Source organism: Flavobacterium azooxidireducens (genome assembly GCF_023195775.1).
In the GTDB taxonomy this organism is placed as follows: domain Bacteria; phylum Bacteroidota; class Bacteroidia; order Flavobacteriales; family Flavobacteriaceae; genus Flavobacterium; species Flavobacterium azooxidireducens.
Genome location: NZ_CP096205.1, coordinates 1,557,132 through 2,018,504, shown reverse-complemented (window position 1 = coordinate 2,018,504; position 461,373 = coordinate 1,557,132). Strand labels below are relative to the sequence as shown.

General features: G+C 34.3%; 390 protein-coding genes, 5 tRNA genes and 3 pseudogenes (2 of these 398 running past the window's edge). 172 read left to right on the top strand and 226 right to left on the bottom strand.

The features are described from left to right. From M0M57_RS08840 to M0M57_RS08815, 6 genes are all read right to left on the bottom strand, one after another. On the bottom strand, positions 1–627 hold the 5' portion of the coding sequence (locus M0M57_RS08840) for a hypothetical protein (protein ID WP_248432680.1). Its footprint begins 189 nt before the window's first position; only the first 627 of its 816 coding nucleotides appear in the window; it begins with the start codon at positions 625–627; the stop codon falls past the left edge of the window. Continuing rightward, a complete protein-coding gene (locus tag M0M57_RS08835; protein WP_248432678.1) occupies positions 627–1,124 on the bottom strand; it encodes a heavy-metal-associated domain-containing protein in 498 nt (165 codons plus the stop codon). Before M0M57_RS08835 ends, M0M57_RS08840 begins: the two co-directional genes overlap by 1 nt. 1 nt (position 1,125) lies before the next feature. Beyond that, entirely contained in the window at positions 1,126–1,596 is a 471-nt protein-coding gene (locus M0M57_RS08830; RefSeq protein ID WP_248432676.1) for a TlpA family protein disulfide reductase, read from the bottom strand. 5 nt (positions 1,597–1,601) lie between these two features. Next, entirely contained in the window at positions 1,602–2,471 is an 870-nt protein-coding gene (locus M0M57_RS08825) for a DUF3347 domain-containing protein (protein WP_248432675.1), read from the bottom strand. Between the two features lie 189 nt (positions 2,472–2,660). Continuing rightward, positions 2,661–3,038, bottom strand: coding sequence for a hypothetical protein (locus M0M57_RS08820; protein WP_248432673.1), 378 nt, complete (start codon positions 3,036–3,038; stop codon positions 2,661–2,663). Positions 3,039–3,210: 172 nt separating this feature from the next. Then, on the bottom strand, positions 3,211–4,533 hold the full coding sequence (locus M0M57_RS08815) for a site-specific integrase (RefSeq protein ID WP_026712080.1): 1,323 nt from the start codon (positions 4,531–4,533) through the stop codon (positions 3,211–3,213). A gap of 380 nt (positions 4,534–4,913) precedes the next feature. Between M0M57_RS08815 and M0M57_RS08810 the strand changes: the two genes are divergently transcribed. Further along, complete coding sequence (locus tag M0M57_RS08810) at positions 4,914–7,634, top strand: gliding motility-associated C-terminal domain-containing protein (protein WP_248432671.1); 2,721 nt, start codon at positions 4,914–4,916, stop codon at positions 7,632–7,634. A gap of 129 nt (positions 7,635–7,763) precedes the next feature. Beyond that, positions 7,764–9,890 (top strand): M3 family metallopeptidase, encoded by a 2,127-nt coding sequence (locus tag M0M57_RS08805; RefSeq protein WP_248432669.1) that lies wholly within the window; start codon positions 7,764–7,766, stop codon positions 9,888–9,890. Between the two features lie 69 nt (positions 9,891–9,959). Here the strand turns inward: M0M57_RS08805 and M0M57_RS08800 are convergent, their stop codons facing one another. The 7 genes from M0M57_RS08800 to M0M57_RS08770 form a co-directional block, all read right to left on the bottom strand. Next, the gene (locus tag M0M57_RS08800) at positions 9,960–10,322 is read right to left on the bottom strand and encodes a nuclear transport factor 2 family protein (RefSeq protein WP_248432667.1); all 363 of its coding nucleotides are present in this window, start codon (positions 10,320–10,322) and stop codon (positions 9,960–9,962) included. After that, entirely contained in the window at positions 10,322–11,227 is a 906-nt protein-coding gene (locus tag M0M57_RS08795; protein WP_248432664.1) for a pseudouridine synthase, read from the bottom strand. The genes M0M57_RS08800 and M0M57_RS08795 overlap by 1 nt, the downstream gene beginning before the upstream one ends. A 66-nt stretch (positions 11,228–11,293) precedes the next feature. After that, complete coding sequence (locus M0M57_RS08790; RefSeq protein ID WP_248432663.1) at positions 11,294–12,214, bottom strand: geranylgeranylglycerol-phosphate geranylgeranyltransferase; 921 nt, start codon at positions 12,212–12,214, stop codon at positions 11,294–11,296. Positions 12,215–12,291: 77 nt separating this feature from the next. Continuing rightward, a complete protein-coding gene (locus M0M57_RS08785) occupies positions 12,292–13,230 on the bottom strand; it encodes a mevalonate kinase family protein (RefSeq protein ID WP_248432661.1) in 939 nt (312 codons plus the stop codon). A gap of 8 nt (positions 13,231–13,238) precedes the next feature. After that, positions 13,239–13,547 carry a type II toxin-antitoxin system RelE/ParE family toxin gene (locus tag M0M57_RS08780; RefSeq protein WP_248432659.1) on the bottom strand — a complete coding sequence of 103 codons (309 nt, stop codon included), beginning with the start codon at positions 13,545–13,547 and terminating at the stop codon, positions 13,239–13,241. Then, positions 13,525–13,758 (bottom strand): hypothetical protein, encoded by a 234-nt coding sequence (locus M0M57_RS08775; RefSeq protein WP_248432657.1) that lies wholly within the window; start codon positions 13,756–13,758, stop codon positions 13,525–13,527. The genes M0M57_RS08780 and M0M57_RS08775 overlap by 23 nt, the downstream gene beginning before the upstream one ends. Positions 13,759–13,788: 30 nt before the next feature. After that, positions 13,789–14,871, bottom strand: coding sequence for a diphosphomevalonate/mevalonate 3,5-bisphosphate decarboxylase family protein (locus M0M57_RS08770; RefSeq protein ID WP_248432655.1), 1,083 nt, complete (start codon positions 14,869–14,871; stop codon positions 13,789–13,791). An 87-nt stretch (positions 14,872–14,958) separates the two neighbouring features. On the opposite strand from M0M57_RS08770, the gene M0M57_RS08765 reads away from it, so the two are divergent. Beyond that, on the top strand, positions 14,959–15,435 hold the full coding sequence (locus M0M57_RS08765) for a TspO/MBR family protein (RefSeq protein ID WP_248432653.1): 477 nt from the start codon (positions 14,959–14,961) through the stop codon (positions 15,433–15,435). A gap of 42 nt (positions 15,436–15,477) precedes the next feature. Here the strand turns inward: M0M57_RS08765 and M0M57_RS08760 are convergent, their stop codons facing one another. The 13 genes from M0M57_RS08760 to M0M57_RS08700 all read right to left on the bottom strand — a co-directional run bounded on the left by M0M57_RS08760 (position 15,478) and on the right by M0M57_RS08700 (position 27,095). Next, complete coding sequence (locus M0M57_RS08760) at positions 15,478–16,050, bottom strand: pseudouridine synthase (RefSeq protein ID WP_248432649.1); 573 nt, start codon at positions 16,048–16,050, stop codon at positions 15,478–15,480. Positions 16,051–16,273: 223 nt separating this feature from the next. Next, positions 16,274–16,347, bottom strand: a tRNA-Asp gene (locus M0M57_RS08755). Between the two features lie 86 nt (positions 16,348–16,433). Beyond that, positions 16,434–17,360 (bottom strand): DUF58 domain-containing protein, encoded by a 927-nt coding sequence (locus M0M57_RS08750; RefSeq protein WP_248432648.1) that lies wholly within the window; start codon positions 17,358–17,360, stop codon positions 16,434–16,436. Positions 17,361–17,427: 67 nt separating this feature from the next. Beyond that, a complete protein-coding gene (locus M0M57_RS08745) occupies positions 17,428–18,222 on the bottom strand; it encodes an SDR family NAD(P)-dependent oxidoreductase (RefSeq protein ID WP_248432647.1) in 795 nt (264 codons plus the stop codon). A 225-nt stretch (positions 18,223–18,447) separates the two neighbouring features. Continuing rightward, positions 18,448–19,992, bottom strand: coding sequence for a tail fiber domain-containing protein (locus M0M57_RS08740; RefSeq protein WP_248432646.1), 1,545 nt, complete (start codon positions 19,990–19,992; stop codon positions 18,448–18,450). A gap of 68 nt (positions 19,993–20,060) precedes the next feature. Beyond that, positions 20,061–20,579: an SgcJ/EcaC family oxidoreductase gene (locus M0M57_RS08735; RefSeq protein WP_248432636.1), complete on the bottom strand. Its 519-nt coding sequence runs from the start codon at positions 20,577–20,579 to the stop codon at positions 20,061–20,063. A 56-nt stretch (positions 20,580–20,635) separates the two neighbouring features. Next, positions 20,636–21,583: an alpha/beta fold hydrolase gene (locus M0M57_RS08730; protein WP_248432634.1), complete on the bottom strand. Its 948-nt coding sequence runs from the start codon at positions 21,581–21,583 to the stop codon at positions 20,636–20,638. A 50-nt stretch (positions 21,584–21,633) separates the two neighbouring features. Then, on the bottom strand, positions 21,634–22,338 hold the full coding sequence (locus M0M57_RS08725; protein ID WP_248432632.1) for a hypothetical protein: 705 nt from the start codon (positions 22,336–22,338) through the stop codon (positions 21,634–21,636). Positions 22,339–22,362: 24 nt separating this feature from the next. Beyond that, the gene (locus M0M57_RS08720) at positions 22,363–22,998 is read right to left on the bottom strand and encodes a hypothetical protein (RefSeq protein ID WP_248432630.1); all 636 of its coding nucleotides are present in this window, start codon (positions 22,996–22,998) and stop codon (positions 22,363–22,365) included. Positions 22,999–23,011: 13 nt separating this feature from the next. Further along, positions 23,012–23,692 carry a hypothetical protein gene (locus tag M0M57_RS08715; protein WP_248432628.1) on the bottom strand — a complete coding sequence of 227 codons (681 nt, stop codon included), beginning with the start codon at positions 23,690–23,692 and terminating at the stop codon, positions 23,012–23,014. A gap of 204 nt (positions 23,693–23,896) precedes the next feature. Continuing rightward, positions 23,897–25,786, bottom strand: a complete 1,890-nt coding sequence (locus M0M57_RS08710; RefSeq protein ID WP_248432626.1) for a S9 family peptidase — start codon at positions 25,784–25,786, stop codon at positions 23,897–23,899. 35 nt (positions 25,787–25,821) lie between these two features. Further along, positions 25,822–26,418 carry a hypothetical protein gene (locus M0M57_RS08705; RefSeq protein WP_248432624.1) on the bottom strand — a complete coding sequence of 199 codons (597 nt, stop codon included), beginning with the start codon at positions 26,416–26,418 and terminating at the stop codon, positions 25,822–25,824. A 26-nt stretch (positions 26,419–26,444) separates the two neighbouring features. Further along, a complete protein-coding gene (locus tag M0M57_RS08700; RefSeq protein ID WP_248432621.1) occupies positions 26,445–27,095 on the bottom strand; it encodes a hypothetical protein in 651 nt (216 codons plus the stop codon). 363 nt (positions 27,096–27,458) lie between these two features. Between M0M57_RS08700 and M0M57_RS08695 the strand changes: the two genes are divergently transcribed. From M0M57_RS08695 to M0M57_RS08685, 3 genes are all read left to right on the top strand, one after another. Beyond that, positions 27,459–29,474 carry a sensor histidine kinase gene (locus M0M57_RS08695; protein WP_248432619.1) on the top strand — a complete coding sequence of 672 codons (2,016 nt, stop codon included), beginning with the start codon at positions 27,459–27,461 and terminating at the stop codon, positions 29,472–29,474. Positions 29,475–29,592: 118 nt separating this feature from the next. Next, a complete protein-coding gene (locus M0M57_RS08690; RefSeq protein WP_248432617.1) occupies positions 29,593–30,297 on the top strand; it encodes a LytR/AlgR family response regulator transcription factor in 705 nt (234 codons plus the stop codon). A 65-nt stretch (positions 30,298–30,362) separates the two neighbouring features. Next, complete coding sequence (locus M0M57_RS08685) at positions 30,363–30,554, top strand: ATP-binding protein (RefSeq protein WP_248432615.1); 192 nt, start codon at positions 30,363–30,365, stop codon at positions 30,552–30,554. 60 nt (positions 30,555–30,614) lie between these two features. Here the strand turns inward: M0M57_RS08685 and trxA are convergent, their stop codons facing one another. From trxA to M0M57_RS08660, 5 genes are all read right to left on the bottom strand, one after another. Beyond that, a complete protein-coding gene (gene trxA / locus M0M57_RS08680) occupies positions 30,615–30,932 on the bottom strand; it encodes a thioredoxin (RefSeq protein ID WP_112085032.1) in 318 nt (105 codons plus the stop codon). A 133-nt stretch (positions 30,933–31,065) separates the two neighbouring features. After that, the gene (locus tag M0M57_RS08675) at positions 31,066–31,680 is read right to left on the bottom strand and encodes a transposase (protein WP_248432613.1); all 615 of its coding nucleotides are present in this window, start codon (positions 31,678–31,680) and stop codon (positions 31,066–31,068) included. Positions 31,681–31,750: 70 nt separating this feature from the next. Beyond that, complete coding sequence (gene dnaE / locus M0M57_RS08670) at positions 31,751–36,265, bottom strand: DNA polymerase III subunit alpha (protein ID WP_248432611.1); 4,515 nt, start codon at positions 36,263–36,265, stop codon at positions 31,751–31,753. Between the two features lie 168 nt (positions 36,266–36,433). Beyond that, positions 36,434–36,808 carry an RNA recognition motif domain-containing protein gene (locus M0M57_RS08665; protein ID WP_112084898.1) on the bottom strand — a complete coding sequence of 125 codons (375 nt, stop codon included), beginning with the start codon at positions 36,806–36,808 and terminating at the stop codon, positions 36,434–36,436. 148 nt (positions 36,809–36,956) lie between these two features. Further along, positions 36,957–37,454, bottom strand: coding sequence for a DUF6252 family protein (locus M0M57_RS08660; protein ID WP_248432609.1), 498 nt, complete (start codon positions 37,452–37,454; stop codon positions 36,957–36,959). Between the two features lie 205 nt (positions 37,455–37,659). Between M0M57_RS08660 and M0M57_RS08655 the strand changes: the two genes are divergently transcribed. From M0M57_RS08655 to M0M57_RS08645, 3 genes are all read left to right on the top strand, one after another. Further along, positions 37,660–38,238: a 30S ribosomal protein S16 gene (locus M0M57_RS08655; RefSeq protein WP_248432607.1), complete on the top strand. Its 579-nt coding sequence runs from the start codon at positions 37,660–37,662 to the stop codon at positions 38,236–38,238. A 12-nt stretch (positions 38,239–38,250) separates the two neighbouring features. Then, positions 38,251–38,775, top strand: a complete 525-nt coding sequence (rimM, locus tag M0M57_RS08650; protein WP_248432605.1) for a ribosome maturation factor RimM — start codon at positions 38,251–38,253, stop codon at positions 38,773–38,775. 124 nt (positions 38,776–38,899) lie between these two features. Further along, on the top strand, positions 38,900–39,562 hold the full coding sequence (locus tag M0M57_RS08645; protein WP_248432603.1) for a tRNA1(Val) (adenine(37)-N6)-methyltransferase: 663 nt from the start codon (positions 38,900–38,902) through the stop codon (positions 39,560–39,562). On the opposite strand, the gene M0M57_RS08640 is transcribed toward M0M57_RS08645, so the two are convergent. The 4 genes from M0M57_RS08640 to M0M57_RS08625 form a co-directional block, all read right to left on the bottom strand. After that, entirely contained in the window at positions 39,563–40,360 is a 798-nt protein-coding gene (locus M0M57_RS08640; protein ID WP_248432601.1) for a tetratricopeptide repeat protein, read from the bottom strand. Between the two features lie 137 nt (positions 40,361–40,497). Continuing rightward, a complete protein-coding gene (locus M0M57_RS08635) occupies positions 40,498–41,748 on the bottom strand; it encodes a gliding motility-associated C-terminal domain-containing protein (protein ID WP_248432599.1) in 1,251 nt (416 codons plus the stop codon). Between the two features lie 53 nt (positions 41,749–41,801). Continuing rightward, a complete protein-coding gene (locus M0M57_RS08630) occupies positions 41,802–43,055 on the bottom strand; it encodes a hypothetical protein (protein ID WP_248432597.1) in 1,254 nt (417 codons plus the stop codon). A 10-nt stretch (positions 43,056–43,065) separates the two neighbouring features. Next, the gene (locus M0M57_RS08625; RefSeq protein ID WP_248432595.1) at positions 43,066–48,927 is read right to left on the bottom strand and encodes a hypothetical protein; all 5,862 of its coding nucleotides are present in this window, start codon (positions 48,925–48,927) and stop codon (positions 43,066–43,068) included. A 389-nt stretch (positions 48,928–49,316) separates the two neighbouring features. Between M0M57_RS08625 and M0M57_RS08620 the strand changes: the two genes are divergently transcribed. From M0M57_RS08620 to M0M57_RS08605, 4 genes are all read left to right on the top strand, one after another. Continuing rightward, positions 49,317–50,495, top strand: a complete 1,179-nt coding sequence (locus tag M0M57_RS08620; RefSeq protein ID WP_248432593.1) for an acyl-CoA dehydrogenase family protein — start codon at positions 49,317–49,319, stop codon at positions 50,493–50,495. 113 nt (positions 50,496–50,608) lie between these two features. Then, a complete protein-coding gene (locus tag M0M57_RS08615; protein WP_248432591.1) occupies positions 50,609–51,391 on the top strand; it encodes a DUF3050 domain-containing protein in 783 nt (260 codons plus the stop codon). A gap of 37 nt (positions 51,392–51,428) precedes the next feature. Further along, positions 51,429–52,337 carry a metallophosphoesterase family protein gene (locus tag M0M57_RS08610; protein ID WP_248432589.1) on the top strand — a complete coding sequence of 303 codons (909 nt, stop codon included), beginning with the start codon at positions 51,429–51,431 and terminating at the stop codon, positions 52,335–52,337. Then, positions 52,334–53,047 (top strand): SGNH/GDSL hydrolase family protein, encoded by a 714-nt coding sequence (locus tag M0M57_RS08605; protein WP_248432582.1) that lies wholly within the window; start codon positions 52,334–52,336, stop codon positions 53,045–53,047. Before M0M57_RS08610 ends, M0M57_RS08605 begins: the two co-directional genes overlap by 4 nt. Here M0M57_RS08605 and M0M57_RS08600 read toward each other — a convergent pair whose 3' ends face one another. The 12 genes from M0M57_RS08600 to M0M57_RS08545 all read right to left on the bottom strand — a co-directional run bounded on the left by M0M57_RS08600 (position 53,048) and on the right by M0M57_RS08545 (position 63,581). Then, the gene (locus M0M57_RS08600) at positions 53,048–53,386 is read right to left on the bottom strand and encodes a 2Fe-2S iron-sulfur cluster-binding family protein (RefSeq protein ID WP_248432581.1); all 339 of its coding nucleotides are present in this window, start codon (positions 53,384–53,386) and stop codon (positions 53,048–53,050) included. It abuts the gene before it with no gap. Then, positions 53,386–53,844 (bottom strand): DUF6036 family nucleotidyltransferase, encoded by a 459-nt coding sequence (locus M0M57_RS08595; protein WP_248432579.1) that lies wholly within the window; start codon positions 53,842–53,844, stop codon positions 53,386–53,388. The genes M0M57_RS08600 and M0M57_RS08595 overlap by 1 nt, the downstream gene beginning before the upstream one ends. Beyond that, positions 53,825–54,034: a hypothetical protein gene (locus M0M57_RS08590; RefSeq protein ID WP_248432577.1), complete on the bottom strand. Its 210-nt coding sequence runs from the start codon at positions 54,032–54,034 to the stop codon at positions 53,825–53,827. The genes M0M57_RS08595 and M0M57_RS08590 overlap by 20 nt, the downstream gene beginning before the upstream one ends. 28 nt (positions 54,035–54,062) lie before the next feature. Continuing rightward, a complete protein-coding gene (locus tag M0M57_RS08585; protein WP_248432574.1) occupies positions 54,063–55,121 on the bottom strand; it encodes an NAD(P)/FAD-dependent oxidoreductase in 1,059 nt (352 codons plus the stop codon). Positions 55,122–55,344: 223 nt separating this feature from the next. Next, entirely contained in the window at positions 55,345–55,584 is a 240-nt protein-coding gene (locus M0M57_RS08580) for a NifU family protein (RefSeq protein ID WP_248432573.1), read from the bottom strand. A gap of 127 nt (positions 55,585–55,711) precedes the next feature. Further along, positions 55,712–56,857 carry an Mrp/NBP35 family ATP-binding protein gene (locus M0M57_RS08575; RefSeq protein ID WP_248432571.1) on the bottom strand — a complete coding sequence of 382 codons (1,146 nt, stop codon included), beginning with the start codon at positions 56,855–56,857 and terminating at the stop codon, positions 55,712–55,714. Positions 56,858–57,098: 241 nt separating this feature from the next. After that, complete coding sequence (locus M0M57_RS08570) at positions 57,099–57,398, bottom strand: type II toxin-antitoxin system RelE/ParE family toxin (RefSeq protein WP_248432569.1); 300 nt, start codon at positions 57,396–57,398, stop codon at positions 57,099–57,101. Further along, the gene (locus M0M57_RS08565; RefSeq protein WP_248432567.1) at positions 57,398–57,643 is read right to left on the bottom strand and encodes a type II toxin-antitoxin system ParD family antitoxin; all 246 of its coding nucleotides are present in this window, start codon (positions 57,641–57,643) and stop codon (positions 57,398–57,400) included. The genes M0M57_RS08570 and M0M57_RS08565 overlap by 1 nt, the downstream gene beginning before the upstream one ends. 230 nt (positions 57,644–57,873) lie before the next feature. Next, the gene (locus M0M57_RS08560; protein WP_248432565.1) at positions 57,874–59,175 is read right to left on the bottom strand and encodes a TolC family protein; all 1,302 of its coding nucleotides are present in this window, start codon (positions 59,173–59,175) and stop codon (positions 57,874–57,876) included. After that, positions 59,168–61,597, bottom strand: a complete 2,430-nt coding sequence (locus M0M57_RS08555; protein ID WP_248432563.1) for an ABC transporter permease — start codon at positions 61,595–61,597, stop codon at positions 59,168–59,170. Before M0M57_RS08555 ends, M0M57_RS08560 begins: the two co-directional genes overlap by 8 nt. An 11-nt stretch (positions 61,598–61,608) precedes the next feature. Beyond that, on the bottom strand, positions 61,609–62,313 hold the full coding sequence (locus M0M57_RS08550) for an ABC transporter ATP-binding protein (RefSeq protein ID WP_248432561.1): 705 nt from the start codon (positions 62,311–62,313) through the stop codon (positions 61,609–61,611). Positions 62,314–62,336: 23 nt separating this feature from the next. Next, positions 62,337–63,581, bottom strand: coding sequence for an efflux RND transporter periplasmic adaptor subunit (locus M0M57_RS08545; protein WP_248432559.1), 1,245 nt, complete (start codon positions 63,579–63,581; stop codon positions 62,337–62,339). A gap of 142 nt (positions 63,582–63,723) precedes the next feature. Between M0M57_RS08545 and M0M57_RS08540 the strand changes: the two genes are divergently transcribed. Further along, entirely contained in the window at positions 63,724–65,076 is a 1,353-nt protein-coding gene (locus M0M57_RS08540; protein WP_248432557.1) for a sigma-54-dependent transcriptional regulator, read from the top strand. Between the two features lie 12 nt (positions 65,077–65,088). Then, positions 65,089–66,417 (top strand): sensor histidine kinase, encoded by a 1,329-nt coding sequence (locus M0M57_RS08535; protein ID WP_248432555.1) that lies wholly within the window; start codon positions 65,089–65,091, stop codon positions 66,415–66,417. Positions 66,418–66,459: 42 nt separating this feature from the next. Here the strand turns inward: M0M57_RS08535 and M0M57_RS08530 are convergent, their stop codons facing one another. The 3 genes from M0M57_RS08530 to trmB are packed head-to-tail and all read right to left on the bottom strand — an operon-like array spanning position 66,460 to position 68,115. Further along, positions 66,460–66,786: an MGMT family protein gene (locus M0M57_RS08530; RefSeq protein WP_248432553.1), complete on the bottom strand. Its 327-nt coding sequence runs from the start codon at positions 66,784–66,786 to the stop codon at positions 66,460–66,462. An 11-nt stretch (positions 66,787–66,797) separates the two neighbouring features. Beyond that, positions 66,798–67,430 carry a LysE family transporter gene (locus M0M57_RS08525; RefSeq protein ID WP_248432551.1) on the bottom strand — a complete coding sequence of 211 codons (633 nt, stop codon included), beginning with the start codon at positions 67,428–67,430 and terminating at the stop codon, positions 66,798–66,800. 10 nt (positions 67,431–67,440) lie between these two features. Continuing rightward, positions 67,441–68,115, bottom strand: a complete 675-nt coding sequence (gene trmB, locus M0M57_RS08520) for a tRNA (guanosine(46)-N7)-methyltransferase TrmB (protein WP_248432549.1) — start codon at positions 68,113–68,115, stop codon at positions 67,441–67,443. An 86-nt stretch (positions 68,116–68,201) separates the two neighbouring features. On the opposite strand from trmB, the gene M0M57_RS08515 reads away from it, so the two are divergent. Further along, a complete protein-coding gene (locus M0M57_RS08515; RefSeq protein ID WP_248432547.1) occupies positions 68,202–69,266 on the top strand; it encodes a glycosyltransferase in 1,065 nt (354 codons plus the stop codon). Here M0M57_RS08515 and M0M57_RS08510 read toward each other — a convergent pair. Beyond that, positions 69,240–70,283, bottom strand: coding sequence for a sensor histidine kinase (locus tag M0M57_RS08510; RefSeq protein ID WP_248432545.1), 1,044 nt, complete (start codon positions 70,281–70,283; stop codon positions 69,240–69,242). The genes M0M57_RS08515 and M0M57_RS08510 overlap by 27 nt on opposite strands. 69 nt (positions 70,284–70,352) lie before the next feature. Next, positions 70,353–71,036: a response regulator transcription factor gene (locus tag M0M57_RS08505; RefSeq protein WP_248432542.1), complete on the bottom strand. Its 684-nt coding sequence runs from the start codon at positions 71,034–71,036 to the stop codon at positions 70,353–70,355. A gap of 180 nt (positions 71,037–71,216) precedes the next feature. Here M0M57_RS08505 and M0M57_RS08500 point away from each other — a divergent pair, with 180 nt between their 5' ends. From M0M57_RS08500 to M0M57_RS08480, 5 genes are all read left to right on the top strand, one after another. Then, on the top strand, positions 71,217–73,949 hold the full coding sequence (locus M0M57_RS08500) for a TonB-dependent receptor (protein ID WP_248432541.1): 2,733 nt from the start codon (positions 71,217–71,219) through the stop codon (positions 73,947–73,949). A 205-nt stretch (positions 73,950–74,154) separates the two neighbouring features. Further along, positions 74,155–75,306, top strand: a complete 1,152-nt coding sequence (locus tag M0M57_RS08495) for a hypothetical protein (RefSeq protein ID WP_248432540.1) — start codon at positions 74,155–74,157, stop codon at positions 75,304–75,306. A 108-nt stretch (positions 75,307–75,414) separates the two neighbouring features. Then, positions 75,415–75,756 (top strand): T9SS type A sorting domain-containing protein, encoded by a 342-nt coding sequence (locus M0M57_RS08490; RefSeq protein ID WP_112084926.1) that lies wholly within the window; start codon positions 75,415–75,417, stop codon positions 75,754–75,756. Between the two features lie 110 nt (positions 75,757–75,866). Next, entirely contained in the window at positions 75,867–76,667 is an 801-nt protein-coding gene (locus tag M0M57_RS08485; RefSeq protein WP_248432539.1) for a T9SS type A sorting domain-containing protein, read from the top strand. Between the two features lie 69 nt (positions 76,668–76,736). Beyond that, positions 76,737–77,717, top strand: a complete 981-nt coding sequence (locus M0M57_RS08480) for a LuxE/PaaK family acyltransferase (RefSeq protein WP_248432536.1) — start codon at positions 76,737–76,739, stop codon at positions 77,715–77,717. Positions 77,718–77,750: 33 nt separating this feature from the next. Here M0M57_RS08480 and tyrS read toward each other — a convergent pair whose 3' ends face one another. Further along, the gene (gene tyrS, locus M0M57_RS08475; protein WP_248432535.1) at positions 77,751–79,058 is read right to left on the bottom strand and encodes a tyrosine--tRNA ligase; all 1,308 of its coding nucleotides are present in this window, start codon (positions 79,056–79,058) and stop codon (positions 77,751–77,753) included. 165 nt (positions 79,059–79,223) lie between these two features. Here tyrS and M0M57_RS08470 point away from each other — a divergent pair, with 165 nt between their 5' ends. After that, entirely contained in the window at positions 79,224–80,222 is a 999-nt protein-coding gene (locus M0M57_RS08470; RefSeq protein ID WP_248432533.1) for an NAD-dependent epimerase/dehydratase family protein, read from the top strand. Here the strand turns inward: M0M57_RS08470 and M0M57_RS08465 are convergent. From M0M57_RS08465 to M0M57_RS08455, 3 genes are read right to left on the bottom strand one after another with little or no spacing between them, the layout of a single operon-like run. Then, positions 80,200–80,643, bottom strand: a complete 444-nt coding sequence (locus tag M0M57_RS08465) for a DUF4296 domain-containing protein (RefSeq protein WP_248432531.1) — start codon at positions 80,641–80,643, stop codon at positions 80,200–80,202. The genes M0M57_RS08470 and M0M57_RS08465 overlap by 23 nt on opposite strands. Before the next feature lie 3 nt (positions 80,644–80,646). Then, positions 80,647–81,984 carry a dihydroorotase gene (locus M0M57_RS08460; RefSeq protein WP_248432529.1) on the bottom strand — a complete coding sequence of 446 codons (1,338 nt, stop codon included), beginning with the start codon at positions 81,982–81,984 and terminating at the stop codon, positions 80,647–80,649. An 11-nt stretch (positions 81,985–81,995) separates the two neighbouring features. After that, positions 81,996–82,721: a polyprenol monophosphomannose synthase gene (locus tag M0M57_RS08455; RefSeq protein ID WP_248432527.1), complete on the bottom strand. Its 726-nt coding sequence runs from the start codon at positions 82,719–82,721 to the stop codon at positions 81,996–81,998. Between the two features lie 108 nt (positions 82,722–82,829). Between M0M57_RS08455 and M0M57_RS08450 the strand changes: the two genes are divergently transcribed. Then, complete coding sequence (locus M0M57_RS08450; RefSeq protein WP_248432524.1) at positions 82,830–83,492, top strand: DUF4271 domain-containing protein; 663 nt, start codon at positions 82,830–82,832, stop codon at positions 83,490–83,492. Between the two features lie 19 nt (positions 83,493–83,511). After that, on the top strand, positions 83,512–84,261 hold the full coding sequence (locus tag M0M57_RS08445; RefSeq protein ID WP_248432522.1) for a uroporphyrinogen-III synthase: 750 nt from the start codon (positions 83,512–83,514) through the stop codon (positions 84,259–84,261). A 75-nt stretch (positions 84,262–84,336) separates the two neighbouring features. On the opposite strand, the gene pckA is transcribed toward M0M57_RS08445, so the two are convergent. Both pckA and M0M57_RS08435 read right to left on the bottom strand, forming a co-directional pair. After that, positions 84,337–85,962, bottom strand: coding sequence for a phosphoenolpyruvate carboxykinase (ATP) (pckA, locus tag M0M57_RS08440; protein ID WP_248432513.1), 1,626 nt, complete (start codon positions 85,960–85,962; stop codon positions 84,337–84,339). Between the two features lie 78 nt (positions 85,963–86,040). Continuing rightward, entirely contained in the window at positions 86,041–86,427 is a 387-nt protein-coding gene (locus M0M57_RS08435; protein WP_248432511.1) for a DUF423 domain-containing protein, read from the bottom strand. 121 nt (positions 86,428–86,548) lie between these two features. Between M0M57_RS08435 and M0M57_RS08430 the strand changes: the two genes are divergently transcribed. After that, complete coding sequence (locus tag M0M57_RS08430) at positions 86,549–87,919, top strand: saccharopine dehydrogenase family protein (RefSeq protein WP_248432509.1); 1,371 nt, start codon at positions 86,549–86,551, stop codon at positions 87,917–87,919. On the opposite strand, the gene M0M57_RS08425 is transcribed toward M0M57_RS08430, so the two are convergent. Next, positions 87,920–88,525 carry a hypothetical protein gene (locus tag M0M57_RS08425; protein WP_248432508.1) on the bottom strand — a complete coding sequence of 202 codons (606 nt, stop codon included), beginning with the start codon at positions 88,523–88,525 and terminating at the stop codon, positions 87,920–87,922. A gap of 185 nt (positions 88,526–88,710) precedes the next feature. On the opposite strand from M0M57_RS08425, the gene M0M57_RS08420 reads away from it, so the two are divergent. Then, entirely contained in the window at positions 88,711–89,181 is a 471-nt protein-coding gene (locus M0M57_RS08420; protein WP_248432505.1) for an Lrp/AsnC family transcriptional regulator, read from the top strand. Positions 89,182–89,520: 339 nt separating this feature from the next. Here the strand turns inward: M0M57_RS08420 and M0M57_RS08415 are convergent, their stop codons facing one another. The 3 genes from M0M57_RS08415 to M0M57_RS08405 all read right to left on the bottom strand — a co-directional run bounded on the left by M0M57_RS08415 (position 89,521) and on the right by M0M57_RS08405 (position 94,543). Continuing rightward, positions 89,521–90,216 carry a zinc metallopeptidase gene (locus tag M0M57_RS08415; RefSeq protein ID WP_248432503.1) on the bottom strand — a complete coding sequence of 232 codons (696 nt, stop codon included), beginning with the start codon at positions 90,214–90,216 and terminating at the stop codon, positions 89,521–89,523. A gap of 109 nt (positions 90,217–90,325) precedes the next feature. Beyond that, positions 90,326–90,961: a hypothetical protein gene (locus tag M0M57_RS08410; RefSeq protein ID WP_248432501.1), complete on the bottom strand. Its 636-nt coding sequence runs from the start codon at positions 90,959–90,961 to the stop codon at positions 90,326–90,328. 144 nt (positions 90,962–91,105) lie between these two features. Next, entirely contained in the window at positions 91,106–94,543 is a 3,438-nt protein-coding gene (locus M0M57_RS08405) for a leucine--tRNA ligase (protein WP_248432499.1), read from the bottom strand. Positions 94,544–94,693: 150 nt separating this feature from the next. Between M0M57_RS08405 and M0M57_RS08400 the strand changes: the two genes are divergently transcribed. The 7 genes from M0M57_RS08400 to M0M57_RS08370 are packed head-to-tail and all read left to right on the top strand — an operon-like array spanning position 94,694 to position 98,498. Then, positions 94,694–95,569, top strand: coding sequence for a cell division protein FtsX (locus M0M57_RS08400; RefSeq protein ID WP_248432497.1), 876 nt, complete (start codon positions 94,694–94,696; stop codon positions 95,567–95,569). Between the two features lie 15 nt (positions 95,570–95,584). Further along, positions 95,585–95,845 carry a DUF3098 domain-containing protein gene (locus M0M57_RS08395; protein WP_248432495.1) on the top strand — a complete coding sequence of 87 codons (261 nt, stop codon included), beginning with the start codon at positions 95,585–95,587 and terminating at the stop codon, positions 95,843–95,845. 19 nt (positions 95,846–95,864) lie between these two features. Continuing rightward, positions 95,865–96,659 carry an undecaprenyl-diphosphatase UppP gene (gene uppP, locus M0M57_RS08390; protein WP_248432492.1) on the top strand — a complete coding sequence of 265 codons (795 nt, stop codon included), beginning with the start codon at positions 95,865–95,867 and terminating at the stop codon, positions 96,657–96,659. A gap of 3 nt (positions 96,660–96,662) precedes the next feature. Then, positions 96,663–97,358, top strand: a complete 696-nt coding sequence (truB, locus tag M0M57_RS08385; RefSeq protein ID WP_248432490.1) for a tRNA pseudouridine(55) synthase TruB — start codon at positions 96,663–96,665, stop codon at positions 97,356–97,358. Between the two features lie 44 nt (positions 97,359–97,402). Further along, positions 97,403–97,567: a hypothetical protein gene (locus M0M57_RS08380; RefSeq protein ID WP_248432489.1), complete on the top strand. Its 165-nt coding sequence runs from the start codon at positions 97,403–97,405 to the stop codon at positions 97,565–97,567. After that, on the top strand, positions 97,543–97,875 hold the full coding sequence (locus M0M57_RS08375) for a type II toxin-antitoxin system RelE/ParE family toxin (RefSeq protein WP_248432488.1): 333 nt from the start codon (positions 97,543–97,545) through the stop codon (positions 97,873–97,875). Before M0M57_RS08380 ends, M0M57_RS08375 begins: the two co-directional genes overlap by 25 nt. Continuing rightward, positions 97,872–98,498 carry a YiiX/YebB-like N1pC/P60 family cysteine hydrolase gene (locus M0M57_RS08370; protein WP_248432486.1) on the top strand — a complete coding sequence of 209 codons (627 nt, stop codon included), beginning with the start codon at positions 97,872–97,874 and terminating at the stop codon, positions 98,496–98,498. Before M0M57_RS08375 ends, M0M57_RS08370 begins: the two co-directional genes overlap by 4 nt. Here M0M57_RS08370 and M0M57_RS08365 read toward each other — a convergent pair. Continuing rightward, positions 98,490–99,104 carry a thioredoxin family protein gene (locus M0M57_RS08365; protein ID WP_248432484.1) on the bottom strand — a complete coding sequence of 205 codons (615 nt, stop codon included), beginning with the start codon at positions 99,102–99,104 and terminating at the stop codon, positions 98,490–98,492. The genes M0M57_RS08370 and M0M57_RS08365 overlap by 9 nt on opposite strands. Before the next feature lie 95 nt (positions 99,105–99,199). Between M0M57_RS08365 and M0M57_RS08360 the strand changes: the two genes are divergently transcribed. From M0M57_RS08360 to M0M57_RS08320, 9 genes are all read left to right on the top strand, one after another. Continuing rightward, a complete protein-coding gene (locus tag M0M57_RS08360; RefSeq protein ID WP_248436744.1) occupies positions 99,200–99,994 on the top strand; it encodes a patatin-like phospholipase family protein in 795 nt (264 codons plus the stop codon). Between the two features lie 65 nt (positions 99,995–100,059). Then, on the top strand, positions 100,060–100,767 hold the full coding sequence (gene pyrH / locus M0M57_RS08355) for a UMP kinase (protein WP_248432482.1): 708 nt from the start codon (positions 100,060–100,062) through the stop codon (positions 100,765–100,767). Positions 100,768–100,813: 46 nt separating this feature from the next. After that, entirely contained in the window at positions 100,814–101,377 is a 564-nt protein-coding gene (gene frr, locus M0M57_RS08350) for a ribosome recycling factor (protein WP_248432480.1), read from the top strand. 71 nt (positions 101,378–101,448) lie between these two features. Continuing rightward, entirely contained in the window at positions 101,449–103,929 is a 2,481-nt protein-coding gene (locus tag M0M57_RS08345) for a DUF5686 family protein (RefSeq protein ID WP_248432478.1), read from the top strand. 99 nt (positions 103,930–104,028) lie between these two features. Next, positions 104,029–106,440, top strand: a complete 2,412-nt coding sequence (locus M0M57_RS08340) for an efflux RND transporter permease subunit (RefSeq protein WP_248432476.1) — start codon at positions 104,029–104,031, stop codon at positions 106,438–106,440. 48 nt (positions 106,441–106,488) lie between these two features. Beyond that, positions 106,489–107,937, top strand: coding sequence for an asparagine--tRNA ligase (asnS, locus tag M0M57_RS08335; RefSeq protein WP_248436718.1), 1,449 nt, complete (start codon positions 106,489–106,491; stop codon positions 107,935–107,937). A gap of 84 nt (positions 107,938–108,021) precedes the next feature. After that, complete coding sequence (locus tag M0M57_RS08330) at positions 108,022–108,444, top strand: GxxExxY protein (protein WP_248436717.1); 423 nt, start codon at positions 108,022–108,024, stop codon at positions 108,442–108,444. A gap of 105 nt (positions 108,445–108,549) precedes the next feature. Further along, entirely contained in the window at positions 108,550–110,013 is a 1,464-nt protein-coding gene (gene rpoN / locus M0M57_RS08325; protein ID WP_248436716.1) for an RNA polymerase factor sigma-54, read from the top strand. 4 nt (positions 110,014–110,017) lie between these two features. Further along, positions 110,018–110,623: a hypothetical protein gene (locus tag M0M57_RS08320; RefSeq protein WP_248436715.1), complete on the top strand. Its 606-nt coding sequence runs from the start codon at positions 110,018–110,020 to the stop codon at positions 110,621–110,623. On the opposite strand, the gene M0M57_RS08315 is transcribed toward M0M57_RS08320, so the two are convergent. The 9 genes from M0M57_RS08315 to M0M57_RS08275 all read right to left on the bottom strand — a co-directional run bounded on the left by M0M57_RS08315 (position 110,618) and on the right by M0M57_RS08275 (position 116,961). Continuing rightward, a complete protein-coding gene (locus M0M57_RS08315) occupies positions 110,618–111,304 on the bottom strand; it encodes a porin family protein (protein ID WP_248436714.1) in 687 nt (228 codons plus the stop codon). The two genes, M0M57_RS08320 and M0M57_RS08315, sit on opposite strands and share 6 nt — an antisense overlap. Before the next feature lie 75 nt (positions 111,305–111,379). Next, positions 111,380–111,853 (bottom strand): ExbD/TolR family protein, encoded by a 474-nt coding sequence (locus M0M57_RS08310; protein ID WP_248436713.1) that lies wholly within the window; start codon positions 111,851–111,853, stop codon positions 111,380–111,382. Between the two features lie 21 nt (positions 111,854–111,874). Then, positions 111,875–112,486, bottom strand: coding sequence for an ExbD/TolR family protein (locus tag M0M57_RS08305; protein ID WP_248436712.1), 612 nt, complete (start codon positions 112,484–112,486; stop codon positions 111,875–111,877). Between the two features lie 3 nt (positions 112,487–112,489). Further along, positions 112,490–112,903: a hypothetical protein gene (locus M0M57_RS08300; RefSeq protein ID WP_248436711.1), complete on the bottom strand. Its 414-nt coding sequence runs from the start codon at positions 112,901–112,903 to the stop codon at positions 112,490–112,492. An 18-nt stretch (positions 112,904–112,921) separates the two neighbouring features. Beyond that, entirely contained in the window at positions 112,922–113,731 is an 810-nt protein-coding gene (locus M0M57_RS08295) for a MotA/TolQ/ExbB proton channel family protein (RefSeq protein WP_248436710.1), read from the bottom strand. Between the two features lie 79 nt (positions 113,732–113,810). Next, positions 113,811–113,901 (bottom strand) — tRNA-Ser (locus M0M57_RS08290). A gap of 75 nt (positions 113,902–113,976) precedes the next feature. Next, positions 113,977–115,005 carry an asparaginase gene (locus M0M57_RS08285; RefSeq protein ID WP_248436709.1) on the bottom strand — a complete coding sequence of 343 codons (1,029 nt, stop codon included), beginning with the start codon at positions 115,003–115,005 and terminating at the stop codon, positions 113,977–113,979. Beyond that, positions 114,995–116,131 carry a 1-acyl-sn-glycerol-3-phosphate acyltransferase gene (locus tag M0M57_RS08280; RefSeq protein ID WP_248436708.1) on the bottom strand — a complete coding sequence of 379 codons (1,137 nt, stop codon included), beginning with the start codon at positions 116,129–116,131 and terminating at the stop codon, positions 114,995–114,997. The genes M0M57_RS08285 and M0M57_RS08280 overlap by 11 nt, the downstream gene beginning before the upstream one ends. Positions 116,132–116,193: 62 nt before the next feature. Beyond that, entirely contained in the window at positions 116,194–116,961 is a 768-nt protein-coding gene (locus tag M0M57_RS08275; RefSeq protein ID WP_248436707.1) for a TatD family hydrolase, read from the bottom strand. An 87-nt stretch (positions 116,962–117,048) separates the two neighbouring features. Between M0M57_RS08275 and M0M57_RS08270 the strand changes: the two genes are divergently transcribed. Together M0M57_RS08270 and M0M57_RS08265 are read left to right on the top strand one after the other, a co-directional pair. Then, positions 117,049–117,486, top strand: coding sequence for a retropepsin-like aspartic protease (locus M0M57_RS08270; RefSeq protein ID WP_248436706.1), 438 nt, complete (start codon positions 117,049–117,051; stop codon positions 117,484–117,486). Positions 117,487–117,566: 80 nt separating this feature from the next. Continuing rightward, positions 117,567–118,517: a DUF4476 domain-containing protein gene (locus M0M57_RS08265; protein ID WP_248436705.1), complete on the top strand. Its 951-nt coding sequence runs from the start codon at positions 117,567–117,569 to the stop codon at positions 118,515–118,517. Between the two features lie 74 nt (positions 118,518–118,591). Here the strand turns inward: M0M57_RS08265 and odhB are convergent, their stop codons facing one another. The 4 genes from odhB to M0M57_RS08245 form a co-directional block, all read right to left on the bottom strand. Continuing rightward, the gene (odhB, locus tag M0M57_RS08260; protein ID WP_248436704.1) at positions 118,592–119,815 is read right to left on the bottom strand and encodes a 2-oxoglutarate dehydrogenase complex dihydrolipoyllysine-residue succinyltransferase; all 1,224 of its coding nucleotides are present in this window, start codon (positions 119,813–119,815) and stop codon (positions 118,592–118,594) included. A 54-nt stretch (positions 119,816–119,869) separates the two neighbouring features. Continuing rightward, positions 119,870–120,220, bottom strand: coding sequence for a HepT-like ribonuclease domain-containing protein (locus M0M57_RS08255; protein WP_248436703.1), 351 nt, complete (start codon positions 120,218–120,220; stop codon positions 119,870–119,872). Further along, positions 120,207–120,509 carry a nucleotidyltransferase family protein gene (locus M0M57_RS08250; protein ID WP_248436702.1) on the bottom strand — a complete coding sequence of 101 codons (303 nt, stop codon included), beginning with the start codon at positions 120,507–120,509 and terminating at the stop codon, positions 120,207–120,209. The genes M0M57_RS08255 and M0M57_RS08250 overlap by 14 nt, the downstream gene beginning before the upstream one ends. A gap of 211 nt (positions 120,510–120,720) precedes the next feature. Further along, on the bottom strand, positions 120,721–123,492 hold the full coding sequence (locus M0M57_RS08245) for a 2-oxoglutarate dehydrogenase E1 component (protein ID WP_248436701.1): 2,772 nt from the start codon (positions 123,490–123,492) through the stop codon (positions 120,721–120,723). Positions 123,493–123,610: 118 nt separating this feature from the next. Between M0M57_RS08245 and M0M57_RS08240 the strand changes: the two genes are divergently transcribed. Beyond that, on the top strand, positions 123,611–124,156 hold the full coding sequence (locus M0M57_RS08240) for a hypothetical protein (protein ID WP_248436700.1): 546 nt from the start codon (positions 123,611–123,613) through the stop codon (positions 124,154–124,156). Here M0M57_RS08240 and M0M57_RS08235 read toward each other — a convergent pair. Together M0M57_RS08235 and M0M57_RS08230 are read right to left on the bottom strand one after the other, a co-directional pair. Further along, the gene (locus M0M57_RS08235) at positions 124,140–124,490 is read right to left on the bottom strand and encodes a hypothetical protein (RefSeq protein WP_112084973.1); all 351 of its coding nucleotides are present in this window, start codon (positions 124,488–124,490) and stop codon (positions 124,140–124,142) included. The genes M0M57_RS08240 and M0M57_RS08235 overlap by 17 nt on opposite strands. Positions 124,491–124,758: 268 nt before the next feature. Next, the gene (locus M0M57_RS08230) at positions 124,759–125,733 is read right to left on the bottom strand and encodes a polyprenyl synthetase family protein (protein ID WP_248436699.1); all 975 of its coding nucleotides are present in this window, start codon (positions 125,731–125,733) and stop codon (positions 124,759–124,761) included. A 202-nt stretch (positions 125,734–125,935) separates the two neighbouring features. On the opposite strand from M0M57_RS08230, the gene M0M57_RS08225 reads away from it, so the two are divergent. The 5 genes from M0M57_RS08225 to M0M57_RS08205 are packed head-to-tail and all read left to right on the top strand — an operon-like array spanning position 125,936 to position 133,215. Beyond that, a complete protein-coding gene (locus tag M0M57_RS08225) occupies positions 125,936–126,538 on the top strand; it encodes a TetR/AcrR family transcriptional regulator (RefSeq protein ID WP_248436698.1) in 603 nt (200 codons plus the stop codon). A gap of 16 nt (positions 126,539–126,554) precedes the next feature. Beyond that, positions 126,555–127,901 carry a TolC family protein gene (locus M0M57_RS08220; protein ID WP_248436697.1) on the top strand — a complete coding sequence of 449 codons (1,347 nt, stop codon included), beginning with the start codon at positions 126,555–126,557 and terminating at the stop codon, positions 127,899–127,901. 26 nt (positions 127,902–127,927) lie between these two features. Continuing rightward, positions 127,928–129,094, top strand: coding sequence for an efflux RND transporter periplasmic adaptor subunit (locus M0M57_RS08215; RefSeq protein ID WP_248436696.1), 1,167 nt, complete (start codon positions 127,928–127,930; stop codon positions 129,092–129,094). Positions 129,095–129,118: 24 nt separating this feature from the next. Then, on the top strand, positions 129,119–132,589 hold the full coding sequence (locus M0M57_RS08210; protein WP_248436695.1) for an efflux RND transporter permease subunit: 3,471 nt from the start codon (positions 129,119–129,121) through the stop codon (positions 132,587–132,589). 56 nt (positions 132,590–132,645) lie between these two features. Continuing rightward, positions 132,646–133,215 carry a hypothetical protein gene (locus M0M57_RS08205; RefSeq protein WP_248436694.1) on the top strand — a complete coding sequence of 190 codons (570 nt, stop codon included), beginning with the start codon at positions 132,646–132,648 and terminating at the stop codon, positions 133,213–133,215. 49 nt (positions 133,216–133,264) lie between these two features. Here M0M57_RS08205 and M0M57_RS08200 read toward each other — a convergent pair whose 3' ends face one another. Continuing rightward, entirely contained in the window at positions 133,265–133,618 is a 354-nt protein-coding gene (locus tag M0M57_RS08200) for a toxin-antitoxin system YwqK family antitoxin (RefSeq protein ID WP_248436693.1), read from the bottom strand. Between the two features lie 408 nt (positions 133,619–134,026). Here M0M57_RS08200 and aspS point away from each other — a divergent pair, with 408 nt between their 5' ends. The 8 genes from aspS to M0M57_RS08160 all read left to right on the top strand — a co-directional run bounded on the left by aspS (position 134,027) and on the right by M0M57_RS08160 (position 141,028). Further along, positions 134,027–135,778 (top strand): aspartate--tRNA ligase, encoded by a 1,752-nt coding sequence (gene aspS, locus M0M57_RS08195; RefSeq protein ID WP_248436692.1) that lies wholly within the window; start codon positions 134,027–134,029, stop codon positions 135,776–135,778. A 171-nt stretch (positions 135,779–135,949) separates the two neighbouring features. Then, a complete protein-coding gene (locus tag M0M57_RS08190) occupies positions 135,950–136,183 on the top strand; it encodes a hypothetical protein (protein ID WP_248436691.1) in 234 nt (77 codons plus the stop codon). Positions 136,184–136,268: 85 nt separating this feature from the next. After that, positions 136,269–136,466, top strand: coding sequence for a cold-shock protein (locus tag M0M57_RS08185; RefSeq protein ID WP_112084984.1), 198 nt, complete (start codon positions 136,269–136,271; stop codon positions 136,464–136,466). Between the two features lie 307 nt (positions 136,467–136,773). Further along, positions 136,774–137,778 carry a hypothetical protein gene (locus M0M57_RS08180; protein WP_248436690.1) on the top strand — a complete coding sequence of 335 codons (1,005 nt, stop codon included), beginning with the start codon at positions 136,774–136,776 and terminating at the stop codon, positions 137,776–137,778. A 9-nt stretch (positions 137,779–137,787) separates the two neighbouring features. Then, positions 137,788–138,390, top strand: coding sequence for a hypothetical protein (locus M0M57_RS08175; RefSeq protein ID WP_248436689.1), 603 nt, complete (start codon positions 137,788–137,790; stop codon positions 138,388–138,390). A 24-nt stretch (positions 138,391–138,414) separates the two neighbouring features. Continuing rightward, positions 138,415–138,918 carry a GNAT family N-acetyltransferase gene (locus M0M57_RS08170; protein WP_248436688.1) on the top strand — a complete coding sequence of 168 codons (504 nt, stop codon included), beginning with the start codon at positions 138,415–138,417 and terminating at the stop codon, positions 138,916–138,918. A gap of 354 nt (positions 138,919–139,272) precedes the next feature. Next, complete coding sequence (locus tag M0M57_RS08165) at positions 139,273–140,538, top strand: Y-family DNA polymerase (protein WP_248436687.1); 1,266 nt, start codon at positions 139,273–139,275, stop codon at positions 140,536–140,538. A gap of 55 nt (positions 140,539–140,593) precedes the next feature. Further along, positions 140,594–141,028 carry a LexA family protein gene (locus M0M57_RS08160; RefSeq protein ID WP_248436686.1) on the top strand — a complete coding sequence of 145 codons (435 nt, stop codon included), beginning with the start codon at positions 140,594–140,596 and terminating at the stop codon, positions 141,026–141,028. Between the two features lie 22 nt (positions 141,029–141,050). Here the strand turns inward: M0M57_RS08160 and M0M57_RS08155 are convergent, their stop codons facing one another. From M0M57_RS08155 to M0M57_RS08095, 13 genes are all read right to left on the bottom strand, one after another. Further along, the gene (locus M0M57_RS08155) at positions 141,051–141,932 is read right to left on the bottom strand and encodes a DUF808 domain-containing protein (protein ID WP_248436685.1); all 882 of its coding nucleotides are present in this window, start codon (positions 141,930–141,932) and stop codon (positions 141,051–141,053) included. A gap of 164 nt (positions 141,933–142,096) precedes the next feature. Beyond that, positions 142,097–142,531 (bottom strand): hypothetical protein, encoded by a 435-nt coding sequence (locus M0M57_RS08150; RefSeq protein WP_248436684.1) that lies wholly within the window; start codon positions 142,529–142,531, stop codon positions 142,097–142,099. Between the two features lie 11 nt (positions 142,532–142,542). Then, entirely contained in the window at positions 142,543–142,692 is a 150-nt protein-coding gene (locus M0M57_RS08145; protein ID WP_248436683.1) for a hypothetical protein, read from the bottom strand. Between the two features lie 293 nt (positions 142,693–142,985). After that, positions 142,986–144,740, bottom strand: coding sequence for a sensor histidine kinase (locus M0M57_RS08140; RefSeq protein ID WP_248436682.1), 1,755 nt, complete (start codon positions 144,738–144,740; stop codon positions 142,986–142,988). Between the two features lie 10 nt (positions 144,741–144,750). Then, positions 144,751–145,377 (bottom strand): response regulator transcription factor, encoded by a 627-nt coding sequence (locus tag M0M57_RS08135; RefSeq protein WP_248436681.1) that lies wholly within the window; start codon positions 145,375–145,377, stop codon positions 144,751–144,753. Between the two features lie 166 nt (positions 145,378–145,543). Then, positions 145,544–147,694, bottom strand: coding sequence for a T9SS type A sorting domain-containing protein (locus M0M57_RS08130; protein WP_248436680.1), 2,151 nt, complete (start codon positions 147,692–147,694; stop codon positions 145,544–145,546). 93 nt (positions 147,695–147,787) lie between these two features. Further along, positions 147,788–148,273 (bottom strand): hypothetical protein, encoded by a 486-nt coding sequence (locus tag M0M57_RS08125; protein WP_248436679.1) that lies wholly within the window; start codon positions 148,271–148,273, stop codon positions 147,788–147,790. Between the two features lie 10 nt (positions 148,274–148,283). Beyond that, positions 148,284–148,673: a hypothetical protein gene (locus tag M0M57_RS08120; protein ID WP_248436678.1), complete on the bottom strand. Its 390-nt coding sequence runs from the start codon at positions 148,671–148,673 to the stop codon at positions 148,284–148,286. A 5-nt stretch (positions 148,674–148,678) separates the two neighbouring features. Continuing rightward, on the bottom strand, positions 148,679–149,296 hold the full coding sequence (locus tag M0M57_RS08115; RefSeq protein WP_248436677.1) for a hypothetical protein: 618 nt from the start codon (positions 149,294–149,296) through the stop codon (positions 148,679–148,681). A 2-nt stretch (positions 149,297–149,298) separates the two neighbouring features. Then, positions 149,299–150,039 carry a hypothetical protein gene (locus tag M0M57_RS08110; protein ID WP_248436676.1) on the bottom strand — a complete coding sequence of 247 codons (741 nt, stop codon included), beginning with the start codon at positions 150,037–150,039 and terminating at the stop codon, positions 149,299–149,301. A gap of 12 nt (positions 150,040–150,051) precedes the next feature. After that, positions 150,052–151,257, bottom strand: coding sequence for a hypothetical protein (locus tag M0M57_RS08105; RefSeq protein WP_248436675.1), 1,206 nt, complete (start codon positions 151,255–151,257; stop codon positions 150,052–150,054). Between the two features lie 19 nt (positions 151,258–151,276). Continuing rightward, positions 151,277–151,915 carry a hypothetical protein gene (locus tag M0M57_RS08100; RefSeq protein ID WP_248436674.1) on the bottom strand — a complete coding sequence of 213 codons (639 nt, stop codon included), beginning with the start codon at positions 151,913–151,915 and terminating at the stop codon, positions 151,277–151,279. A gap of 2 nt (positions 151,916–151,917) precedes the next feature. Then, positions 151,918–153,222, bottom strand: a complete 1,305-nt coding sequence (locus tag M0M57_RS08095) for an OmpA family protein (RefSeq protein WP_248436673.1) — start codon at positions 153,220–153,222, stop codon at positions 151,918–151,920. A 125-nt stretch (positions 153,223–153,347) separates the two neighbouring features. Here M0M57_RS08095 and M0M57_RS08090 point away from each other — a divergent pair, with 125 nt between their 5' ends. Together M0M57_RS08090 and M0M57_RS08085 are read left to right on the top strand one after the other, a co-directional pair. Then, a complete protein-coding gene (locus tag M0M57_RS08090; RefSeq protein ID WP_248436672.1) occupies positions 153,348–153,884 on the top strand; it encodes an RNA polymerase sigma factor in 537 nt (178 codons plus the stop codon). A gap of 6 nt (positions 153,885–153,890) precedes the next feature. Further along, positions 153,891–154,604, top strand: a complete 714-nt coding sequence (locus M0M57_RS08085) for a tetratricopeptide repeat protein (RefSeq protein ID WP_248436671.1) — start codon at positions 153,891–153,893, stop codon at positions 154,602–154,604. On the opposite strand, the gene M0M57_RS08080 is transcribed toward M0M57_RS08085, so the two are convergent. The 3 genes from M0M57_RS08080 to M0M57_RS08070 form a co-directional block, all read right to left on the bottom strand. Next, complete coding sequence (locus M0M57_RS08080) at positions 154,596–157,658, bottom strand: CHAT domain-containing protein (RefSeq protein WP_248436670.1); 3,063 nt, start codon at positions 157,656–157,658, stop codon at positions 154,596–154,598. The two genes, M0M57_RS08085 and M0M57_RS08080, sit on opposite strands and share 9 nt — an antisense overlap. Positions 157,659–157,888: 230 nt before the next feature. Beyond that, positions 157,889–158,161: a GIY-YIG nuclease family protein gene (locus M0M57_RS08075; protein WP_248436669.1), complete on the bottom strand. Its 273-nt coding sequence runs from the start codon at positions 158,159–158,161 to the stop codon at positions 157,889–157,891. A gap of 52 nt (positions 158,162–158,213) precedes the next feature. Beyond that, positions 158,214–158,293 (bottom strand) — tRNA-Leu (locus M0M57_RS08070). 155 nt (positions 158,294–158,448) lie between these two features. Here M0M57_RS08070 and M0M57_RS08065 point away from each other — a divergent pair. From M0M57_RS08065 to M0M57_RS08050, 4 genes are all read left to right on the top strand, one after another. Continuing rightward, positions 158,449–159,390: a ribose-phosphate pyrophosphokinase gene (locus tag M0M57_RS08065; RefSeq protein ID WP_248436668.1), complete on the top strand. Its 942-nt coding sequence runs from the start codon at positions 158,449–158,451 to the stop codon at positions 159,388–159,390. Positions 159,391–159,512: 122 nt separating this feature from the next. Then, positions 159,513–160,121: a 50S ribosomal protein L25/general stress protein Ctc gene (locus tag M0M57_RS08060; protein WP_248436667.1), complete on the top strand. Its 609-nt coding sequence runs from the start codon at positions 159,513–159,515 to the stop codon at positions 160,119–160,121. Positions 160,122–160,437: 316 nt separating this feature from the next. Continuing rightward, on the top strand, positions 160,438–161,061 hold the full coding sequence (pth, locus tag M0M57_RS08055) for an aminoacyl-tRNA hydrolase (RefSeq protein WP_248436666.1): 624 nt from the start codon (positions 160,438–160,440) through the stop codon (positions 161,059–161,061). A 39-nt stretch (positions 161,062–161,100) separates the two neighbouring features. Then, positions 161,101–161,604: a hypothetical protein gene (locus M0M57_RS08050; RefSeq protein ID WP_248436665.1), complete on the top strand. Its 504-nt coding sequence runs from the start codon at positions 161,101–161,103 to the stop codon at positions 161,602–161,604. 66 nt (positions 161,605–161,670) lie between these two features. Here M0M57_RS08050 and M0M57_RS08045 read toward each other — a convergent pair whose 3' ends face one another. Both M0M57_RS08045 and M0M57_RS08040 read right to left on the bottom strand, forming a co-directional pair. Further along, on the bottom strand, positions 161,671–163,131 hold the full coding sequence (locus M0M57_RS08045) for a M20/M25/M40 family metallo-hydrolase (RefSeq protein ID WP_248436664.1): 1,461 nt from the start codon (positions 163,129–163,131) through the stop codon (positions 161,671–161,673). Positions 163,132–163,277: 146 nt separating this feature from the next. Further along, positions 163,278–166,562 carry a reprolysin-like metallopeptidase gene (locus M0M57_RS08040; RefSeq protein ID WP_248436663.1) on the bottom strand — a complete coding sequence of 1,095 codons (3,285 nt, stop codon included), beginning with the start codon at positions 166,560–166,562 and terminating at the stop codon, positions 163,278–163,280. Between the two features lie 244 nt (positions 166,563–166,806). Here M0M57_RS08040 and M0M57_RS08035 point away from each other — a divergent pair, with 244 nt between their 5' ends. From M0M57_RS08035 to bioB, 4 genes are all read left to right on the top strand, one after another. Then, a complete protein-coding gene (locus tag M0M57_RS08035; RefSeq protein ID WP_248436662.1) occupies positions 166,807–168,822 on the top strand; it encodes a M43 family zinc metalloprotease in 2,016 nt (671 codons plus the stop codon). Positions 168,823–168,911: 89 nt separating this feature from the next. Continuing rightward, complete coding sequence (locus M0M57_RS08030; protein WP_248436661.1) at positions 168,912–169,841, top strand: bifunctional riboflavin kinase/FAD synthetase; 930 nt, start codon at positions 168,912–168,914, stop codon at positions 169,839–169,841. Next, a complete protein-coding gene (locus M0M57_RS08025) occupies positions 169,841–171,175 on the top strand; it encodes an HTTM domain-containing protein (protein WP_248436660.1) in 1,335 nt (444 codons plus the stop codon). Before M0M57_RS08030 ends, M0M57_RS08025 begins: the two co-directional genes overlap by 1 nt. A gap of 70 nt (positions 171,176–171,245) precedes the next feature. Next, positions 171,246–172,331, top strand: coding sequence for a biotin synthase BioB (gene bioB / locus M0M57_RS08020; RefSeq protein ID WP_248436659.1), 1,086 nt, complete (start codon positions 171,246–171,248; stop codon positions 172,329–172,331). 188 nt (positions 172,332–172,519) lie between these two features. On the opposite strand, the gene M0M57_RS08015 is transcribed toward bioB, so the two are convergent. The 7 genes from M0M57_RS08015 to M0M57_RS07985 all read right to left on the bottom strand — a co-directional run bounded on the left by M0M57_RS08015 (position 172,520) and on the right by M0M57_RS07985 (position 210,652). Continuing rightward, on the bottom strand, positions 172,520–180,988 hold the full coding sequence (locus tag M0M57_RS08015; RefSeq protein ID WP_248436658.1) for a GEVED domain-containing protein: 8,469 nt from the start codon (positions 180,986–180,988) through the stop codon (positions 172,520–172,522). A gap of 205 nt (positions 180,989–181,193) precedes the next feature. Continuing rightward, positions 181,194–186,647: a GEVED domain-containing protein gene (locus M0M57_RS08010; protein WP_248436657.1), complete on the bottom strand. Its 5,454-nt coding sequence runs from the start codon at positions 186,645–186,647 to the stop codon at positions 181,194–181,196. 504 nt (positions 186,648–187,151) lie between these two features. Next, complete coding sequence (locus M0M57_RS08005; RefSeq protein ID WP_248436656.1) at positions 187,152–192,992, bottom strand: fibronectin type III domain-containing protein; 5,841 nt, start codon at positions 192,990–192,992, stop codon at positions 187,152–187,154. A 571-nt stretch (positions 192,993–193,563) separates the two neighbouring features. Continuing rightward, the gene (locus M0M57_RS08000; RefSeq protein WP_248436655.1) at positions 193,564–196,452 is read right to left on the bottom strand and encodes a T9SS type A sorting domain-containing protein; all 2,889 of its coding nucleotides are present in this window, start codon (positions 196,450–196,452) and stop codon (positions 193,564–193,566) included. A 325-nt stretch (positions 196,453–196,777) separates the two neighbouring features. Then, positions 196,778–202,105, bottom strand: coding sequence for a GEVED domain-containing protein (locus tag M0M57_RS07995; RefSeq protein ID WP_248436654.1), 5,328 nt, complete (start codon positions 202,103–202,105; stop codon positions 196,778–196,780). 209 nt (positions 202,106–202,314) lie between these two features. Next, the gene (locus M0M57_RS07990) at positions 202,315–206,370 is read right to left on the bottom strand and encodes a lamin tail domain-containing protein (protein WP_248436653.1); all 4,056 of its coding nucleotides are present in this window, start codon (positions 206,368–206,370) and stop codon (positions 202,315–202,317) included. A gap of 412 nt (positions 206,371–206,782) precedes the next feature. Next, the gene (locus M0M57_RS07985) at positions 206,783–210,652 is read right to left on the bottom strand and encodes a choice-of-anchor D domain-containing protein (protein ID WP_248436652.1); all 3,870 of its coding nucleotides are present in this window, start codon (positions 210,650–210,652) and stop codon (positions 206,783–206,785) included. 140 nt (positions 210,653–210,792) lie between these two features. On the opposite strand from M0M57_RS07985, the gene M0M57_RS07980 reads away from it, so the two are divergent. From M0M57_RS07980 to M0M57_RS07965, 5 genes are all read left to right on the top strand, one after another. Continuing rightward, positions 210,793–211,272 (top strand): regulatory protein RecX, encoded by a 480-nt coding sequence (locus M0M57_RS07980; RefSeq protein ID WP_248436651.1) that lies wholly within the window; start codon positions 210,793–210,795, stop codon positions 211,270–211,272. Positions 211,273–211,701: 429 nt separating this feature from the next. Continuing rightward, on the top strand, positions 211,702–214,974 hold the full coding sequence (locus tag M0M57_RS07975) for a T9SS sorting signal type C domain-containing protein (protein ID WP_248436650.1): 3,273 nt from the start codon (positions 211,702–211,704) through the stop codon (positions 214,972–214,974). Between the two features lie 89 nt (positions 214,975–215,063). Continuing rightward, the gene (locus M0M57_RS16730) at positions 215,064–215,264 is read left to right on the top strand and encodes a hypothetical protein (protein WP_326930622.1); all 201 of its coding nucleotides are present in this window, start codon (positions 215,064–215,066) and stop codon (positions 215,262–215,264) included. Between the two features lie 36 nt (positions 215,265–215,300). Beyond that, positions 215,301–215,405 (top strand): type II toxin-antitoxin system RelE/ParE family toxin, encoded by a 105-nt coding sequence (locus tag M0M57_RS16760; protein ID WP_407647484.1) that lies wholly within the window; start codon positions 215,301–215,303, stop codon positions 215,403–215,405. A 2-nt stretch (positions 215,406–215,407) separates the two neighbouring features. Next, entirely contained in the window at positions 215,408–215,698 is a 291-nt protein-coding gene (locus tag M0M57_RS07965; RefSeq protein ID WP_248436649.1) for a helix-turn-helix domain-containing protein, read from the top strand. Positions 215,699–215,724: 26 nt separating this feature from the next. Here the strand turns inward: M0M57_RS07965 and M0M57_RS07960 are convergent, their stop codons facing one another. The 8 genes from M0M57_RS07960 to M0M57_RS07925 form a co-directional block, all read right to left on the bottom strand. Further along, a complete protein-coding gene (locus tag M0M57_RS07960) occupies positions 215,725–216,888 on the bottom strand; it encodes a beta-ketoacyl synthase N-terminal-like domain-containing protein (RefSeq protein WP_248436648.1) in 1,164 nt (387 codons plus the stop codon). 45 nt (positions 216,889–216,933) lie between these two features. After that, a complete protein-coding gene (gene bioA / locus M0M57_RS07955) occupies positions 216,934–218,190 on the bottom strand; it encodes an adenosylmethionine--8-amino-7-oxononanoate transaminase (protein ID WP_248436647.1) in 1,257 nt (418 codons plus the stop codon). Positions 218,191–218,240: 50 nt separating this feature from the next. Further along, positions 218,241–218,861: a dethiobiotin synthase gene (gene bioD / locus M0M57_RS07950; RefSeq protein ID WP_248436646.1), complete on the bottom strand. Its 621-nt coding sequence runs from the start codon at positions 218,859–218,861 to the stop codon at positions 218,241–218,243. A 159-nt stretch (positions 218,862–219,020) separates the two neighbouring features. Continuing rightward, entirely contained in the window at positions 219,021–219,425 is a 405-nt protein-coding gene (locus M0M57_RS07945; protein WP_248436645.1) for a GxxExxY protein, read from the bottom strand. Between the two features lie 41 nt (positions 219,426–219,466). Then, a complete protein-coding gene (locus M0M57_RS07940; protein ID WP_248436644.1) occupies positions 219,467–220,618 on the bottom strand; it encodes an aminotransferase class I/II-fold pyridoxal phosphate-dependent enzyme in 1,152 nt (383 codons plus the stop codon). 431 nt (positions 220,619–221,049) lie between these two features. Then, positions 221,050–223,485 carry a ribonucleoside-diphosphate reductase subunit alpha gene (locus M0M57_RS07935; protein WP_248436643.1) on the bottom strand — a complete coding sequence of 812 codons (2,436 nt, stop codon included), beginning with the start codon at positions 223,483–223,485 and terminating at the stop codon, positions 221,050–221,052. 190 nt (positions 223,486–223,675) lie between these two features. Then, the gene (locus M0M57_RS07930) at positions 223,676–224,653 is read right to left on the bottom strand and encodes a ribonucleotide-diphosphate reductase subunit beta (protein WP_248436642.1); all 978 of its coding nucleotides are present in this window, start codon (positions 224,651–224,653) and stop codon (positions 223,676–223,678) included. A gap of 257 nt (positions 224,654–224,910) precedes the next feature. Next, positions 224,911–225,483, bottom strand: coding sequence for a DUF3109 family protein (locus M0M57_RS07925; RefSeq protein WP_248436641.1), 573 nt, complete (start codon positions 225,481–225,483; stop codon positions 224,911–224,913). 136 nt (positions 225,484–225,619) lie between these two features. Between M0M57_RS07925 and M0M57_RS07920 the strand changes: the two genes are divergently transcribed. Genes M0M57_RS07920 through M0M57_RS07910 form a run of 3 tightly spaced genes read left to right on the top strand, consistent with a single transcriptional unit; the run spans position 225,620 to position 227,049 of the window. Next, positions 225,620–226,195 carry a MarC family protein gene (locus M0M57_RS07920; protein ID WP_248436640.1) on the top strand — a complete coding sequence of 192 codons (576 nt, stop codon included), beginning with the start codon at positions 225,620–225,622 and terminating at the stop codon, positions 226,193–226,195. 39 nt (positions 226,196–226,234) lie between these two features. After that, complete coding sequence (locus M0M57_RS07915; RefSeq protein ID WP_248436639.1) at positions 226,235–226,435, top strand: hypothetical protein; 201 nt, start codon at positions 226,235–226,237, stop codon at positions 226,433–226,435. 2 nt (positions 226,436–226,437) lie between these two features. Beyond that, the gene (locus tag M0M57_RS07910; protein WP_248436638.1) at positions 226,438–227,049 is read left to right on the top strand and encodes an FAD-dependent oxidoreductase; all 612 of its coding nucleotides are present in this window, start codon (positions 226,438–226,440) and stop codon (positions 227,047–227,049) included. Between the two features lie 23 nt (positions 227,050–227,072). Here the strand turns inward: M0M57_RS07910 and M0M57_RS07905 are convergent, their stop codons facing one another. The 4 genes from M0M57_RS07905 to M0M57_RS07890 form a co-directional block, all read right to left on the bottom strand. Continuing rightward, positions 227,073–229,181: a S41 family peptidase gene (locus tag M0M57_RS07905; protein WP_248436637.1), complete on the bottom strand. Its 2,109-nt coding sequence runs from the start codon at positions 229,179–229,181 to the stop codon at positions 227,073–227,075. Positions 229,182–229,248: 67 nt separating this feature from the next. Continuing rightward, a complete protein-coding gene (locus M0M57_RS07900) occupies positions 229,249–230,820 on the bottom strand; it encodes a S41 family peptidase (RefSeq protein ID WP_248436636.1) in 1,572 nt (523 codons plus the stop codon). 27 nt (positions 230,821–230,847) lie between these two features. Next, the gene (locus M0M57_RS07895) at positions 230,848–231,276 is read right to left on the bottom strand and encodes a deoxycytidylate deaminase (RefSeq protein ID WP_248436635.1); all 429 of its coding nucleotides are present in this window, start codon (positions 231,274–231,276) and stop codon (positions 230,848–230,850) included. A gap of 22 nt (positions 231,277–231,298) precedes the next feature. Continuing rightward, on the bottom strand, positions 231,299–231,892 hold the full coding sequence (locus M0M57_RS07890) for a HupE/UreJ family protein (RefSeq protein WP_248436634.1): 594 nt from the start codon (positions 231,890–231,892) through the stop codon (positions 231,299–231,301). 176 nt (positions 231,893–232,068) lie between these two features. Between M0M57_RS07890 and M0M57_RS07885 the strand changes: the two genes are divergently transcribed. Continuing rightward, positions 232,069–232,500, top strand: a complete 432-nt coding sequence (locus M0M57_RS07885; RefSeq protein WP_248436633.1) for a tellurite resistance TerB family protein — start codon at positions 232,069–232,071, stop codon at positions 232,498–232,500. A 70-nt stretch (positions 232,501–232,570) separates the two neighbouring features. Here the strand turns inward: M0M57_RS07885 and purU are convergent, their stop codons facing one another. Both purU and fbp read right to left on the bottom strand, forming a co-directional pair. Continuing rightward, positions 232,571–233,404, bottom strand: coding sequence for a formyltetrahydrofolate deformylase (purU, locus tag M0M57_RS07880; protein WP_248436632.1), 834 nt, complete (start codon positions 233,402–233,404; stop codon positions 232,571–232,573). A 65-nt stretch (positions 233,405–233,469) separates the two neighbouring features. Next, positions 233,470–234,477 carry a class 1 fructose-bisphosphatase gene (gene fbp, locus M0M57_RS07875; protein ID WP_248436631.1) on the bottom strand — a complete coding sequence of 336 codons (1,008 nt, stop codon included), beginning with the start codon at positions 234,475–234,477 and terminating at the stop codon, positions 233,470–233,472. A gap of 264 nt (positions 234,478–234,741) precedes the next feature. Between fbp and M0M57_RS07870 the strand changes: the two genes are divergently transcribed. From M0M57_RS07870 to M0M57_RS07860, 3 genes are all read left to right on the top strand, one after another. Further along, positions 234,742–235,227, top strand: coding sequence for a GNAT family N-acetyltransferase (locus M0M57_RS07870; protein WP_248436630.1), 486 nt, complete (start codon positions 234,742–234,744; stop codon positions 235,225–235,227). A 7-nt stretch (positions 235,228–235,234) separates the two neighbouring features. Continuing rightward, entirely contained in the window at positions 235,235–235,726 is a 492-nt protein-coding gene (locus M0M57_RS07865) for a hypothetical protein (RefSeq protein ID WP_248436629.1), read from the top strand. A 117-nt stretch (positions 235,727–235,843) separates the two neighbouring features. After that, complete coding sequence (locus M0M57_RS07860; RefSeq protein WP_248436628.1) at positions 235,844–237,097, top strand: aspartate kinase; 1,254 nt, start codon at positions 235,844–235,846, stop codon at positions 237,095–237,097. Between the two features lie 100 nt (positions 237,098–237,197). Here M0M57_RS07860 and M0M57_RS07855 read toward each other — a convergent pair whose 3' ends face one another. Next, positions 237,198–237,971: a glycosyltransferase family 2 protein gene (locus M0M57_RS07855; RefSeq protein ID WP_248436627.1), complete on the bottom strand. Its 774-nt coding sequence runs from the start codon at positions 237,969–237,971 to the stop codon at positions 237,198–237,200. Positions 237,972–238,037: 66 nt separating this feature from the next. Here M0M57_RS07855 and M0M57_RS07850 point away from each other — a divergent pair, with 66 nt between their 5' ends. The 12 genes from M0M57_RS07850 (at position 238,038) to M0M57_RS07795 (ending at position 251,503) form a co-directional block, all read left to right on the top strand. Then, positions 238,038–238,370 (top strand): DUF202 domain-containing protein, encoded by a 333-nt coding sequence (locus M0M57_RS07850; RefSeq protein ID WP_248436626.1) that lies wholly within the window; start codon positions 238,038–238,040, stop codon positions 238,368–238,370. Between the two features lie 137 nt (positions 238,371–238,507). Continuing rightward, positions 238,508–239,638 (top strand): chromate efflux transporter, encoded by a 1,131-nt coding sequence (chrA, locus tag M0M57_RS07845; protein WP_248436625.1) that lies wholly within the window; start codon positions 238,508–238,510, stop codon positions 239,636–239,638. 146 nt (positions 239,639–239,784) lie between these two features. Then, positions 239,785–243,192 carry a hypothetical protein gene (locus tag M0M57_RS07840; protein WP_248436624.1) on the top strand — a complete coding sequence of 1,136 codons (3,408 nt, stop codon included), beginning with the start codon at positions 239,785–239,787 and terminating at the stop codon, positions 243,190–243,192. Between the two features lie 68 nt (positions 243,193–243,260). After that, positions 243,261–243,839: a hypothetical protein gene (locus M0M57_RS07835; RefSeq protein ID WP_248436623.1), complete on the top strand. Its 579-nt coding sequence runs from the start codon at positions 243,261–243,263 to the stop codon at positions 243,837–243,839. Positions 243,840–244,090: 251 nt separating this feature from the next. Beyond that, entirely contained in the window at positions 244,091–245,374 is a 1,284-nt protein-coding gene (locus tag M0M57_RS07830; RefSeq protein WP_248436622.1) for a tyrosine-type recombinase/integrase, read from the top strand. A 60-nt stretch (positions 245,375–245,434) separates the two neighbouring features. Further along, the gene (locus tag M0M57_RS07825; protein WP_248436621.1) at positions 245,435–246,601 is read left to right on the top strand and encodes a hypothetical protein; all 1,167 of its coding nucleotides are present in this window, start codon (positions 245,435–245,437) and stop codon (positions 246,599–246,601) included. A 110-nt stretch (positions 246,602–246,711) separates the two neighbouring features. Beyond that, positions 246,712–246,999: a MerR family transcriptional regulator gene (locus tag M0M57_RS07820; protein ID WP_248436620.1), complete on the top strand. Its 288-nt coding sequence runs from the start codon at positions 246,712–246,714 to the stop codon at positions 246,997–246,999. A gap of 5 nt (positions 247,000–247,004) precedes the next feature. Further along, entirely contained in the window at positions 247,005–247,310 is a 306-nt protein-coding gene (locus M0M57_RS07815) for a hypothetical protein (protein ID WP_248436619.1), read from the top strand. A 3-nt stretch (positions 247,311–247,313) separates the two neighbouring features. Beyond that, a complete protein-coding gene (locus tag M0M57_RS07810; protein WP_248436618.1) occupies positions 247,314–249,200 on the top strand; it encodes a DNA primase family protein in 1,887 nt (628 codons plus the stop codon). Beyond that, positions 249,200–250,300: a DUF6371 domain-containing protein gene (locus M0M57_RS07805; protein ID WP_248436617.1), complete on the top strand. Its 1,101-nt coding sequence runs from the start codon at positions 249,200–249,202 to the stop codon at positions 250,298–250,300. Before M0M57_RS07810 ends, M0M57_RS07805 begins: the two co-directional genes overlap by 1 nt. Positions 250,301–250,367: 67 nt before the next feature. Continuing rightward, positions 250,368–250,826, top strand: a complete 459-nt coding sequence (locus M0M57_RS07800; protein ID WP_248436616.1) for a hypothetical protein — start codon at positions 250,368–250,370, stop codon at positions 250,824–250,826. A gap of 89 nt (positions 250,827–250,915) precedes the next feature. Next, on the top strand, positions 250,916–251,503 hold the full coding sequence (locus tag M0M57_RS07795; protein ID WP_248436615.1) for a hypothetical protein: 588 nt from the start codon (positions 250,916–250,918) through the stop codon (positions 251,501–251,503). A 223-nt stretch (positions 251,504–251,726) separates the two neighbouring features. On the opposite strand, the gene M0M57_RS07790 is transcribed toward M0M57_RS07795, so the two are convergent. Then, a tRNA-Ala gene (locus M0M57_RS07790) sits at positions 251,727–251,800 on the bottom strand. A gap of 124 nt (positions 251,801–251,924) precedes the next feature. Between M0M57_RS07790 and M0M57_RS07785 the strand changes: the two genes are divergently transcribed. Together M0M57_RS07785 and M0M57_RS07780 are read left to right on the top strand one after the other, a co-directional pair. Continuing rightward, positions 251,925–252,101 carry a hypothetical protein gene (locus tag M0M57_RS07785; protein ID WP_248436614.1) on the top strand — a complete coding sequence of 59 codons (177 nt, stop codon included), beginning with the start codon at positions 251,925–251,927 and terminating at the stop codon, positions 252,099–252,101. Positions 252,102–252,134: 33 nt separating this feature from the next. Beyond that, positions 252,135–252,587, top strand: coding sequence for a 6-pyruvoyl trahydropterin synthase family protein (locus tag M0M57_RS07780; protein WP_248436613.1), 453 nt, complete (start codon positions 252,135–252,137; stop codon positions 252,585–252,587). Between the two features lie 76 nt (positions 252,588–252,663). On the opposite strand, the gene M0M57_RS07775 is transcribed toward M0M57_RS07780, so the two are convergent. The 3 genes from M0M57_RS07775 to M0M57_RS07765 form a co-directional block, all read right to left on the bottom strand. Further along, positions 252,664–254,541, bottom strand: a complete 1,878-nt coding sequence (locus M0M57_RS07775; RefSeq protein WP_248436286.1) for an OmpA family protein — start codon at positions 254,539–254,541, stop codon at positions 252,664–252,666. 20 nt (positions 254,542–254,561) lie between these two features. Then, complete coding sequence (locus M0M57_RS07770) at positions 254,562–255,497, bottom strand: PorP/SprF family type IX secretion system membrane protein (RefSeq protein ID WP_248436287.1); 936 nt, start codon at positions 255,495–255,497, stop codon at positions 254,562–254,564. 70 nt (positions 255,498–255,567) lie between these two features. Next, the gene (locus tag M0M57_RS07765) at positions 255,568–261,855 is read right to left on the bottom strand and encodes a choice-of-anchor L domain-containing protein (RefSeq protein WP_248436612.1); all 6,288 of its coding nucleotides are present in this window, start codon (positions 261,853–261,855) and stop codon (positions 255,568–255,570) included. Between the two features lie 208 nt (positions 261,856–262,063). Between M0M57_RS07765 and M0M57_RS07760 the strand changes: the two genes are divergently transcribed. Then, complete coding sequence (locus tag M0M57_RS07760) at positions 262,064–262,810, top strand: UDP-2,3-diacylglucosamine diphosphatase (protein ID WP_248436611.1); 747 nt, start codon at positions 262,064–262,066, stop codon at positions 262,808–262,810. On the opposite strand, the gene recJ is transcribed toward M0M57_RS07760, so the two are convergent. Further along, entirely contained in the window at positions 262,807–264,495 is a 1,689-nt protein-coding gene (recJ, locus tag M0M57_RS07755; protein WP_248436610.1) for a single-stranded-DNA-specific exonuclease RecJ, read from the bottom strand. The two genes, M0M57_RS07760 and recJ, sit on opposite strands and share 4 nt — an antisense overlap. A gap of 21 nt (positions 264,496–264,516) precedes the next feature. Next, on the bottom strand, positions 264,517–264,939 hold the full coding sequence (locus tag M0M57_RS07750; RefSeq protein ID WP_248436743.1) for an OsmC family protein: 423 nt from the start codon (positions 264,937–264,939) through the stop codon (positions 264,517–264,519). A gap of 107 nt (positions 264,940–265,046) precedes the next feature. Here M0M57_RS07750 and M0M57_RS07745 point away from each other — a divergent pair, with 107 nt between their 5' ends. Both M0M57_RS07745 and M0M57_RS07740 read left to right on the top strand, forming a co-directional pair. Beyond that, positions 265,047–265,370: a helix-turn-helix domain-containing protein gene (locus M0M57_RS07745; RefSeq protein ID WP_248436609.1), complete on the top strand. Its 324-nt coding sequence runs from the start codon at positions 265,047–265,049 to the stop codon at positions 265,368–265,370. Between the two features lie 2 nt (positions 265,371–265,372). After that, positions 265,373–266,662 carry a type II toxin-antitoxin system HipA family toxin gene (locus M0M57_RS07740; protein ID WP_248436608.1) on the top strand — a complete coding sequence of 430 codons (1,290 nt, stop codon included), beginning with the start codon at positions 265,373–265,375 and terminating at the stop codon, positions 266,660–266,662. 61 nt (positions 266,663–266,723) lie between these two features. On the opposite strand, the gene rsmI is transcribed toward M0M57_RS07740, so the two are convergent. The 4 genes from rsmI to M0M57_RS07720 all read right to left on the bottom strand — a co-directional run bounded on the left by rsmI (position 266,724) and on the right by M0M57_RS07720 (position 270,694). Then, complete coding sequence (gene rsmI, locus M0M57_RS07735; RefSeq protein WP_248436607.1) at positions 266,724–267,395, bottom strand: 16S rRNA (cytidine(1402)-2'-O)-methyltransferase; 672 nt, start codon at positions 267,393–267,395, stop codon at positions 266,724–266,726. Between the two features lie 248 nt (positions 267,396–267,643). Then, complete coding sequence (dcm, locus tag M0M57_RS07730; RefSeq protein ID WP_248436606.1) at positions 267,644–268,651, bottom strand: DNA cytosine methyltransferase; 1,008 nt, start codon at positions 268,649–268,651, stop codon at positions 267,644–267,646. Further along, positions 268,638–269,534 carry a type II restriction endonuclease gene (locus tag M0M57_RS07725; RefSeq protein ID WP_248436605.1) on the bottom strand — a complete coding sequence of 299 codons (897 nt, stop codon included), beginning with the start codon at positions 269,532–269,534 and terminating at the stop codon, positions 268,638–268,640. Before M0M57_RS07725 ends, dcm (M0M57_RS07730) begins: the two co-directional genes overlap by 14 nt. A gap of 113 nt (positions 269,535–269,647) precedes the next feature. Next, positions 269,648–270,694: a hypothetical protein gene (locus tag M0M57_RS07720; RefSeq protein WP_248436604.1), complete on the bottom strand. Its 1,047-nt coding sequence runs from the start codon at positions 270,692–270,694 to the stop codon at positions 269,648–269,650. A gap of 103 nt (positions 270,695–270,797) precedes the next feature. On the opposite strand from M0M57_RS07720, the gene M0M57_RS07715 reads away from it, so the two are divergent. The 15 genes and pseudogenes from M0M57_RS07715 (at position 270,798) to M0M57_RS07645 (ending at position 285,092) form a co-directional block, all read left to right on the top strand. After that, positions 270,798–271,418: a thymidine kinase gene (locus tag M0M57_RS07715; RefSeq protein ID WP_248436603.1), complete on the top strand. Its 621-nt coding sequence runs from the start codon at positions 270,798–270,800 to the stop codon at positions 271,416–271,418. A 3-nt stretch (positions 271,419–271,421) separates the two neighbouring features. After that, positions 271,422–273,862: pseudogene (locus tag M0M57_RS07710) on the top strand (bifunctional UDP-N-acetylmuramoyl-tripeptide:D-alanyl-D-alanine ligase/alanine racemase). Positions 273,863–273,926: 64 nt separating this feature from the next. After that, complete coding sequence (gene mscL, locus M0M57_RS07705; protein ID WP_248436602.1) at positions 273,927–274,334, top strand: large-conductance mechanosensitive channel protein MscL; 408 nt, start codon at positions 273,927–273,929, stop codon at positions 274,332–274,334. A gap of 164 nt (positions 274,335–274,498) precedes the next feature. Then, entirely contained in the window at positions 274,499–275,488 is a 990-nt protein-coding gene (locus M0M57_RS07700) for an aspartate-semialdehyde dehydrogenase (protein ID WP_248436601.1), read from the top strand. Between the two features lie 138 nt (positions 275,489–275,626). Continuing rightward, positions 275,627–275,794, top strand: coding sequence for a hypothetical protein (locus tag M0M57_RS07695; RefSeq protein ID WP_156900306.1), 168 nt, complete (start codon positions 275,627–275,629; stop codon positions 275,792–275,794). Further along, a complete protein-coding gene (locus tag M0M57_RS07690; RefSeq protein WP_248436600.1) occupies positions 275,784–276,149 on the top strand; it encodes a type II toxin-antitoxin system VapC family toxin in 366 nt (121 codons plus the stop codon). Before M0M57_RS07695 ends, M0M57_RS07690 begins: the two co-directional genes overlap by 11 nt. 228 nt (positions 276,150–276,377) lie before the next feature. After that, positions 276,378–276,890 (top strand): hypothetical protein, encoded by a 513-nt coding sequence (locus tag M0M57_RS07685; protein WP_248436599.1) that lies wholly within the window; start codon positions 276,378–276,380, stop codon positions 276,888–276,890. A gap of 167 nt (positions 276,891–277,057) precedes the next feature. Then, positions 277,058–277,537 (top strand): REP-associated tyrosine transposase, encoded by a 480-nt coding sequence (locus M0M57_RS07680; RefSeq protein ID WP_248436598.1) that lies wholly within the window; start codon positions 277,058–277,060, stop codon positions 277,535–277,537. Positions 277,538–277,695: 158 nt separating this feature from the next. Continuing rightward, positions 277,696–278,346: an REP-associated tyrosine transposase gene (locus M0M57_RS07675; RefSeq protein WP_248436597.1), complete on the top strand. Its 651-nt coding sequence runs from the start codon at positions 277,696–277,698 to the stop codon at positions 278,344–278,346. Beyond that, a complete protein-coding gene (locus M0M57_RS07670; protein WP_248436596.1) occupies positions 278,337–278,789 on the top strand; it encodes a hypothetical protein in 453 nt (150 codons plus the stop codon). The genes M0M57_RS07675 and M0M57_RS07670 overlap by 10 nt, the downstream gene beginning before the upstream one ends. Positions 278,790–279,061: 272 nt before the next feature. Then, positions 279,062–279,400, top strand: coding sequence for a hypothetical protein (locus M0M57_RS07665; RefSeq protein ID WP_248436595.1), 339 nt, complete (start codon positions 279,062–279,064; stop codon positions 279,398–279,400). Positions 279,401–279,476: 76 nt separating this feature from the next. Continuing rightward, entirely contained in the window at positions 279,477–281,855 is a 2,379-nt protein-coding gene (locus M0M57_RS07660; protein ID WP_248436594.1) for a TonB-dependent receptor, read from the top strand. 11 nt (positions 281,856–281,866) lie between these two features. Then, positions 281,867–282,421 (top strand): type 1 periplasmic binding fold superfamily protein, encoded by a 555-nt coding sequence (locus M0M57_RS07655; RefSeq protein ID WP_248436593.1) that lies wholly within the window; start codon positions 281,867–281,869, stop codon positions 282,419–282,421. Between the two features lie 142 nt (positions 282,422–282,563). Beyond that, positions 282,564–282,938 (top strand): DoxX family membrane protein, encoded by a 375-nt coding sequence (locus M0M57_RS07650; protein WP_248436592.1) that lies wholly within the window; start codon positions 282,564–282,566, stop codon positions 282,936–282,938. A gap of 93 nt (positions 282,939–283,031) precedes the next feature. Further along, positions 283,032–285,092, top strand: coding sequence for a prolyl oligopeptidase family serine peptidase (locus M0M57_RS07645; RefSeq protein ID WP_248436742.1), 2,061 nt, complete (start codon positions 283,032–283,034; stop codon positions 285,090–285,092). A 77-nt stretch (positions 285,093–285,169) separates the two neighbouring features. On the opposite strand, the gene mtgA is transcribed toward M0M57_RS07645, so the two are convergent. After that, the gene (gene mtgA / locus M0M57_RS07640; RefSeq protein WP_248436591.1) at positions 285,170–285,814 is read right to left on the bottom strand and encodes a monofunctional biosynthetic peptidoglycan transglycosylase; all 645 of its coding nucleotides are present in this window, start codon (positions 285,812–285,814) and stop codon (positions 285,170–285,172) included. Positions 285,815–285,852: 38 nt separating this feature from the next. Continuing rightward, positions 285,853–286,968 carry an NAD(P)/FAD-dependent oxidoreductase gene (locus tag M0M57_RS07635; protein WP_248436590.1) on the bottom strand — a complete coding sequence of 372 codons (1,116 nt, stop codon included), beginning with the start codon at positions 286,966–286,968 and terminating at the stop codon, positions 285,853–285,855. Positions 286,969–287,210: 242 nt separating this feature from the next. Here M0M57_RS07635 and M0M57_RS07630 point away from each other — a divergent pair, with 242 nt between their 5' ends. From M0M57_RS07630 to M0M57_RS07620, 3 genes are all read left to right on the top strand, one after another. Then, positions 287,211–290,843, top strand: a complete 3,633-nt coding sequence (locus M0M57_RS07630) for a reprolysin-like metallopeptidase (RefSeq protein WP_248436589.1) — start codon at positions 287,211–287,213, stop codon at positions 290,841–290,843. A 92-nt stretch (positions 290,844–290,935) separates the two neighbouring features. Further along, a complete protein-coding gene (locus tag M0M57_RS07625; RefSeq protein WP_248436588.1) occupies positions 290,936–292,840 on the top strand; it encodes a S9 family peptidase in 1,905 nt (634 codons plus the stop codon). An 84-nt stretch (positions 292,841–292,924) separates the two neighbouring features. After that, on the top strand, positions 292,925–295,342 hold the full coding sequence (locus tag M0M57_RS07620) for a hybrid sensor histidine kinase/response regulator (RefSeq protein WP_248436587.1): 2,418 nt from the start codon (positions 292,925–292,927) through the stop codon (positions 295,340–295,342). Here the strand turns inward: M0M57_RS07620 and M0M57_RS07615 are convergent. From M0M57_RS07615 to pdxA, 13 genes are all read right to left on the bottom strand, one after another. Further along, positions 295,328–296,668: a sigma-54-dependent transcriptional regulator gene (locus M0M57_RS07615; RefSeq protein ID WP_248436586.1), complete on the bottom strand. Its 1,341-nt coding sequence runs from the start codon at positions 296,666–296,668 to the stop codon at positions 295,328–295,330. The two genes, M0M57_RS07620 and M0M57_RS07615, sit on opposite strands and share 15 nt — an antisense overlap. A gap of 146 nt (positions 296,669–296,814) precedes the next feature. Further along, a complete protein-coding gene (locus M0M57_RS07610; protein ID WP_248436585.1) occupies positions 296,815–297,132 on the bottom strand; it encodes a hypothetical protein in 318 nt (105 codons plus the stop codon). Positions 297,133–297,407: 275 nt separating this feature from the next. Then, positions 297,408–297,947: a hypothetical protein gene (locus M0M57_RS07605; protein ID WP_248436584.1), complete on the bottom strand. Its 540-nt coding sequence runs from the start codon at positions 297,945–297,947 to the stop codon at positions 297,408–297,410. Between the two features lie 127 nt (positions 297,948–298,074). Next, complete coding sequence (locus M0M57_RS07600) at positions 298,075–298,851, bottom strand: hypothetical protein (RefSeq protein ID WP_248436583.1); 777 nt, start codon at positions 298,849–298,851, stop codon at positions 298,075–298,077. 152 nt (positions 298,852–299,003) lie between these two features. Further along, complete coding sequence (locus M0M57_RS07595; protein ID WP_248436582.1) at positions 299,004–299,705, bottom strand: LA_2272 family surface repeat-containing protein; 702 nt, start codon at positions 299,703–299,705, stop codon at positions 299,004–299,006. Between the two features lie 29 nt (positions 299,706–299,734). Then, complete coding sequence (locus M0M57_RS07590) at positions 299,735–300,130, bottom strand: hypothetical protein (protein WP_248436581.1); 396 nt, start codon at positions 300,128–300,130, stop codon at positions 299,735–299,737. After that, positions 300,130–300,399 carry a hypothetical protein gene (locus M0M57_RS07585; protein ID WP_248436580.1) on the bottom strand — a complete coding sequence of 90 codons (270 nt, stop codon included), beginning with the start codon at positions 300,397–300,399 and terminating at the stop codon, positions 300,130–300,132. Before M0M57_RS07585 ends, M0M57_RS07590 begins: the two co-directional genes overlap by 1 nt. A 204-nt stretch (positions 300,400–300,603) precedes the next feature. Further along, on the bottom strand, positions 300,604–301,950 hold the full coding sequence (accC, locus tag M0M57_RS07580) for an acetyl-CoA carboxylase biotin carboxylase subunit (protein ID WP_248436579.1): 1,347 nt from the start codon (positions 301,948–301,950) through the stop codon (positions 300,604–300,606). 96 nt (positions 301,951–302,046) lie between these two features. Next, a complete protein-coding gene (accB, locus tag M0M57_RS07575; RefSeq protein WP_248436578.1) occupies positions 302,047–302,541 on the bottom strand; it encodes an acetyl-CoA carboxylase biotin carboxyl carrier protein in 495 nt (164 codons plus the stop codon). A 24-nt stretch (positions 302,542–302,565) separates the two neighbouring features. Then, positions 302,566–303,564, bottom strand: coding sequence for a beta-ketoacyl-ACP synthase III (locus M0M57_RS07570; RefSeq protein WP_248436577.1), 999 nt, complete (start codon positions 303,562–303,564; stop codon positions 302,566–302,568). Between the two features lie 163 nt (positions 303,565–303,727). Further along, positions 303,728–303,922 (bottom strand): 50S ribosomal protein L32, encoded by a 195-nt coding sequence (rpmF, locus tag M0M57_RS07565; RefSeq protein ID WP_026709628.1) that lies wholly within the window; start codon positions 303,920–303,922, stop codon positions 303,728–303,730. 9 nt (positions 303,923–303,931) lie between these two features. Further along, positions 303,932–304,471 carry a YceD family protein gene (locus M0M57_RS07560; protein ID WP_248436576.1) on the bottom strand — a complete coding sequence of 180 codons (540 nt, stop codon included), beginning with the start codon at positions 304,469–304,471 and terminating at the stop codon, positions 303,932–303,934. An 84-nt stretch (positions 304,472–304,555) separates the two neighbouring features. Then, positions 304,556–305,605 carry a 4-hydroxythreonine-4-phosphate dehydrogenase PdxA gene (gene pdxA / locus M0M57_RS07555; protein ID WP_248436575.1) on the bottom strand — a complete coding sequence of 350 codons (1,050 nt, stop codon included), beginning with the start codon at positions 305,603–305,605 and terminating at the stop codon, positions 304,556–304,558. A gap of 58 nt (positions 305,606–305,663) precedes the next feature. On the opposite strand from pdxA, the gene M0M57_RS07550 reads away from it, so the two are divergent. Beyond that, positions 305,664–306,254: a riboflavin synthase gene (locus M0M57_RS07550; protein WP_248436574.1), complete on the top strand. Its 591-nt coding sequence runs from the start codon at positions 305,664–305,666 to the stop codon at positions 306,252–306,254. Between the two features lie 20 nt (positions 306,255–306,274). On the opposite strand, the gene M0M57_RS07545 is transcribed toward M0M57_RS07550, so the two are convergent. The 4 genes from M0M57_RS07545 to M0M57_RS07530 form a co-directional block, all read right to left on the bottom strand. Next, positions 306,275–306,511, bottom strand: coding sequence for a PID-CTERM protein-sorting domain-containing protein (locus M0M57_RS07545; RefSeq protein WP_248436573.1), 237 nt, complete (start codon positions 306,509–306,511; stop codon positions 306,275–306,277). A 236-nt stretch (positions 306,512–306,747) separates the two neighbouring features. Continuing rightward, positions 306,748–307,992 carry a type II toxin-antitoxin system HipA family toxin gene (locus M0M57_RS07540; RefSeq protein WP_248436572.1) on the bottom strand — a complete coding sequence of 415 codons (1,245 nt, stop codon included), beginning with the start codon at positions 307,990–307,992 and terminating at the stop codon, positions 306,748–306,750. 9 nt (positions 307,993–308,001) lie between these two features. Beyond that, entirely contained in the window at positions 308,002–308,289 is a 288-nt protein-coding gene (locus tag M0M57_RS07535; protein WP_248436571.1) for a helix-turn-helix domain-containing protein, read from the bottom strand. A gap of 130 nt (positions 308,290–308,419) precedes the next feature. Further along, a tRNA-Ile gene (locus M0M57_RS07530) sits at positions 308,420–308,493 on the bottom strand. Between the two features lie 152 nt (positions 308,494–308,645). Between M0M57_RS07530 and M0M57_RS07525 the strand changes: the two genes are divergently transcribed. The 8 genes from M0M57_RS07525 (at position 308,646) to M0M57_RS07490 (ending at position 314,357) form a co-directional block, all read left to right on the top strand. Next, on the top strand, positions 308,646–309,002 hold the full coding sequence (locus tag M0M57_RS07525) for an arsenate reductase family protein (RefSeq protein WP_248436570.1): 357 nt from the start codon (positions 308,646–308,648) through the stop codon (positions 309,000–309,002). Continuing rightward, complete coding sequence (locus tag M0M57_RS07520; RefSeq protein WP_248436569.1) at positions 308,995–309,882, top strand: DMT family transporter; 888 nt, start codon at positions 308,995–308,997, stop codon at positions 309,880–309,882. The genes M0M57_RS07525 and M0M57_RS07520 overlap by 8 nt, the downstream gene beginning before the upstream one ends. Positions 309,883–309,974: 92 nt before the next feature. Then, positions 309,975–310,835, top strand: coding sequence for a YicC/YloC family endoribonuclease (locus M0M57_RS07515; RefSeq protein WP_248436568.1), 861 nt, complete (start codon positions 309,975–309,977; stop codon positions 310,833–310,835). 13 nt (positions 310,836–310,848) lie between these two features. Further along, complete coding sequence (locus tag M0M57_RS07510) at positions 310,849–311,559, top strand: hypothetical protein (protein ID WP_248436567.1); 711 nt, start codon at positions 310,849–310,851, stop codon at positions 311,557–311,559. Further along, on the top strand, positions 311,552–312,130 hold the full coding sequence (gmk, locus tag M0M57_RS07505; RefSeq protein ID WP_248436566.1) for a guanylate kinase: 579 nt from the start codon (positions 311,552–311,554) through the stop codon (positions 312,128–312,130). Before M0M57_RS07510 ends, gmk begins: the two co-directional genes overlap by 8 nt. 1 nt (position 312,131) lies before the next feature. Beyond that, complete coding sequence (nadD, locus tag M0M57_RS07500; RefSeq protein WP_248436565.1) at positions 312,132–312,713, top strand: nicotinate (nicotinamide) nucleotide adenylyltransferase; 582 nt, start codon at positions 312,132–312,134, stop codon at positions 312,711–312,713. Positions 312,714–312,730: 17 nt separating this feature from the next. Beyond that, positions 312,731–313,111: a carboxypeptidase-like regulatory domain-containing protein gene (locus tag M0M57_RS07495; RefSeq protein ID WP_248436564.1), complete on the top strand. Its 381-nt coding sequence runs from the start codon at positions 312,731–312,733 to the stop codon at positions 313,109–313,111. 79 nt (positions 313,112–313,190) lie between these two features. Next, positions 313,191–314,357 (top strand): iron-containing alcohol dehydrogenase, encoded by a 1,167-nt coding sequence (locus tag M0M57_RS07490; protein WP_248436563.1) that lies wholly within the window; start codon positions 313,191–313,193, stop codon positions 314,355–314,357. A gap of 258 nt (positions 314,358–314,615) precedes the next feature. Here M0M57_RS07490 and M0M57_RS07485 read toward each other — a convergent pair whose 3' ends face one another. Then, entirely contained in the window at positions 314,616–316,670 is a 2,055-nt protein-coding gene (locus M0M57_RS07485; RefSeq protein ID WP_248436562.1) for a M13 family metallopeptidase, read from the bottom strand. Positions 316,671–316,673: 3 nt separating this feature from the next. Further along, positions 316,674–320,057 carry a T9SS type A sorting domain-containing protein gene (locus M0M57_RS07480; protein ID WP_248436561.1) on the bottom strand — a complete coding sequence of 1,128 codons (3,384 nt, stop codon included), beginning with the start codon at positions 320,055–320,057 and terminating at the stop codon, positions 316,674–316,676. Positions 320,058–320,173: 116 nt separating this feature from the next. Between M0M57_RS07480 and M0M57_RS07475 the strand changes: the two genes are divergently transcribed. From M0M57_RS07475 to M0M57_RS07455, 5 genes are all read left to right on the top strand, one after another. Then, positions 320,174–320,845 (top strand): SCO family protein, encoded by a 672-nt coding sequence (locus M0M57_RS07475; RefSeq protein WP_248436560.1) that lies wholly within the window; start codon positions 320,174–320,176, stop codon positions 320,843–320,845. A gap of 77 nt (positions 320,846–320,922) precedes the next feature. Then, positions 320,923–321,156 (top strand): FeoA family protein, encoded by a 234-nt coding sequence (locus M0M57_RS07470; protein ID WP_248436559.1) that lies wholly within the window; start codon positions 320,923–320,925, stop codon positions 321,154–321,156. An 8-nt stretch (positions 321,157–321,164) separates the two neighbouring features. Further along, the gene (gene feoB, locus M0M57_RS07465; RefSeq protein WP_248436558.1) at positions 321,165–323,270 is read left to right on the top strand and encodes a ferrous iron transport protein B; all 2,106 of its coding nucleotides are present in this window, start codon (positions 321,165–321,167) and stop codon (positions 323,268–323,270) included. A 137-nt stretch (positions 323,271–323,407) separates the two neighbouring features. Further along, the gene (locus M0M57_RS07460) at positions 323,408–323,593 is read left to right on the top strand and encodes a Thivi_2564 family membrane protein (protein WP_248436557.1); all 186 of its coding nucleotides are present in this window, start codon (positions 323,408–323,410) and stop codon (positions 323,591–323,593) included. Positions 323,594–323,613: 20 nt separating this feature from the next. Further along, positions 323,614–323,808 carry a hypothetical protein gene (locus M0M57_RS07455; protein WP_248436556.1) on the top strand — a complete coding sequence of 65 codons (195 nt, stop codon included), beginning with the start codon at positions 323,614–323,616 and terminating at the stop codon, positions 323,806–323,808. Between the two features lie 106 nt (positions 323,809–323,914). Here the strand turns inward: M0M57_RS07455 and M0M57_RS07450 are convergent, their stop codons facing one another. The 3 genes from M0M57_RS07450 to M0M57_RS07440 form a co-directional block, all read right to left on the bottom strand. Further along, positions 323,915–324,577 carry a response regulator transcription factor gene (locus M0M57_RS07450; RefSeq protein WP_248436555.1) on the bottom strand — a complete coding sequence of 221 codons (663 nt, stop codon included), beginning with the start codon at positions 324,575–324,577 and terminating at the stop codon, positions 323,915–323,917. Beyond that, entirely contained in the window at positions 324,549–326,579 is a 2,031-nt protein-coding gene (locus tag M0M57_RS07445) for an ATP-binding protein (protein WP_248436554.1), read from the bottom strand. Before M0M57_RS07445 ends, M0M57_RS07450 begins: the two co-directional genes overlap by 29 nt. Before the next feature lie 92 nt (positions 326,580–326,671). After that, entirely contained in the window at positions 326,672–326,830 is a 159-nt protein-coding gene (locus tag M0M57_RS07440) for a hypothetical protein (RefSeq protein WP_248436553.1), read from the bottom strand. Between the two features lie 289 nt (positions 326,831–327,119). Between M0M57_RS07440 and M0M57_RS07435 the strand changes: the two genes are divergently transcribed. Next, entirely contained in the window at positions 327,120–329,360 is a 2,241-nt protein-coding gene (locus M0M57_RS07435; RefSeq protein WP_248436552.1) for a TonB-dependent receptor family protein, read from the top strand. 190 nt (positions 329,361–329,550) lie between these two features. Here M0M57_RS07435 and M0M57_RS07430 read toward each other — a convergent pair whose 3' ends face one another. Then, positions 329,551–330,372, bottom strand: coding sequence for a ZIP family metal transporter (locus M0M57_RS07430; RefSeq protein WP_248436551.1), 822 nt, complete (start codon positions 330,370–330,372; stop codon positions 329,551–329,553). Between the two features lies 1 nt (position 330,373). After that, positions 330,374–331,027, bottom strand: a complete 654-nt coding sequence (locus tag M0M57_RS07425) for a metal-dependent transcriptional regulator (protein WP_188361460.1) — start codon at positions 331,025–331,027, stop codon at positions 330,374–330,376. Between the two features lie 86 nt (positions 331,028–331,113). Here M0M57_RS07425 and M0M57_RS07420 point away from each other — a divergent pair, with 86 nt between their 5' ends. Together M0M57_RS07420 and M0M57_RS07415 are read left to right on the top strand one after the other, a co-directional pair. Continuing rightward, entirely contained in the window at positions 331,114–333,414 is a 2,301-nt protein-coding gene (locus M0M57_RS07420) for a TonB-dependent receptor (protein ID WP_248436550.1), read from the top strand. A 247-nt stretch (positions 333,415–333,661) separates the two neighbouring features. After that, on the top strand, positions 333,662–334,072 hold the full coding sequence (locus M0M57_RS07415) for a BrxA/BrxB family bacilliredoxin (RefSeq protein WP_248436549.1): 411 nt from the start codon (positions 333,662–333,664) through the stop codon (positions 334,070–334,072). Positions 334,073–334,125: 53 nt separating this feature from the next. Here M0M57_RS07415 and M0M57_RS07410 read toward each other — a convergent pair whose 3' ends face one another. Next, positions 334,126–336,189: a glycosyltransferase family 9 protein gene (locus tag M0M57_RS07410; protein ID WP_248436548.1), complete on the bottom strand. Its 2,064-nt coding sequence runs from the start codon at positions 336,187–336,189 to the stop codon at positions 334,126–334,128. A 17-nt stretch (positions 336,190–336,206) separates the two neighbouring features. Continuing rightward, positions 336,207–336,452: a hypothetical protein gene (locus M0M57_RS07405; protein ID WP_248436547.1), complete on the bottom strand. Its 246-nt coding sequence runs from the start codon at positions 336,450–336,452 to the stop codon at positions 336,207–336,209. A 165-nt stretch (positions 336,453–336,617) separates the two neighbouring features. Between M0M57_RS07405 and trhO the strand changes: the two genes are divergently transcribed. The 8 genes from trhO to M0M57_RS07365 all read left to right on the top strand — a co-directional run bounded on the left by trhO (position 336,618) and on the right by M0M57_RS07365 (position 345,560). After that, the gene (trhO, locus tag M0M57_RS07400; RefSeq protein WP_248436546.1) at positions 336,618–337,976 is read left to right on the top strand and encodes an oxygen-dependent tRNA uridine(34) hydroxylase TrhO; all 1,359 of its coding nucleotides are present in this window, start codon (positions 336,618–336,620) and stop codon (positions 337,974–337,976) included. 22 nt (positions 337,977–337,998) lie between these two features. Then, entirely contained in the window at positions 337,999–338,430 is a 432-nt protein-coding gene (gene tnpA, locus M0M57_RS07395) for an IS200/IS605 family transposase (protein WP_248436545.1), read from the top strand. A 456-nt stretch (positions 338,431–338,886) separates the two neighbouring features. After that, entirely contained in the window at positions 338,887–340,062 is a 1,176-nt protein-coding gene (locus tag M0M57_RS07390; protein WP_248436544.1) for a PSP1 domain-containing protein, read from the top strand. Beyond that, positions 340,046–340,531 (top strand): gliding motility lipoprotein GldH, encoded by a 486-nt coding sequence (locus tag M0M57_RS07385; protein ID WP_248436543.1) that lies wholly within the window; start codon positions 340,046–340,048, stop codon positions 340,529–340,531. Before M0M57_RS07390 ends, M0M57_RS07385 begins: the two co-directional genes overlap by 17 nt. A gap of 1 nt (position 340,532) precedes the next feature. Beyond that, positions 340,533–342,812 (top strand): penicillin-binding protein 1A, encoded by a 2,280-nt coding sequence (locus tag M0M57_RS07380; protein ID WP_248436542.1) that lies wholly within the window; start codon positions 340,533–340,535, stop codon positions 342,810–342,812. An 89-nt stretch (positions 342,813–342,901) separates the two neighbouring features. After that, positions 342,902–343,600 carry a CoA transferase subunit A gene (locus tag M0M57_RS07375; protein WP_248436541.1) on the top strand — a complete coding sequence of 233 codons (699 nt, stop codon included), beginning with the start codon at positions 342,902–342,904 and terminating at the stop codon, positions 343,598–343,600. Between the two features lie 109 nt (positions 343,601–343,709). Then, the gene (locus M0M57_RS07370) at positions 343,710–344,369 is read left to right on the top strand and encodes a 3-oxoacid CoA-transferase subunit B (RefSeq protein ID WP_248436540.1); all 660 of its coding nucleotides are present in this window, start codon (positions 343,710–343,712) and stop codon (positions 344,367–344,369) included. Positions 344,370–344,387: 18 nt separating this feature from the next. Further along, on the top strand, positions 344,388–345,560 hold the full coding sequence (locus M0M57_RS07365; RefSeq protein ID WP_248436539.1) for an esterase: 1,173 nt from the start codon (positions 344,388–344,390) through the stop codon (positions 345,558–345,560). A gap of 2 nt (positions 345,561–345,562) precedes the next feature. Here the strand turns inward: M0M57_RS07365 and M0M57_RS07360 are convergent, their stop codons facing one another. Both M0M57_RS07360 and M0M57_RS07355 read right to left on the bottom strand, forming a co-directional pair. Next, on the bottom strand, positions 345,563–345,952 hold the full coding sequence (locus M0M57_RS07360) for a hypothetical protein (protein ID WP_248436538.1): 390 nt from the start codon (positions 345,950–345,952) through the stop codon (positions 345,563–345,565). Between the two features lie 13 nt (positions 345,953–345,965). Next, positions 345,966–347,654 carry an ABC transporter ATP-binding protein gene (locus M0M57_RS07355; RefSeq protein WP_248436537.1) on the bottom strand — a complete coding sequence of 563 codons (1,689 nt, stop codon included), beginning with the start codon at positions 347,652–347,654 and terminating at the stop codon, positions 345,966–345,968. 189 nt (positions 347,655–347,843) lie between these two features. Here M0M57_RS07355 and M0M57_RS07350 point away from each other — a divergent pair, with 189 nt between their 5' ends. Next, on the top strand, positions 347,844–351,107 hold the full coding sequence (locus M0M57_RS07350; RefSeq protein ID WP_248436536.1) for a S8 family serine peptidase: 3,264 nt from the start codon (positions 347,844–347,846) through the stop codon (positions 351,105–351,107). A 26-nt stretch (positions 351,108–351,133) separates the two neighbouring features. Here M0M57_RS07350 and M0M57_RS07345 read toward each other — a convergent pair whose 3' ends face one another. Further along, positions 351,134–351,847 (bottom strand): 3'-5' exonuclease, encoded by a 714-nt coding sequence (locus tag M0M57_RS07345; RefSeq protein WP_248436535.1) that lies wholly within the window; start codon positions 351,845–351,847, stop codon positions 351,134–351,136. A gap of 127 nt (positions 351,848–351,974) precedes the next feature. Further along, positions 351,975–352,436, bottom strand: a complete 462-nt coding sequence (locus M0M57_RS07340) for a DUF1573 domain-containing protein (protein ID WP_248436534.1) — start codon at positions 352,434–352,436, stop codon at positions 351,975–351,977. Between the two features lie 175 nt (positions 352,437–352,611). Here M0M57_RS07340 and M0M57_RS07335 point away from each other — a divergent pair, with 175 nt between their 5' ends. Beyond that, positions 352,612–353,880: a sensor histidine kinase gene (locus M0M57_RS07335; RefSeq protein WP_248436533.1), complete on the top strand. Its 1,269-nt coding sequence runs from the start codon at positions 352,612–352,614 to the stop codon at positions 353,878–353,880. Then, positions 353,877–354,560, top strand: coding sequence for a response regulator transcription factor (locus tag M0M57_RS07330; protein ID WP_248436532.1), 684 nt, complete (start codon positions 353,877–353,879; stop codon positions 354,558–354,560). Before M0M57_RS07335 ends, M0M57_RS07330 begins: the two co-directional genes overlap by 4 nt. A 7-nt stretch (positions 354,561–354,567) precedes the next feature. Here the strand turns inward: M0M57_RS07330 and M0M57_RS07325 are convergent, their stop codons facing one another. From M0M57_RS07325 to M0M57_RS07280, 10 genes and pseudogenes are all read right to left on the bottom strand, one after another. After that, positions 354,568–354,966 carry a c-type cytochrome gene (locus M0M57_RS07325; protein ID WP_248436531.1) on the bottom strand — a complete coding sequence of 133 codons (399 nt, stop codon included), beginning with the start codon at positions 354,964–354,966 and terminating at the stop codon, positions 354,568–354,570. Between the two features lie 65 nt (positions 354,967–355,031). Continuing rightward, entirely contained in the window at positions 355,032–356,021 is a 990-nt protein-coding gene (gene hemB / locus M0M57_RS07320; protein ID WP_248436530.1) for a porphobilinogen synthase, read from the bottom strand. Positions 356,022–356,058: 37 nt separating this feature from the next. Further along, complete coding sequence (locus M0M57_RS07315) at positions 356,059–357,000, bottom strand: DUF4421 family protein (RefSeq protein ID WP_248436529.1); 942 nt, start codon at positions 356,998–357,000, stop codon at positions 356,059–356,061. Next, on the bottom strand, positions 356,991–357,893 hold the full coding sequence (hemF, locus tag M0M57_RS07310; protein WP_248436741.1) for an oxygen-dependent coproporphyrinogen oxidase: 903 nt from the start codon (positions 357,891–357,893) through the stop codon (positions 356,991–356,993). The genes M0M57_RS07315 and hemF overlap by 10 nt, the downstream gene beginning before the upstream one ends. Before the next feature lie 97 nt (positions 357,894–357,990). Next, positions 357,991–358,356, bottom strand: coding sequence for a hypothetical protein (locus tag M0M57_RS07305; protein ID WP_248436528.1), 366 nt, complete (start codon positions 358,354–358,356; stop codon positions 357,991–357,993). A 198-nt stretch (positions 358,357–358,554) separates the two neighbouring features. Next, positions 358,555–359,076 (bottom strand): annotated as a pseudogene (locus M0M57_RS07300) (DinB/UmuC family translesion DNA polymerase); the annotation flags it as partial. A gap of 23 nt (positions 359,077–359,099) precedes the next feature. Then, on the bottom strand, positions 359,100–359,666 hold the full coding sequence (locus M0M57_RS07295; RefSeq protein WP_248436527.1) for an REP-associated tyrosine transposase: 567 nt from the start codon (positions 359,664–359,666) through the stop codon (positions 359,100–359,102). Between the two features lie 252 nt (positions 359,667–359,918). Continuing rightward, on the bottom strand, positions 359,919–360,452 hold the full coding sequence (locus M0M57_RS07290) for a hypothetical protein (RefSeq protein WP_248436526.1): 534 nt from the start codon (positions 360,450–360,452) through the stop codon (positions 359,919–359,921). Positions 360,453–360,676: 224 nt separating this feature from the next. Further along, positions 360,677–361,756, bottom strand: coding sequence for a DNA polymerase IV (gene dinB, locus M0M57_RS07285; protein WP_248436525.1), 1,080 nt, complete (start codon positions 361,754–361,756; stop codon positions 360,677–360,679). Next, a complete protein-coding gene (locus M0M57_RS07280; RefSeq protein ID WP_248436524.1) occupies positions 361,719–363,800 on the bottom strand; it encodes a site-specific recombinase in 2,082 nt (693 codons plus the stop codon). Before M0M57_RS07280 ends, dinB begins: the two co-directional genes overlap by 38 nt. A gap of 71 nt (positions 363,801–363,871) precedes the next feature. Here M0M57_RS07280 and M0M57_RS07275 point away from each other — a divergent pair, with 71 nt between their 5' ends. The 3 genes from M0M57_RS07275 to M0M57_RS07265 are packed head-to-tail and all read left to right on the top strand — an operon-like array spanning position 363,872 to position 365,263. After that, positions 363,872–364,345 (top strand): CYTH domain-containing protein, encoded by a 474-nt coding sequence (locus M0M57_RS07275; protein ID WP_248436523.1) that lies wholly within the window; start codon positions 363,872–363,874, stop codon positions 364,343–364,345. Continuing rightward, entirely contained in the window at positions 364,342–364,809 is a 468-nt protein-coding gene (locus M0M57_RS07270) for a gliding motility lipoprotein GldH (RefSeq protein WP_248436522.1), read from the top strand. Before M0M57_RS07275 ends, M0M57_RS07270 begins: the two co-directional genes overlap by 4 nt. A gap of 1 nt (position 364,810) precedes the next feature. Continuing rightward, entirely contained in the window at positions 364,811–365,263 is a 453-nt protein-coding gene (locus M0M57_RS07265; protein WP_248436521.1) for a YciI family protein, read from the top strand. A 1-nt stretch (position 365,264) separates the two neighbouring features. Here M0M57_RS07265 and M0M57_RS07260 read toward each other — a convergent pair whose 3' ends face one another. The 5 genes from M0M57_RS07260 to M0M57_RS07240 are packed head-to-tail and all read right to left on the bottom strand — an operon-like array spanning position 365,265 to position 372,108. Continuing rightward, complete coding sequence (locus M0M57_RS07260) at positions 365,265–365,867, bottom strand: TetR/AcrR family transcriptional regulator (protein ID WP_248436520.1); 603 nt, start codon at positions 365,865–365,867, stop codon at positions 365,265–365,267. A gap of 51 nt (positions 365,868–365,918) precedes the next feature. Continuing rightward, positions 365,919–367,313, bottom strand: a complete 1,395-nt coding sequence (locus M0M57_RS07255) for an efflux transporter outer membrane subunit (RefSeq protein WP_248436519.1) — start codon at positions 367,311–367,313, stop codon at positions 365,919–365,921. Positions 367,314–367,324: 11 nt separating this feature from the next. Continuing rightward, the gene (locus M0M57_RS07250; RefSeq protein WP_248436518.1) at positions 367,325–370,468 is read right to left on the bottom strand and encodes an efflux RND transporter permease subunit; all 3,144 of its coding nucleotides are present in this window, start codon (positions 370,466–370,468) and stop codon (positions 367,325–367,327) included. A gap of 21 nt (positions 370,469–370,489) precedes the next feature. Beyond that, complete coding sequence (locus tag M0M57_RS07245) at positions 370,490–371,599, bottom strand: efflux RND transporter periplasmic adaptor subunit (RefSeq protein WP_248436517.1); 1,110 nt, start codon at positions 371,597–371,599, stop codon at positions 370,490–370,492. A 26-nt stretch (positions 371,600–371,625) separates the two neighbouring features. Then, on the bottom strand, positions 371,626–372,108 hold the full coding sequence (locus M0M57_RS07240; RefSeq protein WP_248436516.1) for a GbsR/MarR family transcriptional regulator: 483 nt from the start codon (positions 372,106–372,108) through the stop codon (positions 371,626–371,628). A 176-nt stretch (positions 372,109–372,284) separates the two neighbouring features. Here M0M57_RS07240 and M0M57_RS07235 point away from each other — a divergent pair, with 176 nt between their 5' ends. Next, positions 372,285–374,501, top strand: coding sequence for a response regulator (locus tag M0M57_RS07235; protein WP_248436515.1), 2,217 nt, complete (start codon positions 372,285–372,287; stop codon positions 374,499–374,501). Positions 374,502–374,505: 4 nt separating this feature from the next. Here M0M57_RS07235 and M0M57_RS07230 read toward each other — a convergent pair whose 3' ends face one another. The 13 genes from M0M57_RS07230 to uvrC all read right to left on the bottom strand — a co-directional run bounded on the left by M0M57_RS07230 (position 374,506) and on the right by uvrC (position 392,293). After that, positions 374,506–375,033: a septal ring lytic transglycosylase RlpA family protein gene (locus M0M57_RS07230; RefSeq protein ID WP_248436514.1), complete on the bottom strand. Its 528-nt coding sequence runs from the start codon at positions 375,031–375,033 to the stop codon at positions 374,506–374,508. 83 nt (positions 375,034–375,116) lie between these two features. After that, entirely contained in the window at positions 375,117–375,548 is a 432-nt protein-coding gene (locus tag M0M57_RS07225; RefSeq protein WP_248436513.1) for a hypothetical protein, read from the bottom strand. A gap of 94 nt (positions 375,549–375,642) precedes the next feature. Next, entirely contained in the window at positions 375,643–378,312 is a 2,670-nt protein-coding gene (locus M0M57_RS07220) for a TonB-dependent receptor (protein WP_248436512.1), read from the bottom strand. 256 nt (positions 378,313–378,568) lie between these two features. Beyond that, positions 378,569–380,212: a glucose-6-phosphate isomerase gene (pgi, locus tag M0M57_RS07215; RefSeq protein WP_248436511.1), complete on the bottom strand. Its 1,644-nt coding sequence runs from the start codon at positions 380,210–380,212 to the stop codon at positions 378,569–378,571. Position 380,213: 1 nt separating this feature from the next. Next, the gene (locus M0M57_RS07210) at positions 380,214–381,452 is read right to left on the bottom strand and encodes a M23 family metallopeptidase (RefSeq protein WP_248436510.1); all 1,239 of its coding nucleotides are present in this window, start codon (positions 381,450–381,452) and stop codon (positions 380,214–380,216) included. Positions 381,453–381,471: 19 nt separating this feature from the next. Then, positions 381,472–382,407 (bottom strand): tryptophan 2,3-dioxygenase family protein, encoded by a 936-nt coding sequence (locus tag M0M57_RS07205; protein WP_248436509.1) that lies wholly within the window; start codon positions 382,405–382,407, stop codon positions 381,472–381,474. Beyond that, entirely contained in the window at positions 382,407–383,198 is a 792-nt protein-coding gene (locus tag M0M57_RS07200) for a DUF3108 domain-containing protein (protein WP_248436508.1), read from the bottom strand. Before M0M57_RS07200 ends, M0M57_RS07205 begins: the two co-directional genes overlap by 1 nt. A gap of 188 nt (positions 383,199–383,386) precedes the next feature. Beyond that, positions 383,387–383,983, bottom strand: a complete 597-nt coding sequence (locus tag M0M57_RS07195; RefSeq protein WP_248436507.1) for a mobile mystery protein B — start codon at positions 383,981–383,983, stop codon at positions 383,387–383,389. Continuing rightward, positions 383,974–384,435 carry a mobile mystery protein A gene (locus M0M57_RS07190; protein WP_248436506.1) on the bottom strand — a complete coding sequence of 154 codons (462 nt, stop codon included), beginning with the start codon at positions 384,433–384,435 and terminating at the stop codon, positions 383,974–383,976. Before M0M57_RS07190 ends, M0M57_RS07195 begins: the two co-directional genes overlap by 10 nt. A gap of 1,089 nt (positions 384,436–385,524) precedes the next feature. After that, positions 385,525–386,685: a 4-hydroxyphenylpyruvate dioxygenase gene (gene hppD, locus M0M57_RS07185; RefSeq protein WP_248436505.1), complete on the bottom strand. Its 1,161-nt coding sequence runs from the start codon at positions 386,683–386,685 to the stop codon at positions 385,525–385,527. Positions 386,686–386,711: 26 nt separating this feature from the next. Beyond that, the gene (locus tag M0M57_RS07180) at positions 386,712–387,866 is read right to left on the bottom strand and encodes a homogentisate 1,2-dioxygenase (RefSeq protein ID WP_248436504.1); all 1,155 of its coding nucleotides are present in this window, start codon (positions 387,864–387,866) and stop codon (positions 386,712–386,714) included. A 303-nt stretch (positions 387,867–388,169) separates the two neighbouring features. Beyond that, complete coding sequence (locus M0M57_RS07175) at positions 388,170–390,359, bottom strand: patatin-like phospholipase family protein (RefSeq protein ID WP_248436503.1); 2,190 nt, start codon at positions 390,357–390,359, stop codon at positions 388,170–388,172. A 137-nt stretch (positions 390,360–390,496) separates the two neighbouring features. Next, positions 390,497–392,293 carry an excinuclease ABC subunit UvrC gene (gene uvrC, locus M0M57_RS07170; RefSeq protein ID WP_248436502.1) on the bottom strand — a complete coding sequence of 599 codons (1,797 nt, stop codon included), beginning with the start codon at positions 392,291–392,293 and terminating at the stop codon, positions 390,497–390,499. Positions 392,294–392,397: 104 nt separating this feature from the next. On the opposite strand from uvrC, the gene M0M57_RS07165 reads away from it, so the two are divergent. Then, a complete protein-coding gene (locus tag M0M57_RS07165; RefSeq protein ID WP_248436501.1) occupies positions 392,398–393,636 on the top strand; it encodes a pyridoxal phosphate-dependent decarboxylase family protein in 1,239 nt (412 codons plus the stop codon). After that, the gene (locus tag M0M57_RS07160; protein WP_248436500.1) at positions 393,629–394,195 is read left to right on the top strand and encodes a 5-formyltetrahydrofolate cyclo-ligase; all 567 of its coding nucleotides are present in this window, start codon (positions 393,629–393,631) and stop codon (positions 394,193–394,195) included. The genes M0M57_RS07165 and M0M57_RS07160 overlap by 8 nt, the downstream gene beginning before the upstream one ends. Here M0M57_RS07160 and M0M57_RS07155 read toward each other — a convergent pair. Beyond that, the gene (locus tag M0M57_RS07155) at positions 394,192–394,827 is read right to left on the bottom strand and encodes a lipoprotein signal peptidase (RefSeq protein WP_248436499.1); all 636 of its coding nucleotides are present in this window, start codon (positions 394,825–394,827) and stop codon (positions 394,192–394,194) included. The genes M0M57_RS07160 and M0M57_RS07155 overlap by 4 nt on opposite strands. A 170-nt stretch (positions 394,828–394,997) precedes the next feature. Here M0M57_RS07155 and M0M57_RS07150 point away from each other — a divergent pair, with 170 nt between their 5' ends. Further along, a complete protein-coding gene (locus M0M57_RS07150) occupies positions 394,998–396,245 on the top strand; it encodes an LVIVD repeat-containing protein (RefSeq protein WP_248436498.1) in 1,248 nt (415 codons plus the stop codon). 118 nt (positions 396,246–396,363) lie between these two features. On the opposite strand, the gene M0M57_RS07145 is transcribed toward M0M57_RS07150, so the two are convergent. From M0M57_RS07145 to M0M57_RS07135, 3 genes are all read right to left on the bottom strand, one after another. Beyond that, entirely contained in the window at positions 396,364–396,744 is a 381-nt protein-coding gene (locus tag M0M57_RS07145; protein ID WP_248436497.1) for a TraR/DksA family transcriptional regulator, read from the bottom strand. A 6-nt stretch (positions 396,745–396,750) separates the two neighbouring features. After that, the gene (ileS, locus tag M0M57_RS07140) at positions 396,751–400,152 is read right to left on the bottom strand and encodes an isoleucine--tRNA ligase (protein WP_248436496.1); all 3,402 of its coding nucleotides are present in this window, start codon (positions 400,150–400,152) and stop codon (positions 396,751–396,753) included. Positions 400,153–400,631: 479 nt separating this feature from the next. Continuing rightward, complete coding sequence (locus tag M0M57_RS07135) at positions 400,632–401,672, bottom strand: IS110 family RNA-guided transposase (RefSeq protein WP_248432818.1); 1,041 nt, start codon at positions 401,670–401,672, stop codon at positions 400,632–400,634. Between the two features lie 487 nt (positions 401,673–402,159). Here M0M57_RS07135 and M0M57_RS16700 point away from each other — a divergent pair, with 487 nt between their 5' ends. The 3 genes from M0M57_RS16700 to M0M57_RS07125 are packed head-to-tail and all read left to right on the top strand — an operon-like array spanning position 402,160 to position 403,121. Next, a complete protein-coding gene (locus M0M57_RS16700) occupies positions 402,160–402,285 on the top strand; it encodes a hypothetical protein (RefSeq protein ID WP_256466618.1) in 126 nt (41 codons plus the stop codon). A 56-nt stretch (positions 402,286–402,341) separates the two neighbouring features. After that, positions 402,342–402,512 (top strand): cupin domain-containing protein, encoded by a 171-nt coding sequence (locus M0M57_RS07130; RefSeq protein ID WP_248436495.1) that lies wholly within the window; start codon positions 402,342–402,344, stop codon positions 402,510–402,512. A 48-nt stretch (positions 402,513–402,560) separates the two neighbouring features. Next, on the top strand, positions 402,561–403,121 hold the full coding sequence (locus M0M57_RS07125; protein WP_248436740.1) for a helix-turn-helix domain-containing protein: 561 nt from the start codon (positions 402,561–402,563) through the stop codon (positions 403,119–403,121). Positions 403,122–403,466: 345 nt separating this feature from the next. On the opposite strand, the gene recO is transcribed toward M0M57_RS07125, so the two are convergent. Then, positions 403,467–404,180 carry a DNA repair protein RecO gene (gene recO, locus M0M57_RS07120; protein ID WP_248436494.1) on the bottom strand — a complete coding sequence of 238 codons (714 nt, stop codon included), beginning with the start codon at positions 404,178–404,180 and terminating at the stop codon, positions 403,467–403,469. A gap of 443 nt (positions 404,181–404,623) precedes the next feature. Between recO and M0M57_RS07115 the strand changes: the two genes are divergently transcribed. Both M0M57_RS07115 and M0M57_RS07110 read left to right on the top strand, forming a co-directional pair. Continuing rightward, positions 404,624–409,093 carry a choice-of-anchor I family protein gene (locus tag M0M57_RS07115; protein ID WP_248436493.1) on the top strand — a complete coding sequence of 1,490 codons (4,470 nt, stop codon included), beginning with the start codon at positions 404,624–404,626 and terminating at the stop codon, positions 409,091–409,093. Positions 409,094–409,261: 168 nt separating this feature from the next. Then, positions 409,262–410,026, top strand: coding sequence for an Eco47II family restriction endonuclease (locus M0M57_RS07110; RefSeq protein ID WP_248436492.1), 765 nt, complete (start codon positions 409,262–409,264; stop codon positions 410,024–410,026). Here M0M57_RS07110 and dcm (M0M57_RS07105) read toward each other — a convergent pair. From dcm (M0M57_RS07105) to M0M57_RS07070, 8 genes are all read right to left on the bottom strand, one after another. After that, on the bottom strand, positions 410,002–411,240 hold the full coding sequence (gene dcm, locus M0M57_RS07105) for a DNA (cytosine-5-)-methyltransferase (protein WP_248436491.1): 1,239 nt from the start codon (positions 411,238–411,240) through the stop codon (positions 410,002–410,004). The two genes, M0M57_RS07110 and dcm (M0M57_RS07105), sit on opposite strands and share 25 nt — an antisense overlap. A 125-nt stretch (positions 411,241–411,365) precedes the next feature. Further along, positions 411,366–412,922 carry a T9SS type A sorting domain-containing protein gene (locus M0M57_RS07100; RefSeq protein WP_248436490.1) on the bottom strand — a complete coding sequence of 519 codons (1,557 nt, stop codon included), beginning with the start codon at positions 412,920–412,922 and terminating at the stop codon, positions 411,366–411,368. 148 nt (positions 412,923–413,070) lie between these two features. Continuing rightward, positions 413,071–413,517, bottom strand: coding sequence for an SRPBCC domain-containing protein (locus M0M57_RS07095; protein WP_248436489.1), 447 nt, complete (start codon positions 413,515–413,517; stop codon positions 413,071–413,073). A 98-nt stretch (positions 413,518–413,615) separates the two neighbouring features. Next, positions 413,616–414,038, bottom strand: a complete 423-nt coding sequence (locus tag M0M57_RS07090; RefSeq protein ID WP_248436488.1) for an SRPBCC family protein — start codon at positions 414,036–414,038, stop codon at positions 413,616–413,618. A gap of 8 nt (positions 414,039–414,046) precedes the next feature. Next, a complete protein-coding gene (locus M0M57_RS07085) occupies positions 414,047–414,439 on the bottom strand; it encodes a DUF1801 domain-containing protein (protein WP_248436487.1) in 393 nt (130 codons plus the stop codon). 30 nt (positions 414,440–414,469) lie between these two features. Next, positions 414,470–414,910 carry an SRPBCC domain-containing protein gene (locus M0M57_RS07080; protein WP_248436486.1) on the bottom strand — a complete coding sequence of 147 codons (441 nt, stop codon included), beginning with the start codon at positions 414,908–414,910 and terminating at the stop codon, positions 414,470–414,472. Positions 414,911–414,973: 63 nt separating this feature from the next. After that, the gene (locus M0M57_RS07075; RefSeq protein WP_248436485.1) at positions 414,974–415,363 is read right to left on the bottom strand and encodes a VOC family protein; all 390 of its coding nucleotides are present in this window, start codon (positions 415,361–415,363) and stop codon (positions 414,974–414,976) included. A 79-nt stretch (positions 415,364–415,442) separates the two neighbouring features. Next, positions 415,443–416,015, bottom strand: a complete 573-nt coding sequence (locus M0M57_RS07070; protein ID WP_248436484.1) for a Crp/Fnr family transcriptional regulator — start codon at positions 416,013–416,015, stop codon at positions 415,443–415,445. Positions 416,016–416,225: 210 nt separating this feature from the next. Here M0M57_RS07070 and M0M57_RS07065 point away from each other — a divergent pair, with 210 nt between their 5' ends. Both M0M57_RS07065 and M0M57_RS07060 read left to right on the top strand, forming a co-directional pair. Next, positions 416,226–416,465: a hypothetical protein gene (locus M0M57_RS07065; RefSeq protein ID WP_248436483.1), complete on the top strand. Its 240-nt coding sequence runs from the start codon at positions 416,226–416,228 to the stop codon at positions 416,463–416,465. 112 nt (positions 416,466–416,577) lie between these two features. Continuing rightward, positions 416,578–417,915, top strand: coding sequence for an ammonium transporter (locus M0M57_RS07060; protein WP_248436482.1), 1,338 nt, complete (start codon positions 416,578–416,580; stop codon positions 417,913–417,915). A gap of 15 nt (positions 417,916–417,930) precedes the next feature. On the opposite strand, the gene M0M57_RS07055 is transcribed toward M0M57_RS07060, so the two are convergent. Continuing rightward, positions 417,931–418,662 (bottom strand): lysophospholipid acyltransferase family protein, encoded by a 732-nt coding sequence (locus M0M57_RS07055; RefSeq protein WP_248436481.1) that lies wholly within the window; start codon positions 418,660–418,662, stop codon positions 417,931–417,933. A gap of 265 nt (positions 418,663–418,927) precedes the next feature. Here M0M57_RS07055 and trpS point away from each other — a divergent pair, with 265 nt between their 5' ends. Then, positions 418,928–419,899: a tryptophan--tRNA ligase gene (gene trpS, locus M0M57_RS07050; RefSeq protein WP_248436480.1), complete on the top strand. Its 972-nt coding sequence runs from the start codon at positions 418,928–418,930 to the stop codon at positions 419,897–419,899. A gap of 1 nt (position 419,900) precedes the next feature. After that, positions 419,901–420,332, top strand: a complete 432-nt coding sequence (locus M0M57_RS07045) for a hypothetical protein (protein ID WP_248436479.1) — start codon at positions 419,901–419,903, stop codon at positions 420,330–420,332. Here M0M57_RS07045 and dprA read toward each other — a convergent pair whose 3' ends face one another. After that, positions 420,333–421,436: a DNA-processing protein DprA gene (gene dprA / locus M0M57_RS07040; protein ID WP_248436478.1), complete on the bottom strand. Its 1,104-nt coding sequence runs from the start codon at positions 421,434–421,436 to the stop codon at positions 420,333–420,335. A 215-nt stretch (positions 421,437–421,651) separates the two neighbouring features. Here dprA and M0M57_RS07035 point away from each other — a divergent pair, with 215 nt between their 5' ends. Beyond that, positions 421,652–422,614, top strand: a complete 963-nt coding sequence (locus M0M57_RS07035) for an HU domain-containing protein (RefSeq protein WP_248436477.1) — start codon at positions 421,652–421,654, stop codon at positions 422,612–422,614. A gap of 108 nt (positions 422,615–422,722) precedes the next feature. Then, positions 422,723–423,232 (top strand): acyl-CoA thioesterase, encoded by a 510-nt coding sequence (locus tag M0M57_RS07030; protein ID WP_248436476.1) that lies wholly within the window; start codon positions 422,723–422,725, stop codon positions 423,230–423,232. 40 nt (positions 423,233–423,272) lie between these two features. On the opposite strand, the gene M0M57_RS07025 is transcribed toward M0M57_RS07030, so the two are convergent. From M0M57_RS07025 to M0M57_RS07000, 6 genes are all read right to left on the bottom strand, one after another. Continuing rightward, a complete protein-coding gene (locus M0M57_RS07025; RefSeq protein ID WP_248436475.1) occupies positions 423,273–424,511 on the bottom strand; it encodes a murein hydrolase activator EnvC family protein in 1,239 nt (412 codons plus the stop codon). A 10-nt stretch (positions 424,512–424,521) separates the two neighbouring features. Then, positions 424,522–425,295, bottom strand: coding sequence for a DUF4292 domain-containing protein (locus M0M57_RS07020; protein WP_248436474.1), 774 nt, complete (start codon positions 425,293–425,295; stop codon positions 424,522–424,524). Continuing rightward, on the bottom strand, positions 425,295–426,644 hold the full coding sequence (locus tag M0M57_RS07015) for a tetratricopeptide repeat protein (RefSeq protein ID WP_248436473.1): 1,350 nt from the start codon (positions 426,642–426,644) through the stop codon (positions 425,295–425,297). Before M0M57_RS07015 ends, M0M57_RS07020 begins: the two co-directional genes overlap by 1 nt. A 37-nt stretch (positions 426,645–426,681) precedes the next feature. After that, complete coding sequence (locus M0M57_RS07010) at positions 426,682–427,692, bottom strand: sugar phosphate nucleotidyltransferase (protein ID WP_248436472.1); 1,011 nt, start codon at positions 427,690–427,692, stop codon at positions 426,682–426,684. A 123-nt stretch (positions 427,693–427,815) separates the two neighbouring features. Continuing rightward, positions 427,816–428,250 (bottom strand): dUTP diphosphatase, encoded by a 435-nt coding sequence (dut, locus tag M0M57_RS07005; protein ID WP_248436471.1) that lies wholly within the window; start codon positions 428,248–428,250, stop codon positions 427,816–427,818. Positions 428,251–428,378: 128 nt separating this feature from the next. Continuing rightward, positions 428,379–429,050 (bottom strand): helix-turn-helix domain-containing protein, encoded by a 672-nt coding sequence (locus M0M57_RS07000; RefSeq protein WP_326930615.1) that lies wholly within the window; start codon positions 429,048–429,050, stop codon positions 428,379–428,381. A 53-nt stretch (positions 429,051–429,103) separates the two neighbouring features. On the opposite strand from M0M57_RS07000, the gene M0M57_RS06995 reads away from it, so the two are divergent. The 5 genes from M0M57_RS06995 (at position 429,104) to M0M57_RS06975 (ending at position 438,003) form a co-directional block, all read left to right on the top strand. Continuing rightward, the gene (locus tag M0M57_RS06995; RefSeq protein ID WP_248436470.1) at positions 429,104–429,502 is read left to right on the top strand and encodes a YbjN domain-containing protein; all 399 of its coding nucleotides are present in this window, start codon (positions 429,104–429,106) and stop codon (positions 429,500–429,502) included. A 144-nt stretch (positions 429,503–429,646) separates the two neighbouring features. Next, on the top strand, positions 429,647–430,348 hold the full coding sequence (locus M0M57_RS06990; RefSeq protein ID WP_248436469.1) for a PspA/IM30 family protein: 702 nt from the start codon (positions 429,647–429,649) through the stop codon (positions 430,346–430,348). A 2-nt stretch (positions 430,349–430,350) separates the two neighbouring features. Then, positions 430,351–431,001, top strand: a complete 651-nt coding sequence (locus M0M57_RS06985) for a hypothetical protein (RefSeq protein ID WP_248436468.1) — start codon at positions 430,351–430,353, stop codon at positions 430,999–431,001. A 39-nt stretch (positions 431,002–431,040) separates the two neighbouring features. Beyond that, entirely contained in the window at positions 431,041–433,053 is a 2,013-nt protein-coding gene (locus M0M57_RS06980) for an SPFH domain-containing protein (protein WP_248436467.1), read from the top strand. Positions 433,054–433,194: 141 nt separating this feature from the next. Continuing rightward, positions 433,195–438,003 (top strand): DNA repair ATPase, encoded by a 4,809-nt coding sequence (locus M0M57_RS06975; RefSeq protein WP_248436466.1) that lies wholly within the window; start codon positions 433,195–433,197, stop codon positions 438,001–438,003. 63 nt (positions 438,004–438,066) lie between these two features. On the opposite strand, the gene M0M57_RS06970 is transcribed toward M0M57_RS06975, so the two are convergent. The 3 genes from M0M57_RS06970 to M0M57_RS06960 form a co-directional block, all read right to left on the bottom strand. After that, positions 438,067–439,518: a lipopolysaccharide biosynthesis protein gene (locus M0M57_RS06970; RefSeq protein ID WP_248436738.1), complete on the bottom strand. Its 1,452-nt coding sequence runs from the start codon at positions 439,516–439,518 to the stop codon at positions 438,067–438,069. 39 nt (positions 439,519–439,557) lie between these two features. Continuing rightward, on the bottom strand, positions 439,558–439,977 hold the full coding sequence (locus M0M57_RS06965) for a hypothetical protein (protein ID WP_248436465.1): 420 nt from the start codon (positions 439,975–439,977) through the stop codon (positions 439,558–439,560). A gap of 318 nt (positions 439,978–440,295) precedes the next feature. After that, positions 440,296–441,078, bottom strand: coding sequence for a hypothetical protein (locus tag M0M57_RS06960; RefSeq protein WP_248436464.1), 783 nt, complete (start codon positions 441,076–441,078; stop codon positions 440,296–440,298). 73 nt (positions 441,079–441,151) lie between these two features. Between M0M57_RS06960 and M0M57_RS06955 the strand changes: the two genes are divergently transcribed. Continuing rightward, complete coding sequence (locus tag M0M57_RS06955; protein ID WP_248436463.1) at positions 441,152–441,370, top strand: hypothetical protein; 219 nt, start codon at positions 441,152–441,154, stop codon at positions 441,368–441,370. Beyond that, positions 441,371–441,679 (top strand): type II toxin-antitoxin system RelE/ParE family toxin, encoded by a 309-nt coding sequence (locus tag M0M57_RS06950; protein ID WP_248436462.1) that lies wholly within the window; start codon positions 441,371–441,373, stop codon positions 441,677–441,679. 1 nt (position 441,680) lies between these two features. On the opposite strand, the gene M0M57_RS06945 is transcribed toward M0M57_RS06950, so the two are convergent. From M0M57_RS06945 to M0M57_RS06935, 3 genes are all read right to left on the bottom strand, one after another. Continuing rightward, on the bottom strand, positions 441,681–442,112 hold the full coding sequence (locus M0M57_RS06945; protein WP_248436461.1) for a GNAT family N-acetyltransferase: 432 nt from the start codon (positions 442,110–442,112) through the stop codon (positions 441,681–441,683). A gap of 151 nt (positions 442,113–442,263) precedes the next feature. Next, on the bottom strand, positions 442,264–444,606 hold the full coding sequence (locus M0M57_RS06940) for a S9 family peptidase (protein ID WP_248436460.1): 2,343 nt from the start codon (positions 444,604–444,606) through the stop codon (positions 442,264–442,266). Positions 444,607–444,687: 81 nt separating this feature from the next. Then, the gene (locus tag M0M57_RS06935; protein ID WP_248436459.1) at positions 444,688–447,219 is read right to left on the bottom strand and encodes a T9SS type B sorting domain-containing protein; all 2,532 of its coding nucleotides are present in this window, start codon (positions 447,217–447,219) and stop codon (positions 444,688–444,690) included. Between the two features lie 414 nt (positions 447,220–447,633). On the opposite strand from M0M57_RS06935, the gene M0M57_RS06930 reads away from it, so the two are divergent. The 4 genes from M0M57_RS06930 to M0M57_RS06915 all read left to right on the top strand — a co-directional run bounded on the left by M0M57_RS06930 (position 447,634) and on the right by M0M57_RS06915 (position 453,728). After that, the gene (locus M0M57_RS06930; RefSeq protein WP_248436458.1) at positions 447,634–448,917 is read left to right on the top strand and encodes a hypothetical protein; all 1,284 of its coding nucleotides are present in this window, start codon (positions 447,634–447,636) and stop codon (positions 448,915–448,917) included. A gap of 62 nt (positions 448,918–448,979) precedes the next feature. Next, positions 448,980–450,194: a hypothetical protein gene (locus M0M57_RS06925; protein ID WP_248436457.1), complete on the top strand. Its 1,215-nt coding sequence runs from the start codon at positions 448,980–448,982 to the stop codon at positions 450,192–450,194. 52 nt (positions 450,195–450,246) lie between these two features. Then, a complete protein-coding gene (locus M0M57_RS06920) occupies positions 450,247–451,542 on the top strand; it encodes a porin family protein (protein ID WP_248436456.1) in 1,296 nt (431 codons plus the stop codon). 101 nt (positions 451,543–451,643) lie between these two features. Then, a complete protein-coding gene (locus M0M57_RS06915) occupies positions 451,644–453,728 on the top strand; it encodes a prolyl oligopeptidase family serine peptidase (RefSeq protein ID WP_248436455.1) in 2,085 nt (694 codons plus the stop codon). Between the two features lie 47 nt (positions 453,729–453,775). Here M0M57_RS06915 and atpG read toward each other — a convergent pair whose 3' ends face one another. From atpG to porW, 10 genes and pseudogenes are all read right to left on the bottom strand, one after another. Next, positions 453,776–454,633, bottom strand: coding sequence for an ATP synthase F1 subunit gamma (atpG, locus tag M0M57_RS06910; RefSeq protein ID WP_248436454.1), 858 nt, complete (start codon positions 454,631–454,633; stop codon positions 453,776–453,778). A gap of 80 nt (positions 454,634–454,713) precedes the next feature. Further along, positions 454,714–456,291, bottom strand: coding sequence for a F0F1 ATP synthase subunit alpha (gene atpA, locus M0M57_RS06905; protein ID WP_248436453.1), 1,578 nt, complete (start codon positions 456,289–456,291; stop codon positions 454,714–454,716). Between the two features lie 23 nt (positions 456,292–456,314). Then, on the bottom strand, positions 456,315–456,848 hold the full coding sequence (gene atpH, locus M0M57_RS06900) for an ATP synthase F1 subunit delta (protein WP_248436737.1): 534 nt from the start codon (positions 456,846–456,848) through the stop codon (positions 456,315–456,317). Next, entirely contained in the window at positions 456,848–457,339 is a 492-nt protein-coding gene (locus tag M0M57_RS06895; RefSeq protein ID WP_248436452.1) for a F0F1 ATP synthase subunit B, read from the bottom strand. The genes atpH and M0M57_RS06895 overlap by 1 nt, the downstream gene beginning before the upstream one ends. A 79-nt stretch (positions 457,340–457,418) precedes the next feature. Continuing rightward, positions 457,419–457,625, bottom strand: a complete 207-nt coding sequence (gene atpE, locus M0M57_RS06890) for an ATP synthase F0 subunit C (protein WP_188361567.1) — start codon at positions 457,623–457,625, stop codon at positions 457,419–457,421. Between the two features lie 41 nt (positions 457,626–457,666). Then, a pseudogene (atpB, locus tag M0M57_RS06885) lies at positions 457,667–458,748 on the bottom strand (F0F1 ATP synthase subunit A). A gap of 133 nt (positions 458,749–458,881) precedes the next feature. Next, the gene (locus M0M57_RS06880; protein ID WP_248436451.1) at positions 458,882–459,268 is read right to left on the bottom strand and encodes a hypothetical protein; all 387 of its coding nucleotides are present in this window, start codon (positions 459,266–459,268) and stop codon (positions 458,882–458,884) included. A gap of 3 nt (positions 459,269–459,271) precedes the next feature. Further along, positions 459,272–459,496 (bottom strand): AtpZ/AtpI family protein, encoded by a 225-nt coding sequence (locus M0M57_RS06875; RefSeq protein WP_248436450.1) that lies wholly within the window; start codon positions 459,494–459,496, stop codon positions 459,272–459,274. Further along, on the bottom strand, positions 459,465–459,872 hold the full coding sequence (locus M0M57_RS06870) for a bactofilin family protein (RefSeq protein ID WP_248436449.1): 408 nt from the start codon (positions 459,870–459,872) through the stop codon (positions 459,465–459,467). The genes M0M57_RS06875 and M0M57_RS06870 overlap by 32 nt, the downstream gene beginning before the upstream one ends. A 2-nt stretch (positions 459,873–459,874) precedes the next feature. Next, a protein-coding gene (porW, locus tag M0M57_RS06865; protein WP_248436448.1) for a type IX secretion system periplasmic lipoprotein PorW/SprE crosses the window boundary here: on the bottom strand, positions 459,875–461,373 show its 3' portion. Its footprint extends 1,354 nt past the window's final position; only the last 1,499 of its 2,853 coding nucleotides appear in the window; its start codon lies off the right edge, out of view; it ends in the stop codon at positions 459,875–459,877.

Sequence of the window (461,373 nt, the reverse complement as noted above, 5' to 3'; positions counted from 1 at the left end):
TCCGACAAATTCAACCATTAAATTAATGTTCGTTTGTTTAAAACTGGTGTACGTTTTAGGGTACATTAATTTACCAAATGACAGCGTATAATTTGTAGCATTGTCACCAAGGTTGTCTGGAAAGGGATAGCTAGGTTTGTTGTCTAATGCTTTCTCAAAACTTAATGATGAACTAATGGCTACTTTTTTTATCAATTTGGTTGCTATAATTCCTGCTTCAAAACCAGTATTGTGACCTAGTATGTCTATTTGTTCTTGGTGAATGTCTGCGTTGTTAAAGCTATACCTACCATAGGCAGCCATTCTAAAATGACTGTTTAAATCATCTGTAGAATAAAAGCGGTATTTTGCCATAAAACTTCCTCCTTCAGTAACCAATTGATTACTTCTATTACTAATAAAAGCTGAACCTCGAAACATTAAATCTTTATTAAAACCGTACGTCACTTCAGGCATAAAATGGTAATTGTAACCGGATTTAAATTCTTCTTTGAAAAGAGATTGCATCACATTAATGGCGAGCGAATTTGCAGGAACATTACTTGCCGGATCAGTTACCACAAACAGCTCTTGTCCTACTATATTTTGACAAGAAATTGCGACAAGAATTAAAAAAATCTTCTTCATTAATTTATAAATTTAATATGAAAATCATCTTCATTGTTAGCCGAGTAGGTAGCAATATCTTTGTTTGATTTAGAAAGTTTTTTGAATTCTTTTTCAGTTACATATCCTTTGTCTAGCACTTGAAATTTAATATCACCCGATTTATTTGAATTGGTATTCATCAAAATATACGAACCATTAGAAATGAGTTCCGGTTTTGCAGTAATTAGTAATGAACCAATGAAAAAACCTGCATCTTCAACTTTTTCCTTAAAAGTTTTAGGACTTAAATTATTACTTTCATTTAATGTTACTGTAAATGTGTTTGTATTTAAGTCGGTTTCTACATTAGCCACTTCGGGCATACTTTTTAACTGCTTATTTATTGCATTGGAGCACATTGAACAAGTTAAACCCGTTGCTCTTATTTCTGCTTTTACAATTTGTGCAGTACTCTTTAATGAAAACATCAAAATTATTGATGCAACTATGATATATGTATTATTTATTTTTTTCATTTTAATTTGTTATTAGTTTAGTTATTTCGTCTTCTGTTGGGTTTTTTGCAATTAGAATGCCTTCTGTATTAAATAAGAATTTTGAAGGTAATTCCTCCACACCAAAAAGTATAGCTGCATTAGCATCAAATCCTTTGGGATCAATTAATTGGGTAAATTTGATTTTGTCTTTCTCAATTGCTCTAAGCCATTTGTTAGCATCAGTATCTATCGATATTCCAATGATTTCAATTTTGTCCGCACTAACTCCATTATGAAGTTTTACTAACTTTTTATTACCCAAGCGACAAGGACCGCACCAAGATGCCCAAAAATCAACAAGTACATACTTCCCGTTAAAAGAGGAAGTATTCACATCACTATTGTCGCTACTTTTTAGCGTTACTGATGGGATTTTATCGCCAACTTCTATTTGTGCATTTACTAAAAAAGTATTGGCAACCATCAAAATCATAAAAATTACTTTTCTCATTTTATTTATTTTATAATTTCTACCGTTTTACCACAACTCAACATCATTGAACCGTAGTATGGATTTTTAATGGCATCTTCTTTACTTAACCAATTTGCACCTTTTCCATCGTTATACATAGGACAGAATTGATAGTAAATAGGGGATTCATATTTGGCAACTTTCATTAGACCATAAATATCTTTTGATAAATTTGAAAAATGTTGTCGTTGTTGTTTGATGTCTTTGTTATCTCCAATTTGTTTTGCGTCTTCTTTGATTGAATTAACAACTTTCATCCAAACCATGTGGACATCCATTTCAAGTTTCTCCATTTTGATGTTATTTACTGCACTCAAAAGTTCTTTAGAAGCTACAGCTGCTTTAGTTGCATCGGATGTAATTAATGCATCTTTTACTAAAAAATAATTGCTAAACACAGCATCTAATTGATTTTCATTTGGGATTACATCAGTAGCTGATTGAGAATGATTACTGTGATTAGAATGTGCTTCGGTAGTCATCATTTTATTTTCTTCTTTGACAGGAACTTTAGCTACTCTTTCATATTGACAACATCCATGAAGATTATTATATACATCATCCGGAGCAAGAAATTTATCACTATCATATCCTGCCAATGCAATTCTTTTTAGAATTTCATCTTGGTTTGTTTTTTTTGCGTCATAAGTTAAAGTAGCCATCTGAGAGTCTTGATCCCACTCTACTTTCGCTATTTTCTTGATATTTCCTGTTTTTTCAATGGTTGTTTTACACATACCACAATTACCGTAAATTCTAACTGTCTCGGTTGTAGCATTCTTAATTTGTGCATTTGTTGTAGTTGATAGCAATACACAGATTACTACCATTATGTTTATAAATGAATTTTTCATTTTAAATGATATTTGATCAAAGCGAGTACTTTGATTAGTTAATAAAAATAATTTTTAATGAATTACAGTTGATGTAAAGGCTATAACATCATTATTAGTGATGTAGCATAATTTATAACTGTATGAATTTGTATGTGGATAGCAAAAAAGCTACCATTTTGACACACTTTTGGCTGTCAAAAAAGTAATTTAGCTTATTTTAGGAATTAGCCAAATAGAATAAAAACCATCTGAGATAGACGATTGAGCGTTAGGAAAATTTACTTTTTCTACCGCAGGGAAGTTAAAAACACGTGTTTCAAAATTAATTTCTGATAAAAAACTAACTGTTGATGTGGTGCAGGTTGATGCACATCCGCAAAGAGAGTTATCGCAGTTGCCATTACATCCTTTGTTTTCTTCACTATTGGATTTATCTGTACAACAACACTCTTTTTTTTCTGTTTTGGAGAAAGAAACCTCTGTGCCACAACATTTTTTTGAACTCTTGACACTACATGCAATAGCATTATTAGGCATAAAGAGCATGCCTATAAATAGAACTATTATGTAGTGAAATTTTATCATTATTAAATCAAAACATCACAAAAATACATAGTTTTAAATCAAATTCAACTAAGAATTTGTTAAAACGATTATACATTTACACTTTTAAGCTAATTTTCTTTAAGAAATTTAACTTGTTAGATTTTAGTTTTTAATTAAATATCTCTTCCAAAAATATTTAAAATTCGTCTTTTTAATTCTCATTAAATTTACTATCGCCCAACATTGATGACTGATTTTTTTTCCAATATTCTTTTAGTTGTTGAGCATATTGTCTAGGTGTAATTTTAATATAACTTAAAAACTGACTTTCAGTCTGATGCCCTGTAATTTTCATAATAGTCAGAGTATCCAATTTACCATATAAATTGGTTGCAAAGGAACGTCTGCAAATGTGCGAAGTAACCAATTCGTATTTTTTATATATCCCTACTTTTTTTCTGAAAATTGTCTTTTTCTTTCCATTTGCTTTGATTTCAATTTCATCCATCCTAGCACCTTCAACTTTTTCATTAATCCCAACTTCTTCACATACTTTTTTTATGTAGTCATTAAATTTTTGGTCACTTATTTCTCGGGGAAATTTGCCATTTCTTTTATCAAGAATTGATTGGACTTGGCTATGAATTGGAATGATAACCGGGTAATCAGTTTTCTTAGTTTGAATTTCTATAAATCCATCAATAATATTTTTTGGAGTTAATCTTAAAAAATCTGAAATTCTCAATCCTGTTCTTAATCCAATTATGAACCAATCTCTCGCATTATCGAGATAATCCAACTCAAAAACATGATTAAAGATTGAATTGATTTCAACTTCATTCAAGTAAATATCCTTCGTTTTATTGCTTGGAGTATAAAAACTTTGCATCTTTATCTCGTTATTCACTTTTATACCTTTTCTCTCTGCATTGTTGATCATTAATTTTATATCATCAACATAACCACCGATGGTATTAGGATTTAATTTTTGTTTCTTTTCTAAAAAATCAACAAAATCAGAATGAAATTGCAAATTAATATCAGTTATTAATAATTTCTTGTTTTTATAACTTTCAAAAGCTTCAACTTTTTTTAATGTCGTTTTGTAATGCTGAATAGTTCTTGGTTTTACTAAAGTGTTATTCCTAGTTTTTTTCGTTTTAGATTCATCTATATATGAATTAATATAATTTGAAAAAAATATTCGATCATCAATCAAATCATTTTTTGTTTCTCTATTGAGAAAAACTTTTATCTTCTCTTTTAACCATTTAGAATTGAAAACTACTCCTTCTTTTAATCCTTTATTAAATTCGCTTACTATGAACCGATCTAAATCTTTAATAGTCAAATTAACACCATCACTATCAAAGCCATTCGTTTGCAAAACTTCAGACTTTGAAATGCTCCATCTTCCATTTGGAATTTTCAATCCAGTTGAACATTCTAAGTCAAACTCATTTGATTGTTTGAAACGATAATAAATTGCATTCCAATCATTTTTAGTCTTAACTCTGAAACTACCTGAAGCCATATTTTTTAAATTTTAAACAAATATAAAAAACATTTGCTCCATTCCCCTAATGTTCCCCTAAATTTGTTAATTCATAGAAATTAACAAAAATTAATATTAATTTAAAATACTCATAAAGTCTTTATTTACAATACCTTTAAGGCAATATTTACTTTTTTTGAATCATCATTAAATTTATTCATGCACACCTTTTACCCGCACAAAGCTCAAACGAAAGTTTGGGCTTTTTTTTGTGAATTTTTGTTCCTTAGAAAATTTATTTATCAAACTATAACGTTTTCGTTTTGATTTTTATAAATTTTTATTCTTAAAATATTTGGATTTTAATAAAATTAACTAATTTAGAAAGTTATTTAGATTATTTATTACAAACCTATTTTATGAAAAAAATTCTACTCCTTTGCTTATTTTTATTTTCTGCCCATTCAAGTTTACTTAACGCACAGAATTTTGGCACTTTTGCTTCTGCCGTTTGGATTACGGATTGTAACACCTCCAACTTTTTTAATACAACCGGAGAAGGTGCAAGCATCATTGGTCCGGTAGAAAATACTTTTACTGAAACTAATTTCGGTGTTTTTACTCAAAATTCAGGCACGTTTATTTTGCGTGGTGGCGAAGTGAAAACGTTTAAAAACAGCAGCGGAAATGCTTGTAGTGTTCGAATGAATTATCGAATTTATTTAGAATCGGAAACTCCGGGTGCATTTTCAATAATTGATTTTCCTTTTTTTGAAGATTGTAATGTTGGTTCAAGTGAATTTCCATCCGGGGGACCTTGCGGCGAAGGCGATCAAAAATGGCAAGAAGTTATTGCCGATGGAGACACGAATCCATTCCCTCCGATTGATTTAACGAATTTTACTCCAGGCAATTATATTTTGGAAGTTTATTATGATGCAACGGGCGATTTGAATTCCAATTCCGAATGTAATGATACTGTTTTTGTTAATAATTCAGGTGACAATTTCAAAGCTTATTTTACCATCACTGCGACTCCTTTATTCACTTGGGAAAACCCTACAACTTGTGGTGGTTCGGAAGGAAGTATTACCATTTCAAGTTTAAATGCCAATTCAAATTATCAATTTTCGTATTCGGATGATGGAGATACGATTGGTCCGAATTCAATCACTGCTGACGAAAACGGAAACTATTTGATTTCGGATTTGAATGCAGGAACCTATTCTGATTTTAATTTCATCATAAATAATTGTACGACAACTTCAACTATTTCGATAAATTTAACTGATCCGGTTGTGAATCCACCAACTTCGGGAGGAAATCAAACGGTTTGCGAGGCTAGTCCAATTCAAACATTAACGGCAAATGCAACTACATCAGATGGTTCAATTATTGTTTGGTATGATGCAGATACAGGCGGAAATATCGTTACAAATCCAACTTTAGAAACTGTTGGAAGTATAACTTATTATGCTGAAGCACAAAATGAAATGTCAAATTGTATTAGTTCGACTCGAACTGCGGTTACTTTGACAATCAATCCTGCTCCTGCTGCTCCAACCGGAGAAAATACGCAAACTTTTTGTAGTGATGCGGCTGTTGTTTTTACATTGAATGATATAGTTGTTAATGGAACTTTTTTACTATGGTATGCTGATGCTGACGGAACAATTCCTTTGCTTTCCGACACTCCTTTGGTGAATAACACAACTTATTATGTTACTCAAAGTGTTGATGGTTGTGAAAGCAATGAATATCTTGCTGTTTTGGTTTTTGTGAATCAATTTGTAACGCCAACTTTTGGTTTTGAATCGGAATTGACAATTTGTCAAAATGGTATTGTTCCGGTTTTAGAATTGATTTCCACGAATGGAATTGAAGGAATTTGGACACCAACTTCAATTGACAATACGCAAAATGGAGTTTACACTTTTGAATCATCGGATGAATGTGCAACTAGTTTCACTTTAACTGTAACGATTACACCACCAGCAACACCAACTTTCAATTTTGAAAATGAAATTACAATTTGTACTGTTGCTCAAGCTCCCATTTTACCTTCAACAGACAATAATGGTATTAATGGCGAATGGAATCCGGCTGTGATTAATGAAGAAAATGGAAACACTTATACTTTTACTCCAGATGAAAATCAATGTGCTGATAATTTCACGCTAACTGTAATTATTAGTTCTTTTCCATCGCCAGTTTTTGATTTCGGCAATGTAATTACAATATGTTCAGGCGATGAAGTTCCTGTCTTACCAGAAGTTGACAACAATGGAATTAATGGTTCTTGGCAGCCTTCAGCCATTAACAACACAAATGAAGGCACTTATACATTTATTGCCAATAATTCAGAATGTGCCGGGAATTTTGATTTAACGGTTTTTGTTAATCAACCCACAATTCCAACATTCTCATTACCGGAATCGGTTTGTTTCAATAGTGATTCATTCTCTCTTCCAACTGTTTCGAACAATGGAATTGAAGGAAATTGGAATCCCTCCACTATAAATTCAACACAAGAAACACTTTACACTTTTACACCTTTAAACCCAAGTTGTACGTCAACTTTCTCTACAACAATTGCTTCATTACCAGAATTTTCAATTGAAATTACTGACCAATGCCAAAACAATCAATTCTCAATCGGTGTTCAACTCAGTGATAATTCCAATATAATTTTAACTGATTATGTTTGGACGAATCAAAACGGTGTAACTGTTGGTTCCAATTCTTCCACATTTAATGTAACAGAATATATTCGAAGCACTCCTGAAACCGAAACTTTTCCATTAGAATTTAATGTGAGAGCAACTTCTGTTGATGGTTGTTTTGCCGAAGAAACCATTAGTATTCCAACTATTTATTGTGGTATTCAAAAGGGGATTTCTCCCAACGGAGATAACTTAAATGACTATTTTGATCTGGCTTTATTGGATGTTGAAAAACTTAGCATCTTTAATCGTTATGGAAGAAAAGTATATTCACTAAACAATTATACTAATCAATGGTATGGGCAAACCGATGACGGAAAAGAACTTCCATCTGCAACATATTATTATGTGATAGAATTTAAAAATGGCGAATCAAAAACCGGTTGGATTTATGTAATGCGAGAAGAAAGTCGATAAAATAATTTCATTCCAATTTTAAAAAAGCTAATCGATTCATTTTGATTAGCTTTTTGTCTTAAAAATAAGTTAATCTAAAAAAGCCACCATCAAAAAATCACTACTTTGGCTTTTTAATTTATGTTACCAATGAAAAATAAAATTATTTTACTGATGCTTATGGGATTATCGGTTAGCCAAGTTGAAGCACAAGAACTCAAAAAAGCATTTTCTTCTAATCCTTTTTTTAATTCGTATAACACTCCTTATGATGTTCCACCTTTTCATTTAATCAAAAATGAACATTTTAAACCAGCTATTGAAGAAGGAATTAAAAAACAAGAGGGTGAAATAAAAGCCATTACAAATAACAAAAGTGTTGCTACGTTTGACAACACCATTTTAGCGTTAGAAAATTCGGGTGAATTATTGTCGAATGTTTCCACTGTTTTTTATAATTTGAATTCGGCAAATACGAACGAAGAAATTCAAAAAATTGCGACTGAAGTTGCACCACTAATGTCTGCTCATGGAGACAACATTAACTTAAATGAAAAACTATTTGCCCGGGTTAAAACAGTTTGGGATCAAAAAGACAAACTAAAATTAAATCCTGAACAAAGCAAATTATTAGAAAAAACATATAAACGATTTGTTCGTAGCGGAGCCAATTTGAATGAAAAAGACAAACAACGTCTTCGTGAATTGAACAGTGAATTGGCTGTTTTAACGTTGAAATTTGGTCAAAATATATTAGCAGAAACTAACAGTTATGAGCTAGTTATCAATTCAAAAGCAGAATTGGCCGGACTTTCAGATGATTTTATTGATGCGGCTGCAGCGACTGCAAAAGCAAAAGGCAAACCTGGAAAATGGGTTATTACCTTATCCAACTCAAGTGTAATGCCATTTCTTCAATATTCTTCTAATCGAAAATTAAGAGAAGAAGTTTGGACTGCTTACAAAAATCGTTGCAACAACGGAAATGAATTTGATAATAATTCGATTGCGATTCGCCTAGCTTCAATGAGAGCAGAAAAAGCAAAATTGTTAGGCTACAAAACACACGCTCATTACGGTTTGGAAGAAAGCATGGCTAAAACTCCAGAAAAAGTAATGGAATTTTTAAACCAACTTTGGGAACCAGCCTTAGAAAAAGCAAAAGTGGAAGAAGCTGAAATCAAGCAAATGATGGCTGCTGAAGGAATAAAAGATGACGTTCAACCGTATGATTGGCGTTATTACAGCGAAAAAATCAGAAAACAAAAATTTGATTTAGACGAAAATGAATTAAAACCATATTTTAGTTTAGACGCTGTTACTGAAGGTGTTTTTATGGTTTGCGAAAAGTTATACGGACTAAAATTCAAAGAATTAAAAGACGTTCCAACGTATCATAATGATGCTACCGTTTGGGAAGTTACTGAAAAAGACGGAACACACGTTGGAATTTTATATATGGATTTTTATCCAAGAGACTCAAAACGTGGTGGTGCTTGGATGACATCCTATCGTCCGCAAAAAACAGAAAACGGAAAAAGAATTCCTCCGGTAATTTCAATTGTTTGTAATTTTTCTAAACCCACTGAAAATTCTCCGGCTTTATTCACTTTTGATGAAGTAACAACTTATTTCCACGAATTTGGCCACGCTTTACACGGGTTATTATCCAATGTAACCTATAGAAGTTTAGCAGGGACAAGTGTTTCAAGAGATTTCGTTGAATTACCATCGCAAGTAATGGAAAACTGGGCTTCTGATCCTGAGGTTTTAAAAATGTATGCTAAACATTATAAAACAGGCAAAACAATTCCGGATGATTTAATTCAAAAATTAGAAAATGCCGGAACCTATGGTCAAGGATTTGCCACCGTTGAATATTTGGCTTCTGCCTTTTTAGATATGGATTTTCATACTTCGGAAGGCACAATTTCAGGTTCTGCCAATCAGTTTGAATTGAATTCTATGAAAAATAAAGGTTTAATAAAATCAATTATTCCAAGACATAGAGCAACTTATTTCAGTCATGTTTTTGCTGGTGGATATTCGGCCGGCTACTACAGCTATATTTGGTCTGGAGTTTTAGATACGGATGCCTTTGATCAATTCAAAAAAACATCATTGTTTAATGCTACAAAAGCAAATTCATTCCGAAAAAACATATTAGAAAGAGGTGGAACAGAAGAACCAATGGAATTATATAAAAAATTCAGAGGTCAAGAACCAAGCATTGAACCACTGTTGAAAAAACGTGGCTTAGACAAAAAATCAAGATAATTATATAGGTTAGGTTAATTCGAAAAAAATCCCGGAATGATTATCATTTCGGGATTTTTTAATTTTATTTTATCCGTGGTAAACTCTTGAGAAAACAATTTTACCATCTCTGATTTCAAGCACTTCTGCGACTAATAAGTCTTCTTCGTCGTTTACAGATCGAACATATTCCATAAAAACCCGGTCAGAATTTGCAGTTAACGAAGTGACTTTATATTGTAAAGAAGGCAATCGATCAAAAGCATCTTTCCACCACTCTCTCAAAGCATCTTTTCCAGTTACAAAACCATTTGTCTCAGGCTTTTTTATTTTTAATTTCGGACTGTAATGTTGAGCATTATCATCATACAATGACAATAATTGCTCTAAATTATGCTGATTAAAAGCATCAAACCATTTGAAAGCGACAGAGGTGATTTCTTGTGAATTCATTAATAATTTTTCAAGTTAATGATTTCTTGCTCCGTTAAAAATCGCCAATTTCCTCTTGGTAAATTCTTTTTGGTTAATCCGGCAAAAGAAACGCGATCTACTTTTAAAACATCATATTTGAATTTTTCAAAAATAGCACGAACCACTTTTACGTTTGGAGTTCTAAGTTTTATACCAATTTCTGTTTTTGGTTGATCTTCAATATAACTGATTTCATCTACATACAATTTATGTTCATCAAATGAAACACCCCCTGAAATTTTTTCTAAATCTTCAAATTTTAGGTTTTTATCTAATGTAACCTGATAAATTTTTGTCGATTTTTGATTTGGCAAACTGAATTTACGAATCATATCAGTATCATTCGTAAACAACAATAATCCGGTTGTGTTTTTATCCATTCTACCAATCGCTTGTACTTTGGCTTGTGTAGAATTTTTGATTAATTCGAAAACATTTCGCATATCGCGATCATCTTCCACCGAAGTGGTGAAGTTTTTGGGTTTGTTCAATAAAATATATTCTTTCTTTTCAGGAATAATCGTTGACCCATCAAAATTAACCACATCTCCGGGTTTTACTTGATAACCCATTTCAGTAATAACGACACCGTTTACTTTTACGTTTCCTGATTGAATGTAGATATCGGCATCACGACGCGAACAAGCACCGGAATTGGATATGTATTTATTTAAACGAATATCGTCTGATTTTACTTTTGGTTTAGCTGCGGGAGTTGCTGCTGTAGTTTTTGATCCAGTAGTTTTTGCTGCTGTTGCTGTTGCTTTTTTAGGCTTTTGCGAACGCTTATCCATTGCTGGTTTTGGTTTACTAAAACCCGTTGATTTACCCTTTGTAGTTCTGTTGGAAGTTGATTTTCTGTTGCTTCCGTCTTTCTTGTCCATCCTTGAAAATTTTTGCAAAGATACGCAATTGGAAATTGGAATTGGAAGTTGTTTTACTTTTCAGCTTTATATGGCCAAAACATCTCTCCCATGCACCAAAACGGAGGGCTTAATTAGAACAATACTAAAAACTCCGGCAACGATGATAAACTTAATAATGTTGTGCAAAAGAAAGTAATTTTCTTTAGAATCTGATTTCCATAATTTGATTAGGAAGAAGATTAAAATGACAAAACTTGCATAAAAATAGATGTCCATATAACCAACATCATAAATTTCGATTAGAATATAGACCGGAATCACTGTACATAAAACCAGAAAAGTAATAACTTTTTTAGAAAAAGATTCGCCTAAAATTACCGGAATTGTTCTATAATTTTGAACTAAATCGCCAATAATATTTTCTAAATCTTTGATCATTTCTCGAATTAAAATCAATAGAAACAAGAAAGAAGCATGTGCAAAAATGACATAATATTTTTCGTTGTTCAAATTCTGAAGAATGGAATCAATTTTTTGATAATATAATAAAATGGCGAAAAAGGGTAAAATTGCCAACAAAGCAGCCGTGATATTTCCGATAATTGGGTATTTTTTTATCTTATGCGAATAAAACCAAATCAGAAAAATATAAGCAGAAAAAAAGAAAACAGCTCGCCAAGAAACCAAAGTTGCAATCAGAAATACAAAAAAATTAAGTCCGAAATAAACTTGCAATTTAGTTTTTTGCGAAACCAATCGATCCAACATTGTTTTATTGGGTTTATTGATTAAATCTTTCTGACTGTCGTAAAAACTATTAATGATATAACCTGATGCGATTGTTAACGTAGAAGCCAATACGATAATAAACAGATTGAAATCTAAAATGACATCCAAAGCCCTTGTTTTCGGAGACAAAATAAAAATCGCCGAGAGGTATTGAGCTAAAATGATAATCGGAATATTATAGCCTCTTACCACCGAAAACAAACTGATTATTTTCATTAAAATCAATTTATTTTTTCTGGATAATGCCATAGTATAAAGAAAAAATCAAGTGGAATTCTTGATTTTTTATGTTTTTAAAATTGATAAACAACTTCTAGTTTATAGTCTTTTAATGAAGCTTTGGCTTTTTCCAAATCTTGTGTAAAACCAAGAATGTAGCCTCCACCGCCGGAACCACAAAGTTTTAAATAATAGTCATTTGTATCGATTCCGTTTTGCCAAACATTGTGAAATTGTTCAGGAATCATTGGTTTAAAATTATTCAACACCACTTTAGATAATTTTTTGGTGTTGCTAAAAAGAGATTTTATATCGCCTTGCAAAAAGTTTTCTACACAAGCATCGGTGTGTTTAACAAATTGCGTTTTAAGCATTCTTCTAAATCCTTGATCTTTCAAATTCTCCATAAAAATATTGACCATCGGAGCAGTTTCACCAATAATTCCGGAATCTAACAAAAATACAGCACCTTTTCCATTCGTAACTTGAGACGGAATTCCGGTTGGTTCTATATTATCTTTTGAATTGATTAAAATCGGCAAACTTAAGTAGCTATTTAATGGATCTAAACCAGAGCTTTTTCCGTGGAAAAAAGATTCCATTTGCGAAAAAACTGCTTTTAATTGTAATAATTTTTCGCGGGTTAAATTCTCTAAAACCGTGATTTTATTGTTGGCATATTTATCATAAATAGCAGCGACTAAAGCACCGCTACTTCCAACACCATAGCCTTGCGGAATTGAAGAATCAAAATACATTCCTCTATCAATATCTTGCTGAAGTAATTCTAAATTGAAAGTCACCAACTCTGGTTGCTCGTCTTGCAATTGCTCTAAATGAGCAGTAAATCGTCGTAAACTTTCGTTCGATTTGATTGCTTCCGGCGACGGATTTTCACTCACTTTCAATGCTCCGTTATAAAAATTATAAGGGATAGAAAGTCCTTTTGAATCTTTTATGATTCCATATTCTCCAAATAGAAGAATTTTTGAGTAAAAAAGTGGTCCTTTCATATTCTTGCTTATTTAATCTTTTTTATTTTTTCAGGATTCATCCGAGTGTCAAATAACGCAAGCACTCTGATTTCCTTACTATTAAATCTATAATATAAAGTAGTTTGCCAAGAAACTACACAACGATATTGCTTTTTATTTATTTCCGATTTTGGAAAACTTTCCGGATTTAATTTAATTGCATTCAATGAAAAATATAACTTATCTAAAAAATCTGTTTGCAATTTTTTTGAATGTTCTCTAAATAAATAATTTAAAATTTTCTCTAATGATTTATCGGCTTGTATAGAAAATTTAACGTTTCGGCTTGTATCCATATTTGTCTAAAATTGATTCAAAAGTTACATATTCACCTCGTTCAATTTCTCGTTCTCCTTCTTCAATTTCATCACGTTGCTCTTGGGTCAATTCTTCCCAAAAGTCTTTTTTTTGGGTTTTAAAAACATTCTTAATCGCATTGATGATAGAAACATCGTTGGTTTCTGTCAGCATTTTAATTAATTTTTGCTTTTCTAATTGAATGTCCATCACAAATTTTTTATAAAGATACTACTTTTTTTATTCCAAAAACATAGCTCCGTTTCCAATTTCATCGCAAATATACTGTTCGTTTTGACAATGCACAACTAATTCATTCTTAATAAATTGCAAGACTTCTTCGCGAACGTTTGCGGGATAAAGGACGTGAACATTTGCACCGGCATCTAATGTGAAACAAACTTGAATGGCTGTTTCTTGTCTGAATTTCCAAATTTTGTTGATGATTTCCAACGTATTAGGCTTCATCAAAATAAAATACGGCATTGAAGTCATCATCATCGAATGAAGAGTTAATGCCTCACTTTCAACCAGTTTCACAAATTCATTCACATCACCTTTTGCTAAAATAGATTTAATTTTCGATAAATTATGATGAGCTTGTTCAAATCGCTTTTCCGCATACGGATGACCATTCATCAAATCGTGACCTAATGTGCTGGAAACTTGTTTTTCACCTTTATCTACTAATAAAATCGTGTCTTGATAATTTTTAAAATTTGGATGAAGATCTGAAAATTCAATCCCAAATAAATCAGAACTATTCTCGGTTTGCTGATGATTTCCCCAAATAACGACTTCGCCTTTTATACTTCTGCAAGCACTTCCTGAACCTAATCTAGCCAAAAAAGATGCTTTTTGATTAAAATATTCATCGGTCATTTCAGGATTTAATTCCTTTTCTAAACTCATAAAATTCACCGCCAACGCTGCCATTCCGGAAGCCGAAGACGCAATTCCTGAACTATGCGGAAATGTATTTTGCGTATCAATCGTAAAATGATACTCTTTTAAAAAAGGTAAATAAACCTCAACTCGTTCAAGAAATTTTTGAATTTTTGGTCGGAATGATTCTTTTGGTTTTCCTTCAAATAATAAATCGAATGAAAAATTATCTGTTTTTTCAATTTTAGAAAAAGACAGCTTTGTGATTGTTTTGCAATTTTTCAACGTAAAACTGATGGAGGGATTGGCAGGAATTTGGTTTTCCTTTTTTCCCCAATATTTCACTAAGGCAATATTGCTGGGAGCCGACCATTGAAAACTTCCATTTTCGACCGTTTTCTGATAATTTTTAGGAATAAAATCTGAAGGTGACAGCATTCAATTTATTTTTGGGCAAAGATACATTTTTTGAATGATTCACTCTTTTTTTGAAAGCAGATTTGTTACTTTTGAATAAAAATTAGTATGTCAAAAATAGTTAAAATTGCGATTGCCGTTGCCGTTTGTTTGGGCGTTGGTTATGGTTCGAGTTTAGTGACACAATCTTCAATTACTACTTGGTATCCAACCATAAACAAACCATTTTTTAATCCGCCTAACGAAGTATTTGCTCCGGTTTGGACAATTTTATATGTGATGATGGGTGTGAGTGCCGGATTAGTTTGGAATAAAATGGAAACTGTTCCTGTTTTGGTTAAAAAAGCACTTTGGGTTTTTGTGATTCAATTGATTTTGAATGCGTTGTGGAGTTTTTTATTTTTTGGATTACAGAATCCTTTCTTAGCTTTAGCTGAAATCATGTTGCTTTGGTTGATGATTTTTGAAACAATCAAATTATTTAAACCGATTGATGCGTTGGCAAGTAAATTGATGATACCGTATTTACTTTGGGTAAGTTTTGCGATGATTTTGAATGGAAGTATTTGGTGGTTGAATAGGTAAAAAATTTGTTTTTTTAGTCGCTTATTCATATCTCTTTTTCTTTTAAACCCCCAAAACACTTTCAATCTCCATAACTTCTCCCGATTGCAAATTATCTAAGTGAAAATTTCCAATTCTAACACGAACTAAACGCAATGTGGGAAAACATACTGCTGAAGTCATTTTTCGAACTTGTCTAAACTTTCCCTCGGTTAATGTGATGGAAACCCAAGAGGTTGGTCCGTGTCGTTCATCACGAATTTTTTGCGAACGAAGAGGGAAATTTGGATCATCAATCAATTTAGCTTGGCATTTTTTTGTTTTGTATTTGGTTCCTTTAAAACCAATTAAAACACCGTTTTGAAGTTGTTCAACGGCTTCTTGCGTGATGATTCCGTCCACTTGAGCATAATATTCCTTTTCTACTTTTTTGCTTCGTACGACTTCGCTCATCATTCCGTCGGTGGTAAGAATGAGTAAGCCTTCGGAATCTTCGTCTAAACGACCAATCGCCATCGTTCCGGGCGGAAAATCGTGTAATTCGCCTAACAACTTTTTGGTTCGCTTTAGTTCATAGATAAATTGACTGAGGTAGCCGTAGGGTTTGTGGATTAAGAAGTGGCGGTGGTTATTCATATTAATGTACAAATACTAAATGGGATTCCTCCTATCGTCGGAATGACAAACTGAGTGGGAAACTGCTATAAATCAAAAAAGCTATCCACAAAAGTGGAAAGCTTTTCATTGGTCTAACTACTAAACCAGGACTTCCTTTCGGTCGTCCAAAACAACACAACTATTTTAAATGCTTTTTTGGGCAAAAAAGCGATTCATCTCTGAATCGCTTTTCCCAATTTAGCGGTCTGGACGGGACTCGAACCCGCGACCCCATGCGTGACAGGCATGTATTCTAACCAACTGAACTACCAAACCTTCGCTTAATTGCGGTTGCAAATATACAACAGATTTCAACATCTGCAAGTGTTTTGACTACTTTTTTTGGAATATTTTTTCAATCATTATCCAAACATTTGTTTTTCAACCAAGTATGTAGTTAATATTTTTTCAAAATTGGCTCCCACATTCACGGGAACATATTTTATTTTGTTTTGAGCACAAGTCATCGCTACTTTTTTGAAATAGGAATCGACACTTTTTTCGTAAGCTTCTTTGATATTTTCGGCAAATAAATTGACGGTTTCTCCGGTTTCAACATCAATAAATTTTCTTGGAGCATTATCAAAATCGAAGTTGAGTTCTCTTTTTTCATCCACAACGTGAAATAAAACGACTTTGTGTTTGTTGTGTTTCAAATGTTGAAGAGCGTTAAAAAGTGCTTCTTCTTCACCGGATTGAAACATATCGGTAAACAAAATAATCATCGAACGACGTTGCATTTTTTCGGCAATTTGATGTAAAAATGTAACCGTTTCGGTTGGTTTTGATATTTTCGGATTTTCTAATAAATCTTCCAATTTGTTTAAAACCATTCGATGATGACGATCACTTCCTTTCTCGGGAGCATAATATTCATACGTATCCGAATAAACACTTAAACCCACGGCATCACGTTGTTTCTTAAGCAAATTCATCAAAACCGCAGAAGCTAAAACAGCAAACCCTATTTTACTTTCATAAAAAGGTTCGTCATTTTTTAACTTAGGAAAATGCATCGAAGAAGAATTATCAATAATTAAATGACATCTCAAATTCGTTTCTTCTTCATACTTTTTGGTATAAAGACGGTCAGTTTTTGCAAATAATTTCCAATCGATGTGTTTGGTGCTTTCACCTTTATTGTATACTTTATGCTCGGCAAACTCGGCAGAAAAACCGTGAAAAGGCGATTTATGCATTCCGGAAATAAAACCTTCTACTACTTGATTGGCAAGTAATTCTAGATGCTTAAAACCGGATATTATTTCTTTTTGAGATTCGATGTTCATCTTTCAAAGATATCAAATCCCATTTGAGCTACAAAAGAAAATCATACAAGACTCCGCTAATTTTTTGTTAAGATGGTTTAGGTCCTTTTGCCATCATTTTTCTCATAACACCCGGAAACCAGCGTTGCATCCAAATGAAGAATTTACCATGGGCTGTAAAAATATAATTTCGTTTTCGTTGCCAAATGGCTTTAACCATAACTTGTGCTGCTTTTTCAGTAGGCCACATCATTTTTTCAGGTCTGGGATCATTACGATCCGGATGCCAAACTCCTTCGTTATCAATTCGGGCTATTTCCGATTTAACAAAACCGGGATGCAATGTGGTACAACTCACTCCGGTATCTTGTAATTCAACTTGGAAAGTCAGACCAATTGAATTTACCGCCGCTTTTGAAGCTCCATAGGCTCCAACATAAGGATTTGGAAGATACGCACCTACACTTCCCACTAAAGCGAGTCTTCCTTTAGTTTGTTTTAAATGAGGTAATGCATGTTTAGCTGTTAAAGCAAGCCCAATTACATTTCCTTGAAATTGTCGTTGCCATTCTTCTTGCGTTAAATCTTCCATTTTTCCGAATACTCCAAAACCTGCATTCGCAACAGCTATGTCTAATTTACCGAATGTGTCAATTATTTGATTTACACAGTTTTTAATACTTACTTCATCTAAAATATCACAGAAAAATGCTTTTGCTTTACCGCCGGAATTTTCAATTTCAGAAACTAATTTATCTAATTCATCCATTCTTCGTGCAGAAACGGCAACTGTTGCACCGTTTTTGGCAAATTCTAATGCCATTGCTCGTCCTAAACCGGAAGAAGCACCGGTGATCCAAACGATATGATTTTGAAATTTCATATTAAATTGATTAAATCCTTACTATCCAACAACATAAAGGTACTAATTTTTATAATTAGGAATATAAAAATTAAAAAAGGTTCAACTTTCGCTGAACCTTTCCATCTAAACAAACTAACTTTCCAAAAAAACTCACTTCACTAAAAGCTTACAATGCTGATTTTTGATTTTGATTTTTTTATTTGCGACACATCACTTTTTAAACTTTTCTTATATTTTGTTAGATTATAAATTATCTATTTTATTGGTAAGAATCTCTATTTTATCATTCAATGTTCTAAGCGTAAGTTCCAATTGGTTTTTTAAATTTTTATTTTCTTCTTTTAAATTTTGAGTTTGAGTTTCCAATTCTTGAATAGCTTTAACTATTGGTGCAAGCAGGTCGTTATAACGAACACTATACATTCCTTCATCATCTATAGTAATAATGCCATTAGAATCTCCACCCGAGGTATTAAATGCTTCTTCCAATTCTTGGGCGATGAAACCGTACTCAGTTTTTTTGAATTCGTCATTCTCACGGAAATAGGAGACTGGACGAAGTTTTTTGATGAATTCTAATCCTAAATTTGTGTTTTGAATATTGGATTTCCATCTTTTGTCTGACGTAATCGACCAAGCTACTTGAGTGCCTGCGTAGGTTATAAAATTATTCCCGATTCTTACTTGATTGCTTCCTGTTGAAGAAGGTACATTGGCGTTATATCCTAACCCAATATTATTTGATCCTGAAAAAATGGAATTTAATGCTTCATAACCGATGGCCGTATTGTTTTGACCAGAAACAATTTCATTTAGAGTATTAATACCAATAGCAGTATTATAATTACAAACAGAACACAAATCAAATGAGCCATATCCTATGGCTGTATTGCCAATACCTGATGTATTACTATATAAAGAATAGCTACCAATCGCAGTATTGAAGTATCCTCCTGTATTCCTAAATAACGAATATACTCCATTCGCAACATTAGAAAAACCCCATGTATTATTATACATTGCTCTATGACCACTTACTGTATTATTTTGACCTGACGTATTTGAAAATAAAGCTTCATCACCCACAGCTGTATTGTAGCGGCCCGTGTTTCCTTCGGAATTGTCATTACCTCTTAGTGCATAATGACCAATTGCAGTATTAAATGTTTCTCGACCATCAACTCTATCATCTGCATACAAGAAAGCTTCATTTCCTACAGCAAGACTTCGGCTGTTTCCAACGTTAGCACGAAGAGCATTGTTACCAACTGCAATGTTTTGAATTCCAGTAGTGTTTGTACGTAATGCATTACTTCCAAAGGCAATATTGTTATGGGTAATATCGTTGAGCAGAGCATTAAAACCGAAAGAGACACCATCGATTCCTATACGACCTGCTATACTGTTATTTCTTTTAAAAATTAAGTCAGCATCGTCAGTCGTACCAATAAAATGTGTAGTCGGATTTGTTTCGTTATTTCCAAGTAAATTCCAGACATTGTTTGAGTATGATAACTCAGTCCAAGCTGTTCCATTCCAGAAATAAAACCCAGGAAATACCTCATTGGGTGCAGTGCCCGAAGTTGCCGTATTATAAATGATTTCTGAAACTGTAGGGGTTTGCACCGTTGCTATATTCTTGGCAGTTAAAGCTATTCTTGGTATCAGCAAACCATCATTGGATGAATTGATATCCAATGCTCCATTAGGATCAGTTGTGCCAATACCTACTTGCGAATAAGAAAGACTTATTTGCAACAGCATCAGAAATATAATTAAATTTTTCATTTTTCTTATTTACTTTCTTTTAAGCCTTTTCAATTAATTACCCATATAGATGTAAAAAATTAAACGAATCAATCCTTCGGATTACGGTTCATTGGATCACTTTGTGCTGCCAGCGGATTTATAACAATATTATGAGCTGCAGTAATCAACCACTTGCCATTTTGTTTTACCATAACTAAGGTTCCTAATTCCTTATCATCGCCCATTTTATTATTGCCTCGGTTGACTCCGTCTGGGGGATAAAATGCACCAAGACTCCAGAAAACATGAACAACGGCAACATTCTCTGTAATGAAACGTATTTGCGTTTGAGACTTTGTGTATTTAACATCCTTAAAAATTGTTTTGTGCAGCTCTTCTAGGTGTGTTTTATTCTGCTTTTGCCCTTTATACCAGTGACCTACAATGTTTACCCAGTCTAAATCTTGCGTGGTATAATTGGAAAAATCATCAAAATTATGAGTATTCCAACTTGTAATCAGTGCGTCGATTTGATCATTAATTTGTTTTTCATCCTCTGGTCTGTTCTGTGCTACTGCCATAAAACTACTCATAAATAGTACGTAGCATAAAATTACATTTTTCATCTTTTAAGGTTTTTTTATTAATTTTCTATTTAAATTATTGTTTCATTTATCTCTTCTCATTTACTTTCTTTCAAACCTTTTTCAATTAACCATTTTTCAGCTTCTCTAAAAAAATTGTCGGGTTGTTCTATCCATGCGAAGTGACCTGCATCTTTGACGAGAATCATTTTTGAATTTGGAATTTTTTCAACAATTCTGCCGGCTTGTGTTTTTTGATCAGTTATAAAATCATCATCACCGACAATAACAAGTGTGGGAACTTTGATTTTTGATAATTCGGGAAAAAGATATTTATTACCAAAATCGGCAATGCCGGTGTTATCCCAAACGTCATCACTAATAAACGTTTCCATTGGTTGATAATCGGCTAAAGCGGCAAATTTTTGAATATTATCTGCATTATGAAAATAGAACGGAAATATCTTGGGCATAAATTGTGTCAACTTAACATTTACTGTATCTTCTCGTGAAAAAACCGCAAATCCTTCATTGAAATAAGGTTCTTTCTCCCTTTTATAGATTAATTGAATAAACTCTTCCCTGTAAACCTCATCTTTTCCAGCCATAGGTGCAATTGCTACAATGCCATTCACTTTTTCTTGATTATCCAAGGTATAATTGAGCACTTGATACCCACCCATACTGTGACCCATTAGCCAAACTTTTTCTTGTTTTAGATGAGTTCTTAGCCCGTCTAAATCTTTCATATAATAGTCATCGCTATAGTGCATTGGGTCTGCTGGTGCTGTTGATTTTCCTGAACCTCTTGTTTCATAATAAACCATTGTAAAATATTTTTCGAACGGTTGTAAAGAATTTTTCAAGTAGAACATCGAAACACCCCAACCCGGTGTAGGCAGGAAACAAACCGGTCCTTTTCCGGCAACGTGATAATTGATTTTAATTCCGTTGATGTCAGCAAGGTGCTCGCCTGGTTTTAGAGCGTCCTGAGCATTTGAAGCAATGCAGAACAGGAGAAGCAAAATGATAGAATACGTTTTCATATTTTTATGGATTTAATTAATGATATTTTTAATCATTATTATTTTTAAGATTAGTAATTTTCGGCAAGATTTTCTATAAAACTTCTCCAAAACTTAGAGTCAGCAATGGAAGCAAAAACAAACAATTCCATCATAAATAATAAGAAAATTAAAGCATATGGACTTTTTAAAATGTCTTTTTTGAGTCTAAATTTTTCATACAAAAGAATAAAAAGTAGCACTATAAAAGGTGTTGTGATCATTGCCAATAAACCCGTTTCCTTATCACTCATTAATGCTACCATTCTACTTAAACCGGGATTCAACAATACTAATGACGAGGCTATTATAAAAGCCACGTGCCATCTGGTATTTTTGGTGTTAAGTATTGCCAGAACGTAATAAATAACAAACGAAGTTCCGGATAAAGATCCACCTAGCATATTAATGTAAACACTTTCATTTGATTCGCCCGGTACAAAAAAACTCAATTGATGATACACTATTCCTATGATAGTTGAAACTAAAATAGGGACTAGAAGGTAAGTTAATCTTCCCACTTTTCGATGTGTTTCATACTTTTTTTGTCGAATTAAAATAGGTTGCCAAATCAAGATTACAAACCAACACGAAAAAGCAACAAAGTGTAAATGTGTAATTAACGGCACGCTTTCAAATGACGGAAACTTGCCTAAATAAGGTTTAAAAAACCCAATTAGAGTAATCATTAAAATAACTACTACGGCAAGGATGAAAATGTTTTGTTTTTTTTCCATTGTAGGATGAATTTGCAACTTAATTTACTGAATGTCTAAACCTTGACTTGAAAAATAGATTGGCTGTAAACCTTGAAAACTAACTTTTCGTTCATAAACCAGTTGATTGTTATTGAAATAAAAAACATCCGAAAATTGATCATCTTGAAACTTACCGCTCACATTTCCAATTAAATCATAATTATCATTTGGAGTTGCTGTTTCAAAAGTTTCATTTGCTCCGTATAAATTACCATTGTTAGAGAATCTGACAAAATGTTCGAACTGAAATCCAATGTTAGAAAGCATTCCACTAAAAGTTTTCCCTTTTAATTGATTCTCTTCCGGTTTTTTTAGTAGAACTGCATTTTCAAAGTTGATGTCATTTAAATCATCAAAAATAATTTCATCATTTTCAACTTCAAAAGAACCATAGTCTTCTAGAATCACACTATTTCCATCTATAGTATAGCTAAGTTGCATTTCTTCATCAACATTAATTATTCGAACTAATCCATTTGAACTAAAAATCATTATGCAAACGCGATTGTTAACTAGTTTCCCACCAATAATATATTCTGTAATGTTAAAAGTTTCAAATGAACTTGAATCATCATCAGAGCAAGAAATCATTAGCATAACAGATAAAAAGAAGACTAACTTTTTTATGTAATTTTTCATAATTGTAAAATTTCTATTCTGCAGTTAAATTATCAGACCACATAAATTCATCAATACCAGGATAATAGAAAATTTTACTAAAAAATATCAATTCATTATTTTCAATATAAAATATTTCTAGTCTTTGATTAGGAATATAATTATAGCCTGCACTATTTCCTAACGGAGTGTATTCCTTATTTAGAACAATAGTGTCTGAATTATTAGTTACGCTAGAGCCAAACTTATCTTCATTTGAATGAAATTGAATAGTAAAATCTTTTGGTTCTCCTGCATAGTTGCCATAATGATATGTAATATTATAGTTCGACAAAACTGTTCCTGAATATTTTTTCCCTTTTAAATCATTATTTCCACTTGTGTGAACCAATTTAGCTTTATTAAATTCATATCCTTCAACTATGTCATAATCAATAATTTCAGCATTTTCTATTTCGGCAATTCCTAGACCATCAATTAGCAAACTTGTTCCATCAAAAGAGTAAAAATTTTCGCTTACTCCTTCAGGATTTACGATAGTGGCTTTTCCATTAGTTGAAAAAGCGATTATACACGGTAAATTATAATACGATTTACCAATTATTATATATTCTGTAATGTCAAAAGTTTCTGTTGTACTTGAATCATCATCTGAGCAAGAAATCATTGAAATAATTGATAAAAAAAAGACTAACGTTTTTATGTAATTTTTCATAATTTGAGGTTATAATTAATTTGAATTCAAAGTTGAATCATTTTCATTTTACTAAAAAGTACAAATAGACCAACAACAGTTTAAATAGATAAATGACTTGAAGGAAAGAGTAACCTAGAACTGTGTTTTCTATAATCTTTCATTAATTGAAAAAAGAGTTTAAAATCTTGATTTCAATTGATATTTAAAAATACTACCGAACAGTTAACTTTTTTTCTTTAGGTATTTATCATAAAATGCCAATGTTGAAACCGTTTCTTTTATTTGATTTTCGGTTTTCATAAATCCGTGACCTTCGTCGGGAAAAAGGATATATTCTACGGGAACTCCATTTTTCTTTACACCTTCTACGATTTCATCGCTTTCAATTTTGAGAACTCTAACATCATTTACACCTTGCAAAACGAGTAATGGTTTTGTTATTTTATGATAATTGTTCATCGGAGATATTTGTTTTAATCGAATACTATCTGCCGTAAACGGATTTCCCATTTCTTCATACAAAGCACTTTTGAAGGATTCTAAAAATGGCGGAATGCTTTTTAATGTTCTCATCCAATCGGTCACACCAAAGACGTTTACGCCTGCTTGAAATTCATCGGGATAAAATGCCATCGCTGACAAGACTAAAAAACCTCCGTAACTTCCTCCATTGATTCCGATGGCATCTTGATCGATGTAATCTTGTGAAGCGAGCCATTTTTTTCCCCAAACACAATCTTTTAAATCGCCGTTTCCGTGATCTTTGTTGTCCATTCTATGGAATGTTTTCCCATAGCCGCTACTTCCTCGGTTATTAACTTCCAGAATAGCATACCCTTGATTTACTAAATATTGAATAGTTGTGCTGTAACCAATTCTGCTTTGATCTCCCGGACCACCGTGAACCCAAACCACAGCGGGAACTTTGTTGCTTTTTGATGCTTGTTTTGGTTTATAAAACAAGGCAGGAATCTCTAAACCATCAAATGACTTGTATCGAATTACTTCGGCTTCGACTAAATCATCTTGATTTATTTTCTTGTTTAATGTGGAAGTGAGTTGTTTCAGTTCATTTTTTTCAATATCAAATACATATAAATTATTAGGGCTGGTGCTACTATTTGCTATTAATAATAATTTAGTTTCTGTGTGTGAAACAGCTACGTTTGTGACATTTCCGTTTTTAATTTCGGGCATTTTTAATTGCTTTCCGGTGGCGTGGTCAAAAAGCATAACATTATTTTTTCCGTCTTTGTTTGTTGTAATGACGCGGTATTTTTCATTTTTGCTTAACCACATACTTTCTACATCCCAATTGTCTTTATATAAAATTTCTGATTTTTCTGAATGAATGTTATATTTTACAACATATTTAAATTCACTTTTATCATTCGTTAAATAATAAAAAATGCTGTCATTTTTCTCAAATCCGATGGTGCTAAATTTTGATTTTTCTTCTGCACTGATTTTTTTGGTTTTTTTAGTTTTCTGGTCTAACAAATACAATTCATTATGATCTGTCGTAATGTCGTTTGTGAGCACAACATACCGTTCGTTATAACTCATTCCGGATGGAGAAAACGCTGTTTCATTTTCATATACAACTGAAGGCGACCAATTTATTGTGTCCAACTTTAAAATATCAAAATACCTTGAATCTCTTTTGCTTGATCTTATGTAAAGGTGTTTTTTATCTAAACTCCATCTCAAAAAGCTATTAAGTGAATTCGCCCAAGGTGTCAAATCTTTCGGTTTATCGCCCTTTTTCTCAATAAGATATAAGTGTGTATTTTCATTTCCTCCATCATCAGAAGAAAAAATTACTTTAGTTGTGCCTGGCACATAATCTTCCCCAAAAACGGCATTAGTTTTAGAATTTGTTAGAGCTGTAGTTGTAGTATCAGCGAGATTTAATTCATAAGCATTAAAAATACCGGTTTTATTGCTGGTTATTAACACTTTTGTTTCATCTGCGTTAAAACCAAACGACCATACCATTTCGGAATTATAGAAATCTTCTACACTATATTTTTTCACTTCTTTTTCTGCATCATTACACGAAAAAAGAATCAAAAATGTAGTTATTGAAAATAGTTTTAGAAGTGATTTCATTTTGAAAATGTTTTAAATTAAAGAAGTATCGACAGCTATTCTGTTTGTATAAAATCAAAAGATAAATCGCCATCATAAAAGTCATCTCCGGTTTCAGAAGGGTAGGTTTGACTTGCAGTAAAATTAAATTTGAAGGCATTAATTTGTATGTTTCCTACAACAATTGGATAATTTACAGGTTCATCAGCTGTGTTTTTTCTGCTGAAATAATCGGTTGTATTCATCGTGATTGCATATTGATTATCTTTAATCAATTCAACATCGGGAATGTCAAAAGATAATTCTGAATTGGCAGTTGCTACATTCACTATTTCTGTTCTAAGAATAGTATTTGTTTCTTTGTTCCAAATAGTAATTCTAAGTGTTGGATTTACCGCAGGCAATTTGACCTTTAAAGCTGTAATTTTCCCTTTTACTTTTGGGGTAAAGTCTAATCCAAATTCTGACCCATCGAAAATATTGGGTAATTCAACAATTTCTATTTCTTCATCAAAACCAGTTGCTTGAAGATATCCGTTAAAAAAATTTTCTTCTGTAAAGGTTGTTTCATTATTTGTATCATCATCACTTGAACACGAAAACAAACCCATTGCTATAAAAAGCAAACCGATATTTTTAATATAATTTTTCATATTTTAATGTTTTAATTGAGGTTATTTTAATCAATGGATGTATATATAAAATTTGAGGTTCCTGCTTCTTCACCATTCGCTAACATAGTCATCGACTTAATAAAACCTTGACTGTCATACGTGTTATTATATTCTAAACTAACTCCTTGTGAAGTGCTCATAAGTTCAATTGGTTTTTTAGAATATGGAAATAGATATTGCATAGCTAAAGGACTCTTAAAAATAATACCGAGGTGAAGATTTATCGGATTGCTGTTTGTCATTGATCCTTTTTTGGCATCATCATAAAAGACTACAGCAGAACCTGACCCTTGATTAGAAAAATTATCTTCCAATTCATATTGTTTAATATCTCCGTCTTGCGTGAGCGTAATGGTAATATCATAATCATCATTTGTTGAAAAACTGTATGAATTATTGGCAGGGTTGTAGAGTAACTGAACAAGTTCTTCTCCATCATCATATGACGCTATTTTGCCACCCAGCGTATAAGTAAAATTATAGGTTCTTGATTCACCGTTAACTGTTAATTGGATGGTTGTTATCTGATCATTTTCATATAAAAAATCAAATATAAAAGTTGATTCTAAGCGAAGTTGCTTAACTGTTTTGTCTGGATTATATTCGACTCGCGAATTAAAACTCATTCCTCCAGAGCCGTCAATACGGGTTAACATTTTTTTTCGGCCGGAATTTCTGCTGGAGAATCATCGTTTGAACAAGATAGTATTGAAGTTAGAGTTAGAAATATAACAATTGCTTTTAATAAAGTTTTCATATTTTGAGGTTGCTTAAATAATTTGAATTCAAAGTTGAAGCTTTAAACTTTCAATAAAAACAATCAATAGACTAACAACATTTTAAATAGACTAACGACAAGAAATTGTAACAAAAAAATCCTATATTTGGATAATCCCAAGTTCAATCGATAATAATAAACTTAGTTTATGTTGATAAACAAGGACATATTCAAATTTTATTAAATCAATTAGGAACAAATTTTTATGATTGTTGTATGAAAATCATAAGCAGGAAAAAGTATGATGAAGAGCATTACTATCATTAGTTTTATTTTTTTTACCGCTGTTTTGTTCGGTCAAAATGATGGTATAAAAACTATTGACTCTTTAAAATTAATTTTACAAACTGAAAAAAACATTGATTCGATCATCAAAATCAATAATACCATTGCTATTAACATTAAGAATCATATTTCTTTGGATGATGCTGTTACTCACTTACACAAAAATGTAAAATTCAGCAAAAAACATAAACGTGAATTTGGTGTTGGAGAAAGTTATTTAATCCTTGGTCATATTTACATTATAAAAGCAGAACACGATTCTTCGTCGTATTACCTAACAAAGTCTATTTCGATTTTTAAAAATTCGCCTTTAAAAAACAAATTAGCCAGAGCTTATTACCTAAAATCAATCGTTTATCAAATGCAATCCGATTTTAGTAATCAGTTAAAATATGCACTATTGGCTCAAGAATTTGCAGAGCAAAGCAAAGACTATACATTAATTACAGATAGTGCAAACGCACTTAGCATGTATTATTTGGATCAACACAAGTATAACGAAGCACTGGTTCAAGCCAAAAAATGTGTTAAATATGCTCTTCTTTCAAAAAAAGAAAATAGAATAAATGTTAGTTATATGGGCATCGCAGAAACATATAGACTTTTAAAGGATACTGTTAATGCCAATCATTTTTTTGAAAAAAGTTATAAAGGCACAAAAGCAAATAATCAAAAATTTGAAATTGCTTGGATTTTAACCAATTGGGCAAAATTGAAACCAAATGCCGAAGCTCTACAAATGAGACTTGAAGCTAGAGATATGTGGGATCAACATCAAGTAAACCCAATGAATATTCATAATAATGGAATGATTGGAATTCTGTATCTTTCAATGTATGATGCGGAATCAGATAGTACAAAAAAAATTAACTATTTATTAAATGCAGAAAAACATTTAACTTCAACGATCGAAAAAGCAGAAAATATAAATGATTTGATAAATTTAATTGAATTAAACAAATCGTTATCACGACTGTACAGTATCAAAAAAGACTATGAAAAAGCTTTTTTTTACTTAGAAAAATCAAATTTGCTGAATGATTCACTTAATTCTCAAGAAATAAAAAATAGTTTGGCCAAACTTGAATCTCAAAAAGAAATTCAACTTCGCGACAAAGAAATTCAACTCAACAAACTCACTTTAGAAACCAAAGAAAAACAAAAATGGATTTATATTGGTGGGATTTTACTTTTGGGAATTATCGGAAGTCTGCTTTTTTACCAAAGTAGAAACAGACAAAAAACCAATCAAAAATTACAACTTTTAAATTCTGAATTAGATCAAGCAAATAAAGTAAAAACCCGATTTTTTTCAATTTTAAATCACGACTTACGAAGTCCGGTTGCCAATTTAATTCACTTTCTGCATTTGCAAAAAGACAATCCGGAATTGATGGATGAAGCGACCAAAAATCGAATGCAAAACAAAACTATTTCGGGGGCAGAAAACTTACTTTCTTCGATGGAAGATATTTTATTGTGGAGCAAAGGTCAGATGGAAAATTTCAAACCAGAACCAAAAAAAGTTAGCGTGAATCAATTATTTGAAGACAACAAAAAAGTGTTTTCAGGTTATCAAAACATTACTTTTGATTATCAAAATCCGGATGCTGTTGAATTATTTACGGATGAAAATTATTTAAAAACTATTATTCGAAATCTAACCAGCAACGCAATCAATGTTTTTACCACAACTCCAAAACCAACCATTATTTGTAAAGCTTGGCAAGAGAATGGAAAATCTTATTTAACTATTTCCGATAATGGTCCGGGTGCTTCACAAGAACAATTCAAAGCACTATATGATGACAAAGAAGTAGTTGGAATAAAATCCGGTTTGGGATTACATTTGATTCGCGATTTGGCGAAAGCGATTAATTGTGAAATAGCAGTTGATTCTAAATTGGGAGAAGGAACGTCTTTTATATTGACATTTGATAATTCAACGAAATCTCAACGCAACATTTTATAAACTTCACTTTTATTTGATTATTTTTTTTGATGACAATCTGCAATAAATCATCAACAAATTAAAAATATTAAATAAATTCTTATATTTGAATAACCTCAAGTTGTAGAATTATTTAAAGATGAAAAAATTAACCTGCATTATAGTTGATGATGACGAAATAGATCAATTAATGGTGGTTTCTTTTGTGAAACGTTTTTCGCATTTAGAACTTTTGGGCACTTTTTTAAATGCAGTAGCAGCGTTAGATTATTGTCAAAATAATACTGTTGATATTCTTTTTTTAGATGTTGATATGCCCGGTTTAAGTGGTCTTGAACTTCGAAAAAAACTGGACGAAGTTCCCGTTTGTATTTTCATCACATCACATCCTGAACATGCCGTTGAAAGCTTTGAATTGGACACATTAGATTTTATTGTAAAACCGTTAAAATTTGATCGTTTTACAAAAACAATGGAAAGAATTAATGAATTTATGGAAATTAAAACCAAAGCATTACTTTACGAATCGAGTATCGGAGGAGATTCCATTTACATTAAAGAAGGTCATGAACAAACGAAAATTAAATTGCATGAAATTTTATATTTGGAAGCTTTGAAAGATTATACGCTTTTAGTTACCAATCAAAAAAGACATTGTGTTTTGTCGAGTATAGGAAATTTATTGAAAGAAAGTCACTTTCAATCTTTTGTTCGGGTTCATCGAAGTTTCGCGGTGCAGAAAAATATGATTGAAAAAATCGGAATTTATGAAATTATTTTAAATAACGGCTTTAGCATTCCTGTTGGAAGAAGTTATAAAGAAGATTTAAAATCGATAAATTAAAATTTTTTAAATACCTAATTAGACTACGCTATTAAAGGCGATTTTTTATCAAATTTGAATCTTATATGTTTATTTCTGATGATGGCCCGGCAGCTTCTCAAGAACAATTCAAAGTACTTTATGATGATAAACAAGTGGTAGGAATTAAGTCCGGCTTAGAATTACACTTGATTCGCGATTTGGCTAAAGCAATTAATTGTGAAATTTTAATGGATTCTAAGCTAGGTAAAGGAACAACTTTTACTTTAAAATTATAATTTTGAGTATAAAAAAAGGCCTGATTTTCATCAGACCTTAAAACTTATTTTGATTGAAAATTACAACAATGCATCAATTGCATCTGTGTAATTTTTCTTTGGAGCAACACCAACTTGTCTTCCTACCACTTCTCCATTTTGAAAAACTAAAACCGTTGGAATGTTTCTAACGCCGTATTTTGCAGCAAATTCTTGGTTTGCATCTACGTCAACTTTTCCAACAACAGCTTTTCCTTCATATTCTGTTGCGATTTCATCGATAACCGGCCCAACCATTCTACAAGGTCCACACCAAGCTGCCCAAAAATCTACTACTACCGGTTTATCTGATTTTAAAACTACTTCATCAAAAGTAGCATCTGTAATTGCTAATGCCATTTTATATTTTTTTAATTACTATTCAATTATTTGTACTGCAAATTTAAAAATTTAAAACTTAATGAAGTGTTAATTGAAAATTAGTTTTGATTATGAATGTATTTGTGGAATTGATGGGAATTAAATAATCACATTAAAAGTTAAAATTAAGCTTTGGTGGATTTTTGTGAAGATAAATAAAGTTATCCATATTATCAAATCTTTCAATAACAAGTTGTTTTTTAATATCTGTTCTCAAATCAGAAATAATTGCTTTGTAAGAAGAGAATTTATATGTTTCAAAATTTTGATTTAAATCAATTGGGTTTCGATGAATGTATAAAATTAAATTTCTTAAATATTCATCATTTTCAATTCTCTTTCTCTTAAATGGAGATTCGAATAACGCACCATGTCTATTTTGAACTTTATTAAAAGCTTGTGTATAAGAACTAAAAAGTTTTGCAAATTGCTTACTAACCAGTGAATCGTTTGAATGAAGTCCATTTTCTTGTAAAGCTTTGTCAAAGTTTTGAACTTTGACAAAGCTATCAGAATTCAAATTTTTAACTCTTATCAAAAAATGAAAATGATTCGGCATTAGACAATAAGCATAAACTTCAATAAAATCTGAAAGGTATTTTTTAAATCTTGATAAAAAGAAAAAATAGTTTTCTTCATCTATAAAAACAGAACAACTGTTAACTCCTCGATTATAAATATGATAAAAATGACCGGATTCTAGCGTATCACAGATTATGTTTGACATGGCTTATATTTTTTTAATGTACTAATCCACCTTTGTCAAGGTTTTGAACTTCGACAAAGGTTAACAATCGTTAATTCAACCTAAAATCAACCTGCTTTTTTTCCAACTCACTTAATAATTCATTTGAAATTTGAACTTTCAGTTTACGACTTGGCATACTTAACTTCGTTACCATTCGGATTTCCTCGGTTGGAGCTTCGATTTCTATTTCAATATCTTCTAAATTTTCAATGTCTAAATCATCATCCGAAGCAATTACAACTGGTTTGATTTCTACTTCTTTCTTCACTTTTTCTAATTCCATCACTTCAAACGTAACTGTGTTATCACCTTGAAAAGTTTTAAAAATCGCACTTAATTCGGCAATCAAATTTTGTTGCAATGCCATAATATCCATTTGGATCGTCAATTTTTTAGCAAATTGTGGCAAAACATCTTGCAAATATTGAATCAATTGAAATGTAATTCTCGGATCGCCTTTTTTACCTGTTTCTTTGTTTGCCCATCCTTCACGCACCATCACTTTCATAAACGTAAAATTATTTTGGATGATAAAATGTCGGAATTTTAAATATTCTTCACCATAAATTCTAAATTCGTGGCTTTCGTCATAACCTTCCAACATAAACGAAGCCCAACCTTTTCCGTTTTGAGCAATTCGGTGTTGGACGTTGGTAATAATTCCGCCAAAGCACAATGTTTTGTTGACGTGCTGTTCTAAATTTTTAAGGTATTCTAATTTTGAATTACAGAAATATTTCATCTCAAATCGAAAATCATCTAACGGATGTCCGGAAATATAAATCCCGACTACTTCTTTTTCTTTAGCTAATTTTTCCATCGTACTCCATTCATCGCAAGGCGGAACTAGTGGCTCTGCAATTTGAACATCGCTTGCTTCACCAAACAAACTCACTTGAGCAGAATTTTCATTTTCCTGAAATTTTGCTCCGTAACGAATGGCTTTTTCTAAAAACGTGATATTATCGCCATCGTGATGAAAATATTGTGCACGATGCGTAGCCGAAAAACCATCAAAACCACCGGCTAAAGCTAAATTTTCAAAGGCTTTTTTGTTCGCTGCACGCAAATCAATACGTTTTGCTAAGTCAAAAATGGATTTATATTTTCCGTCTTTCAATCGGTTTTGCACGATGGTTTCTACCGCACCGGCTCCAACTCCTTTGATTGCCCCCATTCCAAAACGAATCGCACCATCATCATTTACGGTGAATTTATAAAACGATTCATTCACATCGGGACTCAATACTTTCATACCCATTCGCTTGCATTCTTCCATAAAAAACGAAACCTGTTTGATATCGTTCATGTTGTTAGAAAGCACCGCTGCCATATATTCTGCAGGATAATGAGCCTTAAGATAAGCCGTTTGATAACCAATCCAAGCATAGCAAGTGGAATGCGATTTGTTGAAGGCATAACTCGCAAAAGCTTCCCAATCTGTCCAAATTTTATCCAACTTTTTAGCATCATGACCTTTTTCAACAGCCTGATCAATGAACTTGGATTTCATTTTATCCAAAACATCTTTTTGCTTTTTACCCATCGCTTTACGAAGTACGTCGGCATCACCTTTAGAGAAACCGGCTAATTTTTGCGAAAGTAACATTACCTGCTCTTGGTAAACTGTGATTCCATAGGTTTCTTTCAAAAATTCTTCGTTGGCTTCTAAATCATATTCTATCGCTTCTTCGCCATTTTTTCTGCGAACGAAAGACGGAATATATTCTAATGGTCCAGGACGATACAAGGCATTCATCGCAATTAAATCACCAAAAACAGTTGGTTTTAAATCACGAAGGTATTTTTGCATTCCAACCGATTCATATTGGAAAATTCCAACTGTTTCACCACGTTGAAATAACTCATAGGTTTTAACATCATCAATTGGAAAAGCATCCGGATCGAGTTCTTTTCCGGTTCGATATTTAATTAATTTAACTGTATCTTTTATTAACGTAAGGGTTTTTAATCCTAAAAAGTCCATCTTCAACAAACCGGCACTTTCTACCACCGAGTTGTCAAATTGAGTGACATATAAATCCGAATCTTTTGCGGTTGCTACTGGAACGAAATTTGTAATGTCACTTGGCGTAATGATCACTCCGCACGCGTGAATTCCGGTATTTCGCAACGAACCTTCCAATACTTTTGCTTGTTGAATGGTTTCTCCGGCTAATTCACCTTGATTGGCAATCGCAATTAATTCTTTTATGTTATCAAATTCATCAGAACGGACGGCTTTTTTTACTTCTTCGATTGAATCGGATAAAAATCGGGCTAAACTCCATTTTCCAGGCATCATTCCCGGAATTAATTTGGCTAATTTATCCGCTTCAAAAAGTGGTAAATCGAGCACACGAGCGGTATCTCTCAACGAGGATTTAGTAGCCATTTTACCATAGGTAATAATTTGAGCCACCTGATTTGAACCGTATTTATCAATCACATATTGCATCACGCGACCACGACCTTCATCATCAAAATCGATATCAATATCGGGCATCGAAACCCTGTCAGGATTCAGGAAACGCTCAAAAAGCAAATCGTATTCTAATGGGTCAATGTTCGTAATCCATAAACAATACGCCACCACTGAACCGGCAGCCGAACCACGACCGGGTCCAACCGAAACATCCATTTCACGAGCGGCTCTGATAAAATCTTGTACAATCAAAAAGTAACCGGGGTAACCGGTGTTTTCAATTGTTTTTAATTCAAAATCAAGACGTTCTTCAATTTCCGGAGTGATTATTTCGTATCGTTTTTTTGCACCCTCGTAGGTAAGATGTCTTAAAAATAAATTTTCACCTCTTTTTCCTCCATCTTCTTCATCTTCGGGAACTAAAAATTCTTCAGGAATGTCAAACTTAGGAAGCAAAACGCCACGAGCTAGGTCGAAAATTTCTATTTTATCAACTACTTCATTGATGTTTAAAATAGCTTCGGGTAAATCGGCAAAGAGTTTTTTCATCTCGTCACCCGACTTGAAATAATATTCCTGATTGGGTAAGCCGTAACGATAACCGCGACCTCTTCCTATCGGTGTGGCTTGTTTTTCACCATCGCGAACACAAAGTAAAATGTCGTGAGCATTGGCATTTTCTTTATCTACATAAAAAACGTTGTTCGTAGCCACCATTTTTACGTCATGCTTTTTGGCTAATGAAATCAACGATGTATTCACTCTGTTTTCATCTTCTTGATTGTGTCGCATCAATTCGATGTACAAATCATCACCAAATTCATTTTTCCACCAGAGCAAGGCTTCTTCGGCTTGATTTTCGCCAATATTTAAAAGTTTATTCGGAATTTCGCCAGACAAACTTCCCGATAAAACAATCAAATCTTCTTTATATTTTTGAATAACTTCTTTGTCAATTCGGGGAACATAATAAAATCCGTCAGTATATCCAATGGATGACATTTTGGCTAAATTGTGATAGCCTTTTTTATTCTTAGCCAGAAAAACCACTTGATAGCCATTGTCTTTTCGGGTTTTATCTTTGTGATTATCGCAGACAAAAAATTCGCAACCTACAATGGGTTTGATAATTGTTTCTGTGGGATTTTCTCCGGCTTCAATTGCTGCTTTGTTTTTAGCTTCGGCAGATTTATTATGGTATAAAACATCGCGTACAAAATGAAAAGCTCCCATCATATTTCCGATGTCTGTCATTGCGACTGCAGGCATTTTATTCTTTACTGCTGCTTTTACCAAGTCAGCAACGGAAATTGTCGATTGTAAAACGGAAAATTGTGAATGATTATGCAAATGCACAAAATCAACATCAACTAACGTTTTTTGGTTTTCAACTAACTCTTTTTTAGGGAGTTCTTTAGGTTGTTCTTTTTGAAATTGTTTCCGAATGGCTTCGGAAGCTTCTTTCAAATTAATATGTTTTAATCCGATAAGTTGAATCTCTTTCGGATTTTGTTCATTAAAATTTTTGAAATAATCGGCAGGAACATCGAGTTCTTCTTTGGTGAAAATTTCTCTTTTGATTAATTCGAGAAAACATCGTGTTGTTGCCTCAACGTCGGCAGTTGCATTGTGAGCTTCTGAAAAAGGAACGCCAAAAAGGTATTGATGTAATTCAGTCAATGTAGGTAATTTGAATTTCCCTCCTCTTCCGCCGGGAAGTTTCAACAGATTGGCTGTTACTTCGGTACATGTATCTAAAACCGGTTTAGAAGTCAGTGGAGAATTTACATTCATCCGATGAAATTCACATCCCATAATATTCACATCAAATCCAACATTTTGACCAACAATGAATTTGGCTTTGCTTAAAGCGATGTTGAATTTTTCGAGTACTTCATTTAAAGGAATTCCGTCTTGTTGAGCCAATTCGGTTGAAATTCCGTGAATTCGTTCGGCATCATACGGAATATTAAATCCGTCCGGCTGCACAAGATAATCCTGATGTTCGACCAAATTTCCCATTTCGTCATGCAATTGCCAAGCAATTTGAATGCAACGAGGCCAGTTGTCGGTATCGGTTAGTGGTGCATCCCATCGTTTGGGCAAGCCGGTGGTTTCGGTATCGAAGATTAAAAACATGCGAGAGTGATTAGTGAAAAGTGATTCGTAATTAGCGGAAAAACCAATTGACAATTCTATTTTCAAAAATACATTTTAAGGAAGAGAATGTCAACTTTAGTTATCAACAAAACAAAAAACCATCCTGATTGCTCAGAATGGTTTTGTTGATGTTATAAAGAAAAAATACTAGTATCTTCCTCCTCCACCACCGCGACTGTTTCCACCACCGCTGTAGCCACCGCCACCACGACTGTTTCCACCACCACCGTAACCACCACCGCCTGAACGGTTGTTGTTAAAGCTTCTTTTTTCGCCTTCCGGTTTTGGTTCTGATTTGTTTACCACAATAGCACGACCTTGAACGGTAGCTCCGTTTAGTTCGTCGATAGCTTTTTGACCTTCTTCGTCATTAGGCATTTCAACAAAACCAAAACCTTTACTTTTTCCGGTAAATTTATCAGTAATTACTTTTACAGAGTCTACTGCTCCATAAGCCTCGAAAGACTCTCTTAAATCTGCTTCCTCAATACTCCAAGGAAGGCTTCCTACAAAAATGTTCATAAAAAATAATATTATTTGAAACAAAGGTAAACTATTAAAATGGCAAACCATCTTAAAAAGCAAACTTTATTTCATAAATTGTTGAAAATAAATAAAAAAGCCATTTCAATTTGAATTTGAAATGGCTTTTTTGAGTTGTTATTTCTTATTAATCTTCTTCGATTCCGGTTACAGGCACTTTATAGAAAACGCCTTGATTGAAATTTAATATTTCTCCTCCTAACGGATTGTTTGCCATGTTCACAGCATTAAATCTAAATGAGCCGGAAACAGTTCCGTTTGCTGCATCAAATTCGGTAATTTTTATTTCTCCATCTCCTTGATATTCTTCTTCCGTAGTCACACCGGTGCTGTAAAACAATTCACTATCATCATAATCAAATACAAAAGTTGCAACTCGTGATTGGTTTTGACCCAAAACATACGTTCCCACATTTCTAGACGGAATTCTTAAAGTCATTGTTTGCAAACGAGCTTTTGCGGTGATTACTAAACCACCGTTTGGTTGCAAAACAGCATCGGAATCAATTGCTCTCCAAAATGAATTTTCTAACCTTCCTTGCACAGAAGGTGAATTAAAAACCACATCTTCTTCGCAGGAAATGAATAAAAAAGCAAGAGCTAAAAGAGAAAAATATTTTTTCATTGTGTTGGTTGTGATTATTTCTAAAGTACAAAAATAGCTTTTCTACCGAATAAACGATATACTTTTTTGTTAAAAACGTTCAAAACACAAAGAATCAAACAATTTAAATAAATTTTAAATCATTGATTTCTAATCCAAAAAACTTTTATATATTTGCACCCTTAATTAACAGAGGTCGAGAACCTCAAAATTTAATCATACGATTATGCCAGTAAAAATTAGATTACAAAGACACGGTAAAAAAGGAAAGCCTTTTTTCTGGATTGTGGCTGCTGATGCAAGAGCCAAAAGAGATGGTAAATTCTTAGACAAAATCGGAACTTACAACCCAAACACTAACCCTGCAACAATTGATTTAAACTTGGACAGTGCTGTTCAATGGTTACACAATGGTGCACAACCAACTGATACTGCAAGAGCTATCCTTTCTTATAAAGGTGCGTTATTGAAACATCACTTGGATGGTGGAGTTAGAAAAGGTGCTTTAACTCAAGAACAAGCAGATGCTAAATTGGCAGCTTGGATTGATGAAAAAGCAAACAAAGTTACTTCTAAAAAAGAAGGTTTAACTAAAGCACAAGAAAAAGCTAGAGCTGAAGCTTTAAAAGCTGAAAAAGTTGCAAATGAAAAACGTGCAAATGCTGCTGCTGATGCTTTGAAAGCTGCTGAAGTAACTGAAGAGGTTGCTGAAGAAGTAACAGAAGAAGTTAGCGAAGTTGCAACTGAAGTAGCTGTTGAAGAAGCTCCTGCTGCTGAAGAAACAAACGAAGAAAAAGAAGCTTAATATTTTGCGATAATGCGAAAAGAAGAATGTTTCTATCTTGGCAAAATCGCTAAAAAATTTAGTTTTAAAGGTGAAGTTTTGGTCTATTTAGACACAGATGAGCCTGAATTATATGAAAATATGGAATCAGTTTTTGTTGAATTAAACAAAAATCTGGTTCCATTTTTTATTGAAAATAGTTCACTACATAAAAATGACTTTCTGAGAGTCAAATTTGAAGATGTTGAGACAGAAGAGGATGCTGACGCTATTATGGGTTGCGAACTTTATCTTCCGCTTTCGTTTTTACCAAAATTAGAAGGTAATCAATTTTATTATCACGAAGTGATTGGTTTTGAAGTAGAAGACCAACGACTTGGAGTGGTGGGAAAAATTGTTTCTATCAATGATACAACTGCTCAACCTCTTTTTGAAGTGCTGAATGGTAATGTTGAAATGCTTATTCCGATGATTGATCAGTTTTTGATTAAAATAGATCGCGATAACAAGAAGGTGGTTATGAATTTGCCGGAAGGTTTGGTGGAGATGTATCTTTAGAAATTTTCAGTCGCAGTCGCAGTTTTCAGTAATCTGGAATCTGGGATCGAAAATCTTCATTCAAAAATCGTTAATCACCGTGTTTCAATTCAAACAATTTTCTATTCAACAAGACCGATGTGCTATGAAAGTAGGCACTGATAGTGTGTTATTGGGAGCTTGGTGTCCCTTAGAAAACAATCCTTTTTCTGTTTTGGATATTGGTGCAGGAACAGGAATTTTATCCTTAATGATTGCCCAACGTAGCAATGCCGAACAAATTGATGCATTAGAAATTGACGAAGATGCTTACGAACAATGCGTAGAAAATTTTGAAAATTCGCCTTGGGGAGATCGTCTGTTTTGTTTTCACGCCGGTTTGGATGAATTTGTAGATGAACCGGAAGATGAGTATGATTTAATCATTTCCAATCCGCCTTTTTATTCCGAAGATTATAAAACCGAAAATTCGCAACGAGATTTAGCCCGATTTCAAGAAGCAATGCCTTTTGAAGATTTGATTGAAGCGGCTGATTTATTACTCTCCGAAAACGGAATTTTTACCGTTATTATTCCATACAAAGAGGAAGAAAAATTTATCGATTTGTGTGCAGAAGCTGAACTTTATCCTATAAAAGTAACTCGCGTAAAAGGAACTCCAACCACAGAAATTAAACGAAGTTTGTTGGCTTTTAAACGTTATGAATTAAGCACATTAACTGCTGATGAATTGGTGATCGAAATCAATCGTCACGAATACACCGATGATTATATCAATCTTACGAGAGATTTTTATTTAAAGATGTAATTACCATTTCACTTTATATGGATACACTTCATGAATCATATTATCTTCATTAATTGTGTAGCCGTTTTTGGCATCTGTTTTAGCTTCTACTATCAAATCATTGGCTCTTTTTTCCTGACCAATTCGTCCTAAACAAAAAGCTTTGTAAACTTTTGCATCCGAAAAATTTTCATATTGCGAGATGGCTTTGTCAAATTCTTCAATGGCTTGCTCCCATTTTTTTTGTTCGTACAAGGTTATTCCGTAATAAAACAAATCGAGGTGGTGAGCTTCTCCTTTTTGTTCAATTTGTTCTGCAATATCAGCTTTAAAAATTTCTTCCGCTTTAGCAAATTCATTCAATTGCAGATGCGATAAGGCAATGTAGAAATTGTAGGTATGATCCATTTCATAACTATTGCCGTGCATTTCTTTGCATTTTTCAAAATCGATGATGGCTTCACGATAGGTTTTTGCAAAAATACATTTAATGTAAGCTCTGTATGACAACCATCGTTGCGGATCATTTTCAACTGCTTTGTCACAAAAAACCATTCCTGCTTCATACTTTTTAATCTTAAATAACGGCATTGCTTTTTGTTGCCATAAATAAGCAATCGTTGGATCTTTTTTGAGTCCTTCATCTAAACATTCTTGCAGTTCTGCCATTTGGTAATACGAATATTTTTTGGCACAATTGTGTACATATTCATCTACAATTTTTTGTTGTGCTTCCTTTATGTTAGCACTTGCTTGACTATTTTGTGCTAGTAATGTAAACGAAAATAATGAAACAACTAGTAAAAAAAACACTTTCATATTTTATGGCTTTAAAAACAATTGGAAAAATAGTTGTTTTCTTTAATCTTTAGGGTTAACAACATGTTAATGACAAAAAAAACACTCTTTGTTAGAATTCTAACGCTGAGTGTTTAAAAAAAACCAACCTAAAAAAATTATAAGCTTAAATATAAATAACCTGCTTTTTTGGTTCGAATACCACCATTTTCATCAAAGAAATTGATGTGATAAAAATACGTCCCGTCAGGTAATTTTTCATTTTTTGCAATCGTTACACGTCCATCAGAATAACCATTAAAAACATTACCATTTGTGTTATATGAAGTTGTTTCATAAACTTTTACACCCCAACGATTAAAAATTTCAACTGTGTTTTGCGGGCATTCTTCAATTCCGTCGATAATAAAGTAATCATTTCTTCCGTCGTCATTTGCAGAAATAGCATTGTAAATCACCACGCCTCTTCCGCCGCAAGGCAAAATATCTTCTGACCGAACGCGAGCTAATGTAAACACACCATACTGTGTAAGCGGATCAATGATGGTTGTTACTTCTTTTGTATTTGCATCGGCCACACCACCTTCGTCAACCCATCTGTTTTGGGCAACATCCCAACGAACGATGTGAATATCTTCCAAAGGAGCTGCATATATTTCTGTTGGCGTTGTATCTTCATCCCAAGAAAGAGTTAGAAAAATATTGCTGTTTCCTGCTGTTTTATCAACAGTCCAATATTCTGCATTATCAATCAATGTGATAATACTTGTTCTATTTTCGTGTGGATAAATTGGATTTGAATTTTCCCAGAAATATTTTCCTGTAAAAGCATCGGTAGAAGATTGCGGAGCAGAAATAGAAGCATATCGAAACTGACCTCCGTCTCCAATTGGAAACTGAAAAAATTGATTTCCATTCTTGCGAACATAACCATCTACATGACTTTGATCTGCTGTATTGATGTGAAATGCATTGTCTTCAAAAACAAATAAACCGCCATGGTTATCATTGTCTACAATTCCTTGTAAAAAATTTGACTCGTTAAACACATTAATTTGGTTTGACAAATGAAATGCAGGTTGAAACAAATTGTTATTAAACTCCACATCAAACAAATCCATGGGAACGGTGCCGGAAATATTCTGAAAACCATAAACACCATTCAATCTGGTTAATCCATTGGATGATCCCGATGAAAAAGTTACTATACCATCATTGTTAAAATGATTGTAAACATAAAAGTCTCCATCATTAATTAATTCACCTGAAGCGTTATTGTCTATTGCTGCTAATGTTCCTGTGATTCCTTGAATAGAAAGAATCCCTTGATTATTAAGCTTTGTTTGAGCCAATAACCCTGCGGTGGCTGAAACAAAAACGATCAATAACTTTATAATTATTTTTATCATCTTATTTGATTTAATTTTTAAACTGAAATTCTATTTCAATTTAATGAATAATATTAGAAACGAACCATTAGTACGCCTGTTGCCGTTCTGTAAAGTCCGCCTACCGGAACACCGGCAGCTGTAGCCGCAACATTATCCGGATAAACCTCACAACCTTCGATGATTGCAGGAGTTAAATCGGCTCCCGTTTTTACAACATGAATAGTTGCTTGTGGCGTGTAAATGTTACCGAAACCAATTTTCCCATTTTTCAGAATCGTAATCATATTGCTTCTATTGGTTGGTCCGCTTCCATTTCCTAATTGAAAATAGGGATCTAACGGAACTGAAAAATTGTTTGGATCACCATCAATAATTGCATTATATCTACCAAAAACCATGCTTCCCATGGCTCCAGCAATGTTTCCTACACCCAAAGTATAGCTGTAATCGGCAATGGATTGATTGTTTAAACCGTATGCCACGGCAATTTCACCATCGGCAATGTTTTCTCTTCCCATTGCTGAAGCAAGATTTCCTGTTACAACATTTCCTTCTCCAACGGTAAAACTTTTGCTGGCATTCACAACGTTGCCAATTCCAATTGCCATTGCATTGTCTGTGTTTACAGTATTATTTTGACCAATTGCACCGGAAATATTTCCTGACACAACATTATTTACGCCTGTTGCAGATGAATTTGGTCCAGAAACAGTATTGTTTGTACCAAAAGTAGCAGAGTTTAACCCAACAATTCCGGTGTTTCCGGTTCCTGCTCGAACAGCTCCTCTAACATCTAAAGCAACGCCATCTAACATATCGTTTGTTCCAATTCCGACATTGCCAATTTGATAGATGTTTTGGGTATTTAAAGAGGCTTTATCAATTGTTCCTTCCACTTGCCACGGTTCAATTTTTAATGAATTTAAGTCAATTGGTGCGTTGTTATCCAATTCATTTGTATAGTATAATTCACCTGTAACCGGATCAAAAAACAAATCTGTATTTGTTTCTGTGCCTGAACCTGCACCGGTTGAAATTCTTTCCCATTTATTAATATACCAATAATAAAATCCGGGAGTAACATCGGCTTGAGTAGCTTCGTTAAAAACAAGTAAACTATTGACGTTTCCATTGTCAATGGTACTTGCGTCTGTTGTGTTTAATAGATTTAGACGTGGGATTAATAATCCTCTCGTATTTCCGTCAACATCAATTGAAGTTACATCTAAATTGGCAGATGGATTTGGAAGTGCATTTCCTATACTAACTTGTGAAAAAGTTGTTGCAGAAAAAAGTAAGGCGACAAGTATAATTTTTACTTTCATAATTATTTTTTTAAAATATAATTTTCTTAGTTATTAACTGATTATCTGACATTTTCAGTTGGATTAAAATTGTTTGATTGGCAATATTTAGATCAGATATAATTGTTTCTTTTGTTATAATTTTCTTTTGATAAATTTTTCTTCCCGTAAGGTCAAATAAAGTTATTTCATTTATTTCATCTAAGGATGATTTTATATGAATTTCATTGTTTTTGACAAATGCAGTAACCGAACCAACATTGAAATCGGGCTGACTTAAATTAGAATTTTGATAAACTATCTGAAATCGATTGTTCATCACACCTTTTTCTGCTTGGAAATGATACGGACTTTCTTTTAAATCGTGGACTAAATTTAAGAAAATATCTTTTAAATAGATTGAAGTGAAATCAAACAAACCATCTATTCCTGCAATAGCGATGGTATATTGACCTTGATCAGGAATAGTTACACCTATTGAAACCTCATCATTGCTATCAAAAGGTAATGGTCTGGCTTGTGTGGTTGTTTTAGTTTCTTCTGCAAAGGAATAGATTTGAAGAGCCGCTATTTCTTTGGTTGTTGCATCAAATAAATCATCTAACCCAAAAGTTGCTCCGTCTGCATAGCCCAAAAGCGTTCTATTTGATGATAAATTCGAATCTAAAATATCTAGCCATATTCGATGTTTTTCAAATGTAAAATCAACAAACTCTGTAAGATTGGATGTTCTGTAAAAATTTGCATTTGTATAATTTTTACTTCGCATCGAATTATTAAAATAGGCAAAATCACTCGCTGCTATTCCGTCTTGCATTTGAACAAAAAATCCTTGTCCGGCTGCAATCATAAAATCATCTTCTAAGGCAGGACAACATGTAGAGCCTAATAAAGTATAAATTATATAATCGTTTGAAGTATAGTTATAGGCAAACGAACCATAAAAAGGATCTTGATAAGATGTTGATGGACTGTTTCCATGTGTCCAAACTCTCACTCCTCCAATAACATTTCCACCGTTTGCAGGAGTATTTCTAAAAATAAATCGTGCCGCACTAATAGCAGATGGATATGGATTTCCTATCAAATTAAAATTATCATCTAAATTAGTGATGGTTTGTCCATTCAATCCGGTATAATCTACTCCGGTATAATCGCCTCGATAAATCGGATAACTCAAATCTCCGTTAAAAGGAACACCACTAAAAGTTGCTTGATACGGTTGATTTGTTGTTTCGCTAAATGAATTGGGTGCCCGAACGATGTATCCTTTGCCTGACTCCATCAAGTTTGCATTTGCGTTTACCCAAATTCCTTGACTGATGTTTCCGCCAGTTCCGTTATTATTATTTTGTAATGTATTCCATTTGTATTTTGGTCCGGTAATTTCTGTAGGGTTGGCCGAAAGATTATTAATATTAAATCCGCTCACTCCTCCATTACCAAAAACTGGAGACGACCAATAGACGTAATCTAATTTTTTCACACTTGCAATTCGATTGTATTCAATATCTCCAATATTTGCAACATTGTTAATTTGAACCAAACTTGCTTTATCATCAAAAATTAGGTTTGCTCCGGTTTCCACAACAACTTCATTTAAAACGGTTAGATAAATTTCCGAAGCGACTGTTACAGTTCTACCTACTTTTACCAAAACCGAGCAAGCATCGAGGCTGGAAGAAATAACTAAATCGTCATCAATAACAACTGCTTTTCCAATATCTGGAGTGGAACTCCAGCTTCCTAATGCGTAGGTTGCAACTGCTCCTCCTAAAGTTAATGTGTTTGGTGAGGTTGGATGAGTGGTTATTGAATTTACATTACATGCTACTAGACCACTTCCGGGAATGGCACCAATTTTTGACAATTTGTCTTGAGCAATGACATAATAGCTCAATGTCCCTGCGGATAATCCGGTGAGAGTGAAGTTCCAAAAACCATTATTTGCATCGCCTGAAACTAAAGTTCCCGCTACACTTGACCATGCACCAGAATTGATTCTATAATATAATCTAGGAATTAAAGTTCCAGAAACATATATTCCGGCATTATCTGTTATTTGAACATTTTCTAAGACTAGTGATGTTGGCACTAAACCGCAACCAGACAGTGTTAAAGGCGAATAAACAATTTCAGGGGCTTGCGTAGTTTCTCCATTAAATTGAACTGCTCCCATGTCTATTGCACTTCCACGGCTTACGTTATTGAAATCTAAATCATAAATCGGGTCAATGAGTTGAGCTCCTAACTCGGCAAAAGTTTCGCCAACAGGTGTCCAAACACCTTCTTGATTGTCAGTTCCTTCTACAAGTGTTACGTTTTGATAAAAACTATTGGAATCTGATCCTGCCATTAGAGTTTTGTACTTGCTCGTACATCCTGAAAAAGAAGGGCTGATATTTATATTTGGATCATTTATTGCAGTGGTGTTATGGTCTATATTAAAACGATTATATTCTGTACCTAATCCATCTCCTTCACAATAAAAATAGGATCTTCTTCCATGAACTGAAGGAGCATAAAACAAATTATTGTTTGAAGCAGCATGATAGTTTACAGGTCTTACAGTTGATTGCCCTGGATTCGTTGACAACTCTGTGATATTGTTATTATGACTTTTAACTGCGGCCAATGCAGAAACATATCCGGAAAATCTTGGCATTATATTGACATATAAAATGTTGTTTCTTAAATCTAAACTTCCACTTCCTACTCTATTAACAAATCCAACGGCTGTACCTCCAAAATGACTAGTGGTGTTACTTGTGACCATTGTATCATTATCACCAATTAAGATTGTGTTGTGATACACTTTATAATTGAGCTCTTTGGTAGATAAAGCCAAACCAAAAATTCCACCTATTTTCGATGTATTATTATGGTATAATTTTGAAATGTGGTTGTTTACAATGGTGTAATCTGAAGCGATTGTATTATCGGCAATTCTGACCCAAATTCCGTTAGTGTTTGCCGGAATATCAACATTAAAAAATGGGGGTATAAAAATTGTTCCTGTCACAGAACAATTGAATGAAATATTAAAAATTTTATTATTTTTAATGAGTCCGTTATGAGAATTTCCTGTTACATAGATTCCGCTTAAATAAATCCTATCGCGTGCAGTTCCGTTGCAGGAAACATTACTAATCGTGTTCCCTAACACAATTGGATTTTCTGCTCTATCCAAAAATACTCCTGCAGCTTCAAAATAGGTTGTCCCTCTTCCCATTGAACCAAAAACTCTTATAATTTTATTATTTTCAACAGTTGTATTTTCACCATAACTTCTAATTCCATATACTTCACCACGCCAAGTTGCACTAGCATCACTAACATTTGAAACCACTGTGTGATCAATAGTGTTGTTAACTATAGATGAATTTGCGTTTGTACTATTAATTCCCATTGCCAAAGCATTTCCTGACGCAGTTACAAAATTTGTAGTGATTTCATTATCCTTCACCAAAGTGTTCAACCCTGAAAGAATTCCTGCTGTTCCGGTGATTCCCGTTTGAGCATTTGCAGTTACGGTTATTATATTATTTTCAATTTCACCTGTACCACTAATTCCATACGTTGAACTAGTGGTTGATGCAATTGCGTTTATACTGATATTAGAATTGTTTTTAACAAAAGCGTTGACTACCGAAATTCCTCTTGCTGATACATTTGTTGCCGAGTTAACCGAAAGTAGCACATTTGAATTACCTAAAATTTGTGTGCCTGCACCAGCAGTCGCACTTTCAATGCCAATTATGTTGGCAGTAGTTTGAGTTGTGGCTGCTAAAGAAAGCATTACATTATTCTGAATTAACGAATTTGCACCGCTATTCAAAATCCCGCTTGCTGTTATGTTTCCAGAATTGTTAACAGCATTTAATTCTACCAATTGATTAATTGCTATTTCAACATTTGAGGCTGTATTTCTAATAACAGCCATATTGCCTGTAATTGCATCAATATTAAACACAGGAGATAAAGTTACTCTGGTATTATTAGAAATGGATGAATTGGCAACCACATTATCAATTCCAAATAAATTTACAAAAACATTTGCTGCAGAATCAAATGAAGGTGCTACTGTAATTTCGTTTAAATTTGTATTCAATATTCCAACAGCATTATTAATCCCTCGAATATTTGTTGATACTCCTGGCATATTTACCGGAGAAATAGTAATTATGTTTCCATTCAACTGATTGCTAACCGATCCGGTTGTTAGTAAAATTCCATTAATTGTTGCACAATGATTACTAATAATAATTTGATTTTCTGAAATAGTAGCTTGATTAACTTTTCCAGATAAAATTCCATGTGTTGTTCCTCCAATATTATTGGTTTGAATAGTGATTATGTTATTTGAAATTGTTTTATCGATTGTATTTAAGCCGTCGTTACAAAATATTCCGCTAACAATTGTATTTCCTGAAGTTGGAGTATCATTTTGAAGTAAGATAGTGTTTCCTGTAATAGAATAATTTATTGCCGCACTAGTTGATGCACTATAAATTCCGTAAAAAACAGAAGCTGTATTATCATTGCCTTTGTTGATTGAAATCGAATTTTGATTGATAGATAATTCGTTTGATGTGACACCTTGATGTGAAATTCCTGTAACAGCCCCATTTGTTCGTAAAGTTTGTCCGCTTGGAGTGGATAGCGTATTTCCTATTATTTCTCTTTTTATTGTCGTAGCAACATCGGCTTGAATAAAATGAATTACATCGGAATGATTTGTATTTAAATAACTAATTTGAACTTGGTTATTAGAAATTGTTAAATCTCCAATAGCAATGTGCTGAAAAATTCCTTTAGCTTCTTTTGAAACCAAAACACTAGTTGCTGTATTGATTAATGAAATTGTATTGCCAAAAATAGTTACATTAGAAGTTGCGTTGCCAATTCTAGACCAAACGCCATACATGCTTTCATTAAGATTATTGGTAATAGCAATAGTATTGTTTTGGCACACATTAATGTAAGTTCCAGATGGCTGAACAACTGACCCGGACCATCCAAATACAATTCCGGCAATTGGAATTGGAGTTAACAAAGTTCCGCTCACACTCGTAACACTATTATTTGAAACTGAAAAATTATAACTTTGATTAACTAAAATTCCTTGAGCAGTTGTGCCTAATTTTTGATACAAAGAGTTGGCTTCTCCATTTCCAATACCAAAATCGGTAATTGTATTTCCATCAATCACCCAACCAGAATCCATAGCAGCAGCCGTATTAGAGCCAATTACAACTATTCCGGAGTTTGCTCCTTCAATAACATTACTTTGTAATGAATTGTCTGAATTTGAACCCAATACACTTGTAGTATTAGCTAGGGTTAAACCATTTACCGCTGTAGTAATTGTGGAGGAATAAACTCCAAACGTGTTTTGATAATTTGATAAACCAGTATTTAATTTTATTGTGCAATTTCTGATTACGTTATTTTTAGCACCATCCGTATTTGAAGCCTTAAAAAAAGCATATCCAAACTCTGTCATATTGTTTGAGGCTATGACGGCATTACTATTGAGTGGGTTTTCAGACACATCAATTCCGTCAAAAGTAATATAATCAGAACCAATAAATTTTATGACTGCATCCATTATCCCTCCGGCAAAATGATTTTCGCCAGCTATTACTATAGGATTCGTTCCTATTCCACTTTTTTGAAAAACAATTGTATTTGTAAAACTTGTTCCTGAAATACTTCCAAAAACGATTCCTCCTGGCAACAAAGCACTTATGCCTGCAGGAGCAATTTCAGTATGATTTACAGCCACATTAAAAACCACAGAACTACTTATTCCAAATGTATTTAATGCAATCGCAGCATCGCTAATTGTGTTATAATCTCCCGGGATTGAATATGTTCCGGATAATGGCATAAGTGCTTCCGACCTATTTAAAACAAGCGAATTTGATTGACAAAAATAATTTGTCAATAAAAAAAACAATATAGATATAAGACTTTTCATTTTCAAAGTTATAAAACCACTCTACAATAAGCTTTACAAACTGATTATTAACCACATATACAATCAACAAATGTAATAAGAATAATAAACATTGCTTGTAGAACAAACGTTATTTGAGTGTAGTATTATTTCTACAGCTCTAAACATTATTAAATTTAAGCAACATAATAAGGTAGACAACGCAACAAATCATTTTAAATCTTATTCAAAGCAATAACTAATGATATAAAATTATAACAATTGTTAATTGATTTGTTACATTTCTTTACTTACTTTTGTCAAACTTAAAATTGATACAAATGAAACCAGACTTATTTCAAGCTCCTGATTATTATTTATTAGATGATTTGCTAACGGATGAGCATAAATTAGTGCGTGATTCTGCACGTGCTTGGGTTAAAAGAGAAGTTTCTCCGATAATTGAAGATTATGCTCAACGTGCTGAATTTCCAAAACAAATTATTAAAGGTTTAGGAGAAATTGGCGGTTTTGGACCTTATATTCCGGAAGAATATGGCGGTGCAGGCTTAGATCAAATCTCGTACGGATTAATCATGCAGGAAATTGAAAGAGGCGATTCCGGTGTTCGTTCTACATCTTCCGTTCAGTCTTCTTTAGTTATGTATCCAATTTGGAAATATGGAAACGAAGAACAACGCATGAAATATTTACCAAAATTAGCCACCGGTGAAATGATGGGTTGTTTTGGTTTAACCGAACCTGACCACGGCTCAAATCCAGGCGGAATGACAACTAATTTTAAAGACAAAGGCGATCATTATTTGTTAAATGGAGCCAAAATGTGGATATCTAATGCTCCATTTGCAGACATCGCTGTTGTTTGGGCTAAAAATGAAGAAGGAAGAATTCATGGCTTAATCGTAGAACGTGGAATGGAAGGTTTTACAACGCCTGAAACACACAATAAATGGTCACTTCGTGCATCTGCAACTGGTGAATTAATTTTTGATAACGTAAAGGTTCCTAAGGAAAATTTATTGCCAAATAAATCAGGTTTAGGTGCTCCGCTTGGTTGTTTAGATTCTGCTCGTTACGGAATTGCTTGGGGTGCAATCGGTGCTGCTATGGATTGTTATGATACGGCTTTACGCTATGCAAAAGAACGAATTCAGTTTGATAAACCCATTGCTGCAACACAATTACAACAGAAAAAATTAGCCGAAATGATTACCGAAATCACCAAAGCTCAATTGCTAACTTGGCGTTTAGGTGTTTTGCGTAATGAAGGAAAAGCAACCACTGCTCAAATTTCTATGGCTAAAAGAAACAACGTAGATATGGCGATAAACATTGCCAGAGAAGCCCGTCAAATACTTGGCGGAATGGGAATTACAGGTGAATATTCAATCATGCGACACAGTATGAATTTGGAATCTGTGATTACGTATGAAGGCACTCACGACATCCATTTACTTATTACCGGAGCAGACATTACTGGTATGCAAGCATTCAAGTAAGTAAACAATAATTAAAATCAATACAAAAAGCTTCTTCATTCGAGGAAGCTTTTTTAGCTTTGTAAAGTAAAACTATCATCCATTCTATTTCGTATTTATAAATAAAAAAAGCTATGAATATTTCTACCATAAACGAAAAAATAAAACCCCAAAAAGAACAATTACTTAATCATTCTTTATACAAAAAAATAAAAACCATTGATGATTTAAGACAATTTCAAGAATCTCATATTTATGCCGTTTGGGATTTTATGTCGCTCTTGAAAGCTCTTCAAGCTACTTTAACTTGCACATCAACACCTTGGCTACCGGTTGGGAATCCGGAAACACGTTATCTTATTAATGAAATTGTTTTGGCAGAAGAAACCGATATTTCGCTTGACGGAAAAAGACAAAGTCATTATGAAATGTATATTGATGCTATGAAATCATGTGGTGCAGAAACTAGACATATTGAATCATTTTTAGAAAATGTGATTCAAACGCAAAACATATTTGTTTCTATCAGAAAAAGTGATTTACATCCAAACATCAAAGATTTTCTCGATTTCACATTTCGTGTTATCGAACAAGGTAAACCACATGAAATTGCCGCCGCTTTCACTTTTGGAAGAGAAGATCTAATCCCGGAAATGTTTACAGCAATTTTAAAAAATTTTCAAAGTAATTTCCCTGAAACCGATTTATCAAAATTGATTTATTATTTTGAAAGACACATCGAGTTGGACGGCGATGAACACGGACCGATGGCAATGCTTATGATAAACGAATTATGTGGAGAAAGTGAAACCAAATGGAAAGAGGTGGAAGAAATTTCCATTCAAGCTTTACATAAACGAATTGGACTTTGGGATGCAATTGAAGAAAAAATTTCACAAAAAGAAGTTTGCTACTAATTGATTTCTACTATCTTTAGTATTTAATTTCAAAAAAATGTCATCACAAACCCGCCTCACACGAGCTTTTGAAAATGCCAAAAGAATTCCGTTTGATAACAAGTCAAAGTTTATTCTTTTTAGCGATTGTCATCGTGGAGATGCAAGTTTTGCAGATGATTTTGCCAGCAATCGAAACATCTACTTTCATGCAATGAACCATTATTTTACTGAAGGTTTTAGCTATTGCGAATTGGGCGACGGAGATGAATTATGGGAAAACTTATTTTTTAAAGAAATTTTTGAAGCACACAAAAACGTGTATTTGCTTTTAAAAAAATTCCACGATTCCAGTAGACTTCACATGATTTATGGCAATCACGACATGGTTTACCGTGATAAAGATTTGGTTAAGAAAAAACTGAGCACTTTTTTTGATCCTAAAACAGAAAAAGATGAACCTCTTTTTCCGGGAATTGAATACCATGAAGCTATAGTATTAGAAAATTCTGAAACCGGTCAAAAGCTATTTTTAACCCACGGACATCAAGCTGATTTTATGAATTATATTGGTTGGAAAATCAATCGTTTTTTGGCTCAGATTTTATGGAAGCCTCTTCAAGTTTGGGGAATTAAAGACCCGACCAGTCCGGCAAAAAATTATGTTGAATTAATTAAAATCGAACGACGAATAAAAAAATGGATAATTGACAATCACAACATGATTACAATTACCGGACATACGCACCGTCCGCGATTCCCTAATACAAATGACAATTCGATTAATTATTTTAATGACGGAAGCTGTGTTCACCCAAGAAGCATAACCGGAATCGAAATTGTGGAAGGAACTATTTCATTAATCAAATGGTTTATTGACACCAAATCAGATGGAACGTTGCAAATTGTTCGTGAATGTTTAGAAGGTCCGGTGGAATTAACTGCTTATCAAAAAAAAGAAATATGAAAACGAGAATCTATCTTTTTTTGATTCTATTTTTATCATTTTTAGGATGTTCTAATGATGATGAAAATACTCAAAACATTCCCATTCCAACTACTAGAAATATCAAGTATTTAGCTTTGGGCGATAGTTATACGATTGGTCAAAGTGTTTGTGCAACATGTAGATTTCCTGCACAATTGAAAGATAGTTTGAAAAATTATCTACCCGCTGCAGATGACATTTCAGTGAAAGTGGTGGCTCAAACAGGCTGGACAACTACCAACTTAAAAAATGGTATCGCTAACGAAAATTTAATAGCAGAATATGATTTAGTAACGTTGTTAATTGGTGTAAATAATCAATACCAAAACAGACCTTTTTCATTATATGAAACTGAATTTCCAGAATTGTTGCAAACAGCAATTGCATTGGCAAAAGGAGATAAAAATCGTGTCATTGTAGTTTCAATTCCTGATTATGCTTTTACACCTTTCGGACAAGGAAGTTCAAATCCGCAGAATATTTCGAATCAATTAGATCAATATAATTTATTTGCTAAAGACCATGCAGAATCACTCGGAATTGAATTTGTAAATATCACAGATATTACTCGAGAAGGATTAAATAATACTAATCTTGTTGCATCCGATAACTTGCATCCATCAGAATTGGCTTATTCTAGATTTGTAGAAAGACTGCTTCCTATTGCAAGAAACATTTTAGGAATATAATTATTGTGCAGGAGCCAATTCAACTTCCAAACCGTTAATTTCCGGTGTAATGTGAATTTGACAACCTAATCTGCTGTTTTCTTTGACGTGATAGGCTTCCCAAAGCATCGCATCTTCGTCAGGTGATTTTTCCGGTAGCGGAACTTCGTTTTCATTCAACACATAACATTGACAAGAAGCACACATTGCCATTCCTCCGCAAACTCCGATAGTTCCTTCTTCTGCTAGTTCATAAGCACGAACCAATTCCATGATGTTCATGTTCATATCGGTTGGAGCTTGGACTTCGTGTGTGGTTCCGTTTCGGTCGGTGATTTTGATGGTGATGTCTTGTTGCATTATTCTTTTTTCTTCTTTAACTCTTCTATGTCTGCTAAATCCTTGTATCGTCCCGTAGCTTTTTTATTTTTGATTAAATCGTCAAAATCAATATAAGGTACTTTAATTTTTTCTAACTCGAACCAATTACAGTTTTTCTTACTTTCTTCAAAAACTAAACCATCAACATGGGTAAGAATTTCAATTTTTCTTGGTTCATTTCCCATACTCCACACATCAAATTTATCGCTTTCAAATTCTTCTTTTGAAAAAATAGGAGCACCAAAATCAAGGTATGCTTTTTTTAAATTGTTGTAATTTTTTGAAGTTTTGTTAATCCACAAGTCTAAATCTCCAGTACTTCTGATATAGCCGTGTAAAATAACTGCGTAACCTCCAACCAATAGAAAATCAACGTCGTGTTTATCTAGAAGTTCTAAAAAATCTAAAAAATCGGCATTAAATAGATTTGTTGGCATGTTTTCGAGTAGAAATGATTGTTCTATCCACTTTTTGAAGTGGATCAGAATTAAAAATAGAGTTAATTATATCACAAGCATAATTTAATCTTTCAACCGGAGATTTATCTTTAAAGAATGTAACATGATCATCTGCTTCTTTGAAAGAAGATTTTGAAGCAATTGTTCTATTCATTTTGTAATCATCCATATTAATTCTTTTAAACAAAGATAAAAATTTATTCAATCGATTTTACAACTGCTTTTTCTGCTTCTTTTCGTGTTCCGTCAAAACCATCAACGCCGGAAACGGTGGTGTATTTCAATACATATTTTTTTCCGGGATTTAGTCGATTATAAACACTTTGACACATTAAGGTGGCTTCGTGGAATCCGCATAAAATTAGTTTTAATTTTCCTGGATAGATGTTTACGTCGCCAATGGCATAAATTCCTTCGATGTTGGTTTGATAATCTAAAGCGTTATTAACTTTGATAGCATTCTTTTCGATTTCTAATCCCCAGTTGGCGATTGCTCCGAGTTTTGGTGTTAAACCAAAAAGTGGGATAAAATAATCGGTTTCTACATTCATGCGTGCTCCGTTGATTTCGATATCAACTGATTCGATGCGTTCGGATCCTTTGAAACCAATGACTTCTGCGGGTGTAACCAATTTTATTTTTCCTGAATTTTTTAATTCTTGTACTTTTTCAACGGAATCTAATGCTCCACGGAATTCGTTTCTTCGGTGAACTAGTGTTACTTCTGAAGCCACATCAGATAGAAAAATACTCCAATCTAAGGCCGAATCTCCACCACCGGAAATGACGATTTTTTTTCCGCGGTATTTTTCAGGATCTTTTACGAAGTAATCTACTCCGCGATCGTTTTGTTCGTAGAATTCGATGTCTTTTAATAATGGTTTTCTGGGTTCGAATGTTCCTAATCCTCCTGCAATTGCTATTGCTTTTGCTTGATGTTGTGTGCCTTTGTTGGTGGTCACAATAAAACTTCCGTCTTCCAGTTTTTCGATGGTTTCGGCGGTTTCTCCCAAGGTGAATCCGGGTTGAAACTGCTTAATTTGTTCCATCAAATTGGTCACCAAATCACCTGCCAATACTTCGGGATAACCCGGAATATCGTAGATTGGTTTTTTGGGATATAATTCGGCTAATTGGCCTCCGGGTTGCGGAAGTGCATCAATAAGGTGACATTTTAATTTTAATAATCCTGCTTCGAAAACGGCGAAAAGTCCGGTTGGGCCGGCTCCAATGATGAGTATATCGGTTTGTATCATTCTTTTAAGTTGCTGAGTTGCTGAGGAACTGAGTTTTTAGGTTTTACTTTGCGAAAATAGTTTTTCTTTTTTCTTTTGGATATGATATTTGTCAGTTAGCACGGCTTGCGTGAGGGATAGTAGCGGAAAGCCCACAGCCACAACGGAGCTTGCGGAGTTGAGGCGAGGACTTGCAGCGGATAGCCCGACCCGTAGCTTGCGGAGGGGCACGCCCAAAAAAAATTTAAGCTACGTTTTCGACTGTTTCGATTTGTGGCACATATTTTTTGATGGTCGTTTCTACACCGGCTTTCAACGTCATTTGGTTTACGCTACAGCCTACGCAGGCTCCTTCGAGTCGCACTTTTACGTGTTTGTCGTCGAGCACATCGATGAGTGAAATATCGCCGCCATCTGATTTTAGGAACGGACGGATTTCGTCTAGTGCTTTTTCGATTTCTACTCTAATTTCTTCGTTTGTCATTATTTCTTTTTTTACCTCTTCCCTCCCGATTAGTTTCGGGACTCTCCAAAGGAGAGGGAGGAAAGCGGATTTTTATTTTTTTACCTCACCCCGACCCTCTCCAAAGGAGAGGGAGGAAAGCGGATTTTTATTTTTTACCTTTTACAGCCGAACATCCGGCCATTGTGGTTATTTTGATTGCTTCAGTTGGTGGTAAACTTTCGTTTCTGTTTACTACTTCCTGCACAACATTTCGGGCAATTTCTTCGAAAGCGGCTTCTAACGGCGTGGCGGTTTGAAGTGCGGCCGGACGACCGTAGTCTCCTGCTTCGCGAATGCTTTGAATTAACGGAATTTCGCCCAACATTGGCACTTGTAAATCTTCGGCTAAATTTTTTGCTCCTTCTTTACCAAAGATATAGTATTTGTTGTTTGGTAGTTCTTCCGGCGTGAAATAAGCCATATTTTCGATGATTCCTAACACGGGAACGCTGATGGATTCTGATAAAAACATTGAAACTCCTTTTTTAGCATCTGCTAATGCGACGGCTTGCGGCGTGCTCACGACAACAGCTCCTGTGATGGGCAGAGATTGCATAATGGAAAGGTGAATGTCGCCTGTTCCGGGTGGTAAATCGATGAGAAGGAAGTCGAGTTGACCCCAATCGGCATCAAAAATCATTTGGTTTAAGGCTTTGGCTGCCATCGGGCCACGCCAAATGACGGCTTGGTCGGGTTTTGTGAAAAATCCGATGGAAAGAATTTTTACTTCGTAACTTTCTACCGGTTTCATTTTTGATTTTCCATCGACCTCAACTGAGATTGGTTTTTCGTGTTCAACGTCGAACATAATTGGCATCGATGGTCCGTAAATATCCGCATCTAAAACACCTACATTGAAACCCATTTTGGCTAACGTTACGGCTAAATTGGCTGTTACGGTAGATTTTCCAACGCCACCTTTTCCGGATGCAATGGCAACAATGTTGCTGATTCCCGGAATTGGTTTTCCTTTGATTAGGTTTGGGTTTTCAGGTTTTTCGGGAGCTTCTACTTTGATGTTGACTTTTACTTTGGCTTTTTCGTACACCAAATCGTGGATGGTTTTGATGATGTCAACTTCTGCTCTTTTTTTGATGTGTAAAGCGGGAGTTGATAATACTAATTCTACCACTACTTCATCTCCAAAAGTGAGTACGTTTTGCACTGCTCCGCTTTCAACCATATTTTTTCCTTCGCCGGCCACAGAAATGGTTTCTAAGGCTTTGAGTATTTCTTTTCTGTCGAGTTTCATAATTTACCTCACCCCAAATTTTGGGCAATTTTGAGTTAATAAAAAATCAGTTTTATTTATACTGAATTTAGATTGCAAAGATAATACGAAAAGTGCAGAAACAGTAGTTAAAGAATTGAAAATGTTTATGGAGGGATAGATGAGCAGTCGCAGTGTTCAGTCGCAGTTTTTCAGTCGCAGTCGCAGTCGTAGTTTTCAGTGGGATTGTGCAAAGGTCAAAGAATAATTAAAATTTCTTGATTTAATCGTTCAATCTATTTTCGATATCCATTCTTTCGTGCAAAACTCGAATGACTTCAATTTCGTTGAATTTATTTTTTTTGAAGAAAATCAAGTGCGATTTAATTTTTGAATATCGGTATGATTTTCTGAGCTTTCCGAAATCTTGTGCCATTTCGAAATTATTGGAAATGAATTCAATTTCGTCGAAGATTAAATTATAGTAACGGTTAGCTTGCTCAACTGACCAGTTTTGGGCAGTGTAAACCCAAATTGCATTTATGTCTTCTAATGCTTTTTCGCTAATTATATAATTGGACATTATTTTTGAAACGAAGCATTTAATTGTTCAAGATTTTTGTTTCTATCAAAATCTTTAATTTTTTTACTTTTTTCGCCCACTTTTAATTCATTGATGAGCGATTTAGTTTTGTTTTCTTCTTGTTCAAAAAAACGCAAAGCTGTTCGAACAACTTCGCTAACGGAACTATATTTTCCTGATGCTATTTGCTCGTTGATGAAGTTTTCAAAATGCTCTCCTAGCAAAATGGAAGTGTTTTTTGCCATACTTTTTTTTACAAATATACCAATTGTTGGTATTTTATAAAATTATTTATTATTATTATTGGATTAAATAATCATCCCACGGTTGAAACCGTGGGCTATGTTTGACTATTTGATAAAAAATTACAACTGATTTTTAGTAAGTAGATTGATTTTTACAATATTGCTGTATGAATTAAATAATTATCCCACGGTTGAAACCGTGGGCTATGTTTAACTATCTGAAGAGAATATTACAACTGATTTTTAGTAAGCAAATTGATTCTCACAGAAGTATATTGAAACAACAAATCATTCTTCAAAACTTCGTATTCGGCATTTAATCGTTGATTTTTAATGGTTGAAAACACAACTGCATCTGTTTTTCCGGTTAAGAATTTTGCTTGCGAAGTGGTAAACATTTTTTCTGCCAAGTCGAGTGAGTTTTTGAGTTTTTCATTGCGTTGCAAGTAGTTATTCTTTTGGGTTTTTTCTAATTCAACTTGTTGATTGATTTTAATTTTTTCTTGTTCTGCTTGCCACTTTGCTCTTTCTGTTTGAATTTTTGCCGCTGCAATTCTTCGGTTATGTTTGAATCCGGTGAAAATGGGTATTTGCAATTGCAGGCCCGTTTGATGGTATTTATTATTATCAAATTGTGTTTGAAAATCATCCACTACCACATCCGGTCTGTTTATCGGAGCAGAATAAAACGTTGAAAATCCATAAAAAGCTGATAAGGTCGGAAGGTTGTCTCCTCGCAGAACACCTACCTCTTTCTTGGAACTTTTATAATTAATTTCGGCAAAATTCAGTTTTGGATTGTTGGTTATTTCAATATTATTTTCATTTGAATTTGTAACAAAATAAGGTTCTAAAATTACATTTTTAGTATTTGTTTCATTATCATTCATCAACTGAAAAAGTTCTTTTTTTTGGTATTCATACAATTGTTCAGATATTAAAATTTCATTCTCTTCTTGTGAAAAATTGAATTGCATATCGTACAAATCACTTTTTGGTTTGCTTCCGATTTCGACTTCTTTTTGAATCCTTTCTAAATTATAAACCGCATTTTTAAACTGTTCTTTTAGAATTTTCAGTTGTTCTTGACTGTATAAAACTTCAAAATATTTTTCGAGTAGTTGCAATTTATATTCGTATTCAATGACTTCTTTGTCGGCTTTGCTTAGTTCGACTTCCAATTTATTTTTTCGAGCTGTGGATAAGTTAGAAAAATCGAGTAGGTTGACACTTGCATTCAAATTCAGGTTATCCCATTGAATGTCAGAACTCACTCTAGCATTGGTATTCGGATCAATAGTAGAACCGAAATTGTAACTATGATTGGCTGTTAATCCAACCGAAGGAACCATTTCTAATAACGGGTGCGTGTAATTTTTCTTGGAACGCAAAATCTCCAATTGCTGAATTTTTATGTCGATATTGTTATTCAAAGCCACATCAAAACACTTTTGGAGTGACCAAGAAATTTCTTGGCCACGCACAAAAATGCTCGAAGTAAATAAGAACACAATTAGTAACCTCTTATTCATATTTTAAGTAATTTAAAACCTCAACTTTAGTAGCTTGGTAAGCTTTGGAAAGTACTACGACCAGCGTTAAAATCAATAGAATTACGAAACCAATGATAAACGGCATTAGCGTAATATCAATACGGTAAACGAAATTTTCTAACCATTTTCCGAGTAAAAAATAAACCGGAAAGAGAGCCAATAAAAATCCGATAAGGCAAAAAACGATGTATTGTTTCGATAAATCTTTTAGTAATGTTTTCGTTTCTGCACCCAACGTTTTCCTGATTGCTATTTCTTTCATTCTACGTTGGATGGAATAGGATGCTAAGGAGAATAATCCGAACAACGCAATCAAAATCACGATGACATTAAGCAAAGAGAAAAGGTTTTTTTGTTTAACATACGTTTCATACGTTCTTGCAAAATGTTTATCTACAAAATCATACGTAAACGGATAATCGCCATCAACCTTTTTAGTCCAAAACTTTTCGATATCGGCTTTTACCATTTCTATATCTTCCGGATTTACTTTTACATATATTTTATTGACATTAAAAATCATCCAATCAATGGTTTTTAAATGAAAGAAGGCCATTGGCGGAATTTCGTTATGTGGTCCGTTGAGATGAAAGTCTGCCACCACACCAACTATTTTAAGTTTTTTTCCATTCCAATTGATTTCTTTCCCTAAAACATCTTTTTCATTCATCATTTTTTCAGCTGTTTCATTAATTAAAATGGATGAAATTGAATCGGATGCATATTTTTCTGAAAGACCTCTTCCTTTTTTTATTTTAATATTCATCATATCGAGCATGCCGAAATCCATACCCATATTTTGACCTTGAATTGTAACATCGTTATAGCTGAAACTTGACGATGAACTTGCTCCGCTTCCAAAAGAAAATGACCCGGTTGCCACTTGTTTAACTCCATTTATTTTAGACAACTCTTGTTTGATGGTTAGATACCTTGACAATAATTTTTCACGCACGCCTTCTTGTGTATAATCATATGGATTTCGGTAATCAATTTGAATGATTTGTTCGCCTTTGAAACCCAATTCTTTGTTTTGCAAATAAATTACTTGTTGGTAAACAATGTAAGACCCGATGATGAAAAACGATGCGATTCCGAATTGAAGAATGAGCATTGCATTTCGTAACCAAACGCCACTTTTACTTCTGCCAAAATTGCCTTTTAGCACTTTCAGCGTTTCAAAATTGGACACGTAAACAGAAGGAAAAATTCCGGCTACGATGATTACGATTAGAAAAATTAATATCAATTGAATGTAAAATTGGCTTCCGTGAATGAGTAAAGTTTTACCTAAAAATTCGTTGTAATACGGCAATGATAATTCTACAATGACTAAAGCTAGTAAAATGGAGAAAGTTGTAATTAATACCGTTTCAAAAATAAATTGTTTTACAATGTTACTTTTAGATGCTCCTAAAATCTTTCTTACACCCACTTCTTTGGCTCTTTGAATGGCGTTGGCTGTAGCCAAATTGATATAATTAACAATCGAAAGAATTAAAATTAAAACCGACAAACCTACCATAATCATCAAAAACTGATAATTTCCTTGTCCTTCGGCATACCCATCTACTTTGCTGTGAAGACGAGCATTTTCTAATGGTTCTAAAAGAATTTGTGTTTGAAATCCGCCTTGCTTTTTCCATTCATCTAAGGTAATTCCTTGTTCTTTTGCCCATTTTAACTCCCGGTTTTCACTCATTAATTTTTTTAATTTAAATGAAACCTTTTCTGAATCAGAAGGGTTTTTCAATTTAAGTAGTAATCCATACGTAAAATTACCCCATTGGTCTTTGTCTTCTTCTAATTTACTATCTATCAAATTGGTTACTGCTTCTGGTTCTAACGATGATTTTCCCGAAATTTTATAAACACCACGAACCACTAATGTTCGACCGGAATAAGTCACTTCTTTCCCAATTGGCTCTTCATTTCCAAATAGTTTTTCAGCTGTTTGATTGGATATTGCAATGCTATTTTTGTCCGGAAGAGGATTTTGAGCATTTCCTTTAATAAATTCAAAAGGGAAAAATTTAAAAAAAGTTTTTTGAGCGTCGATAATCGGAACTATCTCTTTCTTGTTTTTATACTGAATTATTTCATTGTAATACCATTGATTTAAATAACAATACGCATCCAATTCGGGAAATGATTTTTGAAGATATGGTTCTAAAGACGCAACCGAAGTTGACCAATACGTATCAACAGAAACATAACTCACCACGTGCATCACTTTTCCCTTTTCGGGATTCCAAGCATTATAACTTTGCTCATCATTCCAATACAAAATGGCAAAAATCAATCCTGCGATTCCTAAACTCAAACCTAATGTGTTGAGAATAGTGAAAAGTTTATTCTTTTTGAGTTGATATAAAAATATCTTGATCCAATTATTAATCATAAGTTCGCTATTTAATTGGTTACCAAAACATCAACATTTCTACTGTTTTGTTTTTCAGAAATCACCATTCCGTCTTTCATATAAATGGTTTTTTGTGAAAAAGAAGCGTCATAATCAGAATGCGTCACCATTAAAATTGTGGCTCCGTTGGCGTGTAAATCGGTTAACAATTCCATCACTTCATTACCATTTTTACTATCTAAATTTCCTGTAGGTTCATCGGCCAAAATGATTTTTGGATCATTTATTAAAGCTCTTGCCACAGCCACTCTTTGTTGTTGACCACCGGAAAGTTGTTGTGGAAAATGTTTTAAACGATGTGAAATCGCCAAACGTTCGGCAATTGCTTCTACTTTTTTCTTTCTTTCTGAAGTTGGAACATTGTTATAAATAAGTGGTAATTCGATATTGTCAAACACGGAAAGTTCATCAATCAAGTTGAAATTTTGAAAAATAAATCCGATATTTTGTTTTCTGATTTTTGATTTTTCAGATTCGGATAAACCATTCATTTCCTGATTCAACAATTGATAACTTCCTCCCGAAGCACTGTCTAACAAGCCCACAATATTGAGCAAAGTTGATTTCCCGCAACCGGATGCTCCCATGATGGTGATGAATTCGCCTTGATTGACAACCAAATCAATTTCGTTTAATGCTTTGGTTTCTACTTCTTCGGTTCGGAAAATTTTGGATATTTTTTTGATTGTGATCATATTGTTCATTTTTTGATTGATGATTAATTTTTATTTAAATTTAAAACTTCTACTTCGACATAATCTTTATAACCGGAAGTTATTACTTTTTCTCCAACTTTCAATCCGGAAAGCACTTCATAATACAAAGGATTTTCTCTTCCTAACTTAATTTCTCTGCGTTCTGCTTTATCACCATTGACAACAAAAATCCATTTTCCGGCGGTTTCCTGATAAAAACTTCCTTTTGGAATGACGGTTGATTTTGTTTTTTCGGATAATAAAAGTCGTACTCCAAAGCTTAATCCCTGACGCAAATCGAGTTCTTTGTTGTTTTCAAATTGTAATTCTACTTGAAAACGACCATTTTTTACTTCCGGAATTACTTTGGAAACGATAACTGAAATCATTTTCTCTTTGTATTCGATGTTTGCTTTTTGACCTTCAGACACTTTTTCCAAATAAAATTCATCCACATCAGCCATTAATTTATAGCCTTTCATCACATCAATTTTACCGATGGTTTCTCCGGCTGAATAATTTTTCCCCAAGACGGGTTCAAACGATGAAAGTCTTCCTGCCAAGGTTGCCACCACTAAAAAATTCTTTTTATTTTCACGTAAAATTTGCAAACTTTTTTGCATAATTCCTTGCGATTGATTGATTTGTGCGATTAAAATTTGATTGTCTTTTTTCTCCTTTTGAACACTTTGTTGAATGATATTTTTTCGTTCGGTTTGATACCTGAAATTTTCCTGCGTAGTTTCCCATTCATTCTTGGAAAGAATTTCTTGTTTGTATAATTTCTGATTCAAGTCATATAAATTTTTGGCGTCAAAATAATCGTGTTCAATCGAAATTAAATCTTTTGCTAAATTTAATTCTTGTGTTCGTAAATCAAGTTTGGCTTTATTCAAATTATTGATTTGTTCAATCATCGCCGTTTCCTGATTCATAAAACTTAATTCGGTATTTGGGTTGTACAATCGTGCTAAAGGCTGACCTTTTTCGACAAAATCTCCGTTTTCAACAAAAATTTCCTGAGTGGAACCACCTTCAATTACATTAATCAGCATCGAATTTAAAGGTTCAACTTTCGCCTGAAAAACAATATAATCTTCAAAATTTTCAACCATTACCGATTTAATGGAAACTTCCGAAGAAGAAACATCCAAACTTCTTTTTTTGGTCATACTCATTACAACCAAAACAGTCAATAGCAAAAAAACTACGGAAGCGATCAGTATGTATTTATTTTTTCTATTTTTACGAGGAACGATGGTGTCCATACTACATTTATTTGTAATGGTTTATATCAATTTTGTGCCAAAAATTAAAGTTTTGTAACGCATTGATTTTTAACTCATCTCAAAATCAACAAAAAATCGAGTGTTCATTTTCGGACACAGATTGTTCACAATTGAACAGCTTATGAAAAAAACAAATGCCAACATTTTAATCATTGACGATCAAGAAGACATTCTTTTTGCTTGTAAAATGGTTTTGAAGAAACATTTTGAAACCATTTTTACGATCAATAATCCGAAAAAAGTAGTTGAACTTCTAGCTGATAATGAGATTGACGTCGTTTTGCTCGATATGAATTACCGTATTGGTTTTGAAGACGGAAGAGAAGGAATTTATCTATTAAAAGAAATCAAAACGCTTTCACCAAAAACGACTGTGATTCTAATGACGGCTTTTGGAAAAGTGGAAACCGCCGTTGAAGGATTGAAATTAGGAGCTTTTGATTATATTCTAAAACCGTGGGACAATGAAAAATTGGTTTCGGTTGTGAAATTTGCTGTTGAAGAAAGTCGGAAAGTTAGAAAGAAAATTATAAACTCAGAAAAGTTAGATTCTTTTTTCATCGGAAAATCGACCGCTATTCAAAAAGCATATTCTTTAGCGGTTAAAGTAGCTAAAACCGATGCAAATGTGTTGATTTTAGGCGAAAACGGAACGGGAAAATTCGTTTTAGCACATTATATTCATCAACAATCCAACCGAAAAAAAGAACCATTTGTGCACGTTGATTTGGGTTCGTTGAGTGAAAGTATTTTTGAAAGTGAATTGTTTGGTTATGCCAAAGGAGCTTTTACCGATGCTAAAAACGATACACCCGGACGATTTGAATCGGCTCAAAACGGTACGATTTTTTTGGATGAAATTGGTAACGTTCCGTTGCATTTGCAAACTAAACTATTGCAAGTAATTCAAAATAAATCGGTTACACGAGTGGGTGAATCCAAGGCTAGGCCGTTGAATATAAGAATTGTTACGGCGACAAATCTTGATTTGAGAAAGGAAGTTACCGAAAAAAATTTCAGAGAAGATTTGTATTATCGCATCAATACGATGGAAATTAAACTTCCTTCGCTTCACGAACGAAAAGAAGATATTGTTCCGTTGGCAACTTTTTTATTAGAAAAAATTACTGAAAAATATGAGCGAGAGGAAATTGTTTTTGATGAAAAAGCGTTGGAACAAATTCAGAAACACGCTTGGAAAGGAAACATTCGCGAGATGGAAAACCGCATCGAACGTGCTGTAATTTTGTGTGAAAATAATACCATCAAAAGTGCTGATTTAGATTTGGATATAATAAGCTTTTCAACCTTTGAAATGGAAGAAATGCCTTTGTCCGACATTGAAAAAATTTCCATTGAAAAAGTGTTGCATAAAAACAATTTCAACATTAGCAAATCGGCAGAAGAACTTGGACTATCACGAGCAGCTTTGTACCGAAGAATGGAAAAATACAATTTAGGTTCAACCGATTAATCAAAAATAGGTTTGAAAAATTTAAAACTATATCATCAACTTTTTATCCGATTATTACTATTGCTTTTAGTATTTATCGGTAGCTTTTTGTTGTTGTATAACTCCTTAGTTTATTCAGCAATTTTTGGCTTTTTGGTTTTTTTGTTAATGGGAATTGAGTTTTTTTCCTTTCTTCGAAATACGTTTTTATTTTATGATAAAACCATTGCAGCGATTTTAAACAATGATTTTTCGGCGGATTTTTCTAAACATAAATCGTATGATAATTACAAAAATTTGTTTCGATTATATGATTCATTGAAACAAAATCAAAACGAGCAAGTTTCGAAAGATTTGGTTTATCGATCCATTTTAAACAACATTGAAACCGGCGTTTTAATTCTTCAAAAATCAGAAGAAGACTGGAATATTTTTTTGATGAACGACTATTTTTCGAGTCATTTTATGGTTCCGAAAATGTCAAAATGGATGTATTTAAAAAATCAATTGCCTTCGCTTTGCGAAATTATTGAAGAACGAAATTTTGAAGAATTGAAAACGTCTTTGCAAATTAGAGTGAACAAAGAAGACGCACAAACGTTTATGCTTCAAGCTTCAAAAACAAAAGCTTACGATCAGGAATATTACATTGTTTTGTTGGATTCCATTCAGAAAGTAGTTGAGAAAAAAGAAAAAGAAGCTTGGATTAATTTGATGAAAGTCATCTCGCACGAATTGATGAATTCGATTACGCCCATTCGTTCGCTTACGCAGAATTTGAATGAGTTAATGCAACAAGATTCGCTTTCAAAAGATGATTTAGACGACATTAAAGAAAGTGTTTCTACAATGATTCACCGCAGCAATCATTTGCAAAATTTTGTGGAAAGCTATCGAAAAATTGCAATGCTTCCATCGCCTAAAAAGGAAAAAACAGAGTTAAATCAGTTGATGAACAACGCACTTCAATTGATGAATCCATTGTTTAAAAAGGAAAATATTATTCTTAAAAATAACATTTCTTTCAATAGATGGATTATGGTTGATTCACTTCAAATGGAGCAAGTTTTGATTAATTTATTAACCAATAGTTTGTATGCATTAGAAGGAAAAGACGAAAAAATCATTGAAATTTCGGCTGAACAAAAGAATAAACGATTATTTATTTCTATTTCCGATTCAGGAATTGGTATTGATGCAGAAATTGAAGATAAAATTTTTCTGCCTTTTTTCACCACTCGAAAAGAAGGAGCCGGCATTGGCTTGACCTTATCAAAAAATATTATTGAAGCTCACGGCGGTTATTTGAATTATCAAATGGATGAAAAAAGAACGCGTTTTATTATTTGTTTGTTGGAGTGAGATTTGTGATTATTTGTAAATTTTTGAATAATTAGGAAATAATTACAAATCACTAACCTTCGGCTCCCAAAAAACCTTCTCAAAATCAACAATTTGATTATCAATTACTTCAACACCTTCGCTTTCTAACAGTTGCTGCATTAAATTTGTTCCTTGAAAGTGATGTTTTCCTGATAGCATTCCTTTTCGGTTCACAACTCGATGTGCGGGAACGTCTTCCCTATTGTGCGAAGCATTCATCGCCCAACCCACCATTCTGGCAGAACGAGCCGTTCCTAAAGCTTTGGCAATTGCTCCATACGAAGTAACTTTTCCGTGTGGAATTTGTCTGGCGATGGCATACACTCTTTCAAAGAAATTTTCTTCCATCTTTCAAAGTATTACCTATAAACAATTTTGAAAAGGGTAAACAATGCTACTAGTCCGGTTATGGAACCAATGACATAATTGATGTTTCTGGATAAGAAAGAATCCTTTTTTTCTTTTCCCTTAAAAAAAGAAATATACCCAAAAAACACTAAAAAAGCAGCAATGGCTGAAGCTGCCGAAAAAGAATAAATAAAGAACGTATCAAAATTAAAATAACCATACGAACCCAATGTAATACTCACAAAAACATAATATGGAATTGGAAATAAATTGAGCGAAGACAACAACATTCCTAAAAAGAAACGACTGGATTTGCTTCGCATTTTAATTTCTTCTTTCTTTTTCTTGGTTTTAGGTTTTTTTGCTATCCATAAAAAATAAACCGTTAAAACTGTAAAAATCACTAATCCAATTTCTTGTAAAACGGCACTAATATCGGCTCTTCTATCAATAAACCGAGAAAACAAAACCGCTAGTAACGTTTGAAAAAAAACAATTATCGAAGCTCCAAACGCAAACCATAACGCACGATTTCTACCGTCTCGCATACTCACTTTTGCGGCAGTCATGTTGAGCAATCCTGGAGGAGTTGTTCCGATAGCTGCGGCCGAAAGCCCGAGGATGATAGGAAGGGTGAGGTTCATTTATGGCGTTTTACTTTATTTTAAATTGAATATATGTGATTGCTTTATTAATTTCTAAATATTGTTTTTCATAAAATGTTTGAATGGCTGTCACCACTTCGGGTGAACCTTCATTTCGGTACACATTATGGTTGGCATACATCACTTCATGACCTTCACCGTGCAATAGACCGAGTGTGTAGCCGTGCATGAATTCGCTATCCGTTTTCAAATGAACAATTCCGTCTTTTTTGAGTACTTTTTTATAGCGTTGTAAAAATTCGGTATTCGTCATTCTGTGTTTTGTTCTTTTGTATTTGATTTGCGGATCGGGAAATGTAATCCAAATTTCATCCACTTCATTTTCGGCAAAGCAATATTCGATTAATTCAATTTGTGTGCGAAGAAAACCAACGTTATTCAATCCGGTTTCTACAGCTGTTTTTGCTCCTCTCCAAAATCGTGCTCCTTTGATGTCGATTCCGATAAAATTTTTATCCGGATAACGTTCTGCTAATCCAACGGAATATTCTCCTTTTCCACATCCTAATTCTAAAACAATTGGGTTATCATTTTTAAAAAAGTTTTTATTCCAATTTCCTTTCCATTCAAAATCGCCTGAAACGACTTCTTCTCGGGTTGGTTCTATTACATTTTGAAACGTTTCATTCTCTTTAAAACGCTTTAATTTATTCTTACTTCCCACTTAATTTAATTTTTTGGTAAAATTAGGGAAATATACCCAATCAAAATTAGTACTACCTTTACAGTTATTAAATGAGTTATTAAGACTTGGAAACTGCCAAACCAAAAATTCTCGTTGCTCCATTAAATTGGGGCTTGGGACACGCCACACGATGCATTCCTATTATCGAAGCTTTGTTGGAAAACAATTTTGAACCCGTTATCGCTTCCGATGGTGTTGCTTTGCACATTTTACAGAAAGAATTTCCTGAATTAATTTTTTTGGAATTACCTTCCTATCAAATAGAATATGCCAAAAATGGAGCTTTTTTTAAGTGGAAACTGATTAAAAACAGTCCAAAAATGATGGAAGCCATTTATATGGAAAGAAAATTGGTGAAAAAGTGGGTGAAAGAATACGATCTTTCAGGCATCATTTCCGATAATCGATTAGGGATTTATTCTAAGAAAGTGCCATCTGTTTTTATCACCCATCAATTGAATGTTTTAACCGGAAATACCAGTTGGATTACCAGTAAATTGCACCAATATATAATTAAAAAATATGAAGAATGTTGGGTGCCGGATGTGGCAGAAATTCCGAACCTGACAGGAAAATTAGGGCATTTAAAAAATCCGCATTTTAAAATCAATTACATTGGTCCGTTAAGCCGTTTGAACAAAAAAGAATTGCCAAAAAAATATGATTTAATGGTGATTCTTTCCGGACCGGAACCGCAACGATCGATGTTGGAAATGCATTTGAAAGAAGAAATCAAACGCTATGTTGGCGATGTTGTTTTTGTTCGTGGCATCATTGAACCAGAACAAAAATCGGAACAAATTGACCATGTTACTTTTTATAATTTTATGACTTCCGGACAACTTGAACAAACGTTTAACGAAAGTGAATTAGTGCTTTGTCGTTCGGGTTACACAACGGTTATGGATTTGGCAAAATTGGGTAAAAAAGCTTTTTTTATACCAACTCCAGGACAATTTGAGCAAGAATATTTGGCTAAGAAATATAAAAAAGACGGTGTTGTTCCGTTTGCAAAACAGGAAAAATTTGTAATCGAAAATTTATATGACGTGGATTTATATAAGGGATTACAAAGTTTTAAAAACGATTTGAATTGGAAGAATTTATTTCTGCTTTTCGAGCGTAAATGAAAATTCTGAACCCACTCCAAACTGACTTTCTACGTAGATTTTTTCGTTGTGACCTTCGATGATATGTTTCACAATAGCTAATCCTAAACCGGAACCACCTTCGGAACGAGCTCCACTTTTATCGACTCTGTAAAAACGTTCAAACAGTCTTGGAATGTGTTGTTTTTGAATTCCTTCGCCGTTATCAGTAATTCGGACGATGATTCTGTTTTTTACTAAATTTTCGATGCTCACTTCGGTTGTTCCGCCTTCTCTTCCGTATTTGATGGAATTCATAACCAAATTGGTAACTACTTGTTGGATTTTTTCCTGATCGGCTCGCACATAAATCGGGTTGGAATACTTTGTATCAAAAGTTAATGTGATATGTTTTTTGGAAGCTCGCATTTCGAGTAATTCGAAGACATTTTTCACCAATTCTACGACATCAAAAATAGAATATTCAAGATTTAAATCACCCGTTTCCAGTTTTGTAATCATGTCTAAATCTTTTACGATATAGATTAATCGCTCCACTCCTTTTTCGGCTCTTTCAAGGTATTTTTTTCGAAGGGTTTTATCATTCATGGCTCCATCCAAAAGTGTAGCAACGTAACCTTGAACTGTAAATAGTGGTGTTTTTAATTCGTGCGAAACATTTCCTAAAAATTCTCTTCGGTATTCTTCGCGGACTTTCAGGGTTTCAATTTCGAGTTTTTTATCGGTAGCGAATTTTTTCACTTCTTTCGTTAAAGTAGCCATGTCTGTGGTGATTGGCTGACTTCTAAACGTAGTAGAATCTAATAACGATACATCATCGTAGATTTTTTTTACCCTACGGTAAATGAAACGTTCCACTCGATACTGAATTACAAAAAAGGAAAAAAGGTAGATGGAAAGTCCGAAAACAGTAATGAACAGCCAATTTATTTCATAAAAAAAATAAGTCGTCAACACTAAAAACCCAATGGAAAACAGGGAAACATAAAGTGCCGATTTTATAGCAAATTTGTATGTTTTTTTAAAACTAATAGCCATTAAAAACAGTTTTCATTTGGTTAATATGCTCTCAAAAGTAAACTATTTTCAACAAAAGAAGAAATTGAATTATACTTCCAGTTTGTAACCAACACCTTTGATGGTTTTAAAAAGATCGTCGCCAATTTTTTCTCTTAATTTTCTAATGTGTACGTCGATGGTTCTTCCGCCAACAACTACTTCGTTACCCCAAACTTTATCTAAAATTTCTTCTCTTTTGAATACTTTTCCGGGTTTAGAAGCTAATAAATAGAATAATTCAAATTCTTTTCTTGGCAATACAATTTCTTTACCGCCTTGAATAATTTTGTATTCTTCTCTGTTTACTTCAATGTTTCCAACATTTAAGACATCACTTTTGGCTTCATCTTCTTTCAAACGACGTAGAAGTGCTTTCACTTTACTTACCAATACTTTTGGTTTGATTGGTTTGGCGATATAATCATCGGCTCCGGCTTCAAAACCGGCTACTTGTGAGTAATCTTCACTTCTTGCAGTTAAAAATGCGACAATAACATTGCTTAATTCGGGAATCTTGCGGATGTGCTCACAGGCTTCCATGCCATCCATTTCCGGCATCATCACATCCATGATAATTAGGTGTGGTAATTCCTTTTTTGCTTTTTGAACAGCTTCTTTTCCGTTCACAGCAGTAACAATCTGATAGCCTTCTTGAGCTAAGTTATACCCTACAATTTCGAGTATATCTTGTTCATCATCAACTAATAAGATCTTTATTTCCTTTTTTTTCATATCCAAAATAGTGTGCGTTTTGCGATGTAAAGGTAAAGATAATACAAAATGATTTACGTTGTTAACGGTAATTTAATCTGTTAACGTTTTGGTAACTCAATTGAAACAAAATCGTAACAAGTGGGTAACATCAACTTTACAAGGTAGCCGTTATTTTGCACAAAAATTAAACAACACATAATGAAACTTAAATTTTTATTATTATTTCTTTTAATCGGTTCATCCCTATTTGCACAAAAAGGCACTGTTTCGGGTACTTTAACAGACAAAGACATGAACAATGAGCCACTACCTTTTGCGAATGTTCAGATTAAAGGAACAACTATTGGAACAACAACTGATGAGAATGGAAAATATGCATTGAGTGTTGAACCGGGAAATCACATAGTACAGCTTAGTTTTTTGGGTTATGAAACGATTGAAGTTCCTGTAACCATCAAAGAAAATCAAACAGTTACTGTAAATAGAGCTTTGACAGCAGGAGGCGGAATGATGCTTCAAGATGTTGTAGTGCAAACTACAGTAAGCCGCGAAAAAGAAAGTGCTCTACTTTTAGAACAGCAGAAAGCCGTTGAAATTAAGCAAAGCATTGGTGCACAGGAACTTTCTAGAAAAGGAGTTAGTGATGTTGCTGGTGCTGTAACTAAAACCACTGGGATTACAAAACAAGAGGGTTCGGGCAATATATTCGTTAGAGGTTTAGGAGATCGTTATAATTCAACATCTATGAATGGTTTGCCAATTCCTTCAAATGATCCGGAAAAGAAAAATATAGGTTTAAATTTATTTTCAACTGATATTGTTGAATTTATATCAATTGATAAAGTTTACAACAGCAGAATGTATGGAGATTTTGCAGGAGGAAATGTAGACATTGTTTCTAAAGATTTTAGAGGTCAGAAGTTTTTACAGCTAGAAATAGGATCATCCGTGAATACAAATGCTGTAGAACAAGATGTTTTCAACTTACAACAAGGACAAAATAAATTTGGTTTTACAAATGCTGAAATTCCTGCAAATCCGTTGAATGCTTTTACTTTTGAAAATAGTTTAAACCCAGAAAGTGCAAATCCAATTGGTTCAAATTTTGTATTAAAAGCAGGTAGATCATTTTCAATTGGCGAAGAAAGCAAATTGAGCCTTTTTGCTACTGCATCTTTTGATAATGGATTTACTTACCGCGAAGGTATTAATCAAAGTGTGAGTGCTCAAGGTGCGAAAATTAAATCATTTGACCAAAAAACGTACTCCTATAATACTAACACAACAGGTATGTTTAATGCGGGTTATAAATTAAATCCGAATCACAAAATCAATTATAATTTTCTGTTTGTAAATACTTCTTCTCAAGTGAAAGATGAATATTATGGATTTATTCGTGATATTGCTGAAAATGATAACGGTTTAATACAAAGAGGAACATACAATCAAAATCAATTGATGGTTAATCAATTATTAGGTTCACACAAATTGACTGATAGAATTGAATTTAACTGGGGCGGTTCATTCAACAGAATTACAAGCGAAATGCCTGACAGAACACAAAACACTCTTTTTTTTAACGAAAATCAGAATGGCTATGTCTTTGCAATCAACACAACATCAGATAATCACCGCTATTATCAAAATTTAACTGAGGATGAGTTAGCGGCTAATATTTCTTCAGATTATAAATTTAAAAAAGACAGTGAAGATAATTTCAGAGGAAAGCTAACAATTGGATATAACGGTCGATTCAAAAACCGTGATTTTGAAGCAACTCAATTTAACTTTAAAATTGCAAACAATCAATCGACAACAGTGGTTGATCCAAATAATTTAGATTCATTTTTTAATCAAACTAATTTTAGTAATAGTTTATTTACCGTTGAAACTTTTAGTGGTGACTTAAATCCACAAGTTTACGATGGTGAACAAAACATTCATGCCTTTTTTGGCCAAGCAGAATATAAACTTACTTCAAAATTAACATCGGTTTTAGGAGTTAGAATGGAACAAGTTTATCAAAAAGTTTCATGGAAAACCCAACTTGATAATGAAGGTAATAAAAACTCATTTGAAAGAAACGAATTTTTACCAAGTTTAATTTTAAAATACGAATTAAACGAACGCAATAACCTTCGATTTGGAGCAAGCAAAACATACACTTTACCTCAGTTTAAAGAAAGAGCATTATTTGTATATGAAGATGTAACAGAAGTAAAAGTTGGTAATCCAGATTTGTATCCTTCAGAAGATTATAATGTTGATTTTAAATGGGAGTTTTTTCCGAAAAAAGAAGAAGTCATTTCATTAACCGCTTTTGGTAAATATATATTAAACCCTATTAATGAAATAACATTAGCATCGTCAACCAATGATATTTCATTTCTAAACACTGGTGATACAGGTCATGTTTTTGGTGTTGAATTTGAAATTAGAAAAAACATTTATGAATTTGGTGCCGATAATCAAAACAAATTAACAGCCGGATTCAACGCATCTTATATGCAAACCAATCAAGAACTAGATTCTGAAAAAGTTAGAAAAGAAACTAATTATAACATCAACTTAACCAATACAGAAGATAGTTTTACAGGGGCTTCTGATTTATTATTAAATGGTGATATTTCATTTTTTAAAGAATGGAAAAACGAAGCAAGCATTATGTCAACCCTATCCTATTCCTATTTTTCAGATCGTCTTTATGCTTTAGGTACAGAAACAAAAGGAAACCTTGTTGACAAAGCCGTTGGAACTTTAGATTTTATTGTTAAAACAAAATTAAACAAACATTTAGGACTAAACTTAACTGTTAGAAACATTCTTGATCCAACAGTTGAAAGAACTCAGGAAAATAGTAATCAAGACATAACTGTTTTGTCATATAAAAAAGGAGTGAATTTTAGTTTAGGTATTAATTATCAATTCTAAAAAGAAAAGAAATATAAATCAAGCCTCAAATTATTTTGAGGCTTTTTGTTTCTATAAAGTAATAATACCGTGTTAATTGAATTAACCTTTTGTTTACAAAAACAACAACGTATCATAACCAAACATTCACACTAGCTTAACCTCTCTAAAAAAAAGTTTCTTCAATTTTGCATCAAATATTAATCAACAATAAAATACAACACAAATGAAAAATTTATTTAAAATCTTAGGAGTTGCATTGATTTCTTCTTTTGCATTTACTTCCTGTTCTAATGACGATGACAACAACGGACCTTCATCTACATTTGTTCTAAACGCAAGTGATTTCAAAGGCGATATAAACGATGGTGAAGTTGTTTTAAATTCAGGAACAGTTTACAAATTAACTGGAAAACTTGTTATTAATGATGGTGCAACTTTAACTATTCCAGCAGGAACCAGAATTGAAGGAACTATTGGAACATCCTATATCGTAGTTGCTCAAGGTGGAAAAATATTTGTAAATGGAACATCTTCAAACCCAGTTGTAATGACAAGTGACAAAGCTACAAAAGCTCCAGGTCAATGGGGAGGATTAGTTATTTGTGGTAAAGCCCCAATCAATAAAGGTTTAACAGCATCTGCTGAGGTTTCTGAATTAACTTATGGTGGAACAGTTGCTAATGATAATTCAGGTTCTATCCGCTATTTAAGAATTGAGTATTCTGGTTTTGCTTACAACAGTGAAAAAGAATTTAACGGACTTTCTTTGTTTGGAGTGGGAAATCAAACCACTGTAGAATATGTTCAAGTTCATGAAGGTGCAGATGATGGTTTTGAATTTTTTGGCGGAACAGTTAACACTAAATATTTAGTTTCTACTTCTAATGAAGATGATCAATTTGACTGGACAGAAGGTTGGAACGGAACAAATGAATTTTGGTTTGGTAAATTAGGTTTAGGCAGAGGAAATAGAGGTATTGAAGCTGACAACAACTCTTCTAACCACTTAGCATCTCCAATATCTAACCCTATAGTAAACAAAATGACTTTAATTGGTTTAGGTGATCAAGGAACTGAGTCGCAAGCTTTAAAATTAAGAGTTGGTACAAAAGGTACTTTTAATGATTTAGTATTAAGTAACTTCTTAATAGGTTTTGATGTTCAACATACGGAAGGAACAGGATATGTTTTAGACGGAACTTTAAAAGCTTCAAATGTAAAATTTGATAACGTTCCAACTAAAACGAAAGGTAGAGATACTGAAGGCGGAACTGTAAATATTGAATCCATTTACACTGAAAATGCTTCAGCAACTGGAGCTGGAAATGGAACTGCCACCCCTACTTGGGCTCAAGGTTGGACAGTAGGACTATAATACTTTTCAAAATAAAACATACTAAATCCCTCTTTTTAAACAAAGAGGGATTTTTTTGGTACACTATTTGAAATATTTTTTATACATTTACCAAACCAAATCGGAAAGATGAAAAAAAATTACTTTTATACCATTCTTTTAGCGGTTTTTCTTGTTTCACTGACAGTTTCTGCTCAGGAAAACAAGCCACAGCAACCCAACAAAACTCAGGAAACTACCATTGAGGGGCTTAGCTTTTACCCTAATCCGGTGAGTAACGGAAAAGTGTACATCACCTCAAAATCATCATTAGCCAAAGAAGTAACCATTTTTGATATTCTTGGAAAAGTTGTGCTTCAAAGTACAATTAATACCAAAGAATTAAATGTTTCTTCGCTTTCTCCGGGTATTTATATGATAAAAATCAAAGAAGGTGAAGCTACTGCTACCCGAAAATTGATTATCAAGTAGTTACATTTTCACTTTTTTTATAATTTAATGATTCTTTTACATACTTTTTTTCCTACTCAGAAAAAATGTACTTATCTTTGCAGTATAATTTTTATCTAAACATTTATAAAATGAAAAAACTTTACACTTTATCTTTAATTTTGTTAATTAGTGGGTTTTCTTTTGCCCAAAATGTAATTACTAATGGAGGTTTTGAATCTTGGACAGAGGGTACTCCAGATGGATGGTTGATTACGCTTGGTAATAATGGTGGATCTGTTTCTCAAGAAACAACTATCGTACACGAAGGTCAAAGTTCTGTGAGACTTGTAGCTCCAAACGGAACTGGCAATAATAGAGTTGGATTTACTGATTTCGCAGTTACTCCAGGCACAAACTATACACTTACTTATTGGTATTATGATCAAGACAACAATGCTAGATTTAGACATTGGGCGTCTTTTAGATCAGATACTGCAGCACTACCAAATAATCAACAAGTTCCTGAATTTCAACCTTCAACATATAACGAAAACACAACTGGTTGGCAACAAGTTACTGTTACAGGTGTTGCTCCTGCAGCAGCTACAATTATGAGATTAGACTTTAGAGTATTTCAAGAATCTAATGATGCATCAGGCGGTAGCGTATTTATAGATAATGTTGCTTTTGGAACTAATTTATCTGTAAACAAAAATTCAATCGAAGGTTTGAAAGTATATCCAAATCCAGTAACTAACGGAACTTTGTACATTTCTACTCAAGCAAATGCTGAAAGAACTATACAAATTTATGACATCCTAGGAAAACAAGTTGCAAACAAAGTAACTTCTAACGAAGCTATCAATGTTTCTAACTTAAACGCAGGTGTTTATATCGTTAAAATTACCGAAGAAGGAAAAACGGCTTCAAGAAAGTTAGTAATTAACTAATTTTTCTTTACATAAATTTTAAAAGCATCAACGAAAGTTGGTGCTTTTTTTATTGCTATTTTTGCACCAATGAATTCTTATCCCGACATATTTTCCATCAGCAGCCACAAAGAATTTGAGAAAATCACGCTCAAAGTTTTTCGGCATCAATATGACAACAATTTGGTTTATCAGGATTTTTGTTCGTTGTTGAAAAAAGACAAATCCAACGTAAAATCGATAGAAGAAATCCCGTTTCTGCCAATTCAGTTTTTCAAAAGTCATGAAATTCTGAGTTCGAAAGATCAAATTCAAGAAACATTTACTAGCAGCGGAACAACCGGAACCTTGACAAGTAAGCATCTGGTAACTGATGTAACTTTTTACGAACAAAGTTTTCGAAAAGCATTTTCACAACTTTATGGAAACATTGAAGATTATGTTGTTTTAGCTTTGCTTCCCTCCTATTTAGAACGTGATGGTTCATCATTGATTTATATGGTAAATGATTTGATTGAAGGCTCAAATCACCCTGAAAGCGGTTTTTATTTGAATAATTATGATGAATTAATTCAGAAACTTATCGAATTGGATTCTTCCGGCCAGAATGTTCTTTTAATTGGTGTAACATATGCTTTGTTAGATTTGGTTGAAAAACAAACCTTTCAATTGAAAAACACAATTATCATGGAAACCGGCGGAATGAAAGGCAAACGAAAAGAAATCATCCGTGAAGAATTGCATTCTATTTTATGTAATGGTTTTGGCGTTCCAACCATTCATTCCGAATATGGTATGACCGAATTATTATCGCAAGCCTATTCGCTAGGAAATGGCATTTTTGAATGTCCGCCTTGGATGTCTATTCTCATTCGTGACACGGAAGATGCGTTAACGTATGTTGATTATGGAAAAACCGGCGGAATCAATGTGATTGATTTAGCTAATGTCAATTCCTGTTCCTTTATCGCTACACAAGATTTGGGCAAAAAATATCCCAACCATTCGTTTGAAGTGTTGGGACGTTTTGATAATAGTGATATTCGGGGGTGTAATTTGATGGTTGTTTAACCGTTGCGGGTTGGAAAGTTGCGAGTTACGGGTTTAAACTGCTCGCAAAATAAAATATGTTTTCTTTCCTCGTTGCAATAACACAAATTCATTGTTGATTAAATCACTCGTTGAAAGTGAAAAATCTTCTGTTACTTTTTCACGATTCACCGAAATAGAATTTTCTTTTAACGCTCTTCTGGCTTCGCTATTGGAAGGTAAAAAACCCGATTTTGCTGATAATGCATCAATTATACCGATTCCGTTTTCTAAGTCTACTTTTAAAATTTCTGCTTGTGTAATTCCGTCAAAAACATCTAAAAATGTTTGCGAATCCAATTGTTTCAAATCTTCTGATGTTGAATTTCCAAACAAAATATTTGATGCTTTTACTGCTTTTTCATATTCTTCTCTTGAATGCACAAAAACCGTAATTTCTTCGGCTAATTTCTTTTGTAACAAACGTAAATGCGGTTCTTGCTGATGTTTTTCAATTAAATCTTCTATTGTTTCTTTGTCTAAAAACGTAAAGATTTTGATGTATTTTTCCGCATCAGCATCGGTAGAATTAAACCAAAATTGGTAGAATTTATACGGCGACGTTTTATCCGCTGTTAACCAAACATTTCCACCTTCCGATTTTCCAAATTTTGAACCATCGGCTTTAGTGATTAATGGAGTTGTTAACGCAAATGCTTTTGCTCCTTCATCTTCGGTGTTGACGTTTAATCGTCGCACTAATTCCGTTCCTGTGGTGATATTTCCCCACTGATCGGAACCACCCATTTGAAGTAAACAGTTGTAGTTTTTATATAAATGATAAAAATCGTAACCTTGAATTAATTGGTAAGTGAACTCCGTAAACGACATCCCTTCCCCATCACCTGAAAATCTTTTTTTCACAGAATCTTTCGACATCATATAATTCACTGTGATTCGTTTACCCACATCACGAGCAAAATCAATAAATGAAAAATCTTTCATCCAATCATAATTATTCACCATAATTGGAGCATTAGAGTCAGTTGAATTGAAATCTAAAAATCGAGATAAAACACCTTTAATTCCTTCTACATTTTTGTTCAAAGTCGCTTCGTCCAACAAATTTCTTTCATCCGATTTTCCGGACGGATCGCCAATCATTCCGGTAGCTCCACCCACCAAAGCGATAGGTTGATGACCAAAATTTTTAAGGTGAACCAACAAGATGATTTGCACCATGCTTCCAATGTGTAATGAGTCGGCTGTAGGGTCAAATCCGATATAGGCAGTCGTAGATTCTTTTAGCAATTGCTCTTCTGTTCCCGGCATCATGTCGTGAAACAATCCTCTCCAACGTAATTCTTCTACTAAATTTTTCATGTGTGGATTTTATTTATTTTTTAAAGGTCACATGGAATCGCTTATTTTTATCGGTGTTTATTCAAACCTCTTTTAGTGGCGATTTCATTAACAAATAATTTTGGCAAAGATAGTTTTAATTCGATAATTTGAAAATGTAGAACAGAAACATTTATCTTTGTTTTTATGAATTTAGTTACAGGCGGAACCGGCTTAGTGGGTGCACATTTATTACTTCATTTACTTCAAAATGGCGAAAAAGTTCGGGCTTTATTTCGTTCAGAAAACAGTATTCAAAAAACTAAAAATCTTTTCAAATCACTCAATTACAGCAATTTATTTCATAAAATCGAATGGGTTTCAGGAAATGTAAACGATATTCCTTCGCTCGAAAAAGCGTTTGAAAATATAGAATTTGTCTACCATTGTGCTGCTCTAATTTCGTTTGATGGTGTGGAGGAAGAAAATCTTCGTAAAATTAACATCGAAGGAACAGCCAACATGGTGAATTTTGCATTGGCTTTTGGTGTGAAAAAATTCTGCTACGTGAGTTCCATTGCCGCTTTGGGCGATTTAAAGGAAAGTGAAACCGTGATTACCGAAGAAACCGAATGGAATCCTGAAAAACCGCATAGCGATTATGCTCTTTCAAAATTTGGTGCCGAAATGGAAATCTGGCGAGCAGAACAAGAAGGTTTACATTGTGTGATTGTGAATCCGGGAGTTATTTTAGGAGCTGGTTTTTGGGATTCTGGTAGTGGTGAAATTTTTATGAAAGTGAAGAAAGGAATTCCGTTTTACACCAAAGGTTCAAGCGGATTTGTAGCCGTAGAGGATGTTGTTTCTGTAATGTGTCAACTTATGAAAAGTGATATTTCAGGAGAACGATTTACCTTAATAGGCGAAAATATTGTTTTTAAGGATTTGATTTTTTGGATTGCAGAAGGTATAAACATTAAAAAACCTTCTATGTATGCAAAACCTTGGATGACATCTATTGTCTGGCGATTAGATTGGTTTTTTTCAACATTGTTTTTTCAAAAAAGAAGATTTTCAAGAGCAACCGCCAAATCGTTACATACAACTGTTTTGTATTCTAATGAAAAAATTAAGTTACAATTGAATTTTGAATTTCAGCCAATAAAAGAAGTTGTAAAAAAAGTTAGTTCAGCTTTCTTAAATTAGCTTTAATTTCTTCGATAGATTTTTTAGTTTTCAATGAATCTTTAGTTTTTGGATTTTTAGATTCTTTTTCTTGTTCAATTTTCAAGAGGCTATCTGCTACTTTTTTATTTTCTTCAATTCTATTTTCTATTGTTTCATACATCTTTTTATACTTTTTTAAATTAGAAGCATAATATGCTGTATTCTCAACAAATTGCAAACTGTCGATTGCATATTTTTTGTAAATATAGGTACGTGAATCGATATTGTTATCTTCCAAAACACCAGGATTACTTGACCTTATAGCATCTAAAATACTAATATCATAAAGAATATCGACCATTTTTTCTTCCTCAATAAGTTTTGATGGTTTTTTTACTCCATCATCATTACAAGAAAGAAACAGTATTGAAAAAAACAATATAAGAAATTTAAATTTCATCATTTATCGGTTAAAGAGTAATCGCATTCCGGCTTTGGTATCATTTACTTTTGAATTCTGATAAACCAATTCACCATTCACAAATGTGTGTGTAATTCGCGATTTAAAATTAGTTCCTTCCAAAGGTGACCATCCACATTTATAAAGAATATTTTCTTTTTTCACGTTCCAAGGCATAGCAGGATTTATCAAAACCAAATCGGCATAAAAACCAACTTTAATGAATCCTCTGTTTTCAATTTTAAAAATTTTAGCCGGATTATGAGCCATTTTTTCTACTATTTTCTCAACAGAAATTTTCCCTTGATGATAGGCTTCAAACATCGCCACAACAGCATGCTGTACTAGTGGTCCGCCGGAAGGAGCTTGCAAATAAGATTGTTTTTTTTCTTCTAACGTATGTGGAGCATGATCGGTGGCAATCACATCAATTCGGTCGTCTAAAAGTGCTTGCCAAAGTGCTGCTCGGTCTGCTTCGGTTTTTACAGCCGGATTCCATTTGATTAAATTTCCTTTCGTGTCGTAATCGGCATTAGTGAACCACAAATGATGAATGCACACTTCTGCGGTGATTTGTTTGTCTTCAATCGGAATTTTATTGGTAAACAATTCCATTTCCTTTGCTGTGGAAAGATGAAAAACATGTAATCTTGCACCGGTTTTTTTGGCTAAAGCAATGGCTTTGGATGAAGAAAGATAACACGCTTCTTCACTTCTGATTAAATGATGAAATTTTACAGGAACATCGTCACCGTATTTTTCTTTGTATAAAGCTAAATTGCTTTGAATGGTCGCTTCATCTTCGCAATGAACAGCAATCAGCATTTTGGTTGATGAAAATATTTTTTCTAACACTTCTTCGTTATCCACCAACATATTTCCGGTTGATGAGCCTAAAAACAATTTGATTCCGGCTACATTTCTGGGATTTGTTTTTAAAACTTCTTCCAAATTATCATTGGTTCCGCCCATCATAAACGAATAATTGGCATGAGATGTTTCGGCTGCAATTTGGTATTTTTGCTCTAACAATTCCTGCGTCACGGCATTCGGAACTGTGTTTGGTTGTTCTATAAACGATGTAATTCCGCCCGCTACAGCAGCTCTTGACTCTGAAGCAATATCGCCTTTGTGCGTCAACCCTGGTTCACGAAAATGCACTTGATCATCAATGGCTCCGGGAATTAAAAAATTTCCTTCGGCATCAATTACTTTATAATCTGGTTTGGCACTAATACTATCTTCAATCTCAACAATTAGCTGATTTTCAATGAGTAAATCACCTTCAAATATCTTTCCTTCGTTAACAATTTTGGCGTTTTTTATTAAGATCCTTTTCATTTTCTTTTCGATTATAATCGATTAAATAGTTTTTTTATGCGTAACGAAATCACTCCAAAAACAGCTTCTTTAATGATAGAATTGCTCATTTTGGATTGTCCTTTTGTTCGGTCTGTAAAGATAATAGGAACTTCTTTAATTTTAAAACCTTTGCAGTAAGTTCTGTATTTCATTTCGATTTGAAATGCATAACCCACAAATTTAATTTTGTCGAGATTTATTTTTTCAAGCACTTCTCTGCGGTAACAAATGAAACCTGCAGTAGCGTCATGAATTTTCATTCCGGTAATTATTTTTACATAAACCGAAGCAAAATAAGAAAGTAATACCCTGCTTAATGGCCAATTGACCACATTCACTCCCCGAACATATCGAGAACCAATTGCCATATCGGCTTCTCCGGCTTGACAAGCTTCATATAATTTATTCAAATCTTGCGGATTATGAGAAAAATCGGCATCCATCTCAAAAATAAAATCGTAGTTGTTTTGCAACGCCCATTTGAATCCATGCACATAAGCCGTTCCCAATCCGGATTTCTTTTTTCTAACTTTCAAAAAAAGTTGCGAAGGAAATTCTTTTTGTAAGGACTCTACTTTTTCATAGGTTTTATCGGGTGAATTATCATCCACAATCAATATGTGAAAAGGCTTTTCGAGAGCGAAAACTGCCCTAATGATACTTTCAACATTTTCAATTTCGTTGTAGGTTGGAATGACTACTAAACCGTTACTCATAAAAAGACAAAATTTCTAAGCAAAAGTAAACTTTTTATGAACGTTGATTCATAATAAAATTATAATAAAGTGATTGAAATAAAAAAATAGTAATTTTACAAACGAATTATGGACTACATTTTAGAAAATCGGATAGTAGATAGTAAAGATTGGGCAACCGTTTTGTTTGTCTTGAGCTTTGCATTGATTGCGGTGACTAAAACTTTTTTTGAAGCCCGTTTTAATGAATTTCTAAAATTGTTTGTTACTGATAAATACCTTAAAATCTACAAAGATCCTTCGCATATGATGAGCTGGTTTACAATCAGTTTATTTTTTGTGCAATTGATTTCGTTTGCTTTTTTTATTCTTATTTTGCTGAATTATTTCGGATTAGCTTCTAAAACCGATGGTATAAAATACATCCAAATTATTACGCTGCTTGGTGTTTTTGTACTTTCTAAATACCTTGTTGAAAAAATCATTGCTACCTCCTTTAAAATTGAAGATTTTATGGAGCAATTTAACCTTCAAAAAGTAAGTTACCGCACGTTTATTGGGTTACTAATTCTTCCGGTTAATATAATTTTGTATTATAACGATGTTTCTTCAAAGCTAATTATTTACGGAATTCTGTTGATTATATTGACAGTAAATGCATTAACTTATCTTATTTCATTAAAATCTTATCAAAGTTTACTAATTCGTAAGATGTTTTATTTTATTTTGTATCTTTGTGCCCTTGAAATAGCTCCCTACTATTTTATGTATTATTGGTTTACAAGACGTTAGTTTTACAACAAAATTCGATATGAAAGTGAAAACAATTTTGGTGTCACAACCAGAACCAAAAGTAGAAAATTCTCCCTACTTTGAGCTTATTCAAAAGCATAAAGTAAAAATCGATTTCAGACCCTTTATTCATGTCGAAGGTGTTCCGGTAAAAGATATTAGAAGTCAAAAAATTGACTTGCATAATTTCACGGCCATCATCTTAACCAGTAGAAACTCTGTGGATCATTTTTTTAGGGTTGCCGAAGAAATGCGATATAAAGTGCCGGAAGATTTAAAATATTTTTGTCAATCGGAAGCTGTTGCTTTTTATTTACAAAAATATGTTATCTACAGAAAACGTAAAATTTATGTTGGTCAAAAAGATTTTGTCGAATTGTCTCCCTTGATTAAAAAATACAAAGAAGAAAAATTTTTATTGCCAGCATCCGATCAATTGAATTTTGACATTCCTCAAACATTAGATGGATTAAAAGTAAATTGGACTCAAGGTGTTTTTTACAGAACTGTAATGAGCGACTTGACTGATTTAGCCGATGTTTACTATGATGTTTTGGCCTTTTTTAGCCCAACCGGAATAAAATCATTGTTTAAAAACTTCCCTGACTTTAAACAAAATGAAACGAGAATTGCGGTTTTTGGTAGTACAACTCAAAAAGAAGCAATAGAGCACGGTTTGCGTGTAGATATTATGGCTCCGTCTCCGGAAGCTCCATCGATGACAATGGCATTAGAAAAATATATTGCAAAGACGAATAAGGATAAATAATCCTCAATTTCATATAAATTAAAAAGAGTCCCACAAAATTGCGGGACTCTTTTCGTTTGGTTAGTTAGTGTAAAATTATAATTGAGGTCCGGACTTCACTAAGTTGCGTCCTTCTTCATTGTCTGTGTATTGTACAAAGTTTTTAATAAACAAATCGGCCAAATTAGACGCTTTTGCTGTCCAATCTTCTGCATTAGCATATGTATCTCTTGGATCTAGAATAGACGGATTTACATCATGCAAAGCTGTTGGTACTTCAAAATTAAAAATCGGAATTAATTTGGTTTCTGCTTTTTCGATAGAACCGTCTAAAATAGCATCGATAATGGCTCTTGTATCTTTAATCGAAATTCGCTTTCCAGTTCCGTTCCAACCTGTATTAACCATATAAGCAGTAGCTTCGTGTTGTTCCATTTTCTTCACCAATTCTTGTCCGTATTTGGTTGGATGAAGTGATAAAAATGCTTTTCCGAAACAAGCTGAAAAAGTCGGTTGCGGTTCAGTTACACCTCTTTCAGTTCCGGCTAATTTTGCTGTAAATCCGGAAAGGAAATAATATTTTGTTTGTTCTGGAGTCAATTTAGAAACCGGAGGCATCACACCAAAAGCATCTGCTGTTAGGAAAATAACTTTAGTTGCGTGACCCGCTTTTGAAACCGGTTTTACAATATTTTGAATGTGATTAATAGGATAAGAAACTCGCGTATTTTGCGTCACAGAACCATCTTTAAAATCGATTTTTCCGTTTGCATCCAACGTTACGTTTTCTAATAAAGCATCTTTTTTGATGGCTCCATAAATATCCGGTTCGTTTTCTTTACTCAAATCGATGGTTTTTGCATAACATCCACCCTCAAAATTAAAAACACCTTCGTCATCCCAACCGTGCTCATCGTCTCCAATTAATTCACGTTTTGGATCAGTTGATAAAGTTGTTTTTCCTGTTCCTGATAAACCAAAGAAAACTGCTACATCACCATCTTTACCTTTGTTAGCAGAACAATGCATCGAAGCAATTCCTTGTAAAGGCAAATAGTAATTCATCATCGAGAAAAGTCCTTTTTTCATTTCTCCACCATACCAAGTTCCGCCGATGATTTGAACTTTTTCGGTTAAATTAAAAGCAACATATACTTCAGAATTTAATCCGTGTTCTTCATAATTTTTGAAAGATGTTTTAGAACCATTCATCACAATAAAATCAGGTTCACCAAAATTTTCTAATTCTTGTTCCGTTGGACGGATGAACATATTTTTGACGAAATGTGCTTGCCAAGCCACTTCCATTATGAATCGAACTTTTAAACGAGTATTTTCGTTTGCACCACAAAATGCGTCAACCACAAATAATCTTTTTCCTGAAAGTTGATTAACTGTTGTTTCCTTTAAAGCATTCCAAGTAACTTGAGAAATAGGTTTGTTGTCATTTGGTGCTTTTGGAGAGTTCCACCAAATGGTATCTCTCGTCACCTCATCTTCTACAATATATTTGTCTTTTGGCGATCTTCCGGTAAATTCTCCCGTCATTACATTTACCGCTCCTAATTCTGACAATTGTCCTTTTTCGTATCCTTCTAACTTTGAACTTAGTTCTTCTTCATAAAGAAATTCAAACGAAGGATTATAAACAATTTCTTTGACATTATTGATTCCGTACTTTTCTAACGAAATCGATTTCGTAAATTGAGCGTATGTTTCCATAAATTTACCTTTAAGTTGTGTTTAAATATTTGGCAAAAGTAAAAATTAAATCTTTACAATTGATAATTTGTTGAAAATTTATCCCTTTTGTTTAAGAATGTTCAAAAACAGAGCTATCCATGCTCCTATTAATAGCAATCCTCCAATTGGCGTAATTGGCCCTAAAAACTTAAAATCAATAGAAGTTAAGTCATTTGTTGCCAATAAATAGATGGAACCGGAAAAAAACAAAACCCCTACTAACACCAACGTTAAAATAATTTTTTTTATTTTATCTGACAATAAAATTGTTGTTCCTAAAAACAATAAAAATAGTGCGTGATAAAATTGGTAGCGAACACCGGTTTCAAAACTGACTAATTGATTTTCGTTTAAAACTTCTTTTAACGCGTGAGCTCCAAATGCTCCTAAAATGATTGCAATTACTCCTAAGATAGCAGCAACTAGTATGATTTTTCTATTCATTTCATATTATAATAATCAAAATTACGGAATTATTTTTCAACCTCAAATGGAATTAACATTGTAAAATTTGTTAGGAATATAACATCTAACTACATTTGTGTGATTTTTACACAAAAATGATATGAGAAATATATTGATTATTGGTGCCGGACGATCTGCTTCTTCGTTGATAAAGTATTTGTTAAATAAAGCGATTGCGGAAGATTTGCACCTTACGATAGCTGATTTATCTTTAGAATTGGCAAAGAAAAAAACCAATAATCATCCCAACGCAACTCCAATTTTGCTGGATATTTCGAATGTGGAGAATCGTCAAAAAGAAATTCAAAAAGCTGATATTGTGATTTCGATGCTTCCGGCTCATTTGCATATTGAAATTGCCGAAGATTGTCTTACTTTCAACAAACATATGGTGACGGCTTCGTACATCAGTCCCAAAATGCAAGAATTAGACAGTCAAGCGAAAGAAAAAGGATTAATTTTTATGAATGAAATTGGCCTTGATCCCGGAATTGATCATATGAGTGCAATGAAAATCATTGATGAAATTAGAGAAAAAGGTGGAAAAATGATTCAATTTGAGTCGTTTTGTGGCGGATTAGTAGCTCCTGAAAGCGATACTAATTTGTGGAATTATAAATTTTCTTGGAATCCGAGAAATGTGGTTTTAGCAGGACAAGGCGGTGTTTCAAAATTCATTCAGGAAGGAAAGTACAAATACATTCCTTACAATAAATTATTTCGCAGAACCGAATTTTTAGAAGTCGAAGGTTACGGACGTTTTGAAGGTTATGCCAACCGCGATTCGTTAAAATACAGAAGCATTTATGGTTTAGATAATATCTTAACCATGTATCGCGGAACATTACGACGAGTGGGTTATTCAAAAGCGTGGGATATGTTGGTTCAATTAGGAATGACCGATGACGGTTATCCGATGGAAAATTCGGAAAACATGAGTTACCGTGATTTTACTAACTCGTTTTTAGCTTATCATCCTACGGATTCAGTAGAATTGAAGTTACGCCATTATCTCAAAATTGATCAAGATGATGTGATTTGGGATAAGTTTGTGGAACTCGATTTATTTGACGGAGACAAAAAAGCCGGCATTAAAAACGCAACCCCAGCTCAATATTTAGAGCATATTTTGGCCGAAAAATGGGCCCTTCAACCCGAAGACAAAGACATGATTGTGATGTACCACAAATTTGGATTTGAATTAGACGGAAAGAAAAAACAAATAGACAGCACCATGGTTTGTTTAGGCGATGATCAAACGTATACTGCTATGGCGAAGACAGTCGGACTTCCGGTTGCCATTGCTACGCTACAAATTTTGAATGGAAACATCACTACTCCAGGAGTGCAATTACCAATTAAAAAAGAAGTTTATGAACCAATTTTGAAAGAATTAGAGTCATTTGGCGTGATTTTTACAGATAAAGAAGTGCCGTATATGGGTTATAACCCAAATAATGTTGGCAGTTAATTATTTGGAAGATTTATTTTGTTTATTGATTTCATCTTGCAGTTGACGACCTAATCTTTGCTCTTTTTCGAGGGCTTTTCGTTTGTAATCTTCGTAAACTTCTTCCAGTTTTTCCAGATTATTTTTTGCTTCGTTGGCTGTTGATTTTGCTCCTTTAAATTGAAACAAAAACACCAATAAAATTAGAAGTAAAACCGAAATAATTCCCCACATAATCAAATTATAGTTCGTTTTGCTGATTGGAGCCCCAAGAAACGAAACATTATCCTGAGCTATTTTAAGTTTATCAAGTTCAGCCTGTGTTGTTTTTAATGTATCTTTTAATTGCTGAACAGTTGCAGAATGTGATGCAAATTCTTGTTTTAAATCGGCTAATTCAGTTTTGAATCGGTTAACGGAATCAATACTATTTCGTTTTAAAATCGTTAGAAAATCTCTTTTTACAACTTTATACTCCTGAAAATTATTTGATTTTTGAACGACATAATCAAATTGTTTATCCAATGTTCCGTTCATCGAAGCTTGTCCGCCATTTTGAATGGAATCCTGAGCAAATGAAAATGTAATTACGAATAAAAAGAGCAGTGAATGAATATATTTTTTCATGTGATGTTTGTTTGGTAAGATTGATTTAGTTGATTAACAAATTTAATTTTTTTAGTTTAAGAATCCTAATAGATTTTTCAATCTCAAATTCTTTGAAAAAGTAAATTTTATAATAATGTAACTTTAAAATTGATTTTTTAGTATTTTAGAAAGTAATTTTATATTTTTAATTAAAATTTATAAGTATGAAAATCAATTCGCTTGAAATAGAAATTGACGGTATTGATAAAGAAATTCTTCGTGATTTGATGGAAGATGCTCGAAAACCCATTTTACAAATTGCAAATAAAATAGGAATTTCCGGTGCTGCCATTCATCAGCGGTTGCGAAAACTGGAAGAAGCCGGTGTGATTTCGGGTTCTAAATTTGTGATTAATAATAAGGTGTTAGGGTATAAAACGATGGCTTTTGTTGGCATTTATTTGGATAAAGCGTCGAGTAATTCGGATGCTGTGCGAGAATTGAAAAAAATTCCGGAAGTGTTGGAATGTCATTATACGACAGGAAACTGGAGTATTTTGGTTAAAATAATTTGTAGAGATAACGAACATTTGATGCAACTGCTTAATAAAAAAATTCAACCGATAGATGGTGTTTCGAGAACAGAGACGTTTATTTCGTTGGAACAGCAGATTGAGCGGCAGATACAGTTGTAGGGGTTGCGGGTTGGAAGGTTGCGGGTTGCGGGTTTTTGCCGCGAAGTAAGTAAGGCACGAAGTTCTTGTTTACTTAAAATGATCGGAAATAAAAAACTTATGAAAAATAAGGTTGAGATTCCTACGGAATGACAAGATTGTGTTGAAAACTGTCAACTGATTACCATTCCCTTCTAGCCCCGATTGCAGTGGAAATCTTTTTGTTGGCGAGCTTTGCTCGTGAACAAAAAATTGCAACGGAAAGCGGGAATATGGTTTCCTGAAAAAGCCCGAGCCATTCGCTTCCAAAAAAAAATCCGCTACGATGGTAACGGATTTTGGTAATTTTATTTTTTTGAACTAGTCTCTGGAACCAAATACTTGGAGAGCCCAATATAATAAGGATGCTAAGGCACCAATTGCAGCAACTAAATAGGTTCTGGCAGCCCATTTTAAGGCATCTTGAGCTCCTTCATATTCTTGTTGACCGACCATATTTGCTTTCTTTAACCAAGCTAATGCTCTGTTACTCGCATCGTATTCCACAGGTAAAGTAATGAAACTGAATGTGGTAGCTAACGCCATCATCACTAAACCGGCGATGGCTACGTAAAATCCGATTGCACTTCCGGAAGCGGCTCCTAAAATTAAACCACCGATTACTAACCATTGCGACATTCCGGAGGAAACACTCACTACAGGTACTAATTTGGAACGTAACGTCAACCATTCGTAGGCGGTTGCGTGTTGCACGGCGTGACCAACTTCGTGAGCGGCAACAGCTGCAGCAGCGGCGTTTCGTTGGTTGTAAACAGCTTCACTCAAGTTTACTGTTTTGTCAGTTGGGTTGTAGTGATCGGTTAAACGACCGGGAGTTGAGATGACTTTTACGTCATAAATCCCGTGGTCTTCGAGCATTCGTTGAGCGATTTCTGCTCCGCTCATTCCGTTACGCAATTGAACTTTTGAATAAAATTCAAATTTTTTCTTTAGTTGACGACTTACTAACCAACTTACTAAAGCAATTGCTCCAAGTATAATATAATATCCTATCATTTTTTTTCTTATTTTAAAAATATAAAGTTACAAATATATAGCAAATTGCAAGCCAAATTTGTGTAAATTATTTTTACTGAAAATTTGGCAGTTATTTGCTTGAATTTATTTAGAGAAAACCAATCAGCGAAACTCCGAGTCCGAAATGATAACTAGAAAAATCACTTGTGGTGGCAAATTTTGGTGCTCCCATTGCTTGGCGGTATTTTGCTTCGGCGGTGAGGTAAACATCCGGAAAACGCTTATTGTCATACACTCTAACGGAAGCTTCTATGCCGGGTTGAAGAATGTAGAAATAATTGGTTTCGATGCGTTTGGCGGATTCGTTAACGCCGTATTCATCCCAAAATTCTTCTACAATGTCGCGATCAACCAACGTAGCCATTGCTAAACCGTTGCTCAATTGCAGACCGATTCTAAATTTTTCTTTCTTCAATAAATCAAATTGGTTGAGCCAACTTATTTCGCTGTATTGAACGGCTGGACTTAGCACATCGTATCGAAAATCGGTATTTGTTTTTCTGGAAGCATAGCTTACATTGATACCGCTTGCCCAATTTTCTCGAATATAATATCGAATATCCATTGAAAAACCAATGAAATTAGTGTTCAAAATGGGTGTGTAAAAACCCGAAAAATCAAAAACAATTTCATTTGGCAAGACTTGTGTTTCTAACATTTCTTCTTCTTGAGCAAACAAAAAAGATGCGAAAAACAGTACAAAGAGTAGTATTCGTGATTTCATAAGCAGTAAGTATTTGAATTAATTTTATGAAATCAAAAAATCTGCCAAAAAAATGGCTTTAGGTATTGTTTAACACTTGTTGATGAAAAAAGCCACGGATTCACAATTGAATTTGCAAATCCGTGGCTAAATCTTTTTATAAAATTATCCCACTAAGTTGATAATTTTCCCGGGAACAATAATCACTTTATTTGGCGTTCTTCCTTGCAATTGAGCTTGGGTGCGTTCGTCTGCCATCACAATTTCTTCAATTTGAGCAGCGGTTAAATCCAATGGTAATTTGATTGTGAATCGCATTTTCCCATTAAAAGAAACCGGATATTCTTTTTCGGATTCTATTAAATATTTCTCTTCAAAAATTGGAAATGCTACGGTTGAAACCGAACCTTCGTGACCCAATTGACTCCATAATTCTTCGGCAATGTGCGGAGCATACGGTGAAACCAAAATAGCTAACGGTTCTAAAATTTTTCGGTGATTGCATTTTAACTGAGCCAATTCGTTCACACAAATCATAAATTGTGAAACGGAAGTATTGAACGAGAAATTCTCAATGTCTTCTGTTACTTTTTTGATGGTTTTGTGTAATGATTTGTACATTTCTGCGGTTGGTTCATCATTAGTGACAATCAAACCATTATCGTCAAAATACAAACGCCATAATTTTTTCAGGAAGCCTGAAACTCCGGTAATTCCGGCTGTATTCCAAGGTTTTGCTTGTTCTAATGGACCGAGGAACATTTCGTATAAACGTAAGGTGTCGGCTCCGTATTGGTTGCAAATATCGTCGGGGTTGACTACGTTGTATTTGGATTTGGACATTTTTTCGACTTCTCGAGAGACTTTAAACCTTTCATTTATTTTAAAAAATGTTGTGTTTTCAAAATTAGAATTATAAATAGCTGATTTTTCAAATTCTTCTATTAATAACTCATCTGAAGAGTTAATGTAATTAACATCTACATGTAATTGAAATGAATTATATATTTTAATTTCAATTTCGTTTATTTCTATTCCACTCAAAACTTCTTTTACCTTTTCATCATCAATTGAGTTAATATATAATTTTCGCAAATTATAATCAGTTTCTGATTCAACTTCATAATAATCATCAGAAAGACAAACTGGTCTAGCCAATTTAAAGACATGATGTAATCCAATTTTTGGACAATCAATCAAAACCTCTGTTATTTTTTTCACTAGAGCACTCATCCCTAAAATCATCCCTTGATTAATCAATTTTTTAAATGGTTCCTCGGGTGTGATGAAGCCGCGGTCTTTTAAAAATTTATTCCAAAAACGGGAGTACAATAAATGTCCGGTGGCGTGTTCGCTACCACCAATGTATAAATCTACGTTTTCCCAATAGTTCAAAGCATCTTGGCTTGCAAATTCGTTTTCATTGTGAGCATCCATATAACGCATCCAATACCAAGAAGAACCTGCCCAACCCGGCATCGTGTTCAATTCTAATGGAAAAACGGTTTTGTTATCAATCAACTCGCAACTCGTAACTCGCAACTTTTCCACATCCCAAGCCCAGTGCGTAGCATTTCCTAACGGCGGTTGTCCGTCTTCTGTGGGTAAATATTTCTCTACTTCAGGTAAAATGATTGGAAGATGTTTAACATCAATTATTTGCGGCAAACCATTAACGTAGTAAACTGGAAACGGTTCGCCCCAATAACGTTGTCTTGAGAAAACCGCATCACGCAAACGGTAATTGGTTTTTCCTTTTCCTTGACCAATTTGTTCTAAAGCTTCAATGCCTTTTTTGGTGGCTTCTTTGTAACCTAGACCGTTTAAAAAATCAGAATTGACTAATTCAAAACCACTTTTTTCTGCAAAAGCGGCTTCGGAAATATCTTGGTTGAAAATGTTTTTAATTTCGGGCATTCCTTCTTTTCCTTTGAAGAAATTGGCAAACGCATAATCGCGTTCGTCTCCACACGGAACAGCCATTACAGCTCCGGTTCCATAACCGGCTAACACATAATCGCCTATCCAAACCGGAATGGGTTCTTTGGTAAACGGATGCTCGGCATACGCTCCTGTGAAAACACCGGAAATGGTTTTTACATCGGCCATTCGTTCTCTTTCGGAACGTTTTGATGTTGCTTCTACGTACGCATCTACAGCTGCTTTTTGTTCAGGAGTTGTGATTTGCGAAACCAGTTCGTGCTCGGGTGCGAGGGTCATGAAGGTTACGCCGAAGATGGTGTCGGGGCGGGTTGTGAAGACGGAAATTTCCTCCCCCCGACCCCCTCCAAGGGAGGGGGAGACTGGGCGGTAACTTTGTCTTGAATCTAGTGTTTCTTTTATTTTTTTTAGAACAATGCTGATATGGTGTTTTACTTCATCGTTTGTAAAGCGAATTACTTTGAAAAAATACTTTTGTTCGAGTTCTAATGTTCGTTCTGCATCTAAAGCTTGTTGTTCTGGTATGTTGTGATATTCACCATCCACTTCTACTATTAACTTTTTCTCTAAACAAACAAAATCGGCAATGTATTTTCCGACTAAGTGCTGTCTTCTGAATCTCACACCAAGCTTTTCTTTTCTCAATTCTTCCCACAACATAGCTTCTGCAAAAGTGGGTTCTCTTCTCATTTCTACAGCGTGAGGCAACAAATCTTTTGACAAAAGCGGGTCTCCGGTCATATATCCCGGCTCGCCTCCCCCTCCTCTGGAGGGGGTTGGGGGGAGGATTTTAAAGGAAACCATCGCCCCAACACTCTTTCCAATCCAATTACGTTGACTTTCTTTAATGCTTTCGCTCCAATCGATGGTTTCTAAACCTTGTAACAAACGTTCCGCATACGCAGAAATTCGCATACTCCATTGGGTCATTTTTTTACGGATGACGGGATGACCTCCACGTTCGGAAACGCCATTGACAATTTCGTCGTTCGCCAAAACGGTTCCTAGAGCGGGACACCAGTTGACTTCGGTTTCGGCTAAATACGTTAAGCGATATTTTAATAAAATTTCTTGTTGTCTTTCAGATGAAAATGCATTCCATTCAGCTGCTGAAAAAATTTCTATGTTGTCATCACAAACGATATCCACATTGGCATTTCCTTCGGCTTCAAACACTTTTACCAATTCTGAAATTGGAAATGCTTGATCGGAGTGTTTACAATAATACGAATCAAACAATTGAATAAAAATCCACTGCGTCCATTTGTAATAATCCGGATTTGATGTGCGAACTTCTCTACTCCAATCGAATGAAAAACCGATTTTATCTAATTGCTCACGATAACGAGCTATATTTTCTTTGGTCGTTTTTTCGGGATGTTGCCCGGTTTGAATGGCATATTGCTCCGCCGGAAGTCCGAATGAATCATATCCTTGTGGATGCAACACATTAAAACCTTTGTGTCTTTTATAACGAGCCACGATGTCTGAAGCAATATATCCCAGCGGATGACCTACGTGTAAACCTGCTCCGGATGGGTACGGAAACATATCCAACACATAATATTTTGGTTTTTCAGAATTATTTTGTGCGGCAAAGGTTTGGTTTTTAGCCCAATATTCTTGCCATTTGGCTTCGATTTTTTCGTGGAAGTATTTCATATTCTAAGGTGCTGAGGAACTGAGTTTCTGAGTTGCTAAGGTTTTTTAAACGGCAAATTTACGTTTATTGTACTAAACTCAAAACTTTCAACGTTATAAACTGTGGTTTAACCAATTTCTTTTTTAATTTTACGGCTTAAATTAATTTCTATGGCATCATCTTACGAAAAGTATCAAAAAAGACGACTTATTTCTTCCTATTTTTCTGTGGTATTAAGTGTGTTTTTAGTACTTTTTTTATTGGGAATTCTTGGGTTTTTTGTGATTAATTCGAAAAAATTATCGGATGATTTTAAAGAAGAAATTCCAATGTCGGTCTATTTTAAAGATGCTGCAAACGATAGTGTGCTTAAAAATTTTGAAGCAAAATTAAAAGCGTCAGCTTATGTAAAAACTGACACTTTTGTATCAAAAGAAACGGCAGCTTCAAAACATAAAGATATTATTGGTGAGGATTTTATGCAGTTTTTAGGATTTAATCCGTTGCAGAATTCCTTTGATATCCATCTAAAAGCAGATTATGTTGAAGCGGATAGCATCAAAAAAATTGAAAAAGAATTCAAGGAAAATAAGATGATTTCTGATATCGTTTACGATAAACATTTAGTTGATTTAGTGAATGATAACATTAAAAAAATCACTTTTTGGATGTTAATCGTGACCGGATTTCTGGCTTTTATAGCAGTTTTATTGATCAATAGCTCGATGCGTTTATCAATATATTCCAATCGATTTATCATCAAAACGATGCAAATGGTGGGAGCAACAAAATCGTTCATTAGAAAACCATTCATCATGCGAAGCATAAAATTGGGAATAATTGGTGCTCTATTGGCAATCATTGCAATAATTGGTGTGTTATTTTACATCGATTCTAATTTTCCAAAACTTGGTATTTTAGAAGACCAAATAATGATAGGTTCTGTCTTATTAGGCGTTTTAGTTTTAGGAATTTTAATTTCTTGGTTCAGCACTTTCTTTGCCACACAAAAATTCTTAAACCTTAGAACAGACGATTTATATTAATTTTTATTTGAAAAAATGAGCAGTAAAAACGAACAAAAACAGGAATTCCTTTTTGAAAAAGTGAATTATAAAATTCTTTTAATCGGAATTGGAATTATCGTCTTAGGTTTTATTTTAATGAGTGGCGGCGGTAGCGATGACCCAGCTGTTTTTAGCGAAGCTATTTTTGACTTCCGAAGAATTCGTTTGGCACCAACAGTTGTTTTAGCTGGATTTGGCGTGGTGATTTATGCTATTATGAAAAATCCAAAAAAGCAATCAAATCCAACTAATTAATTATTTTATCTAATCCAAAATGGGCATTTTAGAAGCTATTATTTTAGGAATTATTCAAGGTTTAACAGAGTTTCTTCCCGTTTCTTCCAGCGGACACTTAGAACTTACCAAAGCGATTTTAGGCGAAGACAAAATGCCGGAAGAAGGATTACTATTTACCGTAATTGTTCACTTTGCCACAGCTTTAAGTACAGTTGTGGTTTTTAGAAAAGATATTGTAGAAATTATTACGGGTCTATTTCAATTTAAATGGAACGAATCTTTTCAGTTTTCATTGAAAATTATTCTGTCAATGATTCCTGCTGTAATCGTTGGATTATTATTTGAAAAAGAATTAGAGCAACTTTTTGACGGCAATGTCGTTTTTGTTGGATTTATGTTAATCGTTACGGCATTATTACTTTTTTTTGCAGACAAAGCCAAAAATACTTTGAAACCTGTTAGTTTTAAGAACGCTTTATTTATTGGAATTGCTCAAGCAATTGCTATGCTTCCGGGAATTTCTCGTTCAGGAGCAACTATTTCAACATCCGTTTTATTAGGAGTTGACAAAAGTAAAGCGGCTCGTTTTTCCTTTTTGATGGTTGTCCCGCTGATTTTTGGAAAAATTGCCAAAGACGTTATGAGTGGCGATTTAGTTTATAACGAGTCAAGTTTTGGCTATTTATCCGCTGGATTTTTAGCGGCTTTTATCGCAGGTTTATTTGCTTGTAGCTGGATGGTTAAATTGGTTAGAAACAGCAAATTAAAATATTTTTCAATTTATTGTTTAGTTGTGGGTTTACTGGCAATTATCATCGGTTTAACGCTTTAACGAATGACAGCGGAAGAAATTTTAGAAGGGCAAGTCATTTTAGTTGATAAACCATTAACGTGGTCCTCATTTCAAGCGGTTAATAAGTTGAAATATGCTTTGAAACGCGAATTAGACCTTCCAAAAAAATTTAAAATTGGTCATGCCGGAACGTTAGATCCTTTAGCTACCGGATTATTAATTGTTTGTACCGGAAAATTTACCAAACGAATCACAGAAATTCAAGGCCAACCCAAAGAATATACCGGAACTTTCAAATTGGGAGCCACTACTCCATCGTATGATTTGGAAACTGAAATTGATGAAAATTTTTCAATAAATCATATTGACGAAACATTAATTAATCAAATTTTACCGCAATTTTTAGGTGAAGTTGATCAAAAACCACCTGTTTTTTCAGCCATTAAAAAAGACGGAATTCGAATGTATGAACACGCTCGTGCCGGTGTAGAAATGGAAATGGAAAGTAGAAAAACTACTATTCATGAATTTGAGATTACCCGAATTGATTTGCCCGAAATTGACTTTAGAGTAGTTTGCAGCAAAGGAACATACATTCGTTCGTTAGCAAATGATTTTGGAAAAGCACTTGAATCCGGTGCTCATTTGACAGTTTTACGACGTACAAAAATTGGTGATTATTCGGTTGAAAATGCAGTTTCTCCGGATGATTTTGAATCTAATTTATTGAAAAAATAAAAAGCATTTATTTTTTTCTTATCTTTACTATTCAATTCATAGCCATGAAAACATCAAAAGATAAATCTAAAAACTTAGCAACTCCAGGCAAACCTATGTCGCAGGATGAATTTGTTTCGCTTATTAAAGAAGCGGAGGAAGGAATTTTTTTGACAGAAAAAGAATTTGATAAAAAATTCGAAGAATGGAGATTGAAAAGAAAAAAGTAATTAGGTCAACTTTTTACTTAAATGATATTCAAGATGTTTTTGAATATGGAGAAGCCATTTTTGGAGAAAAAGCGGCTCTATACTTTTATGAGGATTTGAAGCAAATGGTTCGTCAACTCGAAACCCAATACCTCCTTCATCCCGAATGTCGTCATCTTGAAACCAAAACCAAAATTTATAGAAATATCATTTTAGGTTCTTATTTAATTATCTACCGAATTAGAGCCCATAAAATTGAAGTATTAAGAGCTTTTCACGGAAGTCGTTCACCAAAAATCATCAAACAAGTTAGAAAAATCAAAACATGATCCGTAATTTACTTTCCTCTTTGTTTCTTCTTGTTTCCCTATTTATTTTTGGCCAATCAACTCAATTTTTAAAAACCGGCGATTTACTTTTTCAAAAGATGAATTGTGGCGAATTATGCGAAGCCATTCATGCTGTAACCGAAGGATATAACGGCAATGATTTTAGTCATTTGGGATTGGTTTTAATTGAAAATGATTCTGTCTTTATCATCGAAGCAGCAGGAAATGCCGTTCGAAAAGTGACGTTGGAACAATTTTCAAAAAACACGCAAACTACTATGTTTATTGGAAGAGTAAAATCAAAATATAAAAAATTAATTCCGCAAGTCATTTCATTTTCCAAAAAACAAATCGGAGTTCCGTATGATGATGATTATTTGTATGATAACGGAAAATATTACTGTTCTGAATTAATTTATGATGCTTTTTTAAATGCTTACGGCAAACCTTTTTTCGAATTACATCCGATGACATTCAAACAACCCAATACAAATGAATTTTTCCCTGCTTGGGTTGATTATTATCAAAACCTAAAAATAGAAATTCCGGAAGGCGAACTTGGTTGTAATCCGGGTGGAATTTCTACTTCTGATAAAATTAAAATTGTTGGGAAGTTAAACTAGTTGTTTTTCAACTTTTTCAACCAAAGCCATAATTTCATTTTGTGTGCTCACCCCTTTATCATGCAAATACCATTTTTGCAATTCGGTTTTGGCGGTTTCATCTACAACACCATATTGAGCTTTATAATCTAAAATTAAATTTTTTGCTCCTTCAGGTCGTGGTCCCCAATCACTTAAAACGGTTAAGGTTTCTGCATCCAAAATCAATAACTTCGGAATGGCTTTTCCTCCATTTGTCAAAAACTGATTCATTAATTCTTCATTTTCGTCACGAAAAACAATTCGTAAATCAATATTTTCTGAAAGTTCCGCCATTTTGTGGATGATTGGCACCAATTGAGCTGCATCACCACACCAACCTTCTGAAATGACAATCCACAAATAATTGGCTTGTAAATTACTCAAACCTATTTTAACTTCTTCAGAAATTTGAATGGTTTTATCCAACCTATTCATTCGAACTTCGTTCAGTTCACTATATTTTGTCAAATCTTCCGATTGTTCATTTCCGGTTGATTTTCCTTCTTTCAATAAATCGGTAACTTGTTTACGGTAATCTAAATAAGTTACACTTTTTGCTAAACTGTTTTTAATAATCTCTTGCATGAATTGTAATTTTACGATGCAAAAATAGAATTTATTTTGCTTTTACTATGTAACGTTTGTCACAGATGCTAATAATAATGTATTTTTGGAACTATATGGATATGAAATCAAAAAATATAGGTTTAGTACTTTCGGGTGGCGGTTCAAAAGGTTTAGCTCACGCAGGAGTTCTTCAATTTTTGGAAGAACAAAACATCAAACCCACTCAAATTGCAGGAAGTAGTGCCGGTTCAATCGTAGCCGCTTTGTATGCTTTTGGAAAAACTCCGAAAGAAATTTTATCCTTTTTTCAGTCGATTTATTTTTTTCATTGGAAGCATTTTACCTTTTCAAAAGCCGGAATTATTGATAGTTTATCTTTTAAAAAATATTTTACGGATGTTTTTGGTGATGCAACCATCGGCGAATTAAAAATTCCCATTCACGTGACAGCAACAGATATGGTAAAAGGAAAAATTAAAATTTTTGACAGAGATACTTCCATTGTGGATGCTATTTTGGCGTCCAGTGCTTTTCCCGGAATTATTTCGCCTTATGTAATTGATGACAATTGGTATAGCGATGGCGGAATTCTAAACCATTTTCCAACCGATATTCTGCAAGGAAGATGTGATATTATTATTGGTGTTTATGTTAGTCCGATTCAAAAAATTGAAGCGAAAGATTTAAATTCTATTAAAGCCGTGACTTCGCGAGCTTTTGATTTATTAACGGCTAATACCACAATGCAAAAATTTACTTTGTGCGACTGGGTCATTGAACCCGAAGAATTATCAAAATACGGAACATTTGAAACAAACAAAATCAAAATGGAAATTATATTTAACCACGGTTACGAAGCGGCCAAAAAATCATTTCCGGATTTTCAATCCCATATCGAAAATAGATAAACTACTCGGATTTTTATATTGATAAAATCAATAATTCTTTATATTTGCACCACAAAAAACATCTTATGAAATACAAAAGAATACTTCTAAAACTAAGTGGAGAAGCTTTAATGGGCGACCGTCAGTATGGAATTGACCCAAAAAGACTGGCAGAATATGCTCAAGAAATTAAACAAATTCACAATCAAGGAGTAGAAATTGCCATCGTTATTGGTGGTGGAAATATTTTTAGAGGTGTTGCCGGAGCCAGCAATGGTATGGATAGAGTGCAAGGTGATTATATGGGAATGCTTGCCACGGTTATCAACGGAATGGCGTTGCAAGGTGCTTTGGAAGAAGCCGGAATGTTAACTCGTTTGCAAACTGCTTTAAAAATCGAAGCGATTGCAGAACCTTATATCAAAAGAAGAGCCGTTCGCCATTTAGAAAAAGGTAGAATTGTTATTTTTGGAGCTGGAACAGGAAATCCCTATTTCACGACTGATACTGCTGCTGTTTTAAGAGGAGTTGAAGTGGGTGCCGATGTAATTTTAAAAGGAACACGCGTAGATGGTGTATATAATGCCGATCCGGAAAAACACAAAGATGCCGTAAAATTTGATTATATTTCGTTTGAAGATGTGTTGAACAAAGGATTAAATGTGATGGATACCACCGCATTTACGTTAAGTCAAGAAAATAAATTGCCGATTATCGTGTTTGATATGAATAAACCGGGCAATTTACTAAGAGTTTGCAATGGCGAAACCATCGGAACAACTGTTACTATTTAATTTGGCTTTATTTTTGAATAATTAAATACGATTAAAAAATACTATCATGACAGAAGAAATAGATTTTATCATTGATACCGCAAAAGAACACATGGATGGTTCAATTGCTCATTTGGAAAAAGAATTTTTAAATATTAGAGCCGGAAAAGCAACACCACAAATGTTGGGTGGTGTTTTTGTAGATTATTATGGTTCGCAAACGCCGCTTTCGCAAGTGGCGAATATTAACGTCCCAGATGCAAGAACCATCACTGTAACTCCTTGGGAAAAAGGAATGTTGCATCCGATTGAAAAAGCAATTCAAATTGCCAATTTGGGTTTTAACCCGATGAATAATGGCGATAATATTATCATTTCTGTACCACCATTAACGGAAGAACGCAGAAGAGACTTGGTTAAACAAGCAAAATCAGAAGCGGAAGATGCCAAAATCGGAATTAGAAATGCTCGAAAAGATGCCAATACCGACATCAAAAAAGAAGAAAAAAACGGAACCTCGGAAGATATTTGTAAATCTGCTGAAGAAAGCATTCAAAAATTAACCGATGCTTACATCAAAAAAATTGATGATATTTTGGCCGTCAAAGAAGCCGAAATCATGAAAGTATAAATTGAAATCCACTTGAAAGAGTGGATTTTTTGTTTTAAAAAAGTACATTTGTGATTCGCATTTAAAATCTTATGAAACACCTCGTTTTTCTATTTCTTTTTTGCTCAATTTGTGTTCAGGCACAATTTAGAGTTACCGGGATTATTAAAGACGAAAGCACAAAAACACCTTTACCTTTTGCCACGATTCAATCTTCATCAGGAAGAACAACGATTGCCGATGTAACTGGAAAATTCGAATTTATCAGTTCATCAGCAGGCGAAAAAATGGTTGTTTCTTACCTAAATTATGTTAGCAAAGAGTTTGTTATAGAAAAAACCAGCCATTTTTCAGTCTTTTTAGAATCTAAACCAAAATTATCTGAAACAGAATTAATCCAAAAACAAGAACAATCAAAAAGATTTCTCAATGCAGTTTATGCTTCAATTGAGCAAAATAATCCCAAACAAGCACTTTCAACCTTTCAATACAAAGGCTACAATAAAATTGTTGTAACTGCTCATCCTGATTCAATAAAAGGGAAAATTGATACAATCAAAAAATCAAATAAAATAAAAATTGATTCAACCGATTTTAAATTTAAAAAACTAATTTCAAAACAACATTTATTTGTTACTGAGAAGGTTTCGTTATTTCAATACAGCGATTCTAAATTCAAAGAAACGGTATTAGGATCACAAATGTCGGGATTCAAAAATCCGATTTATGAAGTTATTGGTTTTAACCTTCAATCCTATTCTGTTTATGAACCTCGCTATGAATTATTAGAAACAAAGTATATAAATCCGATTTCAAAACAAGGTCTTCGCGATTATGATTTTGAACTGTTAGACACGATTTCAATTTCTAACCGAAAAACGGTTTTGGTTTATTTTAAAAACAAAAAAAGAATCAATAAAAAAGGAATGGAAGGATTGCTTTTTATTGATCAAGAAAATTTCGCTGTAGCCAAAGCCATTATGCGTGTGCGAGGAATTATCGATTTAACCGCAATTCATGAATATGAATTTTTATTGAATGAAAAAATTTGGTTTCCAAACACGTATGAACTAAAAATTATCAAAGGAAAAAATGATGATCCTATAAAAATCTTAGGAGGAACAATTGAATTTGAAGGAGAATATGATGAGTTGGGAACAAAACGTGAAAAAGCAGCTTCTGATTATTCTTATATGCAATCCAAAACATTTTTTTATGATCGTGAAATAAACATTCCTTTAAGCATAGCCAGAAATTCTGTTGCGATAGAAATAGACGAAGATGTTGCTAAAAAAGACACAACATTTTGGATAAAAAACAGAAAAGATCGTTTTAGTAAAAGAGACCGAAACACATTTGCTGTGAAAGATAGTTTAGCCTTTTTTAAAGGTATAAATGCCAAGCTTTTTTTTGGTAGAAAAATTATAAACGGTTATGTTCCGGTTGGTTTTTTTGATTTTGATTTACGCTACTTGGTGAGTTACAACAACTACGAAGGATTCCGTTTTGGCGTTGGCGGAACAACCAATGAACGATTTTCTAAAAATTTTAAAATAGACGGATATGTTGCCTACGGTCTTAAAGATGAAAAAATAAAGTATCATTTGGGTGGTTCTACTCGAGTTGGAAATTTTTCAAACACATGGGCCGGACTTTCATATATAGATGATATTCAGGAAATTGGAAGTACTAAATTTAATATCGACAAACGGGTTTTTAAAATCTATGACCCAAGACCAATCAACTTGAGTACGTTCTATCATCACAAAACTTGGAAAGGTTATGTAGAAACAAATTTTTTACCTAAAACAGAAAGTATTTGGCAATTGAATTATTCCAAAATTGAACCTTTGTTTAATTATGCTTTTTTTGATGGTGAAAATTTATACAATCGATACACGATGACCACCGCTTCAGTTTCCATTCAATGGAATCCGTTTAGCGATTATATGCATACGCCAAATGGAAAAATTGAAATTGAGAAGAGATTTCCGAAATTCACATTCCAATTTACAGAATCGTTACCGGATTTTTTAGGAAATGATTTTCAGTTTGGAAAAATTGATGCCCGAGCAGAATACGAAAAACAATTTATTAACGGACAAAAGTCTACTGTCTTAATTCAGGCTGGTTTTGCTTTTGGCGATGTTCCGCTGACACATTTATACAATAATTCACCTAACAATTTAGACCGTGATGCTTTGTTGCAACGATTAACCGTAGCCGGAAAAAACAGTTTTGAAACCATGCGATTTAATGAGTTTTTTTCAAGTCAATATGTGATGCTTCATTTTAAACATGGATTTAAACGAGTTGAATTGTTTAAAAAAGTAAAGCCTTCTTTGGTTTTAGTTAGCCGTATGGCTTGGGGTAATATGGAAAAACCCGAACAACATGTTGGGCTAAATTACAAAACCATCAACGAAGGTTATTTTGAATCCGGAATCGAACTAAACCAGATTTTCAGCGGATTTGGATTGGCTGGATTTTATCGCTACGGGCCAAATCAATTGAGTCGATTTGAAGATAATATTGCTATCAAACTAACTTTTGTTCTTGATTTAGGTTTGTAAAAGCAATTCGTTTTATTGATTATTTCAAAGATTAAATTACAGTTAAAACCATCAATTTAGCATTGATTTCACTACCTTTGCATCCGTTAAAATTATCGTATGGCTAAATGGTTTAGCGTAGGTTTTTGGGAATCTATCGCCCGAATAATCCTCAGAAACAGAATCACAATTCTTTCCATCGTTTTTCTATTGACAGTGTTTTTGGCATTGCAATGGAAACACATGCGTTTTACATATACAGAAGCAAATCTTCTACCCGATCATCATGAAGTAAATGAACAATACAATCAATTTTTAGATAAGTTTGGTGAAGAAGGAAATCTAATCATTATAGGTGTTCAAGACTCAACTTTTTTCACTCCAAAGCAATTTACAGCTTGGAAAAATTTGATGACAAACCTAAAAAAGTCAAAAGAAGTTGATTTGATAATTTCGGTTGATGATTTAAAAAAATTAAACAAAAACAAATCATTAGAAACGTTTGAATTGGTTGATTTTATTGATTCAACTAAAATTAAAAACGCAAAATATCTACTTGACAAACGCGAAGAACTTTTTGAACGTTTACCTTTTTATGAGCATTTATTGTTCAGCAAAAAAACCGGAACAATAAGGGCTGCGATTTATTTGGATAAGAAAATTGTCAATACAAGTGTTCGAAAAGATTTTGTGGTTGAGAATTTAATTCCACAAATAGAAGCTTTTGAAGAACAAACAAAAATCGATTTAAAAGTCTCCGGAATGCCTTATATCCGAACACTCAATTCGCAAAACATTGTGGATGAAATTGGCATTTTTATCGGAGCCGCACTATTGGTAACTTCGTTAATCTTTTTCTTCTTTTTCCGAAGTTTTAGAGCAACATTCATTTCTATGTGTGTTGTAATCATTGGTGTAATGTGGGCTTTTGGAACATTAGGTTTATTCGGATTTGAAATCACTGTTTTAACTGCCATAATTCCACCATTAATCATCGTAATCGGAATTCCAAATTGTATTTTCTTAATCAACAAATACCAGCAGGAAGTAAAAAAACACGGAAATCAGGCCAAATCATTACAGCGAGTTATTTCTAAAGTTGGAAATGCCACTTTGATGACTAATTTAACCACCGCTGCCGGTTTTGCTACATTTATCGTAACTGACAGCGAATTGCTAACCGAATTTGGAATTATTGCTTCGATCAACATTGTTTTGTTGTTCATTCTTTGCTTGCTGGTTATTCCGATTATCTACAGTTTTATGCCTTTGCCAAAGGATAAACATTTGGAACACCTTGACAAAACCTACACTAAAACATTTGTAAATTGGACTGAAAAAACAGTAAAAAACAGAAGTATTTCCATTTATATTACCTCAATTATTCTTCTTGTTGTGAGTATAATTGGAATATATCAAATGAAAATTTCAGGGAGTTTGATAGAAGACATGCCTAAAAAAACCGGATTTTTTAAAGATATTTTATTCTTTGAAAAAGAATTTGATGGTGTGATGCCTTTGGAAATCATGATTGACACCAAACGCAAAAAAGGTGTAATGAAACTTTCAACTTTGCGAAAAATGGAAGAAGTGCAAGAAATTATCAGTGAAATTCCTGAACTTTCTCAACCGATGTCGATTGTAAATGTAGTGAAATATTCTAAACAAGCTTACTACAACGGAAATCCCGATTATTATGAATTGCCAACCGCACAAGAGCAAGGCTTTATTTTAAGTTATGCCAAAAATGCAACCCAAAACAGTAAAGAAAATTTCATGAAAAGTTATGTTGATTCCACTGGTCAATATGCCAGAATCACCACTTTTATGAAAGACATCGGCACCGATAAAATGGAAAAAATTGAAGAAAAGCTTTGGGATAAAATCAATAAAGTTTTTCCGCAGGATCGATACACGGTCACCTTGACAGGAAAAGCATTAGTGTTTCAAAAAGGAACAAATTATTTGGTAACGAATTTAGTTTTATCCTTATTATTTGCCATTTTTCTCATTTCTCTTTTTATGGCCTATTTGTTTCGTTCGTTCAAAATGGTGCTTATTTCCTTAATTCCAAACCTATTACCATTGATAATTACAGCCGGAGTCATGGGTTATTTGGGAGTTCCGATAAAACCATCAACTATTTTAGTGTTTAGTATAGCTTTCGGAATTTCGGTTGATGACACGATTCACTTCTTAGCCAAATACCGTCAGGAATTACAAGCAAATAACTGGAAAATCAGAAAATCAGTGTTCAATGCGTTGCGAGAAACCGGTGTAAGTATGTTTTACACATCCATTGTTTTATTCTTCGGATTTTCAGTATTCATGATTTCCAGCTTTGGCGGAACAGTTGCTTTGGGCGGATTAGTTTCGGCTACTTTGCTTTTTGCCATGTTGTCCAATTTATTATTATTGCCGGCATTATTATTATCTTTAGAAAAGACAATTGCCAATCAAGAAGAATTTCTTCAACCTACCATTGATATTTTGGTGGAAGAAGACGAAAAAGAAACTCAACCTAAATCGTAGTCAAAAAAATTATAATCTACTATATTTGCATAGTAAACTTAAAACAAAATGAAGAAGCACACAAAAGTTAACGAATTACTAACAGCCACACCTGTTTTAACTGAAGTAACCGTAAAAGGTTGGGTTAGGACATTTAGAAACAATCAATTTATTGCCTTAAATGATGGTTCTACCATTAATAATATCCAATGTGTTGTAGATTTTGAAAACACACCGGAAGAAATCTTAAAAAGAATAACGACCGGAGCTGCTGTTTCGTTAACCGGAACATTAGCAGAAAGTAAAGGTGCGGGTCAAAAAGTAGAAGTTCAAGTTTCTAAAATTGAAATTTTAGGTGATTCGGATGCAGAAAAATATCCGATGCAACCCAAAAAACATTCGTTAGAATTTTTAAGAGAAAATGCTCATTTGCGTGTGCGTACCAATGCGTTTGGTGCAATTATGCGAGTGCGATCAACACTTTCATTTGCTGTTCATCAGTATTTTCAGGAAAGAGGTTTTTTCTATGTAAACACGCCAATTATAACCGGTTCAGATGCTGAAGGTGCAGGTGAAATGTTTAAAGTTACTGCTCTTCCATTCGATAACACCCCAAAAACAGAAGAAGGAAAAATAAATTATAAAGAAGATTTTTTTGGTAAAGAAACCAATCTAACTGTTTCCGGACAATTGGAAGCTGAAACGTATGCGATGGCTTTGGGTCAAGTTTACACATTTGGACCAACATTCAGAGCGGAAAATTCAAATACGTCTCGTCATTTAGCGGAATTTTGGATGATTGAACCCGAAGTGGCGTTTAATGAATTGGCGGATAATATGGACTTAGCGGAAGATTTTATCAAATACGTTATCAAATATACCGTTGACAAACATGAAGACGATTTGAAGTTTTTAGAACAACGTTTGTTAGACGAAGAAAAAAACAAACCTCAAGCTGAACGCAGTGAAATGAGTTTGTTAGAAAAATTAAATTTTGTTTTAGAAAATAATTTCAAACGTGTTACTTACACAGAAGCGATTGATATTTTAAGAAATTCAAAACCAAATAAAAACAAGAAATTTCAATATTTAATTGAAGAATGGGGTGCCGATTTACAAAGTGAGCACGAACGCTTCTTAGTTGAAAAACACTTTAAATGTCCTGTAATTTTATATGATTATCCGGCAAAAATTAAAGCGTTTTACATGCGTTTGAACGACAATACAGAACCAGGAAAAGAAACCGTTCGAGCAATGGACATCTTATTCCCGGGAATTGGTGAAATTGTTGGTGGTTCGCAAAGAGAAGAACGTCATGATGTTTTAGTTGAAAAAATGAAAGCATTAGGAATTGATGAAGAAGAATTATGGTGGTATTTGGATACGCGGCGTTTTGGAACGGCTGTTCACTCCGGTTTCGGTTTAGGATTTGAAAGATTAGTTCTTTTTGTAACCGGAATGACTAATATTCGCGATGTAATTCCGTTCCCTAGAACACCGCAGAACGCAGAATTCTAAATTTGTTTCAAGTTTCAAGTTGTTGATTGTTCAACAACTTGAAACTTGAAACCTTAAACTTTTAAACAAAAAGATTTTTACTATTTGCCACGAAGAAAAGAAGACGCTAAGATTATGATTACTGATGAAGAAGAAAGAATTGCAAAAATTATTGTAAATTCTGCCTATCAAGTTCACAAAAAACTTGGTCCGGGTTTATTGGAAAAAATTTATGAAGCTTGTTTAGCTTATGAATTAGAAAAAGCAGGATTGAAAGTCAAAAGACAAATTGATTTGCCAATTATTTATGATGAATTATATTTTGATGAAGGTTTACGCCTTGATTTATATGTTGAAGAATCCATCATCATTGAAATAAAAGCAGTTGATATTGTTAATCCTATTTGGAAAGCACAATTGATAAGTCATTTAAAATTAACACAAAATCAATTAGGCTTTTTAATTAATTTTAATGTTCCTTTGATAAAAGACGGCATTAAAAGATATATTTACACAAAGAATTACTAAATTATTATAGTTACAATGAGCTTTGTGCCTTCAAAAAAACCAAAGAAAAATACTTTGTGACTTTGTGGCAAAAATTTCAGAGTTAAGTAGTAAAAGAATATAAAAATGTTAAAACAAAATCTACAATTCAAATTATCTCAAAAATTATCTCCTCAACAAATTCAGTTGATGAAGTTAATTCAATTGCCTACGCAGGCTTTTGAACAACGATTGAAAGAGGAAATGAATGAAAATCCGGCATTAGAAGGCGGAAAAGAGGAAGATGAATATGAAGATGAATATGAAAAAGAAGAGTTTGACGATTACGAAGAAGATGAATATGATCGAATTGATGCAGAAGACATCAACATCGATGAATACTTAAGTGACGACGAAACTCCGGAATATAAACTCCAAGCCAACAATTACAGCGATGATGACGAAGACCGCGAAACACCTTTTGCTGCTCCGGTTACTTTTCATCAGGATTTGATAAATCAGCTAAACACCTTTATTCTCTCTGAAGAAGATAGAGAAATTGCTGAATTTTTGGTGGGAAGCATTGACGACATGGGTTACATCCGTCGATCGGTAGCCGATATTGTTGACGATTTAGCATTTACGCAAGGTATTTATACCGATGAACAAGCGGTTGAACGCATTCTTCATATTGTTCACGAATTAGAACCTTCCGGCGTTGGTGCACGCGATTTGCAAGAATGTTTGTTGTTGCAACTCAAACACAAGACGCCAACAGAATCAGTAGATTTGGCAATTGATATCATCGAAAATCAGTTTGAACAATTTACAAAAAAACATTACGATAAACTTCTTCATAAATACGGCGTTTCGCAAGATCAACTTAAAAAAGCAATTGAAGAAATTGAAAAGTTGAACCCTAAACCGGGTGGAGCTTTTACCGGAAACAACAAAATGATTGAACATGTTGTTCCCGATTTCACCATTCGAATTGTGGAAGGCGAACTTGAACTTTTATTAAACGGAAGAAATGCACCGGAACTTCATGTGTCAAAAGATTATCAAGACATGTTGCGAACGTATAAAGATTCTCGTGACAAATCGAATGCTCAAAAAGATGCAGTTCAGTTTATCAAACAAAAATTAGATTCTGCAAAATGGTTTATAGATGCCATCAGACAACGTCAAGAAACGTTGTTTGTCACGATGAATGCAATCATGCATTATCAGCAAGAATTTTTTTTAGAAGGTGATGAAACCAAACTTCGTCCGATGATTCTAAAAGACATTGCCGATATGATTGGGTTGGATATTTCTACCGTTTCCAGAGTTGCCAACAGTAAATATGTGGAAACACCTTATGGTACCAAACTCATCAAAGAATTCTTTTCAGAATCAATGAAAAATGACCAAGGCGAAGATGTTTCTACGTTGGAAATTAAAAAAATTCTTCAAAATGTGATTGAAGAGGAAGATAAACAAAAACCGCTACCAGACGACCAATTAGCCGAAATTTTAAAAGAAAAAGGTTACCCAATCGCCCGAAGAACTGTGGCCAAATACCGAGAACAATTGGATATTCCGGTTGCTCGCATGCGGAAAAAAATATAATTGTTTGAAAAACATTCTCCCCATATTCTCCTATCTTTTTCATCCGCTTTTTATATCGGTTTATGCGGCCGCTTTCTTTTTTGTTTTGTTTTGGGATTTTTTTGTGTTGCAGGAAATCTATCTGTATATGATTCAGATAGTGATTATCACAGTGCTGATTCCTATTTCATTATTTTATCTTCTTTTGTCTTTGGAAAAAGTAGATTCGATTATGATTGCACAAGTTTCACAACGAAAAATCCCGTTAACAATCAATTGCATTTTATTACTTATTCTTACCCAAAAAAGCATCACAATTGATAGAATTCCTGAGCTTTACTTTTTCTTTTTTGGAGCTTTTTGGAGTACAATCTTAGCCATAATATTTCTTTTCTTAAAGATAAAAGCCAGTTTACACATGCTTGGAATAGCGGCATTAACGTTTTTTATAATTGCATTAAGTTCAAGAGTAGAACTACCCTTACTTTATACTGTCGCCACTTTTATCACACTCAATGGATTTGTGGCTTCCTCAAGGTTGCAGATGAAAGCTCACACGATGTTTGAATTATTTGTAGGATTCTTTTGCGGAGCAATTCCGCAGTTTTGTTTGTGGTACTTTTGGTTATAGAATATAAAATTGCAAACCTAAATTTAACGTACTCAACTCCATTGGTCTTCCATCAAATTTTGCTTCAGATTTAAAGATAGTGTTAAACCCATAATAGGCATAAAAATTCCACGTATTATAACCAGTAGCAAGATAAATTCCATATTGAAATGCGTTGAATTGCTTGTTATTATTAATTTTAATATCACCGGAATTAGAGATAAACCGAGAATTATTAAATATCATATAGCTCAATTTGAAGCCCGTATACAATCTAAAAAACTTATGACTTTCCGGGGTAGATGTTCGCCAACGTACTTCAATTGGAAGATCTACATTAATGAACGAAAACTGATTTTTCTTGAACGAAATATCACTGTCAATAACTGTATATGTGAAATCTGAATCTATATCAGAAATAAGTAAGTTCTGATTATATGCCTGATAAGCCAATCCAAGACCCGCTGCAACAGCAAACGTTCTATTTTTACTTATTGGCATATCACGAAGAAAACCAAAATGTAACCCGGTAGAAAAACCATCTTGCGAGACACCTCTCGGTTTGTTTTGCAACACATTATAGGCAAATCCAAAATAGAATTGGTCTTCTCGGTATAATGAATCTATTTTCTTTTCATAATACAACGTGTCTTGTGCCAGCATTACACATGAGAAGAAAAACAAAAAAAGACTTAACTTCATAAAAAACTCATTTGAAATATAAAATTACAAAAAAAGCCACGCAAATGCGTGGCTTATGTATTTAAAATTGTTGCATTAATTAGTTACTTTACCTTGATTGGTAGTATAATTAATTTTTAAAGCTTCAACTTTTCTTAATTCTTGTTTGATTTCTGTAACAAGACCCATTTTAACTTCTTTATCCACTTTTAGTGAAGTAGTTAAAACATTTTCTAATTCTGGTGGTCTTGCAGCTCTCTCAGCTAAAACAAAGTTTCTAATTTCCGTAACATCTGAAAGACGATCGTTTAATTGAATACGAGCACCTTCACCATATTGTGAACGATATTTTTCATGAGGTTTCCCAGCGAAAATAAACATTACACGCTCCTTCTTTTCTAATTTAGTTACCTGATCTGCTTTTGGTAAAGCATTTTGAATCATCAAATCATTATCTTTCATCACAGTAGCAACCATGAAGAAAAACAACAACATGAAAACAATATCCGGCAAAGATGCTGTTGAAATCGCTGGCACTTCCCCTCCTTTTTTCTTTTTAAATTTAGACATACTTCTAAAATTTATAATTAATTATCTTTTCGGTTCTGCCTCAGAAAGCTTTTGAGGGAATAATGTTTGTATATCTTTAATAAGAGGTTCAATTCTCTCACGTTGAGCATCTCTTGTTCTAGGATCATCAAACATAGCTTCTAACTCACGGAAAGTCTTCCCGTATCTTGCTTTACATTCTCTGTCTCTTAAAAAATAATAGGCGGCTACTAATTCATTTTGAACCGAGATATACGCTTCATAAGATGTTTCTGAATCATTTTGTAAAGAAATAATTGCTTTATCTGGATTATCAGACGAAGCTATATCTCCGGCTCCTTTACAATAACTACAGGAACCATCTCCACCATTATCAAGAAAAGCTATTGCTGCTTCTCTTAAATCTTTCAAATCCATAGGAACATCTTCAACCAAGAGTTGATCATTTTTATTAATCAATACTGTGAAAATATTTTTCTCTTTAATTGGAGGTGGATCTGTTTGTGTTTCATCAATCGGAGGTAACTTTCTGTTAATCCCTTGATCGGTTTGAATAGTTGTGGTTACAAGGAAGAAAATCAACAGCAGGAACGCAATATCTGCCATCGATCCGGCATTCACTTCCGGTGCACCAGCTCTGTTTTTTCTAGCCATTTTTTACTTTTTAATTCTTTTATATCCTGAGAAAAACATTAGTCCTACAGCCACTAAAGCTAATATATAAAAAGCATTTAGACCTGTACTAACCATTTTTGAGCCAAACGATGAAACTTCTCCACCATCTTTCAATGGCACTGGAGTTCCGTCAGCAAAAATAAAGGCAATTAGAATAACTCCTAAAAATGCTCCAACACTGATAAGTGTTTTCTTCAAATCTTTTGAAGCAAGATTTTTAAGCGTGTACAACAACACCAATACAATTGCTATGAAAAGTGTTAAGTAAGCAACATAAATATACGGCTCAATCATCCCTCCATCAGGAGAGTCAGACGCCATAATTGTTGCCAGAAACACAATAGAAATTATACTTAATACAATAACTATTAATCTGGATAACTTGTTTAAGTTCATACTGATAGTTATTTTAAATTATCTTTTGTTTTTGTAATCTACAAGGATGTCAACTAAACTGATAGAAGCATCTTCCATATCGTTTACGATTGAATCAATTTTTGCAATAATATAGTTATAGAATACTTGAAGAATCATCGCAACAATTAAACCAAATACCGTTGTTAATAACGCTACTTTAATACCTCCTGCTACAAGTGATGCATCCATGTTACCGGCAGCTTCGATTTTATCGAAAGCCTGAATCATCCCGATTACAGTTCCCATGAACCCTAACATCGGTGCTAATGCGATGAACAATGAAATCCAAGATACGTTTTTCTCTAATTGACCCATTTGAACTCCTCCGTAAGAAACAACTGCTTTTTCAGCTGATTCAACACCGTGGTCAATACGATCTAAACCTTGATAGAAAATAGATGCAACAGGACCAGCAGTATTTCTACATACTTCTTTTGCAGCATTTACACCACCAGATTGAAGAGCATCTTCAACATCTTTGATTAATTTTTTTGAATTTGTTGTAGAAAGATTTAAATAAATAATTCTTTCAATAGCAATAGCTAAACCTAAAATCAAACATAACAAAACGATCCCCATAAATCCAGGACCCCCTTGAATAAATCTTTCTTTTAACTCTTGCGTAAATGGTTTGTCTGCAGCTGTAGTATCATCATCAGCAGTTTCAAGAGTTGCTGCTTCTTCTACTGGAGCTGGTGCTGCTGCTTCAACAGCTGGCTCAGTTGTTTGAGTTGTGTCTTCTTGTGCTTGAACTGTTCCAAACGTCATTAGACCTGTGATTGCCAAAATAGAAAATAATCTTTTCATTGCTTTTGTTCTTAATTTAATTAGTTAATCAGGTTAAAGGTATAAATTTATTTTTAATTAATCACACATTATAAAAAAATGGCGGAGAGAAAGGGATTCGAACCCTTGATACCCTTTTGGAGTATACACACTTTCCAGGCGTGCTCCTTCGACCACTCGGACACCTCTCCTCATTGTTTACAACGTATTTTAAGAGTGCCAAATAACAAAAAAAAACTCACCTATAAAAATTAATTTTGTTATTTTTATGACAATTCTCCTCGTAAAGAAGTTTCAAAAATGGTTTTGAACACTTTAGCAGAAACATTTTGTCCCAAAAGATACATTAATTTTGTGATTGCTGCCTCTGTGGTGATGTCTTTTCCTGAGATTACTCCTATCTTTTTTAGATATGTACTCGTTTCATATTGCCCCATGTTGACACTTCCGCCGGAACACTGTGTCACATTTATAACGTAAATTCCTTTTTTTATTGCCTTTTTCAACACAGAAATAAACCATTCTTCTGTGGGAGCATTTCCGGCTCCGTAGGTTTCTAAAACTATTCCTTTTAAATTTGGTATGTCAAATAAAGAGGCCAAAACATTCTGATTTAGTCCAGGAAACATTTTAATAATCGCCACATTCGAATCTAATTCTTTGTGTACAACCAGTTTTTTTGTTGTGCTTGCCTGAAAAAGTGATTCATTGTTTATTTTAATATGCACTCCTGATTCTGCCAAAGCAGGGAAATTGGGTGATGCAAAAGCCATAAAATGTTCTGCATTAATCTTACTCGTTCGGTTTCCTCTGTATAATTTGTATTCAAAATAAAGGCAAACTTCTTTAAAAACAGGCTTTCCTTTTTGCTTTAACGAAGCGATTTGAATGGCCGTAATTAAATTTTCTTTGGCATCAGTCCGCAAATCTCCTATTGGCAATTGAGAACCTGTAAAAACAATTGGTTTGGATAGATTTTCAAACATAAAACTCAATGCTGAAGCCGAATAAGACATTGTATCAGAACCATGAAGCACTACAAATCCGTCAAAATTGGCATAATTATCTTCAACAATTTGTGCCATTTCAACCCATTTTTGCGGATTCATATTGGAAGAATCGATGGGTTTTTCAAACGAAATGGTTTCAATATCACACTCCAATTGTTTTAATTCCGGAATTCGTTGAAGTAGTTTTTTAAAATTAAATGCCTTTAACGCACCTGTTTCAAAATCTTTCATCATTCCGATGGTTCCGCCGGTATATATTAAAAGTATGTTGGCTTTAGAATGCATTTTGATATTTCATCTTATTAGTCACGGGATTGGCATACATTGCCAGAAAACTTTCAACCATTTTTGGATTACTGGAATCGATCTTTAATTCTAATCTTCTTTCAAATAATGATTTTTCTTCTTCCGTGTATAAGTGACTGTATTTAGTTGAATTGTGCATTAAATCATGAGCAATAAAGTTGGTTGGCCATAATTTATATGAACTCAAAATAGAATCATCAATCACCTGTGCTACTGCCTGAATTTGACGGTTAGAATTGTCTTCATTTATTTTAATTTCATCCATTTCTGTCTCCAAAACATCGCCAATATGCATATGAATACGTTTTTTTTGACCCATTATTCCACTCAATAGCGTGATGAAATCTTCATTTTTCTCCTTAATATATACTTCATTATTTGCCTCTGCCATCAGTTGCGGCATTTTTAAAGCATCGGTAGGATCATATTCATACGAAATTGAAACGGGAACAATTTTCAATTTCTTAAAATAATCCATTACATTTTCCTCATCAGAACCCATTCCTAACATTTTTAAAACGCCTTGATGTGTGGCATCATTTCCATCTTTGGTTCTTCCTTCGCGTTGAGCAATCCAAACTGAACGATTTTCTCTCAACAATAATTGACCAATGTACTCCGACATCAGTTTTGAACTTTGCAGCAATTCTCTTGGTGATAATCCGCGTTGAACTAAAAAATTTCGATTGAGTTTTGATAATTTGTATAAGAAATCCTTCTTAACCAAATTGTCTCCAATTGCAGACGCCGTCATAACCAAACCGTGTTCATACAATGCCACATTGAGTAACGAAGTGTCAAGAATAATATCCCGATGATTGGAAATGAACAAATAAGATGCGTTTTTTTCCAACTTTTCAAAACCGGAAGTAGTTAATCCTTCCGAACTGCGTTGAAGCACTTTTTGCACGGAATGATAAACAAAGTTTATTTGAAAATCCCTGATTGAATGTGTTTTTTGAAGTTGGTCTATCCAAACATTTTCATCAACATCAGGAAAAGTAAAATTCATCAACGCTTTCATCATTGGATGATGAATCACCGAACGGATTCCTTCGTTTACTTCACTGTCGTAATAAGGTCGAATCGTATCAAATTTTGACATTAATCAGATTTTTTGAATTCACAAATGAACAAAAAAATTGTGACTTTTAAAGTAATATTTCGTTAAATACCAAAAATTGCTTTTGAATTTTCAGTTGTAATTCCTGCTACTTCTTCTACAGAAACGCCATAAATAGTTGCTAATTTTTCGGCAACCAAAGAAACATAACTACTTTCATTACGCTTTCCGCGAAAAGGAACCGGAGCTAAATAAGGCGAATCGGTTTCTAAAACAATGTGTTTCATGTCGATTTGATGAAGAAATTGATCGATTTTTCCGTTTTTGAAAGTTACAACACCACCAATTCCCAATTTCATATTATAAGAAATCGCTTGTTGGGCTTGCTCGAAATTTCCGGTGAAACAATGAAAAATTCCAAATAAGTCATCGCTTTTTTCCGATTCTAACACGTCGAAAATTTCATCAAATGATTCTCGACAATGAATTACAATAGGTAATTTATATTTTTTGGCTAATTGAATTTGATGTTTGAAAGCGATTTTTTGAATTTCCAACGTTGATTTATCCCAAAACAAATCGATGCCAATTTCGCCAATGGCAATAAATGTTCGTTTGGACAATTCGGTTTCGATGTGATTTAATTCATCTGAATAATTTTCTTTAACATAACATGGATGCAATCCCATCATCAAAAAAACATTTTCCGGATAATTTTCTTCCAAATCATACATCGATTGTGTGCAGGTTGAATCGATGGCCGGAACAAAAAAACGAGTTACACCTTTTGAAATGGCTCTTTGCACCATTTCGTTTCTATCCAAATCAAATTCTTCAGAATATAGGTGGGTGTGTGTATCGGTTAAAATCATGCGGCAAAAATAAGTAAATTTCAAGATAGTTTGTACAGCTTTGTTTTGACTTTAATTTGAATTACATTTGAACTTCAAAATCACAAAATGAAGAATTTACAAGATCTTTTAAAAGATTCAGGATATAAAAAAATTGCTTTTAAAGTTTCTAAGACACAACATTTGTTGATAAAAGCCACGATAAATGGTGTGAAAGGAAATTTTATTTTAGACACCGGAGCATCCAACAGTTGCATTGGATTTGACAAAGTTGAACATTTTAATGTAAATGCCAAAGCTTCTAAAACCAAAGCCGCAGGAGCCGGAGCAACCGGAATGGAAACGCAAATTGGCAAAAACATCACCTTAAAAATTGGTCGTTGGAAAACCAAAAATCTGCATTTGGTTATTTTTGATTTAACCCACGTGAATTTAGCTTTAACGCAATACAAAGCCAAACCTGTTCACGGAATCATTGGTGCCGATGTTTTGTTGGAAGGAAAAGCGATTATTGATTATTATAATCATTGTTTATATTTATCATAATTATTTCCTAAAAAATTTGGCATTATTTTTGGAAATCTCGTTTCATATTAATTAATTTTAGAACTTTAAAACAATTCTATATGAAACTAAAAACTACTATTACTTTTTTATTACTTTTTGCTTCAGCTCTTTCATTTGGGCAGATTCAGCCGTATGGCCATTTGACAATTTTTTCGGAAGACGGTGATAAATTTTATTTAATTTTGAATGGAGAACGTATTAATGACGAACCACAGACTAACATTCGTGTAGAAGAATTAGTACAACCTTATTACAACGCTAAAATTATTTTTGAGGATAAAATGCGTCAGGAAATTTCTAAAAACTTTCTTCAAATAACGGATGTTGATGAAGTATTTATGGATGTTACCTACAAAATTAAGAGAGACAAGAACAAACCTTCTAAAATGAAGCTAAATTTCTTTTCGATGACGCCGATTCCTGAGCGTTATGTAGCACCGTCTAATATGTATGTAAGACGATGGGGTCAGCCAGCACCACCTCAACAAGTGATTGTGCAACAAACTGCTCCTGTTGGTGTGGTACAGCAAACTACAACTACAACCACGTCGGTTGGTGGAGTGAATGCAGGTGTGAGTGTTGGCGGAGTTGGTGTGAACATTTCAATAAACGATCCGGTTTTCAGTGGAAGCACTACAATTACTGAAACAACGACAGTTACATCTGGTGGCGGAGCTGTTGTAGGTTATCAAGAACCAATACAAGAAGGTTGTTATGGTGCAAGACCAATGAATAACGGCAATTTTAGTAGTGCTTTACAAACTATTAAAAATCAAGGCTTTGATGAATCGAGATTAAAAACCGCTAAACAAATTGCTCAAAATAATTGTTTGAATACGAACCAAATTGTGGAAATCTGTAAAATTTTTGGCTTTGAAGAAACGCGTTTAGACTTTGCCAAGTTTGCTTTTGATGCATGTGTTGAACCTCAAAATTACTTTAAAGTAAACAATGTGTTCTCGTTTACTTCAAGTGCGGATGAATTGAATGATTTTATTTCGAGGAGGTAAATAATTGTTATTTCATAAAAAAATCCCGATTAGAAATTTCTAATCGGGATTTTACTTTTTATGGAAATTTGAAACTATAGTTCCAATGCTTTTTTAGGATTGTTATCCATCAATAATTCTGTTGGGTTTTCTAATCCTTCTTTCACGGCAACTAAGAATCCAACTGATTCTCTACCGTCAATGATTCGGTGATCGTAGGATAATGCGACATACATCATTGGAGCAATCACCACTTGACCATCAACAGCAATTGGACGCTCAATAATATTGTGCATTCCTAAAATTCCTGATTGTGGTGGGTTGATGATTGGTGTAGAAAGCATACTTCCGAACACACCACCATTTGAAATGGTAAATGTTCCTCCGGTCATATCATCTACTGTAATCTGACCATCACGAGCACGAATGGCTAAACGTTTGATTTCTGATTCAATTCCGCGGAAAGACAATGTTTCTGCATTTCTAACTACTGGAACCATTAATCCTTTTGGTCCTGAAACAGCTACAGAAATATCACAGAAATCATAAGCAATTTTGTGATCGCCATCTATCATAGAATTCACATCTGGATAAAGTTGTAAAGCTCTGGTCACGGCTTTGGTAAAGAAAGACATAAAGCCTAATCCTAATCCGTGTTTATCTTTAAAAGCATCTTTGAATTCGCTTCTTAATTTATTTACGTTGGTTAAATTAACTTCGTTGAACGTAGTTAACATTGCTGTTTCATTTTTAGCCGAAACTAATCTCTCGGCTACTTTACGACGCAACATCGATAATTTAGTTCTTTCTGAACCACGGTTTCCGCCGGTTGGCGTTCCCATAGACGGAACAGCGTTTACAGCATCATCTTTGGTGATTCTTCCGCCTTTTCCGGTTCCAACGATATCGGAAGGTTGAATATTTTTTTCATCTAAAATTTTACGAGCTGCCGGTGAAGGTGCTTGTGTTGCATACGTTTTTTCAGGAGTTGGAGTTGCTTTTGGGGCCTCTACTTTTTTCTCTTCTGCTTTTGGTGCTTCTGTTTTGGCTTCTGCTTTTGGTGCATCACCGCTTGGTTTTGCAGCAGATGTATCGATTAAACAAACTACGGCTCCAACAGCTACAGCGTCACCTTCTTCGGCTTTTAGCGTGATGATTCCGCTGGCTTCTGCCGGTAATTCTAAAGTGGCTTTGTCTGAATCAACCTCAGCAATAGCTTGATCTTTTTCTACGTAATCGCCGTCTTTTACTAACCAGGTTGCGATTTCTACTTCTTTTATTGATTCTCCCGGAGAGGGAACTTTCATTTCTAAAATCATATTCTTTTTAGTTTAAAGTTTCAGGTTTAAAATTTAATTCTGAAAATTATGTATTTATTTATTGGTATGTTCTTTAATTATTAATTCGATAAAATCAAATAATTCGGGCACATCTTCTTTTGCTGTCTTAAATACTAACCTGTAATCTACACCCATGTAATCATGTATTAATTTATCTCTCATTCCTGCCATAAATTTCCAAGGAACTTGATTGTATTTTAATCTAAAATCAATACTAAGATTTTTTGTTGCTTCGCCTACAATTTCTAAAGCTCTAACTACTGCTCTTTTAATTACTTCATCCTCAATAAAAAGTTCATATGTTAAAGAATTGGTTGTGTTTATTACAAATTTTAACTCTTCAAAAATATGACCTATAAATTCTATTTCGTCAGATTTTGACATAATCAACTTCTTTTAGGATATGAGGGCCAATATATCTGCTTAAACCATTTTTTGTTACAATATCAATTTTATTGTTTTTGAATATTGATTCAATAAACTCACAAAAATTGAAATACTTAACATAGGATATTTTATCAATATCATAATCTACCAAAATATCAATATCACTGCTTTCTGTTTGTTCATTGCGAACATACGAACCAAACAAACCTATTTGAGTAACGCCAAAACTTTTAATAGTTTCTTTGTTATCAATAATTTTTTGAAATATGTCTTGTTTAGTCAGCATTGTATTTTTAATAAATTTTCAATCTGCTAATTTATGAATTTTATCTTTTATTCTGTGTTATCACTTTTTAGCCCTGATAGCAGCGGAAATCCTTTTGGCATTTTTTGTTAGTTTTTGTTGGCAAAAAAAAGCGACCTTGGGAGCTCTTTTTTTGACTTACAAAAACAACAAAAAATGGTAAAAGATTGAAGCGGATAGCAGGATTAGCTTCTTATCTAAACAAATTTTTATCAAATACCATTCTGATTGCATCGGCGTGACGTCTTCTGTCTCTGGTGTGACTTCCGGCGGCCGGTGCTGCATAGGCTTTTAACGATGCTAATCGCCATTTTACCAAGTCAAAATTCATTAACATAAAACTGTATGCTCCCATATTTTTGGGTTCTTCTTGTGCCCAAACGTAATCGTCTGCGTTGGGATATTTGGCTATTATTTCTTTTAATTGCTCGATTGGTAACGGGAACAATTGCTCGATTCGAACCAAAGCTACGTCATTTCTGCCTAAGTTTTCTCTTTCGGCTAAAATATCGTAGTAGAATTTTCCGGTGCAAAATACGAGTGTTTTTACTTTCTTTTTGTCAACTGAATTGTCGTCGATGGTTTCTTGGAAACTTCCGTTGTATAATTCTTCTTTGGTTGAAACACACAATGGGTGACGCAGTAAACTTTTTGGTGAAAACACGACTAACGGCTTGCGGAACTTGGTTTTCATTTGTCTTCTTAACAAGTGGAAGAAGTTGGCAGGCGTTGTACAATCGGCTACATACATATTGTGACGGGCACAAAGTTGCAGGTAACGTTCCATTCTGGCGGAAGAGTGCTCGGCACCTTGACCTTCGTAACCGTGAGGCAATAGCATAACGATTCCGTTTTGGTTATTCCATTTGTCTTCGCCACACGAAATGTATTGGTCAATCATGATTTGGGCACCGTTGGAGAAATCACCAAATTGGGCTTCCCAAATGGTTAATGCATTTGGATTGGCTAAGGCATAACCATAATCAAACCCTAAAACGCCATACTCGGAAAGGAACGAGTTGAACACGTTGAACTTTCCTTTTTTATCTTTTAATCCGTTTAATAAAATTACTTCTTCTTCGCTGTCTTCTACTTTTACAACGGCGTGACGGTGCGAGAAAGTTCCTCTTTCTACATCTTGACCGGAAATTCGAACGTCATACCCTTCGGTTAATAATGTTCCGTAGGCCAACGTTTCGGCAGTTCCCCAGTCGATGGTATCGTTATCGTACATTGTTTTTCTGTCGGTAACAATTTTGCTGATTTTGTTGATGAACTTTTTATCTGATGGTAAAGTTGAAATGGATTCAGCAATGACATCCAATTTCTTTTTGTCGAATGTTGTTTTTACTTTTTTCAACATTTCATCGTCTGAAACTTGCTCAAATCCTTCCCATTCATTTTGCATAAATGGCGTGATGATGGTCAATTCTTTTTTGCGAGAAGCTTCTAAGTTTTGATCTAATTTGGCTTTGTAATCGCTTTCGATTTTGGTAACATACGCTTGATCAACAATGCCGTCTGTAATCAACTTTTCAGCATAAATATCTCTTGGATTTCTATGTTTTGCGATGATTTTGTATAAAACCGGTTGGGTAAAACGAGGTTCATCACCTTCATTATGACCGTATTTTCTATAACCTAATAAATCGATAAATACATCACGACCAAAAGTCATTCTAAAATCTAATGCAAAAAGCATCGCGTGAACAACTGCTTCAGTGTCGTCTGCATTAACGTGAAGCACTGGAGATAATGTCACTTTTGCCACATCCGTACAATAAATAGATGAACGAGCATCAAGGTAATTGGTTGTAAATCCGACTTGGTTGTTAATCACCAAATGGATTGTTCCTCCGGTTTTGTAACCGTCTAATTGCGACATTTGAACAATTTCATACACGATTCCTTGTCCGGCCACTGCGGCATCTCCGTGAACGGCGATTGGCAATACTTTTGAGAAATCGTTCGGGAAATATTTGTCTTGCTTTGCTCTGGTAATTCCTTCAATCACAGCACCAACCGTTTCTAAGTGAGAAGGGTTTGGAGCTAAATTGATGTTGATATTTTTACCTGATTTTGTTTTTCTGTCGGCAGTTAAACCTAAATGGTATTTTACGTCGCCGTCAAAATATTCTTTATCATAATCTTTTCCGTCAAATTCGGAGAAAATGTCTTGTGTTGGTTTGCCAAAAATGTTGGCTAAGATGTTCAAACGACCACGGTGAGCCATTCCCATCACAAATTGCTCAACGCCTTTTTCGGCAGCAGATTCAATTAATGCATCTAAAGCGGGGATGATGCTCTCTCCTCCTTCTAATGAAAAACGTTTTTGACCTACATATTTTGTATGTAAAAAGTTTTCGAAAGAAACGGCTTCGTTTAATTTATTCAAGATATGCTTTTTCTGATCTCCGGAGAAATTAGGTAAATTATCATTGATGTTTAAACGTCTTTGAATCCACTCGATTACTTCCGGTTTACGAATGTACATATATTCGATACCGATGGATTGGCAATAGACATTGTCAAGATGTTTAACAATTTCACGCAATGGTTTTGGATCGTGACCCAATACTTTGGCGGCATCAAAAACCGTATCTAAATCGGAAGATGATAAACCAAAATTTTCTAAAGCCAAGGTTGGAGCATACACTCTTCGCTCACGAACAGGATTGGTTTTGGTGAATAAATGACCACGTGTTCTGTATGCATCAATCAATTTAAGAACATTAAATTCTTTTTGTAATTTATCAGAAACGAGACTACAGTCTTGATTTCCGGCAGAAAAATCGGCCAATTGGGTAACGGCTTCATTGTCGCTTGCAGATTCTAAACCAAAATCAAACCCTTGAAAAAAGGCTCTCCAACTTGGTTCAACAGCATCCGGATTAACGGTATATTGTTCGTAAAGATCTGCAAAAAATTGTGTGTGTGCTGCGTTTAAAAAGGAAAACCTATCCATAATTAGTAGTAATAAACCTTATTTGTTAAAAATAGTTTTGCAAAAGTACAATATTTGCAATAATCTTTTATCTATTTTTACATACTTTTATGTTTTTAATTGCTAAAATGATATAGAGATGAAATATGCTGTAAAACTTACAATTTTTAGTTTCTTTTTGTCTGCATTTTTTTATTCGGAAAATGCTTTTTGTCAAGAAAATAATAGTCTTTCTCAAAACCAAAAAAGTGAATTTTGGTCAAAAGTTCGTTTTGGAGGTGGAATAGGTTTGGCTATTGGAAACAACTATACTGATATTACTCTGGCTCCCGGAGCGATTTATGATTTTAACCAATACATTAGTCTTGGCTTTGGAGTGCAAGGAAGTTATGTAAAGCAAAAGAACTTTTTTGAATCGTATATTTATGGTGCGAGTATGATTGTGTTGGGAAATCCGATTCCGGAAATTCAATTATCTGCTGAATTGGAACAACTTCGAGTGAACACGACTTATAAAGACAATTTTGGTTCTTTGAAAGATAATTTTTGGAACACCGGTCTGTTTTTAGGTGCTGGTTATCAAACGAATAATGTAACAATTGGTCTTCGTTATAATGTGTTGCACAACGACAATAGAAATGTGTATTCTGAGGCTTGGATGCCGTTTGTTAGAGTTTATTTCTAAACCAAACCTTTTGCCATTCTCTTTTTAAAATTAAGAACGCCACTTGTTCAGCCAATTCGGCAATGTCATCTCCATTGAGTTTTTTGACTTCTTCTTCGGAAACATCGATGATGTAGAGTAAATTTAAATATTCGGCAAATTTGTATTGAATAAGTCGATAAACTTTTTCGTGCAATTGGATTTTTAATTCGTTTGGCGAAGTGCTTAACGGAAAATCAACCGGTTCGTTTGCAAAATTGAAATCTTTGTTGAGTTGTTCAATGAGTTTGAGGTAAAGATTTTCTTTTTCTGCTTCGGTTAGAAGATGGTCGGTTGATGTTGGGATGGGATACATTTTATTTTTTATTTTAATGGAACACCGATTGGTTGGATTAAATGGATTTACGCTGACTTTTTTTGTTCGCAGGCGAAAATGGATTCGGATGGATTTTATTCTGTATACTTATTCTGTTATAGCAACTACTTACTGTTACTAAACCCTACCTGCTTCGCAGGAGATTGCTACGCCAGTTCGCTATCGCTCGTGTCCTATTTCGACTTCGTCATCTTGCGGAATGACAAAGAACCTGCAACCCACAACTTTCAAACCCGCAACCCGCAACTTAAACCTCCCTCTTCATCAACTTCTCGCCAAAAGCTCTCAATACCATTTTCTTTTCTTCGCCAATTTGCATTTTGGTTAAGGTTTCAAAGGCTTTCATCGTGTACTCTTCTATTGCTTTTTGAGTTGCTTTTGATGCTCCGGTTTGATTAAAAAATTCTTTCACTGATTCAATTTTTTCCGTATTATCATTCGGTTGAATTGAATATAAATGCAACAATTGCTCTCGTTCCTCTGCTTTGGCAAATTCCATTGCTTTTAAGTAAAGATACGTTTTTTTGTTTTCGATAATATCACCACCCACTTGTTTACCAAAAGTCTCCGGATTTCCAAAACAATCTAAATAATCATCTTGCAATTGAAAGGCGATGCCTAAATTCAAGCCGAAATCATAAATTAAATTGGCATTTTCTTCTGATGTTTCGGCGATAATGGCTCCCATTTTCATTGCGGCTCCAACCAAAACAGCAGTTTTAAATTCAATCATTTTTAAATATTCGGGAATGGAAACATCGTCTCTGGTTTCAAAATCAACATCGTATTGCTGACCTTCGCAAACTTCCAAAGCAGTTTTGCTGAATAATTTGGCTAAAGCTCTAAAAATTGTTGGTTCATAACTTTCAAAATATTGATAGGCTAAAATCAACATTGCATCTCCTGATAAAATTCCGGTGTTTAAATTCCATTTTTCGTGGACGGTTTCTTTTCCTCTTCGTAGTGGAGCATCATCCATAATATCATCATGAACTAATGAAAAATTATGAAAAACTTCAACAGCAGTAGCAGCAGGAAGAGCCTTTTTGTAATCAACATCAAACACTTCAGTAGCCATTAATGTTAAAATCGGACGCATTCTTTTTCCTCCTAAACCTAAAATATAGGTGATTGGTTGGTAAAGATTAATGGGTTCTTTCAGAATTTTTTGACTTTCTAAATAGTTTAAAAATTGTTCCTGATAGGCTGCTATTGAATGCATTTGGAGAAGCTTTTTTATTTTGGAATACAAATAAAATCAAAAAAACCCGAAACCAGAAATATATCAATCGATTCAATTCAAAACAAATGTTAAATAAATGTAAATACTTCGGAAACTATTTTGGTGTTAAAAGTTTCCGGCTTACTTTTGTGCCTAAATTTAGACTTCAAATTTCGATATAGTCTAAAATAAAGAAAAGAAAATGCAAGAACAAATTATTGAGAAAGCAACGGAAATGTATTTAACACTTGGTTTTAAAAGTGTTACAATGGATGACATTGCAAATGAAATGGGAATTTCTAAAAAAACGATTTACCAACATTTTGCCAACAAAAATGATTTGGTGGAAGCAGTAACAATGCAAATGTTTGATACAATTTCCTGCGGAATTGATGAAATATGCCTTGAAGATAAAAATCCGATAACAGAAATTTTTGAAATTAAAAACTTTGTGATGCAAAATCTCAAAGATGAAAAAGCTTCACCAATTTATCAACTACAAAAATATTTTCCAAAAACATTCAAATGCTTGCGTAATAAGCAATTTGACAAAATGGAAGATTGTGTTATCCGAAATTTAAAAAAAGGAATAGAACTAGGTTTATATAGAAATGATTTGAATTTAGATTTTGTAAGCCGAATTTATTATTCCGGAATTCATTCTACCAAAGATAAAGAGGTTTTTCCGGACACTATGTTTAACGCAGTTCAGTTAGAAGAAATGTATCTTGAATATCATTTACGAGGAATTATTACCGAAAAAGGATTAAAAGTTTTAGAAAAAATAACCAACAAATCAAATTAATCATCAATCAATACACATGAAGAAATTATCACTCTTCCTCTTGCTCGCTTGTTTAGGTATGCAGGCACAAGAAACAAAAAAAAGCTACTCGTTTTCGCTTCAACAGGCGATTGATCACGCTTTACAATATAATTACACGGCCATTAATTCCGGTCGAGACATTGAAGCGGCCAAAAAGAAAAAATGGGAAACCACAGCATCAGGTTTACCACAAATTAATGCCGGTTTGGATTATGCAAATAATTTTAAACTACAAACACAAGCTTTAACTGGTAATGCATTTGATCCCGATGGCGATCCAAACCAAGTTACAACACTTGCTTTTGGCACCAAGCATTCTATGGTAGCTCGTACAACGCTAAGCCAATTAATTTTTGACGGTTCCTATATTGTGGCACTTCAAGCTTCAAAAACCTATTTGCAATATTATGAAAGTTCCAAAAAGAAAACCGATTTGGAAGTACGTGAAATGATTATCAATTCCTATGGAAATGTATTATTAGCCGAAGAAAATATTGCTATTTTAGAAAAGAATAAAACTACCTTAGATAAAACATTGTTTGACACTGAACAAACGTTTAAAAACGGTTTAATTGAAGAAGAGAATGTGGAACAACTAAAAATTACTCTTTCCAGCATTAATAGCAGTTTAAATTATACAAAACGATTAAAAGACATTTCGTATAATATGCTTAAAATCAATTTAGGAATTGAATTAGAAGAGGAACTTTCTTTAACAGACAAATTAGAAAACCTTACAAATTCTAATTTAGATATGGCTTTAACCGGTTCTTCATTTGAAGTAAAAAACAGTATCGATTATGCACTTTCAACCAACTTTGTAGAACAACGAACATTGGAAATGAAATTGGAAAAAAGCAAGTTTTTACCATCTCTTTCCGCTAATTTGAATTTTGGTTATAATGCTTTTGGTAATCAATTTGAATTTTTCACAAGCAATCAAAAATGGTTCAACTATTCCAATTTAGGTGTTGGTTTGAATGTTCCAATTTTTAGCAGTTTTGGAAAAAATGCAAAAGTGCAACAAACTAAAATTGCTTTAGAACAAGCACAAACTCAGTTGACAGAAACCGAACAACGTTTGAAACTTCAATACCAAAATGCCAAAAGTGATTATGAATACAGTGTGGAACAATATTTCAGTTCTAAAGAAAATTTATCACTAGCCGAACGTATCGAGAAAAAACAACAAGTAAAATTTACCGAAGGTCTTTCAACCAGTTTTGAGTTTACAGACGCTCAACGTCAATTATATTCTGCTCAACAAAGCTATTTACAGTCGATGGTGGATGTTATCAGTAGAAAAGCAGCTTTAGAAAAAGCAATAGGAAAAACAAATTAAATCAATCAAAATTCAATCAATATATTATGAAAAAAATTCTATACTTAGTTACATTTTCACTTTTACTTTCGGCTTGTTCAGGCAAAAAAAGTGATGTAAATGTGGATGATGTTGTTAAATCGAAAGATTTAAATCAAATCAAATCATCCCGCGAAATCGTTCATAAAGAATATGAAAAACTTGTGGCCGATTTAGCAAAATTAGACAAAGCTATCGCCGAATTAGATCCGAACAAAAAAAATCCGTTAGTAAAAACAGTTACTTTAAAAGATTCTTTGTTCACACATTACATCGAAATTCAAGGGAATGTTGATACAAAAGAAAACATTGTAATCAGTCCTGAATATTCAGGAATTCTAACGCAAGTTTATGTGAAAGCAGGTCAAAAAGTTTCAAAAGGACAAATTTTGGGCAGAATTGATGATGGCGGAATGGGTTCTCAATTGGCTCAAGCAGAAACACAATTAGCTTTAGCAAAAACTACTTTTGAAAGACAAAAAAATCTTTGGGATCAAAAAATTGGTTCAGAAATTCAGTTTTTACAAGCCAAAACGTCGTTGGAAAGTCAGCAAAAAGCAGTAGCTCAAATTAAATCACAATTAAACAAAACTAATGTTGTTGCTCCTTTTTCCGGAACAATTGATGAAGTGATTACCGAAAAAGGAAAAGTGGTTTCTCCCGGAATGGAATTGTTTAGAATCGTGAATTTAAGTAATATGTATGTTACCGCAAATGTGCCGGAAAATTACATTAGCCAATTAAAAGTAGGTGCTGTAGTAGAAGTGTATTTGAATTCATTAGGAAAAACATACCAAGGAAAAGTACGTCAAGTGGGCAATTACATCAACCCAAATAACCGTACGTTCGGAATTGAAATCGCATTGCCAAATCCGGATAATTTATTGAGACCAAACCAAGTTGCGGTGTTGAAAATTGAAGATTATAAAAACCCGAAAGCGTTATTACTTCCTGAAAACATCATTCAGGAAAATGCCGAAGGAAAGAAAATTGTTTATACTGTGGCGAATGTTGACAGCAAAAACAATGCAAAAGCAGTTCAAAAAACAGTAGAATTAGGCTACACAACCGGAGCTTTTGTTGAAATCAAATCAGGTTTAGAACCCGGAGAAATGGTGGTTACTGATGGTGCAAAATCATTGAAAGACGGCATCACTGTTGAAGTTATAAAATAAATAAACTCATAAAACAAACCTCTGATGAGTAAAATTAATAAAGAATTTGCCATTTCAACGTGGGCAATTAACAATAAAATGACGGTTTATGTCATCACAGCCATTCTGTTGATTGGTGGATTGATGTCGTATTATTCGATGCCGAGAGAGAGTTTTCCTGAAATTATTGAAACTAAAATCTATATTAGTTCGATTAACCCCGGAAATTCGGCTGAAGATGTTGAAAAACTGATAACCAAACCTTTGGAAGAAGAATTCAACAACATTTCGGGTGTAACGAAAATTACATCCAATACGTTAGAAGATTATTCGATGATTTTGGTTGAATTTGACGAAGATATTTCCGTTGAAGATGCCAAACAAAAAGTAAAAGATAAGGTTGATCGTGTAAAATCCGACACCGAATGGCCAACCATTGACGGCGGTGGAAAAGTAGAACCAAACGTTTTCGATTTGAATATTGCCGAAGAGGTTCCTATTTTGAACATCAACATTACCGGTGATTTTTCATCTGAAAAACTTAAAGAATATGCCGAATATTTAGAAGAACGCATCGAACGACTTCCACAAATTAAAGAAGCAGCCATTCGTGGTGCCGAAGACAAAGAAGTTGAAATTGCGGTGGATATGTACAAAATGGCCTCTGCAAAAGTAAGTTTTGACGACATCGTTAATGCGGTAAAATTTGAAAACAAAACCGTTTCCGGTGGAGGAGTTTCCAATAACGGAATTAAGAAAAATATTCGCGTAATCGGTGAAATCAAAAAACCGTCTGATTTAGAAAATATCATTGTTAAAAAACAAGATGGAAATGTTTATTTAAAAGATATCGCCACAATTACTTTTAAAGAAAAAGAACGCACCACTTATGCCAGAGATTACGGTAAACCGGTTGTGATGCTTGATATCAAAAAACGAAGTGGTAAAAACATGGTGGAAGCCGTGGATGGTCTAAAAGCCATTATCGACAAAGCCAAAGAAAATTATTTCCCTGAAGGTTTAACCATTACGTATGCAAACGATCAATCAGAAAGAACCATTGCTCAAGTGGATGATTTGGTAAATAACATCATTTTTGGGGTAATTCTTGTAATTGGTGTTTTGATGTTTTTCTTAGGATTTAGAAATGCATTATTTGTTGGTTTTGCTATTCCGCTATCAATGTTTATGTCGTATATGATTCTGGCATCCTTCGGAATTACATTAAATACGATGGTACTTTTCGGATTGGTAATGGGACTCGGAATGTTAGTGGACAACGGAATCGTGGTGGTAGAAAATGTTTACACCTTAATGAGCGAAGGAAAATCCAGAAAGCAAGCTGCTATTGAAGGTATTGGTGAAATTGCTTGGCCAATTATCGCATCTACTGCAACTACCTTAGCTGCCTTTTTCCCGTTAGGATTATGGCCCGGAACCATGGGTAAATTCATGATTTATTTTCCAATGACATTGTCCGTTGTATTATTCTCCTCGTTGTTTGTGGCGTTAGTAATTAATGCGATGCTAACATCCGATTTTATGAAAATAAAAGAAGAAGAAATGAGTAAAAAATCACTCATCAAATTAAGCGGATTAGTGGGCGGAATTGGATTAGTAATGTTAATTCTTGGTTTTATATCAAGTTCTGGCGGATTAAAAGGTTTAGGAAACCTGATGCTTTTCTTTGCCATCATGTTATGGGTTTACAAATATTTTCTGGTGGGAGCACAAGATTATTTTCAACGAATTATCTTAGTTTGGCTCGAAAATAAATACCGTAACTTTTTACAATTTGCATTAGGCGGAAGAAAACCTTGGTCTTTCTTGTTTGGCACATTTGGTTTATTGATTTTATCATTCATTGCCGTCGGAATTGCTCAACCAAATGTGTTGTTCTTTCCGGAAAATCAGCCGAATCAAATTATGGTTTATATTGAATTTCCTGAAGGAACGGACATCAAAAAAACCAATGAATTTACAAAAGAAATTGAGAAAAAAGTATACGCCATTGCCAATAAATATGTAGAAGACGGCGATAATTATATGGTAGAAAGTGCCATTGGTCAAGTTGGTCAAGGTGCTGGAAATCCGCAAACCGAAGGTGGTGCTCAAAACGATATGCCAAACCGAGGAAAAGTAACTTTAACCATGCGGGAATTCAAATACCGTAAAGGGCTAAATAGTTTGGATGTGATGGAAGAAATCCGTTCGGCTGTGCAAGGCTATGCCGGTGTTTCGGTAATTGTAGAAAAAGAGCAAAACGGTCCGCCAGCCGGATATCCTGTAAACATCGAAATTTCGGGTGAAGATTATGATGCAATGTTGATGGAAGCCAAAAAAATGAAAAGTTTTATCGACGGAAAAAACATTGGCGGAATTGAAGAACTCAAAATTGATGTAAACAAAGAAAAACCAGGTGTTGATATAAAAGTAGATTTAGATAAAGCTGGTCAACTCGGAATCACTTCCGGTCAAGTGGGTCAAACGTTGCGAAGAGCGATTTTTGGCGAAAAAATTTCAACTTACAAAGATGGAAAAGACGATTTTGAAATCAATGTTCGTTTACCCGAAGCTCAACGAAATGACAATAACATCATTTACAACCAACCGATAACGTTTAGAGATCAAGCTTCCGGAAAATTGGTACAAGTTCCGATTTCTTCCATTACTTCTAACGAGAATTCTACCACTTTTAACACCATAAAAAGAAAGAATTTAAAACGTGTCATTACTGTTTATTCTAATGTTGTAACCGGCTATAATGGCAATGAAATTGTAGAAAAAATTAAAAAAGAATTAGAAGATTACAAAACAGGTGAAGACATTAACTTTTCATTTACAGGAGAACAAGAAGAGCAAGCAAAAAACATGAGTTTCTTGGTAAATGCTTTATTAATTGCGTTAGGCGGAATTATTTTAATCTTAGTAGCTCAGTTTAATTCGGTATCCAAACCAATCATCATTATGGTTTCGGTTCTACTCAGTTTTGCAGGGGTATTTTTCGGAATGGTTATTTTCAAAAACGATTTTGTCATCATTATGACGATGATGGGAATTATTTCGTTGGCCGGAATTGTTGTAAACAATGCCATTGTTCTAATTGACTACACTCAATTGCTTATTGACAGAAAATTGAACGAAAAAGGATTAGATGAAGACGGCTTATTAAACAAACAAGAATATTTAGATGTAATTGTTGAAGGTGGACGTTCTCGTTTAAGACCGGTTTTGTTAACCGCAATTACCACCGTTTTAGGGTTAGTTCCGCTAGCAATGGGATTGAACGTTGACTTTTTTGGGCTATTCATTAATTACAACCCAAACATTTATATAGGTGGAGACAACGTAATTTTCTGGGGACCATTAGCCAAAACCGTTATCTATGGATTAATTTTTGCCACTTTCCTTACTTTAGTAATTGTTCCGGTGATGTTCTTTTTGCTTCACAAAGGAAAAATTAAAGTAAAAAAGAAAAAGAAGAAAAAACTAGATTTAAATACCGAAACAAATTAACCAATTAAACCACGTGAAAGCGTGGTTTTTTTTTATCTTGCACAAAATATTTTCACATGAAAACAATCAAAATCAGTTGCTATCTTTTAATTTCCTTTTTGATCGTAAGTTGTACCAATGAAGAAATTCAATCCATCAAAATTAAAGGACAATACGAAATAGAGTTACCCAAAACACTTTCCAAAGCAGATAATTTGCATGAAGATGCTTCGTTGCAATATCAAAATCTCTTTAGCGAATTTTACACGATAGTTATTGATGAACCGATTTCCGATTTTAATGATTTAGTGACTCAAGATGAGTATTTAGCAGAAAGTTATAAACCCAATTTAACCGGATATTCTAACTTATTAAAAGATAATTTATCCGTTACAATTAAAAATGGGAAATTCTCCAACTTTGAAGACACCAAAATCAACGGAATGGACGCAAAACTCATGAACGTAAGCGGAACAGTGGATGGAATTGACGTCTATTATCAATTTGGATTTATAAAAGGATTAGAAAAATATTACCAAATTGTCAATTGGACAGAACTAAAGCGAAAAGAAGATCATTCCGCAGCAATGGCAAAAATCATTTCATCCTTTAAAGAATTAAATCGTACTAAAAAGAAAATACAATAAAAAAAGAGCTTCAATTAGGAAGCTCTTTTAAGGTTGAGTTTAGGTATAGTTAATTTTTGTTCACTTGCACAACAGCACCTTGCGACCATTTTTTCACTTGTGCAATTCTACTATCAGAATAATCTACTTCTGTTAAATCAGCTCCGGTCCAAAAGAACCATTTACCAATTTTCATTCCGTTTTGATATTGACCCATGGCCACTTTATTTCCGCTTTCATCATACGAAACCCATTGTCCGTGCACTTTTCCATCTTTATAAAAACCTTCTTGTTGCACTTGACCATTATCGTGATAAAAAGTTGATTTAACCATTTGGTCAACCACTTCGTGTTTTGCATTATCCTCTTGAGCAAATAATACTCCTGAAACTACCAGCATTGCTGCAATAAATAACTTTTTCATACTCTTTAATTTTTAGCAGGTTAACAATTACAAAACAAATTTACATAAAAGTTTACATTAAAAAAACTTTTTGGTAACAATTTGGTAACATTATATGAAAACTTAACATTGGAAAAATGGTGATTAGGTAATAGGTAATAGGTAAACGGAACTTAAAAATTCTAAAGATTCTGCGAGAAAACTATCCGCAAACCAAGAAATCCGCTTCTATCCATTTTCGCAAAGCGAATCAAAAAATCTGTGAGGCTCTTTTCAATCCTTCTAATCCATGTTCTATTTTAGTGATGTAAATTAACAAATGATAATCGCTCAAACCCTTTACCCATCCCCCATCACCTTTTACCTCAAAAAAAACTAAATTCTTCAAACAAAATAGTACTTTTGCAACTCAAAAAATTTCGAATCAAAATGTACAGAAGTCATACTTGCGGAGAATTAAACAGTTCGCACATCAATACAGCAGTTACCTTAGCCGGATGGGTGCAAAAATCACGTGATAAAGGATTTATGAATTGGGTCGATTTACGCGATCGTTACGGCATCACACAATTAATTTTTGATGAAAGTCGCAGCGAAAAATCCGTTTTTGAAGCTGCTAAAACCCTTGGTCGCGAATTCGTGATTCAAGTAAAAGGAACTGTAATCGAACGCGAAGCTAAAAACAAAAACATTCCAACCGGAGATATTGAAATCTTAGTTTCTGAATTAACGATTTTAAATGCCGCTCAACTTCCACCCTTCACGATTGAAGACGAAACTGATGGTGGCGAAGACATTCGAATGAAATACCGTTATTTAGATATTCGAAGAAATCCGGTAAAAAATTCACTTATTTTCCGTCATAAAGTATCGATGGAAGTTCGAAATTATTTGTCTAAACAAGGTTTTTGTGAAATCGAAACACCTTATTTAATCAAATCAACTCCCGAAGGAGCTCGTGATTTTGTTGTTCCAAGTCGCATGAACGAAGGACAATTTTATGCGCTACCACAATCGCCACAAACCTTTAAACAATTGTTGATGGTAGGCGGAATGGATAAATATTTTCAAATCGTAAAATGTTTTAGAGACGAAGATTTGCGTGCCGACCGTCAACCGGAATTCACACAAATCGATTGCGAAATGGCATTCGTTGAACAAGAAGACATTTTGAATGTTTTTGAAGGATTAACTCGCCATTTACTTAAAGAAATCAAAGGTGTAGAAGTAGATACATTTCCAAGAATTACCTACGATTATGCCATGAAAACCTACGGAAACGACAAACCGGACATTCGTTTTGATATGAAATTCGGAGAGTTAAACGCAGTTGCTCAACATAAAGATTTTCCGGTATTTAATTCAGCCGAATTAGTTGTCGGAATTGCCGTTCCCGGATGTGCTTCCTACTCCAGAAAAGAAATTGATGCGTTAATCGATTGGATCAAACGTCCGCAAATCGGTGCTAGCGGAATGGTATATGTAAAATATGAATTAGACGGAAGTCTAAAATCGTCCGTCGATAAATTTTATGACGAAGCCGATTTAAAAAAATGGGCCGAAATCACCAATGCTAAACCAGGCGATTTAATTCTAATTCTTTCCGGAAAAGCCGACAAAACCCGAACACAACTATCTGCTCTTCGTATGGAAGTTGCCACTCGTTTAGGCTTGCGAAAACCGGACGAATTTGCTCCACTTTGGGTAGTCGATTTTCCCTTGTTGGAATGGGACGAAGATTCGCAACGCTACCACGCCATGCACCATCCGTTCACTTCTCCAAAACCGGAAGATATGATACTCATCGAAACCGAACCCGGAAAAGTGCGTGCAAATGCCTACGATATGGTGTTAAACGGTAACGAAATCGGTGGTGGTTCTATCCGTATTCACGACCGTGATTTACAAAGTAGAATGTTCTCGCTGTTAGGATTTTCTCCTGAACAAGCCGAAAACCAATTCGGATTTTTAATGAATGCCTTCCAATTCGGAGCACCGCCACACGGAGGTTTAGCGTTCGGATTAGATCGTTTGGTAGCGATTTTAGGAGGACAAGAAACCATTCGTGATTTCATCGCTTTCCCAAAAAACAATAGCGGTCGCGATGTAATGATTGATGCTCCTTCTGCCATCGACGATGCACAATTAAACGAATTACACATCAAATTAAATCTAAAATAAAATCATTTAACCACATAGAGACATAGGTTTGTCAAATCTACTAAACATAGATCAATGCTTGATTTCGCATAGCTATGTTCTACTAATTAGAGTGAAACGACTCTTTAACTAATCCGTTCATTCTATGTTTCTATGTGGTTTTTATTAAAAAAATTTATTAAACACAAAACCATGAAATACGTCATTCGCATCCTGTTTTTTATCGTTTTAGCCTTCATTGGCTACGGATTTTACATTAAAAACACAATCGGAGACGAAGGCGATAAATGGGTTGGTATCGGTGTGTTAATCAGTGCATTAGTACTCATGCCCGTTTTTTTATGGCATCGATATAAAAACAAGAAATTAGAAGACTATATGTTCAAATTCGACAAAAAAAACGAGGAAAATACTGAAAATCAATAATTTTCACAAAAAAGTAACATTGTTTTAACATTCGTATTTAATTATAGATTACCTTTGGGCATTATTAATTTTTTTTATTATCACAATGCGTACAGGTACAGTAAAATTTTTCAATGAGTCAAAAGGTTACGGATTCATCACAGATGAAGAAACCGGAAAAGACATCTTCGTTCACGCAACCGGAATCAAAGCTGAAGAGCTAAGAGAAGGTGACAGAGTTCACTACGAAGAAGAAGAAGGTAGAAAAGGTAAAGTAGCAGCTCAAGTAGCTGTGATCGAATAATAGATATTATTTAGATTACCGAATGAAATGACAACGTCTCGAGCAATCGGGACGTTTTTTTATTTTTTAAAATTTGGGCGTGCCCCCGATTGCACAAAAGCTACGGTTCGTGCCTCACCTTGTTTTGTTGCATCGGGGTCGTGCTTTCGCCACTCGCTTTTTTGTTCCATCCCGTTGGTCTTACACAAAAAGAGCTCAAACAATGGCTCAATCACTCACGCAGTCTGTGCTTCAATAGAAAATTGTGCTAACTTTGTAAGTTATTTGCTGGCTATTGGTAACTTTACAACAACTTAAATCTTCAGGGATGAAAAATACTTCCAAAATTGAAATAATAAAAAAATTGGGAATTACAGATGAAGAAATCGGTCAATATGGAGATTTTTTCTTAATTAATTATTTAAAATTTCATCACAAAAAGCACTACGGTGAATCTTCAGTTTTATTTCTTGGTTTTTCTGAAGAAGAAATTGAACAATTAAAAAAAAATGCAGCTTTATTCGATCTAAAAGTTAAAATAAAAATTTCTCCTAACTTAAATTTTGTTTGTGTTAAAAATGATTTCAAAGATGAAAAGCGTATTGTCAAATCGAGAGAAAACGGAGCAATAATTTTAACTGAAATTGAATATCTTGAACTATTCAGTGAAAATGAATATAATATTTATGATAATGAATTAATATTTCCAATATCAGTCGAAGAAGATTTAAGAATTGTAAAACCATTGAGTAACTTTAATGAAGATTTAGAAGTTGAAAGTTTTTCATTTTCAAACGAGAATACATACTTAACCAATTTATTTGAACAAACCTGTAATTGTAACGAATTTATTCTAGGCAAAAAAAGTAAATATGAGAAAGGAGATTTAAGAAGGTTTTGTAAACATTTACTTTTAGAATACAAGCAAAGATTTGCTCCAAAAAAACTATCTGAAATAAAAGATTTTTTAATTCAGAATGGATATTCATTAAAAAGTAACTTCAAAAAAATAAATATCGAAAAAGTAATTTTACCAATTTACTTATCATATGATAATAACAATGAATGGTGTGATATTTATTTTCCTTTAAAAAATATTTATAAAAAATATAGCTACAATCCGACTGAAGAAAGATTTTCGTATGATGATAAACCGCATGGATATGTTCCTGCCTTAAGATTTGAACTCAATAAAGTTTTTGGAACTAAAAAACAACCAAGCAAAATCAATAAAAAAACAATACCAAATCAAAACAAAGGCTGCACTTCTGTTTTATTAACTTTTACTCTTATGGTTTGTTGTATTATGTTTTTAATTATTAATCAAATATAAGTTTTGCAAATGGATAAACTTTTAAATATTACTTTAACACACGAATTTTATAGATGCTCAAAAGCATTTGAAAATTTTTGCCACCAAGCTGTTTATCTAAAATCAAATCCATCAAAAAAAGATCGAATTGATTGCTATAATTCTTATGTAGATTTTCTTTCTCATCTATATGAATTTTATTCAAGTTTCATAAACAAAGAATTAAAAAATAATAAAGCAGAAACTTATAAAATTCACAATTTATATAATGTAAAAAAACAAAATGAAAAACACGATATAATTCTCAATAATGAGTTAAGAAAACTGTTAAGGAATAGAAAAAACAGAATCGTGAATGGTTTTGCAGATAATCTTGCAAAAACAATAGATTTTTATAATGAAAAATTTCCTGAAAAGTTTGCGGAGCATTTTAGGTACATGAGAAACATAAGAAATCATTCTGATTTTAGAAGAGCATCTGATAATCATGGTATTTCATTAAAAGATTTTTTCAAACTATATCATGGTTATATACTAATTATGTATCACGAAACCAAATGGCTTTGGAATGTTGACATAGAAAAATATGAATGGAATGGTATTGAAGAATTTGCAATCGAAATTTTAAAATAAAAACTGCATACAAAGTAACTTCCCATGAACCAACACTTCCGAAAAGCCACCACCACCGATGCTCCACAAATCTGGACCATCCTACAAAACGCCATTCTTCGACGAAAAGCCGACGGCAGCAACCAATGGCAAGACGGTTATCCCAACCCGGAAATCATCCAACAAGATATTGAAAAAGGAATTGGTTATGTGCTGACTGATGGCGAAATTATTGTAGGTTATTCTGCCGTTTTAATCAATGACGAACCGGAATATGATAATTTGCAGGGCGAATGGCTAACCAATAACGATTTTGTGGTTTTTCATCGTGTGGCGATTGCTCAGGAATACATCGGTCAAAACTTGTCTAAAAAAATGATTGAGCATATCGAAGCTTTTGCGTTAGCCAATAACATTCACAGCCTCAAAGCCGATACCAACCACGATAATTTTGCTATGATGAGTATCTTTGAAAAATCAGGTTTTGTGTTTTGTGGCATCGTGCATTTTAGAGGAAGTCCGAGACGTGCGTATGAGAAGGTGTTGTGAGTTGTCGGCTGAAAACTGCGACTGCAATTGAAAACTTCCAAATAATCACTAACTCAAATGGAACACGGATAGCACGGATAAAACTGATTTTTTTAGATTCGCTTTGCGAAAATGGATGAACACGGATTTATCATTACAAAATTAGTAGTGTTTTCAACTTTTAGTCTCCTCCATCTTTGAAAAATCTCAATATAGATTTAATTTAAACTATTTTTTTATCAAAACTATCAACCAAAACCGATAACGGTTAACCATTTATCTTTGCTCTGTTTTCTTTTTTCTATTCTCTTTTTTCTTATCAACATTAACATTCGTTCGCTTCCAAAAAAAACAATAATCCACTAACTTTACAAGATGTATGCTTTAGTAGATTGTAACAATTTTTATGCTTCGTGCGAACGTGTTTTCCAACCTCAACTGAATGGAAAACCCATTGTTATTTTGTCTAACAACGACGGCTGCATTATCTCCCGAAGTGACGAAGCCAAAGCATTAGGCATCCCGATGGGAGCCCCGGAATTTAAAGTACGCGACGAACTCAAACAAAAAAACATTACCGTTTTTTCGTCCAATTATGCGTTGTATGGCGATTTGAGTAGTCGGGTGATGGCTATCTTAGGACAATTTACTCCCAATATTGAAGTTTATAGTATCGACGAAGCTTTTCTAAACTTTGACGGCATGACTATTCCGGATTATCAGCAATACGGTTTGGAAATGAAAAAGCGAACAATGAAATGGTTAAGCATTCCTGTTTCCGTTGGCTTTGCTCCTACCAAAGCATTGGCAAAAGTAGCCAATAAAATTGCCCGAAAATTTCCCAAAGAAACGAAAGGAAGTTATGTCATCGACACCGAAGAAAAACGCATCAAAGGATTAAAATGGACCAAAATTGAAGACGTTTGGGGCATCGGTTTTCGGTTAAACAAAAAAATGAAGGCACAAAATATTCATACCGCCTACGATTTTACTTTGCCACACAACGAAGCTTTTATCAAAAAAGAAATGGGCGTGGTGGGCAACCGATTGCGTTTGGAATTATTAGGTCAATCCGTCTTAGAACTCGAAGAACCCAAAGACCGAAAAAACATTGCCATCACCCGAAGTTTTGACGGCAATATCACCACGTTTGACGAAATGAAAGAACGGGTTTCTACTTTTGCTACCGTTTGTGCGGAGAAGCTTCGTAAACAAAATTCCTGTTGTTATGGTGTGATTTTATATTTGCGAAAAGACAAATACAAAGTCGATAAACCGAAGTATAATTTTTATAAGATGGAAACGTTGCCTTTTGCGAGTAATTCCAGCATGACCATCAGTGCATTGGCGGTTAAAATGCTGAAAGAAATCTTTGAAGAGGGCGAAATTTATAAAAAAGCGGGAGTGATTGTAACCCAAATTATTCCGCAAGACCAAAAGCAATTTCACTTGTTTGAAGAAGAAAATCCGAAACACCAAAAGATCATGGAAGTGATAGATGCCTTTCATAAAAAAACCGGTGAACGAAAAATTCGATTAGGTAATCAGGATTTGCAACGCACTTGGAAAATGAAACAGAATTTGCTTTCACCAAAATATACGACGGATATTCAGGATATTTTTAAAGTAAATTGTCATTAAACCCATTATTTTGCGAACTTTGTGCCTTCTTAGTGCTCATTGTGGTTAAAAAAATATGACAAAAACGAAACTTACCTTTTTTACACCGGATTTAGATAATCCAATCGAACTTCCGTTTATTACAGCGGGAATTAAGGCTGGATTCCCTTCGCCGGCGGCAGATTTTGATGAAAATAAAATTAGTTTAGATAACGTTTTAGTCAAAAATCGAGAGACTACTTTTTATGCTAAAGCTTCTGGCACATCGATGATTGGGGCCGGCATTGACGATGGCGACATTATGGTGATTGACCGTAGTTTAGAACCTAAAAACAATAAAGTAGCCGTTTGTTTATTAGATGGTGAATTTACGGTGAAACGCATTAAAATAACTAAAGAAGAGGTGTTCTTAATGCCCGAAAACAAGCTTTTTGAACCCATCAAAATCACGGATGAAAACCAATTGGTGATTTGGGGAATTGTGACGTATGTGATTAAGAAAATGTACTAAAAAGATTTATCTTTTAAAAAAATTACTCCGTAACCGTTTTTTTCTTTACAATTTTCTTAAAAATATTCACTACAAAAACGCAAAGTAAACCCACGATTAAACCCAGTAAAAATTCAAGCAACATGCTTGGCATAAAATCGACCGCGTGATGTAAAGCAGGTAATTGATGCGAAAATATTCCACCAGAGACTAACAGCAGGGCAAGTGTTCCTACGACTGCTAAAACTTGAATAACGCGTGGTAATGCTTTTACTAAAAGCGTTCCTACCGATTGAAGTATTTTATTTCGTCCGTCACTCCACTGAATCAGCTTATACCCTGCCTCGTCCATACGAACAATCAAGGCAACAATTCCATAAACGCCAACGGTTGCAATAAACGCAACGACACTTACCACCATGACTTGCATCCAGAAATCCTGACCAACAACAGTTCCCATGGCGATAATAATGATTTCAACAGAAAGAATAAAATCGGTTATAATGGCTGATTTAATTTTACCTTTTTCCAGGGCTAAAATTTCTGCTTCTGATAATTCTTTGAACGCTTCTACTTTTTTTGCTGGAGCATGTGGAAAAAAATATTCATAAATTTTTTCTGCACCTTCATACGCCAAATACAATCCTCCTAAAATTAAAATAATCGTAATGAGCCAAGGCAAAAAATAGGATAGTAAAAAGGCAATGGGTAAAATAATGACTTTATTGAGAGCGGAACCTTTGGTAATTGCCCACAATACGGGTAATTCTCGTGAAGACACGAATCCAGAGGCTTTTTCGGCATTTACGGCTAAATCATCGCCTAAGATTCCGGCTGTTTTTTTGGTAGCCATTTTACTCATGGTTGCTACATCATCCATTAACAACGCAATATCATCTAACAGTGCAAAAAATCCTGAAGCCATTTTTTATAAATTTGAGTGTAAAAATACAATATAGTTTGGGAATGTGGCAATTTGTTAATGTGGCAATGAGTGAATTTAGACAAAAAAAGACCCCCTTCCGCAAACCACTCGCCAGAAGGGGATCAACCACTAAAACTAATTTCCAATTTTTTATATTTACTAGATTAAAACCAGACTGTTACTACACCAATACTTGTTGCTGTTAGTAGGTTTGGTTCACTTGGTATGTTTTCAATGGTTAAATAAGCATTTTTAACCTTGTTAAATTTGAGAATTCCAGATTGAGTATCTTCTGGAATTACTTTTTTAATTGTATTTGTTGCTGTTTCCACTATCAATGTAACACAACTGTTACCTCCACCACGGTTGTTAACATCAAAAAACACTGTTGCATGGCTGGTTGCTTCAAAAAGTTTTTGGAAATTGTGACTTTTTTCAATACATAAAGTGCCCTCAACAATTACCAAATCTCCTCCTACATTTTCATGGCCTGTAGATTTTGAAATACTGTAATTTATAGATGTTTGATTGCTTTGAGAAAAAGCATTGAAACTGATAAAAACAATGAAGATTAGTACTGTAATTATGTTATTTTTCATGATTTTTGATTTTATTTATTTTCTATTTTTTCTAACCTTTCTACAAGTGATTTGTATTGTTCTTGCAATTGTTGTTTTAGTAAATTAATCTCTCCTTTTTGTTGCTCAATAACCAATTGTTGTTCTTGAGTTGCTTTAATCAGCAGGAATGAACTTTTCATGGTTGTCTTGTTCATCTTCTTCACAATCCCAATTGCTCACTGGAATTACTTGTTGCATTTTCTGAACTTATGATTAGTAATTTCTGAAGTATAAAATTCACTTAATCAACAAAATACCACAATACGATATTATCCGTAGTGCTTTTTATCAATTTTCTGAAGAAGAAAGTCAGTAAATAAAAGGCTTTATGAAATAAATCAATTAAAGTTTAAAATCAAATGATTCATTTTGACATAAAAAAATACGCCTTTTAGCGTATTCCTATTTTCTTACAAACTTATTTTACTTGAATTTATAAGGGAATTGTTAAGATGGTAAGCAATCCGTTTTGGGTTTTCATTGAGAAAGTTCCGTTCATCTGTTCTACTCTGTTTTGGATGTTTTTCAATCCATTTCCAAATGCATTTTCTTTATTAATTCCGGTTCCATTATCCTGAATGATTATTTGAAGTTGTTTAGAGGAAATCAACTTCATCTTCACATCAATTTTGGTGGCTTGAGCATGCTTGAGTGAATTATTTAGCACTTCTTTAATTGCGTAGAATAAGTTCTTTCGTAATTGTCCGTTCATTTTTATCGTTTCACTGTCTTCAACGGTTGTGTTAAATGAAAATGTAATTGGCGTTTCATCAAAAAGCGTTGCTCCATACAATTTTACATACTCTGAAAAATGTTGAAGTGTATTTTGTTCAGTATTTAATGACCAAATAAATGTGTTTAATCGTTGTGAAATTTCTTTTCCGGTCAGGTTAATTTTCGAAGCCAATATTTTCTGTTTTTCAGATGTTTCTTCATTTTTCATTAGCAAATCGGCATGAATGAGGATGCTACTTAAACCGCTTCCAATGTCGTCGTGCAAGTCTTTGCTGATTTCACTTTTTTGTTGCAGTAAGGTTTTTTGAATTTTATTTTTTCTTCTGATAATGATGATGATTAACGACAAAATAATTACTGAAAGTAAAGCGGCAATTAGTTGAAGAATAGTAAATTTTCGCTGTTTTTTTAATTCTTCAACCTGAAGTAAAAGGAGTTTATTTTCGTTCTTAGAATATTGTTCGGTGATATTTTGAATGTTCAAATTCCCTTTTAAACGTGTTTCATCGTTGATGTTGATTAATTTCTCCTGAACGAAAGAAAGCTTTTCAACTTGATTTGTTTTTTTAAAAACATACAAAGCAATTTTGTAGAAATAATGTTGAAATGTGGTGTTAATAATCTTTTGATTGATTAATTCCAGTCCTTTTTCATACCATCGATTATTCTCTATTTGATTGTCTTCGAAACACTGCATCAAAAAACCATAATTAAGCAGAACTATATCAAAATATTCACTTTCTTGAGCAGAAAGAATACTCTTTTGAAAATAGAAAACAGCACTATCCATTTTCTTTTCATTCAGATAAATTTGACCAAAAGTCTGTTCAACATTAGGAATTCCTCTTTTACTACTTGCTTTTTTTGCAAATTGATAGGCTTTTGCATTATACCAAACGGCAGAATCTGTTTGATGAATTTTCAACTTCAATTGAGCAATGTTATTGAAAATATGTTCGTGTTGAATGGTACTTCTGATGTGCGATTTACTGTAGTTTTCCGGCTGAAAATCTCTTGATTTCCACAATGATTTTTCCGCTTCTTTCAACTTATTCATTTCAATCTGGTTAATTCCTTTAAAAAAATAACCATTGGCAATCAATAAATTATCTTGAAGTTGTTTTGCCTTTTGGATGGCTTTTTCGGCTTCATTTGTGCCAAATTGAAATAATCCGTCGTAATAAAAAAGTTCGGATTGCAGACTGTGAATAAAAACAGTTGTGGTGTCAGATTGTACAGGTGAAACTAAATCTTTTGTACTATCCAACCATTTTTGCGAAGATTGAATGTCATCGGTTTCCAAATAATATTCTGCCAAAAGAAATGATTTAGAAATCTTGCATTGCGTCGTTTTGCAGTTTTTGAGTTCTTGTAATTTAGCATTTTCCGATACATTTTGAGCTTTTCCGAGAGCGAAAATCAATACTAAAAATAAGTATAAAAAAAATCTCATATCCTTATTTTTAGCGTTTCAAATATAAATTCACCGCTTCTACCCTCGTGTTGACATGTAATTTTTCATAAATATTTTGGATGTGTTTTCTAACCGTTCCATTACTGATTTCCAATTGATGAGCCACTTCTTTGTTCATTTGCCCTTTTGCCAATAAATCTAAAATTTCCTTTTCTCTAGCTGTAAGGGTTTCGGTTAATTTATTTTGCGATTCCATTTTAGAAAAACTCGCCACCACTTTTCGGGCAATGCTGCTACTCATTGGACTTCCGCCTTCAAACAATTCATCTAATGCTCCAATGATTTTTGCCGGACCTTCGGTTTTTAGAATATAACCACTTGCTCCGGCTTCTAAACTTTGGAAAATTTTATCGTCATCTTCGTATGAAGTACACATCAGAACTAATACATTCGGGCAGGAATTTTTCAATTTATTGACACAAATAATTCCGCTTTCTCCGGGTAAATTGATATCCATCAAAACGGCATCAACATCCAAAGATGGTAATTCTTTTAAGGCTAGTTCAGCATTTTCGAAACTTCCGGCTAATTCATATTGATCCGTAAATTGAATCATCATACCCAATGCTTCTCGCAAATCGCGGTCGTCTTCCACTATGCCAATTCGTTTTTTCATAAGTAAAGAATTACTATGCAATATTAAAAATAGTAAAACTTTTTTGAAATACGTAAATGAGCGTAGAAAAAAATCCCCTTCCGCAAACCACTAATCGAAAGGGGATAAACTACTAACTAAATTTCCAAATTTGAAAGCAGATGAAAAATCATTATTTTAAAGGAAACTAATGCTTTATAATTTTCTTTACAACTGAAGTATTGGTTTGATTGTTTCGAATTTTTATGAAATAAATTCCGTTTTGAAAAGCACTCAAATCAATTTGAGATTGCTGTTTTTCCTTCACCATAAGTTTACCCGTCAAATCATAAATTTCAACTGAAAATTGCAAATTATCTATTCCGTTTATGTTTACATTTCCGGATGTTGGATTAGGAGAAATACTGAAATTATCCGAACTAAAATCGTTAACAGAAAGTGCTTGAATGGTAGTTGATGCCACATTCGTTTCGATTGGAAAATTGAAATCAAAAAAGATATTTGCTTGATTTGTAAAAGTGTTTCCAATTATTAAATTGTTCCTCAACTTTATTTTATAAACCAAATAACCATCATTGTTTTCATCATCAAATGGTAGATTAATATTTTCGAAAATAAACTCGTAATCATTATCTTTTCTTCTCGTTTCAAAGTTATAATTACTGTCTAACGGAATCAATGAATTGACATCAAATTTGGTTGCATCAATCGTATTTTTAATCACTACATTGATTGCTTCGGCAGTTCCAATATTTTCAAATTGTATGAGATAATGAACGTATTTTCCAATTTGGTCTGGACCAACAGTGTCGCCTTCTAAACAAGCAATATCGTTTGGATCCATTGAAGACTGAACTGTTTCTGATAAATTGAAAAAATTATCATCATTATTATCGTCAATTCCTTGAATGTCGGTTATTTCTGCATCAAAACTCAATTGATCATCTGCATCAAGTGGCGGCGTATCTTGTGGTGAATTCAAAAGGAAAGTAACAAAAATTGTTCGCGTTTCTCCCGGAAGAAAATTAGTGAAATTCCAAGAAATTATTCCGTTTGCTACAGAAGTTTGAATTGGATTGGCCACTGTGAAATTCATCACTTCATCTTGATAATTCAGTGTTACTTGGCCGGATTGAATTTGATTCCCTTTGTTTTTATAGATGATTTTGTATCGCACATCATAGCCTGGAATTCCGGGCGTGCCGATACTTCTTGGCAAACGCATATATACAATTTCTAAATCTTTGTGAATTCCGTTTGGCGTTAAACAAATGGATTGATTTAGCGGACTTGCATTCTCAGGAAAATCTGCTGTGAAAATTGTAGGTTGAAATGTAAAATAACTTGGGTTTTCCAAAATAGGCGAAACACTATATGAACCCGATTGCAACGGAATAAAAAATTCACCATTCGCTTTGCTGTAAAACGAACCGGTTGTAGAACCGTTAAAAACATCCAGTTTAAGGTTGGGAAGATTAACATCAGTACCATCACATCCATTTAAATTTGTATCTAATTTCACATTTCCTTCGATGGTATAATAGGTTCCACCGGGGACAAAACTGCAATATAAATTGACTACACAATTAGGGTGAAGGTTTTGAAATACATTCAACGTAGTTGGCGACATTTCATTTTCATCAATGCATAAATATTTTAAATTTGGACTGGAGAAAATTTGGATGGTAGACGGTAATCCATTTTTGGCAAAAATAGTTTCGAGATTATCACCTCCTGCGGTTAAAGATGTAACTTTTGTACCAAATAAATCAATAGTCGTTAATGGCGTATTCGGGCAATTCAACTCCATTAAGTTTGAACATTGCGACAAATCTAATGTGGTTAGTTGTGTATCGGAACAATATATGCTCAACAAAGCACTGCTATTACTCAAATTAATACTAGTTAACGGATTAAATTGAACATTCAAATTTTTTAAATTAACAAGACTTGAAACATCTAAATTGGTTAAAAAATTGTAATTAAAAGATATGGTTTCGAGTAAATTATTTTCACTTAAATCAACCGAATTAATTTGTTGACTTTGCACAAGCAATGTTTTTAAATTTTCAAAAAAGTGAATTCCTTCAATATTTTGAATAGCATTTGTTCCTAAAACATTTAGATAGGATATTTCTAACGCTTCAGAAACTTGAATTTCTCCATCATTATTTGTATCAATTGTTGCGGGATTTCCGTCGAGATCTTTTGCAATGTTAAAGTTAGTTACCGCATTGGCAGAAAGCAAAACATTCTTAAAAGCAAGATCTGTAAAATTGATATTTTGAGCATAAAATGAACAACCCCAAAATAGCAGTAATAAAGTAATTTTTTTCATTATCGTGGTTTTTAATTTCTCATTAGTGTCACATCTTCCAAAAAGTAAACATTAAAAAAAATCCGCTTAAAAAAGTAAGCGGATTTAACGGATTTAAATTTTCAAATACAACCTTGCAGAGGCAATTTCACCTTTAATACCAACGGGTTTTACTTCCAACAAAATTTCATAATTTCCTTTCGGAATTTCTGAAATAGTTTCTTCAGAATTAGTTTGTTGATTTGATAAAATTGAAATAAAATCAAACGTTTCAACCGGCATTAACATATCGCCCGGAAAAAACGGAATTGGGTTACGTTTGATGGTTCCAATAATTTTCCCGTCTTTTTTTACAGTAGTTGTAAAAACAAATTGAACTACCATTTTCTTATCGCTGTTTAGTGCGATGGAGTTTCCGGTGAAGGTGAATTGAATCGGATATTTATTTTCTCTGAAATCGGCATACAAATTGACCGCTTTATTGCTTTTGGCTGCTATCTCAATTTTAGATTGTTCTTTTACTTTTATTTCTCCTTGAACCAATTGAGAAAAACCGGAAATACTTGATAATAAAATAATTAGAATGATACTTTTTTTCATATTTTTAATTTTATGGATTAGTAATGGTATTAAAATTTTCTTCAAAAATCGTGGTTGGTCGTTTATCGTGATAATTGTAAGTTATTTTGATGAATCCCAAATAATGATTCGTTTGACGATAATGCGTATAACTGATTTCAAATTTTCGTTTAGCTACATTATCTGAACTTTCAACTGTCATTTCATATTTAGTTTTGCCGTCACGATTAAATGTTTGTTGAGCTGTTTTGTAAAACACAAAAGTGGGTTTCGTTTCTTTTCCTATTTTGGTATGAATGATGGTTTTTTTACCCATTTCTACTTCAAACAACGGAATAGTTGAGGATAAATTTGTGTTCCAAAACTGAAGCTGAGCCTGTGATTTGAGACTAAAAATCAGTAATAGAAATACGATTCTCATCTTTTTTAATTAACCGAAACAATGCTATACAAAATTCCCAAATTGTATTTCGCTTTATTAAATCGCATATAGCCCACTCTAGTTGGAATATTGCTTGTTCTTTTCGCTTGCTCCAATGTGACAGAAGGTACTTTGGCATCTTTCAAAAAAACAATCGTTTCTTGTTTACCTACAATTTCATCATTCACGGGTTTATATACTTTTAGTTCATAAACTATTTTGAAATAAGCATTATCGTGCAAATCAGCTAAGGTTTTATAGCCGTATTTTGAAGGTTCAAATTGAAAGCGAACTTTGGTATTCATTAGCGATTTAATGTTTCCATTACTCACTTTCATTCCACTTTTTCTTGGCACTTCAAACACACGACCGTAATTACCAATGTATTTGAATCCGGTAGGTTGAATTTGGTCTTCATTTCCGGTGATTTTATTTTTTACGAACAAACGACACCATCCGATTCCGTGCACGCTTTCTGTTCCAACATTAATATTTTGATTGACCGTGTGTGCCGCTAACCAATCGAATTTAAAATCATACTTTACCAATTGAGGTAGCGATTGAGCAAAAGAATTTGAAATAGAGAATACTAAAATCAGTACAGCTAATTTTATTGTTTTCATTTTTAATTTAATTTTTCGTTAATAATTTTTTGAGCTAAAGCGATGGCTTTTTTATCATTGTATGATGAATCATCCGACAGATTAACCAAGAGTGTAAATGATAATCCGTTGTAGAAAACTTTCAATTCTCGCGTGGGAACTCCGGCAAATTTTTGATTCACAAAAACAGCATAATCGCCCACATTTGACACTTCTTCTACACTGAAATTTTTCATAGCATTTTTGGCGATTGACTTGGCCATATCAGATTGTTCTGTGGTTACTTTACCTTCTGAATTCAACTCTGCCGTTTTTTCATCGATACCTTGATTGGAAGCTTCGATTTCGGCTTCGGTTAGATTGTGGTACTTCTTTTTAAATCCATCCAAAGTGCTATTTTCCACCCAACTTAAAGTGACTTCATCATTAATCGGAGCATCCATTTTTCTTCCCATCATTTCAATTTGTTGGGTTCGACTTGTTTTATCCCAAGAGTAAGAAATGGAGATTTTGTTATATTTTTTTTCAATTTCAGAATCCGGACTTTTTTTGGCTTCCGAAGCGGGATAACCACTTGTTTCGGCCGCCATTTCAAGGGTTAACAATTCGTCAAGTTTTCCTTTGAAATCTTCTGCGATTAGTACATTCTCTTCTATGACTTGATTAAGTTCTTTTTCCATAGAAGAATTGTTTTCTTTTTTATCTCCTTCGCAGGTAAATGCGAGAAGAAAAATACTGAGGATTGATAGGATGGTTGTTTTCATTATCAAATTGAATTAAGATTTTGTTACTTTGAATTTTAAAATACATTGACCACCACCAAAAATTGTTACTCCATCTACAATAGAAATTAGCGGAAATGTTTCTCCTATTTTAATTTGGTCTAATCGAAAAATTTCTTTTATAAATCCAAAATTTAAGTTAGATGCTCCCGTTCTTTTGGCTTTCATGTGCGAATAAATTTCAAGTTCATATTTAACACCATTGTTATTTAGATCTGAATTGTTCAGAACAAATTCTCTGTAAAATTCCGGTGAGTTAGAAAAGGCTTGTTTTTTTGAAAGAAGCTTATTTTCGTTATTTTCTGTTGTGTTATAAAAATCGGACGATTTATTCCCGAAATTTTGTACTTGTTCTCTTCCTGAAGCAGTGACTTTAAAAAGTTTACAACCAAAAAATCCATAAATTTTGCCTTCCGAAGCGTCAATTGAAACTGCACTCACCACAAACTTAGTAGTTCCTGAATTAGAAGTAGAAGAGGTTACTTGTGTTGTTGATTTGGGTAATTCTTTATTATTTTTTATATGTTTATCACCATTCCAAACTCCATCAGTCATTGCCGATGTCCAACCCCATTTTCCTTTAAAACTATTTCCTTCAAAATTGAATTCAAAATGGCCGGTTTTTTTCGTATTATTATTGTAAAAAGTCCCTTTTAATTTTTTTGTTTGTGGAGAATAGATTGCAGTAACAGTGCCAATTCCTTTATAAGTTCCGGTAATTTTGTTTCCCACTTGTTGCAAAATAAGATTACCATCGGTGGTGTTCCATTTACCGCTCCACACATTGGTGACATTTTTAATCGCATCTTTTCCACTTGTTTTGCTGGTTGCTTTCCAAATATGATCAGTATTAGTAGAATATTTATTATCCGTTCCATATCCCCAATTTCCATTAAAAGAAGTAATTCCGCTATCAAAAAAATGTTGTTTTCCGCTGGGTGCAAAGAAGATGAATTTTCCTTCGGCTGCTCCATTATGAAATGTACCGATGATTTCTTTTCCGTTGTTGGTTGTGCTGCCGGTAATGGTTCCGTTATTTTTATAATCACCATAGACCATTCCGCCATTTGGATATTCGTAGCCTACTTCAAAAGTGAGGTTGATGGTTCCGAAATTTGTACTGTAAATTCCATCAGACATTGACTGTGCACTATTTTGTAAACCAACAAATAGTAGTAATAATGTGATAATTTTTCTCATTGTTTCAATTAATTTAATATTATTTTAAAATTTCATTTTTATCGATTCCGTAACTCAAAATGATTGGATTACTAATTTTTCCGTCTCCAGAAATAGGCTTCCAATTGCTTGGACTTTCTACATCGGAAGCATCACCTCCTTTTCCTTTTATCGTAAACTCGATGTTTTTTGAAGAAAGTTGAGAAATCGTAATTTGTCCTTCAAACGGCATCTCAGACGTGTCCAATACATTTGCATTGGTGTTCATAAAGAGAATTGTGGCGGATGGATTAACACCATCGTACTCATTGCTCAGGGAAAAATTCCCTGTCAATGGCAATGAAAAATTTTCTGGAATGTGATTTATTGTTACCATAAATGATTTTCCGTTTTCACCAATTAACTGCAAGGCAATAGCCAAACCGTTGTTGTCTTTGTTGAAAATCGCTGTGGCTTGTAACTTTTCATCAGATTTTAAATAAACTTTATCAGCAACTTTATAATTAACAAACCCACCATTGTTTTCCATATCGGCTGCATCAGGCAAATCAACTTGAGTTCCGGTTTTACTTTCAATTGCTTTTTCCATCGAATTGGTTAGAGCATCTTGAGTACTTTCTTTCAGTTTATTGCAGGAGATTAAACTCAATACAATAATAGAAAAGCAAAATTTTCTCATCTTTATAATTTTATAAATTCTACTCTTCTGTTTTGTGCTTTTTCTGCAGATGTTGCATTTTTATTAAGTGGTTGACTTTCGCCCTTTCCGTCTGTTTCCAATCGAGAACCATCAATTCCGTAAAAACTGGACAAAGCGGTTTTAACGGCAGCTGCTCTTTTTTGTGAAAGTGATAAATTGGCCGCATCTGCACCATCGCTATCGGTATGACCAATGATTTTTACACGAACGGTTGGGTTTTCTTGTAATGTTGTGGCAATTTCTTTTAAAACAGTGCCACTTTCGGGTTTAATGTTGTCACTGTTTACGTCGAATAGAATTCCGTTGGTTACAAATTTACCTTCGGTAATCAATTTATTTCGCGTATCAGCACCTGCAACAGCGTAACGAATGTTCGTTAAATAAACTTCGCATTCTTTAAAAAAGCTTCTGAAAAAAGCAAAATCATAGGCTTTACTTTCTGTGAAAAAACGAGGCATATCAACCAATTTATCTTCGTTCACATAAACGCGTAATCTTCCGTTTTGTCTCCAAAGTGAAACTTTTACAAAATTGTTGTCTTGTGAAGTATCCCATTGCGGCATTTTGATTTCGTTATTGATTTCACTTCCGCTTGACGGAATAATTTGAACGCTACACGTTGCTGCTCCCGGATGCAAATAAATTACCGATATTCCTTTTGAGAAAAATCGTTCCAGCATTAAATTATCCGGTTCAGTGGTAAAATTTAATCCCAAACCAGGATAGTTGTTAGTAGGATCAGCATTGATTCCAACTTCAAATTCAAGCGTAAAATTCTCCGGAAGTTTTTTAATATTATCCGGAATAAAAGCTCCATTTTTGGTCATCGAAAGCCATTTGCCTGATTGTCCGTCTACATTCACTATTTCTCCACTTGCGTTGGTGTTGAATTCTGCCGGAAAATCACCAATGCTTAATCGATTAAAATTGTCGAAATACAATTCTTTTTCACCCGCTTCAAAGTCAAATTTTGAATTGGATTTAACTGGTTTTTTTGATGAAGATGATTGTGGTTTGGATTCTTGATTTACATCTGTTGATTGTTCAGAACTATCTTGTTGTTGTTCTGTTTCCTTTTTCTTCTTTTCCTTTTTCTTAAACAAATTGGTGATTTTTTCTTCCACTTTGTTTAAGGTTTTGTCAACTGTTTCGTCTCCTTTTTGTTCTCCTCTGCCATACGTCTTGTCTTTTGCATTTTTAATTACACGTTCTCCAACTGTTGTTTCTTGTGCGAAAGAAAATTGGATAATAATTAAAAAAGCTAACACGGTTAAAAGTTTTTTCATTTCTATAAAATTTTAATTAAACATTCGTTCATTTTCCCTTTAGTGTGAAGAATTAAAAAAGGTAAACATGCCAACAGAAAAAAAAATTAAGTAGCTTTGTTTACTTTCAAAAAAAAATTGCACTAATGATAAATGCCCCAAATTTGATTGAGCAATTAAAAACCGGCGACGAAAAAACCATTCGAAAAATCTATGAAGAAAATAAAAATGGTTTCTTTCTCTTTGCCAGTCGTTATAATTTGGATAAAGATGAATTGACGGATGTGTATCAAGATGCTGTGATTGCACTACTAGAAAATGCCAAAAAAGGTAAGATTGATGAGTTGAAAAGTAGTTTGACTACCTATTTATTTGGAATCGGAAAATTTATGATTTTTCAACGATTGAAGAAAAAAAACAAAACGATTCCGAGTGATGAAATAGAACATTTTGAATTTGAATATGATGACTATTCAGAAGATGAAATTAATATACAACTCATTTCACTTCGAGAAAGTTTGAAAAAATTAGGAGAACAGTGCTTAAAAGTATTAACCTTATTTTATTATGAAGAAAAGAAGTTAGATGAAATTCAATCGCTGTTAGGTTATACAAATAAAGATGTTTTAAAAAGTCAAAAATCACGTTGTTTGAAGCAACTGAAAGACTTAACAAAAAAGTAAAGTAGAATGGAAAATGAAGAGTTACTAAATAAGTATTTTGAGCAGCGACTTTCTGACGAAGAAAAAGTTGTGTTTGAATCTTTATTGCAAAATGACAGTGAATTTGCGAAAGAAGTTGCCTATCAAAAAAACGTGAAGAAAGCAATCACTTTAAACGAAAGAGAAACACTTAAACAAACGTTACAATCGTTTGAATCAAATAAAAATCAACCAAAAAAAACCTACCAATTTTGGTCTATTGCTGCTGTATTTTTATTGTTTTTTGGTGGATTGGCTTGGTTTCAATTTATGCAGGATTCACCTGAAAAATTGTATAAGGAATATTACCAATCCTATCCAAATGTAGTGGCTCCAGCGGTTCGTGGCGACAATGATCGCAACATTAAATCGGATGCATTCTATGAATATGACAGCGGAAATTATCAAAAATCACTTGAATTATTTTCAAAAATTTATGCCGATGAAGAAGTAGATTATGCTCTTTTTTATCAAGCGATGTCGTTGATTGAATTGAAACGTTATCCAGAAGCTATTGCTTTATTTGAAACATTTGAAACATCCGATCAAAATGCCTTTTCCCCTTTTGTCAAATGGTACAAAGCCCTTTCTTATCTCAAAACAAATGAAAAAGAAAAGGCAATTCAACTCTTAAAAGAATTGTCAGAAAAGGAAAATCCGCAACAGCAAATGGCTAAAAACTTATTGGCAGAATTAGAATAATTTTTTTCTGAATAGAAAAATCAGCAAACCAATTGCTAAACCAATTCCGATATACAACCACCAATTCGTACTTTCAAGAATTGGAGAAACATCACCATTCACTACAAATCCAGCCCAATAAAACGGGTGATTTTTCATAGGATTATTTTCTATAAAATCACGTTTGGCATTGGCCAATGCTTCATCTTTGGACTGACCTTCTTTTAAATTTTCATAAAAAGAAATCATAATTTCTGAAGTTTCTTTATCGGGCACTTGCCAGAGGCTATAAACAGATGATTTTACACCGGAATACGTTAACGCACGTGACAAACTCATCATGCCTTCGCCACTTTCCATTGAACCAATTCCGGTGTTGCAAGCACTTAAAACAACTAATTTGGATGGAAAATTCAATTGATATAATTCATCAAAAAGCACTTTCTGGTTGTCTGAAAAAACTAATGAAGATTTAGCATAATCTTCTTCCATTAACGAATGCATAGCTAAATGATGAAAAGAAAAATCGGTAGTAGCTTGTAAAAAATTCTTCCGGTTAGCTTCTTCGTTCAAATAGAGTTTACCGTTAAATAAATCGCTGATTTTTTTTGCCTCTTTCTTAGCTTCGGCTAAATCGAATAAATCAGCTCTTAGCAATCCTCTCATTTGATTTTCGGTTGGAATTTTTGCATAATTGGGAGCAAATGAAACAAAGCGATTTAAGTCATTTCCTTCTTTTTTATCAGTCTGCAGAATATCCCATAATTTAATTGAATAAGCATAACTGGTATGGAAATTTTGAACCAACATTTGTCCATTCTTATTGGAAAGACTTTCAAAAGAAACCAAGTTTAAAAAGTCTTCCGGAACAAAAATGATTGCATCAACCGACTGATTTTTTACCATAGGATGAACAATTTTTTCGTATAATAGTTTGCCCGTTTTGGCATAATTCCCATCAATGGAATTAACTTGTTTTAGTTGTTGATTCACTATTTTTTTGATGGATGCTGCTTCACCTAAATTCACCAATTCTATCGAAGAATTTTTAATGGCAAATGCATAAACTTCCTTTTCAGTAACTACATATTTTATCATCAATTGATTAGTCGATAATTTCTTCTGTATAGCATCAATCGAAAAATTACCTGATTTGAAGGTTTCATACGATTGGTCTTTTTCGTTGATTGAAGCCTTTATTTTAGTAATGTTTTTATCTAAATCAACTAGTTTATTTTTTAATTCTTTGTTGTCTTTACTTAATTTTAATTGTTGTTCGATTGCATTTTTTTCAAAAACCAATTCGTTTAAATTTCTTATCAACGATGGTGGAACTTTGAGATTCTGACTGTTTTTTACTTCAAAAATATTCCATAAATGTTGTGAGGAATTATTTTCGATTCGGTTTAAAATAACTTTGATTTTTGATTTATCATTGGGATCAATTAACAATTGTGTTTTCAGAAGACCGGCACTTATTTCTTTATTAAAAATGTTCAAGCTATAATTGTATTTCCCTTTCAAATAAAATTCATTAAACATATCAGAAGCTATAAAAAAAAGATTGTGAGCAATTATTAAATCTTCCTTTTTCTTATCTTTCTCATACATCAAAAAATAAAGTGTTGCCGAGTTAATGATATTTCTAATAAAAGTATCACTATTAAATTTTTTGAAATGAGAATACTTTAGATTCGTTAAGGTTGCTACTTTCGTTTCATCCTTTAATAAATCCTGATAAGTCTTTAAAAGTTTTGTTTTAGATTGATTTGTTTTATTCTGAGAATTTAAAATAGTTGCTTCAAGAATTTCGATAGTAAAACGAGATGCGTTGAAAAAGTTTTCAGAGATTTTTTTTCCTTCCTCAATAACGTCCAAGGCCTCTTCAAATTTTTCGTATTTGTTGTAAACCTTGGCTAGCTTTAAACAAGCTACTAACTCATCATGTTTAGAATTATACTTTCTTGCCAATTCAAGAGTTTTTTTATTAAAAGCAATGTGTTGATTGATTTGATTTTCGTCTAAAACATTGTTTTTATAAAAAACATCTTCATAATCAAACCTTGCCAAAAGCATTGGCTCATATAATTTTGGTTTATAATCTTCGGGTAATTTATCAAAAACCAAAACAACAGAATCCAAGTAATTTTTGGCGAAATTATTCTTATTTATCTTATTGTTATACCGTAAGTTTGAAAGATACTTTAGCATTTTGTAGTGCTCTTTTTCGATTTTATCGCCTCTTTTTGTTTTGGAAGCAAAACCCTCTTCGGCATACCATTTACTAAAATTTGAATTCAAGTTATCTAAAACGATTTTTGCTTGCTTTTCATCTCCGTAGCTTAAATTTTCCCAAATGGTATTGTTGGAAGAAGAAACAACATAACTTTTATCTATATCATTTGACTTTTTGTGAAATTCAAGAGCTTTAGTGTAATGATACAATGATTGATTATGAAAGTGTAAATCTGAATAGGCAGTTGCCAAGCCGTTGTGAACAATTCCTAAGCGAAAATAATCTTTTGCATAAAATTTGTATGCCAATTTCAAAGCCTTTTCATAAGCTATAATTGATTCTTCATACCTACGAAGCTGCTTTAAAATATAACCTTGATCTTGAACAAAATTAATTAAGTCTTTGTCTTTAGGAAGATTTTTAGCCGTGAAGTCATATCCTGTTTTGGCGTAGTTGAGTGCTTTTTCCCAATTTCCGGAAAATCCGGTTGAAAGGTACAAATCACTATAAAATTCACTGATAAACTTTTTATTGCTATCCAATACTTTAATCTTTGAAATAAATGGAATTGCTTGTTCAAAAATCGAAACAGCTCCAGCAACATTGTTGTTTTCAATTTCAATTCCTCCTTTTGCATAAAGATATCGGGCGGTATAAAAAGCAACATCCCCTTCTTTATTGCTCGTTTTGAGATTTTCCCATAGTGGTAAGGAAGCTTTATAATTTTTGCTTTTATCCAAAGAATCTGCTTTATTCAAAAGCATTTCTCTATCACTATTTTGACTATGCAATGATAAATTCAGCATAATGCTCAACAAAACAACTACAACATATTTCATAAAACTTCTTTAAATTGTTAGTGTCCTTATTCAAACAAAGTAAACAGTTAAAAATAAGTTTTTTTTAAATATAAAATAAAAATAGAAGTAATTTGTAGTTAATTAAATTAATCTATTAAGGTCAGAGTAAAAAAGTTGGAGTTTTAAAAACAAAAAAACCTTCCATTTCTGAGAGGTTTTGTACCCGGAGTGGGAACCTGCCTGCCGGCAGGCAGGTCGAACCCATACACCTAAGTACACGAGTTTGAGTCTTCATTCTCAAAATTATCTCTAATAACTTTCAACTTTTCTTTTCCAATGCCTGATTTAAAATATTTTTCTCTTGTTCGAGCTTCTATTCTTGTGGCATATTCTTCAAAATAAATAAGCTTAAATGGCTTATAAGGTTTTGTTGTTTTATTTCTTCCTGAATTATGTTCAAAAAAACGTCTTTCTAAATCATCTGTTAATCCAACATAGATATAATTTCTTTCTAAACTTGATATGGCGTATACAAAAAACATAAATTTTAAATTAAATTTCATAAAAAAAACCTCCCATTTCTGAGAGGTTTTGTACCCGGAGTGGGAATCGAACCCACACACCTAAGTACACGAGTTTGAGTCGTGCGCGTCTACCAATTCCGCCATCCGGGCATAAGGATGCTTATTTGTGGGTGCAAATGTAAGTAGTTTTCTTTACTTTTTCAAAAAAATTGTCTAAAATATCCTTTCCAAGTTGATTTTTATTTCTAAATTTGCACCTCGTTTCGGCGACACACAACTAACTAACTACAAAACAACGAATTAAAATGTCACACAACGAACCGGAAGCAAAGATATTTGCTTGTTCAAAAAGTGTATACTTAGCCGAACAAATAGCCAAAAACTATGGAATTCCGCTAGGTAAAGTAACGTTCTCTGAATATAGCGACGGTGAGTTTCAACCGTCTTTTGAAGAATCCATTCGCGGATTGCGGGTCTTCATCGTTTGTTCCACTTTTCCAAGTGCCGACAATTTGATGGAACTTTTGTTAATGATTGATGCTGCCAAAAGAGCATCAGCCAGACACATTACCCCTGTAATTCCTTATTTCGGATGGGCCAGACAAGACAGAAAAGACAAGCCAAGAGTGCCAATTGGAGCAAAACTAGTAGCCAAATTATTAGAAACAGCCGGAGCAACCCGAATTATGACGATGGATTTACACGCCGATCAGATTCAAGGTTTCTTTGAAAAACCGGTTGACCATTTGTTTGCCTCCACCATCTTTTTGCCATATGTAAAAAGTTTGAATTTGGAGAATCTAACGATTGCTTCACCCGACATGGGCGGTTCCAAAAGAGCCTACGCCTATTCTAAATTTCTAGAATCGGATGTTGTAATTTGTTACAAACAACGAAAAGTTGCCAACGTGATCGACACAATGGAACTTATCGGAGAAGTAAAAGGAAGAAACGTCGTTTTAGTTGACGATATGATTGATACCGGCGGAACCCTTGCAAAGGCAGCCGATTTAATGATTGAAAAAGGAGCTCTGAGCGTTCGAGCCATTTGTACACACGCCATTTTATCCGGTGATGCGTACGAAAAAATCGAAAAATCAAAATTGAGCGAATTAATAGTAACCGATTCTATTCCGTTAAAGAAAGAATCAAACAAAATTAGAGTGGTGAGTTGTGCACCGCTTTTTGCAGAAGTAATGCACATGGTGCAACACAACAATTCCATCAGTGGAAAATTTTTAATGTAGGCTTTTGAAAAGTAATGGGTTATTGGTGAAAGTTAATTGGTGATTTGGACTATAAAATAACCGACAACAGAAAACCGACAACCGACAACGAATTTTTATTTATTAACTATATATTATTTACAATGAAATCGATTACGATTAAAGGATCAGAAAGAGAAAACGTAGGCAAAAAGGCAACGAAGGCCGTACGTGATGCTGGAATGGTTCCTTGCGTTATTTACGGAGGAGATCAACCAGTGCATTTTACAGCAGAAGAAAAAGCGTTCAAAAACTTGGTGTACACTCCAAACGCACACACTGTTGTAATCGAACTAAATAGCGGTAAAAAAGCAGATGTAATTTTACAAGACATCCAATTTCACCCTGTATCAGACAAAATTTTGCACATCGACTTCTATGCGTTAAAAGACGACAAAGAAATCGTTATGGAAATCCCTGTAAAAGTAACAGGAACATCGCCAGGTGTATTAGCCGGTGGAGTTTTACGTTTAAACCAAAGAAGATTAAAAGTGAGAGCTTTACCAAAAAATCTTCCTGATTTCGTAGAAGCAAACATTTCTCCATTAGAAATGGGTAACAAATTATACGTTACAAAAATTGAAACCAACAACTTCAAATTAATGCACCCGGACAACACTGTTGTAGCTCAAGTGAGAATTTCACGTGCCGCTATGAAAGCCGCTCAAGAAGCAGCAAAAGCAGAAAAAGGCGGAGCAAAAAAGAAAAAATAATTTCAATTTTCTCAACAACAAAAGCATCGGTTCACGCCGGTGCTTTTTTTTTATTCTGAACTTTTTTCAGAATCACAATCACAGAAAACTCTCAACCGACAACCGACAACTTTTTTTAGAACCTAATCCCGCTGTTCACTACAAGCTTGTTTGCCAAACCCGTTTTTTCTAAGCCGCCCCAAGAGCTTCCGTTAGTCGCTTTGGGTCAGCAAGAAAAAATCGGTTTTGGCTGCACAAGGCTTTCCGTTACCATCAGGGGTAGAACGTGCTCCAAATCAAAATCGGCTAGAATTAGAAACTTTCGTACTTTTGCACTATGATTAACTGGATCACATCACTTTTTCAAACCCAAAAACCCGCCACAGAACCGGATATGAAAAAATTTCTAATCGTCGGACTCGGAAACATCGGAGCCGAATATGCCAATACTCGCCACAACATCGGATTCAAAATACTCGACCATTTTGCCAAAAAAGAAAGCATCAGTTTTCAAACCGCTAAGTTGGGCGACGTAGCCGAATTCAAAATCAAAGGACGAACCTTGATTTTTCTCAAACCCAACACCTATATGAACCTCAGCGGAAAAGCCGTGAAATATTGGATGGAAAAAGAAAACATCGAAAAGGAAAATGTTTTGGTCATCACCGACGATTTAAACCTCAGTTTCGGAACCATCCGCATCAAAACCAAAGGAAGCGATGGCGGTCACAACGGATTAAAAAGTATCCAAAGTTTATTAAATACCACCGAATATCCACGTTTTCGCTTTGGCATCAGCGACCAATTCAAAAAAGGTCAACAAGTGAATTACGTTTTGGGTGAATGGGACGAAGAGGAAAAATCAAAACTAACCGAACGATTAGAATTATCTGCTCAAATCATTCAATCGTTTGCTTTAGCAGGATTAAGCAACACAATGAACGAATTCAACGGAAAATAATTGGCTTGCTTTTTGAAACATTCATTTAAAACATCAACCATGAAAAAAATAATTACTCTATTTTTATTTGGATTATTATTTTCCTGTAACGCTCAGAAAAACGTTTCAACAGCTATGCCAAAACTCGTCAGCGAATGTCCTAAAGACGGAACGTGTGAAGTAGAAATTCTAAAAAACAAACAACTCATTCTGCATTACGATGATTTGGGCGGAATGTATTATGACATCAAAGACCAAGAAGGAACCACGGTAATTCACTATCAATACAACAAAACTACACAAGCAAATTTACAAGACGGTCATTATCGCGAAGACATTATTTTTGAAATAAAAAATTCAGATAAATCATTAGACCTAACTGATTCAGAACTTCAACAAGTCAAATTAATTTTTGGTCGTCATTGTTTCTGCAAAGGACAAACCGGTTATTTTAAAATTGAAAAAGGAAATTTACAACTATCGGCTAAGTCTGCTATAAGCTTCAATTTAAATTTTACCTGCGATAAAGTGCCACAGATTATCAAAAGTATTTCTGTAAAATAACACTAAAAAAACCTGACAGATTATTGAAATCTGTCAGGTTTATATACTTAGCTGATAATTGATTTATTAAAATCGATAGCCTAATGTTATATAACTTCCTGTGGCTCTAATGTTTGCTCCGTCTTCAATAATTGACTGAAAAGCACTTCTATAAACAAAAGCTAATCTTATTTTATTCACATCCATACCAATACCAAAATTGTAGCCCCATTCATTTTCTCTATAAATAGTATCAAAATCTAAGTTGATATTTCCGTCTTTTCCATCAAAATTATGACGGTAATAAGGTCCTGCAAAAACAAACATACGCATACTGTTTCCGGAATTAGTTGGCGTTCCTATCTCTACATTCAATGGAACAGTAATGGATTGTCTTTTAAAGGTTCCTTGAGCAGATTTACTGCGATTATCATCATACAAAGCCTCAAGATTCAAATGTACTACACGTGATAATTTATAGTTCATTTGAATACCGGCACTGTAACTAAAGGAGTTTTTGGCATCAAAAAACTCATCTTTATAAAGATGTCTTCCATTTCCAAGATTTAAAACCAAACCGGCTTGAAAACGCTTTGTAATACCATTGTCGTTTGTTGTTTGAATACTTTTTAAAGAAGATGCTGCTTCCAATTGCGGCTGATTACCAATATCTGAAATTAATTTTGCGGTATAATCTACCACTTTAGTCATTCCATCATAATCCAACAAATCGGCTTTGTCTTCCGGTTTGTGATAGGGTGATTTTGTTCCGGTGAATACATGAATTGCCGGAATTCCTTTATCACCAAAAGGTTCGGTATCTGTTCTGTTTTCAATAGAAGCACTTGTGTTTAATAACGTGATTCCTTCTGTATGCTTTTTGGCAATTTCTACTCCGTTAACTAAGCTTCCTATTCCTTTTAAATCTAAGCCTTTATTAGCTTCCAACATACCAACCATGTCAAAACTAAACATAACTTTAATTTGATTGCGTAGCTCTGCATCAATGGTTTCTACATAATGTTTAGAGCCTAACAATCCACTTTCTTCGGCATCAAAAGCAATAAAAATTAAACTCCGTTTGGGTTTGTTTCCGGCTTTATTAAAGTGCTTTGCCAATTCAATAATTGCAGCCACACCGGATGCGTTATCATCGGCACCGGGATAAATAACTTTTGTGCCTTTTCGCATCTCGTAACCCATGTGGTCATAATGAGCTCCAATAACGATATATTCATTTTTCAATAACGGGTCTGACCCTTCAACCATTCCAACAACATTGGTGGCTTTTACCCAAACCATACCCATTTTTAAAGGAAATTCTTGAAAATGATCTTCGCCCATGGCCATCAAACCGGCTGATTCAAATTCTTTTTTGATGTAGGTTTTAGCCAAATCTTTACCGTCTGTTCCCAATCCTCTTCCTTCTAATTGTTCAGAAGCCAAATAGCTGACATGAGCATTGAGCACATCTTTGTTAGTAACTTGTGCCAGCGATAAAAATCCTGACAAGATAAATAAAAACACAAACAGTTTTTTTTGTCTCATGATAAAGAAAAATTTAGTTATGAATTAGAACTACAATGATATAAACTACATCTTATTCCTGCAAAAATTTAATTAATTTTTGTGAATTTTTAATAAAAAAGCCCAATCAAAAAAATGATTGGGCTTTGAAAATTTATGATGATCTTTTATTCAACAATTAAACGTTTTGTTTCTTGATTATTTCCATCGGAAACTTTTACTAAATAAATCCCTGCTTGCGGATTTACTAACTGAATTTCTTCGTTAAAAGAACCATTATTAGAATACGATTGTTCAAAAATCAATCTTCCTCTCATATCAAACACAGTTACCGCAATTTTTTCAGATTCTAAATTATTCATCGCAAGTGTAAAGTTACCTTTGGTTGGATTTGGATATAGTCCAAAATTTAAACCAATATTATCCGCAAGACTTGCCGGAGCATTTTCACTACAAATAGTTAAACTCCAGCTATTAATAGCTCCTCCGTCTAGATTAAATACATCTTGCACTCTTAGTGTCCAATCCCCTTGCGAATTTTGACCATTTAAAGCTGACAAAGGTTGCTCTGGCAATAGCACACCTGAAATTGCAGGATTAACACCACAAACCAGAACAATTCCGTTATCGTCAAATGTTGCCACTGCATTTGCATCACCTTCATCGGGATTACATTCTCTGTTCATTAATTGCACTTGTGTTCCAGAAGGGCTAATTAGAGTTACTATCAAATCGTTTATCCAAGTATGTGAAACGTTTAATGTTACTGTAATTTTTTGAATTATTACATTTTCAACTGCTGGAATTGTTAACATTGAATTTACTGTAGGAGTTCCGGTAGAAGGAATTACTATTGGAACATTTTCAGATGCCGTAGTTCCGCAATAGGTTGTTGAAAAAGAAAATGGCGATGAATAAATTCCTGAACAAGCACTATTTCTTGGTGAAACTCTCCAATACAAAGTTGTTTGATTAGGCAAAGAAGTAGCAACATAGCTATTTGTTCCAACCACAGCTTCTTCAAAAATTGTTAAGAACGAAGCGTCTAAAGCAATTTGAATTGTATATAAAGAAGCATTCGAATCAGCTGCCCATTCAAATGACACTCCTGAAGGCTCGACATTAGATGCGTTTGCAGGAGAGTTTAACATTATTGTATCAAAATTACTGCTTACCACATCTAAATACATATTAACTGTTTTGGTTATAACTCCAGAAGTTGCCGTTACAGCAATAGTATATAACCCAATAGGTGTAGATGCATTTGTTGTTACTTGCATTTGAACAACTCCTTGCGTTGAAGCTGATGTTGGTGAAAACGATACTGTTGTTCCGGCAGGATTTCCAGTTGCAGAAAAAGTAGCATTAGCATTAAATCCTGCAAAAGTTTGATAATCTAAGTTAAAAATTTCATTATTTCCTTGACAAATTGCTTTATTCTGTTCTCCTTCAATCCCATTAAAAGCAATAGCCATTGTAGGCGTGGGAGCAGTAATAGAAAAGTTTGTATTAGAAACATCTAAAAATATATTTTTATGTCCTTTTACCATAATTCTATTCGTTGTTCCAACAGAATTTGGTACAGTAATTATTTCTGATCCATCATTTGGAACCTGACTTGCCAATAAAATTGGAAAAGTTGAACCTCCGTTGGTTGACAAGTAAATATCTACATAAGGAGTGTCAACACCATTTGCAGTAGTTCCCGCCACATCCCAAGTTACATTTTGGTTTGTTCCTGCTACCCATGAAACATTTGTATTAGGAGCAGTTACAATAAAAGGGCCTGCGTTTGCAACAGTGGTAACCGTCATATTAGCTCTGGCAGTTTGACCTCCGTTTGGTGTTGCATTATCTCTAACGGTTAAGGCAAAATTCATGGTTTTTGCGATGGATGGAACTACCTCCCACGTATTTGAAGTTGCTCCAGCTAAAATTGTTGTCATAAAAGGCAAATACCTATTCGGGCTAGACGATGGATTTCTGGATCGAAACCTTGGACCATTTGCTGCATCGGTTGCTGTTGGAGGCTGAATTGCAATTCCTGTATCAGTTTGTTCCCAACAGTAAGTTAAAGCATCTCCGTCTGCATCGGTGGCATTTCCTTCTAAAACAAAAGCGGTACTCCTTGGAATTGTATAATTTGGAATAGATTGAATTACAGGAGCACTATTATTGTTATTAATATTATCAGAGCAATTGCCTGTTCCTGCAATAAAATTATCCATTTGAGCCAAACTTAGCACATGAAAATAAGCATCCGAATTATTTTGAACATTTGGCGAACATATACCCGCATAGCCCATTATGGTTGAAGCACTACCCGGCTCAACAGCAGTTGCTCCTGATCTTTGGCAACTATTATTTTGTGTATGTGTTGCTCCAAATTGATGACCCATTTCATGAGCAACATAATCAACATCAAAAGGATCACCAACGGGTGCAAATGAACCTGTAATACCTCTTGCTTTGTTGTTTGTGCATGGAGAATTTAATTGAGCCAAACCACCGCCACCTGTGCTTACAGTATGACCAATATCGTAATTATCACTACCTATTATACCATCAATTACTGTCTGACTTTGGTTAATTAAAATATTTGAATTGGTATTATTGAAATTATCACTCGTTATGAAAATTATATCTAAATTATTAGGAACCAATTGCATTGTTAAAGACATATCTCTTTCAAAGATTCCGTTAATTCGGGTCATAGAAACATTCATAGCTGCTAAAACTGCTGTCTTTCTGGTTTCCTCTGGTGTAGCCGCCGTCATTCCGGCCGCTTGCCAATGAAATTGTGCATATTCAATAGTGCAGGCCATCGCCAAACGATAGGTTCTAAAAATTCCAGTGTTTGATGATATATCAAAATTATTTCTTGGAGAAAAATGAATACCTTTATCTTCTTCAAAATCTTCATCTTCAACCAAACAACTAAAGGTTGAGCTAGGCTGAATGTTTTTTCTAGAATAAATAACATACTGAGTCAAGTCATTTGTATAGGTATCAATATAATGAACCGCTCTGTCTGCCCTGAAAAGCATAGCATGTAATCCAAACATTGTAACACTAAAACGCACCATTGCTGTCTTATTTTCTGTGCCAATACCTACATACGATCGAATGTCTGCAAATTGAGCTTGTAAATCCGGATGCATGACAGAAGCTTCGTAAATTCTGAAACTTTCAAATTCTCCTTCGGCATTTGGAAAATTTAAAATAACGTTTGAAAGCAAGTTCGATTTATCTCTTTTAGGAGCTTTAAGCAACTCTCCTTTAAAATTTTGTAGATCTAAAGAATAAATATCATAATCTATTGGAAATGTTGTTCTTTGAACTCTTTGAATTGGAGATAAATTTGTTTCATCAATCTTTTCCCAGAAATTTTTCTGTGCATAACTGGTTGAAAACAATAGGCTGAATAATACTATAAATAAAGCTTTTTTCATGTAATTAAATTATAAAGTAGTAAAAAGAAAAAATGATTTGGAACTAACAACTAATTCTGACTAAGAAGAAACAAAAGTTTCATTTTTCAAAAATAATAAAAAAAGCCTAAGAAACTTGATTTTTTTAGAACCCTAATTGCATATTGTTAAACAATTACAGATATAATTTAATGATAATCAATAAAATTATTGATTTGATATAATATTTTTTAATACTTTTGCCTATTAACTATTTCCAATTATAATGAAAAAAATTACTTTAATTACAATTATGATGTTGTCCTTCTTTAGCTTTGGACAACAAAAAACTCCAGTTGTTTTCGGAAAGGCTATTTCTGCAGATGCAATTTCTCCTTCAGGACATGTTAGATGTATAACCACAGAGTATGAAAAATTTCTTCAAGAAAGTGATCCAAAAAGATTAACTGATGCTCAATTTGAAGCATGGATTGCCCCTTTAATTGATCAATACAGACAACTTGAGTCAGTAAGTTCACAATCAGGTGGAATTATTACTATTCCTGTTGTGGTTCATGTTATTCACAATGGTCAACCAGTTGGAACTGCACCAAACATTACAGATGCACAAGTTGAGTCACAAATTACCGTTATGAACAACGATTTTAGAAGATTAGCGGGAACTCCTGGTTTTAATAACAATCCTGTTGGAGCAGACACACAAATACAATTTGCTCTGGCAAAAGTTGATCCTAATGGTAATCCTACAAATGGTATCAACAGAGTAAACCTTTGTGAACCTTCTTGGAGTACAGCTGACATAAACGGTACGGTAAAGCCAAGCACCATATGGGATCCAACTCAGTACATGAACATGTGGAGTGTGAATTTTTCAGATCAAACACTATTGGGTTATGCACAATTCCCTAACAATTCTGGATTAGGTGGTTTACAACCAAATAATGGATCGGCTTCAACAGACGGTGTTGTTGCAAATTTTGCTACTTTTGGTAGCATTGATTACAATGACGGGACATTTTTATTATCAGCTCCTTTTAATAGAGGAAGAACAATGACACATGAAGTAGGACATTTTTTAGGACTTAAACACATCTGGGGTGATGGTGGTTGTGGTGTTGATGATTTCTGTGCAGACACGCCCGCTTCTGATGCTGCAAATTATGATTGTCCTACAGGTCATATTTCTTGTACCACGGTTGACATGATAGAAAACTACATGGATTATACCGATGATATTTGTATGAACATCTTTACACAAAACCAAAAAGAAAGAATGATTGTTGTAATGAACAATTCTCCTAGAAGAACTACCTTAAAAACATCTACAAAAGATCAACCTATCGCATTGTTTGCAAACGATGCTGAAATTATTGTTGAAAATTCATGTACATCGGGTGGGGGTTCATGTTCAGGGTCTGTTCAAAAAGTAACCATTTATAACAGAGGAACTTCAAACTTAACTTCTGCTTCAATTGAATATAGTATTGCTGGCGGACCAACACAAACTTATAATTGGTCTGGTAATTTAGCTACACATAAATTCCAAACCTTTGACATGCCAATTAATGCTACTTCATCTGGCTCATTAAACATGAGTATTATTAACGCCAATGGCGTTACAGATCAAAGAGCTTCTAACAATGATGCTCTTGGCGATTTTGTTTTACCTGTTGCACCAACAGCATATACCACTGCTCAAGTTGTGTTAACTTTACAAAGAGATTTTTACGGTTCTGAAACAACTTGGAATTTAAAAAATAGTGCTGGTGCAACTATAGCTCAAGGAGGCCCTTATGCCAATTCAGTTGGAACTCTTCCCGCATTAATAACGCAAACTATCAATGTTCCTAATAATGATTGTTATGTATTTACAATGAATGACAGTTATGGTGATGGTATGTGCTGCGGATTTGGTAATGGGTATTATAATTTAAAAACAGCTCAAAATGTAACCATAGTAGATTATACTACAGGTCCATTTTCGTCGCAAGTAACACCTTTTGTTATTGGTACGCTTGGAACTGAAGACTTTTCAATGTTAAATTCAATCAATTTATATCCTAACCCAACAAGTGGAATTTTGAATATTGGAATTTCAAATGAGTATGAACTTCCTTCATCTTTCACTATTTTTAACACTTTAGGACAAGTAATTAAACACTCAAAAATCAGTTCAAATTCAGATTTAAGCATTTCAACTGATGGGTTTAGTAATGGAGTTTATTTTGTAAAAATCGAAAAAAATAACGAGTCTAAAACACTACAGTTTATTAAAAATTAATTTTTTGTTTTATATGAAGAAAGGGTTTTGAGCTATCAAAACCCTTTTTTTTATTACTTTTGTTTTGCAGTACAAATACCTATCTCGATTTGAAAACTTTCCATTCTATATATACTTTTCATCCAAAAAACAAAACGATTGTAACCCTCGGAACTTTTGATGGTGTTCATTTTGGTCATAAAAAAATTATTGAAAAATTAATTCACAATTCTTCCTTGTGCGAGTGTGAAAGTTTAGTGCTCACTTTTTTTCCACACCCAAGAATGGTGCTTCAGGATAATAGTGAAATTAAACTATTAAACACTATTGAAGAACGAACTGAACTATTAAAAAAATCGGGCTTAGACAACTTAATCATCCACCCTTTTGACCAAGTCTTTTCAAGATTAACTGCCGAAGAATTTGTTTCTACTATTTTAGTTAACCAATTTAACGTAAGAAAAATTATAATTGGTTATGATCATCGATTTGGTAGAAACAGAACTGCAGACATTAATGATTTAATAGAGTTTGGAAAAAAATTTGATTTTGAAGTAGAGCAAATCTCTGCTCAAGAAATAGACGAAGTTTCTGTTAGTTCTACAAAAATTAGAAATGCTCTGATAGACGGTCATGTGAAATTGGCTAATGATTACTTGGGATACAACTATTTATTAACAGGAATTGTAATAAAAGGAAAAGGGCTTGGCAGAACTTTAGACTTTCCCACTGCTAATTTACAGATAGAAGAATCGTATAAATTAATTCCAAAAAACGGTGTTTATATTGTTCAAAGTTTGATTGAAAATAAATTGGTTTATGGCATGATGAACATCGGATTTAATCCTACTGTAAATGGCGAATCAAAATCAATTGAAATACACTTTTTTGATTTTGATGGTGATTTGTATTCTAAAAAAATCCAAATTCAGCTTTTAGATCGAATTCGTGATGAAGTAAAGTTTGAAAACATTGAAAAACTGAAAGAACAGCTTTTAAAAGATAAAACCGTTGCAATTCAACACATAAATTCATTGTAATGCTAAAAAAGGCTTTTGAACCCATCGACAATTCTCCGCTTATTCTTTTTAGAATAACCATGGGGCTTTTGATTGCGGCAGAAAGCATTGTTGCTATTTTTACAGGATGGGTTAAAAAAAATTTAATTGACCCCACGATTTCTATTCCGCATATTGGCTTTGATTTTTTGGTACCTCTTCCCGGTTATGGTATGTATTTCTATTTTAGCATAATGGGGATTTTAGGAATATTTATTATGTTGGGTTTTAAATATCGGTACTCGTTAGGATTATACACCATACTTTGGACAAGTGTATATTTAATGCAAAAAGCATCTTATAACAACCATTATTATCTACTTATTTTGGTGTGTTTAATTATGCTTTTTCTTCCGGCCAATCAATATGCTTCGTTGGATGCTAAAAAAAATCCAATCATAAAAAGCCTCACGATGCCCCGATGGTGCTCGTGGGTCATGATTTGTCAGATGACTATTGTTTATTTTTTTGCCACCTTAGCCAAGTTTTATCCAGATTGGTTAGATGGAACTTTTACAGGAATTTTATTTTCAAACTTATCTAATTTTCCGGTTTTAGGCTCAGTGTTTACTGAAAAATGGTTTCATGTTTTTATTGCTTATGCCGGAATTTTCTTTGATGGTCTAATCATACCTGCACTTCTTTGGAAGAAAACAAGAAATATTGCGTTTGTGGCTAGTTTACTTTTTCATCTGTTTAATTCAGTTACCTTACAAATTGGTATTTTTCCCTATTTTGCTTTAAGCTTTATTGTATTTTTCTATTCGCCGGAAACCATTCGACACATCTTCTTTAAAAAGAAACCTCAACTTCAAATGGAGGATTTAAGTAAACACTATTCTTATTCCAATGTTATCACTTATTTTTTTATACCTTTTTTTATTATACAACTCATTCTTCCCATCAGACATTTTTTTATTAAAGGTGATGTACTTTGGACAGAGGAAGCTCATCGCTTAAGTTGGAGAATGATGTTGAGGCAAAAAAACGGCATTACACATTTTAAAGTGATTGATAAAAATACCAATCAAGAACTCCCTTACAATATTGTTGAGAAATTAACCCGAAAACAGCTGGGTTTGGTTTCCAGTAAACCGGACGGAATGTGGCAAATGGCCCAACATATCAAAAAAGAATTTGCAGAACAAGGCATAGAAGTTAGTATTTATATTGATTCGAAACTTTCTGTCAATAATAAACCTTACAAAACCTTTATTGATCCAACAGTTGATTTTGCAGAAGCAGAATGGAACTATTTTGGACATAATGAATGGATTGTTCTTTACGATAAAGAAGGAGATATAAGTAAGAAATAAATTTTAAAAAATCTTTTGCTTTGCTTCTTATTCGTCTAAATTAAGTACTTTTGACATATAATAATATTTTATGAATACCACAAAACACAATTGGACAAAGGAGGAGATACTTGCCTTATACAACAAACCTTTGATGGATTTGTTGTTTGAATCTGCCTCAATTCACAGAACACATCATGACCCAAATGTAGTTCAAGTATCTACACTAATTTCTATTAAAACAGGAGGTTGTTCAGAAGATTGTGGCTACTGTCCGCAAGCTGCTCGCTATGACACTAAGGTGGAAGGAAATGATTTAATGAGTGTTCCGCACGTTAAGGCACAGGCTTTGCGAGCCAAAGCATCAGGCTCTTCCCGTGTTTGCATGGGTGCAGCCTGGAGAAACGTGAAAGATGGGTCGGAATTTGATCAAGTGCTGGAAATGGTTCGCACCATTAATAAACTAGATATGGAAGTTTGTTGCACTTTGGGAATGCTCACAGAAAATCAAGCTCACCGTTTAGCCGAAGCCGGATTATATGCCTATAACCACAACCTTGACACATCGGAAGAATTTTATAAAGAAGTGATTTCTACCCGTGGGTTTGAAGATCGATTGCAAACCATTAACAACGTTAGAAAAACAAACATAACCGTTTGTAGTGGAGGAATTATTGGAATGGGAGAAAGTATTGAAGATAGAGCCGAAATGTTGGTGACATTGTCAAACTTAAATCCGCAACCGGAATCTGTTCCAATCAATGCTCTTGTTGCAGTGGAAGGAACGCCTATGGAAAACCAAAAACCAATTGAAATTTGGGAAATGATTAGAATGGTTGCTACTACTAGGATTGTAATGCCGGAAACGCAAGTTCGTTTATCTGCCGGGAGAACAGAAATAAATAGAGAAGGCCAAGCGATGTGCTTTTTTGCAGGAGCTAATTCAATATTTGCAGGAGATAAACTATTGACTACTCCTAATCCGGATGTAAATGAAGACATGAAAATGTTTGAATTATTAGGTCTCAAGCCGCAAAAACCATTTGAAAAAGGATTGCAACCCAAAACAGTTGAAGCAGAAGATTCGCAATTACATGCGTTGGGCGAAAAGCCTAAATGGTCAAGACCCGGACACACAATTGAACGTAATGTTGAGGTTTCGTTGAAAGGAAAGTAATCAAATTCAAAATAACTAAAAACAAGATATCTATGATTAGCTCTTAGCATAAATGCCAAGAGCTTTTTTACTTAAAGACATTCGATTTATTTGAAAACGTAAAGCACAAAAAAAGCCTCCGATTTCTCGGAGGCTTCTCTTTATAAAACTCAGCAACTCAGTTGCTCAGTATCTTAGTTTTTAGAAACTTATTGTTTCACCACTCTCACAGTTCTCGTTTCTTCACCTTGTGTTACAATCATATTGTAAACTCCAGATGGATAACGATCTCCAAATTGGTAGTTAGCAACTTCGCTTGCATTTACTTCTTTTACTTCTAAAAGCCGTCCTGCCATGTCATACACAGTCAAGCTCACTTTTTCAGTGTTGGAAGTTCTTACATCAACAGCAAAACTGTTTGCAAATGGGTTTGGATAAGCCACTGCTTTGAAATCAGTTGGTAAGTTGATCGTTTCTTCAGTTTTAACTAAATTTGATCTTAGACCACCACCTGGCACTAGAATATTACAATCTTTTCCTGGATAGAAATAACCGTAAATCTCAGCTTCTACTGTTACCGAGTAGTTACCACCCGGCGTTAAAGTCTGCAATGCATTAAAGTTACTCAACCTAAAAAATCGTGCTGATGTAGTGTATACTTGGTTATAGCTAACACCATCACTTAACGTGAAACGATATTGTGTTGCTCCCGTTAATGGTGTAGCATAAATTGGTGTGTTTAGTGCGGCTGGTGCAATACCTTCTTCACCTCCACAACCATCTATTGCTGCCTCTGGGGCCTCTGGTGTATATACAGAGCATACTGCTCCGTAATTAGACCAACCCTCTATTCCATTTACATTTGCTTTTACTCGAACACGAACTTGATATTCCGAAGCATAAACATACTGAATTCCGCTTAACAAGGTTAATTTGAAATTGTTTACCGAGCGTTCGATTGTAGTTGTTTCAACAGCTACTCCGCCTTCCATACGACTTACTTCAAATTCATATCCTGTGGACGAAACTACTGTAGTAGCATAGATAGTAGATTGTAATGATGGTAAAACTTGACCACAAACTGTACTCACTGCGGTAGTTGGAATTGCCGGAGTAAGTATAGTACAAGCTGTTCCATAGTCTTGCCATTCGTTATTAATTCTAACCATTACGCGGATGGAATAAGCAGTATTGAAACCTGCAATATCCGTTTCATTGATACGAATCATCGCAATTGTTTTTTCTACTTCTCTAACTGCCGTTGTAGATAAATTGGTTATCTCATAACGGTAACCTGTTATAGTTGCTCCTACAGGCAATCCTGTTGGTGTATCTGCCAAGATAGAAGAATTAACAAATTGTAATGTGGTTCCACAGAAATAAGGACGAATTTGGGTTAGAACAACCGGACATCCGTCATTTAAATCACCGTTACAGTTTTGAAGGATACCATCGTAACAGATTTCTGTGGCTCCTGGGTAAATAGTGTTAGCGTTGTCATTACAATCGCCACCTACTGCTACGTAGCCTACTGGTTGAGTACATGCTTGAAGAGTAACTGCATCATTACCAAAACCGTCTCCATCTGTATCTGCATACCAAGTGGTTGCAGGTGTTACAGACAATGACACTATAGCCTCTGATTCACAACCAAAAGAACTCACGGCCGTAGCAGTATAACTAGTTGGACTAGTTGTTGATATTCTAGCATAAACCGTTGCTGCATTTCCACCCGTATAAGAAATAGTTCCAGAAGCATCGGTATATAAATCCGTTGCTGGTGACCAAGTCACATTAGGAATAGGAGTTCCTGAAACCACAAAATTATCAACTGCCCAATAATATTGCCAAGTAGCATCGTATCTAAATCTCACATATACAACAGCCTGATTTAAAGCTGCTGCAGGCAAAACAATATTATCTTGAACAAAACCGGTTGGAGCTCCTTGAACTGTTGTATAGGTCTTTAATGTAGTCCATGTTGTCCCGTTAAGTGAATATTCTAGGCCGGCAAAAGTAGCAGGGATTCTGTAATAGTGATAAAAACTAATATTAACAGAATTATAACCTACAGTACTGAAAGCCGGAGATTGTAGACGTGTATCTGTTACAGAACCACTTCCTCCAATATCAGAATCTGTTAACATAAACTGACTAGTATCATTACTACTTAAGGTTGCTCCAAAAGTTCCAGCAATAGTATACGGACTTGGTCTTAAAGTCCATGCTGTCGCAGCCTGATTAGATCCACCAGTTGTAAGATTCTGTGTAGTCCACCCAGAAGCAGCACCATTAAAGTTTTCAGTCAGAATAACACTAGTTGTTGAAGTAGAAACTGTTAATTGTTGTAAATCTCCTTCGCAAACATTAATAGGATTTGCACTAGGTGTAATTGCTAATACTAAACTTGGTGATATTAAAACCTCTGTGGATCCAGTTGATGAACAATTGTCAGCAGAAGTAGCTGTGAATGTATATGTTCCTGATGCTGCAAGTGTAACATCTGAAATCGTTGGATTCTGATCTGTTGAAGTAAATCCGTTTGGACCTGTCCAAGAGAATGTAACTCCCACATCTGAACTTCCTGTTAAATTAACAGTTCCACCTTCACAAACCGGACCATTATTAGTAGCCACAGCAGTTGGTAGAGGGTTTACAGTTAAAGTAACTGCATCTGATGTAACAGGCTCTCCACATAACGGAGTAACTACCACATCATAAGAGGCATCATCACTTGCTGAAATGTTATTCAATTGTAATGTTGCTGAAGTAGCACCATCAATACTAGCACCACCTTTTCTCCATTGGTAAGTTATACCCGGACCTGAAGCTTCTACAGTGAAAGTAGCATTTGTTCCGGCACATTGTACTAATGAAACTGGTTGAGTTTCAATTTCAGCACCAGAAATAACACTTACAGCAACTTCTGATGTTGTAGAACATCCTGAAGCTCCTGTTACAGTAACTGTATAAGTAGTATCTTCTGTTGGGTTTGCTATTGGATTTTTAACTGAAGACGTAAAGCCTGCAGGTTCAGAAGTCCAAGAGTAAGTAAATTGATCTGAGTAATCAGGTGTAAATCTAAACAAAGTTCCACTTACAACTTGGTTTGTGGTTCCTTGAGTAATTGTTGCTGAACTGGAAGTTGATGCACTTGCATCAGTAATAGCAGCCCAAGTTGTTGATGAAATCGAACGAATTTGAGTTGCTGCTGATGAGGTTCCTCTTAAACCAACTTGTACTCCAGCTGAAGTCCATGCTTGGTTATAAGCTCCATAACGAATTTCAACTAAATTAGAAGTTTCATGCAACCAAACTTGTGCATTTCCTGTATGAGCTGGAGTATTGTATCTGTAAAAATTAGTAGCCTGGATTTTTAAAATTCTATTTGGAGCTACTCCATCTACAACATAACTATAAACAGCACCAGAATTATTTAAATCACGACTGTTAAACGCAATTACATTTGAGTCTGCACCTAAAGCAGCATAAGAAGTAGCTGCCGGAGCACCTCCTAAATAAACAGCTCCGTTTGAACTTACTCTAAACTGTGTGAAATTATTCCCGCCGAAGTTAAAATTAAATCCAATACCTAATAAAGCAGAATACCCATCATCAGCTGTACCGGCTCCTGCACTTATAGAAAATGTAGTTGCTCCAGTTAAAGCTGAATAAGTAGATGTTGTTCTAGTAAATTTATAAGCACTGATATTTTTACTTCCTTGAGTTGGAGTAACATCTAACTGTACATTTGCTTCCGGACAAACCGTGTCTGGAGTTGCCGTTGCTGTAGCAAGAACAGCATTATTTACAGTTACAGTTACTGTAGTTGTATTTGAACAACCATCAGCATCTACACCTGTAACTGTATAAGTTGTAGTAGAGGCAGGAGAAGCCAAGACAGTATCTCCAGTTGTTGCACTTAAACCTGTTGCTGGCGACCATGTGTATGTAGCGGCTCCTGAAGCAGTTAAACTTACTGGATCACTTGGTACACAATAAGAAGCAGAACTTGGTGTTACCGAAATTGTTGGTTGTTGAACTGTTAACGTAACAACATCTGAATTTAATGGTAAACAAGGTGAGGTGCCACTAACAACAGCTCTGTAATAAGTTACACCAACAGAACTAGCAGGAGTAACATTCACACTTAGTGAAGCTCCTGTTCCAACATTAGTCCAAGTATCAACTCCATTTGGAGAAGATTGCCATTGAATTCCAGAAACAACTCCACCTGTAGCAACGCTAAAGTTAGCAGTTGTATTAATTCTACAAACCAAAGTACTATCCGGTTGATCTGAAATTGAAACACCTTCATTTACAGTTAAAGTAGCAGGGTTTGAAGTTGCTGCATTTGCAGGTCCTGTAACTACTCCTCTAAATCTATAACCATCATGAACTAATGTAATTGTAGAAACAGATAATACATTAGTCTCAGCGTCTGAGATTGTCATACCGTCTAAATCACCATCCGTAACAGGCAACCAGTTTTCTGTACCATCTGCATCATATTCCCATGAATAGGTAATATCTTCTTCTGCATCATCACCTGATCTCACAACAGTGAAAGTAGTTGAACCACCATCACAAAGTGCAGCATTCACAGGATCAGAACTAATACCAGTATCACCTACATTTAGTATAGAATTTGGTGTTGTAGTTTCTGGTGTACAAGGAGAAACTCCTGATACCTCACAATAAAACTCAAAACCATTCATATCTCCGGGCACACTTCCAATAACTAAAGAAGAAGTAGTAGAACCTGTATATGATTCTCCATATAAGCTTAACAAATCATCCAATTGGTACGTATCAATACCATCAAAGGCAAACCATTGATAGGTTAATCCCGTTCCTGAAGCAGTAACTGAGAATGTAGCATTATTACCCGTTACAACAGTTTGACTTGGTGTAAATGAGTTAATTACTACTGGAGCATTAATAGTTACATCATAGGTAACAGTAGTAGTACAGCCATTATCAGTAATTGAATAGCTGATTGTTACGGTACCAGGACTAACCCCTGAAACTGTACCTCCAACAACAGTTGCTATAGTCTCATCTGACGATGACCAAGAACCACCTGATGTACTTGTTAATAATAATGTATTAGGCATACATAAGGCTGTATCTGGTGCTGTGATTGGATCAACATCCGGTGAGTTGAATACTTCAAACAAAGTAGCACTATTTACTGTTGAAAAACCATCCGAGATTGTTATTACACCAGTGGTTACATTTTCATCTAAATCAACTGTAATAGTAGTGTCATTTACCACCGTAAAAGGATAAGAACTTCCGTTAATCTCTATTTCAGAAATATCGGATAGATTTGAACCTGTTATAGTGATAGTAGTTTCATTTAAATCATCAGAACATGCTGTTGCTGGTTCGAATGATGTAAATACCGGAGGTACAAAATCTACTGAAATATCATCGATATATAGAAATGCATTATCAGCCGCAGAGAAATTATGGAATCCAATATAATATACTCCTGTAGTAGCAGGTGAAAAATCAATTGTAAACTCAGAAAATGGACTTGCCAAAGCAGAATTAATTCCTGTAAGGGTAGCCAACGTTCCAGAAGTCATTTCAGAAGCTGTAGGTAATGTTCCGTATTTTACCTCCAAATTTTCAACATAGGTAGGGCCATCTGATGCTTTGTATTTAAATTTGAAACGGTAATTAGCATTGGCATCTAATGTTAATCCTTGAAGGAAGAACCAATCATTACCCGGAACTGAAGCATTCCACTGATACTGCATACTATTTGTTCCTGTTGATGCTGATGTTGAAGTACCTGTAAAGACATTCCAAGTTGACACACCATTCAAATCTTGATACAAGAGACAGCTTGTGTTTTCAGCCACTTCAAACCCCATAAAATAAGGTACTGTGGTTGATATACAAGGTGTATTATAAATTGCTGAAGTTCTCCAAGCACTATAATCTACCCCCTCTTCACATACTCCGCGAACATGCACATAATAGGAAGTTCCTATCGCTAAAGAACCCGCTTCTGCCGATGTTGTTGCCGTAAAAGTTCCTGAAGTAGGAGGCGTTGCCGAAGTGGTCATTGCCCACTCATAGCCCACAGCAGGTGGCGATGATGGTGCGTTCCAAGTAATAGAAGCACTATCTACAGCACTTGGTACAACTACTATACTACTAGCTGAAACAGCAAAACAACTTGGTATATCTTCAAAAACTGGAGTTAATTTCCAAGTTCCATTATTCACCAAGTTAAAAGTTGTTCCACAACCACTTCCTCCATACCCTCTAAAGGCATGTAATTGGAATGTTATAGTACCTGTGGCTTGTTCAGCGAACGGAAGGTTTCTACTGTAATTAAATGTACCTGTGGAATCTCCTGCTCCTGCAGCAACAGTTGCTTCACCTACTCCTAAAGTTGGGGAATAAATGAAGGAACGTTGTTCGCTCATCCAACCCTCATCAAAAAGGTCTCCCACAGCAGTCATACTGTATTCAACTGCTAATGAAGCGATCCATTTTCCTGTAGGAACAGTAATAGATAATGTTCCAGGACATGTTGAAAAAGTTGATGGCGTAGGCTCAACAGCTACTAATAAAGTACTAATATTTCCAGAAGTATTAGTAACCGAGTTTGATGGGGTAAAGGTAATTGGCCCTACCCAAGAACTAAAACCATCTACGCCACAATCTTGACGAATGTAGGTTTGATATGCTTGTTCAAGTGTAAGTTCTTCTATTGTTGTAGATATTCCGCTTGCTAAAACGGTTGTTCCAGTTCCTAATGTAAAACCTGACAGACCATATTCTATTTGAAAATCAGAGCCTGTACTTGACCAGTTCAAGTTAACAGAATCACCTAACACATTAGCAGTAAATGCTGTTGGAGGTAAACAAACTGGGGCTTCTGTTATAGTAACAATATAATCTTCTGTTTCACCATAAGAACTAGCAGATGCACCACAAGCCATACTAGTCGTAAGAGGAGAATCATCTCCACCTCTAACTCTTAGTCTAGTATTTCCTAAAACGGCTCCTAGTGGAACATTAATTGTGATTACAGCGGTGCCGCTTGCTCCGGCATTACCAGTAGCTAGAAATCCTTCTGAGGCTTCAAAAGTACCATTTTGATTAAAATCCACCCAAACAGCAGAATATTGGTTAGAGTCCGTACCAAAAGAAATGGATATATTTTGATTCACCCCTCTTTGAAGTGTAGGAACTGTTAATGCATTATAAAAAGTATAATGTGGAGAAGCAGTACAGCCTGATGCGTTTGATAAACTTCCCAAAACTACATTAGTAATAGCATCGGTTCCACACCCTAAAGAATAGGTAGGATTACAATATATAAAACTAGAACCTGTTGTAAAAGAACCTTCAACACAAGATGTTGCACTTCCTAATGCATTTTTAGGGACAATTTTATAAAAATATTCTGTATTCGCCAATAATGTTGCTACTAATGGTGTTGAAGTTCCTGTTGCATTGGCATAAAAAGCTGCTGGTGATGAAGTTCCAAGGAAAACATCATAACTAGATGCTCCCGCTACTGAACTCCATGATAAAGCAGTGTTAAGAGCCACATTTGTGGCAAGATTTGCAGGTGTTTGTGTTGTGACACAATTTGGCAAATTTGCTGTTGTGAAAGACCAAATTGCACAACCTGTGGCTGCACCATTATTGTTCGTTGGAATTACCTGCCAATAATAGGTTGTTGATGGTGATAAAGTTCCTGGTGGTATAGCATAAGTATTGGTTAAACCTAATGCACTTCCATTCACTAAATTGGTAGGAGCTAATGTCCCTCCTCCATCTGTTCCGAAGTATAATGTATAACCAGAAGGATTTCCTGTTGCTCCAGACCAAGTTAAGTTTGAACCATTAAACCCAGTACCTGCATTTGAAGGAGTGGTTGGAGAAGCAATACAATTAGGTGGTAAAACAGGAACCAGACCGCCCAAAACTACTTGCGGTGTTGTTGTTGTTCTCGCTCCCGTACCAGGTGCGGTAGGGTCAGGATTTATGGTATCACTTCGAAAATAAATATTTCTATTTGTTTGAGCTGTATTTGCTAGCCAATTATAAGTACAAGAATATCCTGGTGAGTTTTCGTCAACCGCTAAAATTAGATTATCTGTGTTATTATATGCAAAAGGAACAGTTAAATTGATAGTAATCACTTGCCCAGATGATGTTGGCATAGTGACAGACCCATCATAAACCAATGTCAAGTTTGCCAATGGCTCCCAATCGTTATTGGTTGCAAAGTCTGCTTTGGTGGTATGGCCTAAATATATCCTAAAAGCGGTATTGGCACCTTGTGGAGTATTAGGTGTACCGCCTGTTGCTGTAGTTGGAATTATTCCCGCACTTGTAAAAGACAAAGACGTTATATTACCTGCTGTGTTGATAGTTGGTTGAAGGTAAATTTGCTGATGATAGGAATATCCCCAACACGAACTAAAAGGTCCATTTCCATTTGATGTGTTACCTGCACCAACAGTAATTTGAGCAAAAGAATCCAAACTAAAAATGTTCAATATCAAAAATAAAAACATCAAATGCCATACTTTCTTAGTGGCAAAAAACGAACTAACATATGGATTTTTATCTCCATCCGGTTCTCGGGTTTTGAGCGACGTCCCCAAACGCCAACTCAACGAATTGTAGTATTTAGTCATAATTAAAAAATTGGTTTAAAATAAGTTAGTGAATGTAACAAAATTTGTTAACATGTTGTTAAGCAAACCTATACAAATCGTTAAAAAGCACGATTAATCGATAAAATGCATATCATTTCTTTTTAACAATTTTTTTTTGACTTGTTTATAAAAAAACAAAACCCTTAGAAAACTCTAAGGGTTTTATAGTTAAATTTTTGATTTTTTAATAGGCGACTTTTTTGGTCAAAATTACACCATCTGTGGTTGTAATTTGAACTAAAATCATTTGGTTAGCAATGTTTAAATTGGCAAAACTTACCTCTGTTGCCAAGATATCCTGTTTGGCTGTAATCAATCGTCCTCTGATATCAAAAAGTTTTACTTCGGCCATCATTAAATTGGATGAATTGATGAAAATGGTTTCGCTATTTTTATAGACAACAATTGCATTGGATGCATCGGTTGGATTAGTAACTCCTAATGTTCCGTTAGTAAATTGAACCTCAAATCGATCTTCAAAAGTTCCGGTTTCTGTTGTAAAGTTATAATTACTTTCGTTCAAATTATGAATTACATTAAGCCATTTATCTTCTAAATAAACTATTTGTCCTTCTTCAAACAAACCATCAAAATTTTCTAATTCAATTGAATAGGCTCCCGGAACAGAAGTTCTAAAACCAAGCGGCACTTCGTCATTCACATTAAACGGCAATGTTCGTCCTTGTATCGTTAATTTTTTATCACTGTTTAAAGAGTAAAGACTAACCACATTTCCTGCTTCTGTTAGTTCGGCATCGTACGCATTATCTAATTCGTTTGTTGCTCCTTCAATATAACCTAGCAGCATTTGTTTGTATGCCCCTTGTTGGTTGATTATATTTAACCAAATTCTATGTTTTTCAAGTGATTTGAGTTGCTGAGCATTTGCACTTCTATAAAACAAATTGTTTGATCCTGACAAACGTATTGTGTTATCAAAATTAACTGTTCCAGATGCCAATCCTTGCACAAAAAATCCTTGTCCTGCAGCAATATTACCGTTTGGAACATTTGGATTTACACCCGGATTTGGTGAAGCAGCTGTTCCAGCCCCACCTGATGCATTATAAACAGCATAATCGTTAGAATTATAATTATTTGCCGTTATTGGTGTATTGTGCGTCCAAAAGAACATGTTTCCTTGCAACACTGTATTATTTGCCGCATACAACAAATCGGCATCAATAGCACTTGGATACGGATTTCCTAATAAGTTTCTGTTTTGCGTTCCCGAAACAACTATACCAATGGAATAAGGTCCATTGTGGGGCACTCCATAAAACGAACCCGTGAAAACCGACGGTACTGTTGTACTGTGTGTGCCTGGAGCTCTAATTATATATCCTTTAGCCGCATTCATTACAGAAGCCGTACTAATATTTTGCCAAGAATAGGTTGTGTTATTAAACACATAAAAACGATTGGCAGCTGTGTCTGGTGAAAAAGTTCCTAACGTCTGATTTGCAACCGGCGACGACCAATAGGTATAGTCATAAAAAACAACAGGCGTTGTGTTTCTTTCATATCGGATTGAACCTGAATTAACCGCATCGCTCAACTGCACTAAACTTGAATTATTTTGAAAAATAACTGTGGTAGGCAAAGAAGGTCCATCTACCACAAACTCGTTTTCAACTATAACTGTTACACCTGATTGCACAAGTAAAGTTGCTCCGGACAAAACCTGAACCGAACAAGCACTAAAGTTTGAAGAGGCTGTATAGTTTCCTGCAATAATTACTCGCTTAGTTATATCCGGTGTACCGTTACTCCATGTATTGGTTCCTGTTAATGTAGTTGAATTAATAGTTACTGAAGTTATTGTTGAATAAACAGGATTACATACACCCGTTCCCACCACTGCTCTAAAATAGCGAACAGTTGTAAATGTTCCAAATTGTGCAGGAGTTAACGTTGTTGTTGTGTTTGCAATAGTTGTTACACCCACTGTAAAAGCAGCATCATTAGCATATTCCCAACGAATTATATTTCCTGTATGACCTGTTAATGTAATGTTGTTAAACGAAGCCGTATCACAAGAAACTTGATTAGCAGAAAGTGTTCCTCCTACTTGTGGTGTAACCGTGATGGCAACTGTTTGTGTACTTTGACAAAAAGTTGGTCCCGGTGCAGTTGCTGCAGCTGTATAAACTTGATCTGTAGCAGGCATAGCATATACTACATTTGTAGCTGTTCCGGTATATGGAATAGTTCCAGCCGCATCGGTATACAATCCAGTAGTTGGTGACCAAACAATATCTGATGAAGCACTTCCCAATACTCTAAAATTATCAACAGCCCAACCCCAACCCCAATTGGATTGGTAATTAAAACGAATTCGAATTACTTGCCCGGCATACGGGTTCAAATTTAAAAATGTCTGTGCAAAATTGGTAGCCGTTCCTTGATTGGAAGTATATTGAGCTAAATTAGTCCAAGTTAATGAGGGCGATTCAGGATCGGTTCCTTCCGGGAAAGTAGCAAGATTTGCGTTATCAATAGCCACTTGAACATAAGCTAAATCATTTATTCCCAAATACCTGAAATAATGATAAAAGTTTAATGTTGCAGAGGTGTATGAGGTTAAATTGATTGGTGGTGAAATCAACCTTGATCTAGTTACACTTGGTGCAGGAAGATCTCCTTGTGAATCTGAATTAGCAAAAACAAAATTAGTGTTATCATTACTACTAAAAGTATCAAACCAAACTGGACCCGTTGTGGTGTATCCGCTTGGTCGTATCGTCCAGGCAGAAGCAGCAGGACTACTTCCTCCAGTAGAACTAATTCTTGATTTAAACTGAAGTACCGGCGGCACAGGAACTAAATCCGGTGGCCCGTTGATGCCTGAATTAAAGTTTTCACTAAACACTGTTACATTTGAAACAATACCACCTGCTGCATTTAACTGTATAGCCGGTCCATTGACACAGCTTGCTGTTCCGTTTGGCGTTGCAATTGTAATAGGTGTAGGGGTTTCATTGGCTACATAGGTAAACGTAGCCGTATTGGTACTGAAACTACCACTGGTTTGACTAGCTGTTAAAATATAGGTTGTAGTTGCACTGGTATTAAATGTAAAACCTGTTCCGGGAGTACCGGACACACCTGCAGATGGTGTCCAGGTATACACATCATAATTTGCTAAAGGCGATGTAATGGTAATTAACGGTGAATTAGTTAATCCACATTGAGCCGACATTGTTGACGCACTTAGCGTTAACGCTGGCGGTGGAAATATTACGTTAATGGTATAATCTTCAAAAGCTTGATACTCACCATTTCTACACGACGTTAACGCTCCCCCTACAAAAGTAGGGGCATCTATACTACCAATACGTAATCGTCTTGGTCCTAGAGGCTGAGCTCCTGGCACAGTAAAACTGGCTAACAAAGTAGTTGGATTAGTAAATCCTGATACTCCGGAATATACTTGTTCTCCTGCATCTACAAAATCACCATCGTTATTCCAATCTACCCAAATAATTGTGTCGTAGGTAAAACCTGTTCTAAAAGTTATACTCACAGGAACTGTTGCTCCTTGAGCCACATTGGTTGTTAAACCGGAATAATTTCCATAATAATTTGGCAATTCCAGACCCGTTGTATTATTTATACTTCCCATCGTTACGTTTGTAATACCATTTGGGTCTTGAAAATAACCCGCTCCAGAAGGAATGCAATAAACTGGTGGTGCAGGTAACGTTGTAAAACTTGTTCCTGCTGACCATTCTCCAAATTCAGACGGCCCGCAAATACTTCTTACCCAAACGTAATATAATGTGTTGGGTGTTAAGCTTGGAATAGTTGTTAACGTTGTTCCTGCAGGAACTGTGCCCGAAAAAGGCGTTCCATTAGTTGGAGCAACTCCGGTTGTGTTATAATAATAAGCATATCCATTTGCCGGGGAAGGTGTTGGAGCCGTCCAAGTGATGGTAGCATTATTAAAACTAACTAAAACCGCTGGTGCTATAAGACCTGTTGGTTTTAAACAGTTAGAAACATCAATAAAGATATCATCTAAATATAGATTGGCCATATTAGCATCAGAATAAGCTCTAAAACCAAAATAATAGGTATCGGTTGTTGGTGCGGTAAAATTCACGATATTAGTTTCAGGCGAAGATTTAATTTCAGGATGATTTTCTATCTGAATAGCTCCAGCCAAACCTGCTGCTGTTCCGGTAGTACCATAGCGAACTTCCATTTTATTTGTGTAGAAAGTAAAATTAGAAGATCCTCCATATAGATATTGAATTCGATAGGTTTCTCCTGCTGTTAAAGCAATACCCTTTGTAATAAACCATGTGTTTGCCGGATTAGTAGGATGAGCACTATATGTTAAATGCTCATCAAAATAACCAGCTCCAAAATTCGGGTTTGTGGATAACCAGTTGTTTCCACCTCCGCCTCCGTTTTGATTAGACGTACACACCGGCATGTTACCAATTGTAAATCCATCCGACATAGGATCGAAAGGTAAATAATAAGGTACCGTTGTTGCGACACAAGGCAACGTAAATGTTGGTCCTGTTACCCAAGCACTGTAATCTGACCCGCCACAAAACGAACGCACATATAATGTATACGTAAAACCTTCTGATAAACCATTGGCCACCGTTGATATTCCGGCAACAGTTCCTGAATCGCCTAAACCAACTGGTCCTGAACCAGCTAAACCACTACTTCGTACTTCAAATTGATAACTGGTTGGTGCAACCGTTGGTGCAGTCCATGAAATATCTGCCGTTGTACCGGTAAAATTTATTGCTGTTAATCCCGATGGAGTATAACATGGCGGTGTCCATTGCATACGTATAACAGTTCCTGCATTAGAAGTGTTTCTGTAATTTATACCAACATTATTAGCTCCACCTGGTGTTGTAACGAGATAATCAACTGAATTTGCTACTCTATTACTATAATCCGTGGCAGCCGCACCTCTTAAACCACATTGTCCGGGAAGTTGCACATTTGTTGAAGGAGATGATACTTGTTGGTCGTATATAACCTCAACTACATTTGTTCCTTCATGCAATTTAATTTGAAAATTTAACAACCCTTCCCTAGCTGCCAACGAACCATTGGGTCTTGCCATATTTTTAAATTGCACAGTAAAAACTCTACTGCCTACTGCTCCTGTCATTAAATATTCAACACTTGTTGGATGAGTCACTGCACTATAAATAGGTGCCGAACCAAAGCTTGAATAAACCAAACCTCTAGAATGTCCCGCAACAGCTCCTGCATATTGTGTTATACTTGCATTATTAATAGGAGTCGCTTGAGCAGCAACAACATTTGAGGAACCTCCAAAATAGATAAACCCATTTGAATGCACTTTAACTTGTGAATAGTTTGTGCCATTATAATTGAATGAAAAACCAATTGGAATCTCAGAACCTATAGGAGTGAATTGGTTAAATGGTGTTGACCCAAAAATATCTGTTCCGGCAATAGGTGTATAAACCTCTCCATGAGAAACTCCATTGAACTCCTGATAACCATAGTTAACCACTTGTGCTAGTGCACTCAAAGAGGTAAATAAATAAAATCCTAAAAACAATATTCCAAAATTGAAAGTTGTCTTTTGAAATAAATTAGCTAAGGTTTTTTTTAATTGTAAAGTTGTATTCATAGTATTCTAGTTTTTTTGGAAATTCTATTTTTTTGGTTTTTGGCTGAGTTAAAAATAATCGGCTTACAAATTCTTAAAATAATAAAAACCGACTAAATGTGTTAAATCATCGACTAACTACTTTTAACTTAAATTTATGTTTTAAAATTCTGATAAATTAAGGCGTAAACATTTCAAAATCAACACTATAAAACCCTATTTTTTGTAACTGTTAAGAGCAAAAATACATTTTTTTGTGGAATACGTTTACTATTTCATCACAAATTATTAACACTATTTAGTTGTTTTGCTAAATTTTTATGTTAAGATGCTAAAATTTATAAAATGAGTAAAAAAGAACTTACAATAAATGAATTTTTTTAATCTAAAAAAGCATTTCAAAAAAAAATAATCTAAATAATTCACGAAAAGAGGGGTTATTTATCATAAAAAATGCATAATTAGTAAAAATAAAAAAACCCTCTTCAAAAGAAAAGGGCTTGACTATTATTTTTAAAAAGTTGGTTAGAAAATTACTTTCTTGGTAACTGCATTTCCGTTTTTATCAAAAATTTGAACTAACAAAATTTGATTAGCAAGGTTAAGGTTTGTGAAACTTGTTGTATTTGAATTAATATTTTGCTTAGCTGTAATTAATCTTCCTCGCATATCATAAATATTCACTCTATCTAAAACCAGATTGGTTGAAGCTAAAATTTCTATGTTTGAATGATTTTTTACTACTGCAACATCTTGCAATAAAATTGGCGTTACACCTAATGTTTCATTTGTAAAGCGAAGCACAAAGCGACCATCAAATGTTCCTTGCTCTGTAAAGAATGAATAAGGTGAATTTTTTAGGTTGTGAATGGTGTTATTCAATTTATCTTCTAAATAAACATTTTGAGTGGTAAACAAGCCATCAAAAGCTGCCAGTTGTATTGAAAATTCTCCTTGAATAGGCGAATTGTATCCAATAGGATGTATATCTGCAACATCAAATGGCAATGCACGTCCTTGAATGGTTAATTTTTTATCGTTTAGAAGCGAATAAAAACTAACCGGATTTCCAACTTCAGAAAGTTCTCCATCGTATTTATAATCAAAATCATTAGTAGCACCTTGAATGTATCCCAACAACAATTGTTTGAAAGCTCCTTGATTATTGGAAAGTTCAATCCAAAGTCTATTTTTTTCAATTGCATTTGAAGATTTTTGCGAATTGTTCATTCTAAAAAATTGGTTATTGCTTCCTAACAATCGCATATAATTTTTAAATGTTGCAGTTCCGGTTCCAATACATTTCATAAAGAAACCTTGTCCGGCAGCTATTGTTCCGTTTGGAATATTGCCGTTTATTCCGGGGTTGGTGGCAGACTGTGTTCCAACTCCACCCGTGTAATTATAGACCGCATAATCGTTGGAGGTGTATTGATTATTGGTAATTGGTGTATTGTGTGTCCAGAAATAAATTGTTCCTCCTACCACTCCTGCGTTAGATGGCTCATCCATAAAATCATCGGCACTAATGGCACTTGGGTAGGGGTTTCCGAGAAGGTTTCTGTCATTCAAACCATTTACAACGATAGAAACAGGAACATCTCCGTTGTGTGTAACTCCAACAAACTGACCATTATAAACGTTTGGTGTTGATGTATTAAAAGGAGCAATTCCAGGACCACGGATAATGTAGCCAACACCTTCTACAAAAGTGGAAGCGGTTGAAATGTTTGCCCAATTATAAATTGCTGTGTTCCACAAATAAAATCGATTGGCTGGAGTGTTTGGTGAAAAAGCACTAAATATTTGATTAGCTACCGGAGAAGACCAATAGGTATAATCTAAGGATAGCATTGGTGTAGAATTTCTTCGGTAAGTGATTGAACCCGTATTCACCACATCATTAATTTGAATTAAACTGGCGTTGTTTTCAAATATAAAATTGGTAGTTGCAGGCGGACCTGTTACATTAATTTGGTTATTTACGATAAAATTGTGATTAGTTAAAACAGTTATTATCCCCGATTGCACTTCAATAGAACAAGCTTCAAGATCACCGGAAGAAGTGTAATTTCCGGTAAAAATTACTCTTTTTGATGAATTGGGTAAACCGTTACTCCAAGTTGTTCCGTTCCAAATCGTAGTAGGAAATTCTACGGCAACCCCATTGGAGTAAACTGTAGCACATACTCCATTTTGTAATACAACTCTAAAATAACGAATATTGGAAAAAACACCCATTTCTAGAGGTGTCAAACTAGTGGCAGTTGAAGCAATTGGTGTTAGATTTACTGTAAAGGCAGAATCATCGGCATATTCCCAACGAACAATTGGCCCTGAACTACCTGTTAATTCTAAGTTTGCTAAAGAGGATCCTGCACACAAGACCTGATTTCCGGTTAATATTCCGGCTATTGGTTGGGCATCAAAGGTTAGTGTTACATTGGACTGAGATTCGCATCCGTCTACCGTAGTAACAATTGCGTTATAGGTTCTGGTTTGTGTTGGTTGGCTGTAAACAACGGCCAATTGAGTACCTGCAACATAAGGAACAGTAGCTGCGGCATCGGTAAATAAATCATCTACAGGGGACCAAGCAACAGCTGTTGCAACAATTCCCGATACACGAACATTATCAATTGCCCAACCATAATCCCAAGTTGCTTCAAAAAGAAATCTCAGTTTAACAAAGCTATTTCCAACATAAGGCGTGAGGTCTATTGTTCTATTTACAAAATTGGAGGCAGTACCTTGTATTCCGATATAAGCACCAATTTGAGTCCAAGTAGTTCCACTATCTGTAGAAATTTCAACATGTGCTTTGTTTCCTGCAATCCATCGTAGGTAATGCCAAAAACTTAATTCGGCTGTAGAATAGCCATCTAAGCTAAACGAAGGAGATTCTAAAATTGTTCTGGTTAAATTAGAGCTAGGAGAACCTTGAGCATCGGAATTAGCCATATAAAATTGAGAGGCATCATTACTGCTTGCATTAAAATTCCAATAAGCACTAGCATAAGTATAAATACTATTACGCAATGTCCAATTTGCGTTTGCCACGTTACCTCCAACAGAATTATTGATTACAGTCCAACCGCTTGGTCCTTCAAAATTTTCATTCACAATATTAACTGCTGCGGAAGCACCAAATGTTGCCGATAAGGGTTGAATTGTTCCTTCACAAACTGTACTGTCTCCCGGAACAATGGTGATTGTTGGTGGAGAGGGATTTACAGTAACCATAAAAGTAGCTGTAGCTGTGCATAACGCTCCGGAAGTTTGCGAAGCAGTTAAGGTATATAATGTTGGTTCTGTTGGATTAAAAGTAAATCCGGCAACCACATTTCCTGACACGCCGGTGTTAGGCGACCATGTAAATGTATTAAATGAAGCTGCTCCAGAAACTGTAATTGTTGGTGTGCTTAGTCCGCTGCAAATAATTGCTGAACCTGAACTCAAGCTTAATACGGGCGGTGTAGTTACGGTGGCGATAATTGGAGAAAATGGAGAATAACAAGAGGTTGTAAATCGCCAATTATAAAAAAAGTTATAAAATGAATTGTCAAAATTATTACCATTAATAGTAGCTACTGAGGAAGTATAAGGATAAGACACATTTTCGATGTTTCCAATTAAACCCGAAGTGGGAACAGTAGAAAGACTTACTGTATAATTTCCCGGTATAAAATCAAAGTTAATTGGAATAGTTTGAGGTGTGCTACCTCCTACCACAGTAGTTGTGAATGGAACTGAAATTACAGGTACATTTAGAGAATTTCGTATAACTATTAAGCCATTCTGCCCAGAAGAAAGTGGAAAAATATCAACCCCTAGCAATTCGGTTTCATTTGTAACGGTAATAAAAACACCCGAAGGTGCTGTTAAAGCAGTTTTGGCACCTGCAATTGAATTAGGTGAACGCGGTCCTACTGATGCATTTCCTCCGGCAGCCTTTGCTTGAGCATAAAAAGTTGTGGTGGTAGCTAATGGAGGTGTCGTAAAAGTTGATCCTGTAAAAAGTAAATTACCGCCACTTGGGGCATCATACCATTCTGTTACCGACCCTGCGTTGGGAACTGCTACTAAACTTACCGTTCCGGTTCCACAACGGTTAGCAGGAGTTATTGTTGTAAATGTAGGAGGGATACATTCGGTGCTAAATGAAAATAATTGCGACCAAATACTAGTGTCTCCCGGACCACAATTTCCCCGAATCCAAATATAATATGAGGTGGAAGAAGTCAATCCTGTTAAAGGAATAGAAGTAGAACCAAATGGCACAGAACCTGTTGGTGCCGTTGCTCCTGTTGGTGGTGTTTCCACTGTTGAAAGGTAATAGTGATATCCATTTGCGGGTTCAACTGTTGGAGGATCAAAATCAATTGTTGCAGAATTATTGCTAACCGCAGAAATTGTTAAATTTTCGGGTTCAAAACAAGTAGGTGCAATGGTAACACTAATATCATCTAAGACCAAATAACTTTGATTTGCAGGACTGTAACCTTGAAAACCTAAATAATAAATATCATTAGAAACAGGTGTAAAATCAACAAAGGCTGATTGATATATTGTGTTTGTAATGCTTGGCAAATCTAAAATAGTCAAACTCATTTGTGCAGGTGACTGACCCGATCCTAAACGCACTCTTAATCGTTCTACTAACCCCCCGGAATTGGTAGAGTTATATCTAAAAAATAAACGATAAGAAACCCCCGCATCCAATTTTAAACCCGGAAGAAAGAACCAATCATCCATTGCAACGGTATTGTTTTTATTTAGATACAAGGCTCGTGGTGATGAAGCAGGATTAATAGTTTGCACTCTCCATGACATACCGTCGGCATTATCATCAACTGTGACAGAACAACCTGGAATTGTGTTTACTGTAGTGGTATCAAAATTTTGTGTGTAAGGAATAAAATAATATCCGCACGATAAAACCACCAGACTAGAGACACTGTTTATACTACACCCTAAACCTACTGCACGTACTCTAAACCAATAATTCGTTAGAGGAGGCAAATCGGTCACAACAAATGTGGTTGCTCCACCGGTTAAAACACCTGAGTATGCAGGTAGAATTTGTGTAAAGGTATTATTAGTAGACACATCCACTTGATAATCGGTAGCACCTACAACAGGATTAAAATTAACTGTAAAGCCATTTCCCGTATTGTTGGTTGTTGGGGCAAGTGTTGGTGCAGGAATACAAGTTGTTTGTGAACCTGTAATCATATTTCCTAAATTATAAAGCGGGCCACCTAAACAATCGCCATTATAAGGAATTACCCAATAATAATAGGTTGTGTTATTTGCTAAGCCTGTTTGATTAAATGTTGTAGCATTTGATGTACTAACTACAGTATAATCGCCCCCGATAACATTGTTAACAGCCCAATAAGTCCCATTTGGTATTTGAGAGGCAGTTGGAGGCGTGTTTACAGTACTCCTCAAAACTAAATAACGTGTTAGTGGAGATGCTACGGGAGTAAAACTATTTCCGGCAAATGAATTAATAGTTATTGAAGAACCTCCAATAACTAATCCCGAAGGAGTTCCGGTTGGAACAGTGCACGGAGAAGGTCTTTCGTATTTATAAAGTAAACCGTTATCCGGAAATTCTACTGTACTCAATCGCATAGTTTGAGTATTGGCTGTGCCTTTTACACTTCTTAAAAACCAAGAACTATTAATGTTTGCACCGGCCTGAGAACGATTGTTTACATTAGGTAATATAGCGTTATTAGGTCCTCTTAATCCAACTTGAGCAGTTGTAAAAGCTGTATCATCCGGAAAACAAAAACCATAATGTAGTCTTATTTCATTAGAAGTCTCATAAAGTCTAATTTGAAAATTTAAAACCCCTGTATTCGATTTTCTTTCTGCGTTTTTCCATTGTACTATAAAAACACGGTTTGGAGCTGTACCGATTGTAGTGTAAGTAATTGCATTTGTTGTAGAAATTAAATCCGCACCCATAGCACTGATTGCTCCATTATAAGCAGTTCCTGCACTTATTGGGATATACGTTGTTGCGATTGGCTGCGTTGTTCCAAAAGTGATAAAACCATTTGGACTAATATAACAAGTTGTATGTGAACCATTGTCATATTCAAATGTAAATCCGATGTTTGCCAAAACTGCTGCACCAGCTGTATGATTATCCCAAGGAGCTGCGTAAGCCTCGTTTCCGCCAACTATTTCAGTATAAGCACTTAACTCTTCACTAAAAAAATAAGCACTTACTTGAGCATTTATTTTATTTTGAAAAAGAATAAACAACCCAACTGTCAGAAGAAGTTTTAGGTTTTTTGAACAATTACCAAACATGTGTGCTATATTTTTGAATTTGAGTTGAAATTTCATGACTTAAAAGGTTATAAATCAAAAAATTTTACGCTAAATTACTGCAAATGAGCATATAGCTAACTTTTTTTAATTTAATTTTAAATTTATTCGATATAAAAACATTTTTAACGATGAAATACGTATTTTCTAATGTTAATCGTGTTTTTTCTTACAATAATATGTTAAATATAAATCCGTTAAGTAATTATAATCATAACCAATAAATCCAACAATAATTAGAGAAAACTAAAACATAAAACACTCATAAATAAACGTATATAAAAAAGTAATTGTAGAAATAAACCTGATAAATATTCTAATATGCTGTTAGAAAGCATCTTTGATTTTAAAACAAAATTTAGTCTTCTTTATTTATCATTGAAGTAAATTAGGACTACAAGTAGATTTATACTCAAATAAATTGTTTTTGCATAACTTAAAACATATTTAAAGCGATTAAATTATAAACTATTTAAACTTAATCGCTTTTATATGTTGTTAAATCATTTAAGTTAACCTCCGATTTCTCGGAGGCTTCTCTTTATAAAACTCAGCAACTCAGTTGCTCAGTATCTTAGTTTCTAAAAACTTACTGTTTCACCACTCTCACAGTTCTCGTTTCTTCACCTTGTGTTACAATCATATTGTAAACTCCCGATGGATAACGATCTCCAAATTGATAGTTAGCAACTTCGCTTGCATTTACTTCGTTTACTTCTAAAAGTCGTCCTGCCATGTCATACACAGTCAAGCTCACTTTTTCAGTGCTGGAAGTTCTTACATCAACAGCAAAACTGTTTGCAAATGGGTTTGGATAAGCCACTGCTTTGAATTCTGTTGACATGTCTTTGATTGTTTCTTCTGCTTTAACAATAGGATTTGATCGTATTGCTGCTCCACCTGGCACTAAAATATTACAATCTTTTCCGGCATAGAAATAACCGTAAATCTCAGCTTCTACTGTCACTGAATATTGACCACCCGGCGTTAAAGCCTGCAATGCATTAAAGGTACTCAACCTAAAGAATCGTGCTGATGTAGTGTATACTTGGTTATAGCTAACACCATCACTTAACGTGAAACGATATTGTGTTGCTCCCGTTAATGGTGTAGCATAAATTGGTGTGTTTAGTGCGGCTGGTGCAATACCTTGCTCTCCTCCACAACCATCTATTGCTGCCTCTGGGGCCTCTGGTGTATATACAGAGCATACTGCTCCGTAATTAGACCAACCCTCTATTCCATTTACATTTGCTTTTACTCGAACACGAACTTGATATTCCGAAGCATAAACATACTGAATTCCGCTTAACAAGGTTAATTTGAAATTGTTTACCGAGCGTTCGATTGTAGTTGTTTCAACAGCTACTCCGCCTTCCATACGACTTACTTCAAATTCATATCCTGTGGACGAAACTACTGTAGTAGCATAGATAGTAGATTGTAATGATGGTAAAACTTGACCACAAACTGTACTCACTGCGGTAGTTGGAATTGCCGGAGTAAGTATAGTACAAGCTGTTCCATAGTCTTGCCATTCGTTATTAATTCTAACCATTGCACGGATGGAATAAGCAGTATTGAAACCTGCCATATCTGTTTCATTGATACGAATCATCGCAATTGTTTTTTCTACTTCTCTAACTGCCGTTGTAGATAAATTGGTTATCTCGTAACGGTAACCGGTTACAGTTGCTCCTACAGGCAATCCTGTTGGTGTATCTGCCAAGATAGAAGAATTAACAAATTGCAATGTGGTTCCATTGAAATAGGGGCGGATTTGTGTTAAAACTACTGGACAACCATCATTCAACTGGCCATTACAATTTTGTAGAATACCATCGTAGCAAATTTCTGTTGCTCCCGGATAAATGGTGTTATTGGTATCATCACAATCTAAATTATTAGTAACATAACCAACAGGTTGTCCGGTACAATTTGAAATTGAACTTGCAGCATTCCCAAATCCATCACCATCAAGATCAGCATAATAAGTTACAGCATTCAAAAGTGTTATGGTAGCTCCATTGGCACTACCTGCGTCATTAGTAACTGTCACTAACCCAGAAACTCCTTGAGGAACAGTGACTACTAATTGCGTATTAGTTTGTGAATCAATAGAAACCGGAGTTCCACCTACTGTTACTGTAGTCACATGAATTAAATTATTTCCTGAAATTGTTACCGAACCGGATCCATTATCACAAATAGCTGTTGGGGCAGTATTTGAGACCGATGGAGGAATCATAGTAACGGTTCCATAAAACGCAAAATTATTTATGCTAAATTCTCCATTATCATCGTCAGCATTATATCCAAATAATCTAAAAGTAATAGTGCTTTGAATATTTTGATATGTACCTGAAGATAAATCTATCGAACGATTATGAGAATTTGTACTACCCGTAGAATAATTTGACCCTATTGAGCTTCCATAATTTGATAAACTAGACCTAAAAGAAAAATTTTCTGGAGCATCATTATTTCTTCTCTGACCTTGATAATCAAAACTTTCAAAATTTAATTGATAACCTACTGATGGAGTGATAGAAAACTCAAAATAACGATTTAACGTACTATTTTCGGACCAATCTTCTGCACTGTAAGCTCCATTTCGAGATTTGTAAGATAAACCTGGACCTCGTCCAATACCAGAAGCTGTTGCATTTGCATCCACAACCTGATTTGTTGTAAACGGATTTGCTGAGTTGTTATCGGTTGTTATGTCATTTAGGAAAATAACGCTCGGTACTTCATAATTAATTGTTACATCATCAATACCAAAACCATGATCACTACCACTATGATCTATATCTCTCCAACGAAGCATAATATAATCACCATTAGCTAAAGATAAACCCGGAATAGAAATATTTGTTCTAGTTACTCGATTGCCTGGACTATTACCATCACGGGAACCAGATGGGCCACCATTAAGTGGTCCGTTAGCGTCCAAAGCAGAAACTGATGTCCAACCAAAATCTGAATTTTCATTTAAATCTGAAAATGAAGATGAGCTTGTTCTGTATCTAAAAGTTATACCTTGTGTAGCACTTTCTCCTTTTCTCCATTGCTCCAAGGTATAAGTGACTGTAATTGAAGTAATCGTAACACCCGATGTATTTCTTAACAAAAGCCCAATAGCTGCATCGTCTGTACTTCCGCTATTAACAATACCTAACGCTCGGTCAGAGTTAGTCCCTGTACCGTAACTATAAAAACGTCCGGTACTACTTTCACCATTATTGGCAGCATAGACGTTTGGACTGGCATTACCGTCTTCTCTTTCAATATACCAAGATGGAATAGTACTGTTATTGAAAAAACTGTTGTTTGTACCGCTTGTCGCAAGCGTGTTAAAATTCTGAGAATAGCTCCCAGTCGCATTCATGTTTACCTGACCAATAGAAAGGACAGGTAAAAAAACAAAGGCTAAAATTGTTAGTAGCCCAAAAAAACGTAAATGTTTAGTTTCCATATATAAATGTATTTAGTTGAATACAATCTTGGAAACGTTCTGAAATTCATCTGGTTAACAATGAAAAAAGGGTGTGTTGAATTTTGGAATATCAAATTTAGTTAACATCATTACTCCAGCATAAAAAACTCGACAAGTTGATAATATTTCCGATTAAATACCTGTTTTTCAACACATTCATAATGATTATTCAAAATTAATGCATTTATCTATATTAAAAATACCTATAAATGGGGATTTTATAAAAAAAACCTCCGATTTCTCGGAGGCTTCTCTTTATAAAAACTCAGCAACTCAGTTGCTCAGTATCTTAGTTTTTAGAAACTTATTGTTTCACCACTCTCACAGTTCTCGTTTCTTCACCTTGTGTTACAATCATATTGTAAACTCCAGATGGATAACGATCTCCAAATTGGTAGTTAGCAACTTCGCTTGCATTTACTTCTTTTACTTCTAAAAGTCTTCCTGCCATGTCATACACAGTCAAGCTCACTTTTTCAGTGTTGGAAGTTCTTACATCAACAGCAAAACTGTTTGCAAATGGGTTTGGATAAGCCACTGCTTTGAAATCAGTTGGTATGTCTTTGATTGTTTCTTCTGCTTTAACAATAGGATTTGATCGTATTGCTGCTCCACCTGGCACTAAAATATTACAATCTTTTCCGGCATAGAAATAACCGTAAATCTCAGCTTCTACTGTCACTGAATATTGACCACCCGGCGTTAAAGTCTGCAATGCATTAAAGGTACTCAACCTAAAGAATCGTGCTGATGTAGTGTATACTTGGTTATAGCTAACACCATCACTTAACGTGAAACGATATTGTGTTGCTCCCGTTAATGGTGTAGCATAAATTGGTGTGTTTAGTGCGGCTGGTGCAATACCTTGCTCTCCTCCACAACCATCTATTGCTGCCTCTGGGGCCTCTGGTGTATATACAGAGCATACTGCTCCGTAATTAGACCAACCCTCTATTCCATTTACATTTGCTTTTACTCGAACACGAACTTGATATTCCGAAGCATAAACATACTGAATTCCGCTTAACAAGGTTAATTTGAAATTGTTTACCGAGCGTTCGATTGTAGTTGTTTCAACAGCTACTCCGCCTTCCATACGACTTACTTCAAATTCATATCCTGTGGATGAAACTACTGTAGTAGCATAGATAGTAGATTGTAATGATGGTAAAACTTGACCACAAACTGTACTCACTGCGGTAGTTGGAATTGCTGGAGTAAGTATAGTACAAGCTATTCCATAGTCTTGCCATTCGTTATTAATTCTAACCATTACACGGATGGAATAAGCAGTATTGAAACCTGCAATATCCGTTTCATTGATACGAATCATCGCAATTGTTTTTTCTACTTCTCTAACTGCCGTTGTAGATAAATTGGTTATCTCATAACGGTAACCGGTTATAGTTGCTCCGTTTGGTAAACCTGTAGGAGTATTAGCTAAAATAGAAGAATTAACAAATTGCAATGTGGTTCCACAGAAATAAGGACGAATTTGGGTTAGAACAACCGGACATCCGTCATTTAAATCACCGTTACAGTTTTGAAGGATACCATCGTAACAGATTTCTGTGGCTCCTGGGTAAATAGTGTTAGCGTTGTCATTACAATCGCCACCTACTGCTACATAGCCATCAGGTTGAGCTGAAGCAACGGTAGTTACAGCATCATTACCATAAGTATCACCATCTAAATCTTGATACCATGTACGGCTAACAATTAATGTGTAATCTTCAGTTTGACCATATTCAAAACCTAAACATGGATTATTAATATCCGTAGTGCCAAATAATTTTTTAACTCTCATACGAGTTGAGCCTGCTGAAGCATTCGCTGGAACCACAATGTTTGAAACTGCTTGAACAGCATCCAGTCCAGTAGACGAGTAAATTGAACCAGCATTATAGGTTTCACCGGCATCATCAAAATCACCGTCCTGATTCCAGTCAACAAATACTCTAAAATTATTATTAAAAGGACCATCTGTATTACCTTTTAAAGTCATTGAATAAGATTGTCCAGCTGTAACATTTCCTGTCACTGCAATAAAATTTTCAAGTGAAGCAGAACCATTAACTACATTACTTGAAGTATTATTAATTCCTGCAAAATTCACTAAAGTAATTGGCTCTATAGCGTCAGAATAATTAACTCCCGAACAATATGGCACAAAAGGATCTATTTCAGTTGTAAAACTAAACTCTCCACATCCTACTGCATCACCACCAATACCACTGGTAGGAACAATTTGCCAATAGAACGTTGTTTCAAACCCTGATATAATAACATTTGTAGTCAAGCCTGTTACTGTTGTAACCAAAGACAAACTTCCAGAGGTTGTCCCGGCATACAATTTATATCCCGTAGGAGTTGGGCCAGAAGTTGGTGCTGCCCAGGTAAGCGTTAAACTACCAACCGGCACATTCGTAGCTCCATTAACAGGAGAAATCAATGTAGCACATTGTGTTGGGTTTGGATTAACAGTTAAAACACCACTAATACTTGAAGTTCCATTCCATTCGTTAAACTCATAACCGCCATAAACAAAAGGACCGCCATTTAATCTAAAACGAGATGCATAACGATACGTTCCAATTGGAAGTGTACTTCCGATAGTAGCTTGGTATTCGTCATTATTGTTTCCGTCTGTTTCAACATTAAAAGTAGCCGGCACCCAAGTTGTCCATGTGTTTGGGTTAGAAGAAGCATCAGCACCTATCGGGCTAATACCAATCCAAGCTTCAATACCTGGTGCTTGACCCGAAGTTGTATTTGTTAAACCTCCTTCATACACACGTGCATAAACAGTTGCAGATTCTCCTAATAATATAGTAGCAGAGCCTGGGAACTGAAGATTTACATAATCTGGAGTATCGGTTGGCATAGGGTTTACCTGAACAGTAAAATCTAAAGTTACACCATAAGAATCACTATAACAAGGATTTGGCGGAACTTGACCAGAGTCTGCTGTACCAATTCTCATTCTGTGAGCTCCTAAAGTAGCACTCATAGGTATAGTGAAAGTTGCGTTTAATGTAGTAGGATTAGCAGATAAGGAAACTCCTGTATAAACTAACTCTCCTGCATCGGCAAAAGAACCATTATCATTAAAATCAATCCAAATATTAGTATCATATGTAAATCCGGTGGCAAACGTTATTTGAGTATTTAATGTTGCACCTTGATTAACTGAAACTACAGTAGCAGTATTATTTTGGTATGTTACATCAGGAATACTAACAGTTGTAGTGCCTAATACCACTTGAGTGATACCCAATGCATCGTTGCTAGTTGGCACAGAAGCACAATAGTTTAAATCTGATCCTGTTGTAAAAGACTGTTCAACACAACCAACCGCATCACCATTATTATTTTTAGGAACTATTTTCCAATAGTATGTGGTATTGGCTGCCATAACAGCCGGAGTATAACTTAAAGCAGTAACGTTAGCTACTAAACTTGGGTTAGAAGATGTTCCAAAATAGACATCATAACTCGTTGGGCCTCCTGTGGCGGCAGACCAAGATATTGACGAATTTCTAATCACATTTGTTGCTAAATCTCCTGGTATTAAAGCAGTAGCACAATTAGGTGGAAGAACGGGAATAGTACTAACTACAACATTATCAATAAACAAATCATTGTCCACATTACTAATCGTGCTTTCTCCATAAAATCCAATTCTAACTGTTCCTGTATAAGAAGCAAGGCTTATAATAACATGTGTTCCTAAACCGTTTGGAATAGGAGTTGCACTTGTCCACTGTTGTAAAATATTAGCATTTGACCATGTTACGCCATTATCAGTAGAAATCACAACTGCAAATTTATCATCAACACCTAATGTTGCTGGTGTAGTTGCCCCAAATGCAGTTAAAGCTAAATCAAATTCTAACTGATATTCTCCTCCAGTTCCTAGGTTGTAACTTGGTGAAATTAACCAATCTCTTCTAGAAGTTCCAAAAATATTAATTCTAGCCGCATTGTTAACTGGAGAAGTAACATTTGCATAATCATCCAAAATCCATGCTGTAGAACTTGTCAATGTAGTTGAAGCCCCTAAAAGACCATTATTTCTTGACCAACAATTAGATGGAGGCACAGCAGAAGCAAAAGGCTCAACTGTAGTTGGAGCATCAAAAGCGGCACAAGCTGTTGTAAAAGAAGTAGACGAAGAATTTAAACTATATCCTCCTAATGGGCATACTTGTCTAACATAAACTTGGTATGTAGTTGAAGGCAATAATCCAGACAAGGCATATGGTGAAGTTGCAACACTAGAAGCTATTGTTCCTCCTGCACCAGCTGTTGCTCCGGTTCCGGGTGTAAATCCTGAAAGCCCATACTCTACAATATAATTTCCAGAACCAGTCCAAGTAATGTTTGCAGAATTTTGTGTAATTGTATTTGAGCCTAAAGAAGTTCCTGTAGCACAAAGTGTATTTTGTGATCCACTTAATGCTGTGGCACTATAAAAAGGTTCCCCCGTACACAAATCATTGTATGAAAAAATATAGTAATAATATTGTGTACCTGATGTTAATCCACTATCCGAAAAAGTCGTTGCATTGCTAGCTAATCTAACATTGGTGCCTGCCCCTAAAGTGGTTGATCCAACTGTATAAACAGTTCCATTTGAAGGTGTTGGTGCTATTGCACTTGTACTTCTTACCACTAAATATTTACTTGGAGCGGGAGAAGCTGCAGTAAATGAACCATTTAGAGAAGTGGTAGTAACGGCACTAAATGATAATCCTGTTGGCAATGCACTTGGAGTAACGCATGGACTTAAAACTAAAGGTGTCCAAGTAAACGTTAGACCTGCCGATGGAAACGCCGCAATTGATGTAGAAGTAAATCTTACGTTATGAGCATTACTAGTTGCGGCAGCTGTATCATTCCAGGCAGGTGAAGAATCTGGCACTGAAGTTGTCAACCTTCTAGCATTGTAATCAGAGTTTGTTGTGCCTCTTAATCCAACTTGCGGAACTAGGGCTATACTTGCATTGACAGAAGCAGAACCATCATATACATTTGAAATTGATCTAGTTAAAGTATTTAATCTAATTTGAAAACTTACACTTTCATTTGTAAAAGGTGTTGAATTATATCTTTTAAATTCTTTCCACTGAAAAATAATTTCATCACCAATCTGTTGCCATCTCAATTCAGAAGTAGCTGATGCAGAAACTAAATCAGTTCCTAATGCAGCTATTATTCCACTAGAAGTTGTTGAGTTACTGATGGGTATGTAGCCGTGAGTGTTTGCATTCCCCATAATAAGATAACCATTTGGACTAAAACCAACGGTAGTTATTGTGGTTCCATTGTAATTAAAAGACGTTGGTAAAATAACACTTAAAATAGTGTCATCAAGACCTGCTCCAGAAGCCGCAAGTGTCCCTCCTGTAATTGGCGTATACGTTCCCGAACTTTGAGAAAAAGTGTACGTAGACACTTGGGCCATCGCCCCTTGACCCATCAAAAATGATAGCATCAAAGCCAATGACGATAGCCATGTTAACGAAAGAAAATTGGAGGAAAATGAAGAATCTCGTTCACTTTGCTCCAACTTCTTACGATTGAACTGCGACCCCAATCGCGTGTTCAAAAAAATGTAGTTTGAATTCATAAATAGTTAATAATATTAAATTAATACATAAAGTTAAGATGATTCTTATCGACAATGTTAACCAAAAGTTATCAAATCGTTTAAATTCTTAAATCATCGGTGAAATGCACTTAAATTTAACAATAGCTAGTAAATCGAATCTCATTTTATTATATAACAAAAAAACTCCTCAAAAAATGAGGAGTTTTCATTAAACTATTAAGATGTGCTTACTGTTTCACCACTCTCACAGTTCTCGTTTCTTCACCTTGTGTTACAATCATATTGTAAACTCCCGATGGATAACGATCTCCAAATTGATAGTTAGCAACTTCGCTTGCATTTACTTCGTTTACTTCTAAAAGTCGTCCTGCCATGTCATACACAGTCAAGCTCACTTTTTCAGTGCTGGAAGTTCTTACATCAACAGCAAAACTGTTTGCAAATGGGTTTGGATAAGCCACTGCTTTGAATTCTGTTGACATGTCTTTGATTGTTTCTTCTGCTTTAACAATAGGATTTGATCGTATTGCTGCTCCACCTGGCACTAAAATATTACAATCTTTTCCGGCATAGAAATAACCGTAAATCTCAGCTTCTACTGTCACTGAATATTGACCACCCGGCGTTAAAGTCTGCAATGCATTAAAGGTACTCAACCTAAAGAATCGTGCTGATGTAGTGTATACTTGGTTATAGCTAACACCATCACTTAACGTGAAACGATATTGTGTTGCTCCCGTTAATGGTGTAGCATAAATTGGTGTGTTTAGTGCGGCTGGTGCAATACCTTGCTCTCCTCCACAACCATCTATTGCTGCCTCTGGGGCCTCTGGTGTATATACAGAGCATACTGCTCCGTAATTAGACCAACCCTCTATTCCATTTACATTTGCTTTTACTCGAACACGAACTTGATATTCCGAAGCATAAACATACTGAATTCCGCTTAACAAGGTTAATTTGAAATTGTTTACCGAGCGTTCGATTGTAGTTGTTTCAACAGCTACTCCGCCTTCCATACGACTTACTTCAAATTCATATCCTGTGGACGAAACTACTGTAGTAGCATAGATAGTAGATTGTAATGATGGTAAAACTTGACCACAAACTGTACTCACTGCGGTAGTTGGAATTGCCGGAGTAAGTATAGTACAAGCTGTTCCATAGTCTTGCCATTCGTTATTAATTCTAACCATTGCACGGATGGAATAAGCAGTATTGAAACCTGCCATATCTGTTTCATTGATACGAATCATCGCAATTGTTTTTTCTACTTCTCTAACTGCCGTTGTAGATAAATTGGTTATCTCATAACGGTAACCGGTTACAGTTGCTCCTACAGGCAATCCTGTTGGTGTATCTGCCAAGATAGAAGAATTAACAAATTGCAATGTGGTTCCACAGAAATAAGGACGAATTTGGGTTAGAACTGGTGCCAAAGTTGTTACAGAAATTTCATTTGAATTTTCAGAAGTAGAAACTGCATCAACCGCACGAACCACATAAGAATATGTTGTTAAAGTTGATAATCCCGAAACATTTAAAGAAGTTTCAGGAGCAGCAACCGTAAATGGCGAACCAAATACAGGCACATTTTCAAGTATCGTATCGGTAGAACGAATACTAATATCATCAATTGTCACAGCTTCGTATGATCGCAAACTGATTCTAATTGTAGATTGTGTTGCTGTAAAAGTCCTTTCATATTTTGTCCAAGTACTGGCAGCCGGAAGCTTTGCAGGCGTTCCGCCTTCAATATAGTTAGTTCCGGAAGTTCCTTGGATAGAAAAGTTTTTTAAACCGTTTGTACCTGAAGCTGAATAATTGTTATACCAAAATGAAAACACGTATGTTTTTCCAACTTCTACAGTTACGTCTTGTTGAATTATTGATGTATCTGTACCAGTTCTTGCAACAGCATAATTACCTGAATGAGGATTTGTTGTAGTTACAAAATAATTACCTGAACCAGTGGCCGAAGAATAACCACTTGTATCTCCGTTTTCATAACCTCCGTTAATCACTAATTCCGGACTTAAAGAAGAAACCTCTGTGTAAACATCAACTTGATAACTTGTTGCACCTTCTACTTCTTCCCAATTAGCTGTAAAAGCTCTATAACTAACAGTAGTAGCTGCTGTAGCAACAGGAGCATCAATAATTGGATTAACACCTGTTCCGCTTACAGAAACAATTTGAGTTGTTGCTCCGTTTGAAGATATTTCGATATCACCACCGGTAGCTCCTGAAAAAGAAGGTTGAAAACGAACGTAAACTGTTATTGGTTGACCGTTAATACTTCCTCCTGTTTGCCCTAAATTTAAAAAGGAAGAAAAATCAACATCATTCGTACTCAATACAAAATCGTCTGGTGCTACTAGTAGAACATTCGAAGTTAAAAAAGAACCTGAAAGAGTGAAAGTTTGACTTGCTGAATTTTCTTCTACAATAACATTACCAAAATCTAATGATTCTTGAGAAACAATTAATTCAGGATCCGGAAGCGACTGAACTTCACCGGCAACATTGATTTCTAAATCAAAATCATAACCTTCTACATAAATTATATCAGTATAATTTCCGACAGGCAATTCGCTAACTAAACGTACATAAACAGTTGTGGCACTTCCATCGTAATTTGATAATGTAATTCCACCTTCTGCAAAATCAAACCATGTTGAGTTGTTTAGTGATATTTCAAAATTATCTCCCGGTAATACTACAACTTCTTGACTTCCGTCCAGATTCAATCCATTTAATTCAAAAGTACCTGAGTTTGATGGGCCAGAGCCAACAACATAAGTTAATCCCGAAACAGACGTTGGTGTTGCTGTAAGAATTGGTGATGTTACAAAATCACAGAAAAATGAAGCCGAAGCTGAATTTCTAGGAGTTGGAGTACCAACAGTAAAATCTGCAGAATTGACATCTGTATCATCACATCCATTATTATTTCTAAGTGCAGCAGTAGAGTTAGAAAGTACTCCGGTTGCAGCAGATCCTTCAAAGCAATTTGCACTTCCAAATCCTACAAAATCAATAATACTTGCATCAGCCGGACAAGTTCCGGTTAAAGGAGTTGTGCTATTTACTAAAGCAACTTTTCCATTAGTTCCACTCATGTTTATCGTACCGATATGATCAGCGGTTGGCAAATCACTACCCGTTGCACCTCCTGCTAATTGAACTAAAAAATAACCTCCCGGTTGAACACTTTTGTTTGGTAAATCTACATTGTTTGTCCATGCTATACCAGTACTAGAAGCATACTGAATAGACCATCCGTTTAGACTTACTGCAGAAGCAGTAGGATTATAAATCTCCACAAAATCATTTTTATAGGGAGCTCCTGAATTTCCACCACCACCATAAACTTGACTAATAACTAAGTGGTTTAATGGTCCGGCTGGTTCTGTAACTATTCCTGAAACTGAAACCTCTTCATCTAAATCATAACCTGACACATATACAATTCCATTATAACTATTCACACTCAAACCAGCAGCTAATCGAACATAAATAGTTGTGTTAGCTCCGTTATATCCGGATAAAACTACCTCATCACTAAAAGTTGAATTGTTGGTAGAAATTTCAAAACCTATATCTGCTAAAAGGGTTACATCTTCTGAACCATCTAAATTAGTTCCGCTTACTACAAATGATTCTGCCTCTGAAGGACCTTCACCAACAACATACGTTAAATCTGAAACAGTAATTGGAGCAACAGAAAGGGTTGGTTCTGAAACAACAACTTGTTTTTTATATAATTTTAATTTTACTTGAGCTGACGTGTAACAAGCAAATCGTGGATTTGAATTATTCCATTGCAATTGTCTAGCCGGCGTAGCAACATTGCTTAATGTCCACAATCCTGATGCAACACTAAACGTCCATTTTTCGTTATTTGTCGGTGTATTATTAAAAAAACCTGCATGATTTGCAGTCCCTGTTCCCGCATTACCCCATGACACATATCCAACAGATGGGTTGTAAATTGTAATTTGATTTGACTCTACAGAAATGGCAAATACATTATTGTTTGTAAAACCCGTAGTAATTGTACTTCCCGGATTGGTTACAGCAGTGAAGTTAATAATTGGTCCACTACTAGTTGTGTTAAGCATAATTCCATCACTAGCCGAGCCATCGCCCACTATGAGATACTCACCACTTGTTAATGACTCAAGACTCGTAATCTGTTCAAAAGTCTGACCCCAACCCATAGTTACCACGAAAAGTAACAGCAAGAAAAAGGGTTTAAAAGTAATTTTTGTTTTCATCATGTAAATAGTTTTAATTTTTGACATAACAAAATTACTTAGAAAGCTCTAGAAAACCATAAAATTAGGTTACCAATTCGTTAAGTTCGGCAATCGGCAAAGAACATCGATAAACGGCAAATAAAAAGCCTGATAATTTTCGGTTTTTCGAAAAACCTAGGTTTAATTTTAATAAATTATTTTTTTATAATCGATTTAATTGGTGTAACGTTTGTTAGAACAACGCTCTTACAAACATCATACCCTTAAATTTTTTGAATTGATGCTGGGGTTGATTTCAAATTCAATTTGTTGATTTCCGACTGCAAGAAAGCTATTTTTTATATTCTTTTCTATTTCAAAAAGATTGTTATACGAAACAAAAAATCCCAACCAAAAAATGGAAGGGATTTCTAAAATTTTATTTTTAAAAAGTTTATAAAATCAACTTCTTAGTAACAACTTGACCATTTTCTAACTCGATTTGCACAATAACCGTTTGCTTTGAAAAGTTTGTGTTTGCTACAAATTCGTTTGTACCCTGTTCTTTTTGAGAAAACACTACTCTTCCTAAAACATCATAAACCAAAACGCTATTGATTTTTTCTAACGAAGATTTTATACGAAGCTGTCCGTTTGAACCAAATGCTATGACACTGGAAGCAACTTCGTTAAAGTTTGGATTTGACAATGTTTCATTAGTGTAACGTAATTCAAAACGATTATTAACTTCACCGGCATTTGAATCAAAAACATAAGGACTGGATGTTAGATCGTGAATACTATTTAACATTTTGTCTTTCAAATACACTTTTCTATTTTCTAAGCCTATCACCTCTGCAATAGCAACTGTAAATGTTCCGGCAGTTGTTGTGTTGTAACCCAAAGGCACAACATCGTTTTCATCAAAAGGCAATGGTCTTCCTTGGATAATAAATGGTTTATTATCAATTAACGAATACATTTTTGAAGAACCATCCACTTTAGTCGAGGCATCAAATAGTCTGTCTTTTTCATTTGTGGCTCCATCAACATAACCCAACAAAGTTCTTGAAGGAGAACCATTTTGAGGGATAAAATCCAACCAAATTTTAAAATCACTTTCACCATTCAACTCACTCGAACTTCTAAAAAACTGATTGTTTGCATGGGCAATGTTTCTCATTGAGTTTTTAAAGGTAACGGTTTCTGTAGCCGCAGCTCCATCATTCATCAAGACAAAAAATCCTTGACCTGAAGCGATAAAACCATTAAAAGACGGTCCGGTTGATGGTCCAACTGCGTTGTAAACAATGTAATCATTTGGATCATAATTATAAACAAAATTGTTATAAAAAGGATCATTAAAAGGAATGTCGGGCAATACACCATGTGTCCAAATTCGAACAGAACCTTCAATGTTTGTGTTTTCATTTAAAAAATCTAAGGCTCTAATAGCAGAAGGATAGGGATTACCTACTAAATTGAAATTGTCATCATTGGCTGTTACAGTTATTAAAGGATTTGTTGGACTTGGATAACCTGCTCCTGTGTAAGAACCACGTTGAATTTCAGGAGTAATAATTCCGTTATGCGACTCTCCTGTAAATATGGTGTTAAAAGGCTGAATAGTTGTAGTAAAAGAGGAAGGACCACGAACAATATAACCTTTTCCTTCTTCCATATCTTCGTTGGCGGCTGTCCAGTTTCCAAAGTTACCTCCAATCGTTGGCAACCATTTAAACACATTAGATGCCGGCGTTCCGGTAGAAATGTTCAACACCGGAAAAGAAGCTACCGGAGACGACCAATATACATAATCTAAACGGCGGATATTGGCTGTTCTGGTTAATCCGATGTTTCCACTATTCACGGCATAATCATCTAATTGGATTAAACTTCCGTTGTTTTGAATGTTTAATGTTCCGTTGTTAATAATTCTTCCGGCGGATTGAATGTGATTATTAGCATTGATAGTTACGGCATGAGTAGCATCTATCTCACACTCACATGCTACAACATTACCGTTTGTTCCTGTGTTGTAATCATCTCTAAAAATAGCTTTTCGATACTGATCTGGTGCTCCTCCAGTCCAGTTATCGCTTTCCCAAACACTTGTAAATGGTGTTCTTCCTCTAATTTCAACATTATCTAGTACCCATATTTCATCTGAACGATCAACATAAAATTCAAACTTTATTCTAAGTTGATTGGATATAGGCATCGTTGTAAGTCTATAATACTTATTTCCTAAATTAACTGAATTTGTTGTAGTGGGAACTGTCTGCAAAGGAATATTAACCCCTCTGAAATTTGTCTCATAATTAGCCGGAGTAGCTGTGTTTATATCCCAAATAGAATTATCATCACCTTTAATAATGAGTTCGTTAGACCAAGTTACACCACCATCTGAGCTTACAAAAACTCGTATTTGATCACTTCCAAAATCTAAACCTTGTGTTGTACTTGTTGAATAAGCTCCAACATTAAAACGTAATTCAACTTCGGCATAGGATGTAACATCAATTGTGTTAAATAATACTGTAGAATAACCATCATTATCACCATAAGAAGCAGCAAATGCACCGTTTACCTGCAAACTACGTGTTCCAATAAATTTGTTTGAAGGTACAGATCTACTACTACCAAAAGCTTGTCCGCCAGCAACAACTGGAGTTGTTCCTGTTGAAAAAGTTGAAGGAGTATATCCCAATGTATTAACGGTATCAAAGTTTTGGGCAAAAATTACACTTGGTGTAGTAAGTACACATTCATCAAAATTAATTCCAACTCCTGATATCGCAAAAACATAAGGGTTTTTTCCTGAAACGTTATTAGGGATTGATACTGTGGCTTGTCTTAACCCTAAAGCAGATGGGTTAAAACGAATCGTTAAAATTGAAACACTATTTGCAACAACAGGAGTAACTGGCGACGCAAAAATTGTAAAATCAGCGGCGTTTGGCCCGCTAATTGTTGCGGCTGAAAGAGTTAAATTAGCTCCCCCATAATTAGCAATATAAAAATTACGGTCTTTACTAGCTGCACCGGCTTCATTAACATTTCCAAAATTGGTGTGATTTGTCAAGGAAGTTGTTGTGCTTCCATTTATAACATCTAACCCATTCCCTATCACATTAATATCAGGAGCGATTCCTGTTCCTTGAATTGTAAATGTATATGGATTTTCATCTGAATCATTATTTATTATAGAAACAACAGCTGTTCTAACTCCTCCTGTAGTTGGAGCAAAGCGGATTACAAAATCTGAAAAACCGCCTGGCAAAACAGTCAAAGAAGGCTGAGTTGTAACTGTAAAATCAGCGGTGTGGCCAGATAACTGCACACGAGGAACCCCTGTTAAATTAAGATTTGAAATCCCTATATTTTGTATTCTAAAATCTTTGAGTTGATTGTTTCCAATATTCTGAGCAGCATATAATGTGTTATTAAATGCATTTGGAATTGTACTCCCGTTAACAATATTATTAGTAGCTCCTGTTGCTCCTCTAACATTAATTTCGGGCCCTGGATTACTTACTGTTAATGTCAGTGTTTGTTCATCTGAACCGCTTGCATTTATTGCAAATATTGAAATGTAAAAAGTTCCAGTTGCCCCTGGTGTTCCGGTAATTACACCCGTTGTTGCGTTTATTGAAAATCCCGGAGGCAAGCTAGTTGCATTAAAAGTTGTAGGACTATTTATTGCAGTTATGGTATAACTAAACGGATCTCCAACAAAACCTGAGACATTTAATTCACTTGTGATTATTGGTGCCGCTGGTGCTGTTGAATAAACATAACCATTAAATATAAAATCATTAATACTAAAAGTTCTTGTAGGAACATCAGTACCCCAAACATAAAATCGAAAAGTTACGGCAGAGGTAATTCCCTGATAAGTTGCTACAGCAAGAGAAATTGTTGTTCCTGCTGCGTTTGGTGTTCCAATATTTGATGCATAGCCATCTAGACTTGACCGAAAAGCAAAATTAGCTGGTCCTCCTGAAAGTTGTCCTGTATAAACAAAACTCACAAAGTCTATTTGATATCCTGAAGCTGGAGTGAGTGTAAATTCAAAATAAGCTGTTAAATCAATTGCGGCGGTATTCCAACTGCTGGCATTGTATCTATTATTAGCACCTGCTCCGAGTGCTCCTGCTCCTCTTCCAATTCCTGAAACAGTTAAATTAGGAGCTACAACCTGACCTGTAGTGTAGGGATTTGCCGTATTGGGATTTGTTCCGGTAATCGGATTTTCAAAAATCGATTGCCCCCACGAAAAAGCACTCAAAAAAAGTGCTACTAAAAGTATTCTTGTTTTCATTTTTGGAAATGATAAGTTTTTATAGTTTTTTTGGCTTTTATAGTTGAATTTTTGGCGGGTACAAATTTACAGCTAAATTGCAGAATTTCAATACCTTTGCGTTACTAAATTATTAACAAAAAACCACTAAATTTCCATCATTGAGTTCACAATCAACCACTTCACTTTCAGAAATCGTTCAAAAGATGGAATTCTACTGCTCTTATCAGGAGCGTTGCCATGCCGAAGTGGTTCAAAAATTATACACGTTAACGGTTCCTCAAAACCAACATGACGAAGTGATTGTGCATTTAATTCATCATAATTTTCTGAACGAAGAACGGTTTGCTAAGTTGTTTTCGATTAGTAAATTTCATCAAAAAAAGTGGGGAAAAAAACGTATTTCAAACGAATTGAAACAACGAAACATCTCTGATTATTTGATTCGAATGGGTTTAAAAGAAATTCCCGAAGAAGAATATGAGACTACTTTTACTGATTTAGCCAAAAAAACGTGGGATTCAATTTCAGAAAGAAATACAATCAAAAAAAGAAAAAAATTCTGCGACACCTTACTTCGAAAAGGCTGGGAAAGTGATTGGGTTTATGAAGCTTCCAAAAAATTGGAACGTTTATCTTAAAAATTCTAAAACTTCCATCTCCCCTCTTCCATCTTCCATCTTCCATCTCCCATCTTCCCTCTTCCATCTCCCATCTTCCATCTTCCCTCTTCCCCAACCCCAGCAAAATCAACCTTTTGTTAAAAGTTGTTAAACTCATCGACGTACAACACCAAAACTGTTAAATGATGTTACTCATCGTTTTCTCTATCAGTTTGCCTGATTTAATTTAAAACAGAAAACCACAGCAGTACTTTTGCCGTAGATATAAAAAGAGAAAAACAATTTTAATGTGTTTTTTCTTTCAAATAAAGTTAATAAATGCTATTTGACGTTAAAATTATACACTTTATCGATTTTTTATTTTGATATAAAAAAATTAAGAAATAGTTTTGACAACGAAAATTAGTACAAAAAAGAATTGCCTTTAAAAAAATTTCCAAATCTACTATGAAAAAAATTTTATTTTTTGTTTGCTTTTTACCGTTTTTTACGTTTGCTCAGGCTTTGAATGGTACGTATCAAATTGGCACCACACAAACCGCTCCTTTTAACAATTTACAAAACGCAATTAATCGTTTAAATACAAATGGTGTAAATGGTCCGGTTGTTTTTAAATTGTTGAACAATGAAAGTTACAACGCTACACTTGTGATTAATTCCTTTGCAGGTTCAAGCACTACCAACACCGTAACAATTGAACCGGAAGTCAACCGTAATGTAACGATTTCTGTGAACAACCCCAACAGCTATACAGGTGTTGCTGCAGTATTAAAAATTAATGGTGGAGATAATATCATCATCAACGGAAACAACTCTAACGATCAAAATATTCGCAATTTAATTTTGCAAAACAACAATTCAGTTAACTATGTAAGCCAAACTGTTTTTTGGATTGCCAGTAATGGAACAAACGCAGCTACAAACATAACGTTGAAAAACACGGTTTTAAGACATTCCAACCGCAACCAAGACGGCCGCTGGTTAAGTGGTGTTTTTTCCGGCGGAAACGGAAGCGACTCCGATTTATCAAACAGTGTAGCATCAGCTAATAATACCAATATGCAAATCATTAATAATGAATTTGTGAATATTCGTCAAGGAGTTCATGTGAATAGTAACAGTAATTCCAACCGAATTACACGTCTTTTGATTAGTAGAAACAGAATGATATCAACGGTAGACAATCAAAAACCGGATATGGGAATTTACATTAACAATGTTAGTGATTTTAGAATTGAAAATAATATAATCGATGGTATTCGTCACATCAATAGCGGAAGCTCGAACATGTATGGGATGAATATTCTAAACGGATTGAACTATACTATTGTAGGAAATCAAATTTTAAACTATTCTCATCCATCTAATAATATGATTGGAGCAGCGATGTACATTCAAGGAAACAGCACAAACAATGCAACGATTACAAGAAATATCATCAGAAACATCAAAAATAGTGGCGGTGGAATTGTTCGTGGAATTGACATAAATATTTCAACTTCAACCAACACCAACACAGAAATTAGCAATAATTTTATCAGCGATGTTGCTTCCAACGGAACAACAACAAACAATGCTAACGGAATTTATGTTCGATCAGGAAGAGATATAAAATTATACCACAACACGATTGTGATGAATAGCAATCAAAACAATATTAGTGCTGCATTGCGAATTGATGCCGGTTCCCAGTTTAATGTGGTGAATAACATTTTAGGAAATACCTCAACTACCGGAACACGCTATGCGTTATATTCAGGTGTTGCACGAACGGCTTACACAAACATTGATTTCAACAATTATTATTCTACTCAACACATTGGTTATTTAGGTTCTAACCGAACCACATTGGCCAATTGGAAAACTGCGACTCAAAAAGATTCTAATTCTTTGAATTTAATTCCAAACTTTGTTTCTGCAACCGATTTACATTTAACAGAAGAAAACCCTGATTTAGACAATAAAGGAACGTTTTTGAGTAATGTTGCCATTGATATTGATGAAGAAATTAGAAGTACAACAACGCCCGATATAGGTGCCGATGAATTCATGGCTCAAAAATGTGGAACAACAACGGTTTGGAATGGTTCGTCTTGGAACAACGGAACACCTAATGAAAATGTAAAAGCCATTTTGAACGGCAATTATAACACCGAAATTCATGGAAACCTAATTGCTTGTGAATTACTTATAAATGAAAATGTAGAAGCAATTATTGCAGAAAACAATTATTTTAAAATTGAAACAAATGTAACCATTCATGGAGATTTAACAATTTTAGACAGCGGAAGTTTGGTTCAAGTAGAAGACGAAAGCGAAAGTGTTGGTGAAATTTTAATGTACAGAAAAACCACACCAATGAAGGCATCAGATTACACTTATTGGTCTTCTCCTGTTCAAGGTTGGAAATTAAACCAATTGTCACCAAACACAAATGCTTCTCGTTTCTATAGTTATAATCCTTCCACAGGAAATTGGGCAGGACATTCAGGAGGAAATCATATTATGCAATCCGGAAAAGGATATATTGTTCAAGCTCCAACAGGATGGAGTTTAACTAATGCTCACAACGGTGTTTTTGAAGGTCATTTTGTTGGAACACCAAACAATAGCAACGTAAGCATTAACGTTACAAAAGGAGCAAATACTAATAATCTTATTGGAAATCCATATCCTTCGGCCATTGATATTGATAAATTTATTTTAGACCCAATAAATAAATCCATTTTTGAAGGAACAATTTATCTTTGGACGCACAACACAGCTATCAGTAATAGCATTCCCGGTAATCATGTCTACAATTATACAGCCGATGATTATGCTTCCTACAATTTAACCGGTGGTGTAAAAACTTCAAAATCTGCCATTACCGGCGTGGTTACTCCAACAGGAAAAGTAGCATCGGGCCAAGCATTTTTTATTAATGTGAAAAGCGAGTTATCAAATGGAACATATCAAGCACAATTTAACAACAGCATGAGATTGGTAGAACAAAATAATCAATTTTTTAGAAATTCATCTCCATCAACATCTTCTGAATCAACGGAAAAAAACCGTTTGTGGTTGAATATCTCAAATGAAAACGGAGCATATCATGAAACGTTATTAGGCTATTTAGACGGAGCAACCAACGAATTAGACTATGGCTTTGATGGAAAACACAAAAACGGCGGAAATTTTGTGAGCATTTATTCTCTTTTGGATGAAAACAAATTATCCATTCAAGGAAGAGCGTTGCCATTTGAAGAAACAGAAATTATTCCGATTGGATATGTCAGTACGATTTCAAGCCAAATGTCGATTGCAATTGAACAAGTTGACGGATTTTTTGGTGAACAAAATGTGTATTTATTTGATAAAACTACCGAACTGTATCATGATTTAAAAGCCGCTCCATTTAGTTTTGAAGCCACTCCGGGTACTTTTGACAATCGTTTTGAATTGCGATTTACAAACGAAACATTAAGTGTTGAAAATCCAACGTTGACTGAAAATAACTTGCAAGTAATCAAATCAAACAAAACAATTGAAGTAAAATCACCTTCTAATACTATTGAAGCGATTTCAGTTTTTGATATAACCGGAAAACAAGTTGCTTTCTACGAAGATATTAATCAAAATGCATTTAGTTCAAATCAATTAAACATTTCTAATCAAGTTTTAATTGTAAAAATAAAATTGGAGAATAATGAAATTGTGACAAGAAAATTGATTTTTTAATCATTTAGAAAACATAGTATTCAATTAGTTAGCAATAAAAAAGTCTAAAAAATTTGTTTCAATAGTAACTTTTAAGTTACCTTTGTAGAATGAAAGTTCGTGAAGTCATCGCCTACGAAAATCATTTTGAAGATTTTCTACTATCGAAGCCAAAAAAAGTTCAAGACAAAATATTCAAAATAATTGAAGCAATTGAAACGTTAGAAAGAGTTCCATCCAATTATTTAAAATCGATGGAAGGAACAAATGGTTTGTATGAAGCTCGAATTCAGTTAGGTTCAAATATTTAGCGAGTATTTTGCTTTTTTGACAATGGGAAACTAGTAATATTACTTAATGGCTTTCAAAAGAAAACGCAAAAAACACCAAAAAATGAAATTGAGAAAGCGTTAAAATTAATGACTAAGTATTACCAAGAGAAAACTAAATAATTATGGAAACTAAAAGTTGGAAAGAAATTAAAGATAATGTCTACGGTGAAAAAGGAACCGAAAGACGAGACGAACTTGAAAGAGAATTCCAAGGTTTTAAAATTGGTTTACTTTTAAAAAAAGCTCGAGAAGAAAAGCAATTAACACAAACTGAACTTGGCGATTTAATTGACAAAAAAAGAGAATATATTTCAAGAATAGAAAACAACGGAGGTAATCTAACACTCAAAACGTTATATGATATTGTAGAAAAAGGATTTGGAGGAAAAGTGAAAATTCAAATTGAATTATAAACTTTCTTTTTTGAAATCGGATTTTTTTATGCCTTACATAAAACAATACTAACCGCATTTCCTCCAAAACCAACCGCATTCACCATGATTTTTCTTAACGGACGAATTTGCTGTTGTTGTTTCAAAAAAGGAACTTGAATAAATTGATTGTGCTGTAGCATCAACAAAGCCATTTCCACACTCAACATACCGGAAGCTCCAAACGTGTGACCAATTTTCCATTTGTTGTTGGTGAGTAATGGAATGTTATTTCCAAAAACAATTTCGATTGCTTTCATTTCGCTCAAATCGCCTTGAATTGTTCCGGGAGAATGCGTCACAATCACATCAATTTCTTCCGGATTCATTCTTCCCAAAGCCATTTTCATCGATTTTTGAAAACAAGTTGCTTCCGCAGAAATGGAAATCGAATGTTTCAAATTTTCAGTAGCATAGCCAAAACCTTCAACATAAGCAATTGCTTTTTCGTTTTCACCACTTTCTAAACAAATTGTGGCTGCAGCTTCACCTAAAACCATGCTGTTTTTTGTTTTGGAAAAATCAAAGGTTTTACAAGGATAAGCATCTGAACTTTCTGAGGAAGAATAAATTTTTAACGCTTGCATTTGAGCAATCGTAAATGGTGTAAGCGGTGCTTCACTTCCACCGACCAAAAATTTATCAGCCATGCCAGATTTAAGCCAAGCAATTCCGTTAAGCAACGCATGCAAAGCAGTGGAACATGTAATAGAATGTGAAATTTCCGGTCCGTTGTTTTGCAAATCTTGAGCCACCCAACTCGAAATATTTCCTAACGTGGTGGTTGGCGAAGCTAAGGTTTGAGCTTTTCCGGTGGATAAAAATTCGGCATGATGCTTTTCAAACAATTGTGTGGCTCCACGTGAAGAACCAATGTTTATTCCGAAAATATCCTCAGAATTCCATTCTGCCAAAGAAACAGCTTGTCGAGAAGCTAAAATGGCAAACAAAACAGAATCGTCTAAAAATTTATATTTGGTTTCGGATAATCGCAATGCGGCTACTTTTTGTTTATTTTCTTTCGATAAAGAAGAAGCAAAAACAGTAGAAGTTCCAATTTGAGTGGGTTTGATAAAGGATTGTTCCAATTGATAGGCTTCCCAAACAGAAACCGCATCATTTCCTAAAGGCGAAACCGAAGCAAAAGAAGTTATGGCAATTTTTGAGTTCAAAAAAAGAAATTTGAATGAAATTTATAAAATACAAATTTACACTATCTACAACGCTTTTTCAATGGTTTTATAAATTATTTCCAATTGTTCATTGGTGGTAACATACGGCGGAAGAATGTAAATGGTGTTGCCCACCGGACGAAGAATGATGCCGTTTTCGATAAAAAAAGCATATAATTTATTTCTGAAATCACCATAATAGCTTTCGGAAATTTCTCTTTTGATTTCAAAAGCGAAAATAATTCCTAAAACTCGTATATTTTCAACATTTGGAAGAAGCTCAATTCGTTTTTTAAATTGCAAATGTTGCTCTTCAATCCGAACAATATTTTTCTGCATTTTCGTCGAAAAAAGTAACTCAATCGCTGCCAAAGCCGCGGCACATCCGGTTGGATTTCCGGTAAAAGTGTGTCCGTGAAATAATGCTTTGTTCACGTTTTCCGACAAAAATCCGTCAAAAACTTCTTGCGAAAAACTTGTCACTGCCATTGGAATAGTTCCTCCGGTTAAGGCTTTTGATAAGCACATCATATCGGGTTGCTCAGATAAATAATCGCAGGCAAAGGTTTTTCCTGTTTTACCAAATCCGGTCATCACTTCATCGGCGATTGTGAAAACATTATTTTTTTTGCAAAGCGAAATGAGTTTGTCTAATTCTTGTGGTTCATACATCACCATTCCGGCAGCACCTTGCACTAACGGCTCAAAAATAAACGCAGCAAATTCGTTGGATTGAAGTAAATTTTCCAATAAAGTTAAACTATTGTTTTCTGATGTTGGAATCGAAATCCGAACCACTTCCAACATCGATCCTTGAAAAGCTTCCGTAAAAAAACTAATGCCACTGGCCGCCATGGCTCCAAATGTATCACCGTGAAATCCGTTTTCAAAAGCAATAATTTTGGTACGTTTTTCTCCTTTATTATAAAAAAATTGCAACGCTGCTTTAATGGCAATTTCCACTGCAGTGGAACCATTATCCGAATAAAACAGTTTTTTTTGGTTGGATGGTAAAATAGAAATCAATTTTTCTGCTAATTCTACAGCGGGTTTGTTCGTAAAACCACCAAACAAAACATGCTCTAACGTAGTTAATTGTTTATAAATCGCATTGGCTATAATCGGATTGGAATGCCCAAACGGATTGACCCACCAACTTGAAATGGCATCGATGTATTCCTTGCCATTTTCATCCCAAAGATAAACACCTTCGCCTTTTACAATCGCCGGCAAAAGTCCGGTGGTTTGGTGTTGGGTGTAAGGATGCCAGTTGTAGAGTTTGTCTTTTTGCGAAAGGTTCATGAGGGGATTTTTGGATTGTTCGATTGTTGGATTGTTCGATTGTTGGATTGTTAGACGAGGCGTTGAAGATTTTCTTTGAACTTTTCGGCATAATAGGAAATTACATTTTGATCAAAATAGGGTTCGTTGTCAATTCTTCCTAAAAAAGCTACTCCGGTTTTGGATAGAATAATAGATTCTGTGGCTTCATTTTCATCTCCTGAAAAAATAATTCCACCGATGTTGAAATTTCTGTTTTTTAATGCTTCAATCGTTAACAAACTATGATTGATACTTCCCAAATAATGACGAGAAACGATTATTACTTTGTAATCAGGTTGAATTAAGTCCATCACCGTTTCTGTTTGATTTAATGGAACAAAAATGCCTCCTGCTCCTTCAATCACCAAATGATTTTTTGTTTTGGGTTCTTTGATAGAATTGATGTTGATGGAAATTCCGTCCAAAGCTGCGGCATAATGTGGACTAGCAGGCGTTTGCAGAGCATAACTATTTTCGTGAATTTTAGTTTTAGAATTACTGATGAGTGATTGCACTTTATCTTTATCTGAAAAATCTAATTCTCCGGCTTGAACGGGTTTCCAATAATCCGCTTCAAGGGCTTCTGTGATAATGGCGGAAGCAATTGTTTTTCCTACGTCGGTTCCAATTCCGGTGATGAATATTTTCATGGTAGTTGTTTAACCGCAAAGTTCGCAAAGAATACGCAAAGTTTGCAAGGATTTTTGAAAATATTATAAGTATGATACTGCTTTTAGCTCGCCTTTTTTCAACGACTACTAAAATAATATCATTCTATTTTTAACCACGGATAATACGGATTGAACGGATTATTGCTGATTTTTAATGCTCGTTTTTCTATTATTTGTGTAAATCACTCTTTTAAATTCCGGTTCTTCTCCAAAATTTAATAACATACCTACTTCAATGGGTGTTGCTTTTAAGTAATTTATTATTTGTGCTGTGTGAATATCCATGAGAAACTCAGTGGCTTTTAACTCAACAATTACTTTGTCTTCTATTAATAAATCTGAATAAAAATCTCCAACAAGTTGGTTTTTAAAATAGACTTTAATTTGCTTTTGAGCTTCAACTTTAAGTCCAAACGATTTTAATTCAAAAAACATGGAATTTTGATATACTTTCTCAAGAAAACCGGAGCCTAATTCATTATATACGTTGTAATAGGCTTTTAAAATTGCATCTGTAATTGATTTGTGTAATAAATTTGTCATATCATCTGTTTATATCTGTTAAAATCAGTTTTATCCGTGGCTTAAAACACAAATGTACTTAACAAATCTAAAACAGTAAAAATTTCTTTTTGAGAATTATAAGAGTGCAAACAAAACCGCAATCTTTCCTGGCCTTCAGGAACGGTTGGTGACAAAATAGGTTTTACATCAAAGCCATTTTGTTGGAGTTGTTGTGCAATGATTTTTACTCGCTCGTTTCCAGGAATTACAACGGAGTGGATGGTTGAGGAAGATGGAAGATGGAAGATGGAAGATGGAAGACATGACTTAAAATAGTCGATGTTTTGAAAAAGGTTCTCTCTTTCTTGCTGACTTTTAGCCAATTGCTGATAGGCCACAAAAATAGTCGCAACCGAATGGGGCGATAATCCGGTGGTGTAAATAAAACTTCGGGCAAAATTGGTTAAATAGGTTTTAAGTTGTTCACTCCCCAAAACTGCCGCTCCGTGGCAACCTAAGGCTTTTCCGAAGGTGATGATTCGGGCAAAAACGTTATTTTGCAAATTCAACTGTTGCACTAAACCTTCTCCTTTTTCCCCAAAAACTCCTATGGCATGGGCTTCGTCGATGACTAAATAGGCGTTGTGTTTTTCGGATAAAGCGACCAATTTTTCTAAATCGGGTGAATCGCCATCCATGGAAAAAACGCTTTCGGTGATGATGAAAATGGTTGCAGGTTGCGGGTTGCGGGTTGCGGTTTGGAACTTAGTGAGTAAATTTTCTAAATCAACTACATCGTTGTGTTTGAATTTGAACGATTTGGCTAAACTCATTTGGATGCCATCGCGGATGGAGGCATGACTGAGTTCATCATATAAAATAATATCATTCCGTTGCGGAACGGAGCTAAAAAAACCCACATTGGCATCGTAGCCGGAATTAAAAATTAAAGCTGCTTCTGCCTGATGGAATTGGGCAATGAATTCTTCTGTTTCTGTATAAATGGAATGATTTCCCGTGAGTAATCGTGAACCGGTGGCTCCGTTTACTTTGTAATTTCTGGAAACTAACAAGTCATGTGTTTGTTGAAAAATCGCTTCACTTTTTGCAAATCCTAAATAATCGTTAGACGAAAAATCGACTAAATTATTGGGTAAAGCCAACTGCCGGAGAGCATTGTTTTGTTCTCTTTGGAGGAGTTTTTGATGAAGGGATTTTGGGAGGGATTTCATTGAGTAACAGAAATGAGTTTTGTTTTTCTTTTGATGCGAATTTTAATTTGACTTTCAAAGGTAGTAATTGGAAATTGAATTTGTTGTGAAGAAATTTTGAAAGTTGTTTTGAACACAGATTACAAAAATGGGAGAAATTTAAAAAAATTTGGTTCGTTATTGATAATTTAGATTCCTACGGAATGACAAGATTGCGTGAAAACTGCTAACTGAGCACTGACTCCTAGCCCCGATTGTAATGGAAAGCCTTGTGCAGGATTGTTGTATTTTTTCTTGGCGAAAAAGAGCGACCTTGGGAGCTACTTTTTTGCCTTAGAAAAAAACAACAAGACAAACAAGCTTGGAATGGAAAGCGGGAAATAGCTTCAAAAAAAAACAGCCATTTACCGAAGTAAACAGCTGATTTTCTATTCTCTTTATTCATTTTTAAATTACGATCCACACATTTCACAATCTTCCGGACCGGCATTTTTTGCCATTTCGATCATGGCTCGGTATTCTTCTTGAGTCATTTCGACCGGTTCGTTTAGTACCGCAATTGATTCGAGTTTTTTAGCCACAATTGGTTGCTCGATTACTTCTACCGGTTCTGCTTTTTTGTCGTTGTTTAAGGTAAACTTGATGGCATCTACAGCTGATTTTGTACGCAAATAGTACATTCCGGTTTTTAAACCTGATTGCCAAGCGTAAAAATGCATTGAGGTTAATTTGGCGTAGGTTGCTCCTTCCATAAACAAGTTCAACGATTGCGATTGGTCAATGAAGTAACCGCGTTGACGTGACATATCGATGATGTCTTTCATACTCATTTCCCAAACTGTTTTGTATAAATCTTTGATATCTTGCGGAATTACTTCGATGTTTTGCACCGAACCGTTGTGACGCATGATTTCTTGTTTCAACGTATCGTTCCACAAACCTAGATTTACTAAATCTTCTAATAAATGTTTGTTTACGACGATAAATTCGCCTGAAAGCACTCTTCTTGTGTAAATATTTGATGTGTACGGTTCGAATGCTTCGTTGTTTCCTAAGATTTGCGACGTAGAAGCGGTTGGCATTGGAGCAACTAACAATGAGTTTCTCACACCGTGTTCTACTACTTCTTTTCGTAAACTTTCCCAATCCCAGCGACCGGATAGATCGCTGTCTTTTAATCCCCAAAGGTTGTATTGAAACTCTCCTTGCGAAATTGGCGATCCTTTGAAAGTTGAATATGGTCCTTCTTCTTTTGCCATTTCCATGGATGCGGTTACGGCTGCAAAATAAAGCGTTTCAAAAATATCTTGATTCATTTGTTTTGCTTCGTCGCTGGTGAAAGGCAAACGAAGTAAGATGAACGCATCGGCCAAACCTTGCACTCCCAGTCCAATTGGACGGTGACGCATATTTGAATTTTCTGCTTCTGGAACCGGATAATAATTTCTGTCGATTACGCGGTTTAGGTTACGAGTCACGCGTTTGGTTACATCGTATAATTTTTGATGATCAAATTTGCCGTTTTCGATGAACATGGGTAGCGAAATAGAGGCTAAATTACACACCGCTACTTCATCAGGAGCTGTGTATTCCAAAATCTCCGTACATAAATTTGACGAACGAATGGTTCCTAAATTTTTCTGGTTTGATTTTCGGTTTGCTGCATCTTTGTACAACATATACGGTGTTCCAGTTTCGATTTGCGATTCTAGGATTTTTTCCCAAAGTTCACGAGCACGAACGGTTTTTCTGCCTTTTCCGGCTGCTTCATACGAAGTATATAATGTTTCAAATTCGTCTCCGTAAACGTCGCATAAACCAGGACATTCGTTTGGACACATTAAGGTCCACGATGCATCGTCTTGCACACGTTTCATAAACAAATCAGATGTCCACATCGCAAAGAACAAATCTCTGGCACGCATTTCTTCTTTTCCGGTATTCTTTTTCAAATCTAAAAATTCGAAAATATCGGCATGCCACGTTTCTAAATAAATAGCAAAACTTCCTTTTCTTTTTCCGCCACCTTGGTCAACATAACGAGCTGTGTCGTTGAAAACACGAAGCATTGGAACGATTCCGTTAGAAGTTCCGTTTGTTCCACGAATGTAAGATCCTGTTGCACGAACATTGTGAATAGAAAGTCCGATTCCGCCTGCTGATTGCGAGATTTTAGCGGTTTGTTTTAATGTATCATAAATTCCGTCGATGCTATCGTCTTTCATTGTTAATAAGAAACACGACGACATTTGAGGTTTTGGTGTTCCGGCATTAAATAAAGTTGGTGTTGCGTGCGTGAAGAATTTTTTCGACATTAATTCGTAGGTTTCTTTCACTGCTTCGATGTCATTCAAATGAATTCCAACCGAAACACGCATCAACATATGTTGTGGTCTTTCAACAATTTTTCCGTTTATTTTTAGCAAATAAGAACGTTCTAATGTTTTGAAACCGAAATAATCATAATTAAAATCTCTGTTGTAAATAATCATAGAATCCAATGTTTCTGCATTGGCCATGATTGCTTCATACACCTCATCAGAAAGTAACGGCGATTTTTGCCCTGTACGTGGGTTCACGTAGTGGTACATATCAGACATTGTTTCTGAAAACGATTTTTTGGTGTTTTTGTGTAAGTTAGAAACAGCAATACGTGCTGCTAATTGTGCATAATCGGGATGAGCAATCGTCATCGAGGCTGCGGTTTCTGCCGCTAAATTATCTAATTCTGATGTAGTTACACCGTCATACAATCCTTCAATCACTCGCATGGCGACCTTTACCGAATCGACCAAATCATTTAAACCATAGCATAGTTTTTTAATTCTATCTGTGATTTTGTCAAACATTACCGGTTCTTTGTGACCGTCTCTTTTTACTACATACATACTGTTACATGTTTTTTAAAACAGAAAATCCCTTTTCTATTTTAGGTTATTTGTTAGTTGAATTTGGGAAGCTAATCCCGGTATTTTTATATTGAATCTTTGTCAAAGTTTGAAACTTTGACAAAGAAACTATAATATTTACTATTTTGGCTAAGAGAAACTTTGTGTCTTACTTTCTTAGCGGCAATCCCTAAAAATCGGCGTCGAAACTAATTTTCTGTGAATCTGAATCCGTATTCATCACACCTGCTTTTTGGTATTCGGCTACACGTTTTTCAAAGAAATTGGTTTTTCCTTGTAGCGAAATCATATCCATAAAGTCAAACGGGTTAGAAGAATTATAAACTCTTTCGCAGCCTAACTCTACTAATAATCGGTCGGCTACAAATTCTAAGTATTGTGTCATTAACGTAGCATTCATCCCAATTAAACTCACAGGAAGAGATTCGGTAATGAATTCTCTTTCGATGGTTAACGCATCTGTAATGATTTCTTTGATTCTATCTTTTGGAACTTTGTTTACCAAATGGTGGTTGTGCAAATGAACGGCGAAATCACAGTGAACACCCTCGTCACGCGAAATTAATTCGTTTGAGAAAGTCAATCCCGGCATTAAACCGCGTTTTTTCAACCAGAAAATAGAACAGAAAGCACCTGAAAAGAAGATTCCTTCCACAGCTGCGAACGCGATTAAACGTTCGGCAAATGAATCAGAACTAATCCATTTTAACGCCCAATTTGCTTTCTTTTGAATGGCAGGAAATACATCTAATGCGTGAAATAATTGGTCTTTTTCTTTTTCATCTTTCACGTAGGTATCAATCAACAATGAATAGGTTTCGCTGTGGATGTTTTCCATCATAATTTGAAAACCGTAGAAAAATTTTGCTTCCGGATATTGTACTTCGTTTACGAAATTTTCGGCTAAATTTTCATTTACAATTCCGTCAGAAGCGGCGAAAAATGCTAAAATGTGTTTGACGAAAAACTTTTCATCTTCATTCAATTTTGTATTCCAATCGGATAAATCTTGATGTAAATCGATTTCTTCTGCGGTCCAGAAACTCGCTTCCATTTTTTTGTACCATTCCCAAATGTCGTGATGCTTAATGGGGAAAATCACGAATCTGTCTTTATTTTCTTGCAAAATTGGTTCTACTGCTGCCATCTTTTTCTATGTTAAGTATTTTTGAGGATTATTATTCGGTAATTGAGAGTTACAAAGATTGCAATTCAAATTGGTAAATGAAAGTCAAACTTATTCACAATCGGGTATAGTTTTTAACAACGGTTAGTTTTTTTCCTACTTTATAATTATATGACTAAAAACCTGTTAATCAATAATTTAAAAACCAACTCATTAGCGGTCGCGAGGGAAATTTTACTATTTTAAGAAATTATTGGGAAGGAAAATTAGCGGAAAATTTACTTCCCTTTTAGATATTCTTCGCCCACTTTTTCGAGTTCGTGATACCATTCTTCGCCAAATTTTCGAACCAATGCTTCTTTGACGAATTTGTACACCGGAACTTCTAATTCTTTTCCAAGAGAACAAGCCGGACTGCAAATATCCCAACGGTGATAATTCACAGCCGCAAAATCGGAAAAGTCTTTCACTCTTATTGGATACAAATGACACGAAACCGGTTTTTTCCAAGAAACGATTCCTTGGTTGTAGGCTTGTTCGATTCCGCATAAGGCGGTTTTTCCGTCAAAAATAACGTAGGCACAATCTTTCCCTTCAATTAACGGTGTTTCAAATTCTCCATCTTCGCCTTTAATCCAGGTTCCTTGGTTTTCGATGGCTTCAATTCCTTCTTTTCGAAGAAAAGGTTTTACTTTCGGATAAATTTCTTCTAAAATTTTAGTTTCTTCTTCACTTAAGGGTGCACCGGCATCGCCGTCAACGCAACAGGCTCCATGACAAGCGGTTAGATTGCAAACGAATTCTTTTTCCAGAATTTCTTCTGAAACGATGGTTTTACCTAATTGAAACATAAATTATTGTCAGAATGATGATGCAAAGGTACAAAGGAATGTTTGATTCTTCGGTTGAAATGCGTTAAATAATTAACTCAATTTTCACGAAGATAGTGATTAAAAAGGCTACTTTTGCCGCAGAAAACTGAAGTTCATGGAATTAGATTTAAGAGAAATTTTTACAGCAACAATGGTACTCTTTGCCGTAATTGATATTGTGGGAAGCATTCCAATTATTATTGATTTACGTCAAAAAGCGGGTCATATTCAATCTGAAAAAGCATCGATTGTAGCCGCCATCATTATGATTGCCTTTTTATTTGTGGGAGAAACAATCCTGAAATTAATTGGTATTGACATTAACTCTTTTGCCGTTGCCGGAGCATTTGTGCTTTTCTTTTTGGCTTTGGAAATGATTTTAGGAATCAAATTATACCGTGATGAAGATCATGGTTCCACTTCGATTGTTCCTATTGCTTTTCCGTTGATTGCCGGAGCAGGAACGATGACAACGATACTTTCGATAAGAGCAGAATTTCAAACAATTAATATCATCATCGCCATAATTTTGAATATTATTTTGGTGTATGGTGTTTTAAAATCTTCTGCCAGAATTGAACGCTTTTTAACCAAAAACGGACTAAGTGTGATTCGAAAAGTGTTTGGCGTTGTGCTACTTGCCATTGCTGTTAAATTATTTGCGGCTAATGTTAAAGGTCTTTTTGAATAGTTTGATTAAACCTACCTTTGTATCATTATTATATTATAAATGAAGATTTTCACATACATTATTATTGCCTTGGCTTTCGGATTAATCATCTTTAATGTGACTCAATTGGATTTTAATAATCTTTTTGAACAGGAAAGCATGATTGCCTTAATCGGAATTGTCGCTGCATTTTGTGCGATTATTATCCTTCTTATTTTTAGAATGTCAAAATCCATTGAAGACAAACTAAAAGATCAATAAATATGTTGGATGCATTGATTATTGGCGGCGGCGTTTCGGGAGTTTCTTGTGCTCTTATTCTTGGCTCTGCTCATTCTAAACCATTTGCATCTGATAAAAAAATCGCTCTACTTTCTCACCAAAAAGCTTCTTCGCTTCAAGATGCGTTGTTTAATAATGCGTATGGTATTGAAGCCGGAAAATTAGGCGGTGAATTATTAACGGAAAGTTTAGCTCATTTATCATCGGTTTATCCGCATATTGAACAAATTCCAAACGAAAAAGTATTGAAAATTGAAGGTGAAATCGGGAATTTTTCGGTTATCACTAATAAAAATACCTATCTAACGAAATTAATTGTGATTGGCATTGGAGCCGGAAATCCTTTCACGATTGAAGGTTTGGAAGAATTTGTGATACCACATCAAAAAGCAAATCCTGAGAAAAACCGCATTCAATTGAAAAACCATGATCATTTGGTGAAAGACGGAATTTATGTTTGTGGCGTTTTAGCCGGATGGCGAAGTCAGTTGTCTATTGCTGCCGGAAGCGGAGCTGCTGTTGCGACTGATATTTTAACGCTGTGGAATGGTGGCGTGCATGTTCAGGTGCATGATAGCACGAGGGTGAAGTAGATAGTAGCTAACTATAATTGAAATTAATTTTTTGTCATTTCAATTGCTTTATTCAAAAGTAAATCTTCATTTTCAGATATACTCTTCAACGTACTTGACACTTTTATATCTGGTTTGATTCCAATTTTTTGACTTTGTGACCAATCGGGATTGTAGATTCCTTCAGTTGTCATAAAAGCAGAATAATTCCCGGGCAAATAGAACATTGATGCTGCCCCATCTGTTCCTGCTGTTTGACTACCAATAATTATTGTATTAGGATATACTTTTAAAGCCATTGCATTAAATTCTGCTTTGCTCTGAGTGTTTTCGTCAACAAGCACAAAAAGTTTTCCGTTGAATTTTGGGGATTTAAATTCCTTTAAAAAGTATGCTTCCTTCTTTGTAAAATAACCCGGATAATCGAACTTTGCTTCTGTCATTTGAAAACCAACAAACTCTTTATTATGCAAATAAGGAGACAATAAAAAGGTTAAATTTTCTTTGGGATAATTTCTTAAATCGACAATAATTGCCTTCTTATTATTCCATTTATTCATCAAGCTGTCAATATCTTTTTTAACGGCTGTTTCTGCGTTTAAATATCCTATTTCTTCATTTACTTCATAAGAATATTTCAACGGCTGATTATAAGAAAAAGCATTAATATTGGTTGAGTTTAAATTTATCTTTTTTCCGTTTCTTAAGATTTGGACATTTGACTCAAAATTTGATGTTCTAATTATTTTTTTTGATAAATTTCGTTTGGTCGTAATTTCATTCGATGCGATACTATATTTAAATAATTTCTTTTCTAGAGACATAATTGATTCTTTATCAATTGAAAGAATAATGTCTCCTTTTCGGAAAGTAGAATTATGATTTATTTCAGTTACAACTAATTTTTTATCAATAAATTTTACTTTAACAGGAATAGTATATTCACCAAAAAAACCGGTAAGTACAGGGTCTTCCTTAATAATTGAATGAGAATCTTCTGTTTCAACAATTAATTCATTTAAACATAATGCATAATCGAGTTGAGACTTTGTTTCTAAAATTTTCGGAATGTATTTTAGCAAAACATCATCCCAATTTTTAGATATTAATTTTTTGTAAGGATACCAATATTCAACCAAATTCCAATACCTGAATATGCTTAAAAGTTTTATACCATCATCATTGTACATCATATCAGAATAATGATGTTCATTTTTAAAATTTAATCCACTGTATTGAGTTTTTTCAATCGTGTATTGAAAATTTGTTCTTTTTGCATTACTAAATTTTAAAAGCAAATCTTTTAAATCCTTATTTTTTACTTTTTTATTTATCCAATCTAAATTCCCTTCTTGCTCAAATTTTAAATTATTTAATTGATAATCTGTAGTTTCCATAATTTCAAATTTACTCAGCCAACTCAAAAGAGACGACTCAAAGTTTTCTGAATAAATTATAGAAAGGTTGTCAAAAAGTTCATTATCCCAATTTTCACTGTTCTTCGTTATTTCTGGGCAATAGTATTTTAAATAGCCCCAAATTTTACCTAAAACATAAAGATTTTCAATTTGCTTTTGGGTCAAACTACTTTTTAATTTAAATTCTGAAGTTTGTCTTTCTTGAGTAATCAAGCTAACTGGATTTAGTTTTTCGATATCTTGACCATTAATTTTAACCTCAACATTATCTATCCAAATTTTTCCGCCGTCAAAGTTAACCGCCAAATTTATATTATCACAATCAGAAGTGTATGGTAATTTAATTTCAACTTTAGTCCAATCATTTGTTCCCTGTAGTGGAGTAGCCATTTGAAAAAATTTCTGAACTTCTTTTGTTCCCACAACCATAAATGGATAGGCTTCATTAACGTTTTCTGTCTTAATTTGAATAGTAAAAGATATCGAATCGCCGATAAATGATCCTTTGATTCTGTTAGAAATTCCTTGCATTCCAACAAAAGCAGTGTTTTCAAGCAATAATGATTGATTTCCATTTTTCTTAATTGAAGAATCAAAATGATATTTTTGATTTTCATTATTGCATTTCCAAGGATCAATTGTATTCTGTTCAAAATCAAAGTTGAATGCTGAATTTTGAGAAAATAAAGAATAACTTAGGATAAAAAAAAATACTACTAAATCTATTCGTTTCATTTTTTACACTTAAGATGGTTTAAGAATATCAGAAACTCGAAAATACAAAATAAAAATGAGACAAAAGCTACTTCTTCAACACCTCTTGAATCATCAAATCGTTTTTCAACCGAATTTCAAAATATTTTTCTTCATCAAACAATTGACGGGCAAATTCTGCCATCAAATAGTTTTTCACCATTGGTTTGTGAGTATCTAAATTGAGTAAAACTCCGTTTGATTTGAGGTAATTTTCAAACTTATCAACATAAACATTATTTGCTTCGAACTTCTTTTTAAAGAAATCAAAAGACAATCCTTCAAATTCTTTTCGGTTTTGGTCTAATTGTTCAAACACAAAATAGCTTACGATGCCGGATTGCATTAGCATTTCGGTAGCTTCATCGCCGTGTTTTCCGTTTAAAGGCACAAAAACATCAGGAATAATTCCACCTCCGCCATACACCGTTCGTCCTTTTAAAGTTTTGAATTTTAAACTGTCGGCTACTTTAATGCTGTCTTTTTCATATAATTCGCCGCTGTAAAAACGTTTTTCAAATTCATTAAAATAATTTTCATTTCCTTCTACATACGGTTTTTGAATAGATCTTCCTGAAGGTGTGTAATAACGTGCTACCGTTAAACGAACAGCTGACCCATCACCCAACGGCATTTCACGTTGTACCAAGCCTTTTCCGAAGGAACGTCGCCCGATAATCTGACCGCGATCGTTATCCTGAATGGCTCCGGCTAAAATCTCGGAAGCAGAAGCTGAATTTTCGTTGATTAAAACAATTATTTTACCGCTTTCAAAAAGTCCGCCACTCGTTGCTTTTGTTTTGTCAATTCGGCCTTTTTTATTTTTGGTGGAGACAATGGGAGCGTCTTTCACTAAAAAATCATCGGCAATTTTTACGGCTTGGTCTAAATAACCACCGCCATTGTCACGCACATCAATTACGATGGTTTTTGCTCCTTTTGTTTTAAGTTTTTCCAATTCGATTTTGAATTCTTTATAAGTGGATTCTGCAAAACGGTTGATTTTGATGAAACCGATTGTTGGATTTATCATCAAACCGACATCGACACTTTTAATGGGAATAATATCTCTTTTTAATTTGACTTTAAGTTGTTTATTTTCGCTTTTTCTGAATAATGTCAGCGTAACTTCTGAACCTACTTCGCCTTTTAATTTTGGAAAAAGAGAATCATTTGGTAATTTTCTCCCAAACAACTTATACTTGTCGGCATACAAAATTCTATCGCCCGACTTGACTCCTGCTTTTTCAGAAGGTCCGCCATGCAAAGGTTTGATAACGGCAACAGAATCTTTGTACATGTAAAAATTTACACCAATTCCCACAAAATCGCCCCGCATTGATTCGGAAACTTCGTCAAATTCACTTTTTGAAATGTAAACGGAGTGAGGGTCTAATTTTTCCAAAATTCCGTTTACGGTTAAATCAACAATGCTATCAGTATCAACCTGATCTACATAGTCTCTTTCGATAAAATCGATTAAACGGTTGAGTTTACTTTTGTGACTATTTGGCGAATAAGAAGCCTGAGGAGAAAATGTGTTTAATTTTCCTCCCACAATCACTCCTAATGCAATAGCAGAAAAGAGTACAATTGGCCAATATATTTTTTTGATTTTCACTGTCTGTTTTTCCTACTCAAGAAAAGATTATTCTAATTCTTCAATTAATTCTACTTCTACACCTGCTTTTAATAAGAATTGAATTCCGCTGTCGTCTTTGTAACTTGCATGATACACCACTCTTTTTATTCCGGATTGATGAATGAGTTTACTACATTCTTTGCACGGAGAAAGCGTAATATACAAGGTTGCACCTTCACACGATTGTGTTGAACCGGCAACTTTTAAAATGGCATTAGCTTCGGCATGCAACACATACCATTTTGTAACGTTATCTTCGTCTTCGCAACAGTTTTCAAAACCAGAGGGTGTTCCGTTATAACCATCAGAGATAATCATACGGTCTTTTACGATAATAGCACCTACTTGTTTTCGTTTGCAATACGACAAACGGCTCCATTCTTTAGCAATACGAAGGTAGGCTTTGTCGTATTTATTTAATTTCTTTTTATTCATTTTTTAACATCCATTGTAAACGTTATCCTTTCCAAATGTCGCTGCCAATAATCATCGGAAGAACTACTCCGATTACGAAAGACGACATTACCAATGTCCAATCCCGCTTAGAAAAACGGAAAAATGTTTGAACAATATACGACAAAAGTAAAACAATTAATACAACTATAATTTGAGCCACTTCGATTCCGAGGGCAAATTCTAAAAGCGGCACTAATTTATCAACTTTTTCGCCGGGTAAAATGGATTTAAAATAGTTGGAAAAACCTAATCCGTGAATGATTCCGAAAAACAAAGTTACAAAAGCGACAAACGTAATACTTTCTTTTTTACCAGATTTTCCGGCGGTAAAAAGATGGAAAAGTGCGGTGATTAAAATGGTAATTGGAATAAGAAATTCGACCAAACTTGCTTTAATGATGACGACTTCAAAAACAGAAAGCATCAAAGCCAACGTATGACCTAATGTAAAAAGTGAGACCAAAATTAGCACTCGTTTCCAATCTTTAAAAGCATAAGGAACCGTTAGAGCAATGAGAAAAAGCACATGATCGTAGCCGTCAATGTCGAGGACATGTTGAAGGCCAATGTTAAAGTATAACCAGAATTCTGACATAGATTAATAGATTTTAAAACTTAGGGTGTTCAAACTTACGATTTATTTTGAAACTGTTGGAATTGAAACCTTTAAAATGATGTTAAAGAAAAGTAATTTTTAAAAAGAATTTTTGCGGATTTCTTAAAAAAAATTGGAAATAGAATTATATTTGCACAATAATTTAAAGCAAACTTATGTCAATTTCAGATTTATTTGATAGCGGATTTAAAAATAGAAATAAAGGTCACTTTTCGGCCATTGTACGTGTGGCGTTAAGCGATGGTGACATTACCGTAGAAGAAAGAGAATTCATTGATAAATTGGCCAAAAACCTTGAAATTTCTAAGGATGAATATGATGAAATCATGGACAATCCAATGAAATACCCAATTAATCCTCCGTATTTGTACATTCACCGTTTGGAGCGTCTGTATGATTTGGCGAGAATGGTTTATGCCGATCATATTTTAGGTCCGAAACAAAAAGAAATTTTAATCAAATTTGCTTTGGCTTTGGGATTTACGCCAGGAAACGTAAATTATATTGTTGATAAGGCGTTGTCGCTTTTGGTACTCAATGTCGATTTGGATACGTTTTTGTTTGAAATGCAAAATATGAATAAATAATAAAACCAAAAAACAGTAAAAAGCCCCATTAAGTAATAAATTTTGGGGCTTTTTTAGGCATATAAGCTTCTTAATTATCAAATACTATGGTTTTGTTTTGATAGACAAACACTTTATCTTGAAAAATCAAGTTGAGTGCTTTTGCCAAAACAGCTGATTCAATTTCTCTTCCGGTGTTTACAGTATCTTGAATGGTAAACGCATGATTTACAGGTAGCGTTTGTTGTGCAATAATTGGTCCTTCGTCTAAATCATTGGTTACAAAATGAGCCGTTGCCCCAATTAGTTTTACTCCTCTTTCAAAAGCACGTTTATATGGATTTGCTCCAATAAATGCGGGCAAGAAAGAATGGTGAATATTGATGATTTTCTGCGGATACTTTTCTACAAAAACCGGAGATAGAATTCGCATAAATTTTGCAAGCACTATATAATCAACCGAATACGAATCTATTTTTGCAATTAATTCTTGTTCAAATTCTTCTTTGGTTTTTTTATCTGTAGAAATAAAGAAAAATGGAACGGAGAATTTATCGCACAAATCTTTTAAATCCGGATGATTTCCTATAACGCAAACCACTTGAGCCTGAAACGTTTTAAAATGATGCCGAATTAAAATATCACTCAAACAATGGTGCTCTTTGGTTACTAAAACCGCAATATTTTTTTCTGGATTTGGATTAATCGTTAGTAGAGCTCCTTCTGGCAATACAGTTTTCAAATTGTATGCAATTGCATTAAAATCTGTGCCATTATCTTGGCAAGCAAAACGAGCATAAAACCTGTTTTTTTCTTGATCTACATACTCTCTAAGCGAAACTATATTATAATCGTGATGAAGGAGAATAGCAGTTATTTTGGCCACTAAACCTTTTTGGTCTTCACATTGTATTAATAAAACCATCCTAATTATTTTAAGATGGAAATTTACAACAAAAAGATTTAATTTAACAAATTAAAAGCTACGTATTATTTGTATTTTGCCATAAACTCTTCTGCTTTTTCTACCATTTTCCGGCTTCCGCAAAAGAAGGGAACACGTTGGTGTAATTCGGTGGGTTGAATTTCCATGATGCGATTGTAGCCGTCTGATGCTTTTCCGCCGGATTGTTCGGCGAGGAAGGCCATTGGGTTGCATTCATATAATAAACGTAGTTTACCATTTGGAGCTTTTGAACTCGTTGGGTAAATATAAATTCCGCCCTTAATCATATTTCTGTGAAAATCGGAAACCAAACTTCCAATGTAACGGGAGGTATAAGGACGGTCTTCTTCTTCCAACTGACAATATTTTAAATAATCTTTTACACCTTGCGGAAAATGAACATAGTTTCCTTCGTTTATCGAATAGATTTTTCCGGTTTCGGAATACTTCATATTGGGATGAGAAAGATAAAATGTTCCGATGGCAGGATTTAATGTAAATCCATTTACGCCGTGACCTGTAGTATAAACCAACATAGTTGACGTTCCGTAAATTACATAACCTGCTGCCACTTGATTTACGCCGGGTTGCAGAAAATCTTCGGAAGTTACCGGAGTTCCCATTGGTGTTTTACGTCTAAAAACAGAAAAAATAGTTCCCACAGACACGTTTACATCGATGTTGGATGAACCGTCCATTGGATCCATTAACACAACATATTTATTGTTATGCAAATTGTCGCTACCGGCTACGGTGATAAAATCGTCGTTTTCTTCTGAGGCGATTCCGCACACAATTTCACGGTTGATAAGGGTTTGAATAAAGACTTCGTTGGCATAAACATCTAACTTTTGTTGGTCTTCGCCTTGAATGTTTTGTTCGCCTGCTGCTCCTACGATATCGACTAATCCGGCTTTGTTTACTTTGTAGTTAACTACTTTGGCTGCTAGTCGGATGGAGTTGATGATGCGTGATAATTCTCCTGTTGAGTATTGAAATTCTTCTTGCTTTTCGATGATGAACTCACCCAGTGTTTTGTTTCTTTCTTCCATTTCGCAAACGTTGTAGTTGTATTAGTGGCACAAATATCGAAATTTTTGTGATACAAACCAGATTATTATTGTGTTATGTTAAAGAATTGTACTTTTGTGCACGATTAATAGCCCTGACAGTAGCGGACCTGCCTGCCGGCAGGCAGGAAGCCCGCAGCAACAGAGCTTTAAAATGCTTAAAGCGGTTTATAGCATTTTTAGCTTTGTGGCGATCCCGATAGCTATCGGGATGTAGCGGATGGCAGGAATAGCTTCTGAAAAAAAATGAACATTAGAAAAGGAGAAATTGACGATATGACGGCGGTGTTAGGATTGATTCAAGAACTCGCTGTTTTTGAAAAAGAACCTGATGCGGTGGTGGTTTCTGTGGATGATTTGGTGCGTGATGGTTTTGGTGAAAATCCACTTTTTCACACGTTTGTGGCGGAATTGAATGGTGAAATCATTGGAATGGCGTTGTATTATTATCGGTATTCAACTTGGAAAGGGAAGACGATTCATTTGGAAGATTTGATTGTGAAGGAAGCTCATCGTGGCACCGGAGCAGGTTTGGCATTATACACCGAAATTATGAAGCAAGGCAAGAAAGACGGAGTGCGACGCATTGAATGGAATGTTTTGGATTGGAATGAACCGGCGATTCGGTTTTATGAAAAATCGGGTGCGAAAGTGTTGGATGATTGGCGAGTGGTGCAGATGGATGAGGAAGGAATTGAACGATTTTTGAATAATGGAGATTATAACCTTTAAGACCGTTATGAAAAAAAGATTGAGTTTGTATATACTATTTTTTACAATTTTGATTAGTTGTACAAAAAAAAATAAGATACCTAACAATTCGGAGGTTGTTGCAAAATATATAGTTTTTGAAGATAGTATAAGTAGAAAAATTATAAAAGATTTAGAGATTGTTAAATCTTTTGATAAAAAAAATGACGACTTTAAACAACCGTTTAAAATAAACGGGAAAATTTATCAATTTGAAACCGAATTCAAATTAAATAAAGGACGCTTGATAAGATTAGAAGTTCATGAATATAACTCTTTTAAATATTCAAGTTATGGTCTTAAAAAAATAGAAATTAATAAGGAAACAATAGGTTTTGAAACTTTGATAAAATTTTCCAAATCTCGTGAACAAATAATTGATAGTGGAGACACTTTAGAGATTGAAAATGTTTACCCAGAAGAAAAGCTAATTTTTATAAAAAGAAATGACGGAAGAATTAATATTTATGAGTATAATTAGACAATTTATTATAAACGAATAAAATTATTCTTCTTAAAATCATTAGTAGTTTTTAATGGAGTTTAAACACCAAAACCTTAATAAAAAAAAATTCAAATTAATTCATCAATTAAACTCATGAAAATATTCAAATTTGGAGGAGCGTCTGTAAAAGATGCCGAAGGTGTAAAAAACGTATTGTCTGTGTTGCAAAAAGTGGGGCACGATGATGTTTTGCTTGTGATTTCTGCGATGGGGAAAACCACGAATGCGTTGGAAATCGTGATTAAACATTATTTTGAAAAATCGCCTGAATTGAAAGCATCGATTCAGGAAGTGCGAAAGTACCATAACCAGATTTTGTTGGAATTGTTTGAAGACGATAAACATCCCGTTTATAGAGCGGTAAATGCTCATTTTGAAGAGTTGGATTATTTTTTGAGCCACAACAAATCGCCGAATTACAACTTTGTGTATGATCAGGTGGTGAGTTATGGGGAGATTATTTCGACGACGATTGTGAGTCATTATTTTAATCATAATAACCTGAAAAACAATTGGTTGGATGTTCGTCAGTTTATTAAAACCGATGCAACGTATCGTGATGCGATTGTAGATTGGGAGCAAACGCAAAAGCTAATTTCGAAAAATGTAAAACGAAAATCGTTAAACATCACGCAAGGTTTTTTAGGTTCGGATGAAAATAACTTTACGACAACTTTGGGTCGTGAAGGTTCGGATTATACGGCGGCTATTTTTGCGTATTGTTTGAATGCGGAAAGTGTGACGATTTGGAAAGATGTTCCGGGTGTTTTGAATGCCGATCCAAGGTATTTTGAGAATGCCATTTTGCTGAATCAGATTTCGTATCGCGAAGCGATTGAGTTGGCGTTTTACGGAGCTTCAGTTATTCACCCAAAAACGTTGCAACCTTTGCAGAAAAAGGAGATTCCGTTGTTTGTGAAGTCGTTTGTTAATCCGCTGTTACCGGGCACGAGAGTGTATAAGGGAGCGGATTTGGAACCACAAACTTCGTGTTTTATTGTGAAAAAGAATCAATTGTTGATTTCGCTTTCGTCGATTGATTTTTCGTTTATTATGGAGGAAAACATCAGCGAGATTTTTGCGTTGTTTCACGATTATAAAATGAAAGTGAGTTTGATTCAGAATACTGCGATTAGTTTTTCGGTGTGTATTGAGGATAAATTTGGGAACTTTCCTGAGTTGAAAACCATTCTTTCTAAAAAGTTTAAAGTTTCGTATAACGAAAATGTTTCGTTGTACACGATTCGTCACTTTACTGAAAAAGCGGCTCAGACTGTGGAGGAAAACAAGGAAGTTTTGGTGAAGCAGATAAGTAGAGAGACGTTGCAGGTGGTGACGAGGGGGTAGTTTTTTTGTTTCAGGTTTCAGGTCTCAGGTTTCAAGTTGCGGGTTGCGGGTTGCGGATTTTTTCCATTTTATAGGATGGAAGAAAAAATTCCTGTTTTTTTTAATTCATAATACAATCCAAATTACCATTAAAAGGAATACTGAATTTTTCTTGATCAGGTGCTCCTCCCCATTTTTGAATATAATACCTTCGGTTTTTAAAAAAATTCTCATTCAGCGAAGCGTCTTTTTCAATTGTCATCGAATTTCTAAAAATAACCGGATTGAGTTTTTCGGTATAAACCATATTCATATCAAGCAGTTTCATACGGTAATAAGCATCATTATCTTCAAAATAAGCAGGAAAAATGTTTTCATCAAACTTGCCAAACTCTTTCCAAGCCTGAACAGTAAGAATATAAGAACTCCATTGTTGGTAAGAATTGATAAAATCCATCTTTTTCCAAATTTGTAAAACCGATTGAATTTGAGTTTCCGTTTTGCCTAAATAAACATCATCGTTAAGCATTAATACATGTGTGGCTTTTTGCTTTTCAGCAAATTCCATTAGTAAATTCCAACTTTTGGCAACGCCTAAATTGGTTTCCGGGCGAAGAATATCATAGTTATGTTGTCGACTGATGATTTCCTGATTTCCGTTATCGCAAATCACAATAGGAGTTTCTTTGAAATCATTAAAATAATTAATTAGTGCTTCGTTTAATAAATCTGCTCGATTGATGGTTGGGATAGCCACAACAAAACGAATGGGTTCACGATTTAGGATTTTAAACGGTTTAAACATACTGGCTTTATTACATTTCAAAAATAGGGAAATGAGTTGTAAATTACCAAACGATAAAACCCAAAACCTAAAAATTTCTTTTTGTTTCATTCGATAAAATAAGATTTTATGCTTAACTTTATCTTCAAACCAAAATAGAATTTCCTTAAAATGGCAATGAATATTAAAAGAATCTTTAATTTTTCCAGCAAGTTTGAAAATCGAGACGAAATCATTCTCCGTGATTATTTGGCGATGGAACGAACCAAGCTAGCCAACGAAAGAACCCTACTCTCCTACATCAGATCTTCACTTTATTTGTTATTGGGAGGCATTGCAATTATTCAGTTAGAAGGTTTTGAAAGTATTAAATTTATAGGATACATTTCTTTAGGCCTAACTATTTTATTGGTTATTATTGGTATTTATCGTTTTCAAAAACTAAACCGACAACTGAAAAATTATTATAGTCAAATTGAGTTGATGTTTGAGGAAAAAAAAGAGGCATAGTTTTTTGAAGTGCAGCTTTTTATTGCCACAAAGGTTTTAAGGCACAAAGTTGATGAATGGATTATAAAATGGTAAATTCAAATTTGAAATAGATTTACTTTTAAAAGCACAACTAAATACATATCTCTTTTTAAAAAATGGAAAATAATGCCTCATTAAAAGACATCGCAAAACTTTTTTTGAAACTCGGCATCATCGGTTTTGGTGGTCCTGCGGCTCATATTGCCATGATGCAAGACGAAGTGGTTGTGAAAAGAAAATGGCTAACAGAACAACATTTTCTTGATCTTATTGGGGCAACAAACCTAATTCCAGGACCTAACAGTACCGAAATGACCATGCACATTGGCCACGAAAAAGGTGGTTGGAAAGGATTGGTTGTAGCCGGACTTTGTTTTATTCTTCCGGCGGTTTTCATCACCGGAATTTTTGCTTATTTATACAAGCAATACGGCGTACTTCCGGCTGTGCAACCTTTTATTTATGGGATAAAACCGGCGATTATTGCCATTATTTTAGGAGCTATTTTCCCCTTGGCAAAAAAATCGCTCAAGTCAACAGAATTAATCATCATTGGACTAATCGTCTTGATGGGTTCGTTATTCAAAATAAACGAAATTTATTTGATGTTTGGAGCCGGTTTTTTTGCTCTTTTTTTGGCCTACATTCGAAGTAATAAACAAAATAGTCTTCCGAGTTTTCTTCCTCTAACGTTATTACAAATTACCAACACTACTTTACTTTCGGCAACTAACGCAAACTTATTTTGGATTTTTCTCAAAATTGGAGCAATCTTGTACGGAAGCGGTTATGTTTTGTTTGCCTTTCTCGATACAGAATTAGTTTCAACAGGGCTTTTAACCCGTCAACAATTAATCGATGCCATAGCAGTGGGGCAATTTACACCCGGGCCTGTTTTTTCTTCGGTAACTTTTATTGGTTATCAAATTAACGGATTTAGCGGAGCTGTTGTTTCTACGATTGCCATCTTTTTACCATCATTTTTATTTGTTGCATTGCTTATTCCGATTGTGAAAAAAATGCGAAATTCCACATTATTCTCCGGTTTTTTAGATGCTGTTAATGTTGCTTCGGTTGCCATTATTGTGGCTGTTTGTTTTGATATGGGAAAAGATACAATTACCGATTGGCGAACAATTCTAATCGCAATTCTAAGTATTTCCATTGCTTTTGGCTACCGAAAAATAAATAGTGCTTTTGTTGTTTTGGGCGGATCTTTATTGGGTTATTTGCTGAGTTCTGTATAAAATTTCAAATTCTAAAAACTTCTGATTGATTTTCATTTTATTTTAATTGACTATTTTCAATCAACTATTCCCAATTTATTCCATCCCAAACCACACTTTTAACCCCTAAAAAATACTACTTTTGAATTTTTAGAGTTAGTATAACTATGTTGAAAAATTGCTTTTTAGGGATGTTGCTGCTGATGGTTTCCGGGTTGTGGGCTCAGGAAAGCGAAACACCTTATAAAAAGAAAAAAATTACCGTTTCAACGGATACGATTTCGCTCGAAAAAGTAAGCATTAACAAAGAGTTCTTTAAAGTTTTGAATGGGAATGGCAATCCGATTGACACTACTTTTTATAACGTTAACTTTCAAAAAGGAACTCTTGTTTTTAAAAATAATTTTCAATCCAACGATACATTAACGGTTCGCTACCTCGCTTTTCCGGAATATTTAACCAAAACGTATAGCGTTTATGATGAAAGTAAAGTGGTTCCCAACTCCAGAGGAAATGGTCAATTATATTCACTTTCCAAAGATCGAGTCAACAACTTTAAACCGTTTGACGGACTCACCACTTCAGGAAGTATTACAAGAGGAGTAACCATTGGAAACAATCAAAATGCCGTAGTAAACTCCAATTTAGATTTACAAATTGCCGGAAAATTGTCGGATAAAGTGAGTTTGCGGGCTTCTATTCAAGACAGTAATATTCCGTTGCAAGAAGGCGGCTATTCGCAAAAATTAGATGAATTTGATCAGATTTTTATCGAATTATATTCCGACAAATGGAACATTCGTGCCGGTGATTTATTTTTAGAAAACAGACAATCTCGTTTTTTAAATTTCAATAAAAAAGTACAAGGTTTATCCACACAATTTCGTCTGGGCGAAGAAGGAAACAGAACCACAATTTTTGCGTCGGCAGCTCTCGTCCGTGGACAATATGCCAAAAGCACTTTTGTGGGTCAGGAAGGAAATCAAGGGCCGTATAAACTTCGTGGTAACAATGGCGAATTGTATGTCTTGGTAATTTCCGGTTCCGAACGCGTTTTTGTCAACGGTGTTCTCTTGCAACGTGGCGAAAACAATCACTACACTATTGATTACAATGCCGGAGAAGTTACATTTACTTCGCTTTTTCCCATCAATTCCGAAATGCGAATTAACATTGAATACCAATATTCCGACCGCAGTTTCACCCGATTTGTCACCTATGGCGGCGTAACCCACGAACGCGAAAAATGGAGTATCGGTGGATTTATTTATTCTGAAAATGATGTAAAAAATCAACCTTTACAGCAGGATTTATCCGAAGAACAAGTTGAAATTCTCAAAAATGCCGGCGATAATATCAATTTGATGAATGCTCCTTCTGCTTATGTGGATACCTATTCGGAAAACAAAATTCTATATAGAAAAATACTCATTTCGGGTGTGGAAGTCTTTGAATTTTCTAATAATCCGGAAGAAGTTTTATACAATGTTCGCTTTTCTTTGGTGGGAAATAATCAAGGAAATTACATCTTAGCCAACAACCAAGCGGTGGGCAGAATTTATAACTATGTTGAACCTATTGGTGGTATTCCGCAAGGAAATTATGAACCTATTATTCGACTGATTGCTCCGACCAAAATTCAAATTGCTACGGTGATGGGGAAATACAATCCGTCAGATAAAACAAATGTTGATTTTGAAGTGGGAATAAGCAACAATGATTTGAATTTATATTCCAATTTAGATAACGACGACAACCAAGGAATTGCCGGAAGACTTAATGCCAGCCAACGTCTTTTTACCAAAAATTGGACGTTGGATGCGTTTGCGAATGTGCAATTTGTGGATAGAGATTTTAGAACAATTGAACGTTTGTTTACGATTGAATTCGATCGCGATTGGAACTTGACTACTCCAACCGGAAATCAAAGTTTGGTAATTTCCGGACTTCGATGGAATCATCCTGAAAAAGGTTTTGCCAATTATCAATTAGAAAAATTGGACTTTTCGGATAATTTTTCAGGAATTCGGCATGTATTGAATGGTCGTTTTCGTCACAAAAATTGGACGCTTGTAAACAATAGCAGTTTGATGAAAAGTGATGGTTCATTTGCCAATTCAACTTTTGCCAGAAGCGAAACTCAAGCCAAATATGATTGGAAGAAAAATTGGGTTGGAGGAAGTCTTCGTCTGGAAGACAACAGTGAAAAAATCGTAGCCACCAATACTTTTTCTCCACTTAGTCAACGCTTTTTGGAATATGGCGGATTTGTAGGAAGAGGCGATTCTACAAAAGTTTTTATGGAAGTGGGCTATTTGCATCGGGTGAACGACAGTTTGCAAAACGGTTTTGTGCAGCGGGTGAATCGTTCGCATTCTTATTATTTAAAATCACGTTTGCTGCAAACCGAAAAAAGCGATTTGAGTGTTTTTGTAAACTATAGAAATCTACAATTTGAAGATAATGCACGAGCAGATGAACCTTCGCTGAATTCACGCATTTTGTATAACGATCGTTTTTTTAAGCAGTTGCTTTTGCTTACTACAGCTTATGAAACGGCTTCGGGAACTTTACCACAGCAAGAATTCACCTATTTGGAAGTAGAACCCGGCCAAGGAGTTTTTATGTGGAATGATTACAACGGCAACGGAATTCAGGAACTGCAGGAATTTGAAATTGCTCCGTTTCCCGACCAAGCCAAATATGTTCGTGTGTTTTTGCCGAATCAGGTGTTTATTAAAACCCATCAAAACAAGTTTTCGCTTTCGCTTACGCTGAATCCATCCATTTGGCAGAATGATACCGGATTTAAGAAATTTTTGTCTTATTTCTATAACCAAACTTCGTTTTTAATTGATAGGAAAATTGAACGTAATTCGGATAACTTCAACCTCAATCCGTTTGAAAGTGATGAATCGGAATTATTGGGATTGAATTCGAGTTTTATGAACAGTTTCTTTTACAACAGAGGGAAACAAAATCATTCGGTTACTTATTCTATTTTAAATAGTAGAACCAAAAATTTGCTTTCCATCGGTTCACAAGAAAATAAAAATTTTGCTCATCAAGTGCAATATGCTCACTTATTAAAAAAGAGTTGGTTGTTTGCCTTATCGGGAAAAACGTTTACCACCGAAAGCATTTCTGATAATTTTCCGGCTCGAAATTTTGATATTTTAGGCTATCAAATTGCTCCGAAAGTGAGTTATTTATTTTCGAAAAACACGAGTTTGGATGTATTTTATGAGATTCAAAACAAAGAAAATCAGTTGGGTAACAGCGAAACGTTAAATCAGAGTAGATTAGGAACTTCCTTCACCTATGCGGGCGAGAAGAAATTTACGATGAACGGAGAATTTTCGCTTTACAACAATAATTTTACCGGTGATGAATTATCGGCGGTAGGTTTTCAAATGTTGGAAGGACTTCAACCGGGAAGAAACCAAACGTGGCGATTATTAATTCAAAAAAACTTGACACAATATTTAGATGTGAATGTGAATTACCAAGGAAGAAAGAGCGAAACCAGTGATACAATTCATACGGGAAGTGTTCAGTTACGGGCTTATTTTTAAGACAATTTGTTAAAATAAAAGCCATTCATTTTTAAATTATTATATTTGAAATTGAAAAAAATAACCTTATGAAATCAAAATCGATACTACTTTTCCTTTTGGGAAGTTCACTTTTCTTTACTTCTTGTAAAAAAACAGAGGAAGCACCTGCTTCTACAGAACAAAAAACAGAAACAACGGCAGGCGAAACACCAGCAACAAATGATGTTTCGAATGTAACCACAACTCCTGCTCCGGCAGCTACACAAACAGCAACTCCGGCAGGACAACCGCCAAAATTAAATCCGCCACACGGACAGCCTTTTCATAAATGTGAGATTGCAGTTGGAGCACCTTTAGATGGTTCTGCTCCCGCACAAGGAACTACTCCTGCACCGGTTCAGCAAAATGCACCGAAATCATTTTTTAAAACAGTTCAGAGCGAACAACAAGCTAATCCGGCTCCGGCAGTAGCTACAGCTCCAAGTCCGCAAGCTACTCAAATTAGTTCGAAAGCTAAAGATGGTGTTGTGAGTGATGCTAACTCTAAAACTACGATTACCACCACAACTAATTCAAACACACCTAAACCAAAAAATAATCCGGCACATGGTCAACCGCATCACCGTTGTGATGTCAAAGTAGGTGATCCTTTACCGGATGCTTAAAACAAAAAAAACCGCAATCAAAATAGACTTGCGGTTTTTTTGTGGAGAAGATGGGACTACTTACAATGCAATATTACAACTTCTGAAAACCACTTCAAAAATTGATTTACTACTTATAAAATCAATAATAACAAAGCTTTACAAACATAATCCTTTTTGTTTTAAATTGCAATAGATTTAAACAAATTGCATTTTACCGTACAAATACCGTACATTTTATTTATATTTGTATTACTGTAATACTTTATAATATGGCAACGGTTAATTTTATGTATCGCTCAACTAAGGAAACGGCAAATCTACATTTACGTTTACTGTATCGTTTCGACAATGCAGATTTTGTTTTTGGTGCAAATACGAAATATGAAGTATCAAAAAATTACTGGAATGAAAACCATGTACCGGATAAAAAAACAAAAAAGATTAAAGGAACTAAAGAAGTCGATATTATCAATAAAAGACTGGAAGTAAACAACGAACTCAACAAAATTGAAAACCACATTTTGAGAGCCTTTAATTCTGTTAATCCTGATGAGATAAATAAAGAATGGTTACAAACTCAAATTGATTACTATTACAACCCACCTCAACAAATAGAAAAGCTTCCGACTGAATTAATTAAATATTTACTTCACTACATAGAAGTTAAACGTACTGAAGTAACCGAAAGCACAATAAAGAAATGCAACGTTATCAAACAACTTTTAACGAGGTATCAAAATCACTACAAAAAAACTCTTTTAATTACTGATATTGATGCCGGATTTAAAACGCATTTTGAAAATTATTGTTTGTCAAATGACTACGCACCAAACACAATAGCACGAACTATTCGTTTCATCAAAACGATTTGTAAACACGCAAAATCAAACGGACTTGAAACCAGTTACCAATTAGATAACATCAAAGTAAAATATTCAAAAATCGAAAGTATTTATTTAACCGAAAAGGAGTTAAAAGCAATAGAAGAAAAAACGGATTTAGTTGACCATTTAGATAATGCAAGGGACTGGCTTTTAATTTCATGTTACACAGGGCAAAGGGTTTCCGATTTCATGCGGTTTACAAAAAACATGATACGTTATGAAAAAAACAAAAAAGACGTTTTAGTTCCTTTGATTGAATTTACTCAAAAGAAAACAGGCAAAGAAATGACCGTTCCATTATCGCAAAAAGTAATTGCTATTTTGGATAAAAGAAATGGAGAATTTCCGAGAGCCATTTCAGACCAAAAATATAATGACTATATCAAAGACGTTTGTAGAGAAGCGAAAATAACACAAAAAGTAAAAGGGAGCAGAATAGCAGAAACCGAACCCGAAAGCGGTATTTTTAGAAAAGAAACCGGAACTTTTGAAAAGTGTGATTTAGTAACTTCACATATTGGAAGACGTTCATTTGCTTCAAACAATTACGGAACTATTCCAACTTCATTTTTAATTTATGTTACCGGACATAGTACGGAAGCCATGTTTTTAAATTATATCGGTAAAAGCAATAAAGATATTGCTATGGAATTGACAAACTATTTTTAAAAATAAAGTTTTAATTTAACATGCATTTCGTACATTTCATACATTGAATATTAAAGTAATATGAAGATAATAAACATAATAGATTTACAGTTAAGAGAGATTTTAAAGCTTCTAAAGGAGGATTTAAAAAATTCAAATATTACGTATAATTATTTAATTTGTGAAGCTGAAACAAAATTTCTTGATTCAACTTCAATGAAATTATACTTAACAGAAACAAAAATTGAAAACGAAACTTTGTTACAGATTATTTGTGATAATTGCGTTAAAATTGTTGAACTATGGAATATTGATTTTGAAGTATTACCTGATAAAAAACTTAAAGAACATTTTTTTTATTCGGATGAGAGTAAAGACAAATTATTTAGTACAGATATAGATTTTCATGCTATTTATTTGTTTGTAGATAAACTTCAATTTTTCAATACTATTTATGGAAAAGAAGCATTTGTCAAAAATTATGAATACAAAATTGTACCCATTCCTGAAATAGTCTCAAATTGTATAAATATTTACAACTTTATCAAACAAAGTTACCCTGAAATAAATTCTGACTTTACACCTGAATATTATTTTAATCACTATAACAAAACAAAAAGATTTGCACTACAATCCGTATTAAAACCGTATTCTAAAAGTGACTTTAAAGAATTTAAAATTAATTTAGAAAATTACTTAATTAGGTATAGATTTATCTTTGACAAAATAAATGAAATTGATAAAATAGAGTTTAAACAAGATATAATAGACCATCTAAAAAATGTAACTAACAACCAAATACATTCAAAATATAATGTTTTATTAATTGATGCTATTGAGAGAATAGAAAACAATTTTCAGTTAATAAAAACTTCATTAATTGATATTCCTAAAAATATAATACCTCAACCAAACGAGATTAGTAAACCTAAAAAACTTAAAAAAACTTTACTCGAATTTTTTCATAATATTGAAAACAAAGAAAAATTTATACAGGAATTAAAAAATCTATTTCCAACGGAACAAGGTAAAAGTATAAAAGCAATAGTACTAAAATTAGTTGAAGTTCAAATATTGATTTATGGAACAAAAGAGTTTTTTCAATTTTACAATGAATTAAAAACATATTTTAATCGTGATATTGGAACATACCAAAGTATTAACGATGTTAAAACAGTAGATAATGAAACCGCACAAACAGTTTATAAAAAACTTAATCCTTTGATAGCCAAGTATAAACCAAATTAATGCAAATTGCACAACTTGTTTTCGCTTGTATACAAGTTTAAACAATTGAAAATCAATGTTTTAGATTTTATTTGTCTATATTTTTGTTGCTCACTCAAAATAATAAAACAGTGCAACAAAATTCAATCTTACTACAAAATGTAAGTCCCGAAACATTAACCGAGTTAATTAAAGAGGGCGTTAAAAGTCAATTAGATGACTTTAAAAAAGACCTATTAAACCAAAACGCAAAAGAAGACCTACTTAGTAGGGAGCAAGTTTTGGAATTACTACAAATCAACGCATCGACTTTATGGCATTGGCAAAACAGTAACAAAATAATTGTTTACAAATTTGCCAACAAAAACTATTACAAGCGAAGCGAAATTTTAGAAAGTTTAACACCACTTAAAAAATAAAGGCTATGAGTACCACAAATACACAAAGCCTTGATTTTAAAGTAAATGAACAGGGCAAAAATAAGCTATTTCAAACTCAATTAAAAACCATATTTGAGTATTTAAAGAATAACACCGCCACCGCTTCAATGGTAGCGGAAGCCACCGGAGTACCTCAAAAATCTATCTGCCGTTACAAAAGGGATTTAGAAAAGCAAGGTTTACTTTATGAAGTTGAAAAAAGGCATTGCAAACTAACTGGTTTTAGAGCCTATTATTTAACTACAAACCAAGATAAAATGCCAAAGTCTAACCAAACTAAATTGTTTTAGACTATGGAAGCAAATCGAAGCAAATACGCATTATCTTTTTATGATAAGCAAACGGCAGTAAGAAATGGAGCAAACGAAATTTTACCGGATGCAACCACAAACGAAAACATCAGTAAATTTTATAATTGGTTTTCAGATGCAAGTCAAAGGCAGAATTTAGAGAAAAGTACTAAATGGTTTGATGCCTACATTAAAGAACTTTTAAAAGAATGTAAAAAACCATTACGGTTAAACATTCCTGATGAGTTAATTATTCAAATTGAGAATTGCGAAAGCGAAAGCGAATTAAAAAAATGTATTGATAATAAAACAGAAATTTTGAGTAAAAACAACCTTAAATCTTTAATCACAAATGATATTATACAGCATACTAATAGTATTGAACCAATTCAGAATACTACTGATGAAATTTTACAGGAACTTATTAAAAGCATCGGGCAAATAGATTTTAAAATACTGGCTTTTCCTGATATTGAAAAGGTAAAATCTGAAATTGAAACCTTAATTCCATTTGTTTATAATGAAGACGGCAGTTTAAATAAAGAAAACAAAAAAGAATGGGAGCAGTACAAAGAACTCACTAAAAAACTGGAAAGTTACCGAGTAGGTAAAAACCATTATTTAATACTTTGTATTGAACAACTTTTAAAAATTGCGGTTGCAAATCAATGGGGTTTATGTAAAAAGAATGGTTTTATCTATTTGTATAACGGAAGTTACTGGAGCGAAATAGATAAAGAGTGTTTTCAATCTTTTTTGGGAAACGTAGCTTTAAAAATGGGAGTAGAAAAATTCAAATGTAAAATTCATACGTTCAAAGATGAGTTATTCAAACAGTTTATGGCAGACGCTTATTTGCCTACACCAAAAACCAAAAAGAACAATGTTTTAATCAATTTACAGAATGGAACTTTTGAGATTACACCAACAAAGCGAGGTTTAAGACCATTTGAAAGTAAAGATTTTATAACGCATCAACTTCCGTTTGAGTATGAACCGGAAGCAACCGCACCACTATTTCAAAAGTACTTAGATGAGGTTTTGCCCGATAAGGACAAACAAAAAGTTTTTGCAGAATATTGCGGTTACATATTCATAAAACCGAGTGTTTTAAAACTTGAAAAAATGTTAATCTTATACGGTACTGGAGCAAATGGCAAAAGTGTATTTTTTGAGATACTTAACGCACTTTTAGGAACTGAAAATATAAGTAACTATTCTCTACAAAGTTTAACGAATGATACAGGTTATTTCAGGGCAAAAATTGCAAACAAGCTTGTAAACTATGCAAGTGAGATTAACGGCAAACTGGAAACCGATATTTTCAAACAAATGGCATCAGGCGAACCAATAGAAGCACGTTTGCCCTATGGAGAGCCATTTATTTTAAATGAGTATGCAAAGCTTATATTTAACTGTAATGAGTTACCAAAAGATGTAGAACATACAAACGCATACTTCAGACGGTTTTTAATTATTGGTTTTGATGTAACCATACCGGAAGACAAACAGGACAAGCAGTTACCACAAAAGATAATTAATAACGAATTATCAGGCGTTTTTAATTGGATTTTGCGAGGACTTGACAGATTACTGGAGCAAAAGAATTTCAGTAAATGTGAAGCAATAGAAAACGCACGAACCAATTATGAACGGCAAAGCGATAGTGTAAAAATGTTTATTGATGAGTATGAATATAAAACTTCAACGGATTACACCGCAATAAGTACATTGTACAATCAGTATAAAAGTTTTTGTATTGAAGACGGTTACAGACCAGTTAGCAAGTCGAACTTTATGAAGCGTTTACACCATTTTAAAATATTGGTAAATCGCATCAGTATCGGAAACGTGGCATACATTACAACCGACAAAGACAATGTTATTTAATGGAAGCTTTTAAATATTCATTAGATAAGAGTAGTAAAAAGTATGTTTGCCCTAACTGTAACAAAAAGACTTTTGTTTTATACATTGATACAGAAACGGGCAACTACTTAACTACTGATTTTGGCAGATGCGACAGGGAGCAAAACTGTAATTATCATAAAGCACCACCAAAGGGCAAAAGAGCTTTTTTAATTGATTTTATAACGTTAAAAAGCATAAGTGATAAAGCGTATAAATTAACCGATGTAAACGGCATTATTTCAATTGTTCCAAAATCACAAATACTGGAGCAGTCAAAAAATAATTGTTGGATAACTGAATGGTTTTTAAAAACATCAATTATCAATTATTTGAGTAGTGAAAGTAAGTATTTCAATACCGGTTCGGCTGTCATTTTGAATGAAGTGATAAATAATATCTCGCTATCTGAACGCACGTGTAATAAAGAGCCAAGTTTTCACAGTTTGGAGTTATTGGATAAGATGTATTTTGACAATCCACAAATTGACAATTTAACGGAATTTCTTATAACCAAATTTTCAAAAGATGAGGTTTTTAATGCTAAGCAAAATTATTTCATTACTGGTACAAATCACTTTTGGAATAATGCAACGGTATTTTGGCAAATCAATAACAAAGAACAAATACAGGGTGCTAAAATAATGTTATACGACAGATATACAGGCAAAAGAACAAAAGAACCATACAATCATATCAACTGGTTACATAAAGCCATTAACGACCCTAATTTTACCCTAAGACAAAGTTTGTTTGGATTGCATCGTATAAATGAAGACTACCAAAAGACAATTGCAATAGTTGAAAGTGAAAAAACCGCAATTGTAATGAGTATCTTTTTACCGGAGTTTATTTGGTTAGCTTCGGGAAGCAAAGGCAACTTCAAATTTGAACTATTAGAACCAATAAAAAAACGAAATGTTATTGCGTTCCCTGATAAAGGAGAGTATAAAAATTGGTTAGATAAAGCCACCGAATTAAACGCCTTTGGCTTTAAAATCGCTGTTAGTGATTTGATAGAACAAACGGACTTTGAAAACGGTTTTGATTTGGCAGATTATTATTTTGAAAATAATTTTTGAAAATGCGGTTTTCCGTAAAACTGTTAATTTGAAATACTTACATTTGATAAATTTAAACTTTAAAAATATGGAAAAATTACTCCCTTATTTGTTTTTTTTACTATTCTCAACCTCCGTTTTAGCTCAAAAAAAATTTGTAATAATTTCAAATTCTAAAATTGGGACTGTAACTTCTGAATATGTTCAAACCATAAATTTAGACAATAACGACACTACTTATCTCGTTTTTTGTAGTTTCCGGAATGCAAAGTATAAGCACATTTCAGTTGATAAATCGATAAGCTTTTTAAATGATGATGATTTAAAGTCGTTTGTAAAAGATTTGCAGAATGCTTTGATAGAAATGGAAAACAAAGTTAATATGGACTGGACAAGAGAAAACTATGGTTTAAGTTTGTATGACAATGGTAATAGATTGTTTTTAAGGGAAAAACCATCAAAAGGAAATGGTTACACTACTCTCACAAAAAAGCAAGTAATAGAATTTATTGCTTGGCTTGAAGCAATTGATTTTGGTAAAGGTTAATTTAAAGAACCTCAATAAAATAACAGTCGAAAATCAAAATAGAACGTTTTTTTTGTATATTTATTCCTTAATAATTTAGGTTATTCTTTATGGGACGTTATGGCAATTATCCAAAAACAGTAGAAGACTGTAAAGTAATAAGTATTTCAAATTTAAAAAAATGGAATTACTTTACTTGTTATGGTAACAAAAGCGGTTCTATTAATTGGAGTAGAAACGGAGTTCGGACTTCGAGTATAGGTATTGAAGTTACTTTTACTGATGCACAAAAATTTATTATTTTAGATTATAAAACGAATGATGAAAGCATTCGTTATAAAGTAAATATAATAGCAAAGCCATCAAATTTAGGCAAAGGCGAAGTATATTATTTTCTTTGTCCCAGTACCGGCAAAATTTGTCGTAAATTGTATTTTGAAAGCGGTTATTTTTTACACCGTACAGCATTTAGAAATTTAATGTATGAAAGACAAATTGAGAGCAAAAAGAACAGAGAATTACTAAAGGTACTGGATGCTTCATTTATTCCTGATGAGGTTTATGGTGAACGATATAAACCATACTTTAAAACTCATTACAAAGGCAAACCAACAAAACGGTATGTAAGACTTCAAACACGAATCAATATTGCAGACAGTTATCCACCTGATACATTTGAAAGATTGGCTATGATGTAATTGATTAATCAATACGAAATCAAAATCAAAGCATTACGCACGCAAGAGGGATTTTAAATTAATGTAACAAATGCACAAAATGAAGCGAAAAAAACAATCTTTTTTCAAACCCAAAAAAGCATAAAAACACACTTAAAAATCGCTTACCGTACATTAATCGTACAATTTGAATAAACAAAAAATCGTAACTATCTAATTTATTGATAATTACGATTTTTATAAGTGGAGAAGATGGGGCTCGAACCCACGACCTTTTGGCTGCCAGCCAAACGCTCTAGCCAACTGAGCTACATCCCCAAGGCGGAGGCAAATTTAATTAAATTTATTTTAAATCATACCATTTCCTTTTTTAATTTTTTAAAGTCTTTTATGTCCTTTAAATTCATAATTTTGTTTCTTAAATTAAATATTTCAAATAGCAATGAAAAGTCTACTTTTTCTGGTTCAAGCTGCTAATTTAGAAGACAAACTTAAAAATGCACCTGATGATTCCTATCAAATTGGATTAATCATAGGTTCTTTTGTTCCATTTATCGCTCTGGTTGCAATTGCCTATTGGATGTATTATGCGGCTAAAAAAAGAGAAAATAACCCATAGCATTTCCTATCTTTGTAACGAAATATAAGTGAAATGGCAAAAATTAGAATAACCAAACAATTTAGTTTTGAAACCGGACATGCTTTGTATGGCTATGATGGTAAATGCAAAAATGTGCATGGACATAGCTATAAACTTTCGGTAACGGTTATCGGAATTCCAATTGCAGACAATTCAAATGTGAAATTTGGAATGGTTATCGATTTTGGTGATTTGAAAAAAATTGTAAAAGAAGAAATTGTTGATTTGTTTGATCATGCCACTGTTTTTAATCAAAACACACCCCATATTGAATTGGCCGATGAACTGAAAAAACGTGGTCATCATGTTATTTTAGTTGATTATCAACCAACAAGCGAAAATATGGTCGTTGATTTTTCTGAAAAGATTAAGAATAGACTTCCTAATTCAATTGAACTACATTCCTTAAGATTACAAGAAACGGAAACATCATTTGCAGAATGGTATGCTTCTGACAATGATTAAAATGATTTTTCCCTATATATACCCCGAATCTTCAAATGAAAATTCGGGGTTTTATAATCTATTAAGTTAAACAATCTTACTTCTTCACAATCAAGAATTCGCTTCGTCTATTCTCTGCGTGTTGTTCTTCGGTGCAAGCCTCTTTACAGTCTACTTTTGGTTCTGATTCGCCCATTCCTTTGCCTGAGATTTGATCTTTCGAGATGCCTTTTGACAAGATGTATTGAACGGTTGATTTTGCTCTTGCATCTGATAATCTCAAGTTGTAACTGTCGCTTCCTCTATTATCTGTGTGGGCTTTAACTAAGATAACCATGTTCTTGTTGTTTTGCAATACTTGAACCAGCTTGTCTAACTCAAAAGCTCCTTCTTGGGTGATGTTACTCTTATTGAACTCAAAGAAAATTGATTTTAATACTACTTCTTTATCCGTTACAATATCTTCAATTGGGTTCAACGAAGCTTCCACTTTTCTTGATTCGCCTTTGCTAGCTGCTACAGGGAAGGTGTTGCTCTCATAACCGTCTTTGGTGGCTTGAATCGTATAGGTTTTGTTACATTCTACATAATACGCCACCTCGCCATTGGCTCCTGTGGTTTCTGTTGCAATCACGTTTTTCTTTTCATCTACAATGGCTACTTTGGCATTGGCTAGTGCTTTACCTGTTTTAGCATCGCTAACAAGTGTAATTACTTCTACCCCACAAACCGGAGTGGCTAGGTAAATATTGTCTACACCAGAGCGGTTAGTGGATAAAAATCCGATGTTTTTCTCTGCATTTAATGAAAATGCAAAGTCGTCTTTCTCACTATTTACCGGTTTGCCTAAGTTGGTTGATTCGCCTTTGGTCATATCATACGCAAAGACATCTAATCCGCCAAAACCTTGTCTGCCGTTTGAAGCAAAATAAAGCGTTTTGTTGTCTTCAGTTACAAATGGGAAGTTCTCTTCGCCTTCTGTATTTACTTTTGAACCTAAGTTCTCTGGCTCACCATAAGAGCCATCTGCATTAACAGCTACTTTCCAAATATCTGTTCCGCCGATACTACCTGGTCTGTTTGAAGCAAAGTACAACGTTTTTCCGTCTTTACTCAAAGCAGGGTTTCCGGTTGAATAGGTATTGCTGTTAAATGGTAATTGCGTGATGTTTGACCATTTTCCGTTGGCCATCGTAGCTTTATACAAGTTTACTTGTCCTAATTTAGCATTGATGGATTTGTCTTTTTCAAAACCACCTTTTTCTTTAAAGCTTTCGCTTGAAAAGTAAATCGTGTTTCCGTCTGCACTAAGTGAAGATGGTCCGTCGTGCCATTTCGAATTCAAATCTGTTACCGTTTCTGCATTAGTGATGGTTCCATCTACGTTATAAGTAGCTTTGTAAATATCCAAAAATGGTTCTTCGTTCCAACCGTAGGTTTTTCTGGCTCCGTTTCTGGCACTGGTAAAGTAAAGGTTGTTTTGGTGCAATACCGCTCCAAAATCTGATTTATCACTGTTGATATCCAATGGCTTAATGTCAAACTTCTTTTGTTTGTCTAACAAGCTTGGAAGATAATTTGGGTTGGCTTTAAAATCCTTTGCTCTTTGATCGTTTGGTGCTTTTGAGGCAAAGGTTTGCATTTGTTTGTTGGCTTCTTCATACTTGCCTTGTGCTTTTAGCATTTGGGCATAGCGGTGGTATGTTTCAGCATCTTGTGGTGTTTCAACAGCTCTGGCATACCAGGTGGTGGCTTCGGAGGCGTTAAAGGTGTTAAAATAGCTGTCGGCCAATTGTTTGTAAACATATCCGTCAGCTTTACCTTTTTCGGTTAGCTTTAAGTATTCTTGTGCCGCATCAACGTATTCTAATCGCTTGAAAAGCTTATCGGCTTTTTGCGTGTCTTTATTCTGTGCACTAAGTGGTGTAAGGCTTAAACTTACAATACTTAGAATCGATATATATATTTTTTTCATCGTTTGAATTGCTTTTTAGGTTAGAAAAATCGTGGTGAACGGGATACTTTCTTCGGGAAGTTTACATCAAACAACAAGAAAAACTCGTGCGAAGAAGGGGTGGTAATATTTAAATCCGATACGATATGATCATACGCATATCCAATACGAAGATTTGGTGAAATGGCATAGTTAACCATGGCTCCAAAACTGTCTTCTAAACGATAAGTGGCTCCAATTTCAAACTTCTCGAAAAACAAAAAGTTGGTTGATACATCTAGTGAAGTTGGTGCATTAAAGGCTGACTTTAACATCGCAAAAGGCTTGAATTTTGTGTTTGGACTTAAATCAAACACGTATCCTGCTGTTAAAAAGTAGTGGGATACTTCTGAACCAAATTGTCTTTCTTCTCCGTTATCTCTTAAATCTAAGTGTTTTGATTTTAGCATGTTTGGCACCGAAAAAGCTACATAATATTTATCGGTATAATAAAATATACCTGAACCAATGTTTAAATAGGTGTTGCTCACGTTTTCACTAAATGCCGGATCGTTTGGATCTGGAACATTTCCGTTTCCAATTTGATCAAAAAGACCTACTTTATGAAAGGTAAGTCCTCCTTTTAATCCAAAAGCTAATTTGTGTTCGCCTCCTAAGTTAAGTGTATATGAGAAGTCGGCATACGCATTGTTCTCTTCTACGGGTCCAATTTTATCGGAAATCACACTCAATCCTAATCCAACGTTTCTTCCCACTGGCATGTGACCGGAAAAGGTGGCTGTGGTAGGAGAATCTTCAATATCTACCCATTGTTTTCTGTAAAGTAATCCAAAGGATAGGTTTTCTTTACTTCCTGCATAAGCAGGGTTAATTACGTTCATATTATACATGTACTGTGTATAATGTGGATCTTGCTGGGCTTTGGTTTCTAAGAAACTGATCGCGGCGATCAATGTTGCAAAATATATTTTTTTCATTTCTTTATAGGGTTTATTTTTTAAAACTCACCATTACTTTTCTTTAGTAATGGTGAGTTATGTATATCTACTAACGCTCTCTGTTGATATAAATCCAACCTGTTTTAGCTTCAATGTTATTGAATTCTATCACAAAGTAGTACGTTCCATCCGGTAATTCGTCGCCGCCGCTGCTTTGACCAACCCACTCATTGCTGTAGTTTCCTCTACTGTATACTTTTTTACCGTAACGGTTATAAATAGAGAGGGTTCGAACATCAAATGCTGTTAAATCAAAGAAATCATTCAGTCCATCACCGTTTGGTGAAATACCTTTTTGAATGCCGCAATTGTTAATTACTACTTCAAACGAAGTCTCATCATAACAACTACTTGGTGAACCTGCTGAAACGTAAATCGTTTGACTTTCTTCAACAGCTTGTCCTGCAACTAACTGAGTTCCGGTTTGGTTAGGTCCTGTATAGTAAACATTACCAACTGCTATTTCCGGTAAGAAGTAACGACCACATTCTTCTACATCGCTTAGTTCATCTGCTTCTACCGAGATAAAAGTTACAGTAAAACTAGATTCTGACGAACAGCCTGCTAATGTGCCTGCTGCAAAGATATAAACTGTTTGAGGTGTATTGCTAACCGGAATTTCAGTAGTAAGCACATTACCCGTTCCGTTTGGTCCTGAGTAATAAACTCCATTGGTTAAGGACGGAAGAGGGAATGCTCCATTGGCAGCACAAACCGTTTGGTCTACTCCAGGATCTACTGCCGGACGGGCAACGATTTGAATCGTTACTGTTTGCCCATGTGCACATCCTGTTGGATTAAAGGTAACCTCTAAAGCGTCGTTGTCAACACTTGTGTCAACCACGCCTTCTGAAGTGATTCCGGCTCCGCTCCATGTTCCTACGGTTCCTTCTAATGAAGTAGTTGGCAAGGTTAATTCTTGTCCAACACAAACCGGATTTACTGCATTGAAATTTGATGGGATTTTTGCTGTAATAGTTACATCTATAAAGAAATTACTCGCACATTGACCTGCATCTGATGTAAAGGTGTATCGAACATCTACTGCTGGAGCTGAAGTATCAATTGTATCATTAGCCCATTCACCTGTTATTCCATTGTCTGATGTAGTTGGTAAAGCACTTACTGAATCTCCTTCACAATAGGTTAATGCGATGTTAGCAAATAATGGTGCTGTTGGTGCATTTACTGTTACTGAAACTGTAGTAACATTGTTACATTCTGCATCAGGTGTAAAGGTATATACAAATGGTTCATCTCCACTTGCTACAGAAGTATCAATTGTTCCGTTGTTCCATGTTCCCACCACACCATTGTCTGATATAGTTGGCAAAGCACTTACTTCTTCACCCAAACAATAAGTTGTTTGTAATGATTCAAATGTAGCTACTACGGTGGCAGTGATGTTAACTGTAAAATATACCGCTATAGCACACTCAAATAATTCTGCATCCGGTGTAAAAGTAAACGTAAATTCACCTCCTGCACTCGTGTCTACAGCTCCTTCCGGTGTGATGCCCGTTCCGCTCCAAAGACCAACTACTCCGTTTAAAGATGTTGTTGGTAAAGTAAGTACTGAATCTTGACAGGCTGTTACTGGGTCGAAGGTGGGTACAGAGTTTTCAATAGATATAACAGCTACAGTGGTTGATGCTGTATTTGTACATCCTCCAAAATCAACAGTAACTTCATAAATACCTGCTGTTGTTACAGAAATAGAACTTGTTGTATCCGGTAGTGGATTAGTGTCTACTGTCCACGTATACGTTACAGAGTTAGGATCATAATTGATTGGAGTAACTTCAATAGTTCCTATAGCTCCTTCACAAATAGAAAAATCAGGAGTTATTGTAAATTGAGGTGTTAAATCTTCAACGATTAACTGGAAGTTATTTAATGCAAAACAATCTCCTATAGCCGGTGAAACTCTTACATAAATTGTTTGAGGGTTTATGGTGTTGTTGAAAGCTGTTGGGTTAGTAATAATGTTTTGATTAAGCGTTGCATCTACTTCTGTTAAATAGTAACCGATAACATAATTATCTCCTAAAGTTGCTGTTAAAGGCTCATCATTTTCAGTTAAATCAAAAGTACCAAATCCTGATGCACTACAGAAGTATAAATCATTTGGTTCACCGGTTTCAAAATCATCGAAAAATTCGATTACAATAGTATCAGAGCCAGTACACTCAGAATTCAATAATTGTATTTCAACAGTATAAGTGCCGGGTGAAGTTACTAAATAGGAAGGTCCTGTTTCTCCTTCGATTACTCCATCTTGGTTAGACCATACAAATGAATAATTATCAGGACTAAGACTAGTATCTAAAAGTTGTTCATCTCCGGGGCAAATTGCATTACCTTCCGCTACTAAAAAGTCATCTCCAAGATTTACATTTCCAATATTAAAACTTCCTCCTTGAATAAATACGGCTGAATCATAAGATCCATCGCCAAAAAAATCACTAGGGCTAAAATCTGCTATTGCTAACTTAATATGATACTGTGTTCCGGGAACAACAATTGCTGATGCAGTTAAAGGTACTGTTAATCCGTTAAAAGCAGTTGGAGCTGAAAGATTAGGCAATCCATTTGGATCTCCATAATATTGACCAAAATATTCTTCATTTTCAGAAATGCAATTATCGTTATATAATTGATTTTTAATGGTTGTAGCTGAAACCGGTATGTTGGTGTCAGGAACTACAGCTAAATTTGTAGTAATTCCTGTTGTTAGGTCTGTAAGTAAAAACGCAAAGACGTCTGAATATTGACATTGATATTGTCCATATTCTTCCGAAGCAAAAATAAAGTTAAAACTAAAATTAGGGTCTAAGGGAATAAAATCAAATTCTAATAGTGTAGCATTTGATAGAGAGAAGCCACTAATACCTTGACCAGCTAAAACAGCATCTAAATCAGCATCTCCTCCCCAAGAGTCTAGTGCTTCTGCACCATCACTTAAAATATCAAATTGTACATTTGGCCCGGGTGCTCTGTCAGCATTTCCGGTTGTAAGGATTATACCTTCTTCAAATTGGAAAGAAGAATTGTTTTTATTAAAATAACCAATACCATTGGTCGATCCAAAATTAGTACCCGTTGAATAAGTGATATTTGATACCGTTGCACACGTTGAATCCAATAAAATATCTTGCACTAATTGTTCAACTGTATATAGAGTTGTACTGGTTGAAATTGGAGGAGGAATAGTGCCTATACAAACATTAAATGTAGTAGTTTGAGGCCCTGAAAGCCATGTGTAAACTCTAATTTTATAAGTTTGACCGGGTATTAGGTTAGTAGCAACACTTTGGTTATCATCACTACAATTTATTTGTGTTAAATTCCCACAATCATCTCCTTCATATAAAATATGATACAAATCTCCCGTTGAACCGGTAGCGTTCAATAAATTAATTGAATGATTGGCCGTTACCGCTACAAATTCAAACCAAACATCATCATCGGCAGTTCCGCTAAATTCACAATCATTTGGTTGCGAAGAGCCAGTGGCTCCAATTACTGTTCCGCTCACTACTTGTCCACAATTAGTATCCGGATTAACCGGAATAGGAATTGCATTTTCACATTCATCATTCACAATTACTGTAACAAATGCTCTTGGTCCAGACCAATTGCTCAAATCATCTTCTGCACAAATAGCTCTAACGTAAAACACGTAGGATGTACCTGGATCTAAATTTGATACGGTTAATGTTGGTTCATCAACAATCTCTCCGGTATCCGTTGGAAGCGGAGCAGCAGAGCCAGCCGGCAAGATGATTACTTCCCATGATGTTGCTGTTCCAATTTCGTTCCAAGTTAGAGTTGCTCCGGTTTGAGTCAAATCAGAGGCAACTAATGTATTTGGTTTAGGGCACGTTGGCGGGGTACAACTAACAAAGCCATTGTAAAGTGTTGTTCCAGCTAAATTTCCTGACCCATCCTCCATTATATATAGTGATTCGTCAAAAGGATCAATAATCTCTATTTCAACTTCATTTGCAAAAAACCCTGCGTTATTCCAAAATAAGTCGAAAGGTAAGTTGTCACATAATGGCACAGTAACATCTAATGGTCCTGTACCTGAAGGAAGGTTTAATGTAGCGACAACAATTCCATTTTGTCTAACTTGCATTGTTGCTCCTTCCCATCCAAAGCCTACATCAGTTAGTCTAAAAGTATAATTGCATTGATCTTCAACAGGACAAATGGTTGTGTTAAATGTTAAGGCTGTTGACCAGTTTCCTGTTCCTGTTGCACAAATGGCTCTAACATATACATCGTAAATAGTAGCAGGTTCTAATCCGGTAATTAAAAATGGATTATCTTCAGTTAGCGTTCCTGTGTCTGATGCAGAAGGTGGGGTTGATGGAGAAGGCAACCAGATTACTTCATATTCTGTTATGCCCGGTACAACAGACCATTGAACCTCTGCAGAGCTATCTGATATTTGACCCGCAACTGTTGCTAAACCCGAGGGAGCCAAACATTCAGGCACACCACATTCTACCAACGAATCTGTGTATAAAACCGTTCCTACTAATCCACCTGAACCAATTGGAGTTGTGTGAACTATTTGATTTGAATCGTTTAATATTTGTATTCCAACCTCTCCCGGAAATCCTCCACTTGTAACCCAAAATAGATCAAAAGGCAAACCATTACATAATGGCACTATAACATCTACAGGTCCGGTTCCGCTAGGAAGGTTTAATGTTGCAACAACAATTCCATTTTGTCTAACTTGCATAAATGCTCCTTCCCAACCTAAGAAATCATCCGTTAATCTAAAAATATAATCACACTGCTCAGAAGCCTCACAAATAGTTGTATTAAACAGAAATGGTCCAGACCAAGCACTAAATGTTCCGTCACCACAATCTGCTCTCACATAATATTGATAAGCAGTTGATTCGGTTAAACCATCTGCTAAAAAGTTTGAGTTTGTATCTGCTGTTTCACCTGAACCACTTGGTATTGGAGAACCTGCAGGTTGCACAGCAACTTCCCATGATGTGGCACCACTTGGGTTAGACCACGATAATTCTGCACTGGTCTGACCAATATTGTCTGCCGAAAGTGATGCAGGAGGTGGGCAATTAACTACTTGTAATGTTAACGTATATGCAACACTCTGCGGTGTAGCCCAAGTTGAAATAACAATGTAGTATGTTTGACCAGCTGTAACTGGCAAGTCTATAACCCTTGGTGTTTGATCACTGCTTGCTACACCAGCAATACAACTAACTCCAACATTATCACAACTATTATAAACAAATAAACCAGAATATGTTCCGGTAGGTGTCATTGTAATATTTACAACGCCATTATTTTGAGCGGTAAACGAATAAAAAACATCGTCACCATTTAAAAAGCCGTTATCACTTCCACATCCTGTTCCGGGAGTTCCACTCACATCATCACCATATGTAGATGTGTTGTCTGTTGTAGAATAGGGTAATGTTGCTATCTGTATAGGAGCATTACAAGTTTGACCCGGAGACGTTGTTAAAAAGTTTGCAGGCCCAACCCAATCACTATTACTTTCATCACAAACAGCTCTAACAAACACTTGATACTGAGTTGATTCAGACAATCCAGTTGCATTAAATGTAGTTCCTGTAACTGTTTCACCTGAACCGGTTGCTGTATTGGGAAATTCTACAATTTCAACTTCAAATTGAGAAGCTCCCCCCGGGTTATCCCAAGTAATAGTTGCTCCGTCTAATGAAATTCCTCCAACTTGAATATTTGTAGGTTCTAAACATCGCTCTACCAAACGAACATCGTCAAGAATCCATCTATCTCCAGTTGGAGTTGTAGTTGGTTGATTAACTAACATTACAAAAGCAATGTAAATGTCTTGGCCGGCATATCCGGCTAGAGCAAGATCTACTGTCTTCTCTTCACAAATATTGAAGATCACATTTAATTGTGCTTCAGTCCACTGAGCTACAATTTGGAAACCACTGGTTTGAGAAACAGTAGAAACTCTAATTTGATATGTTGTGTTATCAAATCCATTAATTGTTGAACGCGTTGAAAAGAGCAATTGTCCATTAGTAGGTACGGTTACTTGATTGGTTACTAACCATTTTTCAGAGGTGTTACCAACGCCAATGTTTTCCCTTCCGTTAACATAAGCAGAAACTGAACCCTCACAAATGGTAGGCGGTGTTGTTACTGTTGAAATGGTAGTCCATAAATTGGCTCCAAACGAATTGTTATATACTGCCCATCCGGCGGGAATTCCACCCTCAAAATTTTCTTGAGAGTAAGAAATCGTCCCGGTCAGTAAAAACAACAGTAATAATAAAGTAATTTTTTTCATAAAATAAAGAAGTTTAGGTTGTTGTTCTCGAATGACCAAAATAGTAATTATTCTTAAATATTTCTTAATGAAAGAGCGATTATTATCTGATACACAATAAAATTCACAAAAAGTAATTAAAATGTTTGTTATTTCACAAAAGCATATTTTGAGAAAAAATAAAATTAATTTTTAAGTATTTAGTATATTTGGCTATTAAATAGTTAGTTTGAAAACACAAATTTATTTCGCGTCTGATCAACATTTTGGTGCTCCAACTCCTGAAGCCAGTTTTCCCAGAGAACAAAAATTTGTGGCTTGGTTGGAAGAAATCAAACACGATGCTTCCGCAATTTTTTTATTAGGGGATTTGTTCGATTTTTGGTTCGAATATAAAACGGTTGTACCAAAAGGATTTGTACGTGTTTTAGGAAAATTAGCCGAACTTCGCGACAGCGGAATTCCGATTTATTTTTTTGTGGGTAATCACGATTTATGGATGAGTGATTATTTTGAAAAGGAATTAAATATTCCCGTTTTTCATAATAATCAAGAATATACGTTTAACGGAAAAACTTTTTTAATTGGTCACGGCGACGGAAAAGGTCCTGGCGATAAAGGCTACAAACGAATGAAAAAAGTATTTACCAATTCGTTTTCAAAATGGCTGTTCAGATGGTTGCATCCGGATATTGGTGTGAAACTGGCTCAATATTTATCTGTAAAAAACAAATTAATTTCCGGCGACGAAGATGTCAAATTTTTAGGAGAAGAAAACGAATGGTTAGTTCAATATGCCAAACGAAAACTCACTTTCAAACATTATAATTACTTTATTTTTGGACACCGTCATTTACCTATGCAATTGGAAGTTGGAGAAAATTCAACTTACATAAACCTAGGCGATTGGATTGGCTATTTTACGTATGGTGTTTTTGATGGAGAAAAATTTGAGCTGAAAGAATTCAAACACTAACGAATATCTTTCGCTCTTAATTGTACCGTAACATTTCCGTTAAATTCATTCTCATCAATGCAAAAAGCAATTTCAAACGGTTGATGATTTTGGGTTAATTCTAATTTTTTTCCTAAACCAAAACCAATTACGCCAAAACCTTCAGAATTAGTTTGTTTTACGAATAATTTCAAATGTTCTTCTTGCTGACCGATGGCTTTTCCGTAACCGGTATCCACGACATTTTTTGCCACAAAAACCGGCGTCATATTTTCAGGGCCAAAAGGTTCAAATTGATTCAAAAGACGAATTAATTTCGGATTGATATCGGTCAAATCCATTTCAGCATCAATTAAAATTTCAGGAATTAACAAATCAGGATGAATCGTCTCCTGAACTACTTTTTCAAACGCTTCTTTAAATTTTAGATAATTTTCTTCTTTCAACGTCATTCCGGCGGCATACATATGTCCGCCAAATTGTTCCAAATGTTCCGAACATTTTTCTAAGGCATTGTAAACATCAAAATCTTTAACAGAACGAGCCGAAGCCGCTAATTTATCGCCACTTTTCGTAAAAACTAAAGTCGGTCTGTAATACGTTTCCGTTAACCGCGAAGCCACAATTCCAATTACACCTTTATGCCAATTTTCATTATAAACAACGGTTGTAAATTTTTCTTTCTCATTATTATCTTCAATTTGAGCAAGTGCTTCAATAGTAATTTTTTTATCTAAATCTTTTCGGTCTACATTATATCCTTCAATTTCTGAAGCAAATTGTTGTGCTTGTTCTAAGTTAAATTCAGTCAATAATTCCACCGCGTGATTGCCGTGCTTAATTCTTCCGGCCGCATTAATTCGGGGAGCAATGATAAAAACGACATCAGTAATCGTGAGAACTTTTTTCTTTACATTTTGAATCAACGCTTTAATTCCGGGTCGTGGATTTGCATTAATCACTTCCAAACCAAATTTGGCTAAGATGCGATTTTCACCCGTCATCGGAACAATATCTGCTGCAATCGCTGTGGCAACTAAATCTAAATACGGAATCAAATCATCAATTGAATCGCCGTTATTTTGTGCTAAGGCTTGAATCAATTTAAAACCAACTCCGCATCCGCAAAGTTCATCATACGGATAAAAACAATCATTTCTTTTTGGGTCTAAAACGGCAATGGCTTCGGGTAAATTTTCACCAGGTCTGTGGTGATCACAAATGATGAAATCAATATTTTTTTCCTTCGCATACGCCACGTGATCGATTGATTTTATTCCGCAATCTAAGGCAATAATCAATGAAAAACCATTGTCGTCGGCAAAGTCAATTCCTTTATATGAAATACCATAACCTTCATCATAGCGATCCGGAATATAGGTTGCAATATTAGGATAAATCGTTTTTAAATAGGAAGAAACCAATGAAACAGCCGTTGTTCCATCCACATCATAATCACCAAAAACTAGAATATTTTCTTGATCAGAAATGGCTTTCTCTATCCGATGAACGGCTTTGTCCATATCTTTCATCAAATACGGATCGTGCAAATCATCTAATGTAGGTCTGAAAAACTGTTTCGCTTGTTCAAAGGTAGAAATTCCTCTTTGTATTAAAAGTGAAGCTACCAGTTCGCTTATATTGAGTTCTGAAGCTAATTGCGAAACCAAATGAGGTTCCGGCTCGGGTTTGATTGTCCAACGCATATTAAATTGATTTTGAATGGCTTATACTGCAGGATGAAATACGATTTTCACATCCACTTGAGCAAATTTACGAAACATTTCCATTACTCCACAATATTTTTCTACAGATAAATTGACAATTTTTTGTAATTTCTCTTCTTCTAAATCATTACCATAAAAATGATAAACCACCCGAACAGTATGATAATATTTTGGATGTTCCTCAGTTAAATCACCTTCAACATCGATGTGAAATGAATGTACAGCAACTTTCATTTTGGGCATTAAAGAAGCCACATCCATTCCTGTGCAACCTGCCAACGCATCTAACATCAACGCTTTTGGACGAAGTCCGTTATCGGTTCCGCCGATTTCTAAATCGCCATCAATTCTGAAATTCCCTCCCGGATTGGTGGCTTCAAATGCCATTCCGCCTAACCATTTTGTAGAAATTTGATGTGTCATTTTGATTTTTTCTTTCAAAGATACTATTTTTTTAAAATGTGAAAGAGTATGGAAAAATTTGTATATTTGCATAATATTTGTTTCATTAATGATTAAAATTGACTATAATGTATCAAAATAGTTACAATAAAAATTGGTATGCTATGACAGACGCTGTTGTAGTTCAAACACTTTGTGCCAGTTTGAAGCAAATGCGTCTTAATAAAAATATTTCGCAGGAAGAACTTGCTGAACAATGTGGCTTGAGCCGAATTACCATCAGCCGTTTGGAGTCTGGAAAAGCGATTAATTTGCTCACGATGGTTCAAGTTTTGCGAGCATTAGGAAAACTGGATTTACTTAATCATCTCAATGAAGAACCGGAAATTAGTCCACTACAAGTGATGGAAGAACGTTCAAAATACCGTAAAAAAGCCTCTCCATCTAAATAAGTATGAATACGATTGCTTCTATAATAATCTGGAATCGCAAAGTTGGTGCGGTGCTTTGGGACGAATCAAAGAATAGTGGCGTTTTTGAATTTGATAAGAGCTTCGTCAATTCAGGATTGGATTTATCTCCAATTACATTACCATTATCCGAAGCCAAAAAAGGACGAAGGGTTTTTTCCTTTCCGTTTCTAAATTTTGAAACGTTCAAAGGCTTGCCGGGTTTGTTAGCAGACAGTTTGCCTGACAAATTCGGAAATCAAGTTATTGATGCTTGGTTGGCCCAACAAGGTCTTTCGGCACAAAGTTTTAATCCCGTTGATCGCCTTTGTTACATTGGTAAACGCGGTATGGGAGCTTTGGAATTTGAACCTGAATCCGGTTTGCAAGTGATTCCTTCGAACACGTTGGCCATTGAAGCATTGGTTGAATTTGCCAAAGAAGTTCTAGCTGAAAGAGCCTCGTTTAAAACTAATTTGCAAACGGAAAGTGGTTTTTCAGACATTCTTCAAGTGGGCAGTTCTGCCGGTGGTGCTCGTGCCAAAGCCATTATTGCCTACAATCAAAAAACAGGTGAAGTTCGTTCAGGGCAAATTGATGGTTTAGACGGTTTTGATTATTGGTTAATAAAATTTGATGGTGTGACCAATCATCAATTGGGTGATCCAAAAGGATATGGAAACATTGAATATGCTTATTATTTGATGGCAACCGCTGCCGGAATCAACATGATGGAAAGCGAATTGAAAATAGAAAATCAGAGAGCTCATTTTATGACCAAACGTTTTGATAGACAAAACAATCAGAAATTACATATGCAAACGTTGTGTGGTTTGGCTCATTTTGATTATAATATGCCGGGATCCTATTCGTATGAACAGGCCTTGATGGTAATGCGACAGATGCAATTGCCTTATCCCGATATGGAGGAATTATACCGAAGAATGCTATTTAATGTGATGGCCAGAAATCAAGATGACCACACAAAAAACATTTCTTTTTTGATGAATTCGGATGGAAAATGGTCGCTTTCTCCGGCTTATGATGTTACTTTTGCTTTCAATCCGTCAAATTTTTGGTTGAAAGCTCATCAAATGACCATTAATGGGAAAAAAGAAAATATCGAGCTGAATGATGTTTTATCGCTAGCAAAAAACGTCAACATCAAAAAACCACATCAAATTATTGAAGAATGTCGTGAAGCGATTTTAAATTGGGATGAATTTGCCGAAAAAGCATTAATTCCTTCAACACAACAAAAAGAAATAAAAAGCTTGTTTAATTTATTGATGTAGCTTTATTGTTTCGTTAAGGCTAAAAATAAGCTATAATGAAACATTTTTGTAACATTTATTTTTATGATTTTCCGCCAACTACGACCACAATTTCTCCTTTGGCCGGTTTAGCTTCAAAATGTTTTAAAACATCTGCTGCTGTTCCGCGAACGGTTTCTTCGTGCAATTTTGATAATTCTCTTGAAACGGAAACTGTTCTTTCTGCACCAAAGTACTGTACAAATTCGGCTAAGGTTTTGTTTAATTTATGTGGTGAAACGTAGAAAATCATCGTTCTGACTTCATCCGCTAAAGCTAAAAACCGCGTTTGTCTTCCTTTTTTATCAGGTAAAAAACCTTCAAACACGAATTTATCGTTTGGCAAACCGCTGTTCACTAAAGCGGGAACAAAAGCGGTTGCTCCGGGCAAACATTCTACTTCAATATTATTTTCAACACAAGCTCGGGTGAGTAAAAATCCGGGGTCGGAAATGGCTGGCGTTCCGGCATCAGAAATCAATGCAATGGTTTCTCCGGCTTGCAAACGTTTGATCAAACCTTCAACCGTTTTGTGCTCGTTATGCATATGGTGACTTTGCATGTGCGTTCCAATCTCGAAATGCTTCAATAATTTTCCGCTGTTTCGAGTGTCTTCGGCTAAGATGCAATCTACTTCTTTGAGCACTTTAATGGCTCTAAAAGTCATATCTTCTAAGTTGCCGATGGGTGTGGGAACGATGTAGAGTTTGCTCATGGTTAATGGGAAGAATTTATACTTAAACCTAAATTTATAATGGAAAAAAAATTAGTATTTAATTTTTGATGAATTTATTTTCATTTGATGTTTTCATAGTTTTTATGAAGTCTTTTTCCGAATAATAAATAGATTCTTTAAAAGATAATCTACAATTTGATTATTAATAAAATGTGAATTGTAATAGTCTAATGAAAATTGAGTATGAAATTATGTTGAAAAAAAAAGGTTGCAAATACAGAACAGTACTAAATTTTAGCTGAAACACTAATGGTTTCAAACTGCTTTTGAGTGTTGTATTTTCTTTCGGGATATTCAATTTTTATGTGTTTTAGCATTTGTTCAGCTACTTTTTCAACAACTGTAACGGCTACACTATTGCCAAATTGCTGATATGCTTGGTTATCCGATACTGGAATTACAAAATTATCAGGAAAACCTTGAAGCCTTCCAGCTTCTCTAGGGGTTAGTTTTCTCGGGTTTTTACCATTTTGTTCAATCAAAATTTCGCTACCATCTTTATAATATCTTGCAGAAATAGTATTTGTATATTCGGAATTCTCATTTACTAATCCAAAACCAAAACCTTTACCTTTTTCTTTATTAGCAATTTTTCTTCTTTGATGTCCTTCCCAAAGTTTGTCCGAAATGGTATATTTTTTATCAACGTTTGTGTCTAAAATATCTCCAACTTTCGTGGGGGTTTTTAAAGGTTTTGGAAATTCAAACTTTACTGAATTGTCCAAAAAACCAACGATATAAATTCTTTCTCTATTTTGTGGCAAACCAAATTCTCTAGCTTTTAAAACTTCGTATTGAACATTTTCATAACCAATATTCTTTAAGTGTTCAATGATTGTCTTTAAAGTATTTCCTTTATCGTGTCCTTTAAGCTGCTTCACATTTTCAAGAAGAAATGCTTGAGGTTTTTTTGCAATTAAAATTCTTTCAATGTCAAAAAACAGAGTTCCTCTAGTATCAGAAAATCCTTTTTTTAATCCTGCTTGTGAAAATGGTTGACAGGGAAATCCTGCTAATAAAATATCGTGTTCAGGAATTAAATTTTCATTTATTTTTGTAATGTCTCCATGGATAATTAAATCATCAAAATTTGAGGTATAAGTTTGTACAGAGTATTTATTCCATTCACTTGTAAAAACACAATCAATATTAAAGTTTGAAGCTTTTTCAAACCCTAATCTAATTCCACCAATACCTGCAAAAAGGTCAATTATTTTTAATTTACTTGTTTTCATTCCAGAATTTTAAGATGTTAGGAATTTCGTCAAATAGATAAGCTTCAAAGCTTATTATATTTTTCATTGATTTCAATGAATCAGAATTAGCAACCCAATCATACGTCACCACAATAATATTGTGATTAGCCATTTCTTGAGCCTTGCTTTTTGAGATATTTTCGTCAGCTGTTAGAAGATGAATTTCTGGTATTTTTGTTCTTTCAATTTCTTCTGCTACTTCTTGCCAACGTTCTCTCAATGAAGTTTTCATTGTCCCAATTATTGTTTTATTTCTCCTTTCAGCATAGCATTTTATGTTAGGTAAAATTGAATCAACCTTTTTGCCTAAACCAAGACTATCAAAAGTCTTTCTACCAACTTTGCTTTGAGAATCATATTCATAACCTAAACTTTCGTAAATTTTATAAATAATAGCTTCAAAACTTTTTCCAGCTCTCGAACGTCGTGATTGTGTATTGCTTAATGATAGTCTATAAACGTATGGAAACACTCTTCCTGCGTATTCTCCACATATTTCTTTAATACTTTCAATAAGTTCATTTCCTTTTTTCTCTGCAATATTTTGATTTAAAAGAACGTCTAATATTTCTTTCGGAGTTTCAAGTATTTTATGTAAATCACGCATTAAGATTGCATTAAAATTGACTTCATCCAAAAGATATTCTTGCCAAACAATTTCGCGAAGTTCGGAAATGCATTTGCTTACTTTTTTTGATTCTATTTGTTGTAAATAAACTTTGTTATCTTTTAAAACTAATGTAACAATTTCTTGCGAAGTCCTTATATATTTCGTTCTATATTGTCTTATCAAAGCATCGAACTTATCAAGTTCTGATTTTGGAATATCAATTATAACCGGAATATTATTTTTAGGTTCCACTTCTTATTTACGTTTTAGCGAATTTAGGTAAAATATTTTAGAGTTTCTATTTTCTGCAAATTTTGGTGCTACAAAAAAGTAATTCATTAACAACAAGATTGCAGAGAAAACGTTTAAGAAAACTTCTTCTCCACCAAATTCATAAAACGATCCGCATATTCTTCTTTTCCTTCCCAATTGTTATAATCGGGTTTCACCATATCTACAATAAATTGCTGTACTTCTTCAAACGAATCGTAGGTGCTGATTTGCGAAATCACACGGTTAAAATCTTCGTTGCTTCCACCAAACAAGTGTTTTACAAAAGCAATTCGATCATTTAAACCAATGTTAATTCCTTTGATTAATGTATCGTTTAACGAGGATATTTTGTGTTCGGTTTTAATGGTATAAGTCTCGGTAGTCGTTTCTATTTTTACATCCGGAGTGATTACTTCTTCAACTTTTTCAAATGTAATTTCGGTAGTTTTTTCAACTTCCTGCGGGACATCATCCACTTTAACAAATTCAGGTTCTTTGTAACCGGAACCTAGTAAATCTTCAAACGAAATTTGTTTTTGTTCTAGTTTCGAAGATGGTTTTTCTTCTTCATCTGCCGCTAATTCAAACATCGGATTAAATAACGGTTCTTGTTTTTCTTCTTTTATTTCTTCGTGAACAGGTTCTTCTTTTTCTTCAGTAGCTTCCTCTTGAACTTCGGTTTCTTCTTTTTGAGTTACTACTTCTTCTTTTTCCTCAATAGCTTCTTCTTGAACTTCAGTTTCTTCCTTTTGAGTTACAATTTCCTCAGTTTCCTCTTTTTCTTCAAGAGCTTCTACTTGCACTTCGGTTTCTTCGTCTTGTGCAACAACTTGTTGAGCAACTTCTTCTTCTGTTTCTTCTTCAGCAACAGTTTCAGCAGGAACTTCTGCTTTAACTTCCTCTTCTTTCACAACAACTTCCGGTTGAGAAGGAGCTTCGGCAAACAGTTTTTCTTCTAATTCTTCTTCCGAAATCTCATTTTTCAACACATTGATATTTTCCTCATAAAAACGAAGAACGGCTAATTTTTCAACTAATTTTTGAGCTTCTTGATGCAATAGAACGACATCTTCTTTCCCTTTTAATTTTAAAACACGGTGTGCAATACTAATTAAATCTGCTTCTAACTTTTTCTTCATAACTTTTAAAATTATATTGAATTTAGCGACTGGAATTTTATAAATTTGTTTCTGATACAAAATAACATAAAATATGTTATTCTTTAGCTAAGAAAAGTATAAAATGTTTCTTGAAAATACCGTAAATCATAAAGAACAATTTGGCTGGATTGAAGTAATCTGCGGTTCGATGTTCTCCGGAAAGACCGAAGAACTCATCCGCCGACTCAAAAGAGCTCAGTTTGCCAAGCAAAAAGTCGAGATTTTTAAACCCGCCATCGATACGCGTTATCACGATGAAATGGTGGTTTCGCACGACTCAAATGAAATTCGTTCTACACCCGTTCCCGCCGCCGCCAATATCCGTATTTTGGCTCAAGGTTGCGATGTGGTTGGTATTGATGAAGCTCAGTTTTTTGATGATGAAATTGTGACCATTTGCAATGATTTAGCCAATTCAGGCATTCGCGTAATCGTAGCCGGATTGGATATGGATTTTAAAGGAAACCCTTTTGGCCCTATGCCGGCATTGATGGCAACAGCCGAATACGTGACCAAAGTGCACGCCGTTTGCACCCGAACCGGAAATTTGGCCAATTATAGTTTCAGAAAAGCAGACAACGATAAATTAGTGATGCTTGGCGAAACCGAAGAATACGAACCGTTGAGCAGAGCCGCCTATTATCACGCATTGCGTGAACAAGCCGAACACAAAACAGAAGCTGAAAACAAACCAAAACCGTAACCAGTGAGTCTCGTTCTAAACGATATTATTCCTCAACTAAACGCTGAATTTTTCGGAAATCATCCTGATAACAGTATTCAAAACGTTTCCATAGACAGCCGTTCGTTTCAAAACAACAAATACACCTTGTTTTTTGTTTAATCGGACCCAATAATAACGGGCATACTTATATTAATGAACTCATTGAAAAAGGCGTTACCAATTTTGTGGTTTCTGAAAATGTTGATTTAATTGAAGGTGTCAATTTTCTAAAAGTAGAAGACACGTTGCTTGCTCTTCAACAATTTGCGGCTTTTTATCGAAAAAAATTTAGTTTTCCAATTATTGGTATCACCGGAAGTAATGGAAAAACCATCGTAAAAGAATGGCTTAATTTTTTATTAAGTCCTGATTATAACATCATCCGAAGTCCAAAAAGTTACAATTCACAAGTGGGTGTGCCGCTTTCTGTGATTGGGATTAACGAACAACATAATTTAGGCATTTTTGAAGCTGGAATTTCAACTGTCAACGAAATGCAATTTCTTGAACCGATTATTCAACCCACCATCGGAATTCTGACCAATATTGGTTCTGCTCACGATGAAGGTTTTGAAAATTTGGGTCAGAAAATCAAAGAAAAATTAAAACTTTTTTCGAATGTTGACGTATTGATTTACAACAAAAATAAATCGATTGATGCTTTTCTAAATCCAAAAATAAAGACTTTTTCGTGGAGTTCGAGTGATAAATCGGCGGATGTTTTGGTTCATCATAAAACCACGAACGACAAAACGTGTTTGAATGTAACGTATAATAAAACGTGTTTCAAAATCAGCATTCCGTTTTCAGATGAAGCTTCAATTGAAAATGTGATTCAATGTTTGATGGTGCTTTTTTATTTTAACTATGATTTAGATACGATTCAAAATCGTCTTTTGCTTTTATATCCAATCGAAATGCGATTAAAAGTCAAGAAAGGAATCAACAATACAACCTTGATTGACGACAGTTACAGTTCCGATTTTCAATCGCTAAAAATAGCATTGGACTTTTTGGAAAATCAAAAACAACATCATAAAAAAACATTGATTTTGTCTGATATTTTTCAGAGCGGATTGCAAAATGATGAGTTGTATTCGCGAGTTTCACAAATGGTTATTTCCAACAAAATCAGTCGTGTAATTGGTGTGGGCGAAACCATTTCAAACTATAAAAATAAATTTCTAAACGGAATTACCTTTGCCACTCAAGCCGAATTTCTATCTCATTTTGAAAGTTTGAATTTTGAAAACGAAACGATTCTCATCAAAGGAGCACGAAGTTTTCATTTTGAAGAAATTGTCTCGTTGTTAGAAGAAAAAACACATGAAACAGTTTTGGAAATTAACCTGAATGCCATTTCACACAACTTAAATTTTTATAAAGCCAAACTTGAACCTGAAACCAAAATGATGGTGATGGTCAAAGCGTTTGGATATGGAAACGGCGGTTTAGAAATTGCCAAATTGCTCGAATATCACAAAGTGGATTATTTAGGTGTGGCATTCGCCGATGAAGGAATTTCACTCAAAAGCAATGGAATTCAATTGCCAATTATGGTTTTAAATCCGGAATCAACCAGTTTTGAAGCCATCATTCAACATCAATTGGAACCCGAAATTTATAGTTTGAAAGGATTGAATGCCTTTTTAAAAATTGCCAGACAAAAACATTTAAAACATTTTCCGATTCATCTGAAAATTGATACCGGAATGCATCGATTGGGTTTTGATGAAATACATTTGGAAGAATTAATTTCAATCTTAAAAAACTGCAAAACAGTTCAAGTGAAAAGCATTTTGTCGCACATGGCAACAAGCGATGATTTAGCACATAACGAATTTGCTTTGGAACAAATTGAAAAGTTCAATCGCATTTCTACCTATATAAGTAAGGAATTAGAAATTAGTTCGATTCGGCATATTTTAAATACTTCGGGAATTTCAAATTATCCGCAAGCACAATTCGATATGGTTCGATTGGGAATTGGTTTGTATGGCATTTCAAACGATGCCAACGAGCAAAAGTTTTTGGAAAATGTGGGAACTTTAAAATCCATTATCTCCCAAGTCAGAACCATTCAAGCGGGCGAAAGTGTGGGTTATGGCCGACGATTTGTGGCTGAAAAAGAAACCCGAATCGCCACCATTCCAATTGGTTATGCCGACGGAATTAGAAGAAGTTGGGGCAACGGTCTTGGTTTTGGGATGATAAACAACCAAAAAGCCACGATTGTTGGCAGTGTTTGTATGGATATGTTGATGGTAGATGTCACCACCATTCCGTGTATTGAAGGAAATGAAGTGATTGTTTTAGGCGAAAATCCTTCTGTTACTTTTATGGCAAATCAATTGAATACGATTCCTTATGAAATTCTGACCGGAATTTCGCAACGCGTAAAAAGAATTTTTTACAGAGAATAAATTTTTGTAGAAGATGTTAAAATTTTAACTAACTTCGTTTTACAAACTTTTAAAACAACTAAATATGTTTAAAGAATTCAAGAATTTCATCATGACAGGAAACGTAATTGAATTTGCGGTTGCTGTAATTATGGCTGGAGCTGTTGGTGCTGTAGTCAACGGATTTGTGAGCGACATCGTTATGCCTATTGTAGGAATGTTAACCGGGGGTGTTGATTTTTCTGAAATGAAAGTAGTTTTACAAGCTGCTGTAGCAGAATCTGAAGGTGTTGCCGCCGTTCCCGAAGTTGCCATTCGTTGGGGTGCTTGGGTAAATACCTTAGTTAATTTAGTTATTGTTGGTTTTGTAATGTTTATGATAATTAAGGCTTACAACAAAATGAGAAAGCCAAAAGAAGAGGCTCCTGCTCCACCAGCCGGACCAACGCAAGAGCAATTGCTAACAGAAATTAGAGATTTATTAAAAAAATAGACGTTCCGCTACATTATATATTCTAACTAAACCCCTTGCCGAAAACAAGGGGTATTTTTACAAATTGTTTTAAATATAACAATTTGTTATTTTTTGTTAAAGCCATTTTTCACAACAATTAATTCTATACTTTTGCATAAGTTTTAACCTTTTAAATAATTAGTATGAGAGTTGCCGTTGTTGGTGCTACCGGAATGGTAGGCGAAGTAATGCTTCAAGTTTTAGCAGAAAGAAATTTTCCGATTACGGAATTAATTCCGGTTGCTTCTGAAAAGTCGGTTGGAAAAGAAATTGAATTCAAAGGAAATAAATATAAGGTGGTTGGATTGCAAACAGCTGTAGAAATGCGTCCCGATATTGCCTTATTTTCTGCCGGTGGTGAAACTTCATTAGCTTGGGCACCCAAATTTGCTGAAGCAGGCACAACCGTTATCGACAATTCTTCCGCTTGGCGAATGGATCCTACTAAAAAATTAGTGGTTCCTGAAATCAATGCTTCGGAACTAACCAAAGAAGATAAAATTATTGCTAATCCAAACTGTTCAACGATTCAAATGGTGATGGTTTTGAATCCATTACATAAAAAATACAACGTAAAACGAGTGATTGTTTCCACCTATCAATCCATTACCGGAACGGGTGTAAAAGCGGTTCAACAATTGGAAAATGAATATGCCGGTGTGAAAGGCGAAATGGCGTATCCGTATCCAATTCACCGAAATGCCATCCCGCAATGTGATGTGTTTGAAGACAACGGCTACACCAAAGAAGAAATGAAATTGGTTCGTGAAACCCAAAAAATTATGGGCGACAGAAGCATTGCCGTGACTGCAACTGCTATCCGAATTCCTGTTGTCGGCGGACACAGTGAAGCCGTAAATGTTGAATTTTCAAATGATTTTGATGTGAATGAAGTGCGTTCGATTTTACACAACACTTCGGGCGTTACCGTTCAAGATAATTTAGACACCAAAACCTATCCAATGCCAATTTATGCACAAGGAAAAGATGATGTTTTTGTCGGTAGAATTCGCCGTGATGAAAGTCAGCCGAACACGTTAAATATGTGGATTGTGGCCGATAATTTGCGTAAAGGTGCAGCAACAAATACAGTGCAAATTGCGGAGTATTTGGTGGAGAATAAATTAGTTTAAGATAATTGTATTATAGTTAGAAGCTCCTTTTTAGGGGCTTTTTTTGTTTGTTGTTTGGAAAGAATTCTTAACATAACAATATATTGAATAATTTTTGTTATTTTTAATTAAATTTGTTACTTATAAACATTTGAAAATATGACTTTAATAATAAATAAATCCAACTCCAAAAACATAGCTAAGCTTTTGACGGAAAAATTAAAAAAAGAACCAAAAAAGGGAAATTTAGCCAAACATTTTGGGAAATTGAAGAGAAATTTAGATGGCTTGAACTATCAGACCAAAATAAGAGAAAATGAAGATTGATTTTATAGCTGATACAAATTTCTTGGTTTACATTCACGAAGGAAATCCTAACGTAGAACCTTTTTTGAACTATAATTTTGGAATGTCTTTTATTTCAGAAGTTGAATTACTTGGTTTTAAAGGAATCAAAAAAACTGAAGAAATAAAATTAAAAGAATTAATAAGCGACACCTTTAATATAGATTGGAATTTAAAAATCAAAGAACAAACTATTGAATTAAGAAAAAAGTATAATATAAAATTACCTGACGCGATTATTGCTTCAACATCTCTGGTATATGGATTACCTTTGGTAACCGCTGATAAAGGATTTTCAAAAATAGATGAGTTAGATTTAATATTAGTTGAATTTTAAAGATAAAACTATCTTAGTTAGAAGCTCCTTTTTAGGGGCTTTTTTTGCTTGTTGTTTTGGAAAGAATTCCTAATACTATTAATTGTTTGTTATTTTTATTTAAATTTATGTTCCGCAAAGTCGGGAGACATTTGCGGAGCTTTGTGCTATTAAGAAGACTTTGCGGAGCGGGGTGAGGAATAATTAAATTTTTTATTAGATTTATATTTTTAATCCTATTGAAATTTTATGAAAAAATATAAATTCAAAATGTATAGCAGAAAATATCTTATTAGACCAATTCTTTTTTGGCTAATAGGGCCATTTATATTAATGATAATAATCTATATGCTCAAAGGTTATAGTATTCAAACATTATCAAGTTCATATCTAATTTCAATTTTCACTTTAATTCCTTTTTTTCCTCTATTAGTATTTATTTTCTTTTTCAATTACAAAAAACATAATGGTAAATCAACATTTTCATTAACAGATAACTATAAAAAATTCAATTATAAAGACTTAAATAGTGAAATCATTTTTGAAAATAGTGACATAAAAAAAATATTTGTTTACTTCAGCTACCCTGAATATGAAAAACGCACAATTACAGCTTTTTGGACAGAATATTATTATGTCAAAATTGTATTAAAAAACGAAAACAATATTATAATTACTTGTTTACTATCTGATGAAATTATTAATTACTTAGACAGATCAAAAATAATTTATAAAAAAAAGTTTTTTCCCTTAATTAAATAAAATTTTTAGTTTTCCACACAAACTCCCCCCGCTCCGCAAAGTGTTCTAGTAAAAATTCCCTATGAAAAGCTCCGCAAATGTCTCCCGACTTTGCGGAATTTAAAAAAGTATTAATAGCCCTAAAACTTCACAAATTTTTACTATTTTTATTTAAAAATTTACACGCCATGAAAGAAGGATATGTTATTAGAGACCAAAATTTGCCACACTTTTTAACCGCCACAATTGTCGACTGGGTCGATGTTTTTTCCAGAAAATCATATCGAGATTGTGTTATTGAATGTTTAGACTATTGCATCAAAAACAAAGGAATGATTTTATATAGTTATGTGATTATGACGAATCACATTCACATGATTGTTCAGTCAAAAGAAGGTAAATTGTCTGATTTAATTCGTGATTTTAAGAAATATACCTCAAAAACCATACTTGAGAAAATTCAGTCTGAACCTGAAAGCAGAAGAGAATGGATGTTAGAACGTTTTCAATTGGCAACAAAGACTCATATCAGAAATAAAAATTTTCAATTTTGGCAATTAGGAAATCATGCAGAAGAAATTTACTCAGAGAAGTTTATGTGGTCAAAAATTGACTATATTCATTTAAACCCCCGCTCCGCAAAGTGTTCTAGTAAAAATTCCCTATGAAAAGCTCCGCAAATGTCCCCCGCTCCGCAAAGTGTTCTAGTAAAAATTCCCTATGAAAAGCTCCGCAAATGTCTCCCGACTTTGCGGAATTTAAAAAAGTATTAATAGCCCTAAAACTTCACAAATTTTTACTATTTTTATTTAAAAATTTACACGCCATGAAAGAAGGATATGTTATTAGAGACCAAAATTTGCCACACTTTTTAACCGCCACAATTGTCGACTGGGTCGATGTTTTTTCCAGAAAATCATATCGAGATTGTGTTATTGAATGTTTAGACTATTGCATCAAAAACAAAGGAATGATTTTATATAGTTATGTGATTATGACGAATCACATTCACATGATTGTTCAGTCAAAAGAAGGTAAATTGTCTGATTTAATTCGTGATTTTAAGAAATATACCTCAAAAACCATACTTGAGAAAATTCAGTCTGAACCTGAAAGCAGAAGAGAATGGATGTTAGAACGTTTTCAATTGGCAACAAAGACTCATATCAGAAATAAAAATTTTCAATTTTGGCAATTAGGAAATCATGCAGAAGAAATTTACTCAGAGAAGTTTATGTGGTCAAAAATTGACTATATTCATTTAAATCCTGTTCGTGCAGGATTAGTTGAAAAAGCAGCTCACTATCTCTATTCAAGTGCTTCAAATTATGTGCATAATGAAGGAATAATTAAAATTGAGTTGGTTGACATTCCTCTAAATAGCAAATTAAACCTCAATTCATTTATGAAAGACATTAGTTGTGATAACTTACATTCCGCAAAGTCGGGAGACATTTGCGGAGCTTTGTGCTATTAAGAAGACTTTGCGGAGCGGGATTAAAAAATGAAAAAATATCAAACTTTTATATTGTTGCTATTATTGTTGAATTCGTGAAAAAAAATGAAAAAATGGAGTACTCCCCTCAAAACTTTTTGAATGTAAATAAATTAGATCAAAATGAATATATTATAATATCATCAGATGAATTCACTATTGTACCTCCACTTAGTGTTGTAAAGCAAAAAGGTTATGAAATGAAGTCATTTGACTATTCAAAAGTAGATATAAATAATTTTCCAAAGATTAAAGAACTTGTTTTTTATAATCATTTTGTTGAATGTCTACTTAATAATGTTTATCAAGCGAATCAATTGGAAAGCATACAAATTAAATACTGTACAAATGTGGATTTTGAAAAAGAAATTAAAAAAATTTTAAAAATAAAAATTTTAAAAATTTTAGATTTTCCCTCTCATTAATAGATGACGACAAATTTTTATTGTTCAAAGAGAATTTAAAAAATGTTGAAATTATATATTAATGCTAATTAAGAGGGTAATGTTCCATAATGAGTGATGAGCCTGCTCCGCAAAGAGTTTCGTGAAAAATGTTACTATGAAAAGCTCCGCAAATGTCTCCCGACTTTGCGGAAAGTGAATGAATAGAATACAAAACAAAATTTGAAACTCACCTTCGTAAAGTCTTCATAAAAAATTCACTTTAAGCACCTTTTTCCCTACCTTTGCACCCAATGAAAAAGAAATTAGCCATACTAAACCTGTATTTAATGTCGGCAGTGTTGTTCACAATACTGTTTCAGTCGTTGCATACCTACAGGCATTTGGTGGCTGATTATTTTGATGAAACCGAAGTCTGTCATCATTCGCACGATGGTTTTTCGCACCAACATTCGGAAGACAATTGTTCCGTTTGTGATTTTCATTTTTGGTTTTATCTACAACCCAATGCATTAACGTATCGATTTGATTTCCAAATCAAACCTGTTCCGTATTTGTATAAGGAACAAGCACAAATTTCTTCTTTTTCAGGTTCACTTTTTTCGCATCGCGGACCACCACAATCGGTTTAAAATCTCAGAAACAAAAAATAGTCATTTGCTACAAAATAGTAATGACTCAATGTGTTTTATATTTTGAACCAGAAAAATGCGATACTTTATTATCCTTTTCTTCTTGTTATGGTTTGGATTTTCGAGCTATGGTCAATTCACGCTAAGTGGAAAAATCACCAATGAAAAAAACCAACCGCTAACCGGAAGTCACATTCATACCAAGTACCTGAATACCGCCAGTAATCCAATTGGCGAATTCGAAATCAACGGTTTGCCCAAAGGTGAATTGCGGGTGTATATTTCCTATTTGGGATATAAAACCTGTGATACCTTAGTAGATATTACCGAAGATGTGGTGCTGAATGTGAAGTTGAAACCTTCCGAAACCACTTTGGAAGAAATTACGGTGAAGCAAAAAGTTACGCAAGTAAGCAACAGTTTAGCTGAACAGCAAATTTCTAAAGAATCGATGGAGCGAAACAGTTCCAAAACCTTGGCAGAAGCATTGAAAGAAGTCTCCGGTGTTTCCCTTTTAAGAACCGGAACGAGTATTGTAAAACCGGTTATTAACGGTTTGCACAGCAGTCGAGTTCCTATTTTTTCCAATCAAGTTCGGCTGGAAGATCAACAATGGGGAACCGAGCACGCTCCGAATTTTGATTTGAATTCCGCCGGAAAAATTTCGGTTATCAAAGGTGCTTCGGGTCTCCAATACAGCGGCGATGCTGTGGGCGGAATGGTTGTCATCGAATCAACTAACGTCAAGCAAGATACTTTATTTGGAAAAACAATGATCAGCGGTTCATCCAACGGTCGTGGCGGAACGATAAGTTCGAGCATTCACAAAGGAAATCCGGAAGGTTGGCGATGGAATGCGTTGGGAACGTTCACTTATTTTGGTGATCGAGAAGCTCCTGATTACATTTTATCCAATTCCGGAAATCGTGAACTGAATTTTTCGGGCGATGTTTCGTATGTGAAAGAAACCTATGAACTATCTGCTTTTTATAGTTTATACAATGCCACGATTGGTATTTTAAGTGCTTCGCATATTGGAAATGTGACGGATTTATACAATTCCATCAACAACCAAATTCCGTCTGTGATTAACGATTTTACGTATTCAATTCAACATCCAAAACAAGCCATTCAACATCATTTGGTGAAACTGAATTATTTGCAAAAGTTGGATGAAAGCAGTTCGATTTCCACTTTTTATTCGCTTCAATTTAATAAACGAAATGAGTTTGATTTGCGAAGAGATAATGAGAACAAAGCGGCTTTGGATTTGGAATTGACAACTCACTCACTTCAATCGGATTATAAAAAAGAGTGGAATCAATTTAGTTTGAAAACGGGAATTAGCGGGTTATTTCAAAACAATTTTGCCGATCCAAGAACCGGTGTCAGACCTTTAATTCCAACATATGTTCGTTTTGATGCCGGTTTGTATGGCGTTGGAACGTATGAAATCAAAGAAGATTTAGTTGTAGATGGTGGAGTTCGTTATGATTTTTCAACCATTGAAGCAACAAAATACTATTTGAAATCTCGTTGGATAGAACGCGGTTATCAAGCTGATTTTGGTAATATTATTGTGGGCGAAACTTCCGATCAATGGTTAACTAAGCCGCAATTTACATTTCACAACATTTCGGCGAGTTTGGGAATTCGGAAAGATTTTCAGTCGGAATGGAAATGGTTAAACAACATCAGTTTATCCAACAGAAATCCGAATCCTTCTGAATTTTTTTCCAATGGTTTGCATCATTCTACCGGACAAATTGAGTTGGGCGATTTACGTTTGAAAAAAGAAGAATCGATTAAATTTTCCTCTTCCTTATCAAAAAAATGGAATTCGTTTTCGATGGAAATCAATCCGTATTTTCATCATATTACCAACTTTATGTATCTTCGTCCTATTGGGTTTGAAACCACGATTCGAGGAGCTTTCCCCGTATGGGAATTTCAACAAACCAATGCTCGATTACTCGGGATTGATTTTCATTCGCAATGGAATATTTCATCCAATTGGCAACATAAATTTTCATTTGCTTATGTAAACGGTGAGGATTTAATTAAAAATCAACCTTTGATTGATATGCCACCGATGAACATTTCAACTTCCATACAATACAAAAAACCGGAGTGGAATGGATTGGTTTTAGAACTTCAATCGGAATCTGTTTTCCGTCAACATCGTTATCCCAACTTCAATTTTGAAACAGAGATTATCGTTGATGGCGAATTTGTTCCGGTTTTGGTTGATATCAGCACGCCGCCAAAAGCCTATCAATTGTTTCATTTTTATTCGGAAATGAAATTTAAAACGTTCAAAAAATTGGATACAACAATTGCTTTTTCAGTTCAAAATATTTTAAACATAAACTACCGTGACTACTTAAATCGTCAACGTTTTTTTGTTGATGAAATGGGTAGAAACATTCAATTACAATTAAAATTTAATTATTAAAAAACACAAAAATGAAAAATTTAAAAATGATGGCATTGGCCTTAACAACAATCTTCACATTAAATTCTTGCAGCAACGATGATTCTCCGGTTGTTGAAGAAGAATTAATCACAACATTAACCGCAACATTTGTGGGTGGCGGACAAACTATTACTTTAACTTCCAGAGATTTAGATGGCGATGGACCAAATGCTCCGGTAATTACCGTTAGTGGGAATTTTGCAGCAGAAACAACGTATTCCGGCTCTGTTCAATTTTTGAATGAATTGGAAAACCCAGCCGAAAATATCACTGAAGAAATCGAAGAGAAAGATTTGGAACACCAAGTTTTTTATCAAATTTCAAACAGTTTAGGAAACTTTACCTATTCCGATTTTGATACTGACGGAAATCCACTTGGTTTAGAATTTACCTTTACAACAGGAGCAAATCCGGGAACAGGAACAATCACAATTACACTAAGACATTTACCAAATAAAAATGCAGCAGGTGTTTCAGAAGGCAACATTACCAATGCCGGTGGTTCAACCGATGTTGAAGTTAGTTTTCCTGTAGTTGTTATTTAAAAAATATTTAAAAATTATCCTTTTAAACCAAACCTTACAAATGCTAAGGTTTGGTTTTTTTATTTCATTTTGTGAATTTTATAAATTATTTTTATTAATTTAGTTATTTTAATACTCTTTTTCAACTAAAAATCAATATTCTATGAATTCACAATTTACCAAACTGATGAGAATTCTTCTAGGGGCAATTCTAGTTGTATTCGGACTAAACAAATTTTTAAACTTTATTCCTTCTCCAGAATTACCTGAAAATGCAGCCAATTTTATTAATTCGTTAGCTTCAACCGGTTACGTTCTACAAGTAGTTGGTGTAATTGAAGTATTGATTGGACTTTTATTGCTCCTCAATAAATGGGTTGCTTTTGCTCTCGTTGTTTTAGTTCCGATTTCGGTGAATATTTTGTTATTTCATTTGTTTTTAGACATTCCGGGAATTAGCGGAGCACTTTTAGTAACCGTATTAAATGGTATTTTGATGTATAAGCTTTGGCCAAAATACAGACCTCTATTTAACTAAAATTAACATTTGAGTTGATTATATTTGTCAATATCAATCAATTTTCAAATGAAAAAATCTATTTCAGCATTTGCAATTGTTTGTGTAGTTAGTATGAATGCACAAACAAATTCTCCTATTAAATATCCCGAAACAAAAAAAGGTGACGTAAAAGATACTTATTTTGATTCAGAAGTAAATGATCCTTACCGATGGTTGGAAGACGACCGTTCGAAAGAAACTGAGGCGTGGGTAAAAACGCAAAATGAAGTTACGTTTAACTACTTAAAGAACATTCCCTATCGTGCTCAAATCAAAGAACGATTAGAGAAATTATGGAACTACGAACGTATTTCTGCACCTTTTAAAGAAGGTGATTATACGTATTTCTACAAAAATAACGGTTTGCAAAATCAATCCGTTTTGTATCGAAAAGACAAAGCCGGAAAAGAAGAAGTTTTTTTAGATCCAAATACGTTTGCAGCTGATGGAACGACTTCGTTAGCAAATTTAGAATTTACAAAAGATGGTTCGCTAGTTGCGTATTCCACTTCTGAAGCCGGTAGTGATTGGAACAAAATCATCATTATGGATGCGGTTTCAAAGAAAGTGTTGGAACAACCAATTATTGATGTAAAGTTCAGCGGAATTTCTTGGATGGGAAATGATGGATTCTTTTATTCCAGTTATGATAAACCGGAAGGAAGTGAATTGTCTGCCAAAACCGATCAACATAAATTATATTACCACAAATTAGGAACTTCTCAAAAAGAAGACAAGGTGGTTTTTGGCTTAAACGAAAAGAGAAGATATGTGGGTGGTGGTGTGACCGAAGATCAGCAATATTTAATTGTAACGGCTGCAAATTCTACAACCGGAAATGAATTATATATCAAAAATCTAAGCAATCCAAACAGTAAATTAGAAACGATTGTTGACAATTTCAATAGTAATAATTATGTGATTGACAATGTAGGTTCAAAGTTATACATCGTGACGAATTTGAATGCTCCTAACCAAAAAATGGTTACAGTAGATGCTAAAAATGCAAAACCGGAAAACTGGAAAGATTTTATTCCGCAATCGGATTATGTTTTATCTCCTTCAACCGGAGGCGGATATATTTTTGCAAATTATATGAAAGATGCGATTTCACAAGTAATTCAATATGATTATGAAGGAAAAGCAATTCGCGAAATCAAATTGCCCGGAGTTGGTTCAGCCGGAGGTTTTGGTGGAAAAAAGACAGCGAAAGAATTGTATTTTTCTTTTTCAAATTACATCACACCCGGAACAATTTATTCGTATGATCCAAAAGCTGGAACGTCAAAAGAATATCAAAAACCTAAAGTAGATTTCAATTCTGCCGATTACGAAAGCAAACAAGTATTTTATACTTCCAAAGACGGAACAAAAATCCCAATGATTATCACCCACAAAAAAGGATTGAAATTGGATGGTAAAAACCCAACTGTTTTATATGGTTATGGTGGTTTTAATGTGAGTTTAACACCAAGTTTTAGTGTTGCCAATGCCGTTTGGATGGAAAATGGCGGTGTGTATGCGGTAGCCAATTTACGTGGCGGTGGAGAATATGGAAAAAAATGGCACGATGCCGGAACGCAATTAAACAAGCAAAATGTATTTGATGATTTTATTGCTGCAGGGGAATATTTGATTGCTCAAAAATATACTTCGTCAGATTATTTAGCATTACGCGGAGGTTCAAATGGCGGATTATTAGTTGGTGCCGTAATTACACAACGTCCGGATTTGGCAAAAGTAGCATTACCAGCCGTAGGGGTTTTAGATATGTTACGTTACCACACCTTTACAGCCGGAGCAGGTTGGGCTTACGATTATGGAACAGCCAATGACAACAAAGAAATGTTTGATTATTTAAAAAACTATTCGCCTGTTCACAACGTGAAAAAAGGAACAAAATATCCTGCAACTTTAGTCACAACCGGAGATCACGACGATCGTGTTGTACCTGCTCACAGTTTTAAGTTTGCTGCCGAGTTGCAAGACAAACAAGCAGGAGAAAATCCTGTTTTGATTAGAATTGATGTAAATGCCGGACACGGAGCCGGAAAACCTATTTCAAAAACTATTGAAGAAGTAGCCGATATTCAAGCGTTTACTTTGTATAATATGGGGATTAAGAAAATCTAAAAGTAAATTTAGAAAATAAAAAACCGCTAATTCGCAAAATATAATCTTCGAATTAGCGGTTTACTTTTTATAGAAAATTAATACTCAATCTTCCCCAAATAACTCATCTGCCGCACAATATGATTCTTTCTCCGGTTAATATAGTTAGACGAATTAGTTGCTTTAAATTTTCTCGGATTAGGTAAGATTGCCGCAATTCCCGCTGCTTCTCGTGGAGTCAAATTCTTAGCATCTTTTCGATACCAAACGCGTGACGCCTCTTGTGCTCCATAAACACCGTTACCCATTTCGATGCTATTCAAATAAACTTCCATAATTCGTTCTTTCCCCCAAATGAGTTCGATTAAAACAGTGAAATAGGCTTCCAAGCCTTTACGCAAATAACTTCGTCCGGACCATAGAAAAACATTTTTGGCAGTTTGTTGCGAAATGGTGCTTCCACCACGTAATTTTTTGCCTTTTTTATTGGCTTCCATTGCTTTTTCAATCGCTTTAAAATCAAAGCCGTTGTGGGTTAAAAAATTTCCGTCTTCACTGGCAATCACGGCTTTTTGAAGATTGAGCGAAATTTCCTCAATCGGCACCCAATCGTGGCTGCAAATCATTTCTTTACCTTCCTTTTTTTGTTCGATGGCTCTAATTCCCATCAAAGGAGTAAAAGGTACAGGAACAAATTTGAACAGAATAACTAAGAATATAGAAATTCCAAAAAACCACAACATTGCTTTCCAAAGGAAACGGAATATTTTTTTATCATAAATTAATCAATTAAATCTGCTAATTCTTTTCCAACCAAACTACCAATCGCCACGCCCATTCCGCCTAAGCGAACACCACAAAAAACATTTTCACTAAGTTGTTTTACCACTGGGTTTTTATGATTTCCAACGCCCATAATTCCGCTCCAGCGATGTTCAATTTCAAAAGATTGATTGGGCAAAATTACTTCTTTTAGCAATTGCTCCAACTTGTTTTGAATAATTTCTGTTTGACCTAATTCCGTAGTGGTTTCGCCTTCAAAATCTAAATTTCTTCCGCCACCTAACAATATTCTGTCTTCAAAATTTCTGAAATAATAATAACCTTTATCCAAATGAAATGTTCCTTTGATGTCTAAATTCGGAATAGGTTTCGTTATCAAAACTTGTGCTCTCGCAGGTTTTACTTCGCCATTAGTTAATTCATTGGCAAATCCATTGGTAGCAAAAAATAATTTTTTAGTTTGAAAGGAAAAATCGTCTAAAACAACTTCTACTTTACTATTTTTTTCAACATAGGAAGTAACCGTTTGTTGATTTAGAATTAAAATATTCTGATTCGTAGCCATTTTCAAAAGCTGCTGCATCATATTTCCGGTATCAATCTGAGCTTCATACGGATTAAAAAGCACATATTCCTGAATTCCCTGAAAAGCAAATCGATCAATTTCTTTCGAAAAAACCTCATTTTTAAACAACGGTTTCAAAAGTTCATTGATAAACGGAAGCTTTTGCAAACATTCTTCATACGTAGATTCATCTTCCTTCAAAAACAATTCATATCCGCCATAAGGTTTTAAATCTAACACTTCATCACCAACTCGTTTACGAAGTAATTGCAATCCTTCCCATCTTTTTTGAACCAATTGCAACACTTCTTCTTCCGTGTGCGAATTCAAATCGTCTAAAATCTCGGAAACCGATCCAAAACACGCAAATCCTGCATTTTTCGTGCTTGCTCCTTGCGGAAGAACACCTTTTTCGAGCACTAAAATTTTTGCAGAAGGAAATTTTTCACGCAATACAAGAGCACAATGCAACCCAACAATTCCACTACCCACAATAGTAAAATCTAGATTTGTAAACCAATTTTTAAGTTCCCAAAAGCTAAGTTGCATCTTTTTGAAAAATTTTCATAAATGTACTTTTTATTTTAATGATAGAAAATATTTTCCTGAAAAGACTTATTTATTTCGGTTTAATGATTTTAAAAGCTTTATTTTTTAACATTTGAATTGTCAAAATAATACTATAATAATCACAAATTTTACAAATTGTTAATAAATTAGCACAATCATCCATTAACGGCATAAAAATAATTTTACATTTGGATCGATATTAACTAATCAACCAAAAATTTATGAAGCTCAAATTACTCACCATTGCACTCTTTGCAAGTGTATGCTTTTCCAATGCTCAGGAGAAAAGCAATTTCTGGAAAGCTTCTGCTTTAAAAAGTAATACCACACTTTTAGAAAGCAAAAGGCAAATTCCACAAAACAATATTTTTGAATTAGATGTCGAAGGAATTAAAACCGTTCTTACATCTGCACCAAATCGATTTAAACAAAGTAATGGTGGAAAAATTATTTCATTTCCAAATGAAAATGGCGAGATGGAAAAATTTTCAGTATATGAAAACTCCATCATGGCTCCTGAATTGGCCGCAAATTACCCTGGAATTAAATCGTACATTGGAATTGGTATCGATAATCCAACATCAACGGTTTATTTCAGTCTTTCTCCGCTAGGCTTTCAATCGATGTTGTTGAGAGCAGGAAAATCGGCTGTTTTTATCGAACCATTAACAGAAGATTTAAGCACGTATTCGGTTTATAAAAAGGCAGACAAAGTAAAAAACTTTTCGCCATTTGAATGTTCTGTTATAAATCAAGTTCAAAATGAGGTTGATCCATCTTTATTGAGACCAAATGCTGATGACAGCACATTGCGAACGTTTCGGTTAGCCGTTTCAGCAACCGGGGAATATACCGCTTACTTTGGCGGTACAAAAGCACAAGCTTTGGCAGCTATCAACGCAACAATGACTCGTGTGAATGGTGTTTTTGAAAAAGATTTTGCCATCCGAATGGTGCTTATTGCTAATACTGATTTAGTAATCTATACCAATGCCTCCACCGATCCTTATACAACAAGTTACAACAGTCAAGTGCAAAGTACATTAACTTCAGTAATTGGTGAAGCAAACTATGATGTAGGTCATTTATTCGTAAGAGCTTCTAACAACGGAAATGCAGGTTGTATTGGGTGCGTATGCGTAAATGGCTCCAAAGGAAGTGCTTTTACTTCCAGTACAATTCCAACAGGTGATACTTTTGACATTGATTATGTGGCTCATGAAATAGGTCATCAATTTGGTGCAAATCACACATTTTCGTTTAATAATGAAGGAACCGGTGCAAATATGGAGCCGGGTTCAGGCTCAACTATTATGGGTTATGCCGGTATTACTCCTCAAGATGTTCAACCCAATTCTGATGCCTATTTTCACGCTTTTAGTATTCAACAAGTAACGAATAATGTGAAAAACAAAACGTGTCAAACCAATACGGCTACCGGGAATGCAGTTCCTACTGCTAATGCAGGATTAGATTACACTATTCCAAAAAGCACTCCATTTATGTTAACCGGAGCAGGAACTGATGCAAACGGAGATGTGTTAACTTTTAACTGGGAACAATTTGACAATGCTGCTTCAAACGCAACCGGAGCAAATTCAGCAGCAAGTGCTACACGAACTTCTGGACCTACTTTCCGTTCGTACTCTCCTTCAACTTCACCTATAAGATATTTTCCTAATATGTCGAGAGTATTAGCTGGTGCAACTACAACAGCCGGAACAGAAATTACAGTAGAAGCATTACCATCGGTGGCAAGAACTATGAATTTCAGATTAACGGTTCGCGACAACAGAGCAGGCGGTTCTGCCAACAATAGTGATGATATGGTTGTAACTGTTAACGGAACCGCAGGACCATTTACTGTAACTGCACCAAACACTGCCGTTTCATACGCAGGAGGAAGTACGCAAACAATTACATGGAACGTTGCAGGAACAACTGCAAATGGTGTAAACTGTGCAAACGTTGATATTTTGATATCTACTAATGGCGGTTCAACTTGGTCAACTCTTTTGGCTTCAACACCAAATGATGGCTCACAAGCAGTAACGATTCCAAACACACCCGGAAATCAAAACCGCATTATGGTGAAAGGAACAAATCATATTTTCTTTGATGTTTCGAATGCTAACTTCACCATTACTGCAGGTTCTTCTGATACAGTTGCTCCAACAGCTCCAACATTGGTAGCTTCTGGAACTACTTCAACTTCCACCAACTTATCTTGGTCCGGTGCTACAGACAATGTTGCAGTAACCGGATATGATGTGTATCAAGGTGGCGTTTTAATAGGGTCAACTACTACTGCCACAACATTTGCAGCTACCGGATTGACTCCTTCAACTTCTTATACATTTAATGTAAGAGCGAAAGATGCCGCAGGAAATGTTTCTGTAAATAGTAATACTGTAAACGTAACAACGCTGGCAGGAGGTATAACGTATTGTACATCTCAAGGAAATAGTGTTGCCGACGAATACATAGGTAGAGTACAAATTGGAACAATAAATAATGTTTCCGGTGGAGTTTCAGGATATGTTGATTATACATCGATTTCAACAAATTTAACGAAAGGGGCAAGTGCTACAATTACGATCACGCCAACTTGGACGGGTTCAACTTACAGCGAAGGATATGCCGTATTTATTGATTACAATCAAAATGGAGTATTTACAGATGCCGGTGAAACAGTTTGGAGTTTAGCTCCTACATCAGCAACGCCGGTTAGCGGAACTTTTACCGTTCCAACAACTGCTGTTACAGGTGCAACAAGAATGAGAGTTTCTATGAAATACAATGGAATTCCGACGGCTTGTGAAACGTTTCCGTATGGTCAAGTTGAAGATTATACAGTAAATTTAATCGCAGGTACATCTGATACAACACCTCCAACAGCTCCTACGTTAACAGCTTCAGGAACTACTCAAACTTCCACCAATTTAGCTTGGTCCGGTGCAACCGATAATGTTGGTGTCACAGGTTATGATGTGTATAGAAACGGAACTTTCTTAGCTTCAACAACCACAACTACTTATGCTGCAACAGGTTTAACAGCTTCAACAGCTTATACCTTTTATGTTAGATCAAAAGATGCTGCCGGAAATGTTTCAGGAAATAGCAATACCGTAAACGTAACTACGTTAGCAAACACAGTTACCTATTGTGCTTCACAAGGGAACAGCACTGCTGATGAATACATTAATAGAGTACAGTTAGGAACTATTAATAATTTATCAGGGAACAATAGTGGTTATGGAAACTTTACTAATTTATCTACTAATTTAGTAAGAGGAACAAGTAACACGATTACAATCACTCCAGCTTGGACAAGCACAGTTTATCGTGAAGGTTACCGTGTTTGGATAGATTGGAATAGAGACGGAGATTTCCTGGACAGTGGAGAGCAAGTGGTTAATGTTACCCGTACAAATGCTACACCGATCGCACGAAGTTTTACCGTTCCGAATACAGCTTTGCTTGGTCAAACACGTATGCGTGTATCGATGAAATACAATGCTTCGCCGACTGCTTGCGAAGCAATTCCGTATGGTGAAGTAGAAGATTACACCGTTAATATCGTTTCTTCAGGAAGAGAGGGAGAAATGGAAATTGAATCGGTTTCTAAAACTTCAATCACACTCTATCCAAATCCGGTAAAAGATGGTTTAGTATATATTTCTAGTGAAACAAATTTCACATCCTACCGAATCATCAACCTAATGGGACAAGTGGTGGCAACAGGAAAATTAGATGCGAACAGCATTTCTGTTTCTTCTTTGGCATCCGGAACGTACTTACTTGAAGTGTCAAACAATGAAAATGTGGACACAAAACGATTCATCAAACAATAATTTAAAATACAATTTTTTAGAAGCCATCTCCATCGAGGTGGCTTTTTTTATGGAAAAAAAATCGTTACTTTTAGCCTTTAAATTTTTATCAAATGAAGAAAATAATTTTAATCGTAAGTTGTTTTATGGGATTAACAGCAGCCACTGCTCAACAAGTGTTGACACCGGAAGCATTGTGGAAATTGGGAAGAGTATCACCTTTAGGAATTACCAAAGACGGAAAAAGTATCCTTTTTAAAGTTTCTACGCCTTCGGTAGAAGAAAACAAATCGAATTCCAAAACCTACAGTATTCCAATAAACGGAGGCGTTGCCACAGAAATTACTGAAACCAAAGAACTTTTAAATGATAAAAATCTTTCTCCAGACGGAAAATACCTCCTTTCACATAAAGAAGTAAAAATTGATAAGATAAATGGAAAAGACATTTATCCTGAATTAGACAAATCGGATGTTCAGGTTTACAACGGCTTAAACTACCGCCATTGGGATACGTGGAATGAAGGAAATCATAACCACGTTGGTTTTGCAGAAGTGAATAAAGAAGATTCATTTTTTGATATAATGAAAGACGAGCCGTTTGATTCTCCTCAAAAACCATTCGGTGGCGACGAAGATTATGTTTGGTCAAAAGACGGAAAAAGTATCATTTATGTTTCTAAAAAGAAATCAGGAACGGCTTATGCTACTTCAACAAACACCGATTTATACGAATATAATCTTGAATCAAAAACCACTAAAAATTTAACCGAAAGCAATTTAGGTTACGACACTCATCCCACCATTTCTCCCAACGGCGATTTATCTTGGCTACAAATGAAACGCGATGGTTTTGAAGCCGATAAAAATGACATCATCGTTCGATTTAAAGGAATGGATATCAATTTAACTTCCGGTTGGGATGGAACGGTTGACAGTTTTAAATGGAGTGAAGATGGCAAAAAAATCTACTTCATCGCTCCCGTTGACGGAACCGTCCAATTGTTTGAAGTGAACTTTCCGGGTTTAACCCGAATTGCAATTACAGTTAGACAAATTACTACCGGAGATTTTGATGTGACAGATATCGTTGGTTTTTCAGGAGATAAAGTAATTCTTGGCAGAACCGATATGAATCACGCCAAAGAACTTTTTTCTTATGATTTTAAGAAAAAAACGTGGCTTCAATTGACCAAAGTAAATGATGAAACCTATAGCAAATTAGCCTTACCAAAATTTGAAAAAAGATACGTCACCACAACCGATAACAAGAAAATGTTGGTTTGGGTAATTCTTCCTCCTAACTTCGATAAAACTAAAAAATACCCAACCTTGTTATATTGCCAAGGTGGTCCACAAGGTGCTTTGTCACAATTTTATTCCTTCCGTTGGAATTTCAGTTTGATGGCTTCGCAAGGTTATGTTGTTGTGGCTCCCAACCGTCGCGGAATGCCTGGTCATGGCGTAGAATGGAACGAACAAATCAGTAAAGACTGGGGCGGACAAGTGATGGATGATTACCTTTCAGCCATTGATGATGTAGCCAAAGAAAGCTATGTCGATAAATCACGATTGGGTGCTGTTGGAGCCAGTTACGGCGGTTATTCCGTGTTTTATTTGGCGGGAATGCACAACAAACGCTTCAAAACATTTATCTCTCATTGCGGTGTTTTCAACCTTGAAAGTATGTACGGAACCACCGAAGAAGTTTTCTTCACCAATTGGGACATCGGTGGAGCTTATTGGGAAACCAACAATGCCGCTGCTCAAAAATCATACAACCAATTCAATCCAGTTAAGATGGTGAACAAATGGGACACGCCAATCCTTATCATTCAAGGTGGAAAAGATTACCGTGTGCCAATTGGACAAGGGCAAGAAGCATTTCAAGCCGCTCAATTGCAGGGAATCAAAAGTAGATTTATTCTTTTCCCGGAAGAAAATCACTGGGTGCTCAAACCACAAAACGCTATCATTTGGCAACGTGAATTTTTTGGTTGGCTCAAAGAAACATTATAAAATACAATCCCGAAGAAATTCGGGATTTTTCTTTTTTAACACTTCCTAAAGAAAGAAAACCTTTCGTTATTTTTATCTTTGAGTATGGGACAAAAATCAACTTTCATTCCACTTAAAGTTTTACTCAGTTATTTACTGATTGCCGCCTTAGTCATTTCGGTTGGTTACCTTCTATTTAAAGAAAATAAACTTTTTTCAAACTATGAAAATCAATCGGTGGAAGAAAATCAAAAACTCATCCGTTTAGGCTCTTTAATTTCCAAAATTTATGATGTTGATAATTTAGGAAGAGTTGCCATTCAGACCAATCTGGAAAAAGATTTTGAAGAATACGGAGCACAAAATAAGTTATTAATTACAGCAATCGATTCGTTTGAACAAAAAATAGATAACGAGAAGCAGGTTGTTCTTTTGGATAGTTTAAAACTTATTTTACAACAAAAAGTTTCCAATATTGAAGAATTAAAAAAAATCAATAAAGCCCAAAATTCCTATTTTCCAATTGAGAATGCCTTGAGCGATTTAACCCGAATTGAAGAATCAATGGGGAAAATCACATTGGAAAGTTTAAAAATAGACCCTTCTAAACTATCTGCCTACGAACGTAGAGTGTATCAAGAATATGTAGATTATCTCAATGAGAATGTCCCCAAAGAATCGGAAAACACGTTAACAGACAAACAAATTGATTCCATTCTGGTTTCGTCTAAGAAAATTTTAGAAGAAGTTCGATTAAATAATCAAGCAAAAACGACTTCTCAAAAAAACAAAGAAATAGAATTGCTCCGAAATGATTTATTTATTTCGCAAAAGCTGAATGAAATTTTAGTCGAATTTGAATCGGATGTCATCAAAAGAGCCAATTTAAACAATCTTTCCAGAGAAGAAGCTCAGCAAAAAACCGTTTCCATCTTAACTACGGCTGCAGTAATTGGATTAATAATGACCGGATTATTTTTCCTTTTAATTACAAGTGATTTTCTTAAAAATCAACGGTACAGAAAACAATTAGAAATAGAAAAAAAGAAAACCGAATCGCTTCTTTCCGCAAGAGAACAATTAATTGCGACCGTAAGCCACGATTTAAAAACGCCGCTCAACACTATTCAAGGTTTTAGCGAATTAATTGGTATTGGCGGCGTGACAGAAAAGCAGAATTATTATTTGTCCAACATCAAAAGTTCATCGGTTTACATTAATCAATTGGTGAATGATTTATTGGATTTTTCTAAAATAGAAGCCGGAAAAATACAACTCGAAAACACCGTTTTTGAATTGGATAAATTGATTGTTGAAGTAGCCGAAAGCATTCAATCATTATATCCATCCAAACCCATAACGCTTCAATTTGAATTGAATTCGATTGCCAACTTATCGTTAGAAAGTGATGCTTTGCGAATGCGACAAATTTTGAGCAACCTCATCGGAAATGCCTACAAATTCACCGAAAAAGGCTTCATCAAAATTGCAGCAAATTACAATCAAAAACAACTTACAATTGTCGTTCAGGATAGCGGAATCGGAATTGAAAGCAGTAAACTCAATCTAATTTTTAACGAATTTACCCAAGCCGATAAATCCATCGAAAAGAAATACGGCGGAACCGGTTTAGGGTTAACCATTTGCAAAAAATTAGCCGAAATTTTAAGAGGTGATTTAACTGTAGAAAGTGAAGTAAACAAAGGAAGTACTTTCCGGTTAACTTTGCCTGCCAATATGATAGAAACTAAAAAAGAAGCTCCTTTATTTGATGATAAGCAAGCGAAAGAATTTTCTATTGCTGTTGTAGATGATGATACTTCGCTGTTGCAATTAACCGCAGAATTTTTAAAAATTTATCAGTTCAATGTTCGTACTTTTGATGATCCTGAAGTGCTGATTGCTTCATTGGAAAACGAAAAATTTGATGCCATAATCTCCGATATTCAAATGCCAAAAATGAGTGGTTTTGAATTAATCAATCAAATTCCGAAAGAAATTCCCGTGATTGCTATTACAGGACAAACGCAATTAGACAAGAATGTGTATTATAAAAATGGTTTTTCGGCGATCTTACATAAACCCTATCGTTCTGCAGATTTACTGGCTGCTTTGAGTGATTTGTTGAAAATAAATATTGCAGTGAAACCCGATTTGGCAGAACAAACTGAAATTCCAACCAAAGAATACAACCTCAAAAACCTGAGAATTATGCTAGGTGATGATGCTGTGGCAATCAAAGAAGTTTTAAAAGCATTTATCGAAAATACATCATCCAATTTAGCGATTATTGAAGAAGCTATTTCAAATTCCGATTCAAGAACAGTCGTTTCTATTTCTCACCGAATGATTCCGATGATAAATCAATTGGAAGTCAAAGAAATTGTTCCGCTACTTCAACAGTTGGAGGAATGTAGAAAAACTGAATTATCAATGGATGAAATAAAAACTATTTTTAACGAAGCAAAAGAAAAATCAATACAATTGATTGCCCTACTTCAAAAAGAATCAATCCTCCTCTAATTGATACAATTTCAATTTATTGTAAAGTGTTTTACGATTAATTTCAAGCATTTTTGCGGCTTCCGATTTATTTCCGTTACAAAGTTTAAGAGCTTTGATAATCATTTCTTTCTCGTTTTCTGATTTCGATAAACCACCCATCGATTTTGATTGTTCTTCAAATAAATCAGCCGGAAGAACATCTTTTTCAATCAGATTTCCTTGCGTAAGCAAAGCAGAACGACGAATAATATTCTGCAATTCACGTAAATTTCCCGGCCACGAATACGCCTGAAATATCCGAATCACATCCGGCGAAAAACCCAACACATTTTTATTCAATTGCTCATTGGCTTTGTCCAGAAAAAAGTCGGCATACATCAATAAATCTTGCTTTCGTTCTTCTAAGGTTGGCACTTCAATCGAAAATTCATTCAATCGATGGTACAAATCTTCCCGAAAAGTTCCGTTTTTTACGCCTTCTTTCAGGTCTTCATTTGTGGCAGCGATTACGCGAATATCTACTTCCACTTCAGTGCTACTTCCAATTTTCTTCACTTTTCTTTCCTGCAAAGCACGCAACAATTGAATTTGGTTTTCGTAAGATAAATTTCCAACCTCATCCAAAAACAATGTCCCGCCATTCGCAGACTCAAAGTGACCTATTTTGTCTGTTACTGCTCCGGTAAACGAACCTTTCAAATGTCCAAAAAACTCGCTCGTAGCCAGTTCTTTCGGAATCGCACCACAATCCACCGCAATAAACGGAGCTTTATTTCGATTACTCAATTTATGAACTTCTTTCGCAACCACTTCTTTCCCGGTTCCGCTTTCACCATTTATTAAAACCGATAAATTCGTTGGACTAACCAATTGAATATGCGTCAACAATGTTTTTGAAACCGCACTGATTCCCGAAACAAAATCGCGTTCTTTTTGCACACTTTTGGTTGTATGGGTTGCGGGTGCACCAGTCTTTTTTTCTGCAGGTTTGTTCAATGCATTCGAAAGCACAAGAAGCACTTCTTCCGGCACAAACGGTTTCGAAATATAATCCGAAGCACCTCTTTTCATCGCTTTCACTGCTGTAGTCACGTCGGCATAACCGGTCATCAACACAATCGGAATAGTAGGATTTATCAATTTAAACTCGGCCATCAATTCAATTCCGTCGCTATCCGGAAGGCGAATATCGCACATAATCAAATCAAAATCAGTGTCTTTCACAAGGGTTCTCGCTTCGTTGGCAGAGTAAGCAGTAGAAACGTTATAGTTGTTTTTAGACAGAAAATTGCTCACCATTTTACAAAAGGCGATGTCATCTTCTATCAATAAAATTTTTTTCATTAGTTGAGCTTAGGTTGAAAGCTAATTTAAGCGATTCTGTTTAAAGTTTTCTTAAAATTTATTTAAATATAAAAAAGAGGCTGTTTTACACAACCTCTTTTAGAGTCAACAAATACTTGTTTTGGGGATTATTACTACACTTTTTCTTATTCTACTTTTTTGATAGTATCTTTTGAAATCCAGTTTCCTGTTGCGTCAGCAAAAACTGTTTTGCTCTCACCACCTGCCGTAAGGTCTAATTTATATTCCTTTTTAGAGTTAACATATGCTTTTGCAATTGTTGCTCCGGCATAATCTTTAGCTACAGCATCCTTAACTGCTTGGGGAACTTGATCAACCGAAATTTCTTTGTAGTCCTTGTCAATAGCTACGGTATTAACGATTTCATTTGTGTTGTTGTTTGTTGTAGCAAAAGTTGAAAAAGTAGCTAGAACGAATGCTGTAGTTAAAATTAAATTTTTCATAATAATAGTTTTTTGTGTTGTTTACAATTAAGTATGTCAAAACCATTCCAAAAGAGTCAAAACCGTTTGTCATAATCAATTTAACTACTAAAATAAAGGGTTGGAAAGCATTTGTGCTGAACGTTCAATTTTTCGTAAAGTGGGTAAAAGGTGGGTAATTATGGTTGGATGTGTGTAAAAAGGAAACAGAAATACAATTGCATCATCGAAAAAATTATCTCACAAAGTTTTCGATATTGATTCAAACCGATATTAAACAGGAGTAATTATTTATGTTATTTTAAATATTTTAAATTCTTAATTGAATCTTGTGTTGTTGAAAACAATGACAAATTATTTTGCTTAAGAAATAATTTCCCTTGTTGACCACTATTTAGTCTTGATGCATTTAGTGAATCGCTTCGAATTTGCATAAATAATAACTGAAAAGGTATAAACTGTTTATTCCCTTCATATGGATAAAGATATTGAAAATCGTATTTATTACCATCTTTATAAGTAATCCTTACAGTATGATTGAGACCGCAATACCAAATTTTCTTAGAAGGTTTAAAGTGAAAGCTTTCATCGGTAATAGTTTGGCATTCATTTAAAATGGAATCCATTAAACTCTTTCTAATTGTGGTTTGATAATTATCAATTCGATTTGATAGTTCGTTTTTAGAAAGTACTTGAGCAAACCCGTTAACATCAATAGAAGAGTAAATTTCATAATTTCTTGCCTGATCATAATACGAAAGCACTTCTATCTCTTTTATTTGATTCGAATTGCAACTGACAAGCATAATTAATAACAAACAGACTAGTCGACTCATAGTTAAGGTGTATTATTTAAAGAAACAGTTTTTCATGTTTAAGAAGTTAGTGATTTCAATGATTTTCATCTCAACTTAGGACAAATTTAGATAGGAGTAAATACACAGCCTAAGTTACAAAAAGTTTTCATTCACGTTCAAAACACTGTGGTCCAATTGCTCCACCACCAAATTCAAGAACAATATTTTCTTTATAGAAAATATATTGACAACCATCATTATATTCTTCTTTTTGTTCAGAAGTTAGTATTTCATCAAAAACTTTATAAAAATATTTTCCCATTCCACTTCTAGCATACCCGATTGTTGTTGTCATTCCACTTTCAATAGAAATACAGTTTGCATCTTTAAGAAGTTTTTTTATTTCAGATATAGTTTGACTTGTCCAATTTATTGATAGTAAAACATCTTCAAGTTCTTTCGATTCGGGTTTTAAATTCCAATTTTGTGAAACTACTTCAAATCCATCATTTCTTTCTACTTCATTGCCTTCGCTGTTTTTCTCTTCGTCCTTTTTCTTGTAAATCTTAATTGTAATTTCTTCGTTTGTTGTTAATATTTTACTTTCTGGTTCAAATTCAATTTCAACAATATAATTTTTAGGAACCAACTTTTGATATTCACTTTTTAGAGTTAGAATTTCACTTTTTTTGTTTTCATAATTGGTAATCAATTCTTGTTTACTACTTCTCGGCATAGATATCATAAGAAGTAAAAATTCTTTTTCGTGCTCTTTTCCTTCATTATATACTTTTATATACTCCTCACGCATATGTTCCGGAAGTTTTTGAACAGAAATAGTAAACAACGAGTCTTTGTCAATATTATCTCTAAACTTAACTTCTTGTGCTTTTAAATTTAGTGTTGAATAAAGTAATGCTATAAGTATTGCAATTTGTTTCATAGTATTTCCGATAATGTCACATATTATAAAAGTTGCGATGATTTATTATTCCAAATATAAAAGTACTTTTTGAGTTTTCGGAAAAAATAGAGATAATCCTAGGTCTCGTAATTGGTACAAAGAGCTATTAGTACATGTTGATCTTCATTTCGTTATTCTGTCTCTCGTTTAAAATTCCAATTAATTATAGGGAATTTTCGTTTTTGGTTAACATTCCAAAGTCCGATTTGAAGCCCCTTAAGTTTCTTTGATTTATTGTAAAGTCCGATTTGAAGCCCTTTCATTTCACTAGTGTTGTTGCCAAACATTCCAATTTGAAGTCCCTTAGTTTTGTAACCATTGTTTATAAAACCAACTTGTAAACCGTTCATATAGTATGCGTCATTAAAAAACGCAGCCATTACTCCATTATGTTTTTGTGTAAAGTTCATAAAAAGAGATGTTGAGATTCCATTAACTTGAAAATGTATTTGTCCAATATAACCCGCAGTCAAGCCATTCGTCAAACAGTGACAAACAGAACCTGATGCAGATAAATTTAGTCCGTTTATTCTCTCGGATAATGGTTCTTTCTTTAATTTTATAAATAAACTATCTGTTTTAACAATGGGGCTTCTTGGTATCAAAGGAATTCCTAATCCCACACCGATTAACTCAATTTTAATTCCGTTAGTATTTGTATGTCTCGGCTCACTGTTGAAGGACCATAGTCCAACAGAAATTCCATGAATGTTTATACTGTCCTTATGAAAACTCCAAATTGGAAAATAGTTTTTTTTCTTGTCAACTTGTCCGTATGAACTAATTGTCAAGATGAAAAAAAGCAAGGTCAATATTCTTGTGGTTTGTCTCATTACAATATATGTTAACTTTTTGGTTTTTGCTAAAAGTTTGTTACCGGGTTATTTTTCAAGTCTAAAACTTCTATCACTTCGCAGTCGGCCGAAAACATTGCTCCCTCTCTAAAATTTCCTTTCACTCCAATTTTGATTTTGTCACAATGTAAAGGTCTCATTTCATTGTTTATAATCCACATTCTTGCAGTGCCTTGATTGGGAACTGATTTGTCATTATACAACAATACATTTCCTTCACTGTCTTCAAATTCTGGCCAAATCATATACATTTTGTTTTCTGTCTCTGCAACAAATGAAAAGTCGGAACGAATTCCTTGATATGGCTCTCCAGTTTTTCTGCCCCCATTTTCAGGACTTCTAAACTTATATTTTACTCTGAAGTCTGCTTTATGACCGAAACGCTTTTCGTATGGTTCGTGCATTACTTTGATTTTAGTCTCTTAATTTCAGTGATTAGTTTTGGAATATCTTGTCTAGCGTGTGCAATAAAGTCTTGGTCGACAGTCGTTGCACCTGTCAAATAAATGTCTGCACCTCTTTTGTCGCTCCAAATGTCTTCGCTTTCAGAAATGCCCGTCATTATAAAACTGTCTCCGCTCTCAATCTCACGCCCCTCAACTAGTGATTTCCAAGGCCCAGGTGTTGTCAGTTTACAGCGGTCTTCTATTTCCTTAATTTCGTTGTCTGTCATGTCATCTAATAATTAGGGCTAACTTCTTTATATGCGAAATAAACATCCCACTACAAACCCAAAACAGTTTGTGTCTCCAAAAAGTTTATCCTGTCTTTTCCTAAAACCAAATATATTACATTTTCCTCAACAATCACCAAACCCCTTTCATTTCTACACCACCCTAAAAAAACAAAAGCCCCACTTTTCAGTGAGGCTTTCTATCTATTCCGGATCGTTCATTTTAAAACTCTCCATAAACTTCGTTGTATAATTTCCGGCAACATAATCCGGTTCGTCCATCAATTGTCTGTGAAACGGTATCGTCGTTTTAATTCCTTCAATATAAAACTCATCCAATGCTCGCTTCATTTTGCTGATGGCTTCTTCTCTCGTTTGAGCCGTCGTAATCAACTTTGCAATCATCGAATCATAGTTCGGCGGAATCGTATAACCGGCATACACGTGCGTATCTAAACGAACACCATGTCCACCCGGTGCGTGAAGAACCGTAATCTTCCCCGGTGACGGACGGAAATCATTATAAGGATCTTCCGCATTAATTCTACATTCAATCGAGTGCAATTGCGGCAAATAGTTTTTACCTGAAATTGGCACACCTGCAGCCACTAATATCTGCTCACGAATCAAATCATAATCCACCACTTGTTCAGTAATAGGATGCTCTACTTGAATTCGCGTGTTCATCTCCATAAAGTAGAAGTTACGGTGTTTATCCACCAAAAACTCTACCGTTCCCGCTCCTTCATACTTAATAAATTCAGCCGCTTTTACTGCCGCTTCACCCATCTTGTGGCGTAATTCATCCGTCATAAACGGAGACGGAGTTTCTTCCGTCAATTTTTGATGACGACGTTGCACCGAACAATCTCTTTCTGATAAATGACACGCTTTTCCGTACGCATCACCCACAACTTGTATTTCAATATGGCGAGGTTCTTCAATCAACTTCTCCATATACATTCCATCATTTCCAAATGCCGCCGCAGATTCTTGACGAGCACTTTCCCAAGCTTTCAACAGTTCATCTTTTTTCCAAACGGCACGCATTCCTTTTCCACCACCACCGGCCGTCGCTTTCAACATCACAGGATAACCCATTTCTTTGGCGATTTTTTCGGCTTGTTCGTAGCTTTCCAACAACCCATCCGAACCGGGAACACAAGGAACTCCGGCAGCTTTCATAGTCGCTTTCGCGGATGCTTTATCACCCATTCTATCAATCATTTCAGGCGAAGCACCAATAAATTTGATACCGTGTTCCTGACATATTTTCGAAAATTTTGCATTCTCAGACAAAAATCCGTAACCCGGATGAATTGCATCAGCATTCGTAATTTCAGCCGCCGCAATAATATTTGACATTTTTAAATATGACAGATTACTTGGTGGCGGACCGATACAAACAGCTTCATCAGCAAATTTTACGTGAAGACTTTCAGCGTCGGCAGTAGAATATACCGCAACGGTTTTAATGCCCATTTCTTTACAGGTTCTAATCACACGAAGTGCAATTTCTCCACGATTGGCAATTAATATTTTTTTAAACATCTTTTTTTAATTTAGATTATTAGATAATTGGATTGTTGGATTTTCAGACATTAGACATTTACTAGTCTAATTATCCGAAAATCTAAAAATCTAAAATTAAGATGGATCTACTAAGAATAAAGGTTGGTCAAATTCAACTGGAGACATATCATCCACTAAAATCTTCACGATTTTACCTGAAATTTCAGCTTCAATTTCATTGAATAATTTCATAGCTTCAATCACACAAACCGGATCACCCTTTGAAATTGTTGCACCCACTTCTACAAACGGAGCTTTGTCCGGAGCCGGTTTTCTGTATAATGTTCCAATCATTGGCGATTTTATCACTACATATTTCGAGTTTTCATCAGCTTCTACAGCAACGGGTACAACTGGAGCTGCTTGAACCGGAGCTTGTGGTTGCTGTTGTTGTTGCGGAACCATTTGCATAGGTTGAGCATTTGGATAATTTTGAAAATAAGATGCTTCTGCAGCACCTGCTTCTGTTGTTTTGATGGTGATTTTAAAATCGTCCATTTCTAATTTTACTTCGGTAGCTCCTGATTTGGCCACAAATTTAATTAGGTTTTGAATTTCTTTAATATCCATGATATTTTTAGTTTAGTTTAGTTTTTATTTTTTATCGTATGCCCATTTTAAAAAGATAGAACCCCAAGTAAATCCGCCACCAAAAGCGGCAAAAATAAGGTTGTCTCCTTTTTTGAATTTATGTTCAAAATCGCTTAATAATAAGGGTAATGTTGCCGAAGTAGTATTTCCGTATTTTTCAATGTTGATTAATACTTTGCTGTCATCAACTCCCATTCGGCTTGAGGTGGCATCGATGATTCGTTTATTCGCTTGATGTGCAACTAACCAATCTACATCATCTTGTGTAAGGTTATTGCGTTGCATGATTTTTTCACTCACATCGGCCATTCCGGAAACGGCATATTTAAATACGGTTTTACCATCTTGAAAAACAAAATGTTGTCTGTTTTTCACTGTTTCTTCAGATGGAGGAAGAATAGATCCGCCGGCATCAATTTTTAGAAATTCACGTCCGATTCCATCGCTTCGCAAGAACTCATCTTGAAGACCAAGACCTTCATGGTTAGGCTCAAAAAGAACAGCACCTGCACCATCTCCAAAGATAATGCAGGTTGCACGGTCGGTATAATCTATGATGGAAGACATTTTGTCTGCTCCAATTAAAAGTACTTTTTTATATCTGCCTGATTCAATGTAGGCTGCGGCAGTTGACATTCCGAAAAGAAAACTGGAACAAGCTGCTTGCAAATCATACGCAAAAGCATTAACAGCTCCAATTTGCGTAGCTACATAAACGCCGGTTGAGGCTACGAGCATATCGGGTGTAGCGGTTGCTACGATGACCATATCAATCTCTTCCGGATTGATGTTGCTTTTTTCAATTAAATTTTGGGCAGCTTTGATTGCTAAATAGGAAGTGCCTTTTCCTTCTTCTTTTAATAATCTTCTTTCCTTTATTCCGGTTCTGGATGTAATCCATTCGTCATTTGTATCCACAAGGGTTTCAAGCACTTGGTTAGATAATACAAAGTCTGGAACATAAGCACCCACTGCGGTTATGGCGGCTGTTGTTTTACTCATAGGGTTTGATTGTTTTTCTTTTCCCATAAAGGATAAAAGAGGTGGAAATTACAAAAAAAAATCTAAACTTGATTATTTTGAGATGGCTTATTTATGTTAAAATAGTGGTATAACAAAAAAACTCCCACGAGGTGAGAGTTTATCTATATACGATAAGAAAGTACTAAGCAACAGCTTCAGTTTTGTCGATTACTACTTGTCCACGGTAGTACATTTTACCTTCATGCCAATACGCTCTGTGGTATAAATGTGCCTCACCTGTAATTGGGCAAGTTGCAATTTGAGCTGCAGTTGCTTTATAATGAGTTCTTCTTTTGTCTCTTCTGGTTTTCGAGGTTTTTCTCTTTGGATGTGCCATTTTACTATATTATTTATCCGTTAATAGTTTTTTTAATTGATCCCATCTAGGATCAGTTTCTTCACTTTTTGTTTCTTCTTTCTTCGCTTTGACTGTCAGTTCTTGTAATTTTTCGATTGCTTCGGATTTCAATGTTCCGTCTTTTACACCGGGATGAATTCTTTTTAATGGAATTGAAAGCACAATCATTTCATAAATATACTGTGACACATCCACTTGGTGTTCGCCGTGCGGAAGGATGAGCAATTCTTCATTTTCATTGTTAAAAGCATCACCAAACTGAACTACCACATTAATTTTACCTTTTATTGGCAAATCAAATGGCTCTCCGGTTAAATCACAAGGCACATGAACAGTTCCTTTATGTTTAAAATGTAACTCGAGCATTGTTGATTTTTTATCTAAAACAACATCTACTTTTACATTACAACTTTCAAATTCATCGTATTCGAAGCGATCAAAGAACGTTTTATCTATTTGATAGTCAAATTGATGTTTTCCTAGCTTTAATCCTATAAATGGGATTAAATATTCATTAGATACTTTCATCTCAACAGCAATTTGTCCCAAAAATTCGGTTTGCAAAGATATAAAATTATCGCAAATGCAAGACAGTTATGAACATTTTTTTGTTTAAAACTGTTTTTCCTTTGTTTTCAGGGGTTTTTCAGTAATTTGGTTGTATTCAACTCTGGAATTATAAATGTCGATTGCTAAATAAACCGCTTCTTTGAACGAATTAAAATCGGCTTGATTTTTTCCGGCAATTTCAAATGCGGTTCCGTGATCGGGTGACGTTCTGATTTTGTTTAATCCGGCGGTATAATTTACACCATTTCCAAACGATAATGTTTTAAACGGAATTAACCCTTGGTCGTGGTAACAAGCAATAACGGCATCAAATTTTTCGTGCGATTTATTTCCGAAGAAACTATCCGCAGCATACGGACCAAAAACGAAAGTTCCGGAGTCAAACATTTTTTTGATGGTTGGACGAATAATCTCATCGTCTTCTTTACCAATTACACCATTATCACCACAATGCGGATTTAATCCTAACACAGCGATTTTGGGTTTTCCAATCTTAAAATCTTGGATTAATGTTTTCTTTACAGTTTCAATTTTTTTCTTGATTAATTTTTCGGTCAAATGCTTAGAAACTTCTGTGACCGGAATATGATCGGTTAACAATCCAATTCGCAACGAATCATTTACCATTAACATTAAAGCATCGCCTTCTAATTCCTGGTTTAAATAATCGGTATGACCCGGAAATTTAAAATCTTCTGACTGAATGTTATATTTATTGATTGGTGCCGTAACTAAAACATCAACAACACCTTCTTTTAATGCTTTTGTAGCGGCAACAAACGATTTAACAGCATAACTCCCAACAATATCATTCGCAACACCATATTCCAAATTAAAACTTTCTTTCCAAAGATTAAAAACATTTATTTTGCCGGGGATGATCTGGTCTAAATTGTCAATTCCGTGAAGAGTTGTTGTTGATTCAAAACTTTTTTTAAGAAAAGACAACATTTTAACATTAGCAAAAATAACCGGTGTGCAAAGTTCTAACATTCTGGAATCTTCAAATGTTTTGAGAACGACTTCGCTTCCAATTCCGTTTAAATCTCCGATTGAAATTCCCACAAGAATATTTTCTGCTTTTTTAACCATGACAAGACGTAATTTATTGCTAATTTTGAAGTGCAAATTTACAAAAATAAAACTACAAATGTTTACCGGTATTATAGAAACTCTCGGAAGAATAAAATCGATTGAAAAAGAGCAAGAGAATGTTCATTTTACAATTACTTCCAGCATTACTTCCGAATTAAAAATTGATCAAAGCGTTGCTCATAATGGCGTTTGTTTAACTGTTGTGGCTATTGAAAATGACAATTACACCGTTACGGCCATTAAAGAAACACTTGACAAAACGAATTTAGGTACTTGGAAAGAAGGAGATGCTGTTAATTTAGAAAGAGCAATGAAATTGGGAGATCGGCTTGATGGCCATATTGTTCAAGGTCATGTGGATCAAATCGGAACTTGTGTTGATGTTAAAGAAGCAAATGGAAGTTGGTATTATACTTTTAAATATGATGTTACTTTGAACAATATAACTATCGAAAAAGGTTCAATTACTGTAAATGGTGTGAGTCTGACAGTTGTGAATTCTAAATTAAATGAATTTAGTGTTGCAATTATTCCTTATACGTATGAACATACGAACTTTCATTCCATAAAAGAAGGCACTGTTATTAATTTAGAATTTGATGTAATTGGGAAATATGTTTCTCGATTGAACGAGCTCAGAAAATAAAATAGATAAAAAACGCTGAATTATTTCAGCGTTTTTTTTATGTTTTGATTAAGGTTGTATTTGTAAAAAGCAAACACTAAACCTATTAGTAACAAAAGGACAACTCCTCCATCAATCGGTAAACCCGGTGGAGGTGGTGTTGGTGGTGGAGGGTTTTGAACAACAGCTAAATTTGCAGCATGCAATGTTGACGAAACCATTCCTATAATAAAGTATCCTAAAAGGACAATTAAAAACTTATTTGGAACAATTCTCATAGGGTGTAAATGTAAATAAATTTTTTCTTTAACAAAATATTTTGACAAATAAAGTAAAAATCTCTATAAAACGAAAACTAAGTTACTCTTTTTTTTAACTTAATCTTCAAAATTCATAAATCATCGCCAAAAGTACATTTTTTTTGATAAGTTACTTAATTTCAAAATTATATTAACGTAAAATGTTTTGTTTTGGTTTGTTGTTGATGTAGAATTTATAATTCGTTTGAATGAATTTATTTAAATGCCTCTTTCATCAACTCCTGTTCAACTCTTGAAATCCCAATTTTATTTGCTACGGTTTTCCAACCATTTACAGAGTTTAAAACCTCTTCAATAATAACATTCATTGCATTATTATCTAGTTTAAAATACTCTCCAACACTTTTTGCTAATTCAAAATCCAACGCATTATTATCCATGTCAATGTTCAATGCTAATCCATTTTTGTCAATTGACGGATTGATATCATAAGCCGGAGATAAAACCCAGCCTTTGTCTGTCAACAAAAAACCATGATTTCTCAAGTGATCGTCAGTATTTGAGACCGCAATATTAAATACTATCCGCCTCCATAATTGATGTAGGTCTTCGGTTATGTTTGCACCATTGTATTGTATGAATTCAGCAATATCTAAATAGCTTGGGGCATTATCCCTAATTGTATCTTCATTATTCCCGGTCATTGTCATTGCTGATGAGAAATGAATTCGATCGCCTTTTTGTCTATCAAATCGCTTCGTAAAAAAAGTGTGATGCTTTCCGCTAATTTTTTCAATTTTTGACTCTGCCATATTGATGCCGGCATTTATAGCAAGTTTATACGTTAGATATTCCCAAGCTCCTTTGTCTATTGTATCATTTTGAGAAGGAAATTTTGCAATCCACAAATCACCTTCGTCTAATAGGTTTGCTTTTGGTCTTGCTCCCCCTAAAGAAGAACCCGGTGCAATTAGAATAGCTAACCACTTTTTGATCTCATCATTATCTTTATCGCTTTCAATGTGCTCTGCGGCTTGTTGTAGCTCTCTTATTGAAGACATTGGCGGTGTCGGATGCGTATTGTCATCGTCCAGAAACGGGCCGTCTATATCAAGCTTAAATCGCAAGGCTCCCATTCTGCTTTCATCATACACGCCTAACAAATAATCAATATCATATAAGTTTGGTGTTTGTTTGCCCGCTTCTTTTGCAATTTGGGCTTCACGTCTTTTCATTAAGGTACGTCCCCAAGTATCGGGCATACTATCGAGAAAAATTCCGAAGTTTTCTTTTTGGTTCGGAAACTGCTGTCCGGTAAACCATTGTATGTCTGGGTCTAATAAGAATCGAGATTCAGAATTGAGCCAAAGTTTATCATACTCAAAACTAAATGACTTTCTTCCTTTGCCTTGATGTGCTGAAAGAATACCAATCAATTTAGGCTCATTCATTCCAAGCCAATGAGCATATACCAAAATATCTGTTTTATTTACTGCCATTTTTTAAGATTAAAGAAGTTCCAAATCTTGAAGTTTTCTACCGAGTTCATCGTCAGAAGCTAATTTTAAAAAATCATTTTCAAGATTAAGAACTCTTAGAACATTAAAGTAAGCACCAATTGCAACTCTTGCATTTCCTTTTTCAATCTCATAAAGAGTCATTCTTGATACATCGGCCCGTTCAGCAACTTGAATAGCAGTTAACTTTCTTCTCTTTCTGGCAAGCTTGATATTCTCACCTAATGTATCGAGTATTTTTTGATGTTTTGGATATATTTTTTGTTTTTTAGTATTCATAAAGTATAATATTATATACAAATATATGTATTTTGAATATAATACTATACATTTTTAATTTTTTTTTAGGGTAAGATAAAAGTATAAAAACAAAAAAGCATCTACTTTTTAGTAAATGCTTTAAATAATGTGGTCCCACCTGGGCTCGAACCAGGGACCACCTGATTATGAGTCAGGTGCTCTAACCAACTGAGCTATAGGACCGGTTTAGAGAGTGCAATATTACTACTATTTTTGATTTACTCAAAATATAAATCGATTTTATTATAGACTTTAGTAATTACAAACCTTATCATCTCCTCAAGATATTGATTTAGAATATTCAAAAAGTACTTACTTTTGCAAAAAAATGTGTGATGCGTAAAATTTTCTACCTCAAAACCTGTGATACTTGCAAAAGAATCATCAAATCACTTCCCAATACAAAGGATTTTATCTTTCAAGACATAAAAGAAGAACCCATAACCGTTAAACAATTAGAGGAGCTTCATCAACTATCCGGAAATTACGAAGTCCTTTTTAGCAAAAGAGCTAAATTATACAAAGAAATGGGTCTAAAAGATGAAAAACTCACCGAATCTGACTTCAAACGATACATTTTAGAACATTACACGTTCTTAAATCGTCCGGTAATTGTAATCGATAAAACTATTTATATCGGAAACAGTCCCAAAACCGTTCAAGCCGCCATCGATTTTTTAGCAAATGAGTAAAAGACATTGGGCATTAATGGCTGCCATGTTGGTGTCCATTATTTATGGTGTTACGTTTACCATTGCCAAAGACGTTATGCCCGAATTTATTGAACCTTTTGGCTTCATTTTACTTCGTGTTGGCGGTTCTGTTTTATTGTTTTGGATGGTTTCCTTTTTTGGACCAAAAGAAAAAATAGCACTAACCGATTTCCCTCGAATTGTTGCCGCCGCTTTTTTTGGAGTGGCGTTAAACATGCTTACTTTTTTTAAGGGCTTAAGTTATACTTCACCCATCATGGGAGCAGTTTTGATGGTTACAACACCCATGATTGTGCTTATTCTTTCAGCCATAATTATGAAAGAACGGATGTTAAAAAGAAAAGTTTTCGGCATCATTTTAGGTTTGGCAGGAACGGTTTCGCTCATACTTTACGGTAAATCAATGATTAATGCTCCCAATGAAATGCTTGGTAATTTGTTGGTGTTTATCAATGCCATATCGTATGGTTTTTACCTCATCATCGTTAAAAAATTAATGGATAAATACAATGCTTTCACTTTTGTAAAATGGATTTATTCTTTTGGTTTTTTGATGGTTTTACCATTTGGTTGGAATGAATTTAATGCTGTGAATTGGTCATTAGTTCCTACTGATATTTATTGGAAAATTGGTTTTGTAGTCGTTTTTTCAACCTTCTTAACCTATTTGTTGAATTTGGTTTCCATGCGAGAATTAAAACCTACCACGGTTGCAGTTTTTATTTACCTTCAACCGTTATTTGCAACTATTTTTGCCATCAGTTTAGGTAAAGACGATTTGAGTTGGGTGAAAATCGGCTCGGCCATCTTAATATTTGTGGGAGTTTATTTGGTAACACAGAAGAAGAGCGTTCAATAATCAGAAGTTAGTTAGCAGTAACTAAACACTGAATACTTTTCGAATGAACACTGACCACTTTTTATTATCTTTGAAAACATTTTTTACAATTTATGATACAATCAATGACTGGTTTTGGAAAAGCGTCTAAGCAACTTTCAACCAAAAAAATCACCGTAGAAGTTAAGTCGTTAAACAGCAAAGGTTTGGATTTGAATGTCCGAATGCCTTCTGTTTATCGTGAAATGGAGCTGGGTTTACGCAATGTGATTTCGCAAAAGTTGGAACGAGGCAAAGTCGATTTTTCAATTTTTATTGAAGTAACCGGTGAAGAAACTTCTTCCAAAATCAATGTACCAATTGTTAGAGGATACATCAATCAAATGAAAGCTGTGATTCCGAATGCAGACGAAACCGAATTGATGAAAATGGCCGTTCGTATGCCGGATGCCTTAAAAACAGAACGCGATGAAATTGATGAAAATGAATGGAATGAAATTCTGAAAGTAGTGGATGATGCCATGAAAAACATTGCCTCTTTTCGTATGGATGAAGGAAAATCATTGGAAAATGAATTCATTATGCGAATCGAAAACATTCGAAAGTATATGAATCAAGCCGTAAGCATGGACACTGAACGAATTGAAACCGTTAAAAACCGCTTGCGAACCGCATTAGATGAATTGGAAGCTAACGTAGATGAAAACCGTTTTGAACAAGAATTGATCTTCTATCTTGAAAAATATGACATTACCGAAGAACGCGTTCGCTTAGAAAATCACCTGAATTATTTCATCGAAACCATTGCCGGAATTGAAGCTAACGGACGTAAATTAGGTTTTATTACGCAAGAAATCGGTCGTGAAATCAATACAATGGGTTCCAAATCCAATCATTCAGAAATGCAAAAATTGGTGGTGATGATGAAGGATGAATTGGAGAAAATTAAAGAACAAGTTTTGAACGTTTTATAAAATAATTACCTCGATGCCGTTATTTAAATTTTCTAAAGATTTTAAAAGTTATGCCTTGATTTTATTCTTACTAGCCTTATTTTCTTGTGGAAGTGCAATAAAAACATTGGTAGGTTTTAAAAATCCAAAAGTAGAAACCAAAGAATCACTTTTAAGTTATTTATCAGAAATAAAAGAAAATGAAACTACTTATTTTTTGAAAGCTGATAAAATTGGAGATAGTGCTACGGTTTACAGAAATTTCCTTTTCGGATTTAATTCGGATTTATTTATGTTCAGTAAAAACGGTCAAAAATATTGTTATCTGGGAACTGAAGAATGTTCGGGAGTTCAAATGACAAGTGCGTTTAAAAACTTTGAAGAAAATTATGCTCCTTGCACTAATGATTCTACCACAACGCTTTCTTCTTTCGTAAATAAATTAGTTGATAAAAATGGAAAGCCATTAAACAGCAACGATTTGCCATCAGCAGAATATTATATTTTTCAAAGTTGGAATAAATATTCAACGTCATCAAAAAGACTGAAAGAAGATATTAATTGGTTATATGATTTGAAGAAAAATTCTACAATTCCGATCGAAATTATATTGGTTAATACCGATTTATTGGAAGAATGGGGTTTGGAAAAAAATGGAGAATTATCTGTTAAATTTAAAAAAGAAGGAAAAACCATAGATATGACTTTTGGTAAATTGCCATTAAAGAAACAACACAATGAATAAAGGAAAACTACTTGTCTTCTCTGCACCATCCGGCTCGGGAAAAACCACAATTGTTAGGCATTTGTTGGCTCAACCCGAATTAAATTTGGAATTTTCGGTTTCCTGTACAACAAGAGAACCACGAGGAGAAGAAGTGCACGGAAAAGATTATTATTTTATATCGCTTAAAGAATTTAAAAACCACATCAAAGCCGAAGAGTTTGTTGAATGGGAAGAAGTGTACCGCGATAATTTCTACGGAACATTAAAAAGTGAAGTCGAACGCATTTGGGCAAAAGGAAAAAACGTGATTTTCGATATTGATGTTGCAGGTGGATTGCGAATAAAATCGAAATTCAAAACCGAAACCTTAGCTGTTTTTGTGAAACCACCCAGCATTGACGAGTTGAAAATCCGTTTAAAAAAGCGTTCAACCGAAAGCGAAGATAAAATCAATATGCGTATTGCAAAAGCATCGGTTGAATTGGCAACCGCACCGCAATTTGATAAAGTAATTAAAAATTATGATTTGGAAATCGCGAAAGCGGAAGCATATGAATTGGTAAAACAATTTATAAATCAAAATGATTAAAATGAAAATCGGATTATATTTTGGCACCTTCAATCCTATTCATGTGGGGCATTTAATCATTGCCAATCACATGGCTGAGTATTCCGATTTAGATCAGATTTGGATGGTGGTTACGCCACACAATCCGCACAAACAAAAAAGTACGTTGTTGGATGATTATCATCGGTTGGAAATGGTTCATTTGGCAACAAAAGATTATCCGAAAATAAAACCAACCGATATAGAATTCAAATTACCTCAACCGAATTATACCGTCAATACGTTAGCTCATCTTCAGGAAAAATATCCTAACTATGAATTTGCTTTGATTATGGGCGAAGACAATCTGAATTCGCTTCATAAATGGAAAAATTACGAAGTAATCCTTCAAAACCATGACATTTTTGTCTATCCACGATTAAATTCCGGTGTGATTGATGAACAGTTTATCAATCATCCAAAAATTCATCGTGTGGGAGCTCCAGTGATTGAGTTGTCTTCTACCTTTATTCGCGAAAGCATCAAACACGGCAAAAATGTTAGAGCCGTTTTACCCGAAAACGTGTGGGCTTTTTTAGATCATAATTTGTTTTATAGGAAGTAAAACTTAAATGATTTTCTATGAAAAATATCAAAAAAGAAATTGAAACTATATCTCTGATTGTTTTTCTATTTCTTTCAATAAACGCATTTTCTCAAGAAAAAGAAGTTGAAATCATCAAATTCAAAGTTGAAGAATCCAAAAATAATCCTCTTCCTGGTGTTTCTATTTATGAAAAAGGAACTTCAAATGGAACTACAACTAATTTTGATGGCGAAGCTTTTTTAGAATTACATAACAAAAATCAAACAATTGTTTTAAGTTTTCTTGGTCCACAAATTTCATTTAACCTCATCAATAATATTGATTTCATTCAATTAAATATTGAAAAACGAAGACTGACTTTTTATAGAAATGGCAAAAAAATAAAACGTATAAAACCTAAATTTGACGGTATTTAATTCTCTTAACACTCCTTTACCATTTGTTCCTCCTATCCTTTTGTAACTTTGTTCAATAAAGAATTTAAAACAAAATGATATGACAAACTTCGATTTATACAACCCAACCAATTATATTTTTGGTAAAGGTCAAATAGCAAAATTATCCGAATTAATTCCGAAAAATAGCAAAATTTTATTGGCTTATGGTGGCGGAAGTATTTTTAAAAATGGCATTTACGACCAAGTAAAATCAGCACTTTCCGGTTTTGAAATTGTTGAATTTGGTGGAATTGAACCCAATCCTCGTTTTGAAACATTAATGAAAGCGGTAGAAATTATTCGCAACGAAAAAATCACTTTTATCTTAGCCGTTGGTGGCGGAAGTGTGATTGATGGAGTGAAATTTATTTCCGGAGCCGTGAATTTTGAAGGCGATGCGATTGAGATTTTGAAAAAACGAGTTTTATTTAAAGATGTTTCCAAAGTCATTCCGTTTGGAACTGTTTTAACCTTACCTGCCACAGGAAGCGAAATGAATTCCGGTGCGGTAGTCACCATCGAAGCTACTCAGGAAAAATTAACGTTGGGTGGAAGTGCTTTATTTCCTAAATTTTCAATTTGTGATCCAACTGTAGTAGCCTCTTTACCAAAAAGACAATTGGAAAATGGTGTTGTCGATGCTTTTACACACGTGATGGAACAATACCTCACGTATCCGCACGATGCACTTTTGCAAGACCGTTTTGCCGAAAGTATTTTGCAGACTTTGATTGAAATTGGTCCCGATGTGGTTAAAAACCCATCGGATTATAAATTGGCTTCCAACTTTATGTGGTGTGCCACGATGGCATTAAATGGTTTGATACAGAAAGGTGTTCCGAGCGATTGGGCAACCCATATGATTGGACACGAATTAACCGCTTTATACGAAATTGATCATGCTAGAACATTGGCAATTATTGGTCCAAATTTATACCGCGTTTTATTTGAAACGAAGAAAGAAAAATTAGCTCAATATGGTGAGCGGGTTTGGAATGTAGATGGCAAATCTATTGAAGAAAAAGCAACGCAAGCCATTGAAAAAACGGTTGAGTTTCTTCATAAAATGGGCATGGACACCAAACTTTCCAATTACACATCTGATTATGAAAAATCGGCTGATTTTATCGTAGATCGTTTTGAAGAAAGAGGCTGGAAAGCCATGGGTGAAAAACAAAATATCACATTAGAGAAAGTGAGACAAATTGTCGAGATGAGTTATTAAAAAAGTTGCTGAGGTTCTGAGATGCTGAGGTTCTGAGAAAAATCAATGCAAATCTATATTATAAAAGTCTAAAAAAAGATACTTAAACAAGTTCAGTATAAAATTCAAAAGGCGTTCCAGAAGTAATTTCCGGAACGCCTTTTTCAAAACACCAAAACAAAATTTAACTAACTCTAACTTGCCCTTGGGCAAATGATTGTTGAGTAAGAACGTTAGGTTTTAATTATTATTGTATTGATTATTAATATTTTAACTTTTCTACCAAATTCGTACTCTTTTGTCTTCGGCAATATACATTCCGTCGCCAGGTTTAATGTTGAATGCTTCATAAAAAGCATCTACATTTTGAAGCGGAACGTAGGCACGGTATTGTCCCGGAGAATGCGTATCTGTTTTTACTAAATTTTTAATCGCTTCGTCTCTGGCTTTGCTTCTCCAAATGGTTGCCCACGAAATAAAGAAACGTTGTTCGGGCGTAAAACCATCAATTAAACCCGGATTTCCTATTTCCTTTAAATGAATTTTCAATCCGTCTAAAGCGGCACTCACTCCACCTAAATCGCCAATGTTTTCTCCTAACGTGAATTTTCCATCTACAAATATTCCCGGTAACGGTTCTAATTGGGAATATTGATCTGCTAAAGCTCCGCCTAGTTCTGTAAATTGTTTTAAATCTTCATCGCTCCACCAGTTTACTAAATTTCCGTCGGCATTGTAACGTGAACCGCTATCGTCAAAGCCATGCGAAATCTCGTGACCAATTACTGCTCCTATTCCGCCATAATTCACTGCTTCATCTGCTCTGTAATCATAAAACGGCGGTTGTAAAATTGCTGCCGGAAAAACGATTTCATTAAACGACGGACTATAATAAGCATTCACCGTTTGAGGAGACATTCCCCATTCGGTCTTGTCAACCGGTTTGCCTAATTTGGCAAAATTCTCGTCATTACGCCATTTGGTAATTCTTTTTGAATTTTCAAAATAAGTTCCTCCGTCTTTTGGACTAACAATTGTTACTTTAGAATAATCTTTCCACTTATCAGGATAACCAATTTTTACATTGAACTTTCTCAATTTGGCTTTAGCATTATCCTTAGTAGATTGAGCCATCCAAGGCAAATTATTGATCCTGTTTTCATACGCTAAAAACAAATTATCAATCATTTTTTTTGCTTTTTCTTTTGCTTCAGCAGGGAACTTTTTTTCTACATAAATTCTACCCAATGCTTCCCCAAAAGACCCATTAATGGTTTGTAAAGCTCTCTCATCAAGAGGTCTTTGTTTTACTGCTCCGGTTAATGTTTTTCCGAAAAACTCCCAGTTGGCATTTCCAATTTCGGTAGAAAGCATTCCTGCAGAGCGGTTTAATAATGTCCAACGCATGTAGGCCTTCCAATCTTCTACTTTATTTTCTTTGAAAATAGATTCTAAAGCGGTCATGTATTTTGGTTGCGATACGATTAAAGTATCCACAACAGGCAAACCAACACCTTTTAAATATTCTGTCCAATCAACAGTTGGCGTTAATTTTTGAAGTTCAGCCACCGTCATTGGGTTGTATGTTTTTCTTCTGTCTCTTCTTTCCACTCGATCTAAACGAGGTGTTGCCATGGCGATTTCGAGAGCTAAAACTCTATCAGCACTTGCTTTGGCTTGAGCTGGTTTTTCGCCTAAATAACTCATCATTTTGATGATGTGAGCATGGTATTTTTCTCTTTTTTCTTTGCTGTCTTTTTCGTCGGAAACATAATAATCTCTGTCTGGCAGACCTAAACTTCCTAAACCAACATTAACTACATTTCGGTTACTGTTTTTGGAATCTGTTCCCACACCAACACCAAAAAACCCGATTCCGCCTTGGGTTTCCATTTCGATTAAAAGTTTCTTTAAATCCGAAATATTTTTAACGGCATTTATCTTTTTTAAATAAGGTTCTAATGGTTTTATTCCAAGTTTATTTCTGGAAATCGTATCCATAATTGAACGGTAAAGATTTAATGCTTTTCCTTGATCTGTGTTGTCTGTGTAAGCTGAATTTTGCAATGCTTCTTTAAGAATTACTTTCATGTCTTCGTCTGTTTTTTGACGAAGTTCATCAAAGCTTCCCCAGCGGGTTCTGTCGGCTGGAATTTCATTTTTATCTAACCAATTTCCGTTTACAAATCTGAAGAAATCATCGCTTGGTTTTACGGATTTGTCCATGTATTCCAAGTTGATTCCAATGGTTTCTTTTTTGTTATCTTGAGCAAATCCGGCTGTAAAAGCAGAAACTGTCAAAACAAATAAAAGGTTTTTTCTAATTGTATTCATGTATTAATTTTTAATTATTCGTTTAACGGTTTGCCCATTTTCATTTGAAATTTTTATAAAATAAATTCCGTTTGAAACATGAGATAAATTTAATTCTGTTTGATTTTCGGTTAATTTAGAATTGTCAACTGAAAGTATGTTTTTTCCAGTAACATCATAAATTTCAATTTGTTGCGGTTTAAAATTTCCATACGATAATGTAAACAAACCTTTTGATGGATTTGGATAAACTACTATTGTATTGGTTGCAAAATCTTGGTTTGATAGGGTTCCGTCGATTACAAAATCATCAATAATTGCACCTTCTCTTGTAACGGTATAATCAGAATGAAATACAAATCGGAACATAATATTACTTTCATTTGTAAACGCATTTAACATATAACTATATTCCAATAAACTTGTGTTGATTCCTGTCCATTGAGCACCGGGACAGATATCACAATCATTGGAAGTTTCAGGATTTCTATCACTGTTGTACCAGTTTGGATCACTGGCAGTTCCTAAAACTGACCAGTTTTCACCAAAATCAGTAGAATATTCTACGTAAAGAACATCCCAATTTTCTTCAATATCAAATGCCATTTTAAAACGCATTATCGGATTGGTAATTTGGGTTAAATCATAACATTGCGAATACAGATAAGCTTTGGTAAAATCCAAATAGTTTCCACTTAAATTGGTTCCGTAAACATTTGAACCGGATGAAGTTTGATTTAAGGTTAAGCCTGTTGGTATACCACGTTGCCAAGTATTTTCTGGTCCTTCTACGTGATTAGAAAGTAAAGCAGAATCTTCTGTTTCAAATGTATTTACAATACCTACTTGACCGCTGTCGTTATTTAAAATTTGGATACTTAATGTATTATTATTACTAAAAGCATCATTGTCCATAACCACATTAGCTTGAATTGTTGAATTTCCTGTAGTGATAGTAACATTAGGAATTTCTACAATTGTATTGGCTTGAGAAATTAAATTTCCATTCCATTCATAAACCGATTCTTCTCCGTTTATGGAATAGTTTAAGGTAAAATTAGTTATTGTAGAAGATCCGGCATTTTTGACTAAAAACGATAAACCATCTGCTCCACAATTAATATTCAACGCTGAAGGATTTTCTATACTCAACAAAGCGATTTCATTTTCTGATAATTGAGATGGAATTGCAGATTGCCAAACTCCTCTTCCGTAAGTTGAAGCCACAATTTTTCCGTCTAAAATGTTAATTTCTAAATCGGTTACGGTAACATTTGGTAAATTGGTATCATACGGAATCCATGAATTTAAAGAATCATCACGGTAATAAACACCCAAACTTGTTCCCACATAAATTGGATTTAATGGATGATTGGATTGATGTCTAACAACGTTCTTTCCAATTAATGGTAAACCTTGTGAAATATTGGTAAATGAAACTCCACTATTGGTTGATTTAAGAACAGATCCGTTTGTTCCGGCTGTTGAAACATAAATTATGTTGTTATCGTGAACATTCACATCAATTGATGTAATTTCAGATGAGAACGAAAAAAGAAAATCAAATGTTACTCCCCTGTTTGAGCTTTTATATAAATTCTGACCATCGCCAATATACATAATGTCATCATTAGAAGGATCAACCACAACCAGTTCAATGTTTCCATCAAAAAAAGAATTTGTTGAAACATTTTGCCAAGAACCATTTACTAATTTATATAAATTGGAATATCCGGCAAATAATTCACCAACTGAATTAAAAATTAAAGGTGTAATCCAGTTGCCATCTTCACCATCAGGAGAGCCAATTGCTCCTGAAAGTGAAGCCCCTGCATTGTTGGTATAATACAAACCACCACCATTTTGAATAAAACCGTAATATTTATTACTATTGTTTGGATCGATGGCTGTTTCCATACCATCTGCTCCGTAAAAGTTTTTCCATTGATTATTGCTAAAAGCATATCCTCCATTATCTTGAAGTCCTCCGGCTATTTTTGAACTGGATTGCTTAGAAACAGATATTCTGTAAAACTGACCAATTTGAGCTGTTGCGGTTAAATCGGTGAACGAAGCGGCATTATCATTTGAAACATAAATTCCGCCATCGCTTCCGCAATATAAAACTCCATCGTAAAATCGTAAAAAATGAATGTCGGCATGCGTGTATGTAGCCTCGAATGGATTTGACCAATTGTTTATTTTTGTAAAATTATTTCCTCCGTCAGATGATTTCCATACGTTTAAAACACCTGTATAAACTTCTTCCGGATTAGTATCTGATACGGCTAAAGCTAAATCGAACCAAGCTTGATTAGCTTCAAAAATATCTGTAGTATTTCCTGTCACGGTAAAGTTTACTCCTGAATTTGTAGATTTATATAATCCTTGATGACTCCAATTTGTTCTGGCACTCAACACGTAAACATATTCCGGATTAGCAGGAGTTACATCAATAATTAAACGACCTGAATTAGCAGGCATACCGGAAGTAATCATTGTAAAACTATTTCCGCCATTGGTTGAGCGATAAAATCGATTGTTTGTAACCGCATAAACGATGTTTGGATTACCTGGTTTAAGTTTCAAATCTTTTACGTTTCCATTAAGATTGTTTGACCAAGTTGTTCCGCCATTGGATGTTTTATAAAGTCCTGCACTTGTTGCTACCCACAAAGTGGAAGGGTCATTTGGGTGCATAAAAATATCTGCTGCAACGGTTGATGTATTGTTGAAAGTCAAACCGGTTGTGTTCCAAGTTAATCCACCATCATTTGATTTTAAAACACCAATAGAATAGGTGTCACTGGCATCTTTATCTCCGGTAGCAATGTAAATTATATCAGAATTTGTATGATCGATGGCAATTCCAGAAACACCAATTTGAGGCAAATAATCCGATAATGGAATCCAGTTCTGACCTGCATCAGTAGATTTCCAAATTCCTCCTGCGGGTGCACCGATATAAATTGTGTTGGCGTTATTTGGATCAACCATAACCACATTCACTCTTCCTTGACCCGAAGACCAAGAACCGGTGTTCGTGTGATTAAAAGGCCCTAAAGGCTCCCAATTGCTAACGTCGTTTAGCGTTTCGTCACGGCTCAAAACTCTGTTGCGTTTTTGATTCCAAGCTTCCCACATTTGAGCAGGTGTCATCAAGTTTCCGTTTTCATCTACTTTATTTCGCCAATGGGTTTCCCATCGCATAAAAGGTTTGTAACCACTTCCTTTTGTTTTATGATTTTTATCTTGCCAATAGTTATCAAAAGCTGTTTTGATTTCATCAATGGTTGCATCCTTTTTATCATCCTTTTGAACATTTTCCATCCATGGAGCGGTTGAATTAAATTGAGCAAAAGCAAAAGAACATTGAATAATAAATAATACGAGTAGAATTTTTTTCATTTACATAGAATTTTACTCAAAAATAGAAAAACGTTTTCAATTCATAACTATTAATTAACAGTTGTATAAGCAGAAGTTTTGACAATATCTTTTTTACCTTTGCAAAAATAAATGCAATGCTATCCTACATCAAACAATATAAATTTAGAATTTTAGGTTTTATTCTTTTTTCAGCAATATTTCTTTCTATTTCTATTTATTTGTTAACTCCCAATAAAAAGCTTCCTATTTTCAACCCTTCCGATGTGAATCCTGAATTGGTTGACAGTACTGTTCAACATGTGAGTAAATACCATACGATTGCCGATTTTTCGTTTACCAATCAAAACGGAGAAATAATTTCTCAAAAAAATTACGAAGGAAAAATTTATGTTGCCGATTTTTTCTTTACGACTTGTCCTACAATATGTCCGATTATGCAAGATAATATGGTGGAAATTCAAAATGCTTTTAAAGATGTTTCGGATGTGATGTTGTTATCTCACACCGTTATGCCACATATCGATAGTGTGCCGGTTCTAAAAAAATATGCAATTGAAAAAGGTGTAATTGATTCGAAATGGAATTTGGTAACCGGCGACAAAAAAGACATTTTCTACATTGCCCGTAAATCATATTTAGCTGTAAAAACGGAGACAGAAGGCGAATTATATGATATGGTTCACACCGAAAATTTTATTTTAGTCGATAAAAAAAGACGCGTTCGAGGTTTTTATGACGGAACCAATAAAGAAGAAATAAAGCGACTAATTGAAGATATTCGTTTTTTAATGACCGAAAAAAATTAACTTCTTTTTTTGAAAATTCTCCTTTCGATACTAATTAAAAAGATGTATTTTTGTATTTATACTAATTCTAAATAAAGTTGCAAACAACCGCAAATCTTCTTCAAAAAGGGCAAAAAGCTATCATTATTTCTTTTAATTTAGATACAATTCCATTAAAATTAATTGAAATGGGTTGTATGGAAGGTCATTTGATAGAATTGGTTCAAACTGCACCTTTGGGCGATCCACTTTATTTAAACATCAATGGTACTCATCTGGCTATTCGAAAAGAAATGGCAAGCGATATCGTTGTTGAAATCATTGAAAATTAATTGTTTCTATGAAAGATTTGCCAATAAAAGTTGCTCTTGTGGGAAACCCAAACACTGGAAAAACATCATTGTTTAATCAGCTTACCGGATTAAAACAACAAGTTGGAAATTATCCCGGAATTACGGTTGAGCGAAAAGTTGGCTCGTGTAATTTACCTCAAAATCAAAAAGCTACAATACTCGATTTGCCCGGAACGTATAGTTTAAACGCCAATTCGCTTGACGAAAATTTAGTGATCGAATTGCTTTTAAACAAAAACGATAAAGATTATCCCGATGTCGTTATTGTTGTAACCGAAGTTGAAAATTTAAAGCGAAATTTATTCCTTTTTACACAAATCAAAGACCTTGAAATTCCAACGATTTTAGTCATTAACATGGCTGATCAGATGGAGTTGAAAGGAATTTCATTGGATATTCCAACATTAGAAGAAACCTTAAAAACGAAAATTGCTTTAGTCAGTTCCCGAAAAGCAACCGGAATTACTGAATTAAAAAATTTAATTGTTGACTATAAAAATCTTTCAACCGAAGCTTGTTTGAATGCTTCAGAAATCGATTCGGATTACTTCGACAATTTGCGACGAATTTATCCCAACCAACAATTGTATAAACTTTGGTTGGTTATTTCACAAGATGTGAATTTTGGAGATCTTACAAAAAATATAATTCAAAACAATTCTTTTTCTAAATCGGATGAAGAATTAAAAAAACTTCAACACAAAGAAACCGTAAAACGCTATCAATTTATCAATGATTTACTCAAAATCGGTAAAAAAGTTGATGTTTCAAAAGCAAAAGACTTACGAAGTAAATTAGACAAAATTCTAACGCATAAAGTTGGTGGGTACGTCATTTTCTTTGCCGTTTTATTTCTAATTTTTCAATCGGTTTTTGAATGGTCCAGTGTTCCAATGGAATTTATAGATCAATCGTTTGCTTCCTTGAGCAGTTGGGTAAGCGAACATTTACCGGCGGGAAAACTAAACGATTTGGTTTCGCAAGGAATCATCCCGGGAATCAGTGGAGTGCTTATTTTTATTCCGCAAATTGCGTTTTTATTTCTCTTTATTTCTTTGTTGGAAGAAAGCGGTTATATGAGTCGAGTAGTTTTTTTGATGGATAAAACGATGCGTCGTTTTGGCCTTAGCGGAAAAAGTGTTGTGCCTTTAATTTCAGGAACTGCTTGTGCCATTCCGGCGATTATGGCAACTCGAAATATTGAAAATTGGAAAGAACGATTAATTACCATTTTAGTCACTCCTTTTACGACTTGTGCGGCGAGAATTCCGGTTTATACGATTTTAATTTCAATCATCATTCCGGATCAAAAAGTGCTTGGAATTTTCAATCTTCAAGGATTAACTTTGATGTTGCTATATGCATTGGGATTTTTTATGGCGGTGATTTCGGCAATGATTTTAAATAAAATTCTACAACTCAAATCAAAAAGCTTTTTTGTTATTGAAATGCCGAATTATAAAATTCCATACTATAAGAATGTGGGTTTGAATGTGATTGAAAAAACAAAAGCATTTGTGTTTGGAGCAGGAAAAATCATCATTTCATTGTCTATTATTTTATGGTTTATGGCTTCGTATGGGCCAACAGATAATTTTGCAAATGCGGAAGAAATCATCACTTCTCAACCACAAAATCAATTGTTGGAAGAAGAGGATTTGAATGACAAAATCGCATCCTATAAATTAGAAAATTCGTATATCGGAATCATCGGAAAATCAATCGAACCGATAATAAAACCGTTGGGTTACGATTGGAAAATTGGCATTGGTATCGTCGCTTCGTTTGCTGCCAGAGAAGTTTTTGTGGGAACAATGGCCACCATTTACAGTGTTGGAAGTCATGGCGAAGAAGAAAATACCATCAAAGAAAAAATGAGAAATGAAGTCAATTCCATTACAGGAAAACCGATTTATACATTTGCTTCGGGAATTTCACTTTTATTATTTTATGCGTTTGCTATGCAATGTATGAGTACGTTGGCTGTCGTTAAAAAAGAAACCAATTCTTGGAAATGGCCAATGATTCAACTTTTTGTGATGAGTGGGTTTGCATATTTAGTTGCATTTATCGCTTTTCAATTATTAGATTAACTCTCTTTTCTCAGTTTCTAAAGCATTGATTTTCAAAAATTTCTACATGGAAATTATACAACAAATAACCATAGTTGTATAATCTGCATTGATAATTCTGATTATAACTTTGCTGTCTAACTTTAAAAGAAATAAACATGCCAATTCTAAACATTTTAATCGTATTAATTATCGTTGGATTTTTGCTTTGGGTGGTAAACACTTATATTCCAATGGATAGAAAAATTAAAAGTATTTTTAATTTAGTGGTAGTAATTGCTGTAATTATTTGGTTACTGAAAGTATTTGGATTATTCGACTCATTAAGTAACGTAACTGTTTAGCCAATTAAATCACTGAAATTATGAACTTAAAAAGAATTTTCGGAGCAATACTTACCGTTTTAGGAATAGCGGGTCTTATTTACACTGCCTATTTGGCTGTTAATATGGGCGAAAGCAATCAAACTATTAAGATGCTTTTAGTGTATGGTATTTTAGGTTTAATCTTTTTTATATCAGGAATAGGATTGATTAAAACAACAAAAGATGAATCGTAATTGATTTATAGAAAATAGTATGATTTTGCCCTTAGTTTATAATAAAGCTTTCAATTTATTTTGGAAGCTTTGTTCTTTTGTATAAAGTCCTAATCTCTTTATTACATTATAAAAGACCCATTCTTCTTGCTGCTTTTACAATCGCTTCGTCGTCGCCGTGTGGCACTCTTAATTTATCTTTTATTAATTTTTTTCTAGTGTTAATTGCACTTAAGCTAAGGTCTAAAGATTCCGGCAATGTTTTGGTTCTCAAACCTTGCGAAAGCAATAAGATGATTCTGCGATCGGTTTGATCAAAATCTTTCAAATATTTTTTAATGGTTTCAAAACCTTGATTTGCTACCGGACTATAATAATGGTGACCTTCTACAATTTTTTGAAAAGCATCTTGCATACTTCTGTAATCCAAATCACTTTTAACTAAAATTCCTTCCGGTTGAAGTCTGTTTTTTAATTCATACAACAAAATTGGTTCATCGTGAGAAGTTAGAATAACAATTTTTAAATCAGGATTTGTAGCTTTAAGTAAAACCGCTAAATCTTCTCCGTTTTCAACGTCTTTTTGAAGAAAAGGCGGCATGTTTCTATCAATAAAACAAATAGAATATTCTGCTAATTCTGTTTTATTTTGAGATAAATTATACCCTTCTTCCAGTGAGGTTATCGTTCTGGCAGTCAAGGTAATTCCTAACTTATTTTGAGCTAAAGTTGTTTTATAACCTTCTAAAATAAGCGGATGATCATCTATCATCAATATTTTGATATTCATAGTGAAATGGTATTTTACAAAAAATTTGTGTCCCTTTTTGATTGATTGATTTTATTTTCACAAAGCCATCCATAGCAGAAACCCTTTGTTTGATGTTTTCTAAACCGATGCCTTTTGTTTTTGCTTCCGAATTAAATCCAATTCCATCATCCTTAATACAAAGTTCAATATTCTTTTTAATGATTTGGATAGAAATTGAAATATTTTTTGCTAGAGCATATTTCTGACTGTTGTAAACCGACTCTTGAATGATTCTGAAAAAATTAATTTTTAACGATTGGGTTAGACTTTCCCATTCAATTTCCGAATCAATTTCTAATTTATAATTGATTTTTGAAATGATTTTTTGGTCTTCAATAAAATCATTCAAAAGCATTAAGAAACTTTCCTTTTTTACAAATAAATTATTTTTTAAATCGTGTGCTATGTTCCTAATTTCTTTTTCTACTGTTTTAATTTGATCAACTTGATCAAGGAATTTTTCATTTTTTTCGGTATCTTCCTCAGTTTGAAAACCGTATAAATTAAATCGAATTCCGGCCAACATACTTAAAGTTCCATCGTGAAGTTCGAGTGAAATTCGGTTTTTTTCTAATGCTCTTCCTTCTTCCACTTTATGATGCTGATCAATCATCAATTGATATACCTCTTCATTGCTTTTTTGCTGTTCTTGAATCAATAACAATTCTTTTTGCTTTGCTTTCTGACGGAAAATAATATAAACCAAAATAAGCAATACAATGATTGAAATGGATGTAAAAACAATGAGTTGTTGCTGCTTTGCCAAGACTTCTTTTTGCTGAATTATTTCGTCTGTTTCATATTCAATTCGTGTGAATTTATTTCTGACAGCTCGTTCAGATTCCATCAAACTGTCGCTGAGTTTGATATAATTTTCTTTGTAAAATAATCTATTTTTAGGTTCTGCTTCTGCTAAAAAATTTAAAAGTAGTAATTCGTCACGATGACTTTTGATGTCTTGTGCTATTTCTTTCGCTTTCAAAAAATAAGAAACACTTTTGGCTGTATCTTTTTGACTCAAAAAATACTCTCCTTTTCTAGTATTGCTGACAATTACGCCTAATTTATTACCTAAACTATCTCTAATTTTTAAAGGAATATCAAACTCATCTTCTCTAACATTTTGATTGGATTTAAATTTGTAGTAAGTGAGATTATCCTTTAAAACTGCATACAAAAGTATACTTTCGTTTTTTAAATTCTTGGAAATTGCTTCTTCTAAAAGTGCAATTGCCTTCGCATTATTTTGCAACCGATGATAGCAAACCGCCATATTATTTTTGGTTTGAGCCATTAAAATGGAATATTGCGAATCACTTTTCAGTTTATTCAACTGTTCCAATGCTTGTTTGTGATAGTCTAATGCTAAATCGTAATTTTTAATATCGTTGTTTACGATTCCTAAATTGTTTAAACAATCATAAATTAACCGATTGTTTCCTGATTTTTTTGCAACTTCAAGTGCTTTGATGGTTTGAATTTCACTTTCTACCAAACTATTTTCAAAACGCAATAAATAGGCTTTGTTGAGAATGGTTCGTCCTCTTTTATCAAAGTTAGTTGATTTTAGAAAATGTAATGATTTGTTGTAAAAAACATAAGCAGTGTCGTTGTAAGATTTACCTCTGTAATAATCAGCAATGTCATAATATATAATTCCTAAACGAATACTATCTTTTGCTTTTAGAGACAATTCTAAATTTAGTTTACATACTTTAAGATACTCTTCTTGTAAACCAAAATTATAATATTGATCGGATAATTTAAGTAAATAAAGTCGCTTGAGCGAATCATTGGGTTTGTCCGCCAAAAGCCTGAATGTATAATCTAATGAACTATTTACCTCATCAGAGTAGTGTTTCTTACTTTCTGCAGAAGTGATTAAACTGTCTATCCGACCATAACTGTGTGAATAGTTTTCTTTATTGTTACAGGCATATAAAAAAAGTAGCATTACACTTATCGTGAGATACTTTGTCATAATTTTTAGTTGAATTATAACAAAGGTACTTTTTTAAACAAAAAAAAGTAGCGTTTACCGCTACTTTTCGATGTAATGCAAAAAAGGAGTAATTAATTTCCTCCCTTCTTAGGGTCAATATTTGTTTGGTCATTATTTTCAGTCACGGTTGTATTTCCTTGCGTTTCTACTTCCATATCGTCTGTAGTACAAGAAACTGTGGTTGTTGCAAATGTTAAAATCATTCCTAGGATAAATAGTGCTTTTTTCATGGTATTGTGTTTTTAAGTTATTTAGTTTTTTTTATAATAAAGAACGTTTTCTTTATTATTTGTCAAAAGTATGGCAACTAACAGCTGGTTCTTTGCACATTTTGTGCCTATTTTGTTAAAGTTTAACTTCTTCAACTAACTGATTTTTAGGTTTCTCCGTAAAATCTAAAAAAGCCTACTTATTCATTTTCAATACGTTAAAAAATTTTAAAATTATTTCTTATTTATATTTTGTCTAAATAAAATCTATAATTACTTTTGCAACGTAGATTAAATCTAAATAACAATAATGAAAAAGACATTTACACTTTGCCTGCTTGCTTTGACAAGCTTTTCTTTTGCTCAAAATTCAGAATCTCAAGACGATTTAGCTTTAAATGATACCGTTAGAAGATTAGACGGAGTTACAGTTAATGCCGATGTTTTAGTGGGAAGTAAATTCAAAGCAAAAAATAAAGCGGGTTCAACGTATTTTATTTCAGCAGAAGAGTTAAAAACCTTCAATTATTCTGATATTAATAGAGTTTTAAGAACAGTTCCTGGTGTAAATGTGGTAGAAGAGGAAGGTTTCGGACTTCGTCCAAGCATCGGTTTAAGAGGAACGAGTCCGTCAAGAGCATCAAAAATCACCGTAATGGAAGACGGGATTTTGATTGCACCTGCACCGTATTCTGCTCCGGCTGCTTATTATTTTCCTACGGTAAATAGAATTCAAAGTTTTGAAATTTTAAAAGGTGGTAGCCAAATTCAATATGGGCCTTACACAACCGGAGGAGCAATCAATATGGTTTCAAACCAAATTCCTTCTCAATTTTCAGGAAAAGTAGTAGCATCGATGGGAAGTTTTGATACCAAAAATACGTATGTGAATGTTGGTGATAATTTCAAAAACTTCGGTTATTTAGTAGAATACAACAATCGTAATTCTGAAGGTTTTAAAACCATCGATTTTAGCAACAGAACAACCGGCTACAACGGAAATGATTATGTGGCAAAATTTAGAGTAAACACTAGTCCGGAAGCAAAAATGTTTCAATCGTTGACATTGAAAGCTCAGTTATCAAATGAATATTCAGATGAAACGTATTTAGGTTTAACGCAAACCGATTTTGACAACAATCCTTATCGTCGTTATTTATCTTCTGAGGCTGATAAAATCGATACAAAACACGACCAATTAATGTTAACGCATTTGTTTATTCCGGTTGATTATTTAACTGTTACAACAAAAGCATACCGCAATAATTTTAAAAGAAATTGGTATAAATTACACGATGTAAATGTAGGTGGTTCAAATGTTTCTTTAGCATCAATATTAGATAATCCAGAGGAAAATCAAGCGGGTTACGACATTATTACCGGAGCAGTAAACACAGCAGATAACGCTTTAAGATTACGAAATAACAATCGTGGTTATTTGGCAGAAGGAATTCAAACCGTCTTTAATTTTAAACTTAACAGCGATGTTGTTGCACACGATATTGATTTTGGAGTTCGTTATCATTTAGACAGCGAAGACCGTTTTCAATGGGACGATCGTTATAAAATTCAAAATAATGCATTATTCAGAACTGCCACCGGAACTCCCGGAACGCAAGAAAATCGTGTTGAAAGTGCAGAAGCAGTTTCCGCTCATATTTTATATAATTTGACTTATAAAAAGTTTACGTTTTCTCCTGGAATTCGTTATGAAAACATCATTCGTCGTAGTTTAAATTACGGTACAGCAGATTTAGACAGAACCGGTGTAAACTTAAATCACAGACAAAACAGAACAGAAGAATACATTCCCGGTTTAGGAGTTTTGTATAAATTTAATGATAGTTACACGGCGTTCACTAGCTTGCACAAAGGTTTTTCACCTCCGGGTGTAAATGTGGAAGACAAAGGCGAAAGCAGTATGAATTATGAAGCCGGATTCCGTTTTACCAAAAAGGCATTAAACGGAGAAATCATCGCTTTTTACAATGATTTTAATCGTTTACAAGGTGCCGATACCAATGCAGCAGGTGGAACAGGAACAGGCGATTTGTTTAATGCCGGAGCAGCTCAAGTGCAAGGTTTAGAATTGTTGATTTCATATGATCTTTTGAATGATGAAAATTCTAAATTCAAATTACCGATTACTTTCAGCTACACTTTTACTGATACAGAATTAAAAAACAATTTTGAAAGTGATACCGAAGCGTGGGGAGAAATTGAAGTTGGTGATGAAATTCCCTACATCGCAAAAAATCAATTTTCAATTGTTGCCGGTTTAGATCACAAAAAATTCAATGTTTCCATCAGTGGAAAATACAATGACCAATTTAGAACGGTTGCCGGACAAGGTTCAATTCCGGATAACGAATTGGTGAAAAGCAACTTTATTATTGATGCTTCTGCGAAATATCATTTAACCGAAAAAGTAAGTTTGATGAGTAATATCGTGAACTTACTAGATAAAGAATATGCTGTTTCAAGAGTTCCTGCTGGATTACGTCCGGGAATGCCTTTTGGAATCCATTTCGGAATTTCAGCACAATTTTAAAAAATGTTTTTATTTGTTTGTTAAAGGTTCTCTGTTTTTGATAGAGAACCTTTTATCTTTGTAGTATGATTGATTTTCAGGAAATAATCGCGTTTATCATTTTAGGAATTGCAATTGTTGTTCTCTATTTTCATTTTTTTGGTAAAAAGAAATCGAAGAAAAATTGCAGTAGCGATGATTGTGGTTGTCATTAACTTCCCAACGCCACATCCAAACTCATCATTACCACAAAACCACCGATAAATCCGAGTGTTGCAATATCAGTATGTTTATCTTGTTGCGTTTCCGGAATCACTTCTTCTACCACCACAAAAATCATTGCTCCTGCAGCAAAAGCTAAAGCATAAGGCAAAATTGGTGTAAAAAACGTAACGGCAACTGCTCCTAAAACTCCGGCAATGGGTTCAACTAAAGCAGAAGATTGTCCGTATAAGAAACTTTTCTTTCTACTCATTCCCATTCGTCGCAACGGCATGGAAACGGCAATTCCTTCCGGAAAATTTTGAATCCCAATTCCAATCGCTAAAATAGTAGCTCCTGCAATAGAAGCTTCCGGAATTCCGGCCGCAACACCACCAAACAATACACCAACAGCCAATCCTTCCGGAATATTGTGCAACGTGATAGCCAAAACTAAAAGTGTCGTTTTTTGCCAAGGTGATTTTACACCTTCCGTTTCTTTGAAATTGATATGTAAATGTGGTAAAACTTTATCCAAACCAAACAAGAAAAAGGCCCCTAAAAGAAAACCAACCGCTGCCGGCATTACTTTTACAAATCCTTCTCCTTCCGACATTTCGATGGCAGGTGCAAGCAAACTCCAATAACTCGCAGCAACCATAACTCCTCCCGTAAAACCTAGCATTCCGTCTAACGCAGCACGATTCATCGTCTTAAAAAAGAACACGACTGATGAGCCTAAAGCCGTTAAAAACCAAGTGAATAATGTGGCATACAAAGCAGCCAAAATAGGATCAATACTCGATAAATACTCAACAATGCTATCAAACATATTATATCACTTTTACAAATAAATTACCTGCAATTTTATTCGAAATCAAAATCTCTTTTCCATTCATTAAAATAGTCAGCGACATATCAAAGGCTTCTTTGTTAATGATTTCAATTTCCGAACCTAACGAAATTTGATGTTTATCTAAATACTGCAAAAAACTCGGTGAACTATCTTTTACGCCCAAACACATCACTTTTTTGTTCAAACCCACTTCAGAAAGTAATTGTTTTTCCACTTTTATCATCTGTCCATATCGATCAGGAATCGGATCACCGTGCGGATCTTCTTTAGGGAAGCCTAAAAATTCATCCAATCGATTAATCAATTTCTCCGATTTAATGTGCTCCAATTCCTCTGCTAAATCGTGTACTTCATCCCACGTAAAATCTAATTTTTCTACCAAAAAAACTTCCCATAAACGATGTTTTCTTACAATCATTTTGGCAGCGTGTAGTCCTTTTTGAGTGAGTGTCACACCTTGGTATTTCTGGTAATCAACCAATTCTTTTTCGGCTAATTTCTTTACCATATCCGTTACTGAAGAAGCCTTACTCTCAATCATACCCGCAATCGCATTGGTATTAATTCCTTTGGGCGAAACCAAGGATAAATGATAGATTACTTTGATATAATTTTCTTCCGAATAGGTCATAAATTCAATTAATTGAAAACAAATATACTAAGATAATTTGATATGAGTAAAATAATTTTTAGTTTTGTCTAAATTTATTTTTTGGTATGAAAAAAATTCTGCTCTTAATTGTTTTATCATTTACATTAATTTCACAAGCTCAAGAAAAAGGAACGGTTGTGGGTCATATTTTATATGAGGGTCAAGCGGTTCCGTTTGCAAGTATTCTTTTGAAAAATGCAACAACAGGAACTTCGTCTGATGAAAACGGAAATTTTTCCATTGAAGTTCCGTCGGGAAAACAAACCATCATCGTGCAAGCAATCGGTTTTAAAAACCAGGAAAAAAATATTAATGTTCCTTCCGGAGGAAAAATTCATTTGGATTTTAATTTAGAAGAAAGTGTTTTCGGACTCAATCAAGTCGTTGTTTCTGCTACTCGCGGATTGCAGAAAAGAACCGAAGCTCCGGTGATTGTAACGGTCACAAATTCGGAAGTTTTACAAAAAGCACAAGCCATCAGTTTATCGGAAGGTTTGAGTTTTCAACCCGGATTGAGAATGGAAACGAATTGTCAGAACTGTGGATTTTCTCAAGTTCGGATGAATGGTTTAGATGGAGCATATTCTCAAATTTTAATGGATAGCCGACCAATTTTTTCAGCTTTAAATGGAGTGTACGGTTTAGATCAAATTCCAACTAATATGATTGAACGAATTGAAGTTGTTCGTGGTGGTGGTTCGTCTTTGTATGGGTCGAATGCGATTGCGGGCACCATCAACATTATTACAAAAGATCCGATTGAAAATTCGTTTGAAATTAATTCGCATTTAGGTTTAATTGATGGAAATGTGCCAGACAAAGCCTTAACGTTAAACGGAACAGTTTTATCAGAAGATTTGAATTTAGGAATTCAGATTTTTGCAATGCTTCGTGACCGCGAACCTTTTGATGCAAATGATGATAATTTTACGGAAATTACAACAATGCAAAATCGAACATTCGGATTCAAATCGTTTTATCGTCCGTTTGAACGAAGTAAAATTACGGCCGAATTTCATACGGTAAACGAATTTAGAAGAGGTGGTGAAAATCGATTTGATTTACAACCGTTTGAAGCACTTACGACAGAACAAATTACATCCAAAATGGTGGGTGGCGGACTCACATTTGAGAATTATTCGGAAGATGAAAAGAACAAATATGCTATTTATTTCAACACCCAACAATCTAAAAATGACAACTTTTATGGTGGTCGAGCCGATGATGAATTTGGCAATATAGATTATGAAGAAAGCATTCGCGGGTATGGAAATACAGAAGTCATCACTTGGATTGGTGGAGCTCAATACAACCGAAAACAAGAATCATTTTTAGGTGGATCGGCAACCTTAACAACCGGAGCCGAATACAAAAAAGAAATGATGGTTGATGAAAAACCAGGTTATAATGCATTTGTAAATCAAACATTAGATATTCTAGGAATTTATGCTCAACAAGAATGGAAAGTCAATGAAAAACTGAAAGTTTTAGGTGGATTGCGAGCCGATTTTCACAATGCTGCCGATGAAGCTGTGATTTTTAATCCGAGACTAAACATCCTTTATAACTTTAAAGAAAATTTGCAATGGCGAAACAGTTATGCCAAAGGTTTTAGAGCTCCACAAGTTTTTTCGGAAGATATTCACGCCCGAATTGCAGCCGGAGAAGTGGCGTTAGTTGAATTAGCTGATGGATTGGAGTCGGAAACTTCCCATTCATTTTTAACTTCGTTAGATTGGAATAAAGTTACTCCAAATTCGGAAGCCGGATTGACATTTGAAGCCTTTTACACCCGATTAAACGACCCATTTGTGTTGGAACAACTTTCAGAAACCATTTGGGAAAAACGAAACGGAAAAGGAGCTGATGTTTATGGTGTGAATTTGGAAGCAAAATATGCTCCGGGACAAAAATGGCAGTTTCAAGCTGGAGCAACGATTCAAAAAGCGTTGTATGACGAAGCAGTTCAATGGAGTGAAAACGTGACGAATACAAATCGAAATTTCTTCCGTTCACCAAATGTGTATGGAAATTTGATGGCAACATTTTCTCCTAAAAAGGCTTTTCAAAACAATATTTCTGTGGTGTACACCGGAAAAATGTATGCTCAGCATTATGCCGGATTTATTGCCGAAGACCGTTTAGAAACTACAAATGACTTTTATGAAGTAAATTTTAAATCATCGTATACGTTTGTAGTAAAAGAAAAATTACATCTTCAATTAAGTGGTGGAATTCAGAATTTATTCAATCAATACCAAAAAGATTTTGATTTAGGTGTGAATAGAGATGCTACTTATATTTACGGCCCATCTCGACCAAGAACTATTTTTATAGGATTAAAAATCGGAACGGACTTGTTGTAATTCATAACTTTTGAGGATTTGAATCCAAAAAAAACATAACTTTTTTGGATTTGGGACGAATAACTCATAAAAACACACGTTATCACACCCGAAAACTATCTTGATTTTGTTCTTTGATTTTCTATTTAATCATAACAAATCTTTATGATTGAAATCATCAAATGAAAATGAAAACTTAGTAACTTTGCAAAGTCTTAGAATCTGAGAATCGAACAATCCAAAAATCTAACAATCTAATAGAAAAAATATGTATCCAGAAGAAATGGTAAAACCAATGAGAGCCGAATTATCGGAAGTAGGTTTTCAAGAATTATATAGTGCAGAAGCGGTAGAAAATGCAATTTCACAAAAAGGAACAACGTTGGTAGTTGTGAATTCAGTTTGCGGATGTGCTGCCAGAAATGCAAGACCGGGAGCAAAAATGAGTTTAGACGGGTCTAAAAAACCGGACCAATTAGTGACTGTTTTTGCCGGTGTTGACAAAGATGCCGTTGATGCAGCGAGACAACACATGTTTCCTTTTCCACCATCGTCGCCAAGTATGGCTTTGTTTAAAGATGGCGAATTGGTTCACATGTTAGAACGTCATCACATTGAAGGTCGTCCTGCGGAAATGATAGCAGAGAATTTAAAAGATGCTTATAACGAGTTTTGTTAAGCTCTATTTTATAAAAACCAAAATCCTTTCAGATGTAAATTTGAAAGGATTTTTTATTTCAATTCAGGAATACAAAATAGCACTTTTTGTTCGATAAAAACGTGAATAAGTGATTCTTCTTCCTCTGAATAATTTTCTTTGAAATTTCCTTTTAAAATTTCTTCTACGGAATTCTTCATAGATAAGTCGCGGTACTCAATCAACAATTCGTTCTCATTGATTTTGAGTAAGCAATCTTTTTCAGAAAAATCTATTTCTAAAAGTGGGTTCACCTTTAAATCGAAAGCAATTTCTTCATAGGCTTTCTGCAAAAGTGAATACAACGCGTTTAAAACACGCGGAACCGTTGTGGAAGACAAACAAACCCGATCAGGACAATTTAGAATGACATCATAATTGCATCGCAAATCGCAATTGCCTTTTTTGCCCCAGATAATTTCGTTAAACTTGGCAAAACTTCCCCAAGAACCGGGACCGGTTGGACCGTAAATTCCTACTGTTGGTACGTTGAATGCTCCGGCGACGTGGGTAATTCCGGCATCGTTTCCAATGTGGAAAAAGGCACCTTCCATGGCTTTACCAATATCATCTAAACCTCCGGTAACATAGTCGATATGAGGCATTTCTTTGGTAAAAAAATCAGCGGGATTTGGATCTTCTTTCCCTAAAATAATTTTACATTTTAGTTTTGGAAACAAATGATGTAACTCCTCAATTAATTTGGCATAACTTTCCGTTGGCCATATTTTTAGTAAAAAACCGGCACCCGGATGAACAGTGTAATACGGATTTTCGTAATCGGTATTCCTTTCAAAATAAGGATAACCTTTACTTTGATTGGAATAATTTTTATGGAATTTTGCTAATCCGTCAATATGATGCTGAATGGAATGCTGTTTAACTTTTTTATGTGTTGAATATCTGATTGCATGTGGCAAATCATAACCTCGAAATGCAGGATAATTTCCTAATTCGATGATTTTATCAAAATCGGCTTCATTTTCTTTGATTTTTTCTTCATCAACAATGATAATCTCTTTAAAATACTTCGTAAAGAAAGAAACTAATCTTGGATGAACCGCAAAACTAACCGATTTTGAAACTTCTTTTAAATTGATTAAACTGGGCAAACAAAAGAAAATATCGCCCAAACCGCCATAGCTTTTATACACCAAAACATTACCCAAATCAGGGACATTTTCAGCTTCATTTTGATTTAAAATTTGACTCACATTATCCCAAAAAACTTGTGGGGTTTCTTTCATTTCCTGTTTGGCTCTTTCTTTATCATTGGGATAAAAATCGAAAGACCACGTTCCCACTCTGTCGTTGGTAATCATTTCACAGCCTGACAAAAAAGCTTCTGCAGCCAATCTTCCGGAAGGTTCCGGCCAAACCGGTTTACAGAAAAAGTACTTTGATTGACTAAGAATTTTTAGAACTTCTTCATTTGGAATATAATCATTCAAAAAAACATTGGAAGGTAAATCTCTTCTCAATTCATTTTTCCCATACACTTGAAATGTCAATTGCGGATTTTCCAGAGCATAATCAAGTAAAGCTTCACCACCTTTTAAATAGCTAATATCACCAAAGAAAGGAATGACAGTTTCATTTTTTAGTTCAGAAATTTGCAATTTGTCCACCTCAACTGTAGGAGGCATAATAATTTTATTAGCAACAGATTCGCCATAAAAAGCAAAATGATCTTCAAAATGTTTTGGAGATTGAAAAGCGTTCATCTTTGCATTTCCAAAAACTTGATGGTATAAATGGTATTTTTCGTTGTCGCAACAATTTCTGATTCCTCTGTCAACGGTGCATAAAATGTTTCTTCGAATGCAAAAATTATAATCAAATTCAATTTTGATGTAACTTATTTTTTCATCAACTAAATAATTAAGCAATTTTTTTTCAAATCGACAACGAGAAGTACTATTCAAAACAATTAAATCGGATTGCTCAATTTTATTTTTTGTTTCTTCAAAATTAGTCAACAAATCAGTCTCAACTAAGTAACCCAATTGATTGCCAAGAGCGACCAATTGGGTTATAGTTAATTCAGCACCACGTTTTAAAGAGGTGTCGGTATCGTGTAAAAAAAGAATTTTCTTCAATGAATAATTATAGGTGATTAATCATCATAATAACCATCATCGTAGTATCCGTCGTCATAATAGCCGTCGTTGTAATAACCATCGTCATAATAGCCATCATCGTAATAACCGTCGTCATAGTATCCGTCATCATAATAACCGTCATCATACGAATCGTTATTGTCATCAGACGAACAAGAGGCTACTAAATTTCCGGTGATTACTATAGCTGAGCTTACCAGTATCACCTTTCCTGAATTCTTTAAAAAATTACGTCTGTTCATAAAATCAATTAGTTAGGTTAAACAAATATATAGTGTTTTTATTTTATAAAACAAGTGATTAAATAAAAAACCCACTATTTATATTTAATCTAAAATGTTTATTTTTGTAGCGAATTCTTCCATTTAGAATTCATTTTATTGTAATAACCCAAAAACGTTTATAGCATGCAACTGTATAACACCATGAGGGCAGAAGAAAGAGCCGAGCTTATTGATCAAGCCGGCAAACAACGGCTAACGTTGTCTTTTTATGCCTACGCCAAAATTGAAGACCCTAAAAAATTTAGAGATGATTTATTCTTAGCCTGGAATCCGTTGGATGTCTTGGGGAGAATTTATGTGGCTCACGAAGGAATTAACGCCCAACTTTCGTTGCCGGCGGACAATTTTTATTCGTTTAAAGATACGATTGAAGCGTATGACTTTATGAAAGGGATCCGCTTGAATGTCGCAAGAGAACATGATGATTATTCCTTTTTAAAGTTAACCATCAAAGTGAGACATAAAATTGTTGCTGATGGACTGGATGATTCCACTTTTGACGTAACCAACAAAGGAATTCATTTAAAAGCGAGTGAATTCAATCAACTTTTGGAAGACCCAAACACAATTGTAGTTGATTTTAGAAATCACTACGAAAGCGAAATTGGTCATTTTAAAGGAGCAATAACTCCCGATGTTGATACGTTTAGAGAATCGCTTCCTATCATTGAAGAGCAATTAAAAGATTTTAAAGAAGATAAAAACCTTTTGATGTATTGCACGGGTGGAATTCGATGTGAAAAAGCCAGTGCGTTTTTTAAGCATAAAGGTTTTAAAAATGTGTATCAATTAGAAGGCGGAATTATTGAATATGCTCGTCAAATTGAACAAGAAGGTTTACAAAGTAAATTCATTGGTAAAAATTTTGTTTTTGATCATCGCTTAGGCGAAAGAATCACGAACGATATTGTTTCACAATGTCATCAATGCGGAAAACCCTGTGATAATCATACTAATTGTGTGAATGATGGTTGTCATTTGTTGTTTATTCAATGTGATGATTGTAAAGAAAAAATGGAAAATTGTTGTTCTGTTGAATGTCAGGAAATCACTCATTTACCATTAGCGGAACAAGTGAAATTACGTCGCGGAATTCAAAAAGGAAATATGATTTTCAAAAAAGGAAAATCGGATGCACTAAAATTTAAACATTCCGGTGAATTGAGCGATAAATCACTAGCTACGGCCGAAAAACCGAAACCCATTCGCGAACGCATCAAACAGAAAAAAATATTGGTTGGCAAAGCAGAACATTATTACACCAAAGCACAAGTTGGCTTATTTATAATTGAAAATCAAGAAATAAAATTGGGAGACAAAATCTTAATTTCGGGTCCAACCACAGGAAATCAGGAATTGGTTTTAGATAAAATCTTTGTCAATGGAAAAGAAAATACTGTGGCTACAGTTGGTGATAAATTGACTTTTGCAGTTCCGTTTAGGATAAGATTATCGGATAAATTATACTTAATCAAAAATTAAATGCCTTTAAAAATTTACATATATGCCACACTCGTACACAAAAATTTGGATACATGCCATTTGGACAACAAAAAGCAGAATTGAACTAATTGATTATTCTATCGAAAAGCAAGTTTATGATTTAATTTTTCAAGAGTTAAAGGATTTAAATTGTCCCACAAGAATAATTAATGGAATGCCGGATCATATTCATGCTTTATTTTTACTTAATCCACAGAAATCAATTTCAGATGTTGTAAAACAAGTAAAAGGAAGTGTTTCACATACTTTGAACGGAAGCGAACTATTACCCGGAAAATTTGCTTGGCAAACCGGTTATGCAGCTTTTTCGGTTAGTGAATCGCAATTACAAAAAGTGCACGACTATATTAAAACCCAAAAAAACCATCATGCAAAGATGAATTTTGATGAAGAACAAAAAGTACTTTTGAAGTTACATGATGTTAGTGAATGAATTTATTTTTTATATTCCCACGGTTGAAACCGTGGGCGAAGTTTGAAGTAGATGACGGATCTTTACGCAAACAAGGTTAACGCAAACAAAACTTAACCCACGGTTTCAACCGTGGGAAGAATGAAGAAAAAAATGAAACCGTGGGCGAAGTTTGAAGTAGATGACGGATCTTTACGCAAACAAGGTTAACGCAAACAAAACTTAACCCACGGTTTTAACCGTGGGAAGAATGAAGAAAAAAATGAAAACGTGGGCGAAGTTTGAAACAGATAACGGATGTTCCTGCAAAAAAGGTTAACGTAACCAAAACTTAACCCACGTTTTCAACCGTGGGAAAGTAAAAAATTTGTAAAATCTTACCACTCCAACTTCTATCAAAAAATACTATCTTTACAAACTTAACGTTTAATGTCAGTAGTCTCGTTATTTATAACGAGATGACCAAATATATAAATTATGGCTTGTACAAACTGTTCGACAGGGAGCAAAACCGGTGGTGCTCCTCAAGGATGTCAAAATAAAGGGACTTGCGGCACCGATAGCTGCAATAAATTAACGGTTTTTGACTGGTTAGCAAACATGAGTTTGCCTAGCGGTCAAGAAGTGTTTGATTGTGTGGAAGTGCGTTTTAAAAACGGACGAAAAGAATTCTACCGCAACACCGAAAAACTGTCTTTAATCATTGGCGATATTGTTGCCACAGAAGCTTCACCAGGCCACGACGTTGGAATTGTAACCCTAGTGGGAGAATTGGTTAAAGTTCAAATGAAGAAAAAAGGAGTGAATCACACGAGTGCTGAAATTACAAAAGTGTATAGAAAAGCTTCGCAAAGAGATATTGATATATGGGCAGATGTTCAAGCAAAAGAAGAGCCAATGAAAGTGAGAGCAAGAGAAATTGCTATTCAGCTTCAATTGCAAATGAAAATTTCGGATATTGAATTTCAAGGTGATGGTTCCAAAGCTACTTTTTATTATACTGCAGAAGATCGCGTTGATTTTCGTCAATTAATTAAAGAGTATGCACAAACTTTCAAAACCAGAATTGAAATGAAACAAGTTGGTTTTCGTCAGGAAGCAGCTCGCTTAGGCGGAATTGGTTCTTGCGGAAGAGAATTATGTTGCTCTACTTGGTTAACCGATTTTAGAAGCGTGAACACCTCTGCAGCACGTTACCAACAACTTTCTTTGAATCCACAAAAATTAGCCGGACAATGTGGAAAACTCAAATGTTGTTTAAACTATGAGTTGGATACGTATATGGACGCGTTAAGAGATTTTCCGGATTTTGATACTAAAATCGAAACCGAAAGAGGCGTTGCTTATTGTCAAAAACAAGATATTTTTAAAGGCTTGATGTGGTTTGCTTATGCAGATAATATTGCGAATTGGCATGTGATTCACATCGATCAAGTCAAAGAAATTGTTGCCGAAAACAAACAACGTAAAAGAATTTCTTCGTTGGAAGATTTTGCATTAGAAATTGTGGCTGAACCAAAACAAGACTTCAACAACGCAATGGGTCAAGAAAGTTTAACCCGTTTTGATCAACCAAAAAGAAAGAAAAACAACAACAATAATAACAAAAAAAGAAGACCAAATAAAATTGTTAAAAATGACCCTAAGAAATAGTCTGTTTTTAGTTTTTTTATTGATTATTGTGACATCTTGTGACAAAAAGAGACTTTTTGACGAATATAAAAAAGTTGGAAAAGTGTGGCACAAAGACAGTATTGTAACTTTTTCTGTGGAACAAAAAGATACAGTTGCTAAACATAATCTTTATATCAACATACGAAACAACAAAAATTATGAGTTTAATAATTTGTTTCTAATTGTTGAAATGGAACAACCCAACAAAAAAACAATTGTGGACACATTAGAATATCTCATGGCCGAACCTGATGGTACGCTTATGGGAAAAGGCTTAACAGATACAAAAGAAAATAAATTATATTACAAAGAAAATTTTGTGTTCCCAAAATCAGGAAATTATCAAATTTACATCCAACAAGCTTTACGAAAATCAGGAAAAATTGAAGGCATCGAAGCATTGGAAGGTGTGACTGATGTTGGATTACGAATAGAAAAAGCAGAATAATATGGCTAAGAAAAAAAATTCTACCGTTAAAGACATCAGTTACTATCAAAAAAAATTCTGGAAAGTATTTTTCATCGGATTAGCAGGTGTCTTCTTGTTTTTTGTTTTTGCCAACTTCGGGCTATTTGGCTCCATGCCAAGTTTTGATGAATTGGAAAATCCAGATTCAAATTTAGCTACAGAAATAATTTCTTCAGATGGTGTGGTTTTGGGTAAATTTTACCGCGAAAACCGTTCACCTGTAACGTTTGATGAATTACCAAAACACCTTGTTGATGCATTAGTAGCAACAGAAGATGAACGTTTTTATGAGCATTCAGGAATTGATGGAAGACGATTAATTGGTGCTGCTTTAAAACTTGGAGCAGATGGTGGAGCAAGTACTATTTCACAACAATTAGCAAAACTTCTATTTCATGGTGAAGGTTCTAAATTTATTCTTTTCAGATTAGTTCAAAAGGTTAAAGAGTGGATTATTGCCACCAAGTTAGAACGTCAATATACTAAAAATGAGATTATTGCACTCTATTTAAATAGGGCAGATTTCGTTAATACAGCGGTGGGAATAAAATCAGCCGCTAAAGTTTATTTTGGCAAAGAACCGAAAGATTTATCCATTGAAGAAAGTGCTTTGTTGGTTGGAATGCTAAAAAATCCATCTCTTTACAATCCAACGAGAGAAAAAAGAAAAGAATTGGTTTTAAACAGAAGAAACACTGTGCTAAACCAAATGGTTAGAAACAACTTTTTAGAACCGGAAGCAAAAGCACAATTAGAAAAAAAACCAATCGTTTTAGATTTTAGTCCAGAGGGTCATCTAGAAGGAATCGCTACTTACTTTAGAGAATATCTTCGTGATTATATGAAAAAATGGGTGAAAGAAAATAAAAAACCCGATGGTTCAGAATACAATATTTATAACGATGGTTTAAAAATCTATACCACCATTGATTCTCGAATGCAAAAACATGCCGAAGACGCTGTGCATGAACATTTAAAAAATCTTCAAGTAGAATTTTTTAAAAGTCAGAAGAAAAATAAAAACGCTCCTTTTTACAAAATTACCGACGATGAAACGGAGAAATTGCTAAAAAGAGCCATGAAAAACTCTGAACGTTGGCGATTGATGAAAGCTCAAGATAAAAGTGAAGCAGACATCATTAAGTCGTTTGACATAAAAACCGAAATGCGGGTTTTTACTTGGAAAGGTGAACGCGATACCATCATGACTCCAATGGATTCCATCCGTTATTACAAACATTTTTTAAGAAGCGGAATGATTTCGATGGAACCTCAAACCGGACATGTAAAAGCTTGGGTGGGCGGAATCAACTATAAACATTTTCAATACGACCATGCCGGACAAGGTGCTAGACAAGTTGGATCCACTTTTAAACCGTTTGTTTATGCCACAGCTATAGAAGAATTAAGAATGTCTCCTTGTGATTCAATTATCGATTCTCCATTTACTATTCCAAGAGGAAGACACAATGTTAGTGCTAATTGGACTCCGCGAAATTCTGATGGAAAATACCGTGGAATGATAAATTTAAAGAAAGCATTGGCCAATTCAATCAACACCATTTCTGCTAAGTTAATTGATAGAACCGGGCCCAAAGCTGTTATCGATTTAACACATAAATTAGGTGTCACTGCGGATATCCCGGAACAAGTTTCCATTTGTCTTGGTGCTGTTGAAATTACAGTTCATGACATGGTTGCCGCTTTTAGCACGTTTGCCAATAAAGGAATCTATATAAAACCGCAAATGATTACCCGTATTGAAGATAAAAACGGAAATATCATTTACGAAAACATTCCGGAAAGTCACGATGTGCTTAGTCAAGACATTGCTTATGCAGTTGTAAAGTTGATGGAAGGGGTTACTGAAGATGGAACCGGAACCCGCCTTCGCGGAGGAAGAGCTGGTTTTAGAACATATGACTACAAATTTGAGAATCCAATTGCCGGAAAAACAGGAACTACTCAAAATAATTCCGATGGTTGGTTTATGGGATTTGTACCTAATTTATGCACCGGCGTTTGGGTAGGCTGTGAAGACAGATCGGCCCGATTCAACACTACTGCTATGGGACAAGGTGCTACAATGGCTTTACCTATTTGGGGAATTTATATGGATAAATGTTATAAAGACAAAAAACTTAATGTCTCTAAAGATCCATTTGAAAGACCAGAAAACATTACAGTGAAGGTTGATTGTTGGAAAGCAACAAAAGACACATTAGACTTTGATCAAGATTTAGATGAATTTAATTTTTAGAAAATCCACATAAATATAATTATAAAAGAATGGACTTTGCAAAAAGCCCATTTTTTTATACCTTTAAAATTCGAAAACAAACAAACGATATGATTACACGAAAAGTAAATTCTGTTCAAGAAGCTCTTGATGGAATCACTGATAATATGACCATTATGCTCGGAGGTTTTGGCCTTTGCGGTATTCCGGAAAACAGCATCGCAGCATTAGTAAAAATGGGTGTTTCTAACCTTACTTGCATTTCAAACAATGCCGGTGTGGATGATTTTGGATTAGGATTATTGCTTCAAAAGAAACAAATCAAAAAAATGATTTCATCTTATGTTGGAGAAAATGCCGAATTCGAACGTCAAATGCTTTCAGGAGAATTAGATGTTGAACTCACGCCACAAGGAACATTAGCCGAAAAATGTCGAGCTGCACAACACGGAATACCAGCTTTTTTCACTCCTGCCGGATTTGGAACTGAAGTTGCCATCAATAAAGAAATACGAAAATTTGATGGAAAAATGTATGTGATGGAAGAAGCCTACAAAGCTGATTTCGCCATCGTAAAAGCATGGAAAGGCGATGAAGCCGGAAACCTAATTTTTAAAGGAACCGCTAGAAATTTCAATTCGTGTATGGCTGGTGCGGCTAAAATTACCATTGCCGAAGTGGAAGAACTAGTTCCCGCCGGAACATTAGACCCCAATCAAATTCACATTCCCGGAATTATGGTGAACCGAATTTTTCAAGGCGAAAAGTTTGAAAAAAGAATCGAACAAAGAACAGTTAGACAAAAGTAATATGTCAATGGGACAATATGGCAATGAGACAATTCATTGCCATCTTCCCTAATTGACACACATCGACTCATTGACTAATTGACACATTAACTCATTGACACATTAAAAAATGGCTTTAGATAAAAATCAAATTGCAAAACGCATTGCAAAAGAAGTAAAAGACGGTTACTACGTAAACTTAGGAATTGGAATCCCGACATTGGTTGCCAATTTTGTTCGAAACGACATTGCGGTCGAATTTCAAAGTGAAAACGGCGTACTTGGTATGGGACCATTTCCGTTTGAAGGCGAAGAAGATGCCGATATCATCAACGCAGGAAAACAAACCATTACCACGTTGCCAGGAGCTTCCTTTTTTGATTCGGCTTTCAGTTTTGGAATGATACGAAGCAAAAAAGTAGATTTAACGATTTTAGGTGCGATGGAAGTTTCCGAAAACGGCGACATTGCCAACTGGAAAATTCCTGGAAAAATGGTAAAAGGAATGGGTGGAGCAATGGATTTAGTGGCTTCAGCCGAAAACATCATCGTAGCCATGATGCACGTGAACAAAGCAGGTGAATCAAAAGTTTTAAAAAATTGTACGCTTCCGCTAACGGGTGTTGGCTGCGTTAAAAAAATTGTCACCGAATTAGCCGTAATGGATGTTACTTCAAAAGGTTTCAAACTTCTTGAACGAGCTCCCGGTGTTTCTGTAGAAGAAATTATCAAAGCCACAGAAGGAACATTGATTGTAGAGGGTGAAATTCCGGAGATGATTTTGGATTAAAATTTACAAAATAATAAAATGAAAAAGTCCACGTACTCGCTGCTTATTTCACTTTGCTTTTCAATCATTTATGCTCAGGAAAATGTAGATTTTTCGGGTGAGAAAAAAATTATTTCACCTGAAGTTCATAGCAACAATACCGTCACATTTCGTTTTAAAGCTCCGAATGCAAAGAAAGTATTTTTAGAAGGAGATTTTCTGTTTCAACAAGGTTTGAGCGAAGGAAAAACCGAAATGAAAAAAAATGAAAAAGGAATTTGGACTTTTACGACTTCTACTCTTCAGCCAGAATTATACAGTTATAAATTTACAGCAGATGGTTTGGCTATAAATGACCCAAACAATGTTCATTTTAGTAGAGATGTAGCAACTGTTGTCAATATTTTTATTGTTCCAAGCGGAAAAGCCGAATTATATAAAGTGAATGATGTTCCTCACGGAACAGTTTCAAAACGATGGTACGATTCACCAACTTTAAAAATGAACCGAAGATTAACGGTTTATACTCCGCCCGGATATGAAAAAAGCAAAGAAAATTATCCTGTTCTTTATCTATTGCATGGAGCAGGTGGCGATGAAGAGGCTTGGATAACCCTGGGAAGAACTGCTCAAATTTTAGACAATCTAATTGCCCAAGGAAAAGCAAAACCAATGCTAGTTGTCATGCCAAACGGAAATGCCAGTCAATCAGCAGCACCAGGAGAGTCTAAAGAAGGATTTTATACCCCGGAATTTATTCAACCGGATATGTTTTCGGGAAACACCGAAAAAGCATTCGGCGATGTAATTCAATTTATTGAATCGGAATACCGTGTAAAAAAAGAAAAATCATCAAGAGCTATTGCAGGGTTATCGATGGGAGGATTTCATACCATCATTATTTCTGCTAATTATCCAAAAACATTTGATTATATGGGCGTGTTTTCGGCGGCTCTTTTTCAACCTAAAGAAGCTGAGAGTGAAATGTATTTAAACATCGAAAAAAAGCTAAAAGCTCAAAAAGAGAATAATTATAAATTGTATTGGAAAGCCATTGGCAAAACAGATTTCTTATACAAAGAAGCCACCGATTTTAGAAATCTACTTAATTCGATGAATTTCAAATATACCTACAAAGAATCAGAAGGTGGACATACTTGGTCAAACTGGCGAGATTATCTTTCAGAATTTGCACCTCTATTATTTAGATAATTTCATTTATTCAAAAATGCCAACAAAACCTCATTCGCATTACCAAAAGTAGGTGCTTGATCGGTCACACTCACCACTCTCTTTTTGTTTAATTTATAAGTCAAATCAAATTCTGTAGTAAATAGAATAACCGATAAAAACGGATTATTGATAAAAGGAAGCAAGCGATCAAAAGCACTATCAATAGTATGTATTTCAAACAATTCTTCTCTTTGAAAACGGAATTTTAGTTCTAATTTCAACTCGTTTTCCTCTAAAATGGGTCGAATAAAGATGTTTTTTAATTCGGTGTTGCCGATGGTTTTGGCAAAAGTAAGTTTGGCAAAAGTTCCATCAGAAAGACTGATTTTAAATTGTTCATAAAACTCAGAAAACGTTGCTGTAAATAACATAAATTTTTATTTTTTATCCTTTCGGAATCGCTTCAATTAATTTTTTAGTATAAGCACTTTTTGGATTGGCATACAGTTCATCCGCATCAGCCATTTCTTCAATTTTTCCTTTATTCATCACCAAAACTTGATCACTCATATATTTTACAACTGCCAAATCATGGGAAATAAAAATATAGGTAAATCCAAAATTTTCTTTTAGTTCATTCAATAAATTCAAAACCTGAGCTTGAACAGAAATATCCAACGCCGAAACCGATTCGTCACACACGATCAACTTGGGTTGCAAAGCAATGGTACGAGCAATTCCGATACGCTGCCGTTGACCGCCGGAAAATTCGTGTGGATAACGGTTAAAAAAATCTTCGCCTAATCCCACACGCTCCAATATTTCGATGGCTTTTGCTTTTCGTTCGGCATCATTTTTATACAAACCATGTACTTTCATGGGTTCCATAATCGTTTTCCCGATTGGAATTCTCGGGTTTAACGAGGAATACGGATCCTGAAAAATAATTTGAATTTCTTTTCTGAGTTTTCGGATTTCATCTTTATTCAGTTTTGTAATATCGCTTCCTTTGTAAAAAATTTGTCCGGCAGTTGCTTTATCCAATTGCAAAATGGCATTGCCTAATGTTGATTTTCCACAACCGGATTCGCCAACCAAACCAACTGTTTCGCCTTCGTAAATTTTAAAACTTACATCATTAACAGCTTTAAAAGACAGTTTTTTTCCGAATAAACCAACCGTTGACAAATATTCTTTTTCTACATTTTTTACTTCCAAAAGAGGAGCTTTTGCATATATTTTTTCCTGATTTTCTTTTCGTTCTTCGGCAGAAACAATTTCGCTTTTACTTGTTTCGTTTAAAAAATCCTGAATTGTCGGAAGCCTTTTTAGCCGAAATTCCAACGACGGTCGGGAAGCAATTAAAGCTTTGGTGTAATTGTGTTGCGGATTTTCAAAAATGGCTTTGGCATTTCCTTGTTCCACAATTTCCCCTTTATACATTACCAAAACCCGATTGGCAATTTCTGAGACCAATGACAAATCGTGAGAAATAAACAAAATACTCATCTTGGTTTCTTGTTGCAAATCCTTCAATAATTGAATGATTTCCTTTTGAACCGTAACATCTAAAGCAGTTGTAGGTTCATCGGCAATTAAAATTTTTGGTTTACAAGCAATTGCCATCGCAATCATCACGCGTTGTTTTTGTCCGCCAGAAATTTGATGTGGATATTTGTTAAACAGCTCTTCCGGATTGGGCAATTTCACTTTTTCAAATAATGAAATTACTTCTTTTTTAATTTCCTTTTTGGACAAGGAGGTATGTCTTTCTAAAATTTCTGCTACTTGAAAACCGCATTTTAAGGAAGGATTTAACGAACTCATGGGTTCTTGAAAAATCATCGCAATGTCGTTCCCTCTTATTTTTTGGAATTCCTTATCCGATAAATTTGTGATTTCTTTTCCGTTAAAAACAATTGTTCCATTAGTAATTTTTGAAATCTTTGGAGGAAGTAAACCCATTATTGTCAGCGAAGAAACCGACTTTCCTGAACCCGATTCTCCCACAATACCAACAATTTCGTTTTCATATAAATCATAGCTTAAACCGTGAACAACAGGCACAAATTCTTTCTCTTTTTTAAAAGAAATAGTTAGTTTTTTTACCGATAAAAGAATGTTGTTTTCCATTGTTTAAAATTAATCCATTTTTTTTATTTACATCTGAAAATTACTTTTTTTCGTAATTTAAAAGAGATTACACTATAGAATTGATATTTTAAACACTCAACCATTGTTAAATAATGTATATTTTTTTAAGTAAATCAGTAGAAAAAATTAAATTTATATCTTTGAATCATTAAATTTCCCCATCAACTAATGAAAAACCGCTACATATCAAAAATTGGCTTCTGTTTACGTTTTTTTCTGTTGCTCTTTTCATTCTCCGTTATTGGTCAGACTGAAGAACAGAAAAAAGCTTTGTTAGAACAATATGATCTACCAAAAATAAAGCAATTGCAATTGGAACTTTCTGAAAAAGCAAAAGTAGAAAAAGAAAAAGCTCTTTTTTCTGCTAAAGCTAATCAATTGGAAGTTTTCAAAAAAAATGCAGACGGAAGTGTAGACGAATTAATGGGTTTGTTTCCTGATGGAAAACCAAAATATTTTTCTATTAACAACATTAATGCCGCAATTTCCACACGAGCCAATCAATTACATTCCGGTGGCGGATTAGGATTAAATCTCAACGGACAAGGAATGATTGGTGGTGTTTGGGATGGAGGTCCAACGCGAACATCTCATCAAGAATTTGGAGGAAGAATGGCTGTGGGAGACGGTGCAATCGAACTCAATGGAAACAGTTTTCACGCAACGCATGTAACAGGAACAGTTGGAGCCAGCGGAGTGGATTTTGACGCAAAAGGAATGGCGTTTCAAGCAACCATTAAAACATTTGATTGGACGCAAGATGAAGCAGAAGTGTTGGGAGAAATTCAAAACGGGCTTTTGCTCTCTAATCATTCGTATGGAACACGATTATTTAATGTTCCAAGTTGGTATGCCGGAGCTTATTCGCAAGATGCTCTTCAATGGGATATGATTCACTATGTTTCTCCTTACTATTTAATGGTTGTTGCGGCTGGAAATGACGGAAATATTGTAAACGAAAATCCTACCACAATTGATTACGATAAACTGACCGGACATAAAAATGGCAAAAACAATTTAGTGGTAGCCAACGGTCAAGATGCTGAAATTGATAGTAACGGAAATTTAATTTCGGTTAATATAAATTCTGCCAGTAGCGAAGGCCCAACGGACGATTTACGAATTAAACCCGATATTACCGGCAACGGAACTGGTGTTTATTCAACCAATAGCAGTGGCGATGAAGACTACACTACGCTATCCGGAACCTCGATGGCAAGTCCTAACGTGATGGGAACGCTAATTTTATTGCAGCAACATCACAATAATTTATATCAAAAATTTATGAAATCGGCCACTCTGAAAGGATTGGCTTGTCATACAGCAGATGATGCAGGAAACCCGGGTCCAGATGCAATTTTTGGTTGGGGATTACTTAATGCTAAAACCGCAGCCAATACCATTTCAAATAACGGTTTAAACACTTGGATTTCAGAAGAAAGTCTAACGCAAAATCAAGTTTATACCAAAACAATTAAATCAATTGCCGGACAACCTTTAGTGGCTACCATTTGTTGGACCGATATTCCGGGCATTGCCAATACAGGAACTTTGAACGACCCAACACCGGCAATTGTGCATGATTTAGACATAAGAATTACACAAGGTTCAAGCACTTTTTATCCTTGGCGACTGCAAGCAAATGCGGCACAATTTGCACTTAGAAACGGAGATAATTTTGTAGATACGGTTGAAACAATTATGATAGACAATGCCAATGGTAGCGATTATACCCTTACTATTTCACATAAAGGAACTTTACAAACCAATAAACAAGACTATTCGCTTATTATTTCCGGAATTGATTCTGACTTTGGTTTTGTTCCGCTTGGCTATGACCAAACCGTTTGTTCGAGTGAAAATGCTACTTTTTCATTCACATTTACCAGTAATGAAAGTGGAAATGTTTCTTTCTCTGTGATAGATATTCCGGAAGGTGCAGTTACAAATTTAAGCGAGACAACGTTAAGTAACAGTGGAAATTTTGAACTAATTGTATCTAATTTATCAGCTGTTGAACCCGGAAATTATTCAATTGGCATTGTAGCTTCCAACACAAATGAATCTGAAACAAGGTACGTGAATTTAAAAGTATTGAGTTCTGAATTTGAATTGATTGATACTATTTCACCTTCAAATGGACAAATAGATGTTGCTACTTCTGCAACTTTAACTTGGGAAGAGGATGTAAATGCTGAAAATTATGTTGTTGAAGTTTCTACAGAAGTTACATTCAACACACTATTTTGGTCAGAAACTACCGAAAACACATTTGTAAATGTAACCGACTTAAACAGTCAAACTGTTTACTATTGGCGAGTAAAACCTAGTAATCGTTGTGGTGATGCAACTACTTTTTTTGTATCTAATTTTCAAACCGGAATTTTTAATTGCGGATTAGAATTTACAGCCACTGATTTTTCAGATGCTTTTATTGACAATGTTGCCAATTCTGTAGCTACAATTCCGATTATCGTTTCTGGCGGAATTACGATTGCTGATATTAATGTAAGTGTAGATATTTCGCACTCTTGGGTCCAGGATATGTCAATTTATTTGATTGGTCCTCCGGAAATTGGAAGTCCATCAATCACTTTGTTTGAAGAGCCATGCGGTGGCGAAGATGACATTTTGGCAACAATAGACGACTCCGGTTCAACGTTGAATTGTGGTTCTAATCCGGCTATTTCTGGGATAATTAAACCCAACCAACCTTTGAGTGATTTGAATGGTTTGTTGGCCGATGGAATTTGGACACTTTATGTAATTGATAAATATAACAATGATGGCGGAGTTATCAATGCGGTTAGTTTATCTTTTTGCAATTCAACTTCCATTGAAAATAATTTAAGTTTTAGCAACAACGGAATTATTACAGAAATAAATACCACAAAAATTATTTTAACGAATGAAATAAATGCTTCAACTCCGTTGGAAACATCAATGAATCAGGCATACACTTTAATTGAATTGCCTTCTCTTGGTGTTTTGAAAAAAGAAACGGTCAACTTGGTTGTTGGCGATAGTTTTACACAAGAAGATGTGAATTTAAATAAAATTAGCTACACAAATTCATTAACAGAAGAAGCAACCGATAGTTTTATGGTGAATATTGAAAATGCTTCATCAGGTTGGTTGCCTAATGTTGTGATTCCGATTACGATTCAAGATAATCTTAGTTTGATTGAAAATGCTTCTGTTCAAGCACTCATTTATCCAAATCCATCCAACGGAAAAGTAACCGTTTCATGGTCTGAAAATATAGAAACTACTATTGATTTATTCGATTTACAAGGACGAATTATTTTATCTAAGAAAATTAATTCATCGAATATTGAATTAGATATAAATCAATTTTCAGAAGGAATTTATTTGATTTCTGTTCGGAATGAAAAGGTAAAAACAATGAAGAAAATCATGTTGAAAAAATAAAGAAAGGCTCCAAATCAGAAGACTTTTTACACATGAATAATTTCGTCTTCAATTAATAGATCTTCTCTTCTGAATCGCAAGAAAATTTGAGCAACAGCAATTACATCTTTTTCGCAGTAAGTTATGATTCGGTCGATGTCTTTTTCAACATAATAAACATAAGCCACTTCACTCCCATCAATATCATCTTTTGGAGAAGGAATTTGGAGCACTTTTGTTAGTAATCGCATCGAAGAAAAATGTTTATAATCGCCAAATTTCCATAATTCCATCGTATCGATATGCGGAACTTCCCAAGGTTTTTTCCCAAATAAATTTAGTTTGGGAGGAATCTCAACTTGATTGATAATCATCCGTCTGGCAATAAATGGAAAGTCAAATTCTTTTGCATTATGACCGCACAAAATGTGTTGTGGTTGATTAAAATGATTATTTAATAAATTGCTGAAGTCTTTTAGAATTTTCTTTTCATCACCAAAAAAAGTGGTAACTCTAAAGTTTCGTATATCACCTTTGGTTGTAAAATAACCCACAGAAATACAAATAATTTTACCAAATTCTGCCCAAATTCCGGCACGATCATAAAACTCTTCTGGAGTAAATTCGTCTTTGCGTTGGTATTGTGTTTTGGATTCAAACAGATATTGCTTTTCTTCATCCAAAAGTTTGAAGTTTTCTTCTTCAGGAACGGTTTCAATATCTAAAAATAAAATGTTGTCGAGCTTTATTTTTTCTATCATGGCTTTTCAATTTATTCATAAATATATAAAAAAGCATTAACAGTAAGAAAAATTAAAGAATTTAATTTAACAAAAAAACCACCTTGAAATCAAGATGGTTTAATGGAATTATAATTTAGATTGAAAATTATTGATTGATTGGTGCAGGATTAGGGTCAATTACTTTCCCTTTGATAGTAAGTACTTTTGGCACTTCATTTTCATTTAAAGAAACAGTAACTGTTTTAGTAAAAGCACCAGCTGAAGCTGCATTATAAGTAGCTGTAACATTAGCTGTTTCTCCTGGTTTAATTGGCGTTTTTGTATAATTTGTAGCCGTACAACCGCAAGATGCTTTTACATTTGTAATAATAACTGTTTGCTTAGTTGTGTTTGTAAAAGTGAAATCGTGAGATACAGGAGTTCCCTTTTTAATATCTCCAAAATCATACGTTACTTCTTTCCAAGTTACCGGAGAAGTTGGTTTTTGAGCAACAGGAGTGGTTGTAATAGCAGGTTTAACTTCTGCTTTCTTTTCTTGAGCTGTTGCACCAACCGAAAATAATACTGTGGCAGCAATTGCGAATAAAGATAATTTTAATGATTTCATACTTATTATATTAATTAGTTAATTATTCATTTTGAACATAGCAAATATATTGACAAGAAATCAGATATTTGTTAAGCACATTATAAGTTTTGTTAATGAGATGTTAATCGGCATTTATTAACCTAAATTTAGACCTTTCTGTGAGTAGATTTGTCAAAAATAAAAAAGTAAACCTTTGAAATTTACACGTTTAAATAGCATCATCTTAGCCGGATTTCTCTGTATTGTGGGCGTTTTGGTCATGCAATTGCTTATGCTTAAGCAAGCTTATCGATTTGAGAAAAAAGATTTTGAAGAAAAAATTCATTTTGCATTACAAGATGTGGTGAAACGAATTTATCGCGATAACAAAACAGAATTAACCATTACCAATCAAGTAAAAAAAATTACCGATGATTACTATATTGTCAATTTAGATGATGTTTTTGAGCACGAAGTATTAGAATATTATCTCAAAACAGAATTTGAAAAAGTAAAACTTGAATTAGATTATGAATATGCTATTTATGATTGTGCCACCGATGAAATGATTTATGGCAGCTACATTTCAAGCGATACCGGAAAACCCGAAAAATGCGAAAAATGCTTCAAAAAAAATGAAGGTTTGATTTACTATTTCGGAATTCGATTTCCCGATTTGCAACATAAATTTATCACTTCATTAGGTCAGTATTGGATTTACACCGGAATTTTATTATTGGTTTTAATTATCTATGTTTATTCAGTTATTTTATTGTTGAAACAAAAAAAATACACTGAACTGCAAACCGATTTTATCAATAACATGACGCATGAATTCAAAACGCCGCTTTCGTCTATTTTGATTGCTTCGCAATATGCCACTTCGCAGGAAGAAATTAAAAACAATCCAAAATTGGCCAAATACATGCAAATCATTACCAACCAAAGTCATAAATTGAATCATCATATCGAACGGATTCTAAATGTTGCAAAAGGCGATGCTAAATGGATTGAATTAGAAAAAAACACCATCAATCTGAAAGAAATTCTTGAATTAGTAAAGGAAAATACACTACTTAAATCAAACAAAAAAACGATTATTCATATTGATGTTTCAGATAAAATAAAAATTTTGGCAGACGAATTTCATTTCAATAATATTCTGTTTAATTTGGTAGATAATGCAGTGAAATATTGTCCTGAAAATCCGGAAATAACCATTAAATCATCTGAAACAGAAAAAGGTATTACATTAGAGTTTACCGATAACGGAAGCGGAATTTCACCTCAACATATTGATTATGTTTTTGATAAATTTTACCGCGTTCCGAGAGAAAATAAAAAAGACATTGAAGGTTTTGGCATTGGTTTATTTTATGTGAAAAAAATCATCGATTTGCATCATTGGAAAATTTCAATCAAAAATAATCCAACCAAAGGAATTACGGTTTCTATATTCATTCCCAAAAAAGACATTTTATGAGTAAAAAGAAAATTTTGTATGTTGAAGATGATGAAACATTGGGTTTTTTAACCGCCGATAGTTTAGAAAGCCAATACGATGTGGCTCATTATACCAACGGTCAAGAAGGTTTTAATGCTTTTTGTAATGATGAATTTGATTTATGTGTATTGGATGTAATGCTTCCGGACATGGATGGTTTTGAAATTGCCACGCAAATCAGAAAACGAAATCAGGAAATTCCGATCATTTTTCTTTCAGCAAAAACAATGAAAGAAGACCGAATTAAAGGATTGAAATTGGGTGCCGATGATTATTTGGTGAAACCCTACAGCATGGAAGAATTGACGTTGAAAATTGAAGTTTTCTTGAATCGAAGTCAAAAAACATCTTCTAAAACAAATTCAACTTATTTAATTGGTTCATTTGAATTTGACCCAACCAATTATTGCGTTTCCAAAGGAAAAGAAATTACCAATTTGACCGAAAGAGAAGCCGCTTTGTTGAAATTATTTTTAGACAATAAAAACACTGTCTTGAAACGCGAAAAAATCCTGATGGAACTCTGGGGAACCGATGATTATTTTATGGGAAGAAGTCTGGATGTTTTTATTTCCCGTCTGCGAAAAATTTTCAAAGAAGAACCCAACATTCGGATTGAAAATATTCCTAGAGTTGGGTTCAAATTACTTATTGATTAGGTTTTGTTTATTTAATTAAACTATGCATATAAAGTTCAATTGCTTGTAATTCTTCATCAGACATGCTTTTAGTAACCGCAAAATTAGTTTTCATCACTTCATATTGAGTTGGATCTACAATTGGTTTTGCGTTTTCACGAAGAAAATCGACCATATCGGCATTTTGTTCTTTATAAATAGTAGCAATTTCTTTGATACTCGGTCCAATTACTTTCTGATCCGGTTTGTGACACGTATGACATAAACCAACGCCATTAAAAATACTTTCGCCAAGTTTAATTTTTGCTTCTACTGAATTTTCAGCTACTTCGGGAACAGCTGTTTTTTCTACTCCGAAAGATTCTTGTTTCTTATTCTGGCATGAGAGTAACACCATAAAAACAACTACTACAACTATTTTTTCCATGTGTTAGGGATTTGATTTACACAAATTTACATCGATAATCTGTGCATAAATCTGATATTTATCAGTTATGAAATAATTTTTACCACATCTTTCGCAAAATAACTTGCCATCATATCGGCACCGGCTCTTTTAATGGCAGTTACTTGTTCCATCATCACAGCATCGTGGTCTAACCAACCTTTTTCCGAGGCCGCTTTAATCATCGCATATTCGCCCGAAACTTGATAAACCGCCACCGGAACATCAAACGCATTTTTAATTTCGCGAACAATATCTAAATAAGCGATTCCCGGTTTTACCATGACAATATCTGCTCCTTCATCAATATCCATTCTCGTTTCACGAATGGCTTCAATACGATTGTGGTAATCCATTTGATAGGTTTTTTTGTCTTTCGGAATGTCTTGAGCATCCACAGGAGCACTATCCAACGCATCTCTAAAAGGGCCGTAATGAGCAGAGGCATATTTTGCACTGTATGCCATAATCCCTGTGTTAACGTATCCTTCGTCTTCCAGTGCTTCACGAATTTCAAGAATTCTGCCATCCATCATGTCACTTGGAGCTACAAAATCGGCACCGGCTTCGGCATGCGAACAACTCATTTCGGCTAAAATGGCAGAAGTTACATCGTTGGCAATTATTCCGTTTTCAATTACACCATCGTGGCCAAAAGAAGAATACGGATCTAATGCTACATCGGTCATCACAATCATATCCGACACCGCATTTTTAATCACTTTCACAGCTCGTTGCATTAATCCATTTGGGTTTAACGCTTCGGTGCCTTTGTTATCTTTTAAGTTGTCCGGAACTTTTACAAAAACTAAAACCGTTTTCAAGTTCAATTTGGCTAATTCTTTCACTTCTTTTTCCAATAAATCGAGACTCAATCGAAAATAATTGGGCATAGAGGGAATTTCTTCTTTCACATTTTTACCTTCCACAACAAAAAGCGGAACAATAAAATCACAGGGAGAAAGTATAGTTTCGCGGACTAAAGAGCGAATGGTTTCGTTGGTTCTGAGTCTTCGGTTTCTTCTTAATGGAAACATAATGTGGTGTATTTTTGATTATAGATTGTTGATTAATTTACAATCCGATTTTTTCTGTTGTTTTATCGTAAAATTCTTTTACTTTTTTGGGCGGATCAAAACGATAGCCTACTGTTGTTTTTACAGTTGACATTTCGTCGTTCAATCGAATTTGAGCGGTTGTGTCCTGAATAAAATCAATATAATTCAGGTTTACAAAGGTAAAAAACGAATCGGAATTATAGCCAATTTTTAAGCTCGCACTCCATTCATAAATAGTCGATACATCTCCATCCACACTCGTAAGCCCTGCCCCGGTTGACATTCCACCTGAAAGCAAGAAATGATTATTAATAACAAAGTTATAAAAATACGACGGAGCCAATGAAGTCAGAAAAATATTGCTTTTGGTGTCTTCGCCACCATCATTCAAATCGAAATTGGTATAATACATTGAAAGATTTGGAATAAAACTTCCGGCACTTTTTGATTGCCATTCTTTTTGATTGGCGATGGTTTTGAATGAAAATTTGTCATTAAAAATATACGAAGTGGTTCCGCCAATTTTTGTGGTTCGCATTCGCGGAAACGGAGCTTGCACTTCGCCATTGCTAACATAAAATCCTTTTTGATTGATAAAAGTGAGCGACTGCATCCATTTTTTATGATACAATCGTGTGCTTAATGTGAATAATTTTGAATCACTATTGTCTTTATTCTTCGCAAAAAAAGAAGGAGAAAATCCGTAGGAAACATCGATAAATTTATAACTCAAATTCACCCCAATTTGTTCTCGACGGTTGGGTTGAAATTCTAAATAATTATCTGTTCCGTCTAAATTGTAATTGAATAAAAAATTGTTGGATGTGTCAAAATAGTATAAACTGGTTATTACTTTATCATCATAATTTGTAAAATGACTGTTTTCTTCAGAATCTTGCTGGGCAAACACGCTGCCGATTCCTCCCAAAAAAAGTCCTATTACAATTTTTACACCCATTCTTTTGGCTTTTGCAGCACCAAAATTAATTTTTCTTCTTCACTTCCTTCTTCCGGATGATGATCATACACCCATTGCACATGCGGAGGCAAACTCATCAAAATGCTTTCGATTCTGCCGTTGGTTTTTAGTCCGAAAAGCGTTCCTTTATCGTGAACCAAATTAAATTCAACATAACGACCACGACGAATTTCCTGCCATTTTCGTTGTTCGTCTGAATAAGGTAAATTTACTCTTTTTTGAACAATTGGAACGTATGATTCAAGAAAACTATTGCCAACTTCGGTCACAAAATTATACCATTGTTCCATTGAAAATTCAAGAGATTCTCTGCAATAATCAAAGAATAATCCGCCAATTCCTCTGGCTTCGTTTCTGTGAGCATTCCAAAAATAAGTGTCGCATTGCTTTTTATATTTCTGATAAAAATCCGGATTATGTTTGTCACAAGCGGCTTTGCAGGTTTGATGAAAATGAATAGCATCTTCTTCAAAAAGATAATAAGGCGTTAAATCTTGTCCGCCTCCAAACCAACTTTTAATAACAAATCCTTGTTCATCATACATTTCAAAATACCGCCAGTTGGCATGAACGGTTGGCACCATTGGATTTTTCGGATGAAGTACTAAACTCAATCCGCAGGCAAAAAAATCGGCTTCGCCAACATTGAATAATTGTTGCATTGAATCGGGTAACTTTCCGTGAACGGCTGATATGTTTACACCGCCTTTTTCAAAAACTTTCCCGTTTTCAATTACGCGGGTTCGGCCGCCGCCACCTTCCGGACGTTCCCAAATGTCTTCTCTAAATTTGGCTTCTCCATCTACTTCTTCTAATTTTGAAGTAATTTGATTTTGAAGATTTTGAATGTATTGATAAAATTTATCTTTCATTGTAATGTCTAAACTTACTAAAGCAAAATGCCTTTGTGTTGCAAAAATAGGGGAATTTTGGTTTGTGTGATGGTTAATTTTTTTAATTCTGTCATACTTATGGAGTGCTACCATCTTGATAAACTTCTGGAATAATGTATGAATTTTTAAATTGAAGATTTTGACATTTATTTTCTTCGTACCACTCTAAAATCTTTATACGATCTTTTTCGAATATACCTATTGGATAAGTTCTGGAATAATTCATAATATGGTTGATTGAAATTGGTGCATAATTTGAAATAAAAATAACTGATTTGATGAATGTGGAATCTTGTGAAATTGCAATATTGTTTTCAATATTTTTAAAATGATAAAAAAACTTTTCTTTGAATTTTTCGTTTTCATTACAAGCACTATTATTTACTTCAAAAGCTTTACATGAAATTAAAATCGGAATAATGAGAATGAATATTTTTTTCATAATTATAGTTTTATTTACATCAATTGCTTCACAAATTTCTTCCTATTAAATTAAAGCATCTAGCTACTGAAAATTCATTTTTGACAAATCAAAGATATAAAATTGAAAACTGAGCTCTGCGATGGCCTACCGACCTCGCAGTACGTAAATATACTAAATCAAATTACACATTTTGCTTTGAATAAGGATACTTAAACCCTAAAACTCAAACCTCAACTGCACCACAACCGTTTTCTTCACTTCCGTATTCAAATTATTTAAAGAAATTCCCAACAAACGAACAGATTCTTTTAATTTTTCTTGGTATAATAATTCTTTTGCTGTTTCTAATAACAATGCTTTATCCGAAATAAAATAAGGCAATGTTTTACTTCGGGTTTGTTGTGAGAAGTCAGAATATTTTATTTTTAAAGTTACTGTTTTTCCAGCAATTTTGTGTTTTTGCAAACGCTTTTCGAGTTCTTTGGCGATGCTTTCCAAACGTTCTTCCATAAATACTTCGGAGGATAAATTTTCATTAAATGTTCGTTCGGCTCCCACCGATTTGGAAATCCGATTGGGTTTAACCGGACTGTTGTGAATGCCACGAACGATGTAATAATAATGTATTCCGCTTTTGCCGAAATGTTGTTCTAAGAATTCCAAACTGCGGTTTTTTAAATCTTTTCCGGTGTAAATGCCAAATTGATACATACGTTCGGCGGTGACTTTCACCGCTCCCGCACGAATCCCTTCGTGTGGATTTAAAAATCAAATATCTGAAAAACCACTACATTATCAATTAATCCTTTACCGCCGGCATAATCTACAGCACTACTGTAAACATAATCTTCCGGTTGATATACCAAGCCAGCTTTTACAGGATTATTGTGAATATAGTCAATCTTTTGTTTGATTACTTTATTACTCCAAAGTTCAATCGGCTTATTATCATGTTGCCAAAATTGGTAATTACTTACATTTGAACTTTTTATTGCTTCATTTTTAAAATAATCTAATAAAAATTCTTTTCTACTTTCTCTCGGATTTTCCTGTAGTGCTTTAACAATTGATTTGCTTGTAAATCGTTTCAAATCTCCTATCAATAATTCAGGTTTTTGCCCAAGAGAACTTCTAAAAACTAAATGCACGTGATTGGTCATAATGCACCAAGCATGGATTTTCAAACCTTTATTCTTTTGACAAAACGCAAGACTTTCTATAAATAAATCTTTATATTCATTTCTGGTAAAAACATCTAACCATCCTACTACAGCAAAACTTATAAAATATAGACCTTCGGGATTATGAAATTTGTAATTACGACTCATGGCTTATATAATTAATACAAAAACAAATTTATTAAATATATTTTAATGCCACACGAAGGGATTCGTGCGGCAGCGGGGGGTTCAAATATCAAATATCTTATGAAGGTTGTAATTACAGCTCATAGATTTTAAACTAATAACAAGGCTACAAAATTATTGAAAAGCCACACGAAGGGATTCGTGCGGGAGTGGGGATTTTCTTAGGAACTCTTTGCTGAGCGGGTTAAATTGTGAATTTTGATTCATCACTAATTACGGAACATTACCACATTTTCTTTTTAGGATTTTAGGATCATTAATAACCCTATTGAGTAAAAATAAGTGTATGTCTCTATCGTAAGGTAAAATATTCGCAATAGTTGTTATTCTACATTCGCCATAAACACTTCCGTCAGATGTTATCATTGCAAAATAAATAGTCATACCATTATAATCAACTTCTTTATTTTTGTAAAATTCAGATTGATAATCAATGTAATCTTTGGATAAATTTTTATAGTCAAAAACTTTATCCAAACAAGTGTTATTTGACAATGTGGTTACATCCTTCAGAAATAATACTTCATTATTATCTTTTTCAAACTTAAATTCAATAAACTTATTTGAATTTATCTTCACTATTACAATATATATTCTTTCACTCCATTCATACACTACATACTCCCTATTTTGGATTATATAATTTAAATTCTTTTGAATGATATTAAATGTTTCATTCTTCAAGTTTTGAGAGTAAGTGTTTAAATAAAAGATAAAAAAGAATAATAAAAAAAATGATTTTTTCATAATCTAAAATTTATTGGACCTCGCAGTACGTAAATATACTAAAAATCAGGTTACTTGTATTGTATAAAAGTAGTATTAATAAGTCAACCCTAAAACTCAAACCGCAACTGTTTTCTTTACTCCGCTCCGCTCCCCACCGCTACCGCACGAATCCCTTCGTGTGGCGTGAACGAATTTCAATTAGTCAACCTTCTTCTTACTCATCAACCAAAGATATAAAACATTTAAAACTCAAACCTCAACTGCACCACTACCGTTTTCTTCACCTCCGTATTCAAATTATTTAAAGAAATTCCCAACAAACGAACGGATTCTTTTAGTTTTTCTTGGTATAATAATTCTTTGGCGGTTTCTAATAATAATGCTTTATCTGAAATAAAATAAGGCAATGTTTTGCTCCGGGTTTGTTGTGAAAAATCGGAATATTTTATTTTTAAAGTTATTGTTTTTCCGGCGATTTTGTGTTTTTGTAATCGTTTTTCGAGTTCTTTGGCGATGCTTTCCAAACGTTCTTCCATAAAGACTTCGGAGGACAAATTTTCATTAAATGTTCGCTCGGCTCCCACCGATTTTGAAATGCGATTGGGTTTAACCGGACTGTTGTGAATGCCTCGAACAATGTAATAATAATGCGTTCCGCTTTTGCCGAAATGTTGTTCTAAAAATTCTAAACTTCGGTTTTTTAAATCTTTTCCGGTGTAAATGCCAAATTGATACATGCGTTCGGCGGTGACTTTTCCAATACCATAAAATTTCCGGATGTCCAATGCTTCCAAAAAAGGTTCAACTTCATCGGGATTGACCGTTTTTTGACCATTCGGTTTGTTGTAATCCGAAGCTACTTTTGCCACAAATTTATTAATGGAAATTCCAGCCGAAGCCGTGAGACCGGTTTCCTCAAAAATGCGTTTTCTTATTTCTTGTGCGAGTAAGGAAGCACTCGGATTTCCTTTTTTGTTTTGGGTTACATCCAAATAGGCTTCGTCCAACGAAAGCGGTTCAACCAAATCCGTATATTCATAAAAAATTTTTCGGATTATTTTTGAAATTTCGCTGTATCGTTCAAATCGAGGTCGCACAAAAACCAAATCGGGACACAATTTTTTGGCTTGCACGCCACTCATCGCACTGCGAACACCGAATTTTCGGGCTTCATAACTGGCGGCAGAAATTACACCTCGAATTTCGCTTCCGCCCACGGCTAATGGCTTTCCTATTAATTCAGGAAAATCTTTTTGCTCCACAGAAGCATAAAAAGCATCCATGTCAATGTGAATTATTTTGCGAAGTTTTATCTCCTCCATCTTGGGTTAAAGCATTGGTTCCTGTTGGAAAAAAGAAAGAAAATGGTCTGCGTTTAAAATGTTGCCATATTGAAACAGTAATGCTTCGCAACTCGGTAAATGGAATATCTCTGGATCGAAAAGCCAATCCCAACGACAAACTGAAACTGACAATAAAGTTAACCAATCCGATGACACCAATACCAAAAACACCCCAAAAAATCATCCATGTATCTACCGTATAATTGGAGCCATAAAGTCCTAAAGCAAGATTTCCGCTGGCAAAAGTAATGTGTCGAATATCTAAGTTTAATCCGAAAAAAACACCCACCGAAGCGGTTGTTCCCATAAAAATTCCAAACCAGAAATTGGAAATAAATCCGGCCCATTTCATTTCATAAATTTTCGCAAACTTTTCGGCTTTCACTTTTCCGAAAGTTCGTTTTAAAAATGGATGTTCTTTAATGCGTTGATAAATTTCGTAATGTTTATCACGGTTCGCCACACTTCCTGAAATAATTCCCGACAAAAACAAGAAACATCCAGCAATGGCAGCGTGAAATATCGCCATAGAATGAATTGGACTTAAATCGGTCACCAATGTTTTCCATTTGGTTCCGGCAATATTATAATCAAAAGCCAAATCAATCAACCAAATTCCCAACAACGAAATCGGAAAAGCCATGATTACATTCCCAACAAAAGCAATAAACTGCGAACGAAATACACGGGCGAAAAATACGGCAAATACTTGGTGTTTTTCTTCAGAATCTTCCTTTTTCATTCCTTCTTGTAAAGCTCTAATCAAAGCAGCGGCAGTCATTGCGGGCTGTTTGGTGGCTAGCGTAAATCCTAAAAGGTATATCGCAATAAAACCAATCGAATAATTCATACTATACAAAAAAGCATAACCAAAATCGCTTGCGTGAAGTTTCGAAAGCAACACTTTGATGATGCATAAAATCCCAACAATAAATCCACCACCCAACGCCGTATTGAACATTTTAAAATATTCCATTTTAGACTGCGTGATGTATTTTTCACCTGTTTTTGCAGTATGTTGCGTGACTTCATACGACAATAATTGTGTACTTTCTTTGATGAAAGTACGAAGATTATTTCGGGTACAATTGTATTTGATGAGTTTGTAGGCGAGTCGAATGCTATTCCTTTTTTTATCAATTTTTTTGTCAACTGTAAGTAATGGAAGTAGAATTTTTAAACGATATAGTTGTTGACGAATTCGCAGCAAACTCTGGTTTACATGAATCGTAATTCCGTATTTTGATGAATTGGCAAAGGCTTTTTCTACATATTCTTCGCATTGTTTATGCAAAACCAATAATTGTTTATACGACAAACTATCGGAAGTAATGCTATGGATGCTTTCTTCCTCGTGCAAACCGTCTTTAATGAGATGTAATTCCTTTTCAAAAGCGGCAAACGGACTTTCATAGTGAAAATATTCCGGCACCATTTTCAACACATCCGATTCTAACGCACGGCCGCTCATCCGTTGAGAAATTAAGGACATCGACATCATTATTTCTGATAAAACAGAATTCTGTTCTATTGTTTCATAAATCGATGTAAATCCCAACAAATCATACAATTCTTCAATTTGTACTTGCGGAATTTTGTTAATCCAAATCGGATCAGTATCGCTGTAAAAAACCTGACTTAAAACATATTCTAATGAATCAATTGGATGTTGAAACGGCAAAATTTTAGCAAAAGCTCTTTTTTTAACTTCATGAAAAAAGGCAGCGTCTTGCAAAATGGCAGCATCGGTTAATATTTTACTGATTTTCTTTTCAGAAAACAACTCAGTTAGATACGTTGAAAGTTCATTTGCAATCGATTCATTTTCAGTTAAAAAAGTTATCAAATCGAACAAATCAACTTCAACAACCGCTTTAGGTTTTTTAGGTCGAATGGATGAAACAATTTCGACCAACACATCATAATTGTCTTCGGTTTCTGTCCAACGCCGATTTTCATCAAAGTAAAATTTGAGGATTTCAACCGACGTTTTCTTTTTCTTTTTAGCAAACCACTTTGGCATATAGTATTTTTTTTTTATTATACGAATGTATTGAATTATCTTTACCTTACAATGTAGTGAAAAATTATTATATGATTGAAATCGAACGAAAATTTTTAGTGATTTCTGATGCTTTTGTTGAAGAATCTTTTCGTCAAAACAGAATTGTGCAAGGTTATTTAAGTTCGGTTCCGGAACGAACGGTTCGTGTTCGGATTAAAGGCGAAAAAGGTTTTTTAACCGTTAAAGGTAAAGGAAATGAGTCCGGAATGAGTCGTTTGGAATGGGAAAAAGAAATTCCACTCAATGAAGCTGAACAACTTTTGTCAATTTGTGAAAAAGGTGTGATTGATAAAATTCGTTACGAAGTAAAAAAAGGCAATCACGTGTTTGAAATTGATGTTTTTTCAGGCGAAAACGACGGATTAATTATTGCCGAAATTGAATTAAATTCAGAATCAGAATCGTTTGAAAAACCCGATTGGTTGGGAGAAGAAGTAACTAATGATGAAAAATATTATAATGCTTGTTTAAGCAAAAACCCTTATAAAAACTGGACAAAATGAAATTAGTAAAACCTTTATTTTTTATTGCTTTTTTTCTATTGCTTTCTTGCGATAAATCATCCGTTTATCAAAAAATTGATAACGATTTTAAAGATAATCGTTGGTTTAAAACAACAATAAAAACACATACGATCGACATTCAAAAAGAATCAACCTATACTTTATTTTTTGATTTTAGACATGTGCATGATTTTCAATTTCCTGAAATTCCGATACAATTTAGAATTGAAAATCCGGATGGAACCGTAAGTGTCGAAAAAATTAATTTATCTATAAAAGATGAAAATGGCAAAGACAGAGGTGAATGCATGGGGGATGTTTGTGATTTAAGACAAGTTGTTTTTAGTGACAAAATGTTAACCAAAGGAAAACACAGCATTAGTATTTCGAATCAATTTGATGGAGAATATCTTCCGAATGTAATTGGAATTGGATTGCGATTAGAGGAAATTGAAAAACAATAAGATGAAAAAAAGTAGTTTAGTTCTGCTCTTAGGGACAATTTTTGCGTGCAACAGTACTAAAACGGATACTGCAAAAGTGGTTACGTCTCAAAAAGAAATTGTAAAAACAAATCACGAAACGTTTTCCTATCAATCAGGCGATACGACTTATGTTATGCAGAAATATTTTTTGGTTTTGTTGAAAAAAAGAAAGAACAGAAATCATTCCAAAGAAGAAGCTGCCGAACTTCAAAAGCAACATATGGCTCATATTGGATGGTTAGATAAAACCGGAAAAATCAGCATAGCCGGTCCTTCGGATAACCATGAAACAGTTGCCGGTTTTTTACTTTTTCACACCGAAACGATGAAAGAAGCCGATAGTTTAGCCAATTTAGATCCAGCTGTAAAAGCGGGTCGTTTAGAGGTTGAAACGCTTCCGTGGTGGGCGGCAAAAGGCAGTAAGTTAAAGTAGTTTAAATTTCATCAATCAAATGTTGATGTTCCGCTTTCACAATTCCGCGAAGGCGATTTTTGATTAATTGATCTAAAATTTCATCATTTTCAAATCGTTCAAAAAGTTTAAATTGATATAATTTTTCGTCGAAATCAAGCAAATTTAATTCGCAAAATAAGTTCAAATTTACTTCTGAACGAATGAATCCTTTTGTCTTAGCTTCGGTTAAAAAACCTAAAAGCGTTTCAAAAATCAGTTTAGTTCTGAAACAATTATACTTTTCCATCGATTGATGATAATAGCGTTTCAAACTATATAAAAATTGTGAATCCGTTTTTCTTAATTCTTGCAAACCAAGTTCATACAACAAAATTACTTTGGCTAATGAGTCGATTTTTAACTTGCTTATTTCTTCGGTTTGTTGTTCAAAATGAATCCACAAATAATCAACACATTCACTGATTAATTCTTCTTTACTGCTAAAATATTTGTAAATCGTTTTTTTTGAAATAGCTAATTCTGACGCTAAATCATCCATCGTCACATTTTTACTGCCGTATTTTTTAAAGTACGTTAAACTTTGAAGCAATAAATCTTCTTTGGTTTCTGATTTCAATTCCATACTAATTAAATTAAAAACTGCCTTGAAATTCATCAAGGCAGTTGATGTGAATTAATAACCTCCGCCTAATGCACGATACAATGAAATTACGGCATTCAGCTGTTGAAAACGATTGTCAATTGTGCTTAATTCTGTGTTCAAGGCGTTGTCTTTGGCAGTTAAAACTTCCAAATAATTGACCATTCCGTAACGTAATAATTCATCCGAATAATCCGCCGCATTTTGAAGCGATTCCAATTGTTTGGTTCGGATGGCTAATTTTTCGGTTTCATTTTCATAGGAAGCCAACGCATCTGAAACTTCTTTTCCGGCAGTTAAAAGCGTTTGCTCAAATTGAAGATAGGCTTTTTCCTGATTGGCTTTGGCTACTTCGTGACGGGTTTTTATTTGTCGCTGATTAAAAATCGGCTGTGCTAATCCGGTAACAACCGAAGCAAAAAGCGAGTTGGCACTAAACCAATCTTTCAATTCTAAACTCTGAAAACCTCCGCTGGCGGTTACGGTTAAGGATGGATAGAAATTGCTTCGGGCTACATTGGTCATTTCAAAAGCATTTCTGAAATTCATTTCAGCCGAAATTACATCGGGTCTTTTGCTTAACAACAAAGCAGGAATTCCAACTTTAACATCAGTGGTCATCGTTTGGTTTTCAAATAAACCTCTTTCGATGGTTCCGGGAGCTTGACCGAGTAAAATACTTAACGTGTTTTCTAACACTTTTACGTTGTATTTTAAATCTTCCAAAATAACTTGAGTTCCGTATAATTGAGCTTCCGTTTGTTTTACGGCAACGGCATTTACGCTTCCGGCATCTTTTAATGCTTGAATAGTTTCAACACTTTGGTTTCTGTTTTCCAATGTTTTTTCGGCCACTTTTATTTGAGCATCCAACGCCAATAATTGAAAATAAGTGGCAGAAATACTGGAAATCAATTGCGTTTGAATGGCTTGTTGAGCTGCAACCGTTTGCAAATAACTGGCGGCAAAAGCTCTTTTGTTACTTCTGATTTTTCCCCAAATATCTGCTTCCCAAGAAAGTCTTCCTGCCAATTCATATTGATCTAAAGCTCCGTTGAAAAAACTTCCAAACTGACTGTTTTTGGCTAATTCTTGGTGTGTCCAACTTGCATTGGCAGAAAAAGTGGGTAAATAACCGGCTTTTCCTTGTTTCATATTGGCTTCTGCGGCGGCTAAATTTTGCAATCCGATTTTCAAATTATAATTGTTTTGCAATCCGGTTCTGATGTGTTTTTGTAAAATAGGATCGGTAAACAATTGTTCCCACGAAACGGTTGCCAATGAAACGCTGTCTTTGACTTGTTCAGTTCGGAATAGTTTTTCGGTTTCTATGTTCGGACTTTGGTAATCCTTAGCCACAAAACAAGATTGCATCACTAAACTTCCTGCAATGACAACCGTTATTTTTGATATTTTTAGATAGTTCATCTTACTTTTTATTATAAAATTTCTGGATCAGTTTCTTTTGCCTTTCCGCTAATACGTTCTTGTAAACCTTGGAAAATAACGAACAATACGGGAATTACAAATACCCCTAAAAGTGTTCCCACTAACATTCCGCCAACGGCTCCCATTCCAATCGAACGGTTTCCAACAGCACCAACACCCGAAGCAAATGCCAACGGAAGTAAGCCGAGAATAAACGCGAACGAAGTCATCAAAATTGGACGTAAACGAGCTTTTGCACCATCAATCGCCGATTCAAATAAGCCCATACCGTGTCGACGTCGCTGGATGGCAAATTCGACAATCAGAATGGCATTTTTGGCTAATAATCCAATCAACATAATTAAAGCTACTTGGAAATAAATGTTATTTTCTAATCCAAATAAATTGACAAAACCAATCGCTCCGGCAATTCCGACAGGCAATGATAAAATTACGGATAGTGGTAACACATAACTTTCGTATTGACCTGCCAAAAGGAAATAGACGAATATCAAACTCAATAAAAATACGCCAGCTGCTTGTCCGCCAGCGATGATTTCTTCACGTGTCATCCCTGAAAATTCATATTCGTAGGTTTTCGGTAAATGTTGAGCGGCAACTTCTTCCACTGCTTTAATGGCATCACCTGAACTATATCCCGGATTTGCTTTTCCGGTTACGCTGATGGATTTTAATAAATTATATCTAGCAACCGATTCTGGTCCGTACACACGTTTTAAATTCACAAATTCGCTAATGGAAACCGTTTCGTCTTGAGCATTTCGGATGAAAATATTATCCAGTGATTCAGGAGTTGCTCGGTCTTCCGGTTTTGCTTGAATCATCACACGGTATTGTTTTCCAAAACGATTAAAATCGGTTGTATATAATCCACCATAATAACCTTGTAAGGTGTTAAATATTTGGTTGATTGATATTCCGGCTTCTTTTGTTTTTTCAACATTCACATCCATTTGATATTGTGGGAAAGAGGGATTGAAACTCGTCATCGCGTATTGAATTTCCGGACGAGCATTCAACGCTTGTAAAAATTCGCCTGAAACTTGACTCACTTTTAACCAATCATCATCGCCTTTGTCTTGTAGTTTTAACTCAAAACCATCGGCCATTCCAAAACCTTGCACACTCGGTGGCGTGAAGAATAATAATCTGGCATCTTTGATTCCGGCTGTTCTTCCGAAAAGTTCGCCCACAACAGCATCTACCGATTGATTGTCTTCTTTTCGCTCACTCCAATCTTTTAATTGAATAACCGAGAACGCATACGAACCTCCGTTAACATTATTCAATAAACTAAATCCAACCACATTCATTCTGGCTTCAACAATATTCATTGACGCAATGATTGAATCGTATTCATTGACAATTTTTTGTGTTTGTTCCAACGTTGCTCCGGGTGGTAAAGTGATGTCTGCCATAATTAAACCACGGTCTTCGGTTGGAATAAATCCGGAAGGCGTAGATTTGAAAAGTAACAAGGCAATTCCGGAAACCACAATTAATCCTAAAACAGCAATCCACTTTCTTTTTAATAAAAAGCCAATTGAGTTGACATATTTGTTTGTCATCGAATCAAAACCGGTGTTGAAAGCAGTAAAAAATCGATCTTTAAATCCTTTTTTATGATGTTCTGAACCTTCGTGCGGTTTTAATAATAAAGCACAAAGAGCAGGACTTAAAGTCAATGCATTTACAGCAGAAATTAAAATCGCAATCGCTAACGTAATCGCAAATTGTTGATAGAAAACGCCCGAAGATCCTTTGATAAAAGACACCGGCACGAATACAGCCGACATTACTAACGTGATGGAAATAATCGCTCCTGTAATTTCGCTCATCGCAGAAACCGTGGCTTCTTTAGCAGATTTGACTCCTTCATCCAACTTAGCGTGAACAGCCTCGACGACGACAATGGCATCATCGACGACAATTCCGATGGCGAGAATCATCGCAAAAAGCGTCAACATATTAATGGAATAACCAAACAATTGAAGGAAGAAAAAGGTTCCTACAATCGCAACCGGAACTGCAATAGCCGGAATTAACGTGGAACGGAAATCTTGTAAAAATAAGAATACCACAATAAATACTAAGATAAAAGCTTCGATTAACGTTGTAATTACCTTTGAAATAGAGGCATCAAGGAATTTTTTAGTGTTGTAAGGCACAACATAATCTACACCTTTTGGAAAATCGGCTTTAGCATCTTCCAAAATGGTCATTACTTCTTCAATAATTTCTTGAGCATTGGAACCTGATGTTTGGAAAATACCAACAGCAACACCCGGTTTTCCCATTCCCATATTATTGGTTCCGTAATTAAATCCGCCTAATTCAATCGATGCAACATCTTTTAAACGAAGAAAATTTCCGTTTCCGATGGATTTAATAATGATATTTTCATATTCTGAAATTTCGGCTAAACGACCTTTGTATTTGATGACATACTCATAAACTCCATCAGCATTTTCACCAAATTTTCCCGGAGCTGCTTCTAGATTTTGTTCTCTCAACGCTGCTTGAATATCAGACGGAACGACTTTGAAAGCCGCCATTTTTGCCGGATCAATCCAAATTCGCATTGAATAATCTTTGGCTCCAAAAACGTTTACTTGTCCAACTCCTTTTACACGTTGTAATTTTGGAACTAGATTTATTTTAGCATAATTCTGTACAAAAACCTCATCATATTCCGGATTATCCGAAAACATGGAAAGGAACATCAAGGCACTCGTTTGACTTTTTAATGTTGTAACCCCGGTTTGAATAACAGCTTCAGGTAATTTACTGGTTGCTCTCGCTACTCTGTTTTGCACGTTTACAGCGGCAATATCGGCATCGACACCTAATTCAAAAAATACATTGATTTTGGCAGCACCATCGTTACTGGCAGACGAAGTGATATACGTCATTCCTTCCACACCATTGATTTCTTCTTCGAGCGGAATGACTACGCTATTTAAAACTGTTTCTGCATTTGCTCCGGTATAAGTGGCGTTTACTTGCACAGTTGGCGGAGCAATTTCAGGATATTGTTCGATGGGCAACGACATCAAACCCAATATTCCCAGGATAGTTATGAGAATAGAGATTACTGTTGAAAGAACGGGTCTTTCAATAAATACTTTTAACATATTGATTAAGTTTGAGCGTTATTATTTTTGTGAAGTAGCGGTTTGAGCTGTTTTTTTAGATCCGTCGTTGGGGATGATTTCCATTCCGTCACGTAGTTTTGAAACACCTTCGACCACAACTAAATCTCCTTCGTTTAAACCTTCGGAAACAATATAATTGAGTTCAGAAGTTCCTTTGGTTTGGATAACTTTAGTGGAAACTTTATTCGATTTATCAACTACAAAAACCAATTGCTTTCCTTGCATTTCCGAAACGGCAATTTGCGGAATTAAGACTATGTCTTTTTGTTCAGTTGGTAATTGAATGGTTCCGCTGCTTCCGCTACGTAAAATTCCGTTTGGATTTTTGAATTCGGCACGTAACTGAATACTTCCGGTTCTTCCGTTTACCAAACCATTGATTGTCTCAATTTTTCCTTTAATTTCATAAGGAGAATTATCGGCTAATATTAAATTTACTTCGGGTAATGACTTGATTTTATCCGCCATCGTTTGTCCGCTGAACGTACGATTGAATTGTAACAGTTGTTTTTCATTCATCGAAAAATAAGCTCGCACATTTCTGGCATCGGAAATGGTTGTAAGTGGTTCAGGGTTGGTAGAACTGACTAAACTTCCTTCTTTATAAGGAAGATTTCCAACGACTCCATCAACCGGACTGGTAATTGTTCCGAAATTGATATTGGCTGCAATACTACTGTAATTGCTTTGAGCTTGGGCTAAATTTGCTTTAGCCGTTTCCAATTGCACATTGCTGATGATGTTGCGTTCCACCAACGGAATCATTCGATCAACCTCAACTTGAGCGGCTTTCACTCTCGCTTTGGCAGCTGCTGCATCTTGGTTTAAGGTTTGTGTTTCTAATTTGAATAATAACTGACCTTTTTTGACCGGTTGACCTTCATCAACATAAATTTTTTGAATAAATCCGTTTACTTTTGGTCGGATTTCAACATTTTGTTGACCTTCGATATTGGCAGAAAACTCCTGATAGATGGTTGTGTTTTCTTTCGTTACTTTTTGAACCGCAAAAGGCATTGGGCCCATGGCTTGTGGTTGAGGTGCTTCTTTCCCGCAGGAAATGATAATGAGTGCTGTTATGACTAAGGTCAAAATAGACTTGTTTTTCATATATTTAATTGATTAAGAGGTTCGGATTATTGCTGTTCTAATTGATTAATTTTTTTGATGGAATCTTGCAGTAATTTTTCAAAATTGTGAACATACTCAAGGTAAACGCTTAGTACACTTCTTCCTTTTTCGTAGTCGGCAGAAATTCGATATTTTTCGTCGAAAGCTTTTACTTTATGAACTATTTCAATTTCTGAATGAAGAATTTTAAGGTGATTTTGAATTCTATCTGCCAAATTAGAAGGTCTAAAATGCTTTCTTCTGTCTCCCGGCAAAGTGTAGTAATGTATCTTTTCCAGTTTTAGCAAAAGATTTATGTTGGTAGAAACGGAACTTTTGCTGGCACCGGTTACTTCAACCAATTCTTCAAAAGTGAGTCCTTTAATTCTACAATTTAAAATTAAATTGCCAACAATTCTTGAAGCTAATGGTGGTAAATTATGGTGTGTTTCAAAATGAATTCCGAATAATTCAATAAGTTCTTGCTTTTCTTTTTCAATACTATCCATGTCATTTAAAATTAAATTCGGGACAAAGATATATATTAGTTCGCTTACAACCGAACTAAACGAACTTAAAATTGTGTTAAATAAGGATTTTTTATGTTAATATTTTCTCTGTAAAATTTTTTTGTTAAATATTTTTAACATAATTTTGATATTGATACACGCAAAACAGACTAAATATGAGCCGAATAATTACTTCTCTTCTCATTTTTACGATTTCTACATTTTCATGGAGTCAAAATAATTTTGATGAAAAACAACTGGATAGTATTATCAACAAAGTGGTTGATTTTAAGTATAACAACGGAAAGCGAGATAGCGATTTTAATTCATTGTTTGCACTTTTATCCGAATATGATAATATAAAAAATCCGGAATTAAAGGCAAAAGCAGATTTTAATTTAGGATTCTATTATTATCAAATTTTGAAATTTGAAACTTCAATTTTTTATTACCAAAAGGCTTTAAAGGAATACCGGAATCAAGAAAAATGGAAATCGTATGTAAATGTTTCCAAAAACTTGGCTACAGTATATTCTCTTCTAAACAAACATGAAGAATCTGAAAAAGTGCTTTTAAACACAATGCAACTAGTTCAAAATGAAGACGTTGGTTTTTACATATTAAAACCATTGCAAGAATTGGCAGTATTTTATTCATATTATGGCAAAAACCCATCTAAAGCAATTTATTATGGTAATAAATTTTATACTGAATTAGAATATTTTTCAAAAAATCACATCGAAGATCCAGAATTTAAATACAGTAAAACTATTGATGCTGCCATTGTTGATTTAGAAATGGGTAACAGTTATCTTGCTTTAAATGAATATGAAAAAGCAAAAAAATATCTTTTAAGATCACAGGCTTTTTTTTCCCCTACTAATGACCAAGAAAAGCTTTCAAGAATAAATAAACATTTATTTCATTTAGCGGTAAAAACAAATCAACCAGCTGATTCTATAGAAAAACAATTGAACAAATATGATAATTCAATTTCAGAATATATTAGAATTTATAAAACTAGCGTTTATAAAGTGATTGAAGATGCGACAGAAATTTATGAATACCAAATTGACTTAAAAAAACAAAAAGAAGAAAATAAAAAACTAAAACATCATAGAAACATAATCACTGTTTTGTTTATTGCTTTATTTATTATCTCACTTATATCGCTGCAAATTTTAATTAAATTATATAAAGTTCAAAAGGATTACAACCAAAAGCTGCTACAAGAAAAGGAAGTTTTAGAATCAATTGCCAAAGAAAAAACAATGTATTTTTCAATTATATCGCATGAGCTAAGAACTCCTGTTTATTCTATAACCGGAATTTTAGAAATACTAAAACAAGAAAAAAATCCGACTAAACAAGATGAACTAATAAACTCTTTACAACTCTCTAATTACTATTTAACACACCTAATCAATAACATTCTTGTAGTAAATAATGATGAAGAAAAAAAACAGATTAATAGTTTTGAAACACAGATTGATGTATTTCAATTTTTAGAAAACATTGTAAAAAAATATAAGCCATTAGCAATACAAAAAGGAATAAATATTAACGTAAAGACAACTTCCAAATCACTAATATGGGTAAAAACTGATTGGGTAAAGTTGGAACAAATTATTGTTAATCTCTTATTAAATGCAATAAAGTTTTCTCCTGAAAATGAAGTTATTTACATTAATTTAAGTTGTGAAAAGCAAAATTTAAATCAAATGAAAGCCACTTTCTCCATTTCAGACAATGGTCCCGGAATAAATAGTGAGTTAAAAGAAAGCGTTCTTAGAGGCGAAAAAAAATTAGATGTTCAAGAAGAAATCAACACAAATAGAATGCAAGGAATTGGCGTTGGTTTGTTTGCTTCTCAGAAATTATTACATTTATTTAATTCTGAATTGAAAATTGATACTGAAAAAGAAAGGGGAAGTACTTTTTCATTTGATGTTTTAGCAGAAATAGTTACAAATAATTCAGAAAATGAAACTTCTAAAAAAACAATAAACTTTCCTATTACTGTTTTATCTGTTGATGACAATCGAATGAACCTTTTGGTTTCTAAAAAAATGTTGGAAAATATAGGGATAAAGTGTTTTATTTGTACAGATCAAGACGATTATCTTTCAATTATAGAACAAGAAAACATAGAATTAGCTTTAATAGACATCAATATGCCAACAATAAACGGATATGAAATGTCTAAAAAAATAAAGTCAAAATTTAAAATTCCTATTATTGCTCATACGGCAGGAGGAGAAATTACTAAAAACGACTTTCAAATAGTAGATGCAAAAATTGACGATGTGCTCATCAAACCTTATGCAATAGATGATTTGAAGAACAAAATCATTAAATTATTACCAACAATTATAAAGAGAAGAAAAAAATAATTTTTTAGTCTTTTTCTGTATTTTCAGGAGTTTCTTCTATTATTTCTGGAATTTCTTCCACAATTTCGATGGTTACTTTCATTGAGCCGTAGCCGTGATGTCTAGCAATATCTCGAAAGGCTCTTTTGCTTAAATCTATTTCTCTTCCTCTGGTAAATGGCCCTCTATCATTAATTGTAACCATTGTGGATTCTCCATTTGCTTCATTGGTAACTCGAACTTTTGTGCCAAATGGCAATTTTTTATGAGCCGCAGTATATTTTTGATTGTCAAAAATTTGGCCGCTTGCTGTTTTTCTTCCGGTAAATTTATCGTGATAATAGGAGGCGTGAGCACCTTTTTTATATAATTTGAAGGAATAATTTGCCTCAATTTTAACGCTGTCAATTAAAATGCTATCATTTTTGATTGTATCATTAAGAGTTAATCGCTGAATGGTAGGTTTTTCAAACCGTTTTGTTTTAAATGAAAAACTACTAAAGAAAAGTAAGGCAAATAGGCCAAACACGATGAGTTCGGTTTTATGTTTCATAATCCAACTTTTGAGTGTTTGTTTCATTTAACAAATAATGTTCCAAAAATGAAAAAACCACGAAAAACGTGGTTTATATTAATTTAGGCTAACCATGAACTCCATGGAAGTCGGCTTAAAATAAGCAATAACCCAATTCCGTAGAAAAATAAAATCTTTTTGAATTTTGCTTCAGAAGCCACTTTTTTATGTTTAGACCATCCAATCGTAATCAAAATAATTGCAATAATATTGATGAGCGGATGTTCTAACATTGTGAGTCGCAATTCCGGATTTTTCATTGCTCCTTCAATTCCGAATGCTTTTATTCCCTTTTGAGAAACAAAAAAAACGGCTAATCCCAATAACAATTGAACATGCGTAAAAATCAATGCAAAAAGCGAAATTCGTAAATCTTTAGACTCAAATGATTTTTTGGAAGCATAGCCAATCAAGGCATTAACAACCGCAATTAAAAGTACAATAAGAGCCAAATATGCCCACCAAGAATGAAGTTTTTGTAATAATTCGTACATAGCTTTAATTTTTTTGAGTAACAAATATAATCAAAAAAAGAAAAACCTTCGGTTAAATTAACCGAAGGCTTTTCATCAAAACAAATAAATCGAATTAAAAATTATATCGAATTGTAAAACTCCATGTTCTTCCCAAACCAAAAAACCCTTGGTTACCATCTGCAATTCCGTTATAAACTCTGTTGTTTGAAAGATATGTTCCTTGTTCAGGAGCTTGTGAATTTATTAAATCTGTTGTTTTAATATTTGTTCTTAGTTCAGATAAGTAAATTTTGTGAAGTAAATTATTGATGTTTAATCTAAAATCTATTGAATTGGCTTTGTCTTTTCCTACCAACCATTTATAAGATGCCCCAAAATCGACTACTTCATAAGAAGGAAGTTGAAGGTTTTCTTTCACGGCACCTACATTAGAATAAATCTCATCATAAAAACGTAAATCTGAATCTACTGAGAAACGTTCAAAAATAGTGTACTTCAGTCCAACTCCGGCTGTTGTTTGAGCAGCATCTCCTACTTTTCCACCATCAACATCAACTTCTGTAACACTTTCAACATTTCTGTCTTGATCTCTAACAGTGGTAACCACTTTGTCCTGGTATTCCCAATTTCCTATTGATGCAAAACCTCTTATTTCTAATTTTGAAAATGGTTTCACAACAAAGTCAAGCTCTAAACCAGAATGCAATTGTTCAACCCCTTCGTTGGTTGTGAAAAGTTCATTTCCTTCACTGTTAACTCTTGACGATGTTTTTACACGATCTTTCCAAGATGTTCGATAAGCATTAAGATTTGCAGAAAAATAAGTACTATTAAATCCATAACCTGCCTCTAAGCCTAAAATCTTTTCATTTTCGGTTAAAGGGTTGATTTGATTTGTGAAGTTTAAATAAATATTGTCATGGTAAGGCTGTCTGGAATAATAACCACCATTAATAAAAACTACATGATTTTGGTTAATTTTATAACTTCCGCCGGCTTTTACATTATAACCAATATTATCTACTTTTTCAGAATCTTCATATTCTGCTAAATAATCATATCGGTCAAAACGTTGATGAGTTTGAGAAGAAACAGCTCCTTGAAAAAACGTAGAAAAATTATCGTTTGCATATTCCAACTGTCCAAAAACTCCTCCATATGAAATTCTTTCGCTATTATTGTAATCAATATGTTGACTTTCAGACAAACTATTGAAAGTTGATTCCCAAGGTCTTGGAGACAATGATTCAGTAACTGTATTTGAAACAGGACTCCCAATCGGTTGATGTGTATTATCTCTTAATGTTCTGCTTTCCGTCCAACTAGTTAATCCCAAGAAATCAGCAACTTGACGGTAGTGTGTTCCATAGTAAGTTCTAACATCTGCTCCGGCATTAAATTCTAAATTATCTGTAAACTTATGATTAAAGTTAGTAACTAATCCATACCAATTGTGGTTATTCATAGAAGAACGGATTAGATAAGATTTTCCGTCTAAAGCAACACCAACTCCACCATTTTCAAGATTTCTATCAACAAGGGCGTCAAAGTTAATTTGACCGTTTGTTCTAAATGAAGATGGGATTGAAGCACCATAGTTTCCAGTCCCACCGCCTCGTCCCCATGAAGCATATAAAACCGTTGACAACGATGATTTTTCGCTCATTGTCCAATCCCAGTTTAAATTAGCCACTGGTTTATGATAAAAATTGGTTCTTTCAGATTTATATTGGCCATTAAGATAACCCCAGTTGTTATTATATTTTCTCCCGTACTGAAGATAACTAGCAATAGTTTTAGTAAAATTTTGATCGTGCCACTGCGGAGCTCCGGTTAAAAGTAAATTAAAATTGTGCTTTTCACTAGGTTTGTAACCAAAAGAGATAAAGTAGTTTTGGCCTTCACCTTTGGTTCCATCATTATACCCATCACCTTGCCAATGAGTAAGCATCACACTCATACCAAAACCTTTTTTACTCATTCCGGTATTGTATGCTGCTGTTGTTTTTAAATAGTCGTCGTTTGCGATTGCCGTTGATACAAATCCACCTTCTTTTTTATCAGTTGCTTTTGTAATAAAGTTAACAGTTCCTCCTACAGATGAAATCGCCAATTTAGATGAACCTAATCCACGTTGAACTTGAATTAAATTCGCTATATCTGCCATTCCTGACCAATTTGACCAATACATTAAACCATCTTCCATTCCATTAATTGGTTGACCATTTAAAAGGAAAGCTGTGTTATCTTGTCCAAAACCACGAACGGCAATTCTGGAATCTCCGAAACCTCCCGCTTGACCTGCCACATAAACAGAAGGTGTGTTAACCATAGTTTGTGTAATATCGAATGTACCAATTTTTTGCTGAATTTCTGCCGATTTGATGGATGAAACAGCAATTGGCGTATTTCTTCCTTTTGCCAAATCGATTACACCACGCCCTACTACAATAACTTCATCTAATTGATCTGAATCTACTTCAAGATTAACAGTCCCTACGTTTACCGTTTGACCAGAAGGAACATTAAAAGAAATTGTTTTGTTTAGATAACCCACAAAAGAAATAATTAATTGTCCAGTTGTATTTGGAACAGAGATACTGAATTTACCATCAAAATCAGTCACTACTCCGTTTGAAGTTCCTTTTACAACAACATTTGCACCAGGCATCGGCATGTTTGATTCCTGATCAATCAAAGTCCCTGTTACTGTTCCTTGTGAAAAGACCGAAAAAGCCATCATAAGAAACCCTAAAAGCATTAAAATTTTACAATTTTTCATTATGTTTTGGTTTTGAAATTTGGGCAAAATTCAGCCATTACAAAACCATAACCGTTATGAAAATGTTAAGGAAAGCAACTTGATGATTTTATAAACTTATCCAAACAAAAAAGAAACAATAGACATAAAAAGTCTGCGTTTTGAATATCTTTTGGAAATTAAAACTTGATAATAAAATAACATATGATTATGAAAAGCAAAAAAAAACCACGCATTTATTATTTGCGTGGTCTGTTTAATATGATAAAAGTGTCTTTTACTTTCTATCCAAAAAATATTTTAATAAAAAGCTTGTAGAACTATCATGTTCTTTCACGTTTCCTGAATTGATTTCATCTAAAATTGAATTCGCCAATTGTTTTCCTAATTCAACGCCCCATTGATCGTAACTGAAGATATTCCAAATAACACCTTGCACAAAAATTTTGTGTTCGTATAAAGCGATTAATTCGCCCAGACTTTCAGGTGTTAATTGATTTATGAGAAGTGTATTAGTTGGTCTGTTTCCTGAAAAAACTTTAAAAGGCGATAAGAACGCAGCTCTTTCTCCATCAATTCCTTGTTTTTGAAATTCAGCTTGAACTTGCTCTGCCGATTTTCCGTTTAATAAAGCTTCGGTTTGAGCAAAAAAGTTAGACATCAACTTATCGTGATGGTCTTGATTTCCGTGAAGTGATTTTACATAACCAATAAAATCGGTCGGAATCAATTTGGTTCCTTGATGAATTAATTGAAAAAAGGCGTGTTGCGAATTGGTCCCCGGTTCGCCCCAAATAATGGTTCCGGTTTGATAATTTACCGGATTTCCGTCACGGTCGATGCTTTTTCCGTTACTTTCCATTATTCCTTGTTGAAGGTAGGAAGCTAATTTTTGCAAATATTGTGTGTACGGAATTAACGCTTCACTTTCTGCTCCGAAGAAATTATTATACCAAACACTCAACAAAGCCAAAACAACCGGAATGTTCTTGTCAAATGGAGTGGTTTTAAAATGTTCGTCCATTTGGTTTGCACCTTTTAATAATTTATCAAAATTATCAAAACCAACCGCTAAACTAATGGATAAACCGACAGCACTCCACAACGAAAATCGTCCGCCAACCCAATCCCACATTGGAAAAATGTTTTCAGGATGAATTCCGAATTCGGTTACTTTTTGAATATTGGTAGAAACAGCCACAAAATGTTTCGCTACATCTTCTTGTTTAGCGGATTTCAAAAACCAGTTTCGAATGGTTTCCGAATTGGATAAGGTTTCTTGTGTGGTAAATGTTTTTGAAACGATAACAAATAAAGTCGTTTCAGGATTTAATTTCTTAATCACTTCATTCACATGATCGCCATCTACATTGGAAACAAAATGAACGTTCAAGTGATTTTTATAAAACTGAAGAGCTTCAACCACCATAACCGGCCCTAAATCGGAACCGCCAATGCCAATGTTTACAATATCGGTGAATTGTTTTCCGGTAAATCCCTTTCTATTTCCGTTGACAACTTCGTCTGTAAAATTTTTAATTTTATTTTTAACCGAGAAAATTTCCGGCATCACATTTTGACCATCAACCAAAATTTTTGAATCAGACGGAGCACGCAAAGCCGTGTGTAAAACCGCTCTGTTTTCGGTTTGATTGATTATATCTCCGGCAAAATATTTTTTGATGGCATCTTCCAAATTCACTTCTTTAGCCAAATCCAAAAGAAGATTCATGGTTTCTTGAGTAATGATATTCTTAGAATAATCTACCAAAAAATCATTCCATTGCAAATGAAAGTTGGCTGCCCGTTTTGAATCTTTTTCAAAAAGCTCTTGCATCGAGACATATTGCATGTCTTCAAAATGTTTTCTCAAGCTTTGCCAAGCTGCTGTTCCGGACGGATTTGTATTTTCTAAAGCCATTTTATTTTAATTTAAGAGTCGCAATACTGTCTAATTCTTTCTTTAAAGGGGCAATGTATTCTAAATATTTTGCTTTGTGCTTTTCATTCATTGGTTCGGTATTCGGTAATTTTTGCGAAAGCGGATCAACCTGCACACCGTTTTTCCAAAAACGATAACACACGTGAGGACCGGTTGCTAAACCAGTACTTCCCACTTTTCCAATTACTTCACCTTGTGCTACATGTTGCCCTTGTCGAACTAAAATTTTCGACATGTGAAGGTATTGGGTAGAATAAGTTCCGTTGTGTTTCACTTTAACGTAGTTACCATTTCCGGCGGTAAATCCTGTTCTTTCAACAACACCGGAAGCAGTAGTTTTAATTGGAGTTCCGTGCGGAGCGGCATAATCGGTTCCTTTGTGAGCTTTCCAAGTCATTTGAACCGGATGAAAACGTTTAGGCGAAAATCGGGATGAGATTCGGAAGAAGTCCAATGGAGCTTTTAGAAACATCGTTTTCAAACCCTTCCCTTCTTCGTCGTAATAATCAACTTTTTTAGATAAACTGTCTAATTTGTATGGGAAGGCATAAATCTTTTTCCCTTTATGTTCAAAAAACGAACTTTCTAATCGATCTACACCGGCATAAATTGTGTCGTTGATGTATTTTTCATAAAACGTAACAGCAAATTTATCTTCTTTTTGAATTTTAAAAAAGTCGATGGAATATTCGTAAATCTTAGCCAAATTATTAGCTACTCCTGCATCAACACCATTTTTGTTCAACGTTTCAGACAACGAACCATGAATAGCAGTTGCTATCGTTCTTCGTTTGATGGTGATGGGTTTTTGTTTATTGAATGCTTTTACGATGGTATCTCTAAAATCGACTACACTGTAATTTATATTGTCTTTTTGATAAATGAAAACCTGAAGTTGGTTTGGAGCATCTTTTGATTTTAGTAAGGTGATGGGTCTTCCTATGCGAATATCACGCATGTTGAAGCTGTCTTTCACCTGTTCGGTTACTTCATGTACTTTGAAATTTCCGATGTTGTGATTTTCTAATAATTTTCCGAAGGTATCGCCACTTTTAATCGTGTCTTGAACAACCAAATAATCGTTCAACGTGAATCCGAATTCAACGACAATTGGAATTTTGGGTTTTGTATCTTCTTCTATAATGACTTTGTCAACCTTTTTTTCGCATGAAAACAAACTCAATGCAAATAGTATAGGTAGTATTTTGTTGAATTTCAATTTGTTGCTTTTAATCTAATTAAACACTTTCTTTTTCTCCCCAAGTTGCCAATTCTTCTTCCGACCATAATTCAGGGAAAAATATTCTTCGTTGGTATTTGGGAAGCATGTATTTTTTCCAATCGCTTCCGCCTGTTGCTTCGCCACTTCCATGACCGCTTTCGATGTATTTTTTTGCCGTATTAAAATGTCCCATCACCCAAGTAATGTTTACGGTATAATCATAATGACGCATGGCTTTTACAAGAGCTTCATTTTTTTGATCTGCTTCGGGCAATTGTTTGAACTTTTGCCAAAGATTAATCGTGTTGTATTCTTCCATGAAAGACAAAAATTCTTTCTTGTATTTTCTTTCAAATTCTAAAATCAAATAGGACTTTTCGCCTGTTTTATAATCTTTCCCGGCTGCTTGCCAGTACAAATGTTCAAGAGCATGTTCGTAAGGTGTATCGCGGTCAATCGAACCTCTAAAACGGTAATCAATTAAATTAATCAAATCGGTTGAAGCAAATTCAATCAAACGATATTGAGCACTTTGAAAACCGCTGGCTGGCGTTAATGTATTTCGGAATTTCATGTATTGCTCTACTTCCATACCGTCTTTCATAATGGTAAAAGAAGTGGTAAGCATATCGAAATAACGACTAATTCGCATTAATTTTTCTGCAAAAAAAGCAGTTTCAGGTTTTTCGGAATGACAAACTTGTTCGATTTCCCAAAGAATCATTTTAAACAACAATTCATTCACTTGATGATACATGATAAAAACCATTTCATCCGGCAAAGTAGTGCGTTGTGTTTGGAGATTCAGTAAAGCATCGGTTTGAATATAATCCCAGTAAGTAATAGGTTTTGCCCACAGAAGACCTTCTAAATGAGTTTCAGTTTTTTGATTAATTGCTTGAAACTTTTCTTCTAATTTTTCAAGAATTTCTTCGTGTGCAGTTGTATTCATCACGGTTTTGCTTTAACGGTAAATGTGTGTTTTAATCCTTTAAATTTTTCCAAATCGGCTTTTAGTGAACCTACGGCTAATTCGGCTTTGATTCTCACTGGCAATTTATTGTCGTCATCTGAAATCCAAACAGTTAAGCTTTCTTGTTCTTTAAAAACGCGTCCGGCTTGCACATAAGGTCTAAAAATCATCGTGGGAACGAGCCCAAATTTAGTTTTTATATCTTGACGACCAATAAATTTAAGTTTAAATTTTGTTATTTCTTCGTCAAAAAACATATCAATGTCTATTGACTCACCCACTTTTAGTTTATCTACGTTGGGATGATTTCTCAAATAATAAAACGTTGACAATATATCTTGCGTTTTATCAGGAACTTCAAATGTTTTTTCTGTCTTTCGTTTATAATCTTTCACAAAAACAGTATTATTTGAATGATTAAAAAAGCCTTCTTGGTCTTTTTTATAACCACCTTCGTCTATTTTTCGTATAAATTGATAGGGAACCCCGGTTTGTTTGTCAATAAAACTTTGGTAATCGTCTTCCACCTTAAAGAAAAATTTGGTCATACCGGTGGTGTAACCGCGGCCTTTGGCGTGAAATACTTTTTTGTTGTTTCGAGTGGCTTCACTCACGCTTAATTCAGCCATTCCGGCATTAATTAATCCGTACGAAATTTTAAATTGAAACCATTCGCCCACATCATACGCGTCTTCTTTTTTGGGAGAATTGGTTTGAGAATCGAAACTGACTGTCGATAAAAACAGGAATATAAGCAGTAAATTTTTCATAAATTTCATCTTTTTGCTATAGCAGTTGCAATTTCTGTTCCAAATGTACTAAATCTAAAAAAGACCTCAAAAAATGTGAAGATTTTAATGTTTTTTTATGATTGTTTTGTTGCTGCGAAGTCAAACTCGAGCTATCGGAATTTGCAGATCACGTTCTTATATAAAAGGAACTCTTCTTGGAGCGGGTGTTAAGTTCTTGCGAATTTTATTAATGGTTCAATATCCCCATTATCTGCTAGCCTTATCGATTTAATATATTCCTTTCTAACTTCATCAGCTTTAACCATATTGGAACTATGCCATGAAAATATTTCTTTTTCAAAAATAGATTCAACAATTATATCAGCCATCAACCGCGAATGCCTACCATTTCCATTCGGAAAACAATGGATATTGACTAATCTATGCTTGAATCTGATTGCTATTTCGTCTGGCGGAAACGTATCATTATTAATCCAATAGCTAGTATCGTCTAATAATACTTTTAAATCTGTCCGAATATTTATCCATTTTATCCCAATATTTTTTTCTGATTGTCTAAATTCCCCAGCCCATTTCCAAACTTTACCAAACATTCTTTTATGCAATGCTTTTATAAAATCCTCAGTCAAAATCTTATCTTTTTTTACCTTCTTATTCATAAGCCATTCAACTGCATTTTCAATATTTAATTGTTCATATTCATCTAGTTCAGCATGTGTTGTTATGGTCTTTATTAAAAGCCCTTCTTTTTCTTCTTCGCTTAATGGTGTTTGCCCCTCTTCATATTGTAATTCTAATCCCATAATGACCTACGTACTTCTCGTTTTATTTCACTTGCTAACTCTTTTATTGCTTTCTGAATTTGTTCTTCGCTATTGCCTTGATTCTCAAGTTTCATATTGTGATTTGTTCTTAAAACAATTTTTGTAGCCAATTCTTGGGATTTATAGTCTATAAGATTTTCAATTGAGCCTTTCTTAGGAACAAATCCATAAACAAATTTCATATCCAATGCATTAGCTATTTCTTTAAGTAAATTTATAGAAATGGATTCATTTGCTTCCCTTTCTTCAATCTTTTTCACTCCTTGTTTAGTTATATTCAATCTTTTGCCCAATTGTTCAAGCGTCATATTTAAAGCTGTTCTAATGCTATATACCCATCCTTTTTCAGGAATAATAACATTTTCAGCTTTTTGAAAAGGTTTTATCTTTCTATCCAATTGCTCTATTAATAATTTTTTTTGATTTCTCATTGCATATATATTTACAAATCGTTACAAATGTAAACATATTTATTTACATTTTAAAAAAATAGTAAACATAAAAGATTGCTTTTTAATCAATAAGTAAATTTATAGGGTTACTAAAATTAAAAATAGTACACTTAAAAGTTTATTTTTTTCAAACAAAGCAAATACAAAAGAACAACAAACAGTATGAAAGAGCTTGCTTGCAATAGGATATTTATTCAAAACTCTTTGCGAAGCTAAGACCATCGCAGAAAATAGTATCGGTTTTTGAAAGTAAATTTCGGGGTGCAAACTCCGGCATCACTAAATTTGTAACACGTGGTGTCACTTTTCCTCATTACATTCGTTTTAAGATATTTTCAAATGTAAAAAAGGCAAACTATTACGCTTGCCTTTTGGGTTTAAATTTTATTTAAGTATTGATTTACAAATAGTTAAGTTTTGAATTTTGGTTCATCACTAATTATGGAACATTACCTACTTGTCCATTGCCCCTCAATATATCTAATTGAATTTTTGATTCTTTTGTATTTAAAAATGTTTCTACTGATTTTGACATAAATTATTCATCTTTGCTATCATTCCACAAATGTGTCATCTTTAACTCTCTTTCAAATATAAAAAAATTCCGCAAAAACCCGAGGATCTTTGCGGAATAGTATTGTTATCTTTTTTCAAACGTATTTCGTTCCTAACAAATTGGCATGTTGATCAATTGCCGCATTACCTAACCAAAACCATATAAAAACACAAAACCCAACCGATCACGATTGAGTTGTATGCTATTAACTAACCAAAAAAACTATAAATTATGAAAATTTACATTACTCAAAAGAAGGTAACCACTCCTCCTTTTTTGCGAGTGCAAAGGTAATTAGTTGGTTATTAAATTGTTAGTTATTTTTTGACTTTAACACATATTCAACAAAAAACACATTGAAAGAAGGTGTAAAATTTCACTATTCGTAATTTTAAGTCTATTTTATTAATTTTTATTTATAAAAAACTTCTTGTTGTCGTAATAAAATAGAAATCCGCTATGTTTCACGATGATTTTATGAAACGTAGCGGATTTTAATTTATAAATAGGGTTTACAATGTTCCCCTTAATGCTTGTTCTCGCTCGATACTTTCAAATAATGCTTTGAAATTTCCTGCTCCAAAACCTTTGGCACCCATTCTTTGAATGATTTCGAAAAATAAGGTTGGTCTATCTTCTAACGGTTTGGTGAAAATCTGCAACAAGTAGCCTTCTTCATCCGCATCAATCATAATTCCAAGTTTTTGAAGTTCGTTAATGTCTTCCTTAAATTTAGACATATGGTCTTTTAAACGTTCCGGAATGGCATCGTAATAGGCTTGCGGAGGCGTGCTCAAGAATTCAATTCCTCGTGAACGCATTTGGGCAACTGTGGAAATAATATCATCCGTTGCAACGGCAATGTGCTGCACACCCGGACCTTCATAAAAATCTAAATATTCTTCAATTTGCGATTTTTTCTTTCCTTCGGCCGGTTCGTTGATTGGGAATTTAATTCTGCCGTTTCCGTTGCTCATTACTTTACTCATCAAAGCCGAATATTCTGTCGTAATTTGCTTGTCGTCAAACGATAGAAAATTAACAAATCCCATCACCTCTTCATACCATTTTACCCACGTATTCATTTCGTTCCAACCCACATTACCCACCATGTGATCGATGTATTTCAAACCAACCGAAGTTGGATTGTAATCCGATTTCATTTCTTTATAACCCGGAAGAAAAGTTCCGTTATAATTTTTTCTTTCAACAAACATGTGAACCGTTTCTCCGTAAGTATAAATTCCGGCACGAACCACCTCGCCAAACTCATCTGTCTCAACAGTTGGTTCCATGAAAACTTTTGCTCCGCGTTTGGTTGTTTCTTCAAAAGCACTCCGAGCATCTTCTACCCAAAGAGCAACTATTTTTACACCGTCGCCGTGTTTTTTCACGTGCTCACCAATTGGAGAATCGCTTTTTAAGGCAGTGGTTAACACTAATCGAATTTTGTCTTGCTTCAAAACATAGGAAGCTCTGTCTCGAACGCCAGTTTCTAATCCGGCATATGCCAATGACTGAAATCCAAATGCTGTTTTGTAAAAATGAGCTGCTTGTTTGGCATTTCCAACATAAAACTCTACATAATCGGTGCCCATTAATGGAAGGAAATCTTGAGCTCCTTCAAATATTTTTTCTAATCCGTATTCTACTGATTTTATTTCTTGTGACATAATCTTTCTTTTTATTTATTAAACAATTACAACCACGATTGAAAGTACTTCTCATCCGCAACTTTCATCGCTTCATCCGTTACCATCAAGGGTTTAAATGTGTCAACCATTACGGCTAACTCTTTCGTTTCTGTTTTTCCGATGCTTCGTTCGTATGCTCCAGGGTGCGGTCCGTGTGGAATTCCGGCTGGGTGTAATGATATGTTACCGGGTTTTACATCGTTTCTACTCATAAAATCGCCATCGACGTAGTACAATACTTCATCACTATCAATATTGCTGTGATTATAGGGTGCCGGAATAGAAAGCGGATGATAATCATACAATCTCGGAACGAACGAACAAACCACAAACGCATCTGTTTCAAAGGTTTGATGAACCGGTGGCGGTTGATGAATTCTTCCGGTTATTGGTTCAAAATCGTGAATGGAAAATGCATACGGATAATTAAATCCATCGTAACCCACAACATCAAAAGGATGTGAAGCATAAACCATTTCGATGATTTCATCTTTCTTCTTTACTTTAATGATGAAATCACCCACTTCATCATGCGTTTCTAATTCGGTTGGACGACGTAAATCACGTTCGCAATAAGGCGAATGTTCTAACAATTGTCCGAACCAATTTCGGTAACGTTTGGGTGTGTAAATGGGCCGTCTTGATTCAACAATAAACAAACGATTGTCTTCGGTATCAAAGTCGATTTTATAAATAATTCCGCGTGGAATCAATAAATAATCACCGTATTTAAAATCGATATTTCCTAAAAGAGTGCGAAGTTTTCCGCTTCCTTTATGGATGAAAATCATTTCGTCTGAATCGGTATTCTTATAAAAATAATCTTGTGTTTTATTTTGTGGAGCGGCTAAAGTGATGTGACAATCGGAATTAGTCAACACAATTTTTCGACTTTCTAAATAATCTTTTTCCGGAGCAACATCAAAACCATGCAGTTTGAACGACTGCATATTATTAGATTTAGCAATGGTAGGAGCTACCGAATATTGTTTATGAATTTCTTTCACCTGCGTTGGTCTGTGCACGTGATACATATTGGAATACATTCCGTCAAAACCCACAGTACCAAACAATTGCTCATAATAAAGTTCGCCGTTTGGTTTTCGGAATTGTGTATGACGTTTGGGAGGAATTTCTCCTAATTTATGATAAAATGGCATTTTTTTGAATTTTAATTAAACATTTGATTAATTGTCACATTGACAAATTGCTGCATTGGCAAATTAATCCAAATCACTCCGGATTTCGTTTAATGAGGAATTGAAGATAATCTAATAATCCTGGCCAAAAAATAGTCATATCTAAATTAATTTTTGGTTTTAGTTCTGATTTTATTTACTGTTCACACCCATGATAATTCAGAGACCAAAAGCTACTAAAAAACCAAGAATTGCTATCATTTTTTAAATTTTTGCTAAAAATACTATACAAATATCGGAAAAAAATTGATACAATCCATAACCTTAAAACCAAAAACCTACACTAAACCAAGTGTGATGATCTTTTGTTTCGGGCGACCAACTGTGTTTTATTTCTATCGGACCAAAAATGGTTTCTAATCCGTAGCCAAAACCATAACCTGTGTAGGAAGGCTTGGTTAGCCATTCATCAGACTCAAATATTTTATCGCCAGCATTAGCAAAATTTGCATAGAAATTCACATGGTTTTTTCTGAAAATTTCATAATCCAATTGAAAGAGTGCTTTGACATAACTGTTTCCGGCAAAACTTAGAAAATCATAACCATAAAAAGGTTTAAAGTTATTTATGGGATAAAAGCCATAACCGCCAAATACGAAATTAAAGAATGGAACGGTTTGCTCGCCAATGGTTAGGCCTCCATCGGTTTGGATTAATAAAGTTGTGCGGTTAAATAACTTTTGAGCAATTCCAGCATCGGCTTTCAGAATAGTAAAATTGTTGAAAGTGTTGGTATAATTGGAAGAAAAAAGAAACGCTTGCACATCTCCGTTAAAAAACCAACCTTTTTTTGGAAAATATTTGTTGTCAAAAGAATCATATTTCAAATATCCGAAAGCACTTATATAATCACTGTTTTCAATAATTGGACTTCCGGTATTTAGGGTTTCCGATTTTAATTTAAGATGTTTATACTCCAAACCTCCGGCAACCATAAATTTTTGAATAAAAACCGTTTGCATATAAATTTGATTAGTAAAATCTGAGAAATCAACGTTGATGGAGTTTATATCTTCTGACGTAAATAGAACACCTTGACTAAAATCAGTCGTTACGTTTCGGTTAAAACCGGTAAATCTTGATTTGATTCCGAAACTCCAATAAAATCCGTTATCAACATAATAATCAAAATAATACCTGAAATTATCACCCAATACTAAATCGGCAGAAAGAATATCGTTTTTAAACAACATTTTCTTTTGGGTAAAATTGACTAAAATACCGCTTTTGAATAGACCGTCATAATGCAATCCGAATTTTAAAAAAGTTCGAGTTGGGTTTTCGGTTAAATTAAGGTTGATACGTTCACCAACCGGATCTTTTTCTATACTATAATTAATCGAACCAAAATTTTGCGTAGCATTCAAGTTTTCAATTCCTTGTTTCAAATCGGCATAACTAATTCTTGTTCCGGGTTTAAACCGAAGTTTTCCAACAATGTAAGATCGGGTATAATTTTCTAATTGAGTATGTGAAATGGTGGAAATGGTTAAACTATCATTTTCTGTCTTAGGCTTAAGTAATGCTTTTTTTGTATAGGAAGAGCTTAGCTTTTCTAGTTCAGACAAAACAGCCATGCCTGCTTCTTCTCCGTTTGAAATAATTTTTGCTCCCTTATCAAAAGAAATAACCGAATATTCTGAAACATCTGGGCGAATATAAATATCGGTCATTCTTTTTTTTCTGTTCATTTTTTTAATCATTTGGAGATTAGAAATTTGAACTAAAATCCGAGTGGCTTCCCGCAATGATTCTCTGTCTTTTAAATCATCTTGAACATCAACACCAATGATGATATCAGCTCCCATATTTCTGACTTCTTCGATGGGATAATTATTGATTACACCACCGTCAATCAAGTATTTCCCATCAATGATAACAGGAGAATACAAAGAAGGAAAAGCACCGCTGGCCATAATGGATTGTGCGAGAAAACCTTTGTCTAACAACACTTCTTCGCCCGTTTCAATATCGGTAGCAATGCATAAAAACGGAATGGGTAATTTGGTGAAATCTCGTTCGTGACGCACATTATGCGTGAGTCGAGTAACCATGTTGTAATTGTATAATCCTTTGGATAAAGCGGTTGGAATTCCAAGTTTGAATTTATCAAAAGGTAAAGAAAAAGCATACCGTTCGTCATTCGCTTTTTCGTAGAAATTTTTGGATGATCTTGGAATGAAATCCTGAATAACCGCATCATAATCGGTATTACTGAAAATACTATCCAGCTGAGTTGCGGTGTAGCCGGAAGCATATAATCCACCTATGATGGCTCCCATACTGGTTCCGCCGATGTAGTCGATTTTTACGCCTGCTTTTTCAATGACTTTTAAAACACCAATGTGAGCCAATCCTTTTGCTCCGCCACCACTTAAAACCAAACCGATTTTGGGTTGTTTTGGGATAGAATCTTGTGCGAAAAGCGTAGTTGGTACTAGGCAAAGGTTCATGGTTAACAAACACAAAAGACCAATCCTTCCTAGCCCCGATAGAGCCGATATCCTCGTAACGAAGTGAAGAGATATAGGCGAAAGCGGGAAAATGGAAACCAAAAAGGCGGGAACGATTCGCTTCAAATTGTATTGAGTTAGATTTTATTTTTGTAAAATTCGTGAATTTTTTTTGCTTTTGATGTACCAACCACAACAGAAATTTCATTTTTGGTGGCTAATGCTAATCTTTTAACACTTTTGAAATGTTTTAGTAACGTAATCATGGTTTTTTCGCCGATGCCAGGAATGGTTTCGAGCGATGTTTGCAAAGCCGATTTGCTTCGTTTATCGCGATGATGCGTGATGCCAAATCGGTGAGCTTCGTTTCGTAATTGCTGTATAATTTTGAGTGTTTCGGATTTTTTATCTAGGTACAACGGCACGGAATCGCCCGGATAATATAGTTCTTCGAGCCGTTTGGCAATGCCAATTATGGCGATTTTTCCGCGTAAATTTAACGCATCTAAACTTTTGAGAGCCGATGACAATTGTCCTTTTCCACCGTCGATTATGATGAGTTGCGGCAGCGATTGTTGTTCGTCAAGCAGGCGTTTGTAGCGACGGTAAACGACTTCTTCCATCGAGGCAAAATCATCGGGACCTTCGACGGTTTTGATGTTGAAATGGCGGTAGTCTTTTTTGCTGGGTTTGCCATCCTTAAAAACCACGCAAGCCGCCACAGGATTGGTTCCTTGAATGTTTGAGTTGTCAAAACATTCAATGTGACGCGGTTCGACCGAAAGACGTAAATCTTTTTGCATTTGAGCCATAATTCGGTTGGTATGCCTTTCCGGATCTACGATTTGAATTTGTTTTAACTGCTCCAAACGATGGTATTTGGCGTTACGTTGCGAGAGTTCGAGTATTTGTTTTTTGTCGCCCAATTGCGGAACGGTGATTTTAATTTTGTCGCCAAAATCGAGTTCAAACGGTAAAATTATTTCTTTGGATGTGAGATGGAAACGTTCGCGAAGTTCTACAACTGCGAGTTCAAGAAGTTCTTCATCAGATTCATCCAATTTCTTTTTGAGTTCGAGTGTGTGCGAACGAATGATGGCTCCGTGAGCAATTTGAAGAAAATTGACATACGCCATAGTTTCATCGGAAACAATTGAAAACACATCGATATTGGATAATTTTGGGTTGAGAATGGTGGACTTGGCTTGGTAATTTTCTAAAACTTCTATTTTTTCTTTGATTTTTTGAGCTTCTTCAAATTGCATTTCGGCGGCAAAAGCGTTCATTTTTTGTTTGAAATCTTTTAGACTTTCTTTGAAGTTTCCTTTTAAAATTTCGCGGATGGCATCCACGTGTTTTTGATAATTTTCGAGTGTTTCCAATCCTTCACACGGACCTTTGCAATTGCCGATGTGGTATTCTAAACAGACTTTGTATTTGTGGTTTTGGATGTTTTGTTCATTTAAATCGTAATTGCACGTTCTCAACGGATACAATTCTTTGATTAAATCCAAAAGCGTATTGACGATTTTGAAATTGGTATAAGGGCCAAAATATTCAGAGCCGTCTTTGATCATTTTTCGAGTGGGGAAAATGCGTGAAAATGGTTCTTTTTTGATGCAAATCCACGGATAGGTTTTGTCGTCCTTGAGGTTGATGTTGTATCGAGGTTGTAATTTTTTAATCAAGTTATTTTCGAGCAAAAGTGCATCTTGCTCAGACAAAACGACTATGTGCTTGATTTCGACAATTTTTTTGACTAAAACGGCTGTTTTGTAATTCTCATGCGACTTAGTAAAATAGGAAGTAACTCTTTTTTTGAGGTTTTTTGCTTTTCCAACATACAAAATCTTTCCTTCTTTGTCATAATACTGATAGACTCCCGGACCGTCGGGAAGGGTTTGAAGTTGGAGTTCTAAAGAATTAGTCTGCATTGTACAAATATATTAGTAAAAAAAGGAGCGTGCAATAGTTCGCCAACTAACATTTATCATATTTCCTTTCTGCGAAACCCCTTAGTTTTGCCGAAATAGTGATTATGAATTATTGGAAAAAATATACACATCAGGAACGGTTGAACCGAATTCAAATGGCTTTGGAAGAAAACGTGAACTTTTCAAAAGATATTTCGTTGGGTTTTCCAGCTTCAAAATTAGACGGGAAAGTGTTTTATGACGATGCTCCTTTTCTGAAAGAAGCTCCAACTTTGCAAACGTTTGTGGCCAATCCAAACCACATTGGCTGTCACACGTTAGGTGATTCTGAAAGTGTTTTCAGCGGCACACAACAATTGGAACGGGAAGTATTAGAGGCTTTGGCCATTGATGTTTTTAAATCAAAACCCAATGCGTTTGACGGCTATATTTCACCCGGTGGAACCGAAGCAAACATTCAAGCTTTGTGGATGTATCGAAATTATTTTCAACATGAATGCAATGCAAATTTGAACGAAATTGCCATCATTTCTTCAGAAGACACGCACTATTCTATCCCGAAAGGAGCCAATTTATTGCAATTGGATTGGTTAAAAATTCCGGTTGATTTTAATACTCGTGAAATTGACAAGAAGGCTTTGCAAACTATTTTAGAAAGAGCTCATCTAAATGGCAAAAAACACTTTATTGTAGTATCAAATATGGGAACAACTATGTTTGGTTCTGTTGATAATCCCAATGATTATATTACTGTTTTAAACGAGTTGAAATTATCATTCAAATTGCATGTGGATGGAGCTTATGGCGGATTTGTTTATCCGTTTAGCAATCCGGATTCGATTATAAATTTTGCCAACCCTGATATTAGTTCCATCACAATTGATGCTCATAAAATGCTTCAAGCTCCGTATGGAACCGGTATTTTTATTTGCCGAAAAGACCTCATTCATCATGTCCTTACACGAGAAGCTGAATATGTGGAAGGAATGGATGTAACACTTTGCGGAAGCCGTTCAGGAGCCAATGCTATTGCTGTGTGGATGATTCTTTCTACGTATGGTCCGCATGGTTGGTTTGAAAAAGTAAGTACCTTGCAAGGACGAACCGATTTTTTATGCCGAGAACTAGATAAAATAGGCGTCAACTACTTTAGAGAACCGTTTATGAATATTGTTACCATTCATGCCGAATATATCTCTAAAGAAATTGCCAATCGTTTTAAACTCGTGCCGCAATCGCATTTGAATGATAATAAATGGTATAAAATTGTGGTGATGAATCATGTGGAACCCGAACATTTAATTACATTTATAGTCGAATTGAAAGCTTCGGTTTATGCATAAAAAAGAACTTCGGTTACATTACAAATCACTTAGAGCTGCTCTTTCTGAACAAGAAATTGAAGAAAAAAGTATGGCTATTGCCAACCAATTGCTTCGTTTGAATTGTTGGGATAAAACCTATTATCATTTGTTCTTAACGATTGAAGAATTGAAAGAAGTTGATACTGAATTTATTCTGCAAATTTTAGCCGGAAAAGACAAAGAAATTGTGATTGCAAAAAGTGATTTTGAAACCCGAAAAATGACGCATTTTTTGTTGACGGATAATACCAAAATCAAAAAAAACGAATACAATATTCCTGAACCGATGAATGGTTTGGAAGTTCCTGTTTCTATGATTGAAGTGGTTTTTGTGCCACTTTTAGCTTTTAATTTACAAGGACATCGTGTTGGATATGGAAAGGGATTTTATGATCAATTTTTAGCTGAATGTAATCCCGAAACCATCAAAATTGGGTTATCTTTTTTTGAAGCGGAAGAGAAAATCGAGGATGTTTTTGAATCGGATATTCCGCTGAATTATTGCGTTACGCCTTCAAAAATTTATCAATTTAATTAAGCAGAAATTTCATTGTTTGATACAACTTCTTCTTTTTCAGTTGTGCCAAAAGCTCTTTTGTTGAAAACAATTAAAATTCCAACTCCGGTAGAAATCGCCATATCAGCAATGTTAAATATGGCATTAAAAAAGGTAAAGTAATTTCCTCCAACAAACGGAATCCATTCCGGTAGTGTACCTTTCCAGATTGGGAAATAAAGCATGTCGACTACTTTTCCGTGAAACCAAGTACCATAAGGATTGTCTGAAAACAAAGTTGAAGCGGCATAATGACTGTCATTAAAAATTACGCCATAAAAAACACTGTCGATGATGTTTCCAAAAGCTCCGGCAAGAATTAGTGCAACGGCAACAATTAAGTAGTTTGAACTGTGTTTTTTTACACTATCCCATAACCAATAACCAATACCAAAAACAGCTACAATTCGGAATAAAGTTAAGAATAACTTTCCGTGATCGCCCGGAATTTTGGTTCCCCAAGCCATGCCTTCATTTTCGATAAAATGAATTCGGAACCAATCGAAAACTTTAATTTCTTCACCTAAAACAAAATTGGTTTTGATATATAGTTTAGATATCTGATCAACTAATAAGATGATTATGACGATCAAATAGGCTTTCTTTAAAGACATTCTTAAGATTTTATGCTGCAAAAATAGCAATATTCTCAAACAAAAAAGGAAATATCCGATAACGGCTAAAACTTTAAATAATTTTTAGCATTTCACGCAACCTTTTACAATTTTTACATCTTTCATTTATCTAAATGTATTTACATTTGTTTAACCTAACCAAACTGATAATGAAAACATTAAAACTTTTTTTGCTCCTCTTTACAGCTACCTTTTTTGTTAGCTGTAACGAAGATGATGCTTCCTCAACAGATACTGCAAAATTTGCGGTTCCTGTGATTAAATCCGTGCAAGAACTTCGAACTTCGATTTCAGTGACCGGTGCCAAACAAACCGATTCAGACGGTAAAATTTACATTGCTCAAAACTTGTTATTTTATATTGCTCAGGAATCGGGTATTCATATTTTTGATAATTCTAATCCGGCGAGTCCGCAAAATATCGCCTTTATTAACCTTGGTGGAGTTCACGATATATCGGTAAAAGGAAATTATTTATTTGCTGATAATTTTATGGATTTAGTCGTTTTTGATTTATCGAATATATCCAATATTACACAAGTTCAAACGGTTGAAAATGTGTTTGATTTTTATCCTGTTTTTCCTGATGAAGCTGAATTTTTGGATTATGAAATTTATCCCGGAGTTGGTGAAATTATGATTGGTTTTACCATTGAAACCAGAAGCAGACCGAGAAATCAGGATTTAGGCATATTTAATGATGCGTTAGGAAATTTTGAAAGTGCTGCAGGAAATGCCGTTGGAACAGGTGGTTCGTTTGCTAAGTTTCAAATTAATAATAATGCATTGTACACGGTTGAAGCTTATTCGTTAAACGTATTTAATATCACTAATCCAACCAATACTTTTTTTGATAAAGAAGTTTATATGAATGAATGGCTTGGAGGCGGTGTTTTTGAAACGTTATTCAAACAGAAGGATTTTCTTTTCGTTGGATCAACTAACGGAATGTACATTGTAAATGCGGTTGATGAGTTTAACCCTTATTTTGTGTCCGGTTTTGCTCACGCAACAGCTTGTGATCCGGTAGTGGTTTTTGGTAATACGGCATATATTACTGTTCGTGGTGGCTCAAACTGTGGTTCAATTGAAGACCAAGTTAACATAATTGATATTACCAATATTCAAAATCCAACCTTAATTTCAACTTATTTATTGAATCAACCTTACGGATTGGGAATAAAAGATGATATTTTGTATGTGTGTGCCGATGGAAATTTGAATGTTTTTGATGCTACAAATTCAGCCGAATTAACTTTAGAAAACACCTACGAAGACGAAGTGAAAGATGTGATTGCTTTAGATACGCATTTAATTGCAGTTGGAATCAATAAAATCATCCAATATAATTATGGAGAAAATCATACGTTAGAAGTGATTAGTGTGGTGAATTTTTAATTCTAACTTTATTATACAAAAAGAGATAACCCAAAAAGTTATCTCTTTTTTAATGTACTATTTTCACCTTCAAATCTCAGCTACATAGCAACTCAGTTACTCAGCAACTCAGCTCATTTTATCGCTGCATATTTTTTGCTTCAATACTCATCGTAGCATGTGGAACCAATTTCAAACGTTCTTTTGAAATTAATTTACCCGTTACTTTGCAAACGCCATACGTTTTGTTTTCTACTCTGAAAAGAGCATTCTTTAAATCGCGGATAAATTTTTCTTGACGAATGGCTAATTGTGAGTTGGCTTCTTTACTCATTGTTTCGCTACCTTCTTCGAATGCTTTGAATGTTGGCGATGTATCATCGGTTCCATTATTCAAATCATTCATATAGGCACTTTTGATTAGTTCCAAATCGTTTTGAGCTTTCTCAATTTTTTTTAGGATAATTTCTTTGAACTCAGCCAAATCGGCTTCTGAGAATCGTACTACTTCATCTGTCATATTAAACTATTTTGAAATTATTATTAGTGTTTTTATATCATCAAACTCAATTTCCGTACCATTTTCGAGATGGTCTTCAAAAACGAGCAATTCGGTTAACGTTTCGGACTTTATATACGTTTCATTTGCGATTATGGCTTCCTCTAAAACACCATTTCTCATCAATTGAACTTTTATTTTATCAGTAACTTCAAAACCACTGTCCTTTCTAAGGTTTTGAATGCGATTGACTAACTCTCTGGCAATCCCTTCTTTTCGCAATTCATCGGTGATAGTGATGTCTAAAGCAACCGTAATTCCGTTTGCATTGGCAACCAACCAACCCGGGATGTCTTGTGAAGAAATTTCCACATCATCTTGTGTTAAAGTTATTGAATTTCCCGAAATAACAAGCGTACAGCTACCTTCTCGATCTAATTCATTAATTTGCTCCTGCGAAAATCCTTGTATCTCTTTGGCAATCAACCCCATATCTTTTCCGAAACGAGGGCCTAAAGCTTTAAAATTAGGCTTGATTTGCTTTACTAAAACTCCGGAAGCATCATCCAATAACACCACTTCTTTTACGTTTACTTCAGCTTTTATCAGGTCTGAAACTGCTTCAATTTCTGCCCGCTGATTTTTGTCAAGTATCGGAATCATTACCTTTTGCAACGGTTGACGTACCTTAATCATCTCCTTCTTACGAAGTGATAAAACCAACGACGAAACCGTTTGTGCTTTCATCATTTTACTCTCCAACGATTTATCAACATATTTTTCAACATAATTCGGAAAATCGGCCAAATGTACGCTGTCAAAATTTTCTGAATGTGTTGCCTGTGTTAAATCTCTGTAAAGCCTATCCATAAAGAAAGGAGCAATTGGAGCTGATAATTTAGCAACCGTGATTAAACACGTGTATAACGTTTGATACGCCGCAATTTTATCGGTACCGTATTCGCCTTTCCAAAATCTTCTTCGGCATAAACGAACGTACCAGTTACTTAAATTCTCCTGAACAAAGTCGGAAATTGCTCTCGCAGCTCTCGTAGGTTCGTAATCTGCATAACTTTCATCCACTAATTGAACTAATGTTTGCAATTCAGATAAAATCCAACGGTCAATTTCAGGTCTTTCAGTAAGCGGAACTTCTTCTTCTTTATACGTGAATCCATCTATATTCGCATACAACGAAAAGAATGAATAGGTATTATATAATGTGCCGAAAAACTTTCGTCTAACTTCCGCAACACCTTCAATATCAAATTTTAAATTATCCCACGGATTCGCATTGGCAATCATATACCAACGTGTGGCATCCGGACCGTATTCTGCTAACGTGGTAAACGGATCAACGGCGTTTCCGAGACGTTTGGACATTTTTTGTCCGTTTTTGTCTAAAACTAATCCGTTAGAAACCACATTTTTATAGGCAACTTTATCAAAGACCAAGGTTCCGATGGCGTGTAAAGTATAAAACCATCCACGCGTTTGATCGACTCCTTCGGCAATAAAATCGGCCGGGAAATCTTTCCCTTCATCAATTTTTTCTTTGTTTTCAAAAGGATAATGCCATTGAGCATACGGCATCGCACCAGAGTCGAACCAAACATCAATTAAATCGGCTTCCCGTTTCATCGGTTTTCCGGATTTGGAAACTAATGTGATGGCATCGACCACATTTTTATGCAAATCAACTAAATCATAGTTTTCTTCGCTCATATTGCCGATTTCAAAACCTTTGAACGGATTTTCCTTTTGGAAACCTGCTTCAACCGATTTTTCAATGGCGTGGTATAATTCTTCCACCGAACCAATTAAAACTTCTTCCGTTTTGTCTTCTGTACGCCAAATTGGTAACGGAATTCCCCAATACCGTGAACGGGATAAATTCCAGTCGTTGGCGTTTTTTAACCAGTTTCCGAAACGACCTTCGCCGGTTGCTTTTGGCTTCCAGTTGATGGTATCGTTCAAATCGAACATTCTGTCTTTGATTTTGGTTACTTTGATGAACCAAGAATCTAACGGATAATATAACAACGGTTCATCAGTTCGCCAACTGTGCGGATAACTGTGAACGTATTTTTCAACTTTAAATGCTTTATTTTCCTCTTTTAGTTGAATAGCAATTTCAACATCGGCAGAACGTTCCGGTGCTTGTCCGGCATCATAATATTCATTTTTAACGTATTTACCGGATAAATCACCTAAACCTTGGATGAATTTTCCTTGTAAATCAACTAAAGGAACTGGATTACCGTTTTCATCCAACACTAACATTGGCGGAACTTCCGGTGTAGCTTCTTTGGCCACTTTCGCATCATCGGCACCAAAAGTCGGAGCGGTGTGTACGATTCCGGTACCATCTTCAGTTGTAACAAAATCACCTGAAATCACTCTGAAAGCATTTTCAGGATTTTGATGAGGTAGTACCAATGACATTAATTGTTCGTAACGAATTCCGACTAAATCTGAACCTTTGCATTCGGTTAAAATTTGGTAGGGAATATTTTTATCACCTTCTTTGAAATTTTCAAAATCAGAAGTTTCTGTTGAAACAAAAAATCCTTTTCCGAATTGTTTTCCAACTAAATTTTTAGCTAGAATAACGTTTGTCGGTTGATAAGTATATTGATTAAAAGTCTTTACTAAAACATAGTCAATTTTTGGTCCAACCGTCAACGCTGTATTACTCGGTAACGTCCAAGGTGTAGTCGTCCAAGCTAAAATATGAATATCCCCAAAACCTTGTAAAAACTTAGGTAACGTTTCCGGTTTTGTTTTGAATTGTGCCACAACCGTTGTATCAGTCACATCTCTATAACTTCCGGGTTGATTAACTTCGTGCGAAGATAAACCTGTTCCTGCTTTTGGCGAATACGGTTGAATGGTGTACCCTTTATACAACAAATCTTTATCATAAATCTGTTTCAACAACCACCAAACCGATTCCATATATTTGGATTTATAAGTCACATACGGATCTTCCATATCCACCCAATAACCCATTTTTTCGGTTAGGTCGTTCCACACGTCGGTGTAACGCATAACGGTTTTTTTACACGCTTCGTTGTATTCTTCAATCGAAATTGTTTTTCCGATGTCTTCTTTGGTAATGCCTAATTCTTTTTCAGTTCCTAATTCTACAGGCAAACCGTGGGTGTCCCAACCGGCTTTACGTTTTACTTGAAAGCCTTTTTGGGTTTTATAACGGCAAAAAATATCTTTAATCGCACGAGCCATCACGTGGTGGATTCCAGGCAAACCGTTGGCCGAAGGAGGCCCTTCAAAAAACACATACGGTTGTTGCCCTTCACGGGTGGTGATGCTTTGTTCAAAAATGTGGTTTTCTTTCCAATACTTCAGTACTTCCGATGCCACAGTTGGCAAGTCAAGTCCTTTGTATTCAGCGAATTTCGTACTCATGTTTTCTCGTTCTAAAAAATCAATTTGCGAAAGTAATGATTTTTGGGATAATATGGTAATATAATGTGGCAATGAGTCAATGAGTCAATGTGTCAATTGGTTGATGAGTCAATTGTATGTGCTTAGAGATTATAATTTGATGTTGAAATGACTGCTAAATTTGAAGTTGTAAATCCTCTTCAATCGATTATAGCGAAACTATCAAAATCCGTGAAAATCTGTTTTATCCGTGTGCCATTAAAAAAGCTCTAGAATCCTCACCCCAACCCCTCTCCAAAGGAGAGGGGAGGCGAGATGTTGAAATCTCTGCTAAATTTGCAATTATAAATCCTCTTCAATCAATTATAGCCAAGCTATCCAATCTGTGAAAATCTGTTTAATCCGCCCCGATAGATTCTGTGTTGATTTCCAAAATAAAATCTAAATTTTTATTAGTTTTGTTTTTCAAGACAGTCTCTGAACTAGTCTCTATAGCGTGTTTAAACCATTTGTGTTTGCACGCTATTTTTTGTTATATATTCTTTATCGTAAACTGTTTCATTTTTGAATAAAATATAGATTAGTTCGAGTAACTTTCTTTGAACTGCTACCAAAGCTTTCATTTTAATACCGTGTTTAGACACTAATCTTGCGTAAACACTTTTAAAATTTTCATCCCATTTTACAGCACTTAATGCTGGTAAATGCAATGATTTTCTTAAAAACCTATTTCCTTTCTTGGATATTCTTGGCTTCCCCTTTACTGAGGTTCCTGATTGCTTTTCTTTTACATCCAGTCCTGCATAACTAGTTAGCTGAGATTTGTTTCTTATTAATTCAAAACCGTTTGTTTCCGCTAAAACTGTCACTGCGGTTAATTCACCAACACCAGGTATTGATGTAACTCTTTTGATGATATTGGACACTTGAAGATCAGCTTTTGTAATTTCGTTGATTTCTTTTTTTATTTCTTTTTCTTGTAAATTCAATAATACTATTCTCTTTTTCATCCTATCAAGACTTCGTTCATTTGGCATAGCTTCTACACTTTCAGCATGTATTTGGTTTTTAATATTACTCCTCTCTTGAACAATTTGCTCTCTTTCACGGGTAAGCTGTTGTAGCTCCCTGTAAATGCTTTTAGGCTTTGTCCATCGATCTAATTTTCGCTCTAATCCAAATTGTGCAATTGCTTGCGAACAACTCTTATCGGTTACTGTTTTTTGTTCTAAGGTTCGTATGTAATTACTAATCTTATTGGGTAATACAATACTTACCTCACAACCGTTATCGACTAAATGATATGCAAACTTTTGATGATAAACTCCGGTTGCTTCCATAACGTAACGTATGGGAAGCTCTTTATCTATTTGCTTATTTACCCATTCAACCAATGATTTAATTCCAGAATCACTGTTTTTAAAAACTTTGTAACTAAATAACTCAATGTTGAAATCTTCATATATACGGCCTAAAGTAATGACTAATTCCTTTTGAGCAACATCAATTCCTGCGACTTGTTTTAATAATTTTTTAATCATTTTTTTAATATTAGTAATTGATAAAGTGATGTATCTTCCTTCGTCTTTTCTCCTAGTTGGATATTCAAGATATTAAGCAATACTCAATTCTTTACATTCTGTTCAAACTCTAAAAGATAAAAAAGAAAGAGGTAATATCTATCGAACAATATACTTCAAGAGTTATTTAGCCATCGGTATACTCTCTTTCTTTTCACTTTATTTCTTCAAATTTATAATATCAACTTTATTTTGCAAACATAGGAGCTATCGGGATCCGTGTGCCATTAAAAAGCGAAGCTACTTTGTGACCTTTGCGGTTAAAATTACTTAAACAGGTTAAAATTCATAGTAATTCGAAAGGAAAAGAAGTATTCTTCAGGTAATTATACCTTTAAATGGTAATTATACAATTAATAATCAATGAATTGTAATCATATAGATAAAATATAGTCGACCTTTGTTAGGAATAATACTGTAAGTCAACAAAAAAATTATTCGAAATAAGATGAAAAAACCGAATGACAATTTAGAATTAGAAAAAGCCAAAATTCATATTGTAGTAGAGATTGTCGAATATATGAAAAATGCCGTGGTGAGCAGAACAATTATAAAAAAACAACGGGAAATGTAACGGTTTCTTCCTTTGATGCCGGAGAAGAATTAGATGAAAAGACATCTCCTTTTGATATGTATATTCAAATCATTGATGGTGTTGCTGAATTAACATTAGAGAACAAAAAACTAAAGTTAAAATTAGGTGACGGAATTGTAATACCTGCTCATTCAAAACATCATTTCAATGCCAATGAACAATTTAAAATGATATCAACCGTAATAAAAAGTGGTTATGAAGATTAAATGAAAATACTTAACAACGACCCTAATGTTGATAAAAACCAAGCAGTTATGATTCTATATATTAAATATATGGTTAGTCTTCGTTGCAAAATGGTGGTTAAAGAAGAATTGAAGAAATTGAACTTAGATTTTCTTAACATTGATTTAGGAGTGGTTGAAGTTTTGGGAGAGATATCATCTAAAAAACTTGAGAAATTAAGAGAAAACCTATCCACTTCAGGATTAGAATTATTGGATGACAAAAGAGCCATATTAATCGAAAGAATTAAAAATGTAATTGTGGAGATGGTACACTATACAGATGAAATTCCGAAAGTGAATTATTCTGAATATATTAGTGAAAAACTGAATCACGATTATACGTATTTGTCAAATATTTTTTCGGAGGTTAGAGGAATTACAATTCAGCACTACATTATTATGCACAAAATTGAGCGTGTAAAAGAATTATTGTTGTATGATGAACTAAATTTAACCGAAATCGCTTTTATGTTAAACTACAGCAGTGTTGCCCATTTGTCCAACCAATTCAAAAAAATCACGGGACTTTCTCCTTCCTATTTCAAGCAATTGAAACAAAAGAGAAATGAAAATTTGGAGAATATTTAAGTTTATTAAAAAATAGAAAAACATCCTTGATTGGGTGTTTTTTTGTTTTTATAAAAGATTATTTTTATTTTACTAATAATAAATTCGTGGAAATCTTTTAAATCCGTTTAATCCGTGTTCCATTAAAAAGCTTTTAATCCTCACCCCCAACCCCTCTCCAAAGGAGAGGGGAGCCGAGACGTTGAAATGACTGCTAATTTTGCAGTTATAAATCCGTGAAAATCTATTACCACGAAGTTGTCAAATCTGTGGAAATCTGTGGAAATCTTTTAAATCCGTGTTCCATTAAAAAGCGAAACTTCTTTGTGTTCTTTACGTTTAAAACCTCAGCTACTCAGCAACTCATCAAGAAAAAACCTCCCCCAACACCTCCAACGACTTCGGCCGTTTAAACCCATCCAAATGAAACGCATAATAATCCAACAGAATTTTAAGCAAAACCTGTCGTTCCGCAGCCACAAAGCATTTTGATTCGCTGTTAAACTTTAATTCAATCAATTTCTTAAATAAAATTGTTTCGTGTTCCGAAAGGCAACTGATGCCGTGATAGTTCGTAAAAACTCCTTCCGTTAATTCAAAAAAAGAAGAATTTGACTGAGAAACATCCGGATAAAAACCTAAAAAGCGAGTCATTCCCAACAATAAAATTAAGTGAAAATTGACCACTTCGTCGTGGCTGTCCAACCAAAGCAAAGCCGTTTCTAAATAATCAAAAAAGGCTTCATTTTTTTCCTCTTCTTTGATGCAATGATGCAAAACTTCCGACAGAAAAAGAGCCATCGAACTTTTGACAATATCATTATGCAAACTCACAAACGGCTGACTTATGCGGATTTCCTTGAAGTACTCTAACTTTCCTTGATTCTTATGCGTCGCCTCAATTTCCAACAACGTTAACGGCTGAAAATACCCGATCTTCTGCTGACTCTTGCGAGCTGAAAAAGCATTAGGCACAAAATAACTCTTTAAACCATCTGTTCGCGTCAAGCACTTCACTATCAGGGATTTTTCCTGATACTTTAACGCTGAAATCACAATGGCTTTGGTTTTGACTTGCATACCGTAAAAGTAAACGTTACAAACTAGGTTTCCAAAAGTCTTTTATCACGCCACCCGAAAAAATCACGCCGAAAAGAGAACCAAAAAATTCTGTGTCTTCTGTGCTTTCTGTGAGAAAGAAAATACCGGAGGTATCCAATCCGTGAAAATCTAAATATAGCGTAGCTATCAATCTGTGAAAATCCGTTTCATCAGTGTCATCCGTGTTCCATTAAAAATCGAAGCGTCTTTGTGCCCTTTGCGAATTCCTTTGCGGTTCAAAAACTCAGCAACTCAGTACCTCAGCAACTCAGCCCCTTCATTACCGAAACATCACCAAAACATTACCCCATAACCTTCCAGAAACAAACCTCCAAAACCATTTAAACATTCCTTATTCTTAAATTAAAATTGAAATAACAACTTAGATTGAATTTTGTGAAAATTAATCTAATCTAAAAACAATGTTCAAAAACTACAAAACCAAAGGACTTTTATTCCTTTTAATGCTAGTGATGCACGCCACATCTTGGGGTCAATCACTCGTTCATTACTGGAATTTCAACAACAACACGTCTGTTGAAACCTTAACCACACCGTCGCAATCGTTTGTTACAGGTGCTGCTATTACCGCTATTGCCGGCGGAATCAGTGAAATTAATTTAGGAGGAACCGGTCAAGATTTTGACGTGGAAAACCTGAATGCCAGAAACGGAGATGTTGCCGGAACACATTTACGTTTTAACGACCCAATCGGGGGTCAGTTACAATTTGATTTACCAACAACAGGTTTCGAAAATGTTATCATCAAATTTGCAACCAGACGCTCGGGTTCGGGTGCAGGTTCGCAACTTTGGTCGTATACTGTTGATGGAACCAATTACCTTCCTTTTACTGCCATCTACCCAATTAGCGGAAATCCTGTTTTAGAAACGTTAGATTTTTCAGCGATTGAGGGAGTAAATAACAATGCTAACTTTAAATTAAGAGTGGCTTTCGAACAAGGAACAGGCGGAACAGTTGGAAACAACCGTTTTGATAATTTTACACTTGAAGGAGATGTTATTCCGGTTCCGGTTTTAATTCATTATTGGAATTTTAATGATAATTCATCGATTTCTACCTTGACAACTCCATCACAATCATTTGTAACAGGAGCAGCTATCACAGCTATTGCCGGTGGAATTAGCCAAATCAATTTAGGTGGCACGGGTCAGAATTTTGATGTTGAAAATTTAAACGCCAGAAATGGTGATGTAGCGGGAACGCACTTACGTTTTAACGACCCAATTGGTGGTCAATTGCAATTTGATTTACCAACTACAGGATATGAAAATATCATCATTCAATTTGCTACTCGTCGTTCCGGTTCAGGAGCGGGGACGCAATTGTGGAGTTATTCAATTGATGGAACTACGTATATTCCTTTCACAGCCATTTTACCAAACGATGGTAATCCGGTTTTAGAAGCGTTGGATTTTACTTCAATTGCTGCCGTGAATAACAACGCGAACTTTAAATTAAGAGTTGCTTTTGAACAAGCTCCCGGTGGAGCTGTTGGAAATAACCGTTTTGATAATTTTACAGTGGATGGAAATGCCATTGGCGGTGGCGATGCCATTGCTCCGGTGGTGACATTTTCTCCAATGAATAATACAACAAACGTAGCGATTACTGTAAATCCTACCATTTCTTTTAATGAAAATGTACGTTTAGTAAATAACGATCCGATTACGAATGAAAATGCAGCTTCTTTAGTAGAATTGCGTTTGAACAATGATGCAGGAACGCTTGTCCCTTTTACAACTACATTTGAAAACAATACCATCACTATTATTCCATCGGCTGATTTAGAGAATAATCAAACCTATTATGTGGCTTTGTTACCAAATACAGTGGAAGATTTCAGTGATAATGCGGTAGTTGTTTCTGCTTCAAGTACATTCAGCACGATTTCAGTGCAAACACAATTTCAAGCCGGAGACTTAGTAGTTGTGGCTTATCGTATGAATGCCACCGCTACCGAAGACGAAGTAGCGTTATTAAGTTTAGTTGATATCGAACCGGGAACGTTCATCAATTTAACCGATGCAAAATATACCAACAATGCCCAACCACAATGTGCCAACGGAATTGTTTGGACATTAGGTGCAGATGAATGTGTGCCTGCCGGATCAATCATCAGTATTCAAACGTCAGCATTACTTGCCAATGTTGGAACAGTAACAGGTTCTGGTTTCGGATTAAGTTCAAGTGGTGATCAAGTAATTGTTTACACAGGAACTGCCGCAGCACCAAACTACATCTCTGCGTTAAGTTCAAACGGATGGGTAGAATCAAATTCAACGTGTAGTGGAAGTCTTTCGATGATTCCAGCCGGATTAGTAGATGGAGTTTCTGCTTTAAATACAAGTACTGCACCTGGAAATGTTTCCGGAAATGCCGTGAATGCTTATTACAACGGAACACAATCAGGTACACCTTCTGAATTAAAAACAGCCATCTTAAATCCAAGTAATTGGGTTGCAATCGATGGTGGAACAGCTCCTCAAACGTGGCCAACTTTTAATTTCCCAAGTTCACTTCAAGTGACGAATGCGGTTGTGTTAACCAATACAACGATCGAAATAACGTTCAATCAACCGGTCAATGTAGCTTCTGCAGAAACTTTGGCGAATTATACAGGTGTTGCCAATTTGACTTCAGCAGTAGCTTCAAACAATATGGTAACGTTAACGTTTAGTACACCATTTGCTTCAGCAACAAATTACAGTTTAGTGATTGACAACGTTCAAAATGTAAACAATGCACCAATGGTTTGTCCGTTTACATTCAACTTTAGTTTCAATACAAGTGTGTCTTTTGCTTCTACTTTCATCAAAGTAAATGAAGGAGACGGAACGTTAAATTTCATAATCAACTTAGATAGCCCTTCGGTTTCTTCGGTAGATTTAGTAGTGAAAACAGCTCCATTCAGTACCGCTGATGCGAATGATTTTACGTTATCTACACAAACCTTAAACTTCAACGGAAGTAGTTCATTAACACAAACCATCGTTATTCCAATTATCGATGATTCGATGGAAGAACAACAAGCGGAATACTTTGTATTAAGTTTAGAAAATCCGGTTGGATTATCCATTACAGGAAATACTTTAGCTACGATTTATATTATCGATAATGATTTGGAAGCTCCAGTGCCTTCTCAACAAATCGAATTGAACTACATTGGAAGTTTTGACCCTTCCGGAGATAATACAAGTACGTGCGAAATCGTAGCTCACGATCCTGCCACGCAACGTTTGTTCACTACAAGTGCAATAGCCGGATTTTTAGATATTATTGATTTTAGTGATCCAACGAATTTATCAACCATTTCTTCTGTGGATATGAATCCGTATGGAGGTGTAACGAGTGTAGCGGTGAAAAACGGAATCGTTGCCGTAGCTTCGCCAAATGCCGATGAAACTGTAAATGGTACTGTTGTGTTTTTTGATACTAACGGAACATTCTTAAATCAAGTAACGGTTGGAGCATTGCCTGATATGGTTGTGTTTTCACCGGATGGAACAAAAGTGATGACTGCCAATGAAGGTCAGCCGAACTCCGATTACTCCATTGATCCGGAAGGTTCTGTGAGTATTATCGATATTTCAGGTGGAATTGCAGGTTTAACGCAAGCCAATGCCACTACTTTATTATTCACTGAATTCAATGCTCAAGAAGCAACTTTAATCGCTTCGGGCGTGAGAAAATTAAAATTAACCAGTACGTTATCGCAAGATTTTGAACCGGAATTTGTGACCATCAGCAGCGACAGTCAAAAAGCTTGGGTAACCCTACAAGAAAACAATGCGATTGCCGAAATCAATTTAACCAACAACACGATTTCGTCTGTTTGGGCCTTAGGAACAAAAGATATGAGCTTACCGGGTAATGGTTTTGATGCTTCGGATAACAACAACGAAGTATTGATTGCCAACTGGCCGGTACAAGCCTTTTTCATTCCGGATGCAATGGCTAATTTCACTGTAAACGGAACTACGTATATCGTAACAGCCAATGAAGGTGACGAAAAAGAATACAGTGGTTTTGAAGAAAGAACAACGGTTGGTGCTACAAGTTATCAATTGGATGAAACCAATTTCCCAAATGCTGCGATGTTGAAACTATCGTATAACTTAGGTCGTTTTAGAGTATCTAACTTAAACGGAAACTTGGATGCTGATGCTCAATTTGAAGAAATCAATGCAGTAGGAACACGTTCGTTCTCTATTTTTAACACGACTACGCAAGAAATTGTGTATGACAGTGGTGATGATTTTGAACGCTACACAGCAGCCAACTATCCAACAATTTTTAATGCCGACCACGAAAGCAATACGCCAAAAGTAAGAAGTCGTGCCAAAGGACCGGAGCCGGAAGGAATTACCGTGGCTACCATTGCCGACCAAACTTTTGCTTTTATCGGTTTGGAACGTATTGGAGGAGTAATGGTGTACAACATCACCGACCCAACTAACCCAACCTTTGTGGATTATAAAAACACACGAAGTACCTCAGCATATGCCGGTGACCACGGTGCAGAAGGAATCATTTACATTGACCCAGCGGATAGCCCAACCGATACCGGATATATTTTAATATCGAATGAAATCAGTGGAACGCTTACTATTTTTGAAGTAGATGCTTCTACGCTTTCTACACCGGATTATGTGAACAATAACCCAAAAACGTTTGTGGTTTTCCCAAATCCTTCCGCTACCGGAATGGTGTATTTTAACCGTGTGGCCGACATCCAATTGTTTGACAACACCGGAAAATTAATTTACCAAGCCCAAAACGCACAAACCTTGGATACCTCATCCCTAAGCAGTGGTTTATATTTTGTAAAAACTGCCGAAGGCATTGTAACCAAGCTACTCGTAAAATAATAAACCCGCCTTTTTTCATCTTTCTGAATGTTAAAACCCTCTGAAATGGAGGGTTTTTTTGTTTAATTGTCTTGTCCTGAAAAAAGTTGACTAAAAACTAAATATTCTCTCTTTAATTCATAAAAAAATAAATTCCTACATTAGCCATTCCAATAAACCTTTGTATTTATGAAAAACAAATATGTTGACTTTATATCCGACCAACATTTTTTAGAATGTGTAGCCAACCTACATAAAGCATACACCAAAGCGAAAAACAATTTAACAAAGAGGAATTTTTATAGTAACAAGGTAGATACCATCAAATTAACTTTCGATTCCAAATTCAATGAGATTGATGAAGAAAGTTTAATAAAAGGAGAAATCCTCAGACAAATTGACAAGTCTATCAATAATTCAATTGGTACATTCCACGAACAAATTTTAGGCGGAATAAAAGGTTTTGAAGTTGGAAAATTGAGTGGTTTTGATATCAAAGCAAATGATGATACCCTATTTGCAGATATTAAAAACAAGCACAACACGATGAACAGCAGTTCAGCAGAAGCACTGTTTCAAAAATTAGCCCGGTATGCTGATACCTATAAAAAAGCGAAATGTTACTGGGTACAAATTTTAGCCAAAAATAGCTTTTGTAATTTATGGCACGGTGAAATTAATGGTAAAGAATACAGTCATAGTCGAGTGTATAAAATTTCAGGTGATCAATTCTACGCTTTACTCTCCGGACAAGAAGATGCATTTTTTCAACTTTACAAAAAACTTCCTTTAGCTGTAAATGATTATTTAAAAAGTATTGAAAATTCAAGTGCAATCACTGAAAATTCCGCATTGGAAGAAATCAATGAAGAGATTAAAAAAACACAAAGAACAGTTCTAAATCAAATTACTTTTGAAAACTATAGTTTCTATTTAGGTTTCGACAAATTATAATACTCATTCAAAAACTTCACAATCGAATATCCCACTTCTTTACCCAAATTAACCGGAACCGCATTCCCAATTTGTTTGTATTGCTGAGCGATAGAACCTGCAAATTGCCAATCATCAGGAAACGTTTGGATTCTTGCGTATTCTCGCACTGTAAAAGGTCTAGTTTCTTCCGGATGACATCGTTCTGTTTGTTTTTGGGCAGGACTACAAGTTAAAGTCAAACACGGTTCGTCCCAACCAATTCGGCGAGCAATACCCGTTTTCCCACCGCCTAAATGAAAACTACCGCCCATAAATTCTTTTTGAATGTCAAGGGGTAAATCACGCCAATAGCCTTTGGGCGGAACTAAATCTAATACTTCAATTTTACTTTTAGGATATTTGGAACCTTCCGATTTAGGAACATCTGAGCTAAACAAATCCCCTTTTTTCAGAGCATCGCTTAAATTGTAAATGCGTTTATACGGTTTTGGATAGTCATATTGTATGTCAATATCTTTTCGAACACCTACCAAAATCAAACGCTCTCGCTTTTGAGGAACATTATAATGAATTGCTTTTAGCACTTGAACCGGCACAACATTATACCCAATTTCATCCAAAATGGAAATCATCCCTTGCAGGGTTTTGCCATTTTCATGGCTCAACAAGCCGCGAACATTTTCACCAATGCAAATAGGTGGATTTACTTCTTTCACTACTCTAGCAAATTCATAAAAAAGTGTTCCTCTTGCATCATTTAGTCCAAGTTTTTTACCAGCATAACTAAACGCTTGGCAGGGAAAGCCACCCGTAACGACATCAACTTTGTCCTTGTATTCCGTAAAATCAAATTGTTTAATATCGCCTTCCAAAACATTCCAGTTCGGACGATTGTTTCGTAGGGTTTGACAAGCCCATTTATCAACATCATTCAAAGCAACACATTTTAAGCCAGCTTTTTCCATACCCACTGCTAAACCACCCGCACCTGCAAAAAGTTCAATGACTGAATATTTGTGATTAGGTTCAACATAGTTAGAAACTGTTTCCTTGATCTTTAAATCAATAAAGCCTCCAAACAATGTATCTAAGTCTGATTTTTTGTATAAACGATAATTACTCATCGGTTCACGAACAGCAAGTAGTTTACCTTCGTTGTCCCATCTTCGTAATGTTTCTTTACTTTTACTAATATATTCAGAAGCCTCAGAAAGTGTCAATAGTTCGTCCATAACCAAATTGTTTAACCTTATACAATGGTTACAAATTTAGAAGAAAAAATGATTTAGCAAAATTAAAAAGTATTAAAATTCTGAATAGTTATAAACATCTTTTTCCAAAAAACGAAAATTTAAGTTTACCTCACCACCTTCACCCTCTCAACCCCACTTTCCATCACCACCTCCACCACATAAACCCCATTTGCCTCCCCACTAAAATCAAGTTGGTTGCCATTTTGAGGAAGTTGCATCCGTTGGCCATTCAACGAAAAAACCGTTAGATTCACAATCGTTTCAGAGGTTTGCACTGTGAGAAAATTCGTCACTGGATTAGGGTAAACTACAATAGTATTTTTTTCCGGTTGCGGTAACGACAAGGTTACGGGAGAAATTCTAGCTAAGAAAGGAGAAAGTCCAAACTCGTCGTTGTTGGAGTGGTTATACCAACCAAGAGAGGCGTTTCCTTGAAGCATTCCGGTCAGGTAAATATCTCCGTTTACATCTGTGGTGACACTGTTGGCAGAATCAATTGCTTCTCCACCTGCTGTAAACGCAAAAAGGAGAAGTCCGTTATCTAAGTAATGAAGCAAAACAGCTTCGTGGTTGTTAAAAGTGATTGTATTAGTGGTGACTTGATCATTCCACTGGGTTATTCCGCCGGAAATAGTGCCCGAAAGATAAATTCCTCCTACATCATCTACCGCTAAAAAGTTCTTTTTACCTAATTCCACCGAACCGTTACCCGGAACTTCTCTTACCCACAAATAGTCACCGTTTGCATTTAATTTAGCTAGAAAAAAATCGATTCCGCTGGCAGAAGGACCTTCTGTCGTAAAATCATCCAATTGTAGCGGAATAAATGTTTCTGCTGCCCAATAAACGCTATCTGTTCCCATCACTTTTACCATAGAAGAAGAGCACGTAATGTCTTCGGCATATTTAATCCATTGAAAAACACCTTCCGCCGAATATTTTACCAAATAAACACTGTAATCAAAACTGGTCGGTTGCTCTATTCCGGCATAAATTGAACCTATATTAGCACACGATCCCGATGCATAAATATTTCCGGCACTATCTACTGCTAATGAGGTTAAACGATTTACATTTTCTTGTGTAATTAACAGCAACGGATCACCGTTCGGACTTAATTTTTCAATATAGCAATAAAAAAAATTGTCATAACCTAAATAAATATTGCCTAACGCATCAACCTCAATCGCCTTAAATGTATTCACATTTACCTCAGGTGTAGTCAAAACTTTGTGCCAAAGCAATTCTCCCGAAGAGTTTACTTTGAGTAGAATGTTTTGCGGTAATTCGGTTGTATTTGGAATGGAAAAACCTTCGTAAATCAGTTCATCTAAATGCTCAATTGCCATTAGAATATTTCCTTCAGCATCATTCGTTAGTTGATGGATCACGGCTGTTGCTGTGATGGTTTTCGAAAATAGGAGTTCGCCTGATTGCGAGTATTTTTGGTAGAATAAATTCCCGAACATTTCGGTGTACGGAACCGGATTGTCTTTAAACCCTGCAAAATAAACATTTGCCATTGGGTCTGTGGTTGAAATATATCCGGAGGTAGAAAAATTATTAACTGTGGAGGAAGGAGTTTTTACCCATTCTACCGTCTGTGCGTTGACTGAAAAAAAAGTAAAAATAAAAAGGTGCGGAAGTAGTTTTTTTATCATTGGTTTACAGCTGGTTAGGTTATAAAGGTAAGATGAAAAAATGATAAAAAGGTTGCTTTGGGAAGGGAAAAATTTTTGGGTGAGGGCTGAGGGGCTGAGTTGCTGAGAAATTCGCAAAACTTCTCAGTAACTCAGTAACTCAGCCTCTTTACTCACTAAGTTTTTTTAAAATGTTCAAAGCTTTTGGCCACGTTTCATTAAAATAATCTACATAATCTTCTTTCGTATCCATTTCAACGGACACAGTCGTTATGCCATTGTTTTCAGAAAAAGAATAATTTTCTAATGCATCGCCCCAACCTTCGACTTCGGGCCCATCGAGGATTTCTTTGTCGCCATCCAAGATACCTAAATGGTGAATGGAGATAAATTGATTTGGGATGTTTTCGGCAATGCGGGAAACCATGCCGCCTTTTTTTCCATCTTCACCAAATCCGATGAAATAAATTTTATCGCCTTTGTTCCAACTACCTTCATACGTTGACCCTGGATTGAATGCGTCAGTCCATTGCTCATACGTAGGTTTGGCAATCATGGTGGTATACACTTTTGCTGCCGGAGCTTTAATTTCTGTTGAATAGTTTAGTTTTTTCATTTCGTTTTTGATTTATTAAGTCGTTACACTCCTTGGTTTTCTGCCACGGATTAAACGGATTTATACTTTTACTGTTTTGAATTTAGGTTTTGTTAAAGTTAACTTTTATTTCCCTCAACATAAGTTTTGAAATTATTTAAAATCGCTTGCCAACCTGCTTTTTGCATGTCAACCGGATTTTGATTTTCTGCTTCAAAAACGGTGATAACGTTGGTTGTGTTGCCTGTTTTTTCAAATAATGTCGTCACTTTTCGTCCATCTTGTAAGGTATAAATCAATTTTTCATTTGGAATTACCTCATCGTACACCGCTTTAAAATCGAAACCAAAACTGCCGTCTTTGGCTTCCATTCGGGAAAAATAGGTTCCGCCCACAATTGGGTTGTTTTCTGCTTTTGGACAATGCCAATCATCGCTGGCAAAATTCCAATTGACAATGTGTTTTGGGTTGGTATAATGATCCCAAACGATTTCAGGTGATTGAGTTACTGTAACATCAATCGTGATTTGTATTGCTTTCATTTTTCTGTTTATTTTAGGCGTTCTAAAACCCCTTTCCTTTTAATTAAATTCTTATAATCCCACTGAATTGTTTCCGATTTTTGAAGCCACCGTTTCACATCATCTGCATTAATTTCGGAAACAGAATTATAGAAAATCGAGGCATCTTTAAACTTTTGACCGCGAGCTGCTAATTGTTGTTCTTCAAAATCGGCTCCACTCCAAAACATCAATCGGATGCCGGCTTTTTGTTTGCTGAAACCCACAATCGGATTTCCATCGATAAACCAAACAGGATGAGCATGCCAGATTTTACTTTCGGTAAACGACAAATAAGCATCAATTAATTCCGCGAGTTGTTGGCCGATGGCTTGGTCGGTTTCGGTGGGAAGTTGGGCGATGTAATGTTTGATAGATTCCATGTTAGATTGTTCGATTGTTCGATTGTTTGATTATTGGATTTTTAGAAAGTCGAAAGCTCCTTTTCTTAAATTAATATCATATTCTGAAAAAGCCTTCAAACAGGCTAGAAAATTAGCCCAGCCTTCGGTGTTTCCACCAAACCATTTGATGCCTTTTTCGGTGTTTTCTTTACCGTCTTCTGTTACATGAACTAAAGTACTTTTATCGGCTTGCTCCGTCAATTGAATGGTTACATTCGTTTCAGGATCCCAAACAAATGCTATTTTACTATTCGGAATCACTTCGGTAACAGTTAAAGGGCATTTTTCTTCAAATTCAGGGAATGTCCAAATGAGTTCTGCGTTTTCTTCCATTCTACCCGAACTGCTTCCGATAAAATAATTGGTCATTTTATCAGGGTTAACGATGTTTTCGAAAACCGTTTCAATGGGTTTCTGAATTTGAATTTTAGCTTGGATGATGAGTTTCATTTGTATTATGAGATTTTGTATTGTATTTAATTGTGGTTTACTATCTTCATCGTAATCTATTGATTATTGCATGGAATACAATCCGAACGTATTGTTTTCAGAATCAATACACAAACTGATAAAACCGTGTTCGCCAATTGACATTTTAGGACAGTGCACTGTTCCACCTGCTTTTTCAACACGACTTTCTTCTACACTACAATCTTCACAAGGAAAATAAACAATAGTGGAAGTGTTCGCAGGATTGTTGGTTCGGGCTTCTTTCATTTGCACCAAAGCACCACTTACACCTTGGTTTTCAGAAGAAGAAAAACAAGACATTTTAAAATCTTCGCTACCATCCGGAGAGTCCATATCATGAAAAGATGTTCCCAAAACCGATGCATAGAATTTTTTTGCACGTTCAAGATTATCCACATAAATCTCAAACCAACAGATTACATTTGTATTCATTATTTATTTGTTTAAAAGGTTGAATAACAAATATAAGAAGTAACTTTTAGAAGAAACTTGCCTTATGACAAGAAAAAAACTAGCTAATTTCTTTTCGGATTCTGCTGAAGGAAGTATCGGTTATTCCCAAATAACTGGCGATATATTTTAAAGGTGATTGCAAAACTACTTCCGGTTTCTCTTTAATTAATTGTAAATAGCGGTCTTTGGCAGATATGGTAACCATTTCCACAGAACGTTGTTTGAAGTGAAACAATCGGTTAGTCATCCAAAGTCGTCCCCATTCTGAAAAACCGGGAATGGAATGATACAGTTCTTGAAAAATAGCAAAATCAAGCATCCAACATTCGCAATCTGTGAGAGCATGAATGGTTTCCTGACTGGGAATTCGTTGAAATAAAGACAACACTTCAATTACAATTTCATGTTTTGAATAAAAGTCGGTTGTACTTTCGTTTCCATTATAATCATACGCAAATGAACGCATCAAACCCTTTTCGATTAACAAATATCCTTGGGAAATTTCACCTTTTTTAAGAATAACATCTCCTTTTTTAAACGTTACTTTATAGTGTGATTTAATTAATCTGTCGAGTTCTTCCTGATTGATGAGTGGGTGTTTGTAGACTTGCGATAAAAGCTGTTTATTCATGATTTTATTGGAAAAGGTACAAGCGAATTTAATTAAAAAATGAATAAAAAATTTTGTTACTCATCAAATTAACAAATCTATTAATTTCATCACTCAATTTAAATCATTCAAATCACAACATGAGAATAATGTAACACTTCTGTTAAATTGTATAAAGCATTTTTGATTAAATCGACTTAATTTTATAAATCGACTTAAAATAGAAATATTATGGAACCTTTTCAACTTTTAGAAGATTATCCCGTTGCTTGGTGGTTTGTTTTAGCCATTATTTTGGTGGTGATATTTGGTATTTTGTTTTGGATTTTCACCGTAGATAATACCATTCCATCTGAGAAAAAAAGTACGCCTTTTTTCACACGTTTTTTCAGACGCTCTTTCCGAAGAAGATCATATCCTGATCATCGTCAAGACACCGATAATGAAAATTCAGCCAGTAGGTTTAAATAAAATTAAAAGCAATATTTTTTAATTTTTAACTGATACCCTTATTTTTTTATGGGTATATGTTTTATTATTTAACTTTTTTATTATTTTTACCCCTATAAATATAGGGTTAATTATGAAAATAGAAAAACGTTGGATAATTTCTTTTGTCTTAATCAGCATTGCTGCCATTAGTGGATTATTTTGGGAAAGTACTCCCGCTACTGAATCTGCCATTTTTAATTCAGCCGACACCATTGTCACAGCCGATGTGGCTTGGCTGCTTACCTCCTCTTGTTTAGTTTTATTGATGACACCCGGTCTTTCGTTTTTTTACGGCGGAATGGTGGGCAAAAAGAATGTGATTTCTACCATGCTGCAAAGTTTCATTTGTTTGGGTGTAGTTTCTTTACTTTGGGTGATTGTGGGATTTAGTTTAGCGTTTGGCGATTCATACGGTTTTACAATTAACGGAACACATTACGGCCTAATCGGAAATCCGTTTCAATTCGCATTTATGGATCAAGTAGGTGTTTTACCTCATCATCAAATGGCGTCTACGATTCCGTTTATTCTATTTGCTTTGTTTCAAATGAAATTTGCCGTGATTACACCGGCCATTATCACGGGTTCGTTTGCAGAACGAGTTCGTTTTATCTCCTATTTATTATTCATTTGTTTATTCACTTTATTTATTTATACTCCACTTTGCCATATGGTTTGGCATCCGAGTGGCTTATTAGGCAGCTATTTTGGTGTGAAAGATTTTGCAGGTGGAACTGTGGTTCACATGAGTGCAGGTTTTGCTGCTTTAGCAGGTGTTTTGGTTTTAGGAAAACGAACAAATAGTGAACATATTCCCACCAACATTCCGTTTGTGCTACTTGGAACCGGAATGCTTTGGTTTGGTTGGTTTGGGTTTAATGCCGGTTCTGCTTTGGCAGCCAACGCAACAGCAGCGATGGCTTTTGCAACAACCACTGTAGCTTCTGCATCGGCTATGCTGACTTGGATTTTCTTTGACCGATTAAATGGTAGAAAAGTTTCAGCCATGGGAGCGTGTATTGGTGCTGTTGTTGGACTGGTAGCCATTACTCCTGCTGCAGGATTTGTAACCATTCCGCAAAGTATATTCTTTGGATTTATAGCTGCAATCGTTTCCAACAAAATGTTGTACTGGAAAAGACTCAAATCCGTAGATGACACCTTAGATGTCTTTGCTTGTCATGGTGTAGGTGGAATTATGGGAATGATTTTGACTGCTGTATTTGCTCAAGGCGAAAATGCCAGTTTACTTCATGGTGGATGGAGCGTTTTTAGTCACCACATGATTGCGTTAGTTTTAGTGGCGGCGTTTACTTTCTTTGGATCAATTTTTCTTTATAAAGTAACCAATTTTATTATTCCGCTTCGTGTTTCGGAAGAATCCGAATTAATTGGTTTGGATTTGTCGCAACATGATGAGAAGTTTTAATTCTTAGAAAAATTATTACTTCGTTAATTCCTTATAAATCACATCCCATGCTTTGTCTCGGATGGCTTTTTTGTCATCAACTGTAAATCCGGCCGTGGGAATAAATTCGTGAACTTTGGCTCGCATCACACCGGGACTTCCACTAAAAAAAGTATACGAAAATCGTTTTTTATTGTCGTAAAACGTTATTGGAACAATTGGTATTTGATGTTCGATCGCCAATCGGAAAGCACCATCTTTAAAATCGGCCAACACAATTGATTCGTCATCCGGCACTAATCCTTCCGGAAATATACAGATACTTAGCCCTTGATTTAATCTTTTTTGGGCTCTTTCAAAAACGGCTAATCTGCTTTTCGGACTGTCTCGGTCAACCAAAATACACGTTCGTTTATAGAAAAATCCGAATAACGGAATTTTGGAGAGTTCTTTTTTTCCAACAAAAACAAAAGGATTTTTGGCCACTATCAGCATCAGCATTATGTCTGCCATCGAAGTGTGATTGGCAATCAACATATAACTTTCTCCTTTTTTAAACTTTTGTTCTCGTTTTATTTTTGGATAAAATCCCATGGCATACAAAATTCCTCTTGCCCAAAGCTGAGCCAACCGAAAGAAAAACGGATACCATTCTTCTTTTAAAATAGATATGATTAAAAGCGGGAAAAGTATAATGATAATGGAAGCCAGAACGATATAAAACCATATCCTCCAAAGAATCCAAAAAAGCAGTTTAAAAATTTTCATGAAGTCAAATGTAAGGAAAGGATTGGGATTTTAAAATCATAAAGTTAACTTTATCTCCTTATTAACCAAACCCCAGAGATTTTGAAGATCATAGATTAGTTCTGCGTACCAAAAGAGTGCAAGATTATTCTACCAATTTTGCCGCTGATTCGCAGATTAAAATGATTTAAAATCAGTGAATCAGCGGCAAAAAAATTTTAACCTAAAGAAGTAGCGGTGCTTTTCAAAAACTTTCCGAAATTTGCGTTTTTACAATCCAATTATTATGTCAAAAGTATTAACCGGAATTCAAGCCACCGGAACACCCCATTTAGGAAATTTATTAGGAGCGATTTTGCCAGCGATAGAAATGGCAAACAAACCGGAAAATGAATCGTTTTTGTTCATTGCCGATTTGCACTCTGTGACACAAATTAAAGACGGCGAAAGCCTTCGTGAAAACACCTACAGTGTGGCGGCTACCTGGCTTGCTTGCGGATTAGACATTACTAAAGTAATTTTTTACCGTCAAAGCGATGTACCTCAAACTGCCGAATTATCATGGTATTTGAGTTGCTTCTTTCCGTTTCAACGATTGACATTGGCTCATTCCTTCAAAGACAAAGCCGATCATTTGGAAGATGTGAACGCAGGGCTTTTTTCGTATCCGATGTTGATGGCTGCCGATATTTTGTTGTATGATGCCGAAGTGGTTCCGGTTGGAAAAGACCAATTGCAACATTTGGAAATTACAAGAGATGTTGCTTCTCGATTTAACCATCAAATGGGCGAAACGTTTGTACTTCCCGAAGCAAAAATTCAGGAAGAAACGATGTACATTCCCGGTACAGACGGAAATAAAATGAGTAAATCTCGTGGAAACATCATCAATATTTTTTTAGATGATAAAGCGTTACGCAAACAAATTATGTCGATTGAAACTGACAGTAAACCGCTTGAAGAACCTAAAGATCCGAAAACTTGCAAGGTTTTTGCTATTTATAAATTAGTTGCTTCCGCAGAAGAAGTTCAGCAAATGACAGCGAATTATTTGGCCGGAAATTATGGCTACGGTCATGCTAAACAAGCGTTGTTTGAATTGGTTTTGGAGCGTTTTAAAACAGAAAGAGAAAAATATCATTATTATATGACAAACTTAGCGGAAGTGGATAAAGCTTTAGCGGAAGGAGCCACCAAAGCAGGAAAAATTGCCGATGGTGTTTTGAAGCGTGTGCGTAACAAATTAGGATTTTTATAAGATGAAGAAGTATATAACGGTTTTTGTTCTCTTATTTTTCGCTTTCGGATTTAGTCAGAAGCAGGAACCGGTGTATATTTTATTTAACCAAAACGAAACGGCTACTTGTCAATTTCCTGTTAAACGAATAGCTCCGGTTAAAAAAATTAAACTGGATTATTCGCAAAAAAGGCATCGAAAAATCAACATCACTCGGTTTATTTTGTGTAGAAATATTTTTGTTTTTGAATTCAAAAAAAATCATTTTGAAACGGTGGATGGTTCGGCCGTAGCTAATTATAAAATGATTACGTTAGACGAAATGATTTCCAAAGAAGAAGAATCGGAATTTAAAAAAGATATCAACCAACTTTTTCCTAAAATTTACATTATCGAAGCCATCGAAAACGGGCAATATGCCAAATATGAAGTGGTTTGGGAAAAATTGCAATAATCAAATCGCTTCAAACAATTTTCCGGGCAACGGACGAACGACTCCTTTTAGTTCCATGTTCAACAAAATTCCGGATATTTTAAAGATTGGAAAATCACATTCCAATGCGATTATATCCATCAATTCCTTTCCTTTTTTCAAAAGGTAATCATAGACTTTTTGCTCTTCTTCATTCAACGAAACAAACAATTGTTTTTGAACAGATTTGGTGGGTTTTGAATCCAATTCCCAATTTAAAATATAAATCAAATCGGCTGCCGAAGTGAGCAAATGAGCCCGTTGGGTTTTAATCAAATTATTGCAACCTAAACTATATTTATCCGTGGTTCTTCCGGGAACAGCAAACACATCGCGGTTATAATCACTTGCCATCGTTGCAGTAATGAGTGAGCCACCTCTGTCTGCACTTTCAATGACAATTGTCGCTTCAGAAATTCCGGCGACAATGCGGTTTCGCTTGACAAAATTTTCTTTATCGGGATTTGAAGAACTCCAAAATTCAGTAAAAAAACCACCGTTTTTCTCCATTTTTGAGATAAACTTTTTATGCGTTTTGGGATAAACTTGATTTAAACCGTGAGCTAGCACACCAATTGTTTGCAAGTTATTTTCCATCGCTGCCTGATGAGCTACAATATCCACACCATAGGCAAAACCGCTAATGATTACAGGATTTAAGGGCGATAAATCTTCAATTAATTTTTTGCAAAAGTCAATTCCGTAACTCGTGATTTGTCTGGTTCCAACAATGCTAATTGTTCGTTTAGATTTTAAATCAATCTCACCCGAAGAAAATAAAACGGTCGGTCCGTCGATGCATTGTTTTAATCTTTCAGGATAATCTTCATCTAAAAAAGAACAAAAATCAATGTTTTCATTATCAATAAATTTAATTTCTTCTTCGGCTAATTTAAAAACAGATGTGTCTTTCAGTTTTTTTATCAAAATTTCCCCAACTCCGTCAATGGAAACTAATTTACCTTTTTTAGATTGAAAAACCTTTTCTGCTGAGCCGCAGTGGTTGATGAGTTTTTTGGCAACAATGTCGCCCACTCCTTCTACTTGAAGTAACGCAAGCGTATAAAATAATTCAGATTTTGTCATGGCGTGTAATTGAATTTCAAAGAAACATCTTTTTTATAATTCTTAAAAATTTTTCTCAAAAAAATTACATGAAAAATGCTTTTGTTGACATTTGCGAAACTATGTAAGAAATCTAATTCAATGAGCCCGAAATAGTTATCATTTTGACTGAAATTGTTAATAAAATTTGTGGATAAAATTTTGATTCGGCGGTTGAATATTTTTTCTTTGTTGCTATGAGAATTGAGCAATATATATCACAATTATTATATCGGTACCAGTGTGTTACGGTTCCGGGTTTTGGTGCGTTTTTAACTGAAAACCGTTCGGCAAGTCTTTCTGAAGACACGAACACATTTTATCCGCCAAAGAAAGTAATTTCTTTTAATTTTCATTTAAAGAATAATGACGGTCTTTTGGCTAATCATATCGCTCTTGCTGAGAAAATTGAGTATGAAAAAGCGATTTCTTTGATTGAAGAAGAAGTTACTTCGTGGAAATATACTATTCAAAAAAGTGAATCTATTTTACTTAAAAATATTGGAAAACTTTCTTTGAACAATGAAAGCAGTTTGGTTTTTGAACCGGCAGACAGTTTGAATTATTCTACACACTCATTTGGTCTTACCTCTTTCGTTTCTCCACAAATTAAACGTGAAGCATTTAAAAAAGAAGTAGAACAATTGGAAGAAAAAGCTCCAATTCAATTTACACCTGAAAAAAGAAGTAAATCAAATCCTTTGATTAAATATGCAGCCATTTTTGCAGTTGGTATAGGAATTACAGGTGTTTTAGGCAAGCAATGGTATGACTGGAATGAAAATAAAATTGCAACTGAAACATTATTAGTTGAAAAAAATGTTCAACAAAAAGTAGAAGATAAAATTCAACAAGCAACTTTTTTTATCGAAAGTCCGATTCCTTCTGTTTCTATGAATGTGGAAGAAGAAAACGATAATTCTTTTAATTATCATCTTGTTGCCGGAGCATTTAAAGAGGAACGAAATGCCGAAAGAGCCTTACAATCGTTGAAAGATTTGGGTTATAAAGCCAAAAAAATAGCTCCAAATAGACACGGTCTACATCCTGTGATTTATGGTAGTTATGCTTCGATTGAAGAAGCTCAAACTGCTTTACAATCGATCAAACAATCGCACAACAAAGATGCTTGGATGTTAGTTTTAGAATTAGAAAAATAAACCCTTTGCCCATACAATCTTGATTAAAGCTTCTCATGGAGGCTTTTTTTATTTGCTCTAACGCCAAAAGAATCGGTGTTGTTTTTCTACCTTTGCAAAAAAATAAAAATGCAAGTAAGATATCCTTCCGATTCTTTAACTACGTTAACCGACGTTGTTTTGCCGGGCGAAACCAATCCGTTGAATAATCTTTTTGGTGGAGAATTGCTCGCCAGAATGGACAGAGCAGCCAGTATTTCTGCCCGCCGTCATTCCAGACGAATTTGTGTGACGGCTTCTGTGAATCACGTTGCCTTTAACAAAGCTATTCCGTTAGGAAGCGTTGTTACGGTTGAATCTAAAGTTTCCAGAGCGTTTAACACCTCGATGGAGATTTATATTGATGTTTGGATTGAAGACCGCGAATCGGGCAATAAAACCAAAGCAAACGAAGCGATTTACACTTTTGTTGCTGTAGATGAAACGGGAAACCCGATACCGGTTCCGCAAATTGAACCACAAACGGAACTAGAAAAGCAACGATTTGATGCCGCCTTACGAAGAAAACAATTAAGTTTAGTATTAGCCGGAAAAATGAAACCGCACGATGCAACGGAATTAAAAGCGTTGTTCGTTTAAATAGAAAAGCCTGAAAGTTTAAAATTTTCAGGCTTTTTTATTACATATTATACAACCAGCTTTGCGGATTTAAGAACGAATCGTTTTGCAGAACGGAAAACTTAATTGCTGTTTTTCCGGTTGATTCATTGGTTCGGATTCTACCGATGGCTTGTTTTATACCTACCTTATCTCCTTTGTTTACAGAAACTGTACTTAAGTTTTGATACACCGTAATAAAATCTCCGTGTTTGATGTAAACTGCTTTGTTTATGGGTGATAAAACCTGAATCAACATCACTTCTCCTGCAAAAACAGATCGGGCAGAAGAACCGGACTCTGTTGTAATTTCAACACCATTACTATGAATCGTTAGGGTTGGCTGAACCGGATGGGGTTGATTACCGAATTTTAATGAAACGAATCCTTTTTCAACCGGCCAAGGTAATTTTCCTTTGTTGGATTTAAAATTATCCGACTCTATTTTGCCTTCGGCAGTTAATACAATTTTTGAAGATGAAGTTCCGGTAGAAGCTGTCTTTGTTCCTCCTTTTTTAGCCGTTTTTTTATTCTCAGCTGCAATTGCATCACGAATTGCTTTTTGAATTTTTTTGTCAATATCCTTTGCTTCTTGTTGCTTTTTCTTAATATCTGCAACAATTTTCTTTTGGTCTTTTTTAATTGATTTTACAAGTTTTTCTTGTTCTTGTTTTTCTTGAACCAATACCAACTTTTCTTTCTCTTGTTCTTGAATAATTTTTTCTTTTTCTGTTTTAAGTGATGCTAATTTTACGTTATACACTTCGAGTTCAGTTGTTTTGGTATTGATTTCATCGCCTTGCGTTTTTCTGTAATCGGCATATTGCTTCATGTATTGCACTCGCTTGTAGGCTTGCGTAAAATTTTCTGAAGACAGTAGAAACATCGCTCTACTTCGTTCGGATCTGCTTTTGTATGACTTGACAATCATGTTGGCATAATCTTCCTTGAGAACTTCTAATTCCCGTTTTAATTTGTTTATTTTTAATTGATTGGTATAAATATCATCATTAAGCAATTTTGCTTGCTTTTCATTGGTTTGGATAAGTTTTTCACGCAATTCAATTTTTGCTTTTTGTTGCTGAATCACGTTCACAACCGATTTTTCTTTTTTCTTATTCTCTTGAAGTATTCGTTCGTTTACTCTAATTTCTTCCAACAACTGTTCTTTTCGCTTTTCCAGTTTCTTTTGAGCATCTGATTGAGCCAAAAGAAATGAACTTGAAAGAATAAGCAAAAATGTCAATACCGACTTTATCATGTTTGGAGCTTTAATTTTCTATAAAGATTTGTTCGTAACCACTTGGCACACTATAGGGAAACGATAATTGTTCATTAAACGTAACTGAATTATACTCTAACGAAATCGTGTTTTTATTGTTTTCTTGAATCGCTTCTATAAGAATGTTTAATGGCAAAATAGCTTCGTTATATTCTTTGTGATTGGGATAAAAAACGTTCAACTTTCTGTTTTTAGCTACTTGTTCAATTTCTTGTCTTTTTATCAAAAAATTGGAGGCTTCAAAATAAAATGACTTTACGTTTTGTTTGTCGTTACTATCTTTTAGTTTGTATAATTTATCTTCAATTGTATTTGAATATTTTCCTTTTCTCAAATCATCCATTGCTTGACCGATGAGCATATTTTGCACTTTAAAAAAATCTAAGTCGGTTCCGAGCCAATTACTTAAAGTGGTGTAATCACCTTCAAAAAACTTGTTACCGGTTTTTTCATAGTATTTCACTTCGGTTGGTGTAATCAAACCTTTCGCCATCGTTATTCCCAAAAAACGAATACTTACCAAAATCATTTCATCTTTTTGAATTCTAATTTCTGCCGAAAAACTCAACGATTGATCTTTGTCTTTATATTTTGCATTCGCTCGAATGTATGCCGTTGAAAAATTTTTCTTGACATCATAATGGTTTTCGATGATTTTTTGAGTCGCTAAATCATCTGAAGCCTTCCCTTCCGAAATTCCTTTTGTGGCTTTACATCCAACTAGTGTGAAAATAAGTATCAACGCGAATAAGAACTGTTTCATTAATTAATTTGTTTTACTAGTTTATCGGCTTTGATAAAGTAACTTTCTTTTTTCTTGGTATCGCCAAGCCCATTGTATGCTTCTCCTAATTGAATATAAAAATTAGCTTCTAAGGTTTTATTATCAACAATATAATCTACTCCTGATTCTAATAAGTCTTTTGCTTTTTTGAAATTTTTCAATTGATTATTGGCTAAACCTGCGTAATAATAAAAATCAGGTTGAAGAGGATACAATTCTACTTTTTCTTCCGCTTGTTTGGCTAAAATTTCAAATTGATTATTTTCTCCGTAAGCATTGAACAATAAAAGTACATTCTCTATATCATCCGGATTTGATTTGGTATGCATTCCATAATATTTCACAGCATTTGCCCAATCGCTTTTTTGTTGATAAAACTTACCGACTTCTTTAGCAACTTTTACTTCTCGATCATCATTAAAATAAGTAATTGCACTTTCTAAATCGGATGAAAACGAAGGATTATTTTTGGTAAAAATTAAAAATTCATTAAAAACCCGATGTTTTATTTTTCGATCAATTTTAGGGCTTTTTAGAATTTTATGCATTGCCGAAGCCGCATTTTTCCCATCATTTTTATCAATGTTGAATTTGAATAAACTGACTTGTGCCCAATCGGAATTCGGAATTTCTTTTTCTAACATTTTGGCAATTTCCAACGCTTTTTCTTCTTCATCTTTTTCGGAATACAAATAAATCAAAGCCACATAATTGTCTTCTACTTTCGGATTGTTTTTAATGGCTTGCATTAACTTTTCCGTTTCCTGACCTTGGTATCGAGTAGTTGACATGATTTGACTACGGAATTGTTCTCTTATCTCCGTTTTGCCAATAGTTTCCGTCAATTCATCAATTAATTTAAGAGCTTCATCGAATTGCTGTGTAAACATATACAACGAAACTAAATCTTCTTTGTATTCCTTTTTGAATTCGATCAGTTTTTTCATGATAACAATCGCATTCGTATAATCGCGAGTTGCATACGAAACATCATATAAACCCACCCAATACCAACGGTTTTTGGGATCAAGTTGTGTGGCTTTTTCAAAACTGTCGTTAGCGTTTTTGTAATCTTTTTGATAGAGGTAATTTTTACCTAACTCAAAATGAACAACAGGATTGTTGGGTTCTAATGCTAAACATTTTTGCAAAGCGGTTACTGCTTTATCATAATTTTCGATGCCTTTTTCACGCAATGATTCGTAGAAAGCCACTTGAAATTCATCGGTTTCCAATGCAATATCTTCCGGCTCTACTTGGGAGAATGCGGTTATGGACTGGAAAAGAATTCCAAGGAAAATTAGAGAATATAATTTACTTTTTATCATCTATAGCTCGCTTCCAAAAGCATTATTTTTTAAATTTTTATTCTAAAACTGAATAATCACCGATACTGATGTTGGCGAAGTTTCCGTTAAATACAACGTGACTTCCAATCATCGCATTATCGAGATTTGCATTCTTTATTACTGTCAAATTTTGAACCAAACTATTTTTAATGGTTGAATTTTCTACTTTACAACCGTATCCTAATGAAACATTTGGACCAACTGTTGCATTTTTCAACTCGACATTTTCGCCAATAAAACAAGGTTCGATGATTGTTGAATTTTCTGAAACAATGCCTTTTAAAATTAACTTTTCTCCATCTTGATGAAGGAAATCCAACATGCGTGAATTGGTTTCAACCGTCACATTTTTATTTCCACAATCCATCCATTCATCTACTTTTCCGGGAACGAATTTCATCCCTTTTGCCATCATTTGTTTGATTCCATCATTAATTTGGTATTCGCCACCATGAATGATATTATTGTCAAGAACGGCTTGCAACTCATTTTTAAGAACGGCAACATCTTTGAAATAGTATATTCCGATTACGGCTAAATCCGACACAAACTCTTTTGGTTTCTCAACTAATTCGATAATTTCTCCGCTTTCATTCAAATTTACTACACCAAAAGCTTCGGGTTGATCCACTTGTTTTACCCAAATTACACTATCGGCTGAAGTATCCAAATCAAAATCGGCACGAATTAATGTATCTGCATACGCAATTACTGCCGGTCCGCTCAATGAATCTTTGGCACACATAATGGCATGACCTGTTCCAAGAGCTACATTTTGATAATAAATGGTTCCTTTTGCTCCTAATTTTTGAGCAATTGTGATTAATTCTTCTTCCACTTGTTTGCCAAAACTTTCGTGAATTATAAAAGCTACTTCGTCGATGGGTTGATCTAAAACGCCAGCAATGTCTTCTACTAATCGATGAACGATTGGTTTTCCGGCAATAGGAATTAATGGTTTTGGAACGGTTAGTGTGTGTGGTCTTAATCGTGAGCCGCGACCGGCCATTGGAACTATTATTTTCATTTTTTTTAACTTTTTTTCCGGTGGCTGAAGCCAAGGGTAATTTATATACTTTTATTTTTCCCATGGCTGAAGCCAAGGGTAATTTATCTGTTTTTATTTTATTCCGATGACTGAAGCCAACGGTTATTGAATTCCGGTGCTACCGAAACCGCCTTCTCCGCGGGATGTTTCAGATAATTCTTCTACTTCAATCCATTCGGCTCTTTCGTGTTTGGCGATGATTAATTGGGCAATTCGTTCACCATTTTCGATGATAAAATCTTCACGGGATAAATTTACTAAAATAACCCCGATTTCACCACGATAATCAGCATCAACTGTACCGGGTGAATTTAAAACTGTGATTCCTTTTTTGGCGGCTAATCCGCTACGAGGACGAACTTGTGCTTCGTAACCAATTGGTAGTTCAATAAACAAACCGGTTTTAACGATGGTTCTTTCTAATGATTTTAAGGTAATTGGTTCTGATAAATTGGCTCTTAAATCCATTCCGGCAGAAGCAATTGTTTCGTAATTGGGTAATGGATGTTGTGATTTATTGATGATTTTGATCTTCATTTTTTCTTCTTAGTTGAAAATAAATTATTTTCTAATGATTAATCTTAAATTTAATCACCAAAGTTAAAAAAAATAAAGAAATATAGGTTGTTTTGGATTTTATAACCCAAATAAAAATTCAAAAGAAATTACTTCCCAAAAACCTTTTTTTCAAGTAAATTGAGACGTTGTAGAATGGTGTTTTGATCATTGGGTAAGCTTCCCAAGACTCCAACTATAGCATAATTTGTAATAGTCGGAATGAATTTTTCAGAAATTAAAGCAATTCCTTTCTCTAAAGTTAGATACTGATTGTGGTTTTTAGTTTCTTTTTTTTCTTCTTTTAAGAATAAAATCGAATCTTTTTCATAGCTACTTTTATTAGCTAAATTTTCATCTACATAAAAAACAAAATCAAAATGTGCTAATATTTTTTGCAACTCAATATCTTTCTTTTCTCCTTTTAGGTTTATTTCCTGAATAGTAAGGTTTTTTTCTTCTGATAATGAAGTTACACTATCTTCAATTAATGTAAAATTAGCTAATTGATTAACCGTAAGTGGTTTTGATATGATATCATCGGTTGGAATGCCAAAATAAGTTGCAATTCGCAAAAGCGTTTCAATTTTTGGTTCTGCTCTTCCTTCTTCATACGAACTAATGACTCCTCTATTCAAGTCAATAAGTTCAGCAAAAGCTTGTTGGCTTAGTCCTTTTATTTGTCTTATCTTCTTTAAATTGGTTCCAAAATACGTCATTTCGCTATTCTTTTTTGCAAATATAACAACTAAAATTGATTTTTTTGCTAAAAATATTTGCAATATTAAAATTTTTGTATAAATTTGTTTTATCAACATTCAAAACCAATCAATTTATGGAAGATTTAAAATTGTTTTCAAGAGTTAAAAATTGGCTACTCGAGTTAGAATATTGTATTCAACTGGAAAATGAAGAGCATCAAACCTTTATCATAGAAAAAGAAAATGAAGGAATAAAAAACATGATGATTGTTATTGCTCCTCAAATATTAATTATTGAACAGTTTTTGTTTCGTTGCAAAAACAATCAACACGATATTTTCAAACAACTGTTGATTAAAAACAGAGACATTGTTCATGGTGCTTTTGTATTGGATGAAAGTGGCGAAAAAGTGATTTTTAGAGACACGCTTCAAACCGAAAACTTAAATCAAAATGAATTGATTGCAACAATTAATTCGTTAAGCTTGTTAATTAGCGAGTATTCAACAGAAATGATTTCGTTCAGTAAATAGTAGTAGATAAACAATAAAAAACTGATTATCAAAATGGTATATTTTATTTTTCACATCGTTTGTTTCTTAACCAAAATATTATTTCAAATTTTAAAATAATTCGAAAAAAAACCTTAATATTAACCTTATAATTCATTGAATATCATGAACATTATTAAAAGACTTTTTAGAATAGGAAAAGCGGAGGCACATTCTGCCGTGAACAGCTTGGAAGACCCTATAAAAATGACCGAACAAGGAATCAGAGAAATGAAAGATCAATTAGATCAAAGCATTCAAGCCCTTGCTCAAGTGAAAGCCTTGTCAATTCGTAGAAAAAACGAACAAGAATCGTTGATAAATCAGTCGAATGATTATCAAAACAAAGCGATGCTTTTGGTTCAAAAAGGTGTTAAAGAAGAAATGCCAATTGAAGAAGCAGACCGATTGGCCAAAGAAGCTTTGAAAAAGAAAGAACAATCGCTATTAGATGCTCAAATTGCAGATAAAGAACGTCAGAAATTAGAAACGGATGTGGATAAAATGCAAAATAGCATCAACACGTTAAAATCAACCATTTCTAAATGGGAAGGTGAGTTAAAAACCTTACGAGCTCGTGTACAAGTGAGTAAAGCTACGCAAGACATTAATAAAAAAATGACTCAAATCGATTCTGATAGCACGATTTCTATGTTAGAAAAAATGAAAGACAAAGTGTTGCAACAAGAGGCGTTGGCTGATGCTTATAGTCATATTGCTGATGCTTCAAAAAGTATTGATCAAGAAATTAACGCAGCAGTTGACACATCCGATGCTCATGCAGAAATGGAATTGCAAAAACTAAAAGAACAATTCAACGCTAATTAAGTATGAATTTAAGCGAGCTAATAGAAGTTTCATTTAATCCGGCAAACACCATACTTTCCATTCTTTTAATTTTAAGTGTGGTGTATTGGATATTTACAATGATTACCGGTGTAGGCGATTATGACATTGATTTTGATTCAGTCACGGATGCCAATTTTGATGCTCCCGACGCAACAGTTGAAGTGCCTCAAGATCCATCTTCTTTTATTCAATTTTTAAAGTTTTTAAATTTGGATATCATTCCTATTACCTTTTTTCTAACGCTCGTTTTATTATTTACTTGGCTAATTAATGTGAACATTAGTTACTTTATTCCATTGCCTTATTGGATGTATTTTATCACCATTGTTCCTGCTTTTATTGCTAGTTTATTTATTACAAAATACATTAGTATGCCTTTGAAACCCATTTTTAAAGAAATTAATCACAAAGGCGAAATCGCATATGATTATTTAGGAAGAGTCGGCGTGCTAAAATCAACCATTGAAAAAGATAAATTAGGAATGCTAGAATTAGTAATTAACAAAGATCCGATAAAACTTTTAGTAAAAAGCAAAGACGGTTCGCTTTTGAAAGAAGGCGAAAAGGCTTGCATTGTGGATGAAAATCCAGACAAAAAATTCTATTTAATTGAAAAATCATACGAACTTTAAACACCATTAAAAACTCATCACTATTTTAAATCTAACCTTATGACTACATTTTATGTTACAATTGCAATTATTGTAATTGCTTTTTTGGGCTTAATTTTTTGGATTTTATCCATGTACAAAAAAACCGTTCAAGGAATTGTGCTTCTACGAACCGGTTATGGTGGAGCTAAAGTGTTTTTTAATGCCGGAGTTGTAATTCCTGTTATTCATCGTTTGGAATATATGGATATTTCGGTAAAAAAATTAGAAATATCCAGAGAAGGAAAAGACGGATTAATTTGTAAAGACAATATGCGTGCCGACATTCAAGTGGCATTCTTTGTTCGTGTAAACAAATCGGTTGATGACATTGTGAATGTGGGACAAACCATCGGTTGCCAAAGAGCTTCTGATATTGCCACATTACGAGAATTATTTGAAGCTAAATTTTCTGAAGCATTAAAAACAGTGGGTAAAAAATTCGATTTTATTGAATTGTATGAAGCTCGAAGCGAATTCCGTCAAGAAATATTAAATATCATCGGAACCGATTTGAATGGTTATGTATTAGATGATTGTGCCATTGACTATTTGGAACAAACCTCTCTGCAACATTTAAATAAAGACAATATTTTGGATGCGGAAGGGATTAAAAAAATTACTGAATTAACTGCTAATCAAAACATTAAAGCCAATTTGGTTAGAAGAGATGAAGAAAAAACCATCAAAAAGCAAGATGTTGAAGCAAGAGAAACAATTCTTGAATTAGAAAAACAATTGGCCGAAAAAGAAGAACAACAACGCAGAGAAATTGCCAACATTCAGTCCAGAGAAAATGCTGAGATTTTGAAAGTTGCCGAAGAAGAAAGATTAAAATCTGAATCAGTTAGAATTGCTACCGAAGAAACCCTTCAAGTAGCCGAAGAAAACAAGCAACGACAAGTGGTTATTGCGGCAAAAAATAAAGAAAGAGCCGAATTAGTTGAGACAGAAAGAGTTCAAAAAGACCGAATGCTCGAAGCTACCGAAAGAGAACGAGTTGTCGCTTTAGCGGATATTGAAAAAGACAAAGCGGTTGAAGTGGAAAAGAAAAACATTCAAGATGTGATTCGCGAACGTTTAGTAAAAGAAAAAACAGTAGTAGAAGAACAACAAAATATTTTTGATGTAGAAGCATTCAAAGGTGCCGAAAGAGAAAAACAAGTACAATTGATTATTGCATCCCGTGAAGCAGAAGAAAACTTAATTGCCATGACTCGTGCTGCAGAAGCCAGAAAACAATCGGCTGAAAAAGATGCTCAAAAATATGTAATCGAAGCACAAGCCAAACGTGATGCTGCTGAAAAAGAAGCAGAAGCTCGTAAAATTATTGCCGATGCTCAAGCAAAAGAAGAAGCAACGGTTGGTTTATCGGAAGCTCAAGTAATGCATGCCAAAGCAGAAGCTATGGAAAAACAAGGTTTTATTGAAGCAAACATCATTGAGAAAAAAGCGGCTGCAAACAAACAAGAAGGTTTGGCACAAGCCGAAGTAATCAAAGAAAAAGCTTTTGCAGAGGCAGCCGGAATTACCGAAAAAGCAGAAGCAATGAAAAAACTAAACGATGCCGGAAAAGACCACGAAGAGTTTAGATTAACCTTAGCCAAAGAAAAAGAAGTAGAATTAGCTGAAATTGCCATTCAAAAAGATATTGCTCAAGCACAAGCTCAGGTTTTAGCGGAAGCATTCAAATCGGCTAACATTGACATCGTGGGCGGAGATAACACTTTCTTTGACAATGTGGTAAGACAAGTTTCTGCCGGAAAAGGAATTGATAAATTCATTCAGCACAGTGAAAATGCACAATTGGTAAAAGAAGCTTTACTAAGCAATGACGGCGATGAAAACCTAATTGGCAAGATCATGAATATGGTTGAAAAATATAAAATTTCATCCGAAGATATCAAAAACCTAAGCGTAGCTTCCCTGATTTTTCAACTGAAAGGAGTTGCCAATGACCAAGAGCAAGGAATTCTTGCCCGAGCAATGAACATGGCTAAACATTTAGGCATCGACAACAAACCGTTAAAGTAAAATTTAATCGATTCATTCTAAACTAAATAATTCTCTACTCTTTTGGTAGAGAATTATTCTGGTTTTTCTTTTACTTTCCTTTGATTTCAAAGCTAATTGAAGTTTTTAAAAAAAAGACTTTTAAAATTTTACCAAAAATTAATGAGCAACGAACAATTAAATACGGGTACATACGAAATCATTCAAAACCGATTGAATGAACAAAAAGAAAATTTAATTCAACGCATTCAAGCTTTAAACGAAGATCGAAAAAAGGTGTTTGGCGGTGTTGATTTTTCGCTAATTGCGAATGAACGTATCTCAACCGACCAAAATTGCCAGATAAAAGACATTTTCTCGTTAGGAAATCTGTGTTTAGTTGGACACAATACGCATTTAGGTTTGCGAACGGAAATTAATCTAAGTGATGTGTTTTCGGCTTATTTGTTAATCGATAATCGTTTTGAACCGCAACCTATTCAGTTTATTGAAGATGAAACGTTTATTGAAGAATTCAAAAACCTTTATAAATATTATCGAAATACCCTTTTTGTTCGCTTTCACATTACACAAAACTACCTGTATTTTGTGTTTCAATTATCCAATAGTTCTTCGGATATTAAAGCGTTCAAATGGTTAATTAAAGACAATACACTCACTTTTGTGGATGCCAGAAGTGCTGCCGAAGTAAAATATCCTACCCAACAAGAGTTCGTTTGGACAAAAGTTACGCGTGAAATGCAACGCAAAGGAAGTCATCCGCACGTTTCATTGGCTGATAAAGTTTTTGTGGAAGCAATCGGTGGCGACATTACCATTAAAATTGAAGACAATACCAACAGTGGAAAAGGAATTTATAGCGAAGATGTTGCTCACAAAGATCAAACGTTAGATGATGCTGAAATTCATTATTTTGATTATAACAATTTGGTTATTTTTAAGATAAAACCGTATCAAGAAGCAGAACGTTTTTTCATCTATAACCACAAAGAGAAGAAAGTTGCACGAGTTGATTCGCTAAAATATTCCATTATTCTTTTGCCCGAAAATCAAGGGGTTATTTATCCAAATGGCTACGCTTTGCAAACCGGAGAAATTCGTGTGATTGCTTCGGAAGATAAACCCGTTTATTTTAAGAGAAGAATCGTTGGAAATAATGGAGAAAATTTCATGTTTGTTTTCTACGACGAGCAATCGTATGATTATTTATTAATTCCGTACAACATAATTAAGCAAACCATCGAAACACCAATTAATTGCAATGGTTTTACATTATTTGATAACGGAAAATTGGCTTATTTTAAATCGAATGAAGAAACCAAACACCATTTAATTCAAATTTGGCAAACTCCTTTTACCAAAGAAATTAAAATAGACGATTCGCTAAAAAACAATCTATTATACAAAATTGGGAATAAAGATTTAGTTCGAGTGATGGCAGAATCGCAAGAATTGAACATTTTATTGTCTAAAAAAGACTCGTATTCGGGTTTGTATGATGATATTGTCAAACAAGCCACGATCATTTTAGACAGCTATTATTTCCTTGGCGAAAAAGAAGTGCATCAACTCAATGAGCCTTTACTCGAAATCAGAAAAATTGCTCATGCAGCGATTAATGAATTTGAGAAAGCCCAAGAAATTAAAAACAAAACTGCTCAAACGGTTGCCGAATTACAAGAAAAATGTGAAAAGATTTTATCAGACACTAGTGTTGTTTCCTATCAATCATTAGATCAATACATTGCTGCTTTGTCGCAAATTCGTGCCTTGCGTGGCGAATTAATTGGTGCAAAAGAATTAAAATATGTAGAAATTCCTTTGCTCGAATCGCTAGAAAAACAATTGCATGAAAGAGCAGATGAACTTTCCAATGCGTGTGTTTCTTTTCTACTGCAAGACAATGCTTTAATTCCATATCAAGAAAAAGTTGCATTAATTAATCAACAAATTGCTGATCTTAAAAAAACAATTGATGCCAAAACGCTTGAAAAAGATATAGATGAATTAGCACTTCAATTGGAATTGTTGGTTGACATCGTCAATAATTTAAAAATTGAAGATGCGTCACAATCCACACAAATAATTGAAAACATTTCGTTGATTTTTGCTCAAATCAATCAACAGCGAATTGAATTAAATAACAAAAAGAGAGAAATTTCCGGGAAAGAACTTTCGGCCGATTTCAAAGCACAAATCACGCTTTTTGATCAAACCGTAATCAACTTTTTAGAATTAGCCAATACCGCAGAAAAATGCGATGATTTCCTCAACAAGCTATCCATTCAATTAGAAGAAATGGAAGCTAAATTTGTTGATTTTGATGATTTTATTCAACAAATCAGCGAAAAACGAGAAGAAGTTTATGGTCATTTTCAAAATAAAGCCGTTCAGTTAACCGAAGCCAGAAACAAGCGTACGACGCAATTGTATCAATCGGCAGAACGCATTTTGAAAGGTGTAAAAAACAAAGCTGCTTCCTTTGCAACCGAAACCGAAATCAACGGTTATTTTGCTTCGGATTTAATGATTGAAAAAGTGCGGGATATTGCCAATCAATTAAAAGAGTTAAACGATAGCAATAAATCTGAAGAAGTCAATACGTTATTAAAAACAGCTCAGCAAGAAGCCGTTAGAAAACTAAAAGATAAGAATGAAATTTATGAAGATGGCGATGCTGTCATTGCTTTTGGTGACTATAAATTTGCGGTAAATAAGCAAAAACTTGATTTAACATTGGTTTTAAAAGACCAAAACTATTTCTATCATTTAACCGGAACTAATTTTTATCAACCAGTTGAATTTGAAGAAATTGAACAATATAAAGAAGTTTGGAATCAAGAATTTATTTCCGAAAACCACAAGGTAAAACGCTTTGAGTACATGGCTTGGGAACTATTCTTGCAACAAGAAAACATTGTTCCCGAATCGGTGAATTTGCAACGAGTGCAAGAATTTATGGCGGCACATTTTGGTGAAGGTTTAGTAAAAGGTGTGCATGATGTGGATGCATTAGTCATTTTACAACATTTACAACAAATTAATAATGAGTTGGGTGTACTAAAATATACGCCTTCCGAAAGAGCATTGGCACAACTATTTTGGTTTTTTCTGAATGAAGAAGACAAAGAATTTTATGAAAAGCAGTTTAGTGCCGTTAGTTTATTGAAAGAAACATTCAGTAGTTCGGAACAATTCAAATATTTAAACAAACGGTTATCGCAAAAAATTGATGAATTCAATATCACTTTTGATGGTTTCGATTTGGTTTCTTCTTATCGAACGGCAGTTTATCTGAAAAAAGAAAACCGTAAAGCTTTCTCCATTTCAAAAATTGCTGCAGATGCCTACGAGCGTTTCTTTAAAAGTTTAAAAGAAAAAGGGAAAGATGTGGTTTTCATTAATCAAGTAAAAGATTTATACAGCTATCCTTCTGCTTGTTATGATATTGTTGAAAATGCTTTAAAAACGTTTTTGATCGAAGAAAACATAACGATTTCTCAAGCTTTTATTGAAGAAATTGCCGCTTTTGTATTGACGCAAAATTATCATAAAAAGCAAATTGTAAACATCAATTCTTCGGTTGAAATACAAGGTTTAAAATCCATTGAAAGTAATCTGACTTATACCTTGGATTATTATGAATTTTCTGCTCGTTTGGATTATTTTCATTCCAAATTAAAACCCGCATTTTTAGCCTTACAACAACTCAAAAAACAGTGGGTTGATGCGAAAAAGAAAGAATTAAAACTACACACGTTTACCAGTCAGGTTCTAACTTCTTTTGTTAGAAATAAATTAATAAACGATGTTTATTTTCCATTAATCGGAGCCAATTTAGCCAAACAAATTGGAGCAATTGGCGACAATAAACGAACCGATAGAATGGGAATGCTTTTATTGGTTTCGCCGCCAGGTTATGGAAAAACCACTTTAATGGAATATTTGGCCGATAGAATGGGATTGGTTTTTATGAAAATTAATGGCCCATCGATTGGTCATGACATCACCTCAACCGATCCGAGTGAAGCCAAAAATGCCGGAGCAAGACAAGAATTGGAAAAACTAAATCTTGCTTTTGAAATGGGTGATAATGTGATGTTATATTTGGATGATATTCAACATTGTAACCCAGAATTTTTACAGAAATTTATTTCATTAGCTGACGGACAACGAAAAATTGAAGGAATTTATAACGGAGAAGCCAAAACGTATGATTTACGCTCCAAGCGTTTTTGTTTGGTCATGGCCGGAAATCCTTATACTGAAAGTGGCGACAAATTCCAAATTCCAGATATGTTGGCCAACCGAGCAGATACGTATAACTTGGGCGATATTTCCGGTTCAAGAGGTGATTTATTCGACTTGAGTTTAATTGAAAATGCGTTAATGTCTAACGAATATATGGTTCGATTAACACAACCCGCCTATCAAAACTTGTATAAATTGTATGATGCCATTCAGCAAAATGACACCAATTATGATTTGGAAGGCAACTTTTCTTCGCAAGAAATAGAAGATTTTAAACAGGTTTTAGCAAAGATTATTCAAGTGAGAACAACGATTTTAAAAGCCAATGCACTTTATATAAAATCGGCTGCCATGTCTGATGATTATCGCAATGAACCGAACTTTAAATTACAAGGTTCTTACCGAGATATGAATAAATTAGTGTCAAAAATTCAACCTATTTTAACCGAAAAAGAAGTTGAAAACATTGTATTGAATCATTACCAAAACGAATCACAAACGCTAACGAATGGTGCAGAAGCTAATTTGCTAAAGCTAAAAGAATTAATGCAAATTCAAACCGAAGAAGAGCAAAATCGTTGGGAAGAAATCAAAACCACTTTTGTGAAAAACAAACTTTTAAAAGGTGTTGGTGGCGATGATCGAATGGCACAAGTAATTGCGTTACTTTCTGAATTTTCAGATGGTTTAAATGGGATTAAAGATGTGTTGAAGAAGTAAATTTTTATAACCTTGTTTATTATTTGTATTTGATTGATAAAATCAGATTGTATAAGCGAGGTTTTATTTCTTTTTAATTATACTTAAAAGCACACTTCTCTCATTTCGATAAACGAAATACATAAAAACAAGTAGCAAACCAATTCCAACAAAGTAGTTTTCTCTAAAACCGTAAAAATAAACAAAAGAAAATAGGATAGAAAGTCCAAGATAGCCACCTATTTTATTTTTATCATACGGAATTGGATAATGACGATTTCCGAGGTAATACGAAATGGTCATCATACTGCCATACGCCGCAATCGTTGCAATCGCAGAACCCATATAACTGAATTTTTCTATTAATAAAAAGTTTATTGTTAGTGTAATAATTGCTCCAACAATTGAAATATAAGCTCCCATTTTGGTTCTATCGGTCAACTTATACCAAACGGAAAGATTCGTGTAAATTCCTAAAAAGAAATTGGCTAACACAATCAACGGAACAACTTTCATCGCTGACCAATACGTTTCATTCGGAATCAAAAATAATTTTAAAATATCGGCAAATACAATTACTGATAGAAAAATTAATGAACCAAAAATTACAAAATATTTCGTCACATCAGCATAGGTTTGCGGTGCATTTTCGTTTTTAGCATAGCTAAAGAAAAACGGCTCAATTCCCAAAGAATAAGCAGTTCTGAAAAGCACCATAAACAAACCGATTTTGTAACAAGCGGAATAAGCTCCGATTTCCGATTTACTCACATTAAACCAATCCAATAAAATTTTATCAAAATGTTCGTTGATGGAAAAAGCCAATCCTGCAATTAAAATCGGGAAACCATATCGAAGCATTTTCTTCCACAATTGAGCATCAAAATGCCATTGAATATGAAAATAATTTGGTGAAAGAACGATTAAGGTTAGCAAACTAGCCACAATACTCGATACAAAAATATAACCTATTTGAAAGTTTTCTATGTATAAACTGGCTAAAAAACTATCTGGATTGGCTAGTGCAATTTTGGGTAAATACAATAAAAAGAAAATGTTCAAACCTAGGTTAACCGCTACATTTCCAATTTTAATAATGGCATAAATAACTGATCGTTGATAAGCTCTTAATTTGGAAAATGGAATAATCACCAACGCATCTAGCACTAAAATCCAAATAGCATAAGTGATGAATTCTACATCAATTCCTGAAAGATTAGCTAACGTATTTCGGAATAAAAGCGAACCAATTAAGAACACAATTGTTGTCCAAAAAACAGAAATTGTTGATGTTCCGATGACGGCTCGTTTGTCGTCATGCGAATTATAAAACCGGAAGAAAGAAGTTTCCATTCCGTAAGCCAAAATCACATTAAAAACGACCAACCATGAAAAAATAATGGATACTTCGCCATAAGCTGATGAATCCATAACGTCGGTGTACAATCTAACTAATAGAACACTCAACATTCTGGGAAGCACGGTGGCAAGCCCATAAATGGCAGTTTGTTTAAAAAGTGATTTGTAAAGTCCCAAAGTGGCTGTTGAATTTATTTTGCAATCAAGCAAAATTAACTATTTATTTGACTTTTCGGTCACGTTAGTGAATTTGTAGTGTTTTATTTTGCCGTTTTGGGTGAATTCTAAAACGGCTTCGTTAGAATTTAACTGAAATTGTTGTTTTTGAGGAATTGGTGGTTGATTTCCGTATTCATTTTCAGGATTTGCATCGAGAATTAAATCAGGTTTAATGAAAACAGCTTCTACTTTTTGAGCGGAAATCAGTTTAATTTCTTCTGTTTGGTTTCTGAAATAGAGTTTTTCAAGTTTTATATCTTCTGAAATGGATTGTTGAAATACAATTACAAAATGGGTTTGATTACCTTTTATTTGATAAAAATAATCAGAAATTGGAATGGGAAATTGGGTTTGGAAGGTTTCTTTTGAAGCACATCCTACCAAGAAAAATAAAATTATAATTGAAAAATTTCTCATTTTATAAATTTAGGGAATTTAACCCAATAACTTAGATGCCATGAACTTGAAATGGACTAATTATACTATCCACACCAATTAAAAAGTTTTATAACTCTATAATTTTTCTTTTCTTTAATTTCTTTGCATTTTTCTTTTCCTCTTTCGAGTTTTTTAATTCTTTGATCATACGATTCCAAACCAATTGAATGTCTTCTTTTATCAACTTTGCTTTTATCAAATATTTCCGGTTCGTGCCATTCACAATAATAATTTTCCTTACAATTAATGATACTAAATTTATTTTGAAAATCAATGATTGATGCGTAGTGCTCTGGTTTAATATTTCCTTTTTTGAAGTTCTCGACGCAACAAATTATTATAACGACAGTCTCTAGGATATGAATAATAGTGCAATAAAATTAACTTAGCTTTATTGTTGACAAACCCATAATTATTATTGTTTTGCGAACCCACTCGCTCCATTCCTATCAATTTTTCTCCCGGATAGCCGTGCCTTTCTATCAAAGGGATTAGACCTTTTTCTACTATATTTGAAACAATAGAATCATAATTACTTAGCGAATCAAGGTAGAAAATCTTCCATTTATTATCTAATATTGATAATTTTTCAACTTCGTTTTTTAATTCATGATCGATCGATTGATAATAGATTAAACTATCACTTTTAAAGAATTGTTTTAATTTAAGCTCTATTTTGTTGTCTTTTATAAAATTAAATAATATACTATCTTTTTCAAAATCAGAATACCTAAGTCCAGATTGAAAACCTTTTCTTGTAAAAAAAATAAAGTCTTTTAATTGATTACAAACTGCACTAACTTGAGCTGCAGTAAAACAATTCTCTACATACGGCTTGATATTGAATTTAAAAGCTTGTTTATAAAAATCATTTGCTTTTGTATAATCTTCTGAAAGAATAAATCGTTCGGCTTCATTTATTAGATGAGTACGGTCTATTTGTTCTTTGCTGATTCTTTCATTTGAATTTTTAATCGCACAAGAAATCATCAATAAGTTTACAATTAATAAAAACAAGATTGTTTTTTTCATTTTATAAAAATACAAATATCCTTTAAAAATTGTTTTTATTTTAGACAACTAAATTTGTGGTTGTGTTCAACTTGAAAAACAAACAATTAAAAGTTTTTGTAAGTTTGTAAAAAAGAAAGTTATGAATGTATCACTTGAAATAAAAAAAATTCAAAAAGAGTTAGAATTGATTCAAGATGAAAATCTTATTAACTCAATAAAATCGCTATTGGCTTTCGCTAAAAAGCAAAAAACGGCAGCAGTTTTAAATTCATTCACTGTTGATGAATATAAAAAAAGAGCAGAACAGTCTGAACAAGATATAAAATTGGGAAGATTTATAGATGTTGATGATTTATAGATGAGAAAAGTTGTAATTACTCATTTTGCTCTATTTCAAATCAAATCTATTTATGATTATTATTGCATTTACGCTTCGGTAAAAATTGCAAAAAAGATTAAATTACAAATAATAACTTCTATAAAAACACTTAAAAACAAAGAAGTTGAATGGCAAGAAGATGAATTTTTAGGTTATCTTAATAAAAATCACAAACGATTGATTTGTGGTAATTACAAGATTATCTATTATTACAACGTTGACGAAAATAGAGTTTATGTAACGGATGTTTTCGATTCAAGACAAGATCCTGTTAAAGAAAAAGGTTGAATTAACTCTTCTCCTCCAAAAATTTTACAAAATGAAATCCTTTCGGCACAAATCCGTGGTTAAAATAAAATTTATGAGCCGGGAAATTATTTGTATAAGCATCTAAAGCAACGACTTTACAACCTAAATCAATAGCTTTCTGATTTAAATGTTCTGTCAATAATTTGCCAACACCTTTGGAACGATGATTCGGATGAACGATCACATTGTCTAATTCTAAATATTTTCCGCACCACAATTTGGTTCCGACCCAAAAACCGGAAAGTCCAACAGGTATTTCATTCTCGTATGCAACCAATTGTTTGTAATTATTAGGCAACATTTCGTCTAACAAATCACCGTAAATTTGTTCGGTAAATTCAGGATACAATTGCTGAATTAAAGGCAATTGTTGAAGCATTTCTGCTTTGGTTGTGATTTCTTTTAGTTGCATTTTACTTTTGATTCTTATTTTTAGCCACGAACTTGCCTGCCGGCAGGCAGGTTACACGAATTAACACAAATTTTTTTATATTTTCTTCGCCGCTGATTCGCAGATTATGCCCTTTTTAATTTTAAAAAATCAGTGAATCAGCGGCTAATAATTAATCCTTCTTCAATAACGATTCATTAAACAAATTCAAAATTCGAGTGTATTCATCTACCCACGAATAGGTTTCTTTAAATCCGTGCGATTCCACCGGATAGACTGCTAAATCCCAATCTTTTTTTCCTAATTCGATAAATCGTTGCGATAAACGAACAACATCTTGAAATTGTACATTGTTGTCCACCATTCCGTGCATCATCAATAATTTATCTTGCAATTTATCAGCAAAATAAATTGGTGAACTTTTTTGATAAGCTTTTGGATCGGTTTCCGGAAAATTCAAAATATTTCCCGTATAACCGTGGTTGTAATGAGCCCAATCTGTCACTGAACGTAAGGCTGCTCCTGCTTTAAACTCTCCGGGCTGAGTTAGCAACGCCATTAATGTAATAAAACCGCCGTAGGAACCGCCGTAAATACCAACTCGAGTTTCATTAATTCCTTTTTGTGAAACCAAGAATTGTTTTCCGTCTAAATGATCTTCTAAATCTAATCCGCCCATATGACGATAAATTCCGGTTCGAACATTGCGACCATAACCATCGCTTCCACGATAATCGATATCTAAAACCGTATAACCTAAATCGGTCAGCAAATTGTGAAACATATATTCACGATGATAGCTACTCCAAAAATTATGAGCATTTTGCAAATAACCTGCTCCGTGTACAAAAATGATGGCTGCTTTGTTTTTAATTTCTGGTTTTGGTTCATAAATTCGAGCATAAACATCTGTTCCGTCTTTGGCTTTGAAGGTGATAACTTCGGGTGATTTCCAAGGATAATTATCAAACGTTTTAGTGGTTGAAAAGGTAATTTGCTCTAAAGTCGTGTTCGGTTTGTTATCTGCAACATACAATTCCCACGGTTTATTTTTAGAAGAATAACGAACCAACAACGTTTTTTCGTCGGGAGAAATTTCTACTTCGTGAGCTCCTTCTTTGGTTAAAATCGGAGTCATTTTTTGCGAAGTGATATCTAATTTATAGAATTCTCGATTGCCTGGATGTGTTGTGTTTGTGGTAATGTAAAATGATTTTCCGTCGATGGAAGGCTTGACATTTCGAACTTCCCAATTGCCTTTGGTGAGTTGCGTTTTTTTCTTGTTTTTTAAATTCATCAAATACAAATGCGAAAAACCACTGGCTTCCGATTGAAAATAAATGGTTTGATTATCTTTCAAAAACCCCAAAGTTCCTCGACTGAAAGCATAACCCGGAATTCCCGGACCGTCTATCCACGCTTCGTCGTGTTGATGATCGAGTTCGGTAATGGTCGCCGAATTCAAATCCAATTGCACAATCCATCTGTCTTTGTTGTCTTGACTTCGTATTTCAAAAACAGCTAAAGTTCCATCTTCATTGAAAACGGGAGCTTGCATCACAATTGCTTTTTCTGTTTTTTCTTTATCCTTTAAATCATTATATTCTTGATAATATTTCGGGAATTCTGAAATGCCGGTCAAATTTGAAAAAGAAACGAATGCAACCGAATCCTTTTCGACAGAATAAATACCAAATTTGTGTTTGGAGAAATTTTCTGTTGATACTTTTGCCCTAGCATTAGTGTTTTTAGTATAACCATCGGCGGTAATAAATTGTTCTACTTTAGTTGGGTTTGATGTGGGATAATCGGATTGTCTGAACGTGACAAACTTTCCATTTGGTGATGGTGTAAGCTGTTCCATCGAAACTTTATCATAAAAAAATTCTTTTGGAAATGCTTTTTCGTTTGATTCTGATTTGGATTTATTCCATTCTTTTAGAGCTTCCTGATCGTTTACAAATTGAAATAATTCTTTTTGTTGATTGATTAAAAAGTTCTCTTTTTCTTTCTTTTCCGATTCTTTTCCTTGTTTAAAATTGGTGAGCTGAATCATTGAAAAATCAGTCAAATCCAATTGAAAAATGTTGTTGTTTTGTTGGAAGAAAATTAGTTTCGGGTTATCGCTTCTTTGTAAATTTGAAATTCGCCCCGATGAAACAATTACTTTTTTGTGGGTTTTTGTTTTTTTATCATACGAAAACAAATTGCCATTTTGGATATAAAAAACCTCATTAAACTGCTTTTGATCTTCAAAATTTTCTTCTGTAAATGAAATATCCTTTTGAAGCAATTGAGGCGATTTCATTCCTTTTTTCCAAAAATAAGTACTGTTTCCTTTTTCGTTTTTCGGATTCCAATCAAAATAAAGAGTAGAACCATCAATCGACCAGCGGTGATTTTCGGGTTGATGACCGATGAACTCATCGCCTTTCATGATTTCGGGCAACGATAATATTTGAGAGAAAATAGTTTGGAATAGTAAAAAAGCAAAAACGGAAGCGTAATATTTCATCTTAAAAAAATTAGATTCTCAAAGATATAAATAAAAAAAGATTTTGATTTTTGATTACTAAAAAGTGAAGGGATGAATTCATTATCTTTTGAGCGAAAAATGACCTTTCATATTTCTACCATCATCAAAATAAACCGAATACCAATAATCTGAAGCTGGCAATGATTTCCCATTAAAAGTACCATCCCAACCATTTAAAATGTTATTAGAATCCATATAGAATAATAAAATTCCGTAACGATTATAAATATAGATTTTTAAATCCGGATACAAATTTGTTACTTCATCACTAAGTTTCCAATAATCATTTTCACCGTCTCCGTTTGGAGTAAAATATTTAGGGAAACTGAGTATAAAAACCTCCGTACTTATTGGTGTTTCACATTTATTAATATCTCTTACATACACGGTGTACAAACCCGGTGGAACATTGGTAAACGTATAAGAAGTTCCTTCGCCATAATAGTTGAATCCATTTATTGAAAATTCGTAAAGACTAAAGCCGGTTACCGAAACATAAATTTGGTTATCATCAACTGTTACAACTCTAAATACAGGTGTATATGTGTTTCGAACACTAAAATTCTTAGTTACAGTACATTGAATTCCGTTTTGTGTTTTTGTAACTGTTACAGAATAATTTCCGCTTTCTGTTAACGTAAACTGCCTTGAATTAGATAAAACTATTCCTGCGGAATTCCTCCAAATCCAAGTGTTATTGGCAATTCCTCCATCTAAAACAGGGGCCGGTTGAATTAAAGGATCACAAATTATATAACTTTCTTGAATATCTAAAACTATTTCGTCATTCACAATCAATTGAATTGGACCAATTCCACCACACGAAAAATCATCATTTTCAATTCTAACCCAAATTGTTGTTGTTGATGTAGTAAAATATCTACCTTCGATAGGATTTGCTTTTGTTTGAGCATCTTGTTCACTTTCAAAAAAACTAACTGTAGAAGAAAGTGGAATGCCGAATAAATTCCGGATTTCATCTTCTTTAAAACCAATATTGAATGTTCCTTCGCCATTATTTAAAACATTATCGGAATCTTCGCAAATATACATGTTGGCAATTGGGTCTAGAACAATATAGGATGATTCAATGAAAAAATTACTAATTGATTCGCAGCCTTCCAGACTGATGATTTTTACAAAAATTTCTTCGGGATTTGTTTGATTTTGATAAGTTTCATGACCTTCTATTTGATTGGTGTCGAGGGTTGCATCGTTTAAAGTCTTATAAAAATAATATTCATAATCCGGATTTGGATTATTCATTTTATTTCCAATTTCCTCAAGATTAAAAAATGATACTCCATCATTATCGGAATCACATTGAATAAGCACTTGGTTTGGATCAAGAGATGGTAAAGGATATACTTCTAAATCTTTATAAAGAACAACCGGATAATCATTTATGACTATTGTGGCTTTAATAAAGTGCATCCCGGAAGTTGAGAACTGGTGGGTGGGGTTCATTAAAGTTGATGTTGTTCCGTCTCCAAAGTCCCACAAAACAGATTGTATTGGAGCGTATGCATCAAGCTCAAAATTGAAAATTGCATCAACGCAATCGTCTTCAATAATTATTCTGTTTCTTAAAAAAGAGGCAACAAAAATTGGCAATCCTCTTGTTGATTTATTTGGATTTAAGCTCACTGCATTTTCTTGAAAATCACAAGCTTCTGCCGGAAGGTGAGGTTTATTTATCACACTAATTCTTCCTGAAGGGTTATCCTCTGTTCCCTGAGCTATATAAATTTTTCCATTTCGAGCTAATTGCATCGATTTAGCATTTGGTACGGTAAAAAGAGGAAGGAGATAAGGCTCCTCTATTGGATTGAGCTCGACTTGAACAACAAAGTTGTTGCCCGAATAATAAAGCACATCAGAATTTTGTGAAAATTCAAGGCCGTAAGGATTAATTAACAACCCTAATCGTGGAGTGGTACTAAATTTTTTGGAAAGACTAAATGTGTTATTTTCATTATTGAAGTCATATAAATAAATTAACATATTGTCATAATCAGTTACAGCAATTCGCTCACCGTTTGGAGAAATTTTCATGGTTCCTTTTGGACCTAAAGCCTGATCATCTTGGGTATAGACCTGTGGAGCCGAAATACCATTTTCTGTAATATTATAAACTCTAAAAGTATTTCTTGGCGAAATGGCTGTGTTTTCCTCTTTTCCAAAAGTAATTAATCGTATGGTATTGCTTTCTGCGTGATGAATTGCAGCAATTCTGCTTATTGGTTCACGCTCCATCAAAATGTTTTGTTCTTCCAAATAACCCAAAGGAAACTCAGGGGTAAAACGAATTATAGAATGAATTAATCCGTTAACTTGGTTTTCTTTGGCCGAAAAAATATAATAGGTTGATTCATCATTAGGTTTTGGAATAATGATAGTGGTTTGAATGTCTTCAATTTCATTTGCCAAGTAAAATGCATCTTCAATAATTTCGTGGTTTCTATTCCAAACTACTCTGCCGTTTGTATAGAACAATAGATTTCCATCTTTGTCGGAAATACTTGCACATCCGGCTGGAGTATCCATACTGCCATCATTAAGTACTTGAAACAATCCGTCACTAAAGTTCATGCCCGAATTTTCTCCAAAATACCAATGGTTTGTCTCGTTTTGAGAGAAAACAATAGTAGAAAAGAGTAACAGAAAAAACGAAAAACTTTTTCTAAAAAAGTATGAATTTGGTTTATTAATCATCGAACAGCTATAAAATCAATCCATAAAAATAGTAAAATTATGTTGTTTAAATCACTTTTTTCTGTCATTAATTAAAAATTAACATATTGAATTTGTGGCAGTAGAGTGAAAAAAGTGAAAAAAAGATGCCTTCTCTAACTAATTAAATTTAAAGTTGAATTGCTTTTTAATCTTTGAAAACTGAAAACAACACATTTATGAATCTTAAGAAAAACCCTCTTTTTATTTTACTTTTATTGCTAAAAACTACGGAAATTTTTTATATGTTTGATAAATTTAAAATCTAATCCAATGAAAAAAACATTGCAATTATTAATCATTTTATTTTTAACAAACAGCTACAGTCAAGTTGTTTTTGAAAAAGGATATTTTGTAAACAATCAAAATGAAAAAATTGAATGTTGGATAAAAAATCAAGATTGGATAAACCAACCTAAACAAATTGAATACAAACTTTCAGAAGACGGTAAAACAGAAGTAACAGATTTTAACCAAATCAATTCTTTTCAAGTTTACAACACTCCGCATTATTATAAAAAACAAGTTGTAAATATTGATCGAGAAAAAAATAGTGAGGGTTTTAATCCGAAACTTGAACCAGTTATATTAAAAGTGTTGGTAGAAGGAAAAGCTTCGTTATATGAAGATGTCTCTACTGGGTTGTTCTTTTATAAAAACGAAAATGAAGAAATAAAACAACTGATTTTTAAACGTTATGAAAATAAGGACGTTAAGATTATTGAAGATTTCTCTTATCGCACAGAATTATACAATAACGTAAAATGCCGGGATAATTCGGCAGAAAAACTACGTAAAATTAATTATAAACAAAATTCGCTAGTTAATTATTTTACCGATTATAATCAATGTGTTAATAATGATTTTAAGAATTATACAGAAAATCAAACTAAGTTTTTGTATAATTTAAAAGCAATCGCAGGAACAGCAATTAATACAAATATGAAAACGGAAATCAATTTTTTTCCCTCCGAACACAATGCATCAATAAAACACACTAATTCGGATATCTCAGTCAATGCAATTATAGGTGCCGAATTTGAAATGCTTCTTCCATTTAATAAAAACAAATGGGGAATATTTATTTCTCCAACATTTCAAAGTTATAAAAATGAATCTTCTACAATTTATAATGATTTTATGGGTCGCTATTATATGATTTCAACGATTCCATCTCAAGGTCCTGTAAATACGTATTTTAGTTATACTTTGAAAATTGAAAGAGAACACAAATATACTTTTATTGAAGTACCTATTGGAATTAGATATTACTTTAACGTAAATGAAAAAAACAAATTTTTCATCAATGCTTCTTATGGGTTTATTTTGAATTTAAGCACAACTGAAAACGTTAGTTTTGAAACATTAGCTTCACATCCAATTCTGCCTCCATTAAGGATTGAAAACACAAACTCCAAAGCTTCAGGTTCTACAAAGTTTGGCGTAGGCTATGTAGTTAATTCTAAGTTATCAATTTCTGCGAATTATTCAATTTTGCAATTATCTCAAAGCAATATTATTGGATTTTCGCTACAAGGTTCTTATCGATTTCTTTAGCAATAAAAAATATCAAAAAATCAAAAAGCTTTTTCCTTTCAATAAATTTTAAATCTAATCCAATGAAAAAAATATTCCACTTACTAATTATTTTATTTTTAACAAACAGCTACAGTCAAGTTGTTTTTGAAAAAGGATATTTTGTAAACAATCAAAATGAAAAAATTGAATGTTTGATAAAAAATCAAGATTGGATAAATCAACCTAAACAAATTGAATACAAACTTTCAGAAGACGGTAAAACAGAAGTAACAGATTTTAACCAAATCAATTCTTTTCAAGTTTATAACACTCATCATTATTATAAAAAACAAGCTGTAAATATTGATCGAGAAACAAAAATTGAAGGTTTTAATCCGAAACTTGAAACAATAATCTTACGGGTTTTGGTAGAGGGTAAAGCAACATTATTTGCAGACATTTCCCGCAGCACCTATTTTTATAAAATTGACAATGGGGACATTAAGCAACTTGTTTATAAAAATTATGCTGATAATGATGGTAAAATAAATGAAGATTTTTCGTTCCGAACAGAATTGTATAACAATCTAAAATGTCGAGATAATTCTGCCGAAAAACTACGTAAAATTAATTACAAACAAAATTCGTTAGTTAATTACGTTATTGATTTTAATGAATGTTCTAATGCAAATTATAGTGAATTTAATGAAAGTAAAACGAAAACTGAATTTAACCTCAAAGCATTCGGTGGAGTCAACTTTTACACAATGGAATCAATAGTTACTGTAGGTTTTTTTGAAAATAGACCATTGAAATATAAATCGTCATCTAACATTAATTTTATGCTCGGTTTTGAAGCAGAAATGTTATTGCCTTTTCACAAAAACAAATGGTCAATATTTATTGCTCCAAATTATCAATCACAACAAAATCAAGAATTTTCTACTAGCCCAAGAGATTTATACGGAGGATATAACGGAACTTTAAGCTTAGAGGACTCATATTCATATCTAGATATACCTCTTGGACTTAGACATTATTTTCATTTAAATAAAAACTCCAAACTCTTTTTAGGGATTGCTTATAAATTTATTTTTATAATTGATAAAACAGAAAACAGGAGCTATGATCCTGAAATCAATTATGGTGTTCCTTTAAGAATTCTAGATGCATCAAGACAAACAAAAGGAAAGCAAATTAGCGTTGGTTATGTTTACAATAATAAATATTCATTATCAGGAAACTATTCTACCGTTCAACTCCCACAAAGTGATATTGTTGCATTTTCGGTGCAAGCTTCTTATCGATTTCTTTAGCAATAAAAAATCAAAAAGCTTTTTCCTTTCAATAAATTTTAAATCTAATCCAATGAAAAAAACATTGCAATTATTAATCATTTTATTTTTAACAAACAGCTACAGTCAAGTTGTTTTTGAAAAAGGATATTTTATAAACAATCAAAATGAAAAAATTGAATGTTGGATAAAAAATCAAGATTGGATAAACCAACCAAAACAAGTTGAATATAAACTTTCTGAAGACGGTAAAACAGAAGTAACAGATTTTAACCAAATCAATTCGTTTCAAGTTTACAACACTCCTCATTATTATAAAAAACAAGTTGTAAATATTGATCGAGAAAAAACTAGTGAGGGTTTTAATCCGAAACTTGAACCAGTAATATTAAAAGTATTGGTAGAAGGAAAAGCTTCGTTATATGAAGATGTCTCTACTGGGTTGTTCTTTTATAAAAACGAAAATGAAGAAATAAAACAACTGATTTTTAAACGTTATGAAAATAAGGACGGTAAGATAATTGAAGATTTCGTTTATCGTACAGAATTATACAATAACGTAAAATGCCGAGATAATTCTGCCGAAAAACTACGTAAGTTAAAGTATAAACAAAAAATGTTTATTGATTATTTTTCAGATTATAATCAATGTATAAATGGAGAATATGTTGATTTTTTAGAAAATAAAACAAAATCTAAATACGTTTTTAGAGCATTAGCTGGTGGTTCAATTAACACCGGTCTAAAGTCTGATGTATCTTTTTCTTCAACCACCGGGAAAAGAACATTAGAACACACGAATTCTGATTTGTCTGTGAATTTTTTAGTTGGAGGTGAGTTTGAAATTCTTTTACCCTATCGCAAAAACAAATGGGCATTGATTTTTTCGCTAACTTATCAAGGCTACAAAGATCAATCTACCAAAAGGTACAATAATGTTATTGGACGAACAGTTACAACAGAAATACCTTCAGCTCAAACACCTGTAACAACCTATTTTGGTTATGATATAGAATTTAAAAGTGAGTATAAATACTCGTTTGTTGAACTTCCTGTTGGAGTAAGATATTATTTTGATTTGAATAATAATTCTAAATTATTCGTCAATGCATCATATGGTATTATTCTGCCTTTAAATAGAACTGAAAATTTAAGCTTTGAATTCACATCTAGTTCAGCACCATCACTAACTATTGACGAACCAAAATCAAAATTTTCTTCGTTAGCAAAAATCGGAGGAGGCTATTCATTTAATGAAAAATATAGTGTTGGATTAGATTATTATATATTCAGAAATATTTCAAATGTGAACACTGGTACAATTTCGGTTGTAGCTTCTTATAAATTATTTAAAAAAAAATTGTGGTAAATAGAATTTTAAAAAGACAACTCTACCTATCACTTCAAAACAACTTTTTAGTTCATAAATCAGGTTTAGACTTCTAATTATATTTTTAAAAAACTCAAAAATTGAAACATTTCCTACTTCAAACAATAATTCTTCTAAGTTTTTATTCTGTAAATTCTCAGAACTATCCCAGCACGCACAAAAATACATCATCTATTGAATATCATGGTAAAACATTTGAAGATGAATATGCTTGGTTAGAAAAAATGAAGATTGCTGAAACTCAAAACTGGATTGATTTACAAAATAACATTACAGATTCAATCTTTAAGACATCAAACAAAGAATATAATGTAGCTAATAAAATAAAAGACTATGATTATTTATCTACCAATGCTCTGCCAACCAAAAAAGGGAATTATTTTTATATGCGATATAGAAAGGATAAAAACCTTCCTGCTGCCTTGTTTTATAGAAAAAACTTGAATGATGATGCTGTAGAGATTGTCAATCCGTATGAAATTACTAAAAACAAAAATGCCTATATAACTGGTTATTATCCATCTTCTAATAATAATTACCTTGCTTATAAATTAACCCCAGATGGAAGTGATCGGCAAGAAATAAGGTTTAAACAGTTTCATAAATCAAAAGATTTAGAAGACGTGCTCATTAACGTGAAATTTTCTAATGTAGTTTGGAATAAGAGTCTTGGCGTGTTTTATAAAAAAAACAGTAATCAAACAGCATTTGCAAAAGATTCTACTAATCAACTTTACTATCATCGAATAAACACCTCGCAAAATGATGATAAATTAATTTTTGACACTTCTGAAAGTGATAATAATTTTACTTTTCTAAACTTAAAAGACACTCTTTTTATCATTGAGAACATAAGAGAAAATGGTTTTAAAAACTATTATTTTTCTCCAATAGCAGATGAAAAAATTACCTTAAATAAGTTCATTAGTAATGATGAATCTAATTTTGATTTTATAACTTATAGAAAAGGAAAAATCTACTTTTCTTCTGACAAATATGAATGGGGAGACGTGCGATCATTTTCTATTTTAAACCGTGACGATGAAAAAGTTATCATTCCTCAACTCTTTAATAATTTATTATTGGAAACTCGTTTTTTGGGAGATTATATTATTTGTAAATATAAATCGGCAGGTGATTATATTTTAAGAATTTATAATGAAGAAGGGGTATTTCTACGAAAATTTGACGCTCCTCATAACATGAATGTAGAAGTAGAATTTTATAACAGTGAAACCAAGGATTTATTTGTTACATTTTCTTCCTATGTAATTTCGTATAGAAATTTTAAATTAAACCTTGAAACAGGAAAGTCACAAGAATATTATAATGAATACATTAGACCAAAGGTTACTTTGTTTCCATTGGATTATTTTGTTACAACTTATTCCACATTTAAAAGTCGAGATAACAAAGATATTCCCATCACAATTGTGCATAAAAAAGGTGTAAAATTAGACGGCTCAAATCCTACCTTATTAAAAGCTTATGGTGGTTTTAGAGTAGTAAACACTCCTCGTTATGATACCGGATTATTATATTTTCTTGAAAAAGGCGGTGTTTTTGCTTATGCAGAAATTCGCGGTGGTGGAGAAAAAGGACGAAACTGGCATAACAATGGCAAAGGTCAAAAGAAGATTAACACCTTTAATGATTTCATAGATGCTGCCGAATTTTTAATTAAGGAACAATATACTTCAAATTCAAAATTAGCAATAACAGGAGGTTCACAAGGAGGTTTATTGGTAGGAGTTGCGATGACACAACGCCCTGATTTATTTAAAGTAGCCATCCCAATTGTTGGTATTTATGATATGACCATGTTTGGAAAATATACTGCCGGAAAATATTGGTTTGAGGAATATGGAGATCCAGACAACAAAGAAGACTTTGAAAAAATGATGGTATATTCACCGTATCATAACATAAAAAATGATGTAAATTATCCTACAACATTGATTATTACCTCTGAAAATGATGACAGAGTTGTTGCTTCCCATTCTTATAAATTTGCTGCAAAATTGCAAAGCAGATCTTCACAAAAAAATCCAATTTATTTAAAAGTTGAAAAAGATGCTGGCCACTCTGGTAAAGTTTCAAATTATGTTGATAGAGTTGAAAAAAAGGCCGACTTCTATAGTTTCTTGCTATATCATTTAAAATAAAAAAGTCACGCTATTCACGTGACTTTCTTAACTATATGTTATTTTGATTATCCTTTCAACGCTTCTGCTCCACCAACAATTTCTAAAATTTCATTAGTAATCGCTGCTTGACGGGCTTTGTTGTAGGTTAATTTCAATTGATTTCTCAATTCGGTTGCGTTATCCGTTGCTTTGTGCATTGCAGTCATACGAGCTCCGTGTTCAGAAGCAAATGAATCGCGAATGGCTTTGTATAATTGTGTTTTTAATGATTTTGGAATCAATGTTAACACAATTTCTTCTTTGGATGGTTCAAAAATATAATCAGAACTTGCTACTGCTGCACCAACAACCGGAGCTAACGGTAAAAATTGTTCGGTTTGAACGATTTGTGTTGCCGCATTTTTGAATTGGTTATACACAATTTCGATTTTATCGTAATCGCCAGAAATGAATTTTTCTGTTAATAATTCAGAAATAGCTGCTACATTATCAAAAGTCAACGCATCAAAAACTTCACTTTTATTGGCAATAACAGAACACGTTTTACCTAAAACATCATTTCCTTTTTTACCAATGGCAACAACATCTACTTTTTTACCAACATACGAATCGGCTAATACTTTCACTTGTTTGATAACGTTGGTATTAAAAGCACCACACAAACCTCTGTTGGAAGTGATGGCCACAATTAAAACCTTTTTTACCTCACGTTGAGTAGTGAATTCTCCTCCAATTTCGCCTTCCATCGAAGCACTTAAACTTTGTAGAATTTCGGTTAATTTTTCGGCATAAGGTCGCATGGCTGTAATGGCATCTTGTGCCTTTTTTAGCTTTGCGGCAGAAACCATCTTCATCGCCGATGTGATTTGCATCGTGGATGAAACGGAACTAATTCTATTACGGATTTCCTTTAAATTTGCCATTTTTTTTAAAAGTTAGGAGATGGAAGATGGAAGATGGAAGTAGTAGATTAACTTCCTACTTCCAGCTTCTAGCTTCCGTCTTAATTATATTTCGCTGAAACTTCTTTCGCTGAACGGTCTAAAACATCCGTAATCTCATCTGAGAATTTACCGGCCTTTAAAGCGTTTAATGTATCTCTGTGTTTGTTGTTCAAGTATTCGATATAATCTCTTTCGAATTCTTTTACTTTATTTACAGGAACATTTCTCAACAAGTTTTTAGAACCTGCATAGATAATTGCAACTTGATCTTCAACTGTATACGGATCGTTTACAGCTTGTTTCAAGATTTCAACGTTTCTTCTTCCTTTTTCAATTACGTTTAATGTAACGGCATCTAAATCTGAACCAAATTTAGCAAACGCTTCCAATTCACGGAATTGAGCTTGATCCAATTTCAACGTACCGGATACTTTTTTCATTGATTTAATCTGAGCATTTCCTCCCACACGTGATACCGAAATACCTACGTTAATTGCCGGACGAACCCCTGAGTTAAATAAATCACCATCCAAGAAAATCTGACCATCTGTAATCGAAATTACGTTGGTTGGGATATACGCAGAAACGTCACCCGCTTGTGTTTCAATAATTGGTAAAGCTGTTAATGAACCACCACCTCTTACGATTGGACGTAAAGAATCCGGTAAGTCATTCATGTCTTTAGCGATATCATCATCAGCAATAATTTTTGCTGCTCTTTCTAATAATCTTGAGTGAAGGTAGAAAACGTCTCCAGGATAAGCCTCACGTCCCGGTGGTCTTCTTAATAAAAGAGAAACCTCACGGTAAGCAACTGCTTGTTTAGACAAATCATCATAGATAATTAAAGCCGGACGACCTGAATCACGGAAATATTCTCCGATCGCTGCTCCGGCAAATGGAGCATATACTTGCATTGGTGCAGGATCTGAAGCATTTGCTGCCACGATAACCGTGTAAGCCATTGCTCCTTTGTCTTCTAATGTTTTAGCGATTCCTGCAACCGTTGACGCTTTTTGTCCAATGGCTACATAGATACAAAACACAGGTTGACCTGCATCATAAAATTCTTTTTGATTTAAAATGGTATCGATACAAACGGTAGTTTTACCAGTTTGACGGTCACCAATAACCAACTCACGTTGACCTCTTCCTACCGGAATCATCGCATCAATTGATTTGATACCTGTTTGCAACGGTTCAGTTACCGGTTGACGGAAAATTACTCCGGGAGCTTTTCTTTCCAATGGCATTTCATAAAGATCTCCGCCGATTGGTCCTTTACCATCGATTGGATTTCCTAATGTATCAACCACACGACCTACCATTTGCTCACCTACTTTTAGGGAAGCGATACGTTGTGTTCTTTTTACGGTAGAACCCTCTTTAATACCTGTTGAAGGACCTAACAATACTACCCCAACATTGTCTTCTTCCAAGTTTAATACGATTGCTTCCAATCCGTTGTCGAATTGTACTAGCTCTCCGTATTGAGCATTTGATAAGCCGTAAACACGAGCAATACCATCACCCACTTGAAGTACTGTTCCTACTTCTTCTAACGATGCACCTGATTCGAAACCAGATAATTGTTTTTTTAATATTGCTGAAATTTCAGCAGGTTTAATTTCCGCCATTGTTCTATATCTTTATTGGAATATTAATTACTAAATTCTCTCTTTAATTGTTGCAATCTGTTTGCCACAGAAGCATTGTATTGTTGATCGCCAATTCTCAAAATAAATCCTCCAATGATGGATGGATCTACTGTGTTGATTAACGTGATTTTCTTGTTTGAAAACTCTTTTATTTTTGCCAAAACTTTCGCTTCTAAGTCTGGAGTGATTGGGAAAGCAGTGGTCACTTTTGCCACTTCAATTCCGTTTAACACATCGTGTTGAGCATTATATTGCTCAGCGATTTCTCCTAAAATCTCGAAACGTTTGTTTTCTTTCAGCAATAAAAATAATCCTTTGGTATCGTTTTGAACGGATGCAAAAATTTCAGACAAGGCATCGTATTTTGCTTCCGGTTTTACAACAGGACTAACTAAAAAAAGCTTTAATTCCTCATTAGAATTTACCGTTTCGTTAATCAATTTCATATCTTGATTCACTGCATCGGCTCTTCCGTTGGAAACAGCATTTTCTATAATTGCTTTGGCATATCTAATCGCTGCTCTTGACATACGGATTAATTTAATTTAGCATCGCCTAACATTTTCTCTACCAATTTGGTTTGAGCTTCTGTGTTGGCTAATTCGCTTTTTAATACTTTTTCTGCAATCTCAATTGACAACGTTGAAACCTGATTTTTCAATTCGGCCATGGCTGCATTTTTCTCGCTTTCAATAGCTGATTTTGCTTGAGCAATCATTTTCTCGCCTTGCGTTTGAGCTTCAGATTTTGCATCGTTAATCATTTTTTCTTTGATTTCACGAGCTTCTTTCATCATAGCATCTCTTTCTGCTCTGGCTTCGGCTAATAAACGTTCATTAGAAGCAGTCAAGTTTTGCATTTCTAATTTTGCTGTTTCAGCAGCAGCTAATGCATTGTTGATTGATTCTTCTCTGCTTTTAACAGCTCCTAAAATAGGCTTCCAAGCAAACTTTTTCATTAAGAAAAAGAAAACCACAAAGATGATCGTTGTCCAAAAAATTAAACTTTCCGGTGAAGTTAAGTTCATGTTTTATATAGATTAAAATTGTTTTACTTTTTTAAAAACAGTTTCGCAACCAACCGTTGCGAAACGTGTTCTTTTTTAATTAGTTTGCTTTAGCAATTAAAGCAACAACCACTGCGAAAAGTGCAACACCCTCAATAAGAGCAGCAGCAATAATCATAGCAGTTTGAATTTTTCCAGCAGCTTCTGGTTGTCTTGCCATAGCGTCCATAGCAGATCCACCAATTTTTCCAATACCGATTCCTGCTCCAATAACAGCTAATCCAGCACCGATTCCAGCTAATACCATAATGTTAAATTTATATAGTTAATAATTAAAAAAACTCGATTTTAGTGATGGTCGTGCTCTTCAACAGCTTGACCGATAAACAAAGCAGACAACAAGGTAAATACATACGCTTGAAGAGCCGCAACCAACATTTCCAAGACACTCATAAACAATACGAATGCTCCCGATACAGGAGAAATCCATGCTGTTTTGAAAATATAGATTAATGAAATTAAACTCAATATAATAATGTGTCCCGCTGTAATGTTAGCAAAAAGACGAATCATCAATGCAAAAGGTTTAGTAAACATTCCGATAATCTCTACCGGCCACATAATCGGGTATAATGCTTTTGGAACCGGTGGAGCAAAAATATGTCCCCAATAATTTTTATTAGCACTAAATGTAGTGATTAAAAAGGTAATGAATGCTAAAACGAAAGTGAAATAAATATTTCCGGTTAAGTTGGAACTAAACGGGAAGAATGGAATTAATCCGATTAAGTTGTTAATCCAAATAAAGAAAAAGATGGTTAACAAATACGGCATGTATTTTGCATAATTTTTGTGTCCGATGTTTGGAATCGCAATATCGTCTCTAACGAATAAAACCAACGGTTCTAAGAAACCTGCTAATCCTTTGGGAGCCATTTTATTTTGTTGTATGAACGAGCAACTGCCGTAAACAATAAAAACAATATGATAACCGACATCAACATCGAGAAAACCAATTTGGTAATTGAAAAGTTCAACGGTCTTGCGGCAAAATTTAATCCGCTTTTGTCTGACTCATTAGTAATTTCAGCAAATTTATCGGCATAATAAATTACTTCTTTATAACGAACGAATTTTTCTCCATCAATTTCAACTACTTCTTTTGCTTCATTATCATGGTGAAATTTTGAGGATGAAAATATTTTCAATCCGTTTTCTGTCCATAAAATAACCGGCAAATAAAATGTGATTGGATGACCATCCCAATCGGCAATGTGAAATTCGTGCGAATCACCAATGTGCGAATTGATTAAGTCTGTGGCATTAAACTCTTTATCATCGGAATGTGATCCTCCGGCAAAACCGGAAATCGGCAACAGCGTTACTAATAAAACCGCAATGAACTGAATGGTACTTTTTGCTATTCTCATTTTTAAAATTTAGCAGAATTTAATGTCGTTAAAATTTCGTGCAAAGGTACATATTTTATTAATAAACGAAAATATATAAACACAATTTTTAAATAAAGGTTTAAAAGAAGGTCATTTTTTACGGATTACTCAATCATTCTGCGTTTAATAGTCTCACAGAATGAATGGTTTCAAATAATAAAAAAAGAAAAAAGGGAATAAAAAAAGCTCCAACATCCGGAATTTTATCTTCAAAATCAGATTGAATTAATGGAAGAAGGAACACAACCGATGCCATCATCTTCAAAATTCCGGTAGCTAGAAAAGTATATCCTGTTTTATCAAAAAAAGTGACATTGACAAAAACTAGAAACAAATACAATAAAAAAGTGAGTATAAAATGAAAAGCATAAATGCTGTAAACCGAATAATAAAAAGGTGTTTCGGCAAACAAAAAACGAGTAATCAGTAATTGAGAAACAAATAAAAGAATTGAAAAAGGTATAAATTGTTTGATAAAAGGCAGTAATTTTTCTTTCATACATTATTCTTTATTAAGATTTTTCACTTGTTGAATCACATTGTACAAAGCTATAAAAACAGCTAACAATGAAAAAATAATAGTATAAAGTGAATTTTCGTTTTGTTGTTTTTCGTCGAGCCAATTACCAAAATAAACTCCTGCAAAAATAATGACTCCCATTTGAAACGGAATGTTCATTAGAACCAACCATTTATTAAGCGGTTTTTTCTTCGGATCCTGATTCATTTTGTGGTGGTAAAGTTTTCACGTTGGGTTTCATGACACAGGAAGCACTGAATTCTGCTCCGGGTTCTACTGCTAGTTTTCCGCAAATCACTTCACCATGAATTATTGCTTTTGATTTTAGGCTTAAAATTTCCGAAACTTGAATTTTGCCTTCAAACTTACCTTCGATATCGGCATTTTTGCAAACAATATCACCTTTTACCATTCCAGTTGGCCCTATCACAATTTTTCCCTTTGAATGAAAATTTCCAATTAAGTGACCATCCAATCTAAAATCGGCAGAAGTGGAAATATCACCTTTTATAATGGTTCCTTCTACAATTCTATTCGTTTTTCCAAGTAAGTCTGTATATGATTTAGAGTCTTTTTTAAACATACCTATCCTTTTTTGGGGTTACCTTCAGATGGAGGCATAATAGCCGATCTGGTTTCTGGTGTACTATTTCTGCTATCTATGGCATTGTTAGTAGCTTTGGGTTTTGTTTGCGGATCATTACCTGATGGCGGTTGCATACTTCCTTTGCTTTGCGTAGGTGGCAGTTTTGGATTTTGTGTAGGAATAACAACCTGTGAACGCTCTTGTTGTTGCTTTGCTCTTTTAGGCTTTGCAGTATAAGGCGGGGGAACAACTCTCAAACTCGGATCAAGGTATTCTTCTAAGTTCTTTTTCATCTGAACTACTTTATAATTTTCCGATGAAATAACGATAGCTTGCTCAGCAATTTTATAGTCTTTAAATTCTTTCAAAATAGAAACAACACCTTTGGCATATTCTTCATCTCGTAATCCATGAATTACAAAAAAGTTTTTATCCATCGTATACAAATCGATAGAAGTGGTTAATTGCGATTGATTTCTTTCTTTAATGAATTTGGTGATTTTTTCAATTAACGTTTTTACTTTTTTATCCTCTAAATTATCCGCATGATAAAGCACTTTATATGTTGTTGGTTCTGCTTGATCAAAATATAAACTTTCTAAATACGGAATATTATCATATAACAACTCTTCGGCATCTTTTCCTTCGTCTGAATTTGGATAAGTTAAGGCAACGTAATTTAACGCCTTCTTATATTCTGCAAGTCCTTTAATTTTGGCTATAATTTTCGATTTTAACAATTCTAATTTTGGCATGATTTCATCTCCGGTAAATTTTTCAATGGCAAAATCAGTATTAGCGGAAACTTCTCTATATTCTCCTTTTTCATATGCTTTATAAAGGTTCTTATAAACAACTTCCGGGTCATCCATCAAACTTTCTGCAGAAGATCCGGATTTGGAAAGTATTTGTGCGTATCTGGAATCAGGAAACTGTGTAATTATCTTGTCTTTCATTGCCAATGCTTTGGCCGGATCGGTGATTTCGTAAATTTTATACAAATTATACATTGCCGGCAAAATCAAACGTTCTTCTGGTTTGCTTCGCAATAAAATTTCTAAACGGTCTGAAGCCAATTGATATTCTTTGAATTTTTCTTTATAAATCACACCTAATTGATAATAAGCAAAGTTTCTTTCTTTAGCAATACTATCCAATTCTACTTTTGCAGTTGGTAACTGTGAAATATAAAATTCAGGTGAATATTTCGGATCGGCTTCTTTGGAAGCAACCACATCTTCTTCTTTTTGTTCTTCGATTTCTTCTTTTTTCGATTGTGTTGTTCTGTTGGTAGACAATCGCCAGTTGCCTTCGGGGAATCGTTTGCCCCACGTTTTTACAAACTCTCTTTTTCCAAATTCAACCGTAGTTGGGTTGTAAAAATAAAATTTAGAATCGCCAGAAAAACTAGTGCCAGCCGAACTAAATGCCGAATTATCAATACTACTTCTATTGTTAATTGTAAGGTTTTTAGAGTTTTGAAGGTTTGATGACGCGA

Coding starts and splice junctions, on each gene's coding strand:
- M0M57_RS08835 (WP_248432678.1), bottom strand. CDS start 1,124: ATGAAAAAAATAAATAATACATATATCATAGTTGCATCAATAATTTTG.
- M0M57_RS08830 (WP_248432676.1), bottom strand. CDS start 1,596: ATGAGAAAAGTAATTTTTATGATTTTGATGGTTGCCAATACTTTTTTA.
- M0M57_RS08825 (WP_248432675.1), bottom strand. CDS start 2,471: ATGAAAAATTCATTTATAAACATAATGGTAGTAATCTGTGTATTGCTA.
- M0M57_RS08820 (WP_248432673.1), bottom strand. CDS start 3,038: ATGATAAAATTTCACTACATAATAGTTCTATTTATAGGCATGCTCTTT.
- M0M57_RS08815 (WP_026712080.1), bottom strand. CDS start 4,533: ATGGCTTCAGGTAGTTTCAGAGTTAAGACTAAAAATGATTGGAATGCA.
- M0M57_RS08810 (WP_248432671.1), top strand. CDS start 4,914: ATGAAAAAAATTCTACTCCTTTGCTTATTTTTATTTTCTGCCCATTCA.
- M0M57_RS08805 (WP_248432669.1), top strand. CDS start 7,764: ATGAAAAATAAAATTATTTTACTGATGCTTATGGGATTATCGGTTAGC.
- M0M57_RS08800 (WP_248432667.1), bottom strand. CDS start 10,322: ATGAATTCACAAGAAATCACCTCTGTCGCTTTCAAATGGTTTGATGCT.
- M0M57_RS08795 (WP_248432664.1), bottom strand. CDS start 11,227: ATGGACAAGAAAGACGGAAGCAACAGAAAATCAACTTCCAACAGAACT.
- M0M57_RS08790 (WP_248432663.1), bottom strand. CDS start 12,214: ATGAAAATAATCAGTTTGTTTTCGGTGGTAAGAGGCTATAATATTCCG.
- M0M57_RS08785 (WP_248432661.1), bottom strand. CDS start 13,230: ATGAAAGGACCACTTTTTTACTCAAAAATTCTTCTATTTGGAGAATAT.
- M0M57_RS08780 (WP_248432659.1), bottom strand. CDS start 13,547: ATGGATACAAGCCGAAACGTTAAATTTTCTATACAAGCCGATAAATCA.
- M0M57_RS08775 (WP_248432657.1), bottom strand. CDS start 13,758: ATGGACATTCAATTAGAAAAGCAAAAATTAATTAAAATGCTGACAGAA.
- M0M57_RS08770 (WP_248432655.1), bottom strand. CDS start 14,871: ATGCTGTCACCTTCAGATTTTATTCCTAAAAATTATCAGAAAACGGTC.
- M0M57_RS08765 (WP_248432653.1), top strand. CDS start 14,959: ATGTCAAAAATAGTTAAAATTGCGATTGCCGTTGCCGTTTGTTTGGGC.
- M0M57_RS08760 (WP_248432649.1), bottom strand. CDS start 16,050: ATGAATAACCACCGCCACTTCTTAATCCACAAACCCTACGGCTACCTC.
- M0M57_RS08750 (WP_248432648.1), bottom strand. CDS start 17,360: ATGAACATCGAATCTCAAAAAGAAATAATATCCGGTTTTAAGCATCTA.
- M0M57_RS08745 (WP_248432647.1), bottom strand. CDS start 18,222: ATGAAATTTCAAAATCATATCGTTTGGATCACCGGTGCTTCTTCCGGT.
- M0M57_RS08740 (WP_248432646.1), bottom strand. CDS start 19,992: ATGAAAAATTTAATTATATTTCTGATGCTGTTGCAAATAAGTCTTTCT.
- M0M57_RS08735 (WP_248432636.1), bottom strand. CDS start 20,579: ATGAAAAATGTAATTTTATGCTACGTACTATTTATGAGTAGTTTTATG.
- M0M57_RS08730 (WP_248432634.1), bottom strand. CDS start 21,583: ATGAAAACGTATTCTATCATTTTGCTTCTCCTGTTCTGCATTGCTTCA.
- M0M57_RS08725 (WP_248432632.1), bottom strand. CDS start 22,338: ATGGAAAAAAAACAAAACATTTTCATCCTTGCCGTAGTAGTTATTTTA.
- M0M57_RS08720 (WP_248432630.1), bottom strand. CDS start 22,998: ATGAAAAATTACATAAAAAAGTTAGTCTTCTTTTTATCTGTTATGCTA.
- M0M57_RS08715 (WP_248432628.1), bottom strand. CDS start 23,692: ATGAAAAATTACATAAAAACGTTAGTCTTTTTTTTATCAATTATTTCA.
- M0M57_RS08710 (WP_248432626.1), bottom strand. CDS start 25,786: ATGAAATCACTTCTAAAACTATTTTCAATAACTACATTTTTGATTCTT.
- M0M57_RS08705 (WP_248432624.1), bottom strand. CDS start 26,418: ATGAAAAATTATATTAAAAATATCGGTTTGCTTTTTATAGCAATGGGT.
- M0M57_RS08700 (WP_248432621.1), bottom strand. CDS start 27,095: ATGTTAACCCGTATTGACGGCTCTGGAGGAATGAGTTTTAATTCGCGA.
- M0M57_RS08695 (WP_248432619.1), top strand. CDS start 27,459: ATGATGAAGAGCATTACTATCATTAGTTTTATTTTTTTTACCGCTGTT.
- M0M57_RS08690 (WP_248432617.1), top strand. CDS start 29,593: ATGAAAAAATTAACCTGCATTATAGTTGATGATGACGAAATAGATCAA.
- M0M57_RS08685 (WP_248432615.1), top strand. CDS start 30,363: ATGTTTATTTCTGATGATGGCCCGGCAGCTTCTCAAGAACAATTCAAA.
- trxA (WP_112085032.1), bottom strand. CDS start 30,932: ATGGCATTAGCAATTACAGATGCTACTTTTGATGAAGTAGTTTTAAAA.
- M0M57_RS08675 (WP_248432613.1), bottom strand. CDS start 31,680: ATGTCAAACATAATCTGTGATACGCTAGAATCCGGTCATTTTTATCAT.
- dnaE (WP_248432611.1), bottom strand. CDS start 36,265: ATGTTTTTAATCTTCGATACCGAAACCACCGGCTTGCCCAAACGATGG.
- M0M57_RS08665 (WP_112084898.1), bottom strand. CDS start 36,808: ATGAACATTTTTGTAGGAAGCCTTCCTTGGAGTATTGAGGAAGCAGAT.
- M0M57_RS08660 (WP_248432609.1), bottom strand. CDS start 37,454: ATGAAAAAATATTTTTCTCTTTTAGCTCTTGCTTTTTTATTCATTTCC.
- M0M57_RS08655 (WP_248432607.1), top strand. CDS start 37,660: ATGCCAGTAAAAATTAGATTACAAAGACACGGTAAAAAAGGAAAGCCT.
- rimM (WP_248432605.1), top strand. CDS start 38,251: ATGCGAAAAGAAGAATGTTTCTATCTTGGCAAAATCGCTAAAAAATTT.
- M0M57_RS08645 (WP_248432603.1), top strand. CDS start 38,900: ATGAAAGTAGGCACTGATAGTGTGTTATTGGGAGCTTGGTGTCCCTTA.
- M0M57_RS08640 (WP_248432601.1), bottom strand. CDS start 40,360: ATGAAAGTGTTTTTTTTACTAGTTGTTTCATTATTTTCGTTTACATTA.
- M0M57_RS08635 (WP_248432599.1), bottom strand. CDS start 41,748: ATGATAAAAATAATTATAAAGTTATTGATCGTTTTTGTTTCAGCCACC.
- M0M57_RS08630 (WP_248432597.1), bottom strand. CDS start 43,055: ATGAAAGTAAAAATTATACTTGTCGCCTTACTTTTTTCTGCAACAACT.
- M0M57_RS08625 (WP_248432595.1), bottom strand. CDS start 48,927: ATGCCATTATCCGGAACATATTCAATCCCGGGAGATTATAACACAATT.
- M0M57_RS08620 (WP_248432593.1), top strand. CDS start 49,317: ATGAAACCAGACTTATTTCAAGCTCCTGATTATTATTTATTAGATGAT.
- M0M57_RS08615 (WP_248432591.1), top strand. CDS start 50,609: ATGAATATTTCTACCATAAACGAAAAAATAAAACCCCAAAAAGAACAA.
- M0M57_RS08610 (WP_248432589.1), top strand. CDS start 51,429: ATGTCATCACAAACCCGCCTCACACGAGCTTTTGAAAATGCCAAAAGA.
- M0M57_RS08605 (WP_248432582.1), top strand. CDS start 52,334: ATGAAAACGAGAATCTATCTTTTTTTGATTCTATTTTTATCATTTTTA.
- M0M57_RS08600 (WP_248432581.1), bottom strand. CDS start 53,386: ATGCAACAAGACATCACCATCAAAATCACCGACCGAAACGGAACCACA.
- M0M57_RS08595 (WP_248432579.1), bottom strand. CDS start 53,844: ATGCCAACAAATCTATTTAATGCCGATTTTTTAGATTTTTTAGAACTT.
- M0M57_RS08590 (WP_248432577.1), bottom strand. CDS start 54,034: ATGGATGATTACAAAATGAATAGAACAATTGCTTCAAAATCTTCTTTC.
- M0M57_RS08585 (WP_248432574.1), bottom strand. CDS start 55,121: ATGATACAAACCGATATACTCATCATTGGAGCCGGCCCAACCGGACTT.
- M0M57_RS08580 (WP_248432573.1), bottom strand. CDS start 55,584: ATGACAAACGAAGAAATTAGAGTAGAAATCGAAAAAGCACTAGACGAA.
- M0M57_RS08575 (WP_248432571.1), bottom strand. CDS start 56,857: ATGAAACTCGACAGAAAAGAAATACTCAAAGCCTTAGAAACCATTTCT.
- M0M57_RS08570 (WP_248432569.1), bottom strand. CDS start 57,398: ATGTCCAATTATATAATTAGCGAAAAAGCATTAGAAGACATAAATGCA.
- M0M57_RS08565 (WP_248432567.1), bottom strand. CDS start 57,643: ATGGCAAAAAACACTTCCATTTTGCTAGGAGAGCATTTTGAAAACTTC.
- M0M57_RS08560 (WP_248432565.1), bottom strand. CDS start 59,175: ATGAATAAGAGGTTACTAATTGTGTTCTTATTTACTTCGAGCATTTTT.
- M0M57_RS08555 (WP_248432563.1), bottom strand. CDS start 61,597: ATGATTAATAATTGGATCAAGATATTTTTATATCAACTCAAAAAGAAT.
- M0M57_RS08550 (WP_248432561.1), bottom strand. CDS start 62,313: ATGATCACAATCAAAAAAATATCCAAAATTTTCCGAACCGAAGAAGTA.
- M0M57_RS08545 (WP_248432559.1), bottom strand. CDS start 63,581: ATGGACACCATCGTTCCTCGTAAAAATAGAAAAAATAAATACATACTG.
- M0M57_RS08540 (WP_248432557.1), top strand. CDS start 63,724: ATGAAAAAAACAAATGCCAACATTTTAATCATTGACGATCAAGAAGAC.
- M0M57_RS08530 (WP_248432553.1), bottom strand. CDS start 66,786: ATGGAAGAAAATTTCTTTGAAAGAGTGTATGCCATCGCCAGACAAATT.
- M0M57_RS08525 (WP_248432551.1), bottom strand. CDS start 67,430: ATGAACCTCACCCTTCCTATCATCCTCGGGCTTTCGGCCGCAGCTATC.
- M0M57_RS08510 (WP_248432545.1), bottom strand. CDS start 70,283: ATGGCTATTAGTTTTAAAAAAACATACAAATTTGCTATAAAATCGGCA.
- M0M57_RS08505 (WP_248432542.1), bottom strand. CDS start 71,036: ATGAAAAAAAAGGAAATAAAGATCTTATTAGTTGATGATGAACAAGAT.
- M0M57_RS08500 (WP_248432541.1), top strand. CDS start 71,217: ATGAAACTTAAATTTTTATTATTATTTCTTTTAATCGGTTCATCCCTA.
- M0M57_RS08495 (WP_248432540.1), top strand. CDS start 74,155: ATGAAAAATTTATTTAAAATCTTAGGAGTTGCATTGATTTCTTCTTTT.
- M0M57_RS08490 (WP_112084926.1), top strand. CDS start 75,415: ATGAAAAAAAATTACTTTTATACCATTCTTTTAGCGGTTTTTCTTGTT.
- M0M57_RS08485 (WP_248432539.1), top strand. CDS start 75,867: ATGAAAAAACTTTACACTTTATCTTTAATTTTGTTAATTAGTGGGTTT.
- M0M57_RS08480 (WP_248432536.1), top strand. CDS start 76,737: ATGAATTCTTATCCCGACATATTTTCCATCAGCAGCCACAAAGAATTT.
- tyrS (WP_248432535.1), bottom strand. CDS start 79,058: ATGAAAAATTTAGTAGAAGAATTACGTTGGAGAGGATTGTTTCACGAC.
- M0M57_RS08470 (WP_248432533.1), top strand. CDS start 79,224: ATGAATTTAGTTACAGGCGGAACCGGCTTAGTGGGTGCACATTTATTA.
- M0M57_RS08465 (WP_248432531.1), bottom strand. CDS start 80,643: ATGAAATTTAAATTTCTTATATTGTTTTTTTCAATACTGTTTCTTTCT.
- M0M57_RS08460 (WP_248432529.1), bottom strand. CDS start 81,984: ATGAAAAGGATCTTAATAAAAAACGCCAAAATTGTTAACGAAGGAAAG.
- M0M57_RS08455 (WP_248432527.1), bottom strand. CDS start 82,721: ATGAGTAACGGTTTAGTAGTCATTCCAACCTACAACGAAATTGAAAAT.
- M0M57_RS08450 (WP_248432524.1), top strand. CDS start 82,830: ATGGACTACATTTTAGAAAATCGGATAGTAGATAGTAAAGATTGGGCA.
- M0M57_RS08445 (WP_248432522.1), top strand. CDS start 83,512: ATGAAAGTGAAAACAATTTTGGTGTCACAACCAGAACCAAAAGTAGAA.
- pckA (WP_248432513.1), bottom strand. CDS start 85,962: ATGGAAACATACGCTCAATTTACGAAATCGATTTCGTTAGAAAAGTAC.
- M0M57_RS08435 (WP_248432511.1), bottom strand. CDS start 86,427: ATGAATAGAAAAATCATACTAGTTGCTGCTATCTTAGGAGTAATTGCA.
- M0M57_RS08430 (WP_248432509.1), top strand. CDS start 86,549: ATGAGAAATATATTGATTATTGGTGCCGGACGATCTGCTTCTTCGTTG.
- M0M57_RS08425 (WP_248432508.1), bottom strand. CDS start 88,525: ATGAAAAAATATATTCATTCACTGCTCTTTTTATTCGTAATTACATTT.
- M0M57_RS08420 (WP_248432505.1), top strand. CDS start 88,711: ATGAAAATCAATTCGCTTGAAATAGAAATTGACGGTATTGATAAAGAA.
- M0M57_RS08415 (WP_248432503.1), bottom strand. CDS start 90,216: ATGATAGGATATTATATTATACTTGGAGCAATTGCTTTAGTAAGTTGG.
- M0M57_RS08410 (WP_248432501.1), bottom strand. CDS start 90,961: ATGAAATCACGAATACTACTCTTTGTACTGTTTTTCGCATCTTTTTTG.
- M0M57_RS08405 (WP_248432499.1), bottom strand. CDS start 94,543: ATGAAATACTTCCACGAAAAAATCGAAGCCAAATGGCAAGAATATTGG.
- M0M57_RS08400 (WP_248432497.1), top strand. CDS start 94,694: ATGGCATCATCTTACGAAAAGTATCAAAAAAGACGACTTATTTCTTCC.
- M0M57_RS08395 (WP_248432495.1), top strand. CDS start 95,585: ATGAGCAGTAAAAACGAACAAAAACAGGAATTCCTTTTTGAAAAAGTG.
- uppP (WP_248432492.1), top strand. CDS start 95,865: ATGGGCATTTTAGAAGCTATTATTTTAGGAATTATTCAAGGTTTAACA.
- truB (WP_248432490.1), top strand. CDS start 96,663: ATGACAGCGGAAGAAATTTTAGAAGGGCAAGTCATTTTAGTTGATAAA.
- M0M57_RS08380 (WP_248432489.1), top strand. CDS start 97,403: ATGAAAACATCAAAAGATAAATCTAAAAACTTAGCAACTCCAGGCAAA.
- M0M57_RS08375 (WP_248432488.1), top strand. CDS start 97,543: ATGGAGATTGAAAAGAAAAAAGTAATTAGGTCAACTTTTTACTTAAAT.
- M0M57_RS08370 (WP_248432486.1), top strand. CDS start 97,872: ATGATCCGTAATTTACTTTCCTCTTTGTTTCTTCTTGTTTCCCTATTT.
- M0M57_RS08365 (WP_248432484.1), bottom strand. CDS start 99,104: ATGCAAGAGATTATTAAAAACAGTTTAGCAAAAAGTGTAACTTATTTA.
- M0M57_RS08360 (WP_248436744.1), top strand. CDS start 99,200: ATGGATATGAAATCAAAAAATATAGGTTTAGTACTTTCGGGTGGCGGT.
- pyrH (WP_248432482.1), top strand. CDS start 100,060: ATGAAATACAAAAGAATACTTCTAAAACTAAGTGGAGAAGCTTTAATG.
- frr (WP_248432480.1), top strand. CDS start 100,814: ATGACAGAAGAAATAGATTTTATCATTGATACCGCAAAAGAACACATG.
- M0M57_RS08345 (WP_248432478.1), top strand. CDS start 101,449: ATGAAACACCTCGTTTTTCTATTTCTTTTTTGCTCAATTTGTGTTCAG.
- M0M57_RS08340 (WP_248432476.1), top strand. CDS start 104,029: ATGGCTAAATGGTTTAGCGTAGGTTTTTGGGAATCTATCGCCCGAATA.
- asnS (WP_248436718.1), top strand. CDS start 106,489: ATGAAGAAGCACACAAAAGTTAACGAATTACTAACAGCCACACCTGTT.
- rpoN (WP_248436716.1), top strand. CDS start 108,550: ATGTTAAAACAAAATCTACAATTCAAATTATCTCAAAAATTATCTCCT.
- M0M57_RS08315 (WP_248436714.1), bottom strand. CDS start 111,304: ATGAAGTTAAGTCTTTTTTTGTTTTTCTTCTCATGTGTAATGCTGGCA.
- M0M57_RS08310 (WP_248436713.1), bottom strand. CDS start 111,853: ATGTCTAAATTTAAAAAGAAAAAAGGAGGGGAAGTGCCAGCGATTTCA.
- M0M57_RS08305 (WP_248436712.1), bottom strand. CDS start 112,486: ATGGCTAGAAAAAACAGAGCTGGTGCACCGGAAGTGAATGCCGGATCG.
- M0M57_RS08300 (WP_248436711.1), bottom strand. CDS start 112,903: ATGAACTTAAACAAGTTATCCAGATTAATAGTTATTGTATTAAGTATA.
- M0M57_RS08295 (WP_248436710.1), bottom strand. CDS start 113,731: ATGAAAAGATTATTTTCTATTTTGGCAATCACAGGTCTAATGACGTTT.
- M0M57_RS08285 (WP_248436709.1), bottom strand. CDS start 115,005: ATGCATTCTAAAGCCAACATACTTTTAATATATACCGGCGGAACCATC.
- M0M57_RS08280 (WP_248436708.1), bottom strand. CDS start 116,131: ATGTCAAAATTTGATACGATTCGACCTTATTACGACAGTGAAGTAAAC.
- M0M57_RS08275 (WP_248436707.1), bottom strand. CDS start 116,961: ATGATTTTAACCGATACACACACCCACCTATATTCTGAAGAATTTGAT.
- M0M57_RS08270 (WP_248436706.1), top strand. CDS start 117,049: ATGAAGAATTTACAAGATCTTTTAAAAGATTCAGGATATAAAAAAATT.
- M0M57_RS08265 (WP_248436705.1), top strand. CDS start 117,567: ATGAAACTAAAAACTACTATTACTTTTTTATTACTTTTTGCTTCAGCT.
- odhB (WP_248436704.1), bottom strand. CDS start 119,815: ATGATTTTAGAAATGAAAGTTCCCTCTCCGGGAGAATCAATAAAAGAA.
- M0M57_RS08255 (WP_248436703.1), bottom strand. CDS start 120,220: ATGTCAAAATCTGACGAAATAGAATTTATAGGTCATATTTTTGAAGAG.
- M0M57_RS08250 (WP_248436702.1), bottom strand. CDS start 120,509: ATGCTGACTAAACAAGACATATTTCAAAAAATTATTGATAACAAAGAA.
- M0M57_RS08245 (WP_248436701.1), bottom strand. CDS start 123,492: ATGGATAGGTTTTCCTTTTTAAACGCAGCACACACACAATTTTTTGCA.
- M0M57_RS08240 (WP_248436700.1), top strand. CDS start 123,611: ATGAAATATGCTGTAAAACTTACAATTTTTAGTTTCTTTTTGTCTGCA.
- M0M57_RS08235 (WP_112084973.1), bottom strand. CDS start 124,490: ATGTATCCCATCCCAACATCAACCGACCATCTTCTAACCGAAGCAGAA.
- M0M57_RS08230 (WP_248436699.1), bottom strand. CDS start 125,733: ATGCATTCAATAGCAGCCTATCAGGAACAATTTTTAAACTATTTAGAA.
- M0M57_RS08225 (WP_248436698.1), top strand. CDS start 125,936: ATGCAAGAACAAATTATTGAGAAAGCAACGGAAATGTATTTAACACTT.
- M0M57_RS08220 (WP_248436697.1), top strand. CDS start 126,555: ATGAAGAAATTATCACTCTTCCTCTTGCTCGCTTGTTTAGGTATGCAG.
- M0M57_RS08215 (WP_248436696.1), top strand. CDS start 127,928: ATGAAAAAAATTCTATACTTAGTTACATTTTCACTTTTACTTTCGGCT.
- M0M57_RS08210 (WP_248436695.1), top strand. CDS start 129,119: ATGAGTAAAATTAATAAAGAATTTGCCATTTCAACGTGGGCAATTAAC.
- M0M57_RS08205 (WP_248436694.1), top strand. CDS start 132,646: ATGAAAACAATCAAAATCAGTTGCTATCTTTTAATTTCCTTTTTGATC.
- M0M57_RS08200 (WP_248436693.1), bottom strand. CDS start 133,618: ATGAAAAAGTTATTTATTGCAGCAATGCTGGTAGTTTCAGGAGTATTA.
- aspS (WP_248436692.1), top strand. CDS start 134,027: ATGTACAGAAGTCATACTTGCGGAGAATTAAACAGTTCGCACATCAAT.
- M0M57_RS08190 (WP_248436691.1), top strand. CDS start 135,950: ATGAAATACGTCATTCGCATCCTGTTTTTTATCGTTTTAGCCTTCATT.
- M0M57_RS08185 (WP_112084984.1), top strand. CDS start 136,269: ATGCGTACAGGTACAGTAAAATTTTTCAATGAGTCAAAAGGTTACGGA.
- M0M57_RS08180 (WP_248436690.1), top strand. CDS start 136,774: ATGAAAAATACTTCCAAAATTGAAATAATAAAAAAATTGGGAATTACA.
- M0M57_RS08175 (WP_248436689.1), top strand. CDS start 137,788: ATGGATAAACTTTTAAATATTACTTTAACACACGAATTTTATAGATGC.
- M0M57_RS08170 (WP_248436688.1), top strand. CDS start 138,415: ATGAACCAACACTTCCGAAAAGCCACCACCACCGATGCTCCACAAATC.
- M0M57_RS08165 (WP_248436687.1), top strand. CDS start 139,273: ATGTATGCTTTAGTAGATTGTAACAATTTTTATGCTTCGTGCGAACGT.
- M0M57_RS08160 (WP_248436686.1), top strand. CDS start 140,594: ATGACAAAAACGAAACTTACCTTTTTTACACCGGATTTAGATAATCCA.
- M0M57_RS08155 (WP_248436685.1), bottom strand. CDS start 141,932: ATGGCTTCAGGATTTTTTGCACTGTTAGATGATATTGCGTTGTTAATG.
- M0M57_RS08150 (WP_248436684.1), bottom strand. CDS start 142,531: ATGAAAAATAACATAATTACAGTACTAATCTTCATTGTTTTTATCAGT.
- M0M57_RS08145 (WP_248436683.1), bottom strand. CDS start 142,692: ATGAAAAGTTCATTCCTGCTGATTAAAGCAACTCAAGAACAACAATTG.
- M0M57_RS08140 (WP_248436682.1), bottom strand. CDS start 144,740: ATGAGATTTTTTTTATACTTATTTTTAGTATTGATTTTCGCTCTCGGA.
- M0M57_RS08135 (WP_248436681.1), bottom strand. CDS start 145,377: ATGAAAAAACGAATTGGCATAGTGGAAGACGACCGCGATTTGCGAGAA.
- M0M57_RS08130 (WP_248436680.1), bottom strand. CDS start 147,694: ATGAAAAAAATTACTTTATTACTGCTATTTTGGGGTTGTTCATTTTAT.
- M0M57_RS08125 (WP_248436679.1), bottom strand. CDS start 148,273: ATGAAAAAAAGTATCATTCTAATTATTTTATTATCAAGTATTTCCGGT.
- M0M57_RS08120 (WP_248436678.1), bottom strand. CDS start 148,673: ATGAGAATCGTATTTCTATTACTGATTTTTAGTCTCAAATCACAGGCT.
- M0M57_RS08115 (WP_248436677.1), bottom strand. CDS start 149,296: ATGAAAACAATAAAATTAGCTGTACTGATTTTAGTATTCTCTATTTCA.
- M0M57_RS08110 (WP_248436676.1), bottom strand. CDS start 150,039: ATGAAAACAACCATCCTATCAATCCTCAGTATTTTTCTTCTCGCATTT.
- M0M57_RS08105 (WP_248436675.1), bottom strand. CDS start 151,257: ATGAGAAAAATTATCACATTATTACTACTATTTGTTGGTTTACAAAAT.
- M0M57_RS08100 (WP_248436674.1), bottom strand. CDS start 151,915: ATGAGAAAATTTTGCTTTTCTATTATTGTATTGAGTTTAATCTCCTGC.
- M0M57_RS08095 (WP_248436673.1), bottom strand. CDS start 153,222: ATGAAAAAACTTTTAACCGTGTTAGCTTTTTTAATTATTATCCAATTT.
- M0M57_RS08090 (WP_248436672.1), top strand. CDS start 153,348: ATGATAAATGCCCCAAATTTGATTGAGCAATTAAAAACCGGCGACGAA.
- M0M57_RS08085 (WP_248436671.1), top strand. CDS start 153,891: ATGGAAAATGAAGAGTTACTAAATAAGTATTTTGAGCAGCGACTTTCT.
- M0M57_RS08080 (WP_248436670.1), bottom strand. CDS start 157,658: ATGAAATATGTTGTAGTTGTTTTGTTGAGCATTATGCTGAATTTATCA.
- M0M57_RS08075 (WP_248436669.1), bottom strand. CDS start 158,161: ATGTTTTTTGTATACGCCATATCAAGTTTAGAAAGAAATTATATCTAT.
- M0M57_RS08065 (WP_248436668.1), top strand. CDS start 158,449: ATGTCACACAACGAACCGGAAGCAAAGATATTTGCTTGTTCAAAAAGT.
- M0M57_RS08060 (WP_248436667.1), top strand. CDS start 159,513: ATGAAATCGATTACGATTAAAGGATCAGAAAGAGAAAACGTAGGCAAA.
- pth (WP_248436666.1), top strand. CDS start 160,438: ATGATTAACTGGATCACATCACTTTTTCAAACCCAAAAACCCGCCACA.
- M0M57_RS08050 (WP_248436665.1), top strand. CDS start 161,101: ATGAAAAAAATAATTACTCTATTTTTATTTGGATTATTATTTTCCTGT.
- M0M57_RS08045 (WP_248436664.1), bottom strand. CDS start 163,131: ATGAGACAAAAAAAACTGTTTGTGTTTTTATTTATCTTGTCAGGATTT.
- M0M57_RS08040 (WP_248436663.1), bottom strand. CDS start 166,562: ATGAAAAAAGCTTTATTTATAGTATTATTCAGCCTATTGTTTTCAACC.
- M0M57_RS08035 (WP_248436662.1), top strand. CDS start 166,807: ATGAAAAAAATTACTTTAATTACAATTATGATGTTGTCCTTCTTTAGC.
- M0M57_RS08025 (WP_248436660.1), top strand. CDS start 169,841: ATGCTAAAAAAGGCTTTTGAACCCATCGACAATTCTCCGCTTATTCTT.
- bioB (WP_248436659.1), top strand. CDS start 171,246: ATGAATACCACAAAACACAATTGGACAAAGGAGGAGATACTTGCCTTA.
- M0M57_RS08015 (WP_248436658.1), bottom strand. CDS start 180,988: ATGACTAAATACTACAATTCGTTGAGTTGGCGTTTGGGGACGTCGCTC.
- M0M57_RS08010 (WP_248436657.1), bottom strand. CDS start 186,647: ATGAATACAACTTTACAATTAAAAAAAACCTTAGCTAATTTATTTCAA.
- M0M57_RS08005 (WP_248436656.1), bottom strand. CDS start 192,992: ATGAAATTTCAACTCAAATTCAAAAATATAGCACACATGTTTGGTAAT.
- M0M57_RS08000 (WP_248436655.1), bottom strand. CDS start 196,452: ATGGAAACTAAACATTTACGTTTTTTTGGGCTACTAACAATTTTAGCC.
- M0M57_RS07995 (WP_248436654.1), bottom strand. CDS start 202,105: ATGAATTCAAACTACATTTTTTTGAACACGCGATTGGGGTCGCAGTTC.
- M0M57_RS07990 (WP_248436653.1), bottom strand. CDS start 206,370: ATGATGAAAACAAAAATTACTTTTAAACCCTTTTTCTTGCTGTTACTT.
- M0M57_RS07985 (WP_248436652.1), bottom strand. CDS start 210,652: ATGAAAACAAGAATACTTTTAGTAGCACTTTTTTTGAGTGCTTTTTCG.
- M0M57_RS07975 (WP_248436650.1), top strand. CDS start 211,702: ATGAAAAAAATTTTATTTTTTGTTTGCTTTTTACCGTTTTTTACGTTT.
- M0M57_RS16730 (WP_326930622.1), top strand. CDS start 215,064: ATGAAAGTTCGTGAAGTCATCGCCTACGAAAATCATTTTGAAGATTTT.
- M0M57_RS07965 (WP_248436649.1), top strand. CDS start 215,408: ATGGAAACTAAAAGTTGGAAAGAAATTAAAGATAATGTCTACGGTGAA.
- bioA (WP_248436647.1), bottom strand. CDS start 218,190: ATGAACCTTTCGCAAAAAGACAAACTCTACAACTGGCATCCTTACACC.
- bioD (WP_248436646.1), bottom strand. CDS start 218,861: ATGAAAATATTCATCACCGGAATTGGAACCGACGTAGGAAAAACAATT.
- M0M57_RS07945 (WP_248436645.1), bottom strand. CDS start 219,425: ATGACAAATTTATTACACAAATCAATTACAGATGCAATTTTAAAAGCC.
- M0M57_RS07940 (WP_248436644.1), bottom strand. CDS start 220,618: ATGAAATCCCTCCCAAAATCCCTTCATCAAAAACTCCTCCAAAGAGAA.
- M0M57_RS07935 (WP_248436643.1), bottom strand. CDS start 223,485: ATGTATGTAGTAAAAAGAGACGGTCACAAAGAACCGGTAATGTTTGAC.
- M0M57_RS07930 (WP_248436642.1), bottom strand. CDS start 224,653: ATGGCAGCAGTAGAACCAATTTTGCAAGAAAATAAAGACAGATTCGTG.
- M0M57_RS07925 (WP_248436641.1), bottom strand. CDS start 225,483: ATGTTTCAATTAGGTAAAACCATCGTTTCAGAAGAAATTCTGGAAAAA.
- M0M57_RS07920 (WP_248436640.1), top strand. CDS start 225,620: ATGGAATTAGATTTAAGAGAAATTTTTACAGCAACAATGGTACTCTTT.
- M0M57_RS07915 (WP_248436639.1), top strand. CDS start 226,235: ATGAAGATTTTCACATACATTATTATTGCCTTGGCTTTCGGATTAATC.
- M0M57_RS07910 (WP_248436638.1), top strand. CDS start 226,438: ATGTTGGATGCATTGATTATTGGCGGCGGCGTTTCGGGAGTTTCTTGT.
- M0M57_RS07905 (WP_248436637.1), bottom strand. CDS start 229,181: ATGAAACGAATAGATTTAGTAGTATTTTTTTTTATCCTAAGTTATTCT.
- M0M57_RS07895 (WP_248436635.1), bottom strand. CDS start 231,276: ATGAATAAAAAGAAATTAAATAAATACGACAAAGCCTACCTTCGTATT.
- M0M57_RS07890 (WP_248436634.1), bottom strand. CDS start 231,892: ATGTCAGAATTCTGGTTATACTTTAACATTGGCCTTCAACATGTCCTC.
- M0M57_RS07885 (WP_248436633.1), top strand. CDS start 232,069: ATGTCAATTTCAGATTTATTTGATAGCGGATTTAAAAATAGAAATAAA.
- purU (WP_248436632.1), bottom strand. CDS start 233,404: ATGGTTTTATTAATACAATGTGAAGACCAAAAAGGTTTAGTGGCCAAA.
- fbp (WP_248436631.1), bottom strand. CDS start 234,477: ATGGAAGAAAGAAACAAAACACTGGGTGAGTTCATCATCGAAAAGCAA.
- M0M57_RS07870 (WP_248436630.1), top strand. CDS start 234,742: ATGAACATTAGAAAAGGAGAAATTGACGATATGACGGCGGTGTTAGGA.
- M0M57_RS07865 (WP_248436629.1), top strand. CDS start 235,235: ATGAAAAAAAGATTGAGTTTGTATATACTATTTTTTACAATTTTGATT.
- M0M57_RS07860 (WP_248436628.1), top strand. CDS start 235,844: ATGAAAATATTCAAATTTGGAGGAGCGTCTGTAAAAGATGCCGAAGGT.
- M0M57_RS07855 (WP_248436627.1), bottom strand. CDS start 237,971: ATGAAACAAAAAGAAATTTTTAGGTTTTGGGTTTTATCGTTTGGTAAT.
- M0M57_RS07850 (WP_248436626.1), top strand. CDS start 238,038: ATGAATATTAAAAGAATCTTTAATTTTTCCAGCAAGTTTGAAAATCGA.
- chrA (WP_248436625.1), top strand. CDS start 238,508: ATGGAAAATAATGCCTCATTAAAAGACATCGCAAAACTTTTTTTGAAA.
- M0M57_RS07840 (WP_248436624.1), top strand. CDS start 239,785: ATGTTGAAAAATTGCTTTTTAGGGATGTTGCTGCTGATGGTTTCCGGG.
- M0M57_RS07835 (WP_248436623.1), top strand. CDS start 243,261: ATGAAATCAAAATCGATACTACTTTTCCTTTTGGGAAGTTCACTTTTC.
- M0M57_RS07830 (WP_248436622.1), top strand. CDS start 244,091: ATGGCAACGGTTAATTTTATGTATCGCTCAACTAAGGAAACGGCAAAT.
- M0M57_RS07825 (WP_248436621.1), top strand. CDS start 245,435: ATGAAGATAATAAACATAATAGATTTACAGTTAAGAGAGATTTTAAAG.
- M0M57_RS07815 (WP_248436619.1), top strand. CDS start 247,005: ATGAGTACCACAAATACACAAAGCCTTGATTTTAAAGTAAATGAACAG.
- M0M57_RS07810 (WP_248436618.1), top strand. CDS start 247,314: ATGGAAGCAAATCGAAGCAAATACGCATTATCTTTTTATGATAAGCAA.
- M0M57_RS07805 (WP_248436617.1), top strand. CDS start 249,200: ATGGAAGCTTTTAAATATTCATTAGATAAGAGTAGTAAAAAGTATGTT.
- M0M57_RS07800 (WP_248436616.1), top strand. CDS start 250,368: ATGGAAAAATTACTCCCTTATTTGTTTTTTTTACTATTCTCAACCTCC.
- M0M57_RS07795 (WP_248436615.1), top strand. CDS start 250,916: ATGGGACGTTATGGCAATTATCCAAAAACAGTAGAAGACTGTAAAGTA.
- M0M57_RS07785 (WP_248436614.1), top strand. CDS start 251,925: ATGAAAAGTCTACTTTTTCTGGTTCAAGCTGCTAATTTAGAAGACAAA.
- M0M57_RS07780 (WP_248436613.1), top strand. CDS start 252,135: ATGGCAAAAATTAGAATAACCAAACAATTTAGTTTTGAAACCGGACAT.
- M0M57_RS07775 (WP_248436286.1), bottom strand. CDS start 254,541: ATGAAAAAAATATATATATCGATTCTAAGTATTGTAAGTTTAAGCCTT.
- M0M57_RS07770 (WP_248436287.1), bottom strand. CDS start 255,497: ATGAAAAAAATATATTTTGCAACATTGATCGCCGCGATCAGTTTCTTA.
- M0M57_RS07765 (WP_248436612.1), bottom strand. CDS start 261,855: ATGAAAAAAATTACTTTATTATTACTGTTGTTTTTACTGACCGGGACG.
- recJ (WP_248436610.1), bottom strand. CDS start 264,495: ATGCGTTGGACAATCAAACCCGAGCCGGAACCTCATTTGGTTTCGCAA.
- M0M57_RS07750 (WP_248436743.1), bottom strand. CDS start 264,939: ATGACACATCAAATTTCTACAAAATGGTTAGGCGGAATGGCATTTGAA.
- M0M57_RS07745 (WP_248436609.1), top strand. CDS start 265,047: ATGTATCAAAATAGTTACAATAAAAATTGGTATGCTATGACAGACGCT.
- M0M57_RS07740 (WP_248436608.1), top strand. CDS start 265,373: ATGAATACGATTGCTTCTATAATAATCTGGAATCGCAAAGTTGGTGCG.
- rsmI (WP_248436607.1), bottom strand. CDS start 267,395: ATGAGCAAACTCTACATCGTTCCCACACCCATCGGCAACTTAGAAGAT.
- dcm (WP_248436606.1), bottom strand. CDS start 268,651: ATGAAAACAAGTAAATTAAAAATAATTGACCTTTTTGCAGGTATTGGT.
- M0M57_RS07720 (WP_248436604.1), bottom strand. CDS start 270,694: ATGAAGAAAAAGTTAGAAGCAGATTTAATTAGTATTGCACACCGTGTT.
- M0M57_RS07715 (WP_248436603.1), top strand. CDS start 270,798: ATGTTTCTTGAAAATACCGTAAATCATAAAGAACAATTTGGCTGGATT.
- mscL (WP_248436602.1), top strand. CDS start 273,927: ATGTTTAAAGAATTCAAGAATTTCATCATGACAGGAAACGTAATTGAA.
- M0M57_RS07700 (WP_248436601.1), top strand. CDS start 274,499: ATGAGAGTTGCCGTTGTTGGTGCTACCGGAATGGTAGGCGAAGTAATG.
- M0M57_RS07695 (WP_156900306.1), top strand. CDS start 275,627: ATGACTTTAATAATAAATAAATCCAACTCCAAAAACATAGCTAAGCTT.
- M0M57_RS07690 (WP_248436600.1), top strand. CDS start 275,784: ATGAAGATTGATTTTATAGCTGATACAAATTTCTTGGTTTACATTCAC.
- M0M57_RS07685 (WP_248436599.1), top strand. CDS start 276,378: ATGAAAAAATATAAATTCAAAATGTATAGCAGAAAATATCTTATTAGA.
- M0M57_RS07680 (WP_248436598.1), top strand. CDS start 277,058: ATGAAAGAAGGATATGTTATTAGAGACCAAAATTTGCCACACTTTTTA.
- M0M57_RS07675 (WP_248436597.1), top strand. CDS start 277,696: ATGAAAGAAGGATATGTTATTAGAGACCAAAATTTGCCACACTTTTTA.
- M0M57_RS07665 (WP_248436595.1), top strand. CDS start 279,062: ATGAAAAAGAAATTAGCCATACTAAACCTGTATTTAATGTCGGCAGTG.
- M0M57_RS07660 (WP_248436594.1), top strand. CDS start 279,477: ATGCGATACTTTATTATCCTTTTCTTCTTGTTATGGTTTGGATTTTCG.
- M0M57_RS07655 (WP_248436593.1), top strand. CDS start 281,867: ATGAAAAATTTAAAAATGATGGCATTGGCCTTAACAACAATCTTCACA.
- M0M57_RS07650 (WP_248436592.1), top strand. CDS start 282,564: ATGAATTCACAATTTACCAAACTGATGAGAATTCTTCTAGGGGCAATT.
- M0M57_RS07645 (WP_248436742.1), top strand. CDS start 283,032: ATGAATGCACAAACAAATTCTCCTATTAAATATCCCGAAACAAAAAAA.
- mtgA (WP_248436591.1), bottom strand. CDS start 285,814: ATGTTGTGGTTTTTTGGAATTTCTATATTCTTAGTTATTCTGTTCAAA.
- M0M57_RS07635 (WP_248436590.1), bottom strand. CDS start 286,968: ATGCAACTTAGCTTTTGGGAACTTAAAAATTGGTTTACAAATCTAGAT.
- M0M57_RS07630 (WP_248436589.1), top strand. CDS start 287,211: ATGAAGCTCAAATTACTCACCATTGCACTCTTTGCAAGTGTATGCTTT.
- M0M57_RS07625 (WP_248436588.1), top strand. CDS start 290,936: ATGAAGAAAATAATTTTAATCGTAAGTTGTTTTATGGGATTAACAGCA.
- M0M57_RS07620 (WP_248436587.1), top strand. CDS start 292,925: ATGGGACAAAAATCAACTTTCATTCCACTTAAAGTTTTACTCAGTTAT.
- M0M57_RS07615 (WP_248436586.1), bottom strand. CDS start 296,668: ATGAAAAAAATTTTATTGATAGAAGATGACATCGCCTTTTGTAAAATG.
- M0M57_RS07610 (WP_248436585.1), bottom strand. CDS start 297,132: ATGAAAAATTTAATTTTAACTACAGCATTCGTTCTAGCTACTTTTTCA.
- M0M57_RS07605 (WP_248436584.1), bottom strand. CDS start 297,947: ATGAGTCGACTAGTCTGTTTGTTATTAATTATGCTTGTCAGTTGCAAT.
- M0M57_RS07600 (WP_248436583.1), bottom strand. CDS start 298,851: ATGAAACAAATTGCAATACTTATAGCATTACTTTATTCAACACTAAAT.
- M0M57_RS07595 (WP_248436582.1), bottom strand. CDS start 299,705: ATGAGACAAACCACAAGAATATTGACCTTGCTTTTTTTCATCTTGACA.
- M0M57_RS07590 (WP_248436581.1), bottom strand. CDS start 300,130: ATGCACGAACCATACGAAAAGCGTTTCGGTCATAAAGCAGACTTCAGA.
- M0M57_RS07585 (WP_248436580.1), bottom strand. CDS start 300,399: ATGACAGACAACGAAATTAAGGAAATAGAAGACCGCTGTAAACTGACA.
- accC (WP_248436579.1), bottom strand. CDS start 301,950: ATGTTTAAAAAAATATTAATTGCCAATCGTGGAGAAATTGCACTTCGT.
- accB (WP_248436578.1), bottom strand. CDS start 302,541: ATGGATATTAAAGAAATTCAAAACCTAATTAAATTTGTGGCCAAATCA.
- M0M57_RS07570 (WP_248436577.1), bottom strand. CDS start 303,564: ATGAGTAAAACAACAGCCGCCATAACCGCAGTGGGTGCTTATGTTCCA.
- rpmF (WP_026709628.1), bottom strand. CDS start 303,922: ATGGCACATCCAAAGAGAAAAACCTCGAAAACCAGAAGAGACAAAAGA.
- M0M57_RS07560 (WP_248436576.1), bottom strand. CDS start 304,471: ATGAAAGTATCTAATGAATATTTAATCCCATTTATAGGATTAAAGCTA.
- pdxA (WP_248436575.1), bottom strand. CDS start 305,605: ATGGTTAAAAAAGCAGAAAATATTCTTGTGGGAATTTCAATCGGAGAT.
- M0M57_RS07550 (WP_248436574.1), top strand. CDS start 305,664: ATGTTTACCGGTATTATAGAAACTCTCGGAAGAATAAAATCGATTGAA.
- M0M57_RS07545 (WP_248436573.1), bottom strand. CDS start 306,511: ATGAGAATTGTTCCAAATAAGTTTTTAATTGTCCTTTTAGGATACTTT.
- M0M57_RS07540 (WP_248436572.1), bottom strand. CDS start 307,992: ATGGCAGTAAATAAAACAGATATTTTGGTATATGCTCATTGGCTTGGA.
- M0M57_RS07535 (WP_248436571.1), bottom strand. CDS start 308,289: ATGAATACTAAAAAACAAAAAATATATCCAAAACATCAAAAAATACTC.
- M0M57_RS07525 (WP_248436570.1), top strand. CDS start 308,646: ATGCGTAAAATTTTCTACCTCAAAACCTGTGATACTTGCAAAAGAATC.
- M0M57_RS07520 (WP_248436569.1), top strand. CDS start 308,995: ATGAGTAAAAGACATTGGGCATTAATGGCTGCCATGTTGGTGTCCATT.
- M0M57_RS07515 (WP_248436568.1), top strand. CDS start 309,975: ATGATACAATCAATGACTGGTTTTGGAAAAGCGTCTAAGCAACTTTCA.
- M0M57_RS07510 (WP_248436567.1), top strand. CDS start 310,849: ATGCCGTTATTTAAATTTTCTAAAGATTTTAAAAGTTATGCCTTGATT.
- gmk (WP_248436566.1), top strand. CDS start 311,552: ATGAATAAAGGAAAACTACTTGTCTTCTCTGCACCATCCGGCTCGGGA.
- nadD (WP_248436565.1), top strand. CDS start 312,132: ATGAAAATCGGATTATATTTTGGCACCTTCAATCCTATTCATGTGGGG.
- M0M57_RS07495 (WP_248436564.1), top strand. CDS start 312,731: ATGAAAAATATCAAAAAAGAAATTGAAACTATATCTCTGATTGTTTTT.
- M0M57_RS07490 (WP_248436563.1), top strand. CDS start 313,191: ATGACAAACTTCGATTTATACAACCCAACCAATTATATTTTTGGTAAA.
- M0M57_RS07485 (WP_248436562.1), bottom strand. CDS start 316,670: ATGAATACAATTAGAAAAAACCTTTTATTTGTTTTGACAGTTTCTGCT.
- M0M57_RS07480 (WP_248436561.1), bottom strand. CDS start 320,057: ATGAAAAAAATTCTACTCGTATTATTTATTATTCAATGTTCTTTTGCT.
- M0M57_RS07475 (WP_248436560.1), top strand. CDS start 320,174: ATGCTATCCTACATCAAACAATATAAATTTAGAATTTTAGGTTTTATT.
- feoB (WP_248436558.1), top strand. CDS start 321,165: ATGAAAGATTTGCCAATAAAAGTTGCTCTTGTGGGAAACCCAAACACT.
- M0M57_RS07460 (WP_248436557.1), top strand. CDS start 323,408: ATGCCAATTCTAAACATTTTAATCGTATTAATTATCGTTGGATTTTTG.
- M0M57_RS07455 (WP_248436556.1), top strand. CDS start 323,614: ATGAACTTAAAAAGAATTTTCGGAGCAATACTTACCGTTTTAGGAATA.
- M0M57_RS07450 (WP_248436555.1), bottom strand. CDS start 324,577: ATGAATATCAAAATATTGATGATAGATGATCATCCGCTTATTTTAGAA.
- M0M57_RS07445 (WP_248436554.1), bottom strand. CDS start 326,579: ATGACAAAGTATCTCACGATAAGTGTAATGCTACTTTTTTTATATGCC.
- M0M57_RS07440 (WP_248436553.1), bottom strand. CDS start 326,830: ATGAAAAAAGCACTATTTATCCTAGGAATGATTTTAACATTTGCAACA.
- M0M57_RS07435 (WP_248436552.1), top strand. CDS start 327,120: ATGAAAAAGACATTTACACTTTGCCTGCTTGCTTTGACAAGCTTTTCT.
- M0M57_RS07430 (WP_248436551.1), bottom strand. CDS start 330,372: ATGTTTGATAGCATTGTTGAGTATTTATCGAGTATTGATCCTATTTTG.
- M0M57_RS07425 (WP_188361460.1), bottom strand. CDS start 331,027: ATGACCTATTCGGAAGAAAATTATATCAAAGTAATCTATCATTTATCC.
- M0M57_RS07420 (WP_248436550.1), top strand. CDS start 331,114: ATGAAAAAAATTCTGCTCTTAATTGTTTTATCATTTACATTAATTTCA.
- M0M57_RS07415 (WP_248436549.1), top strand. CDS start 333,662: ATGTATCCAGAAGAAATGGTAAAACCAATGAGAGCCGAATTATCGGAA.
- M0M57_RS07405 (WP_248436547.1), bottom strand. CDS start 336,452: ATGAACAGACGTAATTTTTTAAAGAATTCAGGAAAGGTGATACTGGTA.
- trhO (WP_248436546.1), top strand. CDS start 336,618: ATGCAACTGTATAACACCATGAGGGCAGAAGAAAGAGCCGAGCTTATT.
- tnpA (WP_248436545.1), top strand. CDS start 337,999: ATGCCACACTCGTACACAAAAATTTGGATACATGCCATTTGGACAACA.
- M0M57_RS07390 (WP_248436544.1), top strand. CDS start 338,887: ATGGCTTGTACAAACTGTTCGACAGGGAGCAAAACCGGTGGTGCTCCT.
- M0M57_RS07385 (WP_248436543.1), top strand. CDS start 340,046: ATGACCCTAAGAAATAGTCTGTTTTTAGTTTTTTTATTGATTATTGTG.
- M0M57_RS07380 (WP_248436542.1), top strand. CDS start 340,533: ATGGCTAAGAAAAAAAATTCTACCGTTAAAGACATCAGTTACTATCAA.
- M0M57_RS07375 (WP_248436541.1), top strand. CDS start 342,902: ATGATTACACGAAAAGTAAATTCTGTTCAAGAAGCTCTTGATGGAATC.
- M0M57_RS07370 (WP_248436540.1), top strand. CDS start 343,710: ATGGCTTTAGATAAAAATCAAATTGCAAAACGCATTGCAAAAGAAGTA.
- M0M57_RS07365 (WP_248436539.1), top strand. CDS start 344,388: ATGAAAAAGTCCACGTACTCGCTGCTTATTTCACTTTGCTTTTCAATC.
- M0M57_RS07360 (WP_248436538.1), bottom strand. CDS start 345,952: ATGTTATTTACAGCAACGTTTTCTGAGTTTTATGAACAATTTAAAATC.
- M0M57_RS07355 (WP_248436537.1), bottom strand. CDS start 347,654: ATGGAAAACAACATTCTTTTATCGGTAAAAAAACTAACTATTTCTTTT.
- M0M57_RS07350 (WP_248436536.1), top strand. CDS start 347,844: ATGAAAAACCGCTACATATCAAAAATTGGCTTCTGTTTACGTTTTTTT.
- M0M57_RS07345 (WP_248436535.1), bottom strand. CDS start 351,847: ATGATAGAAAAAATAAAGCTCGACAACATTTTATTTTTAGATATTGAA.
- M0M57_RS07340 (WP_248436534.1), bottom strand. CDS start 352,436: ATGAAATCATTAAAATTATCTTTATTCGCAATTGCTGCCACAGTATTA.
- M0M57_RS07330 (WP_248436532.1), top strand. CDS start 353,877: ATGAGTAAAAAGAAAATTTTGTATGTTGAAGATGATGAAACATTGGGT.
- M0M57_RS07325 (WP_248436531.1), bottom strand. CDS start 354,966: ATGGAAAAAATAGTTGTAGTAGTTGTTTTTATGGTGTTACTCTCATGC.
- hemB (WP_248436530.1), bottom strand. CDS start 356,021: ATGTTTCCATTAAGAAGAAACCGAAGACTCAGAACCAACGAAACCATT.
- M0M57_RS07315 (WP_248436529.1), bottom strand. CDS start 357,000: ATGGGTGTAAAAATTGTAATAGGACTTTTTTTGGGAGGAATCGGCAGC.
- hemF (WP_248436741.1), bottom strand. CDS start 357,893: ATGAAAGATAAATTTTATCAATACATTCAAAATCTTCAAAATCAAATT.
- M0M57_RS07305 (WP_248436528.1), bottom strand. CDS start 358,356: ATGAAAAAAATATTCATTCTCATTATTCCGATTTTAATTTCATGTAAA.
- M0M57_RS07295 (WP_248436527.1), bottom strand. CDS start 359,666: ATGAGTCGTAATTACAAATTTCATAATCCCGAAGGTCTATATTTTATA.
- M0M57_RS07290 (WP_248436526.1), bottom strand. CDS start 360,452: ATGAAAAAATCATTTTTTTTATTATTCTTTTTTATCTTTTATTTAAAC.
- dinB (WP_248436525.1), bottom strand. CDS start 361,756: ATGGAGGAGATAAAACTTCGCAAAATAATTCACATTGACATGGATGCT.
- M0M57_RS07280 (WP_248436524.1), bottom strand. CDS start 363,800: ATGCCAAAGTGGTTTGCTAAAAAGAAAAAGAAAACGTCGGTTGAAATC.
- M0M57_RS07275 (WP_248436523.1), top strand. CDS start 363,872: ATGATTGAAATCGAACGAAAATTTTTAGTGATTTCTGATGCTTTTGTT.
- M0M57_RS07270 (WP_248436522.1), top strand. CDS start 364,342: ATGAAATTAGTAAAACCTTTATTTTTTATTGCTTTTTTTCTATTGCTT.
- M0M57_RS07265 (WP_248436521.1), top strand. CDS start 364,811: ATGAAAAAAAGTAGTTTAGTTCTGCTCTTAGGGACAATTTTTGCGTGC.
- M0M57_RS07260 (WP_248436520.1), bottom strand. CDS start 365,867: ATGGAATTGAAATCAGAAACCAAAGAAGATTTATTGCTTCAAAGTTTA.
- M0M57_RS07255 (WP_248436519.1), bottom strand. CDS start 367,313: ATGAACTATCTAAAAATATCAAAAATAACGGTTGTCATTGCAGGAAGT.
- M0M57_RS07250 (WP_248436518.1), bottom strand. CDS start 370,468: ATGTTAAAAGTATTTATTGAAAGACCCGTTCTTTCAACAGTAATCTCT.
- M0M57_RS07245 (WP_248436517.1), bottom strand. CDS start 371,599: ATGAAAAACAAGTCTATTTTGACCTTAGTCATAACAGCACTCATTATC.
- M0M57_RS07240 (WP_248436516.1), bottom strand. CDS start 372,108: ATGGATAGTATTGAAAAAGAAAAGCAAGAACTTATTGAATTATTCGGA.
- M0M57_RS07235 (WP_248436515.1), top strand. CDS start 372,285: ATGAGCCGAATAATTACTTCTCTTCTCATTTTTACGATTTCTACATTT.
- M0M57_RS07230 (WP_248436514.1), bottom strand. CDS start 375,033: ATGAAACATAAAACCGAACTCATCGTGTTTGGCCTATTTGCCTTACTT.
- M0M57_RS07225 (WP_248436513.1), bottom strand. CDS start 375,548: ATGTACGAATTATTACAAAAACTTCATTCTTGGTGGGCATATTTGGCT.
- M0M57_RS07220 (WP_248436512.1), bottom strand. CDS start 378,312: ATGAAAAATTGTAAAATTTTAATGCTTTTAGGGTTTCTTATGATGGCT.
- pgi (WP_248436511.1), bottom strand. CDS start 380,212: ATGGCTTTAGAAAATACAAATCCGTCCGGAACAGCAGCTTGGCAAAGC.
- M0M57_RS07205 (WP_248436509.1), bottom strand. CDS start 382,407: ATGAATACAACTGCACACGAAGAAATTCTTGAAAAATTAGAAGAAAAG.
- M0M57_RS07200 (WP_248436508.1), bottom strand. CDS start 383,198: ATGAAAAATTTACTGCTTATATTCCTGTTTTTATCGACAGTCAGTTTC.
- M0M57_RS07195 (WP_248436507.1), bottom strand. CDS start 383,983: ATGGGATTAGAATTACAATATGAAGAGGGGCAAACACCATTAAGCGAA.
- M0M57_RS07190 (WP_248436506.1), bottom strand. CDS start 384,435: ATGAGAAATCAAAAAAAATTATTAATAGAGCAATTGGATAGAAAGATA.
- hppD (WP_248436505.1), bottom strand. CDS start 386,685: ATGTCACAAGAAATAAAATCAGTAGAATACGGATTAGAAAAAATATTT.
- M0M57_RS07180 (WP_248436504.1), bottom strand. CDS start 387,866: ATGCCATTTTATCATAAATTAGGAGAAATTCCTCCCAAACGTCATACA.
- M0M57_RS07175 (WP_248436503.1), bottom strand. CDS start 390,359: ATGAACCTTTGCCTAGTACCAACTACGCTTTTCGCACAAGATTCTATC.
- uvrC (WP_248436502.1), bottom strand. CDS start 392,293: ATGCAGACTAATTCTTTAGAACTCCAACTTCAAACCCTTCCCGACGGT.
- M0M57_RS07165 (WP_248436501.1), top strand. CDS start 392,398: ATGAATTATTGGAAAAAATATACACATCAGGAACGGTTGAACCGAATT.
- M0M57_RS07160 (WP_248436500.1), top strand. CDS start 393,629: ATGCATAAAAAAGAACTTCGGTTACATTACAAATCACTTAGAGCTGCT.
- M0M57_RS07155 (WP_248436499.1), bottom strand. CDS start 394,827: ATGTCTTTAAAGAAAGCCTATTTGATCGTCATAATCATCTTATTAGTT.
- M0M57_RS07150 (WP_248436498.1), top strand. CDS start 394,998: ATGAAAACATTAAAACTTTTTTTGCTCCTCTTTACAGCTACCTTTTTT.
- M0M57_RS07145 (WP_248436497.1), bottom strand. CDS start 396,744: ATGACAGATGAAGTAGTACGATTCTCAGAAGCCGATTTGGCTGAGTTC.
- ileS (WP_248436496.1), bottom strand. CDS start 400,152: ATGAGTACGAAATTCGCTGAATACAAAGGACTTGACTTGCCAACTGTG.
- M0M57_RS07135 (WP_248432818.1), bottom strand. CDS start 401,672: ATGATTAAAAAATTATTAAAACAAGTCGCAGGAATTGATGTTGCTCAA.
- M0M57_RS16700 (WP_256466618.1), top strand. CDS start 402,160: ATGAAAAAACCGAATGACAATTTAGAATTAGAAAAAGCCAAAATTCAT.
- M0M57_RS07130 (WP_248436495.1), top strand. CDS start 402,342: ATGTATATTCAAATCATTGATGGTGTTGCTGAATTAACATTAGAGAAC.
- M0M57_RS07125 (WP_248436740.1), top strand. CDS start 402,561: ATGATTCTATATATTAAATATATGGTTAGTCTTCGTTGCAAAATGGTG.
- recO (WP_248436494.1), bottom strand. CDS start 404,180: ATGCAAGTCAAAACCAAAGCCATTGTGATTTCAGCGTTAAAGTATCAG.
- M0M57_RS07115 (WP_248436493.1), top strand. CDS start 404,624: ATGTTCAAAAACTACAAAACCAAAGGACTTTTATTCCTTTTAATGCTA.
- M0M57_RS07110 (WP_248436492.1), top strand. CDS start 409,262: ATGAAAAACAAATATGTTGACTTTATATCCGACCAACATTTTTTAGAA.
- dcm (WP_248436491.1), bottom strand. CDS start 411,240: ATGGACGAACTATTGACACTTTCTGAGGCTTCTGAATATATTAGTAAA.
- M0M57_RS07100 (WP_248436490.1), bottom strand. CDS start 412,922: ATGATAAAAAAACTACTTCCGCACCTTTTTATTTTTACTTTTTTTTCA.
- M0M57_RS07095 (WP_248436489.1), bottom strand. CDS start 413,517: ATGAAAAAACTAAACTATTCAACAGAAATTAAAGCTCCGGCAGCAAAA.
- M0M57_RS07090 (WP_248436488.1), bottom strand. CDS start 414,038: ATGAAAGCAATACAAATCACGATTGATGTTACAGTAACTCAATCACCT.
- M0M57_RS07085 (WP_248436487.1), bottom strand. CDS start 414,439: ATGGAATCTATCAAACATTACATCGCCCAACTTCCCACCGAAACCGAC.
- M0M57_RS07080 (WP_248436486.1), bottom strand. CDS start 414,910: ATGAAACTCATCATCCAAGCTAAAATTCAAATTCAGAAACCCATTGAA.
- M0M57_RS07075 (WP_248436485.1), bottom strand. CDS start 415,363: ATGAATACAAATGTAATCTGTTGGTTTGAGATTTATGTGGATAATCTT.
- M0M57_RS07070 (WP_248436484.1), bottom strand. CDS start 416,015: ATGAATAAACAGCTTTTATCGCAAGTCTACAAACACCCACTCATCAAT.
- M0M57_RS07065 (WP_248436483.1), top strand. CDS start 416,226: ATGGAACCTTTTCAACTTTTAGAAGATTATCCCGTTGCTTGGTGGTTT.
- M0M57_RS07060 (WP_248436482.1), top strand. CDS start 416,578: ATGAAAATAGAAAAACGTTGGATAATTTCTTTTGTCTTAATCAGCATT.
- M0M57_RS07055 (WP_248436481.1), bottom strand. CDS start 418,662: ATGAAAATTTTTAAACTGCTTTTTTGGATTCTTTGGAGGATATGGTTT.
- trpS (WP_248436480.1), top strand. CDS start 418,928: ATGTCAAAAGTATTAACCGGAATTCAAGCCACCGGAACACCCCATTTA.
- M0M57_RS07045 (WP_248436479.1), top strand. CDS start 419,901: ATGAAGAAGTATATAACGGTTTTTGTTCTCTTATTTTTCGCTTTCGGA.
- dprA (WP_248436478.1), bottom strand. CDS start 421,436: ATGACAAAATCTGAATTATTTTATACGCTTGCGTTACTTCAAGTAGAA.
- M0M57_RS07035 (WP_248436477.1), top strand. CDS start 421,652: ATGAGAATTGAGCAATATATATCACAATTATTATATCGGTACCAGTGT.
- M0M57_RS07030 (WP_248436476.1), top strand. CDS start 422,723: ATGCAAGTAAGATATCCTTCCGATTCTTTAACTACGTTAACCGACGTT.
- M0M57_RS07025 (WP_248436475.1), bottom strand. CDS start 424,511: ATGATAAAGTCGGTATTGACATTTTTGCTTATTCTTTCAAGTTCATTT.
- M0M57_RS07020 (WP_248436474.1), bottom strand. CDS start 425,295: ATGAAACAGTTCTTATTCGCGTTGATACTTATTTTCACACTAGTTGGA.
- M0M57_RS07015 (WP_248436473.1), bottom strand. CDS start 426,644: ATGATAAAAAGTAAATTATATTCTCTAATTTTCCTTGGAATTCTTTTC.
- M0M57_RS07010 (WP_248436472.1), bottom strand. CDS start 427,692: ATGAAAATAATAGTTCCAATGGCCGGTCGCGGCTCACGATTAAGACCA.
- dut (WP_248436471.1), bottom strand. CDS start 428,250: ATGAAGATCAAAATCATCAATAAATCACAACATCCATTACCCAATTAC.
- M0M57_RS06995 (WP_248436470.1), top strand. CDS start 429,104: ATGGAAGATTTAAAATTGTTTTCAAGAGTTAAAAATTGGCTACTCGAG.
- M0M57_RS06990 (WP_248436469.1), top strand. CDS start 429,647: ATGAACATTATTAAAAGACTTTTTAGAATAGGAAAAGCGGAGGCACAT.
- M0M57_RS06985 (WP_248436468.1), top strand. CDS start 430,351: ATGAATTTAAGCGAGCTAATAGAAGTTTCATTTAATCCGGCAAACACC.
- M0M57_RS06980 (WP_248436467.1), top strand. CDS start 431,041: ATGACTACATTTTATGTTACAATTGCAATTATTGTAATTGCTTTTTTG.
- M0M57_RS06975 (WP_248436466.1), top strand. CDS start 433,195: ATGAGCAACGAACAATTAAATACGGGTACATACGAAATCATTCAAAAC.
- M0M57_RS06965 (WP_248436465.1), bottom strand. CDS start 439,977: ATGAGAAATTTTTCAATTATAATTTTATTTTTCTTGGTAGGATGTGCT.
- M0M57_RS06955 (WP_248436463.1), top strand. CDS start 441,152: ATGAATGTATCACTTGAAATAAAAAAAATTCAAAAAGAGTTAGAATTG.
- M0M57_RS06950 (WP_248436462.1), top strand. CDS start 441,371: ATGAGAAAAGTTGTAATTACTCATTTTGCTCTATTTCAAATCAAATCT.
- M0M57_RS06945 (WP_248436461.1), bottom strand. CDS start 442,112: ATGCAACTAAAAGAAATCACAACCAAAGCAGAAATGCTTCAACAATTG.
- M0M57_RS06940 (WP_248436460.1), bottom strand. CDS start 444,606: ATGAAATATTACGCTTCCGTTTTTGCTTTTTTACTATTCCAAACTATT.
- M0M57_RS06935 (WP_248436459.1), bottom strand. CDS start 447,219: ATGAACTTTAGTGACGGATTGTTTCAAGTACTTAATGATGGCAGTATG.
- M0M57_RS06930 (WP_248436458.1), top strand. CDS start 447,634: ATGAAAAAAACATTGCAATTATTAATCATTTTATTTTTAACAAACAGC.
- M0M57_RS06925 (WP_248436457.1), top strand. CDS start 448,980: ATGAAAAAAATATTCCACTTACTAATTATTTTATTTTTAACAAACAGC.
- M0M57_RS06920 (WP_248436456.1), top strand. CDS start 450,247: ATGAAAAAAACATTGCAATTATTAATCATTTTATTTTTAACAAACAGC.
- atpG (WP_248436454.1), bottom strand. CDS start 454,633: ATGGCAAATTTAAAGGAAATCCGTAATAGAATTAGTTCCGTTTCATCC.
- atpA (WP_248436453.1), bottom strand. CDS start 456,291: ATGGCGGAAATTAAACCTGCTGAAATTTCAGCAATATTAAAAAAACAA.
- M0M57_RS06895 (WP_248436452.1), bottom strand. CDS start 457,339: ATGAACTTAACTTCACCGGAAAGTTTAATTTTTTGGACAACGATCATC.
- atpE (WP_188361567.1), bottom strand. CDS start 457,625: ATGGTATTAGCTGGAATCGGTGCTGGATTAGCTGTTATTGGAGCAGGA.
- M0M57_RS06880 (WP_248436451.1), bottom strand. CDS start 459,268: ATGAAAGAAAAATTACTGCCTTTTATCAAACAATTTATACCTTTTTCA.
- M0M57_RS06875 (WP_248436450.1), bottom strand. CDS start 459,496: ATGAATCAGGATCCGAAGAAAAAACCGCTTAATAAATGGTTGGTTCTA.
- M0M57_RS06870 (WP_248436449.1), bottom strand. CDS start 459,872: ATGTTTAAAAAAGACTCTAAATCATATACAGACTTACTTGGAAAAACG.